Consider the following 448,503-nt stretch of genomic DNA (forward strand, 5'->3'; position numbering starts at 1 on the left):
GGGCGCCCCCGCGGGCGGCGGGCGCTTTTGGTTCGGCGCGGGTGAGCACAGCCCCCCCGCCCGCGGCCCCCCCCCCCCGGGGGCCCGGGGGGGGGGGGGGGGGGGGCGCCCCCGGCCCGGCCCCCCCCCCCTCCCTTTCGTGTCGGTCCCGGCCGGTTCTCGGAATGCGTGGAATGGCCGGAATGCTACGCCGCCGGGGGTGCGGGCCAGGTCAGCGGGATCCTCAGCACCGCCGGACCCCGTACGTCGGCCCGATCGCGTCGCTCGTCCGGGCGACGCGCGCCCCGGGACGGAATGCCGTGCCGTCCGGGGGAGTTCGTACCAGCGCACCACCCGATACCGCACGCACGGGAGAGCTCATGAAGATCGGCATCATCGGCGCAGGGAACATCGGCGGCAACCTCACCCGCCGGCTCACGGCCCTCGGGCACGACGTGTCCGTGGCGAACTCGCGCGGCCCCCAGACCCTGACCGCGCTCGCCGAGGAGACCGGGGCCACCCCCGTCACCGTCGCCGAAGCGGCGCGCGGCGCCGAGATCGTCGTGGTCACCGTCCCCTTCAAGAACGTGCCGGACCTGCCCGCGGGCCTCTTCGACGAGGCCGCCCCGGGGTTCAGCGTCATCGACACCAACAACTACTACCCGCAGCAGCGCGACGGCCGGATCGCCGCCGTCGAGGACGAGGGGCTGACCGAGAGCCGGTGGACGGAGCGGCAGCTCGGGCACCGCGTGGTCAAGGCGTTCAACGGCACCTACGCCCAGGACATCCTCGACCGGCACCGCCCGGCCGGCGCCCCGGACCGCATGGCACTGCCCGTCGCCGGCGACGACGAGGCCGCGAAGAAGGCCGTCCGCGCCCTCATCGACGAACTCGGCTTCGACACCGTCGACGCCGGCGGCATCGACGACTCCTGGCGCCAGCAGCCCGACACCCCCGTCTACGGGCTCCGCGAAGGCATCGACGGGGTGACCAAGGCCCTGGCCGAGGCCTCCCCGGAACGCCCGGCCGCCTTCCGCGGCTGAGGACGGGCAGCCACCACCCGGGCTAACCTGGGCCGAGGCAAGGGGAGTTCCGCACCGCCGGGACTGCCCGGCGCATCGAAACCAGGAGGACGGATGCTGGCCGAGTCACTGACGGCACTCGCCGGCGCGGGCGCCACCGCGCTGATCGGAGCCATGGCCACCGACGTCTGGCAGGGCGCCCGCGGCGGGGTCGTCCGGCTCTTCGGGCGGGGCGGCGAGGCCCGCGGGGAGGCGATCGGGGCGCAGCTCGACGAGGACGCCGTCCTCGTCGGGCGCGCCGAGCCGGCCGGCGCGGACGAGATCCGGGCGGAGCTGATGCCCGTATGGCGCAGGCGACTGCTCCTGCTGCTGGAGGAACACCCCGACACCGAAAGCGAATTGCGCGAGCTGGTCGCCCGCGTACAGAGCGGCCTGCCGACCGAGCGACAGGTGTGGACGCAGTCGAACACCGCACGCGACCACGGCACCCTCTTCGCCGTGCAGGGCGGCAACCTCCACTACCACCAGGCGGCCGAAGGGCAGGTGCCACCGCCCGCCGACGAGGACGGCGCGGACGGGACCGGCTGACCGTGGACCTCCCCGAGGAGGTCCACCAGCAAGTCCGCGCCGTCGCCGGCTTCGCCTACGGCGCGGTCGGCGCCGACATCCACGTCTTCGGCGACGGCACCCCCGTCTACCTGCTCTACGCGCGCGACCCGCGCGGACCGGCCGACACCCTGCGCCGGGACTCCGCCTGGCTGCGCGCCCAACCCAGCCGGATGCTCGACGCCCGCAGCGAGATCGTGGAGTTCACCGGCCGCGAAGCGGAGCTGGCCCGGCTGAGGGAGTGGCGCGAGCAGCCCGACCGCTCGGCCGTACGCTGGCTGCACGGACCCGGCGGCGCGGGCAAGTCCCGCCTCGCCGCCCGCTTCGCCGCCGAATGCGCCGACGCCGGCTGGCTCGTCGTGGACGCCGTCCACGGCACCGACACCCACCCGCCCGCCGAGGGCAGCCAGGACCTGCGCACCGACCACCGGGCCGGGGTGCTGCTGCTCGTCGACTACGCCGACCGCTGGCCGGACGCCCACCTCCGCTGGCTGTTCCACAACGGGCTGCTCCTCGGCGAACTCCCCGCCCGCGTCCTCCTCATCGCCCGCTCGGTACGGCCCTGGCCCGCCCTGCGCGCGCAGCTGAGCCGGCAGCGGCGCGTGACCGATCTCTCCGACCAGCCGCTCGACCCGCTCTCCGGGCAACAGGGCGAACGCAGCCGGATGTTCGAGGCCGCCCGGCGCAGCTTCGCCGCCCACTACCCCGACGCCGCGGCCCTCGCCGGCCTGCGCCCGCCGTACGAGGACCTCGCCCGCCCCGACTTCGGGCTGACCCTCGCCGTCCACATGGCCGCGCTCGTCACCGTCGACGCCCGGGCCGGCGGCCGGGAACCGCCCGCCGGCCTCGCCGGAATGACCGCCTACCTGCTCGACCGCGAGCACGACAACTGGCGCCGGACGGACGGGCACGACACGGGCGATCCCGGCGGCGCGCACACCGCGGGCGCCGAGGCCGGCGACCGCCGCGCCCTCGACCTCGCGCGCACCGTCTTCACCGCCGTCCTCACCGGCCCGATGCGCCGCGACACCGCCCGCCCCCTCCTGGACCGGCTCCTGCTGAACACCCCGGCCGACCGGGCCCTGAGCGCCCACGCCGTCCACTACCCGCCCACCGACCCGGCGGCCGCCCACGTACTCGAACCGCTGCTCCCCGACCGGCTCGCCGAGGACTACCTCGCCCTCACCCTCCCCGGCAGTCCCGTCACCGGCTACCCGGCCGACCTGTGGTCCGTCACCGCGACCACCCGCGTCCTCCGGCGCGACGGAGGGGCCGCCCCCGCCTGGACACCGCGGGCCCTCACCTTCCTCATCGCCGCGGCCGAACGCTGGCCGCACGTCGGCCCCGCCGTTCTCTTCCCGCTGCTGCGCCGCGACCCCGCCCTCGCCGTCCGGGGCGGCGGCTCCGTACTGACCGCGATCGCCGGCCTCGACTCCGTGGAGCTCGACGTCCTGGGGGCCATCGAGCCCCTGCTGCCGGCGGGCGACGTACGGGTGGAGGGCGGGGCCGGGGAACTGGCCGTACGGCTCACCACCCAGCGCCTGGAACGCGCCGGAGACGGCATCGAGCGCGCCCGGCTCTGCTCGGAGCTGGTCGGCGCCCACCTCAAGGCGGGCCGCCGCGGCGAGGCGCTCCGGTACATGGAGGAGGCCGTACTCCTCACCCGGGAGGCCGCCGAGCAGGATCCGGCGCACCGGTCCGCGTACGCCGAGGCCCTCCTCAACCTCGGCGGGCTCTTCCTGGAGGAGGTCCCCGCAGAGCACCGCGTCGACCTCCTCCTGGAGGCGATCGGGCTGATGCCGGAGGACGGAGCGGCCCCGGCCGTCCTGGGCGCCCTGGCCCAGGCGCACACCCGGCTGGCCTTCGCGCTCCGGGAGGCCGGGGCCGCAGAGGAGGCGCACGATGCCGTGGCCGAGGCGGAACGGCTCTTCGGGGAGGTGCTGGACCACGATCCCTTCCTGTGGTGGAGCATGTCCTCGGACGTGAACCGCCTGGAGATGGTGAAGAGCTTCCTGCTGTCGGTGTCCGGACGCCGCGACGAGGCGGCCGAGGGCGCCGGAGCGGTCGTGGAGTACGCCCGCCGGATGGCGGAACTCAATCCCGCGCGCTTCGGGGACGACCTGGCCGCCACCCTGGGCATCCAGAGCCTGCACCTGTGGAACGCGGGTCGGCACGCCGAAGCGGTCGACACGCAACTGGAGGCGCTCCACCTCTACCGCCAGCTCGCCGAGGTCCGTCCCCACTACCGGGACGTGCTCGCCGCCCAACTCGACGACGCGGCGGCCAGGCTCATCGCGCTCGGGCGGCACACGGAGGCCGTCGCCATCGCCGAGGAGAGCCTGGCCGTGCACCGGGAGCGCCTCGCCCGCGATCCGGACACGGCCGCCACCGCCGAAGCCGAAGGCGCCGCCATCGGCCGTGCGCTGCTGTACCTGCGGGAGCGGCGCGGCGCCGACCGCCTGCCCTGGGGCACGGCTGCGGAGATCGACGGGGCGGCCGAACGGCTGGTCCGGGGCGCCGACCGCACGGGGCTGTGGGACCTCATGCGCAGGATCCCCGTCACCGACGCGATCCGCATCGCCCACCGCCACCCGCCCGAGCACTGGGCCCCGCCCGAGGACGGCCCAGGCCGGAGCCTGGCCGTCCGGCTGACCTCGCGCCGCCACCGGCCGCAGGCCGCCGAACGCACCGCCCGGATCGCGGCCGCGCGGGCGGTGTGGCACCTGCCCCGCCGCGACGGCCCGGTGGCACCGGACCGGCTCTCCTTCGCTCCCGGGACGCCGGTCATGACCAGGGAGACGTACCGCCCCCCGAGCCGGGGGCGGCCCCGCGACGAGTACGCCACACGCATCGACGTGTACGACCTCTCCGCCCGGTCCCTCCTCTGGTCCGCCGACCACATCAGGGTGGGCACCGCCCCCGTGACCTGCCTCGGACCCGAAGCGGTCCTGGCACTGCGCACGATCCTGTGGATGGCCCCCGAACTCGTCCTGTACCGGCCGGGCCGGGCGGCGGAGGTACTCGGGTCCGGCCCGGACTTCATCGGGGCGCGGACCTTCGCCACCGCCGGGGGATTCGTCGTCCTGCTGTCGGGCGCGCCCGTGGCCCTGGTCGGCGCGGTGGGCCGGCCGTGGGAGCGGATCGACCTGCGGGACCTGGGCCTGGAGCGCTGCACCGTCCACGCCGCCGACCCCTCCGGACAGCGGCTCCTGCTGGCCGGTGACCGCCGGGTGATCCTCACCGACGCGGAGCTGCGGCCGCTGTCCGCCCGCGGCTGGTGGCAGGTGCCCGAGCAGCACGGCACGGTGGAGGCCGCCGCCTTCCTCTCGCCCCACGAGTTCGTGACCGCCGCGTCGACCGGGGGCGTCTATTTCTTCCAACCGGAGTCCGACCGGACCATGGTGACCGCCTGGAACGCGGCCGGACCCCGACTGGAGCACCTGTCCGCCGTCCCGGGGTGGCGGGTCGTCGGCGGGCGGGCCCGGGGCGAGGGGGCGGCGACGTACTTCCACGACGCGGTGGATCTCGCCGCCGTGCCGCGGCCGCGGCCCCTCGCCGGGCCCGCGCGGGGCGGTCAGCACACCGTGATCGCCGCACCCGGCGGCCGGCACGTGGTCCACGGCACCGCCGTGCACGACCTCGGAGACCCGCTCTCCTTCGCCGGACGTCCGCTCGCCTCGCTGACCGCGGCCGACCGGGCCGCCCTGGGCGCCTACCTCGACGGCGGGCGCGCCCCGTACACCGCGATCCGGGAACTGCTGGAGCTCGTACGGGATCTCGGGTCCCCCCTGTGACCGCCACCGAGCAAGGAGAGTGACCGCGATGTTCCGTAGGAACCGCGCCAAGGGCGCCCCGGAGAAGCCCCCGAACCCGCCGGAGCCCGGGAATCCGCCACCGGAGCCCGGGACTCCGTCGCCTCCGCTCGACCTGCGGCTGGACGACCCCGGCGACGCACCCGTACACCTCAGCCCGGACGCCACCATGCGGATGCGCGAGGAACTCGTCGAGGCCGAGCGGCGGCTGGGCCCGGGTCACGAGGACGTCCTGCGGCTGCGCCACAACTACGCCCTCTTCCTGTGCGTCTGGTCCGCAGCGGCCCCGCCCGGGGACACCTACATGCAGGACCGGGCGATCCCCCTGCTGCTGGAGAACCTGGGCCACCAGGCGGCCTCCCTCGGTCCGCACGCCCACGACACCCTGATCACCCTCCAGGCGATCGGGGCCGCCCACCTGTCGGCCGGGCGTCCCCTGGAGGCCGTGCCGTACCTCGAACAGGCCCTGGAGGGCGGCGAGCTCAGCCCCGACGTGGACGAGGAGCAGAGCCTCGACTGGCGCGAGAAGCTGTCGGATGCCTACGCGGAGGCGGGCCGCGAGGACCGGGCGATCGGCCTGCTGGAGGAGACCGTGGCCGGCAGCAGGCGGGTCCTGCGGCCGGGCGGGGAGCGCCTGGAGGCCCGCAAGACGAAGCTGTACCGGGCTTACCGCGAGGCCCGCAGGCTGCCCGAGGCCACCGCGCTGTGCCGGGAGATCGTCGCGGACATGGAGCGCTTCTACGGGCCCGACCACATCGCCACCTACACCTGGCTGGACAACCTGGCGCACCTGCACCACGACGCCGGGGACCTCGACGCGGCCGTTGCCTGCTACGAACGGGCCGTCCACGGCTTCGAGCGCATCCACGGAGCCGACAGCGACGAGGTCTCCTACCGCTACCACAACCTCGCGATCGCCCACCTGGAAGCCGGCCGCCACGAGCAGGCCCTGCCGTACCTGAAGGCGTCCCTCGCCGCGCGCGAGCACACCTTCGGCCCGGACCACGTGGAAACCCTGCGCGCGCTGACCACCCTCATCTCCGGCTACGCCCAGGCGGGGCGGCGCGAGGAGGCCATGGCGGCGACCGAACGCTTCATCGCCGCCCTGGAGCGCACCGGCGGCCCCACGCACCCCAAGCTCCCGGAGGCGCGTGCCTACCTCGACCAGCTCCGGCGTGCCGTTCCCTAGCCGGCGGCGCCCCGCTCCAGCAGGCCCCGTACGAAGGCGGCCTGGCCGGCGTGCTGGAGGTCGTCGGACAGCACGCTGACCAGGCGCACCCCCAGGGTGACGGGCGGATCCCAGCGTTCGTCGACCACCCGGTCCAGGTCGGCGGCGGCGAGTCCGCGCACGAAGCGCAGGCTCTGCTCGTGCACCGCGTCGTGGTACCCGAGCAGCAGCTCGCCGGAGTCGACCCGGACCGTGCCCACCTGCCGGGCGGTGTGGCCGTACCCGGTCGCCGCGGCGGGCAGCGGCAGGGCGAACCGGTCCGCCCAGCCCCCGGCCCGCCACACCTGCTTCAGGTCCCCGGCGTCCGCCACGTGGTCGTCCTGGATCCGGGTCAGGTGCCAGACCAGCCAGGTGATCGAGTTCGCCGCCGGGTCGACGCGCGCGTTGAGCCGCTCCGCCGGGAGGCCGTCCACGGCCTCGTGCACGATCTCCCGGATGCGTCCGAACCCGTCGGCGATGATGTCCGTAGCCTTCATGCACCCACCATGCGGTGCCCCGCGCGTCAGCGCACGGCGTCGGTCTTCTCGGCGGACGCCTCCTCCGCGGCCTTCGACGGCTGTCCCGAGCCGCCCGCCGCCACGGTCCCGTGCCCGCCCCGCAGGCCGAGCCAGCTGATCACCGCGACGAGCGCGAAGGCCGCGGCCCCGATCCCGAAGGTGAGGGTGAATCCGGACTCGGCGGGCAGCGGGGGAACGCCGGCCGGCAGGTGCTCGATCGTCTTGGACGCCAGGATGGTGGTCACGATGGCGGAGCCGATCGCGCTGCCCGTGGAGCGGGAGATCGAGTTGATGCCGTTGGCGATACCGCTCTGGTGGTGCGGGACGCTGGACATGATCACGGCGGGCATGGCGGCGTAGCCGAAGCTGACGGCCGCGCCGACGACCAGTCCGGCGCCGATCACCGACGCGCTGTGGGCGTGGTCCAGGGCGAGCCAGGCGAAGCCGGCGGCGCCGAGCGCGGCGGCCAGGCCCAGCGCCACGCGCGGACCCCGGTGGCGGACCAGCTGGCCGCCGATGGGGGAGGCGAGGAGCGAGACGATCGCGCCGGGCAGCAGGAACTGCACGGAGGCGCGCAGGATGGAGGCGTCGAAGCCGTAGCCGGTGAGCGCCTCGGGCATCTGGACGAGGTACGAGACGCCCAGGAAGTTCGCGAACATGCCGAAGCCGACGAGGATGCCGGCCAGGTTGGCCATGAGCACCGGGCGGTGGACGAACATCCGCATGTCGACGAGGGGCTCGCGGACCTTGCGCTCGACGAGCACCCAGACGGCGGTCATGACGGCGGCACCGGCGAAGCTGCCCAGCGTACGGCCGGAGGTCCAGCCCCACTCGTGGCCCTGGGAGATCGGCAGCAGGAGCAGCAGCAGGGCGATGCCGAGGGTCAGCGCGCCCAGGAAGTCGGTGCGACCGCCCGTCTTGTGGCGGGTCGCGGGCACCAGGAAGACCACGGCCAGCAGGGCGAGGGTCGCGAAGCCCGTCGCCATCCAGAAGGCGTTGCGGTAGTCCGCGCCGGACCCGGAGGTGAGCAGGCCGGTGGCGACGAGCGCGAGGCCGCTGCCGAACGCGAGCGTGCCGCTGACCAGCGCCATGGCACCCGGCAGCTTCTGCGGGCGGACCTCCTCGCGCAGCACGGAGAGGGCGAGCGGGAAGATCGCGGTGGCGGCTCCCTGGAGCACCCGGCCGAGGATCAGCAGGGGCAGCGAGCCGGCCAGCGCGGCGATGACGGATCCGGCGACCATGACGCCGAGGACGGCCACCAGGGTCGGCTTCTTGCCGTGCTGGTCGCCGAAGCGGCCGAGCAGCGGGGTGAAGACGGCCGCCGACAGCAGGGTGGCGGTGGTGACCCAGCTCACGTTGGCGGTGGAGGTGCCGAGGTCATTGCGGATCAGGCCCAGGATCGGGACCGGCAGGGTCTGCATCATCGACACGACCATGGCGGCCAGGCTCAGGGCGAAGACGATGACCGTCTCGTTCCGTTGCCCGGCGGCGGCCGGGGCGGCGGCGGGGGAGGGGGTGCTCATGGGAGGCAGGACCTTCTTCGTACTTCAGAGCTTCAGGACGCAGATGTTTGACGTCATCAAGTAACTCGACCGAAGGTAGACCTCAATAGTTAAGGTAGTCAAGTAAACAATTGATAATGTCAATCAATCTGGGTAGGCTCCTTGCATGAGCGACACCGCCACGCACGCCCCCTCCAAGCTCGAGCTGCTGGAACTGCTCGCGGCCATCGGCACCGCCCAGTGGCGCGACTTCGCGGCCGCGGCCGCGCACTACGGCCTCACCTCCACCCAGGCCAGGGTCCTGGCCCAGCTGAACGGCCCGCTCCCGATGCGCGGCCTGGCCACCCTGCTGGTGTGCGACGCGTCGAACGTGACCGGCATCGTCGACCGCCTGGAGGCCCGCGAGCTGGTCCGCCGCGAACCGGACCCCGCCGACCGCCGCGTCAAGAACGTCGTGGCGACGGACGCGGGCCGCGAGGTCATCCGCCGGGTACGGGAGGAGATGCAGGCGACGCACGGCGCGCTCGACACCCTCGACGAGACCGAGAGCGCGACGCTCTACGCCCTGCTGGAGCGGCTGCGCCCCACGATGGAGAAGGAAGCGTGAGGAGCGGCGCCCAGGTCCGGATCCTGCGGGCCGCCGATCGCGCCGCCACCGTCTGGAAGAACGGCGGGGGAGTCACCCGGGAGATCGCGGTTTTCCCCGAGGGCGCCGGCACGGACGACTTCGTCTGGCGGGCGAGCCTCGCCGAGGTCGCCGCCGACGGCCCGTTCTCGGCCTTCCCCGGAATCGACCGCACCCTCACCCTCGCCGAGGGCGCGGGCATGGACCTCACGGTCGGGGGTGTCCGCCGCCTGGTGGACGAGCGGTTCGCGCCGCAGGACTTCCCCGGGGACGAGCCGACCGACTGCCGGCTCCTGTCGGGCCCCGTGGTCAACTTCAACGTGATGCACCGCCGGGGCGCCGCGGAGGTGGCGACCGCCGTCGTACGGGGCCGGCTCTCGCGCGCCGTCGTGTCGGACGAGACCCTGCTGGTGCTCGCCCTGGAAGAGGCGGCCACAGTCCGGGTGGGGCGGGGCCCGGCCCTCGCGCTGGCCCCGTATGACGCGGTCCTGGTGATGGGCGACTTCCTCGATTACATGGACATCTCCGGGCACGCGGCTCTGGTCTGCTTCCGGTAGCCGCCCGCGGGGTCAGCGGACCCCGAGCTTCACCCACTTCGCCGTGCTGGGCACGCCCTTCGCGTCGAGCAGGAACAGCATGTAGTAGCCGGGCGGGGCGTCGGCCGCGCTCGGCGGCGTGCGGAGCCCGATCGTGTTGCCGTGGACGCCCGTGCGCCGGAGCTCCAGGTGGCGCTGGCTGGTGTTCACCGAGTGGGTCACGGTCGTCGGCGCCAGCAGGACGGCGCGCGCGACCCGGTCCGGCGTGGCGCTCGACACCTGGAAGGCGGCGTCGTAGGCGAGTTCGCCGGCCGGCGCCCGCTCGAGGGACGGCCGCGGACCCCGGTGCAGGTAGGCGGGTTCGTAGAGCTCGATGCTGCCGTCCATCCCGTCCTTGATGTCGGGGTCGTTGGCGATCTGCTGGAGCTCGTCCCCCGTCACCAGCATCCGGCCGTCGGGCAGGACCAGGGCGTTGGAGTGGTAGCCGCGCGGCAGCCGCTGGGCCGGACCGAGCCGCCAGTGCCCGCGGGCGTCGCGCAGCTCGATCTGCCGGTACTTCGGATCGGCCTTCGGGTTGAACGGCCCGTTCCCGTAATCCCGGGTGTCGAGGGCGCCGTTCACGGTCAGCAGGGTGCCGTCCGGCAGGATCAGCGTGTCGTCCTGCGTACGCCCGAAGGCGCGCGGCTCCTCGATGGTCCAGCGGCCGCCGGACAGCCGGTACGTGAGCGGGTCGCGCGGGTCGCCGCCGAGCACCAGCACCGAGTCCGGGCCCCGGAACCCGGCCGGCAGCGGGACGGCCGAACCGTACCCCCGGAAGTCGGCCGGCCGCCGCGGCAGGTCGGTGCGGACCTCCTTGACCGGGTCGAACAGCCACTGCTGGTCGGCGTCGCGGCCCAGCCCGTAGATCATCCCGTCCCGCAGCGAGAAGAGGTGCGGATAGTCGTTCCGGAAGGGGGCGTCGACGCGCAGCCGCTGCGAGGCGAGGTCCACCGGGATGTCGAACGGGCGCCACGGCACGCGATGCCCCAGCGAGGGGAAGCGCTCCACCACCGGAGTGGGGGTGCCCGTGCCGCGTTCGGACTGGCCGGACATGATGATCTGCCGGCCGTCCGCCCCGGTCACGGCCGACGGGTACCAGCGGCCCACGGCCATGTCCCGGTTGCGGAACCAGTGCTCGGTCCACGGGTCGAACACGAAGGACAGCTTGGCGCCGCTGCCGCCCTTTCCGCCGACGTTCCCGCCGAAGACGCCGACCATCCCGTTGGGGAGGTAGGCGTGCCCGGCGCAGAAGAAGGGCGCGGGGCGCGGGGCGTAGTGGCCGTCCGGCACCAGCACCACGGGCGGCGGCACCTTCTTGAAGGCCCGCGGCCCGGTCCCCCGGGAGGGGTCCCACAGGTAGGCGCGGCCCGCGTTCGTCCGGCCGACCGTGTTGGTGGGCCCGGTCTCCTTGGTGGGGTCGGTCTCCATGCGCTCGAAGGAGAAGAGCAGCACCTTGCCGGTCGGCAGCAGTGCCACGTGGACGCCGAAGTCGGGCGAGGGGAAGAACTCCGTGAAACGGCCGGACTCGGCAGCCGCGAAGCCCGCGTTGGTCTTGAGCTGGGACTCCTGCAGCGCGGCCAGGCTCGCGGTGCGCTTGGCCTGCGGATAGGACTGCGTGCCCTGGGCGGCCTCCCGGAGCCGTGCGTGCACCCGGGCGTGCCCCTCGCCGATCACGGCGGCCTCGTCGGCCTTCGGCTCCGGCCCTCCGACGGGGTCGGCGTGGCGGCCCACGGCGTGCGGGGCCCCGGCGAGGGCCGGGGCGGGGCTCACCGCCGCGAGGGTCACGGCGGCGGCGATCACCCATGCCGACACGACGGCGGACCGATGGGCGCGGGGCAGGTGACTCCTCATTGCGCCGATATTAGGAGAAACGGGATGAATCGCATGGACCTGACGCGAGGTGGAGCCATTCGGCCGTCCGTTATGTATGGGATAAACGTTTCTGCGGTGAACCGCTGCCGCCATAGAGGTGAGTCCGCGTACCTGTCGACCGCCCGGCGCCGCCGCCGAGCGCTATCCATGTCCACGTGATCAACTCGCTCCGTACCGGATTCACCGCAGCCGCCGTGACCGCAGCTTTCGTCACGCTCGTCCCCTCGGCCGGGGCCTCGGCCTCGGCTCCCGCCGTCAAGGCTCCCTCCGACGAGGTGACCGTGGACGTCGCCACCGTCAACGGAACGGGCTGCCGCCCAGGCAGTGCCGAAGTCGCCGTCTCGCCGGACAACACCGCCTTCACCGTCACCTACAGCGAGTACGTGGCCGAGGCGGGCGGCGGCGCCCCCGCCACCGCAGGCCGCAAGAACTGTCAGCTCTCCCTCGTCGTCCACGTCCCCCAGGGCTTCACCTACGCAGTGGCCAAGGCCGACTACCGGGGCTTCGGCAGCCTCCAGGAGGGTGCGATCGGAACCCAGAAGGCCAGCTACTACTTCCAGGGCATGAGCCAGACCGCCCAGCGCACCCACAAGTTCACGGGCGCGCTCGACGACAACTGGCAGGCGACCGACACCACCGGCGTCCAGGCCCTCGTCTTCGCCCCCTGCGGCGAACAGCGCAACTTCAACATCAACACCGAACTGCGCGCCGAGGTCGGAACCTCCGACCCGGCCAAGACCAGCTACATGGCGCTCGACTCGACGGACGGCAGCATCAACAGCGTGTACCACTTCTCCTGGAAGAAGTGCCCGGTGCGGCGCTGACCGGGGATCGGCAACCCGGCGCGCCGGGGCCCGTCACCACGGGCCCCGGCGCGTCCGGCTGCCCGCCTCCGGCGGGTCCCGGCTCCCGGTCTCAGGCCGACGCGCGCCGGACCAGTTCGGTGGCGGTGATCACCGGACCGGGCGAGGCCCCCTCGCCCCGGTCCCCGCCCAGGATGCCCAGGAGCAGCCGCGCCATCAGCCGGCCCATGCCCTCGACGTCCTGGCGTACGGTCGTCAGCGGCGGATCGGCGCTCTCGGCCACCGGCTCGGCGTCGTCGAAGCCGACCACGGCCACATCCGCCGGCACCGCGCGGCCGGCCTCCCGCAGCACCCGGAGCGCGCCCGTGGCCATCAGGTCGTTCGCGGCGAACACCGCGTCGACGCCGGTGCCGCGCTCCAGTAGTTCGGCCATCGCGCGGGCCCCGCCCGCCACGGTGAAGTCCCCCTCCGCTACCAGCGCGGGATCGGCCGCGGGCAGCACGTCCCGGTAGCCGCTGAGCCGGTCGGCCGCCGAGGTCTGGTCGAGCGGGCCGGCGATGTGCGCGATCCGCTCGCGCCCCCGCTCCAGCAGGTACCGTACGGCCGCCCGGGCACCGCCGCGGTTGTCCGCGTCGACGTACGGCACGCCGTCGGGCTCCCCGGTCGCGGCCGTCCAGCCCGGCCGCCCGCCGTAGACCGTGGGCATGCCGAGCCGGCGCGTGAGCGCGGGCAGCGGATCGTCGGTGTGCAGGGAGAAGGCGAGGGCCCCGTCCACGTGGCCGCCCGCCAGATAGCGCCCGATGCGGTCGTAGTCCCCGCGGTCCTCCACCAGCAGCAGCACCAACTGGGTGTCGTGCGCGGTTAGTTCCTTGCTGATGCCGCGGATCTGGCGGGAGAAGAAGGGGTCGGAGAAGATCCGGACCTCCGGCTCGGCGACGATCACCGCGACGGCGTCCGTGCGCCGGGTGACCAGGGTGCGGGCCGCGCGGTTGGGTACGTACCCGAGGTCCCGGACGGCTTCGCGCACCTTGTCCACCAGGTGCGCGCGGACCCCGTCACCGCCGTTGACGACGCGGGACGCGGTGGCCCGGGACACCCCGGCGCGCTCTGCCACCGCCTCCAGAGTGGGGCGGTTCCCGGGACGCTGTACGGGCACGGGCGGTCCTCCTGGGTGTCCGCGACCGGTCGCCCGGCCGGGGCAGCAGGGTAACCCGTACCGCCGGGCGCCGCGGGGCGGTACGGGGAGGCCCGGAATCCGTGACATGCATCACGGTGCGGGTGTCGGCCGGCGGGGGTCGGGGTGATCGTCGAGCGGTCGACATTTCCGCTTTTGTGCCCGTTTCACGGGGACATGCCGCACTCCGGCAGAAATGGAACCGGAGGCTCTGATTCCGCGTCCGCCAACGCTGCTGATGGAGGACGGTTCTGGTGTCGCGTCAGGGGCGTGCCGGGGTGGCCGGGGTGGGGAAATGCACGATCTTCCGGCCGATTCAAGCCGCACCCCGCCACTCCTATGCGGCTTAGTAGTAGCGGCTTGCCAGGTCGCGGCCGGGCTTTTCAGAATGGCGGCTCCTCCGGCGTCCCGCGGTCCGGCGCCGGGAGCTTCGCGATCACCGAGTGAGGTCACGCATGAGGAAGCACCGTAAGAAGACGCATCGTCGGAAGATAGTCGTCGCCGTCGGAGCGCTGGCGATCGTGGGCGTGCCCACCGCCGCCATGGCGTGCTTCGACACGCAGGAGGGCGGGTGGTCCGGCCGGCCCACCGCGGCCCGGCACGACGCCAACCCCTGGCGCGGCGCCCCGCTCGGCCTCCCGGGCACGCGGCAGCCCGTGGAATCCCCGGTCCCGACCGAGGTCCCGACGGCGCCCGCCGAGCCCACCACCCAGCCGGTCGTCGAGACGCCCCCGCCGGCGCCGCAGCCCAAGCCCAAGCCCAAGTCGACGCCGGCGAAGCCGCCGGTCGCGACGCCGGCGCCCACCGCACCGGCCGCGTCGTCCCCCGCCCCGACCGGCGCCGCCGCCGAGGTCCTCGCGCTCGTCAACCAGGAGCGCGCCGCTGCCGGGTGCCCGGCGCTGACCGTCAACGCGAAGCTGACGAAGGCCGCGCAGGACCACAGCGCGGACATGGCCGCGCACAACACCATGTCCCACACCGGCTCGGACGGCTCCGACCCGGGTGCGCGCATCACCCGCGCCGGGTACACGTGGTCGACGTACGGCGAGAACGTCGCCTACGGCTACGGCACCGCCGCGAAGGTCATGGAGGGCTGGATGAACAGCCCGGGTCACCGGGCGAACATCCTCAACTGCTCCTTCAAGGAGATCGGCATCGGCCACGCGCAGCCCGGCGACTACTGGACGCAGGACTTCGGCGCGGCGCGCTGACCCGGCGCCCGGCCCGGTACGGGGCACGCCGTCGCGGCGTGCCCCGTACGCGTCCCCGGCTCAGTGGCCGAAGTCGAACCAGTTGACGTTCACGTAGTCGGCGCTCTGGCCGCTGGTGAAGGTCAGGTACACGTCGTGCGTGCCCGTGACGCTGCCGATGTTCGCCGGTACCGTCCGCCAGCTCTGCCAGCCGCCGGTGTTCGCCACGGAGAAGCTGCCGATCGGGGCGCTGGCACGGCTGTCCAGCCGGACCTCGACGAGTCCGCTGACCCCGCCGGCAGCGCCGGAGGCGACGCGCCCGTAGAACTGCCGCGCGGCCGTGGAGCCGAAGTCGACGCCCCGGTAGAGGGCCCAGTCGCCGTTGCCGATCGCGGCGATGTCCTGGCCGCCGCCGGTGTCCGAGGTGGTCTCCTTCACCACCCCCGCCTGGCCGTCGTAGGACTCGGCCTGGATCGCGGAGTACGCGTCGCGCCGCCCGGCCGGCGCAGTGGTGGGCGGGGTCGTGGGCGGGGTCGTGCCTCCGGTCGACCGCAGGACGGACACGTAGTCGACGACCATCGGATGGCCGGGCTCGGTGCCCGCGTCCGGGCCGCCGCCGAAGGCGTCCGGGAACCCGCCGCCCATGGCGACGTTGAGGATGACGAAGTAGCCGTGGTTCGTGGCGTTCGTCCACGTGGCGGCGTCCACCTGATCCGCCCGCACGGTGTGGAAGGTGATCCCGTCGACGGAGAAGCGCATCTGCTCGACGGCGGTCGACCGGTCCCACTCGACGGCGTAGGTGTGGAAGCCGCCCTGGCAGCTGGTGCCGGGGCAGACGCGCTGGCCGCCAATGCCGGAGGTCTCGTTGCAGGGGCCGCCCGGGCTCGTCCCGCAGTGCATGGTGGCCCAGACGTTGTTGATGCCCTGGACGTTCTCCAGGATGTCGAGCTCGCCGATGCCGGGCCAGTTCCACCAGTTGCCGCGGTACGGAGCCCCCAGCATCCAGAACGCGGGCCAGTAGCCCTTGGCCGCCGGGCCCGTGACGTTCGGCATCTGGATGCGCGCCTCGGTACGGAGCGTGCCGCCGGCCGGAGGCTGGAAGTCGGCGCGCCTGGTCTCGACGCGGCCGGAGGTCCAGTTCCCGGCGGCGTCCCGCCGCGGGGTGATGAGCAGGTTGCCGGCGCCGTCGAGGGAGACGTTGGCGAGGTCGGCCGTCATCGTCTCCACCTCGCCGGTGCCGAAGTTCGCCGGGCCGCCCGGGTAGCTCGTGCCGGTGGTGTACTGCCAGTCGGCGGTGTTGACGCCAGAGCCCGCGGCCCCGTTGAAGTCGTCCAGGAACACCTGGGACCAGCCGGGCGGGGTGGGGGGAGCCGCGGCGCTGGCGGGCAGGGTGACGGCCGCGGCGGTGGCCGCGAGCGCGGCGATCGTGCCGAGCGCGGCGGTCACGGCCCGTCGGACGGTCGGTCGTTTCCTACCGGATGTCTCACGCATGGGGGCCCTCTCGGCCGGGGAGTCGGGGGGAGCGCACCGCGTGAGAGCGCTCTCAAGCGGCGCCGCTGGACACTGTGCTCCCCGCCCCCGCGGGCGTCAAGAGATTGAACCGGGAAGGGGCGTACGGGCCAAGGGAGTTCATACGTTGAACGCGCCGCTCTCCCACGCCCTCTCACCCGAGCGCCCTTCACCCGTGCGGCCCAGCCCGCCCGATCAGTTCGGCCGGCCGAGGACCTCCTCCGCGCCGGGCAGGTCGTAGACCGAGGAGGCCCTTCCGGTGAGCGGCAGCAGCCCGGCGAGCGGGCAGGAGGTCGGCATCTCGTGGTCGACCTCCCACTCGCCGACCGTCTTCCCGCGGCCGCCGCCGTCGGTGGTGCACACCGCGTACAAGCGCCCCGCGCAGCCCCGGCAGAGCAGGGCCTCGCGGCCGGTCACGGCCGACCCGGGGACCGCGCCGCGCCCCGGCGCGGGCGAGGACGCCCGCTCCCGGCCAACGTGCCGGGTCCGCCGCGCGCTTGTAGCGTCGGTCGCGTCAGGAGTCCTGGTGGTCCGACAGGAATCCGCCGGCCGGCGCGCATCCGCGGCACACCCCACCGGAACGCGCCGGGCCACCTGAGCGCAGCCCGCGCGGGCGCCGAGACGGTCGATCCCTCGCGCCGCGGCAGGGCGCACGCGCAGCCCCCGTACGAGAGGCCGTGCCGATGCAGAACGACGTACCGATATCGAGCCTGCTGCGTGTCGAGAAGGGTCTGGCCGCACCCGAGGAACTGGCCGCGATAGCGGTCGTGGTGGCCTGTTGCGCACGCCGCGCCGCCGGGGCCCGCGACGCGGTGAAGAGCGGTCCGACCCGCGGTCGCCCGCATCCCGACCGGCCGCCCGCCGGCTGCTGGGCGGGCTGCTGGGCCTGCCGCTGAGCCTGCCCCCGAGCCCGTCGCCGGGTCCGTCGCTGGACCCCTGCCGCCGGCCGCGCGCACGGCCGGCGGGAGGGGGAGTGAAGGGGTCACGTCCGGCGGAGCACCGTGGAGAGGACCTCGAGCAGCGTCGCCCGGGGATCGGCCACGGCCCCCTCCGCGCGCCACGCCACGAACCCGTCCGGGCGTACGAGCACCGCGCCCGCGGGGTCCAACGCGTGCAGCTCGGCCCAGTCGGCGCCCTCCTCCTGGAGGAGGTCGGCGCCCGGCCCGGAGCCGATGGTGTAGGCGTCCAGCCGCGCGGACAGCTGTGCGGCCACCTGTCGCGCCGCCCCCTGCCAGGGTGTTCCCGGGCTGCTGAGCAGCGCGAACGAGCGCTCGTAGAGGTCCAGGGTCGAGATCCGCTCGCCGGCTCCGGCCCGGGTCAGCCACATGTGCGGGGCCCGGGTGCCGGCGTCGCCCGTCAGACGCAGCGCCTCCGGGATGACGGGCCGGGCCGGGTCGCCGCCGACCACCGCGGCGTCCGGGTCCGGGTAGCAGTAGCCCATCGCCGTGGTGAGGACCCCGCTGCCCGGTCCGCCGCCCATCGTGGGCGGCGGCGCGTACCCCGGGTGGCTGTGTTCCGCCGAACGGGCCGAGGCGCGCTCGCTCGTGGCCCTGGCCACCGGCAGCCGCTCCGCGTCGTAGCTGTCGAGCAGCCCCAGGCCGGCCGAGCCGTCCAGCACCGCGGCGACCTTCCACGCCAGGTTGTGCGCGTCCTGGATGCCCGTGTTCGAGCCGAAGGCGCCGGTGGGTGACATCTCGTGGGCCGCGTCCCCGACCAGGAACACCCGTCCGGACGAAAACCGCTCCGCCACCCGTTCGGCGGCGTGCCACGGAGCCTTGCCGCCGATCTCCACGTCCAGGTCGGGCACTCCGATCGCGTTGCGGATCTGCTCCACGCAGCGCTCGTCGGTGAAGTCCTCCAGGGTCTCGCCCCGGTCGGGGTGCCAGGGGGCGTGGAAGACCCACTGGTTCGCGTTGTCCACCGGCAGCAGCGCACCGTCCGCGCCCGGGCGCATCAGGTAGCACACGATGAAGCGGAGATCGCCCAGCACCTCGGGGAGCCGGTGGGAGCGGAAGGTGACGCTCACGTTGTGGAACAGCTCGCCGTTACCCGTCTGGGGAATGCGCAGGTGCTCCCGCACGGGGCTGCGCGGCCCGTCCGCCGCGATGAGGAAATCCGCCCGAACGGTGGTGTGCTCGCCCGTCCTGCGGTCCTTGACCACGGCGCTCACCCCCGCCGCGTCCTGATCGAAGGTCATCAGCTCGGTCGAGAACCGGATGTCGGCGCCCTGCGCGCCGCTCTGCGCGGCCAGCACCGGCTCGATGTTGTTCTGGCTGCACAGGCACCAGCCGGTCGGGCTGAACCGGCGCAGCGCGCCCGACGGGTCGATCGACTTGATCAGCCAGTTGTGGCTGCTGTCGGTGGTCAGCGACTCGGCCTGCAGAATGCCCTGGTTGCCCTCCAGTACGGACGCCGCCCGGCGGATCGCGTGCTCGGCCCCCGCCGTGCGGAAGAGCTCCATCGTGCGGGCGTTGATCCCGCGCCCCCGCGGGTGCGGGGAGGTTCCGGAGTGCTTCTCGACCAGCAGGTGCCTCACTCCGTGGCGGCTCAGGAACAGCGAGGTGGACAGGCCCACGAGGGAGCCGCCCACGACGAGAACCGGTACGCGAACATCGGCGTTGTCTTCCATCAGCTGCGGGCTCCTGTTTTCTGTGTGAGGCAGTGGACTCTTTATGCCCCCGATCGTCCCGAAGGCCCGGTTGATTCGCCCGTTGTCACCCGCTTGATGCGGACATGTAGCGGTACCTGCCCACCCAGATGACGATGAGCGACAGCGGCTCCCCCCAGATGCGCCGGCCCCGCCGTTCCGACCGAAACGGCCGACGGCCAGGGCGGACGCCACCGGTGACGGACGAGGGGTCCGTACGCGATGGATCTCCACCCCCTCATGAAGGAGTGAGTAGATGACAACCACCCTGTCCGAACGGGTGTCGCAGTCAGCCTTCGACGGCTCCATGCTCCGGGTCGTCCTGCTGATGGACCTCCACGAGGGAACCCAGCAGCAGTTCTTCGAGGCGTACGAAAAGCTCCGCAACGAGATCGCGTCGATCCCCGGCCACATCAGCGACCAGTTGTGCCAGTCCTTCGAGAACCCCTCGCAGTGGCTCATCACCAGCGAGTGGGAGAGCGCCCCGCAGTACCTCGCCTGGGTCAACAGCGAGCACCACGCGGAACAGGTCAAGCCGCTGGGTGCCTGTGCCCGCGCCATGCGCCCGCTCAAGTTCACCGTCCTGCGCGAGACCGGACGCGGCTACGACCAGGCGGCGCGGCCGGCCGGCGCACGGCTCCAGCCCGTGCCCCGGCTTGGCGCGGGCATCGTCCGCCACGCCCTCACCTTCACCGTCAAACCGGGCAGCGAGAAGCAGGTCGCCTCCATCCTCTCCAGCTACGCCTCCCCGGCGGCCCGCGTCGACGACCACACCCGGCTGTGCCGCACCTCGCTCTTCATGCACGGCAACCGCGTCGTACGGACCGTGGAGGTCCAGGGCGACCTGATGGCGGCCCTGCGGCACGTCTCCGAACAACCCGAGGTGCGCGCCGTCGAAGAGGCCATCAACCCCCACCTTGAACAGGACCGGGACCTCAACGACCCCGAATCCGCACGGATGTTCTTCATGCGCGCCGCGGTCCCGGCGGTCCACCACATCGCCGCGCCGGAACCGGAATCCGCCGACGTCGAGCGGCACGCGCTGTTCTACCCGGCCAAGCCCGGCTGCGGCACCGCGCTCGCCAGGTTCCTGGCCCGCCAGGACGAGGCCGCGGCCGTCCGCCCCGCCAGCCCCGTTCGGAGCAGCACCATCTTCCAGCGCGACGACATCGTCGTCCGCCTGATCGACGTGCGCGGCCCGTTCGACGCCGAGCCCGAGACGACCTTCGGCGTCCACGGACCGCGCAAGGCGGCGGTGCTCGGACGCCTGATGGCCGAGCACGGCGAGCGCGTCCACGCCGCGCACCACACCATGAACCTGATCACCGACCGCCGGGCACCCGCGCAGTCCTGACCCCTCTGAGTCCCCCACCACCCCCAGCCCCGTCCAGGCTCCCCACACGCCAGGAGGAACCCGCCATGACCAGACAGCGCCCACGCATCGTCGACCTCAGCGAGACGCCGCCCAACCGTCGGCGCGGCGGCGACCTCAGGGCCGTGCTCACGCCGACCTCGGTGGGCTCCACCAGCGGCTTCATGGGCATGGCGATCATGGCGCCCGGGGAGTCCATCGCCGAGCACTACCACCCGTACTCCGAGGAGTTCGTGTACGTGGTCGCCGGCCGGCTGGAGGTCGACCTCGACGGCGAGTCCCACCCGCTCCGCGTCGACCAGGGACTGCTGGTCCCGCTCAACGTGCGCCACCGGTTCCGCAACATCGGCGACAGCGAGGCCCGCATGGTGTTCCACCTCGGCCCCCTCGCCCCGCGCCCCGAACTCGGCCACGTCGACACCGAGGAGGCACCGCACCCGGAGAGCACCGCGTGGGCGCAGCCCCCGGACCGCACAGGAGCGGTCTCGTGACCGGCCGCCGGGTGGCCGTCACCGGAGTCGGGGTCGTCGCACCCGGCGGGATCGGCGTCTCGGCCTTCTGGGACCTGCTGTCCAACGGCCGCACGGCGACGCGCGGCATCACCCTGTTCGACCCGGCCGGCTTCCGCTCGCGGATAGCCGCGGAGGTCGACTTCGACCCCGCCGCGCACGGCCTCGGCGCGGGTGACACCGCCCGGGCGGACCGGTACATCCAGTTCGCCCTGGTCGCCGCCCGCGAGGCGCTGCTCGACGCCGGACTCGACCTCACCACGGACGAGGCCTGGCGGACCGGGGTCTCCCTCGGCACCGCCGTCGGCGGTACCACCCGCCTCGAGCACGACTACGTCTCCGTGAGCCAGTCCGGCGCCTGGTGGGACGTGGACCACAAGTTCGCCGGGCCCTACCTGCACCGGGCGTTCACGCCCGCCACCCTCGCCTCCGCCGTCGCGGAGCAGACGGGAGCGCGCGGCCCGGTGCAGACCGTGTCCACCGGCTGCACCTCGGGACTCGACGCCATCGGGTACGCCGTGCACTCCATAGCCGAGGGCCGGATGGACGTGTGCATCGCGGGCGCCTCGGACTCACCCATATCGCCGATCACGGTGGCCTGTTTCGACGCCATCAAGGCGACTTCCCCGAACAACGACGACCCGGCCCACGCCTCCCGGCCGTTCGACGCCGACCGGGACGGGTTCGTCCTCGGCGAAGGCGGCGCCGTCCTCGTACTCGAAGAGCTGGAACACGCCCGCGCCCGCGGTGCGACCGTCTACTGCGAGATCGGCGGCTACGCCACCTTCGGCAACGCCCACCACATGACCGGGCTGACCGCCGAGGGACTGGAGATGGCCCGGGCCATCGAAACTGCCCTGGACCAGGCCCGGACCACCGCCGGCGAGATCGACTACGTCAACGCGCACGGCTCGGGAACCAAGCAGAACGACCGCCACGAGACGGCGGCGGTCAAGCGGGTCCTGGGCGACCACGCCTACAAGACGCCGATGACCTCCATCAAGTCCATGGTGGGTCACTCCCTCGGCGCCATCGGGGCGATCGAACTGGCGGCCTGCGTGCTCGCCATGACCCATCAGGTCGTACCGCCGACGGCGAACTACGAGACGCCCGACCCCGAATGCGATCTGGACTACGTGCCCCGCACCGCCCGCGGCCGCAAGCTGCGCAGCGTGCTCTCGGTCGGCAGTGGCTTCGGCGGGTTCCAGTCCGCCGTGGTCATGACCCGGCCGAAGGAGGAGGTCTCGTGACCAGCCGTACGGTCATCACGGGCATCGGGGTCGTCGCGCCCAACGGCGTCGGCGCCGAAGCCTTCTGGAAGGCCACCCGGTCCGGCCTGAGCGTGCTCGACCGGGTCACCCGGGCGGGCTGCGAGCACCTGCCGCTGCGGGTCGCCGGCGAGGTGCGGGGCTTCGAGCCCGGCGCCATGGTCGAGGACCGCTTCCTCGTGCAGACGGACCGCTTCACCCACCACGCGCTCGCCGCGGCCGACCTCGCCCTGGAGGACGCCCGCCTCGGGCAGGCCGACTACGCGGACGACCCCTTCTCCTTCGGCGTCGTCACCGCGGCCGGGTCCGGCGGCGGCGAGTTCGGGCAGCGCGAGCTGCAGCACCTCTGGGACCAGGGACCGCGCTACGTGGGCCCGTACCAGTCCATCGCCTGGTTCTACGCCGCGAGCACCGGCCAGATCTCCATCCGCCGCGGCCTCAAGGGCCCCTGCGGTGTCGTGTGCAGCGACGAGGCGGGCGGGCTGGACGCCTTCGCGCACGCGGTCCGGGCCATCCGCCAGGGCAGCCGGGCGATGCTGGTCGGGGCGACGGAGGCGCCCCTGGCCCCGTACTCCATCGTCTGCCAGCTGGAGTACGAGGGCCTGAGCACCCGGGACGACCCCGAGCGCGCCTACCGGCCGTTCACCGCCAAGGCCTGCGGTTTCGTGCCCGCCGAGGGCGGCGCGATGTTCGTCGTCGAGGACGAGGCGGCGGCCCGCCGGCGCGGCGCCCCGGCACGCGCCGTACTGGCCGGCCACGCCGCGACCTTCAGCGGTACGCAGCGGCCGGACCCGGCGGGCGAGGGACTGGCCCACGCGATCCGGGGCGCCCTGCGGGAAGCCGGCTGCGCACCCGAGGAGATAGACGTGGTCTTCGCGGACGCCCTGGGCACGCCCGAGGCCGACGCGGCGGAGGCGGCGGCCATCGCCGACGCCCTCGGCACACACGGGCACAAGGTGCCGGTCACGGCACCCAAGTCCGGTACCGGCAGGGCGTACTGCGCGGCGCCCGCCCTGGACACCGCGGCCGCGGTCCTGGCACTGGAGCACGGCACCGTCCCGCCGACTCCGAACGTCTTCGACGTGTGCCACGACCTCGACGTGGTGACCGGCGACGCCCGTCCCGCGGAGCTGCGCACCGCGCTCGTGCTGAGCCGCGGCCGGATGGGCTCCAACGCCGCGCTCGTCCTGCGCAAGGGCGCCTCGGCGCCCCGGTAGCGGGACACGTCAGGACAGTCAGGACCCGCACGGTCCCCTCGTAGGAAGAGAGAAGCACATGTCCGACCGACTGACCCTGGAGGAGCTGGCGGCCCTGATGAAGACCGCCGGCATCACCGTCGACCCGAGCGAGCTGGCGAGCCGCCCCGACTCGGCCTTCGACGACTACGGCCTCGACTCGCTGGGCCTGCTCGGCATCGTCGGGGAGCTGGAGAACCGGCGCGGCCGGGCGCTGCCCACCGACGCCGACCGCTGCAAGACCCCCGGCGAGTTCCTCGACCTCGTCAACAACAGCCTCATGACCGGAGCGTGACATGCCAGGACACACCGAGAACGAGATCACCGTCAACGCGCCCGTGGACGTCGTGTGGGAGATGACCAACGACCTCCCCAACTGGCCGCAGCTCTTCAGCGAATACTCGTCGCTGGAGATCCTCGACCAGCAGGGCGACACCACCCGCTTCCGCCTCACCATGCACCCCGACGAGAACGGCAAGGTGTGGAGCTGGGTCTCGGAGCGGACCGTGGACCGCAAGAGCCTCACGGTCCGGGCCCGGCGCGTGGAGACCGGCCCGTTCGCGCACATGGACATCCACTGGCAGTACTTCAAGGTGCCGGGTGGCACCCGGATGAAGTGGACCCAGGACTTCGCGATGAAGCCGGACGCGCCGGTCGACGACGCGTGGATGACCGACAACATCAACCGCAACTCCCCGATCCAGATGGCGCTCATCCGCGACAAGATCGAGCAGCGCGAACGCGAGAACCGCACCCCCGCCGCCAGCCGCGTCTGAAACGAAAGGCAAGCACCCGGATGCACACCCCGCACCGCGCTCTCATCGTCGCCCGGATGGCGCCGGAATCGGCCCCGGACATCGCAAAACTCTTCGCAAGCTCGGACGCGGGCGAACTCCCGCACCTGGTCGGCGTCACCCGCCGCAGCCTCTTCCAGTTCGGCGACGTGTACATGCACCTGATCGAGTCGGACCGGCCGCCCGGCCCCGCCATCGCGAAGGTCACCGACCACCCGGAGTTCCGGGACCTCAGCGAGCGGCTCACCGCCTACATCAGCCCGCACAACCCGGAGACCTGGCGCAGTCCGAAGGACGCCATGGCCCACGAGTTCTACCGCTGGGAGAAGCCCCCCGCGAAGTGACCCCGGCGGCCCGGACGGGACCCGCACACCGGCGTGTGCGGGTCCCGCGGCATGAACCGCCGGCACCCCAGTCCCGACACCAGGAGACGGTATGAACCCGACCGACCACGAGACCTTCCCCGCGGACCCGGCCCGTCCGCACGACGGCGGGCACGCCCGCTCCTCCCTGCGCGTGTTCGTCCTGTCCGGGTCCTCCCGCACCGGCTCCGTCAACGCCCGCCTGGCCGCGCTCGTCGCGCGCCTGGTGGTCAGGGCCGGGGCGATCGCGGACCCGGCGACGCTCGGCGACTTCCCCATGGCCCCGTACGACGGGGACACCGAAGCCGACGAGGGGCTGCCCAAGGGCGCGCTGGCCCTGTGCGAGCGGATCGAGGCGGCCCAGGCGCTTGTGATCGCCTCGCCCGAGTACAACGCCTCCGTCCCCGGCGTGGTGAAGAACGCCATCGACTGGGTCTCGCGCGTCCGCCCTCAGCCCTTCAAGGACAAGCAGACCCTGCTGGTCTCGGCCTCGCCGTCGATGGTCGGCGGCAACCGCGGCCTGTGGGCCCTGCGCGTCCCGCTCGAACACCTCGGGACCCGGGTCTACCCCGACATGTTCAGCCTCGCGGGCGCCCACCACGCCTTCGGCGAGGACGGCTCGCTCACCGACCACGGCCTGGGGGAACGGCTGACCGAGACCATCGGCTCCTTCCTCGACCTCGTCGAGGCGGACACCCGCTACCTGTGCCTCCAGCGCCGCTGGTACGAGTTCCTCGGGGACCAGACCGACGCCCCGGTCACCTCCCGCGCCCAGGACTGATCTTCGTCGGCCACGGGGCGTGAGCTATGTTTGATCCCGAGTGACATGAGAAGGAGGCCCTCCGGTGTCATCGGGTCAGCAGGCACGCGCACAGGCGGCTGCGATCACGCCGAGCGGCCAGTCGTCCGAGGAGGTCCGCCCCCCGGCCGACCGGCTCCTCGCGCTCTTCGACGGCCGCCGCCTTTCCCCGGGCCAGCGCCGCATCGCCCAGTACCTGATCGACCACCTCACCGAGGCCGCGTTCCTCTCGATCACCGAGCTCGCCGAACGGGTCGGCGTGAGCCAGCCCTCCGTGACCCGCTTCGCCGCCTCCCTCGGATTCAGCGGCTACCCGGCCCTGCGCGACGTGCTCCAGCCGATCGCGCTGAGCGCCGTCGCCGGATCCCCCGACTCGCGTGAGCAGATCCGCCGCAACGAGCTCCAGGCCGCCGTCGACGCCGAGATCGAGAACCTGGAGCACGTGCGCCGGCTGCTCGCCGACACCAACCAGGTCCTGGACATCGGTCGCGAGCTGGCCGCCTCGGTGCCCCTGACCGTCCTCGGGCTGCGCATCTCGGTCTCCCTGGCCGAGTACTTCGCGTACGCGGCCCGGCGCATCCACCCCGACGTGCGGCTGGTGACCCGCGGCGGCAGCGTCGCCTACGACGCCCTGCTCCAGTCCAGGGCGGCCGGCGGGACCTGGGTCCTGGCCTTCGCCATGCCCCGGCACGCCAAGGAGACCCTGGCCGCCCTCCGGGCCGCCCGCAGCACGGGGCTGCGCGTCGTCCTGATCACGGATCCCACGCTGGGACCGCTCGTGGACGAGGCGGACGTGACCCTGACGGCGGGGACCGGTTCGCGGCTGGTCTTCGACTCCTACGCGGCCCCCGGAATGCTCTCCGCGGCGCTGCTTCAAGCCATGGCCGACGCCGACCCCGAGCGGACGCAGGCGCGCCTTGAGGACTACGAGCAGGTCGCCGACCAGCACGGTTTCTTCCTGTAGGGCGGATTTCCCCCGGTATCCCAGGGGAGATATTCAGCCTGCGGCGTGCATGAAATTTTTCATGCGCTTGCTTACTCGACGGTATATATGTTTACTGACGGCGGCGCTCCGGATCCACCAGATGCCAAGGAGGACGACCCCATGTCCTCCCGAACGCACACGCGGCACGACGAACCTCCTCACGTCGCGGCCGCGCGTCGAGTCCAGGCTTTCGGATCCCGCTGAGCGCCCATGGCGGCCTCGGTCAACCCCTGGGCCGAGGCCGCCCACCAGCACGTCTCGATCAGAGTTCGACACCCTCGGAAGTGACGAGAATGCCCCAGACGGCCACCATCACGCGCAGCCCCGACTGGCCCTTGCAGGTCAAGGCGCCCGGGACACACGACTGGGAACGCACGGCCACGCGCTGGCTGCGGGACCTGCTCCCGGCCCGCTACGGCGGCTACCTGACCCTGACCCGTCACCACGCCCTCCTGGCGCGGCACGTGCAGCTCCAGTTGCAGCACGAGATGCGCGCCGTCCGGGTGGCCCTCCAGACCAGCCGGGCCGAACTGCCCATGATGGGCGTCGCCGAGTCCGTCATAGAGAACACGATCAGGATGTACGCGGTCGAGCTCGAACAACTGGGGCGCCTGGCCCGCGGCGCGCGGCTCGTCTCCGACGCGCTCCTGGTGGGCACCGCCCCCGCCCCGCGCAAGCGCTGAGGCGCCACGGCGCTACGAGGGCTGCCAGGAGCGCAGCCGGTCGGCCACGTCGAAGACCGTCACGCGGAGCATGCGGATGTCGGTGATGAGGTCGCGCCACTGCTCGTACGAGGCCTCCACCGCCCGGCCGGAGGCCTCGATGTACGCCACGGCGACCCCGTAGCCGAAGTACTCGTTGGCGTCGGGGAGCGGGCGCAGCAGGACGATCGCGTCGAGCAGGGCGGCCGCACGCCAGTAGGCGTCGGGGCTGTCCACGTCCAGGCTGGGCGTGTTCACCCGGTGCCGGGCCACGGCGGCGACCAGCGCGGAGTGGTCGGCCACCGCCACGTCCTTGAACAGCGCCTCCTGCCGCTCCAGCAGCCAGCGGTGATCGATGAGCAGTTCCACGCGTCCGAGTATCCCTGTCCGGGGCCCGGCCCGGGGCCGGTTCGGCCGGTGCGGTCGGGTCGGTACGGTCCGGCGGCCGCCGCCCGGCCTTGGGGGGCCGGGCGGCGGACACGCCTTACGGCTTCGGCAGGACGCAGCCGGGGCGACTCAGGTCGATCTTGTTACCGGGGGCTATGCAGGGGACGATGGTGTAGGTCTCCTGGGCGTAGTTGATGCCCTGGCGGACCGTCACGTTGCCGCTCTCGTCCACCTCGCACGGGTTGTTGTCCGTGCACCGGCCGCCGTCCTCGTTGCCCGTGTTGTTGACGGCGACGACCTTGCCGGTCGTCGTGTCGATCACCGGTGAGCCGGAGGTGCCGCCGATGGTGTTGCAGGAGGAGGTGTAGCGGACCGAGTCCTTCCAGGTCCACACGCCCTCCTTGAGGCGGTAGGCGAAGCCGTCGACGTTGCAGCTGTAGGTGCGCTTCCAGTAGCCCGAGACCACCTTGATGGACGAACCCTGCGTGGGGCGGGCGTCGTTGAGGGTGAGCGCGGTGATGCCGTACTGGCTCTGGATCTGCGCGTACGTCTTGGTCAGCTGGTAGATCGACACGTCCGTGTCGGTCATCGTCGCGTACGAGATCTTGCTGGCCCGCAGCGTCCCGACCTTCGATCCGGAGGCGTTGAGCAGGGAGAAGGAGCGGGTGGACGGCTGGTCCTTGACGACCTCGCCGGCCGCCGGGAAGCCGGTCTCCAGGCAGTGTCCGTTGGACAGGACGAGCGCGGGGTCGTTCGGCTGGGAGGCGGGGGCGCGGACGACGGAGCCGGAACAGTTGCTGAGTGCCACGGTACCCGCGTAGGTGACCGCGACGGCCGGTGCGGCCGGTGCGGCCACGGCCGGGGCGCCCGCCGCTCCCACGAGGAGCAGGGAGAATAAGGCGCCGGCGAGAGGCTTGTTCATGTGGGGGTTCCCCTCTGAGGACAAATGCGACCGAAGATCCTTCGGTTGTCATGCGCATTGTCGAGAACACTTGTCTCAACTCGCAAGGGGGCGTGGGGAGTCGGGAACCGTGAAGATCTCGCAACCGCACGGGTGTTCCGTAGCGGAGCCATTGCCTCCTACGGTCTGTCCACAACGGGTCCGAACCAGGAGGCAGCGTGGAGCGCGAGAACGGCATGGACATGGACATCGACCGGCTGGTGGCGGCGATGAGAGCGGTCGACGAGGCGGGCCGGCTCTTCGACGAGGCGCTCGCCGTCCATGAGGCGCGCGGCCCCAAGCGGACGAGCGAGGACTTCAACGTGGCGGGCGGCCCGGTGCAGACGCTCCAGGGCGCCGAGGAGATGGCCCGCGGGGCCCGCCGGTTCCTCGCCGAGCTCGCGGTGCTCGCGGGCTACGCCACCGCGGGCCTCGACGACCGCGTGGGCGGGAGGACGGAGGCGGTGCGGAGGGGCTTCGACGCGATCCGCGGCGGAGGCTCCCGCATGGCCCGCCCGCTGCTCGACCCGACCCTGCGCGGGCTGCGGCTGCTCCTCGACGTCGACCTCTTCGACCCCTCCTTCAAGGCGGAGCTGGAGGAGGTCCTGCACGCCGAGCAGGCGACCTATCCCGACCCCTCGACGTTCCGCGTCCCGGTCCCGGCGGTCGGCCGCACCCCGTGAGCGCCCGGGATGCCGGGTCCGGCCGCCGGGGCGAGGCTGGTGGTATGCATCACGCACCCGTTGTCGTGCACCGGATCTTCCCGTCGGGAGGCAGGCAGGTGACCCTGCGGACCGCCGGCGGGGAGGAGTCCCTCGGGGTGGCCCGCTCGGACGAGGACGTCATCGAGTTCCTGCGGCGGGCCGGCCTGCCCGACCCCGACGAGGCGGTCCTCGGCGGCGGGAAGCTGGTGGAATGGGATTCCGACACGCCCCACGTCTACGAGGCCGACCCGCCGACCGACGACCTCCCGTGATCAGCGGCGGAGGTAGGCGAGGACGGCGAGCACCCGCCGGTTGTCCTCCGCGCAGGGGGCGATCCGCAGCTTCGCGAAAATGCTCGCGGTGTGCTTGGCGACGGCGCTCTCGCTGAAGTGGAGCGTGAGGGCGATCGCGGCGTTGGACCGGCCCTCGGCCATCAGCTCCAGTACGTCCCGCTCCCGCGCGGTCAGGCTCGCGATGGTGCCCCGGGCCTCGCCGCGCGAGAGCAGCCGGGAGATCACCTTCTGGTCCAGGACGGTGCCGCCCGCCGCGACCCGGCGCACGGCGTCGACGAACTGGCCGGTGTCGGTGACCCGGTCCTTGAGCAGGTAGCCGACGCCTCCCTCGTCGCCGGCCAGCAGCTCGTTGGCGTAGAGCTGGTCGACGTACTGGGAGAGCACCAGGACGGGCAGCCCGGGGAGCCGGCGGCGGGCCTCCAGGGCGGCCTGCAGCCCCTCGTCGGTGAAGGTCGGCGGCAGGCGCACGTCGACGACGGCGACGTCGGGGCGCTCCTCCAGCAGGGCCCGCAGCAGGGAGGGGCCGTTGTCCACCGAGGCCGCTATGGAGAAGCCGTGCTCCCGGAGGGTGCGTTCCAGCCCGTCCCTCAGGAGGAAGAGGTCTTCGGCGAGGACAACGCGCACGGAATCTCCAGCGTCACTGTGGTCGGACCGCCCGGCGGGCTCTCCAGGGCGAGGGTCCCGTCGAAGGTAGCCAACCGCCTCCGCACGCCCAGCAGCCCGGTCCCCCTTGAGGGATCCGCGCCGCCGTGCCCGTCGTCGGTGACGGTGACCCGCAGCAGCGGGATGCGGGAGTCGTGGTGTTCGACGGTGATCCGGACGAGGTCGGCGCCGGAGTGCTTGGCCGCGTTGGCCAGCAGTTCGTTGACGGCGAAGTAGGCCGCGGATTCCACGGGCGCGGCGAGCCGGCCCGGCAGCCGGGCCTCGACCCGTACGTCGAGGAAGCTGTCCAGCGCGAGGGAGCGCAGCGCGTCGCCCAGTCCGCGGTCGGTGAGCACGGGCGGCTGGATCCCGCGGACCAGGTCGCGCAGGTCGTCCAGGGCCCGCGCCGACAGCGCGCGCACTTCGGCCAGTTCGGCGCGGGCGGCCGCCGGGTCCCGCTCCAGCAGCCGGGTCGCGGTGTCGAGGCGCATGCCCAGGGCGACGAGCCGGGCCTGGGCGCCGTCGTGCAGATCCCTTTCGATGCGCTGGAGTTCGGCGGCCCGCGCCTCCAGCGCATCGGCCCGGCCGTCGGTCAACTGCTCGATGCGGCGCTCTAGTTCGGCGCCGCGCGGGCCGGAGAGGAGCAGTCGGGTCCAGCGGGCGTGCAGCAGGAGGGCGCGGGGCGCGAGGGCGACGCCCAGGGCCATGAGGGCGAGACCGAGCGCGAGGGCCGCCAGCATGGTGGGGGTGCTGTCCACGGGGACGAAGGCGTACCAGTTGCCGTCGCCGAGGAGGCGCCAGACGAAGGGCTGCACGAGCGCGCCGAAGGCCCCGTACTCGACGAGGGCGAGGGGCAGTGCGACCAGCAGGCCGCCGACCAGGGGTTCCAGCCAGGCCCATGCCAGGTCCCGCCAGAAGCCGTCGGCGGCCAGGACGGCGCGGGGCCGGCGGGGGAGGGGCAGGGGTTCGGGCGGGCCGATCCGCACCCCCGACCACCCGTCGGCCCGTTCGCGCGAGCGGTCGGAGCGCCGCCGCAGCGCGGCCGCGGCGGCCGGTACGGCCCGCCGGCCGAGGCCGACGGGCAGGAGCAGCAGGGATCCGACGACCCCCGCCCCGACGAAGGACACCGCCACGGCCGCGAGACTCGCCAGCTGGCACCGCCAGACGGCGGTCAGGGAGCGGGAGATGATCGAACTCATGTCCCGTGCAGGGTAGCCGGTGCCCGGTCCGTCCCGGCCCGTGCGGCGCACAGCACCGCCGCGAGCACGGAGGAGGCCGCGAAGCAGGACATCGCGAGGACGCCGCCGGCCTCCTCGTCCAGGAAGAGGAGCATCCCGAGGTTGACCAGGGTGTGGAAGCCGCCGGCGAGCAGCAGGCGGTAGGCGCCGCCCGTGCCGTCGAGCACCAGGCCGAGCACCACCGACATCCCGATGGTCGCGGCGAGGAAGGCAGCCGCGTACCCGGGCCGCTGAGCGAAGACCTGCACGTGCCAGGTGCCCCACAGCACGCCCACCGTGACGGAGGAGGCGATCGCCCCGAACCGGGTGCGCAGCAGCGGCTGGAGGAGGCAGCGCCAGCCGATCTCCTCGCCGCAGGCGCCGATCGACTGCGCCACGACGATCAGCGCGAAGGGGTGATCGAGCGCGCCGGGGCGGGTGAACCACGTGCCGCCCGGGCCTCCCCGGTGGACGACGTACGCGAGGACACCCAGCGCGATGATCAGCGCGGCCGCGCCGAGCAGCGCCCCGGCCCGCCCCGCCCCGCGCGGCCCGTCTCCGCGCAACAGCCGGGCGACCCGCTCCCGTTGGAACACGGCGAGCGCGGCCACCCCGGCAGCCGGGCCGAACTGGGTCAGCTGCACCACCTCGGTGGGCACCCCGAGGGCCGGCTGCACCGAGCCGAGCACGCCGGACGCCGTGAAGGCGACCGCCAGGAACACCCCCGCCGTACCCCACACCGGCCGTCGCCGCGCCGCCGTACCGCTCACCTTGACCATCCCCATGTCCCCGCTCCGTTCGGCTCGTCGACCGCTGTCCGTCACGGACGACGATGCCGGTCGGGGCGGCCCGGGCCACTGCACCTGGCCACCGGACGGGGGTGTACCCAGGTGCACCCCTACTCGGTGGCGATGGCCCGCAGGATGTCCAGGCGTGCCGCGCGCCGGGCGGGGCGCCAGCCGGCCAGGACGCCCGCGGTCACGCCGACCAGCGCGACCAGTCCCAGTTGGAGGGGTGGGACGGCGAACGCGAACGCGCTGTCCTGCGCGCCGTCCGCGGCCTTCACCAGGACCCAGCCGAGGATGCCGCCCAGGACCAGGCCGCCGGCCGTGCCGAAGGCGGCGACCAGCACCGACTCCCAGCGGACCATGGCCCGCAGCTGCGCCCCGCTCTGCCCGACGGCCCGCAGCAGGCCCAGTTCGCGGGTGCGTTCGTGCACGGCGAGGGTGAGCGTGTTGGCGATGCCGAGCAGGGCGATCAGCACCGCGAGGGCCAGCAGCGCGTAGACGAGGGTGAGTTCATGTCGATGCCGCCCGCCGAGGACTGCGCGTACGCCTCGCGGGTCTGCACCTCCGGGCCGCCGTACCGCGCGGCCGTCCGCTCCACCGCCGCGACGCCGTCGGCGAGCGGCACCCCCGCCTTGAAGGTGACGGCCACCAGCGAGTCGGAGTCCTGCGCCCGGTGCGGGGCCCAGGCCGCGCGGGTGATGACGTAGTCGCCCGCGAGCTGCGACTCCTCGTAGACCGCACGGACCGTGAACCGCTGCTTCCGCCCGTCGGTGAAGGCGAGTTCGAGGCCGCTGCCAGGCCGCCAGCCGTGCCGGTCGGCCTCCTTCGCCGCGACGGCGATCCCGTCCGTGCCGAGCGAGTCGAGCCGTCCCTCGACGGCGCCGAGGTCCAGGCCGACCGCGAGCGCGGCCGGGTCGGTGATCGTCAGCGCCCGTCCGGAGCCGTCGACCTCCGCGACCCCCTTGCCGAGACCGACCGCGCCGGCCACCTCGGGGAGCGCCGCCACCGCCGGAGCCGGACGGTCCCATGATGGCGGTGAAGCGTCCGGCCGGGAAGTCCACGCTCACCCCGTCGAGGGCCCGTACCTCGGTGGCGCCCCGGCCGTAGACCTTCAGCGCGTCGACGACCCGGGCGGCGACGGCGCCGCCGCCCGGCAGGGAGGTGACGGTGCTCATGCCGCACCGCCCTTGGAGGCGGGGCCGAACTGCTCGTCCAGCACGGACAGCCGCCGCCAGTACTCGTCCTCGTCGATCTCCCCGGAGGCGAAGCGCCGCCCCAGGATCGCGATCGGCGACTGCTCGCCGTAGGCGGCGCCGCGCCCCTGCCACGGTCCGCGGCGGCCGCGCCACACCGTGCGGCGCAGTACGGTCACGGCGCCGATCACGACCGCCGCCCAGACCAGCGGGAAGAACAGGATCCACGGGCCGGGCCCGTCGTGCGCGAGGGTGGTGAGGGTGTTCATCGCGGTTCAGCTCCTCGGAGTGCGTGGACGTTGCGTCTCACTCCGAGACTGGCTCCGGGAGGGGGTCCGGGTCGTCGTACGGCCGGCTGCACCGGGCGTACTTCACCGGGAGTAGGACTCGGCGCGGCCCCTGGTCACGGGCCGACGGGCAGCAGGGTCCCTCCCGTGAGCCGGAGGAGTTCATCGGCCGTGGTGGGGAAGACGGTGTGGGGGGTTCCGGCGGCGGCCCAGAGCCGGGGGTAGTCGGTCAGGGCCTCGTCGACCACGGTGGGAAGCACCTGGGGGTGGCCGACGGGAGCCACGCCCCCGATGGCCTGCCCGGTGGCCTCGCGTACCTGCTCCGGGGTGGCGCGCCGGAGCTTGCCGCGTCCCCACCGGGCGGCAAGGGCCGTGACGTCCACCTTGTGCCGGCCGCTGGTCAGGACCAGCACCGCCTCGTCGTCCGAGATGAACACGAGGCTGTTGGCGATCGCGCCCACCTCGCATCCCAGGGCGGCGGCCGCCTCGGCGGCGGTGCGCGTCGACTCCGAGAGCGCGCGCACCTCGCTCTCGATGCCGGCCGCGGCGAGGGCGCGCGCCACCTCCATGGTGCGAACGGGCAGGGACGTGCCTTCTTGGGGCGCCATGGGACTCCTTCGTGCGGTTTCGTGCGGTGGCAGCATCGTGCGTTCGATAAACGGAACGTTCTGTTTGCAGAACGATAGGGCCCTCGGGGTGTTCGGAGCAACCAACCTGACATACTGCGGACTTACCGGATTTCCATGCTCCGGAGGGCCGTCTCGGATGTTGGGATACGGGTTGCCCGAGGCTGGAACCGGTGGCAAAAATCTGCCCGGTGACCGAGAACGATCAGAAATTACCCAGGGCCAGGTCGGCCACCGCCGTCTTGGCCGGACTGATCGCGGTGCTGGTGGGAGTCACCAGTTCCGCCGCGATCGTCTTCACCGCCGCCAAGGCGGCAGGGGCTGGGCCGCGAGAGCTCACCTCCTGGATGCTGGCCCTCGGAGTCGGCATGGGGGTCACCTGCATAGGCCTGTCCCTGCGGTACAAGGCCCCCGTCATCACCGCCTGGTCCACGCCCGGCGCGGCGCTGCTGGTGTCCGGACTCGACGGGGTGACGATGGCTCAGGCCATCGGCGCCTTCATCGTCTCCGCCGCCCTGATCGTGCTCAGCGGGCTGACGGGCTGGTTCGAGCGGGTGATGGGCAGGATCCCGGTACCGCTCGCGGCGGGTCTGCTCGCCGGGGTGCTCGTACAGTTCGGCACCGGACTCTTCGCCAGTATGGACGGCCACTTCGCCGTCGTGTTCTCCATCTTCGCGGTCTATCTCCTGGGCCGGCGACTGCTGCCCCGCTACGCGGTCCTCGCGGCGCTCGCCGTGGGCGTCGCGGTCGCGGCCGCACAGGGCTCCCTGCAGCCGGGCCGGATCCGATTCGCCTTCGCCGAACCGGTCTTCACGGCCCCCGCGTTCTCCTGGCAGGTGATCATCAGCGTCGCGCTGCCGCTGTTCGTCGTGACGATGGCCTCGCAGAACCTGCCGGGCGTCGCGGTCCTGCGGGGCGACGGCTACGGCCGGGTGCCGGTGTCACCGCTGCTCACCTGGACGGGCGTCACCAATCTGCTGCTCGCGCCGTTCGGCTGCTTCGGACTGAACCTCGCGGCCATCACCGCGGCCATCTGTACGGGCCGTGAGGCACACGAGGATCCGGACCGCCGCTACCTGGCCGGCGTCTGGGCGGGAGTGTTCTACCTGGGTGTGGGCGTCTTCGGCGGAACGGTGGGCTCGCTGCTGACCGCGCTGCCCACCGCCCTGATCCTCGGCATCGCCGGGCTCGGACTGCTGGGCACCATCGGGAACTCGCTGAACTCCGCGCTCTCGGAGGAGAGTTCGCGGGAGGCCGCGGTCGTCACGTTCCTGGCGACCGCTTCCGGGGTGACGCTGCTCGGCGTGGGCTCGGCGTTCTGGGGGTTGCTGGCCGGGGCGTTGACCGTCGCGGTGACGCGCGGCCGCCGCCGCCCGCGCGGGACGGGCCCCTCGCAGGAGCCGACCCGCTCCGCCGAGACGCCCGTGCCATCCGGCGCGGCGTCCGTCCGATAGGGCGCAAGAAGGCCTGTTCCCAGAGTGAATCGACCTGTGTGGCCCATCGGCTGGAACAGTCTATTCCGATAATCCGGCCGGCTCTTTTCGGTGTGCGCGGGGTGAACCTGATCACAGTGATTCAGCTGAACCCCCGGGCGTTCCCACGCGTGTTCGCGGGTTCGTGTCGGCGTCACCCACTTGTTTCGTGGCAACCTGACAAATTCACTGTTTCGGGCAGGGGTATTTCTTGATCTACACAGCCGGAGATGGGAGTGTGAACGAACCAACCACGGACGTGCCTGTCCTTGAGTGACCGAACTCGTTCAGGCCGCAATGCGGAGGCTCACCCTCAGCCTCCCCTCCACCGGTCGCGGAAACCCCGCGCCCGAGGCTGTCACGCCCAGCTCAACGACGCCTGGGCCGGCCCGTGCTCCACCGGCCATGGAACGCATTCACGGCGGGCCGCAATATTCGGGCCGCACTCATCAGGTTGACGTGCGGCTGTCACCAGTCTTCCGGTCCCCTTCCCCGTGCGATGCTCCGCGCGCACCCGTGGGCCTTTACTCCGCTGCCACCAGCCATGTGAATCACCACTACTCACGCACGTTCCCGCACCACTCGTCGCAAGAAAGTGGAGACATGAATCAGATCGCCGATACCCGTAAATTCTCCCTCAGTGCCGAAGAGCTGGAGAAGTTCCATCGCGACGGGTACATAGGCCCGTTCGACCTCTACGAGAAGGAGGAGATGGAGGCGAATCTCCAGGCCCTCCGCCCGAAGCTGCTCAGCACCAAGAAGGCCATTTACGGCGGCGGCAAGGGCATCTCAGGCAACACCAACCTGGCGAACTACGACCGGCACCTGGACGTCGACTTCCTCGCCGACCACATCACGCGGCCGGAGATCGTCGACCGGGTCTCCAGCATCCTGGGCCCTGACACCCTGTGCTGGCGCTCCGAGTTCTTCCCGAAGTACCCGGGCGACGAGGGCACCGACTGGCACCAGGCCGACAACTTCTCGAACGTCGCCGGCTCCAAGCACCCGCAGATCGTCTGGCCCGAGGACGCGGACTTCGGCGGGACGATCACCGTCTGGACCGCCTTCACCGAGGCCAGCATCGAGAACGGCTGCCTCCAGTTCATCCCGGGCTCGCACAAGACGATGAACTACGACGAGTCCAAGACCATGGACTACAACCCCGACGCCATCAACAACACGGAGAAGAACGGCATCCGCCGAGGCTTCTTCGGCCACGACTACCGCCAGCTCCAGAAGGACCCCGACTGGAGCCCGGACGAGTCGGCGGCCGTCTCCCAGGTCATGCGCCAGGGCCAGTTCATCGTCTTCTGGTCGACGCTGATGCACGCCTCGCACCCGCACAGCGGCCTGACCGACCAGATGCGGCTGGGCTTCGCCGGCCGCTACCTGCCGACCTCGGTCAAGGTCTACCCGTACTCCACCGAGCTGGAGGAGTTCGGCGGACAGGCCAGCCTCGCACAGTTCGGCAACGTCCTGACCTCGGGCCAGGACACCTACGGCCACAACCGCTTCGTGGACACCACGGTCAACGGCCACCCGTTCCGCGCCAACTGACAACAGAAAGGACGATCACGGTGTCGAACAACGCCCAGAGCACGCGGCCCCAGACCCAGGAAGAGCTGGAGCAGTGGGTCGTCACCACCATCCGGGACCTCGGTCTCCCGGTGGACAACACCGATGGCGACTTCTTCGAGGCCGGCGGCAACTCGCTGACCGCGATCCGCCTGATCTCCCAGGCGGAGGGGGCCTTCGGCGAGGACGCCCTGTCCCCGGACGACCTCTTCGCCCGCAGCGCCGTCCGGGACATCGCGGCGTCGATCCTCCAGAACACCCAGGGCTGAGGGAGCCGGCCGTGCGGCCCGACAGCGACACATGGGCGCCGGTACTCCGGCCCGCGGTGGGAGCCCGCCGCATCCGCCTGATCTGCTTTCCGTACGCGGGAGGCGGCCCGGACCTCTTCAGGAGCTGGGCGGGCGGCCTGGACGACGGAGTGGAACTGGTCGCTGTCAGGCTGCCCGGCCGGGGCCCCAGGCTGCGCGAGGCGATGTACGGGGACTGGGAGACCTTGCTCGCGGACACCTTCACCGCACTCCGCTCGCGCGGCATCCTGAGTGCCCCGCACGCCTTCTACGGACACAGCTTCGGAGGCCGGATCGCGTACGAGATGGCCCACTTGGCCGCCCGGACGGACCCGGGAGCCACCCGGAGGCTGTTCGTATCGGGCAGCCGCAGCCCCAACACCCCGCAGGCCCGCCCCTATCTGCACGAGCTGCCGCAGGAGGACTACCTCGACGCGGTCCGCGCGATGGGCGGCACGCCCGCCGAGATCCTGGACGACAAGGCCATGATGCGCCTGTTCATGCCCACGATGCGGGCCGACATGCGGCTGGCGGAGCTGTGGGGCGACCGCCACGGCGCACCCGGTGTGGACGTGCCCATCACGGCACTCTACGGACGCGACGACCCCGTCGACGGACACGCCGGCATGCGTGACTGGAAGCGCTACACCAGCCGCGAATGCGAACTGGTGGAAATGCCCGGCGGGCACTTCTTCCTGGACACGCACCGGGAACGACTGCTGGAAACGATCAACGAGAGGCTGGGGGGACCCTGATGACGACACCGCACCGCCCGACGGCCGCCGCCCTGGCCGCCCACCGGGCCCTCAACCAGGGCACCACCACTCCGTACCCCGAACTCACGGTCAAGGAGCTGTTCGAGGCCCAGGCCGACCGCCGCCCCACCGCCACCGCACTCGTCCACCCCGGGGGCCGCCTTTCCTACCGGGCGCTGGACGGACTCGCCAACGACCTCGCCGCGCGCATGGAGGACGCGGGCGTCCGCCCCGGCGACACCGTCACGGTCCTCATCGCCCGCTCGGCAGAGCTGATCATCGCCCTGCTGGCCGCGGCAAAGTGCGGGGCCGCCTACCTCCCCGCCGACGCGTCCTGGCCGGACGACCGGCTGAGCACCCTGCTGGAGCGCACCGCAGGCACCCATGTCCTCACCCGCGCCGCCGACACCGGCGCGATCGGCGCCCGGCTGCCGGGCCGGACCGTCCTCCCGGTGGAGCTCGACCTCCTGACGGAGCGCCAGGAGTCGCCCTCGTACCAAGGCTCCCCCGACGACATCGCCTACATCAACTTCACCTCCGGCTCCACGGGCACCCCCAAGGGTGTCCCCGTACGCAACCGGGGCATCGTCCGCCTGGTCCACGACGCCCGCTACGCGCGCCTGGACGAGGACACCGTCCTGCTCCAGCTCGCACCCGCCTCCTTCGACGCGGCGACCTTCGAGATCTGGGGCGCCCTGCTGGTCGGCGGCACCTGCGTGCTCCACCCGGACTCCTTCATCCGGCTCGGCCGGCTGCGCCGCGTGCTGACCGAGCACCGGGTGAGCGTGCTCTTCCTCACCACCGCCCTCTTCAACACCATCGTCGACGAGGCCCCGCACACCCTCGACACCGTCACCACGATCCTGACCGGCGGCGAGGCACACTCCCTGACCCACATGGCCACCGCCCTGCGCGCCTACGGCACCGACCGGATCGTCAGCGTCTACGGGCCCACTGAGTGCACCACCTTCGCCACCTACCACCCGGTCCGCACCCTCCACCCGGACGAGTCCAGCCTCCCCATCGGCCGGCCCATCCAGAACACCCGCGCCTACGTGGTCCACGACGGCAGGCTGTGCGAACCGGGGGAGACCGGTGAGGTCATGCTCGCCGGACCCGGCCTCTCCCCGGGTTATCTGGGGCTGCCGGAGACCAACGCGCGGCAGTTCGTCGAGGCCGACATCGACGGAGTCCGTGAACGGCTGTACCGCACGGGCGACCGCGCCCGCCTCTCGGAGCGGGGCCACCTCGTCTTCCAGGGCCGGCTCGACGACCAGGTCAAGGTCAACGGCTTCCGTATCGAACTGGGCGAGATCGCCTACCACTTGGACGCGCACCCCGCCGTACGCCAGAGCTACGTCACCACCCGGCCGAACGGTCAGGGCGGACAGGAGCTCATCGCCTTCGCGGTACCCGACACGGCGGACCGCGACCCCGAGGAGATCCGCGCGCATCTGCGCGGCATCCTGCCCGCCTACATGGTGCCGCCCGTCATCCGGTTCCGTGCCGAACTGCCCCTGACCGGCACGGGAAAGGTGGACCGGCGCGCCCTGCTCGCCACTCACGACCCCCTCTCCCTTCCCGCAGGAGCGTCGTCATGAGTACCACCCTCACCGGTCGGCAGCCCGACGATCGCGAACTGGCCCTGGAATTCCCCTTCTTCGACCATGAGCACGACGCGTTCCGCGCCCGGGTGCGGGAGCGGCTCGCCGAAAGCGTGCTGCCCCGGGCCGAGGCCTGGGAGGCGCGGGGCGCCATCGCGGCCGACGCCTGGAAGGAGCTCGGCGCAGCCGGTCTCCTGGAAGTCGGCCACACGGGCGAGGGCTTCCTGCGCAGCGCAGTGCTGCTGGAGGAGCTGGGCGCGACCGGCTACGCCGGCGTCCGGGCCTCCATCGGCGTCCACGCCTACATGGCACTCTCCTACGTCCTGTTGTTCGGCACACCCGAGCAGCGGGCGGCACACGTGCCCGCCGCCCACCGCGGCGAGCGCGTCACCGCCCTGGCCATCAGCGAGCCCGAGGCGGGCTCCGACCTGAGCGGCCTGCGGACCTACGCGGCGCCCCGCGGCGCGGATTCCACCGCGGGATTCGTGCTCGACGGGCACAAGAGCTACGTGGCCAACGGCACCGGCGCCGGTCTGCTCGTCGTACTGGCCCGCACGCGCAGGCCCGCCCCGGACTCCGGGGCGGAGCGGGGGCTGACGGGAGCGAGCATGCTGCTCGTCGACGCGGACAGCCCCGGGATCACCCGGCGCCCGCAGCCGATGGTGGGCTGGCGCGCCGCCGACATCGCCGAGATCACCTTCGAGGGGGTCGAGGTGCCGGCCGACGCCCTGCTCGGCCGGCGGGACCGGGCCCTCATACAGCTGATGCGCGCCCTGGACTTCGAACGGCTGGTGGCGGGACTCCTGGCTGTGGGCGGCGTACGGCACACCCTGCGCCTGCTCGACGAGCACGTCCGCGCCCGCCGGATCAAGGGCGTACCCCTGGCCTCCCACCAGTCCGTACGGCACCGACTCGGCGAGCTGTACGGGGAGTTCGACATGGTACGCCGATACGCCCACCACGCCGCCTGGCTGCATGCGAAGGGCCGTCTCGACACCCGCACGGCATCGGTGTTGAAGTTGCGCTCCACCGAACTGGCCCTGTCCGCGGCACAGGTGTGCGCCCAGTACCACGGGGCGCAGGGGTATCTGGAAGGGTCCGCCGTGGCGCGGCTGCAGCGCGACGCGACCGCCGGGACGATCGCGGCAGGAGCCAGCGAGCTCATGCGCGACATGATCTTCGAGGCGAGCTGACATGGCCAGGGAGAACACCGTGGACGACACCGTGCCCGCGTCCGCCGAGGCTCCCGTGCCGATGCCGGAGCCGACACCACGCAGGGGCGTGGCCGCGGCCGTCGCGGTCACCGCCGTCCTCCCCGTCGCCGTCATCGTCGCCACCGTCGCGGGCCTGCCCGGTTCCGACACGGGCGCGGGCGGCGGCAGCGGGTTGAAGCTCGGCGCCACCGGCCACTTCTTCCTCGCGTGCGTCGTGGTCCTGGCCGCGGCCTACGTCGGCGGAGCGCTCGCCCGCCGGCTCGGCCAGCCCCGCGTGATCGGCGAGATCGTCGCCGGCCTCGCCCTTGGGCCGTCGCTGCTCGGCAATCTGGCCCCCGGTGCCATGGCCTGGCTGTTCCCGGCCGGCAGCCGCGCCCCCATGGAGGGGCTGGCCCAACTGGGCCTGATCCTCTTCATGTTCGGCGTGGGACAGGAGCTCGCCGGCATGCGCCTGCGCGGCGCGGCGACGCGGGCTCTGCTGGTCAGCCAGGCCTCGGTACTGGTGCCGTTCGCGCTCGGCGCGGTCGTCGCCGTACCGCTCGCCGAGCGGTACGCGGGGCCGCACGGCGGCGGCATCGCCTTCGTCCTGTTCATCGGCAGCGCCCTGAGCATCACCGCCTTCCCCGTCCTCGCCCGGATCCTCGCCGACCTCGGCATCTCCCGAACCGAACCGGGACGCCTCAGCCTGTTCGCGGCGGCGGTCGGCGACGGCGCCGGCTGGCTGGTGCTCGCGGCGATCCTGGCCGTGGCCCACGGCTCCGACCCCACGATGCTGCTGGTCAACGGCCTGGTAGCCGTCGCGATGGCCGCGGTGTTCCTGGGCCCCGTCAAGCGGCTGCTGTCCCACTGGGCCGCACGGGACCGCGGCGGCGCCGCGACCGGGGTGCTCCTCGTCGGCGGCGTCACGGCAGCGGCCACGCTCACGGCCGCCATCGGCGTGCACCAGCTGATCGGTGCCCTGCTGGTCGGCCTGGCCTGGCCCGCCCGCGGGGCGGCCGTCGCCGAACGGCTGACGAGCACCGCCAAGACCGTCCTCCTGCCGTTCTTCTTCTTCGGCTTCGGGCTGACGGCCGACCTGAGCGCACTGCACTGGGACAGCGGGACGGTCCTCGTCTTCCTCGGGCTGCTCGCCCTGGCCACCGTCGGCAAGATCGGCGGACCCGGCCTGTGCGCCCGGCTCACCGGAATGCGACGGCGGCCGGCGCTCGTCCTCGGCGTGCTGCTCAACGCCCGCGGCCTGACCGAACTCATCGTCATCCAGATCGGCTACGACGCCGGGATCATCGACGCCCGGATGCTCGCCATCCTCACCCTCGTCGCGCTCGGCACCACCGTGATGACGAGCCCCCTGCTGCGCCTGCTCAAGGCGACCGGACCCGGCCGCCGCGACAGCCCCGAGCAGGACCGCGCCGAACCGGCGCCCGGGGAGCTCGCGCCCCGCGGCTGAGCCGCGACCGGCGGTCCGCCGCCCCTCGTTCTTTCCGCCCCGACGTGCCGGCATCCCGGCATCGCACATCACAGTTCCAGGAGTAGTAGTGAGATACGCCTTCGCCTCCGCCCTCGGCCAGGTATCGGACGGCCTATTGGCCAGTTACGCGACCCTGCCCGCCGACACCTACCTGCGGCACGACCGCGTCTTCCGCTTCCGCGCCTTCGGCGAGGCCAAGGTCAAGGGCGAGACCTTCCTGTGGCAGGACGACTCCGCCTCCTTCTTCCAGAGCGAAGGGATCAACGGCTACGCCGGCGGTGTGGAGCGGAAGTTCGCGCCCCTGCCCGAGGCCACCCGTGCCTTCGCCGAGGCTCTGGTGAACTCCCCGGCCGCCCGCGCCCTGGTCGCGGACGAGGAGTTCCGCATCGGATGCCACCAGATCCGCATCACCGCCGACGACGAGCAGATCGGCCTGCCCGCCCCGGAGGGCTTCCACCAGGACGGCTTCGACCTGATCGCGGTGGTCTGCGTCGCCACCGAGAACGTCAGCGGCGGCATCTCCCTCGTCCGGGACAAGGACGGGGACGAGGTCATCGTCGAACGCACCATGGCCCCGGGGGAGGTGCTGTTCCTCGCCGACCAGGAGGTCGTGCACTACGTCAGCCCGATCACCCCGAAGGTCCCCGAGCAGCCCGCCCACCGCGACGTCGTCGTCATCACCTTCAGCCTCACGGGAGAGCACTGATGCCCGGCACCACCCACGTTCCCGCCTCCGACCCGGCCGGCCGGATCGCCACCTACACCATCCAGGAGTGGCTCTTCGACCACGCGCAGGGCCGCTACGACCTGGACCTGGCCGAGAGCGGCGTACAGTTCCAGCAGGTCCGTGACCTCCCGCTGGACGGCGCGTGGGAGCTGGACTACAGCCTCGACCGCGGAACCCCCGAGCTGCGCGCGCAGGTCGCCGCCCTGTACGGCCTCGCCGGCGACGCCGACCGGGACGTGATGATCGCGCACGGCGCCCAGGAAGCCCTGTACCTCCTGTACCGCTCCCTGCTCTCGCCGGGCGACCACGTGGTGGCCACGGCCCCCGGCTGGCAGCAGGCCTGGGAGGTGCCCGCGCACATCGGCTGCGAGGTCAGCGTCCTCGACTGGCGCCCCGGCACGGCTTTCGACACGGACGCGCTGGCCCGCGCGATCCGCCCCGAGACACGGATCCTCATCCTCAACAGCCCCGGCAACCCCTCCGGCCGCTCCCTGCAGGAGCAGGAGTGGGAGGGCGTGCTCCGGGTGGCCCGGGAGCACGGCCTCTGGGTGGTCAACGACGAGGAGTACCTCCTCGACTTCTCCGCCTCCATCGTCCACCGCTACGAGCGGTCCATCTCCGTCTCCGGCCTGTCCAAGGTCTACGGGCTGCCCGCCCTGCGCATCGGCTGGGCCGTGGCCCCCGCCGATCTCATCGAGCGGATGGTCAACTACAAGCGCTACACCACGGTGTCCAACTCCCTCGCGTGGGAGAAGGCAGCCACCCTCGTGCTCGCCGACCGGGAGCGGCACGTGGCCCGCTACCACGGACTGGTGGAGCCCGGCCTGGCGCAGCTGCGGGAGTTCGCCGACGCGCACCGGAGCGTGGTGGAGCTGGTCGAACCGCACGGCACCCCCTTCGCCTGGTTCCACCTCAACTCACCGGTCACCTCTGGCGAGTTCGCCGAACGCCTGCTGGAGCGCCGGCGGATGCTGGTCATGCCCGCGGAGGTCTTCGGCGCCCGGCAGGGCCTGCGGATCAGCTTCGCCCGCCCCCACGATGTGCTCAAGGAGGGCCTGAGCCGGCTGTCGGCCGAGCTTGGAGACCTCGGGTGACCGAGCACTCCTCCCGCTCGCTTCCCGCGGGCGAGACGACGACGGCCCCCCGCGACGCGGCCCTTCCGGGCCCGTCGCGGGGCGGCCCGGCGCCGCGGGGCACCACACTGCGCGCCGACCTGGCGGCCGCCGCCCGCTACACCGTGCCGGTGGCGATGGGCTACCTCCCGCTCGGGGCCGCCTTCGGGCTGCTCCTGGTGAGCCACGGCCTGCCCTGGTACTGGGCGCCCACCACCGCGCTGGTGGTGTTCGCCGGATCGCTGGAGTTCCTCGCCGTCAGCATGATCACTTCAGGCCTCGGCCTCGCGGCCGTCGCCCTGACCACCCTCCTGGTCAACTTCCGGCACGTCTTCTACGGGCTGTCGTTCCCGCTGCACCTGCTCACCGGCAGGGCGCAACGGGCGTACGGCGTCTTCGCACTCACCGACGAGACGTACTCGCTGCTCACCAGCTCGCCCGAGGCGGGCTCCAACGGCCGCCGGATCACCCTGATCCAGGTCCTCAGCCACGGCTACTGGGTGCTCGGCAGCCTCTCCGGGGCGCTCGCCTCGACGGCGCTGCCCGACAAGGTCGAGGGCGTGGAGTTCGCGCTCACCGCTCTGTTCGTCGTCCTCGCCTGGGACCACGCGCGCAAGCGGGCGAACGGCCGACCGGTGGCCTACGGCCTGCTGGCCGCCGCCGTCGCCTGGGTGCTGGGAGGCGACCAGTTCCTCACCGTCGCCGTCGTCGTCTTCCTGGCGATGCTGGCTCTGGACTTCTCGCTGAGGGGGCGCTCCCGTGCCTGAAACGACGTACATCCTCGGCGCCGTCCTCGTGATGTCCGCGGTGACCTACGCCCTGCGCGCGGCCCCGTTCGTCCTGCTCAGGAACGCATCCCAGGCGCCGCTGCTCGGCTACCTCAGTACCGCGCTGCCGCCCGGGATCATGGTCATCCTCGTCGTCTACACCGTGCGCGGCGTCGACTTCGGCCACTTCCCGTACGGCGTGCCCGCCCTCGTGGCGACAGCCGTCTGCGCCGGGCTCTACCAATGGCGCGGCAGCCCGCTCCTCGCGATCGTGCTGGGCACCGGCACCTACATGGCGCTGACCCACCTGATGGCCTAGCGGCGCCCCCGACCAGCGAAAGGAAGGAACGGATCACATGCCCACCGACGTCGACTTCCCTTTCCCCTTCACCGCACCGCGACCGGTACCCGTCGCGGTCGAACAAGCTCGACGCCGGGGCGTGGACTGGGCCGTCCGGCACCGTCTGCTCCAGCCGACGGATGCCGCCATCGGCCGCTTCACGGCCAGGCGACTGGCCGATCTGGCGGCGGGATTCTGCCCCAAGGCGGGTGGGACCGACCTGGACGTGATGACCGACGTCGTCACCTGGGCAGCGCTCTGCGGCGACTTGTTCGACGGCCCGGCGGGGGACGACCCCGCCTTCGCCGGAGACGTCGTCCGGGCGCTCCTCTCGACGACGGCGCCCTACGGGGAGGCCGGAGCAGCCGCCCGGGTCCCCGTCCCGGCGGGCGCCGAGGGCCTGGTCACCGCCACGGCCGACCTGTGGGAGCGACTGCGGGCGCCCATGACCGAGCGGTGGCGCGAGCGGGCCGGCCACAACTGGGCCCGTTTCCTCTACTCCTTGACCCTCCGTCAGGAGGGCATGGCGATGTACCTGTACCTTGATGCCGCGGAGCGTACCGGCCGCTACGAGGTGCCGGAACGAGTGCTGGCCGACCCGACGGCGCGTCGGCTGGCGGAACTGGAAACCGACGTCCTCGTCCTCGCCCTGGAGGCCGGGAGCGGTGGCCACCGTGCGCAGGTGATCGACGAGATACGGCACAGGGTCGGTGGACTGGCGGAGGAGTTCCGGCGCCTCGCGGCGGGCTTGCCCGCCCTCTGCGACCGCCTGTCCTGCGACCCGTACGAGCGCTTGAGCACCGAGCGCCACCTCAGGGCCATGACCCGCCAGATGCGGGTGACCTTCGACTGGTCCCTCGCCACCAGGCGTGATGCCGGCCGGACCGTGGCCTCCGGGGTGCTCGTCGGGGCCGGTGTATCGTCCGTTGCCGTTAACGCATCGTGACTGGAGGGGTGATTGATGCAGAGGCTTCTACTGATAGGTGTGGGGCTGACGGGGCGGCCCTATGTCGCCGCGGCCCGGCGACTCGGGGTGCGGCTCCATGTGGTGGAGACGGAGGCGAACGCCGCGGCGCTGGCCGACCTCGTCGACGAGATCACGGTATGCCGGGGTATGTCGGACGAGGCGTGGTACGAGGCGGCGAGCGATGCGGCGCGCACGGCCCGGCCCGACGGTGTGGTCGCCTTCAGCGAACCGCACGTGCTGGCCGCCGCGCTCGTGGCGGATGAACTCGGTCTGCCGGGACCGTCGTTGAAGTCGGCCGTACTGTCACGCAACAAGGCGTTGCAGCGGGCCCGCTTCGCCGCGGCGGGGATAGGCCAGCCGGAGTTCCTGGTGGCCGAGCGGCTGGCGGATGCCCGGGACTGGGCCGCCGAGCGCATGCCCGTGGTGGTCAAGCCGCTGTCCTCCGCCGGCAGCGCGGGCGTGGAGCTCGTGGCCGACCCGGCCGCGTACGACGAAGCCGTCGAGCGCCGGGGCGGCGAGGGCAAACTCCTGGTGGAGCGCGCCGTGACCGGACCGGAGTACAGCTGGGAGGCGCTCGTCCGCGAGGGCAAGGTGTGGTGTGCCAACCTGACGGCGAAGGAGACCACGGGTCCGCCGTACTTCGTGGAGACGGCGCACCGCACGGTGGCCGAGGTGGACGGCGAGGCCCGGGACCGGGTGGCCGAGCTCGGTGCCGCCGTCCTCGACGCCATGGGCATGGACACCGGCATCGTCCACCTGGAGTTCCGGCTCACGCCCGGCGGGCCGGCGGTGATGGAGGTCGCGGTGCGCACTCCGGGCGACCGGCTCATGGACCTGCTGGGCATGGCCTACGGCATCGACTGGTACGAGACGGTCATCCGGATGGCACTGGGCCGCGAACTCCCGCCGCCTCCCACCGCGCTGTGCCGCACCGCGAGTTACCTGCCGTCGGCGCATCCGGGAACGGTCGCCGAGGTCCAGGGCCTGGCCGAGGTCCTGGCCCATCCCGCCGTCGTGGAGGCGGAGGTGAACGTCGCGCCGGGTGATGCCGTCGCACCGCTGCGGTCGTCGGCCGGACGCGTCGGGCAGGTGCTGCTGAAGGCGTCGGACGCCAAGACCCTGGAAGCCGCGCTCGACGAGGTGCGCGGCACCCTCCGGGTGACGACCCGTTAGATACGGGTCAAGGGTGTGACGGGCGCCCTAGGGGCGCGGGAGCTTGATCGCTAAGTTCCCCTCGCATGATCACTACACAGATTGACAGCCCGGCAATCCGGGACGGTGCGGCCATCTGGCGGATCGCCCGGGACTCGAAGACGCTCGACCTGAACTCGTCCTACAGCTACCTGCTGTGGTGCCGCGATTTCGCCGCCACGTCCGCGGTGGCCCGCGGCGCGGACGGTGAGCTGGTCGGCTTCGTCACCGGGTACGTCCGGCCCGATCGCCCGCGGGTGCTCGTCGTGTGGCAGATCGCCGTCGTCCAGGAGCAGCGCGGCCAGGGGATAGCTGCCGCGCTGCTCGACGCACTCACCGCGAGGGTCGCCGCCGCCGGCGGCCTGGATGCCGTCGAGACCACCATCACCCCGGACAACGACGCCTCGATGCGTCTGTTCGCCTCCTTCGCGCAGCGGCACGGGGCCGGCATCGACCGCACGGTGCTCTTCGACAGCGAGCACTTCCCCGAAGGCGGTCACCTCCCCGAGGTCCTCTTCCGGATCGGCCCGCTGGTCCCGCTGTCATAAGGGGTGATGAAAACAGACATGTCGGATTAGGGGTGGTGCAAGAAGTAATTCCATAACCGGAAGCGGAATGGTGCTACTCATTTTGTGCAGGCAAAGTAGGACACGCTTCGCAGGACCGGCCTGATTGTTAATTCTGATCCCACTATCTGGGAAACCAGCCCGACGCTGTTGCCGGGGTTCATGGTGCTCGGTATGTTCTAAACGATCACTGGCGCCGGGGGGTGGCCGGGTCGCGCGGCGTCACCGCCGCAGTTCATCGGAAATTCAACGGGGGAGACGTTGATGCACGACCATTTTCTGTTTCCGGTACGCATTGCCGCGAGCGGGCTCGAACGGGCGGCGAACGCCGCATGAACGTACGAGTCGTCACTGAAATCCCCGGTGAGGCGTCGAAGCGGCTGCTCGCCGAACAGGCGGCCGTCGAATCGTCGGCGCGCGCCTATCCGCTACTCACGCCCATCGCCATCAGCCACGGCGACGGCGCCTACCTCACCGACGCCGACGGCAACGTCTTCCTGGACTTCCTCACCGGCGCCGGCGTGCTGGTGCTCGGCCACAACAACCAGGAACTGCTGCGCGCGGCGCAGGCCCAGCTCCAGGTGAGCACCCACGGGCTGGACTTCCCCACCGAGGCCAAGGGGGACTTCAGCCGCGAGCTCCTGCGGATGCTGCCCGAGGCGATGCGGGGCAAGACGAAGATCCACTTCTGCGGTCCCACCGGGGCCGACGGGGTCGAGGCAGCGGTCAAGCTGTGCAAGACCTACACGGGACGCAGCGGCTTCGTCTCCTTCCACGGTGGTTTCCACGGCAGCACGCAGAGCACGCTGGCATTGACCGGACTGCGGGCCTCGAAGGAACTTCCGGGAAATCCCTCGGTCTCCTCCTTCTTTCCTTACTCCTATTGCCACAAGTGCCCCCTCGGGCTGAAGCCCGACAGCTGTTCGGTGAATTGCATCCAGTATCTGGAAAACATGCTGAACGATCCGAACGGTGGCACCCCGAAGCCTGCCGCGGTGATCCTGGAACTGGTCCAGGGAGAAGGCGGCGTCATTCCCGCGCGCCCCGACTACGTTCGCCGGCTCAGGGACCTGACATATGAACTTGACATTCCACTGATTGTCGACGAGGTGCAGACGGGCTGCGGCCGCACCGGAACGTGGTACGCATTCGAGCAGTACGGCATCGAACCCGATGTCATCGTCTCGTCGAAGGGGCTCGGCGGCGGGCATCCCGTATCGGTGATCCTCTACAACGAGCGCCTCGACGGCTGGAAGCCCGCCGCGCACACCGGAACCTTCCGGGGCAACCAGCTCGCCTTCGCCGCCGGCGCGACGCAGATCCGGGTGATGGAACGCGACGACGTCCTCGGCAACGTGCGGAAGGTCGGATCCCACCTGGAGGACGGCCTGCGCCGGCTGCAGGAGGAGCACGACTTCATCGGTGACGTCCGGGGGCTCGGCCTCATGCTCGGCGTCGAGTTCGGGCCGATCGGCACCTGGTCGGCAGGCGAGGTCGTCGACCGCGTCCGGACGGCCGCACTCCGCCGGGGCCTGATCTTCGAGCCCGCCGGACGCGGCGGATGCGTCGCCCGCCTCCTTCCTCCGCTCAACCTGACCCGGGAAGAGGCGGACGAGGCCCTGGAGATCCTGACCGCGGCCGTCTCCGAGGTGGCGGTGTCTGCGGAGTCCCTGCGAGGGCACGATGTCCGCTGACACGAGCCCCGTCAAGGTCCTCAAATTCGGCGGATCCTCGTTCATCGACCTGACGGACTACACGTCCGTCGCCGCGTACGTGACCGGGATGCTGACGTCCGCCGACACCAGGATCGCCGTCGTGGTGAGCGGCATGTCCGGAAGCACGGGACGACTGCTCGAAGCCGCGCTGAGCATCGATCCGAATCTGCAACCGCAGGTCCAGGACCAGGTCCTGTCCACGGCGGAGATGGTCAGCGCGAGCTTCCTGCGTGCCGCACTGAACGCGGCCGGCTGCCCGAGCACCGACCTGTGGGCACCGCAGGCGGGCATCCGCAGCGACAACGCGGCCACCCAGGCCCGGATCGTGTCCATCGACCCCGGGCCGCTGCGCGAAGCCTTCGCCGAGCACCGGGTGGTCGTGGTGGCCGGCGGCCAGGCGATGGACGACGACAACCGCATCACCATGCTCGGCCGCAACAGCTCCGACCTCACCGCGGTCGCGCTCGCGGCCGGCCTCTCGGCCGGCCAGTGCGACATCTTCGGGGACACGCCCGGGATCTTCACGACCGATCCGCATGTCGTTCCGTCCGCCCGGCTGATGCCGCAGCTGACGTACCGGCAGTGCCGCGAGATGTCCGAGTCGGGTGCGAAGGTGCTGCACTGGGGCGCGGTCCGGTACGCACAGGAGCACGGCGTCGTGATCCGCTGCCGGCGGGCGTCCGAGGCGCTCGCCGGGGAGGCCGCAACGGGCACCTCGGTCGGTGCCGGGCCGGGCGGGACCGCGGTCGTGGGCGACGCGAGGATCCGGCTGTACCGACTGCCGCCGGGCGACGACGTCTCCGAGGCGGTCCTGGCACTGCGCGACGTCAATCTCGTGGCGCGGCCCGTCGACCACGACGGCACCACCCTGCTGGCATTCCCCGCCGGACAGGAACCCGCACGCTCGCTCGCGGAACTGGGCCTGGACGCGGAACCCGTCGACGGCTTCGGCATGGTCTCGGTGGTCGCGCCGGACGGCACCGCCACGAGGCGGCTCGTCGCCCGAGAGGACGTCGACAGCACGGTCCGCTCCGTGCACGAGGACCTCTACGGAACGCCCGACGCCGTGGACCACACCGGAGCCTTGTCCAAGCCGCGCTCGCAGTACAGCGGCCTGCTGCTCGGGCCGTCGGCCCCGGCCGCGGGCGCCCGTGAGTTCACGACCGCCGGCCGGGAGTAACGGAGCAATTCATGCGGATCGTCCTCGGCCTCCTCGTGACAGCCGTATGGGGCCTCAGCTTCTCGATGATCAAAATCGCGCAGGAGACCTTCGACCCGCTGTTCCTGCTGGTCCTGCGGTTCGTTCTGTGTTTCCTGCCGGCGGTGTTCTTCGTGCGGCGCCCACAGGTCCCGCTGCGACAACTCGTCGCCTACGGCCTCGCGTTCGGGATAGGCCAGTTCGGTCTGCTCTTCTTCGGAATCAAGGCCGGACTCTCGCCCGGCCTGGCCTCCGTGGTGCTGCAGCTCCAGGTGTTCTTCACGATCGCGTTCAGCGCGCTGCTCCTGAAGGAGCGGATGACGCGGGGCCAGATCGCGGGGATCGTCCTGGGATTCGCCGGCGTCAGCGTCATCGGCGGGATCACCAAGGGCTCGGTCACGATCGTCGGCCTGGCACTCGTCGTCTGCGCCGCCATGTCCTGGGGCGCGGCCAACCTCATCGTCAAGAAGATGGCCCACGCGGATCCGCTCGGGCTGATCGTATGGTCGAGCCCGATACCAGCAGCGATCCTGCTGCCCTGCTCGCTCGCCATCGAAGGCTACGCATCGATCGAGTCATCGGTGCGCAGCATGGACTGGACGTCCTTCGGGGCGCTTCTCTTCATCGCGTATCCCACGACGGTCATCGGATATTCCGTCTGGAACGCACTTCTGCAGAGGTACGAAGCGGCGCGCGTCGCACCGCTCACCCTGCTCGTCCCGGTGTTCGGTCTGGCCTCGTCGATGTTGATCTTCGACGAACGGATCACGCTGCCCAAGGCCGTTGCCTGCGGCCTGCTCGTTCTCGGGCTCTGCGTGAACCAGGTCAGCGTCCACCGCAGGCAGGTGCCCTCTGCCCCTCACATCAAGGAGACATTGTCATGAGCAAAGTAGCCGTTCTCACGAACGACCTGCAGTACGAGCTGGTCAACAAGAACCCGGAGCGCCTGCACGCGGTGACGGAGTCGATTCCCGTCTTCACCGGGTTCCTTGCGGGGATCCGGGACCGGGGGCACCACGTCGTGCACCTGCAGATCGTCAACCTGCCGGACGACCCGAACGCGGAGCGCTGGGCCGACGGCTACCTGCCGGTCGAGAAGGGCACGGCGGGCGCCGAGATCATGTCCGAGTTCCTCGACGACTCGGACATCGTCCTCGAGAAGCACAAGGACAGCGGGTTCTACGAGACGGACCTGCACGAGCGTCTCCAGGCGCTGGGCGTCGACACCGTGATCATCACCGGCATGCAGACCCAGATCTGCGTGCAGACCACGGCCGCCGACGCGTTCTTCCGCGGCTACAACGTGTGGGTTCCCTCCGACTGCGTCGTCTCGGCGCACGAAGCCGACCGGACCCGCGCCCTCGAGTGGCTCGACGGCTACTGCGCCACCGTCTCGGACTCCGCGACCATCCTGCAGACCCTCGACGCCCAGGGCGAGCTCCCGCGCAAGGAAGTGGTGACCCCGTGACCACCGCACCCGCATTCACCGACGCCGACACCGTCATCCTCGACCACGGCACCGGCGCCCGCCGCAGCCGTGAGCTCGTGGAGCTGACCGCGGCCACCCTCGGCGACGTCTACACCGGCGAGATGGAGGACAGCGCGATCCTGACCGTGGACGGCGCGCAGATCGCCGTCACGACCGACTCCTTCGTGGTCGACCCGGTCCTCTTCGGCAACGGCGACATAGGCAAGATCGCCGTCTGCGGCACCGTCAACGACCTCGCCGTCGCCGGAGCGGAGCCGCGCTACCTCACCCTCGCCATGATCCTCGAGGACGGGCTGCCGCTCTCCACGCTGGTGCGCGTGCTGACCTCGGTCCGGGAGACCGCGAAGGAAGCCGGCGTCGTGATCGTGGCCGGCGACACCAAGGTCGTCCGCAAGGGCGAGGCCGACGGGATCTACCTCAACACCACCGGAGTCGGGGTCTTCAAGCGCCCGCCGCTGCGCATGCGGGACGTGAAGCCCGGCGACAAGGTGATCCTCAGCGGCCCCATCGGCAACCACACCGTGCACCTGCTCTCGATCCGCGAGGGCCTCGGCTTCGAGACCCGCGTGCTCAGCGACTGCGCGCCGCTGAACGGGATGCTGGACGGCGTGTTCGAGGCGACGGGCGGCGGCGAAGGAGTGCACTCCATCCGCGACGTCACCCGTGGCGGCCTCAACGCGGTCCTCAACGAGTACGCGAGCGCGGTCGGCACGACCGTGCTGGTCGACGAGCCCGCGCTGCCGATCCAGGCCGAGACCGCGATGGCCATGGACATGCTCGGCGTGAGCCCGCTCAACGCCGCCAACGAGGGTTGCGCCGCCCTGTTCGTCGCCCCCGAGGTGGCGGACACGGTCCTGGAGGCCCTGCGCAGCCACCCGTACGGCGCCAAGGCCGTGGTGATCGGCGAGATCACCGACGAGCCCGAGCCGCGGGTCCAGCTGCAGGACGCCGAAGGCCGGCGGGTGACGCTCGCCGAGCTCGCCGGAGCCGAGCTGCCCAGGCTCTGCTGACCGGGACGGGCTAGGGCAACAGGGGGAGACATGGAAACGATGGAGAGCACACAGCGGTGGCGTGTGCGGGTGACGGGCGTGGTCCAGGGCGTCGGCTTCCGGCCGTTCGTCTACCGGCTGGCGCACGAGCACTCGCTCACCGGCTGGGTCAACAACGACAGCGCCGGCGTGTTCCTGGAGGCCCAGGGACGCCTGCCGGACCTGTCGGCCTTCACCGCCGCTCTGTCGGCCGAGGCGCCCCCGCTTGCCCGGGTGAGCGAGGTCTCGGTACAGGAACGGCTGGCGGCCTCGCAGGACGGGGCCGACGCGTTCGTCATCCGGGAGAGCGAGAACTCCGGTACGGCCACCACGGTCGTACCGGCCGACTCGCACGTCTGCGACGACTGCCTGGCCGAGATGAACGACCCGGCGGACCGGCGCCACCGGTACCCGTTCATCAACTGCACGCACTGCGGACCGCGTTACTCGCTCATCCGGGGCCTCCCGTACGACCGGGCGGCCACCACCATGGTGGCGTTCCCCATGTGCGCGGCCTGCGAGAGCGAGTACCGCGACCCGCTCGACCGCCGCTACCACGCCCAGCCGACCGCCTGCCCCGACTGCGGACCGAAGCTCACCGCATCGGTCCGGGACGGGGACGGCACGCTGCGGGTGGTCGGCGAGAGCGACGACGCGCTGAACGCGGCCCTGGACATCGTGCGGAACGGCGGGATCGTCGCCGTCAAGAGCGTCGGCGGCTTCCACCTGGCGGCCGACGCCCGGAACGCCGAGGCGGTCGCCCTGCTGCGCAAGCGCAAGCGGCGCGACAGCAAGCCGTTCGCCGTCATGGTGAACGACCTGGCGTCGGTCGACGAGATCGCCTCGCACACCCCGGCCGAGGACGAGCTCATGCTCTCCCCCGCCCGCCCCATCGTCCTCCTGCGCAAGCGGGAGGGCGTGCTGCCGGACAGCGTGGCGCCCCGCAATCCCAGTCTGGGCGTCATGCTGCCGTCGGCCCCGCTGCACCACCTCCTGCTCGAACGGGAGGGCCTGGACGTGCTCGTCATGACGAGCGGCAACGTCTCCGGCTACCCGATCGAGTTCCGCAACGAGGACGCCCTCGCCCGCCTCTTCGAGGTGGCCGATCTCGTCCTCCACCACGACCGCGACATCGAGACCCGGGTGGACGACTCCGTCGTCCGCACCTCGGACCACCCGGACCTGGACCGGCCCCTGGTCTCCTTCCTGCGGCGCTCGCGCGGCTACGCCCCGTACGCCCTGGACGTGCCCGTCGAGGTCAGCCCGGTCATCGGACTGGGCGCGGAACTCAAGGTGACGGTCTCGCTGGCCCGCGGCCGCAGCGTGTACATGAGCCAGCACATCGGCGACGTCAAGAACGACGAGACCTTCGAGTCGCACCGCACCGCCGCCGACCACCTCGCACGGCTCTACGAGCTCGCCCCGAGCCTCGCGGCCTGCGACCTCCACCCGGACTTCCGGGCGTCCCAGTACGCCCGCGGCACCTACGGCGTCGACGTCGAGGAAGTCCAGCACCACCACGCTCACATGTCCGCCTGCATGGCGGAGAACCAGCTCACCGGCACCACCATCGGCGTGGTCTTCGACGGATCGGGCTACGGCCTGGACGGGACGATCTGGGGCGGTGAGTTCCTGCTCGGGGACTACAGCGCGGTGGAACGCGTCGCCCACCTGCGCCGCCTGCCGCTCCTCGGCGGGGACCAGGCGGTCCGCGAGCCGGTCCGCACCGGGTTCGCGCTCGCCGTCGACGCGCTCGGCGACAAGGACGCGGCCGCGGCCGCCTTCCCCGCCCTCGGCGTGCTCGACGAGCAGCAGCGCTCCGTCTACGCCGTCATGGCCGCGCGCGGCATCAACTCGCCGCTCGCGTCCAGCATGGGCCGGCTCTTCGACGGCGCCGCGGCACTGCTCGGCATCTGCACCCACTCCGAATACGAGGCGCAGGGACCGATCGAGCTCGAGGGCCTGCTCGGACGGGACCTCGACCTGGAGCGGTCGGACGCCTACCGGGTGCTGCGGCAGCCCGGCGAAGGAGCGGCGGAGCTGGACTGGCGGCCGCTGATCGGGGCCCTCGCCGGCGACGTCGCCGCCGGGACCCTCCCGGCCGTGATCTCCCGGCGCTTCCACTCCGGGATCGTCGACATGGTCGTCGCCGAGTGCGAGGAGATCCGCGACCGGCGCGGCATCAACCAGGTCGTGCTGTCAGGAGGCGTGTTCCTCAACGAGTTCCTGCTCGTCAACTGCCTCGTCGCCCTGCGGCGGGCCGGGTTCGACGCCTACTGCCACCGGCTCGTCCCCACCAACGACGGCGGCATCTCGCTGGGCCAGGTCATGGTGGCCAGCGCACGACAGGCGGACCGCCGGCGGGCCGAGCGCCATCCGGCAGAGAGCTGAGATTCGAGGAATGTCCATGTCTTATCGCGTACTGATGGTGCAGCCCGCGTTCTCCGCGATCGCCTACGCCGCCCACGCCCGAGCCCTCGGCTGGGACGTCCTCGTGGCCTCCCACGAGGCCGGGAGCCGCGTGGTGGCCGACACCGTGCGCTCCCTCGCCACCGAGATCATCACGGTGGACACCAACGACAGCGAGGCCCTCGCGGCCGCGGTCGGCGAGGCCCACCGGCGCAACAGGATCGACGCCGTCGTCGCCGGCGGCGAGTTCTACGTGCCGGCCGCCGCCCGGGTGGCGCAGCAGCTCGGGCTGGCCGGCCTGGACCCCGCCACCGTCGACAAGGTCCGCCACAAGCCGACCATGCGTCAGGCGGTGGCGGACGCCGGCCTGCTGGTGCCCCGGTTCGCCGTGGTCCGCGACCCGGCGGAGCTCGACGAAGCGTGCGCGTACGTGGGCTTCCCCGCCGTCATCAAGCCCGTCGAGTCCGGCGGCAGCATCCACGTGTCGCGCGTGGACACCGTGGAGGAGGCACGCGCGGCGCTGGCCGTGATGTACGCCGACGAGGAACTCGAGTTCGACAGGCCGCTCGACACCGACGCCGTCCTGGAGCAGTACGTGGCCGGCCAGGAGTACAGCGCCGACGGCTACGTGCGCGACGGCGAGGTCGTCGTCGTGGCGGTGACGAGGAAGCTGCTCGGCCCCGAGCCGCGCTTCCTCGAGATCGGGCACCTCACCCCGGCCCCGCTCGACGAGGTCACCCGGCAGGAGATCACCGAGTACGCGGCCGGCGTCGCCAAGGCCGTGGGCATCACGGTGGGTCCGTTCCACTGCGAGCTGCGCCTCGACGGGGACGGCCGCCCGGTCCTCATGGAGATCGCGGCCCGCCTCCCCGGCGACAAGATCACCGAGCTCATGGAGATGGCCACCGGGCTGGTGCTCCCGCGGATGGTCCTCGCGGCCGCCACCGGCTCCGACCCCGAGGCCCTGGGCGCGTACCGGGAGCCGGACGCCGCGTCAGCCGGCATCCGCTTCCTGACGGCGGGCGGGTCGGGGGCGTACACCCGGCTCGACGGCTGGGAGGAACTGACGGCCGAGCCGTGGGTGGTCGCGAGCCAGGTACTCATCGAACCGGGCGCGGCCATCAGGACGAACGAGGCGGACTACCGCTGCAGGGTCGCCGTCGTGGTGTTCACGGCGGGATCGCCCGCCGAGGCGCACGAGCGCTGGACCGAGATCGGCGAGCGCGTGCGCGTGCTCACCGACTGACGGCCGCGCGACCAAGCATCCCCACCCACACATCGAGGACAGGAAACATGGATCCCCTGCGCATTCACTGGTGCTCGCCGCCGGACACCGGTCAGGCGACGCCCACCGACAAGTACAAGATCGGCACGCTCGACATGGGCGAGGTCGTCGACTTCGTCCAGGAGGCCGAGGAGCTCGGCGTCGACAGCCTGCTGCTCGGGATCGGCCACTACCTGCCCGATCCGCTGCCGGTGGTGGGCGCCCTCACGCAGGTGACGGACCGGGTCAAGTTCATGCTCGCCTACCGTCCGGGCCTGCTGTCGCCGACCCTCTTCACGCAGGTCGTGAACACGCTGTCGTGGATGTCCGACGACCGCATCGCACTCAACATCGTCGCGGGGATCTCGCCGGCCGAGCAGGCGGGCTACGGCGACTTCCTCAGCCACGACCAGCGCTACGCGCGGACCCGGGAGTTCCTGGAGATCATCCGCGGGTTCTGGGGAGGCGAGTCGCCCCTCAGCTACGACGGCGAGCACTACACCATCAAGGACGCGGAGCTGGGCCTCGGCTACAAGCACGGAGGCAGGCCCGAGATCTACATCAGCGGCGCCTCCGCGGTGGCCCAGGAGACGGCGCTCGCCCTCGGCGACTGCTGGCTGCGGTACGGGGACACCCCCGAGGCACTCGCCGAGGCGGGCCGGCCGCTCATCGAGGGCGGCACGCGCGTCGGCACCCGGATGCACGTGCTGGCCCGCCCCACGCGCGAGGAGGCGGTCGCGGAGCTCGCCCACCTGATGCGCAACCCCGACCTGGCGCACGAGGCGTACATCCGCGACTTCGTGGCGACGGTGGACTCCGAGGCGGTGAAGTCCTCCTACCGTCTGGCCGAGCAGGTGGACGGCGAATGGCTGTCGCCCTTCATCTGGACCGGCGCCGTCTCCTACCGCGGCGGTTCCGCGCTCTGCGTCGTCGGCAGCTACGAAGAGGTGGCGCGGTACATCCACTCGTACAAGGCCGCGGGCGTCAGCGAGTTCATCTTCTCCGGCTGGCCCACGCGGGACGAGATGCGGAACTTCTTCACCAACGTCATGCCCCTGATCCGCGACCTGGAGCGCGCGGAGTCCGCGACGTCCGCGTCGTGAACGCCGTGAACCCCCGCAGGGAAGGCTGAGGAGCAGCTCATGCACATTGTTGTCATCAACCGCTGGCCGAGGTTCTCCGACGGGCGGCGCTGGGATCACGAGCTCAGCCGCTTCGACGAGTTCATCGACCACGACCGGCACCGTGTCAGCTACGTCGTCGACGCGGTCGGCCGGACCGGCGTGCTCGCGGACCCCGCGCAGATCGCCTGTCTCGTCGAAATCGAGGATGTCAACGATTTTGAGGCGCTCTGCGGGGCGGTGCGCGAGGCCGAGGACCGGGTGGGGCCGGTCGACCGGCTCGTCGCGCTCTCCGAGTTCACCCTCGGGATCGCGGCGGAGGTCCGCGAGGCGCTGGGCATCGACGGCCCGCGCCCCGAGGACGTGGCGGTCTACCGGAACAAGCTGACGATGAAGGAGGTCGTCGCGAAGGCGGGGGTGCGCGTGCCCCGCTTCGCGCCGTGCGGCGACACGGAAACCGACGTCGCGTTCGCGCGGTCGGTCGGGTACCCGCTGATCCTCAAGCCGGTCGCCGGGGCCGCCAGCATCGGCGTGCACCGCGTGGACGACGAGGCCGCGCTCCTGTCGCTGCTGGAGACGGTCGACACGGCCGACTACGAACTCGAGGAGTTCATCGAGGGGACCATCCACCACGTGGACGGATTCGCCGACGACGAATCGAGGATCCCGTTCCAGTTCGTGTCCCGCTACATCAACGACTGCCTGGCGTTCGAAGCGGGCAATGAGCCGCTCGGCTCGGTCGTGCTGCAGTCCTCCGAACTGCGCACCCGTATCGAGGAGTTCGCCCGCACATGCGTGGCGGCTCTGGGCATGAAGTCGGTCCCCTTCCACCTCGAGGTCTTCGTCACGGAGAGCGGAGAGCTGGTCTTCCTGGAGATCGCCGGCCGCATCGGCGGAGCGGAAGTCCCGTACCTCACCCACCGACTCTTCGGCATCAACCTCTGCGAGGTCTGGCTGAACGCCCTCTGCGAGGGGACGGTGACCCTCCCGCCGCGGGCGGGGGACCCGTCGGGCGGCTGGCTGATCATCCCGAAGCCCCGGCAGCTGCCGGCGCGGGTGGTCTCGGTGACGTCCCCGCGCGAGGCCGTCACGACCGTCTGGCGCGAACTGGTGCCGGACGCCGGGGAGGTCATGGACCCGGGCGGCAGTTACGACGCGGTGCACAGCGGGCGCTACATCCTGGTCGGCGACGAGGCGGCCGTGGAGCAGGACATCCGCACGATCATCTCCGGCTTCCGCATCGAGACCGCGCCGGTGCTCGAATGACGGCGCCGCACGCCGCGGAGCACACCGCGGACGAAAAGGAAGCACACGACACGATGACCACACGACGACGGCTGCAGCGCAACCTCTTCGGCTGCGGTGTCCTGCTCGGCATCGTCGCGGAGCAGATCGTGCTGTTCGCGGTGCCGCTCATCATCTTCGAGGACACCGAGAAGGTCTCCGCGCTCGGATTCGCCTACGCCATCGAGTGGCTCCCGGCCCTGCTGGCCTATCCGTTCGCGGGGCTCCTCGCCGACCGGGACGGCGGCGCGCGGCTGTTCTCCCTGGTCTCCGCGGGCCGGGCCCTCGTCCTCGTCGGCGCCGTCATCGGCTGCCTGACGGTCCCGTCCCTGCTGACCCCGATCCTCATGGTCTCCGGGGGCCTGCTATCCCTCCTGATGGCTCCGGTACGGATGTCCATCGAGAAGGTGGTGCCCCAGCTGGCCAAGGGCACCGAGCTGGCGAAGACCCAGGGCCTGGTCCAGAGCATGGAGGTGTCGGCGATGGCCGTCGGCCCCGCCCTCGCACTGCTGGGCGTTGCCTTCATCGGCAAGTTCTGGCTCCTGGTCTGCGCGGCCGCGGCGTTCCTGGGCGCCGCCGTCTGCTGGCTGCCGCTGCCCCGCGGAGTGCGGTCGACCGGTGGCCGCAGCGCGCGGGAGAACATCGCCGAGCTGCGGCTGGGCTGGTCCCTGCTGGTGGGCAACCGGCCGCTCGTGCTGCTGGCCGTCCTCAACTTCTCGATCAACCTCGTCTTCGCCACCGTACTCAGCGCCAACGCGGCACTCATCACGGGCGTGTTCCACGCGCCGGAGTCCGCGTACGCCCTGCTCAACATCGGCGTCGGCGTCCTGGGCGCGGTCAACCTCCTGGTGGTCCCCTTCCTGCTGAAGCACTTCGACGTGCGGGTGCTGGGGGTCTTCGGTCTCGCCCTCGTCTGCCTGAGCCTGGCCGTGCTGGGCTTCGCCACCTCGATCCTGCTGTACGGGCCGGCGTTCGTGGCCGCGATGGTCGGCGTGACCTACTTCAACATCTTCAACCGCACCCAGCGCATCAAGGTCATACCGGAGGAGCACCTGGGCAAGGTGATGGGGCCCTTCTACCTCCTCAACCTGCTGTCCCTGCCCATCGGCGGCCTCCTCGTGGCCGGCGTCGGATCCAGCTGGGGACCGCAGCGGCTGGTCGCCGTACTGGCGATAGCGCTCAGCATCTTCGGTGCGGTCATGCTGCCGCTGACGATCCGCGCCTTCGGCCGCGCGATCCCGGCGCCCGAGAAGTCTCCGGTGGGGGTGGAATGATGGAGGGCAGTTTCCGGTGCCTCCTGACGACGGTCGAATCGGATTCGCACTTCTGGAATCTCATCTACCTGGAGAAGCTCCTCGAAGAGCACGGAGCGGTGGTCCACAACCTGGGCAACTGCACCCCGGCGGAGCTCGTCGTGCGGAAACTCGCCGCGTACCAGCCCGATCTCCTCGTGGTGTCCAGCGTCAACGGGCACGGCTACTACGGGGCGCGCGAGCTGCTGACGCAGATCCACCTCGCGGGCCTCGACGTGCCGTGCGTCGTCGGCGGCAAGCTCACCACGGCCGCCTCGGACAACGACCGTGTCCGCCGCGACCTGCTGGCGCACGGGTTCACCGACGTCTTCGTCGAGGAGGACGCCGTCGAACGCTTCCGCGAGCTGCTGAACTTCGGTGTCCGCTTCGGATTCTCCGAGTGGCGGGCCGACGCCCCCGTGGTCGCGCCGTGGGACGGCCCCGCGCACACCCTGGACATCGGCTCGGGGCGTTGACGTGTCCGGTTACTTGGACCGGCTCGTCGCCGAGGCGCGCGGCCGGGGAGACCTCTTGGTGCAGCCGCGCATGGGCTTCGGGACGGTCGACACGATGCGGGCCGGCCTCCGGAAGGTGGCCGCTCTCGGCCTCCCGGTCGTCGGCACCATCACCGTCGACAGCTACACCCGCGTAGGCGACCACGTCAGCCCCCTCGAACGCCTCATGGCGGGCGAGGAGCTCAACGGGTTCCCCATCGTCACGCACCCGCCCGAGCGGACCCGCGAGATGCTGGACGGCCTGTACGGGCCGTCGTTCCCGATCCAGGTCCGACACGGTACGGCGCTCCCGCAGAAGGTCATCGAGAGCCTGGTGCGCGCGGGACTGGACACCACCGAGGGCGGCCCCGTCTCCTACTGCCTGCCCTACAGCAGGCTCCCGCTCACCCGGGCGGTGGAGGCCTGGGCCGAAGGGTGCCGCTTCCTGGCGAACGAGACCGAGCGCGGCCACATCGAGAGCTTCGGCGGTTGCCTGATGGGGCAGCTGTGCCCGCCGTCCCTGCTCGTGGCGATGACCGTCCTCGAGGGCCGGTTCTTCCTGCAGCACGGAGTGCGGCACATGTCGCTCAGCTACGCGCAGGGAACGCACGGCGCCCAGGACCGCGGAGCGCTCCGCGCCCTGCGGGAACTGGCCCGGCTGTACCTGGGGGACGCCACCTGGCACGTGGTGCTCTACACCTACATGGGCCTCTTCCCCCGGACCCCGGCCGGCGCGATCGACCTGATCGGCGACAGCGCGCGGCTGGCCCGGGACACGGGCTGCGAACGCATCATCGTGAAGACGGTCTCCGAGGCGTGGCAGATACCGAGCGTCGCGGAGAACGTGAGGGCGCTCAGGCTGACCGCCGCCACCCCGCCCGGCTCCACGGACGCCGACCCGGCACTGGAGGACGCGTACTTCGCCGAGGTCCTGGAGGAGGCGCGCCGCATCGTCGATGCCGTCCTCGACCTCGATCCCGATGTCGGGAAGGCACTGGTGCAGGCCTTCGAGCGGGGAATCCTCGACATTCCCTTCTGCCTGCACCGCGACAACCGGGGCGAGGCGACCTGCACGCTCGACGAGCGGGGGGCCCTCGTGTGGGGGAGCACGGGGAACCTCCCCTTCTCCGGCCGGACCAGGCAGGAAGAGGTGGCGCCCCTGAGCTCCGGTGAACTGTACAGAATGCTCAATCACGTCGCTGACCGTTACGACAACGGGCCAGCCGAGCGGCGAACCATGAGCCGCTCCGGGGGAGGAACACCATGACAGTGGCTTCTGAGCGCTTCAGCGAGCTCTTCGGCTCGTTCCCGACGCCGATCGCGATCGTGACGGCCATGGGCGCGGACGGCGAGCCGCTGGGGTTCACCAGCAACTCGGTCTGCGCGGTGTCGGCGGCCACGCCGACGCTCCTCATCTCCGTGGGCAAGGAGTCCCGGACCCTGCCGGCGATCGTGTCGTCGCAGGCCTTCGCGGTCAACTTCCTCTCCGCGGCGGGCGAGAGCACCTCGCGGTTGTTCGCGAGCAAGGCCGCGGACAAGTTCGCGGACGTGGAATGGGAGCCCTCGGCCCTCGCGAACGGCGCACCCCTGCTCACCGGCGTGGCCCTCGGCTATGCGGAATGCAGGGTCGAGGACGCGCTCCAGGTGAGCGACCACTGGCTGTTCATCGCCCGGGTGGAGGGCACCGCCGTCTTCCCGCGCGAACCACTTCTCTACCGCAAGGGCCGCTACAGCGTGTGGCAGCCGCAGTACGCCGATTTTGTCGCATGATGGAAAGGACCCTTACGTGAACGCCCCTCGTATAGCGATCGCCGGCGGCACCGGTGCCGTGGGCCGTACGCTGCTCAACCTCCTCGAGGAGCGGGCCTTTCCGATCTCGGGGCTGCGGCTGATGGCTTCCGAGCGCTCCGCCGGCACGACCGTCACGGCGCTGGGCCGCACCACGGTCGTCGAGGACCTCGCCACGGCCGACTTCGCCGGCACCGACATCGCCTTCTTCTCGGCCGGGACCTCGGTGAGCGCCCGGTGGGCGGCCAAGGCCGCCGCGTCCGGCGCCCTGGTCATCGACAACACCAACGCCTTCCGGATGGACGAGGATTCCCCGCTGGTGGTGCCGCAGGTCAACGGTGGCCTGCTGGCCGACCGGCCGGTCTCGGGCATCGTCGCCAACCCCAACTGCTCCACCATCCCGCTGGTTCGCCTGCTGCGGCCGATGCACGAGGAGTACGGGCTGCGGCGGGTCACCGTCGCGACCTACCAGGCGGCTTCCGGCGGCGGTCAGAGCGGCATCGAGGAGCTGCGCGACGGAACGCGCGACGTGCTCGCGGGTCGGCCCGCGGCCGCCGAGCGGTTCCCCGAGCCGCTTGCCTTCAACGTGGTCCCGGCCATCGACAAGTTCCAGGAGGACGGCTTCACCCTCGAGGAGCAGAAGATGCGCCAGGAGTCGCGGCGCATCCTCGGCCTGCCCGACCTCGACCTGGTCGCGACCTGCGTCCGTGTGCCGGTCGAGAACGGGCACAGCGAGGCCGTGGTCGTCGACTGCGAACGCCCGGTGGACGTCGACGGGTTGACCAAGCTGTTCGCCGCCCAGCCCGAGGTCGAGGTCTGGACGGACCGGGTACCGACGCCGCGGACGGTGACGGAACGCCCCGACCACGTGCACGTCGGCCGGATCCGGGTGGACCCCGAGCGGCCGACCCGCGCCCTGTTCTGGCTCGTCGCCGACAACCTGCGCATCGGTGCCGCGCTCAACGCCCTGCAGATCGCCGAACGGGTCGTCGAGGAGCGCGCCTAGGGCGCGTATCGAGTCGTGATCAATTTGCGGGACGTGCCTTCGTGGCACGGTCCGGTCCGATGGACGGTCTTACGTGACGCGAGTGCAACTGACCGATCCGGATGCCAAGGGCGGGCAGGAGTTGAGTCAACGGTCAACCAGCCGTGGACGCGGGGCCTCACCCGTGGGTTCCGCGTCGGTGTCGTCGGTGCCGGCCGGGCCGCGGGGAAGCATCCGGTCCAGCCACTTCGGCAGCCACCAGTTGGTCCGGCCGAGGAGTGTCATGGTCGCCGGTACCAGCACCATGCGTACGACCGTGGCGTCGATGAAGATCGCGGTGGCCAGGCCGAGCCCGAACATCTTGGTGGAGGGGTCATCGGCGACGGCGAAGGACAGGAAGACCGCCACCATGATGAGGGCGGCCGAAGTGATGATCCGGGCGGTGCGCGAGACGCCCTCGACGATCGCCGTGCCGTTGTCGCCGGTGCGCAGGTACTCCTCGCGTACGCGGGAGAGGAGGAACACCTCGTAGTCCATCGACAGGCCGAACAGGATGGCGAAGAGGAACATCGGGATGAACGACACGATCGGAACCGTCGCTTCCAGCCCGATGAGTGCGCCTCCCCAGCCCCACTGGAAGACCGCGACCATGATGCCGTAGGCCGCGCCGATGCTCAGCAGGTTCAGCAGTACCGCCTTGAGCGGTACGAGTATCGAGCGGAAGACCAGCATCAGCAGCAGGAACGACATCGCCAGCACGGCGGCGACGAACACCGGCAGGCGTTGGCTGGTGCGTTGGCCCACATCGGACAGGCTCGCGGTGGCGCCGCCGACGTGGGCCCTGGCCGGGCCGTGCCCGATCGCCGTGGGCAGCACGCCGGTGCGCAGCCGTGCGATGGTGTCGGCCGTGGCCTTGTCCTGAGGGCTGGTGGTCGGGAACACCACGAGGGTCGCGATGCCGGTGGCCCGATCGATGTGCGTCGGCGCGACGGATGCGATGCCCGGATCCGCCGCGACCGCCCCGACGAGTCGGTCCAGCACTCCCGGATCACCGGCGGGGTCCGCGGCGATGACGAGGGGACCGTTGGTGCCCGGGCCGAACCCCTCGGCGACGAGGTCGTAGGCCCGGCGCTCGGTACGGCTGTGGGGCAGTGAGCCGTCGTCGGGCAGGCCGACGCGCAGGCCGAGCACGGGCAGCGTCGCGGTCAGCAGCAGCCCCGCCACGCCGACCGCGTACGGCACCGGGTGCCGGCTGACGTGCCCGATCCAGCGACGCCACCCGGCGGCGTGGGCGGCGCCTGCCGCCGGGTCCCGCCGCCGTACGAGTCGGCCCAGCCTCCCGGTCTGCAGAGCCCGGCCGATCCGGCCGGCCCGGCCCAGCCGCGGGCCGGCCGCGCCGAGGAAGGCCGGCAGCAGCGTCACCGACGCGAGCACCATGGTCAGGACGACGATCGAGACGGCAAGCCCGCCCACCGTCATGAACGGCACGTTCGCGACCGCCATGCCGAGGATCGACACGACGACGGTGCCGCCGGCGAAGACCACGGGCCGCCCCGCCGTGGCCACCGCTCGTCCGGCCGCCTCGTGCGGATCGAGCCCGCGCGCGAGGTACTCCCGGTGCCTGGCGAGCACGAACAGCGCGTAGTCGATGCCCACTCCGAGCCCGACCATGCTGCCCAGGACCGGTGCGAAGGTGGGGACGTCCGTCACCCCCGCCAGTACCGTCATCGTGGCGACCCCGACGGTCAGTCCGAAGACCGCCATGCCGATCGGCAGCGCGGCGGCGACGAGCGAACCGAACGCCAGGAACAGGATCGCGGCCGCGGCGAGGAGGCCGATCAGCTCGCTCGCGCCGCCGTTGGGGTCGGAGAAGGCGTAGAAGAGGTTCCCGCCCATCTCGACGCGCAGGGGCAGCTCGGCGCGCAGCCGGTCGCCGAGATCGACGAGGGCGTCGAGGTCTTCGGCCGACAGCCGGCTCTGGTCGGGATACTGCACCCGGACGACCGCGATCCGCCCGTCGGCCGAGACGAGGCCGCCACGCACGGCGGTGTCCCCGCCGGCGTCGAGTGCCCCCGCCGGGTCGCTCGTGCCGAGCACGTGCGGCAGCCGCTTCACCTCGGTCTGCAGCCCCGTGAGAGCGGTGCGCGCGCCGTCGTCGTCGAAGAACGTCGCACCGTCGTCGACGGGGGTGACGACCACTTGGGCGGTCATCCCCTCCTGGCCGGTGCCGGCCCGCTCGATCAGTTCCGCGGCCCGCTGGGAGTCCAGCCCCGGAGCGGTCATCGAGTCCGCGGTCCGCGCGCCGAAGGCGATCGCGGCGAGGACGGCAAGCGTGGCGGCGATCAGCCATGCCGCGATCACCCGCCAGGGATGGCGGGCGGCGCCCCCGCCCAGGCGCAACAGGGCTTTCGAGAGCATCGGGTCCTCCAACCACCTTCTCGGCCGTCCTTGTACGGCCGCCGATGCCGAGGCTCGTCGCCACGGCGCTCCGCGGCATCGGCCCGCGGGCCGCGGATCCGTCGGCCCCGGGGCGGAGTGACGACCCGTCCTTTCGGCCGATGCGCGGCACGCCGCGGTCCCTAGGCTGAGAACCGTGCTCCGAGACGACCTGCGAACCCTGTGGACCGAACCCCGGCCGCCCGATGCGCCCGCCCGGGTGCGGCGGGACTGGGCTCTGCTCGCCGCGGGCCTTGCCGGTGTGGCGCTGGAGGCCACCCTGCGCGAGAACGTCGTGTGGCGGCCGGTGGCGGTGGTGTTCACCGTATGGCTGTGCCTGCTGCCCCTGTGGCGCCGGACCCGCCCGCTGGCGATGGTGACTCTGGCGTTCGGCTCGGTGATCCTGCTTCCGGTGGCCTCGCTCGTCGCCGCACCGCGCGAGCCCGTCGGCCTGTACACCGGCGCGGTCGTGCTCGTGCTGGTGTACGCGTTGCCCCGGTGGGGATCGGGGCGGGAGATCGTGCTCGGCGGCGCGGTGATCCTCGCGGTCGGCGCGCTGTGTGTCGTCACGGACGAGACCCCGGTCGTCGAAAAGGTCGTGGGCTACGTCTTCCTGCTGCTGCCCGGCGTGGTCGGGGCTGCCGTGCGGTTCCGGGTGACGGCTCGCGAGCGGCAGTTGGAGCAGGTGCGCTCCCGCGAGCGCGAGCAGCTCGCCCGGGAACTGCACGACACGGTGGCCCACCACGTGTCGGCCATGGTGATCATCGCCCAGGCGGGCCGGGTGCTCGCGGGCACCGACCCGTCCGCCGCCGTCGAGGCGCTGGAGGGGGTCGAGGAGGAAGGGGCGCGCACGCTGGAGGAAATGCGCGCCATGGTCGCCGCGCTGCGCGACCGCGGGGTCGGCGCCGAGCTGGCGCCGCCTGCCGGTGTCGCCGATCTGGAGCGCCTGGTACGCACCCCGGGTGGTCGCCTCAGGGTCGACCTGGGACTCGACGGCGAGCTGGACGCGCTGCCCCCGGCCGTGGACGCGGCCGTCTACCGGATCGTGCAGGAGTCGGTGACCAACGCGATGCGCCATGCGGTCGACGCGACCGAGGTCGTCGTCCGGGTCGCCGCGGAACGGCACATGGTGCGGGTGAGCGTGCGCGACAACGGCCGGCGCACCGGCCGAGGCCGTGCCGGATACGGACTTACCGGATTGCGCGAGCGCGCGACGCTGCTCGGCGGCACACTACGAGCCGGCCCGGGTACCGACCGGGGCTGGCATGTCGACGCCGAACTGCCGAGAGCGAGGAGCGAGAGCGGTGTCCATTCGCGTCCTCGTCGCTGACGACCAGACGATCATCCGCACCGGGTTGCGGATCATACTGAACGCCCAGCCCGGCATCGAGGTGATCGGCGAGGCCGCCGACGGGCGGGAATCGGTACGTCTGGCCCGCGAACTGCGCCCCGACGTCTGCCTGTTCGACATCCGCATGCCCGTACTCGACGGGCTCGAGGCCACCCGGCTGGTCGCCGGCCCGGGCGTCGCCGACCCGCTGGCCGTGGTCGTCATCACCACGTTCGACCTCGACGAGTACGTCTACGGCGCGCTGCGTGCAGGCGCCCGCGGATTCCTCCTCAAGGACACGGGACCAGACCTTCTGGCCCAGGCCGTACGGTCGGCGTCCGACGGTGAGGCGCTCATTGCCCCCAGCGTCACCGTCCGTCTGCTCCAGGCATTCGCGGACCTGCCCGCCGGCCGGCCCGTGGCCCAGCCGGTCTCCCCCGTCACCGCCCGCGAGGAGCAGGTGCTCCTCGCCGTCGCTCGCGGGCTGACCAACACCGAGATCGCCGACGCACTGCACATCAGCCTCAGCACGGTGAAGACGCATCTGGCCAGCCTGATGGCCAAACTCGGCGCCCGCAACCGGGTCGAGATCGCGATGTGGGCCTACGAAACGCGCCGTATCCTCCCCGGAACCTGAGCCGGGTGCCGGGCCATGTCCCATGAGTCCCCGACGCCCTCGAACGTCCGTCCGCCGTGTTGTTCCAGGCCGAGCTGGCCTTTGAGGGTGTCGTTGACGGACTCGATGAGCTGGCGGACCTTCTTGAGCATCGGCTCGCAGTACCGCTGCTTCTCCCGCTTGCGCGAGGGTCGCAGCAGCTCGATGCCCTGCTCGGCGAGGGCCTTCTCGAACGGCTTGGACGCGAAGCCCATGTCTGAGATGGGCAGGATGCTCTCGCGGTTGGCGATCAGGCGGGCATCAACCTCCAGCATCGCGGCGAGCACCTCACGTTCGCCGATCTTCGGGTTGGCCAGAGCCCACATGATCGGCATGCCGGTCGGGGTGCACACCAGATACAGGCGCAGGCCCCAGAAGAAGCGCGAGTGGGAGGCGCAGTAGCCGTACCCGGCCCAGCCCGCCAGGTTGGAACGCTGCACGGTCGGACGAGACATCCCGCACGGCACCGGGGTCGAGTCGGTGATCCAGTGGTTGTCGAACCAGAAGTCGCTGTCCATCGCCAACTTTCGGATCACGCACTTGACCAGCGGAAGCGCCGAGCGAAGCCGTTTGTTGTAGCCCGCACGCTGCGGCAGGTACGGAAACATGCCGAGCAGGTGCTCGCGCGCGTAGCGCAGCCATCGCGCCTCGGAATGGTGCGGTCAAGAGGGTCTCAAGGTCTGTCGTCACACACGGATCATTGAGGCCCTCGCCGCCTTGGTGGAGCCGAACGTGAGACTTACTCCAGTTCCTCCGCCAACAGGTCCATCAGCAGTCCGTCGTGCCAGCTGCCGTCCGGGCCGCGCTCGTACTGCCGCATGATGCCCACCGGGCGGAAGCCGACCTTGCGGTAGCACCGGATGGCGGCGGCATTGTCGGCGGCCGGGTCGATCACCAGTCGGCGGTATCCGTGATCATCGATCAGATGGCGTGCCAGGACGCGGACGGCGTCTGTGCCAAGGCCGCGCCCGTGCACCGCCGGGTCGAGATAGATGTCGATGTTGGCATGCCGGTAGTCCGGCTCGTCCTCGGCGCCCCACTGGATAGCGCCGACCACCCGGCCGCCGTGCTCGACCGCGAAGGTCCGGGCCCCGGGATCTTCGAGGTCCTCGGCCACGGCGGCCGTCAGGTCGTCGCCGCCCCGCCAGCGCGCGTACACCTCAGGCGTGGTTCGGATCGCGGCCAGCGCCGGGATATCACCCACCGTCGAGGGGCGAAGCGTCACCAGGGCTCCGCGCAGAACCGTCCGCATGTCACTGATCATCCCCGACTTCGGATCCACTCGTCCAGTACTCCGGCCGGACTGCGGTGTCCTGCCCGCGCACCCCCCGAGGGGTGCGCGGGCGCTGTGCGGGTCAGCCCAGCCAACCGGGGCGGACCAGTCCGGACTCGTAGGCGAGGACGACGAGTTGGGCCCGGTCGCGGGCGCCCAGCTTGACCATCGTCCGGCTGACGTGCGTTTTCGCCGTGAGCGGGCTGACGACCAGGCGGCGGGCGATCTCCTCATTGGACAGGCCCATGCCCACCAGCGCCATCACCTCCCGCTCGCGGTCCGTGAGCCGGCCAAGACCGGCCGCGGCGGCGGGCTGCTTCGAACGCGCCGCGAACTCCGCGATCAGCCGACGGGTCACCCCGGGGGAGAGCAGGGCGTCTCCCTCCACCACCGCCCGGACTGCGCGCAGCAGTTCCTCCGGCTCGGTGTCCTTGACGAGGAACCCCGACGCGCCGGAGCGGATCGCCTCGAAGACGTACTCGTCGAGCTCGAAGGTGGTGAGCATGACCACCCGGACGCCGGCCGATGACTCTTCCTCGGTGATCCGCCGGGTGGCGGCGAGCCCGTCCAGCGCCGGCATCCGGATGTCCATCAGCACCACGTCGGGGCGCAGCTCGCGCACCAGCCGCACGGCCTCCTCGCCGTCGGAGGCCTCGCCCGCGACCTCGATGTCGGGCTGGGCGTCGAGCAGTGCCCGGAAGCCCGCGCGGACGAGCAGCTGGTCGTCGGCGAGCAGTACGCGGATCACGGATCCTCCTCGGCGGTGACGTCCTTCAGCGGGAGCCTCGAGACCACCCGGAAGCCCCCGTCCGGCCGCGGGCCGGCCTCGATGGTGCCACCCAGGGCCGCGGCCCGCTCGCGCATTCCCACGAGACCGTTGCCACTGCCGCCGACGGCGCCCCCGGTGGCCGGTCCCTCGTCGTCCACGCGCAGCTCCAGGGCGCCCGGCCGCCAGACCAGGCCGATTCGGGCGGTACGCGAACCGGAGTGCCGCACCACATTGGTCAGTGCCTCCTGAAGGATCCGGAAGGCGGCGAGGTCCGCCCCGGGCGGCAGCACCCGGGAGTTCCCCTCGGCGACGACGTCCACGGTCAGCCCGGCCGCAGCGGCCTGCTCGACGAGCTCGGGGAGCCGGTCGAGTCCGGGGGCGGGCGCGCGCGGCGCGTCGCCGGGGGTGCGCAGGGTGTCGAGGACCTGCCGGACCTCGCCCAAGGCCTCCTTGCTGGCGGCCTTGATGGTGGTCAGCGCCGTCCGCGCCTGGTCGGGGTCGGTGTCGAGCAGGGCCAGCCCGACCCCCGCCTGGACGTTGATCACCGAGATGCTGTGCGCGAGGACGTCGTGCAGCTCACGGGCTATGCGCAGCCGCTCCTCGTCCACCCTGCGCCGCTCGGCGGCCGCCCGCTCGACCCGCTCCCGGGCCCACTGCTCGCGGCGTACGCGGACCAGCTCCGAGACGGCGAGCATCGCGAGCACCCACGCGGTGATGCCCAGCTCCTGCCCCCAGGGCGCAGGGCCGTCCCCCGCGGGCGGCAGCCACCGGTACAGCCAGTGCCCGATCAGCAGGTGCCCGGCCCAGAGCAGTCCGACGGCGCCCCAGGCGGCCCTGCGGTGACCGGCGACGACGGCGGCGAAACAGGCCAGGGCCAGGCTGATGAACACCGGGCCGTACGGGAACCCGGCCCCGACGTACACCAGGGTGACCGCGCTGACCCCGTACGCCACGGCCACCGGATACCGGTGCCGCAGCAGGAGCAGCGTGGGCCCCAGCAGCAGCAGGATCCGGGCGAAGGCGTCCAGTGCCACCCGCCCGGTCTGCTGCTGCGCGGCCCACCCGGAGCCGACCTGCGCGAAGACCGCGACGAGCAGAGCCGAGCGCCACCCCGGGCCCCGCCCGGTCCGCTCCGCCCATCGCCGCCACGGAGGACCCGGGCGTTCGCGCTGCTCATCCATACCCGCCACGCTAATGCGGACCCGCCGTCACCCGCGTCACCCCGGCGTAGCGATTGCCGCGTACTCCCCAGGTAGTAGATGGGGGGCGTGTAGGTCGGTGAGCGTGGTTGGGTGCGCCTTCGGCCAGGCGGGCGGTCTCCGCGCCGTCCCGACAGGGAACCCCGGAAGTGACGCCCCGTCATGTTCTGCTGGTCCTTCGTCGCGCCGGCACCCCCTGCCCGGTCGAGAAGGAGAATCCCGTGTCCCGTCTGGCCCGCTTCCCGCGCTTCGCCGGTACCGGCGTGGCGGCCGTCGCCCTCACCGTGCTCGCGTCCACCGCGCCGACCGCCTCCGCCACCAGCCGTACGAGCGTGGAGCCGCCCGCGTCGATCACACTGTCGGACCCGCGGATCATCGCGCACTTCGACTACGCGAAGGGCGAGACCCCCGAGAACATCGCCCTGGAGCCCGACGGCTCCGCCGACCTCTCCTTCGCCTTCGCCCGGCAGGTCGTCCGCGTCTCGAAGCACGGGGAGACCGAGCCCCTCGCCACCCTGCCGCCCGCCGCGGACCCGGCCACGCCCCTCATCGGCGTCGCGGTCACGACCGGACTCGTCCGGACCCACGACGGGTCGATCTACGTCACCTACCTCACCGGCCGCGACGACCAGACGGGCGTCTGGCGCATCGCCCCGGACGGCTCGCTGGAACGCTTCGCCGCCCTGCCGGGCACCAGCTTCGCCAACGGCCTCGCGCTCGACGAGGAGCACGGCCTCCTCTACGCCGCCGACTCCGTCCTCGGCAAGGTCTGGCGCATCTCCCTCGACGACGGCTCGGTCACCACTTGGGCCACCGGCACCGCCCTGACACCCGACGGCTTCATCGGCGCCAACGGCATCAAGGTCCGCCACGACGCCGTCTGGGTCTCCAACGCCGACCGCGGCACCCTCCTGCGCATCCCCGTTGAAGAGGACGGATCGGCCGGGGCGATCGAGACCCGCGCCACCGGCCTGACCCGCATCGACGACTTCGCCTTCTTCGGCCCGGGCGAGTCCGTCCTCGCCGCCCTCAACGCGACCAGCCAGGTCGCCCTCGTACGCCCCGACGGCACCCACACCATCCTGCTGAACCCCGAGGACGGACTGTCCAACCCCACTTCCGTGGCCGTGCGCCACCGCACGGTGTACGTGCCCAGCGCGTCCTTCAACACCACCGTCAAGGACCCCAACCTGCTGCTCGCCAGGCTGATCAAGGGAGACAAGGGAGACAAGGGAGACAAGGGAGACAAGAAGGGAGACAAGGGCTGACCCTCCGCGCTACCGTCCGGCACCCCGCACCCGGCGGCCCAGCGGCAGCAGGTACTGCAGCGGCTCGTCCTGCTCGTCCAGGCCGAACAGCTCCTGGGCCGGCTCGTCCCGGAAGCCGCCGAGCGGGGTGGTGGACAGGCCCAGCGCGGAGGCGGCCAGCAGCAGAGACTGGGCCAGGTGCCCCGCCTCCAGCAGTCCGAGCCGCAGCGCGCGCAGCCCGTAGCGCGCCCTGAGACGGCCGAGGTCCACGTACAGGCCCAGGACCGCCGGGGCGGCGTCCACGGAGATCCCCTGGGGGTCGTCGTCCGGGCGGTCCAGGTAGGAGCACATGCTCTTGATCTCGTCGAGGTCGGGCACCGGGCCCACGAACCGCAGGGACCGGCGCTCGGGCACGCACTGGTAGGTCCCCGGGGCCAGGCCCTCCACGTCGAGCGCGAACAGCCGCAGCCCGGCCGTGAACAGGGCGCCCGCGCTGGGATGCGGCCGGTGCCTGAAGGTCCCCACCGTGCCGTCCGCGAGCGGCACTTCGGAGGTGTGCGAGAAGGCGTGCGCCCCCCACAGCAGCGTGCCGAGCCCGGTCGCGGTCAGCGGGCCCCCGAGCGGTCCGCGCACCGAGACCCGCCCGGCGATCGCCGTACGCAGCGATACGTCGGGCAGCGGCTCGGCGGGCAGGACCAGCTCCGCCCGCAGCGCCGCCGGGCCGGGGTCCGCGGCGGGGGCGAGCGGCTGGGGCAGCGAGTCGTTGTCCCGCCCGATCCGGAACCTGCTGCTCTCCAGGTACTGCCGGTCGGACGCCAGATGCCCGGTGGGGAAGTACGAGGCGGGCTCGCCCGCGTCCATCAGGGCCCGAGCGGCGAGCCGGCACACGGCCCGCTCCTCGTCGGGGACGATGCCGATCCGGTTGAACAGCATGTGGAGCTGCGACCCCCACACCCGCAGCCGGCCCGCGGCCCCGTCCACCGCGCCCGGCTCTCCGTCGGCGGCGGCCACCTCGCGGGACCACTGCGCGGCCGGGCCGCCGGCGTCCGCGGCGCCCTCCGCGAGCTCTTGGCGCAGTGCGTCCGCCCGCCGCAGCAGGGCCTCGCGCTGGGCCGTGTACACGACGTTCACGTGGGCGTGCAGGAACCGCGTGGGCAGCAGCGGAACGTCCGTGGCCCACCGCCAGCCCGCCGCCTGCGCACGCAGCCACTGCGCGGCGGCGTGCCGGTCCAGCCCGAGGGCGAAGGCCGTGGCGTGCGCCAGGTCCACGCCCAGGGCCAGCCGCTCGCTCCCGCGCCGGGTCCGCGCCACCGCCTCCACGGCCACCCGGGTCGAGCGTACGAAGACCTCCTCCGCGAGGGGCAGCGCGGTGGGCCCGCCGTACCGCTCGGTCTCGGGGACGTACTCCACCTCCTCGACCCGGCCGTCCCGCTTCTTCACCAGGACGCCCAGCTCCGCGCGCAGTTCGAGCGCGGACCCCTCGTCGAGGCCCCGCACCCGTATCCGCAGGTGGGGGCCGCCCTCGCTGTAGCGAATGAAGAACCAGGCGGCGCCCGGCCGTCCGGCCACGAGCCCGTCCAGCAGGGGTGCCACCTCCTCGACGAGGAAGGCGTCGGTGTCCTCGGGGCTGGTGGACAGGAAGCAGTGCAGGCCGAGCCACCCGGGCGCGGCGGCGGCAGGTCCTCCGGACAAAACGATTCCTCCGTTACGGGAAGGGGTGCGGGTGGAGTGTGAGGTCCTCGTGGCGCAGCGGGGCGGCGACCCGCCCCAGCCGGTGCGGTACCTCCAGCAGGCGGGCCAGCCCCCTGGTCCGGCGGTTGACGTGCCCGAAGGTCATGGGAAGCGAGCCGGGGACCACGGCCTTCACGCAGTGCAGTCCGAGCCGGTCGCGCACCCCGGCCTCGTCCTGGCCGACGACGACCACCTCCAGGCCGATGCCCGCGAGCCGGCGCACCGTCCGCTCGAGCAGCGCGCCGATGTCCTCCACCGGCGCGGGCGCGCCCGGCCACAGCTCCCGCCAGTCGGTCCCGGCCCGCGCCCCGTGCTCGTCGGCGCACAGGAAGTCCAGCCGAGGGCGGGCCTCCGGGAGGCTGTACAGGGAGGTGTGGTCGTCCAGGCTCGTGACCAGTTCGGGATCGTCCAGCATGGGCCGCAGGCGCCGCGGATCGTACTGCTCCGGCTCGGCCAGGACCCGCTGCGGGGCGTTGAACACATTGGTCACCACCTCCACGACGGCGGAGCGGACGGCGACGCGCGGATCGTGGTGCGCACCCGCGGCCACGAACACCTGGGGTGCGCCGGAGCGTTCGTCCCGGTGGCGGGCGACGGCGATGACGGCGGGGACGCCGAGATCGTTGGTGGCGTCCAGCAGGGTGAGCCGGTAGCCGGCCAGGGCGGTCCGGTCGGCGAGGTGCGTCACCTGTGCGTCGTCGGCGGGCAGTGCGACGCGGCGCAGGGGAGTGGCCGCGTACCAGGCCATCAGGAAGGCGTCCCTCTCGGCGATCTCGAACAGCCCGTAGAGCGCGGCCTCTTCGGCGCTGTTGCCCAGCCCGCAGCCGCTCGAACACTCATAGACCACGCGCGGGCGCCCCGGGCTCGGATCCCAGTAGGCGACGTGCTCGGGGACGGCGGCCGGGCGGTCGTGGGTGAGCGACCAGCCGTGCACCCAGTCGAGTTCGAGCTGCGGGGTGTACGGCACGGTCGAGGAGGCCGGGTGGCCGTGGTGGGCCGGGTCGGGCAGGCCCAGGCGGACCGGGTCCACGGCCCGCTCGGGCCCCAACTCGGCGTACGGGGCCCGCAGTACGGTCCGCCGGCCGGTCGGACTCATCCCGGCGAGGCGCTCCAGCCCCTCGAAGAGGGCAACGCGCTGGCTGCCGTCGTAGTCGGCGGCCCGGCCGTAGCCCCCGTCGCGCAGCGCCCGTCCGTAGGACACGTACGCGCTCGTCAGACTGAACACCGAGTCCTCGGTGCGGACCAGCCGGTGGACGGGGCCGAAGCGGTCGTCGTACAGCTCCGCCCGCAATCCGGCCGTGTCCGTCCGGGGGTTGGGCGCGCGCAGGACGGCGGGGTCCTCGACCGGCTGCGCGGCGCTCTTCGGCGGCCGGGCCGCCTCCGCGCTGCCCGGGGGCAGCGGCAGGCACACCGGGCAGCCGCCGACGGGGCGGAAGGCGTGCGTGGACCAGGTGGCGCGGCCGCTGTGCACGAGGTGCACGGTCGCCGCGGCGCCGGCGGCCGGGGCGGGTTCGGCGAGCAGGCCGGCGGCCAGCGCGGCCACCGCGTCCACCAGGGCGGGGGAGGGCCGCCCCGCGAGCCGGAGCCCGGGGCTGTCCATCGGGACCCGGCCGCCGATCGCGGCCAGCCGGCGGTACTCCGTACAGGACAGGCAGCCGATCGCGCCGGGCCGCAGTACGGGGCCGACGACGGTCAGCGCGCCGTCCGAGCGGACCGGTACGAGCACGCCGGGGCGGCCCAGCGCGTGCCGGGACCAGGCGGCGGCGAGGTCGAGGCTCCAGTCGTCGAGGACGACGACGGCAGCGGCGCCGGCGGTGCTCTCGGCGTGGTCCGGCCCGACGGCGGCCCCGGCCGGACGTCCGGCGTGGGCGGGCCCGGTGGCGGCGGCTCCGGTGGGGTGTCCGGCGTGGTCCGGTCCGGTGGTGGCGGCTCCGGTCGGGCGTTCGGAGCCGTCCGGCCCGGTGGCGCCGTCCCGTACGGGAAGACCGTGTTCGGCCAGGGCCCGTGCCAGGGGGTTCATCGCGTACCTCCATCGTGTCCGGGTCCCGTCCGCAGGACGACGAACCCGCATGCCCGCAGGGCGGCCCATAACTCCCGGTCCGCGTCTGCCGCGGCCGGGCCCGGTTCCCAGGGCCGGGCGTGCAGCCCGCAGGTCGTCCCGAGTGCGGACTGGAGGGCCGGCTCACGTGCGGCGACCGCGGCGAGCCACCCGGCCGTCCACCCCTCGTCCTCCCAGGCCGCCCGTACCCTTCCGGCGGTGGCCAGCGGGGCCACCGCCCCGTCGGGCAGGAGGAGTTGCCGTCGGCCCGGCTCCTTCCCGGCCGGCTGTGCCTCGGCCTGTACGCGGACCACCGCGGCCATCGCGGCGAAGGCCGCCGCGTCCGCCGCGGTCGCCTCCACCGCACGGCCGAGCTCCCGAACAGGGGCCCCTGGTGCGGGACTTCCCTGCACCAGGGCGTGGAACGCGGGGGCGCCCGGGGCGATCGGGGCCACCGCCAGCCCGGCCCGGATGCCGAGCCGCCGGGTCAGTACGGACCACCAGTGGCGGGCCTGGGGGTGCTCCGCCCAGCCGGTGTCCGCCGCCGCGCCGACGGCGGTACGGCCCGCGGTGTGCGCCGCGGCGCGGCGCAGGGCGCGCCCGAGCGCGTGCCCGGGGTCGGCACCCACCACGATCGCGGCCCCGTCCGGCGCGAGCCGCAGCTCCGCCGCCCGGCAGAGCGCCTCCAGGCGGGCCAGGTCGGCCCGGGCGGCGCCGGCCAGCAGGGTGCCGCCCGGCACTGTGCAGCGGACCAGCGCCACCGGGAGCTGGGGCAGGGATCCGGGATCCGGGGCGTCCAGTACGCCGGTCCGCTCGTCGCCGAGGTCCGCGACCCCGGCCAGCGCCTCGGCCAGGGTGGCCGGCGGCGCGGGGGCCGCGGGAAGGCCGGGGCCGAGCCAGGTGTGGTAGCCGGCCCGCAGCGGCCGCGCGTCGGCCACCAACACCGCGGGCCGACCGCCCTCGCCCTCGGCGGCCGGGTCGGGCAGCCCACCGAGCGCACACAGCAGCCTGTGCACGGCGGCCCCGGCCAGCAGAGACCCCAGCGCCCCCGGCCCGGTACCCGAGGCGCCCACCGCGGATCCGCCCACGGCGGGCCCGCGCGTCGCTCGTCCGTCCATGGCGGGTCGGCCCGTTGCCACTGCGTGTACGGCAGGACCGTCCACGGCAGGTCCGCCCGGCGCCGGTCCGCCCGTTGCCGCTGCGCCCACGGTGGGGCCTCCCGCGGCCGGTGGGACCAGCGGTCGGATTCGGTCTCCGAGCGCCGCCGCGTCCGCGCGGGCCTGTTCGGGGGTTCCGACCGGGCTGACGAAGCCGCCGACGTCGTCGTGCAGCACGGCCGCGACCGCCCGTACGCGCCCCGACGGGTCGGTACCGCTCAGGAGGACCCCTTCGGCGGGCCCGCCGTCCGCGCCCGGGGAGGCCGTCACCCCGGCGTGCTCCAGGGCCCGTACGGCCGCCCGTGCCAGGGCTCCGCCGGGCTCCGCCGCCGACACCTCCACCCGTACGGACCACAGCGCGCGGGAGACCTCGGCGGGCCGGGCCGCGATCGTGCGCAGCCAGCGGGCGGCCCCCTCGTCCGGGAGCGCGGCGTGCTCCACGAGCAGGTCGTGCGCGTGGAGTTGGCCGATCAGCGTGCACAGCGCGGCCCGCAGCGGCGATCCGGCCGGCGCGAGACCTGCCAGGGCGTCGGCGCCGTCCGTCAGCAGGGCCTCCTCCACCATCCGCCACAGCTTCGGCAGCGCCGGACTTCCCTCCAGGCTGACGCTGGCGTTCCAGCCCCGCAGGTGCACGCCCGCCGTGAGCGGGGTGGCCGCGACGTCCGGCCGCAGCCGCCAATGCCGCAGCGCGTCCAGGGCGTCGGGAGCCGAGGCCGTCATGACGTGCCTCCCACGCGGCCGCGGTAGGTCTCCACGACGAGCTCCACCGCCCGCCCGGGCCGCCCCGGAAGACCGCCCGGCGCGGGCAGCGCCTCCTCCAGCACCAGCCCGTCCGGATGGCGGTCCAGCCACTTGTGCAGGCAGCGCAGGTGCAGGGCGTTGCCGAGATCCACGAACTGCGGTTTGGACAGGGCCAGTCGGCGCATGAACTCCTCGCCCGGGCTCTTCCCTCCCGCGACGCCCACCGGGTGCAGGAAGAGCCCATCGGGGACGCCGAGCAGGGCGCGCCAGCGTGCCGTCGTCGCCACCGGCACCTCGGCGTCGGCGGCCAGTTCGGCGCGCAGCGCCTCGACCGTGCCCGCGGCCAGCTGCCAGCGACGGCGCCGCAGGACGACATGACGGTGGCGGAGCCGGGGGGTGCGGACCAGGGCGCCGCCGGGGACCTCGGTGACGTACCGGGGGACCAGGGCGGTGAAATCCGCGACGCCGTGCGGCTGGTCGGCCAGGAGCGGGGCGATGCGTGGTGCGAGCATGTGCGGCGCCAGCAGCCCGGGGTAGAACACGTCCAGCAGCTCGCCGGTGGCCGCGAGCCGGACCCGGATCTGGTCGGTCTCCTCGTCGTGCACGAGCTCCACGGCGGACTCCGCGATCGAGGCGCCGTCGCCGTCCGCGCCGAACTCGTCCGGAACCAGCAGCGGATGCAGATTGGCGTTGAACCCGCCGACCGGACGGATCTGCACGGGCCGGGCGCCCGCGCCCCCCGCCCGGCGGATCTCCCGTGTGACCGCCCGCGCCGCCTCCGGGTCGAGGGAGGCGAGGAACCGGCTGAGGAACCGGCCCCAGCCGCCGTACACATGGTTGAGGCAGAGCAGCCCGTCACGGGCGTCGCGCTGGAGGAAGTACGCGTACGACAGCGGGCGTTCGGTCGCCCACGCAGGCAGTCGTTCGCCGAGCTCCCGGACCGCCTCCGGACGGAGGAGGACATCGGCGTCGGGCCCGTCTCCCGGTGTCACCAACTCGGCGCACAGGCCGGCCAGTTCCTCGCCCGACCAGGTGATCGCCTCCTGCCAGGCCCGCGAGGCCTCCGTGCCGAACTCCCAGACGCGGTGGCACGTACCGCCGGGGCCGTAGCGTGCCACGAAGCGGTCGCGGACGATCCGGCGGACCGCGTGGCCGAGGTCGAACACCTCGGCCACGGCGGACAGTTCGCGCAGCGCCTCCTGGTCGGCCGCGTCGAGGTGGCCGTCCAGCGGAAGCGGCCGGCGGGCCACCACGTCCTCGGCCAGGACGGTGAGCGCGGCCGTGTCCTGCACGGCGGGCGCGCCCGCCGCGGCCAGCAGGTCCTGCCAGCGCGTACGCAGTACGGCCGCCAGTGCGACCCGCTCGCGGGGGTCCGAGGCGCCGAACTTTCCGGTGAGTTCGGCGATCTCCTCGACCCGGTCGGCGAGCGCGGCGTCCTCGGGCAGGGCGCCGGATCCGCGCAGCCACCGGACCAGGCCGGCTTCCGGGTCGGGGTCCTGCGGGCCGATGGGCGGGACGGGTACGAGCAGTCCCGCGTCGGCGAGCTGTGCCAGATAGGCCAGGGCGGGGGAGCGGCCCTGCGGGGGAGCGAGCGCGGCGGCCAGTTCGTCGAGCGGGGTGGGGGTCGCGCAGAGCTCGGCGACCCGCAGCAACGGGGCGGTGGCGGCCACGGTCACCTCGTCCTCGTCCGCGAGCAGGAACCGCCCGCCGGCGAAGGCGGTGCGCGACCGCACGAAGGTGGCCCGGCCGTCGGCGAGCCGCGCGGTGCTCGTCATCCGGTGGGGCAGCCGGGAGCGGCGGCGCGGGTCGGCCAGCAGGGCCGCGCAGAGCCCGTCCACCAGGGTCCGGTTGGTCTTCACGGTCACGCCGGTGAAGGCCGCGGCGGTATCGCCCGCGTCCTCGCCCCAGGTCCTGTCCGCCGTCGGCGCGTGCGCGGCGGGCGGTGTCAGGGCTCCCCACCCGACGCCGGTGAACCAGGACAGCGGGCTCGTGCGCGTACTGGCCCGCAGTGCCTGGCGCAGGACTCCGGGCTCCTCCTTGCGCGCCTTGCGGTCGGCGGCCCCGGTCCCGGCCCGCTCGACCGCGCGCAGCAGATCGGGGCTGGTGTAGGAGGCCGCCAGCGCGAAGACGGGCTCGCGGCACAGCGCCGACAGGGCCGTGCGCTCGGCCGCCAGGGCGCCGGCCGTGCCCGCGGCGAGCTCGGCGAGCGCCGCCGACCTGCGCTCCCGCAGGTCCAGCCAGGAGTCGAGCGCCGGTACGCGGTGTGGAAGGTCGCCGATCCGGGCGAGGAGAGCGGGACGTGGTGCGCGCCCGTTGTGCAGGGCGCGGCGCAGCGGCAGCACCACCTCGCGGTGGAAGGCCGGGGTATGGCCGGACGCGCTCTCGTACAGGGCGTCGCCGAGGGCCGGCAGCAGGGCCGCCAGAGCGGCTTCCAGCTCCGTGATCCGGTCCAGTCCCCTGCGGAAGGCGGCGGCGGGTGCGGTCTCGGCGGGCAGGGTCAGCAGGGTCGAGCGCACGAGTGCGTAGGGGGCCGTTCGCACGGCGTGGAGGTACGAGGTCACAGCGATCCCGTCGAACTGGGCCGGGCCGGTGGGGGAAAAGGGGGTGCCGCTCCGGCGCGCCTGATGTGCACGCGCCGGAGCGGATCGAGCAATCCGGCGTCAGACCGCCTGCGGCAGGTGCTGCGGGATCACGCTGCAACCGCTACAGGCGTTGCAGGAGGAGGACGTCGGGTAGTGGGACTCGGTGCCGCCGAGTCCGGCGGTGTCGCGCATCGCGGTGACGGTGAGGTCTCCGAGATCCAGGTCCTGGATGTCGAAGCCGAGGCCGATGTCCGTAAATGCCATGTCATCTCCCTGGGTTGTGGGAAAGCGTGCGGCATATTGCCGTTGTTAAGGACTTACGCACGCACGGTATCTCCACATGTATGGAGCAGTGGTGGAGGATCTCTGGATCTGTCGAAAGACAACTCCCCTTTCATTCCGTCCAGTTGGCGATTCCCGGGTGGATGTGCCACGTCGCTCCGACCCCGCCCGCGGCCCGCCTTCAGCTGGTGGATAAGGTTCCCTGCCGTTGCGAACAACCGTTTGGGCAGGGGGACTGATGAGCGCGGAACTGCGCGAGGCGGCGGACGAGTTGGCCGATTTGCTGTGGAAAGAGCACACCGTCTACCGGGACCGGTCGGGAGGCGTCGTGATCCGGGGCGAGCACGTCCAGCGGTGGATCAGCCTGTCCACCGGCGCGGGCCGGGACGAGGTCCTGCTGCGCGCCGGCCGGATACTCGACGGCGGGACGACCGCGCCGGCCCGTTCGGAGGCGGTCGCCACCCTGTCCGCCGGCAGGACCGAGCTCGCCGCGGTCTGCCGCCGCCTGCTGGCCGAAACGGCCCCCGGCCCCGGCCCTGGTCCCCGACCCGCCGCCACGCGGCGGGTCCGCACCCGCCGCTCCGGGCACACGAGCCTGCGCTCCTGGCTGGTCGTCGCCTGCGTGGCCGCGGTCATCGGCCTCTACCTGGCGCGGATGTCGTAGGGGGCATGCGGTGCCCCGGATCCCCATAGGGTGGGGGTGTGGTGAGGAACGAGGCTGCGGCCGTGAGCGGTGACCGGGTGCTGTACGGGTGCATGGGGCTGGGCGGGAGCTGGGAGCCCGGCCCGTACGGGCCCGCCGACGTCGACGCCGCCGAGGCCGCGGTCGTCGCCGCGCTCGACAGCGGGATCACCGCCTTCGACCACGCCGACATCTACCGGCACGGGAAGGCCGAGGCCGTGTTCGGCGAGGTGCTGGCGCGGACCCCGGGGCTGCGCGAGCGCATCACGCTCCAGACCAAGTGCGGGATCCGGCTGCCGGGCGAGGACGGACCCGGGATGTACGACCTGCGCGGGCCGAGCATCACGCGGCGGGTGGAGGAGAGCCTGAAGCGGCTGCGGACCGACGTGATCGACGTCCTGCTGCTGCACCGGCCCGACCCGCTCGCGGACCCGGACGACACCGCGTCGGCCCTGATGTCCCTGCACCGGCAGGGGCTCGTGCGGCACTTCGGCGTGTCCAACATGGGCGCCGCGCAGATCGCCCTGCTCCAGTCCCGCCTCGACGTACCGCTGGTGGCGAACCAGTTGGAGATGAGCCTGCACAGCCGCGACTGGGTGGAGGCGGGGGTCCTGCTCAACACCCCGGCCTCCGCGGCCAACGGATTCCCCTTCGGGACGCTGGAGCACTGCCGCGAGCACGGCATCCGGCTCCAGGCATGGGGCGCGCTGGCGCGGGGCCGCTTCACGGGCGCCGAGCAGACGCCCGCCGAACGGGCCACCGCCGCACTCCTCACCGACCTCGCCCGCCGCAAGGGCACGACACCGGAGTCCGTCCTGCTGTGGTGGCTGCGCCGCCACCCGGCCGGAATCGCCCCGGTCATCGGCACGGCCCGCCCCGACCGCATCCGCGCCTGCCGCGACGCGGCGACGCGCGAACCGGACCTCACGCACGAGGAGTGGTACGAACTCTGGGTCACGGCCAGAGGAGTTCCCCTCCCCTGACCGGCCGCACATCAGGCCGACGCACCTCCCTCACCGGGCCGGACCCGCCGCAGCCCGAAGGCCCACATCCGAACTCGACCTCCTCCATTGATCTTGTGGCCGGCTCCAACGGCGGGCACCATGCGGTGTCATGGCAGACGACAGCTCCACCCCGTTCGAGGCGGGACAGACGGGCCTCATCGTCACGGTCCCGGAGGCCGAGGCCGCCGTACGCAAGTGGCGTGAGCGGTTCGATCCCTCGGCCGAGGCCGGGGTGCCGGCCCATGTCACCGTGCTCTTCCCGTTCCTGGCCGAGAGCCGCGTCGACGCGCTCGTGCACACGGCCCTGGCCGAGGTGATCGCGGGACACGAGGTCTTCGACGTGCGGTTCGAGAAGTGCGGGCGGCTTCCCGGCGTGCTGTACCTCGTGCCCGAGCCGGACACTCGGCTGCGGCGGCTCACCGAGGCGGTCGTGGAGCGGTGGCCCGAGGCGCCGCCCTACGGCGGGCGGTTCGCCGACATCGTTCCGCATCTGACCGTCGCCCAAGGGCAGGAGGCCGCGCTCATGGAGGAGATGGAGGACGACCTCCACCGCAGGCTCCCCGTCACCTCGCGCGTCACGTCCGTGGAGCTGATGGTGCACGACGGCGCCGCCTGGCGGCCCCGCGCCTCCTTCCCGCTCGGCCGGTAGCCCCTTCCCCGCGCGGGTGCAACCCGGGCGGGCCAAGATGGAGGGAGAGCCTGTCCCCCCGCAGGGCCGTCGCAGGGTCGTGGAGATCGTCATGAGCACACACAAGGTGGGGCCCGACACCACCGTTCTCGCCGATTGCCTGGAGGTGCCCGGCATCGGGTTCGTTCCGGTGAACGCCTTCGTGCTGCACGCGGACCAGCCCGTCGTCGTCGACACCGGCCTCGGGTTGCCCGACCGGGACTTCCTGAACACGCTCGGTTCCGTCCTCGACCCCGAAGACGTGCGGTGGATCTGGCTGACCCACCCCGACCGCGACCATACGGGCGGCCTGTTCGCGCTGCTCGAAGCCGCTCCCGACGCCCGCCTGGTCTCCACCTTCATGGGCGTCGGGATCATGTCCTGCGAGCGGCCGCTGCCCATGGACCGCGTGTACCTCCTCAACCCGGGTCAGAGCCTGGACGTCGGCGACCGTACGCTGCACGCCTTCCGGCCCCCGCTCTTCGACAACCCGGCCACCGTCGCCTTCTACGACGACCGCTCCCACACCTGCTTCAGCTCCGACTGCTTCGGCGGCCCCCTGCCCAGCGCCGAGGCCGCCACGGGCACCGACGTCGCCGCCGTACCGGCCGGGGACCTGCGGGCCTCCCAGCGGCTCTGGGCGAGCGTGGACAGCCCCTGGGTCCAGATGGTGGATCCGGACCGGTTCCTCGACACCATCGAGCCGCTGCGCTCCATGGACCCGGAGACCATCCTCTGCACCCACCTGCCTCCGGCGACCGGTCTGACCACGCAGTTCCTCGACACCATCGAAGCCCTCCCGGGTATCGCCCCGTTCGTCGGACCGGATCAGGCGGCGCTGGAGCAACTTCTCGCCGGGTTCGAGCCTGGAGGACCCGCGTAGCCTTGGAATTGAAGGAGACGGGTCGGTTACGCCCCACTGAACATCTGGTACGGTGCCCGCGCTTGGTGTTCATCCATCAATCCGTCTCCCCTCGGGCGCCCCACGCCCCAGGGCGCTGCGAGGTGTCTCGTACGTGTACAGCACTCCGTTCTCCCCCGCCGAGGCCAGATCCGCGCGAGCCCGCATGGGCTTGACCGCGGACCAGGTGGCCCACGCCATGGCGGCCTGCGGAACCCCCGTCCACCCCCAGTTGGTCACCGCCTGGGAGGCGGGCTCCCACGTCCCGTCCGACCAACAGCTCTTCTCGCTCGCCAACGTCCTGTGGTGCGATGCCGCGACCCTGATGGGGGTCGAGCCGCGGACGCTCGCCGAGCACCGCCTCGCCCGCCAGCTCACGGTGGAGCGGCTGGCGTACCGCATAGGCATGGACCCCGGCGAGTACCACGCGGCCGAGGTGGCACAGCGCTGGCACGGCGACTCCCGCCAGACCAGGGCGCTGGTGGAGGCCCTCGGGCTCTCCCTGCGCAAACTCATCGGGATCATGGGCCGGGTCGACGAACTGGCGGAGCTCCTGCGCGCCTCCGTCGACGGACGCTGGAAGGCGTACGTCGAACCCGTGGCGGAGATCGTCGTGGTCGACGCGACGAGCGTCGGCGACGCCCTCCAGACCATGCACGCGGAGTTCGCGGAGTTCGCCGAGCGGTACATGGGACACCTCGTCGCCCTCAACAACGACGCCCGGCTGAAGGAGGTCGCGGCCGAGCGCGCCGCCTACCTGCGCCGACTCGTCGACCACTTCTGGGAGTTGATCGGCGAGGCCGGCGAGGCGTCGCCGTTCCCCGTGGGCGGTCGCTGAGACGCCGGGTCGCCGACCACGGGCACGGCGAACGGGCCGGGAAGGGCATCGGCCCCCTTCCCGGCCCGCGGCCACCGGCCGGGGCGCCCGTCGCCGCGCCCGGCGTCAGTGGGCCGCGGCTCCCGCGCGCGGACCGGCCGCGCCGTCGTCCTCGATGTCCTCCCAGTCGATCTCCATCGTGGAGCGGCTGGTGAAGACGTTGAAGAGCAGGTTCAGCGAGATCGCCGTCAGGGCGCCCAGCGTGATCCCGCTGTTGAGGACGGCCCGCATGTCGTCCGGCATCCGGTCGAAGAACGGCGCGACCGTGCCCGGCAGCAGCGCGGCACCCAGACTGACCGCCAGGATCAGGGTGTTGCGCTCGTCGCGCAGATCGGCCTTGCCCAGGATCTGGATGCCGACCGCGGCGACGATGCCGAACATGGAGATCGCCGCCCCGCCCAGTACCGGGTGCGGGATCGAGGCGACCAGGCTGCCCGCCTTCGGCAGCAGCCCCAGCACGACCATGAACAGGCCCGCCGCGACGACCACGTAGCGGCTCATCACCTTGGACATGCGCACGAGCCCGATGTTCTCGGCGAACGCCACGTACGGGAAGGAGTTGAGGACTCCGCCGAGGACCGTCGCCACGCCGTCGGCGCGCAGTGCGCGGGCCACCGTGTCGGCGTCCACCCGCTTGTCGGTGATCTCACCGATCGCGTACACGTCCCCGGTGGTCTCCACCATGGTGATGAGGATGACGACGAGCATGGCGACGATCGGCAGCAGCTCGAAGCGCGGCATGCCGTAGTGGAAGGGGGTGGTGACGCCGAACCAGTCGGTCTCCGCCACCGTCCCGAAGTCGGTGTCGCCGAAGAGCCAGGCGACCGCCGTGCCGACGACGAGCCCGAGCAGGACGGCCAGGCTGCTGAGGAACGGCTTGCCCACGCGGGCGATGGCCAGGATGAAGAGCAGCGTGCCGCCCGCGTACGCGAGGTTCTTCGGGTCCCCGTAGGCGGGCGTGCCGATGAGGTGGGCGCCGCCGGCCGCGTCCTGGAGGGCCACGGGGATGAGGGTGATGCCGATGATCGTGAGGATGGTGCCGATGACCACCGGCGGGAAGTACTTCACGAGCTTGCTGAAGAGCGGCGCGAAGACGAACGTGGCTATGCCCGCCGTGATCACCGCACCGTAGACGACGAGCAGGCCGGCGGTGCCGCCGCCCGCGCCCAGGCCGATGGCGATCATGGGGGAGACCGCGGTGAAGGTGACGCCCTGGACCAGCGGGAGCCGGGCACCGATCTTCCAGACGCCGAGCGCCTGGATGATCGAGGCCACGCCGCAGGTCAGGAGGTCCGCGTTGATGAGGTGGACGAGCTCCTGGCGGGAGAGGCCCAGGGCGTTGCCGAGCAGGACGGGCACGATGACCGCCGCCGCGTAGAAGGCGAGCACGTGCTGGAAGCCGTAGAGGGCCAGCCTGGGGAGCGGGAGCACCTCGTCCACGGGGTGCGTCTGCTGTCGGGACGGCGTCCGCGAGGACTGCCGGGGGGACTGTCGGGAGATTCTTGCCATCTCTGCCTTGCCTTCGCGAGGTAGGTGAATGAGAGGACCGCCGCCCTCAAGCCCTGGGTGGCAGGGCGAGGGCAGGCCGGCTCGTACGGAACCGACGTCGGGCGGTGTTGCCGACAGCACGTCGCTCTGCACTGAACAATTGCGTCCCGGATTGGCAGGACATCCTTCGATCGGCGCAGCGGATCCGTGAGGGGGCATGGGATCCGAAGGGCGCTCGACCGGAGGGCGCTCACCATAGCCAAAGGCGGTGTTTCCTCGCGAGTAACCCCAGTCAGTCGCGGCTCAGGACTGCGGGTCCTCGAGTCCCTCCAGGCTGTCCATGAACGAGCTGACGGAGAACACCGCACGGCCCGGGCCCGCCGGACCGTAGCCGGGCGGGGACTTCAGGCCGAACTCCTCCAGCGTCGCCCGGTAGGTCTCCAGCAGGCGGATGTGGTATTCGAGCGGCGCGCCCAGCGGGTTGGCCTTGCCCAGCGGGGTCGTCGGCTCCGGGCACCAGGTGGTGAAGCGCGGCACGACCCCGTTCGACATGAAGAACCGCAGGCCCTCGGTGGTCGACTCGATCGCTTCGCTCACCTTCGTGAAGCCGAAGGGCTCGGCCATCTCGATGCCCGCCACGAAGTTGGGGATCACGTTGCGCGGGCCGAACACCTCGGCGGAGTCCAGGATCCTGCGGTGCCACTCGTCGCGGCCGACGTACCGCTCCTTGCCCGGGCAGTGCAACTGGAACAGCCGGCGGTCCCACACCTCGAAGTTGGGGTGGTAGATCCGGATCCCGTAGTCGTGGAAGCGCTGTACGGCGTCGCGGGGCAGCGCCTGCGCGACCACCTTGCCGGTCCAGCGGCCGGGGAAGCGCTCCTCGATGGCCTTCGCGTAGTGCCCGTAGAAATCGGCCTCGTCGCGGCCGCCGACCTGTGAGGTGATCGAGCCGCCCGTGAGGGTGTACGCCCGGGAGGTGCCCGCGGTGTCGTACCGGTCGATGATCTCCAGGGCCTCCAGCACCTCCTCGACCGGCTTCACCCCGGTGTACGGGCGGCCGGCCGCCTTGTGCTGGCGCCAGTTGTGGTTGATGTCGCAGAACTGGCACTCCTCCTTGGCGCCGAAGTACTGGCACACCCGGAAGACCGTCAGGTAGATGAGGTAGCCCCACTGGATGGTCGGGGCGACCTCCATCACCGACTTGCCGTTGGAGAGCGTGTGCCGGTAGTACTCCGGCATCGGCGGCAGGCCGACGTCCGCGATCCGCGCGCCGTCCAGGTACAGGCCGAGCGTGCCGTCCTCGCCGCCGCGCACGACGTACGGGGAGTCCGGGTTGACCCGTACGGACACGACCGTGCGGCGCAGTCCGTACGGGCCGCCGGTGAGCACGATCTCCTCCGGGGGCCGGTTGAGCGCGGCCGCGCCGAGCTCCGGCAGGGTGCGGTGGTCGAAGGAGAAGATGAAGTACGACTTCGGCTTCACGTCGCCGGAGGCCCCGTCGGCGGTGCCGCTGAGCGCGGACTCGTCGAAGGCCATGCCCCCGCGCAGGAGGTCCTCCTTGATCACGGCCTCCCGGGGCACCTGCGGGAAGCGCTCCATCAGGCCCTCGATCAGCGCGGTACGGCTCTGGTTGTCCACGTGTTGCTCCATTCCCGACTCCTCGAGCGGCTCACCGAACTCCGTGATCACACCGGCTACATGGAGATCATCTCACCCGCGCCGGAGCCTCCGCGGGGCAGGTGCTCCGGGAGGTCAGGCCGCGGCGGGCTCCGCCTCCCGGGCGGCCCGGCGGCGCAGCGCGTCCTCGTCGGTCTCCGCGTCGTAGGAGATCAGCTTCGGCAGCAGCGCGGCCAGGACGGCGACCGAGGCCACGCAGGCCAGACCGCCGCTCCAGAAGGCCGACCGGGTCCCCGTCCAGCCGGCCATGGTGCCCGCCCGGACCTGGCCCAGCTGCGGGCCGACGCTGTACGAGAGCACCTCGATGCCGGCGAGCCGCCCGCGCAGTTGCTCGGGGATGGTCTGGTTCCAGATCGTGCTGCGGCCCAGGCCGCTCAGCATGTCGCCGGCGCCCGCCACCGCGAGGCACAGCAGCACCAGCCATATGTTCGACAGCCAGCCCGCGGCCGCGATCGCCAGCCCCCAGACCGAGGCGCCGTAGATCACGAGCAGTCCGTGCCTGCGTACGCGCGAGGTCCAGCCGCTGGTCAGCCCCAGCACCATCGATCCGACCGCGCCCGCGGCGTACATCAGGCCCAGTGCCCACACGGCGTCGAGCTCGTCCGCGAGGAACGGGAAGATCGTGTTGGGGTAGGCGAAGAACATCGCCGCAAGGTCCACGGTGTAGGTGCCGAGCAGCACCGGACGGCTCCAGGCGAACCGCGCCCCCTCCGCTATGCCGCGCAGCGACGGGCGCTCGGCGTCCCGCGCGGGCGGGGCCGGCGCCAGGCGCAGGCACAGCAGCACCGATACGAGGAACCCAGCGACGGTGACCGAGTACGCGGCCGCGTAGCCGGCGAACGCCACGACGAGGCCCGCCAGGGCCGGACCGGCGATCGCGCCGAACTGGTAGCGCAGCCCGTTGAGCGCGGCGGCGGCCGTCAGCTGCTCGTGCGGGACGATCCGAGCCAGCAGCGAGTCCAGGGCCGGCCGCTGGAGGCCGGCCAGTGCCGCCACCCCGGCGGCCACCACGTACAGCGGCCACAGCAGCGGGCTCGGCAGCAGCGCGTTCACCAGGAGCACCAGCGCCAGCACCCCGAGCCCGGCCTCGGTGAGCAGGATCAGCCGCCGCCGGTCCACGGCGTCGGCGAGGGCGCCCCCGTACAGCCCGCAGACCACGAGCGGAACCAGCTCCACCGCACCCATCGCGCCGACCGCCAGCGGAGAGTCCGTCAGGTGCTTGATCTGCAGGGGCAGCGCGATCATCGCCATGAACGAGCCGAAGAAGGTGACCGTGCCCTGGAAGAACAGCAGCCTGAAGTCGCGGCTGGATCGCCAGGGGGCGAGGTCGGGCAGGACGGCGGACAGGCGGGAGGTACTCACGACGGGCCATCGTCGGTGGTCGCCCCCGCCCCGGGCAACGCAATTTCCAGCCCCGAACCCCTGCCGGGGCCGGGCCGGACCGGCGCGGACGGGCGAATACGCCCTCCGGCGCGTGCCATCACCGGCCCCGGGTGGCAGCCATGGGTCATGCCGCCGGTGTCAGCGTTCCTCCGTACGGCCGCCTCCTACGCCTGGCGGCTGCTGGTCGTCGGCGCCGCCGTGTACGCGGTCTTCGCGGTGCTCGGCCGCTTCCACGAGATCGCCGTCGCGCTCTTCCTCGGGCTGGTCGTCACCGCCGTGCTCGCGCGCCCCACCCGGAGCCTCGCGCGCGTCGTCCCCAGGTCGCTGGCGGTCGCCCTGTCCCTGATCGGCAGCGCGCTGCTCGTGCTGGGCGTCCTGGCGTTCGTCGGCGAGGCGGTGGCGGGGGAGAGCACCACCCTCGTCCGGGAGTTCCGCGCGGGGCTGGACAGCATCGAGGAGTGGCTGGAGAAACCGCCCTTCCGGCTGAATCCGCAGGCGCTGGGCGACATTCAGTCCCGCATCGGCGCCTTCCTGTCGAGCCACCGCTCGACCCTGCTCAGTACGGCGCTCAGCGGGGCCGGACACCTGGTGCAGGTGCTCACCGTGCTCGCGCTCGCGGTCTTCGCCTCCGTCTTCTTCCTGCACGGCGGCGACCGGCAGTGGTCGTGGTTCTGCGCGCAGCTGCCCGAGGGGGCGCGCGAGCGCGTGGGGATCGCCGGGCGCGCGGCGTGGCGCACCTTCACCGGCTACACCCACGGCATCGTGATCGTCGCGGCGACCAACGCCGTCCTGGTGGGCCTGGCGCTGTACTTCCTCGGGGTCCCGCTGGCCGTGCCGCTCGCGCTGCTGGAGTTCTTCGCGGCCTTCGTCCCCCTGGTCGGATCGCCCGTGGCGCTGGCGGTCGCCGCGGTGGTGGCCCTCGCCGCGAAAGGGCCGCTGATCGCCGGGGTGGTGGTCGCGCTGATCGTGGTCATCGGCCAGATCGAGGGCCATCTGCTGCACCCCCTGGTGATGAGCCGGGCCGTCCGGCTGCACCCGCTGGTCGTCGCGATCTCGGTGGTGGCCGGGGCCATCGCCGCCGGAGTGGTCGGCGCCGTGGTCGCCGTCCCGCTGGTCTCGGTGACCTGGTCGGTGCGCACGGCCCTGCGCGGGGCACAATCGGCGGATGAGCGATGAAGACCCCTCCGCGGCCCCGTCCCGGGACTCCGCCGCGGACCCCTACCTCTGGCTGGAAGACATCACCGGCGAGGCCGCCCTCGGCTGGGTCCGCGAGCGCAACGCCGAGACCGTGACCGCGCTGGCCGGGACCCCCGCGTTCAAGGTGCTCGAGAGCGGTGTCCGCGAGGTCCTGGACGACGACGGCCGGATCCCGTACGTCGCCCGCCGCGGCCGCCACCTCTACAACTTCTGGCAGGACGCCGACCACGTACGCGGGCTGTGGCGGCGCACCACCCTGGAGGAGTACCGCAAGGACCGGCCCGCCTGGGAGCCGGTCCTGGACCTGGACGCGCTGGCCGGGGCCGAAGGCGAGAAGTGGGCCTGGGCGGGCAGCCGGGTCCTGGGCCCCGAGCACCGGCGCGCCCTGGTGATGCTGTCGCGGGACGGGGCGGACGCCTGCGTGGTGCGCGAGTTCGACCTGGAGACCCTGGAGTTCGTCGAGGGCGGGTTCGAGGTCGCGGAGGCCAGGACCACCATCGGGTGGATCGACGACGACCGCGTATGGATCGGCACGGACTTCGGTCCCGGCTCGATGTCCGAGTCCGGCTACCCGCTCCAGGTACGCCGCTGGCGCCGCGGCACGCCCCTGAAGGACGCCGAACTCGTCTACGAGGGCAGGCCCTGCGACATCTCCGCGACCGGCTGGCACGACGACACCCCGGGCTTCGAACGGGACTTCGTCCACCGCCAGATCGACTTCTGGAACGGGGAGCTGTTCCTGCGCCCGCGGGACGGATCGGCCGCGGAGCCCGAGAAGATCGACGTACCGGACGACGCGGGCGCCTCCGTCCACCGGGAGTGGCTGCTCGTCGCCCCGAAATCGCCGTGGCTGGGCCACGAGGCGGGCAGCCTGCTCGCCTTCGACTTCGACGCCTTCCGGGCGGGGGAGCGGGAGGCGGCCGTGCTGTTCACGCCGGACGAGCACACCGCGCTCGCCGGCTGGAGCTGGACCCGCCACCACCTGATCCTCACCACCCACGCCGACGTCTCCTCCCGGATGGAGATCCTGACCCCGGGACCGGGCCCCGACGGCTGGCTCCGCGCACCGCTGGCCGATGTACCGCCGCTGTCCACGGCCTCCGTCACCTGCACCGATCCGGACGTGAGCGACGAGTACTTCCTGAACGTCTCCGGCTACCTCCAGCCGTCCACCCTCTACCGGGGTACGGCGGGCGGAGGCGCGGGCGAGAGCGTCAAGCAGGGCCGGGCGCTGTTCGACACCGCGGGTCTGGCCGTACGGCAGTACTTCGCGCTCTCCGCGGACGGCACGCGGGTCCCGTACTTCGTCGTCGGACCCGAGGACCGGCCGGGCCCCGGGCCCACCCTCATGTACGGGTACGGCGGCTTCGAGATCTCGATGGTCCCGGGGTACAGCGCGGTCACCGGCCGGGCCTGGCTCGCGCGCGGCGGCACGTACGTCGTCGCGGGGATCCGCGGCGGGCACGAGTACGGGCCGAGCTGGCACAAGGCGGCCCTCGGCGCGGACCGGGTCCGGGCGTTCGAGGACTTCGCCGCCGTCGCCCGGGACCTCACCGCCCGCGGTATCGCCACCCCCGCCCAGCTGGGCATCGAGGGCGGCAGCAACGGGGGCCTGCTCATGGGCGCGATGCTCACCCGGTACCCCGAGCTCTTCGGGGCCGTCGTCTCGCACGTGCCGCTGATGGACATGCTCCGCTTCCACCGGCTGCTCGCGGGCGCCAGCTGGATCGCCGAGTACGGAGACCCCGACGACCCCGCCGACCGTCCCCACCTGGAGGACATCTCCCCCTACCACCGGGTGCGGGCGGAGGGGGCCCCGTACCCGCCGCTGCTCCTGCTGACCTCGACCCGCGACGACCGGGTCCACCCCGGTCACGCCCGCAAGATGGCCGCCCGGCTGCGGGAGCACGGCCATCCCGTCCTCTTCCACGAGCACATCGGCGGCGGCCACTCGGGCGCCACCGACCACGGCCAGACCGCCTTCAACGAGGCCCTGGTCCACACCTTCCTGTGGGAGCGCCTGACCCCGCGGCGGTGAACTCCCGTCCCCGCCGAGGCAGCGCTCTCGGCGGGGACCCGCTACGCCCGGCGGAGCGTCTCGACCCGCGTCTCGATCGCGGTGATCAGGGCCTCGACCCTGGCCAGGAAGATCTCCTCCTCCGTCACCCCGGCCAACTCGGCACTCAGCCGGGTGATGTGGGGGAACCCCGCCGGGTCGACCATGCGGTACTCGCGGTTCCAGGAGGCCTCGTCCGCCTCCCGGATGTCCGGGGGGAACAGCAGGTAGGCGGCGCGCTGGCCGACGAAGGCGAGGAGCGAGTCGCCGACCATGCGGTAGTGGACGGCCGCCTCCGCCCCGTCGAGCCCCGCCTCCGTCACCGCGCCCAGGATCAGCTCGACGACGCGGAACTCGTTGGACCTGCGGGTGGTCCGGCTGGCCATGGTCGAGCCGACCACCGGGTACTTCAGCGCGACGTCGAGGGAGCCCGCCGCGAGGGCGCGCAGCCGGTCCTTCCAGCCGAGGCCCTCGGGGATGCTGTCGAGCACCTCCCCGAGCGTGCGGTCGGCGACCGACAGCAGCAGCTCGTCCTTGTCCCGGAAGTGCCGGTAGATCGCCGTGGGATCGGCGCCGAGCTCCTCGCCGAGCCGGCGGACGGTGAAGGCGTCCTCGCTGCCGCGAGCCGCGATGCGCAGGCTCGCTTCGATGATCGCGTCGGGGGTGAGCTGGCTCCCCGCGCGCTTGGACCGGGCGGGACCGGCGGATGGCTTCGGCATGGTGCGGCCAGTGTATCGATGGGGAACACACCGGGCGCAACACCGTTGACAACAACGTTGCGCTCCCGTTCACTCCTCCTCAACAACACGCCGAGCGGGTCCGCCCGCCGAGCCGGAGGACGCGTCGATGCGGAAGAACACCAGCCAGCGGGCCGACACCGTTTTCGTGGGAGGGAAGGTCTTCACCGGCACCGGGCCGGCCCCCGTCGAAGCGGCCGTCGCCATCGGCGGCGGCCGGATCCTCGCCGTCGACGACGAGGACGCGGTGCGCGCACTCGCCGACGCGGACACCGAGGTCGTCGACCTCGCCGGCGGCCTCCTCCTCCCCGGATTCCAGGACGCCCACGTCCACCCGGTGGTCGCCGGGGTCCAGATGCTGGGCTGCGACCTCAGCGGGGAGCACTCCCTCGACGACTACCTGGCGGTGGTGGCCGCGTACGCCCGGCAGCACCCCGGAACGTCCTGGATCCGCGGGGGCGGCTGGTCGATGGACGTCTTCCCCGGCGGCACGCCCACCCGGGCCATGCTCGACCGGGTGGCGCCGGACCAGCCCGTCCTGCTCGGCAACCGCGACGGCCACGGGGCCTGGGCCAACACCGCGGCCTTCCGCCTCGCCGGCGTCGACCGGGACACCCCCGACCCGGTGGACGGCCGCATCGAGCGGGAACCCGACGGAACTCCGGCCGGCACCCTCCAGGAGGGCGCCGTGGAGCTGGTGGCCCGTCACGTCCCCCTCGCGACACCGGACGAGTCGTACGCGGGCCTGCTCGCCGCGCAGGAGCACCTGCTGTCCCTCGGGGTGACCGCCTGGCAGGACGCCATGATCGGCGCCTTCCCCGGCCACCCCGACAACTTCGGCGTCTACGTGCGCGCCGCCCGCGAGGAGGCCCTGCGGGTACGCGTCGTCGGGGCCCTGTGGTGGGACCGCGAACGCGGCCTGGAACAGATACCCGAGCTGGAGGAGCGCCGCCGCACCGGCCGGGTGGGCCGCTTCAACGCCACCAGCGTGAAGATCATGCAGGACGGCATCGCCGAGAACTTCACCGCCGGCCTCCTGGAGCCCTACCTCGACGGCTGCGGCTGCGCCACCGCGAACTCCGGGCTCAGCTTCGTCGATCCCGAACTGCTCGCCGAGGCGGTGTCCCGGCTCGACCGCTCCGGCTTCCAGATCCACTTCCACGCGCTGGGGGACCGCGCCGTACGGGAGGCGCTCGACGCGCTCGCCGCGGCCCGCGCGGCCAACGGCGAGGGCGACAACCGCCACCACCTCGCCCACCTCCAGATCGTCCACCCCGACGACATCGGCCGCTTCGCGAGCCTGGGGGCGGCCGCCAACATCCAGGCGCTGTGGGCCGCCCACGAACCGCAGATGGACGAGCTGACGATCCCCTTCCTGGGTCCCGAACGAGCCGCCCTGCAATACCCGTTCGGAGACCTGCGGAGGGCCGGGGCGCGGCTCGTCGCCGGCAGCGACTGGTCGGTGAGCAGCCCCAACCCGCTGTGGGGCATCCACGTCGCCGTCAACCGCGTCGTGCCCGACGGGGTACCCGGTGAGGTGCCCGGCAAGCCCTTCTTCCCCGAGCAGGCCCTGACCCTGGCCGAGGCGCTCACCGCCTACACGGCGGGCAGCGCGTGGGCCAACCACCTCGACGACGTCACCGGCACCGTCGAGCCCGGCAAGTACGCGGACCTCGTCGTCCTCGACCGCGATCCCTTCGCGTACCCCGCCGAGGAGATCGCCCGGGCCCGGGTGACCCGTACGTACATCGACGGCGAAGCCGTCTTCACCGCCGCGCGCTGAACGGCGAGGCCACCGGCCGGGCCGCCACCGGCCGGTCGCCGCGCACCCGCATCCCCGCCCAGCTCACCTCAGGGAGCCAGACGATGTCATCAGCCCGACCGGGATCCCCCCGCCGCCGCAGAAGGATCAGGAACGCAGTGGCAGCCGGGCTCGCCGCGGCCGCGGCGCTCGTCACGAGCGCCTGCAGCGGCACCGCGCACCCGGCCAAGGACCGGGCCGCCAACTACCGGCTCACGGACAGGACTCCCGCCGCCACCGGAAACCTCGACTCCTTCACCTGGTCGATCTACGCCGAGCCGACCACCATCGACTACGCCTACTCGTTCGACTTCCCGCCGAACCAGATCCTCTCCAACGTCTGCGAGAGCCTGCTGCGGTGGAACCCCGACCTGACGACCTCGCCCAACCTCGCGGCCTCGTACGCCAACCCCACGCCCACCACCTGGGTGTACCAGATCCGCCCCGGCGTCCGCTTCCACGACGGGACGGAGCTCACCGCCGACGACGTCGTCGCCTCGCTGCGCCGCAACCTCGACCCCGGGACGGCCAGCGTCTGGGCCAACCAGTACAAGAACGTGAAGTCCGTCGACCGGACCGGACCGCTGGAAGTCACCGTCACCCTGGCCAAGCCGGACTCCACCTTCAACAAGTACCTGGCCGCCGGCCCCGGCACCGTCGAGTCCGCCGCCACCCTCGCCAAGTCCGGCAAGGACTACGGCAATCCCCAGACCGGGGTGAACTGCACCGGCCCGTTCTCCTTCGCCTCGTGGACCTCCGGCCAGTCACTCACGCTCAAGCGGTTCGACGACTACTGGAACCCCGAACTGAAGGCCAGGTCCGGCCAGGTGAAGTTCGTCTTCCTCACCGACGCCACGACCCGCGTCAACGCCTTCCAGAGCGGTGAGGTCGACGGCGGCTGGATGGTCCCGCCGAACGCGTACGCCCAACTGGGCGCGACCCAGGCCGGAACGCTCTACTTCGGCCGCAACACCACCGTCGCGGACGAGGTGGTGAGCAACCTCAAGGGCCCCCTCGGCGACGCCCGCGTACGCCGGGCCCTGCTCATGGCCATCGACCGCGAGGGCATCGTCAAGGCCGGCGCCGGCGGGGTCGGCGAGGTCGCCGACTCGCTCGTCACCGACAACCTGTGGGCCGACGCCCCCGCCGCGACCCGCGAAGCGCTCCTGAAGGAACTGCCCAAGTACCCCTACGACCCGGCGAAGGCCAAGGCGCTCGCCGCGGAGGCCGGGGTCGACGGCCAGAAGATCGTGATCGCGACCAGCCCGCTCGACTCCCAGACGACCATCATCACCCAGGCCGTCGCCCAGGCCGCCACGGCCATCGGCCTCAAACCGCAGATCGACTCCGTCTCCGCGGAGAAGTACACGACCCTCTTCACCGACCCGGCCGCGCGCGAGGGCATCGACCTCTTCCTCACCTTCTGGTACACCTCCATCACCGACCCGCTGGACATGTACGGCTCCCTGCAGACCGGCGCGTTCAGCAACTACGGCGGCTGGTCCGACCCCGCCTTCGACCAGGCCGTCGACCGGGCCGTCGCGGCCTACGACCCCGCCGGGCACGCCGCGGCCAACGCCGAGGCCCAGCGGATCGCCCTGAGGGAACTGCCCTGGCTGCCCCTGTACACCCAGCCCGTCAGCGTCTTCCTCGGCAAGCGGATCACCGGCGTCCAGCCGTCCATCGCCTACCTCTACCACCCCTGGGCCGCCGAGATCGGAGCCAAGGGATGACGCCCGCGGTGGCCCGCGCCGGACGGGTGCTGCGCCGCCTGGCCGGCATGGCGGCGACCCTGCTCGTCACCTCCTTCCTCGTCTTCTCCTCCCTGTTCCTGGCGCCGGGGGACCCCGTCGCCTTCCTCGTGAAGGGGCGCAGCCCCGGCCCGCAGGAACTCGCCGAGATGCACCGCCAGTACGGCTTCGACGAACCCTTCCTCGTCCGGTACTGGCACTGGCTCGAAGGGGTGCTGCACGGCGACTTCGGCCGCTCGTACCTCTTCCACCAGGACGTCTCCGCGGTCATCTGGTCGCGCCTGCCCTCGTCCCTGCTGCTGATCGGCGTGTCCGCGCTGATGATCACGGTGTTCGGCATCGGGGCCGGGATGCTCGGCGCGCTGCGCCGCGGCACCCGCACCGACCGCTCCCTGATGCTCCTGGTGACGGTGGGCGCCGCCGCGCCCGCCTTCGTCGCCGCGCTCCTGTTCCGCTCCGTGCTGGGCGTGCGGCTCGGCTGGTTCCCGACGATCGGGAACGGCACCGGCCTCCTGGACCGGCTGCACCACGTCGTGCTTCCCGCCGCCGCCCTCTCCGTCACCTTCGTGGCGCTGGTCACCCGCGTGACCCGCTCCGCGATGCTCGACGAACTGCGGCGCGAGCACGTCGAGGTCGCCCTCAGCCGGGGAACACCCCGGCGCACCGTCATCCGCCGCCACGTCCTGCGCAACGCGCTCGGACCGATCGTGACCGTCTCCGCGCTCCTCGTCTCGGGAATGCTGGTCAGCACGGCGATCGTGGAGACCGCCTTCGGGATGTCCGGAGTGGGATCCCTGCTCGTCCAGTCGGTGGACCAGCTCGACTTCCAGGTCGTCCAGGCGATCGTCCTGCTCGTCGTGGCCGCCTTCGTGGTGGTCAACGCCCTCGTCGACCTCGTCCATCCACTGATCGATCCGCGCATGGCGGCGGCGGGGAGCGCACGATGACCGCACCCACCACCACGCGGGCCGCCCTGGCCCGCCGCCCCCTCACCCGGCTCCGGCGCCTCGGCGGCGGCCGGCTCCAGCGGGCCTGCCTGCTGCTCCTCGTCCTGTTCGCCCTCGTCGCGCTCCTCGCGCCCTGGCTCGCTCCGCAGGACCCCACCTTCGGACACCTCGGCGACACCCTCCTCGGCCCCGGCGCCGCGCACTGGCTGGGCACCGATCAGGGCGGCCACGACACCTTCTCCGCCCTGATCGCGGGCACCCGCACGAGCCTCGCCGGACCCCTCGCCGTCGTCCTGTCCTCCACCCTCGTCGGCATCGCGGTCGGCCTGTTCGCCGCCTGGCGGGGCGGCCGGCTCGACACCCTGACCGGCCGGATCCTCGACATCCTGTTCGCCTTCCCCGCCCTGCTGCTCGCGATCCTCGCGGTGGCCCTGTTCGGCAAGGGCATGACGGCCCCCGTCCTCGCCATGGCGATCGCGTACATGCCGTACACCGCACGGCTGGTGCGCACCCTGGCCGTACAGGAGAAGGTCAGGCCCTACGTGGCCGCCTACCGGGTGCAGGGCCACTCCGCCCTGTTCGTCACCGTCCGCCGGGTCCTGCCCAACATCGCCCCGACCCTGCTCGCCCAGTCGACGGTGAACTTCGGGTACGCGCTGCTCGACCTCGCCGCCCTCTCGTTCCTGGGGCTGGGCGTCCAGCCGCCGACCCCCGACTGGGGCGCCATGATCAACCAGGGGCAGGCCGCCGTGCTGCAGGGGCAGCCGCTGTCCGCGATCGTGCCGGCCGTCGCCGTCGTGCTGGTCGTCGTCGCCTTCAACGTCGTCGGGGAAGACCTCGGCGACCGGCTCGCGGGAAGGGACTCCCGATGACACTCCTGGCCTACGAGGACCTCTCCGTCACCCTGCCCCACACGGCCCGGCCCATCCTGGACGGCATCGGCCTGAGCGTCTCGGCCGGGGAGACCGTCGCCCTGGTCGGGGAATCCGGCTCCGGGAAGTCCGTCACCGCACGCGCCGCCCTCGGCCTGTTCCCCGCGGACGCCGAGGTCTGCGGACGGGTCCGCGTCGACGGGACCGACCTGGTCGGCGCCGACGCCGCGAGCCTGCGCGAGGTCCGGACGAACAAGGCGGCGATGATCTACCAGGATCCCCGCGCAGCCATCAACCCGGTACGCCGCGTGGGGGACTTCCTCACCGAACCGCTGCGCCTGGTCCACGGCTGGTCCAAGGACCGGGCGAACGCCAGGGCCGTCGAACTGCTCGGCGCGGCCGGCCTGCCCGACCCCGCCCGGCACATGCGCCAGTACCCGCACGAGCTCTCCGGCGGAATGCTCCAGCGCGTGGTGATCGCCGCGGCCCTCACCGCCGAACCCCGTCTGCTGCTGTGCGACGAGCCGACCACAGCCCTCGACGTCAGTACCCAGGCGGAGATCCTGGCCGTCCTGGGCCGGCTGCGGCGCGAACGCGGCCTCGGACTGCTCCTGATCACCCACGACATCGAGCTGGCGGCCGCCGTCGCCGACCGGGTCTACGTGATGTACGCGGGCCGGATCGTCGAGACGGCGCCCGTCGCCGAGCTCTTCGCCACCCCCCGGCACCCCTACACGGCGGGGCTGCTCGACTCCTCCCCGCCCCTGGAGGGCCCGCTCGACCGGCTGACCCCGATCCCCGGCGCCCCGATGGGACTGCGGGAATCGGCGCCGGGCTGCGCCTTCGCGCCCCGCTGCCGCTTCGCCGAGCCCGGCCGCTGCGACCGCTCCGCGCCGCCGCTGCTCCCACACGGTCCGGCGGAGGTCGCCTGCCACCGCGCCGCGGAACTCGACGGCCGCATCCGGACGGCTTCGCCCCGGACCGCTTCGCCCCGGCCCGCTTCCGTCCAGCCCATGAAGGAGGGCAATTGACCACCGATCTTCTGCGCGTGACCGGCCTGCGCAAGACCTACCGTACGGGCGGGACGCAGGTCGTCGCGGTCGACGACCTGTCCTTCACGCTGCCCGCGGGCGGCGCCCTCGGCATCGTCGGGGAATCCGGCTCCGGGAAGACCACCACGGCCCGGATGCTGATCGGCCTCGAACGCCCCGACGCCGGGGAGATCCTCGTACGGGGCCAGGCGCCGGCCGCCGGGGCCGTACGCGGCAGGGCCGCCCGGCTGGCCCGGGCCAAGGCCGTCCAGATCGTCTTCCAGGACCCCTACCTCTCCCTGGACGCCCGGATGACCATCGGCGCGACCATCGACGGCGTGCTGCGTCTGCACGGGTGCCACGACCGCGCGGAGCGGGCCGACCGGGCCGGGGAACTGCTGGCGCAGGTCGGCCTCGGCGACCGCGAGGCCGCCGCCCTGCCCCGCCACCTCTCCGGCGGGCAGCGCCAACGCGCCGCGATCGCCAGGGCGCTGGCCGTCCGGCCCGATGTCCTGGTGCTCGACGAGGCGGTGTCCGCCCTGGACGTGTCCGTCCAGGCACAGGTGCTGAACCTGCTGTCCGACATCCGGCGCGAGACCGGTATCGGGCTGGTCTTCGTCAGCCACGATCTGGCGGTCGTACGCTACGTCTGCGACGAGGCGCTCGTCATGTACCGGGGGCGGACCATGGAGCACCGCCCCGTCGCCGAACTCCTCGCCGATCCCCGCCATCCCTACACCCGGCTGCTGCTCGCGTCCGTGCCCCGCCCGGGGTGGGACCCCGACTCGATCGGCCGCCGGCGGCGTGCGCTCGCTCCGCTCACCCCGAAGGACATTTCCGCGATCCGCGTGAGTGGCTCATAATCAACCCCTTGCATGGCGCGAACTGACCAGCGCGCCACGTGCAGCACCACACGGGGGATCCATGAAGACCACGTCCTTGTCCACGTCCTCGTCCACATCGCTGTCCGCGCTCATGTCCGCCGTCCGCAGGAGCCGGATCGTCACCCTCACCGGGCAGGGCGCCGAGGACAGGAGCCGGCTCGCCACCGCCGTGGCGTGCCGGCTGCGGTCCAACTTCGTCGCCGGCACCGCCCTGGTGACGCTGGAACGCAAGACCGGCGAAGCGGACCTGACGGCGGCACTCTGCGCCCTCCCGGCGGGCGGAACGGCCGCGCCCGCCCCGGAGGAGCGGCCGGAGCTGCCCTGGATCACCGGCCAGGACCTGCTGCTCGTCATCGACGGCGGCCAGCACCTCACCGACCGGGCGGTGCGCCGGCTGCGCCACCTCCTCGCCCTCGAACCGGGCCTCCAGCTCCTCACCAGCAGCAGCCGGGCCCTCGGGCTCGACGGCGAGCGGCTGTTCCCGCTCCCGAGGGGAGGCTGAGACACCCGGCACGCTCACAGCCGCAACGAGGCCGCCACGGGCAGGTGGTCGCTGGCGGTCGCCGGCAGGGTCCATGCCGAGACCGGGGTGAGACCTCGGACCAGGATCTGGTCGATGCGGGCGAAGGGGAGGTGCGCGGGCCAGCTGAAGCCGAAGCCCGCGCCCGCCGCCTCGTGGGCGGAGCGGAAGCCCTCCACCACCGGGGCGAGGGCCCGGTCGTCCGTCGTGCCGTTGAAGTCGCCGACCAGCAGGGTGCGGCCGGCCGGGGCCGCGGCGAGCTCGGCGGCCAGCCGGCCCACCGCTTCGTTCCGGTTGGCGGTGGTGAATCCCGACGGCCTCACCCGTACCGAGGGGAGGTGGGCGACGTAGACGGTCAGGGGGCCCTTGGGGGTCTCGGCGGTGGCGCGCAGCGCGACCCTCCACGACGTCACCGGCACCCGGGCCGGGTCGCGGAGCGGGTAGGTGCTCCACAGGCCGACCGTGCCTTCGACCACGTGGTACGGGTGGGTCGCGGCCAGCGTCCGCTCGTACTGGCGCACCGCGGGCTGGACGAGCTCCTCCAGGGCGATCAGCCGGGCGCCCGAGGCGACGAGGGCGCGGGCGGTCCCGACCGGGTCGGGGTTCGCGTCGTCCACGTTGTGCGTGACGACCGTGACATCGGCCGTGCCGCCGGTCCCCCTGTCGAGGAGCGCGGGGGCGTACAGCGCCGCCCAGGCCAGCGCCGGGAGCAGGACGGCGATCAGGGCGACGCGCGAGCGGCGTACGAGTCCGGCGGCGGCGAGCGGCAGGACCGCCGCGCCGGTCCACGGCAGGAAGGTCTCGACGAGGCTGCCGAGGTTGGCGCCACCGTTGGGGATCCAGCCGTGCAACGGCATCACGAGGGCGGTGAGCACGCAGAGCGCGGCGATGACGCGGCCCCGGCGGCGGCCGGGGGCACGACGGCCACGAGGGGCGGCGCCGGCGCGAGCGGTCTTCGTCACGGGCGGCTGCCCCGCCACCGGGTGACGGCGCGGGGCGGTCGACCCCGGTGGGCCGCGGGCTCCCGGTGGGCCGCGGGCTCGGCACCCGCAGGCGGGCACTCCTTGACGATCACGTACACGGTCATAACCTGCATGACGCGCACGGGGCCCCCGCAGTTCTCGACTCCGGTCCCGGTCGAATTCCAGCCTCGCCGGCGTGTGAGGCGCGGGGCTCGGTGCGGAGCACCGGTCCTTTGAGCCGCACCGGCACGTCCGGCCGCGCCGGGCGCCCCGGCTCCGCGCCCGTCCCCGCCCCGACCGGGTGAAATCGGCCCCCTGCCGACACCACGGCCCCTGGCCGTACGCGCGCCGCGCCTAGGATGGCGCGGGCCGCCGTTGGCCGGTACGTCCACCATCACGAGCCCCTGGAAAGGGAGTTGAGACATGAGGAAGCAGCACCTACGGGTCCTGGTCGCGGTCGGGGTCCTGGCGCTGGGAACGACCGGCACGGGAACCGCCCAGGCGAGCTCCGCGAGCTCCGCGTCCTCCGCGTCCTCTCCGGGCTGCCCGGCGCAGATCTTCGCCACGAACAACACGGCGGTCATCACCGACCCCGCGGACCCGCGGCTGAAGACCCGCCTGACGCGCTTCGAGCACGAGGTGCGCGGGATCATCCGCACCCACGGCGCGCGGCCCGGCTCCTCGACCCTGCTGGACGGAGTCTTCTGGTCCGGCGAGCTGAAGCAGACCACCTACGAACGCTCGCGCGAGTTCGACGTCAACCGGGTCGGCGCCGAGGGCCTGCACCACATCGCCGACGTCATCCGCAAGCAGTACGACCAGGAGTCGGTGCTGACCTTCCGCTGCCTGCCGCGGAGCTCGCCGGACACCGACGCCGTGGAGATCCAGGCCCCGGGCGTCAGCCCGACCCGCCTCCACGACGCCCTCGTCGCCGACCCCGAGGCCCGTGAACGCCTGGGCGGCGGTTCGGTCACCGTCGACGGCCGGCTCGTCCTCATCGCCCCGCTCGCCGACCTCCCGCTCGCCCAGAAGCTCACGGCGTCCCTCGGCGTCGACTGGAACACCGCGGAAGTGCGCTACGGGGACGAGGAGTTCGTGGGCTAGCGATGCGCTCGGCGGCGCCGCAGCAGGACACCGACGGCCGCGCCGGCCAGGGCCGTTGCCGCCACGCCCGCCGTCGTCCACCAGACGGTGGGGTCCGTGGAGGCCTCGGTGGCAGGCGCCGGTGCCTGAGTGGGCGTGGCTGCCCGGGTCGGTGCCTGAGTGGGTGCGGACGACGGTGTGGCGGGGCGGGGATCGGGGGTGCCGGTGGCCGGTGCCGGGTCCACCACCGGTACGCCGACTTCGCGTTCGCCGTGCCCGAGGGCGGGGAAGCCCACGTCCACGGTGACCTTCCAGGTGCCGGGCGGCAGGGTCTCGGCCGTGGTCCAGCCGGCCGGCGCGGCGGCGGGGTCGCGCACCAGCCGCCAGGGCCCCAGGGTGCGGGCGCCGTCGGCGCTGACCGCGTTCACGGTGGCGGCGACCGCCTCGTCGATGGCGTCCTCGTCGTTCTCCCAGGTGAGGTCGGCGGTGACGTGGCCCTGCCGCTGCCCGGTCACCACCACCTTCACGGTGTCGCCGTGGGCGTGTGCCGCGGCGGGGGACAGCAGGATCAGGCCGACTGCGGCCAGCAGGGCCTGGACAGCGATTCGTATGCGCATCGTGGCGGTGCTCCGGGTGGGGTGAGGGGCCGGCGGACGGCCGCGCGACGCGGCCGTCCGCCGGGGTGGACTTCAGTGGGCCGGAAAGGTCAGCCGACCTTCTGCACGGTCCAGGTCTGCGCCGGGCTGCCGTCCGCGCGCTGGAGGTCGAGCAGCCAGTTCCCGTAGTAGGGGCGGCTGCTGACGGTCAGGGCGAAGCCGCCGCTCTGGTCGGTGACCGTCACCGCGCTGCCGCGGGAGGTCAGCTTCCAGGCCTGTGCACCGGCGCCGCCGCAGGGCTGCTGCGCGACCCACATGCCGGCGGCGGGGGCGCCGCCCGGTTGCAGGCACTTGCCGGACACGGCTGAGCGGATGCGGACCAGGCCGTTGCCCGCGTCGTCGAAGTACCACTGCTGCTGGGCGTACCCGTTGGACCGGGCTCCGACGAGCACGGTGCCGTCGGCGCTGCGCCCGCCCCAGACCTCGGCGGCCATGCCGGTGCTGCCGTTGCCGAGGAGGTACCGGCTGCCGGGGGTGGTGGCGCCGCCGCCCGTGCCCTTCGTGCGGAAGGAGGCGGCCTTGCCGGGACCGCTGTCCCGGCCGGCGCCGTCGCGGACGGAGACGGCGACCGTGTACGAGGTGTCGGGCCGGAGGTTGTAGACGCGCAGCACCGGGGACTGGACCCACGCCAGGTGCTTGCCGTTCAGCAGCACCTGGTACCAGGCGGCGCCCTCGGCCTTGGGCCAGCTCACGACGACGGAGTCCGACTGGATCTGACCAATCGTCACGTCCGGTCCGCCAGTGGGCTTCTTGGTCGGGGTGGGCGTCGGCTTCTTGGTCGGCGTCGGAGTCGGGTTCGGGTTCGGATCGGTGCCGCCCCCGCCCTTGTTCCGCATCAGGAACTGGTTGTCGGCGATGTTCCAGTGCGTGGCCAGGTAGCTGCCGGCCTTGGGGCTGGTGTGGAAGTAGTCGTCGTGGTTGCAGTCCAGGATGTTCTCGGACGCCTGGTTGGTGCAGACGTTGCGCATCTGCGGGTAGTACGGGGTGTCCGAGTAGCACATGACGTCCCACTCGTCGGTGCAGTGGGCGCCGCGGCTGGTGTTCGGGGCGCTGTTGTTGACCGCGCCCAGGTTGTGGCCCAGCTCGTGCGCCGCGGTGTGGCCGCCCCAGCAGCCGGAGTCCGTACGCCCGTAGGAGGGCCCGAAGTTGCTGAGGTTGGTCTGGCCGGGCCGCTCGTCGCCGTTGAAGGTGCCGATGCCGCAGTAGACCTGGGTGTCCGCGAAGATCATGTACTTGCGGTCGCGGCGGTCGAGCCCCTTGCCGGCGAGCGCGGAGTTGGTGGCGCTGAACTCGGCCAGCGCGGAGTCCGGGAGCTCGATGTTGAGGACGGTCGGGGTGCAGTCGGCGGCCGTCACGTAGCGGATGTGGCGGACCCCGCCGGTCTCCTGGGCGCTCGTCGCGTAGATGAGGTCGGCATCGGCCGCCCACTTGCGGAACGAGGCCACGTACTCGGAGTAGCGGTCGCGGCCGGGGCCGTGGACGTAGACGACCTGCACGCGGTTGCCGGTGCTGCCGTCGCCGTCGCACTGGACGGTCTGGCCCGCGGGGCCCGCGGCGACGGCCTGGCCGGTGGCCGAGGGTGCGGGCGCGGCGCCCTTGTCGGCGGCGCGGGCGGCGTCGGCGGCGGGCGCGTCCTGCGGGCGCCCACCGCCCTCGCCGGTCGCCGGGTCGTCGGCGGCGGGGCGGGCCGGATCGGCGGCGGGCGCCGATGCCTTGACGGCCGGCGCGATGTCCTTCGTGATGTCGACGCCCTTGGGCGGGGCGTCGGGGCCGTGGGTGCACTGTCCCGCGCCGGTGCGGTAGACGCCGGCGCATCGGTCGCCCTTCGGCGCGGGGGCGAGGCCGTCGTAGACCATGCCGCGCGCGCTCTCGTTGGCGGGTGCGCTCGCGAGGGGTTCGGGCTCCTGGTCCCGGGCGGGCGCGGCGGCCGGTGCGGCGGCCTCCGCACCCGCTTGTACGGAGACGGCCTGGGCGCCGTCGCCCAGGCCGGAGTAGGCGATGCCGGCGGCGATCACCGCCGCCGTGGCCATGGCGGCGGTGACGAGTATCAACCGCCGGGGTTTGCGGCGGTGTTCACGCCGTCTGCGTCGTCCTGTCATGGGCACCTCAAGTCCGTGTCGGATGAGTGGGTGCGCGGAAGCCTGCCAGACGAATGCGGCGAAGAATTCGGACAAAGGGGAGCGCGCTTCGAGAAATCGTTCCGTTACCTGTCCGCAAAATCTGACGAACTCTCAACTATCAATAAAAACAGCCGAGTTACGCGCGTCACGTGTCATTGGTCCAGGCCTTGTGAAGGCAGTCGTTATCAAATCGAGATAAGGGCGGTATCCCTATTGACGGGAATTCAGTCAGGGATTCATCTAATTACTACCTGTCGAATTCCCTCCGTCACGACCCGTGAGGGAGGTGATGCCCGATAGGGTGCCGGATCTGCCCGAACAGGAAGGGACCGCACGCCGTGACCACTCCGTGGGACACCATCAGCGCCCTGGCCGACCGCTTCGACGCCGCCGACGCCGCGCAGGGACTCCAGCCCGAGGAGAGCCACCTGCTCCAAGTCCTCAAGATCGGCGAGGAGTTCGGCGAGGCCGCCCAGGCCGTCATCGGCGCCAAGGGCACCAACCCCCGCAAGGGCCGCTCCCACTCCTGGGAGGACGTCCACGACGAGGTGTGCGACGTCATCATCACGGGCATGGTCGCCCTCGCCAGGATGCGGCCCGACGCGGCGGCGTACTTCACGGACCAACTCCGACTGAAGGCGGGAAAGTTCCTGCCCGCCCCGGAGCAGGCGGGCGGCTGACCGGCCCCGCGCGCCCGTCGCGCCCGTCGAGGCGGATCATGGCCGCCCCGTGTTCACCCCCACGGCCTACATGGTGCGACGTCCCCTCCCGCCTTCGGGCGGGAGGGGGGCCGGAGCCGCACCCGGTGCTCAGGCCTCGGCGGTGCGTACGGGGCGCCGGAGCAGGTAGAGGGCGGCCGACGTGACGAGTACGGCCATGCAGCCGATGAACACCAGCCCCGCGCCCTCCAGCCCCAGCGGATCCACCAGTACCCCCACCCCGATCACCGGCACCGAGATGCCGGCGTACGCCACCACGAACAGCGTCGAGATCACCGCCGCCCGCCGGTCCGGAGGAGACGCCGCGGCCACCGCGGCCAGCGCCCCGCGGAACGCGAGCCCCTGCCCGCCCCCGCCGACCAGCGCACTCAGCACCACCAGCGGCAGCAGATCCCACGCCAGCGCCCCCGCGAGCAGTGCCAGCCCGGCGAAGAGCCCGGCGCACCCCAGCGGCAGCGAGCGCCCCACCCCGACCCGCCCGACCGCCAACTGCCCGGCGGTCGAGGCGAAGAAGGCCAGCGCGACGACCAGCCCGCTCACGGCGTGGTTGTGCACGTCCAGCGACTGCGCGAGGAAGGCCGGGCTGACCGAGGTGAACACCCCGAACAGCGCGAACCCCACGAACGAGGCGATCGCCGCCGGCCCGAACACCGTCCGCACCTGTGCGGGCAGCCCGGGCCGTTGCGGCCGTACGGTGCTCAGCGGCCGCCGCTCCCGTACCGTCTCCGGCAGCCGCAGCAGGACGGCGGCCGAGCCGGCCACCAGCGCGAGGTGCACGGCGAACGGCAGGTAGAGCGGCTGGACCGCGTACTGCGCGAGCACTCCCGCGAGCAGCGGACCGCAGCCCAGCCCGCCCATGTTCGCGGCCGTGGCGACGAACGTGGCCCGCGAGGTGCCGCCGTGCGGTGCCAGCTCCATCACGTAGGCCGTGGCGGCCCCGGTGAACAGGCCGGCGGACAGCCCCGACAGCAGCCGCCCCGCGTACAGCCAGTTCAGCCCGGTGGCGCACAGGAAGCACACGGCGCTCGCCGCCGCGAACCCCAGGCCCGCCAGCAGCACCGGCCGCCTGCCGACGGCGTCCGAGGCGTTGCCGGCCAGCAGCAGCACGCCGATGACCCCGAAGGCGTACACGGCGTACACCACGGTCACCATCAGCTCGGAGAAGTGGAACTTCTCCTGGTAGAGGCCGTAGAGGGGGGTCGGCAGCGTGGTGCCGGCCATGCACACGGCGAACACCGCCCCGCTGAGCAAGCACTGGCGCCACCCGGGGCGATCACCGTCCATGCCGCCGACGGTATCCCCGCACACCGCCCCACTCCCGGCCCGACGTGCACGGCGCGCCGTGGCCCCCCGCCCGCGACGTGGTGATGTGCGGCCTGCCCCGCGTCGGGAGAGCCGGCGGCATCGCGCGCGTCGACACGCCCCGGCTGCTGATGCCGGCGCAGGTGCGCGCCGTACACGGCTTCCTGTGCGCGGTGGACGTCCCCGCGCTGATCCGTGAGCGCGCCGCGCTGGTCGAGGAGGCGGGCGTGTACTCCTTCCGCATGCGCGTCGGACAGCCCGACGGCAGCGTCAGGACCATGAGCATGGTCGAAGACGGCTCCCTGGCCGAGAGCCTGGAAGGCGTACGGGGCTTCTACGCGCGCGCCGCGGCGGCCGGGAACGCCGTCGTCAAGGAGATCTCCTGACGCGTGGCCCGGCCGCCGCACACCTCGGGGTCGTTCGGGAGCGTCGGCTCAGCCGTCCAGCACGCCGAGGTCGATGCGCGCGAGGCGCTCCGGGTCGGTGAGGATGTCGAGCGCCGTGATCCTGCCGTCCCGGATGGTGAACGCCATGACCGAGAGCAGCCGGCCCTCCGCAGACCGGGAGACCACACCGGGGGTGCCGTTGACCAGGACCCGTTGACCGGACTCCGCGAACCGGGCGAAGGTGATCGCCTGGGAGGCGACCTCGGCCGCGCCGCGCCGCAGGACGCTCGGGAGCAGTGTGCCGCCGTCGGAGCGCGCCACGATCTCGGGGTCGAGGAGGGCGACCAGGGCGTCGAACTCCCCGCCGCGCGCGGCGGCCAGGAAGGCCTCGACGACCGTACGCATCCGGGCCGGATCGGCGTCGGGAGCGGGAGCCGCGCCCTGGACCCGGCGCCGGGCGCGACTGGCGAGCTGCCGGGTCGTGGCCGCCGTACGGCCGAGGACGGGGGCGATCTCCTCGAAGGGCACGGCGAACATGTCGTGCAGGACGAACGCGAGGCGCTCCGCGGGGGAGAGGGTCTCCAGGACCACCATCAGGGCGATGCCGACGGAGTCGGCCAGGAGTATCTCCTGCTCGGGGTCGAGGCCGTCCGCCCTGCTGACGACCGGGTCGGGGAGGTGGATCCGCCCGTCCTGGTCGTGCAGCGGATCCTCGCGCCGCGTGGTGCGCGAGCGCAGCATGTCCAGGCAGATCCGGCCCACCACCGTGGTCAGCCAGCCGCCCAGGTTCTGCACCTCGTCCGCGTCCGAGCGGCTCAGCTTGAACCACGCCTCCTGAACGGCGTCCTCCGCCTCGCTGAGCGATCCCAGCATCCGGTAGGCCACGGCCCGCAGATGCGGGCGGTGTTCTTCGAAGCGCTGTGCCAGAAAGTCCTTCTCGCTCACCTGTCACGTCCCCGTGTGATGTTCCGTCAGTGCTGTTTGGGACCCTAACCGACCGGTTCAACAGACGTTCGTCTCCCACGAGACGGGAAGACGATCTTGTCACGCGGAGCCAGGACTTCAGCCGTGCTCGGGGTGACGGCGGCGAGGGCCGCGGCCAGGACGTCGGCGCCGACGGGGGTGAGCAGGCGGCCCCGGTGCGCGTGCGGTTCGCCCAGGCGGCGCAGCAGCACCATGTCGACGCTCTCCCGGCCCCGGGTCAACGCCCCCAGGACGTCCTGGGCGAGGACGCCCTCGGGCAGGGTCCGAGCCGCGCCCGCACGGTCCAGCAGGTCTGCGTGGGCCGCTTCGTCCGCGGGGCTCAGCAGGCCCTCCAGGCGGGCGGCGCGCGCCGTGACGCGCAGGCCGAGGGCCAGGGCGTCGCCGTACCGCATCCGCTCGACGCCCGGGCCGCGCACGGCGCGCGCCACGGTGTCCCCGTAGCGCAGGGCCGAGCCCGGCCCCCGTTCGAGCGGATCGTGGCAGACGAGGGCTGAACGGGCCTGTACGCACAGGGCGATGAGCGAGGCCAGGACGACGGGGTCGTACCGGCCGTCGGGCCGCATCCGGAAGGCCACCTGCCCGGCCGAGGCCGGCACCACGGCCAGCACCTGGCGGACCGGCACGCTCAGCCCGGCGCGGACCGCCCGCGCGGGCAGCGTGCGCAGGAACTCCAACTGGACCCGGACCAGGACCGGGGCGGCGGGCCGGCCGGAGGTGCCGGCCACCGAGAGGGCGGTGTCCGCCATGGCCCGCAGCGTGGTCGGGAGCCGGACGACGGCCGGGCGGGCCCCGTCACGGCACAGGATCCGGTCGGCGGCCGCCATGACGCGGCTCCCGCCGAGCGCGACGACCACGGTCCCGGGGCGGACCCGCGGACGGCCACCCCCATCGCCGCCGGGGCCGGGCCACAGTATGCCGGTCGGCGCGGCGTCGCCGAGCAGGCGCAGCACGCGCGCGGCGTGGGCCCCGGGCAGGGCGGGGTCGGTGACCAGGGCGATCCGGCTCGGGGCCGACGCCCACAGGATCCCGGTCAGTTCGTCCATCGAGCCGCCCCCGTACCGCACCTGCACGGGGAAGTGCACCGGCCCGGCGAGGAGGAATCGGTCGATGGCCACGGACGGGGCCCCCGAGGCCGATGTGGGGAGGGAGTACGCACACATGCCCCTCACGTTCCATGTGCCCGGAACCCAAGGACATGAGGCGCAGACCCCCTCCCGGCCCCGTTACCCATGGTGACGTTGAGTTACTGGTAGTGTCCATCCGTGCGCGAAGAAGACCGAACCGTTCCGCGTGTCTTGATCGTCGATGACCATCCCCTGTTCCGGGAGGGCTTGAAGGCCGCGCTGGAGAGCACCGAGGGCGCCGTCGTGGTGGCCGAGGCCGAGACCGGTGGCGAGGTCCCGGACGCCGTGGACCGGCACAGCCCGGACGTGGTCGTGATGGACCTCTCCCTGCCCGACGTCTCCGGCATCGAGGCCACCCGCCGCCTCGCCGCCTCCCACCCCGGCCTCCCGGTGCTCATGCTCACCATGTCCGACGACGACGGCAGCCTCCTCGCCGCGCTCCAGGCCGGCGCCCGCGGCTACGTCGTCAAGGGCGCGGGCTCCGAAGAGGTCCTGCACGCGCTGCGCACCGTCGCCGCCGGTGGCGCCGTCATCGGCTCGGACATCGCCGCCCGGCTCTCCGCCCTCCTCTCGGGCGGCCACCGGCGCGACGCCGAGCAGCTCTTCCCCTCCCTGACCTCCCGCGAGGTCGAGGTACTGGAACTGATCGCCCGCGGCCACGACAACCGGCGCATCGCCCGCGAACTCGTGCTGTCCGAGAAGACGGTCCGCAACCACATCACCCACGTCTTCGAGAAACTCCAGGTCACCTCCCGCGCCGAGGCCGTGGCCAGAGCCCGGGACGTGGGCCTGGGCGACGAGGACTGACCCGCCCGTCCGGCCCGGGGCCCACCGGGGCCGGACCGGGACACCCGCATCGTGCGCCCGGGACCCGCGGCGCACGAGGCTGGAAGCGGACTGCGCCGAGCGGACGGGGGCACGAGGAGGCCGAGGAGGCCGACATGCAGACAGCCCACCGGACGCCGGCGAGCGTCGCCCCCCGCTCGGGGCCCGAGATGCTGCCCGCCTACGCGGTCTGCGTCCTCACCATGCTCTCCGGCATCACCTGGGCCGTGCTCACCCTCACCCACCTCGGCCACCCGGCCCTCGCGGCCGTCAGCGTCCACCTCGCCGCCAACACCGTCCTCCTCGGCCTCGGCATCGCCCTGACCGGCATGGTCTTCGCAGCCCGCCGCACCGCACGCGTCCTGGGCGGGCTCCTGCTCTGCTCAGGCTGCGCGCTGACCCTGGCCCAGTCGGTGCCGTTGATCGCCGTCCTGTCCGGCGCGGGCCCGCGCGTCTTCACCGCGGTGATCTTCCTGGCGATGGCCGCCTACGCCCTCATCGGCGTCATCGTCTACCCCATGCCGCTGTGGCTGCCCAGCGGCCGCTTCCCCCGTGCGTGGGGTCTGCCCTACGTGGCCTTCACCGCCGTCTTCAGCGCGGCCCAGCAGTACTACACCTTCACCGACCCGGGCTTCACGTACTACGGGGTCCCCACCCCCCTCACGGGCGGCGGCTGGGCCCGCGTGGACGCCCTCCTCACCCCGTGGATGGAGAGTGCCAACTACCAAGTGCCGCCGATCCTCTTCGGTACCGGCGTGCTCATCATGGCGGTCCGCTGGCCCCGCACCCCGAAGTCCGACCGCCCCTACGCGATCCTGACGGTGCCGTACCTCCTGTGGTTCGCGGTGCTCTGCATCTACTCGTTCACCGACGCCCCCGAGGGCGTGAACGTGATCGCCCTCTACCTGGCCGCCGCGGCCTGGCCCGCGACCGTGGGGTACGTCCACATCCGCGAACGCACCTGGGCCCTGGACCGCGCGGGACGGCGCATCCTGACCGCCTTCGTCCTCACCTTCGCCCTCTTCATGGCCTACGCGGGCGGCGCCTTCGTCCTCTCCTACTTCGCGCCCGGCTCCCTCACCCCCGAGGCCGCCCTGATGGCCTGCTTCACCCTGCTCATCGGCGCCCTGCTGCGGCCCACCGCGCGCCGGGCCGCCCGTATGGTCGACCGCTACTACTACGGCGAACGCGCCCAGCCCTACCAGGCCGTACGAGAACTCGCCGACCGGCTCAGCCACGCACTCGACCCCGGCGACATGCCCCGACTGCTCTGCGACACGGTCGTGCACACCCTCAGGCTGCCGGGCGCCCGCCTCGTCCTGCGCACCCGGCACGGCGACCGCGAACTGGCCCGACTGGGCACGCCCGGTGCCTCCGACGAGGCCTTCCCCCTGGTGTACCGGGACAACGACATCGGTCACCTCCACGTCCCGCCGCGCGAGGGCGAACTCGCCCTCGACCAGCAGGACCGCGAGGCCGTACGGATCCTCGCCGACCACAGCGCCCCGGCCATCGCCTCGCTCCAGCTCCACGAGGACCTCCAGACGAGCCGCGAACAGATCGTGCTGGCCCGCGAGGAGGAGCGGCGCCGGCTGCGCCACGACCTGCACGACGGCCTCGGCCCGGCCCTGTCCGGCCTGCGCCTCCAGGTCGACGCGGCCCGTGCGGCCATACCGCCCGGGACCAGGGCCACCGCCTCGCTCGCCACCGTCTCCGAGGGGATCGGGCAGGCCATCGACGAACTGCGCCACATCACCGGCGGCCTCGCGCCCGCCGCCCTCGACGGCGCCGACCTGCCCCGCGCACTGCGCCAGCTCGCCGAACACCTGGGCCGCACCGTGCACATCGGGGTCAGCCTCGCCCCCGAACCCTTCCCCGGCCTCCCCGCGGCGGTGGAGGTCGCCCTCTACCGGATCACCGCGGAGGCCCTGAACAACGTGGTCCGCCACGCGCACGCCGACCACGCCCACGCCCTGGTGGTCCTGACGCCGGAGGCGGTGACCCTGGAGATCCGCGACAACGGCGGCGGGTTCCCCGAGGACGCCCACGGCGACGGCGACGGCGGCGTGGGCCTGCGCTCGATGGCCGAGCGCGCCGAGGAGCTCGGCGGCACCTTCAACCTGGTCACCACCGATGCGGGAACCCTCGTACGGGCGGTACTGCCCCGCACGACCGGCACCGACTAGGACCGCCAAGACGGGACCACGGTCGGGTCACCTGCCCCATGTGCCCGGGACACGGGCCTTCGTACGTTGATGGTCCGAAGCCCGAACGGGGCTCGGAGAACCAGAAGGAAACGAAGGAAGAGGAACCCCATCATGTACGCAAAGATCGCGCGTATCGCACCGGTGGCCGCTCTGGTCACCGCCGGACTGCTCCTGGCGGGCCCGGCCGCGACCGCGGCCCCGCAGCAGGACTCCGCCGCCGTTTCGGTGCAGCAGCACCGGCCCGCCGGCAAGCACGGCCCGTACTCCAGCGAGAGCTCCTGCAAGAGCGCCGGAAAGAAGGGCCAGTCCCAGGGGCACTGGCGCCACTACTACTGCAAGTACGAACCTCACAAGTGGTGGCTCTACACCTCCTGACCGGAGGCCGCCCCCCTCACCGCCGGGTCCGGGACGCCAGTCCCGAACCCGGCTCTCTCATGCCCGGTTCCGGCCCCCGGCACATCGTGATCAGGCCGCCACTGACAGCGGCGCGGAGCGCTGCGGAGGGTGTTGATCCGGCCGACCGGAGTGGGAACGTGGACCTGTGCCTGCGCTCCGACAGCTTCACGTACCCGGGGCCGCGCTGGGGCGGGCACGCCAGGGGGCCGTCGCAGAACACAGCGTGCTGGTGACCGGGGCGCTGCGGCGGACAGCCCGGGGCGAGGCCGTCGGCGGGTCCGGAGAGGATCTTCAGGCGGCCGAACTGGCCGCGGCCGTCGGGTTCCTGCAAGGGCCCCGCAACGCGTTGCTGCGGCTGCTGCTCGCGCATCGGGTGGCCGCGTACGTGGTCACCTTCGTCCTCTCGTTCGGCCTCAACAAGGCGCTGGTGTGGAGCGGAGTGCTGGAATTCAGCCTGTGGGGCTGGCTGCTCTGGGTGCCGGTGTTCGCCGCGGAAGCCAAGCTCCGCCACGCCGGGCGACTGGGCCGGGCGCGGGTCATCGCCCGGATACAGGAGCGCCACGACAGCGTCGAAGGCTAGAACCGGCCGTTGCCGAAGCGCAGCGCTGATCGTTTGGGTGACCGACGGGGCAGTCGGGGTGGTCATCGATGCGCGAGGCGAGTGGTGGGATGCGGATTGCACGCAGGACGGTTCTCCAGGCGGCATCGGCCGGCGCGATGACGGCATGGCTCGGGCACCCCGCGGCTGTGGCCGCCTCGCCCCCGGAAGGCGTCGCGGAGCCCGCGCACCCGGTCAGGCTGCGCTTCACCCGCGCCACCAACGGCGCGGCCACCGCCACCGCCGACGGGAGCCGGGTCGTCGCCGAGGTGCAGAACATCCTCTGGTCGCTGCCCCCGGACGGCTCGCCCGCCACCCCGCTCACCCCGCCCGACCTCGAGCCCGGCCGCCCGGTGTTCTCCCCGGACGGCCGCCGGATCGCGATGAGTGCCTACCGGGGCGGCGCCTTCCACATCTGGCTGATGCGGGCCGACGGCACCGGGCTGCGCCGGCTCACCGGCGGCCCCTTCGACCACCGCGCGCCCGCCTGGTCGCCCGACGGCCGCACGCTCGCCTTCTGCTCCGAACGCGGCGGCGATCCCGTGGCGGGCAGCCCGTACCGGATCTGGACCGTCGGCGTCACCGACGGCCGCATCCGCCGCCTGACCGGTCTGCCGGGGCAGTCCGGCCCGGACCAGGAGGCCGCCTGGGAGGACTTCGACCCGGTCTGGTCGGTGGACGGCACCCGCGTGCTGTTCGTCCGCGGCACACCCACGGGGGAGACCCTGACCGCCCGGACCCTCGCCTCCGTGGCCGCCGAAGCGGCAGGGCCCGTACGGATCGAACACACCGTCAGCGACGGCAGCCTGCGGACCCCGGCGCTCTCCCCGGCCGGTCGCACGGCCTGGATCTCCGCCGCCCCCGGCGCCCGCAAGGCAGAGATCCTCACCCTGTACGCCGACGGCCGCCCGGTCGCCCTCCCCGGTGACCTCGCGCCCGCGCCCCCGCGCTGGATCGACGACGAGCGTCTGCTGATCACCGTCGACGGCGCCTTCCGGGTGATCCGCCCCCACCGGGACCCCGTCGGATACGGGATTCCCCTCGACGCCACCCTCGAACTGCCCCGCCCCGTCCGCCGCGTCAAGCAGTACGCACTGGAGGCCGAGCGGAGCCGCCCCGTGCTCGGCCTCCACCTGCCCAGCCTGTCGCCCGACGGCCGCACCGTGGCCTTCGCCGCGCTGGGCGCCCTGTGGACCGTGCCCGTCACCGGGGGAGCGCCCCGCAAGGTCCTCCAAGCCCCGGCCACGGTCTACGTCCAGGGGCCGGTGTGGACCCCGGACGGCCGGGCCCTGGTGTACACCGACGACCGCGACGGGCTGAACACCGTACGCCGCCGCGAACTCACCGGCGGCGCCGAGAGCGTGCTCTCCCCGAGCGGCCGCGTCTACGGGTCCCTCTCCCCGGACGGCACCCGGCTCGCCGCCCTCGACCTCGCCGGAAGGCTCATCGTCCGCGACCTCGCCACCGGTACGGACACCCCGCTGGTGGAGGCCCTCGGCGGAGGCGGCCTGCCCAGCCCGCCCAGCTGGTCGCCCGACGGCCGCCACCTCGCCCTCTGCGACCGCAACCGGCTCAGCCGGCGCTTCCGCGAGGGCCACAACCTCATCCGGATCGTCGACACCACCACCGGCGCCGCCCGCCTCCACGCCCTCGCCCCGCACGCCTCCCTCTCCGACCGCTACGCCTCCGGCCCCGTCTGGTCACCCGACGGCCGCTTCCTGGCCTGCGTCGGCGAATCGGCCCTCTGGCTGCTCCCCGTCACCCCCGACGGCACCCCCGCCGGCCCGGCCCGCCTCCTCACCGACGAGCCCGCCGACCACCCCTCCTGGTCCGCCGACTCGCGCACCCTGCTCTACCAGTCCTGCGCCCGGCTGCGCCTGCTCTCCCTCGACGCCGACGGAACGCCCGCGGGACCGCCCCGTACCGTCCCGCTCACGCTGACCTACCGCCGCCCCGCCCCCGTCGACACCGTCGTGCACGCCGGACTCCTCTGGGACGCCACCGGAAGCCCGCCCCGCGCCGACGTCGACGTCCTGGTCCGGGGCGGCCGGATCACCGCGGTCGAGCCCCACCGGCCGGGCCGCCGCGCCGTGCGCACCGTCGACGCCTCCACCGGGACGGTCCTGCCGGGCCTGTGGGACGCGCACGTCCACCCGTACCCGTACACCTACGGGGCCCGGCAGGGCGCGCTGCACCTCGCCTACGGCGTCACCACCGCCGTCTCCCTCGGCGGCTCCGCCTACGAACAGGCCCGGCTGCGCGAGGACATCCGGGCGGGCCTGCTCGCCGCACCCCGGCTGCTGGCGGGCGGCGAACTCCTCGACGGCTCCCGGGTCGCCTACAGCATGGGGCGCGCCCACCGCACCCGCGCCGGATTCGCCCGCTCGCTGGCCCGGGCCGCAGCCCTGGACTGGGACTTCGTCAAGACGTACGTCCGCGCCCCGTACGCGTACATGGAGGACGCCGCCCGCTTCGCGCACGAGCGGCTCGGCGTCCTCGCCGGATCCCACCTGTGCGCCCCCGGCATCCAGGCGGGGCAGGACCTGACCACCCATCTGGTGGCCACCGAGCGCGCCGAGTACGGCCACGGAGCGACCCCGGGCGGGCACACGTACCAGGACACGGTCGAGGTCTACACGCACGGCCGGTTCGACCTCATCGCCACCCCCTTCGGCGCCCTGCCCCTGATCGGCGCCGATCCGGCGCTCGCCGAGGACGCCCGGGTCACCGCGCTGATGCCGCCCTGGGACGTGGCGGCCGTCCGGGCCGCGGCCGCGCAGCCGCCGAGCCCCGAGCAGAGCGCCGCCCTGGAACGGGAGGTCGCCACCTACCGGTCCGTCCTCGCGGGCGGCGGCCGGGTGGCGCTGGGCACCGACGCCCCGCTCACCCCCGTCGGCCTGCACCTCCACCTGTCCCTGCGCGCGCTGCACCGGTACGGGTTCACCCCCGCCGAAGCGCTGACCACCGCCACCCGCACCCCCGCCCGCGTCTTCGGCGCCGCGGACCACCTGGGCACGGTCGAGCCGGGCCGGATCGCCGACCTCACCCTCGTCGACGGCGACCCCTTCACCGACTTCGCCGACCTGGTCCGCGTACGGGGCGTCCTGCGCGGCGGCACCCTCCACGAACGCACCACCCTGCAAGGCGCCTTCGCCCGTGCCGCCACACCGCCCGACGACTGGCGCGCGGTCCTCCGCCAGATGCTCCGCGACGGCTGCTGCACCGCCCACGGTGGTCCGGCCTGAACCGTCCTACGGGGTCACGGGCAGGAGCTGCGGGCGCTTGGCGGTGCGGCCGTCGCCGGAGGAGCGGCCGCGCAGCCGGCGGGCCGAGCCAGGGGCCGAGGAACGAGGCCGCCCAGCGCAGTTCGGCCCCGGCGGCGCGCAGGCCCGAGGGAGCCGGCAGCGGGGGCAGTGGCTCGGTCCAGGCGTCGCTGCTCCCGGGCAGCCGCAGGGCGTGGGCGAGGGCCGCGGCGATCCGCTCGTGCCCGAGGGGGCTGGCGTGCAGCCGGTCGGCGCTCCACATCCGCGGGTCGGTGGAGACGGCCTGCAGGCCGGTCTCCGCGACGGTGACCCCGTGCCGGGCGGCCGCGGCGCGGATGTGGTCGTTGAGAGCGAGGACGCGGGACCCGAGGGGCCGCGCCAGCGGCGCGACCTTGCCCACGTCGGGGAAGGTCACGGTCACCACGTGCGTCCCGGCCGCCGTCAGCGCGGCGAACATCTCCTCCAGCTGCCCGGCCACCGCCGCGGCGTCGAACCGGGGCCGGAGCAGGTCGTTGACCCCTGCGACCACGGTGGCCAGGTCGGGGCGCAGGGCCAGCGCGGGCCCCAGCTGCTCGTCGAGGACCTGACCTGCGACGCGTCCCCGTACCGCCAGATTGGCGTACAGCAGGCCGGGGTTGGCGGCCGCGAGGTGCTCGGCGAGCCGGTCGGCGAAGCCGCGCAGGCCCACGAGGTCGTCGCCGTCGCCCATCCCCTCCGTCTGGCTGTCGCCCAGGGCCACGTATCGCAGGTGGTCTCCGTCACCGATCGTCATGGGTCCTCTGCCTCTCTCTCAGGATCGCCGCGCTCCGCAGGCACCAGTCCCGGTGGCCCTGTTCGAAGGCCAGACCGCGCAGGCCCGTCAGGTAGCCCCCGATCCGCTCCCCCCGGAGCAGGAACTCCTCCTCGTCGGCTTCGCCGCGCATGTTCCGCAGCACCTTGCCGAGGAGTTCGATCTTCGCCCCGGCCGCGGCCGCCCGCTCTTCGAGCTGTTCGATCACCGGGGCGATGCCGACGCGGTCGGCGGTCTGGACCTTGACGAGCAGGTCGTCGCGGATGAAGGTCGGCTTCGACGGCGCCGTGGCGAACCGTTCCAGCTCCTCCCGGCCGGCCGGGGTGACCTGGAAGAGCCGCTTGTTGGGCCGGGTCTCCTGGACCACCTGCCGCCCCGCTACGAGGCCTTCCTTCTCCAGTTTGGCCAGCTCGGCGTACAGCTGCTGGGGCTGTGCGTGCCAGAAGTTGGCGACGCCGAGGCCGAAGTCCTTCGCCAACTCGTAGCCGCTGTACTCGCCGTCGAGCAGCGCAGCCAGCACGGCGTGTTTCAAGGCCATCGCAGCCGCCCCCTTCCCGTTCCGTGTCCGCGCCTGCATCATACTCATGAAACTGACTAGTCATAATGATGAGTATCAGGAGGGGTCATGGAGACTGCCGAACGCTTCCGCGCGGCCGTGGAGAAGCGCGATCTCAGCGCGATGGAAGACCTGTTCACGGAGGACGTCCGCCTCTACAGCCCGGTGAAGTTCACCCCCTTCGAGGGCAAGGCGGCGGTGCTGGGACTCTTCGGCGTCCTGCTGCGCACCTTCGAGGACCTCCGCTACCTCGGCCGGCTCGACGGGGCGGCCGAGACCAGCGCCGACGGGGCGCAGGCGCCGTCGGTGATCCTGCCCTTCCGGGGCACGGTGAACGGCAAGCAGATCCACGGGATCGACCTGCTCCAACTCGACGGGGCCGGCCGCGTCAAGGAGTTCACCGTCATGGTCCGCCCGCAGTCCGCGGTGCACGCCCTGGGCGAGGCGGTCCTCGCCGGCCTGGTCGAAGACGGGCTCGCCTGACGGCGATGTCAGTGGTCCGTGCCAGGATCGGCGCCAGGAACCTTCCTGCCCCCCTCCCGACGGACCCCAGCAGGTCGGAGGCGTATGCCGACTGGGCGCGGACGCACGAGCCGGGCGCGGAGAGCGCCGCGCTCGGCCTGCTCGCCGAGGCGCGCGACCGCGTCTCGCCGGTGGCCGAGGTGGGCGAGGCGCTCGGGGTCGGCCCGGACGCAGGCGGCCTGTACCTGCAACTCCTGGCGCCGGCCCGCCCGACCGACCGCAACGTCCGCCGTTGGAACCGCTGGACGCCCGCCCGGCACAAGGCGGCCCAGGCCGGGCTGTCGGCGGCGGGCGCGGTGGAGACCGGGCGGCGGGCCCGGGCCGGGCGCACGGCCTTCGTCCCCGGCCCGTGGACGGAGCTCTAGGCCCCCCACCTGCCGCTCGAATCCGCCAAGCTCGCCACCCACCTGGCCGACGCCGGAGGCTCGGAGCTCCAGGGCCCGTTCACCAGCCTCCTGCCCCCGGTCCCCGCGCACGGACTGTTCGCGCGGGCCTGGACCGCCACCCGGCCGTAGGGAGCCGCTCACGCGCGCGGCCGGACCTCGACGTTCTCCAGGATGCCGATCGCGTCCGGGACGAGGACGGCCGCCGAGTAGTAGGCCGTGACCAGGTAGGAGATGATCGCCCGCTCGTCGATGCCCATGAAGCGGACGTTGAGCCCCGGCTCCAACTCGTCCGGCAGACCGGTCTGGTACAGGCCGATCACACCCTCGTTGTCCTCGCCCGTGCGCACCGCGAAGATCGAGGAGGCGTGCTGCTCGGTGATGGGGATCTTGCCGCACGGCAGGATCGGGATCCCCCGCCAGGCCGGGATGGGGTGGCCGTCGACGTCCACGCTGTCGAGGGCGAGCCCGAGCTTGTTGCACTGCTTGCCGAAGGCGGCGATGGCCTTGGGGTGGGCGAAGATGTACTGGGTGCCGCGCCGCATGCTGATCAGGTCGTCGAAGTCGTCCGGGGTCGGCGGCCCGCAGTGGGTCTGGATGCGCTGGTCGTAGTCGGTGTTGTGGAGCAGCCCGAATTCCGGGTTGTTGACGAGCTCGTACTCCTGGCGCTCCCTCAGTTCCTGGATGGTGAGCCGCAGTTGCTGCTCGGTCTGGTTCATCGGCTGGTTGTAGAGGTCGGCGACCCGGCTGTGCACCCTGAGCACGGTCTGGGCGACGCTCAGCTCGTACTCGCGCGGCTTGAGCTCGTAGTCGGCGAAGGCGCCGGGGAGGAGGGCCTCGCCGATGTGTCCGGCGCTGAGTTCGATGGCTTTCTCGCCGTGCCTGTTGGTCTTGAAGCCGTTGGAGGCGCTGTGGACGCCGGTCACGTGGGCACGCAGGTGCTCGTACCGGGCCGCGACCGTCTTGTACGCCGCATGGGGGAGGGTCAGTACCGTGACGGCGGTCGCCGCGCGGGCGGTGTAGTCCCAGGTGGCGCCGTTCGACCCGGCGAGGGTGTGGCCGCCGAAGGTGTCCCCGTCGCCGAGCCGCCCGAGGACGTTCTCCTCGCCGTACTTGCCGGTCCCGACCTTCTCGACCTTGCCGTGCGCGATGAGGAAGACGTGGTCGGCCTTCTTGCCCGCGTGCACGATCACCTGGCCGGGCTCGTACTCCTTCTGCACGAACTTCTCGGCGAGCGCCCCCAGCGCGAGCGGGTCGTCGAACCCGCGCAGCAGCGGCAGTTCGGCGAGCTCGGCGGGGATGACCTGGACCTTGGAGCCGCTCTTGACGAAGGTCACGCGGCCGTCGCCGACGACGTACGCGAGGCGGCGGTTGACGCGGTAGACGCCGCCGGGGGTGTGCGTCCACGGCAGCTTGCGCAGCAGCCAGCGGGAGCTGATGCCCTGCATCTGGGGTTCGGACTTGGTGGTGGTCGCGAGATTCCGCGCGGCCGCCGTGCTGAGGCTGTGCTGCGCCTGATCGCGTTCCGCCGCTTCGGTCGCGGCACCCGCTTCGGTCCCGATCGACATGGACTACCTCACTTTCGGCGAGCGGGCCCTTCCTCACTCTCCGTGTCTAGACCTAACGCAGCGTGGTCACGTTCGGCCGAAGGCGCTCCTGCGTTTGGACCGGATGGCCTAATCCGCCCCTCTCGTGTCGGCGTGTCTATGCGCCGATGCGTACCAGCGCGAGCGTGATGTTGTCGGGGCCTCCGGCCGCGATGGCGGCCCTCCACAGCTCGAAGGCGGCCCTGCCGTCGTCGTGCAGGCGCAGCAGCTCGTCGATCGCGTCGTCGGGCAGCGGGTCGGTCAGCCCGTCGCTGCACACCAGGTAGCGGTCGCCCGTGGCCAGCGGGAAGGTCGCCACGTGGGGGTGGACGTCGCTCAACCCGCGGGTGCCGCCGAGCGTCTGCGTGACGAGCGAGGTGGTGCGCCGCGGCGGCACCGGTGGCGGGCTGTCGTCCACGCTCACCTGGCGAAGCCCGTCCCGGCCCGCGTCGAACACCTTGCTGTCGCCGACGTTGAAGGCCATCAGGGACTCCGCCAGCACGACCGCGCCCGCGACCGTGGTCCCCATGCCCACCAGCTCCGGACGGCCGTCGGCCGCCGAATGCACCACGCGGTTGCACAGGTCCAGAGCGTCGCCGAGGGCCTGCGCGTCATCGAGCGAAGGACCGGCCGTGGCGAGCTGGCGGACGACCAGCGCACTGGCCACCTCGCCCGCCGGCTGCCCGCCCAGCCCGTCGGCCACCGCCACGACCAGCGGTTTCCCGAGCCGGAACACCAGGGTCTGGGGGTTCTCGGTCACGGTCCCGCACAGGGTCCACGGCCCGACGACGAGGCTGTCCTCGTTCTGGTCGCGGACCAGTCCGACGTGGCTCAAGGCGGTCACGGCTACGTACGCCACCCCACCATTGTCGCGCCGCGGGCTCGGCATGCGACCCGCCGCCCGCCGGAGCACGCTGGGGATGGGAGCCGCCCGTCCCGACGAGGGCGGCGGCCCGACCGGCAGCCGGGCAGGAAGGGATGGGCAGCGATGTTCGCGAGGCTGAGCACCTACCAGGGGTCACCCGTTCCACCGGAGGGGGACCTGAGCCGGAATTCGGCGGAGATCGTCAAGAAGGTCAAGGGGGTTCCCGGCTTCCGCGGCGTCTACTACTTCGTCGACCGCGCCTCCGGCCGGGCCAAGTCGCTGACCCTGTGGGACGACGAGCAGAGCATGCTGGCCAGCGAGGAGGAGACCACCAGGCTCCGGGAGGAAATCGCCCAGCGCGAGGGGCAGCGCATCGTCTCGGTCGAACGCTTCGAGGTCGGGTTCAGCCACCTGGAGCCGTGACCCGCCATCCCCGCCGGCCGTCTTCCCCCGGGTCCCTGCCCGGTGCGCAACCTTAGGGGTTCTCCCCGATGTCCGCGCCGGGGCCGCTCGCCTACCGGGGCCCGCTCCTCTCGCCCTTCGTCAGCCAGCGGCTGCTCGTCCTCACGGCGACACCGAAGAGGGAGAACCTGGCGGCCCTGCGGGAGTTCGCCGAGTCGGGACGGGTCACCCCGGTCGTCGACCGGACCTACCCGCTGAGCGAGGCGCCCGAGGCCATCCGGTACCTCGAAGTGGAACACGCGCGCGCGAAGGTCGTCATCACCGTGTGACACCCGGCACCGGCCGGGCCCGATGGCAACTACCCGCGAGGTAATCGCCCCCTCGCGGGCCCCCGGCTACGTTCTGGTCGTCGTCCCGCCCGGGGCGAACCGGAACGAAGGAGCCCGACCATGGCCGCCTATGGCTTCGCCCATCTCCACAGCCGCCGGCACCACGCCGACGTCATCGAGTACCTGGAGCGCATCCAGGCCACCCTGGACCCCTTCGCGGGCCGCTTCGTCATCCACGGCCCGCCGGCCGAGATCGTGGAGGGCGCCTGGCCGGGCACCATGGTGCTGATCGAGTTCCCCACCCTGGCCGCGGCCCGCGCCTGGTACGACTCGCCGCCCTACCAGGACATCCTGCGCCTGCGCACGGACCACATCGAGGGCGACCTGGTGCTGGTCGAGGGCGTCGGACCGGACTACGACCCGGCACGGCGGGCGGCCGCCCTGCGCGCCGAGGCCGCAGGCCACTGACCCCCCGGCTTGCCGATCAGGCCGCCCGGCGGAGCGCCCGGCGCAGGACGTGGCGGGCTGCCCGGCGGGCGTGTCTTCACCGTGCCCCCGGCGACACCCACCAACTCCGCGATCTCCCGGTGCCCAGCCCGTCGGCCGGCGCCGGCACGCTCCGCAGCTCCTGTACGGACAGCTCCCCGATCACGGCCGTCCATCACCGAGGCCAGCAGCTCGGGGGAGAGGACCGCGTGGTGCCGGGCGGCGTCCCGTACGGCCTCGGCCAACTCCGCGCCCGACGCCGTCTTCAGCAGGTACCCGTCCGCCCCGGCCCGCTAGATCCGGGCCACGGCCTCCTCGTCCGTACGGGTCGTCAGCACGACGATCCCCAGCGCGGGGTGCCGGGCCCGCAACCGCCGCGCCGTCCAGGGCGCCCGGCATGACGAAGTCCAGCAGCACCACATCGGCGTCCTGCCGCCGCACGGCCTCCACGGCCTCGGCGCCCGACCCCGCCTCACCGACCACCTCGATGTCCTCGGCGGTGCCCAGCACCCCGCGCAGCCCCGCCCGGACGATGTCCTCGTCATCGGTGACCAGCACCCGGATCATCCTGCCACCTTCCTCTCCCCGTCCGGCTCTTCGGCGACCCCGTCCAGCGGCGCCACCGCCCGCCGGGCCGCGCGGCCCCGTGCACGGCCCCCGGAAAGGGGCCGTGCACGGGGCATGGCCCAGCCGTCGGCGGGTAGGCGCAGGGCGCTGCCGGAGGCGGTTCCATCATGAATGCACACACACCATTGCTCTCCGCTACGGGTGGCGCGCTGTTGGCCCCGTCCGACCAGGTCACCGGCCTGCAGCGGCGCCTCGGGGCGGAGTGGCTGCGCTCCACCGACGAGACGGACCTCGACCCCGAGACCGTGCTCGCCCTGGCCGGCATGATCAACGTGCTGGCCGACCAGTTCGACGTCGACTGCGTCGCCTTCATGCCGCAGAACGAGGAGATCTGACCCCTCACCTCTACTCGACGACGGTGTCGCCGTGCCGATGGGCCACCCGCCACTCGCCGTCCTCGCGGCGGTAGACCTGGGTGGCCCGCAGCGTGTACGTGCGCGGATGTCCGTCGACGGACGTGGAAGTGTGCTCCAGGCCGGCCGTATAGGCCATGTCACCCATGACGTCGTAGGCCTGTAGTTCGAACGTGAACGACCTGCAGTCGGAGAAGCTCTTCCCGAGATCGGCAAAGAGCTCGTCGAGCTCCTTCTGGCCGTAGGCGTTGCGCCAGGCCCCCAGGACACTCACCGGCTCGTTGCGTGACCAGAGCGCCCGGCGGGGAGCCGCGTCACCGTTGTGCAGCGCACGCTCCGCTTCGAAGAGGGCGGTCCGGACCCACGCCAGGAAATCCTCGCGGTCGCTCATGCCTTCATCATGCGCCGGTCTGAGCCCCACCCGTTGTCAAGTCCCGACTTTCCGGGCCGTGACCCGTGCTCGCGCCGTGGGGCGCAATGGGGTCGTCAGCCCGTTCCCCCGATCCGCGTAAGGACCTCTCCCATGGCGATCACCCGGACCCGACGCGTCCTCCTCCTCATCATCGCGAGCGCGTTCGCGGCCATAGGCGGCTCCCTGTCCTCCTCCATGTCCGCCCCCCTGAACATGGCCCCCGTGGGCGTCGCCGCCCATGTCGACTCCAAGGACCCCCGGGCCCCCGGGAACGATCCCCCACCCGGGTGCCCGGAGGGCGAGCCGGCCACCCCGCGGTCGGGCACTAGCTCCGCGGGACGTCCTTGACGAACACCAGGCCGTCGCTGTTCGGGAGGTGGGTCGGGTCGAGCGGGGCGTAGCCGAACCAGGGGGATACGCGGGGCACGGGCCGCGCGTCGCCGAGGGCGGTGGCCAGCCGGGGCGCGTCGATGACGTAGCGGTCCTCCGGGAGCGCGTACAGGAGGCCTTCGACGGTGTCCGGCGGCGGGGTGCCCACGCCCTGGTGGCGGATCGTGCCGAGCGCGGTGGCCAGGAAGGCGTACTCCTCGCCCAGGCGGGTGCTCACGAGCGCACCGGCGCTCCACCAGTCCAGCCGCATCCCGCCCATCCGCATCGTGCTCTTCTCCCGCTGGAGATGGGAGTTGTGGGCGTGGATCAGTGCTGGACCCCGTTCGGCGAGGGCGAGGAGGTTGGCGGCGATCATTGCGTCCCGCAGACCCACCAGCCGGGTCATGCGGGCCGGTGAGGTGTCGGCCATCCAGAAGTGGTAGCGCAGCAGGCCCGTGGCGGTGCGCCCGTACAGGCGCGCCCGTTCCCAGTCCTCCCGGGAGGTGGCCGTGATCAGGTGGGGCGTCTGCTCGTCGAGCAGGGCCACCAGATCGTCGGCGAGCAGCCGCAGCTCCCCGGCCTCGGCCGACCGCCCCACGGACCGGGACGGGTCCATCATCGCGGCGGGTTCGGTCCACCGGTCGTCGGGGCCGAGCAGGCGGTCGAGCGTGTCTGCGGAGCACGGGAGCAGGTCCGCGTCCACCCGGGTGGCGAGGTACCCGTGGAGCGCGTGCAGGGCCTGCCGGGGGCTCGCGGCGCCGCTGATCTCCAGCGGGCCGTCGCAACCGGCGAAGCGGAGCCGGTCGGACGCGGGCCGGCCGTCGTTGTACGCCCGCATCCAGCGCACGAGTTCACGGTTGGCCGGGGAGGTGCCCCAGCCGTGGCTGAAGCCGCGCTCCATGACCTCGCCGAGGGTGCCCGTGCCCGAGGTGACGTACTCGTCCACGACCAGGCCCATCATGCAGTCGCTCTCGATCGCGATCGTCCGGTAGCCCTCCTGCTCGACGAGCTGCCGGAAGAGCTCGTTGCGCAGGTCGAGCAGGGTGTCCTCGCCGTGGGTGGGCTCGCCCAGGGCGAGCAGCCGGGGCCGGCGGGGCAGCAGCTTCATGACGGCGGCGGCCTCGACGGCCCGGCCGGTGTCCTTGATGTCGGTAGCCATGCCTTCAACGCTATCGTTGAACCTTCGGTTGAAACTTTCGCGCGATGTGGGCGGGGCTGTGGGGCGAAACCTTCAAAACGGTGGTCAGCTCAGGCCGATCGACCTGGCGCGCCGGCACGGTCTGTCCACGCAGGCCGTCAGGAACTACGAGGAGGCCGGCATCCTTCCGGCCGCCGGCCGCACGCCCCACGGCTACCGGACCTACACCCCGCTGCACGCGCGGGCCCTGGACGCCTTCCTCGCCCTGGTGCCCGGCCACGGCCACCCGACGGCGACCTCGATCATGCGGGCCGTGAACGGGGGCGGGGTCGACGAGGCGTTCCGCCTCATCGACGAGAGCCACGCCCAGCTGCTCGACGACCGGCGCACCCTCCAGGCCGTGGAGAGCGCCCTGCGCGACCTGACGTCCTCGGCGGCGCCCGAACGCGACGCCGCGGTGTCCGAGTCCGGCGGTACCTTCATCGGACCGCTGGCGGGGCAGCTCGGGATCCGGCCCGCGACGCTGCGCAAGTGGGAGCGCGCGGGGCTGGTGCGCCCGCGCCGCGACCCGCTGACCGGGTACCGCGTCTACGACGGGGCCGACGTACGGGACGCCCGGCTGGTTCACCAGCTCAGGCGGGGCGGCTACCTGCTGGAGCAGATCGCCCCGCTGATCGACCGGGTGCGGGCGGCCGGCGGGCCGGCGCCTCTGGAGGCCGCACTGCGGGACTGGCAAGGCCGGCTGTCCGCCCGCGGGCGGGCGATGCTGACCGGCGCCGCCGAGCTGGAGGCGTACCTGCGCGAGCGCGGCTGACATGCCGCTTTCGGTGTAATGGCGGCATCGGGCCTCCGGCCCGCTGCACGCTGGGCCGAGGAAGCAACGGCGTTCGACCGCGCGGATCCCGGAGCGTCCGACGGGAGGGCGAGGACGCCCGACCGAAAGGCGCGGATGACCGACCTCGCCGAAGCCCGGGCATCGCGAGCCGGCCGGGTTCGGGAACTCGTACGCACCGAAGGCCCGGCGGCGGCCCGCATCGTGGTCACCGTCGCCGTCGCCTGGCAGGTCGCGCTGTGGCTGGGAGCCGACCAGCCGCCGGTCTACGCGGCGGTCGTCCCGCTGGTGGCCCTGCGAGGCGATCCCATGACCGCCCTGGGCACGTCGCTGCAGCGGACCCTGGGTGTGGTGGCGGGCGTGGTGATCGGCATGGTCGTCCTGAACGTGCTGCGTCCCTCGACCGCCGCGCTGGCGCTGGTGGTCGCCCTGGGCCTGGCGGTCGGAATGGTCCTGAGGGCCGGCGGTGGGCTGAACATCCAGGTCGCGGCCTCGTCGCTGCTGGTCTTCGCCAGCACCTCACCCGACTCCTACGCCCTGCACCGGGTCTGGGAGACGGGGGCGGGAGCGGTGGTGACGATCCTGCTCGCCCCGCTGCTGTGGCCACCCGACCCGCACCGCCTCCTGACGGCCATCGCCGACGACTGCCGGGCGCGCCTGACGCGGACCCTGACCGGCAGCGCGGCGGCCCTGGGCGCCGGCCCGGCCGCCGCCCGCGACAACCTCACCCTGGTGAACGCCCACGTGGAAGCGATCCACGCGAGCGCCACACGCGCCCGCGAGGCCGAACGAGCCATGCGGTTCAACCCCCTGCGCCGCCGCCACCGGGAGGCCGTACGGCTCCAGTCCCGGCACATCGCCACCGCCGACCGGCTCACCGCACACGGGGCGTCCCTGGCCAGGGAGGTCGCCGCGCTCGCGGGCCGGGAAGACCTGGCCCCGGACCTCGCCAGGGTCCGCCACCGACTCCCCGAACTGGCCGCCGTCACCGCCAGGGCCGTCGAAGCCACCCTGTCCGGGGAGGACCCCCGGCCCGCGGTGACCACCGCCCGGAACCACCTGGACGCCTACGCCCGCTCGGACTCCCGCCCCCTCGCGGTGGCCCTGCGCCGCCCCTTCTACCAGTGCCTCAACGACCTCGACCAGCCGTAGCGTTCCGCCCCAGGAGGGCCAGCAGCTGCTGCTGGGGCGTGTCCCGGGCGGAGGCGGCCAGTGCGGGTGCGTACATTCCGGTGGCCGCGAACTGCTCCGCCACGGGAGCGACGGCCACCAGGCACGCCCCGACGGCCTCGCCGTCGAGGGACGCCTCGAAGCCTCCGGCCCACGCGAGGTCCCAGGCGTGTACGAGCGGCTCGATGACGGCGGTGCCCAGCACCCACTCCGCCGTCACTTCGCCGTGGTGCGAGGCGATGCGGCGATCCGGATCGGTGGCGCCCAGCACCTCCCGCATGGCCCGGAGGGCGTCGGCCCATGCGGCGACCGGCTGCCCGACGACCGCCTCGGCCGGATCACGCAGCGGCTCGCGCGGTCCCTGGCCCGACAGCAGGGCGGCGATCTGCCGCTGGCCGTCGATGATGTGCCCCAGGACGTGCAATCCCGTCCATCCCGGGCAGGGCGAGGGGCTGCTCCAGCCGTGTGCGGGCATCCGGTCGACGACGTGGTCGACGCCGGCGAGTGCGCGCCGGTAGCGCGTGACGGTCTGGTTCATCGTGCGTCCTCCAAGGTGGCCGGCGGCAGCAGCGGCCGCAGGGCGTTCCACGCGGCTCGGGCCAGCGGTGTCGCCGCGTCGTGCGGAAGTCCGGCTCCGCCCGCCGGCCGGCTGCGGGTGTACTCCTGGGCCGGCCCGATCCACACGGCGACCACGACGCCCAGGTCCGGTGTGCCGTCCCAGCCGCGGTCCCTCAGCCATTGCGCGACGGCCCGGAAGAACTCCCTGCTGCAGGCCGCGATCCTCGGAGACTCACGAGGAGTGATCCCGTCAGGGGGCGCCATGAGGAAGGCGGCCAACTCCGGGTGCGCGTCCACCCAGGCGAGGTGCCGGCGCACGGCTCCCTCGACGCCGTCCCGAAGGGCGGCCTCAGGCGTCAACACGGCCAACAGCTCGGCTTGGTGCTCCTCCAGGCCGTGGAGATAGACCGCCTCGGCAAGGTCTTGTTTGGTGCGGAAGTGGTGGAAGAAGCTGCCGTTGCTGACCCCGGCCCGTGTGCGGACGTGCTCCACCGTCGTGCGTCGCACTCCGTTTTCGAGGAAGCAGCCGAGGGCAGCGGTCAGGATGCGCTGGTAGGTATCGGAACCCAACATGGCGCCAGAGTAACGCTCTGGAGCGCCACTCCACCACCGGGATTTCGACATGCCCTGTGCGAACTCCTCGGAGCCTCACCGGCGTTCGTCGTGGGGCGGGATCTCTCTCCGGAGAACCTCGGCGAGGTGTCGGCTCGTGTCCCGCAGCCCGCGCGGGACGCCACGAGCGCGTTCGATGGTGCGCGTGGTGCGCGCCAGCGAGTTCAGGGCGCGCGTCGACCCGATGGCCGGCGCGGACTCGACGAGGGGCGACAGCCAGGCGTGCGCCTCGGTCCAATCACGGGCCCTGGCAAGGACGGACGCCAACTCGGCGGAGAAGAGGGAGCGGTAGGCGGGCGCGTCGCCCGCCCGCGTCGCCTCCCGCAGGCAGGACGCCGCCCCCTCCAGATCCCCCAAGTCGGCCAGCGCCAGCCCCTGATGACCGACCAGTTCCGACCGGTCGAACCACCAGGTCCAGGCGGGATCGCGCGCCGCGGCGGGTCCGTCCCCGAGCAACTCCCGCGCCGTGCTCATCGACCGCTCGGCCTCCCGCTTCCGCCGCAGCAGCGCATGCGCGCGCGCCTCCCGTACGTGGAAGATCGCGGCCACCCGCTCCGGCAGACCCCTGCCGGCGAGGACGGACGACGAGATGCGCAGCGAGTCGCCCGGCCGCCCGAGGTGCGCCTCCTGCATGCACAGCACGGACAGGACGAGCCACTCGACGGACCGCCGTTCCGCGGGAAGCCCGCGGGCCAGGGCCAGGGCCTGCCGGTTGAGCGCGTACGAGGAACCGTGCTGCTCGGCGTCGAAGAGGATCCAGGCGGCGACCTCGAAGAGCTCCGCGAGCTCCTCGCCCCGCTCCGCCCGCGCCGGCGTCCGGAGCAGCCGCCGGGCGGCGCCCACCGCCCGCAGCGCCTCGGGGGCCGCCCGGCGCGCGCCGGCCGTCCCGTCGATCCGGATGAGCTCCGCCGTCGTCGAGGCGAGGTCCGGTTCGTGTTCGGCCACGGATCTCAGCCCAGCTCCCGGGGTCCGTAGCAGGCGGTCCCCGTTCCCGTGGCGAAGGCCCAGTAGCGGTCCCCGAACGACCAGTGCCACCACTCCGTGGGGTAGTTCACGAGGCCCGCGGCCGTCAGCGCGGTTCCCAGGATCTCCCGGTGCTCGCGGGCCCGGGCGCCGATGTCCTCCGCCGCGGTGTAGCAGGCGCCCGCGCTCTCCTCCGGATCGGCGTTGACCCGGGTGCCCAGGTCGAGTTCGCGCCCGTCGGCGTCGGCGAGGGTCAGGTCGACGGCGGCCCCGGCGCTGTGCGGGGCGATCTCGGGCGGGGACACGTAGCGGCGCGCCGCCGACCGCACCCGCTCGGCGGACCAGTCCGGATGGCCGGCCCGCAGCCGCCCCGCGTACTCCTCGAAGTACCGCCGCTGCAATGACGGCGGCCGGTACCCCTCCACGAAGAGCAGCCGCAGACCCCCCGGAAGCAGCGCCTGAGCCTCCAGGAGCCGTTCGAGCACGCCTTCCCGGAGGTACGCGTACGCGCCGTCCGGGTCCTGCCTGCGGCCGTCGATCAGCAGGGCGCCGCCCTGGTGCCGGACGCTGACGAGAGGCTCCATGCACTCCCGTACGGGCACGGCCGCGACCCTGTCATCGGACATTAAGACGATCTCACTCATGGTGTGATCATGCCGCGAAGGGCGCCACCGTCCAAGGGCGCCCGGCGCTCCGCCGGCCGCGGCCGCGTGTCTCCGGCGCGCCGTGCCGGGTTTCCGGCGGCCGGTGGTTCTAACCTCGGCGCATGGCTGAGATGTTCGATCACGAACCGCAGGTATGGACCGCGGCGCGCCTGCGCGAAGCCCTCGCGGACGTTCCCGACGAGACCCCGATCCACATCGGTGTCGCCGACGGGCCCGGGGACTTCGAGGGATACGGCGAGTACGTCCTCGTGGACGCGGAGCCGGTGGAGCTGGACGGCAACGGCGACGGCGACGCGGGCCCGCCGGAGGTGCAGTTCACGCTGTTCGCCGACGCGCGGGCCGGCGCCTACCACCTCGACGTCGACTGACGACGTCCCCCGGGGCTACCGCCCGGTCCTCGGCAGGTGGGCCTTGGCGTCCTCGTAGGTGCCGCTGCCCGGCGAAGCCGCAGGGGCGTACACGAGGTTCAGCACCCCCGTCCCGAAGGTCTCCGAGGAGACCAGTTCGAGCGGGATCGAGGGCTCACCCTCGTCGAACAGCCGCATGCCCTTGCGGACGGCGATCGGGTGGACCATCAGGTGCAGACCGTCCAGCAGCCCCGCGCCCAGCAGCTGACGCACGACGGAGACCGAGCCGCTCATCGCGATGTCGGTGCCGCCCGGCTCGTTCTTCAGGGCGGTGACCGCCCGGACGAGATCGCCCCCGATCGGCTCGGAGTTCCGCCAGGTGAGTTCGAGCTGCCGGTTCCTCGTGACGACGATCTTCCGGGCGTCGCCGAGCACCTTGGCGAACGGGGCGTCCTCCCCGCCGGCCGCCTCCCGCCCGGGCCACGCCCCGGCGAAGCTGTCGTACGTCCTGCGCCCGAGCAGCAACGTGTCGACGGAGCCCAGACTCGCGTCGACGGCCGCCCCCATCTCGTCGTTGAAGTACGGGAAGTGCCACTGGTCGGGCGCCTCCACGACGCCGTCGAGCGAGATGAACAGCTGCGCGATGATCTTCCTCATGCCGGTCCTCCAGAGAAATCGCCGTTGATTTCCTACCGCCCCCAGTAGACGACGCGAGGGGCCCCGACACGCGTGAGCCACGAGTGACGGGCCGCACGTGGCAGTCTGGCCGTATGTGTGGTCGCTACGTATCCACCCGCAGCCCCGAGGACCTCTCCGGCCTGTTCCGGACGGCACCCCCGGAGCCCGCGGACGCACTGCCCCCGAGCTGGAACGTCGCCCCGACCGACGCCGTGTGGGCGGTCCTGGAGCGCGCGGACCGCGAGAGCGGGCTCCTGGAGCGGAGGCTGAGGCCGCTGCGCTGGGGGCTGGTGCCGTCCTGGTCGAAGAGCCCGTCCGGCGGTGCGAAGATGATCAACGCGCGGGTGGAGACGGTGCACGAGAAGCCCGCCTTCCGGCGCGCCTTCGCCAAACGCCGGTGCCTGCTCCCCGCCGACGGCTTCTACGAGTGGCAGGCCGTCCCCGCCACCGCCGATGCCAAGGCCTACAAGCAGCCCTACTTCATCCGCCCCGAGGACGGCACGGTGATGGCGATGGCCGGGCTGTACGAGTTCTGGCGCGACCCCGCGGTCGCCGACGACGATCCGGCGGCATGGTGGGCGACCTGCACGATCATCACCACCGAGGCCACCGACACCGCCGGCCGCATCCACCCCCGCATGCCCCTGGCCCTCGCTCCGGGCGACTACGAGGCCTGGCTCGACCCCGCCCACCAGGACCCGGACGAACTGCGCGCCCTCCTCGCGGCCCCCGCCGGAGGCCGCCTGGACGTCCGGGCCGTGTCCACCGCGGTCAACAGCGTCCGCAACAACGGGCCCGAGCTCCTGGCCGACGCCTGACACCCCGTGCACCCGTCGCAACCGGTGAGCCGGAGCAAGTAACGGGCAGGCGATGGCGTGCGGCATGATCGGGGGATGTCTGATCGCATCATCGCCGCCTGTGACGGAGCGGCCAAGGGGAATCCGGGGCCGGCCGCGTGGGCCTGGGTCATCGCCGACGCCGAGGGGCGCCCCGAGCGCTGGGAGGCCGGCCCGCTGGGACGGGCCACGAACAACGTCGGGGAGCTGACCGCCCTCCAGCGGCTGCTGGAGGCCGTCGCCCCGGGTACCTCGGTCGAGGTGCGCATGGACTCCCAGTACGCGATGAAGGCCGTGACGCAGTGGCTGCCGGGCTGGAAGCGCAACGGGTGGAAGACGGCCTCCGGCCAGCCCGTCGCCAACCGCGAGCTCGTCGAGCGGATCGACCTGCTCCTGACCGAGCGCGACGTGACCTTCCGGTACGTTCCGGCACACCGCGAGGACGGCGACCACCTGAACGCGATCGCCGACCAGGCCGCCAGCGACGCCGCCCTGACCCAGCAGGCCGCCGGCACGGCCCACGGCGACGAGGAGATGCCGCGCCCGGCCCCCGCCCGCAGCACGCCCTCGCGGCAGAAGGCCGGCGCCGCCCGCCGCAGGACGTCCGACGGGACCCCGGCCGCAGGCGGCTCCAGGGCCATCAAGGCGAAGTTCCCCGGAACCTGCGCGTGCGGGAAGCCGTACGCGGCCGGCGACCCGATCACCAAGAACGGCAGCCGCTGGGGCCATGCGGAATGCGGCGCAGCCGTGCCGGTCGCCGGGCAGGCGTAGCCGACACGGCCCTGCTGAGGAGACAACAACCCTGCACGGTAGGGGGGCGTCAGCCGGCCGGGACCGTGGTCGTCGGGGTGTTCCACCCGGAGATCCGCAGACGCGGCGCGGCGCCGTGCAGGTCTCCGGTCCGGTAGGTCGCCGTCAGCGTCGCCGATTCGCCCGGCCACAGGCTGATCTGGTTGTCGCTCCACCGGACGGGCAGGACGGGCGCGTCCTGCGCCCCCACCAGGTGGACGTCGGTGAGCAGGGCCGGGGTGCTGCCGGTGCCCGTGTTGCGTACGATCACCGTCGTCGTGGACGTCCCCGAGGCATCCGGACCGTCCGCCGGCTCCGTCGTCGTCGAGGCTGTCGCGGTGACCGTCGCACGCCCCATCGAGTTCAGGCCCTTGAGGTCGGCGTAGGCGGTGGTGGGCGTGTAGTACCAGTCGGTGCGGGCGTAATCGAGCACGTCGGCCTTGGTGGAGAGCCAGTAGACGTTGCGGCTCACCTCCCGGCCGGCGGCGTCGGTGAGCAGCAGCCGGGCCAGGTAGGCGGTGGACAGGCCGGGGACCGACGCGGGGGCGGGGACGGTGAGCGCGGTGCCGCTCGCGCCGCCGCCCGCCACGCTCAGGCCGGTCGCCGTGCGGTCGTACTTCTGCGTGCCGTCGGTGTTGAAGAGCGTGACCCGCGCCGTCAGCCCCGCGGCCTCGGACGTCCGGTTGTTGACGACGGTCACCGCCCGGTTGTCGTATCCGTACTGGATGTGCAGCGGCTCGTTCGCCTTCTTCGCGCCGAAGTAGGCACCGCCCTGGTCGAGGTACCGGTCCAGCAGCTGCCAGTGGAGCGAGGTCCAGCCGCTGTTGAACATCCAGTAGATGACGCCCGTCGACGGATCGGCGGCGTCCTTGGCGTGGCGCGCGTACGCCTCGAACTGCGCGCGCACGTTCTCGTACTGGGCGAGCTGCGCCTTGCGTACGTAGTCCTCGAGGCCGGTCGGGGGCCCGTACCGGCCCGCCAGCGCCGCGTCGTACAGCCTGAGGGTGGCGAAGGTGGCCGAGGGGGAGCGGTGGTACTGCGCGGCGGACGGGTTCTTCCACAGGGTCTCCAGCTCGGCCGGGGACATCATGCGGCGCAGCGTGTCGAGGGTGGGGACGTCCGGGCCCGCGCTGGTCTCGGAGTTGAAGCCGGTGGCACCGCCCTCGCGCTTGTTGTACCAGTAGCCGGGCGGGACCCAGTCGTACGGACCGGTCATCTTCATGCCCGAACTCCCCGTGACCGGGGCGGAGTCGTCGGAGGCCGCGGGGACCACCGGGACCGACCAGTCCGCTGCCTCCAGCGCGTCGACGTAGCCCTGCTCGATCTCCTCGTTCGGCGCGAAGTCGCTGCCGATGAGGAAGGAGATCACGCTGGGGTGGTGGCGCAGCCGGGCCGCCTCGGCGGCCATCGACGCCTGCGCGACCAGGAAGTCGGGCGTGTCCCAACCCTCGCCGGCCTCACTGCCGTTGACCTCCCCTTCCCATTTGTCACAGCACTCCCAGCCGGGGAGCGTGAGGATCCCGTACCGGTCGGCGAGGTCGAAGAACTCGTCGGGTTCGAGGTGTCCTTCCAGGCGCAGGGTGTTCAGGCCCAGGTCGAGGGCGTACTTCAGCCGGTCCTCCACGTAGGTGCGGTCCCAGCGCAGGAACGCGTCGGGGGACCAGCCGCCGCCCTTGACGAGCAGCGGGCGGCCGTTGATCCGGTACTGGCGGGCGCCGTCGGCGTTGAGCGGCGCCCGCACGTCGCGGATGCCGAAGGCCGCGCGTGCGGTGTCGGAGGGCGTGCCGTCCACCGTCGCGGTCAGGTCGAGACCGTACAGCGGCTGTTCGCCCATGGCGGCGGGCCACCACACGCGGGGTGAGGCCAGCCGGAGGGCGGGGTGGTCGGCGGGGGAGAAGACCACGGTCCTGGTCTCGTGCGGGGCCAGCGTGACGCTCCGGCTGACGGCGGCCGGGCCCGCGGTGCCGGCCACCGTGGTGGTGACGGTGGCTGCGGAGTCGTTGCGTACCCGGGCCTTCACGGTCAGGTCGGCCGAGTCCATCGACGGCATGGCCAGGCCGGTCACCACGTGCGCGTCGCGAAGGGCGACCGGTCCGCCGCGGCGCAGCGTGACGTCCCGGACGATGCCCATGTTCTCGTCCGGTGGCGGCTGGATCCAGTCGAGCCAGCCCATGGTGAGGTGCTTGCGCGGATCGTTCGGCCGGATCCGGAAGGCGACCGTATTGGTGCCCGCCTTGACGATCTCGGTGAGATCGAACTCGTGCCGGGTGTACGCGCCGGCGACGGTGCTCGCGTCGGCGATCGCGCGGCCGTTGACGAAGACGTCGGCCGCGGAGACGACCCCGCTGAAGTCCAGGTACGTACGGGCGGTCGGGTCGCCTACGACGAAGTCCGAGCGGTACCACCACGGGACGGTGAAGTCCGCGGCCGGGATCAGCTTCTGCCGGGTGGAGTAGAAGGGGTCCGGGTGGACACCGGCGGCGAGCAGGGCCGCGAGGACGGTGGATCGGGAGCCCGCCGGATACCAGCCGGCCGCCGCGTAGCCGGGACTGGCCACGGTGGCCGCCGGGTCCGTGACCTTCGCCGTCGATTGGATCGCGTACCCGGTCAGGGCCGTTACGCTGCCCGGGCTGTCGGCGACGGTGGTCACCGTCCGCGGCGCGTGTGCCGTCCGCGGAGTGGGAGCCGCGGGGGAGGGGACGGCGGCGAGGGTGAGGACCAGGCCGAGGAGGGCCAGGGCGGCGGTTCTTCCGTGGACGAGGGCGAGTCGGTGGAACACGCGGGCCTCCGCGGGTACGGGTCCGGGATTCCGTACGGGTGCGAAATCGCCCGTAGGGGGACGAAGTCCATCGGAACGCCGCCGAGTCTCCCACGGCAGGGCCCACATGCGACGGAGACTCCCTGGCGACACGGCCGGTCGATCACGCCGGGGCGACCGCCGCGCCCGGGGTACCGGGCAGGACGCCGCTACCAGGTCTGCTCGTACTCGACCTGTTCAAGGGGATGGCCGTCGCCGAAGTCGTGGGCGCGCGCGGTGCCGCACTCGGCGAAGCCGGCCTTGGCGTAGAAGCTCCGGGACCGGGGGGTGTCGCGCAGCGTCCACAGGTGCGCCCCGGCGAACCCGTCGGCGCGCAGGCGGTGCAGCGTCCCGCTCATCAGCGCGGCCGCGACCCCGCTGCCCCAGGAGTCCGGGTGCGCGTAGAAGCTGTGGATCTCGGCGAGACCCGGCCGGGCCGGGGACGGGCCGAAGAAGGTCAGCGCCGAGGGGCGGCCGTCGCGTACGGCGAGCAGGATCGTCTCCGGCCCGGCCGTGATCCGGGCATGCCATCGGGTGCGCCGGTCCCGGACGCCGTCCGCCGCGAACTCCGGTGCGAAGAAGGGGGCGTAGGCCGCCTCCCAGGCCGCGGCGTGGATCTCACCGAGCGCGTCCCCGTCCCCCGGTTCGGCACGACGAATCTCGATCATCCGACCACCCTACCGGGCAGGAGATCGAGTCGGTGGGCCGAAGCCACTGGCAGCCACCGGCTTCGGATGGCAGGCTCGTGTCCTCGTTTACGGCATCCTGTGGGGGGAAACGTGATGGAGCCGGGTACAGGCATGGGCCTGCGCGGACGCAGCGGCATCCTGTCCCTGGTCGACGCGTCCCTGAAGGAATCCCCCGCGGCCGAGCGTCCCCTCACCATGCTGCTCGGACCGCCCGGCAGCGGTGCCAGCGAGGCGCACAGCGCGCTCATGGAGCACTTCGGGCCCGACTACCCCTTCGCCTTCGTCAACTTCGCCGGAGCGCAGTCACTCCTGCCCCGCTACGCCCTCGGCCTGCTCGCGCGCCAGCTCGAACGCAAACTGCCCCGCTACGGCCGCTCCCACTTCCCGCTCCTCAGCCTCGGCCTCCTCGCCTCCGACCAGGAACTCAGGATGCGCAGCCTCGCCGAAGGCCGCCGTGCGGTGCAGCGGCAGCTCGACCGGTTCCAGGAGGAGAACGAGGCCCGGCACGGCGACTACCTGGCCGCCTTCTTCGAAGTCGGCATGGGCGCGGTCGGCATGCCGGAAGGCGCCTCCACCGCCGCCCTCGCCCTCTTCCAGGACGCCCTGCGCCGCGGCCGCCGCAGCATGCCCAACCTGCTCGGCGGCAGGCTGGGCAGCCGGCTCACCACCGGCGCCCAGTGGTACGGACGGCATCCCATGATCCGCAGCGGCGATCCCATGGAGGCTCTCGTCGAGCTCAACCTGTGGCGCCACGAGGGCGACGAGAACGAGCAGGAGCGGCTCGACCTCGTCCTCTTCTCGGCGTTCCTGGAGGACCTCAGACGCAACACCGCCCGCAGCTTCATGCCCCGCTCCTACCTGCTGCTCCTCGACAACTCCCACACCGAGTACGGCCGCCGCTTCCTGGACCTGCTGCTGCGCGTGCGGCACGACAACACCGTCGTGGCCGGCCTCGACAGCGACCCGCTCACCATCGTCGCCAGCTCGAACCGCTGGCTGCCCCGCTGGGGGCCCGCCACCGGGGACTCCTGGCCCTGGCAGCTGCGCGGCCCCGACCGGGCCTCCCTCTCCGACTGGAACACCCACCGGCCGACCCGCGACAGCGAGGACACCTGGTGGTACCCGTTACGCCTGCGCGACCTCAACCTGGACGAGGTGCGCATCCGCATAGAGCTCCAGCTCGGCGGGCACAGCGACCTGGCCCCGCTGACCCGCCTCACCCCCTTCGTGCACCGGCTGACCGGCGGACTGCCGCGCGCCGTCCACCAAGTGCTCGACGTACTGCGCCAGTCCGGGCCGCCCCCTGACTCGGGCCCGCAGCAGGACCGCTGGCTGCGCACCCTCCCGGACCGGCCCCTGCGCACCGGCGAGAGCACCGCCACCCTCGCCGACACCGCACTCGGCCACCTCCTGCGCGACTTCGACGAGACCGAGCGCACCGCCCTCGCCGAATGCGCCGCCGCCAGGGACTTCTCCGTCGGCACCCGCCTCCTGAGCCCCGGCGACGCGCTGTTCGGCGAGATCCGCTCCCGTTGGCTGCTGTCGGGCCCGCTCACCGTCGTCCCCGTACTCCACCCGTGGCTGCGCCGGTTGCTGCTGTGGCGGCTGGCCGGGCGGCCCGACGCCTGGGACGCCGCGCACGAACTCCTCGCCGAGTACTACCGCGGCGAGGGCAAGCAGGTGCAGGAGATGTACCACCTGCTGGCCCTCGGGCGGACCGACGAGGTCACCGCGCATCTGACATGGCGCTTCGGCGCCGTGCCGGCGATGCAGTGGATCGCCGAGTTCGACGCGATCACGGCGGCCCCCAACCGCCTCCCGGCGGACGGCGGCCCGCTGGAACTCCTCGCCGGGCTCGGCCCGCTCAGACCCGGCGGTGTGAGGGGCGTCGAGTCCGTGATCCACACACTGGTGACCACCCGCTGGGTGTGGAGCGATCCGCTCGCCGACCCCGCGATGCGACTCAACGACATGATCGCCGACGGCTTCACCCAGCTGTCACAACTGCGGAGGAACGACATCGTGGCCCTCTTCAACGAAGCCGAACGGTACCGCCACTGGCGCGATCCGCTGACCGCCGGAGGGGAGGGCTGAGCCCGTGGTCAGAGTCGAATGGCCGCTGCACGTCGTGCGCCGCGTCGCCCTCGCGACCGCCGCCGCCGTCGTGCTGGCGGCGGCCGCCTGGCTGGGTGTCGGCTGGATCCAGGAGCGGCAGTCCAGATGCGCCGACGGAGTGGTCGAACAGGGCGCCTCCGACGAGTGCGTCGGGGTCACCGACGGCTCATATTCCTTCGCCCCGCACCTCGACGCGGTCGTGAAGAAGATCCAGGAGGAGAACAAGCGCGTCCTGGACAACGCGGACAAGGAGCCCTACGTCAGCGTCGCGTACCTGACCTCCTTCACGTTGACCGCCGAGGACAGCAATTCGGCCGAAGGCATCCGGCACGAACTCCAGGGCGCCTACCTGGCCCAGTACCGGCACAACCGCGGAGACCTGGCCGCCACGCCCAAGATCCGGCTGCTGATCGCCAACGCGGGAAGCAGGTCGGCGCACTGGCGGCACACCGTCGACGAGCTGATCGCCCGCAAGGACTCCCCGGACCGGCTGGTCGCGGTGGCCGGCCTGGGCCCCAGTACGGACGAGAACCTCGCGGCCATACAGCGCCTCTCCGAGAACGGCATCGCCATGGTCGGCGCCACCATGACCGCCACGAACATCCAGGGCATCAACGGCTTCGTACGGGTGGCGCCCACCAACGTGGACGAGGCGTACGCGGCCGCCGGCTACCTCAAACGGCGGGGCGTCGGCACCGCCGTCGTCATCCAGGACGTGGCCAAGGGGAACCTCTACGCCTCCACCCTCGGCACGGCGTTCACCGAGGCCTTCCAGGAAGGCGAGAAGCACAGACTGGTCGCGGAACGCATGACCTACGACTCCTCCGTGAGCAGCGCCTGGCAGAACGAACTGCGCTACATGCCGGGCCAGTTGTGTCTTCAGCGCCCCCAGATCGTCTACTTCGCGGGACGCGGCCGCCACCTCACCCACTTCCTCGACGCCCTGTCCAACCGCAGTTGTCCGGAGCAGAAGTTCACCGTCTTCGCCGGGGACGACACGACCAACCTGACCGCCGAACAGCTGGCCCACGCCGCCGAGACGGGCGTCGAGGTCCTCTACACCGGCCTCTCGCACCCGGACATGTACCGCGCGTCGCCGCAGGCGGTGTCCGCCCCGTCGGCACGCAACTTCCAGCAGGGCGGGCTGCTCGAGCAGTGGTTCCCGCACGACCCGCGCGACGACGGCGGGGCCCTGATGGGTCACGACGCCGTGCTGACCGCGGCCCACGGCATCCAGATGGCCGCCCGCTGGCAGGGGCAGGTCGTCGGCGACGCCGTGGCCCGGATGTTCCACCAGATGGACGGCAGTCAGCAGGTCGCGGGAGCCAGCGGCTTCATCTCCTTCCAGAACAACGGCAATCCGCGCAACAAGGCGGTCCCGATCCTTCGGCTCAACGTGAAGGGCATGGCCGAGTTCGTCGAGGTGTCCGCGGCGGAGGGCAAGCCGCCGGAAGCGCAGTAGACGCAGCCCGCCACCGCCCGCCGGTGGCCGCTACGGCGCGGTGCCGAGGAGGACGGCCACCAGTCGTTGGGTGGCGTCCTTGGCGTCCTCGCCCCCGCCGGGCACGCGTGTCATCAGCAGGTGGTGGACGGTGCCGACGAGGGCGAGCGCGATCGTCGCCGCGTCGGCCTCCGGCGCGACCCGGCCGCCGCGCTGCTCCGCCCGGAGGTAGGCGGCGAAGGAGTCCTGGATCGCGTCGAACGCGGGCGCACCGGACCGAAGCCCCTCCCGGGCGTGCAGGGCGGCGGCGGGGCGGCTCATCGCCAGCCCCACGACCGCCGGGGGCAGGGAGTCCAGCAGGGCGAGCCGCCGGGCACTGGGGGAGGGACGCCGAGGACGCGGCGGCCTTCCTGCTCGACTCCGGCCCCGGCCGCCACATGCTCGGCCAGGTCGGACCCGAGACGCGGCAGCGGGCCCGCCGCAAGCTGATCGAGACGCTGCGCCCGTACGAGAGCGACGGCGCGGTGTGGCTGCGCAGCACCTCCTGGCTGGTCACCGCGGCCCGCCGAGAATAAATGGCCGGGCCATGCATCGGACCGGCAGAATGCGGGCATGAACGTCAACCCGCTCATCAGTACGCCCATCACGGCCGTCCTCCTGCGCGGCGCCCTGGAGCTGGAGCGCACCGCACACGGGGTGCTGCCGCACCGGCTGCCCGCCCGGGCGCGCGCCCAGTGCGCCGACGGGCAGCTGGCCATGGCGGAGGCCCAGCCTTCCGGCGTACGGCTCGTGTTCCGCACGCGCGCCACCACCGTCGAACTGGACACCCTGCGCACGAAGGTGGCCTACCAGGGCGCCCCGGACCGCCCCGACGGCGTGTACGACCTGCTCGTCGACGGCCGACCGGCCGCGCAGGCCAGTGTGACCGGCGGCAACGTCCTGATGGTGGACATGGCTACCGGCGCCGCCGAAACCCGCCCCGGCCCGGTCGGCACCGTCCGGTTCTCCGGCCTCCCCGACCGCCTCAAGGACGTCGAGATCTGGCTCCCGTACAACGAGATCACCCAGCTGGTCGCCCTGCGCACCGACGCCCCCACCGAACCCCTGCCGGACGGGGGACGCAAGAGGTGGCTGCACCACGGCAGTTCGATCAGCCACGGCTCCAATGCCGCGAGCCCCAGCACCACGTGGCCCGCGCTGGCCGCCTCGGCCGGCGGAGTGGAACTGACCAATCTGGGCCTGGGCGGCAGCGCCCTGCTCGACCCCTTCACCGCCCGCGCCCTGCGCGACAGGCCCGCGGACCTGATCAGCGTCAAGCTCGGCATCAACCTCGTCAACACCGACCTGATGCGCCTGCGCGCCTTCGGCCCCGCCGTGCACGGCTTCCTCGACACCATCCGCGAGGGCCACCCCGGCACCCCCCTCCTGGTCGTCTCGCCGATCCTGTGCCCCATCCACGAGGACACCCCCGGCCCCAGCGCACCCGACCTCGGCAGCCTCGGCGAGGGAAGGATCCGGTTCCGTGCCGCGGGCGACCCCGCGGAACGGGCGGCAGGGAAGCTGACCCTGGGCGTCATCCGCGAAGAACTGGCCCGCATCGTCGGGCAACGGGCGGCCGAGGACCCGAACCTGCACTACCTCGACGGCCGAGAGCTCTACGGCGAGGCGGACTTCGCGGAACTGCCGCTGCCCGACGAGCTCCACCCGGACGCCGCCACGCACCGCCGCATCGGCGAACGCTTCGCCGCGTTGGCCTTCGGCCCCGGCGGCGCGCTCGCCTGACCTCGGCTCCGGGGGCTCAGGAGACCCCGTACCACTGGCTGGCCCAGCCGGTGTTGATGGTGCTGGTGGACTGCTCGGCGAGGTTCACGGAGGCCGGCAGCGAGGTCTGACCGGTCAGGAGGGTGCTGTAGCGCAGCTGCGGCGGCGCCAGACCGGCGTTGACCGAGATGCCGGCTCCCGTGGCCTTCAGGGTGAGGGCGTTGGTGGCCCAATTGCCGTTGAGCAGGAGGGCGATGAAGTAGGTCCCGGGGGCGGCCGTGAACGGCTTGCCGAGCGGCAGTGGCTTCGCGATGGCGTCGGTCATCAGCTGGGGCGAGATGTCCGCCGTGGCCCCGAGCAGCTTGCCGTTCGTGTCGTACACGCCGAGGTAGCAGTCGGCCAGCTGGGCGTTCGGGTCGATGCCGGCGAGTCCCAGCCAGATGTTCGACCAGGTGGTCTGCTCGCGCAGGACGATCCGGACGAGGGTGACCCGCCCGCCGACCCCGGCCGCGGACTGGGCGGTGACATGGCCCGCGTCGTTGGGGTCGCCGGTCCACGCCAGCAGGTTCTGGTCCTGCGGCCGGGGCCCCTCGAACCCGGAACCACCGCCCTGTGCCGGCGCGGACGACGGTGCGGAACTCACCGCCGCGCGCGGGCTCCCGCCCGGTGCGGTGCAACCGGCCAGTACGAAGAGCACCGCGAGCGCGGCGACGAGGCCGGTCGTGGCGGTGGTGGTGCGGGTGCGCATGGTCCCCCCATGAGGTGCGGATGTGCCGAGGGGCCATGGTCACATGGTCAGGAGCCGACGTAGGCCGCCAGGTGCTCGCCGGTGAGGGTGGAGCGGGCGGCGACGAGGTCGGCCGGGGTGCCCTCGAAGACGAGCCGGCCGCCGTCGTGGCCGGCGCCGGGGCCGAGGTCGATGATCCAGTCGGCGTGCGCCATCACCGCCGGATGGTGCTCGATGACGATGACCGACTTGCCGGAGTCGACCAGCCGGTCGAGCAGGCCGAGCAGCTGCTCGACGTCGGCGAGGTGGAGGCCCGTGGTCGGCTCGTCGAGGACGTAGACCCCGCCCTTGTCGGCCATGTGGGTGGCCAGCTTGAGGCGTTGCCGCTCGCCGCCGGACAGCGTGGTGAGCGGCTGGCCGAGGGTGAGGTAGCCGAGCCCGACGTCGGCGAGCCGGTCCAGGATGCGGTGCGCGGCCGGAGTGCGCGCCTCACCGGCGCCGAAGAACTCCTCGGCCTCGGTCACCGACATCGCGAGCACCTCGCTGATGTCGCGGCCGCCGAGGTGGTAGTCCAGCACCGACGCGTCGAACCGCTTGCCCTCGCAGTCCTCGCAGGTGGTGGCGACCCCGGCCATCATCGCCAGGTCGGTGTAGATGACGCCGGCGCCGTTGCAGGTGGGGCAGGCGCCCTCGGAGTTGGCGCTGAACAGCGCGGGCTTCACCCCGTTGGCCTTGGCGAAGGCCTTGCGGATCGGGTCGAGCAGTCCGGTGTACGTCGCCGGGTTGCTCCGCCTGGAACCGCGGATCGGGCCCTGGTCGACCGACACCACACCCTCGTCGGCAGGGATCGACCCGTGGACGAGCGAGCTCTTGCCGGAGCCGGCGACGCCCGTGACGACGGTCAGCACCCCGAGCGGGATGTCGACGTCGATGTCGCGCAGGTTGTGCGTGCTCGCGCCGCGGATCTCCAGCGTGCCGGTGGGGATCCGCACCTTCTCCCGGAGGGCGGCCCGGTCCCCGAGGTGGCGGCCGGTGATGGTGTCGCCGGACCGCAGACCCTCGACGGTGCCCTCGAAGCAGACGGTGCCGCCCGCCGAGCCGGCGCCGGGGCCCAGGTCGACCACGTGGTCGGCGATCGCGATCGTCTGGGGCTTGTGCTCGACGACGAGCACCGTGTTGCCCTTGTCCCGGAGCCGCAGCAGCAGTTCGTTCATCCGCTGGATGTCGTGGGGGTGCAGGCCGGTGGTGGGCTCGTCGAAGACGTACGTGGTGTCGGTGAGCGCGGAGCCGAGGTGGCGGATCATCTTGACGCGCTGGGCCTCGCCGCCCGACAGCGTGCCCGCCGGCCGTTCCAGCGACAGGTAGCCCAGCCCGATCTCGACGAAGGAGTCGAGGGTGTGCCGCAGAGTGGCGAGCAGCGGCGCCACCGACGGCTCGTCCAGGCCGCGGACCCACTCGGCCAGGTCGCTGATCTGCATCGCGCAGGCGTCGGCGATGCCGATCTTCTTGATCTTCGAGGACCGGGCGCCCTCGTTGAGCCGGGTGCCGTCGCAGTCGGGGCAGGTGGTGAAGGTGACCGCCCGGTCCACGAACTCCCGGATGTGCGGCTGCATGCCCTCGCGGTCCTTGGCGAGCATCGACTTCCGGATCCGCGGCACCAGTCCCTCGTAGGTCATGTTGATGCCGGCGATCTTCATCCGCGTCGGCTCGCGGTGGAGGAAGTCCTGCAGCTCCTTCTTGGTGAACCTGCGGATCGGCTTGTCCGGGTCGAACAGGCCCGACTCGCTGTACAGCCGGTGGTTCCAGCCGCCCGCCTTGTAGCCGGGGATGTTCATCGCGCCCTCGTTGAGGGACTTGGTGTCGTCGTAGAGCTGGGCGGGGTCCAGATCGGTGACGGCGCCCCGGCCCTCGCAGCGCGGACACATGCCGCCCGTGATGCTGAAGCTGCGGCGTTCCTTCACCTTCTGTCCGGCGCGCTCCACGGTGACCGCACCCGCGCCGCTGATCGAGGCGACGTTGAAGGAGAAGGCCTTGGGCGAGCCGATGTGCGGCTTCCCCAGCCGGCTGAAGAGGATGCGCAGCATAGCGTTGGCGTCGGTGGCGGTGCCGACCGTGGAGCGGGGGTCGGCGCCCATCCGCTGCTGGTCCACGATGATCGCCGTCGTCAGCCCTTCGAGCACGTCGACCTCGGGGCGCGCCAGCGTTGGCATGAAGCCCTGTACGAAGGCGCTGTACGTCTCGTTGATCAGCCGCTGGGACTCCGCGGCGATCGTGTCGAACACCAGCGAGCTCTTGCCGGAGCCGGAGACGCCGGTGAACACCGTCAGCCGGCGCTTGGGGATCTCGATGCTGACGTCCTTGAGGTTGTTCACGCGCGCGCCGTGGACGCGGATCAGATCGTGGCTGTCGGCGTCGTGCCGCGGTGCGGGCGACTGTGTGTCCGTCCTCGGGGCCCTGGCCATCGTCTCTCCCTGTGGTGTCACGCGGGGCCGCGCTCACGGTCCCCGGTCTCCGTCGCCTGGCTCGATCTAAGCAGCTTTGGGCCGTTCGGGCGCGCGTGCGGCGAGGACGGTGCGGTCGCCGCGCATCACGACGGCGTGGAGGACGGCGGAGACGGTCATGCCGACGGGCAGGGAGAAGTCCGTGCCGCCCCGAGGGCGCCCGGCGATCGGAGCCGTGTAGAGCGTGTCGGACGCAGAGGGCGGCCGCGGCCACGCCGGCCGGCAGGGCGACGGCGCCGGCCGGATTCACTCCGCCCGGCGCGACCCGCACGGCCCCGGCCAGGCGCTCACCGCCCTGGAGGCCCTCCAGGGCATGACCGTCAACGCCGCGTGGGCGGCGGGGGAGGAGGATCGGGCCGGTCGCCTCGCCGTCGGCCACCGCGCGGACCTCACGGCCTTCGCCGAGAACCCGCTCACGACCGCCCCCACCGACCTGCCGGCCCTGCCCGTCCGGCTCACGGTCCTCGACGGCGACACCACGCACCGGGACCCGTCGCTGTGAGCCGTTCCGCCGTGCGGCCCGAGGGCATCATGGCCGTGTGAACGTGTCTCCGACCGCCGGCGGCGGAGCCGGCGCCCCCGGGTTCCTCGACGTCGCACCGACGCCGCGGACCGCCGTCGTGTGGCTGCCGCCGGCCGGGCTGTGGCCTCCCATCCAGAGCATCCGCGCCGAGCACGACCCCCAGATCCGCCGCTGGCCACCGCATGTGAACCTGCTCTTCGGCTTCGTACCGGAGGCCGACTTCGCGCGGGCGGTCCCGCTGCTGGCGGCCGCGGCCGCCGGGATCGAGCCGTTCGCCATCCGGCTCAGCGGCGTGCACAGCTTCCGGCACCGCGCGTACTCCACCGTGTGGCTGGACCCGGCCGCGGCCGGCCTCGGCCCCTGGACGGCCCTCCAGGCGGCGCTGGCGGAGCCGTTCCCCGGCTGCCGCGGCCGCTTCCCGCGCTTCACGCCGCACCTGTCACTGGGGCGCACCCGCGATCCGCGGGGGCTGGCGGCGGAGTGCGCCGCCCGCCTGGGCAGCCTGTCGGCACGGGTCCACGAGATCGTGCTGCTCTCCCGCCGAGGTGAGGAGCCGATGGAACCCCGCGCCACGATCACCCTGGGCACGGACCTCGTCCCTTAAGGTGGCCCAAGGGGCTGGGGGGCGGGGGCAGTTGGTGGAGTCATTGCGGAACGGTGACCCGTCGGAGATCGGCGGGTACCGCCTGCTGGGGCGGCTCGGCGAGGGAGGCATGGGCGAGGTGTTCCTGGCCCGGACGGCGTCCGGCCGGCCCCTGGCCCTGAAGACCGTGCACCGGGACCTGAGCCTGGAGCCCGACTTCGCCGAACGGTTCACCCGGGAGATACGCACCAACGACCGGGTGCGCAGTGCGTGGACGGTCTCGGTGGTGGACTTCAGCCCGCCGGGGACGGTGCCGCAGTGGCTGGCGACGGAGTACATCGCCGCACCGTCACTGGGCGACTGGGTGCGCCGGCACGGGCCGCTGCCGGCGCCGGCCGTGCGGTGCCTGGCCCGGGAGCTGTCGGCCGCGCTGGTCGCCGTACGGGCGGCGGGGGTGGTCCACCGCGACATCAAGCCGGCGAACGTACTGCTCGGGCCGGAGCGGCCCTTCCTCATCGACTTCGGCATCGCCCGCGCCGCGCGCGACCCGCGCCACACCCGGACGGGCGCGGTCATCGGCACGCCCGGCTACCTCGCACCGGAGCAGGCGACCGGCAGCGTGGCCGGGGCGCCGGCCGACGTGTTCTCCCTCGCGGCGGTCCTCGTGTACGCGGCCACCGGCCGCGGCCCCTTCCTGGCGCACGGCGAGGAGCTGGAACTGCCGGCGCTCCTGTACCGGATCGTCCACGACGAGCCCCTTCTCGACGGCGTGCCGCAGCCGCTGCTTCCGCTGGTACGGGAGTGCCTCGCCAAGGATCCGGACCGGCGCCCGACGGCCGGGGAGGTGCTGGCGCGGCTCGGCGCCGCGGAGGAGCGGGAGGGGCAGGAGACCGACTGGAGCGGGGTGGTGCCGCCGGAGCTGCCGGCGGACGTCGCCCGCCGGGAGGTCGAACTCCGAGGACTCCTGTCCGTACCGCAGCCACCGGTCCAAGCCCCTGCGGGGAGTGGTACGCCGCCCGTTCCCGGGCAGCGGTCGCCGGTCGCGCCCACTCCCACGGCGCCGGTGCCCCCGCCCATGCAGGCCGGCACTCCACTGCCCACTCCGCTTCCCTCCTCCGCCCCCGCCGCCCGCCGGCCGCTGCTGCTGGGCACGGCCGCCGGTGCCGCCGTCCTCGCGGCGGTCGTCACGCTCGCGATCCGGCTGCCCTGGGGCGACGACGGTGACGGGGCCGCGCCCCCCGGCGCCTCCTCCACGCCGACGCCCACCCCGTCCGCCCGGTCGTCCTCGGCGGCGTCCCTCCCGGACTCGTGGGTCGGTACGTGGTCCGGCGTCGGGCCCGGGACGCCGGACGCGGACGGCATCACGCGGGCGAGGACCGGCGAGTTCGCCGTCACCGTCACCCTGCACGCCGGGGTGGTCGGAGACCTCGTGGGCCGGCAGGCCAGCGACCTCAAGGAGGTCTCCAGCGGACGCAACCTGGGGTGCACGGAAGCCCTTGAACTGCAGCAGGTCGGGCCGAACCGCGTGGTCTTCAAGGCGGTGACCGGCCACCCGACCGACCGCGCGGCCACCTTCGACTGCCCCCAGGGCAACCTCTACGTGCTGACCATGCAAGAACCGGACCGTCTGATTCTCGAGTCGGAAGGGGCCCAGTCGGCCGGCGCTCCCGCCGCCCTGACCCGCGGCCACTGAACTCCGGCGCAGTGCCCCGGTCGGAAAATAGAGGTGCCGTGCGCCGCCCGTCGGCGGACGATGGACGAGGACACCCCCGGAACGCTGCCGGGTGCGCCTGTTCGCCCGCCGACGGTCCGACCTCTCCCCCGTGGAAGCCGGAACCGTGGCGGCGCACGCGGCCGAGTCCGCACCCACCCCGCAGTGGCGAGGGTCGTGGCGGCTCGGCGGCACAGCAGGATCTTGCTCCAGTTACGCCGTTGATGTCAACAATAGTTAGCACGGTCTACTTTGAGGTAGCGTCAGGAGCGTCGACCGCGCGCGGGCCGGCCGACTCCGTACCGACGGTACGGATCTTGATCCTGTTTGCCCTTGCCCGACCAAAGTCGGGCTGGGAGAGTCTTCCCTGAGAGAATGACCAAGAGGGGGAGCTGGCGCCACCCGGCCCGTAACCAGCGGCAGCGGCGCACCATGGCGGGGAAGGTATCGATGAGCGGGGCAGCCGGGGATGAGTACGGGCAGCGGATCGCGGCACGGCTGAACTTCCTGTTCGACCGGATCTATCGCAGAGGCGGCAGCCCGCAGACCGGCGAAGAGGTCAGCGCGGCCACGGGGGTGCCTCTCGATCACCTGGCCCGGCTCAGATCCGGCGAGCCGGCCGAGGACGTTCCGGCCGATGCCGAGCTCTTCCGAGCCCGCCTGGAGCACCTCTTCGAGACGCGTACCACTGCCACCGGCGACTCCTTCAAGAGGGACGACGTGGCCAAGGCGTGCGGCAAGAGCCGCGTGTGGCTGTACAACGTGACCTCGGGGAAGAGCAAGCCGAGCTGGGAGTCGACCGTGCAGCTCGCCGCCGTGTTCGGCGTCGAGACCTCCTACTTCGCGGACACCCCGCTCCAGGCGCTCGCCCGGCACTTCGGGGTCGAGGCCGGGGCCGAGTTCTTCCTCGCTCCCGACGACTCCGAGGTCGTACGGGACACCATGAGCCACGTCGAGCTGCTGGCGATGCTGCGCGAGGCCGGCGGCATCCCGGCACTGCTGGGCCGGATGGCGGGCCCGCTGCCGGGGACGCGGGACGGGGGCGCGACGGGCAGCTGAGGCGGGCGGCTGAGGCCGGCGGATCCCGCTGCCGACCGGACCGGTCAGTCCATGTGGCGGTCGGCCGAGCCCGCCCACCACTCGCCCAGTGCGAGCAGGTTGTCCGTCCCCGTCGCCTCGTAGAGCCTGTTCAGCAGGGTGGTGACCGTCCGCTCGCTGATCTTGAGCCGGCGTGCGATCTCCGGCCGGCCCTTGCCGGCCCGCAACATCCGGTACAGCGCCCGCGTCTGCGGGGTGGTCACCGCGGCACCGGCCGGCTCCGGGACCCGGCCGCCCTTCCAGGGCTCGGAGCGGGCCCACAGCTGCTCGTACACCGCGACCATGATCGAGACGACCACCGGGTGGGTGATGCAGTAGGCCGAAGTCGTCGTCCCCTCCGGGTCCGCGGGGTCGGCCACGACGGCCGTCCTGCCGTCGATGATGACCATGCGGACGAAGTCGGGGACGCGGGTGCGCACTTCCGCTCCTTCGGCCGACATGGCGCTCGCCCACTTGCTCTCCGCGTCGCGCCGGCGTGCGGAACTGGGGTATATCGTACGGAACTGCCTGCCCTGCCGGAGGAGCTCCAACTCCCGGGAGAGGGACGTCTCCAGGCTCCACACCGGACGGCCCCTCGGGTGCGCCGACCAGACGCTGCACTGCGTGCCCGAGACGAGCGTGGTCAGCAGCCGGTTGGCGTCATCGAGCGAGGCCAGCCGTTCGATGCCGTCGAGAGGGGTCAGGTCGGGCCTTCTGGGCAGGTTGGCGAACAGGTCCGGGACCCCCGACAGGCGTGCCAGGTGCCTGCGTATGGCATCGAGCTCCCGGACGGTGGCGCTGCGTTCGGCCTGCTCGACGTCGGTGGGCTCGAACCGGCCGGGAACGAAGAGGCTGGGCGTCACCAGCTCGAGCGCCAGCAGTTCCTCAAGGGCCGGAGCGTCGTCCGGGGCGACCGGAGCGGCGTTTATGATCTTCAGATAGGCGTCCCGGGCGGCGATGGAGAGGGTCACCGGGGGCAGACCGATTTCGCCTGCTTCGTACATGACCGAACCCCCCTGAGAGCTTCCACTTGAGGAATTGCGCCAATGGGAAGCCTCGATTTCCTTGATCTTCCCAAGGGGGACCGTACAGGCTGCAGTGTGTGACGCTCCAGGTGCGGACCGGCCTCATCGCGGCGCAAAACAGGCGCTGAGCTGCGACTCTGTCCCCAGAGGAGCGAGCAGGCCGTGGGCGGCACGCACAGGCTGCCGCGATCCGGCAGTCACCGTCACAGGCTGGGGCTAGCCTGAGCTTTCGGGCTGCGGGCATCGGGCCACCAGTACCAGTAGCAGCACAAGTAGCAGCACAAGCAGCACAGAGAACGTACGCAGGATGTCGGAGGGACGAGTCGTGGGGGGCAGCATTCGGGCGTCGCTCGGCCTCGCAGCACAGACGCTTCGTGAACAGCGGAGGCTGCGCAAAGAGCGCCGGGACTTCCGCATCAAGCTCGGACTCCCCGCCCACCCGACCCAGCAGGAAGTGGTCGACGCGGTCGGCCGCAGCCGGGGACTGCCCATCCGCATCCTCTGCATGCCGCTGCGCCGGCCCCTCACCGGAGGACTCCTCCACACGCCCGACGAGCTGATCCTCCTCGTCGACCGGGACTCACCCAAGACGCTTCAGGCCATCGTCATCGGCCACGAACTCGCACACATCTACCTCGGCCACGACCCGGAGGAGCACGGGCACGACCTCATGAACGACGAGATCCTCGCGCTCCTGGCGCCCGCACTGAACCCGGCGGTGAGCCGGATGATGCTGGGCCGGACCTACTTCGACGTGGCCGGCCCCAGCCCCTCCCACAAGCACCCGCACGCCACCACCGCATCCGAAACCGAAACCGACGCCGGTACGCACGGCCACGGCGGCCCGTCCGCGGAGCGCCAGGCCGAGACCCTGGGGCGGCTGATGGTCTCCATGATCGTCAACGCCGAGGAGCCCGCCCACCGCACCGACGTCAACTCCGCACTACGCCACAGGGGGACCGGTGTCTGAGGACGCAGCCGACATCGTCTACCTCGTCGTCGTCGCCATCGCCGGCTGTACCACGACGGCCAAGATCGTCGCCTGGCGCCGGGAACGCTCGGGAGCCCTGCGGCTGATCGCGACCTGCTCGGCCGTGGGCGTGGGCGCCTTCCTCTTCGCCACCCCCGTCGTGTACCGAGCCGTCGGCGCCGCCACGGGCTCCCCGAACCTCGCCGAACTGCTCGTCTTCTTCTGCATCCTGGGCTTCTTCGCCCACACCCACGTCATGGCGATGCTGTGGCAGCCGGAGCGGATGCCCCCGCTCGCGGGGATCAGCGCCCTCGCCGTGCGCCTGTCGGTCTACGGCCTGCTCGGCCTCCTGATGCTGGCCGGCTTCCTGCTGTCCGACACCGGGGACACCCCCCACCCCATGGACTTCAACGTCGCCTACGGCCGGGACCCCGGCTCGCTCCTCATGCTCGCCGCCTTCCAGTCCGGCCTCGCCTACGCCTCGCTGGCCACCGCGATCCGCTTCCGCCGCAGCGCCCTGCTCTCCGCACAGCGGGACCCGCGCCTGAGCCGCGCCCTGCACCACATCAGCATCGCCACCTGGTTCATCGCCGGGTACGTCGTCTGCGTCGGACCGGCCACGCTCGCCGGCGCCCTCGGCTCCCACGCCCTCGACCCCCTGCACAGCCTCGGTCCCGTCTCGGGCACCATCGGTGCGTTCGTCATCAATTACGGGTTCTCGGGCGCCGCCGTCGCCGCCTGGCGGGCCGACCGGCGCGACTACATCGCCCTCGCACCCCTGTGGGAGCTGACGCGCCAGGCCGACCCGCGGATGGCGCTCGACGAGCCCAACCGGCTGACCGCACTGGGCTTCTTCGACGTACGGGACTGGCATCTGCTGACCCGGATCGCCGACATCCTCACCGTGGTGCAGAGCCTGGGCCCCTACTTCGACGCGGCGCCGGCCGACCGGATCCGGCGGGTGGCGGGCGCCGAGCGCTGGACGGAGCCGGAGGAGCGGGCCGCGGCCGCGGCGGCGACCCTCCTCGACGCCGTCGCCCGTAAGAACGCCGGCGTCGACCCGCCCGCCGCCCCCGCCGCGCTGCCCGGCCGCGATCTGAGCCCCGCCGAGGAACGCGCCCACCTGGTCAAGGTCGCCAGCCGGCTCCGGCACCCGGCCGTACGGGCGGCCGCGGGGGTGCCCGTACGCAGCTAGGGCACCGGGCGGGAAAAGGTCGGAAGCGGCCGGCGCGCGCCGCTTGATCATCACGCACGTGGGCCGCTTCCTCACACCGCGGCGGGGCCGTGACCCGAGCGGCGGCCCGGTTCCACGGCCCCGTCGACTACGCCACGCCGGGTGCCGGCTTCTCGGTCCAGGGGGCGACGGGGAGCCGGCGCTTGTGCTCGGTGAGGCGGTAGCGGCGGACGATCGTGTCGAAGGCGCGCCCGTCCACCGGCTTGCCCTCCAGGAAGTCGTCGATGTCGTCGTACGTGACCCCGAGCGCGTCCTCGTCGGCCTTGCCCGGGTCGAGGGTCTCCAGATCGGCCGTCGGGGTCTTCCACACCAGCTCGGCGGGCGCGCCCAGCGCGTCCGCGACGGCGCGCACCCGGCGCTTGGTCAGGCCGGTCAGCGGGACCAGGTCGGCGGCGCCGTCGCCGAACTTGGTGAAGAAGCCGGAGACCGCCTCCGCGGCGTGGTCGGTGCCGACGACCAGGCCGTCGTACGCGCCGGCCACCGCGTACTGGGCGATCATGCGCTGCCGGGCCTTGATGTTGCCGTGCACGAAGTCCTCGTGGTGGGCGTCGCGGAAGCCGACGCCGGCGGTCCGCGAGGCCTTGAGGACGGCGTCGCTCGCGGGCTTGATGTCCACGGTCAGGACGTGGTCGGCCCGGATGAAGGAGAGCGCGAGCTGGGCGTCGTGTTCGTCGGCCTGGACCCCGTAGGGCAGTCGCATCGCGTAGAACCGCGCCTCGTGCCCGGCGGCCCGCGCCCGCTCGACGGCGAGCTGACACAGCCGACCGGTGGTGGTGGAGTCGACACCGCCGCTGATGCCGAGCACGAGGGAGCGCAGACCGGTGGAGGTCAGCCGCTCGGCGAGGAAGGCCACCCGGCGCTCGATCTCCCGCTCGGCCTCGAAGGTCTCGGCGACCTCGAGTTCCCGGGCGATCTCCTGCTGCAGGGCGATGGACGCCGACTCGCTCACGTCTGCTCCTTGTTTCCGTTCACGATGCACTGTCGCGCCCACCCTACCCAGCCCCTGCCACGCCGCGACCCGCCCCGCAGGCCTCCTTTTGCTGCGCCGCGCAGTGAAATCGACAGGCGAGGTGTCGGTGGTGGGGGCCGCCGGGTGCTGTTAGGTTGCGGCCGTGGAACCCTTCTCGCGTTCATGGGCGGCGTTGCGCAAGGCCGTTGCCGGACTGCGTGACGAGGAGTTCGGGCGGCCGTCCGGGTGCGCCGGGTGGCTGGTGCGGGACTTGGTGTGCCATCTGGTCATCGACGCTCAGGACGTCCTGATCACCCTCGTCACCCCCGCTGCCGAGGAACCGACCCGCGACGCCGTGACCTACTGGGAGATCGTCGAAGCCCCGACCGGCGACGACCCGCTCGACGCGTTGATCCCCCGTCTCGCCGCGGCCTACCAAGACCCGGCGCTGCTCAAGTTCCACCTCGACGACGTCGGTTCCGCCGCCGGTCGCGCCGCCGAGCTCGCGGATCCCGCGGTCCGGGTCGGTACCCGGGGCGAGGTGCTCACCGCGGGCGACTACCTCTCCGCGTACGTGCTGGAGTGGACGCTGCACCACCTCGATCTGATCGCGCACCTCCCGGACGCCGCGGAACCGCCCCCGGAGGGGCTCGCCCGGTCGCGCGAGCTGCTGGAGGAGATCGCCGGTGCGGCGTTTCCCCCGTCGTTCTCCGACAAGGACGCGCTGCTGATCGGCACCGGGCGCCGCGCCCCCGGTGCGGCGGAGAGGGCCGCGCTGGGGGCGCTGGACGCGAGACTCCCGCTCGTCCTCGGCTGAGCGGTTCTAGCGGGCTGGACGCAGCGGCAGTACGGGGAAGCCGTGGTCCTGCCAGATCAGGCGGGAGGACTCCTCCGGGTACGCGGTGACGGCCGGGCGGTCGGCAAAGAGCTGTACGAGGCGTCGCTCGGTGTCGTACGCGGGCCAGCCCGGGTCACCGTAGGCGGCGAAGGCCGTCCAGGCGGTGCGCATGCGCGCGGACAGGGCCTCCGCCTCCGGGGAGGGTTCCTCGCCGATCAGCAGGGCGGGTTGGCCGCGGTCCAGATTGCCGAAGACGAGCGGCACGTCGAGGCCGTGGCAGGCGCCGAGTACACCGCCCATGCCCGGGGCGGGCCAGGTCAGCTCGTAGACGTGGGCACGGCCGCCGGCGGCGGTCTGGGCCTGTGCGAGATGGAGGCTCGGCATGCGGAACAGCCAGTCGGAGTGCACCAGTTCGTACAGCTCGTCGGGGCCCGCGCCCGGAAACGCGTCGAGGTAGCGGCGTACGCCGTCCAGGCCCGGGGCGAAGACGTCCAGGGCGGCGGCCGCCTGCTCCCCGGTCACCTGGCCGAGCAGGCCGTCGAGCGCGGTGAGCAGCCGCTGTTCGTCGCGGGTGTGGCCGACGAGGAGGTCGATGTCGCGGCCGGCTCCGTCGGCCAAGGCCTGCCACGGAGTGACCGGCAGGACGTCACCGTCCACGACCGGCGAGAACGGGATCGACCTGTGCGCGACCCGACCCCAGCGTTCCGCCCACCGCCCCATCGCGGCGCCGACCGCGTCACCGGCGGCGGAAAGCCGGACCGGGTCCACTGCCGACAGGTCGGCCACCGTGGGCTTCAGCCCCAGCTCGGCCGCGCAGGCGGCGGCGATGTCGGCGGCGAGTTCCGGCGAGAAGAACGTGCCCTGCGCACTCTGTGCGACGGCCCGCCCGAAGAGCCCGGCCGCACGCGGCACCGCCAGCAGCGCGGCGACCGATCCGGCGCCCGCGGACTGGCCGAAGACCGTGACGCGGTCCGGATCGCCGCCGAAGGCACGGATGTTGTCACGCACCCACTCCAGAGCGGCGATCTGGTCGAGCAGCCCCCGGTTGGCGGGCGCCCCCTCGAACTGACCGAAACCCTCCAGCCCCACACGGTAGTTGAAGGTCACCACGACGACACCCTCACGCGCCAGGCGGCCGCCGTCGTACTCGGGAAGCCCGGACATGCCGATCGTGTAGGCGCCGCCCTGGATCCACACCATCACGGGCAGCCCCGCGCCCGGGCCCGGCTCGGGGGACCAGACGTTGACCGTCAGCCAGTCGTCGCCCACCGCGTCCTTGGCCAGCTCGTCCATGCCGAAATGGCCGCCCTGCGGGGGCGGAGGCCCGTATGACACCGCCTCCCGCACCCCGTCCCATCCCCGTGCCGGCCGCGGCGCGGCGAAACGCAGCGCGCCGACCGGCGGCTCGGCGAACGGGATGCCGCGGAAGACCGCCACACCCGCCTCCCGGCAGCCGCGCAACACCCCTGCCGCGACGCGGACTTCAGGCTGGGGTCCAGACGGATCGGACGGGACGACGGTCATCACAACTTCCCCTCGGGTAGGTGAAGGGGGCTCGTGGAAGCCCCGGCCCCTGCGGATGATCCGCCGTATCCGGTGGCCGCGCCAGCCAATTAAGGCGCGGACGGCTCAGGTGGCCGGGCTCAGGCGGCGGCCGTGGTGCGCAGCAGCGCGAGGAAGGCGCTGACGGCGGGGGAGTGGCCGAGCCCCCGGGGGGTGCCCGCGTAGACCTTCCGGCAGGGGAGGTCCGCCGGGTCGATGCGGACGAGGGCGACGTCGGCCCGGACCGCCCCGGCCGCGAGCGCGGGAAGCACGGTGATGCCGAGGCCCGCGGCGACGAACCCCTGCTTGGCCGTCCAGTCGTTGACCCGGAAGGCCACCCGCGGCCGGAACCCGTCGGTCAGCGCCGGCGCCAGCAGGGTCCGATCGGGAGGGACGGCGCCCTCGATCCACTCCTCGTCGGCCAGTTCCGCCAGCCTCAGCCGGGCCCGTCCGGCGAACCGGTGCGCACGCGGCAGGGCCACGTACATGGGCTCGTCCAGCAGATGGTGCAGGTCCGGCCCGTGCAGCGGCACCCCGTCCGGAGTGCTGAGCACGGCCAGGTCGAGGCCACCCTCCGCGAGCAGGGCGACGTGCTTGGCCGTGGGCCCCTCCGTGTGGACGACGGTGACGCCCGGGTGGCGCTCCCCGAACGCGGCCATGGCGCGGGGGACCAGCGACACGTCGGCGGCGGCGAAGGCCCCGATCCGCAGCATGCCCCCGCCCAGCGAGCGCAACGCGTCCAGTTCGGCCCGGGCCGCGCGCAACCGCCCCCGCATGCCCTCGGCGTGCGGCAGCAGCACCCGCCCGGCCTCGGTCAGCCGCACCCCGCGCGGCAGTCGGTCGAACAGGGAGGCCCCCCATTCCTCCTCCAAGGTCTGGATCTGCCGGGAGACGGCGGACTGGGTGTACCCCAGCGCCCGGGCGGCGGCGGTGAAGGACCCCTCCCGCGCGACGCGCAGGAAGACCTCGTACAAGCCATGCGGTTCACTCATGCCACCCATGCTAGACATTCGCTTGTCGCATCAATGGGCCCGGCCCTACGGTCGACCCATGGACAAGATCGCATTCCTCGGCCTCGGCAGCATGGGCGCGCCGATGGCCCACCGCCTGCTCGCCGCCGGACACCCGCTGACCGTCTGGAACCGTACGAGGCACAAGGCCGCCCCGCTCGTCGCGGCCGGGGCCCACCTCGCCGACGGGCCCGCTGACGCCGTACGCGACGCCGATGTCGTCATCACGATGCTCGCCGACCCGGCCGCCGCCCACGCCGTCGCCGAATCCGTCCTCCCGGCCCTGCGCCCGGGCGCCCACTGGATCGACACCTCGACCGTCGGCCCCGACACGATCCGCGAGCTGGCGGCCCGCCTTCCCGAAGGGGTGGCCCTGACCGACGCCCCGGTGATGGGCAGCGTGGACCGCGCCGCCGCCGGAGAACTGTGGATCCTGGCCGGCGGTCCGCTGCCCGTGCCGGTCCGTACCGTCCTCGGTCACCTCGGCGACATCACCGAATGCGGGGCCCCCGGCTCCGGCGCCGCGCTCAAGCTGGTACTCATCAACGCGGTGATCGGCGGCGTGGCCCTGGTCTCCGAGACCCTCAAGCTCGGCCGGGCCCTCGGCCTCCCCGCGGACCTCGTCCGTACCGAACTGTCCAAGGGACCCCTGTCGGGCGCGGTCGCCCGTACGTTCGCCGAGGCCTCCCACTTCCCGCTCGCCCTGGCGGCCAAGGACGTCTCCCTGGCCACCGCCCACACCCCCCTCCCGCTCCTCGAAACCGTCCACGAACTCCTCACCGCAGATCCCGAGTCGGCCGCCCAGGACCTCTCCCGCCTCAGGCCGTAGCCTCCCGGCACGTACTCGCCCCCGCCCGGCGCTTAAGGTGATGTCGATCAACTCATCGGTTGATCGGGGGATCGGGGGAGGCCGATGAACAGCGCGACCGAGGTGTTCCAGCCCTTGCAGGCGGACGATCCGTCTTCCGTGGCGGGCTACCGCCTCGTGGCCCGGCTCGGCGCGGGTGGCATGGGCCGGGTCTACCTGTCGCACACGCCGGGCGGCCGCCCGGTGGCCATCAAGGTGGTACGGCCGGAGCTGGCCGAAGACCCGGCGTTCCGGCGGCGGTTCCGCCGCGAAGTGGAGGCGGCCCGGCGGGTCCGGGGGGCTTACACCGCCGAGTTGATCGACGCGGAGGCGGACGGTGTGCCGCCCTGGCTGGCCACCCTCTACGTGCCCGGGCCCTCGCTGACGGAGGCCGTCAACCGGCGGGGACCCCTGCCGGTGCCCGCAGTACTGTGGCTGATGGCGGGCGTGGCCGAGGCCCTCCAGGCCATCCACGGCGCGGGCATCGTGCACCGGGACCTGAAGCCGTCGAACGTACTCCTGGCCGCCGACGGGCCCCGTGTCATCGACTTCGGCATCTCGCTGGCGTCCGGCACCACCGCGCCCACCGCCACGGGCAGCGCCATCGGCACGCCGCAGTTCATGGCCCCCGAGCAGGCGCTGGCGGGCGACACCACGGCGGCCACCGACGTCTTCGCCCTGGGCCAGACCGCGGCGTTCGCGGCGCTGGGCGAGCCGCTCTACGGGGACGGCCCCTCCATGAGCGTGCTGTTCCGGATCGTGCACTCCGACCCGGACCTGTCCCGGCTGCCGGAGCCGCTGCGCCCGGTGATCGCCCGGTGCCTGGCCGCCGATCCGCAGGAGCGGGCCACCCCGGCGGAGATCGTGGCCTGGTGCCGGCAGCGGCTGGGCAAGGACGCCGACGCGGGCGGTGGTCCGGCCGTCTGGCGGGAGGTGACGGGGCCGGAGGTGGTGATCCCGCCTCCGGTCCCGCATCCCACCGCGGTGCAGACGAGGCCGACGCCGATGCCGATGGACTGGCGCCCGCGGCCGACGGCGCCGCTCGGGCCGGAGGAACAGCGGGCGCGCCAGCGGCGTATCGCACTGATCACGGCCGTCGCGGTGACGGCGGGCTCACTCGTGCTGACGGGCCTGGTCTGGGTCGGCAAGGGAGCGGCGGACAGGATGCGGGAAAAGGACGTGTCCGCGACCCATCCGACCGGCTCGGCCACGGGAACCCAGGGGACACCGTCGGGGTCGCGGTCGGCCGGCGCGGCGACCGGCGGCAAGGCGGCGGGATCCGCCGGCTCCGCACCGAGCACACCCAAGCCGTCCAAGGCGCCCGTGGCCTTCCCCTACCCCCTGGTGCGACTGGACGAGAAGAACTCGGTCGGCATCAAGGAACCGGTCAACCGCGAGGACCGCGCGGGGGACATCCGCATGAACTGCGAGGTGACCGGCTGCCAGTTGGAGAGCGACGAGAGCGTCTTCACCCTGCTGTACGCCGAGCCGGGCACCGGCTCCCTCGACTCGTGCCGTCTCCTCACGGGCGCCGCCACGAGCCACAGGCTCCCGCTGGCCGCGACGGCCGCCGGCAGCGAGATCTGCGTCAGGCACCCGTCGGGGGACATCGCCCTGATCGTCATCAAGATCAAGTCGATCGTGGAGCTGAAGGACCTGCCCGGCTGGATCACCGCGGACATGACGGTCTGGCGCGCGTCCTGACGGGAGGGGCCCTCTACCGGGGCCGATCGGCGGAGACCGCGATGGCCTCGGCGCGGACCACTGCCGGCCGGGAGACCACGGTGACCACGAGGGAGACCGCGGCGATGGCGGCGATCGCCGTGCCCGGGCCGAGGCCCTGGGCGGCCGCGCCCGCGAGCGCGGCGCCCAGCCCTTGCCAGGTCATCCGGCCGGCGGACTCGACGCCCTGGACCTGGCCCCGTACCGGGTCGGGCGTCAGACCGAGGAGCTGCTCCTGCAGGGGCAGGGTGGCGGCGAACCCCGCACTCGCGACGAACACCGCGGCAGCCGAGACCAGTACGGGCGGGTCCGTCGCGAACAGCAGGAAGGGGGCGGCGAGCAGCAGCCGAAGGGCGAAGGCGTGGCGGCGGCGTTCACCGGCGGTCAGCAACCGGCCGACGGTCAGGTCCCCGAGCAGCATGCCGGCCGATCCGGCGGCCAGGAGGGTGCCGGCGTGGCCCGGGTCGTAGGAGATGAACAGCGCCTCGCAGCCGACGACCAGACCGTTGGGGACCCACAGGTTCAGCAGCAGCGCCCGCCGCCCGGGGTGGGCGAAGAGCGCGGCGTTCGTCGTCCAGGTCTGGCGCAGTCCGGGGCGGCGGGTGAGACGGATCGAGTGTTCCCGGACGGTGGTCGCCACCGCGGCCAACCCGAGTCCGGTGAGGACGGCCGAGATGACGAAGACCCCTTGCGGGCTGAGGTATCGCTGGAGCACGGCGCCGGTGGCGTAACCGAGGATCGCCATGCCGCCCGAGGTGATGTTCATCAGCGAACGTGCAAGCGCATAGCCGGAGGCCGGTACCACCTCGGCGAGCAACCCCATCCGCGTGCCGGTACCCAGCGACTGGAAGAACCCCAGCACCAGCAGCAGCCCGAACCGGGCAGCCAACGGTAGCCCCGGGACGGCCTGCGCGGCGACCCCCACCAGCGCGACGCACTGGAGCGCGACGAGCGTCCGGCGCGGGCGCTTCCCGTCCGCGACCGACATCAGCGTCAAGGCGCCGAGCACCGTCGCGAAGGTGGCGCCGTACATGCTCACGGCCGTCAGGAAGGGCGAGTGGGTCCGGTCGTTGACCAGTGTGCCGAGGGCGAAGCCGGACAAGGTCGTCGCGGCGACCGTCAAGGTGAAGCCGACGTACAAACCGGCGAATTCGCTGTTGCGGAGCAGAGCGCGGTAGCCGGCGGGGGCGGGTGTGGAATCGTCAGAAGGCATGAAAAAAGCCTCCGGGCACGGGAATTGTGCGCGCCGAAGGCCAACGCGGTGATCCTAGCAGGTCTGGTGTGTCAGCGAGTGCTGTCTCCTCGGTGCAGGGGAAAGGCATCGTGGAGGCGCCGGCCGGCCAATGCTCCGTGACCGCGCCGGACGATCAACGGCGAGAAGACGAGCCGCGAGAAGAGCCTGAGGCCGAGCAGCCCGAGTCGCGCCAGACCGGAGTGAGGGCGGACGGGAAGAGCAGCCCGCTGACCTGGCCCCACCGGCGCACGGCGCGGATGCGGCGGAAGGCGCGCCGCATCCGCCCGAACGGAGATCGCCCGCGCGCTCAGCGGTTGTCGTGGAGTTCCTGGTGCATCTGCGGCTGGTCGTCCTCGCTGTGGGTCAGCGCGAACCTCTGCACCTCGTTGTAGCCCTTGGAGGCGATCCCCAGGATGTCCTTGTACGGGTTGACGCCCACGGCCTTCTTGGCGCTGCCGCCCAGGAGGCCGCCGGCCACTCCGCTGACCAGGCCGTGACCGGCCGACAGGGGCCCGGCCGCCGCGTCGAGGACGCTCTTGGGCAGGCCCGCCATGTCGGCGTACTTGTCGGTGAGCGCGTGGCGGACCATCGCGATGAAGGCGTCATGGGCGCCCGGCGGGTAGAACTTCTTGTAGAAGTCGACGGCCTGCTTGGTCATGAAGACGCCGTCGTCGGTCTTCTTCCACTCCTTGTCCCGCTCCTGGTTCCACATGGCCCCGACCTGGTCGGGGTCCTTGGGCATGAGCCACTTCTCGGGGGTTCCGAGGTAGTGGTTCACGTAGTGCCAGGCGCACATGAAGCCGTGCGCGTCGTCCTTGGACACGTCGATGCCCAGGCGCTCCATGCCCTGGAGGATCTGGGTGGAGAAGACGAAGGTGGCCCCGGTGGTGTATTTCTGCGAGACCGGCTCACCCCACTTGGCGTAGTCCCACTCTCCGCTCTTCTTGTGCAGTTGACGCACGGAGGCATGGACCAGGCGCACCTTGGTGACGTTCGCGGCGAGCGAGCCGTCGCGCAGGGCGTTCTTGTTGCCCATGTCGAGGAAGAGGCGGGAGGACTGCGACAGGCGTCGCCCGGTCCTTCGACGCCGCCGAGGCGGCCGGTCGAGCGGAGGGTGAAGGCTCCGGTCGGCGAGAGGTACGTGCCGATGAGGCCGACGGTGCCCTGGAGCATGGACACTTCGCCGTGGTGGTGGGCGAAGAAGCCCTCGGCGGCCTTGACGTCCGCCTCCGACCAGTCCGGCGGCGCGGCCGCCGCCTCCTTGAGGAACTGGGCCAGTCGCGGCGGGAGTTCTGACAGGTCCTGGCCGGGCTTGAGCGTACCGATCGTACGGAACAGGGCGTTGACCCCGTCGATCTCCTTGTTGTCGATCAAGTCGGACACGAGCTCGTCGGCCTTCGGGTCACCGACCTTGCCCGCCGCTTCCAGTTCCGCGGCGATCGTCGCCGTCGTCAGTCCCATGGGGGCTCCCATCAGGTTCGCAGGGGGTTGCGCCACGGCGGGTGCGTACGCATGCCGGGCAGGGCAAGCCTGTGGGAAGCTCCGGGGCGTCGGGAACCGGCCGCGCAAAGGGGATCGTTTCCGCCTCACCTGAACGGCCGCAAGCGGCTGGCCTGCCGAAACGTTCGGCTCAGCCCGAAAGGTCCCCGGCGCCGAACTTCCACGCTTCGATGTCGCGGTAGCGGATCGGTCCCGGGCCGCGGCCGAAGTTGCTGCCGACCAGGTGCAGGCGTTCGGCCTGCCAGCGGCGACCGGTGAAGGCGGAGAGCCCGGTGGCGGCCTCCACCACGCACGACGGATCGTTCCGTCCGGAGCGTGCCAGCGTCAGGTGGGGGCGCAGCGGCCGCCCCTCGAAGGGGACACCGCACTCCTTGACCACGGCCCGCACCTCGGTGGCGAGCCGGTGCAGCCCATCGAGGTCCCCGTCGATCCCGCTCCACAGCACCCGCTCGTCGAAGTGGCCGCCGCCGCGCAGTGCCAGTTCCACGGGGCCGCGCTCGGCGGCGAGGTCCGCGAGCGGCGGCCGCAGCAGCGGAACGGTTGCCACCGGGAGCTCTCCGAGGAACGCCAGGGTGATGTGCCAGTCCTCGATGCGGTTCCACCGCATGCGCGGGTACGCGTCGTAGGCGGGTCGCAGCTCCCGCGCCAGCTCCTCCTTCGCGTCGTCGGGCGGGGCGAGAGCGATGAACACCCGAACGGTCGCGGCCTGTATCTCTTCCTTCACAAGGACTTCCTACCGTGCCCGCGCGTTTCAGTCACTTTCCGTTCCGAACGACTGTCGGGGATACCGGATGACCAGGAGCGCGTCGACGTCGTTCTCGGGTGCCTGGTACAGGTGCGGTACGTCGGCGGCCCAGGTGGCGTGCTCGCCGGGGCCTACTCTCAGGGCGGGGGCGTCGAGCGGGCCGACGCGCACCGTGCCGGCCAGGACGACGATGTGCTCCGTCGTCCCGGGCGTGTGTCCGGCGGACTCCTGCGTCGACCCCGCGCGGATGCGCACGCGGTAGGTTTCCGTGACCGCCGAGGCGTCCTCGAAGCGCTCGGTGAGGACCGCGTCGACCGCCGCGCCCGATATCTCGGCGGACGGCCCGGTGGTGTGCAGGGCCGCGCTGAGCGGCACGTCGAGCGCGGTCGTCAGTGCGTAGAGCGTCTCCAGTGTCGGGTTGCGGCGTCCGCTCTCCAGCTCCGAGAGCGTTCCCTTCCCGACCTGGGACCTGCGTGCCAGCTCCGACAGTGAAATCCCGCGTTCTGTGCGCAACATCCGTACGCGAGCGCCCACTTGAGTGGCCAGATCTACGGCACTGTGCATCGGTTCCCGACTTTCGCTTGGCCCATCGTTCCACAGACAGAACGTTCTGTATCTAGAACTCTGAATGCCTTCCTGTCAAGACGGCCAGGTCAGCGCCTGACCTCATGGTTGAACACGGCGCGCGCCCACAGGTACCCGACCAGGGCGAGCCCCGCGCACCAGGCGAGGGCGATCCAGCCGTCGTCGCCGATCGGCGTGCCGAGCAGGAGACCGCGCAGGGTCTCGTTGATCGGGGTGAACGGCTGGTACTCCGCGAACCAGCGCAGAGCGGTCGGCATGGACTCCGGGGTGACGACCGCGCTGCCGAGGAAGGGCAGGAAGGTCAGAGGCATCGGGGCGTTGGACGCGGCCTCGATGGTCTTGGCGCCCAGGCCCATCGCGGCGGTCACCCAGCTCAGCCCGAAGGCCAGGAAGAGCAGCAGACCGAGGGCGGCGATCCACTCGATGGGCGTGGCATCAGGGCGGAAGCCCACCGCGAAGGAGGCTCCGGTGATCAGGACGAGGATCGCCGCGGCCTGGACGACGCTGCCGAACACATGGCCCGTGAGCATGGATCCGCGCGAGATGGACATCGTACGGAAGCGCTTGACGATGCCTTCCGTCTTGTCGGTGCAGACGGAGATGGCGGTCGTGAGGGCGCCCGAGGTCACGGCCATCAGGATGATGCCCGGCACCACGTAGTTGGTGTAGTCGCCGCGGTCGGCGCCCGCCCCGATGCCGGTGCCGAGCGCGCCGCCGAAGACGTACACGAAGAGCACCAGCATCACGATGGGCATCATGACGATCGTGACCGTCATCGACGGATAGCGCAGCATGTGCTTGAGGTTGCGGCGCAGCATCGTCATCGAGTCGCGCAGCGCGTACGAGCGGGTCGGCTCGGCGGGCCTGGTCGGGGTGAGGGTGACGCCGGTGCTCATCGGGTCGACTCCTTCTGCGTGGTCGTGGCGGTGAGGGTGGGGAAGACGTCGTCGAGGTCGGGCGTGTGCACGGTGAGCGACTCGGCCTGCACGCCCGTGGTGTCGAGGACGTCGAGGACGGCGCGGAGATTCGCGAGGGAGCCGTCGCTGGGGATCCGCAGGGCGAGGGACTCGTCGTCGCGGGTGGCGACGCCGAAGATGGAAGCCGCCGTGTCCAGGTGTGCCTCGTCGGCGAACTGCAGGCGGACATGACCGCCGGGGATCTTGCGCTTCAGCTCCTCGGCGGTGCCCTCCGCGACGAGCTTGCCGTGGTCCAGCACCGCGATGCGGTCGGCGAGTTGGTCGGCCTCCTCCAGATACTGCGTGGTGAGGAAGATGGTCACGCCCTGGTCGACCAGGTCCCGGATGAGATCCCACATGACGCGGCGGCTGCGCGGGTCGAGGCCGGTGGTCGGCTCGTCGAGGAAGATGATCCGCGGCGAGCCGACCAGCGTCATCGCCAGGTCGAGCTTGCGGCGCATGCCGCCGGAGAAGGTGGCGACGTTCTTGCGGGCCGCCCCGGTCAGCTCGAACCGCTCCAGGAGCTCGGCCGCGCGGCGGCGGCCCTCGCGCTTGCGCAGGTGGTGCAGGTCGGCCATGAGGAGCAGGTTCTCCTCGGCGGTGAGCAGTCCGTCGACGGCGGCGAACTGCCCGGTGACGCCGATCCGGTGGCGCACCGCGTCGGGGTCGGCGGCCAGGTCGTGGCCCGCGACCCGCGCCTCGCCGCCGTCGGCGGTGATCAGGGTGGAGAGGATCTCCACGGTGGTGGTCTTGCCGGCGCCGTTGGGGCCGAGCAGGGCGAAGATCGTGCCTTCGGGGATCCGGAGGTCGATTCCGTCGAGCACCACCTTGTCGCCGTACGACTTGCGCAGGCCGGTCGCGGAGATCGCGGATGCTCGTGTGGTGGTCGACGCCTGGGTCGCGGTGTTCATCGTGGGCGGGCCCTTCTCTTCGGGGACTCCGGGGAGGTGTGGGTGGCCGGTGGGCCGGTCGGCGCCCCCATGGCCGGGGGGGCCATCGTGGTGCCATCTCGCGGGGCTCGCTCAGCCGACGGGGGTGTGCTCCCGCCGGGAGTGCGGTGTGGAGTGTTCGTGGCGGTCGAGGTTCTCGCCCTCGACATCCACCCGGGGCAGGATCCGGTCCAGCCACTTCGGCAGCCACCAGGCGGACTTGCCGAGCAGCGCGAACAGCGCGGGCACGATCGCCATGCGGACGATGAAGGCGTCGAAGAAGACGGCGATCGCGAGGGCGAAGCCGATCATCTTGATGAAGTCGTTGTCCTCCACGATGAAGCCGGAGAAGACGCTCATCATGATGACCGCGGCCGCCGATACGACCCGGCCGCCGTGGCGGAAGCCGTCGACGACCGCCTCGGCGGGGCGTGCTCCGTGGACGTACGACTCGCGCATCCGGCTGACCAGGAAGACCTCGTAGTCCATCGCGAGGCCGAAGACCACGCCGATCATGAAGATCGGCATCGTGCTCATGATCGGGCCGGTCTGCTCGATGCCGAGGAGGTCCGCGAGCCGGCCCCACTGGAAGACCGCCACGACGGCGCCGAGGGCCGCGGCCACCGAGAGCAGGAAACCGAGGGCCGCCTTGAGCGGGACCAGGACGGAGCGGAAGACCACCATGAGGAGCAGGAAGGCGAGGCCGACGACCAGGCCCAGGTAGGGCAGGAGCGCCCCGTCCAGGGTCTGCGAGAAGTCGATGAACATCGCCGTCTGACCGGTCACCAGGACCCGGGACGCGTTGCTCCCCTCCAAGCCGTCCGCGGTGACGCGGAGTTCTCGGACCAGTTCCTCGGTCTTCTTCTCCGTCGGGCCGGTCTTCGGGATGACGGTGATGATCGCGGTGTCGTTCGCCTTGTTGCCGACGGCGGGGGAGACCGAGGCCACGCCGGGGTTCCGGCCGAGGGCCTGGCCCGTGGAGTCGGCCGCCCTCTTGGCGTCCTCGGCCTGCACGGTGACCATCAGGGGGCCGTTGAACCCGGGCCCGAAGGACTCCGAGAGCATGTCGTACGCCCTGCGCTGGGTGGTCTGCGTCGACATGGAGCCCTCGCCGGGCAGCCCGAGTTCGAGGCTCGCGGCAGGCAGGGCGACCGTGCCGAGGCCGACCACGCCTGTGAGCAGGACGGCCACGGGGTGGCGCAGGACGTAACTCGCCCAGCGGGAGCCGAGGTTGGGCTTGCTCTTCTTGGTGAGCTTGGCCTGCCGCTCGGCGGCCTTGCGCTGCTTGCGCTCGGACAGCGGCTTGACGGCGTACTGCAGGCGCCCCTTGCGGGCCATCACCTTGACCGGCGCGAAGCCGAGCAGGGCGGGGACCAGCGTGATCGCGACGAGCGCGGAGACAGCGACGGTGCCGGCCGCGGCGAGGCCCATCTTGGTGAGCATCGGGATGTTGACGACGGCCAGTCCGGCCAGGGCGACGATGACCGTCAGTCCCGCGAAGACGACCGCCGAGCCCGCGGTGCCGACGGCGCGGCCCGCGGCCTCCTCGGGGTTGCGCCCCTCGGCGCGCTCGGCGCGGAACCGGGACACGATGAACAGGGCGTAGTCGATGCCGACCGCGAGGCCGATCATCATCGCGAGCGTCGAGGTGGTGCCGGACAGTCCGAGGGTGGAGCCGAGCGCGGTGATGCCCGAGATTCCGATGCCGACCCCGATCAGAGCGGTGATCAGCGGCATTCCGGCGGCGATCATCGAGCCGAAGGTCAGGACGAGGACGATCGCGGAGACCAGGATGCCGATCCGCTCGCCGGTGCCGCCCATCGTCTGGTCGATCTCCACGGCGTCACCGCCGGCCTCGACGGTCAGACCCGCCTGGGCGGCCTTCGCGAGGGCGGCGTCGAGCGCGTCGTGCGCCTCGCGGTCGACCTCCATCGCCGGGACCTTGTAGGTCACCACCGTGTAGGCGGTCGTACCGTCCTTGCTGATGCTGGTCTCGGGGGTCTTGTAGGGGTCGGCGGCGCCCACCGCCTGTGGCGAGGACGTGCCCAACTCGGCTACCAAGCGGCCGACTTCGGCCCGCTGCTCGGGGTCGGTGATCTTCCGGCCCTCGGGCGCCCGGACGACGACCCGGGCGCTGGCGCCGTCGGCGCTCGCGTCCGGGAACTTCTCCGTCAGCAGGTCGAAGGCCTCCTGCGATTCGGTGCCCGGCATCGAGAACGTGTCGGCGGGGGGTGTCGGCGCGGAGGAGGCGGCGAAGCCCATGCCGCCGAATATGAGCAGCCAGAGCAGGAGCGTCACCCCCCGGCGCCGGAAGGCGAGGCGGCCCAGTTTGGAAAGGAACGTAGCCACGGTGGGACTCCCGTTGGGTCGGTCGTGTGGTCGCTTGGGTGGTCGGCGATCGGCATCCGGACTGCGCGGCATGGCGCCATGGCGGCGCATGGGTGGCGTCTGCTGGATGCGGAGGTGGTGCCGGAAGTTGGGGCGCGGTCTTTCCCTGCATTGCCGTCATGGCACAAGCGTGGCGCCATGGCGAGCCAATCTGGCGCCATGATGGCGCCGGGTTGGCCGGGGTCGGCGACAGCAGGACGAACTCGGCAGGCCATGCGGCCCCGCGGAGGCGGTCGGATCCCGACGCGGCGGTCAGTCGCGGCCCGCGCACGCCCGCCGTCGGCTCGACGTGGCGGCGTCGGTCGCCGTCGGCCCCCTCTGCGAGCGTGACGTCAGGCGCCGTGGGCGAGATCGAGGGTCGTACCTTCAAGCCCTCCGGCGAGCGGAGAAGTCCCCTGTGGGGCGGGCGTCGGCCTCGGCCCTGCCGCCGCCCGAGGCGTCACGAAGTCGATGGGCGGGACGCTGGGCGCGGAGGGCGCGCCTGGGGGCCTGGCCATGCTGCTCGCACTGCGGGTGGGCCAGGCCCGTGGCGCTTGGTGAGCGGCTCCGGCCCTGCTGGGCCGGTGGGGCTCAGGCTCGGCGGTTTCGGTGGGGCTCGGGCCCGGCGGATTGCGAGGTCGTCGGCGGGGTGGGGGTGCGGGTCGGGTTCGTCGGGCCGGTGGGGTCCCGGGTTTGGCGGTTTCGGTGGGGCTCGGGCCCGGCGGATTGCGAGGTCGTCGGCAGGGTGGGGCAGCGGGGCGGGGCCGTCGGGTCGGTGGGGTTCAGGCTCGGCGGACGCGGTGGGGCTCAGGCTCGGCGGATTACGATGTCGCCGGCGCTGGTGCGGCCCCGCACCTCGACCGTTTCCTCGGACGCCTGGGGTCCCTCCGCCGCGCCCAGCTCATTGCGCACCCGACCCACGGTGGACCGTACGTCCAGCCAGGCCGCGGTCCCCTCGGCGATGCCGATCTCGAGCGCGCCCGCCGCGGTGTCCAGGGCGATCCGACCGCGGACCACCTCCGCGAGCCGGATGGCGCCACTCGCGGACCTGGCCGTGACGGAGGAGCTCGCGTGCAGGACGCTGATGGGCCCGTTGGAGGACCTCACGTTCAGCTCCCCCCGGATCTCCCCGAGCGTGGTCTCGCCGTTGATGTTCTTGATGGTGGCGGTGCCGTCGACCCGGCCGACCCGCACCCGCCCCGCCCCGTGGATCTCGGCCTCGCCCGTCGCGCGGTCCACGAGGACGTCCCCGTGCGAGGTCTTCAGCCGTACGGCGGCGGCCTCTTCCAGCTGGATGTCGCCGGTGGCCGTCGTCAGCCGGCAGTTCCCGAACCGACCCTCGCCGATGAAGTCGCCGAGGCCCAGGCGGCCGGTCAGGTCCGAGCCCGTGGGCAGCTCGACCGTCACGTCGACCGCTCCGATCTTGCCGAACGGCGAGCGCTTCTTGGGGCCCTTGACCGCGAGCTCCCCGCCCGTGCAGCTGACCTTGGTGTCCGCGGCAGCCTGTACGTCCTGCTTGTTGCCGGGGTCGCTCGGCGTCACCTCGACCACGGTGTCGGCGCGCTTGCCCGCGATGATCCGGATCCGCCCGAAATCGAGTTCAAGGGTGGCGGAGACGTGCTCGGGGGTGTCGAAAGTAGGCATGGCTGAGCCGTCCTTTGGCTGTTGGAGGGGGAGTGCGTGAGGGTGCGGGGTTTGGTCTAGCGCACCCAGCCGGTGAACGCCTGCCCGACTGCGGGCGTCCGGCCCGAGCCGCCCGTGCCGAGGCCCGCCGTCGGTTCCAGGGCGGCGGCGACGGCCCGGACCAGCCACGCGTTGACGGAGAGCCCCTCGCGGCTCGCGGCCTCCTCGACGCGGACCTTGAGCTGGGCGGGCGGGCGGAAGTTGATGCGCGAGGTGGCGCCGTCCTCGAAGTCCACCGCGGCCGGCGGCGTGGGCGCGGGGGGCGGCGTCGGGGTGTCGGCGGCGCCGAAGCTGTCCGCGGTGGGCGGGGCCGTGACCACGAACTCGGGGTTGAGCCCCCGCAGTCGTACATCGACCGAGCCCGGGGCCAGGTCGCGGGTGACCTCGTCCATCGCGTCGGACAGGGCGTTGAGCAGGGTGAGCCGGGTGGCCGACTCGAGCGGGGCGGTGAGCCGCTCGGCCAGGGCGCGGGCTTCGTCCCCACCGGCCTGGGCGGCGACGCCGAGTTCGTGCCGGAGGTTGTCGACGTAGGGAGTGAGGTCCATAGCGCAATGGTGGCACCACCATGGCGCCACAGCAAGTCGCATGGCGCCATGGTGGTGCGGGGGTCACTGCAAGCCGGAGACCTTGAAGACCGTACGGGCCGTCTCGCGGTCGATGCGCTCCGCCAACTGCCGCAGTGCGGTCGAGCCGCACAGCAGGGTGCCTCGCCGGATCGAGGTGCGGGTGTCCGCGTCGAGGTGGCGCCACATCGCCGGATTGCGGACCAGGACGGTCGGGTCGATCTCGACCCGGCCTCCGTCCGTGTCACGGAGGACCATCCGCTGGGCCACCCCGTCGGACCACCGGACCGAGACGAGGGAGTCGGTACGGACGCTGTCCGTACCGAGCAGCCCGCGGGCGCTCAGCAGCCCCGGGCGTACGGAGACCCGGGGCGGGTGCAGGATCACGAAGACCAGGCCGGCCAGGCCGGTCCAGAGGGCGCCCCGGGTCACGTCGAGGCCTCCGAAGCCCGCGTCCATCGCGAACAGGGCCGTGAACAGGAGGAACGCGACCCCGATCGCCGAGCGCCGCTCGCCGGCCCAGTGGATGTCGTGCGACCCGGCCGCGGCATGCGTGAAACGTCGTCCCATGACGGCGACGTTAGGGCCGGCAGAGGCGTTGGAGCCGGACCCTGACGCACCGCTGACGTGATGGCTACGGCACTTTGACGGGCTTCCCGGCCCGGCCGTCAGGAGCGCGTGAAGACTGGCGTGGCAGGCGTATGGATACCGCCAAGAGCATCGGCATTCCCGCCGTGAACATCCGACGCTGTCCTCACTTGTCCAACGGAGGAACCAGCACAGATGGCCGTACACATGGGAACGCCGAGCACGGCCGGACAGGCCCCGGGCACGGAGGAGCCGCCTGATACCGGCCCGAAGGCGTCCGCGGCAGGGGACCGGCACCGGCTGACCGCCCTCCAGGGACTCGCCGCGCTGTCGCTCGACGCGATGGCGTCCGTGGCGTACGGGCCGGAGTCGATCGGCCCACGCCGTCCGCCGGGACACCGACGCGGTCATCTGCCGACTGCGCTTCCGCATCACCGCCGACGCGCGTTGACGCGGGCCCGCGAATGCGCGCCCCGGTGCCGGGTAGGCGCACCATATGTCCGGTCACCTGGTTGACAGTACCCTGTCACTGCTGGCCCACGGCTATGCCTGGGCGCCGGATCTGCGACGGGCCCATGACGGCGCGCCCGTGGTGCGCACCCGCCTGATGGGGCGGCCCGCGGCACTGCTGCACGGCCCCGAGGCCGTCGCCCTCTTCTACGACGAGGGTCAGGTGCAGCGGCACGGCGCCCTGCCGGCACCGGTACTCGACACCATCTTCGGCAGGGGAGCGGTGCACACCCTGGACGGGACGCACCACCGAGGGCGCAAGCAGCTGCTGGTGTCGCTGCTCATGTCACCCGAGGGCGTCGGCGGCCTGACCGGGCGAGTCGAGAGCGGCTGGCGTGAGGCATTGACCACCTGGAAGGGCCGCAGGGTGGTGCTCTTCGACGAAGTGGCCGTGCTGCTCGCGAGGGAGATCTGCGACTGGGCGGGTATGCCGGTCCAGGGCGACGCTGCCCGTGAGATCGCCGAGGACTGCGTGGCCATGGTGGACGGCTTCGCCACCGCCGGACCCCGGCACCTGCGGGCCCGCCGCGCCCGGCACCGCCAGGAGCAGGCCCTCATGGCCGCCGTCACCCGCCTCCGCGAGGAACAGCCGCACCTGCTCCCCGGGACGGTGCTGGAGACGGTCGCTCTCCACCGCGAGCCGGACGGCACCCTGCTCGATCCGCACACGGCGGCCGTCGAACTCCTGAACATCATCCGCCCGACCGTCGCGGTCACCTGGTTCGTCACCTTCGCCGCACACGCGCTCCACCGCCATCCGGGCCGACGTGACCAGCTCCGTACGGGTAGCCCCGCCCACGCCCGTGCGTTCGCCCACGAAGTCCGCCGCTTCTACCCCTTCGTACCGTTCATCGCAGGCCTCGCCGCCCGCGACCTCGCCTACAGAGGTGACCGGCTCCCGGCCGGGACCCTGCTCCTCCTCGATGTGTACGGGTTCCACCACGACCCCGCGCTGTGGGACCGGCCGTACGACTTCGCCCCCGAGCGCTTCCTGGGCCGCGAACCCGGCCTCGGCGAACTGATCCCCCAGGGCGGCGGAGACGCGCGGACCGGCCATCGGTGCCCGGGCGAGGACATCACCCTCTCCCTGCTCGCCACCCTTTCGTCGGCCCTCGCCCACCTGGACCTCCCGGTACCCCAACAGGACCTCTCCATCCCGCTGAGCCGGATCCCCACCCGGCCCCGCAGCGGGTTCCTCATCGACGCGGCCGAGTCGGCCGCCGCCGCGTGAACCGGAACCGACCGAAGGAAGTGAGCGTCGTGCGCATCGCGTTCCTGACCGCGCCCAAGGGCGTGGAGGAGATCGAACTCACCGCCCCCTGGAAGGCGGTCGAGGCGAACGGCTGGAACCCGCAGCTGGTCTCGACGAAGCCGGGCCGGGTCCAGGCCTTCCGCCATTTCGACCAGGCGGGCACCTATCCCGTCGACCACGTACTCGCCGGGGACACCTCGGACGCCTTCGACGCGCTGGTCCTGCCCGGCGGAGTCGCCAACCCCGACGCCCTGCGCATGAACGAACGGGCGGTCGGGTTCGTCCGGAGCTTCTTCGAGGCCGGCAAACCCGTTGCCGCGATCTGCCACGCGCCCTGGATGCTGGTGGAGGCGGATGTCGTACGCGGCCGCACGCTGACCTCGTGGCCGAGTCTGGCGACGGACATCCGCAACGCGGGGGGCACCTGGGTGGACGAGGAGGTACAGGTCTGCCACGCGGCGCCCGCGACGCTCGTCACCAGCCGCAAGCCGGCCGATCTGGACGCGTTCTGTACCGCCTTCGTGAGGGAGTTCGCCGACCTCCGTTCCTCGCTCGCGCACCCCTGATGCGGGCGGATCCCCCATCAGGCCCGGGGTGCGCCCGGCCGCCTGTTCCGGCGGCCGCGCAGGACGGCCGCCCCGGCCAGGGTCGCCGCGGCCAGGAGCGCGGCCGACACGCCGTAGGCCGTGTGAGTGCCCGCCTGGCGGGGCTCCGGTGTGACGGCGTGAGCGGGGGGTGCGGCGAGGGCGCTCGGCGGTGCGGGTGACGCCGGGGGGTCGAGCGATCCGACCGGCTCCACGTGTCCGGCCGCGGCGAATCCCCAGTCCAGCAGGGTCCCGGCCTCGTAGTACACCGCGTTCGGGTTGCTCCGCTGCGGGTTCATCACCGTCACCAGCAGGGTGCGGCCGCCTCGGCGGGCGGCCGCGATCAGCGTGTAGCCCGCCCGGGACGTGTAGCCGTTCTTGACACCGATGATCCCCGGGTACCGGCCCACGCCGTCCTCCCCGGTCACCAGCCGGTTGGTGTTCTCGATGCCGAACGTCCAGGTGGGACTGCCGTCGCTGTGGGTCCCGCCGGGGAAACGGGCGTCGGCGGTCGCCGCGTACTCGGCGAAGGCCGGGTCCGCCAGCCCCGTACGGCCGAAGACGGCAAGGTCGTAGGCCGAAGAGGCCTGGCCCTCGGCGTCGAAGCCGTCCGGGGAGACGACGGTGGTGTCCCGCGCGCCCAGGGTCCGTGCCTTGGCCTGCATCTGCGCCGCCGTGGCCTCCCAGCCACCGTTCATCTCGGCCAGGACGTGCACGGCGTCGTTGCCCGAGCTGAGGAAGACACCCCGCCACAGATCGGCCACCCGGTAGGTCTGATCCGCCGAAACACCGACCGTACTGCTCCCGTCCGGTACGTCGTCCAGATCGGCCTCGGTGACCGTGTGGTGAGCCCCGCGGGGAAGGTTGGGCAGCGCGGTCAGGGCGAAGAGGGTCTTGAGGGTGCTGGCCGGTGGCAGCCGGCGGTGTGCGTCATGGGCCGCGAGGACCTCACCCGTGCGGGCATCGGCCACCAGCCAGGAAAGGGCGGACACGTCGTCCGGCAGCTCGGGCGCTCCGGGCCGGGCCCGTACGTGGGTCCCGTCCCGGTGCAACAGGGCTTCGCTGGCGGAGGGGGCGGGGCGTGGCGGCAGCGGCTCGGCTCGTGGGGTGCCCGCGGCCGTCGGTGCGAGGAGGACCGACGCACCGATGGCGAGGGCCACCGCACCCGAGCCGGTTCTGCGACCGGAGGATCTGATGCTCATTCAACCAGCGTAGGAAGGAATCGGGTCCGCCCGCAGAGGTGTGTACGCCGACCGGCGGTAGGCAGGCCGTCACCGCGCCTTGGTGACCGCCGGGAGGAACTCGCCCGCGAGCGTGCGGTGCCACCACGTCCGGCTGCGCAACAGCTCGTGCCGGTCGGTGAAGGCGTAGCGGTAGACGCGTGCGCGGATGCAGGCGGGCGGGGAGGTGGGGAAGGGGTTGCCGCGCAGGAGCTTGAGGGTGGCCGGATCGTTGTCCAGGAGCTTGCCGATGAACGCCCCGAACCAGGGCGCGGCGTACGAGGGTGAGATGGCGGCGAACCACATCAGCCAGTCCAGACGCAGGTGGTACGGCGCGACCTGGGGCGGGAGACGGCCCACGTCGCCGGGTTTGCCCTTGAAGCGGTACTCCTTCCACACCGTGTCGCCGGTGATCTCCGATTCGGCGGTGCCCTCGATCACCACCTCGTAGCGGACCCGGCCGACCGAGCCGAAGGCTCCGTAGGTGTTGACCAGGTGAAGCGGGTTGAACGAGGCGTTCATGACCTGGTGCCGGGAGAGCAGGTTGCGGACCGGCCAGTAGCTGAGCACGACCACGAGGACGGTGACCGCCAGCACGATGCCCTGGTACCAGACGGGCGGGGCGGCCAGGTCCGGAGCCCGGGGCAGCGGCAGGACCTCGGCGGCCCGCCCTCCGTCGATCGCGGTGAGTGCGAGCAGCATGGCCAGCCAGTTGAGCCAGGCGAAGTTGCCGGACGCCACGAGCCACAGTTGTGTGACGACCATGACCCCGGCGGCCACGCTCGCGACGGGTTGCGGCGCGAACAGGGCCAGGGGTGCGCCCAGCTGGGCGACGTGGTTGGCGGCGGTCTCGACCCGGTGCAGAGGCCTGGGCAGGTGGTGGAAGAGCCAGCTGAGGGGGCTCGGCATCGGCTGGGTCTCGTGGTGGTAGTACAGGCAGGTCAGGTCGCGCCAGCACGGGTCGCCGCGCAGTTTGATCAGCCCGGCGCCGAATTCCAGACGGAACAGCAGCCAGCGCATCATCCACAGCACCAGGACCGGGGGCGCCGTCCGGGCGTTGCCCAGGAAGACCGCCAGGAAGCCGGCTTCGACGAGCAGCGATTCCCACATGAAGGCGTACCAGGTCTGGCCGACATTGACGATCGACAGGTACATCACCCACAGGAGTGCCCACAGCAGCATCGACGCCCCGAGCGGCACTCGGTCGGCCGCGCCCGCCACGAGGGCCGCGGACAGCGCGGCCCCCGTCCACGCGACGCTCGCGAAGAACCGGTCGGAGTAGTGGAAGTGGAAGATGCTGGGCGAGTGCCGGAAGGGCACGGCCGCCAGGAAACGCGGCACCGGGAGCAGCCCCCGCTCGCCGATGAGCGCCCGGAACTGGTTGGCGGAGCTCAGGAAGGCGACGAGGTACAGGGCTGCCAGACCGCGCTGGAACACCAGCCTGCCCAGCCAGTACGTGTCATCGGTGAACCACTCCACAGCAGTCCTCCTGCGGTGGACCTGACCGGGGATCGCGCCGAATCAAGGCCCTCGTAACCCAGTGTGACACCCTGTGCGCGACCCTGCCGTCTACCGGGCGGTCTGGCCGCTCGCCAGCGGCCACTCCCGGTTGAGGGTGCCCAGCGGGATGCGGCGCTCGAAGACCGGCGTACCGAACAGGGACAGCTGCAGCTGAAGCTGTCCGCTCAGGTCGAAGCCGCCGTACAGCGCCCAGGAACCGGATGCCGAGGTCTTGCCGTCGGTGGACGCGGCCGCCTTGGCGTCGGCCTCGCCGCGCAGGTACGGGGCGAAGTCGGCGCTGACGCCGACGGCGCCGTACAGGCCGACGGAGGCTTCCGCGCCGAGTGCGCCCTTGACCCGCCCGGCGGCGGTGACGCTCGCCTTGGCGGGCGAGCTCCGCACGGTCGACGTGCTGACCGGGGTCCAGCCCTTGCCCGACGCGTAGCTGCCGCCGACACGGAAGTCGCCCTTGACGTCCTGCTGCACGTCGAGGGTGACGCGGCCGTCGGCCTCCACCTGGACGTAGCAGGTCAGGCCCATGTTCACGACGACGGGCACCGGGCCCACCTGGATGACGGGAGCGCTGTACAGCTTGGCGAACGGGATCCGCTTGGGTGCGCCGGTGCTCGCCGCGGCGCGGCCCTTCAGCTCCCACTGCGAGGACCAGTCACCGCTCATGCCGAGGAAGGCCGAGCTCGGACCCGGGACGCCGCCCGAGCTGCCGTCGTACGCGAACTCCACCGTGGGGGCGAGCTGCACGAAGCCGGACACCGAGGCGCCGGCCGAGGCGGGCGCACCCTCGGCGGTGTCCACCGAGGCGTTGAGGTCGAGCCGCAGGTTGCCGAGGGGGAGCTCGGCCCCCTTGGGCCCGAACCGCGCGCCCTGGCCCTTCGCCCAGGAGAAGGTGACGCCCTTCATCAGGGGCTCGACGATGACCGACGCCGGGTCGACCGGGACCTTTCCGTCGGCCTTGTCCTCCTTGAGGACGGAGGCCAGCGTCGTGGGGGCGGTCTTCACCTCGATGCCGCGGTCGGTCTTCCCGACGACCTCGGTGACCTTCGCGAGGAGGCCGTCGGGGGCGCCCGGCGCCGGTGCGCTGGCGATGACGTCGTCCACGGCGACGTCGGGCTGCTCGGGGAGGGCCTTGCCGGGCGACGGCGAGTGGCTCGACGGGCCGCTGGGCTCCTGCGGGGGCGTGGATATGACGGCGCGTCCGCTCGCCTTGTCGTAGGAGGCGACCTTCAGCGAGGACTTCTCGGGCCGGCCCTTGCCGGTACGGGCCCGGGCCACGGCCGTCGGTGTGGCGGGCCCCTGCGGCGCGGCGGCCACGTCGAGCTGCTGCGTGCCGGCGGTCGCCGACGCGGAGGCGGCCGGGCGTTCGGGTCCGCCGGTGGCGCCGGTGGGCGCGGTGGAGGAGCAGCCGGTGGCGGCGAGCGCCAGTGTGGTCAGGCCGGGGAGCAGGAGGCGTCTGGCGAGCGTGCGCACGGAGGTGTGACCTTCGGATTGGGGGGAGGAAGTATTACCCGCGGGTAATGTAAGGGTTGATCATGCCATGCGCACACAACGGCAGTCACCTTCGGATCCGGCCAACTCAAGCCCGGAACAAGACCGTTGAAGCTTCACTCACATGGATCAGGCGTGGGGTCCTACGGTGACCTCGCCGAGGGTGAGTTGAACGGTTCCCCCGAGCACCGCGCCCGTACGCTCCGCCTGTTCCTCCAGTGCGCGGAGCCGGGCCGCGCTCAGCCGCGCCAGCGGCTCCACGGTGAGCGCGATGCGCCGCCCCGTACGGCGCTGGTGCGCGTCGAAGCAGGGCAGCCGTCGCAGGCCGTGCGGGGGTTCGTCCGGGAAGGCGGTGTCCCCGGCGGCGAGCCAGGCCCGGCCGGAGGCGAAGGCCACCTCCTCGACGAGCCCCTCACGGGCGAGGGAGGCGAAGAGCTCGGCGGCCCAGCCCTTGGGTGCGGCGAGCCGGGCCGCGAAGTCCTGGGCGGTGGCGGGCCCGTAGGCGCGCAGGTAGCGGGTGGCCGGCTCGTGCAGCGACCGGGTGGGGGAGGCGGGGTGCAGCCGGGGTTGGTGTACGTGACCTTGCGCCCCCTGTCGCCGCCGAAGGCCGGCACTCCGCGGTGGGCGGCGGTGTGTGTCACCTGGCGCCAGCGCGGCCACATGGTCTGGAAGGCGGGCATGACCGAGTCCGCGGCCCAGGATCCGGTCCGCGCCACGATCGCCTCGGTGAGCTCGTCCACGGTCGGTTCGGCGCCGGTCAGCGCGTCGGCGATGGCGGCGATCACCTCGTCCGTCCGGGCGGCCGTCATCCGGGCCTCCGGGCGGAGGGGACCGGCGCCCGAGGGCAGGGCGGAGAGGGCCCCGGTCCACCGGGGCAGGTCCTGGGCGGGCAGCAGACGGATGGTGCCGCGCGGCCCGAAGGCCTTGACCAGCGTGGCCGGTCGCGCGGATGCGTCAGGGGACGGCGGGCCTCCGCTCGTGCCGATGCTTCCGGCGGTGGGATGCGCGCGCGATGATGTCGCCGCTCACGGTGCGAGGGTCCGCTCGCGTCACTCGTCCCGGGGGCTCACCCAGCGGGTGCCCTTCGCGGGCACCTTCTCGGGTTGCTGCGGGCGGTCGAGACGGCTCGCCTCGTCCGTGTCGGCGGCCGCCGTCTTCTCGTCGTCGTGGCGGTCCGCGCGCGGCTTGCGCCGGGCCTGTGCCTGCTCGCCGTGGTGCGGCATTCCTCCTGCGCCGCCCTGCTCGTCCATGGCCGTACTCCTCGCTCCCGTCTCGGGCCCCCTCGTGGCGGCTGCCCGGCCACGGGCCGGCGAAACGCCGACCGGGCCGGTCCTCCATCGCCCGTACGGACGATCCGCGAGATGATTTCGGTACGCGCTTCGACGGCACAGGACGGCACTGAACACCAACCGTTCGGCGGAGGTGGTCCACGATGAACGCATCGGCGCCCCTGGCTCTGGGCGATCAGCTGCTGATCCCGGCCGACCACCTCACCGGCCTGCTCCGGCGCCTCGCCGCGGAGTGGCTGCAGGCCACGGACGCCGGCGAGACCGACCTCGATCCCCGGACCGTGGAGGCTTTGGCCCGGGCGCTGAGCGAGGTGGCCGATCAGATCGACGTCGAGTGCATCGCCTTCATGCCGCTGCGGAAGGAAGGCCGGACGGGGAGCCGGGGCGGCGGCCCGACGCCGCGCTGAGCGGAGGCGGCCGCCGTCAGGGGCGGAAGGGGGCGGGTCCGGCCGGGCCCACGATGCCGAACAGGGCGCCGTCCGGGTCCCGCAGGGTGATCTCGCGGGGCGGGGGATCGGAGTCCGGCACGGAGAGGGTGCTGCCGCCCAGCCCGGTGGCGGCCTTCACCGCGGTGTCGAGGTCGGACACCCGGAATTGGACGTGCCAGCGCGGCCGCAGATGCGGGTCGGGGGCCTCCGCGAGCTTCCCGCCGTGCAGGTGCGCCACCGTCCGGCCCGCGTGGCGGAGCAGGATGCGGTCGTCCTCCTCCACGTAGGCGACCTCGCAGCATCCGGCGTGGGAACAGGCCCACTCCAGGACTTCCCCGTAGAAGATGGCGGCGTCGAAGGCGTTCCGGGTGCGCAGTTCGAGCCAGGCCGGAGCCGCTTCGCCGCCCATACCCCAGTCGGGGATGGCATCGCCCTGCCAGATGCCGAAGACCGCCCCGTCGCGGTCGGCGGCGAGCGCGGCCCGCCCGGTGCCGAAGGACAGGGGCCCGACGGCGACGGTTCCGCTGCGTTCGAGGATGCGTGCCGCCGTGACGTCGGCGTCGTCCACGGCGAAGTACGGGGTCCAGGCGACGGGGATCCGGAGCGTCGGCGGCAGGGCGCCGAGGCCGGCCACCGGGACCCCGTCGCTGAAGCCGACGGAGAACCCGTCTCCGAGACGCGCGGGCCCGAATTCCCAGCCGAGGACCGCACCGTAGAACTGCTGAGCCGCGCCGAGGTCGTGGGCCATCAGACTGACCCAGCAGGGCGCGCCGAATGTTTCGTGACTCGATGTCGACACGACTCTCAACCCCATCCGCTGGTGCGCCCCCGGGAGCCCCTCCCACGCTACTCGCGGAGGGCTCCCGGGGACGGCGCGTAGGCGCCCGGGTGCGTTCCGTCAGGTACGCAGGAGACTGTTGGAGCCGTCGAGAGCGTCGGCGCCCTCGTCGTTGAACCAGTGGCCGCCCGCCGCCAGGTAGCGGAAGGCGTGCGTGCCCTTCCCGGGCAGGGCGACGGTGACCGCCCGCGTACCGTCCTTGCGCGGCTTCAGCTCGTGCGTGCCCGGCCGCCAGCCGTTGAAGTCGCCGACGACGCTGACCGGTCCGGGCGGTGAGTCCACCGGCAGCACGAAGGTGACCTCCATGTGGTCCTTGCTGCCTTTGCGGCGCTTGCGTTCGAGCACGGGAAGGCTCCTGCCGAGTCGGGGAACATCGGCCACATCCTCGTACCGCGCCCGGCCCGGCCCCACGACGACACGGTGGACGGGCACCCGGGCGGCGCAGCGCATACACCTGCTTGAGGCGTGTTCCACGGGGCAGGCGCCGGGGGTGCGCGCACCGCCCGAATTGCGGTGCCGCCCCCAGGGAAGCAGGGTGGACAGCACCCCTCCTGGAAGGAACGACCCCGTCATGAGCAAGGCAAAGGCAAGGGCCAAGCAGGTCAAGGGCAAGATCAAGGAGAGCGCCGGCAGCGCCATGGACGACACCCGCATGGAGGCGGAGGGCAGCGCCGAGCGGATGACCGGGAAGGCCGAGGAGATGGCGGCGAAGGCCGCGGACAAGATGAAGAAGGCCACGGGCAAGTCCTGACCCGCGTCCGAACGCACGCGGTGCCCCGCCGGGCAGTGGCCCGGCGGGGCACTCGCGGGCCCGGGGCCGGGTTTGAACCCACCGCCGTCGAACAGGCGCCGTGCGAGGGCGAAACCGACAGCAGGAGGGACGAGGCATGGCCGGGGACAAGCAGGAGAACCAGGACGTCGTCGCCGCGATCCTCAAGGACCACCGCACGATGGAAGACCTCTTCCGCCGGATGCGTAGCGTGGAAGCCGACCGGGCGCGCGCCCTCACGACGTTCTCCGCCCTGCTCATCGCGCACGGCGAGGCGGAGGAAGCCGAGGTGTACGGCGCGCTGAAGAGGTTCAAGGACGTCGACAACGAGGAGGTCGAGCACGGCAGCGAGGAGCACGCCGAGGGCAACGAGGCGCTCCTGGCGCTGCTCGAGGTGTCCGAGGTGGGTTCCGACGAGTGGGACGCGCGCTTGGAAGCCCTGGTGAAGGCGGTCTCCCACCACCTCGACGAGGAGGAGCGGACGATCCTCAACGGAGCCAGGGAGAACGTGCCCGACGAGCGGCGGGCCGAGCTCGGCGCGGCCTTCCTGCGGGAGCGGGAGCGGCAGCTCGCGGCCGACTGCGGCAGCATCGAGAACGTGCGCGAGGTCGTACGGGGATGACGCGGACGGCGGTGGCGAGCCCCGGTGGGCGCGGCCCGTGCCGCCCCCGGTGCCGGAGGCCGACGGACGCGCGCCCGGTCTCCAGGGTCAGGTGTGGAGGCGGCTGTTGGGGCCCTCGTGGTCCCCGGCGCTGTCGTCGTTGAACCAGTAGTCGCCCGCCGCCAGGTAGCGGAAGGAACGGGTGCTGTCGCTCGCCAGCGCGATCGTGACGGCGCGCTTGCCGTCCTTGCGGGGCCGCAGGGTATGGGTGCCGGGCTGCCAGCCGTTGAAGTCGCCCACGACGCCGACGGGTCCGGGCGGGGTGCCGGCCGGCAGGACGAAGGCGACCTCGGTACGGTCCTTGCGCAGCTTGCGTTCGAGCATGGCGACGGGCTCCTGGCGATGGGTGGGGTGTCGGGGCCATCCTCGGATCAGCGGGCGAGCGGCGCGGCCCGGCACTCCGCCCCGGTTCCCAAGACCACTCGCATGCCCGGATCGGCTCACCGGGCGGGCGCGACCACGGTGAACAGCGCCCCGTCGGGATCGGCGAGCACCACCCACCGGCTCGTGCCGGACGTCTGCACGGGGGAGGCGGTCCGGCCCCCCAGCCGGGCGGCGGCCTCGATCGCGGACTCCAGGTCGGGCACGCGGAAGTGGACGTGCCAGCGGGGGCGGACCTCGGGGTCCGGAGCCGCTTCGAGTGCCCCGCCACTGATGCGGGCGACCGTGTCGTGGCCCTGGCGCAGGACGACGTGGTCGTGCTCGTAGGAGACGGTGCAGGACCCCGGACGCTCGCTGCCCCAGTCGAGGACCTCACCGTAGAAGATGGCCGCGGCGAACGCGTCGCGGGTGCGCAGCTCCAGCCAGGCCGGGCCGCTCCCGCGGCCCACCGACCAGTCCGGTACGACCTCGCTCTGCCAGAAACCGAAGACGGCCCCGGCGGGGTCCGCCGCCAGGGCGGCCCGCCCGGTGCCGAAGGCCAGCGGGCCGACGGCCATGGTGGCGCCGCGTTCACGGATGCGCGAGGCGGTCGCGTCGGCGTCCTCGACGGCGAAGTACGGCGTCCACAGCACCGGCACGCCGGGACCCCCGCCGAGTGCGCCGACGCCCGCGACGGGGGCCCCGTCGAGGAGGGCGACCATGATGCCGTCGCCCAGCGTGGTGGGACGGAAGTCCCAGCCGAGTACGGCACCGTAGAACCGCTGTGCGGAATCAAGATCCTGGGCCAGCAGACTGACCCAGCACGGGGCACCGAAGATCTCGTGACTCGACGTCGACACAGCTGCCAGCCTCATCTGCCGCTCACCGGGGACGGAACACTTCCACCGTAGACCGGGCGGCGGCGCCGGGCCGTGAGGCTCGGCCCGCACCGGGTCCTCCCCGCGCCCTGTGACTCGTGGGTACTGCACACCCCGGAGGTGACAGGGGCGACTGTCGCCGCGTCCGCCGGGCGTGACACGGTCGGGTCTGCCGCCGACCGAGGGAGCAGGTGTGAACAAGGGGTACGCCGCCTTCTGCGACGCCGACCGCTGGTTCTACGACGCGCCGTACCGGCGGGCCGGTGAGAGCTACCCGGCCGCCCTCGCCCCCGTCCCGCCCGGGTGGCGCTCGCACCGCAGCGGCGACTGGCTCGCGCTGCGCCCCGCCGGCGCCCAACTGCCCGCGCAGGGCTGGAAGATCCACGTCTCGGCCACGCTCGACAACGCCGAGTCGCTGCTGACGACGGTGTACGACTACTGCACCGCCCGGGGCATCGCCTTCAAGTTCATACCGAGCCGGTACCTGCTGCACCTGCGCAACGCCAAGTACGCCGACCGCGCGGCCAGCGGGAAGTTCATCACCGTGTACCCGGCCGACGAGAGGCAGTGCCGCCGGATCGCGGAAGACCTCGACGCCCTGCTGGCGGGGGCGGCCGGCCCGTACATCCTCAGCGACCTGCGCTGGGGAGCCGGACCGGTCCACCTGCGCTACGGCAGCTTCACCCTGCGGCACTGCTACGACGAGCACGGCGAACTGGTCCCGGCCATCGAGACCCCCGACGGGCGGCTCGTACCCGACCGGCGCGGACCGGTGTTCCAGCCGCCCGAGTGGCTCGAACCGCCCGACTTCCTGGGGCCGCACCTCGCGGCGCGCTCCGCGGTCACCCTGACCGACGTCCCCTTCACGGTGGAGCGGGCGCTGCACTTCTCCAACGGCGGCGGCGTCTACCTCGGCAAGGACAGCCGCACGGGTGAGCCCGTGGTCCTCAAGGAGGCCCGTCCGTACGCGGGTCTCGCCGCCGACGGCGCCGACGCCGTGACCCGGCTGCACCGCGAACGGGCCGCTCTGGAACGGCTGGCGGGTCTGGACTGCGTCCCCGCCGTCCGCGGCACCTTCACCGTCGGCGACCACTACTTCCTGGTGCTGCAACACCTCGCCGGCAAACCGCTCAACACCTACTTCGCCCGCCGCCACCCGCTGATCGAGGCGGATCCGGACCCGGCGGAGCTCGCCTCCTACACCGAGTGGGCACTGAAGATCCACCAGCGGGTCACGGAGGCCGTCGACGCCGTGCACGCACGCGGAGTGGTCTTCAACGACCTCCACCTCTTCAACATCATGGTCGCGGAGGACGAGACGGGCGAACCCTCCGTCGCACTGCTGGACTTCGAAGCCGCCGCACACATCGACGAGGGGCTGCGGCAGACGGTGGCCAACCCCGCCTTCGTCGCCCCGGCCGAGCGGCGCGGGTTCTCCGTCGACCGCTACGCCCTCGCCTGCCTGCGGCTCGCCCTGTTCCTCCCGTTGACCAGCCTGCTCGTCCTGGACCGGGCCAAGGCCGCACACCTGGCCGCCGTCGCCGCGGCGCAGTTCCCCGTACCGCGGCGGTTCCTCGACGAGGCCGTCGAGGAGATCCTGTCCGGCGCCCCGCAAGGCGCACCGGCCGGGCCCTACCTGCCCGTCGAACCGGGGCAATGGCCGGCCGCCCGTACGTCGATGACCGCGGCGCTGCGCGCGAGCGCCACCCCGGACCGCGAGGACCGCCTCGTCCCCGGCGACATCGCCCAGTTCGCGACCACCGGCGGAGGCATCGGCTTCGGCTACGGGATCGCCGGAGTGCTCCACGCCCTCGCCGAGACCGGCGCCGAACCCTGGCCCGAGGCCGAGGAATGGCTGCTCGACCGTACCGAGGAACCGGGCTCCGGCACCGCGCTCGGCTTCTACGACGGCCTGGCCGGCACCGCCTGGACGCTGCACCGGCTCGGACACCACGACCGGGCCCTCGCCCTCGCCGACCTGCTGCTGCGCCAGCCCTGGGAGAGCGCGGGCCCCGACCTGCACAGCGGACTCGCCGGCATCGGCCTCGCCCTGGACGCGCTCGGTACCGCGAGCGGCGAGAGCGAGCTGCACGCCGCGGCCCTGCGCTGCGCCGAACTCCTCGCCCGGCCGGAGCACCGGCCCACCCGCGCGGGACTGCTCCACGGCAACTCCGGCCCCGCCCTGCTCCACATACGCCTGTACGAACGCACCGGCGACAAGGAACTGCTGCTCCAGGCCTCCCGGGCGCTCCACCACGACCTCGACCGCTGCGTCACCAGCGCGTACGGCACCCTGCAGGTGAACGAGGGCTGGCGCACGATGCCGTACCTCGGCGAGGGCAGCGTCGGCATCGGCATGGTGCTCGACGACTGGCTGGAACACGGCCCCGACGAACGCTTCGAACAGGCCCGGCGCGAGATCGTACGGGCGGCGCAGGCGACCTTCTACGCCCAGCCCGGGCTGATGCGCGGCGCCGCCGGGATGGTCCTCCACCTGGCCCGGACCACCACACCGGGCCCCGGCACCGGTCCCGATGCCATCGCCCGCCAGATCGACGCACTGGCCCGGCACGCCGTGCCGTACCAGGGGCATCTGGCCTTCCCCGGCGAGCAGATGATGCGCCTGTCCATGGACCTCGCCACGGGCACCGCCGGCGCTCTCCTCGCCCTCGGCAGCGCGGCGCCCGGTGGGCGCGCCCACCTGCCGTTCCTCCCGCCGCTGCGCGACCGCGCGGCGGCCCCGAGCCGGTCCCGTCCGGGGCCGTGACCCATCGCACCACCCGAGAGAAGAAGAGGAATCCGACATGACCCTTCTCGACCTGCAGTCGATGGAGACCCCGAAGGAAGAGATCACCGAGGCCGCGCTGACGGGCGGCGGCGGTGGCGGCGGCAGCCGGGCCAGCCTGCTGCTCTGCGGTGACAGCAGCCTGAGCCTCACGACCTGCCACTGATCCGGGTCACCTCGGGCCCGGGCGGTTCGCCGCCCGGGCCCGCACCACACCACTGGAGGCATCCGCCGATGAATCCACCCGACGCGGAGGCCGAGGCGCGCGGAGCCGACCGGGCACTCGTGGCAGCCGCCCGGCACAGCGGTGGGCGTACCGCCGCCGTCCTCGGATGCACGGTGACGGCGGCCGCGGCGGCACTCGCCGAACCCGCGGTCCTGGGCCACACCCTCGACCTGCTGCTCCGCCGAGCCCCGTCGGGCCCCGCGTGGACGCTGCTGTGCGCCGCGGTCATCGCGGCCGAAGTGGCGATGGACGCCGCCGCCGCACGGCTCAGCGGCGAGGTGGACGGCCGCACCACCGCCCGCCTGCGCAGGCTCGGGCTCGCCCGGCTGCTGCGGACGGCCCCGCACCACGCGGCCCGCCACGCACCCGGCGAAACCGCCGCGCGGCTGACCGCACACGCCACCGAGGCCGGCAAGGTGCCGGCCGCCTTCGCGCACGCCGTCGCCGCGCTGCTGCCGCCGCTTGGCGGGGTGGTCGCGCTCTTCCTCATCGACCTGTGGACGGGCCTCGCCTTCCTCCTGGGCGTTCCGCTGCTGCTGCTCCTGCTGCGCGCCTTCGCCCGTTCCACCCTCACCAGCGTCGCCCGCTACCAGCAGGTGCAGCTCGCGACCGCCGGCCGCCTCGTCGAGGCCCTGGCCGGGGCGCGTACCATCGCCGCCGCCGGAACCGCGGACCGCGAACGCGCCCGGATCCTGGCGCGGCTGCCCGAACTCGGCACCGAGGGCAGGCGCATGTGGCAGGTCTACGGCGGCACGACGGCCCGGTCGGCGGCCCTCATGCCGATGCTCCTGTACGCGGTCCTCGCCGTCGGCGGCATCCGCCTGTCGGCCGGCGCCATAGGAGTCGGCGAACTCCTCGCGGCCCTGCGGTACGCGGGCCTCGCGGCCGGGGTCGGCGCCGTGACCGGCGCTCTGGCCGCAGTGGTCCGCGGCCGGGCCGCCGCCCGGCGGACCGCCGTCCTCCTCGCCCTGCCCGTACTCGACCACGGCCGGGCGCGGCTGCCCGAAGGGGGCCCCGGCACCCTGGAACTGCGCGGCGTCCGGGTCGTGCGCGGCGGATCGACGGTCCTCGACGGCATCAGCCTGGTGATCCCCGGCGGCACCACGGTGGCCGTGGTGGGCCGGTCGGGCGCCGGCAAGACGCTCTTCGCCGCCGTGGCCGGACGGCTCACCGACCCCGACGCGGGCCAGGTGCTGCTGGACGGCGTACCCCTGCGGGAGCTGACCGCCGAGGCGCTGCGCCGCGAGGTCGGGCACGCCTTCGACCGGCCCGTGCTGCTCGGGGACACGGTCCGCGACGCGATCGGGTTCGGCGCGGGTCCGGACCCGGGACCGGAAGCGGTCCGCGCCGCGGCCCGTGCCGCGGGCGCCGACCGGTTCGTACGGCACCTGCCCCACGGCTACGGCACGCGCCTCGCCGACGCCCCGATGTCCGGCGGGGAGGTCCAACGCCTCGGGCTGGCCCGGGCGTTCTGCCACGCGGGACGGCTCCTTGTGCTCGACGACGCCACCTCCAGCCTCGACACCGTCACGGCCCGGGAGGTCGAGCGGGCCCTCGCCCACGGGATCCGCCCCGGCACCCGGATCGTGGTCGCGCACCGCCTCTCGTCCGCCGTCCGCGCCGACCTCGTCGTATGGCTCGAGGACGGGCGGCTGCGGGCGGCCGGCAGCCACGGCGAGCTGTGGGAGCGCGACCCCTGCTACCGGGCGGTGTTCGCCGCCGACGGGACGCGACAGGAGGCGGCGAGGTGACCGAGGGCGGGGCCTGGCGGCGGGTGGCCCCCGAGGGCCGGCGGTTCCTGCGCGGCCGCAAGGCGGCACTGGGACGGCTCGCGGCGTGGTCGGTCCTGGAGTCCGCGCACACCTTCCTCGGCGGATACGGCGTGGCCCGGGCCCTCGACGACGGCTTCCTCGCCGGCCGCACCGCCACCGGTCTCGTCTGGCTGGCCGCGGCCGGAGCCGGGGCACTGCTCGGCGGATTCGCACTGCGCGGGGTCTTCGCCGGACTCGCGGACCTCGTGGAGCCGCTGCGCGACGGGCTGGTCCGACGGGCGGTACGGCAGTCACTGGACCGGGCGGTCGCCGACCCGGCGCGCGCCCCCGACTCGGGCGCGGTGTCCCGGCTGACCCAGCAGACGGAGATGGCCCGGGACTCCTTCGCGGGGCTCGTCCTGACGACACGCGCGTTCGTGTTCACCGCCGCGGGCGCCTTCGCGGGCATGGCGGCCCTGGCTCCGGTGCTGCTGCTGATCGTGCTGCCCCCCGTGCTGCTGGGCGTGGCCGCCTTCCTGGCCACGCTGCGCCCCATGGCGTCCGTACAGCGCCGGTCCCTGGACATCGACGAGGCCCTGTCGGACCGGGTGGGGGCGCTGGGGGAGGGCCTGCGGGACATCGTCGCCTGCGGTGGACAGGCGGCGGCGGAGGCCCGGGTGGAGCCCCTGATCGCCGCGCAGGAGCGGCTGGCGCGCGTACTCGCGCGCTGGGCGGCCCTGCGCACCCTGGCCCTGGGGGCGGCGGGCCGGCTGCCGGTGATCGCCCTGCTCGCCGCGACGCCCTGGCTGCTCGGGCACGGGATCACCGCCGGCACGCTGGCCGGCGGCCTCACGTACGTGGTCCAGGCGTTGCTGCCCGCCCTCAACTCCCTGATGACGGCGCTCGGTTCCGCCGGCACCCGGCTGGTGGTGGTGCTGGAGCCCTTCTGCGATGCGCCCCCGGACCCGGTTCCGCCCGCGCAGACCCCCGTGTACACCGCTCGGCGGACCGCCGCCGCGGCCGAGCTCCGGGGGGTCACCTTCGCCTACGGCCCCGGCGCGGCTCCCGTACTCAACGCCCTCGACCTGGTGGTGCGGCCGGGGGAGCACCTCGCCGTGGTCGGGCCGAGCGGCATCGGCAAGTCCACGCTCACCGCGCTGCTCGCCGGGATGCTGGCACCCGACGCGGGGACGGTCCTCGTCGCCGGCGCGGCCGCCCGCAGGGAACCGGGTGCCGCGGGCCCGGACCCGCGGCGGACCCTGCTGCCACAGCAGGCCTACGTGTTCACCGGCACCGTGCGGGAGAACCTGACCCACCTGTCCCCGGGCCCGGACGCCGCCGTGCCCGGGGACGACCGGGTGTGGCGCGCCATCGGCGCCCTGGGGCTGGAGGGGCTGGTGGAGCGGCTGGGCGGCCTGGACGCCGAGGTCTCCCCCCGGCTGCTGTCCCGAGGGGAGAGCCAGCACCTCGCGCTCGCCGCGGCCTATCTCTCGCCGGCTCCGCTGCTGCTGCTCGACGAGGCCACCTGCCACCTGGACCCCCGTACGGAGGAGCGTGCCGAGCGGGCCCTCGCGGACCGTCCCGGCACCCTCGTCGTCGTGGCCCACCGGGTCTCGTCCGCGGCCCGCGCCGGCCGGGTCCTCGTCCTCGACGGGACCCGCGCCGTGTGCGGCACGCATGCGGATCTCCCGGCCAGGTCGCCCCTGTACCGCGACCTGGTCGGGAGGTGGAACGGCTCCGACCCGATCAGACCCAGCCGGCCCGCCGGGAGATCCGGATCGCGTCGATGAGATTGCGCGCGCCGGTCTTGCGGGTCGCCGCGGCCATGTAGTTGCGTACCGTCCCGCTCGCCAGGTGCAGCGTACGGGCGATCTCGGCGATCGAGTCCCCCTCGGCGGCCCGGGCCAGCACGCTGAGCTCCCGCGGGCTCAGCGGTACGGGGTCGGCCTCCATGAAGGCGGAGGCCAGTGAGGCGTCGATGAACCGTTCCCCCGCCGCGACCTTCCGGACCGCCCGTACGAGCCGCCCCGGCGAGCCGTCCTTGTCGACGTAGCCGCGGGCCTCGGCCCGGAAGGCCCGGTGCAGCGAACCGGGCGCGCCGGTCGACGCGAGCACCAGCACCGGGGACGGGGAGGCGAGGACCTGGCGCTCCCGGGCCGCGCGCCCGTCGTCGGCGAGAACGGCCGTCGCCCCCGGACAATCGAGGTCGACGACCGTCACGTCTGGTCGTAAGGACTCGGCCTGGCGTGCGGCGGTACGCCACCCCGCGGACGTGACCTCGAAGGGCCCTTCCGATCTCAGCAGGGCGGCCAGTGCCGACCTGACCAGGCTGACGCTGTGCAGGACGAGGACCTTCGTCATCGTGCGCTCTCCTCCGTGGACGAACCAACGGCACCACGCGGGTGCCCCCGTACAGGGGTGATGGAACGTCACTTCGGGGGGCGCTCAGGGGCGTACGGCCAACTTGGCCGAGATGCGCAGGAGGTCAGACCTGGCCGCGCCGGCCGCCCGTCTCGACCCCGCGTGCCTCGATGAACAGCTTGAACCGCTTCAGATCACCCACCACCTGACGCTTGACGAAGCCGAGTTTGCCGGCCGCCGTCTCGGCCGGCCCGTCGGGCACCCAGTTCATGTGCACTTCGATCCTGGTGGTGGTCGCGTCGATCGGCTGGAACGTGACGAGCCCGTAGGCGTGCTCACGGGGACGTTGACCTCGACGTGCGACATGCGACACCCCTTCCGTGTCGTCGGCAACCCCGCACCCGCGGGTGCGGGCCGTCCGTCAGGACGTCTCCAGGCGCGGGTGCCCGCCCCTGAGGGGCCCATGCGCGGGCCGCGCCGGACGTGCGCGTCCTTCCGCTCCGTCAGACGATGGTGCAGAGCCGGCGAGCGCCGGGCGGCAGGCAGGGAGGTGTGCGGTGGGGCTGGACGCGCCGACTCCGCAGCCCTTGCTCTCCGTGGACATCGAGGCGCTGCTCGCCGCGGCGGGCGAGGCCGCGGCGTCCCGGCTGCGCCGTGAGTACCGGCTGCTGCGGCAGATCGTGGAGGGCGCGGCCGCCGGCGTGGCCGTCATGGACACCGAGCTGCGCTACCAGTACGTCAACCCGCACATGGTCCGCATGACCGGCCTGCCGGCCGAGGCGCACCTGGGCCGGACCCTGGGGGACATCCTGCCGGGCGTGAAACGGTCCGAGGGCGTGCTGCGCCAGGTGCTGCGGGACGGCCGGCCGCGCCAGCTGGTCGGATCCGGCCACACCCGGGCCCGGTCGCCGTACGAGCGCCGCGAGTCGCGCGTGACGTACCACCGGCTGGAGGACGAGGACGGCACCGTGGTGGGCCTGGTCGGCATCGGCCTGGAGATCACCGAACCGCGCCAGTACCTGCACAAGCTGGAGCGCTCCCACCAGCGCATCGCGATGCTGGACACGGCCGCGACGGCCATCGGCACCACCCTCGACGTCGACGCCACCTGCACGGAACTCGTCGACTTCGTGGTGCCGGGCCTCGCGGACGCCGCCTCGGTGGCGCTGTTCGAGGAGGACCGGCCGGGACGTCCGGGCCATGGGCAGCCCGGTGTCACCCGACTGCGCAGGGCCGCCTTCCGGGCCCCGCGGCATCTGGCGGAGCGGCTGGGCGACCTGGGCGATGTGGACGGGTCCGTGGACTTCGAGGCGGACTCCCCGGTCCGGCGGTGCCTGGACGAGGGCCGGCCCCTGCTGCACGACCTCACCTCCGACGACGCCGCGACCACCGGCGGCCACTACGCGCAACGGATGGCCCGCTACCGCGCCGCGGGATTCCACTCCACGCTCGTGGTGCCCCTGACCACCGAGTCGCGTCCCCTCGGTGCGCTCTCCATGGGCCGCCACGGCTCGTCCCCGGCCTTCACCCGCGACGACGTCGTGGTGGCCCAGGAGCTCGCGACCCGCGCGGCCCGGGCCCTGGAGCGGGCGTTCCAGTTCGCCCGCGAGCGCACCATCGCATTGGAGCTGCAGCGGGCGCTGCTGAACGAGCCGACGGTCCCGCACCCCGGCCTGGAGACGGCCTCCCGCTACCTGCCCGCCCGCGACAGTGCCCTCGTGGGCGGTGACTGGTTCGACTCGCTGCCCCTGCCCGGAGGCCGCAACCTGCTGGTCATCGGCGACGTGATGGGGCACGGGGTGGACGCCGCCGTCGCGATGAGCCACTACCGCTCCATGCTGCGCGCCCTGGCCGCGAGCGGCCTCCCGCTGGACGCGGTCCTCACCTACGCCGACCGCATGGTCGCCGAATCGGGCTTCGACCGGGTCGCCACCTGCCTGCTCGCCCTGGGCGACCCCGACACCCACACGATCAGCTACGCCAGCGCCGGTCACCTGCCGCCCCTGCGCCTGACCCCGCAGGGCCGTACCGAGATCCTGTCCGTCCCCGTCGGCCCACCGCTGGGCACCGGGCTGGGCGACTACACCGCCCTGACCCGCCCGGGCATGCCCGGCGCCGCCGTCGTGCTCTACACCGACGGCCTGGTCGAACGCCGCGGCGAGGACATCGACACCTCCCTCGCCCGCCTCACCCGCCTGCACCTGAACCCGCGGCAAGGGCTCGACGCGATCCTCGACGACATGCTGGCCCAGCTGACCGCGGGCCCCGCCGAGGACGACATCGCCGTCCTCGCGGCCCGCCTGCGCGGCTCCGTCAGCCCTCCTTCACGGTGAGGCCGATGTGCCGCGCCAGGGCGGGCGCCAGGTCGAGCAGCTGGACCGCGCTGATCTGCGCCCCCTTCAGGGCCTCGATCCCGGAGGCGATGCCCAGGCCCAGGGCCTCGCTCAGGTCGACCCGGGTGAGGGCGGCCCTGTCGAAACGGGCGACGTCCAGGGTCGAGCCGGGGAAGGAGACGCCGGTCAGCGTCGCCCCGCCGAAGTCCACGTCACGCAGGAGGCAGTCGACGAACGCCACGTCCCTGAGGGTGGCCCCGCGCAGGTTGACCGAGTCGAATTTGCACTGGTGGAAGACGGTGCGGTGCATCTCGGAGACGTGGATCTCGGTGCCCGCGAAGACGCCGGCGGTGCACTCGGAGTCCAGCCAGGTGGTCTCCGCCAGGTCGGTGCCGACCATGCGGACGGCGTGCATCCAGACGTCGTCGAAGCGGGCGCGCCGGTAGCGGCCGCGGTCGAAGGTCACCGAGGAGAACGCCGACTCGCCGAATTGGGCGCTGCCGCCCTGCACGTCCTCGAAGACGGAGCCGTCGAAGTGGACCCATTCGTAGGTGCCCTCCCGCTCGATCTCCCCGGTGAACGCCTCCAGACGGTGCGCGTACGGCAGTGCGGCCAGGTCTCGCGGGGCGCGGGCTCGCATCGGCGTTCCTCTCGGGATGGTGTACGAGATCCTGCGCGATCGGCGCGGACCCGACCGGCCTCGCCAGGCCGGTCGGGCCCGCACGGACCATCCTGGCCCAAGCCGGCGGCCGGTCCGCCTGCCACAGGACCCTGACCCGCGGGTATGTGGACCTGTCGGTCCGGCCGCCGCCCGGGGCGGCGCTACGGGCGGGCCAGTATGTCCTCGACCCGGTGTGCGTAGATGACCCGGCCGCACGGGGAACCGGCGTCGGTGCACGTGGACGTCGTGTCCATGCGGTGTTCCGTCAGCGACCAGAGGTACTGCGTCCCGCCGCCCGGAGTGCCCTGTCCGTGCTCGAAGTACATGTCCTCGGGGCCGACGGCGTTGGTGATGTTGGCCCCGTAGTCCACCAGGCGCCCGCCGGTGACCGTGGCCCGCCGCAGGCTGCCGCTGTGGTCCGTCCAGCTGCGGTTGAAGTAGTAGACCCCGTTGTAGCGGGCCGCGCCCTGGGTGAGGTCGCGCGGCAGGTAGTACGCGTCCGTGGCGCGGACCACGCCGCTCGTCGCCTTCAGCAGCCCCGTGGCGTCGTCCATGGGCAGCGCGCCGACCCGCCCCTTCTCCAGGTGGGTGTCGTCCGAGTCGCAGTACTCGCCCATGACCAGGGAGGGGGCGGCGGTGTTGCTGCGGTCGACGGAGATGTAGGACGCCTTGGGCGCCCCGGTGGCCACGCAGGTCGCCGCGGACGAGGAGTTGCCTTGGGCGGCGACGAACTTGTACGAGGCGACCTGGGGCATCACGTACCGGTAGGTGTGGCTGTAGTAGACGTTGCTCTGCCGGCCGGTCTTGCTCGCGTCCCGGACGTTGCTCTTCAGCCCGTCGAGGGTGGTGTCGTCCACCGAGGCGTCCTGGTCGTGGTTGAGGTCCAGGATCGAGCGCATGTCGAAGACGCGCAGGCCGTTCATCGTGTCCGCGACGTAGAGGTAGTACTTGTACCAGGCCAGGCCTCCGGCGTGGATGTCGATCGCCCTGTAGGAGACGTTGCCGTACGAGTTGTAGTACGGCTCGACCAGCAGTACGTGCCGGTACCGGCGCCCGTCGGCGTTGCCCGGGACCTCCGTCTCCGGGTCCAGGAACGACAGCCGTACGCCCTTGTCTTGGCAGGTGTCGGGATCGGTGGAGCAGAGCTGGGTGTTCGCCTTGTCGTACCAGGAGGCGACCAGGGGCTTGCGGCTGCCCCAGAGTTCGTCGACCTGGGCGTCGGAGACTCCGGTGAGCCCCTGGGGTATCCATTCCTCGGTGTCGGAGTCACCGCCGTCCCAGCAGAGCTTCCTGGCCGGCGGGAGCACGCCGCCGTCGTCGCCGGTGCCGAACGGGTCCGCGGTGCACGACGCGCCGGTCTTCGCGATCCGGTTGCCCTGGTCGAGCAGGTCCTGGACGCCCTGCGTGGGCAGGGCCGCCTTCAGGTCCGCAACGGGGCCGCTCAGGTCCGGGCCGGACTTGAGGTCGAAGGCGGAGGCGGTGGCCGGATCGCCGGGGGTCGCCGCCCGAGCGGGGGCGGCGAGCAGGGGCAGCGCGAGGACGGCCGCGGCGAGCGCGGCGACCCAACCGGCGTGCCGGGAGAGGGTCGGTGGGCACGACAACGTCATTCTCTGACCTTTGCTCAGGTGGAAGGAGGAATTCCGAGATCATTTCAACCCACCCGACGTGCCGTCCAGGGAGCCGTCTGAAATCCCATCTACCGCCCGAGAAGGTCGATTTGAGCCTCACGCGAGGCGGGGAAGCCTCCCGTCACCGGGAGCGGTACACCCCGAGGTCGTGCAGGACCTGGGCCAGTTGGGGCTCGTACGCGGCGGGACGGTCGGCGGACACGAGGCGCAGGAGGGCCTCCGCCTCCTCGGCCGCCTCGACCGCGTCGCGCCATCTCCCCACGGACGCATGGTGGCGGGCGATGCCGGTGAGGAGGGAGGCGAGGAGCGGTTCGTGGCCGAGCGGCGGCGCCCCGCGCATGCGCCGGCGGTACGCGACCGGCTGCGCCGCCGCCTCCAGGGCCTGTGGCCACCGCCCCAGTCGGCCCAGGCAGAGGGCGAGGTTCGTGGACGCCTTCGCGAGGGCCGGCTCGTGCGCCGTGGGTTGCGCCTCCGCCAGTGGACGGAGTACCGCGACGGCCTGCTGCGCGTAACGCTCGGCCTCCACCCATCGCCCCGCAGCGGCGAGGAGGAGAGCCAGATCGTGCAGCCCGCGACCGTGCCTCGGCCCGTACGCGGCCGGTTCCTTCGCCGCCAGGCGGCGGGTGAGCGCCACGGCTTCCTCCATGACCGGCACCGCCTCTTCCCCCCGACCCAGCACCGTCAGGGTGATGGCGAGGTTGTTCAGCGAGTCCACCAGCCGCGACTCGAAGGCGGCGGGCCGCGCCCCGCACAGCCGGCGGTGGATGCGCACGCCCTCCGCCGCGATCTCCAGGGCCTCGTCCGCGCGTCCGGTGCGGGCCCGCCAGAGGGCGAGGTTGGACAGCGAGACGGCGAGGTGGGGTTCGTGCGCGTCGGGGTCCGCCGCGGCGAGTCGCCGGCGCAGGGCCACCGCCTCCTCTCCCACGGCGGCCGCCTCCGCCAGACGCCCCAGAACGGCCAGGTCCACCGCCAGGCCGGTCAGGCCGTTGGCCAGGCCCGGCCGGTACGCGGTGGGATTCGCCTCGACGAGGCGGCGGAACAGGGCCACCGCCTCCTCCGAAGCGGCCAGGGCCTCCTCCCTGCGTCCCATGGCCGCGAGGGAGTTGCCGAGGTTGGTCAGCGAGTCCGCCAGATCGTGTACGTGGGCCGCGGGGTTCGCGGCGGCGAGCCTGCGCCGGGCCGCCACCGCCTCTTCCGCCGCGGCCAGGGCGTCGACGGTCCGTCCGGTGTCCAGGAGCACGTTGCCGTGGTTGTGGAGGAACTGCGCGCGCCCCGCCTCGCTGTGGGGGCCGGCGTCCCCCAGCCGCTGCCGGACGGCCGCGGCCTCCTCGGAGGCCTTGAGGCCCTCGGTCCGTCGGCCCATCGCGTTCAGCCAGATGCCGAGGTTGGTCAGAGCGGCGGCGAGCAGGTGCCCGGGCGAGGAAGCCGAGACGTCGGATCCGCCGGATGCGTCCGTCGCCACCAGCCCGCGCAGGAGGGCCACCGCCTCCTCGGTCGCGGCCAGGGCCTCCCGGGCGCGACCCGTCATACCCAGGTCGGCGCCGAGGAAGTACAGGGCGATGGCGAGCTCGCGTGTGTGGGGCGTGGGGTGCGACACGGACAGCCGCCGGTGGATCGCCACGGAGTATCCGACCTCGTCCGCGGCCTCCGCGTACAGCCCCGCGTTGGCCAGGCGCATGCCGAGTCGTAAGGAGACGGACGCGTGCACCGACGGGTCGTCGCTGAGGGAGAGCCAGTACTCGGCGAGCCGGGCGGTGAAGGCTGCGATGCCCGGGTCGAGGTCCACGTGGCGCTCGGGAAAGGGGAAGCGGGCCTCGACGGCCTCCATCAGCGCCCCGTCGATGTCCTCGAGAGAGGCGAGGGCCGTCAGGGCGGCGTTGCCGGCCGCGACCGCGAGTCCGGGGTCGTCGCGCAGGAGCGGAAAGAGGTGGCGGGGGCCCAGGTGCGGCCAGCGATGGGCCGCACTGGCCAGGAAGGTGACGGCCCGTGCCGTCCAGCCGGGAGCCCGCTCGCTGTCGTCCGCCCTGGCCAGCAGCGCCGTCGTGGTGGCGGCCGCCCAGCTCTGGGCGGGGTAGTCGGCCTCGTGGCCCGGGAGCGTCAGGGCGAGGAAGTCCTCGGCGAGGCGGTCCGGATAGAGCGGCTCCAGCACCGTGGCCCGGCCCGGATCGGCCGGCGGGTAGCAGACGCCGTGGTCGGCCAGGATGCGCTCGGGGGAGGGGTGCGGCCCCAGGGATTCGACCACCGAGACACCCCTGGCGGGCTCCAGCGCGCCGGTGAGTACGGCACTGAACACCGTACGGTTCATCACGTGCGGCGGCGTGCGGTAGGTCCGTTCGGCCGGGTTGAGCTCGTGGGTGGAGTCGCCGTACAGGCGCGCCCAGTGCAGGTGTTCCCGGTCCAGGAGGTACGTGGTCAGCCCGGCCATGTCGCGCGGCGGCCGACGGCCCGCGGCGTGGGCGTCGACGGCGACCAGGGCGGCGATGTGGACCGCCAGGACGAGGCCGAAATCCGGGTGGTCCAGCGGGCCCGGCGGCACCACGGCGGCCGTCGTGGCCGAGCGGTAGCGGGCGGCGAAGCCGGCACGGGCGGCCCGGAACATCCGCTCGCGCGGCCCGCTCGCGTCGGGCGGCAGGGACTCCAGGAGGTGGGCGGAGGTGCCCGCCTGGTGGTTGGCCAGCGCGGCGCGGACGGCGGGCCAGACGTCCGCGGTCCGCCCCAGCAGCAGGACGCGCGTGCGCACGTCGGGCCGGTGGAACAGGGCGTTGCTGAGCAGCCAGGTCAGGTGGGTCAGCGGCCAGCGGTCGGCGTAGTCGACGATCAGGAGCAGACCGCGGGCGCCGTTCAGGCGCAGGTCCTGGCTGCCGGGGGGTGGCAGCACGGTGCCGGGGCCGTGGGTGGCGGTCACGGTCTTCCAGCCGGCCGCCTCCGACCGGGCGGCGAATTCATCGACCAGCCGGGTCTTGCCCTGCCCGCCCGGCCCGTGCAGCCAGCGGGCGGCGAGCCTCGGCCCCTGGTCGCGCCACCCGTCGAGTTCGCCGAGCTCGCTCTCGCGGCCGGTGAACTCCACCACCGCGAAACGCGCGTTGAGCATCCGGCTGGGCATCTCCCGCAGCCACTCCGCGTCGGTCGGGGGCGGTGGCCGCCAGTTCTCGAGTACGTAGAGCGGGGTGCCGTCCCCGAAGACGTGGATGTCGGCGCCGACCACCCCGTAGGCGAAGCCGCCCTCCGCCCGCACGACCTGGCGGGAGCCGTCCGTCATCGTCTCCTCCAACACACCAGTCCTCCTGGGCCGGGCACTTGGGCCGCGTTCACGTCAATGATCCATCCGGGCGGGGCACTTGGGTACGGTGTCGCGGACTTGCGGTGGTTGTCGTGCCGCACACCTTGGCTACTCGCAGTGTTCGAATTCGTACAGTGTGTAGCGGTGGCGGACCGGGAGGCGGCTTCATGCCGACCGGCAGACGATGGATCCGTGGAGACAGGCCTCCGGACGGGCCGCCCGGGCGGCCCGGGGCCTGACGGCCAGATGAACGAGAACATCCCGGTCGACGAGCTGATCAGCGGCGCCGCCCAGGCTGCCGGGGGATGGCTGGGTGCGCTGCCGGTCGCGCTGGTGGCGACCAGCGCCGACGGGACGATCGTGCGCTGGAACCAGGTCGCGCAGGAATTGCTTGGCTATACCCCGCCGCAGATCGTGGGCCGCCACATCGCGGACCTGCTCCATCCGGGTGCCGACCGCAGTCTGGGCCGCTCCCTCTGGGAAGCCGCCGCCACGGGGCGCGGTGTGATGGGCACGGTCACCGCCTGGCACCGCGACGGGCACCCGCTGGAGCTGGAGATCTGGGCCTCTCCGGTGTCCGACCGCCGGCACGGCGCCGCCACGGTGCTGGTCTTCGCCGCGGATGCCCATGCGGCACGGCGCATCCGGGGGTCCTCGGCGGTCTGGGACGGCCTCTTCGCCCGCTCCCCGGTCGGTATCGCCATCCTCGACACCCAGCTGCGGTTCCTGCAGGTCAACGCCGCCCTCGAAGCCATGAACGGCCTTCCGGAGTCGGCACACGTGGGCCGCAGCCTGGCCCAGATCCTCCCGGAGGTGAACGCCCTCGAGATGGAGGAGGCCATGCTGCAGGTCCTGGAGACCGGGCAGCCGCTCCTGGACCGCCGGCGCGTCGGGCGGACGCCGGCCGAACCGGACCACGACCGGGTGTGGTCGTGCTCCTACGTCCGGGTGGAGGATCCCGCCGGCATGCCGATCGGCGTCATCGCCTCGCTCGTCGACATCACCGAGCAGCAGCGCGACCACGTGGAGGCCGAAGCGGGGCGGCGCCGGCTCGCCATGCTCAGCGAGGCCAGCATCCGCGTCGGCTCCAGTCTCGACCTGGAGCGCACCGCGCAGGAACTCGCCCAGCTCTCCGTACCGCGCCTGGCCGACGCCGTCACCGTGGACGTCCTGGAGGTGCTGGCGCGCGGGGACGAGCCCGGTATGGGGCTGACCGGCGGGGCCGCCCTGCGGCGCCTCGGGAAGGCTCCCCTCTCGGGATCCAAGGTGACCGACATCCTCGCCCCCCTCGGCAGGACCCTCCTCTTTCCCGCTGCCGCCCCCTACACCCAGGCCCTCGCCGCCCGGCAGCCCTTCCTGATCGCCCGACTCGACGAGCAGGCCGTCGCCCCCGCCGCCCGGCACACGGCCAAACCCGCGCAACTGCTCACGGTGGGCGTGCACTCCTTCATCATGGCGCCGCTGGTGGCCCGCGAGACGGTGCTCGGCGTCGCCACCTTCTACCGCACCCGCCCGGTGGGGCCGTTCGGATCCGAAGACGTCACCCTCGCCAGTGAGCTCACGGCACGCGCCGCGCTCAGCATCGACAACGCACGGCTCTACCACCGTGAGCACGAGACCGCCGTCATCCTCCAGCGCAGCATGCTCCCCCAGCACATCACGCCGCCCTCGGGCGTCGAGGTCAGCCACCGCTACCTCCCCGCCAGCGACGTCAACGAGGTCGGCGGCGACTGGTACGACGTCCTGCCCCTGGCCGGAGGGAAGGCGGCCCTGCTCATCGGCGACGTCATGGGGCACGGCATCGCCGCGGGCGCGGTCATGGGCCGGCTGTCCGCCTCCGTACGGGCCCTCGCGCGCCTGGACCTGTCGCCCGTACGGCTGTTGCACCAGCTGGAGGCCGCCCTCGGCGATCTCGCCGAGCCGATGCTGGCCACCTTCCTGTACGTCGTCTGTGACCCGGCCACCGGACACTGCACCGTCACCCGGGCCGGACACCCGCCGCCCGCGCTCGTCCTCCCCGACGGCACGGTCCGGCTCGTGGACACCCCGCCCGGGGTCCCGCTGGGTGTCGGGGGAGTCGCCTTCACCCCCACGGAGATCAGGGTGCCCCCCGGCAGCCTCCTCGTGCTGTACACCGACGGGCTGATCGAAGCCCGCGGACGCGATCTCGACGAACGGCTGGGCGAACTGACGCAACTGCTCGCGGATCCCCAGCGGCAGCTGGACCACCTGTGCGATTCGCTGATCACCCACCTCGTTCCGGCGGCTGCCGACGACGACGTCGCGCTCCTGGTGGCCCGTGTCGGCGGCTAGTGGCGGATTGTGCGAACCCACGTACTCACCGCGGCGAGGGGTAGAAATCTCATGGTTTCACCCAGTAGGTCCGTAGAAGTCGGCCCGCTACGTTCGACACGGTCAGGACAGGAAGTGTGGAGCGGGGGGTCGTCGTGGGCGCTGTGGCATCCGTACTGGTGGCATCGGTCCTGTGGGGGACGGTGGGACCGGCGCAGATCTGGGCCGACACCGGGATGCACCCGGTCTCGCTGGGCGCGGCCCGGATGCTGCTGGGAGGGCTCGTGCTCACCGTGCTGACGGTGCGTCCGACGGGGCTGCGCACGCTGTGGCGGCCCGGTGCGCGAGGGTGGGTCGCGCTGAGCGTGCTGGTCACGGCCGCGTTCCAGGTCTGCTTCCTGCAGGCGGTCGAGCGCTGCGGGGCGGCTCTGGCGACCGCGGTCGCCTTCGGGACGGTGCCCGTGGTCAGCGGGCTGTGTGCGCGCGTGCTCTCCGGTGAGCGTCCTACCGCGCGCTGGCTGTGGGGGACCGCCTGCGCCGTCGTCGGGATCGGGCTCTTGTTGCTGCCCGGCAGCGGGGCGCAGGCGGACGTGCTGGGTGTGGTCTGCGGTGTGGTGGCCGGGGCGAGCTTCGGCGTCTACATCGCCGCGACCAAGGAACTGGGTGCGCGGGGCGCGGATCTCGGTGCCGCCGCTCCGGTCAGCGTGCTGTGCGGGGGGCTGCTGGTCTCGCCGTTCCTGCTGGTGGCTCCGGACGGACTGGCGGCCCCGCGCGCGGTCGCGCTGATCGGCTGGCTGGCGCTGGGCACGACCGCGCTGGGCTATCTGCTGTTCACCCGTGGCGTCGGGAGGCTCAGCGCCGCCACGACGGGCACGCTGAGCCTGACGGAGCCGCTGGTCGCGACGGTGCTCGGGGTGGCCCTGCTGGGGGAGCGGCCGGGACCGCTCGCCGCGGCCGGCGCCGCGCTGTTGCTGGGCGGCCTGGCCCTGGTCTCCGTTCCGCGACGCCGTCGGGCCGAGCCGGAGCCGGACCCCGTGCCGGCCGGCGGCTGACCGGACCGGCTACCTGTCCTCGTACGAGGTCATGTGCTCGCGCACCCTGGACGAGAAGAACATCGGGCCTACGGCATCGGCCCAGGCCATCCCCTCAAGGGTGAGCCCCAGTGTGCCGTCCTTCTCCCGGAGCCAGTTCTTCTCCAGCAGTGCGCCGAGCTGGGGCGCGAAGTCGTCCTCGAAGCGCGTGGCGAACCGCTGTTCGTAGTCGGCGACGCGCATGCCGGTCGACTCCAGCAGGTGCTGCAGTACGTACATGCGGCGCCGTTCGCCCTCGTCCATCCGGAACGCCCACTGGGCGCGCTCGAACTGCTCGGTCGGGGTGGCGATGTAGTCGTCGATGATGCGCCGCACCTCGGGGACCGCGACCGCGTAGTCGGTGGTGTAGTGCAGGTCGGTGGTGAACGAGCGGGCGCCGACACCGAGTCCGACCATGCCGGCCTGCTGGTTGTACTCGCTGATGCTGCTGCCGTCGGTGTCCTCCACCGCGGCGGTGCCGAGGCGCCTGAAGACGCGCATCGACGTCTGCTCGTAGCCCGCCGAGAGCAGGTGGTCGCGACCGTAGCGGTACAGGCGCAGCCGCTGCTCGTTCCAGTCCTGGAGGGTCTTGGCGTGGCGGGTGCTGAGGCCGGTCAGCGGGCGCACGTACAGCGGATAGAGGTAGATCTCCTCCGGCTGCCAGGCCAGCGCGGCGTCCAGGGAGACCTTGAAGGTGCGCTCGGTCTGGCCGTCGATGCCGTAGATGAGGTCGATGTTGAGGACGGGGAAGTTCGCGTCCTTGAGGCGGGCGAGGGAGGCCTCGACCTCCGCGCGCTTCTGCGGGCGGACGGCGGCGCGCGCCTCCCCGTCGATGAAGCTCTGCACCCCGATGCTCAGGCGGGTCGCGCCACGCTCCGCGAGTACGGCGATCCGGTCGGCGGTCGCCGTGGCCGGCGAGGTTTCCACCGACCAGGACGCGGCCTTCAGGTCGGCGCCCATGACGCCCTCGCAGATGTCGCAGAGCCGCGACAGCTCGGCCGCCGTCAGATAGGTGGGCGTGCCTCCGCCGAACGCCGCGAGGGGGAACCGTATCGGCTCGCCCTTCCCCTCCAACGCCTGTCTGGTCACGCGTGCCTGACGCTCCAGCGTGTGGAGGAACTCACGGGTGACGTCCTCGGGAGCGCCGGTGCGGGTGAAGAGGTTGCAGAAGCCGCACCGCATCTCGCAGAAGGGGATGTGTACGTAGAGCGACAGGGCGTCGAGGCGCTCCTTGGACCACAGGTCGCGCAGGAGCGGGCCGTTCTCCAGCAGGCGGTAGGCCTTCTGGTGGGGATAGGCGTACACGTACTGCTCGTACGGGGTCTCCGGCTCGCCTGCGGGAAGGGGGCCCGGGATCGACGGCATGGGGAGAGTAACGGTGGGTGCCATAGCGGAATGTGACTCACTCTCAGAAACAGAGATCGCTGTTCGTGACGAGTCGTCACTGTAGGGTGGCACCCGAGCCTATTTCTGTAGTGCGATTCGCACAAAATAGGTTTGGGTATATAGATGTTCATATGTACTTGTTTGGAAGGGGGTCCGGTCTGTCCGGGACTGCGGTTCCGTATCCGTCATGAAGAGACTTCTCATAGCGGCGGGTGGTGGCGGCGACGCCATCACGGCGGCCATGGTGCACGCCGCACTGCACGGAGCGGAGGCTCCCGCCCTCGTCCTGACCTACGCGTGGGAACGGCTGGTCGTCGACCCCGTGCCCGGACCGCGGCGTGCCGCCGACTTCACGGGCACCGAACGGGTCGGCCCGGACCTCGCACTGGTCACCCCGGCGACCGCGCCGATTCCTCCTGCCGGCTCCCTGATCCCGCGCCTGGCCGCCGACCTGGGTCCGAGACTCGGGCTGCTCGACCCGTACGAGGGCGCGCTCGGCCTCGCGCGGCAGATCGGTGCGGCCGCCCGCTGGTGCCGGGCCGACCGGATCGACATCGTGGACGTGGGCGGCGACATCGTGGCCCGCGGCGACGAACCCACCCTGCGCAGCCCACTGGGAGACGCCCTCGCCCTCGCCGGCTGCGCGGCGACGGGGCTCGACACCACCGTGTACGTCGCCGGGCCCGGTCTCGACAACGAGGTGCCCCTGCCGACGCTCCTGCCCAGACTCGGCGAACCGGCATTCGCGCTCACGGCGGCCCACACCGGGGGCGTGCTGGGCGTCTTCGACTGGCACCCTTCCGAGGCGAGCGCCCTGCTCGTCGCGGCCGCCCGCGGCGTACGCGGCGTCTGCGGCACCCGGGACGCCCCCCGTCCCCTGCTCCTGGACGAGTCGGCGCGCCACGTCCACCGCCTCACTCTGGACCGGGCGCTGGCCCTCAACCCCCTCGCCCGTGAACTCGCCGGTTCCACCGGCCTGGACGAGGCGGAGGCGGCCTCCCGCGCGGTGTGCGGCTTCTCCGAGATCGAGCGGGAACGCCACCGCGCGGCGCAGCCCGAGGCGGTGCGCACGCCACGGACCGGCCGGGATGCCGAGAGCGTCCGGTCCCGGTTCGCCGCCTGGGAGCGCGAGACGCTGGCCGGCGGCATCGCGTACGTCACCAGCCGCAGGATCACCGAGGAGCTCGACCTGACGAGCACGGAAGCCCGCGGCCTGTTCGAGGCGCTCCGTGCGGCGGCCCCCGTGCGACAGGCGCCGCCGTTGTGGCAACTGAGGGCCGCCGGCCTCTGATTCGCTCAGGGGGTGGACAGGACCGGGGTCTCGAACGGGTCGTAGTGGATGTGTTCGGGCAAGGTGCCGTTGAGGGTGAGGGTTTCCCTGGCGGAAATGACCATCGGCGCGGGGCCGCTGAGATAGACGTCGTGCTGGTACCACGGCCCGTACTCGGCCAGCACCTCCGGCAGGGAGCCGCGGATCCCGGGGACGTACTCGTGAGACACGGCGCCCCTGATGGTCAGCCAGTGGTGCCGTTGGGCCATGCGGAGCATGTCGTCGACTCCGTACAGCTCGGCGCCGGTCCGGGCGCCGAGGAACAGGTCGACCTGGTGGCGGCCGCCGCGCCGGGCGACCTCCTCGACGAGGGCGCGGATCGGGGCGAGGCCGGTGCCGCCGGCCACGCAGAGCAGTTCGCTGTGGTCGGCGGCGTCCAGGACCATGTCCCCCATCGGGGGGCCGAGTCGCAGTACGTCGCCCACGGCCGCCCGGTGCACCAGGGCGTCGCTGACCGAGCCGCCGGGTACCGCGCGCACGTGAAAGGTGAGGGAGCCGTCTTCGCGGGGCGCGTTGGCGGGGGAGTAGTAGCGCCACCGTTTGGGCCACCAGGGGGTCTCGATGCTCACGTACTGCCCGGCGGCGTACTCGTAGGGCGAGTGGGGGCGGACGGTGATCTCGGCGATGCCGTGTCCGCGCGAGACGCGGTGCACGACCGTGGCGGGCCACACGGCGGGCCGTACGGCTTCGTCCTCCTCGGCGGCACTGATCATGACCTGGGCGACCGCGCCGTACGCCTTGGTCCAGGCCGCGGCGATGTCCTCGTTCCACGCGGGACCGGCGTACCGGGCGAGGGAGGCGAGGAGGCACTCGCCCACGGCGGGGAAGTGCGCCGCGAGGGTGCCGAACTTGCGGTGATCGCGTCCGAGGTGGCCGCAGAAGCGGACCAGGCTCTCGGCATCGTCGACGAGGTCCACGATCCGCAGCAGCGCGCGCAGCAGGCGGCCGCGCTGGGCGTCCATTCCCGGCGGGAACATCGGACGGACCTCGGGGTAGCGGGTGAAGAGGATCGCGTAGAAGTAGACCGTCATCTCCGCGGCCATCGGCTCGACCACCGAGACGGAGGCGCGTATGAGGTCGATTTCGCGGGCCGACAGAGGTGCCTCGGCGACCTCCGGCTCCGCGATCGGCGGGGCTGGGCTCGGCGGGGGTGCCGGGGCCTGGGGAGGCGGGGAGGCGAATGCGTGGTTCTGGTGCGAACGGCCGAGCCGGAATCTCAAGGCAGCACTCCTCTGTCCGCTGCACGAGGTGACTCGCCGACTGACGGTGGAAACGGATCAAGTGGTTCCGGACGCTACATGACCGTCCGGGTGACTCAGAAGTAGCTAAGGGATATGACCGGAAGAGTCCATTCCGGACGTGTCGATATGTCTGTTTGGCGATGTCGAGGTGTCAGAGGGGGAGGTGCCCGGCGAGTCGCTCCCACTGTCGTAGGGGCGGGGAGCCGGGCGTCGCGGTCATGAGGTGGAGGCTGACGTGGTCGGCTCCCGCGTCGAGGTGTTCTCGTACGCGGTGGGCGACGTCCTCGGCGCCGCCGTGGGCGACGAGCGCGTCGACCAGCCGGTCGTCGAGCGCGTACGGGTTCTCGTACCCGAGTCCGCGCAGCAGTGCGTGGCGGTTCGGCAGGGCGGCCTCGGCGGTGGTGCGGGCCAGGTCGGCGGTGTCCGCGGGGTCGTCGGTGAGCACGCACAGCTGGGTGGCGGCCAGGAAGGCGTCGTCGCCGAGGACGGCCCTCGCCGTGCGGGTGTACGCGACGGGCATGCCCAGCACCGTCGCACCCCTGGCGCGTTCGGCCGCGAGGGCCAGCATGCCGGGCTCCAGGGCGGTGAGCACGCGGAGCGGTGGCGAGGCCGCCGTGGCGGGTGGGCCGAACGGGGCGGTGTCCAGCGCGTCGAGGTAGGAGCGCATGGTGGCCACGGGCGGGCCGAAGCGGTGGCCGCGGACGTCCGAGGCCAGGCTGGGGTGGCTGTCCCACAGGCCGAGCAGGAACCGCAGGGGGAACGCCTCGTCCAGGGTGCGCTGCGCGGCGGCGGCCGTGACCGGGTCGCGGGCGTAGACGTCGGTCATGCCGGAGGCCACGGTGATGTGCCGGGTGGCCGCCAGCAGGATCGCGGCCTGGGCCATGGCCTCCCGTCCCGTGGTCTCGGGGAACCACAGGGCGCCGTAGCCCAGGTCCTCGATCGCGGCGGCGGCCTGACGGAGCTCGGGCGCGCGCAGGTGGTCGAACTCCCCGGCCCAGATCCCGACGCGCCCGAGGCCGTGGTCGCGGGCGCTCACGCCTCCTGCCCCGCGGTGCGGGCGGAGTCGAGGAACGCGGCGATCCGCGACGCGCCGGTGCGCTCCAGCCAGGTGTGGAAGTCCATGGTGTCCGGGTGGATCTCGCGGGTGGCGGGGATGTCCGCGCGGTAGCCGCGTGTGTTGAGCCACTCGTTGGCGTAGGCGAAGTCCGCGCTCAGGGCCCGGATCGTGTCGATGGGGATCCGGACGTAGGGCAGCGGCATGCCCAGCGCCTTCCCGATGGCCGCGGCGATCCGCACCGGCGGGAGTTCGTCCCCGGCCAGGGAGACCGCCCGGCCGAGCCACTCCCGCGGCCGGGAGAACACCAGCGCGGCGACGGCGCTGACATCGTCGACGGCCATGATCTGCAGGGGGACCTCCGGCGCGAGGCCGGTGGACAGGGTCCCGTTCCGCAGCGCGTACCCGCCGGTGAAGTTCTCCATGAAGGACACCGGCCTCAGGATCGTCGCGGGCAGCCCGAGCCCGGCGATGTGCTGTTCGATCCGCCACTTGCTGACCAGGTTCACCGGAAGCTTCTCCTCCAGGTGCCGGTCCGCTCCTGCGACCGAGGTGAAGACGAAGTGCCCGATCCCCGCCGCGTGCGCGGCCTCGGCGACGTTCACGCCCCAGCGCACCTCGTCCTCGGCGGTGAAGTCCGGCGCGGTGCCCGGCGAGCCGACGGTGGGCTGGACGCTGAACAGGCCCCAGGCGCCCTCGGCCGCGGCGGTCAGGGAGCCGACGTCCTCCATCCGCGCCCGCACCACCTCCGCGCCGGCCCGCGCCAGCTCCCGGGCCCGTGCCCCGCTCGGGTCGCGCGTCAGTGCGCGCACCCGCCAGCCGTCGCGGAGCAGGTGATGCGTGACGGCCCTGCCCTGCAGGCCGGTCGCTCCCGCCACCACGACGGTCTTCCGAGTCGGTTCCACGTTCTCTCCCTCTCGTGTCCGTGCGGAAACGGAGCCACCCCGTAAGTGGGGTGGCCCTCCGTTTCTCGTTCGCTACGATATGGAGGACCGCCCCACTTATCAAGCCGTCAGGAGCGCCCGTGCCCAAGGACGCCGCACCCCCGTCCGGTCGGCCCATGCGCGCCGACGCCCGCCGCAACCTCGAGAAGATCGTGGCCGCGGCGGGCGCTCTGATCGCCGAACACGGCGCCGACGCCTCGCTGGAGGAGGTCGCCCGCCGTGCGGGAGTGGGCTCGGCCACCCTGCACCGCCACTTCCCCTCCCGGCAGGCGCTCCTGGAGGCGGTGTTCAAGGACCGCGTGGAGGCGCTGTGCGCCACGGCGGACGATCTGCTCGCCGAACCCGATCCGGGTCAGGCCCTGTCCACCTGGCTCCGCGCCGTCGCCGCGCACGCCGTGGCCAACCGGGGACTCGGGGCATCGCTGATGCGCGACGCGGACCCGGCCCTGGGGGAGACCTGCCACGACATGATCACCGCGGCCGGCGACGCCCTCCTGTCACGCGCCCGAGGGGCGGGAGCCGTGCGCCCCGACGTCACCACCCCCCGGCTGCTGAAGCTCGTCGGCGCCATCGCCCTCGCCACCGAGCAGGACGCCGACGGCCCGGCCGAGGCGGACCACCTGCTGGCGATCGCCATCGACGGCGTACGCGCGCGCTGACCTGGCCGCCGCTCGGTGCGCTCGGACTCATTTCCCGCCGGTCGGCGCCATGCCGGTCCGAGCCGTGCCCGTCCGCGTCGGCGGGGTGGGTTGCGGGGATCCCTGCAGGGCCAGCGCGCTGAGCACGACCAGCGAGTCCGTCCAGCCCAGGGGCGCGACCGAGGAGGGCCGCGCGGCCCCGTTCACGGTTTCGGGCAGCTCGCCCAGCCCGTTCCGCTTCGACAGGACCCAGTCCAGCACCCGGCCCGCCTTCGCCTGCTCGCCCGTACCCGACCAGGCGAGGGCGAAGAAGGAGGTGCTGGCCGTCCAGGCGTACGATCCCCAGCTGAAATCGGGGTCGTTGCCGGGCGAGACGCCGCCGTTGGGCAACAGCAGCGCCCGGTAGGTGGAGTCCAGCGCCGCGCCGAGCCCGGGCGGGGCCGCGTTGAACGGGGGCGCCATGAAGGCCACCGCGCTGTCGCGGCCGTGCTTGCCGTCGATCGTCCGCTGGTAGCCCAGCGGGGCGAAGGCGGTGGCGATACCGGCGGACAGCCGCGCGGCCGCATCGCCCCAGCGCTGGGCGTCCGCGCCCATGCCCAGCCGGTCGGCCAGGTCGGCCGAGGCGTTGAGCCCGGACAACAGCGGGGCGGCGGTACCGATGTTGGTGGTCGCGGTGTCCAGTTCCCAGTAGTCCGGGGAGGCCGGCGGAAGCCCGTTCGGCCCCAGGGACCGGGCGGCGTAGTCGGCCGCCTTCCGCACCATCGGGTAGAGCGCGCGCAGCCGTTCGTCCCGCCCCTCCGGCGGCGCCGCCCGGTACCACTGCCAAGTGGCCCAGGGCACCCAGCCGTTGGCGTCCAGCTGCCACTTCCGGGCGTCGGGCGGTCCGCTGCCGTCCAGCTTGGTACGCGCCTCCCAGGTCCCGTCGGCCCGCTGGGTGCGCGCGTCGTAGCCCAGGATCCGGTACGCCTCGTCGTGGTGCCCGGTGGCGGCGAAGGCTACGGCGGCGAAAGCGCCGTCCCTGGGCCAGGAGTACTCCCAGGGCGGCGACCAGGCCGCGGCGAAGGCGCCGCCCGGCTTCAGCAGCGCCCGCATCGACAGCAGGGCGCGCTGCGCCGCGGCCCGCTGGGCGGCCGTGCTCCCCGGCACCCGACCCGAGGCCAGCCAGGCACGGCTCTCGTCGACCTGCGCCAGGGCTCCCGCGTCGTTCGCCTCGACCACGGTGGACGCGGAGGCGCCGTCGGGCAGGTACCGCCACCGGCCGGACGGCAGGCGCAGCACGTTGCTGCCGTCCACGTACGAGGCGCCGACCGCGAAGGAGGGCAGTGCGGCCTCGGTGGCCACCCGGTTGGTCAGCAGCCCCGAGGTACGGGCCGCGAGGGCCGAGGTGGGTACGTAGCAGGGCTCGGTCTCCCCGCAGCGCTCGCTCCCGGTGGGATTGACGTGGAAGGCCAGCCGGGAGGTGTCGGCGTGCCAGCCGCCCCAGTACGCCCTGTCGTAGTTCCAGCTGGTCAGTGAGCCGGGCACGGACTGCCGGGTGCCGTACCAGGCGATGGGCTTGCTCTCCGCGGTGGTCGCCTGGACGAACAGGTAGTACGTGGTGCCCGCGGTGACGGCGGCGCTGACCGGGAATTCGACCCAGCCCGCGCCGGCCCCGCCCAGGGCGGCGAGGTTCAGCGTCGCCGAGGCGACCGCCGACCCGGCGTCCGTGCGGACCCGGCGGATCTGGGCGGTCACGGTCCCGGTCGCGGCGCCACTGCCCAGGTAGACACTGATCCGGGAGAGCCGGGTGTCGGCGACGGTGAAGGCCTGAGCCGCCGCGTTGTTGGTGGACTTCACGCTGAACAGGGCGGTCTCGCGGCGGGTCTGCCCGTCGTAGGGCACGGCCGCCGCGGTGTTCGGGAGCACGGCGGGAGCGCCCGTCAGTGCCAAGGAGAGCAGGGTGGGCAGCAGGGTCCTCGCCATCGCCATCGGATACCGGCCCTTCCGTTGCTCGACGGGCGCGCCGGGCGGAAGTGCCAGGGCGCCGAAAGCTGGACCCACCTTGCATGCATCCGCCCCTGGGGGAAGGGGAGTCGGTACGTGTCCCACCGGATGGGGTCGTAACGACATCCGATCGTGTGACGGAAGCAGCGGTGGAGGCACCGGCGCGACCGATGAGGGCTCGTCCCGAGCGAGCCGAAGGGCCGGTGTCGGTCGGGTGTCCTAGCCTCGGTCGCGACGGGCTCGCGCGCACCACCACCGGGAGAGGGCAGGCACGATGGCCTCGATGCCGCAGAAGATCACCACCTTCCTGATGTTCGAGGGCAGGGCGGAGGAGGCGATGACCTTCTACATGTCGCTGTTCGACGACTCCGAGGTCGTCGAGATCACCCGCTACGGCGCCGAAGGACCCGGCGATGAGGGCACGGTTCAGGTGGCGACGTTCTCGCTCGCCGGACAGCGGTTCATGTGCATCGACAGCCACGTCAAGCACGGCTTCGGCTTCACCCCGGCGGTGTCGCTCTTCGTGCACTGCGACACGGCGGCCGAGCTCGACCGCCTGTACGGGGCCCTCGCCGAAGGGGGCGCGGAGCTGATGCCGCTGGGGTCGTACGGATTCAGTGCCAGGTTCGGTTGGGTGAACGACCGCTTCGGCGTCTCCTGGCAGCTGAACCTGCCCGAATGACGGCCGCCCTTCAACGGGTCAGCGCAGGGTGATGAAGCGGGCGACGCCGGGCACGCCGTGCTCGTCCAGCAGGAACAGCATGTAGTGGCCGGGAGGGGCGTCCGCGGCGGTGGGCGGTGCCTGCAGGTGCAGCCGGTCGCCCTTGCGGTGGGTGATCTTCAGTTCCAGCTGGCGCTGGCTGGTGTTCACGGCGTGCGTCGCGGTCGTCGGCGCCACCAGGACCGCCTTCTTCACCAGCTCAGGCGTGGAAGTGGTGACCGTGAAACGGGAGTCGTGGCCCACCGGGCCGGTGGGCACCCTGTCCAGGCGCGGCCGCGGGGTGCCCTGGTGGAGGTAGGCCGGCTCGAAGATCTCGATGCTGCCGTTCATGTCGTCGTCGATCCGCGGGTCGTTGGCGAGCTGCTGGAGTTCGTCGCCCGTGACCGCGACCCGGCCGTCGGGGAGCAGCACGGCGTTGGCGTGGTAGCCGCGCGGCAGTCGCTGCACCGGTCCGAGCCGCCACGCGCCCGAGGCGTCGCGGGTTTCGGTCTGCCGGTACTTGAGGTCCGCGCTCGGGTTGTACGGGCCGTTGCCGTAGTCCCGGATCGAGAACCCGCCGTTGACGGTGAGCAGGCCCCCGTCGGGCAGCAGCAGGGTGGTGTCCTGGGTCCGGCCGAAGGCGCGGGGCTGCTGCTTCTCCCACGTGCCGTTCGCGAGGCGGTAGGTGTTCGGGTCGTCGCGGTCGCCGCCGAGGACCAGTACGGAGTCGGGGCCGCGGAAGCCCGGTGCGGGCAGGGCCACGGCGGAGCCGTAGCCCCGATCGGTGCCGTCGGGCCGGGCGGGCAGGTCCGTCCGGGTCTCCGCGACGGGGTCGAAGGCCCACTGCCTGGTGGGGTTCCGGCCGAGCCCGTAGACCTTCCCGTCGCGGAGCGTGAACAGGTGGGGGTAGTCGCTGTCCGCGCCGAACGGGGCGTCCACGCGCAGGCTGTCCGTGGGCAGACCGCGGGGCACGGTGGCGCGGTCGACGGGTACGGCGTGGCTCAGCGCGGGGAAACGCTCGATGAGGGAGGTGGCGGTGCCCCAGCCCTGAGCGGAGTGCCCCGACATGATCAGCAGCCGTCCGCTGGGGGCGGTGACGACCGAGGGGTACCAGCGGCCGACCGCCATGTCCTTGTTGAGTGCCCAGGTCTCCGTCCACGGGTCGAACACCAGGGACAGCCGGGCGCCCGCGCCGCCGCCGTACCCGAGGTTGCCGCCGAACACGCCGAGCATGCCGTTGGGCAGGAAGGCGTGTCCGGAACAGAAGAACGGCGCCGGCCGGTCCTCTCCCGTGCCGTCCGGGACCGCTACGACGGGCGGCGTGACCTTCCTGAACGCGGCGGACCCGGTCCCCTTGGCCGGGTCCCACAGGAAGGCCCGTCCGGCGTTGGCCTTGCCGGTGGTCCCGGTGGGTGCGGGCTCCTCCGTCGGATCGGTCTCCATCCGCTCGAAGGAGAACAGCAGCACCTTCCCGGTCGGCAGCATCGCGATGTGGGCCGCGAAGTCGGGGGACGGGAAGTACTCGGCGAACTGCCCGTACGCCTTCGGGTGGAATTGCGCGTTCGCCTCCGCCTGCGAAGCCGTCAGCTCCCTCAGGCTCTCGATCCGGGCCAGCTGCGAATAGCCGCCCAGCCGCTCCAGGCCCTCGCGGACCCGGGCGTGCTCATGGGCGTGCCCGGCCCCGAGGAGGGCCTCCTCCTCCGGGCGGGCCGAACCGTCGTGGGCCGCCGCCGGCAGGACACCGGCCGTGAGGACCGCAGCCGCCAGTGCCGAGAGCACCGCACACCTGATGGACCGTTGCGTTCGTGACATCGGACGGAGCTCCTCGGCAGGGCACGGCGAACCGCAGGCGGACGTCCCGCCCGTCGGCCCACATCTACGGCCCCGCGCACCGCACCGCACCCGGGCCGCTCCGCACCGTTCCGGTGACCACCCGCGGGAATCACGCCGTGCGGGCCGCCGCGGCTCCTTCGTCCGGCCGCACCCGTACGTGAGGAGGCGCCGGTCTCAGCGGCGCGACCATCCGCTCGTGACGCGGTCCCACAGGGAACGGGTGGCGCCGAAGCCGCTCTCGTGCGCCCACACGTGCGTGCACGAGGGGCACTGGAGGTGCAGCAGGCTGCCGCTGTTGGACAGCATGTAGCGCCAGTGGTCGGAGCACGTACGGCGCTGTGCGCACGGCTCGCAGCCACGGCTGTCGTCGCACTTCGGGCAGGCCACCCAGGCGCGGCGCCCGATGTCGGCCCGCGGATCAAGCGGCAGCACAGCCACCCCCGCGCCGCGGCAGCACCCCGGCCTCGACGAGCTCGTCGTACAGGTGCTGCTGCTCGGCGTCGAGCCCGGAGTACAGCAGGTCGTACGCCGCCTCCTCGCCGCGCAACACCCTTCCCCGGGCAAGGGAAGGTGGGAGAGGTCAGACCGGCGCGGCCGGTCTGTCAAGCCCCGAGATCCAGTCGCATGACGCGCCTCCTCCTGCCGGGGCCCAATGGAGTCACGAGCCACCCGTTTCCCGCAGTGTCAGGAGAGGCCCATGACTTCCTCGTTCCTCGCAGCCGCCATTTCCGTCGGAGCCGTACGCATAGCCCCGAGAGCGTGCGTCCTCTCCACGACGACCACCTCCGTCTTCCTCACGACCGGGGCCACGGCCCTCAGGTCGGACCCGACCGGCGCCCCCACCGGCACGGCAGCGATTCCACGACGCGCCGACGGCACCCTTCCCCGAGCGAGCGAGTGGTTCCGGATGGCCCGGAAACGGATGCGCGAGGTGGGGCACCCCGATGCGTGAGCACGCTACGGTCCGGGCTCCGGGGCGCCGGGGAGCGGCTGCTCCGCCCAGATGACCTTGCCCGCGGGGGTGTAGCGGGTGCCCCAGTGCTCGCTGAGATGCGCGACCAGGAACAGCCCGCGCCCGCCCTCGTCCGTCGTGGCGGCGTACCGCAGGTGCGGGGCGGTGCTGCTGCCGTCCCACACCTCGCAGGTCAGCGCGTGGTCGCGGAGCAGCCGCACCCGGACCGGCGCGCTGCCGTGCCGCAGGGCGTTCGTGATCAGCTCGCTGAGGACGAGCTCCGTGGTGAAGGCGAGCTCCTCCAGCCCCCACTCGTCGAGCTTCGCCGCCGCGAGGTTGCGTACGACACCGACCCCGCTCGGCCGGAACGGTACGTCCCACTGCGCGACCCGGTCGGGGCCGAGGACCCGGGTCCGGGCGATGAGCAGCGCCACGTCGTCGGTCGGCCGCGCCGGCAGCATGGCGTCGAGGACGGCCCGGCAGCTCTCGTGCGGGTCCCGGCCGGGGTGGCTCAGCGCCGTGCGCAGCAGCTCCAGCCCCTCGCCGATGTCCCGGGTGCGCTGTTCCACAAGCCCGTCCGTGTACAGGACGAGCTGGCTGCTCTCTTCCAGGTGCAGTTCGACGGTCTCGAAGGGCATGCCGCCCAGCCCGAGCGGGGGGCCGGCCGGCAGGTCGACGAAGTCCGTGGTGCCGTCCGGGGCGACCACGAGCGGCGGGAGGTGCCCGGCCCGGGACAGGGCGCAGGTGCGCGACACCGGGTCGTAGACGGCGTACAGGCAGGTCGCGCCGACCACGCCGGTGCCCGTGTCGGTGCCGTCGTCGATGTCGATGCGCTGCACCAGGTCGTCGAGGCGGGCGAGGATCTCGTCGGGCGGCAGGTCGAGGGAGGTGAAGTTGTGCACCGCGGTACGCAGCCGCCCCATGGTGGCCGCGGCGTGCAGGCCGTGCCCGACGACGTCCCCGACGACCAGGGCGACCCGGCTGCCTGGCAGCGGGATCACGTCGAACCAGTCCCCGCCCACCCCGGACTGCGCGGGCAGGTAGGAGTGCGCCGCGTCCACGGCGCTCTGCTCGGGCAGGGCGCGCGGCAGCAGGCTGCGCTGGAGGGTGACGGCCAGCGCGTGCTCGCGGGTGTAGCGGCGGGCGTTGTCCATGGCGACGGCGGCGCGGGCGACGAGCTCCTCGGCCAGTGACAGGTCGTCCTCGTCGAAGGGCTCCGGCTTGCCGGCCCGCCAGAAGTTGACCACGCCCAGGACCACGCCCCTGGCCTTGAGCGGGGCCGCGATGAGCGAGTGGATCCCGTAGTCGATGATGTCCCGCGCCCGCCGGGCGTCCTGGGCCCGCCAGCCGGGGGCGTCGGCCAGATCGGGCACGAGCTCCGCCTCGCCGGTGCCGTAGCCGCGGGCCTGCGGGGTGGAGGGCTTGAAGTCGATCAGCCGGCCGAGGGGGTACAGGGGGTGGTCGGGGCGGATGCCGCTGACCGCGGTGCGCAGCATGTCGGCGCCGGGGCCGGGCTCGTCCCCGTCGAGCACCGGATTGGCCAGGTCGACGGTGACGAAGTCGGCGAACCCCGGTACGGCGACGTCGGCCAGCTCCTGGGCGGTCCGCGTCACGTCGAGGGTGGTGCCGATGTCACCGCTGGCGTCGTACAGCAGTTTGAGGCGCTTGCGGGCCGCCTCGGCGCGCACGGTGAGGATCTGCATGTCGGTGGAGTCGCGGATGGTGACGGCGGCGCCCTCCGCCCGGCCCCGGGGGTGCGTGGGCCGCTGGTTGAGCACGAGCAGCCGGTCCCCGGTCTCCAGCACCTCGTCGGTGGCCACCCGCCCGGACAGCAGCAGGTCGGCCATCCGGCTGTCCAGGCCCGGTACGTCCCCGATGTGGCGGCCCTCGGCTCCTTCGGGCAGCCCGAGCAGCCGTTTGGCCTCGTCGTTCGCCAGGACCAGCCGCCCCTCGCCGTCGGTGATCAGCACCCCTTCGCGTACGGAGTGGAGCACCGCGTCGTGGTGCTCGTACATCCGGGTCATCTCCTGGGTGCCGAGCCCGTGGGTCTGCCGTCTCAGGCGGCGGCTGATCAGGGCCGTGCCGGCGGTGGACAGGGCCAGGCCGGTCGCGATGGCCAGGAGGATGACCGGGAACTGGCGGTCGAGGACGCCGGTGACGTGCTCCACGGTCAGGCCCGCGGACACCAGCGCGACGACCCGGCCGTCCGGCGCCTTGACCGGCACCACCGCCTGGATCTCCTGGCCGAGCGGGCCCTGGACGCTCTCGGTGTGGACCCGGCCGGCGAGCGAGGGCTCGATGGTGCCGACGAAGCGCTTGCCGATGCGGTCCGGCTGGGGGTGGCTGTAGCGGATCCCGTGGGTGTCCATCGCCACGATGAAGTCCACTCCGGCGGCCTTGCGGGTGGCCTCGGCGAGGGGTTGCAGGATGGCGGACGGGTCGGGCGTCCGTAGCGCTTCCTGCAGGTCGGGGGAGTGGGCGAAGGTCTCGGCGACGGCGATCGACCGGTTGCGCGCCTCGCGCTCGATGTCGTGCCGGGACTGCAGGAGCAGGGCGAGGAGGGCACCGGTGGCGAGCAACACCACGATCGCCACCTGAAGGACGAACACCTGTCCGGCGACGCTCTTGAGTCCCTTGGTCAGGGGTGACCGCACCGAACTGCCCGGTACGGGTGGCGAGGAAGGGTCACGTAGCCAGTTGTAGCACTTCCGGCGGTCCCGGGCGCCCGACGGGCGCACCGGGCGCCGCGTCGGTCACCTCACGTGACGGCTCTTTCGCCCTACCGGCCCTGTGTCTGGACCTCGGCGGCGGCCGTCGTGGGCGCTTCCGCCGTCGGTGCGCCGCTCGGCTCCGTGGCGGGCGGGGTCTCGGGCTCGCAGGTGACCTCGTCGCGCGGGGTGTAGTGGGTGGCGTACTCCTCGCGCTTGACCTCCCGGCCGTCCTTGACGAAGACCCGGCCGACGGTGACGTCGAAGCCCTCCAGGGGCGTCTGGACCTCGCACGTCGGGCCGGTGCCCGTGTGCTTGGCGGGCGGGGTGACGTGGGTGCGCGGGCCCTTGGTCGCGCGGATCTCGTCGTACTTCTTCGTGCCGAGCAGGGTGATCGTCAGCGAGGTGTCGGTGGACTCGGCCCTGACGTAGACGGGGTGGCCGGAGTCGTTGAGCCAGCGCAGGTCGAGGCTGCCCCAGGCGACGGTGGCCTCCCGGCCCTCCGGGTAGCGCTCGATGTAGAAGGAGTGCGCCCCGTGCTCGACGGGCTTGAGACCGGCGAAGAACACGGCGTTGTACATGGTGGTGGCGACCGCGGAGACGCCGCCGCCGGGGGACTTCACGTACCGGCCGTCGTTGATCATGATGCCGTCGACGAAGCCGTTCTCCTTGGTGCGCTCGCCGACCGTGCGGTTGAAGCTCCACTCCTGGCCCGGCATGACCACGGAGCCGTTGATCAGCTCCACGGCCCGGCCGATGTTGGTGGACCGGTACGGGGCGGCCGGGAACTCGACGGTGAAGGAGGAGACCTTCTCCTTGATGCCGAGGCGCCGCGCCTCGGCGTCGGTGAGCTCCGGCTGGACGACCGTGGTGGGCACCTCGGCGCTCCGGTCGGCGCCCGAGCGGGTCAGCAGGGGCATCACGGCTCGGCCGAGGGCCTCCTTGGTGACCCGCAGCCCGGCGCGGCCGGCCTCCTTGACCACCACGCGGCCGGCCGCGTCCGGGTGGAGCAGGGCGTCGCGCGGCGCTTCGACGGCCGTACGCAGGGGGCCCGCCAGGGCGGGGTCGGTGAGCAGGCCGCCGGAGTCCAGGGACGGCACGAGGCGGCCGTCGGCGTCGGCCTTCACCTTCAGGTGCTCGCCGAGGACGACGGGGCTGACGGGGATGCGCGTGCCCGCCACGGTGAGGGTGACGGGCCCGGACACCGCCGGCTGCGCGAAGGTGCGCAGGACCCGTCCGGTCTCCTCCGCCCCGACGCGGGGCTCGGTGCGCAGGACCGGCAGTACGACCGGGTCGCCGTCCGGGCGCGGGGCCAGGTAGGCGTCACGGAGGGTGTCGAGGGCCCTGTCCTGGACGAGGGTGACGCCGGTCCGCGCGGCGGTCACCTTCGGCTGGCCGGAGTCGAAGGCTATGGATCCGTCGCGGACCTGCTGCCGGGTGCTCGCGCCGAGCCGGTCGACGGCGGCGCGGGCGGTCTTCTCGTCCACCCGGATGACGGGCTCGGCGTCCGGGTCGCCGGAGGCGAAGAGCCTGCCGATGACGCTGACCGGCCCGTAGCCCCTACGGGCGGCGCGGTCGGCGGTCGCGGCGGCGTCGAGGGACAGCCCCAGGGAGGCGGGGGAGACCTGCTCGACGCGGTCGCCGATGCCCGCGGCCATCGGGGCGGCGGCACGCGGCCCGAGCTCCCGGGCCAGTACGCGCTCCGCTTCCGTGCGGCTCATGCCGCCGATGTCCACGCCGCGGACCCGGGTGCCGGAGGCGATGTCGTCGCCGACCGCGAGTCCGGCGGCGTAGAAGCCGCCGAGTCCGAGGGCGACGGCGCCACCCGCCACCGGCAACGCGATCCGCCAGTTACCCGTCCAGCTGCCTGCAGGTCGCACGACTCTCCTTGGGGCGCCGACCGGTCGCCGGGCGGCTCGTGGGCCGCGGCAGGGGCGCGTAGATGACAGTTCCGGTCACCCATGATGACCCGCGAAACGCGCCATTCGGGGGAGAAGGTAATCGTTCTCACAAACCGGGCAAACCGTCATCCGGGCGGTGGGCTCGGTCCGCGGGCGGCAGCGCCCGCTCCAGTGCGTCGAAGGCGGCGTTCACCCGCATGCGGTGGTCTTCGGCCACGTCCGCCGCACGCTCGCCGGTGAGCAGCCGGCCGGCCGTGGTGACGAAGACGGCCCGGTACGCGGCCACGGTCAGGGCCGCCGTCAGGCGGGCGTCGGGGCCGCCGACCGCCTCGGCCAGCGCGTCCTCCACCTCCTCCACGCCCTCGCGCGCCCGCGCCCGCAGCGCGGGGGAGTCGAGCACGATCCGCCAGAAGTGCGGAAAGGTGTCGCCGACGCCCGCCAGGGGGTGGCGCTCGTCGAGGAGCCGCAGCAGCGCCAGGCGCAGCCCGGAGAGGGGGGACGTGCCCTCCGGGCGCTCGCGCACCGCCGCCGAGAACAGCTCGACGGCTTCGGGGATCCGGTCGAGGAAGAGGTCCTCCTTGCGCGAGAAGTGGTTGAAGACCGTCATCGTCGAGACGTGGGCGGCCTTGGCGACCTCGGCCACGGTCACGTGGTCGAAGCCGCGCGCCGCGAACAGCATCGTCGCCACGTCGGAGATCCGCTGCCGGGTCTCGCGCTTCTTGCGTTCGCGCAGGGAGCCCGGTGCTTCCTTCGCGGCGCCCTCCGCGGTGTCCTTCGCGCTGTCCTTGGCGTCGTTCTCTTGATTCATGGATTCACTATAGCGACTACAAAATTTTAGTGACTATAGTGAATCCATGAACTCGGACTTCGACGTAGAGGACGTGGACATGGACGTGGGCGTGGACGTGGTGGTGGCCGGCGGCGGCCCCGTCGGACTGATGCTGGCCTGCGAACTCCGGCTCGGCGGGGCCCGCGTGGTGGTCCTGGAGCGCCGCACCGACGTGGACCGGACCATCAAGGCGGGGTCGATCAACACGCCGACCGCCGAGGCCTTCCACCGGCGCGGACTGCTGCCGGCGCTGGCCGAAGTGCAGCAGCGCGCGGTCGAGCGCTTCCAGGCCTTCATGCGCGACCGGCCGGGCGGCACCCCGGACGGACAACCCCCGCGCACGCCGCCCAGGTTCGCCGGACACTTCGCCGGGATCATGCTGACCGGCGCCCTGTTGGACGAGGCCGACCCCGACTTCGCGCAGGCCGGACCGGCCGGCGAGGTGGGCCTCGTACCCCAGCAGGAGGTCGAGCGGCTGCTCGGCGAACGCGCCGCGCGGCTCGGCGTCGAACTACGCCGCGGAGTGGAGCTGACGGGCTTCGACGCCGAGGACGACGGGGTCGAGATCCGCACGGCCCCGGTGGGCGGCGGGCCCGACCGGACCATACGCGCCGGCTGGCTCGTCGGCTGCGACGGCGGCCGCAGCACGGTGCGCAAGCTCGCCGGCTTCGCCTTCCCCGGAACGGATCCGCAGATCAACTCGCCGACGGGCTCCGCCTCGCGGACCTGATGCACGACGGGCGGGGCCTGCTCCTGGACCTCGCGGACGACGCGGAGCTCAGGGCGCGGGCCGAGGGGTACGGTGACCGGGTGCGCGTGGTCACCACCACCTGCCCCAGCGGGCCGGCGCCGGCCGCACTGCTCGTACGTCCCGACGGCTGCACCGCCTGGGCGCAGGACGCGGCGGACGACCGGGTGGACGCGGCACAGGGCCTCGCCGCCTCCCTGGCGCAGTGGTTCGGAGCCCCCGCACCCGCCAGCGGCTGACCGGCGACGTGCCCGGCCCTACGAGGGCTGCGTACGGGCCCCGAGAACCCGGACCGCCGCGACCATGCGGTCCCAGAACCGCTGGGTGTCCAGGGCCACCGCCACCCGGGCGTTGACCGGTCGGCCCGTCGAGCCGTGCACGTCCACGACGGTCGCGCCGCGCGTGTACCGGCCGTGCGTCTCCACGACGACGTTCGCGTCGACACAGCGGACGAGCCCGGGGTCGATGACCCGGGTCACCGCGACCGGGTCGTGCAGCGGCGGGCTCGGGAACCCCCACAGGGTGCGGTACGTGGACGCGAAGAAGGTCAACAGCTCGGCGCAGGTGCGCCCGAGGGGGGTGCCCAGCCCGACGAAGCGGGCGACGACCTCGGGCGTGGCCAGCGCCTGGTGGGTGACGTTGAGGCCGCACATGGTGACGGGTACCCCGCTGCGGAAGACGATGTCCGCGGCCTCCGGGTCCGTGAGGATGTTGAACTCGGCGGCCGGGGTGCGGTTGCCGCCCTCCGTCGAGCCTCCCATCAGGACGATCTCGCGGATGCGGGCGGCGTCCCGCGGGTAGCGGGTCAGCAGCAGGGCGATGTTGGTGAGCGGCGCGGTCGGAACGAGGGTGACCGGCTCGGGATGCTCGGCCAGCACGCGGTGGATGAGGTCCACCGCGTGCTCCTGGACCACGCCCACGGTCGGTTCGGGGAACATCGGACCGTCGAGCCCGGAGGCGCCGTGCACGTCGTCGGCCACGCTGAGCGGCTGGACCAGCGGTCGGTCGCAGCCGGCCGCGACGGGCACGTCGGTGATCCCGGCGACCGTGCAGACGCGCCGCGCGTTCAGCGTGGTCTTCTCCAGCGTCTGATTGCCCGCGACCGTGGTGATCGCCAGCAGATCGACCGCCGGGTCGCCGGCCGCCAGCATGATCGCGAGGGCGTCGTCGTGCCCGGGATCGCAGTCGAGGATGATCGGGACGGGCACGTCGTCACTCCTGGCGGGCGGCGGGGCGGGGCGCGGAGCTCCAGTGTGCCGTCGCACCGGCCCCGACACCACGGGGCGCCCGGGCGGTTCCTACGGACCCTCGTCGTAGGTTCCCGCCTCGACCTCCAGGGCGAGTTCCTGGAGCACTTCGATCGCGGAGATGTCCGTCCGCCCGCTGTCGTGCACCATCGCGAGGCTGGTGAACGCCAGGCTGAATCCGGAGACCATCGTGTGCAGGGCCGGCCCGAGGGCCTCGGCCACCAGCGCCGCCACCTGCTGCGGAGTCGCGTCGGCCGGGACGCTGATCGACGGGAGCATCTCGTTCAGGAGCGTCGTGGCGACTCCGGCCGTATCCGCCGAGTCGTTGCCGCCGTTGCGGTCCTGTCCGGTCTCGACGGCCCGGCGGATCTCCTGGGCCTCGGTGAGGATGCCGATCACTCGCTTGAGTACCTCTGCGCGTTCCATCCTGCGGAGCGTAGCCCCGCACCCGGGCGTTCGGCCGTCACGGCGTTCGCGCGGGGTCGGCTGCCACGGGTGCGGCGGGGCCGGCCGGTGCGCGCAGGGCGTCCAACCGGACCAGGGCGGCCCGCCGTTGTGCGAGCGACAGTCCGGCGACCGCCGTCCCGAGTACGAGCCAGCCCGCGGGCCCGGCGGCCATCACCGCGCCGGTCAGCAGCAGCGGTCCGGCGGCCTTCTGCGCGGACTGGGACATGCCCGCCACGCCCAGGTACGACGCCTTCGCCGCCTGGGGCGCGAGGGAGACGGCCAGTTCCCAGGAGCTCACCGAGCGGATCAGCTCCGCCGCGGTGACCAGGGCCGCCGCCGCGAGCAGGGCGAGGGACGCGGACCGGGCCCCGGCGCCCGTACCAGCCGCCAGGACGGCGCAGCACACGAGCATCGTCAGCCCGTACGCGAGGACCGCCGTCGCGGCCTGGCGCGGCTCCCGCACCCTCGCCGACACGTGCAACTGGAGTACGACGACGAGCACGGTGTTGATCACGAGGACGGCCGGTACCAGCGCGTGCGGCGCTTCGGTGTGTTCCACCAGCCACAGCGGCAGGCCGACATTGAGGATCGAGTCGTCCAGGTTCATCGGGATGTCCAGAAGGACGAACCGCAGGTACCCGCGATCCCGCCACGGGCTCGGCGCGTTCCCCCGGCCCGCAGGCGGAGTTGCTGCCCCGGAGCCACCGGCCCGCGCCGCCACGTGCCCGTGCCCCCGCGGCTCCCGGGTGCGCCGGACCAGCGCCGCGGCGACGAGGAAGGAGGCCGCGTTGACCAGGATCAGGGCGTGATAGGCGCCGCGGCTGTCCAGGGCGAGACCGGCCGCCGCGATTCCGGCGCCGAGCGCGTAACCGGCGTTCGCCGTGCTGCGCGACAGGGCCTGGTAGGTGGCGCGCCGATCGCCCGCCGCGCGGGTGGCGAAGAGCATCTCCAGGGTCTTGGCCGCCCGGTCGCCCAGGTACGTGACCGCGACCACCGGCAGCAGGACGCGGAAGTCGGTGGCCACGAGCAGGACGCAGAGGGCGGCGAGCCGCAGGAGGTGACAGCCGATCAGCAGCGAGCGTACGGCGAAACGGCACGCCAACTGGCCCGCCAGCGGCGAGCCGGCGATGCCCGCCGCCGCGGCCGCGCCCAGCAGGAGGCCCAGTTGCCGGGCGTCGAGTCCGACCACGAAGGTGAAGTAGAGGACCGATGAGGCGGCCCACACCCCCGTACCGGTCCGGTCCAGCAGCTGGGCGAGCAGCATGATCCGCCCGTCCCGGCCGCCCGGCGGCCGCCGCAACTGCGCCACCAGCCCGGATCCGGCCGGCCGGCCCTTCCCGCTCCCCGTACCCCGCCGCCGCATCCTGGGCCTCCGCGATCCCCCGTGGAAGGTATCTCGATGTCGAGATACCTCGGGCAGCCTGCCCCAGATAAATCTTGACGTCAAGATAATCTGGCGCCGGACGCGCGATGTGCGCTGCCCGCCGTGCCCGTCCACACTGGGACGGTGAGGCGTACGCGTACGGTCTTGCTCTGCGTCGCCGGCCTGTTGGGCGCCGCCCTTCCGGCCGGGACCACCGCGGTCCCGGCATCGGCCGCAACGGCGCCGGAAGCCTGCGTCGGCACGCCCCGCCCCGCCCAGGGCGACGCGGGCCGGGTCCTGGCCATCGCCCGGCAGGCCCAACGGGAGTTCGGCCTGAACTCGGTGATCCTGCGGGTCTCCTCCGACAAGGGGGAGGTGCTCACCACGGCTCTCGGGGAGTCGATGACGGGAGTCCCGGCCGAGCCGTCGATGCACTTCCGTACGGGCTCCGTGGCCATCGTCTACATGGGCACCGTCCTCCTCCAGCTCGTCGAGGAGGGCAAGGCCTCCCTCGACGACCCGGTGTCCCGCTGGCTGCCGGACGTGCCGCACGGCTCGGAGATCACCCTGCGGATGCTCGGCAGTTCCACGTCCGGCCTGCACGACTACGTCACGGACCCGGCCTTCCTCGCCGAACTCAAGGCCGCACCGTTCCGCAAGTGGACATCGGCCGAGGTCATCGGCATCGCCGCGGGCCACCCGCTCCTGTACAAGCCGGGGACCAACTGGAGCTACTCGCACGCCAACTTCGAGCTCCTCGGCGCCGCGCTGGAGAAGATCGGCGGCCTCCCGCTGGACCGGCTGCTCAAGGAGCGTGTGATGGACCCGCTCGGGCTGAGCCAGACCAGCAACCAGTACACGCCGCAGATCCCGGACCCCGTCCTGCACGCCTTCACCTCAGAGCGCGGCACCTACGAGGAGTCCACCTTCTGGAACCCCTCGTGGACCACCACTCCCGGAGCCGTCCTCGTACAGAACATCTGCGATCTGGACCAGTCTGCGCGTGCCACCGGAACCGGGGAGCTGCTGTCCGAGAAGTCCTTCCGGACCCAGATCGATCCGGGCACCGTCGGCCTGGGCCGCGCGACGCCGTCCTGCCCGGCCACCGTCTGCCTGACCAATACGGCGGCCGCGCACTTCGGCCTCGGTGTCCTCGTCGTCAACGGCTGGATCCTGACGAACCCTTCGTTCTCGGGCTACGCGGCCGTGGCCGCCTACCTGCCGGCACGGAAGCTGTCGATCTCGGTCACCGTGACGAAGGGCCCCAAGAGCCCCGAGGGCAACTCGGCCCAGACCATCGCCGAACGCATCTCCGCCGCCCTCGCCCCGGGACAGGCGCTCAAGATGAGATGACGGCCACGACCGAGGCTCGGTCGGACTCACTGCGCAGAACGCAGAATTCGTTGCCTTCGGGATCGGCGAGGACTGCCCAGCCCGAACCATCCGGATTCCGGTGATCGGCGACGAACGTGGCACCGAGGCCCAGCAGCCGGTCCACCTCCTGATCGCGCGAGGTCTCAGGGCGCAAACACAGATGGATCCGATTCTTGACCGTCTTGGCCTCGGGCACCTGGTTGAAGTAGAGCACCGGGCCCTCCGCCAGCAGTACCTCGGTCTCCCGGTCACCCAGTCTGACATCCGGATGCATCGGACGGCCCGTCACACTGCTCCAGAACCGAGCCAGCTCGTACGCGTCCGCACAGTCAATCGCCACATTCTGCAATACCGAAACCATGCGCCCCAGCCTTCCCGACTTCCGCTCCGGACGCCACCGAGCTTTGCACGCCCTAGACGACCGGCAGGCCGAGGATCTCCAGGATCGCCTTGGCGTACTCGGCGGTCCCCGAGCCGGGGGCGGTGGCCAGTTCGTGGCGGAAGCCGTCGGTGCCGGTGCGGATGAAGGCGGCGCACTGTCCGTACAGCCCGGCCTCGTGGGTGCCGCCGTCGTCGCGCATGCACAGCAGTTCCAGCAGGGTCCTCAGCAACTCCTCGCGGGTCGCCCGCCGGGGCGGCCGCGCGAACCACGCGGCCATCAGCACGGCGCACGCCGCCGGAGCGGGCGGCTTCAGGTTCTCCACGAAGAAGACGTGGCCCTCCAGCGCGCGGAACGCGGCGGGATGCCCCTCGGCGGCATCCCGGACCATGGCCTCAAGATGCCCTGCGGAGCGGCCGCATCCGCACTCGATCGCCTCCCAGTCGTGCCGCGCGATCTCCGCCTCGACGGAGTCCGGAACCAGCGGACTGCGCGGCACCGCGGACTGGCGCCGCAGAGCACGCTGCGGCTTCTCGCTCCCCCTCATGGGGCACAGTATGAGCCCAGGTCGGCCGGCTCAGACAGAGGGGTCGTCGTCGACGTTCACGAGGCGGCCGGTCACCACCACGTTGCCTTCCGGGGTGCGTAGCGCGAGGTCGCCCGTACGGAAGTAGCCGTTGGCGGTGAAGGAGCGTGCGTTGTGTTCGGGCGCCCGGTAGTAGCCCCGCACGGTGTACGGGCCGCGGGCGAGGAGTTCGCCGGGCTCCCCGTCGGGCACGTCCTTGCCGTCGGCGTCGACGATGCGGATCTCGTCGTCGGGCGAGAGCGGGCGGCCCTGCGTGGAGAGCAGGGTCTCGTCCGGATCGGCGGGCCGGGTGAGAGTGATCAGCCCCTCGGCCACACCGAAGACCTGCTGCGGTCGGCAGCCCCATTCGGAGCCGATCCGTTCGGCGGTCGCCCGGTCCAAGGGCGCGCCGCCGATCTGCACGAGACGCAGACCGCTCACGTCGCCCTCGACGGTGGGAAGCGCGTCGAGCCAGCGCTCGGCGACGGCCGGGAGCACCGACGTGATGGTGACCCGCTCCCGTCCGATGACCGGGAGGCACGCGGCGGGCCCCGGGTCCTCGACCAGGACGACGGTGCCGCCGACGGAGAGGGTGCCGATGATGCCGGGGCCGCCGAGGGTCAGGTTGAGCTCGGCGGGCAGCGCGGCGAGGTACACGTCGTTCTCTGTGAGCGACACCAGCTCGGCGGCGGCCCGCGCCTGGTAGGCGTAGTCGTTGTGGGTACGCGGAACGAGCCGGGGTTCCCCGGCGGCACCGCCGGAGAGCAGGAAGAACGCCACCTGGCCGGCGCTCTGCGCGAGCGCCGGCGCCGGCGGGGAGTCGATGGAGCCCAGCGGGAAGTAGTGGCAGCCCGACGGGTCGGTCGTATAGCCGCCGTACGGGGAGGAGGTGCCGGGCGCCTCCAGGGTGAACACCCGCCGCAGGAACGGGCCTTGGGCCGCGATCTCCGCGACCATCGCCGTGTGGTCGAAGCCCTCGTAGGTGGAGGGGCCGACGTAGCCGACGGCCTGCGTGACCTGTACGAGGTGGGACACCTCGGGTGCGCGGTTCGTGACCGGGCACAACACGGGGACCACACCGGCGCGCATCAGCGCGAACACGGTGATGACGAACTCGGGGACGTTCGGCAGCTGCACGATCACCCGTTGGCCGGGCCGCATGTTCAGCTGCCGGAATCCGGCGGCCATGCGGTCCACGCGCCGGTTCAGCGCCGCGTACGTGATGCGGGTGTCGTCGTGCACGAGCGCGGTCCGCGGTCCGTACTGCAGGGCCCAGTCGCGCAGCAGGTTGTCCAGCGTGTATCCACGCCAGTGCCCGGCCGACCAGTAGCGGTCCACGAACGCCTCGGGCCAGGGGGTACAACCGTCGAGCATGGACGTCATGCGCTTCCTTCCGCGGTCTTGATCTTGGCAATCCAAACCGGCGACATCCCGCCACGCAATGCGCTTTCCCGACCATGGACGCTGAACTCCCTCAGCAGAAAGCCCAATGGGCGTCGCTGACCAGGAGGAATGGCGGGGCTGTGCGGTCTTACGTCCCGTTGCGCAGACGGGTCGAGGCGAGGGCGCTGCGGCGCTCCTCCTCGGTCAGCCCGCCCCACACCCCGTACGGCTCCCGCACGCGCAACGCGTGCCGCAGGCACTGGTCGCGGCACCGGGCACCAGGCGCAGATGCGTTTCGCCACCTCATCGCGGGTGGTGCGCTCCTCGCCGCGTTCTCCCTCGGGGTGGAAGAACCACTCCGACCCCTTCCCCCGGCAGGCGGCCCCCGCCTGCCACTCCCATTCGTGTTCCGCTCGGCCGGCCACGGGGAGGCGTGGGTGCTCGACTTCGGCTCAGGCGATTCCGATGGTGTACGCGGCCCGGTAGCCGTCGCCGTCGCGCGACGGGGCCAGCGTCATGGTGGCGCCGGCGGCCCGGTAGCGGCTGTCCCGGCGGTTGGGGTGTTCGGGTGCAGTGCGGCGCGCGTAGGGCTGGCGCGCGTACACCTGGAGCAGGAGGTCCTCGGGGAAGAAGAACTGAGAGGTCGTCTCGCTACGGGAGTCGGGGTGCACCTTGAAGTGGATGTGCGGCGCCAGCCCCGCGTACCAGCCGGGCACGATCGTCCGGAACACGCACCGGCCGGCTCCGTCGGTGACCTGCGTGCCCCGCAGGAAGGTGTCCTTGCCGGTGGAGTACGTGCCCGAGGCATCGGCATGCCACACGTCGACGGAGGCGGCCGCGACGGGCCGGCAGCCCGCCGACACCCGGACCACCGTCAGATCCAGCCGGAACGGCACCCCGCCCCTGCCCTCGGTGATGTCCGAACGGACCCGGTCCAGGTCGAGGTAGTACGGGCCCGCGCCCGCCTCGGGGGTGAGGACACAGGCCGGCGTACTGCTGCCGCCTGACGGGCGGGGCGCTGCCGCCGACGGCCGGCCCGCCGGGCCCGGGGTCCCGCCAGGGCCGCCGCAGGCCGCGGTCAGCAGGGCGGCCCCGGCCGATCCGGCGGCCAGGAGCACCGCACGACGACTGGTCCGGAAGGTGTCGTTCTCGGCCATGCGTCCCACTGTGCCGGAAGGCGGAGTTCCGGGCCGGTACTGACATGCGAAGGCGGAGCGAGTGGAGCAAGATGGACGTATCCGGCCCCCCGAGCCAGGGAAAGTCGTGGTCCTGATGCCCGACAAAGACACAGCGGTCAGCGGCAAGCGGCGGCGGGTCCGGGCGGTGGCCGCGGTCACCCTGGCCGCCTGTGCGCTGTTGCCGGTCAACGGTCCCGCGTCGGCCGCGACACAGGCCGACGCCGCCTCGACGGTGGCGGCGGCCCCGGTCCAGACCCGGTACGACCGGATCGCCACCCAGGCGCTCGACGACATCGTGAAGGGCGACTTCACCGCGGCCACGGCCCACTTCGACGCCACCGTGCGGAAGCTGCTGCCCCCGGACGTCCTCGCGAAGTCCTGGCAGGCCTACCAGGACCAACTCGGGCGCTATCAGTCACACGGCGATCCCAAGGACACCGCATTCGGCGAGCTCACCGTGGTCAACATTCCGCTGACCATGGAACACCGGCCCGGAGAGTTCCGCGTGACCTTCCACGAGGACGGCAGCATCGCCGGCCTGTGGTTCCTCGAGCCGGGAGTGTCGATCTCATAGATCGGGCCTACGCCTTTGGTCCCGGCCGGGGCTGGCGTCGCGGTATGCGAATCGGATTGCTTGGAACCGGCAACGTCGCCCGAGCACTGGCCCACGGCTGGAGCGCCGCAGGACACGAGGTGCTCCTCGGCTCACGCCGCCCGCGGGACCGCACGGGCCTCGGTCTCCCGGTGGCGGGCCTGAGCTAAACGGCCGCCCACGCGGAGGTACTGGTCAACGCCACCCCGGGGGCCGCCTCCGTGGAACTCCTGCACTCCATCGGCGCGCCGGCACTGGCCGGCACCCTGCTGATCGACATCGGGGTCGGCCTCTCCGCGACCCGGCAGGTCTCGACGGGCCGAGCACCGTCTTCCTCTCGGGCGACGACCCGGAAGCCAAGCGCACCACGGCCCGGCTGCTCACGGACCTGGGCCGGCCCCCGTCGTCCCAACTGGACATCGGCGGCATCACCACCGCCCGCGGACAGGAACACTTCGCCCTGCTCTTCATGGGCATCGCGGTCGGCCTCGGAACCCACACGTTCAACATCAACGTGATCAGCCGTTGACTCCGGGCGCCCGTTCGGTCCGCTCGGCGCGCGGCGTTTGAGTACCCTCCGTTCGGGCGCCGGTTCCGCACCGCGCGTCCGCGGGAGGAACTCGAGTCAGGGAGGCACTCACCACATGGCATCCGAGCACGGCACGACCTCCGATCCGGTACGCGTCCACCGCCGGGGCGCGGTGACGACCATCAGCCTGAACCGGCCGCACGTCCGCAACGCCGTGGACCGGGACACCGCCACGGCGTTGGCCGACGCGTTCCGTGCCTTCGATGCCGACCCCGGAGCGGCCGTTGCCGTTCTCCACGGTGAGGGAGGGACCTTCTGCGCCGGGGCCGACCTGAAGGCCCTCAGCGCGGGCAAGGGCAATCGGGTCGCGGCGGACGGCGACGGCCCCATGGGCGTCTCCCGGATGCGGCTCTCCAAGCCGGTCATCGCCGCCATCAGCGGACACGCCGTCGCCGGCGGACTGGAGCTGGCGCTCTGGGCGGACCTTCGCGTGGCCGACGAGAGCGCGGTGTTCGGCGTGTTCTGTCGCCGCTGGGGCGTACCGCTGATCGACGGCGGCACGGTACGGCTGCCCCGCCTGATCGGCACGAGCAGAGCGATGGACATGATCCTCACCGGCCGGGCCGTGGACGCCGCCGAGGCCCTCCACATCGGCCTCGCCAACCGGGTGGTCCCGGTCGGCGAGGCCTTGGCGAAGGCCCAGGAACTCGCGGCGCAGCTGGCGCGGTTCCCACAGACCTGCATGCGCGAGGACCGCATGTCCGTACTCGAACAGGAAGGCCTCGACGAACGCACGGCCCTCGCCGTCGAGTTCGGGCACGGCACGGTCTCCCTCGCCGCCGAAGCCGTGACCGGGGCCGCCCGGTTCGCCTCCGGTGCCGGACGCCACGGGCTCGACGGCGGTCAACTCGGCTGATTGCGGGGAGCTTTGGCCCACTCGCCTATCATCAGTTCGATTCTTGATGATGAGAGGGTATTGAGCACTTGCGATTGACAGGCAAGCACCGGATATCCATCGTCGCCGCCGCGGCCGTGGCGGCCATCGTGGGAAGTCTGCAACTCCCCTCCACCGCGTTCGGCACCGAGGACGCCGGGAACACCCCGGCGCAGTCCACGAGTTCCCCGACCGAACCGCCGGCGGGGGAGGCACCGGACTCCCACGCCGAGGACTCCGCCACGTACGGCAGTGACAGCACGCCCTTCAAGGGCGGGGTCATGTCACTCGGCGCGGAGGGGCCCCGGCCCACGACGAGGTCGGCCGCGGCCGCCGCACCCGCACCGCCCCAGGGCGAAGGGTGGAAGCTGAGCGGCGCGACCAAGTGGCTGCAGACCGGCTACACGATCAAGTTCTACGACCAGAAGTCCGCGGACTGGCTGGCCCCTTACGTGCAGGCCTCCGCCGCGGACCTGCGGCGCATCACGAACCTCCCGGTCACCGTCGACACCAAGCCGGTCGGCTGGGACTACGTGAGGCCCAAGGGCGAAGTGATCATCGGGGTCCTGCACCGCCCCTGCCTGCCGCCCGCCGGAGAAGGCAGCATGGGCAGCACCGGCTGGAAGGTGGTCCGCGACGGATCCGGCAGCGCGAACCTCAGCTGCGGCTTCACCAACTCCTCGATCGCGGAAACCGTGACCAGCGGACACGCCTACATCGACGACGAGTTCTTCACCGCGGCCGGCAAGCCGACGGCCGCCATGGGCGAGACGTACATGCGCAACCACATCAGCCACGAGCTCGGACACACGCTCGGCCTGGCGCACGCCAACCGCAGCATGAACAAGAGCGACTGCGTCAAGGGGACCGACTCCGGCCAGTTCCCCGTCATGTGCACGCCCACGTACGCCTACCAGGACAAGCGCGCGGGCACGTACGTCCAGCAGTTCGACGTACAGGGCCTGCGCCTCCTCGCGGCCGGCGCCGGCGCGGCGCTGTCCCCGCAGGGCAAGGTCAGCGGACTCGGTGCCAAGTGCCTGGACGTCAAGGGCGGAAAGGCGGCCAACGTCACGCAGATCCAGCTCTACACCTGCAACGGATCCGTCGCACAGTCGTGGATCCTGGGCAAGGACGGTACTTTCCGCGCGCTCGGCAAGTGCCTGGACAACGCGCGCAACGCGAGCACCAACGGCAACAAGATCAGCCTCTACGAGTGCAACGGCTCGGCGGCGCAGCGCTGGTCCGTCAACGCCAAGGGCCAGATCGTCCACGTGGCGTCGGGCAAGGTCCTCGACGTGACCGGCGGCGCGACCGCCAACGGCACCGTGGTCCAGCTCTACACCGCGAACACGAACAAGCGCCAGGTCTGGGTCATGCCGAAGTAGCCCCCGGCCACCCGCGTGCGCCGTACCCGCCCACGGGGTACGGCGCACGCTGACGTGCGGGGTCAGCTCTGTCCGTTCTCGGTCCACAGACGGAGCTTCTCCGGGTTGCGGACCGCCCAGATGCGAGTGATGCGGCTGTCGGTGAGGCCGAAGGCGGCCACGGTCACGGTGGTGCCGGAGTGTTGGGCGACCAGGCCGGGCCGTCCGTTGACCGTCCGTTCCAGGAGCGTCAGTCCCGGGGCCTTGCCGGCGATGAAGATCAGGTACTCGGCGATGCGCCTGCTGCCCTCGACCGGGCGGAGGACGGCGCCGACCAGGCCGCCGCCGTCGGCGATCATCACGGCGTCGGGGTCGAGGAGGTCGACCAGGGCCTCGATGTCCTTGGCCTCCCACGCCTCTTTGAAATGCCGCACCAGCCCGGCCTGTCCGGCCGTCGGAACCTCCGGGGCCTGCGCGGCGCGGATACGCCGACGGGCCGAGGTCGCCAGCTGCCGGCAGGCCGCGGGGGTCCGGCCGACGATCCCGGCGATCTCGGGGAACGGGTACCGGAAGACGTCGTGGAGGACGAACGCCACGCGCTCGGCCGGGGTCATCGACTCCAGGACGACGAGGAAGGCCATGCTCACCGACTCGTCCAGGGTGACCCGATCGGCGGGGTCGGCCCCGCCGTCCCCGACCCGCCCGCCGAACCACTCCGTGCGTTCGGGCAGCGGCTCGGGTATCCACTGGCCGACGTAGCGCTCGCGCCGGGCCCGGGCCGAGCCCAGCATGTCCAGGCAGATGCGGCCGGCCACCGTCGTCAGCCAGGCGCCGGGCGACTCGACGGCCTCCTGCCGCGGCCGGGACATCGCGTACCAGCGGGCGTAGGTCTCCTGCACGGCGTCCTCGGCCTCGGCCAGTGAACCGAGCAGCCGGTAGGCGAGGTTGATCAACTGGCGCCGTTCGCCGACGACCGCGCCGAGGTCCGGCTCGGATGGGGTTCTCATGGCTGCGGCCGCTCCCTGGTTCTTATCGTCTGTTCCGCTCTCGGCAATTCGACGAAATACGGCACCGGATGGTGAGGTCCGGCCCCTCGCCTCACACTTCGGGGGCCCACGTCGTCGGACCGTCGAGACAGTACCGATTCGAAGAGGGGACCGTGTCATGGCCACCACACGGACGACGGCAGCACAGGGCAACGGCAGTTACACGTTTCTGCGGGTCTCGATCGCCCTGCAGAGCACGGCGATCTTCTTCCAGGCGGTCACCGCCGGACTGCTGCTGTCCACTTCGTACGGGGAGACACTCCACGGCGTCGGAGCACGCGTGATGTACGGCGCCTCGATGGTGTACGTGCTCGCCGCGATCCTGGCCTGGCGGCCGGGCGGCGGCTCACCGCGCCCCATCCTGTACGCCTCCGGCTTCCTGGCACTCGCGTCGGTGCAGGTGGTCCTGGGCATCGCGCACATGCCGTCCCTCCATGTCCCCCTGGGCATCCTGATGTTCGGCCTGAGCGTCCTGGCCCTGGGCCAGGCGCTGTCCACCGCCCGCTGAGCACCGCCCCTTCGGCCCTACGGGGTGTCGGATCCGCTCCGGACCGGGTCCGGCTCCCGGTGCGGAGCGTGGTCCCGCCGGGGCAGCAGGACAGGGGTGAGCAGGATGAGGAGACCGGCGACGGCGATCGCGGTGCGGGGGCCGGTGATGCCGGCCAGTACGCCCCACAGCCCGGTCAGGGCGGCGACCGTGGCCTTGCTGGTGACCGACCACGCCGACAGGGTGCGGGCGATCCGGTCCGTCGCCGTCCGGTCGAGCCGGTAGGTGGCGAACACCGGGTTGAACACGCCCATACAGGCGATCAGCCCGAACTCGACCGCGATGACGAGTACGAGCCCGGCCAGTCCGGGCCGGATGAAGGCCGGCCCGAGCGACCAGCACGCGCGCAGCGCCCCGGCGGTGAGCATGACCCTGTGCCGTCCGAAGCGTGCGACGAGCGGGCGGGCCAGCCGTGCGCCGACGATGCCGCCGACGCAGGGCAGGCCGAAGGCGAGGCCGTACTGCCACGGGGCGAAACCGAGCTCGCCGAGCATGAGGACGGCGAGCAGCGGCGAGGTGGCCAGGATCAGACCGTTGACCAGGACCGTGTTGAAGAACAGGGGGCGCAGGGTCGGGTGGGTCAGGATGTACCGCCATCCTTCCAGCAGGTCGCCGGGCCGCAGCCGCGCCCCCTGGGCACCTGTGCGCACGGGGCGCGGCTCGCTGCCGCCGATCGCACGGATCCCCGCGGCGGAGAGCAGGTGGCTGACCGCGTCGGCGACCACCGTCATCACCGGGCCGAACAGCCCGATCGCGGCGGTGCCGACCGGCGGTCCGAGCACGGTGGCGGTCCAGGTCGTGGACTCGAACCGGCCGTTCGCGACGAGCAGGTCCTCCGGCGGCACGAGCGCCTTCAGATACGCGCCGCTGGCCGCGGTGAACGCGATGCCGGCCGCACCGACGACGACGGACACGACCAGGAGCTGGACGAAGCCGAGCAGGCCGAGTGCGTACGCGGCGGGGACGCTCAGCAGGGCGACGAACCGGGTCAGGTCCATCGCGACCATCACCGGCCGCTTGCGGCGGAACTCCACCCACGGGCCGAGCGGCACCGCGACCACGGCCCCCACCGCCAGCCCCGTCGCGGCCAGCAACGACACCTGGGTCGGCCCGGCGTGCAGCACGAGGATCGCGATCAGGGCGAAGGCGTCGAAGGCGAGCCACGTGCCGAAGGTGCTGACCGCGTACGCCGCCCACAGCCACCCGAACCGCCGGCCCAGCGACCTCCCGCTCACCCTGTTCAGTGCGTCCCCCGATCCCTCCCCCGTACAGTACGGGTCACTCGGCCCGTGCCGTGGCGGCCCTGCGCCACTCGGAGCGGGCCAGCAGGGAGAACACCGCGGTGGCACACAGCAGCAGCCCGACGATCACCCACTCCAGCGCGCCGCTGTGCTGGTCCGGGTCCACCTCGAAGATGCCTTCGATCCAGTCGGGCCACGCGAGGGTGAGGACGAAGAGGATCCCGCTCACGGCTGCCAGGAACGCCTCGATCCATCCGCGAAGTCTTACGTTCTTCATGACCGGCACCTTCCACGGGGCGGCGCCCTTCGAAGAACCGTCCGTGTTGTTCACGATAGGTACCGGTCGGGTGCCCCGCCTGTCCACGGTTCAACATTTGAACGGCCGGGTGAGGGCGGTGGGCGGGGCGTCGGGGCGGCTGGGTAGAGTCGCGGTCATGCTCGCCCGCACTGCCCGGCGCCGTTGGCCGCCCGTCGCCGCCTTCCTGGTCGGTGTGCTGCTGGCCTGCGCCCATCTGATGTGGGGCCCCGGGCACAGCGGCGCGATGGCGATGCCCGGTCCCATGCCGGGAATGGCGGCCATGGCAGGGACGGCCACGACGGCCGCCGAAGGGGCGGCGGATTCCGGACCGCGCCAGGCCGTTTCCGGTACGGGCCACGCAGGCTGTCCGGTGATGAGCACGGACTGCCCGCTCGCGACCGCGCACCCGCCCCTTCCCGTCGCGCTCGCCGCGCCGGGCCCTTCGACACCCCTGCGGCCGCCGGTGGCGTCCCACGCGTCGGCGTCGACCGCCGAGGACGGGTGCGCCTGGCCGCGGGCACCTGACCCCGTCGCTCTCCTCTGCGTCAGCCGGACCTGACACCACCCCGCACCCCCGTCGGCCACGTGCCCGGCGGGCGGGTGCTCCGTCGTGTCCTGATCCGGTACCTGCCTCTCGGGAGAGTTCCTCCGTCATGTCCACCACGTTGTTCGTCACCGGTCTGACCACCGGCCTGTTCGCGGGCGGCGCATCCTGCGCTGCCGTCCAGGGCGGCCTGCTCGCCGGCGCGGTCGGCCGCCGTGCCACCGCCTGGACGCCCGAAGCTTGGGAACGCAGCGGCCTTTTCACCCCCGTGGCCGCGTTCCTCGGCGCCAAGCTGGCCTCCCACACCCTGCTCGGCGCCGCCCTCGGCCTGGCCGGGGCCGCCGTCCAGCCCGGCCCGCGCACCCGCGCCGTCCTCCTGGTGGCGAGCGCGCTGCTGATGGTGCTGTTCGCCCTCGACATGCTCGGCGTCCGCGCCGTACGCCGCTTCGTGCCCCACCCGCCCGCCTCGTGGGGCCAGCGGGTGCGCCGTTCGGCGAAATCGACGGCCGTCACCACACCCGCCGTGCTCGGCTTCCTCACCGTCCTCATCCCCTGCGGCGTCACCCTGAGCGTCGAGCTGATCGCCGTCACCACCGGCTCACCACTGGCCGGGGCGGCGGTCATGGCCGGCTTCGTCCTGGGCACCGGACCGCTCTTCGCGCTCCTCGGCTTCTTCCTGCGCTCCGCCGCGAAGCTCTGGCAGGGCCGGCTCACCGCCGTGACCGCCGTGATCGTGTTGGGCGTGGCCGTCTGGACGCTCACCTCCGGGCTGCGACTGGGCGGCTGGTGGCCCTCACCCGCCCCGCCGGCGGCCGCGTCGGCGCCGGGGGAGAGGGCGCAGACGGTGACCACCGCGAACGGCACCCAGACCATCACCGTCCAGGCCCGTACCAACTCCTACGCGCCCGCCAGCATCACCGCGGCCGCCGGCGTCCCCACCAGGCTGGTCGTCGCCACCCGCGGCACCAACGGCTGCGTGCGCTCCTTCGTCGTCCCGGACCGCGGCGTGCAGGAAGTCCTGCCCGTCACCGGCGACACCGTCATCGACCTCGGCACCCCCAAGGCCGGAGTCCTCGCCTTCACCTGCGGCATGGGCATGTACGGGGGAGAGATCCGCTTCCAGCAGCCCGCCGCGCCCGCACTCCAGGAGACCACCCGATGACCCTCCGCCTCCAATTCGCCGTCACCGGCATGCACTGCAACAGCTGCGGCCTCCTCATCGACGACGAGATCGAAGAACTCGCGGGCGTCACCGCCAGCACCACCGACCTGCGCACCGAACGCACCGTCGTCGAACTCGCCCGTCCCGTCCCGGCCGAGCAGATCATCGAAGCCATCGCCACGGCCGGCTACACCGCCACCCTGACCGACTGACCCGACCCGGGCGGCCCCCGACCCCGGGGCCGCCCGCAACACCGGCCGACACCCTGCGCACGGGCCCGCTGCCGAACGCGATTTCCGGTCGTGCGCGCCGCGATGCTGTTCGACCTCGAATGCCCGGTGGCCGACGACGGACCGGCGGTCGGCCGCTTCGACGTGTTCAACCACCCGTTCCCGGTCCGGAGTACCGCACCGACCACCCGGTAAACGTTCCCGGTCAGAGCACTAGAGGTCGATCGAGCGGAACTCGTCCAGCACGGCGAAGCCCGTGCTGTCGTACAGGCGCATCGCGACCTCGTTGCCGCCGAAGACGTTGAACATCATCGCCTCGTCGCCGCCCTGCCGGGTGGCCCACTCGCCCACGGCCATCGCCGCCCGGCCGTAGCCCTTGCCGCGGTGCTCCTCGTACACCTCCAGCGAGAAGCCGAAGGTCACGCCCGGCAGGAAGCCGTGGTTCACCCAGCCGGTGCCGACGACCTGGCCGTTGGCCTCCATGGCGTAGAAGGCGTGGCCCGGCGTCAGGTAACCCTGCGGGAGGTGACGGGCGAAGTCCTGGTCGGACTTCGCCTTGGCCTGCTCCGGAGTCAGCGCGCCGGCCCGGACGATGTCCGCGATGTACGCGGCCTCCTCACCGGCGTACCAGGCCGGGTACTCCTCCTCCGTGAGCCGGCGGACCGTCAGACCCGGTGGCAGCTCGGGCTGCTCGGTCACGGCGCGCATCCGGTTCTGCCCCCGCACGGGGTAGTCGGCGAAGGCTCCCGCCCCACCCGTGAGGCGGACCTCCACCCGCCGCGCCCCGTGCTCGGCGCACCACCGTTCGGCCCACTCGCGCCCCTGCGGCACCGTGAGTTCGTGGATCCTGCCCACGGTCGCCCCGTTGTCCTCCGTCACCCCGACGGCGATCCACCCGACGCCGTCCGTGGCCACCGTCCACCCGTCGACCCCCTGCACGGCCCGCTCCAGCAGAGCCCGCGCCAACGGCTCCGAACACCCCGCGGCCCGATACCCGGTCAGAACCCGCTCCTCGAACCCACCCCGCCACTCGCCGTGGTCGGCGACGATCTCTATTCCGCTCATCGGACAACCCTAGCCAGGGGCACCGACAGAGCGAGTCCACGCTCGCTGTCGGATCTCATGTACGGCAAGGCGCGGGCGGCACTCGCTCAGCCGCCGAAACAGCACTGGAGAGTCTTCGCCGGTCCCTCGACTTGAGCGACCCGGCAGCCGACGGTCCCCACCGCTGGGCCTCTGCCGCGGCACGCGGCGACTGCGGATGGCGTCGCGCACGACTTCCCCCCGGGAAGGGCCAATCCGTCGCTTCGGGGAGGGGAGCATGCCAAAACCTCGTAGGCTGCGGGAGTGGCAAAGGCCGCGGGAGGGGGATCCACATGTCCTTGAAAAAGGGTGCCAACGTACCGGTGGCGAGTACCAGCGTCCGGGTGGAGCTGGGTTGGCAGGGGGGCCCGGGAGCCCCTGATGTGGACGTGTCGGCGCTCTTGCTGACGGCGGCCGGCAAGGTGCGGTCGGACGACGACTTCGTGTTCTACAACCAGCCCGTGCACAGCAGCGGTGCGGTGCGTCACGAGGGCAGGCGCCAGGAGGGCACGGGCGCGCTCGAGACGATCGGGGTGGCGCTGTCCGCGCTGGAGCAGGAGATCGGGACCGTGGTGGTCGTGGCGTCCACCGACGGTACCTTCGGTCAGGTGGCCGGTCTGTTCGTGCGTGTGCTGGACGCGCAGAGCGGCGCCGAGGTGGCGCGGTTCGACGCCACGGATGCCACCTCGGAGACGGCGTACCTGCTCGGGGAGCTGTATCGGCGCAACGGCGCATGGAAGTTCCGGGCGGTGGGCCAGGGATACGCCTCCGGCCTGGCGGGGCTCGCCACCGATTTCGGTATCACCGTCGACGAGCCCGCTTCGCCTTCGTCGGTGCAGGCGCCGGCGCCCGTCGTCCCCGCACCCGCCCCCGTGCCGCCTGCGCCTGTCCAGCCGGTCCGACTGTCGAAGATCACGTTGACGAAGGCGGCGCCCGCGGTCTCGCTGACCAAGCAGGGGGCCACCTCGGGAGGCATGCGGGTCAACCTCTCCTGGAGCGCCCCGAAGCCTCCGCGTGGCTGGATGAAGAAGGGGAAGGACGCCGTCCGGCTGGAGGACGTCGACCTGGACCTGTCCTGTCTGTGGGAGCTGCAGAACGGCGCGATGGGGATCGTCCACCCCATCAACAACCAGTTCGGCTCGTTCGACCAGCCGCCGTACATCCGGCTGGACCAGGACGACCGGACCGGCGGGAGCGAGGACGGCGAGAACCTCCTGATCAATCTTGATCACGCGGCCGAGATCAAGCGCATCCTGGTGTTCGTGGCCATCTACTCCGGGGCGTCCAGCTTCGCCGGCCTGCACGGGGTCGCCACGCTGTACCCGCCCGTCGGACCCCCGATCGAGATGCGCCTGGACGAGTGCACCGTGCCGTCGCCGGTCGCCGCGATCGCCATGATCGAGAACGTGGGCGGGGAACTGATCGTCCGGCGAGAGGCGAAGTACATCGTGCTGCCGCCCGGCATCCTCAAGCAGCAGGCCGTGGACCTCGAGTACGGCTGGGGAATGACCTGGCACGTGGCCAGCAAGGACTGACCGACCGCGCGGGCCGGCGTCGGCATCCGCTCAGAGCCAGCCTGCTGCGCCGCCTTGAGGCCGGCTCCGGACCGCCCGACGGGTGGTCCGGCCCTCCGGCGTACGCGAGGGGCCCCGTGCTCAGAAGATGCGCTGGCCCGGAGTGAGGATGCCGTCGGGGTCGTAACGGTGCCGTGCGGCCTTGAACTCGTTCCAGAAGGCGCCGAAGTGGTGCTCCCAGTCGGCCGGGGTCAGCGGCACCGACCCGATCGGGTACCAGCGGCCACCGGCGTCGACCGTGGTGTCGTACTGCACGCGATTCGCGGCGACCATCTCCTCGGCCGAATCGGCTCCGGGTGAAGCGGTTTTGAGGAGGGAGAAGAGATACGCGAGTTCCGCGTCGGGCAGGGCCGGGAGCGGGGTCGTGCACTTGGCGGTGAGGATGGGGTAGAGCAGGATGACCGCGCTCGCGCCGAGTGCGGCGGCCTTGAGGTTCGCGAGCGTCTCCGTGACGACGCCGTTCACCGAGGAGGCGGGGAGCAGGCTGTCGTACCAGGGGTGCGGCCGCTGCCACTCGCCGATGGATCTGAGGGTCTCCACCAGCGGGGCGATCCTGTTGAGGAAGTCGAAGTAGTCCAGATCCTGGGCCTCGACCGCGGTGTGGTGGCCCAGGTCCGCCAGGAGCCGGGCGTCGTCCATGGACGTGGCGTCGTAGGCGGCGGCCTCGATCACGTAGGTCCAGCCCTCCGGGGAAGGCGACTGGACCTGGCCGGCGAGGTAGTCGAAGCGCCCGTCCTCGATCAGCTCGGCCTGCTGCGCGGTGAGCGCCTCCACGCTCGGACAGGTCAGTGTGTAGAACCGTACGGACTGGGGCGCGGGGACCAGCGGGATCGTGGCGCGGGTGATGATCGCGCACTGACCGAGGCCGCCGAGGGCGGCCCTGAACAGGTCGGGGCGCAGGGTGGGGGAGCAGGTCGTGATCTCGCCTTCGCCGGTGACGACCTGCAGTTCGAGCACGTTGGCGACCTGGGTCCCGTAGTGGCCGATCTGCCCGCCGAGGCCGCCGGCCGACAGCGTGCCGCCTATGGACAGCTCCAGGTAGTCGGTGAACGCGGGCGGGGTGAGGCCCAGGGGGAGAGTGGCCCGGACCAGGGTGCTCCACAGCGCCCCGCTCTGGACCGTGGCCGTATCGTCGCGGATCTCGATGGAGTTCAGCGTGCCGAGGTCGATGACGAGGCCGGCGGGCACCTGGGCCTGACCTTGGGTGGAGTGTCCCTGGCCCCGCCCGGCCACGCGCAGTCCGCGTTCGCGGCAGTAGCGGACCATCGTGGCGACGTCCTCGGCCGAGCCGGGCTTCAGGACCGCCGCGGGCCGCCGGTGGATCAGGCCGCCGAAGTCGGTGGACGCCGCTTCGAGAGCGGCCTCGTCGAAGCACAGTTCCCCGTCCAGCGGCGGGACCGCGTCGAAGGCGTGGGCGGCGCGGCGGGTGGCGCCGGGTTCCGGCTGCCGGGAAGGGCGGTGGGGACGAGTCACGCTGGCTCCAGTCGGCTCGGGTACGAACACACTTCCTCCACAGGATGGGCGTCATCCCGTCAGAAGGTTCACCGAATCGACAAGTTGGGGTCGGTCGTCAGTCGGCCAGCGCGGCGTCGAGCATCCGGCGGGCGAGTGCCGTGAGTTCCGCCGGGTCGGGCGCCGGCCGGGTGCGGGCCATCGCGCCGGCGAGGCGGTCGAAGAGCACGCCTTCGGTCCAGGCGACCAGGAGCTCGGAGGCCTCCTGGGGCCGAGCGGCGCCGAGGGCCGCGAGGATGGCGGCCGCGCGGGCTCGGGCGGCCTGGCCCGCCCGATGGAGGGCCGCCGCCAACTCCGGCGTGCGCGCGGCCTCCAGACTGAGCTCGTAGCGGGCCAGCTGGCGCTCGCGGCCCGTGGTCAGCCAGTGGTGCAGCACCGCCCCGATCATGGCCGCTGCCTCCTCCCGCGAGGCCGGCCGGCTCGACCCGGTGTCGTCCAGGTCCAGTTCCGCGATGCGCGCACAGCACGCGCCGATCAGCGCCGTACGCGTACGGAAGTAGTACGACGTACTGCCTGCGGGCAGCCCCGCGGCGGTGTCGATCGCGCGGTGCGTGAGCCCCCGCAGCCCTGCCGTGGCCAGGGTGGCGATCGCGGTGTCCGCGATGAGGGTGCGGCGGTCGGGGGTGGACATGCCCCCACTCTACAGTTGTAGAGTGAGGCTCTACAGATGTAGAGGATGCCTGAATCGAACGGAAGAGGTGCTCCATGCCGAAACGTCACGCGGTGGTCGTCGGGGCCGGAATCGGCGGCCTCACGGCCGCCATCGCACTGCACCGGCGCGGCTGGCAGGTCACCGTCTGCGAACGCGCCCCCGAACCCCCGAGCACCGGCGCCGGCATCGGCCTCGCCCCCAACGCCCTGCGCGCGCTCGACAGCATCGGCGTCGACGCCGCCCGGGCCGCCGGCAGCGCCGTACCCGAAACGATGGGCGTGCGCCGCTCCAACGGCCGGTGGCTCACTCGGGCCGACACCGCCGACATGGCGGCCCGCTACGGCATACCCCCGATCGCCGTCCCGCGCCCCGCCCTCACCGCCGCCCTGGCCGCGGCCCTGCCGTCGGAGGCCCTTCGCTACGGCACCACCGTGACCGCCATCGACGACGCTTCGGGCCGCCCGACCATCCGTACGGAAGCCGGCCCGGACCTGCCGGCCGATCTGGTCGTCGCCGCCGACGGCATCCACAGTCCGCTCCGCCGCGCCTACTTCCCCGCCCACCCCGGACTGCACTACATCGGCGAGATCGCCTGGCGGACCATCGTGGACGCCCCTGACCTGCGCATATCGGCCATGAGCGAGACCTGGGGGAGGGGCGAGCGGTTCGGCGTGACCCCGCTCTCCGACGGCCGGTTCTACCTCTACGCCACCGCCGTCGTCCCGGCCGGAACCCGGTCAGCCGACCCGCGCGCCGAACTCCGCCGCCGCTTCGCCTCGTGGCACGACCCCATTCCGGCCCTGCTGGACCGTATCGACCGCCTCGACCCCGCCGCCGTCCTCAGCAACGACCTCTACGACCTGGCCGCCCCGCTCCCACGCCTGCACCACGGCCGGATCGCCTGGCTCGGCGACGCCGCCCACGCCATGGCCCCCAATCTCGGCCAGGGCGGCTGCCAGGCCATCGAGGACGCGGTGGTCCTGGCCCACCTGCTTCCCGCCGGAGACGGCGCGGAGAGCGAGGACGGCGCGAACTCCGTCCCGGCCGCCCTCGCCGCGTACACCGCCGCCCGCCGCGACCGCACCGACGCCGTGCGCGTCCGCCGGGTCGGCCGCGTGGGCGCCCTGCGCAACCCGCTCGCGGCGGCGGCCCGCGACCTCGTGGTCCGTGCCACCCCGGACCGTCTGGCCCTGCGCGGCATGGACGACCTGTTCAACGGCTTCCGGCTCCCCGGTAGGCGGCAGGGAATCGGTCAGTAGACGAGCTTGTACGTCACGTCCTTGGGGACCGGGGCCGGCGCGGTGTCGGTGTAGAGCAGCCGGATCGTCGTGAAGCGCCGGAGGTCGGGGTGCTCGGGCCAGGCCTGCGGGTTGCTCAGGGTCACCGTGACCGGGTAGGCGCGGAAACGGCCGGCCGCGCAGTAGGGGCGGCAGTCGTTCACCATGTCTGTGCCGGTGGCCGTCGCGGTCTTCGGCCCCCAGGTGTCCCAGCGGAGTTTCACGAGGCGGTTGTTCCCGTCCCCGCAGGCCAGGAGGTATTCCTGGGGGCGCGTCTGGGCCTGGGAGAAGCAGTCGACGACCACGACCGGATCCACCGGAGGATCCAGAGTCCGGGCCGGTGCCGTTCCACTTGCGCGCGCGGATGCCGGGATCACGGCGGCCGTCACGGCCGCGGCGGCGCACAGCAGGGTCGTCGTCCGCACCCTGCACCAGGACGCGCCTGTGCGCCGACCGGCTGCTGAAACGTTCACGAAAGACCTTCCTCGCGACTCCGCCCGCCGCCGGCGCTGCGGACACCCCCAGCTTCCCCCATCCGTGTGCACCCCGCACCCGGAGCTCCTACGGGAGTTCCCGCAGCCCCTCGGCGAACGCGTGCGCCGCGGCCAGGTCCCCGGCGTTCGGCCGCTGCTTGTTGATGCCGCCGACGAGCTTGAAGGGCGCCCAGGTGTCGAACGCCCGGCACAAGAAGCTCCCGTCCACCGCGAAGCCCTTGCCTTCGAGGAGCCGGACCAGGGGGCGGGTGAAAGACACCGGCGCGATCTCGGGGAGCCCGCTGGTGGCGAACACGAACGCCCGGCCCCGGGTGAGGGGGAGCGCCTTGACGAAGTCGGTCAGGCGGGGGTGGAGCCTGCTGTAGAAGACGCCCGAGCCGAATCCCACGAGGTCGGCGCCGGCCAGCTCCGCCGGGTCGGCCTCCTCGGGGGAGACGACCTTCGCGCCCAGTGCCCGGGCCATGGTGTCGGCTACACGACGCGTATTGCCGTGCGACACGGAGGCGCACACGATGATGGTCTTCATCCTGACGATCCCTTCTCTCGCTTCCGTAGTGAGGACCGCGCAGCGGCGCCGGATGTGACAGAGGAACCGACGGAAGTTTTTCCGACCTTCGAAGGGGAGCTGTGACCATGGCGGTGGCGATACCCGGGGCGCGGGAGCGCCTCACCCGGGCCGCGGAGGAGCTGCGTGCGTGCCTGCGCCGGTCGGCCGGGCAGCTCACCCCGGGTCAGGTACCGGAATTCCCCCTGCCCGAAAGCCCGTTCGGCGATCATGGCCGGGTGCCGGCGATGTGGCACTACTCCTTCGTCGAACGCGTACGGGCCCGCGACGCACGGCCCCCGCGCGACGCGTACCCCGCCGATCTCGCCGCCCGCGCCGCCGCCCTGCTGACCGCCGAGGGCTGGGGGACCCCCGAACCGCGGGCAGGGCAGCACGGGGGTGCCCTGGTGACCGGCGCCCGCGACGGCATGGAGATCACCGTGTCCGTCGTCAAGGGCCACGACGAGGTGGTGTACTCGGGCCGGACCCCGGAGGTCGCACTGTACGAGCCGGTGCCGCACGTCCGCCCCGAGCCGGTGGTGACCGAGCAGACGCTGACCTCGGGCTACGACCTCTGCTACGAGTGCGACGGACTGGGCTGGTGCCCGGCCTGCGAGGGCCGCGGCTGGGTCCTGGGCGGCCGAGGCGGCTGGGGCGCCGGCAACCGCCCCCGCGACCCCAACCGCCTGGGTCTGTGCTCGTTGTGCTTCGCCAAGCGGTTCTGCCCGATCTGCCGCGGGGCGGGGCAGCTGCACCCGCGCCGTTAGACAACGGGCCCCGGGAACCAGGGAGGTTCCCGGGGCCTGTTGGCGCCGTTACGGGCAGCCGTTCACGAGCCGCCGCTCGCCGGCGGGCTGCGCCGGTCGGTCCGGAGGGGTCAGCGGTCGATCCAGTAGTGCGTGATGGTGCCGCTGCCGCAGGTGGCGTACTGGTTGCGCGCGTCGGTCTCCCAACCGCTGTAGTAGTGCTTGCCGTCAGTACACTTCACGCCCACCCGCCAGGCCGAGCCCGCGGAACACCAGCCCCGCGCCGTCTTGCTGCTTATCTTCGTGGTGGAGCAGGCGAGGGCGCCGCTCTCGGCGGCCTGGGCGGTGCCGGCCAGGCCGAGTCCGGCGAGTGCGCCGGACAGGACCATGGCGCCGACTGCTGTGGCGATGCGCATGCGCATGTGTGACTGCCCCTTCCAGGGATCATCGTTCGAGGACGACGCCATCCTGGTCATCGGCTGAGGGCCGCGTCTTGAACAAATTCGCGGCGCGGACGGCGTCGGCTCACTTTCGGCCACCGCCGGACGGTGGCGTCGGCTCCGGGAGGAGGATGCTCGTCCTGCGACCCTCGACACGGTCGTCGGCGGGCGGTCCGGCGGACGTCCCCGCGGGTGCGGCGAGCAGCTGGGTGGCCGTATGGCCCGTCATCCTGCGCACCTCCCGGGCCAGGTGCGACTGGTCGGAGTACCCACAGGCCAGGGCCGCCTGCGACACCGCCTGGCCGCTGCCGAGCAGCCGCAGCGCGCGATGCAGACGCATGATGCGGGCGATGGTCTTGGGGGGCGTTCCGATCTGTTGCCGGAACCGGCTCTCGAACTGCCGCCAGCTCCACCCCGACTGCTCCGCCAGGTGCCGTATGGGTACGGTGCCACCCGTACGGGACAGCTCCCGCCACGCCCACACCACCCGCGCCGAACACGGGGGGCCCGCCGCCGACCACTGGGCCAGGACGGCGTCGAGCAGCTCGAAGCGCCGGCACCAGCTCGGCAGGGCGGCCAGCGCACCGGCCAGGTCGTCGACGCGACGGCCCACGAGCTCGGCCGGATCGAGGATCCTGTCGGCCCACTCGTGCATCTCGACCCCGAGCAGGGTGTACGCGGCCCACGGCGCGAGCAGGACCTCCATGCCGTGGAGGATGCCGCTGTGCTCACCGATGACGGCCCGCGTACGTACGGAGGAGACCAGCGAGGTGAAGGGCACCGCGGTCCCGCCCGCCGCCTCACCGACGTCGGTGAGGCGCAGCCGGCCCTGGAACCCGAGGACCAACGTCACCACTCCGTCGGGGAGTTCCAGGCGCCGCCTCGGCCGGTCCAGTGCCATCCGATACCCGCGGTAGCCCAGCACCCCCGGACGTAATCGCCGATCGGGCAGGCCGCTGACCAGGCACCATTGCGCCTCCTGCGTCGACATACCGAACCACCACGCCCCTCCCGCGACGGCACTGACCCCGCCATCGTCGGCGCTGGACAAGGCCCCTGTCTGCTCGGAATCCGGACGTCCGTCATCGGGCATCGGACCGGACGGGACCCGCGGCGGGGCTCACCCGGCATGACACGCCCCCGGGCGCGGGAATCCGCTGGTAGGGGAAGGGGCTCGGCCTACGCTCGCGGCATGGGTACCGAGAGGGTGACCGTGGCCGACCTGATCTTCGATCGGCTGGACACGAATGGTGACGGAGTGCTCGCCGCCGACGACTACCGGGCGAGTGCGGAGCATGTGCTCCAGTCGTACGGCATGGGTCCGAGCTCGCCGAAGGGACGCGCCCTGATCGAGGCGAATCTCGCGCTGTGGGAGCACCAGGCCGAGCTCGTCGACCGGGATCACGACGGGAGGATCACGCGGGAGGAGTACCGGGAGTGGATGAGCTCCCTTCCCGCCTCGGAATCCGGTCAGCCCTCGGGTACGCCGGAGGTGATGGCCGTGCTGCACGCGCAGTTCAACGTGGCCGACCGGGACGGGGACGGGCTGATGGACCGCCACGAGTTCGCGGTGTGGCGGGGGCTCAAAGGCGTGCCGGTTCCGGCCGCGGAGGCCTCGTTCGAACTGATCGACTCGGACGGGGACGGCGCCATCAACTGGAACGACTTCACCGGCGCGGCGCACCGGCACGGCCTGACGGCGCTGTTGTTCCCGCCGAGCTAGATTCACCGCCCCGCCAGGCACGTCATTGACCTGCCGGTTTGTCCGATACGATCTTGAACTCCGGCAGATCGAAGGGGACATGCCAATGCACGGGTCGGGCCAGGAAGCGGCGAGTGGACAAGGGGCGGGCGCGCTGCGGCCGTTGACTCCGGGCGATCCGCAGGAGATATCCGGATACCGGTTGCTCGCGCGGATCGGCGAGGGCGGCATGGGCTCCGTCTACCTCTCCCGCACCCGGGGCAACCAGCCCGTCGCGCTGAAGATGATCCGCCGTGAGTACGCAGGCGACCCCGGTTTCCGGGGCCGCTTCGAGCAGGAGGTGCGGTCGGCGCAGCAGGTGCGCGGGTACCACCTCGTACCGGTGCTGGACCACGACACGCAGGGCGGGCAGCCGTGGCTGGCCACCGCCTACGTGCCCGGCCTGCCGCTGGACGAGGCGCTGGACACCTTCGGGCCGCTGCCGCGGGCCGCGGCCCTGCAGCTGGTGGCGTGCGTGGCGCGGGCCCTGGAGTCCGTACACGCGGCGGGGGTCGTCCACCGCGACCTCAAGCCCGGCAACATCATGCTGGCGGCGGACGGGCCGTGGGTGATCGACTTCGGGATCGCGCGCGCCGCCGAGTCCACCCGCCTCACCAGCACCGGCGGCTTCGTCGGGACCCCGCAGTTCATGTCACCGGAGCAGGGGGTGGGCGCCGACGTCACGCCGGCGGCCGACGTGTTCTCGCTGGGCCTGATCGCCGCCGTGGCCGCGACCGGGCGCCACCCGTACGGGGACGGCAGCGCGCTGACGATGGCGACGCAGATCGCCAACACGGCCGTACGCCCGCCCGACCTGTCGGGGTACCCGGACTGGCTGCGGCCGCTGCTCGAGACCGCGCTCGCCGCGGAGCCGTCCGCGCGGCCCACGCCCGCCCGACTGGCGGAGCTGTGCGAGCGGGCGGCGGGACGTTCCACGACCGAGCTCGCGGGCTGGCTGCCCGAGCCCTGGGCCGGAGCCGTCGCCGTACGCCGGGCCGAGCTCGACCGGCTCCCGGCGGCGGGGCCCGTGCCCGGGTACGCGCCCACCTACGTCCCCACCCAGGCGGGCGGCCCGTCGGTGCACGCCGCGCCGACCCAAGCCCCGCCCGCCCCTCCGACCGCGCCGCCGGCACCGGCCCCCGCAGCCCTGGTCCGCAGCCGGACCCGGCTGTTCCTTGCGGTGGCCGCCGCGCTGCTGGTGGTCGGCGGGGGTGTCGCCTGGGCCGTTTCCGGCCGTGACGCGGGCAAGGGCGCGGTCACCGCGGGCCCGGGAGCGAGCAACCGGCCGCAGCAGTCGCCCGACTCGGGCCAGAAGTCCGACCAGAAGCAGCCCTCCGGCGCGCCGTCGGAGCAGAAGATCGCCCAACCCGCCGCCTACGAGCCGGTCTTCACGGACAAGCCCTTGGTCATCGGGCCCCCGACCGGCTCGATCATCACCGTGGACCTGGACACCCCCAAGGTGTCGCCGAACGGCGATGTCAGCGACAAGAAGGCCGAGTTCACGTACATCCTCCAGTACATGACCTTCCGCCACGCCATGGCGAAGTCGCCGGCCACCACCCCCGAAGCCTGCCGTCAGTCGGTGGACACCGCGCCGCTCCCGCACGAGCTCTCCAACACGGCGCTCATCAAGGGCGAGGCCATCGTCAAGGGCGACGTCCTGTGCTCGGTGACCTCGGAGGGCAACCTCGCGATGCTCCAGATCACCGACGTCAAGGAGACGGGCCTGCCCTACGACCCGCCGGGCTACGCCGGAAACCTCACCCTCTGGAAGCAGCCCGGCCGGCGCCAGTGACGGGTCCGAAAAGGGGTGTTCCGGCAGGCCCGTGATGGCGCATAGTCGGGAGCCGTTGCGGGCGGTGCGAGCGGGGGGAAGTCGCATGGGGATCGGCGGAGTCGGCGCGACGACGGACGCACTGTTCGCGGGGGCGCTGGCCGAGGTCGGCGCAGACGAGGACGAGGGCCCCGTGCCCTGCCTCGTCGCCCTGCACAACCGCCCGACCCGGGAGGTCTTCGACCGTGCGGCGCGCCTGCTGGCCTGCGAGGACCCGGTCGAACGGGAGCTGGGAGCACGGGTCCTGCGCGAGCTGGGTCCCCACGACACCGAAGGCCGTCGCCCCTTCACGGCGGAAACCATCGGTGTCGTCGTGGCCGAGATGGGCGACGAGCCCGACCCGTGGGTCCTCGGGTGGATGATCTCCGTGCTCGGCTACCACCGGGCCCGCCAGACCCTCGACCTGGTCCTCGATCACCAGGCCCACCCGGCGCAGCCCGTACGTTTCGCGGTCGCCGCCGCTCTGCCCGAGCTGGCCGACCCCGACCGGACGGAGCCGCGCGTCGTGGAGGCCCTCCTGCGGCTGGCCGGAGACGACAACGACGCGGTGCGCTGGTACGCCATGTACGCGCTGTTCCACGAGACGGCCGGGGTCACGGACGGGCAGCGCAGGCTCTGGGCCGCGGACCTGACCGGGCAGGCCGACGCGCAACGCCGCGAGGAACTCGCCCATCTCGCCACGACCCTCGCCGTCGACGCCGATCCCGCCCTGTGCACCCGCCTCGGACAGACCACAGAGCGCTAGCAGCCGCCGGGGTGCTCTCCCCCCTTCGGCCGTCATCCGACCGGATGCGCAGCGGATGCCGCCCGGCGCGCGCTGGGCCAGGCTGCGGTCACGGGCAAGCCATCACCGCACAGACGAGGACCGAGCCATGTCCCACCTCCGGCGTATCGGCGTCATCACCGGGGCGGCGCTGCTGCTCACGGCCACGGCCACGGCCTGCTCGGCCGGCAAGACCACGGTGGGCACCCTCAGCTTCCGCGCCCAGGACTCGCCGGTCGAGGTCACGTACTCGAACACCCCCGTCCAGGGCTGCCACAGGATCGGCCTCCCGCGCGGCGCGGCGCACGTGGAGAACCACACCCTGGTCGACGTCATCCTGTACCGGACACCGAAGTGCCAGAAGACCGACAAGGCCGACGGAATCTACATCCCGACCGCCACCTCGAACGTGACCGCACCCGGCAGCCTTCCGTGGCGTAGTTTCTCCGTCGTCCACTGACCCGTGGAGCGCACGACGTGCTGCGTGGTGGGAGGCGGCCCGGCCGGAATGGTGCTGGCGCTGCTGCTGGCCCGGGCCGGTGTGGACGTGACGGTGCTGGAGAAGCACGGCGACTTCCTGCGCGACTTCCGCGGTGACACCGTGCACCCCTCCACCCTGTCGCTGCTGGACGACATCGGCCTCGCCGAACGGTTCGCCCGGCTGCCGCAGCGTCGGGTGACCACGGTGCAGCTGCCCATCGGGCCGGACCGGGCCCTGATCACGGTCGGGAACATCGGCGCGCTGCACGGGACGTACAACTACATCGCGATGGTGCCCCAGTGGGACCTGCTGGACCTCCTCGCCGACGAAGCGGGCCGCGAGCCCTCCTTCCGCCTGCGCATGGACACCGAGGCGACCTCCTTCCTCATCGAGCGCGGACGGGTCACGGGCGTGCGCTACCGCACCGCGGACGGCCGCACCGGCGAGCTCAGGGCCACCCTGACCGTGGCCTGCGACGGCCGCGGCTCACTGGCCAGAGCACTGCCCGAACTCGGCCTGGAACACTTCCCGTGCCCCATGGACGCCTGGTGGTTCCGCCTGCCGCGCCGCGAGGACGATCCCAGCGGACTCGTGGGCGGCCTGGGCGACCGGTTCTTCACCGCGCTCATCGACCGCGGTGACTACTGGCAGTGCGCCGCGCTCATCCCCAAAGGAACCGACGCCGAGCGCCGCGCCGAGGGCCTGGAGCGCTTCATGACCCGCTTCACGACCGCCGTCCCCTGGCTGGCCGACCGGAGCGGCGCCGTCACCTCCTGGAACGAGGTGAAACTGCTCGACGTACGGCTCGACCGGCTGCGCCGCTGGCACCGCCCCGGTCTGCTGTGCATCGGCGACGCCGCCCACGCGATGTCGCCCGTCTTCGGCATCGGCATCAACCTCGCCGTGCAGGACGCGGTGGCCGCGTCCCGCTACCTCGTACGTCCGCTGCGCGAGGGCACCGTGGGACTGCGCGACGTACGCCGCGTCCAGCACCGTCGCTGGCCCACCACCGCGGCGACCCAAGGCCTCCAGCGCCTCGCCCACACCCAGGTCATCGCACCGCTGCTGGCCGGCCGCACCGCGTTCGGAGATCCCCGGCGGGCCCAGCGGATGGCGGAGCTCGTCACCGACTCGCGGTGGCTGAACCGGATCCCGGCCTACTTCATCGCGTACGGAGCCCTGCGCGAGCGCCCCCCGAAGGAGGCGCTCCGCTGACGGCCGCCGAGGAGGTGTCGGTCACATCCCCGTGAGGTGTTCGGGACGGACCGGCGTCCTGTTGAGCTCCAGCCCGGTCGCGTTCCGGATCGCCGCGAGGACGGCCGGGGTCGACGACAGGGTCGGGGCCTCACCGATGCCGCGCACTCCGTACGGCGCGGCGGGGTCCGCCAGTTCGAGGTAGTCGACCGGGATGGTCGGGGTGTCGAGGATGGTCGGGATCAGGTAGTCCGTGAAGGAGGGGTTGCGCACCTTCGCGGTCTTCGGGTCCACGATGATCTCCTCCATCACCGCGACGCCCAGGCCCTGGGTGGTGCCGCCCTGGATCTGGCCGACGACGGAGAGCGGGTTGAGCGCCTTGCCGACGTCCTGGGCACAGGCCAGTTCGATGACCTTGACCAGGCCGAGCTCGGTGTCGACCTCCACCACCGCGCGGTGCGCGGCGATGGCGTACTGGACGTGGCCGTTGCCCTGGCCGGTGACGCGGTCGAAGGCCTCGGTGGGCCGGTGCCGCCACTCCTCCTCGACCTCCACGACCTCGTCCTCCAGGACGTCCACGATGGTGGCGAGGACCTCGCCGCCGTCGGTGACGACCTTGCCGCCCTCCAGGAGCAGTCCGGCCGTGGCCCACGCCGGGTGGTGCGCGCCGAACTTGCGCCGGCCGATCTCCAGGACCTTCTCGCGGACGATCTCGCAGGAGTTCTTGATGGAACCGCCCGTCATGTACGTCTGGCGGCCCGCGGAGGTCGAACCGGCCGAGCCCACCTGGGTGTCGGCCGGGTGGATGGTCACCTGCGTGACGCCCAGTTCCGTACGGGCGATCTGCGCGTGGATGGTGACACCGCCCTGGCCGACCTCCGCCATGGCGGTGTGGACCAGCACGACGGGCTCGCCGTTGATGACCTCGATGCGCACCTTGGCGGTCGAGTAGTCGTCGAAGCCCTCGGAGAAGCCGACGTTCTTGATCCCGACCGCGTAGCCGACGCCGCGGACGATGCCCTCGCCGTGGGTGGTGTTGGACAGACCGCCCGGCAGCGCGCGGACATCGACGCTGTCGGTGGTCTCCCACTGGCGCTCCGGCGGCAGCGGGCGCTCCTTGACGATGCGCAGCAGCTCGGCGACCGGGGCGGGCGATTCGACCGGCTGCCCGGTCGGCATGATGGTGCCCTCCTCCATCGCGTTCAGCTGCCGGAACTCCACCGGGTCCATGCCCAGCTTCGCCGCGAGCTTGTCCATCTGGGCCTCGTACGCGAAGCAGGCCTGGACCGCGCCGAAGCCGCGCATCGCGCCACAGGGCGGGTTGTTGCTGTAGAGGCCGATCGCCACGATGTCGACGTCGTCGATGACGTACGGACCGACCGACAGCGACGCGGCGTTGCCGACGACCGAGGCCGTGGACGACGCGTAGGCGCCACCGTCGAGGACGATCTTGCACTTCATGTGCGTGAGCTTGCCGTCCTTGGTGGCGCCGTGCTCGTAGTACAGCTTCGCCGGGTGCCGGTGGACGTGTCCGAAGAAGGACTCGAAGCGGTTGTAGACGATCTTGACCGGCTTGCCCGTGCGCAGCGCGAGCACGCAGGCGAGGATCTGCATCGAGATGTCCTCGCGGCCGCCGAACGCGCCTCCGACACCGGCCATCGTCATGCGCACCTTCTCCTCGGGCAGGCCGAGGACCGGGGCGATCTGCTTGAGGTCCGAGTGGAGCCACTGCGTGGCGCAGTAGAGGTCGACGCCGCCGTCCTCACCGGGGATGGCGAGGCCGGACTCCGGGCCGAGGAAGGCCTGGTCCTGCATGCCGAAGGTGTACTCGCCCTTGACGATGACGTCGGCCTTCTTGGCGGCCTCGGCGGCGTCGCCCCGGATGATCGGCTGGTGGTGCACGATGTTGGGGTGCGGGACGTGGGCGGCGTGGTGGTCGTCGCGGTTCTCGTGCACGAGTACGGCGTCGGGAGCGGTCGCCGAGGCCTCATCGGTGATGAGGGGCAGCTCCCGGTACTCGATCCTGATCTTCGCGGCGGCGCGGCGCGCGGTCTCCGGATGGTCGGCGCCCACGAGGGCGACCGGCTCACCGTGGTGACGGACCTTGCGGTGGGCCAGGACCGGCGTGTCCTGGAACTCCATGCCGTAGTACTTCATCGGGGCCGGCAGGTCGTCGTAGGTCATGACCGCGTAGACGCCGTCCATCGCAAGGGCCTCGGAGGTGTCGATGGACACGATCTCGGCGTGCGCGACCGTGGACCGCAGGATCTGACCCCACAGCATGTCCTCGTGCCACATGTCCGAGGAGTAGGCGAACTCGCCGGTCACCTTGAGGGTGCCGTCCGGGCGCAGCGTCGACTCGCCGATGCCGCCCTTGGTGTGCTTCTGGGTGACGTTGAAAGGGATACCCGTGGTGGTGCCAGCCATGATCAGACCGCGCCTTTCTGAAGTCCTTGTGGTTCCCGGCGAGCCGCGGCCAGGCGGACCGCGTCCAGGATCTTCTCGTAACCGGTGCAGCGGCAGAGGTTGCCGGACAGGGCCTCCCGGATGTCCTGGTCGGACGGGTCGGCGTGCTGCTCCAGCAGCGCGTCCGTCTGGACCAGCAGACCCGGGGTGCAGAAACCGCACTGGACGGCCCCGGCGTCGATGAACGCCTGCTGGACGTTGGAGAGCTCGACGCCCTCACCGGTCCGGGAGTCGGCGCCCTTGGCCGACCAACGCCGTGCGTCCTCCAGAGACGTGCCCTCGCCATCGTGGGTGCCGCGACCCCCGTACGCGGCACCCACGGCGAAGTCGGCCAGGCCCTCGACGGTCACGACGTCGCGACCCTCGACCTGACCGGCGGCCACCAGGCAGGAACAGACCGGCACGCCGTCGAGGCGGACGGTGCAGGAACCGCACTCGCCCTGCTCACAGGCGTTCTTCGAGCCGGGCAGGCCCAGGCGCTCACGCAGGACGTAGAGGAGGGACTCGCCCTCCCAGACGTCGTCGGCTTCCTGCGGACGACCGTTGACAGTGAAATTGACGCGCATGGTTACGCAGCCCCTTCAAGCGAGCGGCCGTTCGCGGTGCGGTACTGCTCCCAGGTCCAGACGAGCTGGCGGCGGGCCATGATGCCGACCGCGTGACGGCGGTAGTTCGCCGTACCGCGGACGTCGTCGATCGGGTTGCACGCGCCGGAGGCGAGCTCACCGAACTGCTTGGCGATCGACGGGGTGATCACCTTGCCGTTGTCCCAGAAACCGCCCTCTTCGAGCGCGGCGTTCAGGAACTCCTCGGCGGCCTTCGCCCGGATCGGGGTCGGCGCCGCCGAGCCGATGCCGGTGCGCACCGTGCGGGTCGCCGGGTGCAGCGCGATGCCGAAGGCGCACACGGCGATCACCATGGCGTTCCGCGTGCCCACCTTGGAGTACTGCTGGGGGCCGTCCGCCTTCTTGATGTGGACGGCCCTGATGAGTTCATCGGCTGCGAGGGCGTTGCGCTTGACGCCGGTGTAGAACGCGTCGATCGGGATGCGGCGGCTGCCGCGTGCCCGCGACTCGACCTCGACCTCGCAGTCGGCGGCGAGCAGCGCGGGGTGCGCGTCACCGGCCGGCGAGGCCGTACCGAGGTTGCCGCCGACGCCACCGCGGTTGCGGATCTGCGGCGAGGCCACGGTGTGGGAGGCGAGCGCGAGTCCGGGGAGCTCGGCGCGCAGGTTCTCCGTGATCCTGCTGTACGGCACGGACGCGCCCAGCCGGACGGCGTCCTCGCCGACGTCCCATTCCCGGAGCTCGGTGATCCGGTTGAGGTCCAGAAGGTATTCGGGGCGGCGGTGGTCGAAGTTGATCTCGACCATCACATCGGTGCCACCCGCGATCGGCACAGCGGCGGGGTGCTCGGCCTTGGCCGCGAGCGCCTCCTCCCAGCTGGCGGGTCGAAGGAAGTCCATCAGCGGCTCTTCTCTGCGTATCGGGTCGTTCATTTCGAGCCAGGTTCCACCGGCCGGTGATGCACGCGGTGTTGGCCGGATGCGTAGAAGTAGACACAGCGTCACGGCAGGCGAGGCAGTCACAGATCCGCCAGACCCGGCTTCCCGGTCGCTTGTGGACCACGGTGCGTTCACACCGCAACACGCCTTTGAACTGCGATGATTTCCCCTCCGTAAACCGAGCGGGCAGGTGCGGACCGTGAGAGGGTGGCGATCGTGCTGCTACGGGAACTTTTGGACATCGACGAGCTGGGGCTGCTGTTGCTCGTGGGGCGGGACGCCGACGACAGGGTGCTCGATCGCGCCATCCGCGCCGTCCCGACCATCGACCTGGCCGACCCCGGCCGCTTCCTGACCGGCGGTGAACTCGTCCTCACCGAACTCGCCTGGTGGCGGGAGGACGGAGACGCCGAGGGGTTCGTACGGATCCTCGCCCGGGCGGGCGTCACGGCCCTCGCCGCCGGGGAAGCCGCCCACGGATTCGTTCCGGACGACCTGGTGCGCACCTGCCGGCGCCACGGTCTGCCGCTCGTCGCCGTGAAACCGGAGACGTCGTTCACCACGGTGACCGAACACGTCCTGCGCCGGCTGCCCGGCCGCCACGACGGCGCTCTCGCCGCCGTGGTCGAACGCCACCGTCAGCTCCTCACGGACTGCAGCGCCCCGGACTCCGTACTGGAGCTCCTGCAGCGCAGCCTCGGCCTCGACGTGCGCGTCCTGTCCGCGACGGGGCGTCAGATCGCCGGGGCCCGCCCGCCGCTGCACGCCAAGACGGCCATGGCGCTGGCCGGGAGGTACCTCGCCGCGCGCCGCGCGTCCGAGGCGGCTCCGCACCGGGTCACGGTCGGGGACCGGCTCTACTCCCTCGTGCCGGTGAGCGCCGCCGCCGGGCCGTCGGCCGCCGCGGAGTTGGGTGACTGGCTGCTCGTCGTGGAAGCCGACACGCCCACCTGGCCCGCGACGGATCTGGAGCTCCTCGACCGGATCGTCGAACTGGTCACCGACGCCCGATCCGCACACGAGCGGGCGAAAGTGGCGCTCAACGACCTGGCCCGTCAGTTCCTGGACCTGCTGCACGGCACCGTCCCACCCGAGGAGATCCCTGTCCGGCTGAGCAGCACCGCGCAGGCCATCATCAGCCAGAAGTACACCTGGCAGCGCTGCCAGTTCGTGGTGGCCGAGGGCGAGTGGAACGAAACCCGCCCGATCCCGGCCGCGGCCCTGCGCGTACTCCTGGAAGAGGCCCTGATCCAGACGGACTGCCCGATGCCGGTGTCACGGGAGGACGTCGCCGCCACCGTCGACGGCGAGCAGGCCGTGCTCTTCGTGCTGGTGCCCGAGCCCCCGGGGGACGGGCTCCCCGAACCGGCCCTCGACTCCGCCGCCCTCCAGCGCAGACTCGCCGCGGTGCTCGCGCGCTGGCTCGGCCCGACGGGCAGCGTCTCCATCGGCGTCAGCCCGCCGGTGGGAGCACCGGGGAACGCGCGGCGAGCGCTCGAACAGGCCCGCACCGCGCTGAGGGTCGCCGCCGACGGCCCGGAGCGAGTGACCGTGCGGGGTCCGGACGAGCTCACCTCCCACATCCTGACGCTGCTGCCCCTCATCCCGGCCGAGACCCGGCAAGCCTTCGCGGCCCGCCTCCTGGGCCCCCTGCGCGATTACGACAGCCGCCACCAGACCGACCTGCTGGCCACGCTGGAGACGTTCCTCGAGTGCGACGCGTCCTGGACCGCATGCGCCGCCGAACTCCACCTGCACGTCAACTCGCTGCGCCACCGCATCGCCCGCATCGAGCAGCTCACCGGCCGTGACCTGGCCCGGCTGGAGACCAAACTGGACTTCCTCGCGGCCCTGAGGGCGGGTGTTCGGTAACACATCGCAGTCAATCGCTAGCCGGGTGTCACAGGCCCAGGGAGACGGCCAGGCGGGTCAGCTCGGCCGTGGTGTGGACGTTCAGCTTGGCTCGGATGCGGCGGAGGTAGGCGTCGACCGTGTGCTTGGAGAGCCCCATGGTGCGGGCCGTCTGCAGGTAGGTGCGGCCTGCGGCGATGTGGCGCAGCGCCTCCTGCTCACGCGGGGCCAGCGCAGTGGCGGGGGCCTGGGTGTGCGGCATGGTGAGGGTGAGGCTCATGAGATTTCCTCCGCCGGATCGGCTCGGTCATCACTGCTCACGTCCTCGGAAGCAGAGAGGCTGAATGCCCCTTTTGTCTCTTGTTAAGAGACTGTCTGAGTGACTTCGCGAGAGTGTCCGCCGACTGTCACAGGCGTGTGACAGGGCCCGCCGCTCCACCGAAATGCCGCCTTCGGGCGCTTCCCGCATGATGAGTGCTGTGTATGACACCGGCAGGGGATCGATCGCTCTGTCGATCGTGGTTCCCATCTTCAACGAGGAGGAGGTCCTGCCCGTCCTGGTGGCGCGGCTCCGGCCCGTCCTGGACGGGTGCCGCGAGCCGTACGAGGTCCTCGCCGTCGATGACGGCTCGACCGACAGGACCCCCCGGCTGCTGGAAGAGATACGGAGCGTCTGGCCCCAGCTGCGCATCGTGACCCTCCGGCGGAACAGCGGCCACCAGGCCGCCCTGACCGCCGGATTGCGCCGCGCCCTCGGCGCCTACGTCATCAGCATGGACGCGGATCTCCAGGACCCGCCGGAAGTCATCCCCGACATGCTCGCCCTGGCCCGGGCGGACGGTCTGGACATCGTCTACGCCGTCCGTGGCGACCGCTCCACCGACACCGGATTCAAGCGCCGAACGGCCGCCGCCTACTACTGGCTCATGCGCCGCCTGGCCGGCTCCTTCGTGCCCGCCCAGGCCGGCGACTTCCGCCTGCTGTCCCGTCCGGTCGTGGAAACCCTCAAAACGCTCCCCGACCAGCAGCAGATCTACCGCCTGCTCATCCCTTGGCTCGGCTTCCCCGGTGGCCAGGTGACCTACCAGCGCGAAGAGCGGGCGGCAGGCACCACCAAATACCCCCTGCACAAGATGGTCCTCTTGGCCTGGGACAGCGTCACCAGCTTCTCGTCGGCGCCACTGCGCCTCGCCACGGCCATCGGTGCCTTCAGTCTGGTCGTCTGCCTCGGGTTTCTGACCTTGACCCTCACCGTCTACGCCATCGGCAGCCCCCTGCCGGGTTGGACGTCCTTGATCACCACGGTCCTGTTCTTCGGCGCTGTTCAGCTCTTCTGCCTGGGAATGCTCGGCGAGTACGTGGCCCGCATTTACGCTGCGGTACAAGGCCGGCCCACCTATTGCGTGGCCAGCGACACGGCCGAGGAACAGCAGTAGGGGCCGTCACACCAGCACCCCGTCGAAAAACATGGCTCCCAAAAGCGCGTATTGGATCGAGCAAGCAGCCAACAATGGCACTTGAATCCATCGGGGCATGCTCCTGACCAGTACGAGTCCGACGAACATCTGCGCATGATTGCGGTACCAGGACTTTTCCGCGCCGGCGAAGAACGGCAGCAGGAAGATCGATACCGTCAAGATCAAGGCGGCCCACTCCTCGACTTCGAGCCGACGGTTCCGGGTGAGTCGGACGGCGGCCGTCGCCAGGATGAGCAGGACGAAGGCGATGTTCAGCCAGAGCTGGGTCCTGTGCGCGGCGAGACTGTGCTCCACGAGCCAGGGCAGGTGCCCCTTGGGCTTGTACCAGTCGCTGAACGGAAAATAGTAGGCGTTCCTCATCTCCTCGAAGGGCTGACGTACGTCGCCTTGCTGGAAACTGGATTTCTGGAACATCTCGTACGCGTCCCAGTGCCCCGTCGCCTGCCATATCAGCCACTTGGACCAGAGCACGCCGCACGCGGCGAGGGCTGCCGACAATCCGGCCTTCGCGCATCGAATCGGCCATGTGTCGCGTTGCCACGCGAAGAAGGCGCTCAAGGGCAGCATGCCGATGGCGACAGCGCCGACGGGATGGCAGGAGGCCGCCACGAAACCCCCGGCGGCGGCGATGGGCCAGGAGTCGCGCTTCACTCCGGCGATGCAGACGAGGAGTGCCAGCGTACCGGTGGCGATCGGGAAGATCGCGTGGAAATAGATGCCGCCCGGGAATACGGTGCCGATGGCGAGGGTGAGGCCAGTGGCCCATGTGAGTCGGGCGCCGAGCAGCCACCACAACACCGCGAACATGCCGAACAGGGACACTTCGGTGATGACGACAGCGGATATCTCGTAGGAGATTCCGGTGGCGGAAAGCGCCCGGACCGACATGGGGTACCAGGGAAACCAGGCGGCATTTCCGCACAGCACATCGGGGAAGTTCGCGTAGCGCTCCCGGCACCAGAACATCTCGTAGCCGGTCTTGGCTATGGACAGGTAGTTTCCCGAGTCCCAGCGATGACGGTCGGCTGTGGACCAATAGGCGATCCTGATTCCGTCGCGGTTGACGGATGCGCGAGCGACCAGCCAGGTGATGAGGTTCGCGATCAGCCATGCGACGACCGGCGGCAGCAGGCCTTGGCGCCAATCGCGCCGCACCGGCCGGGTGGGTTCGGCCGGTGCGATCATCTACGGCTCCGCGATCGTCTCGTCGGTGACGTGCCCGTGTTTCACGATCAGTCTGGCGAAGGCCCCGCGGAGCTGCATCCGGAACTGCTCCTGGTCAGGCGGTCAGCGCCGCGAGTTCCGCGTTGGCGCGCTCGGCGACCAGGGTGAGCACGCGGCCGGCGGCGGCCAGGTCCTCGGCGGGTATCCCGCCCCAGACCCGGGCGGAGATGGGGGCGATCTCCGCGCCCGCGGCGGCGAGCAGCTCGCGCCCCGCGTCGGTGGGCCGCAGGTGCGCGCCGTCCGCGACGAGCAGCCGCTTGGCCAGCAGCTCGTCGAGCGTGGCGCGGATGCCGGCGGGATCGGCCTTGAGGGAGTCCTGGACCCGGTCGACGAGGCCCTCCGCCGTCTGCGGGGCGTCCGCGGTGGCGGCGGCCCGCAGGGCGACCTGCTGCTGGAACGTGATGCCGTGCCCGGCCAGGACCTGCTCCAGGACGCCGCGGGCGGCGTAGTGGGCCAGGCCCAGGAGGCGGGAGTCGGCGGCGGGTGCGGTGGTGGTGGCTGCGCTGGTGGTCATGGTGTTGTCCCCTTGGTGCTCTCGTCGTGCGGTACGGGTGGAGCGAGACGTGCGTCGAGCAGGGTCGTCAGGTCGTCGGTGAACGCGCGGGTCCGCTCGGCGTCGAGGCCGCCGAGCGGCTCCAGCAGCTGGTCGAGCAGTTCCTGCACCACCGTGATGGCCCGCCCCGTGACGGCCTCGCCCTGCTCGGTGAGGGCGAGCTGTACGGCGCGCGGGTCGCGGGCATCGCGGGTGCGCTCGATCAGGCCGGCCGACTCCAGGGCGCGCGCCAGCTTCGATACGTACAGCGCCTCGAGGCCGGTGTGGTCGGCGAGTCGGCGCTGACTGGGCCGCTCGCCGGCGCGCTGCATGCCGTACAGCGAGGCGACCAGTGAGTACTGCGCGTGGGTGAGGCCCAGCGGGGCCAGCGCGCGGTCGACCGCGACGCGCCACTTGTTGGCGAGCCGCCATACGAGGAATCCGGGCGTGGGGCCCGTTGAACCCTTGCTCATACGAAATAGAGTACATGGCTACTATGTCCATGGCTACTATTTTCCGACTGCGTCGACGGGGTGAAGAGCGACGCCACGCGCGCCACCTCCAGTCGACTGCCGTGAAAGCGTGATGATCTGACGGTCCGTGGAATTCCCCCCGGTCCTACGGAGTGCACCCGTGCGACGACTTGTCAGCCGCTTCCGGAAGAGCACCGCCTTCGCGGCCGTGGCGCTCAGCAGCGCACTCGCCGTACCCGGATCCGCGCACGCGGACACCGTTACCCCCGCCGCCGCCCCGCCGCTGCGCTTCATCAGCTACAACATCTGCGGCAACGTGTGCGGCGCGCCCCCGTACGACAACCAGAGGCGCGTGGACTCCATCGTCGCGCAGGCCGGTGTCACCTCGTGGAACGCCGACCAGATCTTCCTCCAGGAAGTGTGCCGTCCCCAGTACGACTCCCTCGCCGCCGAGCTGCGGACGCGCGGCTTCCGGGGCCTGTTCAGCAGGACGGTCCTCGGCCGGCCCGGGATCTGCGGCAATGCCGACTACGGCAACGCCGTCATCGTCCGGGGGCAGATCACCCAGACCCTGGACCTCGACCTGACGGTCGGCGGCGAGAAGGAGCCGATCAGGGTCCCGTGCGTCCAGAGCACCCTGCAGTACCGCCCCACATGGTCCTGTTCCGTCCACCTGTACTGGGACAACGGCACCCTGGCCGTCCCCGAGGCCGAACGCCTCGCCGCACGTGCCCGTACGTGGGAGGAGGCGGGCACCCCCGTCGTCCTGGGCGGAGACTTCAACCACTCTCCGCGCAGTTCCACCCTCTCCCGCTTCTACGACACCAGCATCAACGACGGCGCGTTCGGCCGCTTCATTGAGTCGGACGAGACCGACGCGCAGTTCTTCGATCCGGCCGCATGCACCCCCGGCATCACCCTCAGATGCCGCTCGGGGGAGGCCACGGTGGACGGCAAGAAGCTCGACTACGTCTTCCTCGGCACCCGGGACTTCAGCACTCCCAAAGCCGATCTGCTCCCCTTGGACATGCGGGTCTCCGACCACCGGATGCTGCGGGCCGCGGCGGCCTGGTCCGACTGCGGTCCTCTCGACCCGGCCCGCGGTGCGGCCTTCCGCCGCGAAGCCTCGGGCGCGCTCTTCCGGCAGGCCGGACAGGACAACGGGACCCTCGCGGCGCCCTGCAAGGCCGGCGAGGGATGGAGCCGGATGCGCCAGGTGGTCCGCCTGCCGGGCACGGCGGACCTCGCCGCCGTCGATACGGACGGCACCCTGTGGCGCTACGGCCAGGACGGCCAGGGCCGGTACTCCGACGCGCTACGGGTCCGCGCCGCCACCGGATGGCAGCGCTACGACAAGCTGGTCGCGCCGGGCGACGTCACCGGGGACGGCCGGCACGACCTCATCACCCGGGACACCTTCGGCGTGCTCTGGCTGCACCGCGGAACCGGCGACGGCGCCTATGCCGCGCCGGTGCGCATCGGCAGCGGCTGGGGCGTCTACGATGCCCTGCTCTCTCCCGGTGACTTCTCCGGCGACGGCCTTCCGGACCTCCTCGCCCGCGACGGCGCGGGCAACCTCTACCTCCACCGCGGCACCGGCGCCGGCGGCTTCGCCCCCAGGACCCGGATCGGCACGGGCTGGGGGATCTACACCGCGCTCGTACCGCCGGGCGACCTGAACCGGGACGCCCGCGCGGACCTGCTCGGCCGGGACGGCGCGGGGAACCTGTACCTGTATCGGGGCACCGGCACCGGGAGCTACCTGCCCCGGGTCCGCGTCGGCACCGGCTATCCGGCCGGCGAGCTGATGTTCTGAGCGGCCGCGGGTGCGTCCTTCAGCCGAGGCCCACCGTCACCGGGCCGCCCGCCCGGTCGACCCGGGCCGTCCACCCCGGAGGCAGCCGCAGCGACCGCGACGGCGACACCGGCCCCGGGAACCGCCGGCGCCACAGCAGCAGCCCGTCCTGACCCACCGTCACCACCGGGCCGTTCAGCGGCTCCCCGGAGCGCAGCAGCAGCGGCCGTCGCGCCACGGCCGTGATCCGGTTCGGCGTCACCCACACCAGCGGGGCCCGTACGACCAGCGGGGGGCCGGGATCCGGCCACGGGGCACCCGCCAGGTGGGCCAGCAGCGGGTCCGAGGCGGCGGCGCCCTCCGCGGCCGCGGTGGCGGCGCGTTCGGCACCGTGCAGGGCGTTGCCGATCGCGAAGACACCCGGCGCCGACGTACGGAAGGACCCGTCGACGGAAGGGCCGCGGGTGCCCGGGTCCAGGATGATGCCGCCGCGGCGGGCCAGTTCGTGGTCGGGGATCCAGTCACCGGTGAAGACCACCGTGTCGCAGGCGAGAACACCCGACCGGCCGTCCTCGTGGCGCACGGCGACGCCCGACAGGCGGCCCCGGCCCCGCAGTTCGGCCACCGTGGTGGCGGTGAGCAGCGGGACTCCCGGCAGGGCGGTGCCGCGCGGGTGCTCGGTGACCATCGCCACCACCTCCGCGCCCGCCCGGCGCAGCGTGCGTACGGCGTGACGGGCCACCGGCTCGGCGCCCACCACCACGGCCCGCCGTCCGACGGGTTGGCCGTGGAGATGGACCGACTGCTGCAGCTCCCCGGTGGTCAGTACGCCCGCCGGACGGGAGCCGGGCACGAGCCGGGCGCTGCGGGGGCGTTCGCGGGCACCCGTGGCGAGGACGACGGCCCGGGCCGTGATCCGTTCCAGGCCCGCCGGGCTCGTGGTCTCCAGGGACAGCGGGCCCGACCAGCCGGTCGCGGTCACTCCGGTACGGATCGAGGCCCCCGCGTCGACCGCAGCCTGCACCGCCCGCCGTGCGGAGACCGGTCCCCGCAGCCAGGGGCGCGGCGGCCGGCCGAAGCCGCCGTGGTGGCAGTGGCGCGGCACGCCTCCCGCGTCCTGCTCCCGTTCCAGGACTTCGATCCGCCCCGCGCCCGCGGCCGCGACGCGGGCGGCCAGGGCCAGACCGGCGGGTCCGGCGCCGACGACCAGGACGTCGACCGTGCGGTTCACCGGCGGGCCTCCTCGAACAGAGCGCGGACGGCGGCACCGCAGTGGAAGCCCTGGCAGCGGCCGGCCCCCGCGCGCGTGCGCCGCCGCAGGCCGGCCGGCGAACCGGGCGGGACGGTCCCGGCGAGCGCGTCGCGGATCTCCCCGCGGGTCACCCGCTCGCAGTGGCAGACGATCCTGCCGTACTCCGGGTCCGCCGCGATCAGCTCCGCGTCGCGGTACGGCCGGGGGAACGCCTCGCCCAGGTTCGGCATCCGCACCGGCTCCAACTCCCGTGCGCCCGTGAGCGGCAGACCTCCGTCGGCGAGCAGTTCCACCACATGGGCGGCGATCGCCATCGAGGCGGTGAGGCCCGTCGAACGGATCCCGCCCACCGTGACGTACCGCTGCGCGGGGTGCGCCCTGATCGCGTAGTCCTCGGAGCCGGTGGCGGCCCGCAGCCCCGCGTACACGGCGGTCACCTCCTCCTCCAGGAGCGCCGGCAGGATCCGCCGGCCCTTCTCCCGCAGCAGCGCGAGCCCTTCGGCGGTCGATCCGGTGGCCGTCTTGTCGTCCAGGTCCTCGGCGGTCGGCCCGAGCATCACGTTTCCGTACACCGTCGGCGACACCAGCACCCCCTTCCCGAGCGCGCCCGGCACCGGCAGCAGGATGTGCCGCACCAGGCCGCGGGCGAGTTCGTCGAAGACGATCAGCTGGCCGCGCCGGGGCGTCACGGTGAAGTCCGCGTGGCCGAGGAGCCGGTCGATCTCGTCGGCGTACAGGCCCGCCGCGTTGACCAGGTGGCGGGTGCGCAGCGGTCCCCGGCTGGTCGCCAGGACGTGCGGATCGCCCGAAGCGACCGACTCCACACGGCAGTTGAGGTGGAGGTCGGTGCCGGCGCGCACGGCCTGCGTCGCGTACGCCAGCGTGGTCGTCCAGGGGCAGATGATCGACTCGCCCGGCACGTCGAGCGCCCCCAGCACCCCGGGTCCGAGAGCCGGTTCACGGGCCCGCACCTCCTCGGCCGAAATGATCCGGGCCGAGCGGTGGTCGTTGCGCACGGCCTTGTCGGCGAGGCCCGGCAGCGCGGCACGCTGCTGCTCGTCCCAGGCGACCAGGAGCGCCCCGAGCGGTTCCACCGGGATGCCGCTGTCGGCGGCGTACGCGGCGAGGCGGCGCTGCCCCTCCCGGACGAGCCGGGACTCCAGGGAACCGGGCACGGCGTCGAAACCGGTGTGCAGGATGGCGGTGTTGGCCTTGGAGGTGCCGTCGCCGACGTCGTCGGAGGCGTCGACCAGGGCGATCCGCAGGGGGAGCCGGGCCAGTTCGCGGGCGATCGCCGAGCCCACCACCCCCGCGCCGACGACCGTCACGTCGTACGTTCCGCCGGGCAGGGCGCCGCCGGTGGTGACGGTCATGCCTTGCCGTCGAGCAGGGCCGACACGGCCGTCCGGAACCGGGCGCGACGCTCCGCGGCCTGCCCGGCGTCGGCCCTGGGCTCGTAGACGGCGGACGGCTTCCACCGCGGGACGGCCTCCCGGACGGTGAGCGCGGGATCGAGCCCGAGCCGGGCGACCGCGCCGACGCCGAGCGCGGTGGCGTCCGGCAGGGCCGACACCTCGACGGGGATGCGGAGCAGGTCGGCCTGGGCCTGCATGAGCAGTGCGGACCGGGTCAGGCCGCCGTCGACGCGCAGGGTGGTGAGCGGGGTGCCCAGATCGGCGGCGACGGCGTCCGCGAGCTCCGCCACCTGGGCGGCGATGCCGTCGCACAGTGCGCGCACCAGGTGCCCGGCCGTGGTGGCGAGGCCGAGACCGGTGACCGAGCCCCGCAGATCGCCCCGCCACCACGGCGCGGCGAGCCCGGCGAGCGCGGGGACGAAGGTGACGCCGCCGGCGTCCTGGACGCTCCCGCCCACGGAGTCGATGTCCTCGGCGCCGGAGATCACGCCGAGATCGGTCAGCCAGCGCACGGCGGAGGCCGCCGTGTACACCTGCCCGTCCAGGCAGTAGCTGGTCTCCCCGGCGAGCCGCCAGGCCACGCAGCCGGCCAGCCCGGAGGCGCTGCGGCGGGGGAGCGGACCGGTCTGCGCGAGCAGGAACGCGCCCGTGCCGTAAGTGCACTTGGCGGTGCCGGGCTCGGTGACGCGCTGGGCGAGCAGTGCCGCCTGCTGGTCGACGAGCAGTCCGGTCAGCGGCAGTTCGGGCCCGAAGGCGGAGGTGGTGCCGACCCGGGTGTCCGCGCTGACGATCTCCGGGAGCCGCTCGCCGGTGAGGCCGAAGGCGTCGAGTGCCGCCTGCGACCAGCCGACGGTGTCGAGATCCAGCAGCTGGGTGCGGCCCGCCGTCGCCGCGTCGGTCACGAACGCGCCGGTGAGGCGGTGCACCAGCCACACGTCGCTGGTCGTGACGACGCCGTCCCGCGTCAGGTGGCGGCGTATCCAGGCCATCTTGGGTGCGGCGAAATAGGGGTCGAGCGGCAGACCGGTCGCCTCCAGCAACGACGCTGCGTGCGGGGCCAGTTCGGCACAGAGCGGTTCCGCGCGCCGGTCCTGCCAGACGATCGCGTCGGTCAGCGGCTCGCCGCTCGCCGGGTCCCAGGCGAGGACGGTCTCGCCCTGGTTGGCCAGACCCACGGCGGCGACCGGCTCACCGGCCGCCGCGAGCGCCGCCCGTCCGGCGTCGACGACCGAGTTCAGCAGCTCGTACGGGTCGACCTCCACCCGGCCGTCCGGCAGGTGGCGGGGCCGTACGCGCGCGGAACCGGTGCCGATGACCCCGCGTACCGGACAGACGACGAGGGCCTTGGTTCCCGAGGTGCCTTGGTCGACAGCGAGCACCGGGCCCGTCATCACCACTCCGTCCCTGGTGTCTGCGTGCTTGATCGTCGTCGGAAGCCTCCACCAGCGGGCGACGCGCGTCAAGATCCTCTGTGGTCCGCCCCTGTGACACTGACGCAAAGTCATATCTCGTGTGTGGCTGGTTACTTGCGTTCGAACGGGAATCCGGATGTGAAAGCCCTCACTCGCCCTATAGTGATCGCCGATCAACGGGAAGGACGCCGACCGTGGGTCAACGGCGGGGATCCGGAGCCTGATTCACACGCGGCTCGCGCATCCCCGGTACGGCACGGCTGCAGTGCGGCAGTCGGAGCCCGGATGGACCCACCCTCCACGCGATCCGAGGACTCATGACCACGACCACCACCACAAGACGCGCCCGTCCCGGGCACTTGTCGACCGGGACGAGGTGATGGCGGGCAACGACTTCCGGCCCGTCTACCATCCCGCCGGCCACGACGACGGGCTCCGCGTCGCCGTCCAGGACCTGCGCACCGGCCGCTGGCTGTCGATGGCCCGGCTGCTCGAACGAACGGACACCTGGGGGCTGTGGACCCAGCGCACCCAGGTCCTCGCCGCCGTCGCCGCCGGATCCGACGTGGTCCAGGCATGGCGGGCCGAGGAACCGCACAGCGTCGCCGCGACCGTGATGCACACCCGCGTCACCGTCGAACGGGCCGTCCGCGCCCACCGAGCCGGACACCCCCGCACCGGCGAGCTGTGGCAAGAGGCCTGGGAGGCCTGCCGGGACACCGCCGGCGCCAGCCCCGCCGACCCCGTCCCCTGGGTCTGCCTGCTCGCCCTCGCCCGCCTCGACGAACACCGGCAGATGGACGAGCACCGGCTTCCGCCGCCGGGCCTGATGCTGCCACCCGGACCCTGGGGCATCCTCGCCGAAGCGGACAAACGGGACCCGCACAACCGCGAGGCGTACCACCGGATGCTCCAGTTCGTGTACGCGGGCACGCCCGGACCGCTCTCCGAGGCCGCCAACTTCGCGCACTGGGCCGCCGGTTCCGCCCCGCTGGGCTCCGCCACCCACCTCCTGCCGCTCTACGTACGGGTCGAACGCTACCGCCGTGAACGCGGCCAGGAGCGGGCCCTCGACCTGCACTGGGTCGCCGAGGACGCCATCCGCGACGCCGGCCGCGCCCTGGACTCCTGGTTCCGCCGCGCCGATCCGCGGCACGCCTCCCCGCTCGACCTGAACCATCTCGCCCATGCCCTGTGGGGAGCCCTCCGGTTCGACGACGCCGCCCGGGTCTTCGACGCGATCGGCCCGTACTGGACCCCGTTGCCGTGGGCCCACCGGACCCGCGCCCCGGACGACCAGGCACTGGCCGAGGAGGTGTTCCGGCAGGCCAGGTCCCGCAGCCTGGCGGCCCGGGACTGACCCTCCCGCCTCACGCGGCCGCCCCCCGTTCCACCGTCCCCCCGCTCCACCGTCCCCGTGATCCACCATCCACCCGGAGGTACCGCCATGTCCCGAACCGCATGGGCAGCCGACCAAGGCCGCAACGCCAAACGCCCACAGGACGAGGAGGAACGGCTCAGAGAACTCGGCTACCAGCCCGTCCTCGCCCGCCGGATGGGCGGCTTCGGCAACTTCGCCATCAGCTTCTCGGTCATATCCGTGCTCTCCGGGTGCATGACCCTGTACGGCTTCGGCCTGATCACCGGTGGCCCGGCCGTGATGCTGTGGGGCTGGGTCGGCGTCGGCCTCTTCGTGCTCTGCGTCGGTCTCGCCCTGGCCGAGGTGACCAGCGCCTATCCCACCTCCGGTGCGCTCTACTACATGGCCGACCGGCTCGGCGGACGCCGCTGGGGCTGGTACACGGGCTGGCTGAACCTGCTCGGCCTGCTCGGCGCCATCGCCGGGATCGACTACGGCGCCGCGATGTTCACCGGCGCCTTCCTCAACCTCCGGTTCGGCTACGAACCCACCTCCGGATCGACGTTCCTGATCTTCCTGGGCATCCTGCTGCTGCACGCCGGGCTCAACCTCTTCGGCGTCCGCCTCGTCAGCGTGCTCAACTCCGTCAGCGTCTGGTGGCACCTGGGCGGTGTCGCCGTGATCGTCGGCGCCCTGGCGTTCGTCCCCGACCGGCACCAGTCGCCCTCGTTCGTCTTCACCGAGTTCGTCAACGACACCGGCTGGGCCAACCCGTACTACGTGGCGGCGATCGGCCTGCTGCTCGCCCAGTACACCTTCTCCGGGTACGACGCCTCCGCGCACCTCTCGGAGGAGACCTCCAACGCCTCCGTCTCCGCCGCCAAGGGCATCGTCCGGGCCATCTGGGTCTCCTGGATCGCCGGATTCGCCCTCCTCGCGGGCCTCACCTTCGCCATCCAGGACTACGCGGCCGTCCAGGGCAGCGCCACCAACGTCCCGCCCGCCCAGATCTTCCTCGACGCCCTGGGCTCCGGCGGCGCCACCGCCCTGCTCCTCGTCGTCATCGTCGCGCAGCTCTTCTGCGGCAACGCCGAGGTGGCCGCCGCGAGCCGGATGGTCTTCGCCTTCAGCCGGGACAACGCGCTCCCCGGATCCGCCCTGTGGCGCAGGGTCAGCGGCCGTACCCAGACTCCGGTCCCGGCGGTCTGGTTCGCGGTCGTGGTCGCCGCCGTGCTCGCGCTGCCGTCGCTCTACTCCGCCACCGCGTACGGGGCCGTGACCGCCATCAACGTCATCGGCATCACCCCGGCCTACGCCATCCCGATCTACCTGCGGCTGCGCGCCGGCGACCGGTTCGAGCCCGGCCCGTGGAGCCTGGGCCGCTGGAGCAAGCCGATCGGCTGGACCGCCGTCGTGTGGGTGGCGGTCGTCACGGTCCTGTTCTGCCTGCCGCAGAAGTCCCCGGTCACCATCGACTCGATGAACTACGCGGTGATCGCCCTCGCGGTGGTGCTGGTCCTCGCCAGCGTGTGGTGGGCCGTCGCCCGGCGCTCCTACGGGACCCCGTCGGCCTACGGGAACGCCCGGGAGCAGGCGGAGATCGCCGAGGGCATCGTCTGAGCACCACGAGCCGTGCGCCCGCCCGGCGTGCCGGGCGGGCGCACCCGTCCCCGAAATCTCCGGTCCGCTGACATCTCCCCTCACCGGGCGGACAATCGGGGTAACCGACGGCGGGAGGGGGCGCTGATGGGTCGGGCACTGCGGTGGGGGGACAGCGGTATTTCTGGCACCAGACCGGCTTCCTTGTGGTGACCGAACGCCCGGCCGGGGTCGCGCTCTACAACGGGCAGACCGGACAGCTCACGATCACCACCGACACGGCCTCGGTGCCGGGCCCGTCCTACCCGCTGAGCCTCGCGTCCCGGCAGCGGGAGGGCACGGCCGCGGTCGGCAGCTTCTCCGACTGGTGGTTCGAGCGCAGTGGCTGGGACGCCTCCGAGGACGGCGCAAACGAGGGCAACGAATCGGAGTTCACCCTGCGGTACCGCAACGAGACCGGCGCCGGCGCCTACGGCACCCCCCTCACCCCGCAGGGGGAGGCCAGCTCGGTCGTGGCCGTGTCGACCGTACCCACCCGCCACCAGGGCGGCGGCCTCGCCCCGATGACCGTCCACCGGCTCAGCCCGACGTGGTCCTCCCCGAAGGCACTCGTCGAACTGGTCAAGGCCGAGTACCGGGATGTCTGCTGCTACAACGACGACAGGGTCTTCGAGGTCGTCCCCACGGGCGGCAGCACCTGGACCGCCACGGTCGGCAGCCCGCAGAACATCCGCTACCGGGTGGAGGGCCGCGGCCAGATCGGCGGCCGCGAGGCGACCTGCCTGAAGGCCGCCGACGGAGCACTCATCCGCTGCGCGTACGCGGCCCCCGGATCGCCGGAGGAAGAGGAACTCAAACGCAGGGAGCAGCAGAAACAGCCACCCAAGCCCGAGGGCACCGCACCCCCGGGCGAACTCGACCTGGGCGCGTACACCCCCGAGCAACTCGCGGACCTGCAACACCGCCTGTCCGAGGAGTTCGTCCGCCGCCTGAAGAGCGGCAACGGCTGACGAAGCGGCGGCAGTCCTTGAGCGGGACTCAAGACTGCCGGTGCTCAGTGGAGGGTGGGGATCATGTCGTGCGTCTCGTCGGCCTCGATGCCCGTGAGGCGGCGGCCGGGCGGGGCCGGGGGTGTTTCGTCCGTGCAGACCGTGCCGCGTGCGGGTAGTGCCAGGGTGGCGAGGTAGGCCGTGACCAGGGTGCTGACGCATGCGCTCCGGTTGTACGCGGTGTGTCCCTCGGCGGCGAAGGTCAGGAGCCGGCCGTTGTCCAGTGTCCGAGTGAGGGCAACGGCGTCCTGGTAGGGGGTGTCCGGGTCCCCCGTCGTGCCGAGGACCAGGATCGGGGCGGAGCCGGCCGCCCGGTAGGAGCCCTCGAAGCGGCTCGGGCGCTCCGCGGGCCACTGGGCGCACGTGGGCGCGTGGTTGTGGTCGTAGGTGGGCGGCCCGAGGCCGATGGGGGGTCCCAGCAGCGGAGCGGCGGCGACGTGGGCGCTGACGCGCGCGCCCAGGAGCAGGGGGCCGGTCGGGTAGACGCGGTCGGCGCACTCGACGGCCGTGTTGACGTTGAGGAAGTCGAAGGACGCGGGTGAGGGCGGGTTGAGGAGGAACGAGCCCTGGTGGGCCTGGGCCGCGCGCAGGGCCTGTCCCAGTTCGGGCCAGATCTCCTTGCCCGCGTTGATGTTGAACATCAGGCGGTAGGCGAGGGTGTAGCCGGTGGCCGGGCGCCCGCTCGCGGTGATGACCGGGTCGGCGTCCAGCGCCCGCTTGAGCTGTTCGAAGGCCTCCCGCGGCCGCCCTTCACCGAACCCGCACGTGGTGGCGTTCTGCGCGCACCAGTCCAGGAACCGGCCGACCGCCCCGTCCAGGGCGACGAACTGCGCGGCGTCGTACGCGTACGGCACGTCGGCGTAGCGCCGCGGATCATAGGCACCGTCCAGGACCATGGCGCGGACGCGCCGGGGGAACTGCGCGGCGTAGACCGTACCGACGTAACTGCCGAAGGAACGCCCGTAGAAGGAGAGCGTCTCCTCGCCGAGGGCCTGCCGCAGCAGGTCGATGTCCTTGGCGTTCGAGGCGGTGCCGATGAACGGCACGAGGTCGCCGGACCGTTGCAGACAGGCGGTGGCGAAGTCCAGGCCCTGCCGGATGGCGCCGCGCAGGGCCCCCGGGCCCGGCACGCCACGCGCGGCATCGACGGCGGCGGAGTACTCCTTGTCGTTCCAGCACTCCACCTGTCCGCTGCGCGCCACACCGCGCATGTCGTACCCGACGACGTCGAAGGCGTCGCGCAGGGAGGCGGGGAGCGCGTCGTAGCTGTTACGGGCGAAGTTCACCCCGGAGTTCCCGGGTCCGCCGGGGTGCAGCACCAGAACACCGGTGCGGTGGGCCCGGTCGGCGGCGAGCCGCCGGGTGACCGCGAGCGGGATCGTACCCCCGGTGGGCCGGCGGTAGTCCAGCGGCACCTGGGCGGTCGCGCACTCGAACCCGTCGCCGGGCTCGTCGCAGGGGCCCCAGGTCAGGACCGGAACGGGCGGGGCGGCGAGGGTCGTCGCCGTGGCGGCCCCGGGCGTCGCCCCGAGGAGCGAGGTGACCGCGATCAGGATGAGGGATATCCCCCACACCACTCGCTTGCGTGGGCGATCGGCCAATCGGCTCTGCATGCGGCGATCCTCCGTCATGGGTGGGGGTGTAGCGGGCGACAACGTAGCCCCCGGCCACCGCCCGTGACGGCCCACCAGGAGTTGATTCCTCCCTACCACCAGGGGAAGCATCCGGCTACAACCAGGGTTGTACGCTCCCGGAAACGCTCGGCCCGACGCCCTGAAGAAAGCGACCGCCATGAGCCACCTGCCCCCGGACCCGACGGTGCTCCACCCGTTCCCCGACCAGCCGCGCGTGGTCCTGCTGAAGCCGCTGGTGACGTCACCGCTGATCGAGGCCGGGGAGTACTCCTACTACGACGACCCGGAGGATCCGACCGCGTTCGAAACCCGGAACGTGCTCTACCACTACGGCCCGGAAAAGCTGGTCATCGGGAAGTTCTGCGCGCTGGGAACGGGGGTGCGGTTCATCATGAACGGCGCCAACCACCGCATGGACGGCCCCTCCACCTTCCCCTTCCCCATCATGGGCGGCTCCTGGGCCGAGCACTTCGACCTGATCACCGGCCTGCCGGGCAGGGGCGACACCGTCGTCGGCAACGACGTCTGGTTCGGCTACCACACCATGGTCATGCCCGGAGTACGGATCGGGCACGGCGCGATCATCGCCTCCGGGAGCGTCGTCGTCGACGACGTCCCCGACTACGCGATCGTCGGCGGCAACCCCGCCAAGGTCATCCGCACCCGTCACAACGACGAAGACATCGCCCGCCTGCTCGATCTCGCCTGGTGGGACTGGCCCGTGGAACACCTCACCGAACACATCCGGGTCATCATGTCCGGCACCATCGACGACCTCGAAAAGATCGCGGGGATCGGCCGTTGACGGGTATGCCGGGACTGCGCGTCGCGATCGTCGGCGCCTGTCTGCGGGACGGTACCGGTGGGAGCCCGACCGCGGTGCTGGACGAGGCGCCGATCGGTGACGAACAGCGTCGCCGTGTGCCGGGTCTGGCGGGGACGTCGCATGCCGTCTTCGTCTCTGCGCCCGGCGGGCCCGAGGGCGGCCCCGTCTCCTTGCGCTTCTTCACCTCGGAGGGAGAACTGCCGGCCTGCGGCCACGGGACGGTGGCTGCCCTCGCGTTCCTCGCCGCGAGGAACGGGGGCGAGCGGTACCGGACCACGCTGCACGCTTCGGGGCGGGTCTTCGGGGGCTGGTCCCTGTGGGACGGAACGGAAGCGGACGCCGCCTTCGAACCGGGCCCCGTCACCTTGCGGGAGCCCCCGCGGGCCGAGTACGAGGACGTCCTCGCGGCCCTCGGCGTCCCCGCCCACGCGCCGGCACCCGGCGCCGCCATCGCCTCGGTGGGGCGGCCCCGGCTGCTGCTGCCCCTCGCCACCAAGCACGACCTCGCCGCGCTCGCCCCGGACTTCGACCGGCTGCGCACAGCCTGTGATCGGCTCGGGCTCCTCGGCTGCTACGTCCACTCCGTGCCGGAGCCCACGGGCCGGGTCGCCGCCCGCATGTTCGCCCCGTCGATCGGAGTCCCGGAGGACATCGCCAACGCCAACAGCACCGCCTGCCTCGCCGCCCACCTGGCGGGGCGGGGCACCACCCGTATCGCCGTGGACATGGGGGACTCCCTCGGCAGCCCCGCCACGATCACCGCGACCACTCGGCCCGGACCCGCCGGCCCGCTGATCCGCCTGGGCGGCACCGCCAGACTCCTGCGCGTACTCCGGCTGCCCTGACGAAGACCGGGCGTGGGTGCGGTCGGGGCGGCGGGGATCTCGTGGATCACCGTACGCGCGGACCGCACCCCCGGGCGAACCGCGCTACCGCGGGCGGCCGGTGGCTTCGGTGTCGAAGGTGTAGAACCTGCGGTGGTCGAGCAGGTCGGACGGGGTCACGTTGTTCCACGGCGGCAGGGTGGCGTGCAGGTCGACCACGTTCGCGGTCCGGCCGGCGGGCAGGTAGGTGGACTTCGGGTGTCGGGCCTGCCATTCGGCCCAGAGCATGTCGATGAAGGCGTGGTGCATCCAGAAGACCGGGTCGTTGGGAGACGCCGCGGTGGCCATGTGGCCGCCGATCCACACGTGGACGCGGTTGTGGAGGCCGGTACCGCGCCAGCCTTCCAGGTTGTTGCGGAAGCCGTTGGAGGCGCTGTTCCAGGGGGCCATGTCGTAGTCGGCCATGTCGAGGACGGCGTTCACCTCGGCCTTGGTCGGCAGCTCGGGCGCGCCCGCGCCCAGGGTGCGCCGCAGGTACTGGCGCTGGTCCACCCCCACGGTGATGGCCCACTTGCCCGCCGAGTGCGCGAAGGGCCCGTCGAGCACCTGCCCGTCCCGGGCCCGGCTGGTGCCGCCCATGAAGTCCGCGGCCCAGAGGGAGGAGGCGGGGGTCCGGTCGACGGTCCAGTCCCAGTAGGGGATCGAGACCTTCGGATCGACCTTCTGCAACTGCGCTTCGAAGTCGAGCAGGAAGCGGCGGTGCCAGGGGAGGAAGGAGGGTGAGCGGTGGCCGACCCGGTCGCCGGAGTCGGAGTCGCTCATGAGGAAGTAGTTGTGGGCGTTGACGTACCGGTCGTAGACGCCGGTGCGCTTGAGTTCGAGCAGCGCGTTGGTGAAGGCGCGCTTCTCGTCGGCGGTGAGCGTGGCCTGGTTCTTGCGGACGGTCACAGCTTGACCTCCTTCGCTACGAACGGGACGAGGGCGGCGCCCTGGAGGTCACGGACGGCGGCGCGGGCGGCCGAAATGGGATCCTTGAACGTCTCGTAGTGGTTGACGACGGTGACCCAGGTGCCGTCGGCATTGCGCATGAGGTGCAGCTCGTTGCCGTCGATCTTGATGGTGGGCATTCCGACACCGTGGTGGCCACCGGCGCCGAGGGTGATCTGGATGCGGCGGCCCTCGTAGACCTCGTCGATGCCGCCGGTGGGTATGGAAACGGGCGATGCGGGTGCGCCGGCCGCCTGGTCGGGGGCCTTCGAGGACTTGCAGGCGGTGAGTCCAAGTGCGATGGCTGCACCGGAGGTTATGCCCAAGGCCTGCCGGCGGTTGATCTTCTTCATGGCTTGAATAGGTATCAGAAGGGGCTGACCAGCAGATCAGTGCCCCAGCCACGCACATCGGCACCGGCCGCGTCACCGAGCGCGCGGATCGGGCCCCGGCGACTTTCCGCGGGACCGGCCGAATAGCATGCGCCCACGTCTCCCCTCTGAGCAAGGAGCTCCACCCGCATGTCCATACCACCGCAGCCGCCGTCGTCCCCCGGGCCGTACGGACAGCCGGGGCAGCCCGGGCCGTACGGCGGCCCGCAGGGCTGGTATCCGCCCCCGATGCAGTCGGAGAAGACCAACGCGCTGGCCATCGTGGCCTTCGTCATGTCGCTCGTCTGCGCGCTGCCGTTCGTCCCGCTGATCCTCGGCATCGTCGCCCTCTCCCAGATCCGCAGCCGAGGCGAGAAGGGCAAGGGCCTGGCCATCGCGGCCATCGCCATCCACGGCGCGACCATCGCGTTCTACGCGATCTTTCTGGTCCTCGGTCTCTCCGGAGCGCTGGACGACGGCCCCGCGCCGAAGCGGGACACCGGCGGCAAGGTCACCGACTCCGGGTCCAGCAAGGTGAACGACATCCGCACGGGGGACTGCTTCAACACGGGCGGCGATCTGGCGGAGTACCAGGACGAGGACGGCGGCCAGGCCTCCATGTCCGTGCGCATCGTGCCCTGCGAACAGCCCCACGAGGGGGAGGCGTACGCCGTCTTCAACCTGGAGGACGGGCCGTTCCCGGGCACCGAGAAGGTCACCTCCGCCGCCGAGGAGAAGTGCGGCGGCACCAAGCTCACCGACTACGTGGGCCCCAAGGCCAAGCTCTCCGAGAAGCTGGAGGTCTACTACTACTTCCCGCAGGCTGCCACCTGGGCCCTCGGCGACCGCGAGGTCACCTGCTTCCTGGGGGACAGCAGCGGCGCGAGCACCGGCTCGGTCCGCGCCACCGGTTCCTGAGCCGCCACCGGTCGGACGCCGCCGCCCGCCGACGCAGTCGCCCGCTCGGCGGGGGTGGCACGCCCGACCATGTGGCCATGCTCAAATATCAGCTGATATGCATAAGTTGGCGATTTGTCCATTTTAGGGATGTTTGCTGCGGTATCCATCCTTGATGGTGTGTCAGTCAGATGGACGTGAGGCATAATCGGCGGCCGTGCACCGGCTGACCTCCCAGGCGGGCTTCCGCACCGGACCGATCCTCAAGGCGTTTCAGATGTCCCTGGCCAGGCGCACCCGCCTCGCGGCCTCCCTCGCCGTGCTCTCCGTCGGCGTCGCCGGCGTGGCGGCCTGGGCCTACGGGGACGGGGCCGCACGGCGGCCCGCCGCTGTCGCCGAGGCCGTCCCCGCGAGCGTGACCGAGGGCTCCGTCCTCCAGGTCGTCGCTCACCCCGACGACGACCTGTTCTTCATGAACCCCGATGTGAGCCGCGCCATATCCACGGGCGTCAACGTCACCACCGTCTACCTGACCTCCGGCGAGTCCGACGGCCGCAACGAGGCCCACAGCCCGCACCTGGAGGACGCCGCGCGTCCCGCCGACCGCGCCGCGTACGCGGAGGCCCGGCAGAACGGCATCCGGGCCGCCTACGCGGAGATGGCCACCGGTGTCCGCACCAGCGCCTGGAAGCGGACGGCCGTACCCACCGCCGGCGGCGGGAGCGCGGAGGTGGACGTCCTCGTCGCCAGGCCCGAGGTCAACCTCGTGTGGATGGAGCTGCGCGAGGCCCGCAGCATCTCCGACGACAATCCGGACAGCCTGCGCGGCCTGTGGGACGGCCGGATACCCGCCCTCGGCGCCCAGCTGGCCTCGGGTACGCCGGTCAAGCAGGCGTTCTCGTACACCAAGGACCAGGCGATAGACGCCATAGCCGGGGTGTTCCACAAGTACGCGCCGACGACGATACGCACGCAGGACCCGACCCCCGGCCGGTCGGAGGGGAGCGGCGCCTTCCTGGACCACCAGGACCACATGTACGGCGCCCGCTTCGTCCAGGCGGCCGCCGAACGCTACGCGAAGTCCGCGAACCGGCCGCACTTCTCGGTCCAGAACTACGTGAGCTACCCCAACAGCTCGCTGCCCCCCACGCTCGACCCGCGGACGGCCGAGGAGAAGCTCGGCTACCTCAAGACCTACGCCTGGACGGACCACCAGGACTGGTGCGGCAGCCCCGCCGGATGCGGCGACCGCAAGACCGCGACCCGGCCCGCCGGAGCCGGCTGGAGCCAGACCATCCGCTACAGCCGGGGCGACGCCACCTCCTGGATGACCGAGGGCGTCTCCGGCCGGCTGTGGGCCTTCGCCGTTCTGGACGGCCGCATGGCGTACTGGTCGCGCGGCGGCCCGCAGGCCCCCTGGGAGGGCCCCGCCTTCCTCCCGGGGACGGGCATCGACGCGGGCGCGACGGCGGTCCGCCTCCCCGACGGCAGGCTCGCGGTGTTCGCCACCCGCACCACCCTCGGCACGACACCGCAGGACTACGGGCGGGACCTCGTGTACGCGGTCCAGGCCGCGCCCGACGGTGCGTTCGGCCCCTGGCAGTCGCTGGGCAGCCCGGACGCCGCCGACCGTTCCCGGACCTCGGCGATCAGCGGACCGTCCGTGGGCGTGGACCGGACCGGCCGGATGACGGTGTACGTACGGGACTCCCGGCGGACCCTGCGCGCCCGTGCGCAGGAGGCCCCGGAAGGCGCGTTCGGCCCGTGGCAGGCCCTCGGCGGCGCCGGCCTCCAGGGCGACCCGGTCACCGCGACCGACGCTTCGGGGCGGCGGCACGTGTACGCGGCGACGACCGGGTCCGTGCTGGCCTGGGTCGAGCGGACCCCGGGCGGTCCGCTCGGCGCCCCGGTGCAGACCGGGCTGCCGCAGACCACGGGCGTGCTCTCGGCGGGCCCGGAGGGCGACGGCGTCCGCCTGCTCTTCCGCCGGCCCGGCACGGGCACCGTGGTGACGACCCTGACGGCCCCGGCCACCGGGGACGGAGCCGCCCCCGGTTTCTCCCCGGTCGCCGAAGCGGGCGGCCAGGCCGGCTACGGAGCCGTGGGCGTCGCGGGCCGCCTGCTCGCGGGCCGCGCGGGCACGGGCACGATCGGCGTGACCGGCACGGACGGTCCGCCGTCCTGGCAGGAGTCCCAGATGCTGTACACCGGCGCCCCCTCGGGCGTGGTCGGGTCGGCCGGCGGCCCGTCCCTCGCGGCGGTCCTCGGGCTGGACGCCGAGCTGCACGTCGTCGCGGTGGCTCCTCCGGCCGGATCCGGGTCCTCCGGGAGCCGGCCCCCCGCTCCGTGGCACCGGGCGGTCCCGCCCTCGACGGTCGCGCCGCTGCCGTAGCGACCCGCCCCGGGGCGTACACCCGCCGGAGCCCCAGCGGTGGCCGCGCGGGTCGGGTCGGGTGAGGATGGCGGCCCGACCACGTCGCAGGCCGACGGCGGCCGGGGCCCTGACCAACGGACGATCGGGCTCCCGTGACCCCCTTCCGCATCTCCCACCGGCGCGTGCGCGCGGGCACCGTCCGCGCGGCGGCGTCCATAGCCTCAGCCGCCACCCTCGCGGCCCTCGCCACCGCCTGCCGAAACGACACGGCACCGGCCTGGGGCTACCCGGACCTCAGGGCGACCCTGGGGTCCTTCTCCCGGGCCCTCGACGCGCCCTGCGACGAGTCGGCGCCCGCGACCTGCGTCGACGAGCTCGACCGGCTCGGCACGCTGGCCGACGTCGCGCACGGCGAGGTCCTCGACCACCGGCTGCTCGGCCCCGGATACGTCGAGGCGCTCCACGCCCTGGACCGGGCGCGAGCACTCCGGGCCGCCGCCGCGGCACAGGCCCGCGCGCGGCGCGATCCGCACCACCCGCCGTTCCGGCGCGCGGTGGCGGCGGAGCGGCGCGCGTACGAGCGGCTGCTCGCCGTACTGGAGGGCGTCCGCACCGCTCCGCCGCCGGGCGAGGGGACGGAGCCCGTCTGACCCAGGGCTCGCCCGGACGACCTAGCGCCGCGAGGGCGGCGTGGGAAGGGCCGTCCCGTCGAGCGCCACGAGCGAGAGGACGGTGATCGCGCCCGTCCAGGCCAGCGGAGCGATCGACGCCGGCCTGCCCGCTCCGTTCACCTTCTCCGGCAGCTCACCGAGCGGGTTCCGCTTGGAGAGGACCCAGTCCAGGACCCGGCCGGCCTTCGCCGGCTTCCCCGTACCGGCCCAGGCGAGCGCGAAGAAGGCGGTACTGGGCGTCCAGGCGTCCCGGCCCCAGGGAGCCGTGGGGTCGTTCCCGGGGGTCAGGCCCCCGTTGGGCAGTCGCAGCGCCGCGTACGTGGCGTCGAGTGCTCGCGGCAGGTCGGCCGGGGCCGCGTTGAAGGGCGGGGCCATGAACGCCACCGCGCTGTCGTGCCCGTGCCGCCCGTCGGCGGTGCGCCGGTAGCCCAGGGGCGCGAACTTCGCGGCGATCCCGGACGAGAGCCGCGCGGCGGCGCCGGCCCAGCGCGCCGCGTCGTCCGGCCGGCCCGCCTCGGAGGCGAGGTCCGCGGCGGAGTTGAGCCCGGCCAGCAGGGGAGCCGCCGTACCGATGTTCGCCGTGGCCGTCGCCAGCTCCCAGTAGTCGGGGGAGCCCGGTGGCAACCCGTCCGCCCGTAGCGACGCCGCCGTGCGGTCGGCCGCCTTGCGGATCATGGGGTACAGCGCGGCCAATCGGGCCGGGCGGCCGGCCCGGGGCGCCGCCCGGTACCACTGCCAGGTGGCCCACGGAACCCAGCCGTTGGCGTCCAGCTGCCACCGCCTGCCGTCCGGCGGGCCGGATCCGTCGAGCTTCGTACGCGCCTCCCAGGTGCCGTCCTCGCGCTGGGTCGCGGCGCTGTGGCGCAGGATCCGGTAGGCCTCGGCGTCGTGGCCGGTGTGCGCGAACGCGGCCGAGGCGAAGCTGGAGTCGCGCGGCCAGTTGTACTTCCAGCCCGGGGTCCAGCCTGCCGCCAGGGCGCCGTTCGGCTGGAGCAGGGCGCGCATCGACAGCAGGGCCCGCTCGGCGGCCGCCCGCTGCTCGGGCGATCTGCCCGGAACCCTGCCGGACGCCAGCCAGGCACGGCTCTGCGCGATCTGCAGCCGGGCCGCGGGATCGCCGGAGTCCACCACGACCGACGTCGTCCGGCCGGCGGGGAGGTACTTCCACCGGCCGGACGGCAACCGCAGCACGTTGCTCCCCGCGAGGTACCGGGCGCCCTTGGCGGTGGACGGCGAGACGCCCTCGGCGGCGCTCGCGTTGGAGAGCAGACCGACGGTGGGGGCGGCGAGCAGCGACACCGGCGCGTAGCTGCCCTCGGCATCGCCGTGGCTCTGGTGCCCGAGGGGCCTGACGAAGAGCAGCGGCCGCTCGTCACCGGCGGAGCGGCCGGCCGGGCGGTCCGCGGCGCACACGGGAAACGCGGAGGCCGCGGCCAGGGACGCCGCGACGACCGCCCAGCGGACGAGCACGACAGCGGGCAACGCCACTCCTTCCGTCGAGTCCCCATCCTCGAAGAGCCGCGCGGACCCCGCCACGGCACGGCCACCGCCCGGGTGATTCGGCGGCGCACCGGGGTCCGGCGCACTCGTGTCCCGGCGGCCCGCGCCGACCGAGCATGCACAATCGGCGGACATATCGTCCGATCATCCGGCCGCGCCTCGCTGCAAAGGGTTGGTGCATGGGAACTGCTGCGACGGAGGGCGAGCGCGCGGGCGAGCGCGAGGGTGGGGACGGGGGCCGGCTGCCCCGTCCCGCCGGGGCGCTCCGCAGGCTTCTGCCGGCCGTGGGCGGAACCCTCGTGGCGGCCGCCGGTGGCCTGATCGCCGTCGGATGCTTCCTCGGACTCTACGTACGCCCCACCTCCGACGACTGGTGCGTCGCCTGGAAGGCCCGGGACCTGGGAGTCGCCGGCATCACGTCCGACTTCTACAACACCCAGAACGGCCGGATCGCCAACGCCTTCCTGAGCGGAATCGTCTACGGCGACGGACTGGCCGGACCCAAGATCCTGCCCACGGTCATCGCCGTCACCTTCACCCTCGGCCTGGTCCTGCTGGGCCGTGAGTTCATCCGGCTCCGCGGCGGCGCACCCCGGCTACCGGCCCTCTCGGCCCTGGCCGCCTGCGCCGTGGTCGTCCAGGCGCTGCTCTACTACGGTGGCCCGCGCAGCTATCAAGTGCTGTTGTGGGCTCCCGCGACCATCTCCCACACCATTCCCAGCGTCATCGGACTGTGGACGCTCCTGCTCGGCATCCGGACCGCCCGCAGCCCCCGGGCCGCCGTCCGCAGGGCCGGCCTCGCATCCGCCTTCCTCGCCGGTTTCGTGCTCGGCACGCTCAGCGAGCCGTTCGCGCTCGTCAGCGGCCTGCTCGCGGCCGCGGCCGGGCTGCCGGCCCTGCCCCGCCTCGGGTTGGCGCGGAACCGGCATCCCGTCACCTGGTGTCTGTGCTACTGCTCCGGCCTCGTATGCGGCCTGATCGTGCTCTACACGTCACCCGGGGCCCGGTGGCGCCGGGCACAGCAGCCGGCCAAGGAGTCCCTGCTCTCGGCGGGTGAGCTCAGGGGCACGGCCGGGGACTGGCTGCGCATGTGGGACTCGGTCGCAGGCCAGTGGGCCTACCTCGGCGCCGCCGCCGCCGGTGTCCTGCTGGGCCTCTGCCTCGCCGCACCCGCCGGACGGGAACCGCGACCGGCCCTCTCCCGGAGGATGGCGGCCACCCTGCTGCTGCTCCCCGTACCCGTGGTGGCACTGGGGTCGTTCGCGGTGGTCGTCGGCCTGCGCAGCGGCTACGGACCGAGCGGCTGGACGTACGCCCGTACGTGGACCAGCTACCTGGTACTGATGGAACTGGCGTTGTGCGTCTACGGCTCACTGCTCGGCCAGTGGGCGGCCGACCGCTTCCCGGCGCTCCGCCGGAGGACCGGCACCGCCGTGGTGGCGGCGGGCGCGCTGACGCTGCTCGCGCTGGCCGCCCTCGTGCCGAGCCTCCAACGCCTCACCACCGCCACGGTCACCCACGCCGTGGCCTGGGACGCCCAGAACTCCCGCATCCGCACCGAGGTCGCCCGCGGCACCGAGGACGTCGGCTACCGGCCCCTGTACATCGGGGACCTGGCCGAGCCCTTCTTCACCTCCGTCTACGCGCGCGACTGGGTCGCCGCCTGCGTATCGAAGTGGTACCGCGTCGACCGCATCCACCGCCTGTGAGCCGGTGGTCGTGTCAGGGCTCGCGGCCCATGACGCGACGGGCCGCCTCGGCCTCCGCCGCGGGGGGAGACAGTTCGTCGAGCGTGTCGAGCTCGTCGTCCGACTCCAGCTCCTGCTCCCACTCGGACGCGAGCCGCTCCTGCTCCTCGCGCGGTTTCCCGGTGAAGGCATCCCGGAGGTGCGGGTCCAAAGCCGCGAGGAAACGTCCGACCGCGTCCGTCGGCATGCCGTACTCCTTCTCGCCGTGGGGGAGGGGCGGCGGCAACCGCGCTGCCGCGCCCGGCCCAGGATGGCGAACCCGCCCGGCGTCGGCGGCTCGACACGGCGCGTCGCCACCCGAATGCCTGCGGCAGCCGCCCCCCACGGCTGCCGGTCGGGGGATCAGCGGGTGCGGCCGAAGAGGCGGTGGAGGAGGGAGCGGGGCTTCGGGTCCTGCGCGGTGTCGGTCGGCTCGGCTGCCGACCGGCGGGCCTCCAGCGCGGCCGTGATGTCCGCCCGGCGTTCCGCGTCGTCCGGCGGGGACTCGGCGTGGAACTCCGTCGCCGCCTTCAGCATCGTCCCGGCCAGGTCGAGGAACTTCTCGTGCAGCCACGGGCAGGCCAGGACGAGGTGGCACAGGGAGGCGAGGATCGTCGCGTCGCGCTCCTGCCACGCCTTGCCCACGGCCATCATGCGGTCGACGAGGCGGGCCCCGATGTCCTCGCGGGACGCGGGGTCGGCCCAGGCGGTGGTCAGGAGTGCGAAGCCCGCGGCCTCGTTGGTCCAGTCCTCGGGGCCGAAGAGCAGGTCCAGGAGGAGGGCCCTGCGCCGGGACTCCTGCCAGGGCTCGTCCGCGCGGTGGTGGGCCAGGCCCAGGCACGCGAAGGTCTGAACCGCCCGGACCCACAACTCGGGTTGGCGACCCAGCAGGTACGCCCCCTGCTCGTCCTCCCGGGGCAGCGGCGGGTGCACGCACACGGCCAGCAGGTCCTCGGCGGACAGGCCGGAGAGCCGTACGGCGTGGTCGTACGCGGAGCCCGGATCCGGCCAGCCCAACGCGGCGACCTGCCGTACGAGTTCGGCGGCCTCGGGCGACGGCGGGTCGACCGCGGGATGGGCGTCGAGACCGTCGAAGCGCCACAGGACGGTGTCGACCGGGTACTGAGGAACCCGGGGATCGGGCGAGGGCACCCCCTGGTAGTCGATCTCCGAACGCGGGAAGCCCATGCGCAGGGCCAGGCGCGTACTGGGCGCCTCCAACGCGGAGCCGAGCAGTTCCATCCCGTGGTCGCGGGCGCTCTCGGGGTTGGCCAGCATCTGGTGCAGTACGTTGACGCTCGCCTCGAGCGCGTGGTGCACGTGCCCGAGCCACGGCTCGTCGTCGCAGAGCCCGCTCAGGAGGTGGGCCGCGTAACCGTGGTCGGGGTGGGCGCGCAGGTGGTCGGAGAGCGCGAGCAGGTGCTTCGTACCGCCGTCGACGGCGTGACGCAGGGCGAGCGAGGCAGGCGCGGCCTTGGGGTGGTCGGGTTCCGTGGCCAGGGCCCGGTCGAGCCAGGCCAGGCCCTCGGAGGGGCGGCCGGTCTGCCCGTACAGCTCGGCGACGTCGACGTACAGGTCCAGATCGGAGGGGTCACGGGCGATCTCCGCCTCCCACACGGCCAGGGCCTCGTCGGGACGCCCGGAGGCGCGCAGCGCGGAGCCGAGGACGACGGCCGGAGCGTGGCCCGGCTCGAGCCGTTGGGCGTGCTCGGCCCAGGCGATGGCGTCGGAGGTGTCACCGAAGCGGCGCGCGAGCGTGGAGGCCAACGCGTGCAGCAGCGAGTGCCCGGGGTTGGCGGCGACGGTGGCTCTGACCAGTGCGTAGAAGGGCCGGACGCCGTCGAGGAGCTGCGGTGGCAGCGGATCGGGCAGGTTGCGGGTGAGCCCGGCGACGGCCCGGGTGACGGCGTCGGGCGAGACCCGCTCGGGCAGGCCGGGGTCGGCAAGCCAGGCGACCTGTGCCCAGGGGCGTACGGGGTCGGCGCCGATCACCGCGGCGAGCGCGGAGAGGGCGGGCTCCCACTGCCCGGCGGCCGCGTGGAGCTGGGCGACGCAGGCGACCGAGCCGATGTAGGCCTCGTCCGCGGGGAACAGCTCCAGGGCCGCGGCGTGACCGCCGGCGGCCGCGACGAGCTCGGCCAGGGCCTCGTAGGCGTCGGGGCAACGGGGGTCGGCGGTCAGCGCGTTGCCGAGGTGCTTCGCCGCGTGCGCCAGTTCCCCGCTGTCGATGGCGAGGCGGGCAACCGCCACCTCACCCTCGGCTTCGAGCCGCTCGTCCATCTGTACGTCTCCCCCTGCCGTGGTGATCGCTACGAAGGTAGCCCCCGGGCACGACCGCTCCCACCACGGGGTGCCCAGCGGCAGGATCAGCCTGTGCGAGCTTGGCCCAATCGCCGTGGTCGTCCGACAGCAGGCCCATCCACCAAGAACCCGGCACGAAGTTCGGGTACGCAGCCACCCCGCGGAGCCCGAACTCCGCCATGACGGCGGGCCATTCCGCAGCCCCGCAGGGTGACAGCCCCGACTTCGTGGAGCGGCCCGCGTTCTCTCCGAGCCGGGCGCGAGCGATCAGCGCCCCCACCCTCGACCATCTCGGCGCGACTGCGCATCCATGGCGCGAACCGCTCTCCCCACGCGGTCGAGTCCTGTGACATGGCCGCACGTGTCGCCCCGGGGTCATAGACCCATCCCACCCGGGCCGAACCGATACGCCCCTCGGCTCCTTGCCGCCTGGTCATCCCCGGACCTGACGCCCTGTCATACCGACCGGTAATTTCAGCCAATTCCTCACCCGGGACTGACATGCTCCTGACAGTTCACGGTGGCTGTGGGACCCTCCCGGCACGCACTCCGCACCATCTGAGAGGCCCAGCGCCTCGCCTACCCCCACCGGATACGTGGCATGGAGGAGCGAATCATGAGGCACGTCTCACGCATCGCCGGGATCGCGACGCTGGCCGTCGCGGCGGCCTTCGCCGGAACCGGCACAGCCCTCGCGCACGGCGCAGGCGGCTCGGCCGCCGACCTCAAGGCCGACGGCGTGATCGTGGTCGCCGGCAGCAGTTGCAGCTGGACCAACGCGAGCACCAGCGCGGCTGCCCCGGCTGCCCTCACCGTCGACCGCAACACGATCAACGCGCCCGGAGGCAACCTGGCCTGTGGGGGTGGCATCGCTGCCACCCTCAACAACAACCCCGCTTTCACCTTCGACGACGCGGCCGGCACGGCGCGGACCGATCTGATCGACATCACCGGCAAGCAGAGCTTCATCTCCTGCCGCTACAAGGCGACGAACATCGTGTGGAACCGCGACGCGACGACCCGGAAGTACGTCAACCAGGCCTTCACCGCCACCAAGACCTCGGGCAGCTTCCTGTGCCCGGGCTCGGTCACCACGGCGGCCGGGGACGCGTCCGTGCTGTTCCACTGAGCCGGCGGTTCGCCTACTGCGGCCGCCTCCTGAGCCGGAGTTCCAGGGCCCGGTCCGGACCCTGCCGGTCCCCGTCCCAGGAGGCGGCCGATCCGCCCGCGTCCGTCAGGATGCCGCGGCCGCGTAGTGGTCGAGGTACTTCTGGAGATGGGGGGCCAACGTGGCGTCCGGGTTCGTGGTGTTCAGGTGCATCCACAGCTCGTTCTCCACGACGAAACGGAAGGCGAACTCCTCGAACGTCGAGGCGCACCGCACCAGAGAGTCGGCGGCTGCGGCACGGAACTCGGCCGCCTCCGTCCCGTTCAGCTCCTGCCCGTCGAACTCCAGCTCCAGGTGCGAGCAGACCACGAACGTCTCACCCGAGGGGCGCAGGTACAGGTACCAGATGACGCAGTCCTGCTGATCCCGCAGGAACCGTATGAGGCGGGCACCGTCCTCGGCCGGGCTCTGCAACGGTCCCGACAGGTCGCTCCAGCAGGCCGTCACCGACACCTCGTCGAACGCGCGGCAGAGGCTGCCGCTGCCGTAGAAGGTGCGGAAGTCAGCCGGTAGGCGCAGGCCGAGGGGCGCCAGGCTCGCTTCCACGGACGCGAGGTCATCCCGATGGTCCGCGTCCCCGTCCGGCGCACCCGCCCCACTCAGCCACCGGAAGGTGCCGTCGAGGGTGCCGGGGTCCAAGGAGGGCAGGCTCTCCAAGGGGTAGACCTCGTAAGTGAATTCGCACGGCCGGTGGGCCCCCAGGTCGGTTGCGCACCAGCCGGTGGGGAAGCGGAGGGGCGCGGGAGCGGATGCGGATGCGGCTGTGGATGCGGACATGGAGGTTCCCTTGGGTGGTGCCGGTCGAGCGGTACGGTCACATCCTCCTACCCGCCACTGACAACGGACTTTTAATCGTTGGTGTGCGGCCGACGGCCCTTGTAAGTTGCCACTGCGACCGCGCCTCCGATGCGCTCGGCTGCGGCTACTTCCTTCTGACAACCAAGTGACGCCGCCGCCCCTTTGATCTCGGCGGGCGCGGGCGCGTCTTCGCCCCGTCGGACCTTTCGTCCGGGGCCGTCCCATCCTTTGAATCCCGGGGGATTCGCTGCCTCGTTACACCCCACGCGTCTCCAAGGTCTGGTCCGAGATGCTCGTGGCCCCGCACGTCTCGGCGGCCGCCCGCTCCCTGCCCCCACCCTGGCTCCACCACGCGCCCGCCGGGTCGCACTTCCGCACCTACGAGGGTGGCCCGGCCTTCGTCCGGGAGCCCCGCGAGGAGCTCTACCTCCTCGCGGTCGGCAACTTCGTCTCCCAGCGGACCTTCTACGAGAGCGGCCATGAGCGGGACGACCGGTACGCCCGTCTCGTCGGTGAACTCGCCGTCCAGGACCCCGAGTGGACGGCCGGCCTGCTGCGCTGGCTGCGCGCTGAGGGCAACATGCGCACGGCGTCCCTGGTGGGCGCCGCCGCGTACGTGCGCGCCCGGCTCGAGGCCGGGGCGTCCGGAGGCCCGTCCAACCGGTCCGTGATCGACTCGGTGCTCCAGCGCGCCGACGAGCCCGGTGAGCTGCTCGCCCACTGGATCTCGGCGTACGGGCGGAACGTGCCGATGCCCGTGAAGCGGGGCATCGCCGACGGCGTACGCCGGCTGTACACCTCCCGGTCCCTCCTCAAGTACGACACCGCCTCCAAGGGCTTCCGCTTCGGCGACGTGCTCAACCTGGTGCACGCTTCCCCCGACCCGGACAAGCCCTGGCAGGGCGCGCTCTTCCGGTACGCCCTGGACCGCCGCCACCACCCGGAGCAGGCGGTTCCACCTGCCTCCGACCGCCTGCTGACCGCCCACCGGGCGCTGATGGAGTCGGCCGCGGACGAGCGCCGGGCGGTGGTGACCGGGCCGGGCGGCTCCGAGCGGCTGGCCGCGGCGGGCATGACGTGGGAGGCCCTGGCGGGCTGGCTCCACGGACCGATGGACGCCGCCGTCTGGGAGGCCGTGATCCCCACGATGGCTCCGATGGCGCTCCTGCGGAACCTGCGGAACTTCGACGAGGCAGGGGTCTCGGACGACGTCGCGGCCCGGGTCGCCGCCCGGCTCTCGGACGCCTCCGAGGTCGCCCGGTCCCGGCAATTCCCGTTCCGCTACCTGGCCGCCCACCAGCACGCGCCGTCGCAGCGCTGGGCGGCCGCGCTGGAAGGGGCACTGGGGCACTCGCTGGCCAACGTACCGTCCCTGCCCGGCCGGACCCTGATCCTGGTGGACCGGTCGGACTCCATGTTCTGGGACACCGTTTCCGAGCGGTCCAAGCTGAACCGGGCTGACGCGGCTGCCGTGTTCGGCGCCGCGCTGGCCCTGCGCGCCGAGCACGCGGATCTGGTGGAGTTCGGCTGGAACAGTGCCGAGGTGCCGTTCGAGCCGGGTGAGCCGGTGCTCGAGGTGCTGAAACGGTTCCACAGTCTCGGAGGCACCGAGACCACGAAGGCGGTGCGGACCCACTACCGGGAGCACGACCGGGTCCTGATCGTCACCGACGAGCAGGCTGCCCCCTACCGCCCCGGCAGGCCGGTCGAACCGGTTCCGGCCGACATCCCGGTCTACACGTGGAACCTGGCGGGGTACCGTCCCGCCCACGGCCCCGCCGGCCCCCACCGGCACACCTTCGGCGGCCTCACGGACGCCGCGTTCCGCATGGTCGGCCTCATCGAGGCCGGCCGCGGGTCCGCTTGGCCGTGGGCCGCCGATCCGGCCTGATCCCAGAGGGCGGATCCGAATGGCGTGGCTCAGCTGTTGCCCGACCGGAACAGGAAGTCCTCGACCGCGCGGAGATCGGTGTTCCAGTACGTGACCCGGGGCGTGGGTCCGACCGTGAGGGAGCCGACCTCCGCCGACAGGCTGATGTCGAGCGGCGCGGCATCCCTGTTGCCGTTGAGCACGCGGTCCTGGTAGCCGAGGGAGAACGACGTGACGGTCCTCGTCTCCTGGCCGGCTCGGAAGACGAAGACTCCCGCGTACGCCTTCTCCTTCGGCCCGATCGTGGCGATGGCCCGCGGCTTGGACTCCATCGGACTGACCGGACCCCCGCTGTCGGTGCCGAAGCGGACGTACGGGTAGTGGTAGAGGGTGCAGGCCTTGCCGGTGATGTTGGCGGCCGTGATGAGGAGGTGCTGGCCCGAGTCCTGTCGCCACCCCGACGTGGAGATCGAGAGGTCGTTGTCGTTGCAGGCCGCGATGGTGGTGTTCCCGCCACCGCTGGGGGCGGCCGAGCCGCCGCTCGGGCTCTGCGAGGCGCCGGGCGTGCCCGCCCCGCCGGGCTGGGTGGTGCCGGGCGTGCTCGGGGTACGGGAGGGTGCGGGGGTGCCGGAGGCGGTGGGGCTCTTGTCGTTGTCGGTGCCGCCGGACTCACAGGCCGTGGACGAGAGGAGCGCGGCGATGGCCGCGACCCCGAGGGCGTAGGTCTTCCAGTTCTTGTGGGCAGTGCGCATGGTGGCCCCCGTGTGCCTTCACATGGCTCGAATGGTGTGGTCGCCCTTCGGTTCTGCCCTGCGCAATCGCTGAGATTCTCCCCCCGCGCGACCGTTACGCACTCAGGACGCGAAGGTCACCATTCCGCCCAAGTGGCCATGGGATGTCCGGTTGTTCGACGGGGCGCCCGGTGGTTGCGGGATACGTCACGGTGTGAGGGGTGGGAGTACCTGCTTGTGGGTGTGCTGGTAGATCACGGAGGTACGGAATCCGACGACCTCGCGGCGCTCGGTGAACTTGTCCATGAGGAAGCCGTGGAGATAGTCGACGCTGGGAACGGAGACGTGCACGATCATGTCGTCGCCGCCGGTGACGACGTAGACCGTGCTCACCTCGGGCAGTCCGGCGGCATAGCTCTTGAACGCCTCGATGACCGCCCGGCTGAGGGGGCGGATCTGGAAGTGGATGAGCGCCTGGACGTGGCGGTTCAGGGCGGCCGGGTCGACCGCGGCGTGGTAGCCGGTGATGACCCCGCGGGCGCGCAGTGCGCGGATGCGTTCCAGGCAGGTCGACGGGGCGATGCCGAGGGCGCGGGCGAGGTCGCGGTTGGTCTGCCGCGCATCGCGCTGCAGATGCCGGACGATCGCCGAATCAAGTTCGTCCATGAGGCGATTATGGCCGCCGTGTCGAATGATGTTCGGTTCATGGCCATGAGCCTTGTCGGAACGGCTAATTTGACGGCATGACAGCCGCACTTGAGGAAGCTCTGTCCCTCAACATCCCGAATCCATCACATGAGTTGGTGCAAGTCGTACGGGGTCGTCGCAGCGGACTCGCGATCTGTGTCGCGATCCACTCGACCGCTCTCGGCCCGGCAGCCGGGGGGTGCCGGATCGCTCACTACGCCGACCCCTCCGCCCCGGTCGCGGACGCGTTGCGGCTGGCGGCGGCGATGACCGAGAAGAACGCGCTGGCCGGGCTGGACCACGGCGGCGCGAAGGCGGTCCTCGCGCTGCCGACCGTGCCCCGGCCGGCCGGAGCGGAGCGCACGGCGCTGCTCCACGACCTCGGCGACGCGATCGAAGCGCTCGGCGGCCGCTACATCGCGGGCCCGGACGTGGGAAGCGGCCCGGCTGACATGTCCGTGATCGGCGAACGCACCACGCACGTCTGCTGCCGGCCCGTCGAGGACGGCGGCAGCGGCGACTCCTCCCTCCACACCGCGCGCGGCACCCTGGCGGCACTGGGCGCGGTGGCCGACGAGGTCTTCGGCTCACCGGAGCTCGCCGGCCGGACCTTCGGGGTGATCGGCCTCGGTGCGGTCGGCGCCCACGTGGCCCGGCTCCTGGACCGGCTGGGCGCGCGGCTCGTCGTGACCGACGTCAACCCGGCCGCACGGGGCCTGGCCAAGGAGCTGGGTGCGACCTGGGTGGATCCGAAGGACGCCCTCGCCATGGAGGTCGACGTCCTCGTGCCGGCGGCGCTCGGCGGCCTGCTGACCGCCCGCACGGTGCCGCTGCTGCGGTGCGCCGCCATCGCCGGCCCGGCCAACAACCAACTCGACGAACCGGCCACCGCCGACCTCCTCGCGGCACGGCACATCCTCTGGGCGCCGGACGTGGTCGTCAGCTCCGGAGGCGTCATCCACGCCACCGGTGTCGAACTGCGCCGGGAATCCGAGGAACGGCTGACCGAGCGCATCCAGGGCATCGCGGCCACGCTCCGCGAGGTCTTCCACACGGCCCGGACCCACCGGACCACACCCGCGATCGCCGCCGGGCGACTCGCCGGGCAACGCGTATCCCAGACGACAACACAGGAGGGCTGACCCATGGCGAACCGCTGGGGCGGAGTGACCATCGACTGCGTCGACGTGGAACGGGTGGCGAGCTTCTGGAGCGTCCTCCTCGACCGCAAGAGGGGGCCGTCGCGACCCGGCTGGGTCTACCTCGGCCACCGCGACGACCCGCAGCCCCGCCTCGTCTTCCAACCTGTCACCGAGCCGCGGCAGGGCAAGGTACGCGTGCACCTCGACGTCATAGTCGACGACATCGACGAGGGCATCGCCCAGGTCATCGCCCTCGGCGGACGGTTCACCGGCGAACGGCACGACTACGACGAGGGCGTGGTCGTCGTGATGGCCGATCCCGAAGACCACGAATTCTGCCTGGCCCAGCACTACTGACCGGCGCTGAGGCGACGGGCTGGGCCACTTCCCGTACGGGAGCTCAGCCCATCCGGTTCGCGGCCGAGAGGTGCTCGTCGCAGTTGTGAGACTGCAGGGGCGCCCCGGATCCCACCGGATAGACGCTGATCCCGCTGGTGATGCGGTTCTCCCCGCCCGCCGCCGACGTGGTGATCAGCGGCGTCGTGACGACCGAGCCGCCCCGGTCCAGCAGGGGCACCGATGCGGCCTTGGCCGGATCACGGCGATCGACTGCCCTGCGGTGCGCACCCCTACCTCGCACGCCCGGGGGGACGGGCCTGCCCGATCCCGGCTGCAGGGCCGCCGCGCTGAATGGCGTCGATCTCGACCTGAATCCCGGCGAGATCCACGCGCTGCTGGGCATGAAGGGGGCCAGCAAGTCCACAAGGCCACGAAGTTGAGCGGGATCGGCCAATGCCAAGTGGGTCGGTTGGATCGTGTGGAGGATTCCGTCATCGTTGCGGCACGGGTACACCCGCAGCGCGGAGCTTGGCCTCGGTGAGCGCGGTCAGCCGGGCCGCGGCCGGCGCCTGGTCCTCGCGGTGGTTGTTGATCAGCTTGTACTGGGCCGAAGCCTTGGCCCATGCCCGCAGGCTGGCGCGATCCCCCTGCAGCGCGGGGTTGGCGAGGTAGCGGTCGGCCATGGCGATCGCGAGTTCTTCGATCCTCGGGTCGTCCGGTTCCCAGCTCTCCGCCTCCCGGCCGCGCTTGATCAGATCAACATACTCGGGGTCGTCGAGCCCGTGCTCGAGCTGCGTCAGGAAGCCGTCGAAGCCCTCCGGCACCAGCGCCCGGGCCAGCACCAGGGCCTCGCGCTGCGCAGCCACGTAGTCGGGGCTGAAGCCGAGTCCGGGCATCCGGTCCAGTACCGCGCAGGCGCGGTCGGGCAGCAGGGCCCGGTCGCCGTCAGCGAGCCGGTGCAGCGTGTCGCGGCGGGCGACCAGTTCATCGATGCGTTCGGTGAGCTGCCGCTCGACGTCGGTGAGCGCGGCGCCGAACTGCGCGGCGTCGGCGTCGAGCATGGGCCCGATCTCGGCCAGCGGCACGCCCGCGGCGGCCAGCGTCCGTACCTGCACGAGCTGCAGCAGCTCGCCGGATCCGTACCGCCGGTAGCCGGAGCTGTCACGTTCCGGCTCCGTGACCAGTCCGAGCTTGTGGTAGTGCCGCACCGTCTTCACCGTGACGCCTACGAACGCCGCCGCCTGCCCGATCGTGACCCCGTTCCTGAGTTCAGAGGGGTTCGAAACGGCGACCTCCTATCGGCGACCCGTCGCCTCATCGAGGCGCTCGACCGCCAGATCCATCCGGAAACAGCGGAATGGATGTCCGGCTTCGCCCGCATCACAACCTGCAACATCGTGACAGGCGACCCTCTGACGGGCCCCCGGGGGTACGTCGTGGCCACGCCCCTCTACGTGGAACGCATCCCGGCTCCCGATTCAGGAGGCTCGCGGCGCCGCTGGTGGCGCAGACCCCGCCACCGGAGCCGGGCCTAGGAAGCGACGCTGTCAGCTGTCCACCGGGAGCAGCTTGCCGTGTGTGGCAACGGCGGAGGCGGACACGAGCGTCGCGACGGAGAGGCTGCCCCAGAGGGCGGCCGGGCCGTGGGGTGCGAGGGCGGTGATGGCCGCCGGGGAGACGGCGAGGCCGAAGCCCGTGGAGAGCTCGAAGCGGGCGAGGGCGCGTCCCAGGACGTGGGTCGGGGCGAGGGCGGTGACGAGCGCGGTGGCGCTGCCGGCATAGATGATCTCGCCGAGGGTGCAGACCACGGACACCGCTGCGACGGCCGGGGCACCCCAGCCGTGTCCCAGTGAGGTGGCCGCGAGGAAGCCGAGGTAGGACGCGGCGAGCACCACGCCGGCGAGAGCCAGTACGGTCCGCCGGGAGAAGCGGGTCATCAGGACGGTGATCGGAACCTGCAGGGTGACCACCAGCGCCGTGTTGGCCACGAAGATGGCCGCCGACCACACCGGGGATGCGTGCAACTGCGTTACAAGGACCAGCGGGAGCGCGATTTCGGGGACGTTGAGGCAGAAGACGTAGATCACGTTGGCGGCCAGCAGCGCGCGCATCCGGGGTGCGGGCCCGGCTGCCCTGCCTCCGTCTCCGGCCGGGGCGGCGGCGGCCGGTCGGGCGTGCAGGCGGATCGACCACGCCAAGGCCGCCGCGGCGAGGTAGGCGACCCCGGTGACGGCCGCCAGCGCCTGCAATGCGCCGGAGCCGCCCGCCAGGCACGCGGTGGCGAGGAGTGCGCCCACGCCCAGGCCGGCGTTGCGTAGGGCGCGGCCCGCCGCGAGAGCGGTGTCGCGTTCCCGGCCGTGGGCGACCGTGGCCACGAGAGCCGCGTGGGCGGCCGGCCATGCCTGGTTGCCGATGCCGAGGAACAGCGCCGCCGTCGCGAACGGCCAGACCTGCCCCACCGGGGTGGCCAGCAGCAGCGCCACACCCAGCACCCGCACCAGCATCGACGCCGCCACCACCGTGCTGCGCGCTCCCCGGTCCAGCCATCGGCCCACCGCGGGCATGCACACCAGACCCACGACGACACCGACCGCCATCGCGATGCCGGTGGCCGGCGCGGACAGCCGCAGCACCGTCACCCCGTAGAGCAGCAGGAAGGGCCGCAGCAGGCCGGTGCCGAGCGCGTCCACGGCCAGGGCGACGGCGTAGCGGGGGCCTCCGGAGGCCCGGACGAGGGCGCGGGGCCGGATCGACAAGGCGACCGCCGCCCACGGCACCGGGGTCACCTTCATCCCCAGTGTCTTCGGTCACCCGCACCTGGCGATGGTCCACGCGCCCGGGTGGCGGCCGGTGGTGCAGTACCCCGTGGCCGAGCCGAGTCCCTCGGAGCCGGTATCGCTGGAAACGGTCACCCTACGGCTGGAGGCACTCTCACACCCGGTACGGCTGCGGCTGCTGCGGACCCTGGCCCGCGGTCCGCACACCACCGGCGAGCTGGCCCACGCCTGGGAACTCTCACCGCCGGAGGTTTCCCGCCACCTCGCGGTCCTGCGCCGCGCGGGCCTGCTCACGGCCCGACGGCACGGCCGCTACGTCCGGCACACCCTCAACCTGCCGGACCTGACGGCACTGGGCGCCGACCTGCTGGCAGCCGTACTGCGCTGACTTCGAGCCGCGGGATCCCACGTACGTCATGGTCGCGTCACGGAACCGGAACAGCGTGCCGCACCGGGGAACCCGAGTGGGGCGCGATGCCGTGTCCAGCGGCGAGTGCCGGTTTGGGACCGGTCGTGAACCCCGTGGAGCGATCATGCAGTACACAACACGCGTCCGCCGGAGCGCGGCAGCGCTGGTGACGGCGGTGGCGGCCACCGCCCTGATGGCCGGCTGCACGCCGACCGGAGACGACGGCGCGACCGCCAAGCCGTCGACGCCGCCGGTGAGCTCGGAGCCGGCGAAGCCGACGCCGCCCGCGGCCTCGCAGCCGGCGAAGCCGACGCCCACGGGCGGTTCCTCCTCCGGCGGGGGCAGCGCGGGCGGCGGGACGAAGGACTGCACGATCGACCAGATCAAGGTCTCCGACGCCCACCAGGCCGATGTCCGTCCCCCGGGTACGGGAACCGGAGCCGCGATCGTGTCGGTCACCAACACCTCGACGCACGCCTGCACGCTCCGCGGATTCCCGACGGTCGCCGGCGCCGGCCACGGCTCGCCCGACAAGAACCTCCCGCTCGCCGTCACCCACAGCGGCTCGGCCTCCCCGGTGACCCTCGCCCCGGGCGCCCGAGCCTGGACGAAGCTCACCTTCGTCAACGTCCAGGGCGAAGCCGACGGCTACTGCGTATCCGGCGCCACGCCCTCCAGCTTCCCGACCCTCGTCATCGGCGTGCCCGGCGCGGGCTCGCACCAGATCGCGATGGACGACGGCGTGTTCGCCGAATGCGACGACAAGGCGACCGTCACCGCCTTCTCGCCGACCAAGCCCTCCTGACGACCGGCAGCGGCCTCGGCCTTCCGGGTGGCCTGCCGGCGTCCCGCGCGGCGCGGGGGAGCGGCCGCGGGCCCCCGGCGTGGTAGCTGATGGCCTGTCCGGGAGCGGAAATGGGAGGTCAGCGGTGAGCGACGGGGTGCTGAACGGAGCGGCCGAGCTGTTCGACGGCATGGGGGTGGAGTACGAGCACGCCTTCGCACGGCTGCCGGAGCAGCACGCGGCGCTGGAGTGGCTGACGGCCCGGCTGCCCGAGGGCGCGCGGGTGCTGGACATCGGCAGCGGGACGGGCCGGCCGGTCGCCGAGACGCTGGTGGCGGCCGGGTACGAGGTCACCGGCATCGACGTCTCGCCGGTCATGGTCGAGCTGGCGCGCTCCCAGGTGCCGGGCGCGCGGTTCGACGAGGTGGACGTACGGGAGTTCCAGGCGCCGAGCGGAAGCTTCGACGCCGTCTGCGCCTTCTTCCCGCTCCTGCTGATGGGACAGGAGGAGGTGGGCGCGATGCTGGAGCGCATCGCGGACTGGCTCGCGCCCGGAGGGTACTTCGTGATGGCCACCGTGCCGGGCGACCTCCGGGACGAGGAGGTGGAGTGGATGGGCCGCATGGTCGTCGTTTCCAGCTACTCCACCGAGGAGTACCTGCGCAGGATCCGGCAACTGGGGCTGGAGGTGGTGCACTGGTCCACCTCGACCTTCCACCCGGACAGCGAGTCCGCCGGGCCGGAGGACCACCTCTTCTGCTACGCCCGCCGCCCCGGCGGGCCGCCGGTCGTCTAGGCTCGTCCGGACTCAGCCGCGCACCGGGGTGAGGACCACGAAGTCGGCGTTCGACGGATCGAGGCAGACGGCCAGCCGGCCGACGCCTTCCGCGTCCTCCGGTCCCATCTGCACGCTGCCGCCGTTCGAGGTGACCTCGGCGACGGTGGCGTCGCAGTCCGCGACGGCGAAGACGGGGTGCCAGTACGGCCGTCCGTTCGCGAGGGCGAGGTCCGCCGCGGGCAGCTGCATCAGGCCGCCGTGCATGCGCTCCTCGGGAAGCCCCGCCGGAGTGATGAGGGTGTACGTGCCCCCGCCGCCGGGCAGCGGCATGTCGCTGAACTGCCAGCCGAAGACGCCGCCGTAGAACTCCTTGGCGGCCGTGGCGTCGCTCGTGTACAGCTCGGTCCAGGACAGCGAGCCGGGCTCGTCCACCAGGTCGACGCCCTTGTTCGTGCCCGGCTGCCAGATGGCGAACTGTCCCCCCAGGGGGTCGCTGTACTGCGCCATCCGGCCCCACCCCTCCAGGTCCATCGGAGCCACCCGCACCGTGCCGCCCGCGCGCTCCACCGCCTGCGTGGTGGCGTCCGCGTCCGAGACGCTGTAGTAGATCATCCAGGCCGAGCGCGCCCCCTTCTCGGTGAGTTTGCCGAGCCCGGCGACGATCTTGCCGTCCTTTCGGAACATCCCGCCTTCCATGTCCTCCCCCTCGCCCATGGACTCGTACTCCCATCCGAGCACGGCGCCGTAGAAGGCCGCGGCGGCAGGGACGTCGGGGGCGCCGAGGTCCAGCCAACAGGGGGAGCCGGGTACGAAGTCAGTGGTGATCATGGTGATTGCCTCTCGCAGGTCCTGTACGACCTCAGCCTGGCACCCGACTCCCACCCGCGCCCGTCGACGCGGCCGCGCTGCTGGTCGACGCGACCGGCAAGGTGAGGGGCCGGGGTGACCTGGTGTTCTACAACCATCCCGAGCACGCGGGGAGCGGCGCGGTGGGGCAGGGCTACGCCGCCGCCGGCGACAGGGGCACGACGGGTCCGGACCGCGGCTTCCGGCCGGCGGATGCCCCGGAGGGCCGGTTCGCTACCGGTACTCCACGGTCAGGGTCGGCTGTGTGTCCCTGTTGACGAAGAGGTAGGCCGTCGCCGGCTGGTTCTGTTCGAACCGGAGGCGGATCTGGGTCCGGCCGGAGCGGTTGATCGCGGACAGGCCCGCCGCGGACAGGTTGCCGGAGGCCTTGCTGCCCGAGGTGAAGGAGCCGATCTCGGCCGCACCGGCGGCCGTCGTGGCCGCGGCCCAGTCGGCGGCCTCCACCGCGCAACCGCCGAGGCAGCCGCTGTGGACGTCGACCAGGAGCCGGTTGCCGGCGGGGCCGGCCCAGGGGTCGCCGGATCCGCTGCTCCGCGTCAGGGTCACCCAGGCTCGGGTGATCTCCTTCCCGGCGGGAACGGCGCCGGTGTCGAAGGACAGCACGCTCCGGTTGAACCTGCCGTCGGCGCCCCGTCCGAGGGCCAGGCCGTAGGTGTCCTCCAGCGTGCCGACGACCGGGCCCGAGCCGTCACCCGCGGCCTTGATGTAGCCGTCCTCGGCGTCCACGCCGGTCAGCGTCACGGATCGAGCGGTCGGCGGCGTCGAGCCTGCGCCGCCGAGCGCCTTGACCATGCCCATGATGGTCTCGATCTGCTTGCCGCCGTGCCGCGCGTAGGCGGAGTCGCCGAGGTAGCCCCACCAGTTCCAGCAGCCGTTGGGATTGTCGAGCGTCGCGGTCGGGGCGGCCTGCGGGTACAGGACGATCAGCTTGTTGGTGTCGGCGTACTCGTTGAGGTACGCCTTGTCGATGAACCGGGTGCCGAAGCCCTGGTACGAATATCCCTGCTTGCAGCCGTGGAGAGCGACGACCAGCTTGCAGGTGGCACCGTTCGCGCAGCTCGTGGGTACGTAGACGAAGCCGTTCTCGTCCATCGAGATCGGCTTCGCCGCGCCGCCGGGCGCGTACTTGTTCTGGTCGAACCGGATCAGGCTGCCACCGGGCTCGGCCGCCGGTGCGCTGACCGACCCGAGGAGATGTCCCAGGAACTCGCGCTCGGCGTCGAAGCCGCAGTCGTTGAGCCACGGGTTGGCGGTGACGGTGCACGCGTTCGGGCCGAGGGGGCTGATCCAGGCGTGACCGGCGGCGGTGCTCTTGTTGTAGAGCACGTCGGCGCCGAAGTGCCGGAAGTAGTCGTTCAGCGCGGTGGCCACCGGGCGTTCGACGGTCGAGTCGCCGGAGCCGCTGAAGACGTAGACCGGGTCGCCGCTCAGTCCGGCCGCGTCGTCGATGGCGCCCTGCGCCGACCAGTTCGCGGTGGTCTGCTCCAGGGTGGCGAGCCGGAGGTCCTGGGAGACCTCCATACAGGCGTTCAGGGCCCTTTGCAGGTCGTTCTGCGCGCAGTACTGAGGCCCGGAGGCAAAGGCGGCCGAACCCTTGAAGGTACCGGAGTACGCCACGTGCAACTGGGTCGCCATGTAGCCGCCGGACGACACGCCGGCGCTGTAGACACCGTCGACGTGGTACGCCCTGAGCTCGCCGGCGACGGGTGGGACGGCGGCGGCGGAGCCGGGCTGGCCGACGAGCACGCCGACACCGAGGAGCAGGGCCGCGACAGCCCCGCCGAGCCTTCCGGGGACCGGATGCATTCATCCTCCACTGCTGTGAATCGGCTCACTGGTGCGGATGGCCGCGACGATAGCTTCCGGCCATCTCGCGTACGCACGGTGACGCGCGCCACAACAGGCCCGCCAGGTATGGCGGTTGACACCCTGGCCGACGCTACCGGGCCACCCGTACGGTCACCGTCTTCGGCCGCTGGTACTCGTGCAGCGCCAGGACGCTCAGGTCGGTGCCGTGGCCGGACGTCCCCCGGCCCCCGTGCGGGAGTTCGGCCGTCTGTACCAGATGGCAGTTGAGCCACGCCTCGCCCGCGTTCAGCCGGGCCACCAGGTCGAGGCCGGTCTCCAGACCGGTCGTCCACACGCTGGCCCCGAGCGCCTGGGGGACGCCGTTCGCCATGGCCAGGGCCGCCTCCGTGCTCCGCGCCTGCTGGACGGTGAGCAGGGGCCCGAACACCTCCTCCGTGACCACCGGGTCGTCGTCCGGGAGATCCGCCAGCAGGCGGGCCGGGCGCCAGTACCCGTGCTCCGAGCCGACACCGGGGGCGATGCCGGCCGCGAGGTTCCGTTTGGCCGCGGAGGAGGTGACCAGACGGTCGTAACGGGCCGCCTGGTCCGGGTTGTTCAGCGGCCCGAAGTCGCGACCGGCCAGCCGCGATCCCAGCGCCTCCGCGAGCCCGGCGACGGTGGCCTCGTAGTTCTCCGCGAGGGTGATCACCCGGGCCGGGGCCGCGCAGCTCTGGCCCGCGTTGTACGTGGCGGCCTCCGCGAGCGAGGCGTAGGTGTCGGCGGGGGCGTCCGGGAGGACGATGGCCGGTGCGTTGCCGCCCAGTTCCAGGCTGACGCGGCGGGTCCCCGCCCGCGCCGCGACGTCGGCACCGGCCCGACCGCTGCCGGTGAACGCGACCATGTCCACCGCGGACTCCACGAGCAGGCGGCCGGTCTCACGGTCGCCCGGGACGGACCGGAGCACGTCCGCCCCCAGGGCCCGCGCCGCGTGCTCCGCGAGCAGCTCCAGGCTGTCGGGGGTGGTCTCGGCGGGCTTCGCCACCACCGTGTTGCCCGCCGCGAGGGCGGGGGCGCAGCGCCAGGCGGCCATCAGCAGCGGGTAGTTCCACGGCACGATCACCCCGACCACGCCGATCGGTTCCCAGCGGACCCAGCTCTCGTGGCCGGCCACCAGATGGCCCGAGGCCGGGGCGGTCCGGGTGCGGGCGGCCGTCGCGTAGAACCGGAACAGGTCCGCCACCTGCTCGATCTCGCCCGCCGTCTCCGCCGCCGGCTTGCCCGTGCCGGCCTGCTCGCGGGCCGCGTACAGGTCCGCGTGTTCCTCGATCAGCGTGGCGAGTCGGTCCAGGCGGCGGCCCCGGTCCTTCGGGGTCAGGGAGCTCCAGCCGGGGAGGGCGGCGCGGGCCGCCGCCACGGCGTCCGCCACCTCCCGCTCCCGGGAGAGGGCGGCCGTACCACGCGCCCGCCCGGTACGAGGATCGGTCAGCTCGGTCATCTCAGTCGGTACGGCGGTCATGGGCGCCTTTCGTGCATCCGGGGTGTGATCGGAACTCATACGTCGTACGCCCTCAGCCACAGCTCCAGCGTCAGCACCAGCCACAACTTGCCGCCCTGGCGGGGCAGCAGCGTGCCCTCGCCCTTGAGCCAGGTACGGATGGTCTCCGGTCGGAGCAGGCCCCGCTCCCGGGAGCGGCGTCCGAGGAGGAGTTCGTGGCCGAGGTCGCGCAGCGGACCGGTCAGCCACTGCTGGACCGGCACCCGCATTCCGCTCTTCGGGCGGTCGACCACCGTACCCGGCAGCAGGTCCCGTACGGCTTCCTTCAGGATCCACTTCTCCGCCGTGCCGCGGAGCTTGTACCCCGGCGGGGTGGCGAAGGCGTGGTCGATGACCGACCGGTCGAAAAGCGGGGAGCGGCCCTCCACGCCCTGGGAGGAGGTGAGGCGTTCCACCTTCGTCAGGATGTGGTGCGCCCCCTTGGTCCGGAGGTTGCAGTGGAGCAGGCGGTTCAGCAGGTGTTCCATGGCGTACGGGCCGCCGCCGTCGGCCTCCGGGAGCAGGTACGGCTCCACGTGCCGCTCCAGGCGCGGGGCGTCCCGCAGCGCGTCGAGTACCGGGGCCGTCAGCAGGACCGGGAGGTCCGTCCAGCATTTGCGGTACGAGCGCAGGTACGCGGTCGCCCGGTCCTCGTCCCAGGGCGCGCCCGGAGTCCGGTGCATCTCCTGGACCAGCATGGGGAGGTTCTTGGGGCCGCCGAAGACGGGGTCGCCGCCCTCGCCGTTGAGGACCACGGAGGCGCCGTCCGCGGCCACGGCCTCGGCCAGCATCAGGTTCGGCACCGTCAGCGGGTCCCCGACCGGGCTGTCCAGCAGCGCCGCGGCCTCCGCCAGCCGCGCCGCCACGGCCGCCCCCGAGACGTTCAGGATCCGGTGCCGGGTGTGGCAGTGGGAGGCCACGAGGCCCGAGTAGCCGAGTTCGTTCGGCAGGTCGTCGCCGAAGCTGATCGAGTACGTGTGGACCGGGTGGCCGTGCAGCTTCGCGGCCAGCGCCGTGACGAGGGAGCTGTCGATGCCCCCGGAGAGCAGCACCGCCGCGGGCTCCGCCACCGGCAGCCGGGCCGCCGTGGCCTGCTCCAACAGGGCGCGCAGGGCCAGGACATGGCCGGTCGGGTCGGCGGGGCCGGGCTCCTCGACGCGCTCCCGGGGCTCCCAGTGGACGGTCTCGGTGACCCGGCCGTCGCGGGCGAGCCGCAGTACGCGGCCGGGCAGTACCTCGCGGACCCCGGTGAGCAGGGTCTCCTCGCCGGGCAGGTACGCGAAGGTGAGGAAGGAGCGGACCGCGGACAGGTTCACGGACGTGCCGAGCGCCGGCCAGCGGCGCAGCGCCCGCAGGGAGGTGGAGGCGGCCCAGGCGCCGTCGGCCCGCGCGTAGAAGAGGGTGCGGGCGCCGACGTGGTCGCGGATCAGGACCAGGTCGGGGCCGTCGAGCACGGCCAGGACGAACATCCCTTCGGCGAGCGCCACGCCCGCCTCGCCGAGCAACGCCCAGCAGTGGAGGAGCAGTTCCCCGTCGGAGCAGTCGGACGGCGGGGGAGCGGCGGTGGCCCCGGCCGCGAGGGCGGCCAGGAGCACCGGGCGGTTGTGCAGGGTGACCTCGCCGACCGCGGTGCGTCCGTGCGCCGTGAACGGGCCGGCGGCGCTGCCGGGTTCGCCGCCGATGAGGCCCAGCCCGGCGCCCGGTACGTCCACGGGGGCGTGGCCCGGTCCGGCGGCGCCCAGCGCCTCCAGATGGGCGCGGGCCTGCCCGGTGGTGTCGGCCAGGCAGGCGCAGAATCGTGCCACGGATGGCTCCTGTCCCTCGTGCTCGCGTACTGCTCAGTGCTGCGCGCTTCGCGCTTCGTGCTTTGTGCTTCGCGGTCCGGCTCAGCCGAAGTCGTCGTCGCTCCAGGCGTCCGCGTCCTCGTCCCAGCCCGTTTCCCAGCTGTCGTCACCGGAGTCCCCGTCGCCCCCGGAGTCGCCCCCTCCGCCGTCCCCGCCGGAGCCCGACGAGGCCTGGCTCTGCTGCTGTTGGCGGCGCAGGGCCTCTTCCTCGACCGGGGTCATGTCGATCGGCGGCAGGTGCGCGGCCGTGATGGCGAGGGTGGCCACCCCCAGGCCGGCGAGCAGCACCGCCATCCGGCCGCCGACGGAGGTCCGGTTGACGGTGACCCGCTCGCCGCGCGGCCAGACCGTACGCCCGTAGCCGATGTCCCGGGCGTAGAGGGCGGTGCCGTCGGCGAGGGTGCGTTTGACGATGTGGTTGCCGAGCAGCTCGTCGGTCCCCGAGGTGCCGCGATTGTCGTGCCAGCGCACCAGGTGGGGGCGGCCGGGGGTGCGGCTGCGCCACTCCTCCAGGCCGTCTTCGTACCTGCGGTGGACGGTGCCGTCGGCGAGGAGTTCGTCCGCGTAGCCGATCTCTTGGGGCCGGATCATCGTGTGCGTACCTCGGGTGTGTGGAAGGGGTCACGGGGGCCGTTCACGCGGCGGGCCAGGTCATGAAGCCGGCGGCCCGCAGACCGCGCAGCTCGCCCCATGTGGAGTCGCGGGGCGGCCGCGGACCCCGGGTCAGGCGCAGTACCGTCCGTACGAGCCTGGCCGGTGGTACGGCGGCCACCTCGGCGAACCGGCCCCGCGCCAGCCAGGCCGCCTCGCGCGGCCGCAGCGCGCCCGGCCAGTCGGCGCCCGCCGCCGGGTCGGGAGCCGGGCCGCGCCCCGAGGGCAGCCGCAGGGAGGCGGCGTGCCTCGGTACGAGCCCCAGGGAGCCGACCCGTACCCCGGGCACGGGGCCGAGCGCCGCCCTCACCCGCGCCGGGAGCGTCACGCCCTCGGGGCTCGCGTCGTGCAGGACGTGCACCGTGGCCCCGCCCGCCCGCTCCAGGGCCGCGAGGAGACGCGGGTCCAGGGGCAGCGCGTCGGGTGCCGCGAGGAGGGGGCAGGCCGCCTCGAGGTGGACGTGGTTGGCGAGCAGCATCGCGGCGATCGATCGGTCCTGGCAGACCAGCAGGCGGGGGAGGCCGTAGGCGTACAGGTCCGGTTCGGAGGGCCGGTCCCGCGAGAGGTCCGCCGGGGGCACGGCGGTCGGCAGCAGACCCGGTACGGTCTCCCGGCCCCGCGCGTCCAGCACGCGGGTGAACGAAGGCAGGCGCAGCGCCGGTGGCGGGGTGCCGGGGACGCGGCGCAGCAGCGGCGCGGCCGGGCTGAGGACGCGGCAGGTCTCGTAGTAGAGCTGACGCTCCGTGAACCGAAGCCCGCCGGGCTCGGCCGCGCGGGCGGCCGCCGCGCCGATCGCCAGGTCGATCAGCCGGTCGCCGCAGGCGGGAGTGCCCGGGCCCGTGTTCGTACGCGTGCTCATGTGGCGGGCGTGCCCTTTTCCCCGGTGGTGTCCGCGTCTGCCGCCGCGCCGTCCGTGTCCGGCCAGGTCATGAACCCGTACGCCGGGGCGGATTCGGGCCGCGCCGTCACCGCTCGTTCCACGGCCTCCTCGACGACGGTGGCGAGCAGGGGTGGCGGCACGGCCGCGATCGGGCTCCAGAAGCCCTGGGCCAGCCAGGCGGTGTCCGCCTCGGACAGCCCGGCCACGGCCCGGAGATCCGCGGTGTCGATGTCCGGGGCGGGCGACACCCGGTGGACCGCCCCGGCGCGGCGCCGGACCGCGGCCACCGGCAGCCCGGCGTCCACCACGGCCCGGTCCGGGTGCTCGATGCGCAGGAGCGGTGCCAGCAGCGCGCCCAGGTGGCTCGCGTCGTGCAGGACCACTACCGGGAGCCTGCCCGGTATGTCGACGAGGGTCTCGTGAGCGACCTCCGGTTCCGCCTCCACGAGTACGGCTCGCAGGCGCGGCGGGATGTCGTTGGCCCGGAGGAACGCCGCGGTGGCGCGGTCGGTGCACAGGATCACGACCCTGGGGCGGGTCGGCCCGGGCCCGGTGGGCCGGGGGGTGTGCCGCTCGTCGTTCACCACGCCCGCGGGCAGCGCCCCGTACGCGTGCTGCCAGGCACCCGTCATCAGCTTCCGGAAGGTCTCCTCGCTGGGGCTGATCCACGAGCCCGCGCCACGGGCCTCTTCGTACGGCACGAACCGGGAGGCCAGGAGGACGACCACGGCTCCGACCGCGGCCAGGAACGCGGGGATACCGGTCGTGAGGGCCCAGCACACGAGGAGCCCGGCGCAGACCGTCAGCACGACGGGCCAGCGGATGCCGGGCCGGATCCCGCGCGCCTCGCGCGCCGGCCAGGCGCTGCTGCGGGTACGGGAGCGGTACCAGAGCTGGGTGACGGTCACCTTGAGACGGCCGTGGTCGGTGAGGGATTCCACACAGCGGCGGATCCGCAGGTCGTGCATGCCGCGGCCGTGCACCTGGGGGTCCAGGGCGTACCGGCGGCGGCAGTGGGAGCACACCTGGCCCGTGCGCTCCGTGCGCTTCAGCTCGGTCGAGCAGTTCGGGCAGATCACCGGCCGCCACCCGCCGGATCCCGGTCGTTCCCGGCGGGCCCGGGCCAGGTCATGAAGCCGACCTCCGCGGCGCGGCGCCGTTCGGCGTCGACACCGCGGCCGACCTGTGCGGCGAGCCGGTCGACCACGGAAAGCAGCCGGGCCGGGGGGAGACCGACGAGCGGGAACCGCCACCCCTGCGCCAGCCACTTCAATTCCTCCGGAGTGAACTCGCCGAGGGCGGTGAGCCGGCGAACCTCCTCCGCCGTGGGTTTGCGGTGGGGGTCGCGGTAGGCAACGGCCTTCGGCAGACCGCGCACCGTACGCAGCGGCACCCCGGCGTCGACCACCGGGCGGTCGGGGAGGCTCTCGCGGAGCTGCCGCAGGAGCAGTGCACCGCGCGCGTCGGCGTCGTGGAGCACCAGGACCGGGCCGCGCGCGGGCAGGTCGGGGAGCAGGGCCGTGACGTGCTCGACGCCCTGGGCGAGGGCGATGCCGTGGTGCTCGGGCACACCGTTGGCCGTGAGGAAGGCGGCGATGGAGGGGTCGGGGCAGACGAGCACGGCGTTCGGCGCCGACGCGCCGGCCGGCCGCCGGGGCCAGGGGTGGCCGGCGTCGTCGACCACGCCGGGCGGCAGGTTCCCGTACACCCGCTGCCACTCGGCGAGCGCCACCGAACGGAAGTCTCCGCGGCTCATGGGCGGGATGCCACGGCCCGCACCCGTCTTCCGGGCGATCAGGATGCCGAGCCCGACGGCCAGCAGGGCCCCGGAGACGTACAGCATGAACGGCAGCCCGCCGAAGAGGGCCCAGAGGCTGACGAGCGCGCCGCCCGCGAACGCCCCGCCCGCGCATCCGGGTGCGAACTCGCTCTCCCTGATCCGCTTGCGGGACAGCGCGTACCACAACTGGCCCGGGGTGACCCGGGTCCGGCCGCCCTCCGTCAGCCGGATGGCGATCCGACGCACCCGGAGGTCGTTCAGGCGCAGGGAGTTGGTCTTGGGGTCCAGCGCGTAGCGTCGCTTGCAGTGGCCGCAGATGTTGCCGGTGCGCTCCTTGCGCAGCAGGTTGCGTTCGCAGTTCGGGCAGATCACCGGCGGACCTCCAGAGCCGTGGCCACCCGGCGCAGCCGTGCGGCCAGACGCTCGCGGACGGTGGTTCCGGCGATGCCGTGGTCCTGCTGGGCGCGCTCGATGTCGCGCAGCGCGGCGGCGAGGACCCGGTAGTCGGTGGCGGTCGCGAGGGTGGTGGCGGCCGTCGGTCCGGGCCGCGCGGTGATCGCGGCGGCCCGCCGCTCGGCGGCCGCCGCGGTGATCGCGTAGTCCTCGTGGTCGATCCCGTACCCCGTGTTGGCGGCGAGGATGGTCAACGGGGCGTCACCGCGGTTCGCGAACGAGTGCGGCATCATCTCCGGGATGCGGATCAACATGCCCGGAGCGAGCAGGACTTCAGCGACGCGGCCGCGGTCCGCGTCGTGGAGTCCGCAGGCGGCGTGGCCGAGGCTGAGGACGAAGTGCTCGCCCCCGTGCGCGTGCGGGGTGAAGGCGCTGCGCGGGCCCACCACCCCGAGTTTCACGGTGGCGTTGGAAGGCCGCTCCGGCGAGGTGCCGGCATCGCCCACGAGGTAGTGCGCGAACTGCCCGTCATCGATGAACCGCAGGAACTCCCGCTCGGGCCCGAGCTCCCGGGAACCCTCCCGGTCGGCCAGCACGATGCCGCCGTCCGGCCTCAGGTGGTACAGCTCCACCCCGCCCGGCAGACCGCGCGCGGCGTGGTCGAGCGCGTCCTCGGACATCGCGCGCGATCCGGGTATGCGGTCGTACGGTCTTTCGGCCATCGCGCCTCCCCCTGACGCTCCGCGGCGGCGCTCCCCGCGCCTCGCATGCGCATGGTAAGGCCTTGATCGCAACGAGCGGGAGGTGTCCGGGCATACCCCGGGCAACCGGCGGATGGCCGCCCGGTGACGTGCGCCCGCGGAGCGGCCCGTCAGGTCCGCGCGAGGCGGGGGATGAGCAGTTCGGCGTTGCCGCGGTTGATGGCGTGCAGGTCTCCGTCCTGCCAGTGCGGGTACTCGTCCAGGCCGGTGTCGAAGTCCGTACCCCAGTCCTCGGGGAGCATGGGGAAGTCGCTGCCGTACAGCACGTGTCCGGGCGCGGCGAAGGCGAGCAGGGACGGCAGGGCGGCGGGGCCGGCGGAGATGGCGGTGTCGAAGTAGAAGCGCCGGAGCTCGCCCATCAGGCCCTGCGGGGTGGATCCGGGATGCAGGTGGGCGGCGACGGCGAACCGCTGGGCGGCGTACGGCAGGAAGCCGCCGGCGTGGGGCAGGATGAGCTTCATCCGGGGGTACCGGCCCGGAACCCCGCTGACGGCCATGTGCAGGGCGGTTCGGGCGGTGTCGTACGGGAAGTCGACGAGCGGGCTGGGCAGGCCCGGAACCATCGTGCCCGGCGGCGCCGTGGGGTGGACGAGGACGACGGCGGCGCGGGCGTCCAGTTCGGCCCACAGCGGCTCGAAGGCCGGGTCGCCGAGGTAGCGGCCGTTGGCGTTGGACAGCACCATCACACCGTCGGCGTGCAGGACGTCCAGTGCGTACGCGGCCTCGGTGAGCGCCCCGTCCACGTCGGGCAGGGGCAGGGCGGCGAAGTGGCCGAAGCGGTCGGGCCGGTCCTTGACCAGTTCGGCGGTGAACTCGTTCACGCTCCGGGCCGACTTCCGGGCGCCGGCGGGGTCGTCGGGGGCCGCGAGCGGAGCCGCGTACGACAGGACACCGGTGGCGATCGACCGCCGGTCCATCATGGCGAGCGCGCTCTGCTCGTCCCATGCGGGCGCGGGCCAGCCGAGGGCCGCGGCGCGGTCGGCGAGGGCGCGGCTGCGGTCCGGCGGGATCACGTGCTGGTGGACGTCGATGCGTGCGGGGGGCGTCATGCCTGACTGAGCCTCCTCGGATGTGGCGAACGGGCTGCGGCGGGTCGGCCCGTTCCATGAGAAGGGACGGCGCGGGCGGCGTGGCGTGCCGGGCAGGGGACACGGGCGCGTCCGCGCCGGAGATCACCCGAACGGCCGCCGCACGGTACCCGGCACGACGCGTCCCGGGCCGGTCAACCGACTCGGTAGCGTGCCTCGATGCCTGCGATCACCAGGGCCAGGCCCTCCTCGAAGCCGTCGTCGTAGTTCTGGAAGAGGTCGGCGCCGGCTGCCGCCGCGAGCGGGAAGTCGGCCATGCGGGTGGCTCGTTCGTCGACGTCGTAGCCCTCCCTGCGGTCGCCCGGGAGCGGTTCGACCCCCTGCTCCTCGGTGACGAAGCCGAGGGTGAAGAGGTACGCGGTGGACGTGGCCCGCACCGCCTGCGGCAGCGTGAGTCCGGCCTCGACGAACGACCGGAGGCTCGCCTCCATCTGCACGGCGTGCTCGGTGCCCGTGAAGCGGGAGCCGCTGAAGACCTTCGCACCGTCGCGGTAGCCGAGCAGCGCCCGGCGCAGACCGCGGTTGCCGACCGTGAGCCGCTCCTGCCAGGTGGCGCCCGCCGCGAGGTCCGTGTCCGCGACCATCCGCCGGTACATCTCGGTGGCCATCTCGTCGAGCAGCTCCTGCTTGCCCTGGAAATGCCAGTACAGGGCCGGTGCCTGGACCTCCAGCTCCTTCGCGATCGCCCGGAGGGTCAGGCCTTCGAGGCCGACCTCGTTGAGCAGCCGCAGCGCGGTGTCCACGACCTGCTTCTTGTCGAGTCCGGGAGATCTACGAGCCATCACACTTGACAGTTTAACACCGTTAAGGAGACCCTCTGGGAGGCGGCAACTTAACAACGTTAAGGAGAAGCGGATGTACACGGACGACCTTGATGAACGGGACGTACTGATCGTCGGCGCAGGCCCCACCGGCCTCACGCTCGCCGTGGACCTGGCCCGGCGCGGGGTGCGCGCCCTCGCCGTGGAGCGGGCCGACGGGCTCTTCCCCGGCTCGCGCGGCAAGGGCATCCAGCCCCGCACCCAGGAAGTCTTCGACGACCTCGGCGTCGGCGAGGCGATCCGGGCGGCCGGAAGCCCGTACCCGGTCGGGATGATCTGGCAGGGCGGCGAGCGTCTGGGCGAGCACCGGATGTTCGACGAGAGCGAGGCGGGCAGCGAGGACTCCCCGTACCGCGAGCCCTGGATGGTGCCGCAGTGGCGCACGCAGGAGATCCTCGCCGCCCGCCTCGCGGAACTGGGTGGTGAGATCGCCTTCGGCCGCGAGCTGGTGGGGCTGGAGCAGGACGCGGACGGGGTCACGGCCGCCTTCGCGGCGGGCCCGCCGGTCCGCGCGCGGTACGCCGTCGCGGCCGATGGCGGCCGCTCGGCCGTACGGCGCGCGCTCGGCATCGCCATGACGGGCGAGACCGTGGACCCGCACCCCATGCTCGTCGCCGACGTCCGCATCAGCGGGCTCGACCGCGAGAACTGGCACATCTTCCCGCCCTCCGAGAACGCGGGCTTCCTCGCGGTCTGCCCGCTGGCCGGGACGGAGGACTTCCAGGTCGTGGCCCGGTTCCCGGAGGGTACGGACGTGGACCTGTCCCTCGAGGGGATCCGCGCGGTCGTCGCGGCCCGCTCGCACCTGGCTCCCGACGACGTGACCGCGGTGAGCTGGTCCTCGGACTTCCGCCCGCGGGCCGCCTTGGCCGACCGCTTCCGCGCGGGACGCGTCTTCCTCGCCGGGGACGCCGCGCACCTCCACTCGCCCGCCGGTGGCCAGGGGCTCAACACCAGCGTGCAGGACGCGTACAACCTGGGCTGGAAGCTCGGCGCGGTACTGGGCGGCCTGGCACCCGAATCCCTCCTCGACACCTACGAGGAGGAGCGCCGGCCCATCGCCGCCGAGATGCTCGGCCTCTCCACCCGGGTCCACCGGGGCGAGGTCCGGCGCGGCGAGGCCACCCAGCAGCTGGGCCTCGGCTACCGGGGCTCCTCGCTCGCGGTGGAAACCCGCACGGGCCTGCCCGACGCCGCCCTGCGGGCCGGCGACCGGGCCCCCGACGGGCTGCGCGGCGTACGACTCTTCGACGAGTTCCGGGGCCCGCACTGGACCCTGCTGGCCGTCGGCCCGGCCGCGTCGGCACAGCTCCCGCCGCTCCCGGCGGTCCACACGGTACGCGTCCCGTCGTACGAGGCGTACGGAGACGGCCTCTTCCTCGTCCGCCCCGACGGCTACATAGGCTGGGCGGGCGACACCCCGACGGACATGGCCCCGTACCTGTCCCGCACCGGCGCCTGAACCCGGCGCCCTGGACCACTGGAGGCAGGATGACGGCGGAGCAGATCGTGCCCTGGGCCCACGTCATTCCGGAGCGGGGCGCCCTGCCGGCACGCCCTCTTCGACTGCCTGCGTGATCTGCACTGGCTGCCCGCGGACCAGTACGTACTGATCGTCGAGGCCGCGGATGAGGCGCTGTCGGGGGATGCCGCCGGACGGCGGCTGCTCTTCGGGACCCTCCTGCGGGCAGGACGGCGGTGGTCCTCCATGAAGCGGCCCCAGGGCGTTGACCTCAGCAGGCTCGTGGTCGTCCTGTCCTGCGACGCGGCATCGGTCTCCGGCCTGCAGGCGCAGCTGCGAGCGTGCTGGGAAGAGGTGCTCTCGTCATAGGGTCCGTTTCCCGCTCGCGGACCCTCTGTGGTCAGTCCGCGGTGGGAGCGGCCGGGGTCGTACTCGCCGGCCGGGGGCGGGAGCCGTCCAGGGTGAGGTCGACCAGGCGTGGGGCGACGGTTTCGTCGAGTGGTTCGCCGGTCAGGAGGACCCTGGCGAGGAGCGGGCCCGTGATGGCTTCCACGAGCAGGTGCGGGTCGGTGTCCGCGGCCAGTTCGCCGCGGTTGATGCCGCGCCGGACGAGCGTTTCGGCACGCTCGAGGCGGGCCCGCCAGTACGCGCGCCGTCCCTCCTCCAGGGCGCCTTCCTCGCGGACCGTCCCCAGCAGGAGCAGCGCGGTGCCGACGGGAGTGTCGAAGAACCGGGTCAGCGCCGTGAACAGCTCGTACAGGTCCTCCCGGACGCTGCCGCTGTCGGGGGTGGGCAGGGCCTGCTCGGTGTGCGTGGCGAGCGCCTCGAAGATCAGGTTCTCGCGGGTCTTCCAGCGCCGGTACACGGAGGTCTCGTGGACGCCTGCCGCGCGCGCGACGGAGGCGACGGTGGTGGCGGCCAGCCCCTGAGAGGTGAGCAGGTCCACCGTGGCGGCCATGACGGCCTGCCGCATCCGTTCCCCGCGCCGTCTCAGCGGCGGCGCTTGGCGCGCGCCCGTCTCCTTGCCCTCGATCTCGCCCTCGCTGCTCGTCACCCGGTCACCCTATCGCAAGGGGCCTTGCGATAGGAGGCGGCCCGGCGTACGTTGGAAAGCAAGACGACTTGCGTTAGCTCGCGGATCGCTCACCCGCACGGGCCGGCCGGACCCCGCCCCGTCGGCCCGCCCCAGGCCCGCCGTGCCACAGACCGGAATGGATCACCCCGCAATGGAACTCATGCGTGCCGCGCGCCTGCACATCCCCTCGCGCACCCTGACCCTCGAGGAGGTGCCCGTTCCCACCCCCGGCCCCGGACAGGTGCTGGTCAAGGTGGAGGCGGCAGGCGTGTGCCTGTCCGACGTACACCTCATCGACGGCACCCTCACCCCCGCCCACCTGCAGGGCGACACCGTCACCCTCGGACACGAGGTCGTCGGCACCATCGCCGAGTGCGGACCGGAAGTGACCGGCTGGACGGCGGGACGGCGGGTCGTCCTCCAGGCGGGTGAGGCGCGCGACGGCCGGGTCCTGACGCGTGGCGTCGACTACGACGGCGGCTGGGCCGGGTACGCACTCGCCTCCGCCCCGACCCTCGTAGCCCTGCCCGACTCGATTCCCTTCGAGCAGGCCGCGATCATCCCGGACGCCGTCTCCACCCCCTGGGGAGCCATCACCACGACCGCCGGCGTACGCCCGGGCCAGGCGGTCGGGGTGTGGGGCATCGGCGGACTCGGCGCCCACGCCGTCCAGCTGCTGCGTGCCATCGGCGCCCACCCGATCGTCGCCGTGGACCCGGCCCCGGCCGCCCGGGACCGCGCACTCGACTTCGGCGCCGACCTGGCCCTGGACCCGGCCGACCCGAGCCTGAGCGAGCGGGTCCTGGCCGCCACCGCAGGCCGTGCGCTGGAGGCCGCGTTCGACTTCGCCGGCGTCGCGACCGTACGGGAACAGGCCCTGACCGTCCTCGGCCCGAAGGGGCGTCTGGTCCTCGTCGGCATGACCGACCACCCGCTGACCGTCACCGACGGCACCCTCTTCAGCTACCTCCAGCACCAGATCCTCGGCCACTACGGATCCGCGGAGGACGCCGTACCGCAGCTGATAGGCCTGGCCCAAGGCGGCCGACTGGACTTCTCCCGCTCCATCACCGCGTACTCCTGCTAGCCGACGCGGCCAAGGCCGTCGAGCGCCTGCGGACCAAGGAAGGCGACCCCATCCGCCTCGTCCTACGCCCCTGATCCCGCGACCGGAGCACCTCGACCCGCCCCCTCGCCCCACCCCACCCGACGACACGCAAGCGGGCGTGGACGTCTTCGCCCGCACGTACGACGGGCTGATCCACGCCTTCCTCAACCTCACCCGCATCTCTCCGCAGGCGGAAGCGGCCGTCACCGAACTGCACACCCAGTTCCGCAACCGGCTCACCTGAAGGAATACGCGGTCAGACCGGCTGCCACAGCTCGATCCGATTGCCCTCGGGGTCGGTGACCCGGCCGAATCGGCCGACACCCTCCATGTCCTGCGTTTCCTCCGCCACGTCCGCTCCCTTGGCACGCAGCTGGGCGAGCATCGCATCCAGGTCGCGAACCCGGAAGTTGAGCATCGTCTGCCGGTCGCGGGACCCGAAGTAGTCGGTCTCGGACTCGAACGCCGCGAACACCGTCACCCCGGCTCCCTGATGCCACAGGCCGTTCTCATCGGCGTCCAGGCCCAGGCAATCGCGGTACCACGCGTCCAGGGCCGCCGGGTCGGCGGCGCGCATGAAGTAGCCGCCGATTCCAAGCACACGTTCCATGCCGCCATATTGCCAGGACGGCGTCAGCCGCTCAGCGCGGCATCGTGGCCGCGGCATACGGACAGCAGCGGATGATCGGGCGACACGGCCCCCTCCAGAACACCCAGAGCCCGGTGTACGAGCCAGCGGGCCTCCGCCCGCATGCCGAGGTCCTCCCGGACCAAGGCCAGGCCGTTCAGCGTCACGGCCAGCTCCGGATGGTCCCGCCCGAGTACCGTCTCCTTGATGGCCAGCGCCCGACGGAACAGCGCCTCGGCCTCCTCCAGCCCACCACGCCGGTAGGCGAGGCACGCCAGGTTGTGGCAGGTGACGGCCGTCTCGTGGTGCATGGGACCGTACACGCGGCTGAACACCCCCAGCGCCGCCCGCAACAGGCTCTCCGCCTCCCGGCGCTCACCCAGGCCGTCCAGGATCGCCGCGAGGGCGGCGCGGTCGGCGGCCACGGTGGGGTGGTCGCACCCCAGGACGTGCTCGCGCAGGGCCACCGAGCGGCGGGCCAACGGTTCGGCGGTGGCGAAGTCACCGCGGGCGTGCGCCAGACCCGCGAGGTTGTGCCAGACGGTGGCCAGCTCCGGATGGTCGGGACCCCCGGTCCGCACCAGCACCGCCCACACCCGGCGGTAGAGCCGCTCGGCCTCGTCGAAGTCGCCGGTGTACTTGCAGGTGACGGCCAATTCGTTCAGCAGGTTCGCCCACTCGGGCAGGTCACACGGAGGTGCGGCGTCATCGGTCCCGCGGAGGGCCGCACGCAGCAACTCCTGTGCCCGCCGATAGTCACCGCGCATCCGGTACACGGCGGCGAGGAGCCGGTCGGGGCTGTCACTCTGTTCGGCGTCCATGTGACCCGGTACCTCAGTCGCGGGTCAGGACGGTCTCGTTGTGGTTTCTGCTCAGCGCTCCAGGGACGGGCCTGACGAGACCGAGCGTGGTCGGATGATCGCTGTGGGCCATGGCGGGCGCCTTTGTATTTGCAGGCGAGGCCAGTGCCGACGCCGCGCCGGAGGCCAGCGCCAGAGCCGTGAGCGCTGCGGCGAGCACACGCCTCGCGTCGGCCGTGGAGTGCTTGTCGTGCGGGGAACCGTTCTCCCTTCGCTCTTCCTCCCGGTACATCCGGGGGTGGCTTTCAGGGAACGGCGGGGTGCTCGACGGACCCAGTCACGTGTTCTCGTGGCTTGACGGAGCGGACCGCATGCGGTGGGAGGCTCCGCAGTGCCTGCGGCGCCTCTAGCGTGCATGTCCACCCTCGTCAAGACACGTGTTTTCACGACATGACCGAAGTCGTCCACTCGGGCCTACTGAACAGGTGCCCGCTGCCAGTCGAGGGCACATCGCGAGGCGGATTCCACTCGCCTTGCCCCCACATCCGCAGGGTCGAACGTGGCCCTGCCCGCACTGCGAAGGAACGCTCCCATGGCTCGCAACTTCGGCAACCCGGCAGATGCCCAGCACCGGCGCGGCTGGAAGAACGGGATCAGGGCGGGTCTGCTCCTGACCGTCCTGGCGTCCGCGCCCGTACTCGTGACCTCTGCTTCCGCTGCCGTAGCCGCCCCCTCGTCGGCGGCCACTGTGGTCGCAGACGGGGATTCCGACAGCACTCCGCGCAAGTCCTTGCAGAATTCGAAGGGGAACCTCACCTACTACATACCGCACACGATCGCGACGCCGAAGTATCCGGCCCCTCCGGTGTGCGAGAAGAAGCCCTTCCTCCCCAACTGCGGACCCCAGTGGTAGCTCCGAGTCGCGGGCGGGCCGATATTCGGTCCGCCCGCTAGGCGTGCGCCGCCGGACGCCTCGCCGGTAGGGACGGGGGTACCGGCGGGCCACGTCGAAGACAGCCCCAATCGCATGATTCCATTCGATTCAGTCATAAATCGGACATCGGACTGGGCCCCTCGAAGGCATACAACCGATCACGTTCAGTGAGATTCGGGCGCCCCGGGGGTGACCCGCCCCATAGGACCCACGTCACATACGAACCGGGCTAGTAGCTCCCCGCGGCCCGATATCGCTGTCTGGCACGGGCTCCCACCTGCGCAGATCCTCCCACCCACGCCGAAGGGCCACCGGTCCCCACCTGCGAGGGCTCCTAGTAAGAGGGTTCGTTGCCAGGCCGTCGGGGCGTCTGTAGAACTGGATGAGTCGCCGAGCGGCCCGGGTGCTTCACCCGCCGCGGACGAACCCCTCTCCTCCGCGTGAGTGGCTCACGCATGCTCCGGCATGCGGTGCGACCGCCCCTGTTCCCTTCGGAAGGTCAATCCGTGTCCAACGCCGTCATCCGCCGCATCGCCGCTTCCAAGAAGACCCTCGCGGGTACCGTCCTCGCCCTGGGCGTCGCCGGTTCCATGCTTGCCGCGGTTCCCGCGCAGGCCGCCCCGATGGGTGCGAAGGCGATCGCCCAGCAGATGATCAAGGACCCGGCGCAGTTCGCGGCCTTCAACAACATCGTTTCCCGCGAGAGCGGCTGGGACCACACCGCCACGAACTCTTCCTCGGGCGCCTACGGTCTGGTCCAGGCCCTGCCGGCCTCGAAGATGGCCTCGGCGGGTTCGGACTGGAAGACCAACCCGGCCACCCAGATCAAGTGGGGCCTGAACTACATGAACGAGCGCTACGGCAGCCCCGTGGGTGCCTGGAACTTCTGGCAGACCCACCACTGGTACTAAGCCACCAGCGGGCAGCAGACACACGAAGACGCTCGGCCGGGATCTCTCCCCGGCCGAGCGTCTTCGCGTATGCGGAGCGGCGCTACACGAGGGCCTCGAAGGAGGCGACGAGGTCGGTGGGGGAGGGGAGCGCGTCGATCTCGGCCTGGGTGGTGGCGGCGGCCTTGCGGAGGTCGTCGTCGGTGAGGAGACGGCTCAGCAGGGCGGCGTCCACGCCGTCGCCACTCGCGCGGAGGGCGAAGCCCAGCTCCGTCGCGGCATCGACGTTGATGAAGTGGTCGGCGCCCTGCGGGAGGATCAGCTGGGGGACGCCCCGGGCGGCGGCGGTGAGCATGGTGCCGGCGCCGCCGTGGTGCACGATCGCGTCGGCGGTGTCCAGCAGCTGGGCCAGCGGCACCCACGGCAGGGCGCGGACATTGGCGGGAAGGGTGCCGAGCGGGCCCAGGTCGGTGTCGCCGACGGCGAGCAGGAAATCGGCGTCGACCGAGGCGGCCTCGGTGATCACCCGGGAGACCGGGTCGACACCCGCGTACGCGGTCACCACCGTCCCGAGGGTGACGGCGATCCGGGGCCTGGAGCCACGGGCCATGAGATCGCGGGGCACCGTGCCGCCGCCGTTGTACGGCACGTAGCGGACCCGCCAGCCGGTGCCGTCCCCGCCGAGGGATGCGGGTACGACGTCGAGGACGGTGTGGGTGGCCGGGCCTTCGACCTCCCGGGCCCGGTACTCGTCCGCCAGGAATTCGGCGAGAACGCCGACCATCTTGAAGCCGGACATCACGCCGAAGTTGTGCACCACGGCGGGTATGCCGAGAGCCGCCGAGACCAGCGGTGCGGCGGCCTGGAAGGCTGCGTGGACGATGACGTCCGGCCGCCAGGCGGTGGCGACCGCGAGCAGGTCGTCGATGGTGACCCGGCTGTGTTCGGCGAAACCGGCTGCGGCCAGCCGCTCCATGTCCTGCGGGCTCTTGCCGTCTGTGATGAACTGCGGCTGGGCGCCGTCCGAGGCGCGCCGGAAGGCCTCCATCAGCGTTGAGCCGTCGCCTATTTCGACGGTGGGCAGGCCGGCCTGCCGCATCTGATCGAGCGGGGCCGAGCCGGCGAACAGCACTTGGTGCCCGGCGGCTTGGAGCGCCTGGGCGGTCGACACCATGGGGAACAGGTGGCCCGCCGCGGCGGGGCCGGTGAACAGTACGCGCACTGCGCTACTCCTCGGGTGGAACTCCATGATTCTTCTGACAGACAGTCGAACGAATCTGCGACTCTGTCAGTTTCCACCGAGAAGAAAGAATTTCGGCCGACCCCCACGGCCGCCTCAGACCCGTGCCTCTGCCAACAGGGTGTCGGCCTGCTCTACGAACGCCGCGACTTCCGGAAGGCCCCGGTACGGCTCGAACTGCTTGCGCAGTCGGGCGATCCGGCGGAACGCCCGTGGAGAGTGGAGCTGCCGGGTGAGCCGGACCGCCTCCAGCCCGTGCCGGGCGGCCGCTTCGGGCTCGTTCTTCGCCAGGTCGGCGTGGGCGAGGATGCCGGTGTTGATCGAGCGGCGGCGCATGTGCGTCGCGGGCAGGTCCAGCAGGGCGGCCTGCGCGTACTGGCAGGCCTTGGCGGGCTCGTTCAGGTCCCTGAAGCAGTGGGCGAACGCGTCCGCCAAGTAGGCCTCCTTGAAGTAGCGCAGGTAGGCCGCCGAATCGTCCGATGGGCTCGACCGGTCGAAATGCTGCTCGGCTTCCGACAGGGCGCGGGCGCAGGCCCGTCCGTCCCCCATTCGGGCATGTCCCCGCGCCTCGACGACCCAGGCCACCGCAAGGGCGAGGTGCCCGCCCCGTTGCCGCCCTCCCAACCTGGCCGCTTCGGCGAGTTGCACAGCCTCGGCCGGATGCTGAGCGTAGAGCGCGAGGTGCCCCATGTGGGTGGCCATGACCTGGGCGCCGTAGTCCCGCGAATCGGCGGCATGGGCGAGCCCCAGGGCCAGGATGTAGTAGCGCTCCGCCAGATTGAGATCGTTGCAGTCGATGGCCATATAGCCGGCGGCAGCGGTGAACTCCGCCGCGGTTTGCAGGAGGGCGCGGCCCACCTCGTCGGTCCGGGACTTCTTCAGCAATGGCGCGACATCGAAATGCAGATAGTTGATCATGTGTCGACGGATGCGCTGCGCTCCGAACTCGTGGCTGAGCCGCTCGAATTCATTGCCCAGCGCGCGTACGTGGCGCACGTCGGCCATGGTGACGCGACCATCGGTGCCCGTATAACTCACGTCCTCGCGAGGACCGCCGATCAGCCAGTCGCGACTGGCGGCCGAGACGGCCCCTGCCACAAAGACGGAGTCCATGAGAAACCCACGACTCTCCACGTCGTACCTCCACAAAAGCCTCGCCGTATCGACAGCGCGTTCTGTATTCCTGGGATAGCGGAGGCCGATCGTGTGGTCTTCCGAGACGATGTCCATGCCGAGGTCCTGAGGTGTCAGCATCCGGCCGAGACGCTGGGAGAACACCTGCGCCAGGAGCCGCGGGGTGGGATCCCTCGGAACCGAACCGGCCAGCCAGCGGGCAACCGCCGTGTGGTCGCAGCCCATGCTGAGGCCCTGCGTGGAGGCGAGTTCGCTGACACGGCGCGCCAGCCCCTTGCGAGAAAACCGTGCTTCAGTGATCAGGTCCTGCAGGTTTCGGTTCGGTTCTCGACGAATACTCATCAGACCCCCGATGCGATTGGTCCGCTTGACCACCCACGCTAGTGATCCAGCCTCGGCTTGACTAAGTCTTTGCCGTCAACGCGCCCTTTTCGAGCCCCCTACTGCACCCCCTGCCCGATGGCGCGCACCTGTGCCCACCCCACTCCTGCCGCCAACAGTAGGGCCAGGACATCTGGCTGATGGGCCGAAAGTCCCATCTCTGGAGTGGAGGAGGCCGAAATGAACGGCGAGAAGCGAAACGGCTGGGGCGTGACGGAGTGGATTCGCCTGATGGTGCTCGTCGGCTTATTCGCGCTCATCGCGGCCGGTCCCCCGCCCGGTGACGGCTGGTCGGTCGCGGCGGCGGCAGCGGGGGAGGCGCTCGTACAGCTGCTGGCGCAGTCGTACACCGACCGACGGCACGACGACACCCGATGACGTGGGGTCCGCGGGCCCGGAGCCCTGGGTAGCCCTCGGGATCAGTGCCCGGCCCATCGCGCCGCCATTTCGGTCCGGTTGGCGTAGCCGAGCTTGGCGAGGATGTTGCGGACGTGGCTCTCCACCGTGCGTTCGGAGATGACGAGATCTTCGGCGATCTGACGGTTCGTACGGGTCCGGGCCACGAACTCGGCGATCTGGCGTTCGCGCGGAGTGAGCGGGTCGGCGCCTTCCCGCCGGGCGGCGATCTCGTCGACGAGTCGCTTCGCGGCGGCGGCCGGGCCCGGCAGGTCGAGCCGGCCCGCGATCGCCCGTGCCTCCTCGGCGAGGGCGGCCGCCTCCGCGAGCGCTCCCTTGTCGCGTTGGACGGAGGCGAGGTCCAGGCAGGTCAGGGCCACGTACGGCCGCGCGCCGAGCGCCCGGTTGCGGACCAGCGCCTCGCGCAGCAGCTCCTCCGCGAGTTCCCGGCGGCCGGCGGTCAGGGCGAGGCGGCCGAGGGCGCGGCTGACCGAACCGGAAAAGTACGCGGAACAGCGCACGTGCCCGAACGGACTGGAGCAGCGGGAGCCTCGGCGCCCGGGCGACCTCGGCGAGCAGGGCGGGCCGGCCGCTCGCCCGCGCCGCGTCGGACGCTTCGTCGCAGTGGCGCAGGCTGGCGGCGTAGCGCCCGGCGAGGTACTCGGCGCGGGCCAGTTCGATGAGCGCCGGGGCGCGCTGCGGGTCCGCCGGATCCAGGACGGCGGCGGCGTCCGCCAGGTGCCGTACGGCATCCGCGTAGGCGTGCCGTTCGCGGGCCAGGTCCGCAGCGATCCGCGACCAGCGCGCGGCGGCGGCACGGTACGCGGGCTCCGGGCCGGACCGGCGCCAGTGCGCCGCGATACGGGCCGCATCGGCCGGGTTCCCGGTCTGCTCCAGCGCCCGCGCGGCGGCCCGGTGCAGGGCACGGGCGGTGGCGGACGCGGTCCCGCCGAGGACCTCGTCGCGTACCAGGTCGTGGGCGAAGCGGTAGGTCCGTCCGGCATCCGGCGTCCTCTCCGCGGCGAGGATCCCGGCCTGCCAGGCCGCTTCCAGCGCCCGTGCGACGCCGGTCTCGCCCGGCTCCGGCGGGACCGCGGCGAGCCGATCGGTGTCCAGCCGCTCGCCGAGCACCGCCGCGGCCCGCACGACGTCGCGCTGCTCGGCCGTCAGCCCGGCCAGCAGGCCGGACACGATGGTGCCGAGGCTGCTCGCGTGCGTGCGCAGTGCGATGACGTGCAGCGGCAGGCCGCCTGTCCGCCGGTACGACTCCGCCGCGTCCGCCTCGCCGACGCACCGTGCGACTTCGTCCCGGGTGAAGGGCGCCAGGCGCAGCGTGATCGCCCCGTAGCGCCCCAGGTCCGCGAGCGCTCCGGCGGCCGCCGCGGGCGCCGGGTCGCGGACGGTGCCGAGGACGAGTAGCCCGGACTCGGCTACCTCACCGGTCAGTTGCCGCAGCAGGTCGAGGCTGGCGGTATCGGCCCACTCAGATCCTCCAGCAGGACGACCAGGGCTCGCTCGACGGCCGCCGCGGCCAGGGCATCGCCCATCCGGGCCAGCTCCAGGAACCGCACCGCCGCCGCGTCGGCCGGATTCATGGCACTCCACGGCTGCTGCGGCCCCGCCGCGGCCGCCGGGCCCTCGGGGCCGGCTCCCGCAAGGCGCAGCGCGCGCTGCCAGGGCCACAGCGGAGGCGCCACCCCGTCCCGCGGGCAATGGCCCCGTACGACGGTGCACCGTGCGGAACCGGCATGCCGGCGCAGCGCCTCGGCCGCGAGCGTGCTCTTGCCGATGCCCGCCGGTCCCGCGAGCAGCACCACGGATCCGGAGCCCCGCGCCGCGGCCTCGATCCGCTGGGCAAGAGCCGCCAACTCGGCTTCCCGACCCACGAATTCGTCTCCCACGTGGGCAGTATGCCGCAGGCGCACGCGTCGGTGGCCGGCTGCGGATGCGTACCAGGGATCAGTGGCAGTACTGATGCCGCGCGGGGCCTGCGAGGGCCACCTTTGTCGCACGCGATACCCACTGCGGCTCCCGAGGAGAGAACGCGATGCGAACAACGACGAGGATGCGGCGGGCGTGGGCGGCCATGACGGTGGCGGTCGTCGTCGCGCTGACCGCGGCGGCGTGCACGCCGCCGGACTCCCGGCCGGAGCAGGGCGGCGGAGTCCCGAAGCCTGCGTCTACGCGGCCGAGGACATGGACGTGAAGCATCTGCCGTCCATGCGGGGGCTGTACAAGGTCAACAACGGCGCCACGGCCCTCATCGAAGCCTCGCTGAAGTCCCTGGACGACCTGGGCCACATCTGGGAGGAGTACGGCGAGCACAGTTTCCTCCAGATCGTGGTGACGGACGGCGAGGAGAACGCCTCGGGCGGCGACAGGCGGCACGACGGCGACATGACCATCCTCGGCCCCTGGCTCGACAAGATCGCGGCGAAGATGGGCGCGCTGCCGGGCCACTGGACTTCCGCGATCCTGGTGCCGAATTCCCTGGCGAAGCGAACCGCCCAGAACTACGGCTTCCCGGCCGGAAACATCGCCATCTGGGACGCGGATTCCCAGAAGGGCGTCGAGGAGGCGATCGGCACCGTACGCGCTGCCGCCACCAGCTTCCTCCGCGGCCGCGAGCAGGGCGTGCGCGGTACGAAGAACCTGTTCGCGGTCGGCCAGGACATCTCGGTCGACGACGTGCGGGCGAACCTCGAACCGATCCCGGCCGACAAGTACCGGCTCCTGAAGGTCGACACGGAGGTCGAGATCCGATCCTTCGTCGATTCGCACCCGGGCGTGACGTATGAACGCGGGTCCTGCTACTACCAGTTGGGCACCCGGGTTCAGGTTCAGCCGGACAAGGAAGTCATCGTGGTCGAGAAGGACACCGACCGCGCGTACACGGGCGACGCGGCACGCAGTCTGCTGTTCGGCACGGGTATCCAGGGGACCGTCTCGGTGAAGGCCGGGCGCAACCCCAAGCTGGAGGTATACGTGCAGAGCCGTTCGGTGAACAGGAAGCTCAAGCCGAAGACGCGGCTGCTCATCATGCTCTGACCCGTCCGCGCGGACTTCGCCGGTTGCCCCTCGCCGCCGGCCCATGGGCCGGTCGGTTGCTCCCAGGGGGAAAGGACTCACTCCCTGTGGTCGAAGTCGGCAGGCCCCCCACGCCCCTGTTCGTTGGACAGGAACTCGCGGAAGACTTCTGCGGAGCGCGGGTTCTGGCTGCACTGCCACACGCCGTGCGGGCAGTAGTCGGTAATGCTGTGGTAGAGCGGCCTGTGGTCGGCGATCCATCCCAGCATGTCCCGCATGTACTCCGGGTTGTCGCCGTTGCGGAACAGCCCCCATTCGGGGTACGAGATCAGCTTGCCGTGCGCCCTCGCGAAATCGACCTGCTGCTGGAGTCCGTAGGGCTGGGTGACCTGCTCGTCGAAGGAATCGCCGGGCGGCTGGTCGTAGGAGTCCATGCCGACGATGTCGACCACGTCGTCACCGGGGTAGCACTTGGTCCAGGGGATCGCGTCAATGCCGCGGTTGGGGGCGAAGTCGAAAAGGAACCGCTGTCCCTCCACGGAGCGCATGGCAGCCACGATGCTCCGCCAGTACTTCTTCCAGTTCTCGGCATCGGGCCGGCATCGGTGGGTGTAGTTGAAGCCGTTCATCTCCCAGCCGAGCACGATCACCGTGTCCGGCACCCCGAGGGAGACCAGACGCCTGGCGAGCCGCTCGAAGTGGTGGTCGTTCTCACCCCGCGCGCCGGCTCGGATCAGCTTGGCGACCTGGCCGTCGGGGACGTCGGCCTCGTTGCGCGCCTGCATGGGCACGTTCAGCACGAACAGCCGATCGGCTCTCGCGTTGCGCCACCGTGCCCAGCTCCCCAAGGAATCGGGCGCCCCCTCGATGTTCGACCAGGTGTCGCCGGGCAGGTAGGTGTGCCCGGCGCGCAGCTCGGCACCCCCGAGCCAGTGCGAGAGTTCCTGCATCCTGTCGACGCCGGGCGAGCCGTAGTGGAGATAGGCGCCCACGGCGACCTCGGGCCTGGCACTACTGCCGGAACCTTCTCGCGGCGGCGGGCCGAGCGCGGCTCCGGTGACGAGCAGGCCGACAGCGAGCGTGCTTATGCAGGCACCCGCCAGCCAACGACCCCGATGGGACATGACGCCCTCCACAATCTTCGCGAACCGATGTGTCCGGAAGTGACGTTAGGCATCCCATCCGACTCTTGGCCTGTCTGGTGTCCCGATTCTGGGCCATTCGCGGCAGCCGATCGCTGTTGCTTGGCCCGACAGGGTGAATCAGTCGGCTGCGCGGCAGCCGGTCATCTATGGGGTGCCGGCGCCGGGCCAGGCGGGGGAAACGTCTGCGGGTGCCCCGGGTCACGGGTGGTCGATGTTCCACTGTGTGGGGAGGTCCGCGTCGCAGAAGACACGGACGAAGTGGCTTTCTCGCACGATGTTGTGTTCTTGGCAGGCGGGACACCGGCGGAACACCACCTCGTGCGTGAAACGGCCTGGGTGGGCGAGCTGAGCATGCTCCAGTGCCTGTGCCACGGCCGGCCACGACACGACGTCCGGACCACGGGCTTCCCTCCGGCGCAGGCGATGTGCCTGCTGCGGCGCGGGGCCAGCCGGAGGACACCATTCGTATCGACGACGAAAGTGAGGGGCTCGGGGAGTTCGTCCAATCCGATCGGTGTGCGAGAGACCGAGGTCAGGCTCTTGACCTCGGTGGTTTCAGCCGCTACTTTGCGGTACACGTTGACCCGTGACGACCGAAAGGAGGCGACAGCAGATGTACACCAGCTCTGATCTGGGTCGCCTCGCCCAGTGCACCGTCTGGGTTCCGGGGCGGATCGCGCACGGCTGCTGATCACGCCGTTTGACATGCCCATCCGTGCACATTCCGGAACGGCTGCCGAGCACGACGTTTTGATCTGCCCGTCCGTGGCATGTTTCCGGAACGGCTGCTGAGCACATCCTCCTGATATGCCCGTCCGTGGCACATTCCGGGTTTTCCCGTCACCTTTTCCCGGCACGTCGCTGTTGCGTGCCATTTTGCGCCCGCTCCTCTCACGTGGCGCGTCTGAACACAGAAAGTGCCTGAAATTGGCGAACACAATGAATCACCCGATCGCGCACCGGAACGAGGGCCTGTCATGGTAGCGGCGCGGATCACGGTCAACGGGAAAGAAACTCCGATTTCACCGGCTGCGCCCCACACAACGACGCTGGATTTTCTGCGCGAGCGTGGCCTGACCGGCACCAAGGAGGGCTGCGCCGAGGGTGAATGCGGCGCCTGTTCGGTCCTGGTGGCCCGCCCCGGGGTGAGCAAGCCCACCGACTGGGTGGCGGTCAACGCCTGCCTGGTGCCGGCCGCGGCGCTCGACGGTCAGGAGATCATCACCTCCGAGGGTCTCGCCACCGCCGGCGAAGCCGGCACGGCGCCCACCCTGCACCCGGTGCAGGAGGAGATGGCGGTCCGCGGCGGCTCCCAATGCGGTTACTGCACCCCGGGATTCATCTGCAGCATGGCCGCCGAGTACTACCGGCCCGACCGCTGCGCGCACGCGGACTCCGCCTCCGACTCCGACTCGGACTCGGCCGACAGCGCCGACGCCGAGCACGGTCCGAACGGCTTCGACCTGCACGCACTGAGCGGAAACCTCTGCCGCTGTACCGGCTATCGCCCGATCCGCGATGCCGCGTTCGCCGTCGGTGAGCCCACCGATGAGGACCCGCTGGCCCAGCGTCGCGAGCAGTCTCCGCCGGAACCGGCCGTCACCGAATACACCCAGGGCGACAGCACGTTCCTGCGGAAGAGCACCCTGGCCGAGACGCTGCGGCTGCTGCGCGAGCGGCCCGACGCGGTGGTGGTCGCCGGCTCCACAGACTGGGGCGTGGAGGTCAACATCCGCTCCCGCCGGGCGGATTGCGTCGTCGCCGTCGACCGGCTGCACGAACTGCGCGAGCTGCGCGTCGAGTCCGACCACATCGAGATCGGTGCGGCACTGACGCTCACCGAGATCGAACGTCGCCTCGACGGCGACGTCCCGCTGCTGGCCGAGCTATTCCCGCAGTTCGCGTCCCGGCTCATCCGCAACGGCGCGACCCTCGGCGGCAACCTCGGTACCGGATCCCCCATCAGTGACAGCCCGCCGGTGCTGCTCGCACTGGAGGCGTCGGTGGTGCTCACCGACGCCGCCGGTGAGCGCGAGGTCCCCCTGTCCGACTACTTCACCGGCTACCGGCAGAGCGTGCGCCGTCCCGGCGAGCTGATCCGCGCCGTGCGCATCCCGCTGCCGCTGTCACCGGTCACCGCGTTCCACAAGATCGCCAAGCGGCGCTTCGACGACATCTCCAGCGTGGCGGTCGCCTTCGCGCTCGACATCGAGGACGGGATCGTCCGCAAGGCCCGCATCGGCCTGGGCGGCGTGGCCGCCACCCCGATCCGCGCCCTCGCCACCGAGGCGGCCCTGGAGGGCGAGGCGTGGTCGGCGCAGACCGTCGAGGCAGCGGCCCTGCTGCTGCAGGCCGAGGGCACGCCGATGAGCGACCACCGTGCCAGTGCCGACTACCGATCCGCGATGCTCGGCCAGAGCCTGCTGAAGCTGCACGCGCAAACCACCGAGGCGGTGTCGTCATGAGCCATCTGTCCGAACGTCCCGAAAAGCCGGTCGTCGGCGTTTCCCTGCCGCACGAGAGTGCCACCCTGCACGTCACCGGCACCGCGCTCTACACCGACGACCTGGTCCATCGCACCAAGGACGTGCTGCACGCCTACCCGGTCCAGGTCATGAAGGCCCGCGGCAGGATCACCGCCCTGCGCACCGAGCCCGCGCTCGCCGTGCCCGGTGTGGTCCGCGTACTGACCGGTGCCGACGTGCCCGGCGTCAACGACGCCGGGATGAAGCACGACGAGCCGCTGTTCCCCGAAGAGGTCATGTTCTACGGCCACGCCGTCGCCTGGGTGATCGGCGAGACCCTGGAGGCGGCCCGGCTCGGTGCGGCGGCCGTCGAGGTGGAACTCGAGGAACAGCCCTCCCTGATCACGCTGCGCGAGGCGATCGAGGCCGAGAGCTTCCACGGCGCCCGGCCCGTGATGGTGACCGGCGACATCGACGCCGGCTTCGCCGACTCCGCGCACGTGTTCACCGGCGAGTTCCAGTTCGCCGATCAGGAGCACTTCTACCTCGAGACGCACGCAGCGCTGGCCTACATCGACGAGGCCGAGCAGGTGTTCATCCAGAGCAGCACCCAGCACCCCTCGGAGACCCAGGAGATCGTCGCGCACGTCCTCGGTCTGCACAGCCACGAGGTGACCGTGCAGTGCCTGCGCATGGGCGGCGGCTTCGGCGGCAAGGAGATGCAGCCGCACGGCTTCGCGGCCATCGCCGCGCTCGGCGCCAAGCTGACCGGCCGGCCGGTGCGCGTACGCCTCAACCGGACCCAGGACCTGACCATGTCCGGCAAGCGGCACGGGTTCCACGCCGAGTGGAAGATCGGCTTCGACGCCGACGGCCGCATCCAGGCCCTGGACGCCACCCTGACCTCGGACGGCGGCTGGAGTCTGGACCTGTCCGAGCCGGTGACGGCCCGCGCGCTGTGCCACATCGACAACACCTACTGGATCCCCAACGCGCGCGTCGCCGGCCGCATCGCCCAGACCAACAAGGTCTCCAACACGGCCTTCCGCGGCTTCGGCGGACCCCAGGGCATGCTGGTGATCGAGGACATCCTGGGCCGGTGCGCGCCGCAGCTCGGCCTGGATCCGATGGAGTTGCGGGAGCGCAACTTCTACCAGCCGGGGCTTGGCCAGTCGACGCCGTACGGCCAGCCGGTCACCCAGCCCGAACGGATCTCCGCCATCTGGCAGCAGGTCAAGGAGAACGGCGGCATCGCCGACCGCAAGCGCGAGATCGCCGCCTTCAACGCCGCGCACCCGAACACCAAGCGGGCGCTCGCGATCACCGGCATCAAGTTCGGCATCTCGTTCAACCTCACGGCCTTCAACCAGGCCGGCGCGCTGGTGCTGATCTACAAGGACGGCTCCGTCCTGATCAACCACGGCGGCACCGAGATGGGCCAGGGCCTGCACACCAAGATGCTGCAGGTGGCGGCGACCACGCTGGGCATCCCCCTGCACAAGGTGCGGCTGGCGCCGACGCGAACCGACAAGGTGCCCAACACCTCGGCCACCGCCGCCAGTTCTGGGGCGGACCTCAACGGTGCGGCGGTGAAGAACGCCTGCGAGCAGCTGCGCGCGCGGCTGCTGCAGGTGGCCGCCGGCCAGCTGGGTTCGAATGCCGCGGACGTGCGCATCGTCGAGGGCGTCGCACGCACCCTGGGCAGCGACAAGGAGCTGGCCTGGGACGACCTGGTGCGCACCGCGTACTTCCAGCGGGTTCAGCTGTCCGCGGCCGGCTTCTACCGGACCGAGGGGCTGCACTGGGACGCGAAGGCGTTCCGGGGCTCGCCGTTCAAGTACTTCTCCTACGGCGCCGCCGCGGCCGAGGTGGAGGTGGACGGCTTCACCGGCGCCTACCGCATCCGCCGGGTGGACATCGTGCACGATGTCGGCGACAGCCTCTCCCCGATGATCGACATCGGTCAGGTCGAGGGCGGTTTCGTACAGGGCGCGGGCTGGCTGACGCTCGAGGACCTGCGCTGGGACACCAGCGACGGGCCGAAACGCGGCCGGCTGCTGACCCAGGCCGCGAGCACGTACAAGCTGCCGAGCTTCTCGGAGATGCCCGAGGAGTTCAACGTCACGCTCATGGAGAACGCCACCGAGGAAGGCGCGGTGTACGGGTCCAAGGCGGTGGGTGAGCCTCCGCTGATGCTGGCGTTCTGCGTACGCGAAGCGCTGCGGCAGGCCGCGGCCGCGTTCGGGCCGAGCGGGGTCAGCGTCGAGCTGGCCTCGCCCGCGACGCCGGAGGCGGTGTACTGGGCGATCCAAGCGGCTCGCCAGGGCGATGTCCAGGGCAACGGCCACGCCGGAAACGGGCACGCCGCCGAGGACAGCCCCCGAACCGACGCAGAAGCGCTGACCGGTGCCTGACATGACGTGGGTCGCCGCGGTCGCGCGGTTGCGAGCACGCCGGGAGTCCGGCGTGCTGGTGACCGTCGCGACCGTGCGCGGCCACGCCCCGCGCGGCGCCGGTGCGAAACTCGTCGTGGCGCAGAACGAGACGTGGGGTTCGATCGGCGGCGGCAACGTCGAGGCCGTCGCGATCGACCGGGCCCGACAGATGATCTCCGTATCAACGCCGGAGCCGGAGCCGGAGCTGATCGATTTCGCCCTGAACGACAAGGTGACCAACCGGCACGGCGTGCAGTGCTGCGGCGGCACGGTCTCGGTGCTGCTCGAACCACTGCCGGTGGTACGGGCGGTGGCGATCTTCGGCGTCGGGCACGTCGGGCTGGAACTGGCGCGCATCCTGGCACGTCAGGACCTCGACCTCCACCTGATCGACACGCGCTCCGACATCCTCACCGAGGAACGGCTCGACGTGCTGGCAGACGCGGTCGCGCAGGTACACGTGCACCACACCCCCCTGTTGCCCGAGGAGGTGCTGGAGGAGTTGCCGCGCGGCACCCACGTCCTGATCATGACCCATGATCACGCCGAGGACGCCGCTCTGTGCGACGCCGCACTGCGCACCACCCACCTCGGCTCTATCGGGCTGATCGGGTCGGCGGCCAAGTGGGTGCGGTTCCGCAAGCGCCTCGCCACCGAGGGCGGCCACGACGAGGCCACCATCGACCGGATCAAGACCCCGATCGGGCTGGCCGACATCACCGGCAAAGAACCCGCGACCATTGCGGTGAGCGTCGCTGCCGACTTGCTGCGCACCTTCGAAACCGAGGGCTGCTGACGCTCCGCCGGCTCGACAGGGTGTCCCGCACGTGCGAACGCACATATGCGGGGCACCCTTTCGGCGTGCTCGTTCGAGGTCAGTCCATGTGGATGTCGACGGCCATCTCGTCGTCGTCGGGGTTGCCCTCGACCTCGATGGTGACGCCGGACCATCTCCCGTCAGGCAGGTTGAGTGCCGGACTCGTCGATTCGCCGATGGTCCTGTTCCCGAGGGAGGGGTACAGGTCGGTCGAGTCGCCCCGGTTGCCCCGGCCGAAGATCGCGCCCAGGTCGCGTCTGCCGTCGGCCTGCAGGAGCTCGATCGCGAGACGGTCCTCCTCGTCCACGTTCGGAATCGCTTCGTCGACCGTGTAGACCGAGATGCCGGCGTCCGGCAGGAACGCGTCCTGTCCTCGGCGGCGCCGGTACTCGACGAGGAGGTACTGCGTCTCCTCCATCGTGTCCGCGTTCTGGATGAAGAGCATGTCACCGCCCTCCGCGGCCGGCTGCAGCACCACGTCCTTGGTGGTCCTCGTAATGCGCTTGGGGTTGGCCCAGCCGTGGAACATGCGCAGCATGCCGTTGGGGAATACCGGTGTGAGACCGGAGTTGCCCCAATTGCCCGCCGCCATGAGGCAGTAGTTGCCCAGACCGTTGGACTTGGTCGCCTGCAGCCGACCCGTGTCGTAGTAGTCGGCCCAACGCGCCGCCAGGTGGCCCCACTCGTGGGCGCACAGGCCCATCGCGCAGTCCTCCGGCACCGTGAGGAACGTTTCCACGGTCAGGCCCGAGCCGACGGAGATACCGCCTGGGATGCCCCACTTGAGGCTCCAGATGTCGTCGCGGCTCCGGGTCCTCTCGGTTCCGAACCCCGCGTGTACGACGAACACCGCGGTGACCGTGTTCTCGCCCAGCACGTCGAAAGGTCTGAAGTCGATGCCTTCGGCCTTGGCCAGCTTCACCGCGTCCAGGGCCATGCCTTGGGAGTTGCGGGGGAAACGGCCCTGCCCCGAGTTGCCGTCCGCGTAGAAGGAAAGCGGTTGTGGCAGTCGGAACCAGCCGTGGACCTCGCCCTGGATGTCGATGCCGTTGTTGCCGAACGGGTCGAAGCTGCTGATGGTGCGGTAGAACTCCCGCATGCTGCCGGTCGGCAGGGAGTTCGTGCTGAACAGGAGCTGCTCGTAGTGGCCCGGGCGGTGGTTCGCCTCGTGTGGCCTGTCGGGGAAGTCGACCAGGAGCACGAGGGTGTTGACGACGCCCTTGAGCTGTTGGTCGGGCCGTGTGATCAATTGCCGCTCCGCACTCGGCTCGACTCGCACGGCGCCGTCGTCGAGGCCGACGAGCTTCTCGGCTCGACGGGTGGAGCGCCAGGTGTAGTAGTAGTCCTCGAAGGTGGTGTAGTCCGGCAGCCGACCCGATGCCATCAGATCCAGATAGTCGGAATAGAGCTGGGCCAGCGCGTCGGGGGACAGCGGGGCCAAGCAGGGGCGGGTGCGGGAACAGGAATGTGTCGTGGGGGACGTACTCGTGTGTCGCATGGCGACCACTCACTTGCTTGGACGATCACATAGCGCGGTGTGCAGAGACCGCGCTTAGGGCGTATACGGACGCCATCCGTTTATGCTGTACGTATACAGGCTCCACCCGTGCGATGCCGTCGTCAAGGCGGGGACGGAGCCGGAATCTCGGAGGTACGGCCATGACTCCCCGTAGTCGGCTGAGCCGCCAGCGCGTCCTTGAGGCGGCCCTCCGCGTGGTGGACGACGAGGGGCTGGAAGGCCTGAGCATGCGCCGCGTGGCCGGCGAACTCGGAGTGGAGACGATGGCCCTCTACCGGTACACGCCCAGCAAGGACGATCTGCTGGACGGCCTCGTCGAGCACCTCTTCATCGAGCTGGAGGAGACGCTGGACGGCGCCGCGCCCGCGGTCTCCGTCGTACGGGAGGAGGTTGCGCTCCCTTGGCGCGAGGCGCTCCTGGGCATCGCGCGGGCGATGTACAGGGTGGCCCTCGCCCACCCCCATGTCATTCCGCTGGTGGCGGTGCGACCCTTCACGGTCCCCCTGGCCCGCAGGCCCCCCGCAGTGCTGCGCGCCCACGAACGGGTGCTCGCCCTCCTGCATGCGGCGGGGCTGGACGAGGAGACCACGCTCAAGATGTACCGGGCGTTCATCTCCTGGGTGCTGGGCTACGTCGTCATCGAATTGCGCGAGGTCGTGGACAATCCCGATGAACCGGATCCGGCCTTCCGGCTCGGCCTGCACCGTCTCCCGGTCAAGGACTTCCCCCTCCTCCGGTCGCTGGGCCCGGCCCTGGCCGTCCGCGGCGGGGAGGAACAATTGGCGGCCGGCCTGGACGCGCTCCTCGGCCGCTACTTGCCCGCGCCTTGACGCCGCTGGGGTCAGCCGCTGCAGCTCCGGCGGCGTCCGTACCAATTGTGATTTCGCAAATTGGCTTCCGTGATAAATCGCCCGTCACCAAAGATACACGCTATTTGGGCAACGTTCGGCACGTAACAGCGAGAACCAGATCACAGTCTTTGTGTGGCGGTTGTGCGCCGTTCTGAGCCATGCCAAGAGCAGGCAAAGTCGGACAGAAAGTCGGCGAAATCGGAATTTCAAATTCCGGATATTCCCTCCTTCGGTACTTCTCGTGAGAAGCTCACCCGGACCGATCATTACAACCGTTCGCGCGAACCACGCCTGGGGAGCGCGGATCGACTACGAGGGAACATCCGTGAGAGCACCCCTGGCGCGGTTCCGCGCCACCGGCCGCCCCCGCATAAGGGCATCCGCACTGGTCACAACCCTGGCACTGACCGCGGGCCTGGTGGGGGCCGGCTCCGCCGCCGGTGCGGCCGGGCGAAGTGACACCACCGCCGGGAAGGAAACGGCAGCCGCCCGGAACGAGGCGGAGAAGGCCACCTCGGAGGCGAAGCGGACCGGTAAGCCGGTCGAGATCGTCGGGCAGCGCACCGAGACGAATGACGTGTGGGTCAATCCTGACGGAACCATGACGGCTAACCGCGCCCTCGTGCCGGTGCGGGTGCGTCAAGGCGGAAAGCTCATACCGGTCGATGCCACGCTCCAGCGGACCGGGGACGGCCGACTGACCCCCAAGGCGACGCGGATAGGCCTGACCTTTTCGGGGGGTGGCGACGCCCCCCTCGTCGTGATGTCGGAGAACGGCCGGGACGTTTCCCTCTCCTGGCCGAAGCCGCTTCCCAAGCCCAAGCTGGAAGGCGACAGCGCGGTCTACCCCGAGGTCCTCCCCGGCGTGGACCTGCGCGTCAGCGCGAGCGTCGACAGCTTCTCGCACGCGCTGATCGTCAAGACCCGCGAGGCCGCCGCCAACCCGGACCTGGCCTCCCTGAACTTCGGGCTGAAGGGCAAGGGGCTCACCGTGCGTGCCGAGGCCGACGGCCAGCTGCGTGCCCTCGACCCGTCCGGTCAAACCGTCTTCGGCTCCGCGAAGCCGCAGATGTGGGACGCCGGCGGGCAGAAGGCGCAGCAGCCCGCGTCCGCCCCGGCGGCGAAGACCCTGCGGTCCGCAGACGCCTCCGCAGCCGGCGCGCCCGCCGCCGACGCCGCCGTACCGGCCCCCGCGGCGCCGGTCGAAGGCATCACCAGCGGAGCCAAGCAGGCCGACCTGGGCGTCAGGCTCTCCGGCTCCACGCTCACGCTGACCCCGGACCAGAACCTGCTCAAGGCCCCCGGGACCACGTACCCCGTCGTCATCGACCCCACCTGGGACGCCTGGAAGCAGGCGTGGACCATCGCGTACAAGCACAACGCGTTCCCGTCCTCGCCGAACACCAACTACTGGAACGGCGGCACGCTCAGCAAGGACGCCCGCGTCGGCTGCGCCAAGGACGCCGCCAACGGCAACCAGGTGATCTGCGCGAAGACCTTCTTCCAGGTCGGCATGACCGACTACTGGGACAAGCAGATCATCGCGTCCACGCTGCGCATCAAGCAGAAGTCGGCGGGATCCTGGAGCTGCAAGTCCGGTGACATCCAGGTCTGGGACACCGGCACCATCTCCAAGTCCACCACCTGGAACAACCAGCCGGAGTGGCAGCGGCTGGTCGACGCCACCGGCCAGTCCTTCGGCGGCCGCAACTGCCCCGGTGACGGGGACCTGATCGAGCTGAACGTGAAGTCGGCCGTCGCCGCCGCCGCGCAGAAGCACTGGGGCAACTGGACCTTCGGCCTCAAGGCCGCCAAGGACACCGTCGACGTGTCCTGGCGCAAGCTCGACCCCAACAGCGCCGTCATCTCGACCACCTTCAACACCACGCCCGACAAGCCCTCGGACCGGTCCAGCGACCCGTCCGTGGCCTGCACCGGCGGTGTGATCGGGACCACCGACCAGGTGGTGCTCCGTGCCCGGGTCAAGGACAAGGACAAGACGGACGTCCACCTCAGCGCCGAGTTCCACTACTGGAAGGAGGGCGCCGCGGCGCCCACCAAGGCCATCGTCAAGGCCAGCAACGGGAGCGTCGCCCAGCTGCCCATTCCCGCCGGCGGCCTGGACGGCACATACCGGTGGGACGTCCGCACCCTCGACAACGTCGGTCCCCCGGGGCCGTGGGCCGGCCAGTGCGTGTTCACCATGGACCGCACCCGGCCCGACAAGACGCCGGTCGTGAAGTCCGTCCAGTTCCCCGAGAACGAGGACGACCCGGCCAAGACGAGCTTCGCGCGCACCGACGGCACGTTCAACCTGAGCGCCAACGGGGTGAAGGACGTCACCGCCTTCGAGTGGTGGACCGACTCCAACCCCAAGGTCAACAAGGTCGCGCCCACCACCACGGGCGGATCCGTCGACATCGTCTACAAGCCGACCACGGCCGGGCCGCAGCGCCTGTTCGTGCACAGCCTCGACGCCTCCGGCAACCGGTCGAACCTCAAGGAATACCTCTTCTACGCCAAGCGCCTCGCGACCCGTGACAAGCACGGCGACCTCAACGGCGACGGCAGCGTGGACATCTGGAGCGTCGACCCGGGCGCCGGAACGCTGTGGATGCACCCGGGCAAGGGCGACGGAACCTTCGACCTGTCCAAGCAGCTCGACCAGGGCTCCTTCGCCGACGCCGCGGCGCTCACGCACCGGGGCAGCTGGAACGAGGACTACTACGAGGACCTCGTCGTCCTGCGGCCCAGCCCCGACAACTCCCGCAAGAACCTGTACGTCTACCCGAACAAGGGCGACGGCGACCTGGAGAGCGCGGACGCCAACCGGATCGAACTCCAGGTGACCAACATCGGCACCGGCGAGGGCGAGGACCACGGCGACGACCACTGGTTCAATGCCGACCAGGTCGTGGCCATCTCCAGCGTCAACGACGACAACGCCGACGGCAGGACCGACGACAACGACCAGCCGGATCTGCTGGTCAAGGCCGGCGACCAGCTGTGGCTCTACCTCGGCTCGCCCGTCGGCTTCCTCGACGTGGTCAACGAACCCGTCCTGCTCGGCAACGCCGACTGGAAGAACATGACGGTCATGGCGCCGGGCGACCTCAACGGTGACCAGCTGCCCGAAATCTGGGCCCGTGACACGGTGAGCGGCAAGATCCACCAGTACACGAGCCGCAAGACGACGGACACCGGCGCGGCGACCACCGCCGACCTGTCCGTCTTCGGCGACCCCGCCGTCCGCCTCACTTCCATCGGGAGCGGCTTCACCGGCGCGGCGTACCCGCACCTGACCAGCAACGGCGACTTCGAGGCCAACGGCTACGCGGACCTGTGGTCCCGCAACGGCGACGGCCGCATCACCGAGTTCCCCGGCCAGGCCCTGGCGGGCGGCTCGGCGTTCGGCGCCGGCCGCCAGCTCGTGCTCGGCGGCACCTCGTGGTCCGAGTGCCAGACCTTCACCTCGACCGCCACCGGGAAGCACACGCTCTGCGGCCCGATCCTGGCCAAGTACCTGGCCAAGGGCGGCACCGCGATCGGCTACCCGAGCACCGACGTCCTCGTGGCGAGCGACGGCGTGGGCCGGTACGTCCACCTGCGCGGCCCCGGGCAGACCAGCGACAACGGTTCCATCTACTGGCACCCGAGCAGCGGCGCCTGGTTCGTGTGGGGCGCCATCCGCGCCAAGTGGAACGCCCTCGGCGCCGAGAAGGGCATCATCGGATACCCGACCTCGGACGAGACGGCCACCTTCGACGGCACGGGCCGCTTCTCCACCTTCTACTCGCCCAGCGGAGGCAAGGGCGGAATCTACTGGTCGTCGGACACCGGCGCCTGGTCGGTCCACGGCTCCGTCTACAACAAGTACGCCTCCCTCGGCGGTCCGGCCAGCCCCCTCGGCTACCCGATCACGGACGAGACGAACGTCGGCGACGGCAGCGTCGCCCGCTTCAACCACTTCCGCAAGCGCTCCGACACCGCCGACACCGCCTCCATCTACTGGACGAAGGCCAACGGCTCCTGGTCCGTGTTCGGTGCGATCCGCAAGAAGTGGATCGCCCTCGGCGCCGACAAGAGCGCCCTGGGCTACCCGACCTCCGACGAGTACGACGTCGCCGGCGGCCCGCGCGAGGACTTCCAGAAGGGATACATCCGCTACAACAGCACGACGGGAGCCACCGTCGAGCACCAGCCGGCCGACCGCACCGCGCACCTGCGCACCGATCTGTCCGGCGACTTCAACGGCGACGGCCGCACCGACATGGCCACCGTCTACGACTACGGCGACAACACCACGGCCCTGTACGTCCTCAACGCCCTGCCGGGCGGAGGATACGAGGAGCCGACGGTGCGCTGGACCAGCTCGAAGGGCGGCTTCTCCTACGCCCGCGCCAAGTGGGTCGCGGGTGACTTCAACGGAGACGGCCGCACCGACATCGGCGCGATGTACGGCTACGCCGACGGCAGCAACGCCCTCTGGAGCTTCCTCTCCAACGCCACCGGTACCTTCACCCCGGTGAAGGGCCTCACCGCCGCGGCCGGCAACTTCGACTGGGCGAAGGCGAAGCCGCTCGCCGGCGACTTCAACGGCGACAAGCGCGACGACATCGCCATGGTCTACGACTACGGCAACGGCGACGCGGGCGCCCACACCTGGACCGCCAAGGGCGACGGCCTCTTCAACTCGGCCATCGCCAGCTGGCGTACGGGCCCGGGCAACTGGTGGATCGACCACGCCACCTTCCGGGTGGGCGACATGAACGGCGACAAGCGGGACGACTTCCTCGCCCTCTACGGCTACACCGCGGGCGGCGTGGCCGTGTTCACCGGCCTGTCGCAGCCGAACGGCGGCTTCGCCGCACCGGTGAAGTCCTGGACCCAGCCCGCCGGCGGCGCCTGGGAGTACGCCCGCATCAAGTTCACCGTGGGCGACTACAACGGCGACGGCCGCGACGACGCCGCGCTGATGTACGACCACGGCGACGGGCACGCCTCGCTGTCCACCCTCCTCGCCAAGCCGGACGGCACGGTCGGCGACGCGGTGCGCAGCTGGGACACTCCCGAGGGCTACTGGTACGCCTCCAACGCCGGTATGCCGGTTTCGGGCGACTCGGACGGCGACGGCCGGGACGACATCTCGAGCATGTACAACTACGCCAACGGCGCGTCGGGCGCCTTCACCTTCAAGGGACGCCCCGACGGCGGCTTCGAGAACGGCTTCCTGAGCTGGCAGACCCTGCCCGGCACCTGGTGACGGGCCCGGCGACCCACCGCCGCTGACCCGAGGCCCCGCACCTTCCCGAAGGTGCGGGGCCTCTGCGGTTACGGGCGGACGGCGGTGGGCGAGGGAGTCCGGTAGAGCTGGTCGCACTGCGGCCAGTGCCGGAAGTCGCGGTTCTGGGCCCACAGGCGTCGCGCCGCCTGGATGTTCCATTCGGGGTCGAAGGCGAGCAGGGGAGTGCCGCCCAGTTCGGCGAGCCGGCCGTCGGAGATCTGGAAGAGGCCCCAATTCCGGGAGCCGTTGGTGTTGGGGAGGATGTGCAGAGGGTCCAGCAGGGACTGGCAGCGGGCGATGCCGGCCGCCCGGTCCGGTTCCTCGGGGAACACCTCGCGGATGCGGCGTTCGATCTGCTCGGAGGGCACCTGCGGCATCGACACGGGGCGTTCGTAAAGGGCGTGTTTGGTCTCGTCGTCCACCACGCCCTTGGGCGGCAAGCCCGCCAGTACCTGGAAGGCCGTGACCCTGCGCAGCGTCTGCGGGCCGAAGTCGCCGTCGACGCCGATCTTCGCGCCCTTCCGTTCCAGCAGGGACTGCACCTCGCGCACGCACTCGTCGTGCTGGCCCATGCTCACCGGCTCCCGGCAGGCACGGGAGAACAGCAGCCGGCGGTCCTCCGCGCCGGAGGGCTTCGCGGCATCGCCGGAGACGGTCCACGCGAGCGCGGCGGCGGCCACGGCGAGGGTCGCGACCGCCGCGAGCGCCGGTCCTTTCCTACGCGCCCACGGTCGCGGCGGCGCCGGTTCCTGGTCGTCGGCGCCGGGCGGGGCGGAAGCAGGGGCTGGTTCAGCGGCCGGTGCGCGGGTGAGGTCCGCCAGTACCCACAGCCGGTGCAGCGCGGAGAGCTCCTCCGCGGTGGCCCCGCACACCCGGGCCAGGCTCTCCACGGTGTCGAACCTGGCCGGGATCTTCGTGCCGTTGCAGTAGCGGTGCAGGCTGGAGCCGCTGATCCCGCTGCGCCGGGCGAGGGCCTCGTAACTGAGACCGGATCTCGCCTTCAACGCCCGCAGGGAGGCGGCGAATCGCGCCGCTCCCACCTCGTCGTCCACCATCGGGCATCCCCCTCGCGCCGGGGACCGGCATCCCAATCCCGTCCCAGCGGGCCCGGAGATTACCAGGCCGCAGACGTTGCCGACATCCCCTCGTCCCACTGGCTCCGCGGTGCTTGCGGGGCGCCCGGCGGCACGCCCAATCTCTGTGCAGGGGAAGGCGGTTCGCCTCCCCGCGCATCCAGCAGGAGGACTGATCATGATCTCTGCGAGGAAGGGCACCCTGCTCCTGGCGAGCATGGTGCTCGGGGGCGGCCTCGCCCTCGGACCCGCCGCGACCAGCCAGGCCGCGGCGGCCGGGTACAGCTGCAACGAGCGCGTCTCCAACGGCTATCTCTACATGGGCAACAGCAACACGATGACCACCAACACCGAGCGCGGCCAGACCGGCCCGCGCGTGGCCGAGGTCCAATGCCTGCTCGAGTTCTGGGCGTGGTACTTCCAGGCGCCGGAATTCGATCCGCACGGCCACGACGGCAGCTTCGGCCCCAACACAGAGCGGGCGGTGATCAACGCCCAGAAGGCCCTGTTCCCGGACCAGCCCGCGGAGTGGGACGGCGAGGTCGGCCCGAAGACCTGGCCGGCGATCCGCTCGATCTCCTGACATCGGCTCCGGAGGGCCGCATTCCACGGAGGTGGGTGCGGCCCTGCGCCGCGTGCGCGGCACAATGATCCGGTGAGCGCCCCGATCAACATCTTCAGACTCTTCAACTACCGGCCTTGCGGACACGAGTTGCTGGTGCGCGTCGTCCGGCCCGCTGCCTCGAACGCCGATCAAGGGGCGTTGAATGCGGCCGACGACTCCGCCGACGCGGCGACGGAGGTCCTCCGCACAACGTGGGAGCGATCGCGCATGCGGCACGAGTGTCCTCACGAGCACACGTCAAGCCTGGTCGCCGAGATGCAGGCGGATCCGGTCGGGGAGGAGCTGTTCGGCTCGGGCCGCCGACAGCTCGGCGTATGGGCAGCGAGGACGAAGTACGGCGCACCGTGGATGGTCCTCGGCACCGCATCGACGGAAGCGGACTTCTGGGAACAGGTACACGACGACCCCGACCTCCTGACCCTCGGCCCCCAGGCCCCCGCCGAACTCCACCACGTCTGCTTCCTCACCGACGAGGACGGCCCATCGGGCCTCTCGCAGCCAGTCCCGACGGGCACCCGGCAGACCTAGACCATGGTCAGGAGGTGGTCGGTGGGGGCGTGGTCGATCTTCCAGTCGGGATAGACCCCGCAGGCCCCGTCCTTGATGCACCGCAGTCCCACGGTCACCCAGCTCGTCCTCCCAGGAATCCTCGGAGCACTCCCGCTCCGCTCCGCGGTCAGGGCGCCGGAGTCGGTGGTGTTCGGCTCGGCTACGCTCGGCGCAACTGACGTTCATTCTGCGATCCGGGCCACCTGCAGCCGAATCGTCACTCGGGAGACGCAACGCATGAGTACGCCACCATCGCAGCCTGGAGCGGAGCCGACCGACGGTTCAGCCGTTCGGATCGGCGCCCTGGTTCCGCTGTCCCCGCCCGGCTGGGTCGAGGCAGGGCGACACGTGCTCGCCGGACTCGAGCTGGCGGTTGACGAGGTCAACGCGGCCGGCGGGATCGGCGGACGGCCGCTGGAGCTGGTGGTCCGAGACAGCGCGGCTGATCCGCACAGGGCCGCGGCGGCCGTGGACGAACTGGCTCGCCTGGGCGTGGCCGCCCTGGCGGGGGAGTACCACAGCGTCGTCGCCCGCGCCGCTGCCGCCAGGGCCGATGCCCTCGGACTGCCGTTCCTCTGCTCGTCGGCGGTGCTCGACGCGCTCACCGACCAGCCGACGCGATGGGTCGCGCGCCTCGCCCCGGCGCAGTCCCACGGCTGGCAGATCTACGCGGACTTCCTCCTCAAGGCGGGCCACAGCCGGATCGCCGTAGCGGCCCAGCCGAGTGTCTACTGGGCCTCAGGGACCCGTATTCTGCGGGACCACCTCGCTCCACGCGGCGGCACCGTCATCGAGCTCGACATGAGCACGCTCGCCCCCGCGGCCGTGTGCGACGAGCTCGTCGACCATCGCGCGACCGCTCTCCTCCTTCTGGTCGGCCACCCGCAGCCGGCCGTGCCGATCGTCAAGTCCGTCCGCCGTGACCCGCGCCTCGCCGAGCTCATGATGGGCGCTCCGGCCGGGCAACCGGAGTTCGCCGAATGGGCGACGCTGCTGGGCGACGACGGCGCCGGCATCCCGTTCCTGCGCTACCTGCCCGAGCGGCTGAGCCCACTCGGTACACGAGTCGAGACGGTCCTCCGCGAGCGGCTGGCCGAAGCGCCCTCCTTCGTCGCCTTCGAGGGCTACGACACGGTCGCCGTCCTCGCCGACGTACTGCGTTCCCACGGCGCGGACCGGGCGCGCACCGCCGAATCCTGGCCGCGCGTCGCGGTCGAAGGCACCCGCGGGCGGATCCGGTTCTCCCGCACGCCGGGCATCAACGTCTGGCAGTGGGCCTGGCCGCCGGTCCAAGTCGTCGATCGGGATCCGGCGCAGCCCGATCGCCTTCGGGTCCTCCACTCCGGCTGAGAGCACGGACGGCGCCCTTCGTCTGCAGCACCAGACAGCTCCACCGGACGCTGTCACGGCCGTGAAGGTCGGGACGCTCGCTGCGGTGGACCGTCCGGAGGCCGTATGCGCCACCCAGCTCGACCGTCTCAGCGGCGGACACGTCGAACATGTGGCGGCCATCGGGCACAGGGCCGTGGCGCAGATTGACGAAGAACCTGCCGCCGGGCACCAGCAATGTGGCGATCCTGGCCATGGCCTGGAGGCGTTCGACGGCGTCCAGGTGCATCCACACCCCGGTGGCGAAGACCGCGTCGAACCGGCCTGGGTGCCGGCTCAGCGCCAGGTCAGGAAGAACGGCGTCGGCCCAATCGATCCCGCTGTCCGCATGGATGCGCTGTCCGTGCGCCCGCAGCTCCGCGGTCGGCTCGACAGCCACGACGCGGTGCCCACGCGCCGCCAACGCTGCGGCATCGCGCCCGGTCCCGGCGCCCACGTCCAGGATGCGGCAGGGCTCGGCGGGAACCAGCCGCAGCACATCGCGGTGGACTTCGTCGAAGGTGACCTCCTCGTACTGGACGGCCAGCGCGTCCGCCGTCTCGGCATACCCGGCGGTTCCCCTGGCCGGGCTGACGTCATCCCCCGCGGGGTCCGAATGATCACTCATGGCCGGAGGCTACCGGCCCGGTTGGACTCCCGCTCTACAGTTGGTCATGTGCCTGACAGCGAGTGGGCATTGCGCGCCGCTCGCGTGAACGGCACCACACCCCGAAGGGAGCGATCAGCACATGACCAAGCCTGAGAGCGCGGGAGACGACTACGACGTCGTCATCAGCGGAGCCGGCCTCGCCGGCAGCGCCGCGGCCGTCCTCCTCGCTCGACGCGGCGTCCGCGTCGCACTGCTGGAACGCCGCTCGGACCCCGAAGCGTACAAGGTGCTGTGCACCCACTCCCTCCAGGCCTGCGCCTACCCGGTGTTGGAGGAACTCGGCCTCATCCCCGCTCTGGAGGAAGCGGGAGCCGTCCGCAACGTGTCCCGCTGGTACACCCGTTGGGGATGGATCGAGCCGAAGGCCGCGTCGGCGGGCCCCGAGCTGCCGTACGGGTACAACATTCGGCGCAGCACCCTCGACCCGTTGATCAGGTCCCACGCGGCCAAGACCCCTGGCGTCGATCTGCTCCTCGGCCATCATGTGACCGGGCTGGTACGGGAAGCCGGGCGGACCGTGGGGGTGCGCGCGTCGACACCGGAGGGCGAGCGTGAGATCCGGGCCCGCCTGGTGGTCGGCGCCGACGGCAAGGACTCGGCCGTGGCGAAGTTCGCCGGAGTGCCTGCCCGGCTGTACGAGAACGGGCGGTTCGGCTATCTCGCGCACTTCCGCAACCTTCCGCTGCCCGGCGGGATCAGTCACACCTGGTTCCTCGAACCCGACATGGCGTACGCGTTCGTCAACGACGACGGGGTGACGGTCGTCGCGGTCCTCCCGGACAAGAAGCGGCTGTCGGCCTTCCGGGAGGACCTGGAGGGCAGCTTCCTCGCATTCGTCCGCGCCCTGCCCGAGGCACCGCCCATCGACTCCGCCGAGCGCATCACGAAGACCATCGGTACGGTCAACTACCCGCTCCACAGCCGCAAACCGACCGCGCCGGGCGTCGCGCTCATCGGCGACGCGGCCCTGACCGGCGATCCCCTGTGGGGGGTGGGCTGCGGGTGGGCCCTGCAGTCCGCGCAGTGGTTGGCGGAGGAGGCCGGCTCGGCCGCCACCGGGAGGGGCGACCTCGACAGGGCGCTCGTGGCGTACGCGCGCACACACCGGCGCCGGCTGCACGGTCACCAGTACCTGGCCGCCGACTTCGCCAAGTCCCGCCCGTTCAATCCCGGGGAGCGGCTGATGTTCTCGGCGGCGGCGCGCGATGAATCGGTGGCGCGGCACCTGCATCTGTTCGGTTCCCGCCTGATCGGTCCGCGGCGGTTCTTGAGCCCCGTGGCCCTGGCCAAGGCCGCGGCCGTCAACATCAAGCACCGCGGGGCGGCCGGCGCAGCCGATCCCATGGAGTCGATCACCTAGGGTAGGAGCGGTCGAGCGCGGGGCGCGGGGTCGGGGATTGCGGGGGCGGGCGTGGGCGGGCGTGGGACGAATCGCAGCAAGCAGTCGGCCGAGCGCCGCGAGGCCATCTTGAACGTCGCCCTGGAGGTGTTCGCCGAGCGCGGCTACCACCGCGCCTCACTGGCCGTCATCGCCGACCGCGTGGGGCTGACACAGCAGGGCGTGCTGCACTACTTCGGCTCCAAGGAGGGGCTCCTGCAGGCGGTGCTCGACCGGCGCGACGAGCTCGACCACGCGACCCTCGGCCCCCGCTCGGGCGGGACGGCCGCCGCCCGGGACGCGATCGTCCGGCTCCTGGAGCGGGACGGAGAACGCCGCGGCATCGTCCAGTGCTTCGCCGTGCTGGCCGCCGACAGCGTCACCGAGGACCATCCGGCCCAGGGCTACTTCCGGGACCGGTACGCCCGCATCCGCGCGCTCTACACCGAGATCGTGCGCGCCGACTACGGTGACCTGTTGCCCAGCGGGGTCACCCCGGAGCAGGCCGCCACGCTCCTGATCGCCGTCGTGGACGGGATGCGTTCGCAGTGGCTGCTCGACCCCGACGAGGTCGACATGCCGGCTCTGTTCCGCACGCTCGCGGAGCTCCTCGGGTCGAAGACGCTGGGGGCCGCCGCCTGCCCGCCGCCCTCGGACGCCTGAGGTCGCCTCGGTCCAACGCCTGCCTCAACCCGCCTACCCAGCACGCCAGTTGCGGCTCCCTTCTTGGGGAAACCGTTATCTACCCATCGGTTGTACCCGCTGGTAACTCCCTCCATGCTGTCGCTCACCTACCGAGCACTCGGTAACCGTACGAGCCGCCCCACACAGCCAGGAGGAGCAGTGACCTCAGCACGATCCCTCACGCTCGCCGCCGCCTGCGCCGCCTGCGCCGCCGCGCTCGCTGCCACATCCGTCCCGGCCTCCGCCGCCGGTACGGCCGGGACCACCGGTTCCGCCACACCGCCCAGCCGCTACGTCGCGCTCGGGGACTCGTACGCCGCCGGATCCGGCGTCCCCGACCAGTCGGCGGGACTGTGCCTGCGCTCGAACCACAACTACCCGAGCCTGCTCGCCGCGAGGCTCCGGGCCGCCACCACCGTCGACGTCACCTGTGGAGGCGCCAAGACCAAGCACATGGCCGAGCCGCACGTGTACCCCGTGATCGGCAAGGTCAACGATCCCCAGCTGGGCGCCGTCACCGCCGACACCAAGCTGGTCACCCTCACCATCGGCGGCAACGACCTCGGTTCCACCGACGCCGGCGTCGCCGGGCCCATCCTCACGTGCGTGGCGCTCGCCCAGGTCGCGCCGTGGGGGTCACCCTGCGCGTGGCACTACAAGGACACCCTCGGCAACCGGGTCAACGACGCCTCGGGCAGGGTCGCCTCGACCCTGAGGGAGATCCGCAAGCGCGCTCCGCAGGCGCAGATCATGGTGGTCGGCTACCCGGCCGTCCTCCCCGAGAACGAATGGGACTGCCTGGGCAAGCAGCCGATCACCGTCTTCGACGCGGCCTTCCTGCGCGACACGGTCAAGGAGCTCAACCGCATGCTCGCGCGTGAGGCGAAGGCCGGGGGCGCCGTCTACGTGGACACCTACAAGCCCACCCTCGGCCACGACATCTGCTCCTCCGACCGCTGGATCGCGGGCATCATCCCGACGGAGCCCTCGCTCCCCGTCCACCCCACCGCCCGTGGCCAGCAGGCCCTGGCGGACGCGGTGGCGGCGGCCATCGGCTGACCCCGCAGCCCCGCGCCACGGCGCTAACCGTTCCCCCTCCCCGCACGCCAGCGGTTGTACGCCGGGCTGAGCGTGCTCGTGGTCAGGTAGCCGTCGGTGACGCGGCGGGCGAGTTCCGGGCCATGGGCGGCGAGGGGAGTGTCGTGGCGCCAGGCCAGCACGTGGCGGTACCACAAGGGGCTCCCGGTCAGGGGGGCGGACCGTGGTGCCCGGGGCTTCGATGAAGTTGGCCTGGCAGAGGCTGACGGCCAGACCGGCGCGGACGAGTTCGATCAGCTGGCGGCCGTCGGCCTCGTACGGGGTGTACGGGCGACGGCCCGTCAGGGCGCATACGGAGGACCAGTACTCGGGGGTCCGGTCGCTGTCGGGCTGGGGGACCGCCCAGTCCTCGTCAAGGAGGTCGGACAGGGAGACCTCGTCCCGCAGGGCAAGGGGGTGGGCGGCCGGGAGGAGGGCGAAGACCGGCTCGGTGGCCACGGGGTGGAGTACGACGCCATCGGGCGCCGGCAGCTCCTGGTCCGGATGGTCGCCGAGCACCGCCGCTTCCAGCCGGCCCGCCACGAGGTCGTCGAGCAGGGGCACGGGGGCGTACGCGCAGCGCGTCGTCACCTCTGCCCCGGGGAGCAGGGACTTGACCGCCAGGACCAGATGGCCGAGGAGCGGGGCGCCGACCGAGCCGATGCGGATCTGGTCGGCGGCACGCAGCCGGCGGGTGGCCCGGGCGGTGTCGGCCAGGAGCCCGTCGATGCCCGGGAGGATCGCACGGGCCCGGCCCAGGACCAGTTCGCCGAAGGGAGTGGGGACCGTGCCGTCCTGTCGGCGGTCGAAAAGGGTCCCGCCCAGCAGGGTCTCGATGCGGCGCAGTTGGGCGCTGAGCCCCGGTTGGGTCAGGCCCAGTGCCGAGGCGGCGCGGGTGAGACTGCCCGCCTCGGCGATCGCGCACACCACCCTCAGGTGCCGTACCTCCAGATCCATCGTCAGCTGCCACTGCCACTGCTGCTGTTCGCCGGGTCCTTCAGGCCGATCGTCGCGTAGTCGATCTGCCCGCCGAACGACGTGTGGCCGAAGGCGCCCGCGATGTTCGTGCCGACGAGAAGGGGCATGCGCTCGATGACGGCTGGGGCCGTCGGGGCCTTGGCGAGGATCTGTCCGTCCAGCTCCTGCCAGGCCGCGTTTGCCTGCCGGACATCGGTCATGGCGGCGATCTGGTCCATGAGTTCCATGGTCGTCGCGTCGCGGAAGAGCGAGTGGTTCCCGGAGTTCCCCTTCTCCTTGATGTAGCGGCCGTCGAAGAGGAAGGGCAGGAAGGTCGAGCCCGAAGGGTAGTCCGGGCACCAGCCGGTGTAGACGAGGTCGGTGCGGTTCTTGGTGTCTCCGATGGTGTCGTAGAAGGCGGACGGGTCGACGGTCTCGATGGTGACCTTGATCCCCGCGCGGCCGAGGGACTGCTGGACGGCCTCAGCGATCCCCTTGTCGCCGGTCGGGACCGTGATGGTCGTCGCGAAGCCGTCGGGCTTTCCGGCCTCCCGCAGGAGCTGCTTCGCCTTCTCCACGTCGCCCGTGGCGGCAATGCCGAGGGTGTCGGGCTGCTTGCCGCCGAAGAGCGGGGCGGGCATGAGGGCTGTGGCCACGTCGCCGAGGGCGGGGCCCCCGGCGGCGGTCAGGAGGGCCTCGCGGTCGAGTGCGTACTGGACGGCCCGGCGGAGCCTGATGTCGTCGAAGGGCGGTCGACCGGTGTGCATCTGCACCATGCCCGTGCAGTTGGAGGATTCGGCCAGCAGCCGTGCCTTGACCTCGGCCTTGGTGAGGACCTTGGGGGTGCTCTCGGGGCGCAGCTTGCCCCAGGAGACGGCGGAGGCGTCGGCGCCCGCACTGGCGATCAGCCGGTCGTCGATCTGGTTGGCCCGCAGGCCCATCGTCACGACCACCCTGTCCGGGTAGGCCTTGCGCACCGGGTCCGTGCCCGGGTCCCAGTGCGGGTTGCGGACCAGGACGAGCTGCTTGTCGCGGTCGTACGTCTCGATCTTGTACGGGCCCGAGGAGAAGGGGCGGTTGTCGTACTGGGGGCCCTTCTCCTGGGACTTGGGGACGGGAGTGAAGGTGGGCAGTACGGTCGCATACGGGAACTCCGCGAAGGGCTTGCGCAGTTCGAAGACGATCGTGCGCTCGTCGGGCGTCTTGACGGAGTCGAGCTGCCTGCCCTCGGCCGGGCCTCGGTAGTCCTCGGCGCCCGCGAGGTAGCGGGCCGCGTAGTCGGGGCCGCCGGGCAGGTCGGGGGAGAAGGAGCGTTCCACGTTGTACTTGACGTCCTGGGCGGTGATGGGCGATCCGTCCTCGTACTTCAGGCCCGCCTTGAGTCTGAACGTCCAGGTCCGGGCCCCGTTGGACGGAGTGCCGAGGTCCTCGGCGAGGTCGGGGGCCAGCTCGCCGCCCGCTGTGCCGGGCTCGGACTTGTACGTCACGAGGGTGCGGTAGAGCAGGCGCGTGGCGAAGTCCATGTCGCCGATGACCCAGTTGCGGGCCGGGTCGAGGTGGGTGAAGTCCTGGTTGGACAGCACGGTCAGGGTGCCGCCCTTGTGTGGCGTGCCGCCTATCGCCCTGCCTGTGTTCGCGGTTGCGGGGTTGCCGCGGTCGTCGGCCTTCCTGTCGTCGGAACAGCCGGCGGCACCGAGGGCGAGGGTCGCCGCCAGTGCGGCGGCGAGGGCGGTGCGGGTGCGTGGGTCCATGAGGGGTCCTTCCAGGAGCGGTGCCCGCACCATAGTTATGTGACATTGCACTGACAAGATCCCGGGCAGCGGTCGGCTCGCCCTAACACGGCGTTATGGCCATGCGGGAGCTCCCGGGCGCAGGAGTGGTCGGACCATGCTGATCGGGCACCGCCCACCCCTCGCCCTACGGCCGCCCGCGCCGGCCGTGAAAGGGATCAATGAACCCCGCCTACGCCACCGTCGACCACGTCTTCCGCGTCCCCCTCGACCACCATGCCCCCGAGGGCCCGGCCATCGAGGTCTTCGCCCGCGAGGTCGCCGATCCGACCCGCAGCGGCGAACAACTGCCCTGGCTGCTCTACCTCCAGGGCGGCCCCGGCGGGAAATCCCCCCGCCCGTCGTCCGGTTCACCGGGCTGGCTGCCCCACGCGCTGAGGACACACCGCGTGCTGCTCCTCGACCAGCGCGGCACCGGCCGCTCCACCCCGGTCACCGCGCGCTCCGCAGCCCGCTTCGCCTCGCCGGACCAACTCGCCGCGCACCTCTCCCACTTCCGGGCCGACGCGATCGTGGCCGACGCCGAACTGATCCGCCGCAGACTATGCGGCGACGACACCCCCTGGGAGACGCTGGGGCAGAGCTACGGCGGCTTCATCACCCTCACCTACCTCTCCCGAGCCCCCGAAGGACTGCGAGCGTGCTACGTGACCGGTGGCCTGCCGGGCCTCACCGCCACCGCCGACGACGTGTACGCCCGTACGTACCCGCGCGTCCGCGAGCGGGTCCTCGACTTCTACGACCGCTACCCGGACGACGCCTCCCGCCTCCGCAAGATCGCCGACCTCCTCGCGGCCGGGGACGTCACCCTGCCCGACGGGGACCGCCTCACCCCCCACCGTCTGCGCACCCTCGGCCTCCTCCTCGGCATGGGCGACGGCTTCGAGCGGCTCCACTGGCTGCTGGACGAAGCCATCGGCCCCGACGGCGAGTTGACCGACACCTTCCGCCACCAGACGCTGGCCATGACCGGTTTCACCGACAACCCGCTGTTCGCCGTCATGCAGGAGACCCTGTACGGCGGCCAGGGCGCTGGGCCGACGGGCTGGGCCGCCTCCCGCGCCCTGGCCGGCTTCCCCGAGTTCGCGGAGGACGCCCATCTCCTGCTGCTCACCGGAGAGATGATCTACCCCTGGATGTTCCGGGAGATCGCGTCCCTGCGCCCCTTCGCGGAGGCCGCCGACCTCCTGGCCCACCGCACCGACTGGCCCCCGCTCTACGACCCCCACCGCCTCGCCGCCAACGAAGTCCCCCTTGCGGCGGCCGTCTACCACGGCGACATGTACGTGGACGCCGACCTCTCCCTGCGCACGGCACGCGAGATCGGCGCGACGCGCGTGTGGGTCACCAACGAGTGGGAGCACGACGGCGTCACCGCCTCGGGCGGCCGCGTCCTGTCCCGCCTGATGGACCTGGCCGCGGGCCGCGCGTAGCCGCTCATCACCCCCACTGACGACGGGAGTCCCCATGCCCACAACGCCGCACCGCCCGCGCCTCGCCGTCGCCGCGGCAGCCGCCGCCGTCCTCTCCTGCCTGGCGACACCGACCACGGCCACCGCGGCCTCGGGTGTTGCCCCGGCCTCCGACTGCGCGCTCCCCGGCAGGACCGGCTGGACCGACGAGGGCCACGACACCGACCGCACCCTCTTCCAGCCGTCCACCGGCACCCGCCGCGTGCTCACGCTCTTCGTGGACTTCCCCGACGCGCCGGACACCGACTCCACGCAGCCCTATGCCGCCCATCTCGCCCCCGCCGCAGACTGGTTGGGCACGGCGAGCCACGGCCGGGTCCGCCTCGACGTGAGCGTGCTGCCCCGCTGGATCCGTATGCCGGCGGCCTCCGACTCGTACGGATTCGCGCGCGGCCTGACCTTCGAGGCCCACGAGAAGTACGTACGGGACGCGATCGCGGCCGCCGACCCGTACGCCGACTTCTCCCGCTACGACATGGTCTACGTCGTCCCCACCAAGGCCGCGACGGCCATCTCCTTCTCCCCGACCTACATCCACGACCCCGCCACCCCGGGCGTGACCGCCGACGGCACCCGGCTGAAGTGGGCCGTGACCTTCGGCCAGGACATGTGGCACTGGGGCTTCAAGGTCGCCGCCCACGAGACCGGCCACACCTTCGGCCTGCCGGACCTGTACGCCTTCACCGGCGCGCCCCACCGTTACGTCGGAGGCTGGGACGTCATGGGCGACATCGCCGGACACGCCCCGCAGTTCCTCGGCTGGCACTCCTGGAAGCTCGGCTGGACCCGCGACCGCCAGGTCGCCTGCCTCGCGGGACCGGGACGCCGCACGGTGACGCTGACCCCGGTGGAACGCCCCGGAGGCACGAAGATCGCCGTAGTGCGGACCGGCGAGACCGCGGCGTACGTGGCCGAGTCCCGCCAGGGCCAGGGCGTCCTCGTCTACAAGGTCGACTCCGCGGTGCGGACCGGCGAAGGGCCGGTCCGCGTCATGAACGACCACGCGGCGTACGCGCCCGGCGAGACCTTCGCCGATCCGGAGGCGGGCGTGCGGATCGACGTCCTGTCGGGGAACGCGGTGCGGATCGTGCGGGCCCGCTGAACGCGGACCACGCCTCGCGACCTCGCCGTACCAGGAGGGCGGACCGCCCACCCCCGCACGACCGGGGCGGGTGGTCCGCTCATCGACGCCGGCTCGCCGGGATCAAGGGGACGGGCTCACCTGGACCGTGGTGAGTGCACCGCCCGCGGCCTCCTTCACCACCGCGATACGGGTCCCCGTGTCCGGCACCTTGACCCCCACCTGCGGCAGCTCCGCGTTCCAGTACGAGCCCCGGTGGTCGTCGAAGACGGAGACCCCCGGACGTGACGGGACCACCGTCGGCGTGCCCGCCTTGTGCAGCACGATCCGGTCGCTCGCCCGCAGCGAGAACGGCGCGTCGAACGTCTGCGCACGGGCGTTGAGCAGCGAGCCGTCGGCGTTCCGCAGCGGATCGGGCCGGGCGTCGACCGGCAGGAGCATGCCGCCGCCCGGATGGGCCTTGGTGGTGTTGTCGCTGTACGCCGTGTCCCACAGCCAGATCAGCACGCCCTGCTGGTACGGGTAGAACTCCACCTGGTCACCGGTGAATCCGAAGTTGTAGGGCCCCGTCTTGAGCCGGCTGCCGTAGCCGGTGTAGCGCCGGTTCTCGAGCAGGTACGCGCGCGGGTGCGATGCGATGCCCGTGCGCCCCTGCGTGCCCGACCACTTGACCGCGACCCAGCCGTTCGCGCCCTGCTCGGCACCGTCGCGCAGCAACTCCCGCCCGTCCGCGGTGATCCGGATGTCGTCGAACGTGACGCCCTTGCCGTGGGTGTTGCCGTCGGAGGTGACGCGCAGCCGCAGTTGGAAGCTCCGGCCCGCGAACCCGTCCAGAGGGACCGCGAGTTCCTTCCATCCGCCCGACATCCCGGACACGCCCTTGGCCGGAATTTCGCTCCCGCCGACCGTACCGGGGAGCGCCGTCCAGGTCGTGCCGCCGTCCGCGGAGGCCTCCACCGTCAGGAAGTCGAAGTCCTGCTCGATGTCGTACCAGACCCTCGCGTCCAGCCGGGCGGGCCCGGCCGACCCCGTGAGGTCGACCGTCCGCCCCAGGGTGTTGTCCATGAAGTCCCCGGTGCCGCTCCACCACTGGCTGGTGCCCTCGTACGGGTCGGTCAGCTCGGTCCGGGTCTGCGAGGGCGGCAGGTGGACCAGCAGCGCCTGCGGATCCTCGGTGTTGTACCCCGAAACCCCCAGCACCGCACGCGTCTTGCGGCCCGCGTCGGCCTCCGTGTACTCCAGCCAGCCGAGCTGGAGCTTGCTCCACGGGTCGAGGTCGCCCGGCCATGCGCCGGTGGTGTTGCGGCCCTTGGCGAGGTACGAGCCCGAGGACATCAGGGACCAGAAGTTGACGCTGTTGTCGCCGTCCGAGCTGTACAGGTCCGGGAGCCCGAGGTCATGGCCGAACTCGTGGGCGAAGAGCCCCGCGCCACTGTTCTCGCCACCGGTCAGGTAGTCACCGGCCCAGATGCCGGAGTCGCCGATCGGCGTGCCGCCCGCCTTGTTGCCCTCGGGGCCCGCGCTGCCGGCCTGGTTCCAGTACGCGAACCAGCGGTGCGCCCAGACGGCGTCCTTGCCCTGGGCTCCGCCGCCCCACGTCTGGTCCTTGCCGGCGTGCACGACGACGAGGTGGTCGAGGTAGCCGTCCGGCTCGTCGAAGTTCCCGTCGTGGTCCGCGTCGTAGCGGTCCCATACGTCGTACTCGGCGAGCTGTGCCTTGATCTGCTCGGCCGTCCGGCCCTTCGCGCGCTCGGCGTCGTACCACGCGGTGGTGGCGTCCCGGATCAGATCCCAGTTGGTGCGGCACTGGCCGGGCTCGGAGCAGTTGTCGGTGCCGTAACGGGCCTCGTTCCAGGGCAGCTTGACCCAGTCGGAGACGGAGCCGTCCATGTCGTAGCGGCCGGATGACTGGAGCCGGTAGTAGGCCCGCATGGACGCCGACTCGGGGTCGGTGGAGAAGAACTGCTTCTCGTAGAAGGCCCGGTCGAAGTCCTTGCGCCACAGGGTGTGGTTGTCGCTCGCGGCCGGCTTGCCGATGGTGTTGTGGCGGGGGCCGGGGGTGCCGCCGAAGCGGGGCTTGCCCTCGAACTCGGTGGTGTTGTCGACCTGGTCGCCGAACTCGGCGAGGATCACGAAGACCTTGTCCTTGCGCTCCTGGGCGAGTTCGACGTACCGCTTGCCGACCTTGGCCTGGCGCGGGAGCGTGCCGTCGGCCCCGGCCTTGAGAGCGGCGGGGCCACCTGCGGCGACGCTTTCGAGCGCCTGGCGACGCAGGGCCTGGCGCTGGAGCTCCAGGGGCGCGGGCGGCGGCTCGACGGTCTGCTCGGTCTGCTGCTGTGCGCCGGGTGGAGGGGGCGGTGGCGCGGTGGCGGCGAGCGCGGGGGTGGTGAGGAGGGCGAGGGATATCGCCGCTCCCACCACAGCGAGTCTGCGCAACGTGGCGTGCCTTTCGCTGAGTTGGGACGGGAGATGGAGCGCAGGTAATATTTCACATGTCACAGGTGATTGATAGAGTGCGCTCCCACGGCGAGTCCCCGCCTCCGATGCCCGCCGCCGGCTCCGGCGAACAGTCCCGGGGCCAGGGCTAAGGCTTGGGGGAGTCCTCCGCGCGCAGGGCCCGCGCCTCCGACTTCAGAATGCGCATCGACTTTCCCAGCGAGCGGGCCATGTCGGGCAGCTTCCTGGAACCGAACACCAGCAGGCAGACGACCAGAAGGATGAGCAGGTGCCAGGGCTGGACGGCGTTCCGGAACACGGGCGTTCCACCTTTCGGAAGATTCCGCTTCTTTCGAGCGACCGGCTCATGGAACAGGCAAGGCCACGCCGGGGACAAATCTGAAGAAGTCCTGAAAGCGGCAGGACGGGCGTTCTCGCTGCCCCGCAACAGGGCGCGAAGGATGTCGGATCTGCTGGCACGCGGAGCCCGGGAGTGCCACGACTTCGACTGGTTCGGTGAGCACCCGCCGCATCGTGCTGGAGGCCGCCCTGACCGCGGCCGTGCGCCGGGAACGACGGTTGATGTGCGGCGAGGCTGCCGGGTACGCGCCCTCGGCATCCGGGAGGGCCACCCTGGCCGCGTCAGCGGTGTCCAGGTGGGCGCGGAAACGCACCGGGCGGGCCTCGTCGTCGATGCGTCCGGTCGCCGCTCGCCGGTTCCCGCCCGCCTGCCGCCCTCCCGTGGTCGACAGCCACCGCACCGGGATCGCCCATTTCTGCCGCTGGTACCGGCTTCGTACCGACGGCCCGAGTGACCCCGGGTGGGTGCAGACCGGCTCGGCCGCACCGTTCGCGCTGGTCGGCGTCTTCCCGTCCGGCAACGACACCTTCGCGGTGCACCTGGTGCTGTCCACGGGTGAACCCACCCGCGGCGCGATCACCGAGACCGCCGCCCCGCCACTTCCCAGCCAGCGCCGCCTGGCTCGACCTGGCCCCCGAACCAACGTCCGCCGTCCTGGCGATGGCCGGCCTGGACAACCGCCGGACCACCCTCGCCGGCGAGATCGCCGCGGAGCCGATCGGCTTCCACGCCTGGACGGCACAGGCCCTCCGTCCGCGGTTCGACGCACAGGTGACCGCCCACCGCCGCAACGAGCAGCGCTTGGCCGAGAGTTCACCACCGTCGGATCTGCGGGCCGCCGCCCTGGCAGCGAGCGCCTTTGACGATCATCCCGTCGCCATGTCCAGCCAACGAGGCCTACGGCACCGACGAAGTGGACCGACGCGTCACCGCCTGGCTGGCTGCCCGCCCGGAGTCCTCACCACAGCACGACGGCCCGACCCGAGAGCCCACACGCCGCGGACGCCACCCGCCCCCTGTGGCTGCAAGAGAAGAGCCAGGTAACCCTGTGCCCCACCTTCTCGGCGACGGAGCCCCGGAGCTCCGGCATACACCGACGGACGCGACCGCCGCGTTGGGCTGCCCCTGCGGCATGTGCCTGGGGCGACCTCCCCATGGGACCGTTCGGCTTCCCCCGCCCCGCCTACGAGAACGCGCTCACTCACGTCGTCCACCTCGCCGAAGACCCAGGAGCGGTCCCGCGGCGCCAAGACGGGCGGGCCGGAAGCTAACACGCGGGGGAGGAGCCCTTCTGGCCGGTGAGGTCGCGGTTGTACAGCCACCCCGTGGTGTTCGTGCCGTCCACGCGGACGTACGTCCACTGGTTGCCGTACGAGTTGACGATGTAGCAGTGGTACCAGAGCTTCGTGCCGTCCTTGACCAGGGCGCCGGCGGTGCACTGCTGGTACGGCGCGGCCAGCAGGTGGTGGTCGCCGGAGATGTAGCCGTAGGTGCCCGGCTTCGGGTCCTTGTGGGTCCAGCCGGCGCAGCCCGTCGGTACAGCGCTCGGCTGGGTCGGAGTGGGCGAGGACGCTGCCGAGGAGGGCGGTGCCGTCTCCGGCTTCTTCGAGGTGGAGGCGGAAGGCTTGGGCTGGGGCCCGGAGCCGGTGGGAGAAGGCTCCGGGGTGCCCGTGCTCGGCTGGCCGCCTGCCGCCGGGGATCCGCTGGTGGGCACCGACGTCGGCGTCGGCGCCACCGCCCGCTCCCGGTCGCCGCCGCCTCCCGAGGTCACGGCGTAGGTGATACCGCCGGCGGCGAGTACCGCGACGACCGCCACGGCTATCGCGACACGGCTGCGGCGGCGCGCCCGGTCCAAGGACTCGGGGCTCCGTGCGGCGGTCGGCGGCTGGCCCTGCTGCTGGGGGAACCCGCCGTAGGGAGCCGGGACATGGGGTTGCGGAAACGATCCGGCGCCTCCGACACCACCACCGACCCCACCACCGAAGACCGGCGGCGATCCGAAGCCGACAGGCGGCGCCACGACGGACGGCGCCGTCGGGGTCGGCACCACGGCGGCGGGACCCGGCTGCGCGGGCCGCGCTCCGGCCCCGCCCGCCGCCACCTGCTCCAGCATCGCGCGGGCCTGGTCGGCGGTGGGCCGGCTCTCCGGCTCCTTCGCCATCAGCGCCAGCAGCACCGGCGCGAGCGGCCCCGCCCGCCGCGGTTCGGGCAGCGGTTCGGCGACGATCGCGGCCAGCGTGGACCACACCGACGTGCGGCGGAACGGCGAGACGCCCTCCACCGCCGAGTACAGGGTCATCCCGAGCGACCAGATGTCCGAGGCCGGGCCGGGCTCCCTGCCCTGCGCGCGCTCCGGCGGCAGGTAGTCGAGCGAGCCGACCAGCTCACCGCTGCGGGTCAGTTTCGCCATGGCCTCGTCGCCGGAGGCCTCCATGGTGGCGATGCCGAAGTCGGTGAGCACGACCCGGCCGCCGCGCTCCAGCAGTACGTTGCCGGGCTTCACGTCCCGGTGCAGGACGCCCGCCCGGTGTGCGGCGTCGAGCGCGTCCATCAGCTTGGCGCCGATCGCGGCCGCCTCGTACGGGTCGAGCGCGCCGTACCGGGTCACCGAGTCGTCGAGCGAGGGGCCGTCGACGAGTTCCATGACGATGACGGGCAGGCCCTGCTCGTGGGTCACGTCGTGGACGGTGACCACGCCGGGGTGCCGGATGCGGGCGGCGGCCTGCGCCTCGCGCTCCATCCGGGTGCGCAGGTCGGCCAGTTCGGACTGGCTCGCGTCGGTGTAGGCCCGTAGGACCTTGACGGCGACCTCGCGGGCGAGCAGTTCGTCGACGGCCCGCGCGACCACTCCCATGCCGCCGCGGCCCACCACGGAGGTCACCCGATAGCGCCCTCCGAGTACCTTTCCGATCAGGTCTCCGTCGTTCTCTTGCCCTGCTTGGCCCGCTGGCACCACATGCTCCGTTCCGCGACCGGTCATTCGTCTCGACGACCTGACGGGGCACAAGCGTAGATGCATGATCGGCGGGCAGGCCGAGCGGGCTGTCGCCCGCGCGACCCGGCTCCCGCGCACCTCTAGGCATGGGGCGACGGTGCGGGTTCCCGACGAGGCAGCGGTTGCGGGGCCCCCACGGTGATCTGGGCGTCCCAGGTGTGCGTTGCGATCTCTTGGAGCTGGTGCCGGGCGACGGCACCGCAAGTCTGCGGCGACTGGGAACTACCCCACCACGTCCAGCGACCGCGATCCGGGTCGGCCTCCCGCAGCGCGTCCAGCAGCTCCTGCGTCGACGCGGCCAACCAGGAGGACAAGGCCTCCCGCTCCCAAGGCGCAGCCGGGGCGCCCTGCGCGGCGGACTTGGCCGTCGCGGCAGGCCCTGCGGCGATGGTGGCGGCCCGGGAGCGGCGCCCATCACCCAGGTGCAGGTCGGCACCTGGACGTCGAGGCCGGGCGCGGAGGCCACCGCGACGGGCACGCCGAACGTGCTGGCGAACCTGGCCACCCCGATCGGACCCGGCCCCGCCGATTGCGGCGGGGCGCGAACGTCGGATGCCTGGCAGCCGCTGGAACGGCACACGCCCGATATTCATTCGCGTCCGCGGGCGGCGGCGTCTTACGGTGGAGGTCGCCGGGTGGAGCAGGTCGGCAGCTCGCTGGGCTCATAACCCAGAGGTCGCGGGTTCAAATCCCGCCCCGGCCACTGCAAGAGACGGGCCCGTCGCACATCACGTGCGACGGGCCCGCCCGCTGACAGCCGCAGCCCGCCTCGATACGGGAAACGATCACCGCCCGACCGGCGACTGCCTGGACGGCACGGCACGGCACCGCGGCAACGCACGACTGGGCGCCTACGGGCGCCAAGATCGCCAGCTCTGAGATCAAAGGAGTCCTGCATGAGTCTTCTGGTGCACACGTTCATAAGGAACGCCGACGGAAGCTGGGACCTGCTGGAGGACCCGCCCAACGGACGAGACCTCGCTGGAGGGGAACGCTGGCGCACGGTCGTGTGGGGGTCGGAATCCGCGCGTGCTTTGGGGGCTCGTTTCCTGCCCCGGCTGGCGAGTGGGGACCTCTACGTCGAGGCGGATGAAGTCGCCGACTTCCTTGAGGAATGCATGACGCTTCGGAACAAGAGCGAAACCTTCGTCGCCGGCCTCCAAGAACCCGCTGGCCCCGCGCTCCTCGACAATGTGGAGAGCAAACTGGACAACTTCATCGCGGCCGGCCGCCGGGCCATGGGAGCTGTGGGCGGGGGCGTCCTCATCTGGTGAGCCCAGGTTCCCGGCGAGCGGCAGGTCATGACGGTCGTGCGCACGCGCGGCTCTTTGGCTGTCCATCTCACAACACGAGACGTTGCGGGCGGCCGGTCAAGCCGGGGGCCAGGGCGCGCTGTCCGTTCCGTTCGTCGAAGGCTTGGACGCCGCCGGTTGGCCAGACCAGTACACACCCTGGTGCAACGGGACCGCGAGGACGTCGAGAAGGGCGACGAGGAGCCGGGCTCGGACTGGTCCGGCCCCAGTCGGCGGGGGAATGGGCGGGTGGTGTGGCGGCAGGAGGCGGGTTGCCGGTACGACGTGATGTGCTGGTCGGACAGCCGCAGCCGGTGGAGGAGGCATCGCTCGGCCGGGTCCTGCTGTCGGAGCTGTGGGCTGATCTCCGGCCGTGGATCTGCCCTACAACACAGGCCCTCAACGGAGGAGATCGTCGCGGCTGTGCCCGGACTCGCACCGTACGCACGCCCAGCCGTGGTACTGGCCCCCGAACCGGGGGAGCCGACGGTCCACCAGAGTTCCGTGGGCGGACCGTTGCTGTGGCCGGCCGAGGAGCCCTGGCCGCACTGCGACGTCCCGGACGAGAAGTCCGGTTCCGGGGCGCCGGCGACCGCCATGGTGGCAGTGGCGCAGGTGTACCGGCGGGACGCACCGGGTGACTGGTGGCCCGAGGGCAAGGATGTGTTTCAGCTCCTGTGGTGCCCCAACGTGCACTGGGATCCGCCGGCTCCGCAGGCCGACGTCAGCCCGGTCGCCGCGATCCGCTGGCGGAACAGCGCCGACGTCACGCGCACAGTCGGGTCGCCCCCGCTGCCCGTACGACAGGAGGACCCGGGTTACGGCTACACCCCGGTGCGGTGCACGCTCACCCCGGTACCCCTCGTAGATTTCCCCTACCCGCAGGCCCTACCGGACGGGGAACTCATCGAGTCCGTACACAGGGGTATGCCGAGGCGACGGGGGAGGGAAGCGATGTCATCACCGGGCGACTTCCGGGTCTTCGCCTGTCCAGCCGACGACGGGCACCGCTACGTCTTCGACCAACACTGATCCGCCCCACTGGTCCCGTGCCACTGAGCGGCGGCCAGCCGCCTTGTCGGCACACCGCGTCGCCGCCGACGTGCCTTGCGGTAACGGCTCGTCGGCGGCCTGCCGAACGGTCTTTGCGAGGTCAGGAACGCTCGTGCTGGGTGAGCCGGGCGTACAGCAGCACGCTGCCGTCCCCGCGGCCGGCGGCCAGGAGTGACCCGTCAGGCGAGAACGCCAGGGCAAAGGCCGTCCCGTCGTGGCCGGGCAGCTCGCCGACCGGGCGCCGGGTGATCGGGTCCCACAGCCGCACGACACCGTCGGCCCCGACGGCGGCCAGCAAGGATCCGTCCGGGGAGAAGGCCACAACCTCGATGGCCGAGGCGTTGTCGGCCATCGGCTCGCCGACCGGGTTCCGAGTGATCGGGTCCCACAGCCGCACGACACCGTCGGCTCCGCCGGTGGCGAGTAGGGACCCGTCCGGCGAGAACGCCATCGTCATCGTTCGGGTCCTGGGGGGTGAGATCCATGAGCGGAGCACCCGGCCCAGCGATGGCGACCGTGGCGCCGCCGACTCGTTGACGATGGGCTCGCCGACCGGGTGCCGCGTGATCGGGTCCCACAGCCACACCCCGTCGTCCTCGCGGCCGCAGGTGGCCAGGAGAGACCCGTCAGGCGAGAACGCCACCGTGTTGATCACGGTCGTGTATGTGGACAACGGGTCGCGGACCGGCCGCCGGGTCGTCGGATCCCACAGCCACACGTCCCCGTCGTTGAGACCGGCGGCCAGGAGGGAGCCGTCCGGCGAGAATGCCAGCGAGACGACCATGTCGGAGTGGCCGACGAGCTTGCCGACCGCTTGTACGGTGTTCGGGTCCCACAGCCTCACCGCATCGGCGTCGCTGCCACCGGTGGCCAGCAGGGAGTTGTCCGGAGAGAACGCCATCGCGAAGACCATGTCCGAGCGCGTGTCGAGGGGCTCGCCGACCGGGCGGCGCGTGTGCGGATTCCACAGCCACACCGTCCCGTCCTCGGAGCCACCGGTGGCCAGCAGGGAGCCGTCCGGAGAGAACGCGACTGCGAGGACCTCCTCGGTGTGACCTGTCAGCGGGGCGCCGACCCGGGCGTAGCGGGCCGGGAGTCGGGAGCCGGGTGCCGCGGGCGACGGGGCGAGGGCGGACCGGACCCCCGGTATGGGAGAACCGGAGGCGACACCCACGGGGTCGGGCAGGTTCTTCGCAGGTCCGGCCAGCCGGCTCGGGTCATACGGCTCCGCGACGGGTTGCCTGGACAGAGCGCGGTGGACGACGCGGAGCCGGTCGTGAACCTCCGCGGCGGCGGCAGGCCGGTCGTCGGGCCGCTTGGCGAGGAGTGCCGCGACGAGGTCGTCGAGCTCGGCGGGTACACCGGGGCGGGTCTGGCTGGGTGGCATCGGAGCGCGGCCCACATGGGCGTTCATGAAGCCAACCGGTCCGGTGGCGTCGAACGGCGGGTGGCCGGTGAGGAGTTCGCTCAGGACACAGCCGAAGGAGTACAGGTCGGACCGGGCGTCGCCGCTCTGCCCGTCGAAGCGCTCCGGCGCCATGTACGCCAGGGTGCCCATGACCGCGCTCGACCTGGTCGTGGACTCCATGAACCTGGCGATGCCAAAGTCGAGGATCTTCACCTGGCCGCCGGTGGTGAGCATGAGGTTCGACGGTTTCAGGTCACGGTGCACCACGCCCGCCTCGTGCGCGCGGGCCAGCGCGGCTGCGGCCTGCACCCCCCAGCCGACTGCGGCCTCGATCTGTGGCAGGCCCTGCTCGCGCAGCACCGTGGCCAGGTCCCGGCCCTCCAGTAACTCCATGACCAGGAAGAGGGAGCCGTCCGCCTCGTCCTGTCCCAGGTCGAAGACCGTGACCACCCCTGGATCGTTCAACGCCCCCGCGGTGCGTGCCTCGCGCAGGAACAGGTCCGCGCCTGAGGCGTCGCCTGTCGCGTGCGGGAGCAGCTTGACCGCCACCCGACGCTCGATGACCCGGTCACGGCCCTCCCAGACCTCCCCCATTCCGCCCCGGCCCACGAACCGGACCAGCTCGTACCGCCCCGCCAGCACCCGCACTGCCATCACACCCCCGCTGCGACCGTGGTTCACCCGACCCTGTTCCAGACCAGAAGGTGTCACAGGGACACCCGCCGTTCCCTGCGAAGTCCAAAACCGATAATGGCCGGGAGAGTTCCTCGCTGCCACGTTGATGTGATGTGGCTCACGCTCTGGCTGCTTCGGGTCGGGCGTGCGCGAACATGATCGGTATGGACGCTCGTTTCGTTGGCATCGCCGAGCTGGTCGAGGCCCCGTCCGTGGCGGTCGTAGTCGACGTCATGCGCGCTTTCACCGTGGCTGCCTGGGCCTTTGCCCAGGGGGCGGAAAAGATCGTTCTTGCTGAGTCGCTGGACGGCGCTCTGGCCCTCAAGGCTCGCCACCCGGATTGGGTGGCGCTCAAGGACGGGGCGCCCGCGCCCGGGTTCGACCTGGTCAACTCGCCGGGCCTGCTGCGGTCTGTTGACCTTGGCGGACGGACCGTCGTGCAGAAGACCAGGGCCGGGACGGTCGGCGCCCTGGCGGTCAAGGAGGCGTCGCTGGTGTTGTGCGCCGGCTTCGTGGTGGCGGAGGCAACGGCTCGGCTCTTGGGGACGCGCAAGAGCGACAGTGTCACGTTCGTGGTCACTGGCGAGGACGGTCAGGCCGATGAGGATCTGGCGTGCGCTCAATACATCGCTCGGAGAGTCACCGGGGCAGGGACGGATCCTGCTTGGTTCCTTCGCCGCGCTGCCGAGTCGCGCGCCGCCGCCGAGCTGGCGGAGGGTGTGCGTCAAGGAGCGCATCCTGATGATGTCGCGCTCTGTCTTGAGCTCGACCGCTTTTCCTTTGCCATGGTGGCGACCTTGGAGGACTCGCTCATGGTCTTGCGTCCCTGCCCTGTGCCTGTGCCCGTGCACACCCGCCGCACCGCTGCCTGAGCCCGCGTCCCGCCCGAGCCGAGCCGTAGTCGGCGGCGCGGGCGGGGTCGGTCGGGGTCCGGCAGCCTTACGTCGCCCCCACTTGCTGCTTTCAGCGCCAGATCGTCTGGACCGAATCGAACTGGACCCAGGTGATCGGGTTTCCGCTGTTGGCGCCGTAGATCGTCACGGACCCGGCGGTGTTGGCCTCGAAACGGCAGGCGTTGATGCCCTGGCTGTTGTTGCGCGGGGCGGTGGCGCGGACCAGGGCGGTGGGGCGAAGTCCGGCCGGGAGGGTCGCGATCTTCGTGTCGGCGGCGAGGTTGCAGGTCACTGAGCCGCGCGCCTGGAGGAAGACCGTACCGGCGATGGTGATCAGGCGGACCTGCGGAGTCGCTCCCGTTTGGGCGGTGACACCCGGTTCGAGGAGGAGGTCGGTCCACGGCTGGGCATCGACACCGCCCGCGGCGACGGCGGGGCCGGCGGCCACCAGGCTCGTCGTGGCCAGCGTGGCGGGCAGGGCGAGCGCGGCACCGAGGATACGGCGGCGGTTGTGGGACATGGGGGGTCGGTCTCCTTGGCGGGAAATAGGGAGCGGATGAGAGGGGTCGTCAGCGCCAGACGGCGCTGAAGTTGTCCAACTGGGCCCATGTGATGGGGTTCGTGGAGCGTCCGCCGTAGAGCCAGAGCTCCCGTACGGAGTCCGCCTCCGCCCGCGCGGTGCACACGCCGGCGCTGTTGTTGCGCGGCACACTGCCCTGGACGGCCATGCTCGGGGCCAGCGCGTCGGGCAGCGTCCCGATCCGGGTGTCCGCCTCGAAGGTGCCCTTGACCCCGCCACTGAGCTGCAGCATCGTCGTCCCCGCGATGCTGATGAGCCGCCCCTGCGGAGCCCGGACATCCGCCGTCACGCCGCTCGCCAGTGGGATCGGCTGCCAGTCGGCCAGCACCTTCACCCCGTCGACCTCCGGCGCCCCGGACAGCGACAGAAGGGTGCAGGTCCGCGGGCCGGGCTCCTCGCCGGCGAAGCCGAAGTGCACGTACTGCACGCCGTTTTGCACCGATACGGCCATCCCCTCGGGTTCGCGCAGCTCCAGGCCGGGCGCGGCGGTGACGAACTGCTGGTCCAGGATGGCGCCGGTGGCCCAGTCCACCGCGGTCAGGTACGTGTTGCCGGGCGGCTTGACCGTGTCCGAGTAGCCCTGGCCGGCCAGCATGTACAGCACGCCGCCGAGGGAGGCGTACCCCTGGAAGACCCCCTTCGCGTCCGGCTGGGTGATCCGGGTCAGCGGCGTCCAGTCACCGGCCCTGGCCTTGTCCAGGTCGTAGGCCTCGAACATCGTGCTGCCGCTCTTGAAGCGGACGATCACCCGGTTCGTCGTCGGGTCGATGGTGCAGGTCACGTTGGTGGCGCCGACCACCGGCTGGTACGGCTCGGCGAGTTGAGAGGAGCCGGAGTCGACGACCGTGCCGCTGCGGAACTCGAAGTGGGTGACGGCGGTGCCGTAGCCCTCCTTTTCCTCTTCGGGGACGTTGGTGCCCATGGGGATCGACGCCGTCTCCGTCCACAGCCGCGAGACACCGTTGTGGTGCTCGACGCCCATGGACACGCCGTGACCGAAGCCCCGCAGGTACATGTACCCCGTGATGGTGCCCGCCTGGCTGAGCCGGGTCACGGCCAGGTCGCCGGCGTACGCCCGCTGCTTGCCGGTCCTGGGGCCGGACTCGCCGGCGAGGGTGAGACCGCCCTCGACGACCTGGAGGACGAAGATCTCGCCGGTGACGGGATCGATGCCGAAGGACTGCATCACCGTGGCGTTCTGCAGCCGCCGCCGGTGGAGCAGTTTGCCCACCGGACCCGATATGTCGATCTGCCCCTCGACGCTGATACTCAACTGCGCCTCCCGCCCTGTCCACTTGCGCGCCTTGCTCAGCCGGCTCGTCGCCGTCCTGGCGGGGGCCAGTCTTGCATCCGGGAGCTGGGACCGGTCGGCCCGGGTGGTCAGGCAGCGGGAAGGCTGTTGATCGGCGGTGGAGGGCGGTGCAGGCGTGTACTCCACGTCCGGCAGGGTGAACATCTTGGTGACCACGGCCGCCGCGGCTCGCGTGGCGATGCCCTGGCCGGTGGCGGCAGGGTGCAGCTGCCCGGCCAGCCCCTCATTCGTGAATTCGGCCCTGCGGCCCGGGCCTTCTGCGGCATCGTCCTATACGGGCGCCCGCCGAAGGAGCGCCGTGTACGGATTCCGTTGCCGGGAGGGGTGTACGCGTGATGGATGACAGGGAGAAGTGGACGACGGAGGAGTTCGGCACCTCGCACGAGGGCTGGGTCGGGGTGCTCCTGGAGGACGGCACCACCCCCGCACCGGCGTTCTTCGACACCGGCTCGGGTCCGTCGGTCCACGAGACGTCCCACTGGTACGTCTACGACGGCCGCTGGAGCCACGTCCCCCGCGCGGCCGCGCTGCGCGCGGTGTGTTCCTGCGGCTGGTCCGGGCCCGAGCACCGTCTGGACTGGACGGCGTTCGGCGACCGGAACCTGGCGGACGCGGGCGAAGCCGAGGCGGACACGTGCCTGCGGGACTGGGACGGCCACACGGTCCAGGTCGAGGCGACCACCGTCCCCCTCCCCGAGACGGTCACCACCCTGCTGGAGCGCCTGGAAGAGGAGATCGAGCAGCTCAGCAGGACCTCCCCGGTCGCGGCCGTTCGCGCCGCCCGCCGACTGGAGGTCACGGCCGAGCGGATCGGCTACTGGGCGGCCCACGGCACCCGCAACGACCTGACGACCACCCAGGCCGCGGCCGCACTCGGGCTGGACGAGGGCGCCACGCGCAGGCTGATGGCAGGCTTCGGCCGTTGGAGCCCCTACATGTGACCCCCGCGCCGCCGGGCCGGTCAGATGCGTCGCAGATGCCGGCTGAAGAGGGCGCGGGCGTGGTCGAGGTCCTCGGAGCCCGCCGCACCGCGCTTGGGCAGTACGAAGAAGAACTCCATGCTGCCGGTGAGGACGAACAGGTCGGGTGTCTCGAACCACCACGGGTATGAGCTCCACTCGGCGGTGACCGTCTGCCCGGATGCGCCGGTGGTGGTCAGCCCGTCCTCGCCGAGCGTGGTGAGGCAGGCGCCGTGCTCCGCGTGGATGGCGTACTGATCCCGTGTCCGGTGCCTGCGGAACCACTGGCGTACGACGAGCACGGCGATGGCGCAGATCGTGCCCGTGACGATGATCTCCGTCTGGTCGAAGTGCCACTTCCAGGCCCGGATGGCGAAGGCGGCGGCCCCGGCCGCGAAGAGCAGCGGCAGGTGTCTGGTGCGCCCGGGCCAGGAGCGGAGCGTGTAGTGCCACAGGGCCCTGTCGTAGTCCGCGGCGGCGGGGGTGTACTCGAACCGCGCAGTGCGGACCGGGGCCGTGTTTTCGGCCTCTCTGGCTTGATCCATATTCATGACAGCGGAGAGTACGACACCGTCGCTGCGGGTCGGCAGTCAGGTGAGGGAGGCGAAGGACGGGGGCTAAGGGCCCGGCGGCGCAGCTCGACCCGGGCGGCCGGAGAGCGGCCCGGGGCCGTCCAGAAGGGGTGGGCGGCGATGCGGCAGGAGAGGGCGATGAGCCTGCGGCGGAGCGCGGTGGTGCCGGCCTGGGAGGGCCGGCCGGCGAGATCGGTCTAGGTGCGGATCCATGCGGCCTGGAGGGCGATCAGGTCGTCGGGGAAGTGGATGGACGTCATCCGCTAATTCAATCAAGTGTTCGAATATTGGCGCCAGTGGGCGCCTAGTGCTCTGGCCGGAAGGGTTTGCCGGCTCGCGGCGTCCGGTGCGGTGCATCGCAAGGCGGAGGGCCGCAGCTCGTACTCGGCGTACTCGCGCGGTCCGACAACGCAGCGAGGTGCCGTGCCGGACGCCGTGAGGCGGTGAACCTTTCCGGTCAGAGCACTACGCGACCGGAGCGAGCCGTCGAGGGCGTCAGGAGGCCGTGGCGGCTTCCGCGAGGCAGGCTGTTCCCATGAGGTCACATCCCCGCTCGTCTGTTCGGCCGGGAGCGTCCTCTCGACCAGGAGCGGGCGGTCACGGCGAGGCCCTGTTCGTGCTCGCGCAGTGTGCGCCCTTCGCGATCGCGCTGGGCGTGCTGGGCATCGAGCTCTCGCCCGCGCACCACCTGGTCACCGGTCCCGTTCTCACCACGACGCCGGCCCTGGCCGCACTGACGATGGGGCCGACGGGCACGCTGTCCGCGGCAGTCCTCGCCGCCGGTGTGAACGTGACCACGGCGACCTACAACCACTCGTGGGGAACCCAGGCCCAGCTGATCATCGGCAACTTCCTGGGGCTGATCGTGGTGACCGTGGCCAGTGTCATCCTGAGTAACGCGGTACGCACGCGCAGGCAGATCGAGCTCGACCAGGTACGCCGGATCGCAGTGGCGGCTCAGGAGGTCGTCCTGCGGCCCGTCCCCGAGCTCCTGGGCCCGGTACGGGCGGCCAGCCTGTGCCTCGCGGCCGGGACAGGGGCACAGATAGGCGGAGATCTTTACGAGGCCGTGCAGACGCGCTACGGCGTCCGCCTGATCGTGGGGGACGTCCGGGGGAAAGGACTGTCCGCCATACGCGCGGTCGCGGTGGCACTGGGCGCGTTCCGGGAGGCCGTCCACTACGAGGACGACGTACAGGAGGTCATGAACCATTGCGGGGCCGCGCTGCGGCGGGAGGCCGCGGTACCGGGTACCTACTCCCAGGGGGAGCTTCCCGAATTCCTCCTGGAGGGGTTCACCACCGCGCTCATCGCCCAGGTGCCGGACGAACAGGTGGTGCACCTGGTCAACCGCGGCCATCCGCCTCCGCTGGTGCTGCACCAGGGCAAGGTTCAGGCCCTGATGCCCGCCACGCCGCTGCCGCCGCTCGGATTCGAAGACCTCGTCGACGGCCCTCCCGCCAAGCCCGAGAGCTACCCGTTCCTGACCGGCGACCGGCTGCTGCTGTACACCGACGGCGTGATCGAAGCCCGCAACCGCGACAACGAGTTCCTCCCCCTGCCGGAGACCATGGAGCGGATACCCGCCGACAGCTCCCCCCAGGAGTTCCTGGACGAACTGCACCAGGCCTTGATCCGCCACACCGAGGGCCACCTGGCGGACGACGTGGCGATGATCCTCATCGACCGGCTCCCGTGAAGAGGTCCTGACCTCCTACTCCGTGCGCAGGGCCGTGGCGGTTCGGGCCCTGGCGGCCCAGCCGGCGGGCAGGAGCGCACCCAGGGTGGCGATGAGCAGGCCGCCGAGTGCGAGCGGGAGCAGTTCGGCCCCGTCGTAGACGGCGATGACGGAGCCGGGGAGGCGGAGGCCGGCGCTGTCGCCCATCGCGGGGATGACCCAGCCGTGCAGGGCCACGCCGAGCGGTACGCCCAGAGCGCCGGCGACCAGTCCGGTCACGACGACCGAGGTGAGGACCATGGCGGTGGTCTGTCGGGGGGTCATGCCGAGCGCCTTGTGGACGCCGAGCTCCCGGACGCGGTCGCGGGTGTCGAGCAGTACACCGCCCAGCACGCCGAGCGCGGCGACGGCCACGAGCATCAGCGTGAGGATCGCGGACAGCGCGCCCAGCGTGACGACCATGTCGCCGCCGGAGTCGAGCCCGCCGGCCCGAGCGCCGACCCCCAGCGCTGCCAGGTTCTTGTTCAGCGCGTCGACGTAGCCGGTGACGTCGGTGCCTGACGTGACCGCGATGTGGTGGCTCGTCTCCGTCCGGTCGGGATGTGCGGCCGTGAGGGTCCTGGCGTCGGTGAAGACCTGCAAGCCGTCGTTGCGGGGGTCGAGGACCTCGCCGACGATCCGCACCGTGACCGGCTCGGCCAGGCCGTTCAGGGTGACGGTGCCGCCGATGCGGGTGCCGGTGGCGGCCAGGAAGGGGGTCGGGACCACGGCCTCGCCGGGCTGGTCGATCCAGCGGCCCGAGACCATCGTGTAGCCGCCCCAGGAGGCGTCGCCCGTGAAGGCGATCACGTCGGTGGTGCCGGTCACGCCGGAGACGGTCGCCCGTGTCGTCGCGGCCCGGTAGTACTTCCCGGTCCCGGCGGCGGCCTCGACGACCGCGGCGACCGCGGCGGGATCGGCCCTGGGCTGCTTCTCGGAGCCAGGGCCTTGGGGCCCGAACTCCGGCAAGGGCGCGGGTACGACGACATCGGCGGCGTCGTGCACCTTGGCCTTCACCACCTCGCCGAGCGAGGCGCTCATCCCCACGGTGAACGTGACGGCGGTGGCGCCGAACAGGACTGCCGTGCCCATGGCCAGCGCGCGGGCGGGCCCGCGCGAACGGCCGCGCCAGGCCCAGGGCGACCGGCTGCGGCCGCCCAGGGCGAGTTCACCCTCCCGATGCTGACCGGCGTACTGCGCGTCCGGCGGCGGACCCCCGGGCATCGACCAGACGACCCGCACCGGATCTAGCCGCCGGTCGTGCCGTCGGGCATCTCGCGCAGGATGTCCAGGCGCATTCGTCGAGTCGGGCCCGCCGGCGGGGAAGGTCAGCGCAGGCACCCCACGATCTGGACCGAGATCCTCGCGCTCCCGGTCAGCCCGGCGGCCGTGTCGGTGGCGGAGAAGACGAGCGGGTAGGTCCCGTCCGCCAGGAGCGGCACCAGGAACCGGCCGGACGCCCCGGCACCGATCGTGACCGGCCCGTTGGGGCCGATGATCTGCCAGGTGGTGGCCTGCGGATCGGTGATGGGCCGGTCGCCCGGGCGGGTCCTGGCCGTACCGGAGAACGTCTCCTCGCAACCGCGCCGGAGCCTGCCACCGCCGCCGGGCTGGTCGATGGTCACCGCCGGGGCCTGCGGCTGCGCGGACGGCGAGCGGCCGGGCTGCGTGGCGGGCGGGCGGCTCGGGCCGCCGGTCGTCTGGCCGGGAGTGGTCGGCGTACGGGGCGTCGGGGAGACGCCCGGGGACCCGCCGGCGCTCGGCGAGGGCGACGGTGAGGGCGAGGCGCCGGGGCTCGGGCTGGACGAGGGTACGGCGCCGCCCTTCGACGGTGCCAGGTCCAGGGAGGGCGGCAGCTCCGGCCGGGTCACGGTGGGCGGCGCGGCGCCCTTGTCCGCTGAGGTGGGCTCGGCGTCGATGGTGCCGCACACGGCGCTCGCGACCATCCGCTGGCTGTCCGGGAGGGTGGCGCCGCGCAGTTCCTGGTCGGCGGCGCCGTGCGCGTGGTTGTCGAAGTAGCCGTTGCCCGTCAGCGTCTCGGCATCGGAGTGCTCGATCCAGACGGAGTTGTGGTACTCGGTGCCGGCCCGCTGCTGGTTGTGACCGGTGACGTGCCAGTCCTTCACCGGCCGGCCCGACGACCCCGGCGTGGGCCCGTCGGCCGACGCGTACAGCCAACCGTCGCCGAGGAAGCGCTGCGGACCGCTGCTCCCCTCGTTGTCCGCCGGGAACAAGAAGCCGCCGCCGAGCACCAGCCGGCCCTTGGGGCACTTCACGGTCGCTTCCGCGGTGCCCCCCGCCCCGACCGCGACCGTGGCGGTGGCGATCGAGACGTTCTTCAGCCTGACGCAGATCGGCCGCAGGTCGACCGCGTAGTTCGCCTGCGGGGGCTGCGGGTCCAGGATGCGGGTCTTGCGCTCCACCGCCTCGGAGTCCCGCATCGGGAACGGGCCCGTGCTCAGTTCCGTACCAGGATTGACCGAGATGGTCCAGTGCCCGGGCGAGGACTTCCCGTCGACCGCCTCGTCCGTGGTCAGCTTGTCCAGCGGTACGGGTGCCACGGCCCGCCCGGGGACGGCGCGTGCCGCCCGGAATTCGGCCCCGACCATCGTGTAGCCGCCGAAGCACGCGGGCTGCGCCTGCGCCGTGCGGAAGGCCCCCGCGTAAGGGCCGTCGGTCGACAGGTCGTGGATGGGGCCATCGTCGCCACTGGTCACCTTCGCCCCCCGGTCCTTGAAGGCGTGCGCCGCCCGGACGGTGAACTCCTGGTGCGGTTCGAACTCCGGCCTGGCGTTCACGCACAGCGCGTACGAGGTGAGGGTGACGGGCGCGTCCCCCGGGTTGTACGCCGCCGCCAGCCACGCCGCGCCGATGAACTCGCTGGTCGTCGCGAAGCCGTTGCCGTCGATCGCGTACCCGCCGCTGAGTGCGGTCTCGTGCTTCTCGCACCCCGCCACGACCGCCTGTTCCCCGCCCGCGGGCACCTGTACGGACGCACTGCGCTGCACGACCACGAGGTGCGGCCCCTGTGCGGCCCACCACACGCCTGCCCCCGCGGCGCCGCCGACCACCAGAGCCCCGGCAGCCACCACGGCCGCCGTTTTCCCGCTGATCGCCACGCCGACCTTCGCGAAGACCCCAGAGCTCATGTCCCCTGCCCCCTACCGCTCCGCCCGCCTGCGCACACGCGGGGCCGTGGGCACTGTAGCGGCCGGAACTCGCCCATCACAGAGGTGCGGAGCCACCTGTTTCGGCGGGGGTAGCTGCCATAAATTACCGCCGAGTTATGCCCAAAATGTGACTGTTTGCAGTCGGGCTTGATCAGATAGCAATGACGCGGCGCCTGGCATGGCCCGCCGACGGTCGGCGGCGATCCCAGTGTGCCGAGAGGAACGTTTCGTGATCCGCACCCGATACGCCGCCGCTCTGGCCACCATGGCCGTCACCGCCCTCGCGATCACCGCGAGCCCGGCTTCAGCTGCACCCGGCGACACCCTCACCACGTGCTCCAGCACGCTCACCCCCGACGGCTGGGTGGACGTCCAGTGGTGGAACAGCGGCGGGTGCGGCTCCGGCTTCACACCCAACACCAAGCAGATCAAGGACCTCAGGGGCTACCCGGTCGGCACCCAGGTCAACGCCTGCGCCTCCACCTGGCCGCCCGCCGGCTGGACCATCACCAGCACCTACTACTCGAGCGGCTGCCGCTACTCGGCCGTCCCCAGCTTCAACCCCAACACCTGGACCCTGAAGCGCACCTCCTGACCCGGCGCCCGCCGCTGTGGCGGTGGTGCGAGACGGTGATGTTCACGGCCGGCAGGAGCAGCAGTACGGGCCATGCCGTGGGGAAGGCCTTGAGGCCCGGGGGAGAGGTGCAGGTGGCAGGGCCGCGGATCACGTGTGCCGTATGACAGGTGTCATGCGCCGAGGAACGACAGCCGTACGGTGCGCCGCGGGTTGTCCCCGTTGGTGTCCACCAGGACGACCGACTGCCAGGTACCCAGCGCGAGTTCGCCGCCGATGACCGGCAGCGTGGCGTGCGGCGGCACGAGGGCCGGGAGGACGTGATCGCGGCCGTGGCCGGGGGAGCCGTGCCGGTGGCGCCAGCGGTCGTCGGCGGGCAGCAGTGCACGCAGGGCGTCCAGCAGGTCGTCGTCGCTGCCCGCGCCCGTCTCCATGACGGCGAGCCCGGTCGTCGCGTGCGGGGTGAACACGTTGAGGAGCCCGTCGCGCCCCCGGGCGACGTCGCGGAGGAAGCGGGTGCAGGCGGCGGTCAGATCGTGGACGGTCTCGGCGGAGCCGGTGGTGACGTCGATGGTCCGGGTGGTGAAGGTGTCTGTCATCCCTCCATCCTCGCGCGGTCGGCCCGGGGACGGGCCCGGCAACCACCCCAACGGCGGCTCAGCGGTGCAGCAGCCGCGTCCAGTCCTGCGGAACCCGGTCGGCCGGTCCCGGCGCCGACTGGTCCGCCGGGTGGGCGCCCGGCGGTGTCAGCTCCGGCCCGGACTCGTACAACGCGTTGGTGTCGAAGTTCCAGAACCACTCCTCGCCCGGCTCGAAGCTCTGTACGAGGTGATGGCCGGTGGACCTCCAGTGGGCGGTGGCGTGTTGGGCCGGCGAGGAGTCGCAGCAGCCGATGTGGCCGCACTGGGCGCAGCGCCGCAGGTGGAACCACCAGCCGCCCACCGCGTCGCACTCGCCGCAGCCCGTGCCGCTGGGCGGGACGCTCGGGTCGATTCCTTCGATGTCGCTCATGCCGGCTCCTCGGCGCTCTCCGGTGCGGTGGGGGTCTCCGGTTGCGGGACGGTCAGCGGCAGCAGCACCCGGAAGCGGGTGTCGCCCGGCGCGGATTCGACCTCGAGGCTGCCGTGGTGCTTGTTGACGACGATCCGCCAGGAGATGTCGAGGCCGAGCCCGGTGCCTTCGCCGACCGGCTTGGTGGTGAAGAAGGGATCGAAGATACGGCTGCGGATGTCCGCCGGGACACCGGGCCCGGTGTCCCGGAATTCCACCAGCAGCCGGTCACCCTCCCGCGCCGTGCGGACCGTCAGCGTGCCGTCGCGGCCGGTGCCCGCGATGGCGGAGACGGCGTTGTCGATGAGGTTCGTCCACACCTGGTTGAGTTCCGCCGGGTAGGCGGGCACCTCGGGCACCGAGCGGTCGTAGTCCTTGACCACCCGCACCCGGGGCCCGATCTTGCCCGACAGCATCAGGAGGGTGCTGTCGAGGAGTTCGTGGACGTCGACGACCCGGTGCGGGGCGCGGTCGAGCTGCGAGTACTGCTTGGCGGCGTCGACGAGGTGGGAGATGCGGTTGGTGGAATCCTCGATCTCGTACATCAGCAGCTCGGTCTCGACCGTGTAGTTGAGCCAGCCGATGGCCGCCGGGAGGATGTCCTCGGCCACGGTCGCCGCCACGTGCTCCAGCCAGTCCGTGTCCAGACCCGCCTGTACGAAGGTCGGCGCGATCCGCCAGCCCTCCGGGATGCCGTGGTCGTCGAGCCAGTCGGCGAGCTCGTCCTCCCGGTCGGACGCCTCCAGAGGGCTGAGCGCCGTAGCCTTGGCGACGCGTTCGACGGTGCGCTCCTGGATCTCGATGAGGTCGGCGATCGCCTCGCGCGAGTACTGGCCCTGGGAGATGTGGGCCAGTTTGTGCCGCATCTTGCCCACCCGTTCGCGCAGGGTCGCGGTGGCCCGGACGGCGGCCGCGGCCGGGTTGTTGAGCTCGTGGGTGAGACCGGCCGACAACGATCCCAGGGCCAGCAGCCGTTCACGCTGGCCGATGGCCCGCTGGGTGTACTTCGAACCGAAGAAGAGCCCCTCCAGCAGGTGCGCGGCCATCGGGAACCATTCCCGCATGATGTCCGCGAACGATTCGGCGGGCAGCACGAAGAACCGCGTCGGCTCGGTCACCCGCATCGAGTTGTTGTACGTCTGCGGCACCCGGTCGCCCAGGTAGGCCTGCATGGCTCCCGCGTACACGCCGCGCTGAGAGGTACGGCTCACCTCCACGTCGTCGCCGCCGACCCGGCGGGACAGTACGACCGTGCCCTCGATCATCACGTAGAAACAGGTCGCCGGGTCACCCTCCGTGTACACCGGCCCGGGTTCGAACCGCTCCACCCGCCCCTCGGTGCACAGCCGCCCCAACTGCTCCGGCGAGAGCTTCTCGAACAGGAACAGCGAGGCGATCTCCTGCGGCCCGCAGGGCATGACCTGCCCGCTCATGACTGCTCCAGGTAGCGGTGGACGAGCATCACGGCCATGGCGCCCTCTCCGACGGCGGACGCGACGCGCTTCGCGGACTGGGCGCGCGCGTCGCCCGCCACGAACACGCCGGGAATGTTGGTCTCCAGGTGGTAGGGGGGCCGGTCCAGTTCCCACTCGGCCGGCGGCCGCCCGTCCGGCGTGAGGTCCGGTCCGGCAAGGATGAAACCGTGCTCGTCGCGCAGCACCGTACCCTCCAGCCAGTCGGTCAGCGGGGCCGCGCCGATGAACACGAACATCCACTGCGCGTCGACCAGTTCGGTCGCACCGCTGTCCACGTCCCGCAGCGTCAGCTGCTCCAGGTGACCGTCGCCGTGCGCCGCCTCGACAACCGTACGGGTCCGCACCGTGATGTTCGGCGCCTCCTCGATCTGCTGGATCAGGTAGTACGACATCGACGCCGTCAGGGACTCCCCGCGCACCAGCAGCGTCACCGACTTCGCGCCCCGCGCCAGGTACATCGCCGCCTGCCCCGCCGAGTTGGCGCCGCCCACGATGTACACGTCATGGCCGGTACAGGAGGACGCCTCGGTGAGCGAGGAGCCGTAGTACACCCCGCGGCCGGTCAAGTCGTCGCAGCCCGGAGCCCGGAGCTGCCGGTACGACACACCGGTCGCCAGGATCACGCTGTGCGCGGCGACCGCCGAGCCGTCGGAGAAGCGGACGACGCGCGCCGCGCCGTTGACCTCCAGCCCCGTCACCTCGCGCGCCGTGAGTATCTCGGCACCGAACCTGCCGGCCTGGCGGCGGGCGCGTTCGGTCAGTTGCGCGCCCGACACCCCGTCCGGGAAGCCGAGGTAGTTCTCGATGCGGGAACTCTGCCCGGCCTGCCCGCCGGTCGCCGACCGCTCGACCAGTACGGTCCGCAGCCCCTCGGAGGCTCCGTACACCGCCGCGCCGAGCCCGGCCGGGCCCCCGCCGATGACGACGAGGTCGTAGAAATCGGCGGTCGGCGTCGTCGCGAGCCCCACGTGGGCGGCCAGTTCCGCCGCCTCCGGCTCGATCAGCGCGGTGCCCTCCGGTGTGATGACCAGCGGCAGCCGCTGCCCGTCGGCCCCGGCGGCCTCCAGCAGCCGCCGTCCCTCGGGCTCGTCGGAGGAGTACCAGCGGTACGGCACCTGGTTGCGGGCCAGGAACTCCCGCACGTGCGACGAGTGCGCCGACCACCGGTGCCCCACCACCTTCGTCGCCGGTACGGGCCGGTAGTCGCTGGAGCGCCAGGCCGTGAGCAGATCGTCCACGACCGGGTAGAGCTTCTCCTCCGGCGGGTCCCACGGCTTGAGCAGGTAGTGGTCGAGGTCGACGACGTTGATCGCGTCGATGGCCGCGTTGGTGTCCGCGTAGGCGGTCAGCAGGACGCGCCGTGCGCCCGGGTACACGTTCAGTGCCTGTTCGAGGAACTCGATGCCGTTCATCTGCGGCATGCGGTAGTCGGCCAGGATCACGGCCACCAGGTCGCCCCGCAGCTTCAGCTCGCGCAACGCCTCCAGCGCGGACTCGCCGGACTCGGCGCGCACGATCCGGTACCCGGCGCCGTAGCGGCGTCGCAGGTCACGGGCGATGGCACGGGAGACTCCCGGGTCGTCGTCCACCGTCAGGATGACGGTGCGCGCTGAATCGGCGGCCTGTGTCATACGTCTCCACCCCGAGTGCTCTGGGCGGACGGCAGGGACGAGCCGCCCGCGCCGGTTCCCGCCCATCGTATGTTCGATCGTCCGACGACGCTCCGGGACCGTGCGTCCCGGGCGCATGCGCGTCCGGCTCCGGGGCATGCGCGTGATCAGTCGGGCGCCGTAGGGGTCGCCCGTTCCGCCTGCAGAACCGGGAGACCGTCCATCATGACCACCGCACGGGAGATCGTGACCCCCGACGCCACTCGCCTCGGTGCCCTGGACACCGCCGGCCGACGTGGGGGGACCGGTGGGAAGGCGCCGGGACCGGAGCGGGTGGACGATGTGCACATGCTGCTCACCCACCGCCTGACGGACGACGACACCCTGCTCGTACGTCTGCTCCCGGGGCTCTCGATCCGCAGCCGGGCCGCGGCCACGCTCGCGCTCGATGAGCTCCTGGCCGCGTACTCTCCCCGGCACGTGGTCCTGGAGGTTCCGGGCGTGCCGACCGCGGCGGTCCTGAGCGCCGTTCTGCGCGGTTCGCGGTCCTGTCAGGTACGGGGCACCGTGCTCTCCGTCGTCGCGCCGGCGGCGCCGACCCTCGCCCTCCTGCGGGACTCCCTCCGGGCGACCGGCCGCGTGTACGGCTCCACCGGTGAGGCGCTCGCGGCCGCCCGGAGGACCGACCGGGCTTCCTGATCCGGGGGGCCGGGGGGCCGGGGCAAGGCTGCTGCCCGCGCTGCGGGACCTGTGAAAGCCGCGATTCCGGAGACCCCTTGTGTCACCTCCCCGGCTCGGGGCAGAGGCGTGGAAGTCCCTGCCACCTACATCCGCTGAGGAGTCATGAACAGCGCTCTTCGCCTGCTGACCGTCCTGGGGGGGCTCGGCCCTGCTCACCGTCGCGGCCTGGTGGGCCGTCGACCGGCTGCTGCGCCGAGCCGCCGTGCGACACCCCGAGACGCCGTTGTGGCACCTGCTGCGCCGCTGCCGCCCGGCCCTGCAGATCGTGCTCCTCGCCGCGCTGCTCAGGGGGGCCTACCGGCAGACCGCGTGGCGGCCGCTGCAGGACAACGCGGCCGTCGTCGGCCGGATCCTCTCGCTCGCCCTGATCGGCGCCGGGGCCTGGCTCATCGTCGGGGCGGCCTCCGCCGTCGTCGAGTCCGGCTACGCCCGCTACGCGACCGGCACCCGCGACCCGGCCCGGGTCCGCCGGGTCCGCACCCAGGTCACCCTGATCACGCGGGTCGTGACCGTCGTCGTCGCCCCCCTCGACCATCGTGGTGCGGGTCATCGTCACGGCCAAGGACGCCGACGACCTCTGGACGGTGCGCTGCGCGGTACGGGAGGAACTGATCACCTGGCTCGCCCGGAAGCCCCCGGACGCCCTGCCGCGCGTCAGCTCCTGGTGTGGTGGTCGAGCAAGCGGGTGAGCAGGTCCATGAGCCGGTCGCGATCGGCCGGACTCAGCGGAGCGAGCAGTTCGTCGTGGAGCTCGTCCAGGAGCTTGTCGAGGCGGGGCAGGCGACGGCGACCCCGGGCGGAGAGGGTGATGACGTTGCGGCGCCGGTCGTCGGGATCCGGCACCCGCTCGACGAGGCCACGCTCGACCAGTTCGTTGAGCACGCCGACCATGTCGCTGCGGTAGATGCCGGTGCGCCGGCTCAGCGTGGCCTGGCTGCCCGGCCCGTACTCCTGCAGGGAGGCGAGCACGGCGTAGTGCCACTTGTGGGCGTCGACCCGGGCCAGCCCCTCGTTGATCAGCCGGTCCGACCGGGCCGTCAGCTGCGACAACTGTCGGCTCGTCAGTCGACGCAGCCTGTCCGGCATCCGGCGTTCGCCGTCGTCGGCCGTGTGCGCGGCTTCGGCTCTGGTCATGGCGTCCATCCTACTCGTTGCGTTAGATCGACTAACGATGTACGGTCACTCGCAGCAAATCGTTAGTGTAATAAACGTTAGTTGGGTGAACACCAAGGAAGGAAGATCCGCCATTCCCGCCGAGATGCTGCAGATTCCCACCGCGGACGGCCAGGCCGACGCCTTCGCCGCCTTTCCCGACCGCGGCGAACGGCACCCGGGGGTGCTGATGTACCCGGACGCCTTCGGGATCCGGCCCGTGCTGCGGGAGATGGCCCGCGAACTGGCCGGGCACGGGTACTACGTGCTCGTCCCCAACCTCTTCTACCGGCACGGCCCGGCGCCGGTGATCGAACTTCCCGAGCACGTCGGAGAAGAAGTCCGCCCCGGGCTCGTCGCCCGGCTGATGCCCCTGATCGAGGCGCACACCCCCGAACGCGTCCTGAGCGACGCCGACGGCTACCTCGGATTCCTCGCCACCCGGCCCGAGGTCGGTGCCGGACCGGTCGCGGTGACCGGCTACTGCATAGGCGGCCTCCTGGCGATGCGCACCGCCGTTGCCCACCCCGGCCGGGTGGCCGCAGTCGCCGCATTCCACGGTCCCGTGGGCGCCGACGGGCCCGACGGCCTCGCCAAGCTCACCGCCCAGGTGCACCTCGGCCACGCCGAAACCGACATCACTCCTGAGGCCCTCGGTGAAGTCAACCAGGCCCTGGATTCCGCAGGTGTCGACTACACCTCCGAGATCTACCCCGGCACCGTCCACGGCTTCACCATGGCCGACACCGACGCCTTCAACCCCGCCGCGCTGCGGCGCCACTGGGACCGCCTGCTGCCCCTCCTCGACCGCACCCTGGCGAACGGCTGAGGGTCCGGCGTCAAGGAATTCTTGACACCGCGATCATGTCAAGGTTTCCTTGACGCATGCCGATCTTGAAGTCGAAGGCGTCCCACGAGAGCGCCTCCTCCCTGCTGCCGGTGATCGCGGGCCTGCCCGCGATCACCGCGATGTTCGCCGACCGGTTGAGCACGACCGGCTGGGCTGTCCTGGTCGTGACGGAACTCGTGCTCATCGCCGCCACGGGCGCACTGGCCGCCCGCACCGCCGCCGACCGGGCGCGCCGCGACGCGGAGGTGCTCGACATGCCGGAGCCCCTCTCCGGCGCACGGCGATGAGCGGCGAGCCGCTGCTCGGCCCCCGGGAAACCGTCCGCGTCCGGGAGGGGATCGCGGCCGCGGTCCTCGGTGCCCGCGAGGGGCTGGCCGCATCGCTGGAGCACGACGCCGACGGGTATCTGCGTCTGGTGGACGCCTCGCGGGTCGGTGCCGAGGAGGCGAGCCGGCTGCTGCGCGAGGCCGTTCAGGGCGCCAGGGCGGCCGGGCACAGCTGGGACACCGTCGGCCGCGTCCTGGGAGTGAGCCGCCAGGCCGCCCAGCAGCGCTTCGGGGGCAAGGCCGAGGACGCCGTGGCCTCCGACCCGCCCGCAGGGGGGCCGGGCGCCGCGGAGCGCCGCATCCTCAGCCCGTTGTCCGCGTTCAACGAGATGGCCGCCCTGGCGGAGGCCGGGCGCGAAGGCTGGCACCTGGTCGGGTACGGTGCGCTGTTCCACGAGGTGGAGGCGTCCGACCGCCCGTGGGAGCACTGCCGGGTGACGCTGGCCTCGAGCGGCCGGCACCGGCGGATGGAGGCGGAGGGCTGGATCCCCGTTGGCGCGGGCTGGTTCCCCTGGCGGTACTACAAGCGGCCCCTCGGCGCGACCGAGAAGCCCTGAGGCCCACGGGTTCAGGGGCTCTGGTCGTCGACGGGGACGTCCAGTCGGTGGGCCAGGGAGGTGAGGGTCGTGCCCAGGGGGAGCGCGACCCGGGTGACCGCGTGCCGATCGCCGCGGGTCACGTCCCGGTTGATGATCAGTACAGGCTTTCCGGCCTGGGCTGCCTGGCGGATGAACCGGAGCCCGGACATCACGGTCAGTGATGAGCCCAGGACCAGCAGCGAAGCCGCCTCACCGACCAGTTCTCGGCAGTGGGTGACCCGCCGCGGCGGAACGGCTTCGCCGAAGAACACCACGTCCGGCTTGAGGATGCCGCCGCACTCCGCACAGGGCACCACGCGGAAATCGGCGACCTGTTCGTCGGTGAGGTCGGCGTCACCGTCCGGGTTCAGCGTGGCGGCCACCGGCTCGAAGCCCGCATTGGCCTCCTCCAGCCGCCGGGCGAGTTCACGGCGGGAGCCGAAGGCGCCGCAGGACAGGCAGACGACCCGGCCCAGGCTCCCGTGGAGTTCCACCACGTCCTCACTGCCGGCGGCCTGATGCAGCCCGTCGACGTTCTGGGTGATCACACCCGAGAGCAGGCCGTGCCGCCCGAACGCCGCCACGGCCCGGTGCCCGGCGTTGGGCCGGGCACGGCCGAACGTACGCCAGCCGAGGTGACTGCGCGCCCAGTACCGGCGCCGGGCCTGGGTACTGGCGGTGAATTCCTGGTAGGTCATCGGGGTATGCCGTCTCAGGCTCCCGCCCTCGCCCCGGTAGTCGGGGATGCCCGACTCCGTGGACATGCCCGCCCCACTGAGCACCAGCACACCACCGGCGCTCAGGGCATCGGCGACCGGCTCCGGATCCGTGCTGCCGGGCCGCAGGTCCTCGGTGGGCGTCCAGCTCAGGGTGGGGCGCATGCGCATGCCACCAAGCCTACGCGCGGGGGACGAGTCGGCGGCGAGGGCTTCGAGACGGGCCAGGGGCGGTGCGATACCGGTCATCCTGAACGGTGGTGGGACTGGGCGTTGTTCCGGACGGGCAGGCACTGGGGGTGCTGAACCCACCGGACGCCCTGCCCCGAACGATCTCCGACGGCTACGTCGACGCCTTGGTCGAGCTCGATCCGATCGTCGGCACCTTCCTGGGGGTGCCCGGCGCTTCGGGCGCACTCCCCGACTTCTCGCCGGACGGTCGGCAGGCCCTGGCCGAGCTCGCGCACTCGACTCTCGCACAGCTCACGGCCGCCGAGCAGGCGCCGGGCGCGGACAGCGAGGTGGAGCGGCGGTGCGCGGCCCTGCTGAAGGAGAGGCTCGGGGCGGAGCTGGCGCAGTTCGAGGCCGGTGAGCACCTGTGTGCGGTCGACAACCTCTCCTCGCCGCTCCACCAGGTACGGAAGGTCTTCTCGCTGATGCCGGTGGCGACCGAAGAGGACTGGCGGGCCGTCGCACGGCGCCTGAACGCGGTGCCCGCCGCCCTGACCGGCTACCGGGCGTCGCTCGGCGCGGGCGCACGGCAAGGCCTGCTGGCGGCTCCCCGTCAAGTGGCCGAGAACATCGCGCAGATGGACGAGTGGCTGGGGACGGGCGGCTTCGGTCGGCTGGCCGCCGGCGCCCCCGAGGAGGCCCCGCGCACCGAGGTCGAGACGGCGGCGCGGCTGGCCACGGGGGCGGTCGCCGAGCTGCGCGACTGGTTCGCCCAGGTGTACGCCGGACTGGCCGACGGCCGGCCGGATGCGGTGGGCGGCGAACGGTACGCCCGCTTCGCCCGTATGTACACCGGCGCCGAGGTGGATCCGCACGAGGCGTACGGGTACGGCTGGTCGGAGTTCCACCGGCTGCTCGCCGAGATGCGCGCCGAGGCCGGGCGGATCCGGCCCGGGGCGGACGACCCGTGGGAGGTGCTGGCCTGGCTGGACCGCCACGGTCACGCCGTCGAGGGCGTGGAGGAGACGCGGCTGTGGTTGCAGACGTTCATGGAGGAGGCCGTCGAGGCCCTTGACGGCACGTACTTCGACCTGGCCGATCCGGTCCGGCGGGTGGAGTCCCGGATCGCGCCGCCCGGCGGCGCGGCCGCCCCGTACTACACCCAGCCCTCGTTGGACTTCTCCCGCCCGGGCCGCACCTGGCTGCCGGCGCTCGGGCGGACCCGCTTCCCGACCCACCATCTGGTCTCCACCTGGTACCACGAGGGGGTGCCGGGCCACCACCTCCAGCTGGCGCACTGGACGGTCGTGGCCGGGTCCCTCTCCCGCTACCAGACGAAGGTCGGCAAGATCAGCGCCACGACCGAGGGCTGGGCGCTGTACGCAGAACGCCTCATGGACGAACTCGGCTTCTACACCGAGCCGCAGGACCGCCTCGGCCATCTCGACGCCCAGATGATGCGGGCGCTGCGGGTCATGGTCGACCTCGGCATGCACCTGCGGCTCGAAATCCCGGCGCACTCGCCCTTCGCCGCCGGTCAGCGCTGGACACCGGCGCTGGCCCGGGAGTTCCTCGGCCGCCACTCCGGCCGCCCGCCCGCGTACCTGGACAGCGAGATCGTCCGCTATCTGGGCCGGCCGGCGCAGGCGATCACGTACAAGCTGGGCGAACGGGCCTGGTTGCAGGGCCGGGAGACGGCCCGGGCGAAGCAGGGCTCGCACTTCCGACTCAAGCGGTGGCACATGGCCGCACTCTCGCTCGGCTCCCTGGGACTGGACGACCTGAGGGAGGAACTGGGCCGACTCTGATCCTGGCGCTGGAGGCCCTGTGGCCCTACGGCCCGACGATCCAGGACGTTCTGCCCTGCTTTTTAGCTGATACCCATCGATTATATTTGACATATGACCGAAATGACCGGTGGTGACCGAGTCCACCGAGCCCTCGCCGCCCCTTCGCGTCGGCGTCTGATTGCCCTGCTGCGGGAATCGGGCGGCGCACGGGGCGCGGCGGAACTGGCAGCTGCCACCGGTCTTTCGGTCGCCACCGTGCGCCACCACCTCGCTGCGCTCGCCGAGGCGGGCCTGGTACGGGCCACCACTCGCGCGGGGCCCGGGCGCGGCCGCCCCCGGCTGACATGGACGGCGGTCGGTGCCGCCTCAGGCGTCGGCACCCCGGACGCTCCGTACCGGGAGCTGGCCGACGCGCTCGCCGGGGCACTGGCCGGGAACGCGGATGCCTCTCGCGCGGCAGGCCGTGACTGGGGGCGGCGGCTCGCCGCCGCCGGCGGCGGGCACCCCGCCGAACGGGTCGTGGAGCTCGCCTCCCGCATGGGGTTCCGTCCCGAGGAGACGCCCGCCCCGGGACGCGATCGGCGCGTGCTGCTGCACGGCTGCCCCTACCGCGAAACGGCGCGGGCACGTCCCGAGGTCATCTGCTCGGTCCACCAAGGCGTGCTCGACGGCCTTCTGGAGGGCACCGGGATGGGCGCGCGCCTTCGCCCGTTCGTCGCGCCCGAACTCTGCGCCGTCGAACTCGGCTCCGATCGACCGAACCGAACCAAACCCCCGGTTTCACAGGCTCCTTGAGGAGGCTTCCTTGATTCCCATCTCCATAGGCAGGAAGTACGTCCGCCGCGACATGCCCGTAGTCCGGATCGACCCGGACGGGGCGCCGTTCCGGGAGCTCGTCCCCGCCCGGATCCAACTGATCGCCGATTCCGGCATGGAGGCGCACTCGTACGAGGACTCCGAGGTGCTGCTCACCGGAGTCGAGGGCGAGATCGAAGTGGGCAACCCCGGCAAGGGCTCCGTGACCGTCGGGCCCGGCATCTGCGTGATGGTCCCGCGCGGTGAGCTGTTCACGCTGGCCAACCGCACCGACAGCCCCGCCATGGTGCTCGCCGTCTTCTCGCACAGCGACCTCGTCGACAACCTGCCGCGGCCCTCCGGCCGCCGTCCGCGCCGCCGCACCGAACTCGGCGCCGCGGCCTGAGTCTCCTCCTGCACCATCCCGGCGCACAGCCACGGCGCCTCCGAACTCCTCCGTGCTCGCGGTGTTCGGCCAGAGCGAGTTCACGGAGGGCCTGCCCCGGGCCGCCGCGGAGGGCTGCGGCTGTCAGGGGCAGCCATTGAGCTCGGGCCCACCGCGCCTTCGGCGGCGCGGCCACGGACCGGCCCAGGCGCGGCCGCGTCCTCGCTGGACGGGCCCGACGTCCCCGTCACGGTGAGCGTCGGCAAGCAGTGCGCGTAGCGCATCACCGGCCGTCTCGGTGGTATTGGGCGCGTATCCTGCGGCCGCGGCGCCAGGAAAGTATGATCAAGCAATGTCTGACTTGACCGAGACCACGCCCGGCTGGCTGAGCACGGACGAGCTGGAGATGGCCAGGGCCCGAATGCCGGTCCTGTACGTGGAGGCCGTGCCCGTACGCGTGGACGACAGGGGTGAAGTCACCGACATCGGACTGCTGCTGCGCATCGGTCCGGACGGGACGGTCAGCCGAACCCTGGTATCCGGCCGCGTGCTGCACCACGAGCGGGTCCGTGACGCGCTCCTGCGCCACTTGGAGAAGGACCTCGGCCCGGTGGCCCTACCCCGTGTGCCCGCCTCCCTCCAGCCCTTCACCATCGCCGAGTACTTCCCCACGGCGGGCATCACCTCCTTCCACGACCCGCGCCAGCACGCCGTGTCCCTCGCCTACATCGTGCCGGTGGCCGGCGACTGCCGCCCCCGGCAGGACGCGCTGGACCTGGTCTGGCTCAGTCCGCAGGAGGCCGCCTCCCCAGCCGTGCAGAGCGAGATGCCGGGCGGCCACGGGGTGCTGCTGAAGCAGGCGCTCGCGCATGCGGGACACGCCTACTGACCGCTCCTGGTGGTCGACGGGGGGATGGGCTGTGGGGATGATCCAGGAGCTCTGGCAGGTGGGGGAGATGCCGCTCCGCGACGGGCTGTACCGTCCGGACGACACCGGCCTGGAATTGCATGTCGAAGGTCCCGGGGCCTACCGCCCGGATGCCGGACAGCCGATTCCCTTCCGTATCGGAGAGCCGTTCGACGTGGCCCAGGCCATTGACGAGCACGGCATCGACCAGGTGGACACCTGTTTCGAGAGCCCGCTACCGGACGGATCCGGGTGGATGTCCGGCGGGGGCGGCGGCATGGGCAACATCGGCTACCTCGCCCGTCTCGACGCCAACCGCTCCTTGCGGTGGATCGCCGTGATGTTCCATTCCAACCCGTTCGTCAGCGTCCGCTACGAAGGCATGAGTGCCGTCGTGACCAACGACTGGGGGAACCGGCTGACTCTGGAGCCAATCCTCTAGCGGAAGATGGCCATCGCCTGGACCTCCAGCACCCCTTCATCCGGGTTCCATTCCTGGACTTTGCCCAGCCAGCGGGCCGAGAAGGTGCCCTGCGGGACTTGGGCGCGGAGGCCTTCCGTGGCGCAGGTGACCCGGACGCGGGGACCCCGGGAGGGATCCGCCGGGTCCCCGTACGGGGCGAGGAAGACCGTGGAGTCGGCTCCCGCCGGGCCTTCCCCGGTGGTACGGAACCGGCCCCGGATCAGCACGAAGCCCTCGATGTCGCGCAGTCGGACGGCGCCCTGCGCGCCGGAGGCCGTCCGCAGCAGCGCGGGGCTGCGCGTGACGGACTGGCTCGGGAGGTCGACGTGCACGATGACGCGCTTCTCCTCGAGGACCTTCATGATCAGGCCGATCACCGAGATCGGTTCCGCCACCTCCAGATAGCGGCTGACGACCTGGGTGTTCTCCCTGCGGCCCCCGTCCGCGCCCACGCCGAAGACCTTCGCGCGGACGGTGCCGTCCTTGCTGTCGCTGGTGCGCTGTTCGACTTCCTTGCGCAGGGCGGCCGTGTACCCGCGCATCTGGTAGTGGTCCATGACCGTCTTGTCGTGCAGGTAGAAGCAGATGCCGTCCGTGATGTCCTGCGCGGCGGCCCGCCGGACCCCGACCAGCCGCAGTACCGCTACCGCCAGGAGCACCACGAGGCCCGCCCCGGTGGCCGCCCACAGCAGCATCCAGGGCCACCACACGGCCCGCCACGCTTCACTCGTGACACCCACGGATCTCCTTGAAGGCTTCGAGAAGGGACTGCCCGGTGGCATCGACCATGTGCCCGCCGGTGGCTCTGGCGGCCCGGTCGAGCTCCCGCTGGTCGGCCTCGCCGTACCGGACGGTGTACGTGTGGACCGCGCGGGCGGCCGGCGGCAGGGCGGCGTACCGGCCGAGGAACTCGTCGAGGCTCATCCCGGCGTTGTTCTCCCCGTCCGTCATGAGCACGATGGAGACAGGCTGCCGGGAGTCCTTCGCCACCGCGTCGGCCGCCGTCCGGTAGCCGTGGTCGAGGGCCGACCATATGGCCGTGCTCGCGTCGAAGCCGTCGTCGGCGAGCATGCCGCGCAGCCGCTCCAGGTCGGATGCCCCCGTGTACGTCACGCTCTGCTCGTCCAGGACGCGGCCGCCGAAGCGCACCACCGTGAGGGTCTCGCCCCGGTGGAACCGGGTGAACTTGCCGGAGCTGGAGTCGTCCGCGCCGCTGAGCCCGTCCATCGTTGCGCGGAGGTCCGCGATCCGCTTGCCGCGCATGGATCCGGAGAAGTCGAGCAGGAAGATCACCCGGGCCGGGCGGCCGTCGCGCGCGCTGTCGTAGTCGGCCAGCAGCCGGTCGACGACCGCCTGGCTGTCCGGGAAGTACAGGGCGTTGCCGAGCGGAGCGCGCAGGCTGGGTATGCGGGTGATGCCGGGGTCGACCGGGCGGCGCAGCGTTCGTTCCATGATCCTCTGCTGTACCGGTTCGCTCCGGAGCCAGGCCGTCAGCCGGTCGTACGCGGCCCGCTTGGCCGGGTCGAGCAGCATCAGCGGATAGTCGGACAGCACGATGCCGTCCTTCGGGTAGACGATCTCCAGGGGAGTGCGCAGGGTGCCCGCGCGGTTGAGGGCGAGCAGCTCGGACTCGTAGGTGATCAGACCGTCGACACCGTCCTCGCCGTGTACGTACGACTCGGTGAGGTTGCCGGAGGAGTCCTCGGTCAGCGCCTGCCCGGCGAAGAAGCCGCGCAGCCGGTCGCAGGAGACGTCCTCTGGGCGGAGCGCGCCGCCGGTACCCGCGGCGGCGGTCGCGACGCCCACCAGTGCGGCGAGTCCGCTGTTCGAAATGCGGGGGTCGGCCATCGCGTACTTCAGCGTGCCGGCCGCCGCGGCATCGGCCAGGTCCGCCCAGGACAGTTGCCCGTCGGGGGTCGCCTGCCGCAGTCGCTGCGCCGTCCCGGGCTTCAGGCCGACGACGACGGGGGAGAGCATGGTGCTCGTCGAAAGCGGGCTGTCCGCCTGACGTCCGTTCTGCTTCAGCAGGAGCTGGAAGGGGCGGGAGGAGGAGAGCCAGGCGAGGTCGTGTCGGTAGCGGCCGGTGGCCAGGGAGGCGGCGGCCTCGACCGTGCCCTGGTACTCCATCGTCAGCGTGATGCCGGTATCGCGGCGCAGCTCGTCGAACAGGGGCCGCATGTCGGCGAGTTCGGAACTGGCGAGCACACGCAGGTTCACCGGCTCGGCCCTGTCCCCGGAGCAGGCGGTGAGCGTGGCCAGGACGCACAGGAAGGCCAGGGCGAGCGCGGCCGGGGACCTGCGGCGGCGTCGGCCGGGCGTGCCGCGGGCCGTCACTGCGCCCCGTCCGGGAGCTGGGCGGGCGGGCAGTCGCCGACGAGGGAGATCATCTGCTCCAGATAGCGGATGCGCGGCATGGGCGAGCGGGTGTCGTCACCACGCAGGTCCGGCACCGGCACCCTCCGCCCGGTCAGGAACCGCGCCAGCTGGTCGCCGGCGACCTCACCGGTGCCGTCGAGGATCCGGAAGCCCAGCTCCATCGCACGCTGGCGCAACTGCGGGTCTGTGACCATGAGTTCCCCCAGCCGCTCGCCCTTGTCGTTCAGGGAGATGAACTGGGGCTGCGTGACGAACTGGCTGGAGGGGTAGAGCAGCACCCGCTCCGAGTCGAGCCGCTCGGACTCGGCCCGATGCCGGACCTGATAGGTGAGGTACTGGTGCTCGTACGCCACGACAACCGGGGCGATCCCCTTGCCCTCCGGCGAGATGTACGTCCGGAACACGTCGGCGGCGGGCAGGCCCTGCTCCATGAGGTGCCTGATGGACTGTGCGCGGCTGCTCGCCTCCTGCGCGGTACCGGGCACATCGGGACCGTTGCCGCGCCAGGTGAAGGAGACCAACGCCAGGTAGGTCCCGGCGGAGTTGGAGCTGCACACGTCGGGGCTCTGGGCGACGATCCGGTTGGCGTTGGAGATCCCGTGCCGGCTGATGCCGAGGTCGTTCCAGCGCTGTTCCCTGTTGATGCTGTCGAGGAACTTCTGCATGTCCAGCGAGTAGTAGAGCGTCGGGTCCGTGCCCCCGGAGGACAGCGGGGTGGCGATGCCGGCGTCGCGCAGTGTCTCGGCGTACTCCCGGTAGGTCGCCAGCACGATGGGGCTCACGAACGGGCGGTGCACCTTGGCGTACTGGCCGGCCGCCGCGCGCACGCCGGTGATGAGATCACCGGCCGGCTGGCCGGACGGGAAGACGAAGTCGAAGGACGCGATGTCCCTCAGGGCGACCTCGCGGGAGCCCGAGCTGGTGATGTGGACCTTGATGCGGTGCTTCAGCAGGATCCGCTGCACCTCCTCGTCCTCGAAGAAGTCCCGCTTGGATGCCATCTTGCCTTCGAGGACGACGACGCTCTCGAACGGCAGGAGCAGATTGCCCGATACGGCCAGCGTGGTGAAACCCGTCATCACGGTGGCCAGTACGGGCAGCAGGAACAGCAGGAGGCTCCGCCGCGACCAGGAGCCGGACGACCGGCGTCGGACGGCCAGGCGGGGCTCCTCGACGACCGGTCTCTCCCCGACAACCACCCATGCCCCCCGTCGTCCACGTCACCTCTCACGTGGCAGTGTGCACCGCCCGGTAGTCCATTCGGGCGCGGTCCTGCCAACTTGGCGTTAACAACGGCCATAAAAGCGTGGGTAGTTGTCACGGAGTGGGGCGAGCGTGATCGGCAGGTGGCGCTCGCCGTTCAGGTCCTCGCGGAGTGCATGGCACTGGTGGTGATCCTCGGCTACGCGTGAGAACGGTGACGGCCGGCGTGGAAGCCACCGTCCGCCGGGAGCGCCGGCCGGGGGCGTTCCCGGCGGGTGGGAACCGCCTGGAACACCCCCTCCGCCGGATCCTGCTGCTACCTGGCGAGTTCTGCCATGTCATCCAGCCGGGTCAGTTTCCGCGGGTTCCTGACCACGTAGATCCGGGTGATCCGCCCGTCCTCCACTTCGAGGCTGACCGCGGCCGGCCGGCCGTCGATCTCGATCCGGCCGGCGGGCGCGCCGTTCAGCCAGACCGCCTTCGCGTCGAACGCGGTCACCACCCGGCTTGCGCGTGCGAGCAGCGGCACCACCACATCGGCGCCGCGGACCGGAACGAGTGCGGCGGCCACGTGCCCCCCGCCGTCGGCGATCATGACCACGTCGGGTGCCATGACCTCCATCAGTTCCTGTAGCCGGCCCGTGCGCAAGGCTGCCAGGAAGCGTTCCACCACGCTCTGCTGCTGTGCCCGGTCCACTGCCACCCGGGGCCGCCGGGCGGACACGTGCTCGCGCGCCCGCCGTGCGATCTGGCGCACAGCGGCAGGGGACTTGCCGACGGCCCGGGCAATCTCCCCGTACGGCATCTCGAACACCTCGCGGAGGACGAACACCGCCCGCTCGGGGGGCCCGAGGGTTTCGAGGACGGTCAGCACGGCCATGGAGACGCTCTCCGCGAGTTCGACGTCCTCTGCCACGTCCGGGCTGGTCAGCAGCGGTTCCGGCAGCCACTCGCCGACATACTCCTCCCGGCTGCGCGACAGCGTGCGCAGCCGGTTGAGCGCCTGCCGCGTCACCACACGCACGAGATAGGCCCGCGCATCGCCCACACGGGAGCGGTCGACACCGGCCCACCGCAGCCAGGACTCCTGCAGCACGTCCTCCGCGTCGGCCGCCGCTCCGAGCATCTCGTAGGCGACCGTGAACAGCAGCCTGCGATGGGCGACGAAAGGGTCCTCGTTCATGCCGTCGACGCTGTCCGGGACGTACCGGGACGGGCGGCAAGCGGTGTCTCGCACGCGTCGGAGAAACCCTGCGAAGTGACCCCGTTGGCCGTGTTGTTCCTGGTCGCCATGTTCACGAAGGCGACGTACGCGGTCAGTTCCACCATCGCCGCCGCGCCCATCCGGTCGAGCAGCCCCGCGTACAACTCGTCGGTGACGGTCGGCGGCGTGTTCGTCATGGCTTCCGCGTACTCAAGGACGTCCCGCTCCAGCGGTGTGAACACCTCCGACTCCCGCCAGCGGGGCACCTGGCTCGCCTTGACCAGGTCGAGGTCCTGGTTCTGCGCCTGGAAGTAGCCGATATCCAGGCACCAGCTGCATCCGACCTGCGCCGCGACGGCCATGTGCGCGAACGACTCCAGGCCGGCATCGGCGGCGTCCCATGCGGCGAGCTTGGCCGAGAACTCCAGGTTGGCGGTGGCGACGTTCGGGTTGTGCCACACCACCTCCACGGGCTCGGCCACCGAGCCGAGCTGCTTGATCACGCTCTGGGCGAGCTCGGTGGGGAGCTCGGCCTTCGAAACGCGTGGTGTCACGGTGTTCTCCTCGTCGGTGTTGGCTTGGTCGCCATGAAGACACCGCCGAGGCCCCGGATGTGACATCCACCCGAACGGTCTCAGGAGGCGGATCGCAGAGGGTCCTCGCCCTCGGTCCACCAGACGCCCAGCCTCTGGCGCACCACGACCCAGCCCCTGCCCTCCCGGTGGAACTCCCAGTCGTACGGCCCGCCCATGGCGTAGGGGGAGACGGCCGTCCCGGGCGCGGGATCGGTCACGAACCACATGTAGCCGATTCCGGTGGCCTGGTCGCCCGCCACGTCGAAGTGCGTGTTGAGGATGTGGTGCTGCATGCTCGGGCAGCGCGCCTCCGCGTCCTCCACCTTTGCCCTGATCGCCTGCCGCCCGCGGATCGTTCCCCACGGTCCGAACTCCAGCACCGCGTCCTCGGCCCAGCAGCCGGACCAGGTCTGCCGGTCCTTGTGGTCCAGCGCCCGCCAGCCGCGGATGACGAGTGCGCGCAACGCTTCCTTGTCCTCCAAGGCCCGCAGCCTGCGGGACAGATCGTCGTCGGCGTCGGCCAAACGCCCTCGCCGAAGCCCTGTACTCGCCCTTCGAGCCTGCGGACGACCTCGCCCGCTTGGTTTTCCTCGACCCGGCGGGAGGCCGGTTCCACGCCCGGTGGGCCGACACGGCGCAAGCCGTCGTGGGCCACCTCCGCCAGGCGACCGGCGTCGAGCCCGACAACCCGCGGCTACAGAGCCTGGTCCGCGACCTCACCGAGCACAGCGCGGACTTCACCCGCCTGTGGAGCACGCACGCCGTGCAGGGCAAGACCTCGGACGTCAAACACTTCATCCACCCGGACGTCGGCTCCCTGACCCTCACCTACCAGGCCTTCGACGTACGCGGGACACCTGGCCGGCAACTCGTCGTCTACCAGGCCGAACCCGCAACGCCCAGTGCCCGTGCCCTGGCCCTCCTCGGCACCCGCCCGCGGTGCGCGAAGAATGAATTGAACGCGTTCAGCCCGGCTGGCAGAATGGATTCGCGCGGCCCAGCCCGGGCGGACGCGTTCATTTAGCCGTGCCGCGAGGGGGGGTGGCCGTGTATCAGAAACGGTCGTACGGCCGGATGCTGCTGGTTTCGGTGCTGGTGGGCTGCCTGGAGGTCGCGCTCGCCATCGTGGTGGTCCTCCTGTACGTCCGGACGCAGCCGCCGCCGGACACACCGGTCGACCACGCCGCCCTGGTGGCGGGCATGCTCTCCTTCGGTGTGATCGTGGGCGTGATCGCGTTCCTGCTGTCCCTGGTCTTCGTGCTGCCGGCGGTGGCGTTGGCCGACCTGCTCGCCCGCCGGATCGGCGGCCGCGAGGCGTGGTGGTTGGTGCCGCTGATGGTGGCGGCCCTGGTGGCACCACCGATCCTGGCCTTCGCGGCGTACAACCGCGTGGAGGTGCGGCCCGTGCTCGCCTTCTGGGCGGTGGCCACGGCCGCGCTCTCGGTGGGCGGCCTGGCCGCCCGACCCCGGCACCCGGGACTGGTTCGGCAAGTGGCGTTGTGGGGCACGGCGGTGGTGGCGGGGACGGGCTTGCTCGGCGCACTCGGGCTCACCCTCGGCCTGCTGCCCGCGTACGAGCCGCCGGCGATCGGTCCGGCGACCATGGCCGGCACCTGGGCCGACCACACCAGCGGAACTCTGGTCTTCACCTCGGACGGCCGGGTTACGGCCTCCGGCGTCGGCGAGCACGCCCCCGACGACCACCCCAGCGGCCCGTCGCGGCGGTGCTCGGGTTCCGGCACCTGGTCGTACGAGCCCGGGCGGGACGTCTGGACCCAGGAAGTCCGCGTACGCGTCCCGGGGTGTTCCTGGTCGGCATGGAGCGTCGGCGGCACCGACCAGGAGCCCCGGATCTACCGGCACGTCGGCGGCCCGGATTCCGGGAAGCTGTACCAGCTGCGGAAGGCCGCCGACGGCTCCTGACTCCGGAACGCCTCCGCGGCGTGGCTGTGGCCCTGTCAGGCGGCCTTGAGGGTGCCGCCGTCGATGATGTGGTCGGCGCCGTGGATGCTGGCGGCGCGGTCGGACAGCAGGAAGGCGACCAGGTCGGCCACCTCCTCGGGCTCGGTGATGCGCCCCGAGGCGATGCCGACCTGCTCGGGCAGACCGGAGAGCAGGTCGCTGTGGCCCACCCCGTACGCGGCGGCCACCTTGCCGCCGTAGCCGTCCGGGTCGGTCCACAGCGGACTGGAGACGACGCCGGGGGAGACGGTGTTCACGCGGACGCCGCGCGGCGCCAGCTCCTCGCTGAGCCGCTTCCCGAACTGGGTCAGCGCCGCCTTGGCCTCCGCGTAGCCGACCGGCGAGCCGCCGGGCACGTGGGCGCTGATCGAGGAGATGTTCACGATGGCGCCCTTGCGTTCCAGAATGCTCGGCAACGCCGCCTTGGTGGTCCACACGGCGCTGAAGAGGTTGAGATCGAATATGTTCTGCCACTGGTCGTCGTCGACGTCCAGGAACCCGGCGAGGGACAGCCCTTCCGGGTCGCCCGCGCCGACGTTGTTGACGAGGAAGTCGATCCCGCCGACCGCGGCCAGCGCCTGATCGACGACCGACCGCGCCCCGTCGCGTGTGCTCAGGTCCACGGACACGACCGCGGCGGCGACCTTTTCCAGCTCGGGGGTGACGGTCCGGGCCGCACCCACCACCCGGACGCCCTCCGCGGCCAGGGCCTGAGCGATCGCGAGGCCGATGCCGCGACTCGCGCCGGTGACCAGGGCGGTCTTCCCGCTGATACCGAGTTCCATGATGTCCCCTTCTTGAACGACAGGTTCTTGAACTGCAGGTCTAAAATCAGGGCGCAAAAAACTCCGCCGCCCGAGGCGTCGTGTCTCAGAGGCCTGCCAGGGCCGTGTCGATGATCTGAATCAGGGCCGGCCGGTCGAACGTCTTGACCATGACTCGCAGCCCCGCGAGGGTGGTCTGGAGGAACAGTCCATACGCCTTGGCGTCAACGCCCCGGTCGACGTCGCCATCCCGCTGCCCCTGCTCGATGCGGGCGGCGAACTGCTCGATACTGCGCTCCTCCATGCGGTGCGCCGCGCGGGTGGCCTCCTCGTCCCGCCCGCCGAGCTCCTCGACCGTTTTCTGAGCCAGACACCCGCGACGGGTCGGCCCGTCCAGGCTCATGTCCACGAGCAGCACGAAGTACGCGCGGATGCACTCCTTGGCGGTCCCCGGCCGCGAGAGACACTCCTCGGCGAACTCCGAACACATCCGGCCGTAGAGGTCCAACGCCTTGCCGAACAACTCACGCTTGGAACCGAAGGAGTGGTACAGGCTGCCCTTGGCCACTCCGGTCGCCGCGGCGAGGTCGGCGGGGGAAGTGCCGACGTAGCCCTTGGTCCAGAACGTCTCCATCGCCTGCGCGATGACCACGTCCGGTTCGAAGCCCTTCGGTCTGCCCATGCCGCCACTGTAGTGATCATTTGACCTACAGGTCAAATACTTGGGTCATCCGGAGAAGGCCTCCGCGAACGCGCCGGCGCTCTGCGGCACTCCGCTGCAGTTCGTCGCGGCGTCGTCCGACGAGGTGTCACCGTCCTCGCACTGCCGGTCGCGGAAGGTCGACCACATCGACACCCAGGCGATGCCAGTGCCTTCGGCGAAGGAACGGACCTCGGCCGCGTCGGACAGCGTGAACGTCTCGCCCGCGATGTCGTTGTCACCGATCATCGAAGTGACGGCGAGACCGTGCCAGGCGCCGTCGGAGGAGAGGTCGAAGACGTCCCGCAGTTGATCGTGGGCGGCCTGGGCGGAGGTGATCGCGTAGTCGCCCATGTCGCCGGTGTACGTGCCGCCGTAGTTCATCGTCATGATGTTGACGGTGGCCACCTTCACGCCGTTGTCGTTGGCGGACCGCAGCAGTGCGAGGCCGTCGTCGTCGAGCCCCGAGGGCATGACGGGCAGGGTGAAGGAGACCGCCAAGTCGGGGCGCTCCTTCTGGAGCACAGCGATGGCCTTGGAGCGCACCGCTATCGCGGCCGAGTCGCCGAGGTCGTCACCCTCGATGTCGAAGTCGGCCTGCGTCGCCCCGGCGGCGTCGAGCGCGCCCGCGTAGGCGGCGGCAAGCGCGGACGCGTCGGCGCAGACCGCGGCGAGCTCCGTTCCGGAAGCGCCGCCGAACGAGACGCGCACGCTGCTGCCGGACGATGTCAGCGCCGAGATACGGGACTTGACGGCCGGATCGTCGATGGCGTGGCTCCCGTCCCACATGGGCGTGCAGCCACTGCCGTCCGAGATGACGAAGGCCAGGTTGTACGCCGAAGGGGAGCCGGCGGAGTCGTTGGTGGAGGCTGTGGTGGCGCTGACGTAGGGCGCGTAGGACGTGCTCGGCGCCGCTGTCGCCGAGGGCGAGGCGCCGGACCCGGTCGGGCTCGACGAGCCTGCGCCGCCCGGCGGTTCGGTGCCGTCCGAGGAGCATCCGGTACAGGCGAAGGCCACCAGACAGGCGAGCAGTCCGGCGGCCGGCCTCAGGAAATTCCGCATTGCACACGCTCCCGCTCTCGTGATCACTGACTCAGGCTTGTGAATGTCTCATGTGTGGCTGAGTTTCCGCGGCGGCGAGAAATGTGCAGGCGGCTCATGAAATCACTCCAGAATGGGCATCACTGAGTGCCAATACTCGGACAATAGGGCCCATTTCGTCGTCCTGGCTTCTCTGGATGATCTCGGATCCGCTCAGGGAACGGACAGGTTGAGGCGTTATTCATAGGCACCTCATAGGGGAGCCAAGGTTTTGACTCAGGAAGCGTTCTTAACCTCCTGGAATGAATTCCGAGCCTCTTTCCGAAAACCACTCCGGCCCGCGCCGCCGCCGCAAGCCCCGCAATGGGCCCGCGGAAGGTCCCGTGTTCGTCGACAACTCCGGGCGCAGGGCCAGATTGCTCCGCCGGATCGGTCTCACCGGCGGTGTCGTCTGCGTCGGGTACGCGGTCGTGCTCGGCATGGCCTTCATGGGTTGGGGCACCTCGCTCGCCCCGTCCTCGCTCCTGCCCTTCGGGGGTGCCGGGCCGGCTCCCGGCGCCCCGGACCCGGGGCTCGGTTACGGCGGGCCGCAGGGTGGCGTCGGCACGCCGCCCGCGAAGCCCACCGGGGCTCCGCCTACGGCCACCTCCACCCCCACCCCGTCTCTGCCTGCCTCTACTCGCGCCAGCTCACCGGAGCCCGAAGAAACCCATGACGACGACCACATCCCCGCGCGGGCGCAGGCGCGCCCCCTCCCGGATGACCCGGGCCGCGGGCAAGGCCGCGGCCCTGCAGAAACCGCGTGTGATCCTCGCGCTGATTCTCCTCGCCGCCCTCACCGGCGTGATGCTGCTCGACGGCTATCTACGCGCCGAGGTGGGCGGTGACGAGCGCATCCGCACCGGGGCCGGTTCCGACGAGGTCCCCGACGAGGTCCTCGCCGGCGGGCCGATCCTGAGCTTCCGGGGCGGCCGGGTGCAGTCCGTGTCGGTGCCGGACAAGACCATCGCCCTGACCTTCGACGACGGCCCCGACCCCACTTGGACGCCCAAGGTCCTCAAGATCCTTGAGGAGAACGACGTCCCGGGCACCTTCTTCCTGGTCGGCTCGATGGTCGCGCGTCACCCGGGCATCGTGCAGGACATGGTGGACCAGGGCAGCGAGGTCGGCATCCACACCTTCACGCACGTCGACCTCTCGTACCAGAGCGGCGCCCGGGTCACCCGCGAGATGGAGCAGACCCAGCTGGCGCTCGCGGGTGCGGCGGGCATCACGACGACACTGTTCCGTGCGCCGTACTCCTCTCAGCCGGACGCCATCGACGACTACAGCTGGCCCGTCTACAAGCAGCTCGGCGAGCAGGGCTACACCAGCGTCTTCGTGGACACCGACAGCGACGACTGGAAGACCCCGGGCGTTTCCAAGATCGTCGAATGGGCCACGCCGTCCTCGGGCAAGGGCGCCTCGGTCCTCTTCCACGACGCCGGTGGTGACCGCAGTCAGACCATCAAGGCCCTTCCCTCGTACATCAAGAAGATGAAGGCGCTGGGCTACACGTTCACCACCGTCAGCGGCGCGAGTCAGCAGGCGGGGAGCGGCGCCCAGGAGGCGGGAGGCCGGCCACTGGATGACGCGCGGCGACCCGGTGGAGCAGGCGGTCTCCAGGCCGCCCACCGCACCGCCACGGGGGCGACGCTGTACGAGGGCAAGGCCCTGATCGCGGCCGTCGCCGTCGCGGAATGGACCGTGCCGGGGCTCGCGATCGGGCTCGCGGTGGTCGGTGTCGCCGTCATGGGTCGGTTCGGGCTGATGGTGATCCTCGCCCGACGCCACCACAGACAGCGCAACAGACGCCGGTTCAGCTGGGGGCCGACGGTCACCGGGCCGGTGAGCGTGATCGTGCCCGCCTACAACGAGAAGGAGTGCATGGCCAACACCCTCAAGTCGCTGGCCCAGAGCACCCATCCGATCGAGATCATCGTCGTCGACGACGGTTCGACGGACAACACGTCCGAGATCGCCGAGTCCCTCGGCATGCCGAACGTGCGCGTCATCCGGCAGGAGAACGCGGGCAAGCCCGCCGCGCTCAACAACGGTGTACGCAACGCACGTTACGACATCATCGTGATGATGGACGGCGACACCGTCTTCGAGCCGGACACCGTACGGCAGTTGGTGCAGCCCTTCGCGGATCCGCGGGTCGGCGCGGTCGCGGGCAATGCCAAGGTGGGCAATCGCGACACGATCACCGGCGCGTGGCAGCACATCGAGTACGTCATGGGCTTCAACCTCGACCGCCGAATGTACGACCTGCTGCGCTGCATGCCCACGATTCCGGGCGCGGTCGGCGCGTTCCGCCGCGACGCCGTGCTGGAGGCCGGCGGCATGAGCGAGGACACCCTCGCCGAGGACACCGACATCACCATCGCCATGCACCGCGCCGGATGGCGGGTCGTGTACCAGGAACACGCCAAGGCCTGGACCGAAGCGCCCGGTTCGCTGAAGCAGCTGTGGAGCCAGCGCTACCGCTGGAGCTACGGCACCATGCAGGCACTCTGGAAGCACCGCAAGTCCCTCACGGACAAGGGACCTTCGGGCCGCTTCGGCCGGGTCGGCATGCCGCTGGTCGTGATCTTCCAGATCATCACACCCGTGTTCGCCCCGCTCATCGACGTGTTCACCGCCTACTCGATGATCTTCATCGACTTCAAGGCGGCGCTGGTCGCCTGGCTGGCCGTCCTCGCCGTTCAACTCCTCTGTGCCGCCTACGCGTTCCGCCTCGACCGCGAGCGCTACCGGTACCTCCTGATGATGCCGCTGCAGCAGCTCGCGTACCGCCAGATGATGTACCTCGTCCTCATCCACTCCTGCGTCACCGCGCTCACCGGCGGCCGCCTGCGCTGGCAGAAGCTCAAGCGCACGGGCGAAGTCGGCACCCCCGCCGGGACCGGCCGATGAGCCGGGACGCCCGTGCGGAGCCCGGAAGCGACGTGCACACGCTCCGGCTGGGCTTGGTTCCGGCGGCGCCGACCGCCCCGGCCGGTGGTCGTGACCGCTACTTCGACGTGCTGCGCGCGGTCGCTCTCGTCCGCGTGGTGACGTACCACGCCTTCGGCTGGGCCTGGGCCGGGATGGCCTTCCCGTCCATGGGCGTCATGTTCGCACTCGCCGGCACACTGATGGCCAAGTCCCTGGAGCGTCCGGCACTCGATGTGATCAAGGGCCGGATGCGCAGGCTGCTGCTGCCGTTCTGGTTCTGGGGCTTCTTCGTCGTGGCCGCGATGGTGATCCACGGCTGGGTGCCGGGCGTGGACGTCCTCTACTGGGTGTTGCCCCTCGGCGACCCCCAGGGCGACGAGTGGGGCACCCAGGCGTGGGAGGTCCTCTGGTACTTGCGCGCGTACCTCTGGTTCGTTCTGCTCTCCCCGGTCCTGCTCCGGGTGTTCCGCAAGGCGCCGATCCCGGTGCTGCTGCTCTCCCTGGCTCCCGTCCTGCTCTTCCAGTTCCTCTGGGAGCCACCCGACAGCCGCTTCGGTGGCGGCCTCGTCGACCTCGCCACCTTCCTGTTCTGCTGGCTCGTCGGCTTCGCACACCACGACGACGTGCTGCGGAGGCTGAAGCCGGGCCTCGTGGTCACCGGTTCACTGGCGGCGCTGGCCTTCGGCGCCTGGTACGCGCTCACGCACCAGGCGGAGGTGGGAAGTTACGACCTTGACGACATCCCCCTCGCGCAGGCCTTCTACTCCGCCGGCTTCGTGCTGCTGCTGATGTACGTCAAGGCGCGCCGCAGGGTCGACCTCGCGGGTCTCGCACGCTTCAGACGCCTCGACCGGATCGTGACGATCTTCAACCGCCGCGCCGTGACGATCTACCTCTGGCACGAGATCGCGCTGATCCTCGGGGTCCTCCTGATCGACCGCTTCTGGGACGCCCCCGCCCTCGTGGCCTACCTGCCGCTGGAGAGCCAGTGGTTCCTGTTCGCCATCGGATGGCTCCTGCTCGCGGTGGCCGTCCTGCTCTGCGGCTGGGTCGAGGACCTGGCGGCGAGGAAGAGGCCGCGGCTCTTGCCGTAAGGACGGTCGGGGTTCAGAGCAGCGGCGGGTGCGTGGCGAGCCAGTGACGCGCGATCTGTTCGCGCGTGGCGACCCACGCCCCGCCACGCTGCGCGGCGTGCCTCAGGAAACCGTCGAGTGCGCGGATGCGGCCGGGCCGGCCGATGATCCGGCAGTGCATGCCGACGCTCATCATGCGCGGGCGTTCGGCTCCCTCGGCATGGAGCGCGTCGAACGTGTCGATGAGGTACGCGAGCATGTCGTCGGCGGTCGTGAAGCCGTGGACGATCAGGAACTTGAAGTCGTTCGCATCGAGGCTGTACGGCATCACGAGATGCGAGCGCCCGCCCTCCTGGACGTAGAACGGCAGGTCGTCCGAGTAGTCGTCGGAGTCGTAGAGGAAACCTCCCTCCTCGACGACGAGCCGCCGGGTGTTCGGGCTCGTCCGGCCGGTGTACCAGCCGACGGGCCGACGTCCGACAAGGCGCTCGATCGTCGCGATCGAGCGGGCGATGTCGCCGCGCTCGGCGTCCTCGGGCACGTGACGGTAGTCGACCCAGCGCCAACCGTGGCCGGCCACTTCCCACCCGGCGGCGCCCATCGCCCGCGCCGCCTCCGGGTTGCGCTCCAGTGCCTGCCCGACGGCGTAGACGGTGAGCGGTGCGCCGTGGGTTGCGAGCGTGCGATGGATGCGCCAGAACCCGGCGCGCGCTCCGTAGGCGAACATCGACTCGACGTTCAGCTCGCGCCCGCCCACCACGGGCGGCGCGCCGACGATCTCGTGGAGGAAGCCCTCGGAGGCGGGGTCGCCTTCGAGGACGTTCTGCTCGCCGCCCTCTTCGTAGTTGAGGACGAGGCTGACGGCGACGCGGGCGCCGCCGGGCCAGGCGGCATGCGGCGGCTCGGCGCCGTAGCCGACGAGGTCGCGCTGATGATCGGACACGGACGGCACCCTACCGACCGATGGGCCGCCGGCCGTTCAGACTCGCGTTCCGGGACGCGCGCCGCCGACGGGGTCGCCAACATGGAGACCCTCGGGTAGATGTGGCAGCAACGACAGCGGCGCCAGCAAGGACACCGACCGGGGGAGCGGATGACATCGAGTCGTGACAGCCGGGACAGCCGGGACAGCCGTGACGGACGCATCGTCACCTTCTACGCGTACAAGGGCGGTACGGGCCGCACCATGGCCCTGGCCAACATCGCCTGGATCCTCGCGGCCAACGGCAAGCGGGTGCTCGCCGTGGACTGGGACCTGGAGGCCCCGGGCCTGCACCGCTACTTCCACCCCTTCCTGCACCCCGCCACGCTCGGGGCCACCACCGGCGTCATCGACCTGATCACTGAGTACGCCCGGGCCGCGACCAGCCCGGTGCAGCGCAGCGACGACTGGCACAAGGACCACGCGCGGATCCACCCGCACGCCGTCTCCCTCACCCCGGAGACCCTCGGCTGGGAGTTCCCGGACGGCGGCACCCTCGACTTCGTCTCGGCCGGCCGGCAGAACCGCGAGTATCCCGCGACGGTCTCCGCCTTCGACTGGGACAACCTCTACGACCGGCTCGGCGGCGGCCAGTTCTTCGAGGCCTTGCGCGCGGACATGAAGCAGAACTACGACTACGTCCTCATCGACAGCCGCACCGGTCTCGCCGACACCGCGGACATCTGCACCGTGCACCTCCCCGACGTGCTCGTCGACTGCTTCACCCTCTCCGACCAGTCCATCGACGGCGCGGCCTCCGTGGCCCTGCAGATCGACGAGCGGTTCGAGGACCGCGGCATCAAGATCTACCCGGTCCCGATGCGCATCGACGAGGGGGAGAAGGAGAAGGCGGACGCGGGCCGGGTCCTGGCCCGGATGAAGTTCGACCGGTTCCCGCGCGGCCTCGCCGGGGACGAGCTCGCCTCCTACTGGGGCGCGGTGGAGATCCCGTACCGCCCCTCCTACGCCTACGAGGAGACCCTGGCCGCCTTCGGCGACGAGCCCGGGCTCGCCAACTCCCTGCTGTCCGCCTTCGAGCGCCTCACGACCGTGATCACCGAGGGCGACGTCACCTCCATGCCCGTCATCGCCGAGGACGTCCGGCTGCGCATCCGGGACGCCTTCCCCCGCCCCCGCCCCGCCCTGCCCACCGACCTGTTCCTCTGCTACGCCGCCGAGAACCGGATGTGGGCCGACTGGGTCGAGTGGGTGCTCACCCGGGCCGGCTTCCGGGTCATCCCCGAGGACGTCTCCGCGAAGCAGGCCCCGGGCCCGGCCGCCGCGGCGAGCACGGGCGTCGACACGGCCACCCGGACCGTGGTGCTGCTCTCCAGGGCCTTCCTGCTTTCGCCCGGGGCCATGGACAGGTGGAACCGGGCCGTCGCCGAGGCTGCGACCGGCGGCCGGAGCCCGCTGGTGCCGCTGACGGTGGAGGCCGTACGGGGGGCACCACCCCACAGCGACCGGAATCCGGTGGACCTCTTCCGGCTCGACGAGGCGAACGCCACCACGGCCCTGCTCCGCGCGGTGGAGCGGCCGATGCCCCCGCCCGAAAGCACCGGGACCGGCCCCCGGTTCCCCGGGACCGTCCCGAAGATCTGGAACGCGCCGCCCCGCAACCTCGGTTTCACCGGGCGCGGCATCCTGCTGGAGCGGATGCGCGACCAGCTCGGCGGCGGCATGGCCGTGGTGCTGCCGCAGCCCCAGACCCTGTACGGTCTCGGCGGTGTCGGCAAGACCCAGGTGGCGCTGGAGTACGTGCACCGGTTCATGGCCGACTACGACCTGGTGTGGTGGATCTCCTCGGAGCAGACCGACGACGTGGTCGCGGCCCTCGCGGAGCTGGCCGTACGCCTCGGCGCGCGGACCGGCGAGGACATGTCGGCCGCCTCGCAGGAGGCGATCGACCTGCTGCGGCGGGGCGTTCCCTCCTCGCGCTGGCTGCTGGTCTTCGACAACGCCGACGACCCGGAGGCCCTCATACGGTTCTTCCCGCCGGGCGGGCCGGGCCACGTGCTGGTGACCTCGCGCAACCAGTGCTGGTCGCAGTACGGTGACGCGCTGCCGGTGGACGTGTTCCTGCGGGAGGAGTCCATCGAGCACCTCCAGCGCCGGGCCGCCGGCCTCGGCAGGGAGGACGCCGAGCAGGTGGCCGAGGCGGTGGGCGACCTGCCGCTCGCGCTCGACCAGGCGGGCGCGTGGATCGCCGAGACCGCGACGCCGGTGTCCGCGTACATCGAACAGCTGGCCCGGCAGGCCGCGCGGGTGCCGGCACTGAACCAGCCGACCGACTACCCCGAGCCGGTGGCCGCCACCTGGAACGTGTCCCTGGAGCGGCTCCAGGCCCGTTCCCCGGCCGCCGTACGGCTGTTGCAGCTGTGCGCGTTCTTCGCACCCGAGCCGATCTCGGCGAACCTGTTCTACAGCGACGAGATGATCGACGAGCTGAAGCGGTGCGACGCCTCCTTGCAGGAGAAGCTGGTGCTGGGCAGGGTGATCCGGGAGATCGGCCGTTTCGCGCTGGCCAAGGTCGATCAGGTCGGCAACAGCATCCAGGTCCACCGGCTGGTCCAGGCGGTGATCCGGGCGCAGTTGTCCGAGGAGGAGCAGAGCCAGGCCAGGCACGCGGTGCACCGGATCCTGGCAGGTGCCCGGCCGGACGGCGACGAGCCGGTGGACAACCCGGAGACCTGGCCGTGGTTCAACGCCATCTGGCCGCACCTGACAGCGTCCGGGGCCCGGTACTGCGAGGAGCCGGAGACGCGCCGGCTGCTGATCGACCGGGTCCGCTACCTGTGGAAGCGCGGTGACTTCAAAGCCGCCCACGCACTCGGCGAGGAGCTGCGCGAGCTCTGGAGGGAGAACCTGGGCGACCACGACCCGCAGTACCTCTACCTGCGGTTCCACCTCTCCAACACCCTTCGCTCGCAAGGCCGTTTCGTGGAGGCGATGGAGCTGGACGAGGGCACACTGGAGCGCCAGCGGACCGCGCTCGGCCCCTCGCACCCGCACACGTACATGACCACCAGCGGCCTGGCGATGGACCTCGGCGCCCTCGGCCGGTACGGCGAGGCGATGGAGCTGGCCACGGCCGCGCACGAGGGCTTCGGGCAGATCTTCCACGAGGCACACCCGTGCACCCTCGCGGCCGCGAACAACCTGGCGCTGAACCTGCGCCTGATCGGGCAGTACGCGAGGGCCCGGGAGATCGACCAAGAGGTCTTCGACCGGCGCACGGAGATGCTGGGTCGGGACCACCCATCCACCCTGTCCTCCGCGCAGAACCTCGCCCGGGACCTGCGCGAGGTGGGCCGGTACGAAGACTCGGTGCGGCTGCTGAGCCGGACGTACGAGACCTACAAGCGGCAGCTGGGCCGCTCCTTCCCCGGCACGCTGTCGGCGGCGAAGAGCCTGGCGGTGTCGCTTCGGCGGGCCGGTGAGCCGGAGGACGCGCTGCGGCTGACGACGGCGACCCGCAACCGCTACCGGGCCGCGTACACCTCGGTCACCCCGGACCTGCTGGCCTGCGAACTGAACCTGGCCGCCGACCTGTTCGCGACCGGCGACCCGGGCGCGGCGCGGGACCTGGCGCGGGAGGTGGTGGGCGAGTGCGCGAAGGTACCGGGTGAGCGGCACCCGTACACTCTGGCGGCGCTGAACAACCTGGCGGTCTTCCACTGGGGTACGGGCGCGGCCGACACGGCGGATTCGATGCTTGGGCAGGTGATCCAGCTGATGCAGGACATGCTGGGCATCGACCACCCGCACACCGCCTTCGCGCACCTGAACCTGGCCAACGCCCGGGCCGACCTGGGCGACCCGGAGGGGGCGCTGGAGCTGGAGCGGGCGGCCGTGCGACGGCTGCGCGAGGCTCTGGGGGCGCACCACCCCGAGACCCTGGCCGGCTCGTCCAACATGGCGATCAGCCTGGACGTGCTGGGCCGCCGGGAGGAGGCGGCCCGGCTGCGGACGGAGGCGGTGTCGGAGCTGACGCGGCTGCTCGGCGCGGAGCACGGCCTGACCCGCTCCGCCCGCGACGAGCGGAGGTTCCACCGCGACTTGGAGCCCCTCGCCGTGTGACCGGACCGCGGGCGAAGTGACGGCGCGCGAGGGGGCTGCTGGTCATTCGGGTGTCGGTTCCCCGGCCCAGTACGCGGCCCGCACCTCCCCCTCCGCGAAGTCCCGGCGCGGCAGACGCAGGCCGAGGGACTCCTCCAAGGCGTGGAAGTACAGCTCGAACGTGCTGGTCATTTCGGGGTGGTCCAGCTCGGCACGGCGCACGGCACGGTTGAGGAAGTCCAGCTCGCCGCCCCGCAGATAGGGGGCACGGCCGCGCTCGTACCAGATCAGCTCCAACACGCCCCAGTCGTCGTCGACGCGGCGACCGTCCCTCATGTAGTCGAACGTGTAGATGGCCTTCGCGGAGGTTGCGGTCAGCCATACGCTCTCCTCGATCCCGAGCGCCGCGTACGCCTCCTTGTCGGCGGAGGACCCCGGCGGCGTGTCGTGGTACAGCAGGAACGTCCACCCGCCCGCCTGCCCGAAACAGCAGCTCTCCCACTGGCGGTCCCAGTGGGCCCGGCCGTTGTCCACGGCCTGCAGGTCCTTCAGGCGCGTACCGGCCGCGACCTGCGCGGGATCGGCCCCGTACAGCCGGGCCAGCCGCTCGGCGTCGACGGTTCGCCCGGGCGCCGCGCGGAAGAAGGCAAGGGTCGTGTACGGGTTCTGCTGACGCCAGGACCCGGCTATCCAGGCAAGCCCCTCCAGCGGGTCGCGCCCGCACGGCTCGACCGTCCCCGTGTCGTCCAGGCCGCCACTGCGGAACCGTCTGCCCCACACCGGATCGATCCGGTCCAGCGCCTCGGCCACCTCCTCCAGGCTGCCGCCGCGCTGCCGCATCGCGGCCTCGGCGATCAGGTACAGCACCTGTTCGATGTCGCGGGTGGCAAAGACCTCCCGGTAGGGGCCGTGATGGCCGTGCACCGTGCCGTCCTCGTCCAGCGACAGGCACAGGCCGCCCTCCTCCGCCTCCTCGGCGCGCTCGGCCCATTCCTCCAGCTCCTCGTCCGAGAGCGCCACGGGCGGCAGCCCGACCTCGTCGAGCAAGGCGTGTCCGGCGGCCGTCCGCTGCCAGGCCTCCGCGAGTTTCCGCTTGGTGATCTCCACGGCGTCAGCATAAGAAGGGGGCCCTGCGCGTGGGCCGGTCGGGGGGTCTGGGGCGGCACACGAGGTAGCTGCGTGATGAAGAGGTGAGCTGCTTTCTCGCTCCGGGTAGCGAGCGTGGCGACGCGTACTCGCCGATCGCAAGGAACCGCACCGATGAGCTCACCCGCTTCACATCTCCGCACCGCTGTCCGCATGGCCGCCCCCGCCGTGGCCGCACTCACACTGACGATGGCCTTCGCGAGCCCCGCAGCCGCGAACCCCGCCCTCGTGATGATCAGCAACGGCCGGCTCACTTTCACCGCCCTGCCCGGCGAGACCAACAACGTGTCCTTCAATGACGCCAGCGGAGGAGTCATCCAGGTCACCGACACGACGAGCAATCTCACCGCGGGCCAGGGCTGCTCCGGGAGCGGCCATACGGTGTACTGCGATGCGGACGGCGTGACCCGGATCGTCGCCAACCTCGGCGACCGGAACGACACGGCACAAAACGACACCGACCTTCCGAGCGACCTCGTGGGCGGTCAAGGCAACGACATCCTCATCGGCGGCGACGGCCCCGACCGGCTCTCCGACTTCGACGGCTGGAACGGCCCGACCCTGATCACCGTGACCATGATCGGCCGCGGCGGCAACGACACCATCTACAGCCGCAACGGCGGCTTCGACCAGATCGACTGCGGCCCCGGCTTGGACGTGCTGGTCGCCGATCGGGCCCCTCGCGACAGCCTCGTCGTGCCCAACACCTGCGAGTTCGTCCAGCGCTTCTAGCCACTCCGCCGTCCTTGGGGGCTCTACGAAGCGCCCTCCGCGGAGCGCTGGAAGGAGACCTCCACCCGGCGGTTCTTCTTCCGGCCCTCCTCGGTGCGTTGTCGGCGACGGGGTGCTGCTCGGCCCGGAACCTGGGCGAGCTGCGCGCACACATGACGGCCCAGCACCGGGGTTTCGCGGCCGCGGCGAGAGCTGACGGCGGCAACCTGACCTACTGGAAGGCCGAGGCTTTCCCGGCGATCCGGGCCATCGGATTCCACTTCCTCGACTACGTGGTCCACGCCTGGGACGTTGCCCGCGCCCACCGACTCCGACGCCCTGACCCAACTCCTCACGCACCTGGGCCGCCCCTCCTCCTGGGGCCCGTGGGGCTGACGGGAGGCCCCGGCGAAGGGCTCGGTTGAGGTGGCGGGACAATGACGGCATGGAGCCGACCGATCAGATCATCGTCGCTTTGGATTGCGACAACCGCGCGGCCGCTGACGCCATCGTCGAGCGACTGGGTGACGAGTGCCGTTTCTACAAGGTTGGTCTGGAACTGCTCACCGCGGTCGGCCCCGATGTCATCGAGCACCTCGTCGCGCAGGGCAAGGAGGTCTTCCTGGACCTCAAGCTCTTCGAGATTCCCAACTCTGTCGCCGGCGCGGTCCGTGCCGCAGGAGCCCTGGGTGTCTCCATGGTGACCGTGCACAGCATGGGTGGTGTGGGCATCATGGCTGCCGCCGTCGATGCCGCCCGTGACTTCCCCCACCTGCGCGTGCTGGCCCTGACCGTGGTCACGAGCATGAGCGACGGAGATCTTGCCGACATCGGCGTCGGTGGTTCGACGCAGGAGCAGGTCCGTCGGTTGGCGCAGTTGGCGGCGAAGGCCGGCTGCCACGGTGTGATCGCCTCGCCGCAGGACGCGGCGGCTGTGCGGAGCGCCCTGGGTGCCGATGCCCTGATCGTTACGCCCGGAGTCGCGCTGCCCGGTGAATCACCGGGCGAGCATGCCCGCTCCGGGACGCCGCGGGCCGCCATCACTGCGGGGGCCACCCACATCGTCGTGGGCCGATCGGTCACCCGCGCCCCGGACCCGGCGGCCGCACTGCGCCTCGTCCGTGCCGACCTCGGTTCGTAGGCCGACGCGACCGAACCGGCTCCGACGCCTTCGCGGGCCGGATACGAGGCCACGCTGAGCGCGGTACGGAGGACACCCGGTCTCAGTCGGGCAGGCCCCAGAAAGAGCCGTGCAGGCCGACCTCGGCGAAGTAGACCCCGGCGGAGGCGGGGTCGCGGCGGGTGTAGCCCGGGTCCAGGCGTCCGGTGTACCAATCGCTGGCGAAGCGCCACAGGGTGGCCAGGTCCATGACGTAGCCACGCTCGTGACCCGTCCGTCGCAGCCAGGTGTCGACGCAGTCCGTGGAGCAGAACAGGCGCTGGTTGCCGCAGGTGCGCACGACATCGTCCCAGGCCCGGCGCATGGGGATAAGGAAATGGGCCACCTGATCGCCCCTCGGGGGTGCCTCTCGGCCGACCACCCACGCGTGCGGGGTGTCACAGGCCGGACAGCGGGTGGCGACGAGGACGTCGGGCTCGTCCTTGAGCAGGTGAATCCGCGGTAGACGGCCAGGCGGACCCTCTCCGTCCCGTGCAGGCTCGTCGGTGCCGCTGGGATGTTCCCGGTCATTCTTGTCGTTCCTTCGCTGGTTGAGGCGATGGTGTCCAACTTGCGCCCTGCGGCGGTCCCGGAGCTTGAACGCTCGTGCGGGACAACGGCGACATGAGACGCCCGCTTCGAGCAGTACGCCTATCCCGACGCACGCGCACGACACGTACTCCTTCGGAGTTACTGACGACGGTGCGCAGTCGTTCGTATGCAGCGGCGAGCGGCACGTCAGCGCGGCCGGGCTGGTCATGGCGTTCAACCCGGACGAGCCCCACGACGCCGTCACGCTTCGACGAGGCACGGCCGGCCGACTGCAGCCGCTGCACGCTGTACCGGGGCTTCCGCGCGGCGTACGGTTTCGCCCCCAGCGAGTACCAACGGGATCTACGGCTGCGCCGGCACCCATGCCTCCAGGTCCACACCGGGGAACGGGAGCAGCCGCGCGGAGGTCACCCACGTTCCGTACCACTGGGTGAAGACGGGTTCCGGCGCGGCGATGAGTCTGCGGGCACCCACGGGTCTATCTCTTGACGGAGACAACCGACTCATCGGGAGTAAGCCATGGGCCTCATCCACATCGAGCTGTTCGCGACCCTCGACCTCGTCGGGCAGGCGCCCGGCGGCCCCGACGAGGATCCGGTGGGCTTCCCGTTCGGCGGCTGGCAGGCGCCCCTGCTGGACGAGGTCGCCGGGGCGCAGGTCGGTGCCGCGTACGAGGGCACGGACGCCCTCCTGCTCGGGCGCCGGACGTACGACATCTTCGCCGCCTACTGGCCTCACCAGGAGGGCGGCCAGGACAACGAGATCGCCACGCTCTTCAACCGCGTCCCGAAGTACGTGGCCTCGCGCGGCAGGCCCGACCTCTCGTGGGCCGGGTCCACCCAGCTCGGCCCGAACCTCGCCGACGCGGTGCGTGAGATCCGTGACCGGCACGAGCACGTGAAGGTCGTCGGGAGCCTGAACCTCGTGCAGACCCTCCTGCGCGAGAAGCTCTTCGACCGCCTCGACCTCTGGCTGCACCCGATCGTGCTCGGCGTCGGGAAGAAGGTGTTCGACGATGGCGCGGTACCCACCAACGTCAGGCTCCTCGCACCCCCGGCAGCCAGCCCGAAGGGCACCGTGTACCTGCGCTACGGGCTCGCCGACGGCATTCCCGCGACGGGCGACATGAGCGCCCCCGATCGCGGTGCCGGAAGCGACGCCTGACACCACCCCGCGACGCTACAAGATCACGTGACTCCGCAACGGGCCCTGCTCCGGAACCTGTCAAGCTGAGCAGGTTCGATTCCGTCCTCACACCGTGGAGGTTGTGATGCGTGCAGGCATCGTGGTGAGCGCGCAGCCCGGTGTGGAGGACCTCGCCGTGCGGGCCGAGGAGTTGGGCTTGCACAGCTTCTGGGTCAACGACACCCCGATGGTCCACGGCGACCCCTTCGTCGCCTTGAGCCTGTGCGCGAAGGCCACCAGCCGCATCAGGCTCGGCATCGGCGTGACCTCACCGGCGCTGCGCTCGGCCCCGGCGGCCGCGAGCGGGCTCGCCAGCCTCAACGCCCTGGCACCGGGCCGGATCATCTGCGGAGTCGGCACCGGAAACACCGCCCGGCGCACCCTGGGCATGGGGCCGACCACGGCGGCCAGGCTGGAGGACTTCACCGCCGCACTGCAGGACCTGTGCGCCGGACGCTCGACCCGGTACCGCGAAGGTGACCGGGTCCGCGACATCCGGTTCCTGCACGCCGGTGCGCACGTGAACACCGCCGACCCGATCGAGTTCGTCGTGGCCGCGCTGCTCGGACCGAAAGCGGCCGCCGTCGCCGGCCGCCGCGGCACCGGCCTCATCTCCTTCGGCCTGCTGGACCCCACCGCCTGGCACGCACTGCACGACACCCGCCGCCACGCCGCCCAGAGCACACCCCGCAACCCCGACTCCTACGTGGTCACCTCACTCCACATCCTCGACGAGGACGAGGACCCCCACGGCGACGCGGCCCGGGACGCGACGGGCCACCTCGTCCTGTCGCTGCTGGCCTTCGCCGCCGACACAGCCGCCGATACACCCGCCTTCGCCGAGCAACTCCGCCCCGATGAACGCGAGGCGGTGCGGCGGCTCCTCGACCGGCGCGGCACCACCGCCACCGCGCCGGACCGGCACACCAAGCTCTACCCCAACTACCTCGGTCGCATCGCACCGCAGGACCGGGACCTGGTTCTGCCCTCGCTGATGAACACCCTGGCCCTGGTCGGCACCCGCGACGACCTCCTCACCCGCATCACCACCCTGGAACAGGCCGGCGTCGACGAACTCCTCATCCAGCCGGTGATCGACCCGCCCACCGAAATGGCCCAGCTCGCGAAACTCCTCACCTGAGCGGACCCGCCCGCGGACAGGACCAGCGCGCGCAAAATTCCGGCATTGTCACGGTGCTTGTGACCCGTACTGCCCTCACGCCACAGGAGTGGCTCACCAGGCGAGCAGCACGCCTCAACCGCCCTTGCGCACCGAGCCGTTGCGCAGTTCCATGAGGCCTGGCAGGGCCATGCGTAAGGGAGGCACGCGATGAGTGGGCGCGCATTCGGGGATTTCCCGGCCGACGTTCGGCGGCAGGCGCTGCTGTTCCTCGGCGGGCAGGGCACGGAGGGGTTCAGCGAGGCGTCGAACACCGGGTCCGAGGGCAGTGAGGGAACCGAGGGCAGCGAGGGCAGTGAGAACAGCGAATCCACCGAGAGCAGCGAGAACAGTGAGAACACCGAACGAAGTGAGTACAAGGAAGTCGAGCGCGGCTGGGGCGTGGACTGGCTGCCGGGCGGTGGGCCGGGGACCGAGCTGACGTGGAAACCCCGCTAGGCGAGCCGACAGGCGGCGAGGAAGCACTGTTCATCCCGCTCGAGGCGCGGCCGGACGTGGTGAGCGAGGTCGGAGTGCGCGCTTGGCAGGTCGCCGAGGCCCTTAGTGCCTTCGAGGAGGGCGATGACGCTACTGGTGCTGGCGGAGAGCGCTGACGAGACCGCCGTACGATTCGCCCGCTTCGCTTCGGACAGGGGTGTCGAAGCCGTCGTGGCGGCCGGCTTCGACCGCCTCGCGGTCACCGTCACGGTGTCCCACGACCTGCGCCCTCGCAGCACGATCCTTGTGGACGGCCGTCCCCCGGTCGGCGTCTTCTGCCGGGGCCGGCTCGACTCCTCGCCGCCGTTGACGCCGGCCGCGCGGTTCGCCGCCGGCGAAGAGCAAGCCTCCGTCTGGGCCGCCATGGCGCTGTGGCCCGGTCCGGTGATCAACCGGCCCACCGTGCATGGATATCCGCCGAGGCTGGACCCCCTGGAACTCGCCGCGTCGACGCCGGACATCCGGCCGGCCGGCACCATCGCCAACGGCCGGGACGTACCCGGAAACCACGCCTACCGCATCAGCGACTACACGCAACTGGACCCCGCCACCCGTGGTTTGTACGACGTCGTCCACATCACGCAGATCGACGAGAGGCGAACCCACCAGCTCCTCATCGCCGGAACGAGCACCTTCGACGTCAGCGACCCCGACCACAGGCTGGACCTCGCCCGCCACGCCCCGCACGTCGCGCTGATCCGCCACTGGCTGCACGCCAAGCAGACGGACTTCGCGCTCGTCACCGTGGGCACGTCCGACACGCCCGACGGCGCACTCAGGCTCCTCGAAGCCTCACCATGGGCGAACCACCACCAGTTCGCCTCCGTCGAAGACGCCGCCTACACGGCACTGCTGACGTGGCTGGGTCTCCGGTGATCCTGTGCGTCGGCGTGGCCGCCGACCCGACGTTCCTGGCCGGACTTCGCGCCGTACGCGCCGCGGGCTCGGGTCATCTGGCGGTCGACCTCCCCTCCTTGGCCATGCGGGGATCGGTCCGCATTCCCCTCGACGACCTGGCGAACGCGACCATCCACACCGGCCGCCGGGTCATCCGACTGGACGAGGTCACCGCGGTCTGGTGCCGACTGCTGGATGTGTCCGCCCACGCCCCCGACCCCCGATACCAGCACGCCGCCGCCGGCCACTACCAGGCGTTCCTGCGCCTGTTCGAACACCTGCCCATCAGGGTCATGAACCACCCCCTGCGCGAGGCCACCGGCTTCACCAAGGTCCTGCACGCGGTGACGTTGGCCGCCGTCGGCGGCTGGCTGGTACCGAGGACCTGCCTGACCTCAAACCCCGACGAGGCGCGCGCTTTCATCGCCGACTGCCCGCGGGGCGCGGTCTTCAAAGGCGCGTCCGCCGCCAAGACCTTCGCCCAGGCCTACGAGGCGAGCCATGAGGGGCTGCTGGAACGGGTCAGCCGGGTACCGGTGCTGTTCCAGGAACGGATCGTCGGCCCGGACGTACGCGTCCACACGGTCGGCGACCAGGCGTTCGGGGAGGCGATCCATTCACCCGAGATCGACTACCGCACCGTCGCGGGCGTCAACGACTACCGCCCCATCACTCTCCCGGAGTCCGTAGTCCGTGGCTGTGCCCGCCTGACCGCGCATACGGGGATCCCCCTGCTGGGGGTGGACTTCAAAGTCGACCGGGCCACCGGCGAGTGGTACTTCCTCGAAGCCAACGCGATGCCCTGCTTCGAAGGCTACGACCGCCGCGCGGGAGGCGCGATCACTGCCGCGATGGCCCGCTGGCTGGCCGCCCCGGCCGGCTAGAGCCGCGCCCGGACCCGGCGCCGGGAGCTGTGGCCGGCCCCTCGGCGCCAGACGACCCACTCGCGCGTCGACAGCCCCCGCCGCGATCCTGCGTGGATCAGGATGTTGCCGCAGCCGCGCGCCGCGCCAGCGCGTCGGAGGTCCTGACCGTGATGTAGAGCGACGCCGCGAGGGCGAGCACGAGGACGGCGCCCATGGCGAAGACGCTCCCGCTCGATACGGCCGGGGGGCTGCCCGCCTCGGAGCGGGCGGAGCCGCTGAGGAAGGGGACGATGGCCAGGACGGCGATCCCGAGAACCACCTCGCCCCAGACCACCTTGGGGAAGTGCCGCAGGGTCAGGTGCAGGAGGGAGGACGTGGCATCGTCGCGGCGTGCCCGGGCGATCCGGGGCATCAGCCAGAACTGGTTGATACCGCCGGCGGTGACCATGCCGAGGACCAGCAGGATCTTGATGAGCAGGAAAAGTCCGTAGGTCGTCGTCCAGAGCTGGCTGATGGAGCCTACGTGCTTCCAGCTCATCCACAGCCCGGAGGTGAACACCGCGCCGACACAGACCAGGGCGATGAAGGCGAAGCGGCGCCAGACATCGGCCCACAGCGCGCCCGCGTCCTCGCTGAGGCGGCCGCGGGCTGCGGCAAGGGCGGCCAGGAAGACCAGACCGCCGACCCAGACCACGCCGCTGACGATGTGGGTCTGGCTGAACGCGAGGTCCAGCCACTTCTCCGCGTCCTTCGGCTTGGTGGCCGGAACTGCGGCGACGAGGGTCACTGCGAGTGCCAGGGGCAGGGCGGTCAGCGCGACCGCATTCAGGCGCCGGCGCGCCCGGGCAGAGAACAGCGAGATCAGGACGGCGGACGCAAGGACCAGTACGACGTTCTGGACCAGGTAGATCGTGCCCTGCGCGATCCAAGCCCCCTTCGCCGCCGGAGCCTGCAGGAAGTCCCAGATCCGTACTGGTGCGAGGGCGTCACCGAACGGCATGCCCTTGCCGGCCCGGGCCAGGCGGGCGGCGAGCTGGAAGTAGCCTGCGACCAGCAGCACCACCCCCGCCCAGGCGAGGTACTTGGTCGTTCTTCGCGCCATGACGTCGACGTCGTCGCTGTTGTTCTCCGGTGCGCGCAGCACAGGGCGAATGGAGGCCGCGTAGGTCACGGTCGTGCCGATGGCTCCGGACAGCCCCAGGAAGTAGCCGGACTTGGTGAGGACGCGCCACAGCGGAGGCATGGCGTAGCCGGCCTCGGCGGCCAGAGGTATGGAATGCATAAGGGCAGGCTAACCTAAGTACTCCGGTGTGCCTTCCTGAACGTCATGTACATGACCTAACTGTTATCCCAGGTCGCCGACAGCTCGATCATTCCGCCGGGCGCGCCGGGGATCACCTCTCCCGTCCTTGTGCGCGCCTTCGGACCACCCGGTAGCGTTGATTGCGCGCGTTCAGCCCACACCGCCACGGCATCACCCGGTGGGGCAGCCGTCGATCGGCAGAGGAACGGGATCACATGGCCGCCACGCCCACACGTACGACGGTCGAGTGCCAGGTCGGTAGCGAAAGAAGGTGGTGTCCGTGAATCGGATGGCGTCGTTGTGCACCGCCGGGGGCGCCGTGGTCGTGGTCGTACTGGGTGCTGTCGCAAGCCCGCAGGCATACGCCGCAGGCGATGACCGCGAGAAGCGCAGTGCAGAGGTTCTCCAGGAACTGGTGCCTTCCGCTGACAACCCCGGCTGTGCGGCAGCTGTCGGCGTACGGGGAAGCGTTGTCTGGGAGGCGGGGCGAGGGAAAGCGGATCTGGCGACCGGGCGCGCCATCACCTCGAAGACCGTCTTCGACATGGCATCCAACTCCAAGCAATTCACCGCTGACGCAGTCCTTCTGCTGGCCGGGCGGCACCAACTCGCGCTCAACGACCCCCTGTCCGATTTCCTGGACAACCCGCCCGCCTGGACGCGAAACGTCACACTGGGCGACCTGATGCGTCACACCAGTGGAATTGCCGACTACCAGGATCTGCTGGAGGCCAAGGGCGTCGAGCTGTCGGATCCGGCCGGCCAGAAGGAAGCGATCGCGGCCATCCTCTCGTCACGGCCGGAAGATCCACCCGGCAAGCGCTTCTCCTACTCCAACTCCAACTACGTCCTCCTGGCGCACGTCGTCGAGAGGGTCACCGGCAAGCCGTTCCCGGCCTTCCTCCAACAGGAGTTCTTCACCCCACTGCACCTGCGCATGATCCTGTCCCCGGCGGTGGACGTTCCCGGCAAGGCGAAGTCGTACGACGAGAAGGACGGCTCCTTCACTCCCAATTCCTCCCCCTGGAAACAGTACGGAGACGGGTCCGTCCAAACCACCCCTGGGGAGTTCGTCCGCTGGGCCGACAATTACCGCACTGGCCGCATCGGTGGACCGGAACTGCTCGCCGGGGTCACGGAGGGAGCCGTGAGTGTGGGCGATGTCCTGCGCCGACGTGGCATCGAAGAAGGGCGGTACGGGGCCGGAATCCTCCTTCTGCCCGACAAGAGCCTGGTGCATCGCGGCGACTGGGAGGGGTTCCACAGCACCTTCAAGGTGAGCCCGGACCGCGACACCGCCGTCACCGTCGTGTGCAACACGGATTCACCCGACAATTTCCGTGCGGCTAACCAACTGCTGGACATCTGGACCAAATGACGCGTCGCCCGGGGTGTGTCGGCGCCCGCCCTCACCGCCCATCGGCGGCTCCATGCGTCGAGCGGGGCGAGCACCTCGACGAGGTCGGCGCCCAGGGGGGTGAGGCGATGCGTGTCTTCGTGCTGCGCGAGCAGGTGGGCCTCGGTCAGTTCCCACAGGCGGGTGGCGAGCACGCTGGAGGACATGCGTTCGCAGCGGCGCTGCAGTTCGCGGAAGCCGGCGGGGGAGCGGCTCAGTTTCCGCACGAGCCGCTCGTGCTCTTCCGCCCGAACAGGACCGCTACGACGTCCACTTCATCTCGGACGAGTCGTCGCCCCAGGGGCTGTCCCAGAGGTTGTCGCATCGGGCTGCCGGGCTGCCCTCATGAGGAGCAGGGCGACGTCGTCCGTACGGGGCGCCGTGTGCCCGCCGTGCTGCAGCAGGGTGTCGGCCACATCATCCAGGTTCTCCTTTCCGGACCGGTCGAGGTGCCGGGCAAGGCTCAAGGTGGCCGCTTCGATGTCGACGCCGGGTGTTTCGACGAGCCCGTCGGTGTAGAGCACCATCAGTGCGCCCGGCGGGAAGGGGATCTCACGCGTGGGGTACTCGGCGGACGGCTCGATGCCGAGCAGCAGTCCGGGCGGTATGTCCAGTAGGCCGGTGGCTCCACCCGGGTACTGCAGCAGGGGTGGTGGATGGCCGGCGCTGGCGAGCCGGGCCTGCCCGTGCGCGAGGTCGATCTGGGCGATCAGGCAACTGGTGAACAGGCCCGGGTCGAGGTCGGTCAGCAGCCGGTTGGTCCGGGCGAGGAGTTCCGAGGGCGGTGTGCCGGCGGTGCCGTGGGCGTGGACAGCGGTGCGGACCTGTCCCATCAGCGCCGCGGCATTGACGTTGTGGCCCTGGACGTCGCCGATGGCGGCGAGGACCGTCGACGGGGTGGGTCGGATCAGGTCGTAGAAGTCGCCGCCGATGTCCATGCCGTGCCCGGCGGGCCGGTAGCGAGCGGTGACCTCCAGATTCGGGACGCGCGGCAGGGTGTGCGGGAGCAGACCGGTCTGCAGGGTGTGGGCCAGGGCGTGCGTGGCGTCGTAGAGGCGGGCCCGGTCCAGTGCCTGGGCGATCAGCCCGGCCAGCGAGGTCAACAGGGCCCTCTCGGCCGGCGGGAAGGGACGGGGCCGGTCGTACGAGAGGATCAGGGAGCCCACCGGGCGGCCGGAGGCGGTCAGCGGCAGGAACGCCCAGGCGTTGCGTTCCTTGTGGCGGGGCGCGGTGGGGTGGGCGCGGCGGAACTCCTCGTAGCTGGGGAAGAAGACCGGGGCCCCGGTGGTGAGCACCTGCGCGTTGGTGACGTCCGATGTCAGCGGCGCGCCGTCGAACCGTTCGATGAATTCGCTCGCGTAGCCGCGGTGGCCGACGATCCGCAGCCGTCCTTCCTCGACCGCCATGAGGACCAGGCCTTGCGGGCCGAGTGCCGGAACGATCTGATCGGTCAGCCGTTCCGTCACGTCGCGGACGCCGACGGCCTCGGCAAGGGCGGCGGCCAGGTGCGTCAGGTGGTACAGCCCGAGGGCTCCCACCGGTTCCCGTGCCCCGTGCGAAACCGGTGCCGTGGTCGGGGCGGGGGAGAAAGCGGCGTCGGCGGCGCCGGAGGCGGGCGTTTCGGCGGGGGAGATGTGCAGGCTGATGCCGCGATCGTCCGGATAGAGCCGGAAGAGCAGACGTACATCGGGTGGGCGCACCGCGGTGAAGGCGGTCGGCTGGCGGGCCACCACGGCGGCCCGGTAGCGATCCTCGACCAGGGGATCGCGCAGCCACGGAAGCACCTCCCAGGGGCGCCTGCCCAGGAGCTGCGACGCCTCGCAGGCGACGAGGTCGGCGCCTGCCGTGTTGATGAAGGTGATGTTGCCGTCGAGGTCCAGCGCGCAGCACCCCAGGGGCATCCGTTCGGCGAAGTCCAGGGCGGCCGCCGCCCGGGCGGGGTCCTCCTGCCGCCGCACCGGTGCGGGGACGAAGCGCGGCTCGCCTTCGGGCGGCCAGTCCTCGCCGCCCTCCGCCGCGGCCTGCCGCAGACGCTGCCCCGCCCGGCGGGCGAAGGCATCGATCGCCTCCCGCTCCCGGTCGCCGAGCCGCGGCGGATGCCGGACCGGCCACAGGAGGACGATGCCGCCCCGCACCTCTCCCTCACCGCAGGCGAGCGGAGCCGCGGCGAGGAGGAACTCGTACGGGAGCACCAGCCCCAGCCGCGGGTACCGGCGGGCGACCTCCTCCTGGCCGCCGCCCAGCCAGACGAGCCGCCGCTCGCGGACCGCGTCGGATACGGGGATGGCCTCGTCCAGGGAGACGCGTGCCCAGGGCGCGGTGATGGGCGGGGGCACCCCCGCCACGAGCTCGAGCCGCAGAACCCGCTCACCCCACCCCAGCAGGTACACCAGGCCCACGGAGGCGCCGGTCTCCTCCATGAGGTCGGCCAGAGGCCCGTCCAGCCGCTCCCGACCCCGGTCGGCCGTCCGGTCCGTCCCGCCCGGTTGTCGCACGGTCGCTCATCCGGCCTTGGGGTGCATGTCGCTCATAACAGGACGATAGGCCCGGGGATCGGCAGCGGCATTCACCTGGGCGGCCCGTGTCGGGTCCCCGGTGCGAACGCTCAGGCGGCTGGTTCCAGCCGGACGCAGCACCGGCCGGGTTCCGCTGCCAAACGCGCCTCGAAGTGCTCGTCGCCGAGTCCGGCGAGGACGCCGCGCAACAGATGGAGGTTCATGCCGCAGACGGTCCGGGTGTGCTGCCGGGCCAGGGCGTGGAAGGGGCAGTTGGCCAGCACGATGGCATCGCCCTCGCGCCGGGGCTCGAAGCCGTGATGCTCCAGCGCCTCGATGATCCCCTGCGAGGCGTCTCGGCCCAGCTGTTCGCCCAGTTCCTCGGCCTTGCGGTGCAGGGCGGCTCGTACCGGCTCCCCGCTCGCCTCCGATTCCTCCACCGCCTGCGCGAGCAGCCGTCCGGCCAGCTCGTAGCGCCGCTCGGGCAGGCTGACGGCGATCTCCCGTTCCGAACGCCGGTAGAGCTTGCTCGGCCTGCCCGCACCGGGCCCCGTACGCCCGGTGCGCCGCTCGTAGACGACGTCGAGCAGCGCTTCGTCGGCCAGGCGGTCCAGGTGGAAGGCGGCGGTCTGCCGTGCCAGCCCGAGTGCCGCTGCGGCTTCGTCCCGGCTGACGGGCTCCGCCTGACGCGCCACGTGCTCGTAGAGGCGTCTGCGGGTCGGCTCGCCCAGTGCGGCGACGGCGGCAGCGTTCGAGTCGGAGGTGCTCTTCGTCTGGTCCACGATTCCAGTCTAAAACCAATATTTCTTGACTAAAGAAGGAACCGGAGCTTCTATTGTTAATGAAGCTTGATTTTAGAAGGAGGGTGTCATGACGACCTCAACCCCCACACCCGTCACCCACCGACACGCCGATCCGGCACGCCAGGCGTTCTGGATCCTGCGCACCGGCTTCACGGTGGCCCCGATCCTCTTCGGACTCGACAAGTTCACCAACCTCCTCGTCGACTGGCCCACCTACCTCGCGCCCTGGATCGACGACATCGTCCCCGGCAGCGCACAGGCCGCCATGTACGCGGTCGGCGTGATCGAGATCGTCGCCGGCATCGTCGTGGCCATCGCTCCCCGCTTCGGCGGCTGGCTGGTGGCCGGCTGGCTCGCGGGCATCATCGTCAACCTGCTGACCATCCCCGGCTACTACGACATCGCGCTGCGCGACTTCGGCCTGCTCCTCGGCGCCGTCGCCCTGGCCCGCCTCGCCCAGCACTACCACCGCGAAGACCACTGAACCATCAGAGCTCGCCCGCGCGTGCCCGCACCAGTGCGGCGAGCACCGCAGCCGCGAGCACGGCGACGGCGGCGGCGAACACGGTCCCGGCCGTGACCAGACCGTACGCCTCCACCAGGACACCGCCGCCGACGGCGGGCGCGGCGAGCATCGCGTACAGAATCACGAAGAAGGCCGAGCACGCCTCGCCGCGCCGTTCGGGGGCCACTGACGTGGCGATACGCGTGACTCCGTCCCTGACGGCGACGCCGGTGGCCAGCCCGGTGAGCACGGAGGCGGCGACCAGCGGCACGAGGAGCCTTCCGAGCAGTGCGGCGGCGATGAGCGCCGCCGCCACGATGAGCCCGCAGCACGCCACCGGGGGCGCGGCACGCGCACCGAGGCCGCCCACCAGGAGCTGGCCGGCCCCGGTACTCAGGAAGGCGAGCCCCACGACCACCCCCGCAACGGCGAGGTCGCGCACCCGGACCTCGGCGAGGAAGAGACCGCTGACCGAGGCGAACACCCCGAGGACGGCGAAGCCGGAGCCCGAGGCCAGAGCGGAACGCAGGAAGGTGCCCCGGACGGCGGCGGGGACGCGCAGCCGCTGGATACCCAGGGACACCCGTCCAGTGCGCGCGACGGTCTCCGGGACGGCGACGAGACCGATCAGCCCGACCACGGCGAGGGCACCCTGCGCCCCCCACAGAATGCGCAGCGGCGCCGGCGCGTACTGGGCCGTCACACCGCCGAGCAGGGTGCCGCAGGCGAGGCCGCCCATGTTCGCGGCGAGCGCGAGGACCCCCGCCCGGGCCCGGCGCGCAGCCGGGGCGAGCTCGGTGAGTCCGGCCGTGGCCGCCCCCGTGATCAAAGCCGCGGACAGCCCCGACAGGACCCGGCCCACCAGGAGCGCCGTCAGGCCCCGGGCGAGGAGGAACACCACAGCGGCGGCAACGGACAGCAGCAGCGCCGCAGCCTGCACCGGACGCCGGCCGACCTGATCGGCGAGCCCGCCCAGGATGAGGAGCCCGCCGACGACGCCGCACGCGTAGACCGCGAACACGACCGTGGCCGCGAACGAGGAGAACCCGAAAGCGCGCTCGTACAGCGGATAGAGCGGGGTCGGCACGGTGGTGCCGACCATCGTGATCCAGAAGGCGAACGCGACGGCCGCGGTGGCCAGGCGCCTTCGGCGCCCCGGAAGCCGGACGGCCCGGGCACCGGCGTTGACGGAGGTCATCGCCGCCCATTGTGGTCGCACGGCCTCGTGCGATCCGGGAGTGTTCCCGGCACGACTCCCAAAAGATTCGCCGCACACCACCGCCCTCCGGCTCGTCGAGGTCTACGACGTCTCCTTCACCGGCTGGGGCGGCCAGCGCGTCGCCGCCTGGCTGCTGCTTCCCGCGAACACACAGGGCCCCCTGCCGTGCGTCGTCGAGTACGTGGGCTACAACGCGGGCCGTGGACTGCCCCACGAATGGCTGCTGTGGGCCACCGCCGGATACGCCCACTTCGTGATGGACAACCGGGGCCAGGGGTCCGGGTGGCGCACGGGGGACACCCCCGACAACGGCGCGGGCGGCGAACCCTCCCACCCCGGATTCATGACACAGGGCGTCCTCGACCCCGAGGACTACTACTACCGCCGCCTGTACGCCGACGCGGTCCGCGCCGTCACCGCGGCCCGACACGCTCCACAGGTCGACCCCCTCCAGGGTGATCGTCGCCGGGAGCAGCCAGGGCGGGGGACTGGCCCTCGTCGCGGGCGCCCTCGTCCCCGACGTCGCGGGGGTGATGGCGGACGTACCGTTCCTGTGCCATTTCAGCCGCGGCGCCGAGGTCACCGACGAAGCTCCGTTCCGCGAAATCGCCGCCTACTGCCGTGCGCACCGCGACAAGGTGGACCGGGTGTTCCGGACCCTGTCCTACTTCGACTGCGTCAACTTCGCGGCACGTTCCAGGGCACCGGGCCTGTTCTCGGTCGCCCTCATGGACCAGATCACCCCGCCCTCCACCGTGTACGCCGCCCACAACCACTACGCCGGGCACAAGGAGATCCACGTCTATCCCTACAACGCGCACGAGGGAGGAGGCCCCCACCACCAGGTGACCCAGCTCGCCTTCCTCGGGAGCGTGCTGGAGCCCCGAGCCCAGGGTCCCGCGACATCACCCTGATGACGGAACGTGCTCGATTGCTTCCACTTCGTGGAATACCTGTCGGTCGACCGGGGCAGGGAAAGGGGCCCGGGCACAACAGGGCCCGGCCGAGACGAAGGGAGCAGCATGCCCATGGAGACGGACGCCCGGCACGCGGTGGTGGTGGGGGCGGGAATGGCGGGCCTTGCCGCCGCCCGCGTACTGGCCGACAGCTTCGAGGCCGTCACCGTCATCGAACGCGACACCCTTTCACGCGCGTCCGCGCCCAGGGGCGGGGCGCCGCAGGGGCATCACGTCCATGGGCTTCTGGCCCTCGGTGCCGAGGTGTTCGAGGGATACTTCCCCGGGCTGCGGGCCGAGCTGGAACAGGCCGGCGCGCCGGTGTGGGACTGGGGCGAAAAGCTGTGCGCCGTCCTGCCCAAGGGCACCCCACCGCCCACCCCCATGGGCATGCCGATCCAGACCTTCTCCCGTCCCCTCCTGGAGCACGTCTTGCGCCAACGGGTGACGGCGCTGGGGTCCGTCACCCTACGGGACGGACTGACCGTCACCGGCCTGCGTACGGCCTCGCCCGGGAAGGTCACGGGGGTGCGGGTCAAGGACGGCGACGGCGAGGACGAGATCGCGGCGGACCTCGTGGTGGACGCCTCGGGCCGCTCCTCCCACCTGCCGCAATGGCTGACCGCCCTCGGCCTGCCCAGCCCCCGTACGACGACCGTCGACGCCCAGGTCGGCTACGCCTCACGCACCTTCTCCTACCCGGAAGGACAGGCCCCGCCCGCGTGGATGGGCCTGCTGCAACCCCTGCGGGCCCCCGACTTCCACAAGGGCTGCTACGCGATCCAGATCGAGAACAACGCACTCCACGTCACCCTGCACGGGGCCAAGGGAGCCCAACTTCCCCACGGCGACGACGATTTCCTCGCCTACGCCAAAACTCTGCGCGGTCCCATCGCCGAGACCATCGCCTCCCTCACCCCCACATCCTCCGTGCGGCGCTACGCCCGTACGGTCAACCGAAAGATCGCCTACCACCGACTCGCCCGCTGGCCCGACGGGCTGATCGCCCTGGGGGACGCGGTGTGCACCTTCAACCCCGCCTACGGCCAGGGCATGACCGTCGCCGCCCTCGAAGCCCGCCTCCTGGAGCAGATGCTCGGCAACAGGCGCGCCCGCACCCCCCTCGACGGGCAGGAGTTCCAGAAGCGGCTGGCCCGCGTCACCGCCTCCTCCTGGCTCATGGCGACCACCCCCGACCGGGCCTGGGAGGATGCGCGGCCCGCCTGGCCCGTCAAGGCCGGCAACTGGTTCATGAACCGTCTGATCGACACCGTCCCTCACGACCCGCGGCTCTACACCGCCTTCTCCGGCCTCTTCCACATGACCGCGGGTCCCCTGACGCTGGCCAACCCGCGCCTGCTGTCCAGCGTCCTCATCGGCCCCCGCCCGGCCTCAACTCGCTGATGCGTTCGGCGGTCTTCGGGGGTCATCTGCCGTACAGGAAGGAGCGGGCCGGGACGAAGATCTCGTGACCGGTCGGGAAGCGGACACGTACTCCGGTCTCCGTCCACGTGGTGGACTCGATCCCCTTCGCGCCCAGGGTGGGGTCGATGTCCAACCAGTGTCCGTAGGACACGCCGGCGTCCCTGCCGATCACCATCCTGTACGAGTGCCGCCCGGACATGGTGTGTTCGTGCACCAGTCCCAGGGAGTGCGGCGACTTGTCGTCATAGGCCACCGATGAGGGTGCGCTGCTGCGGTACGTGACCTCACGCTGCGGCCACCACAGAACGGTCAGGAGTACGACGGTCAGCAGGACACCCGCCACGCCGCCCAACAGCACCCTGCCGATTCCCGTCGCCCGACGGGGCCGTGCGGTCTGAGCGGACGGGTCGGGGGTGAACGTGGCGATGGTGGCCCTCCAGGGTTGGCGTTGCTCCGCACCGGGTGACCGGAGACGGCTCTGCGAGTAGGACGCTGAACCGGTCCGATTGGTTGTGGTGCGATGACAGGGGCGGTCTGTGGGGACGCGGTCGCCCCGCGGGGCATCGTTGCCGGGGACCGCTACTCGCCCGAACTGATGCAGACCCTGAACGGCTGAGGCCTTGCGCAGGTCGGCCACCGGAACCAGGAGGTGTTCACATCCGCCACTGCTGGCCGGTGTAGTTCCCGCAGGGGTTGAGTATCAGGTCGAGGTCGATCGCCGGGGGTCCGCTCGTGTCCAGGCACAGGCCGCTCGCCGGGTTGATGAACTGGCTACTGCCGGCGTCGTAGCGCCATTGCTGGCCGCTGTAGTAGCCGCATGGGTTGACCACGGCTCTGACGCCGGCGGCGGGCTTTCCGTTCGTGTCAAGACACAGGCCGCTGGGAGTGTTCGTCAGGTGCAGGCTCGTTTCGTCGTAGAGCCAGATCTGACCGCTGTAGTTCCCACACGCGCGGAGCACCACGTCGAGTCCGGGGCGTTGCGGGCCGTTGGTGTCGATGCACAGTGCGCTGTGGGTGTTGGTGATCGGGCCCGTCGACGCAGGTGGTTGGGTCGCCGCTGGTGTGGACGGCGTCGTCGTCTCAGGGGTGGGCCACCGGGGTGTCGTTGTACGAGGGGTGGGCGGCGCGGACGTCGTCGGAGACGAGGACGCGGCCGTGATCGCCGGTCGGCTCGGCGGGGCAGTCGTACTCGAGGCCGTCGGGTAGCCGTGACCGGGCAGTACCGTCCACAGGATCCCGGCGGTGGAGAGGAGGACCACCAGCGCTGCCGCGGCGGCGACCCGCGTGGTGCGCTGCTTCAGCACGGGAGCCGGCGGCGCGGCCGCTTCGGGCATCTGCCACGCGGTGGCGAGCAGCGCGGTGACGGCCTCGGCGTCGAGGACCGTCCCGGGATCCGTGCCGCCGGTCAGTTCGGAGAACAGCTGCCCGGGGGTGGGACGTCGCTCGGGTGATCTGGCCAGGGCCGACGTCAGCAGTGTTCTGAGGTGAGCGGGAACGCCGTCGAGATCGGGTTCCTCGTTCAGGACCCGGTAGAGCACCGCCTCGGCCGGTCCGGTGCCGAACGGGGGCCGTCCGGTGGTGGCGTAAGCGACGGTCAGCGCCCACGCGAACACGTCGGCCGGAGGTCCGGCCTGTCCGCGAATCTGTTCCGGTGCCATGTAGCCCACGGTCCCGACCGCGACGCCGCTTCGGGTCAGCGCCGTCGCGTCGGCGGCCTGCGCGATCCCGAAATCGATGACCTTCGGGCCCTGGTCCGACAGCAGAACGTTGCCCGGCTTGAGATCGCGATGCACGACGCCGGCCCGGTGGATCGCCACGAGCGCCTCGGCGAGCCCGACGGCGAAGCCGTGCGCCATGTCACCACGCAGCGGCCCGTGTTCGCCCACGTGCTCCGCCAGCGTCGGGCCTTGTACGTACTCCATGACGACGAACGGGCTGCTCGCCTCGACCTCGACCGCCAACACCCGTGCCGTGCACGTGCCCTGAACGCGCAGCAACGTCGCAGCCTCGCGCCGGAACCGTGACCGGAACTCGGAGTCCGAGGCGAGTTCTTCGCGTAACCGCTTGAGGGCGACCAGCCGGCCGTCGGAACCTTGTGCCAGGTAAACGACGCCCATGCCCCCCGCGCCCAGCCGACCGACAAGCGTCAACTCGCCGATCCGCTTCGGATCCCCCGCGCGCAGCCCGCTCAAACTCACCTAACGCCCCCCTCGATCCGGCTCAGGCTCAGAATGCAGCACACCAACACAGCTGGGTACACAGTTCGTTGAGGAGGGTCACTCACCTCGACAGGTGACGGGCGAAGAATGATCGGACCAGAGAGCGAACAGCGGGCACGGTGACGCGCGGATCAGCCCGGCCGACCATGGCGGAGCGCCCGGCGGTGGTCGTCAGGCCGGCGTTGTGGAGCTGGGGGACGAGGGTCGCGTAGTCGGTGAAGACCCAGTGCTGGGTGCCGTCGAGCTGCCGCCGGGCGACGGGACCCGCGTGAGCGAGGAGTACTGCCCAGGACCTGTCCAGCCGGACGTTGCGGAAGCCGTCGGTGCCGGCCAGGAGCAGCGGACGGTCGGTCCCCTGGCGCGCCACGGGCAGAGGTTCGCCGTCCATCTGGTCGAGGTAGCCCTCCAGGTTCACGGCGGCGGCGATCCGCCGGTCCTCGCACAGCGCCTGTGCGGCCGCCGTGCCGCCGGCGGAGTGCCCGTAGACCCCGACGCGCTCCAGGTCGAGCGCGTCGAGGACGAAGCGGAGGTCGGCGACCCGGGTGTCGACCATGGTGCGGAAGGCAGCAGCGTCGGGCGGGCCCGGCAGCGCGGTGGTCCGGACACGTTCGCGGCCCGGACGCTCGTGGGGGAACTCGACCTCGCTCGCGTCCCCGGGGTGGTCGACGGTGACGACCGCCCAGCCGTGTGAGGCGAGGTCCACCGCGAGGGAGCTCCCCATCGTGCGGGCGTCGCCGCCACCGGGGCTGTAGAGCAGCACGGGACGTCGGCCGGGCAGGGGTAGGGCGCCGACCCTGGAATGGGTGAGGGTTGCCGCCCAGTCGACTCCGGACGCGGGCAGTTCCGGGTGGATCAGCGGACCGTATTCGGTGAATTTCGCGGCGGCGCCCGGCGTCAGCTGGGGGGCGCGCGGGAAGCCGCGTCCGGGGAGGGCCGGTTGCAGGACGGTGAGCATGAGTTCGCGCACGCCGATTCGGGGTTCCCACGGGTCGTTGCGTGAGGAGTCGACGAGGTGGAGCGTCTCGGCGCCGACGGCGTAGGGCCCGCTGGGCGCCGGCAGGCGCAGACGCAGGGGCGGCTCGGCGTAGCGGGTGGCGGAGGAGGCCGGGGAGGCGCCGAGCAGCAGGGCCGCTGCCCCGCCGAGGGCGCCCTTGGCCAGGGAACGGCGACCGGGTGAGAACGAAGAGATCATGGAGGGCATCCTGGGGGCGGGGGCTGAGCCGAGGCGAAGCTTGCGGCCAGGTCCGAAAGGCTGGCGCGGAGCGGGGGGATGCGCGTGATCCGGATCCATTTCACGGCGGACGATCTCGCCCGGGTGCGGTTCGCTCCGCGGCCCTCGCCCGTACCCGAGCTGCATGCGGCGCTGATGATGCTGGCCGCCCCGCACGAGGAGCTGCTGTTCGCGCGCTGGCGCCACCGGCTGCTGCGGATGCTGCCAGGCGCGGTCGAGCCGCTCGCGGACCTGGTACCGGACAGGGCGGCCCCCGCCTTCCTCGACGTTCTCGGAGACACACCGGACGAGGGGTTCGCCCTGATCAGGGCGGCCCGCCCGGAGCTCGTACGGGCCGGGATCGAGCAGGTGTACGCGCGACGGCCGGTCCCGCCATGGATCCGCGCACTGCACGGCGGGGACGCCGACGCCTGGCGGATCCTGGGCCGGGCCCACCGAGCGGCCTACGAGACGGCACTGGCACCGGTGTGGTCCCAGGTCCAGGACCTGCATCGGGAGGAATTCACCCGCCACGCACTGGGGGTCGCGGAACGGGGCCTGGGGGCCGCTCTGACCCACTTGGCCCCGGGGTCACGGCTGCGCGACGGAGTCTGGGAGTGGCCCCAGCCGAGTGGGCCCGCGGTACGGGAGGTCCGGCTCGGCGGGCGCGGGCTGATCCTGCGGCCGACCTTCCACTGGCGGACCGGCCCGCTGATCCAGGACGTGCCCGAGCGTCCGGTGGCACTCGCCTACCCCGTTGCCCGTGGACTGCCCCTCGTCCCGGACCGGGCCGGCGTACGGGACGAGGCCCTGACGGGAGTCCTTGGGCGTACCCGACTCGCACTCCTGCGCTCCCTGGACGAAGCGCGGACGACCTCGGAGCTGGCACGACGTACCGGCATCAGCGACGCGACGGCCTCCGCCCACACCTCGGCCCTGCGCGCCGCCGGTCTCCTCACCACCACCCGCACGGGCCGCTCCGTGCACCACGCACGGACGGCCCTGGCGGAGCTGCTGCTGAACGGCGGCGCGGCTGAACCGCGAAACGGCGTGGTGGAGTCCACGACCTCCGCGACCAGCGCGGCGGATGACTGAGTGGCGAGATCGACGCCCGGGCTCAAGGGACGATGATGACCTTGCCTCGGATCCGTCCGGATTCGCTGATGTCGATCCGTATCGCGTCCGCGTCGACGAGTTCCACGAGCGCCGCAAGATGCGCGACATCGTTGCGGGCAACCATGTGCATCGCGCTCACCCCGGCGTCGGCGGGCTCAGCGGAACCAGATTGCGCAGGGTGTCCACCCGACCGCCGAGCGCGGCACCCACCGGCCCGGCGGTGTAGTCGATCACCTGGTCCGCGCCCTGCCGCCGGACCGCCTCGGTGCTCCGAGGACCGGACGTGGCGATCACCTCCGCCCCCGCGTGCTTGGCAAGCTGCGTCACGAACCCTCCGACACCGCCACCCGTGGTGGCGGATGACCACCGCAGCGCGCCTGCTCCGGACATCGGACGCGCCGTTGAGAACCATCGCCGCCCAGGTGGGCTATACGTCCGAGTTCGCCTTCGCCAACGCCTTCAAGTGCACACATGGCACCCCACCCGGCATGTACCGGCGGAAGCGGCACACCTGAGGACGTTCAGGTGTACGCCGACACGAGGGCATGTCATCCGGCTTCGGCGTCGTCGGCTTCCCAGCGCAGGAGGTCGCCCGGCTGGCATTGGAGTACCTCGCAGAGTGCGGCGAGCGTGGCGAAGCGTACGGCCTTGGCGCGGCCGTTCTTGAGTACCGCCAGGTTGGCGGGCGTGATCCCCACGCGGTCCGCGAGCTCGCCCACGGACATCTTCCGCCTGGCCAGCATCACGTCGATGTCGACGGCGATCGGCATCAGATGACCTCGTCCAACTCGGCCCGCATGTGCGCCGCTTCGACGTCGCGCGCGACGGCCTGGGCGAGCAGCGTCCGCAGTACGAGCACGATGAGCGCGACCCCGAGGATGGCCAGGCCGATCCCGCCCATGATGACGGTGACGCCCGGGTCCTCCCGCTGGCCCGGCGCGTTGATGACCGTGACCGCGAACCACAACAGGGCGGCCGCCACGATCGCGCCGATCACGCCGTCCACGTATCGGAACGCGGCATGGGAGAACACGGTCCCGCGTCGCACCATCGCCACCAGCCGCCACACGCACACCAGGGCCACCTGCGCCGACACCATGCCGAGGATCGTGATCACGCGCAGCGGTGTCAGCGGAAGCGACCCGTCCTCCGGGTCGGTGGCCAACGCCCACACCATCAACGCCTGCACGAACACCGTGCCGGCAAGCACCACCGCGAGCACAACGCGCAGCGCACGTACTGTCAGCTTCCCCACGACCCGTCCTTCCATCGACTTACGATGTGAATCTATCGAGTTTCGATAGGTTGGGCAAGGGTTGGGCGGCATCAGCTGCAGGCGTCCGAACAGCTGGCCCGTTCGGCGGCAATCACGCGTCGCGGGGACTGGGCCGTCTACGCCGCCGAAGTCAGCCGCCGCAACTCACTCAAGGAGGACGGCAGATGACCAGCCAGGAGTCGCGCGCGGAGGGTGAGGTCCGGGACCCCTTCGGCACCTTGCACCGCGCGTTGTGGATCGGAGGCGGTCAATGGGCCGGCAAGTCGACCGTCGCCCGGCTGCTGGCCGTTCAATACGGCGTCACGGTCTACCACTACGACTACCACGACGCCCGCGGTCACAACGATCGCAGGATCGCCCGCCGCGTCGCTCTTGGCGAGCCCGCCACCGAGCCTGACCTGGACAGGACTTGGGTCGACACCACCCCGGAGGAGATGGCCACCGAGACCCTGGCCGGCTTCCCGGACCGGTTCCAATGGGCTCTCGACGACCTGCGCGCGCTCGTGTCCGGCCACCCGATCATCGCCGAAGGCTGGGGACTTCGACCCGAACTCGTCGCACCCGTCATCGACTCACCACGCCGGATGATCGTGATGGTGCCCACGCCCGAGTTCCGCGACCGGCAGGTCCGTGAACTACCCCGAGCCACTACGCTCGGGCACCGCGTCAGCGACCCCACCCGGGCACAGGCCAACCGCCTCGCCCGCGACCGGCTCGTCGCCGAGGACGCCGTCAGCCAGGCCCGCCGGCTCGGCATCCGCGTGATCGCCATCGATGGCTCCCGCGACGCCACGGCGATCGCGGAGATTGTCGCTGATCACTTCGGACCCTATCTCCCAGAGCAAGATCGCAACTCTTGATCCCACTTGTGAGATGGATCTGGAAGACTCCTGCGCGGCACTATCTGACGTCAGCCTAGGGAAACCAGTGGGGCAGGGGGAGCCACCGTGCAGCCGATCATCCTCGTCCTGATCATTCTGGTGGTGTTGTTCTTCATAGTCTTGGTCAAGACGATCCATGTCATTCCCGAGGCCGGCACCGCAATCGTGGAGCGCTTCGGGCGCTACACCCGCACCCTCACCGCCGGCCTGAACATCGTCGTCCCGCTCATCGACACCATCCGCATCCGGCTCGACCTGCGTGAACAGGCCCTTACGATTCCGCCGCAACAGGTGATCACACAGGACCACCTGGTCGTCGACATCGACACCGTCATCTCCTACCAGGTGACCGACGCGAGAGCCGCCGCCTACGAAGTCACCAACCTCATCCAGGCGATCGAGGAACTCACCGTCACCACGGTGCGCGGCATCGTCGGCGCCATGGACCTGGAACGGACCCTGACCTCCCGCGGGGAGATCACCGCGAGCCTGCGCATGGTTCTCGAAGAGACCACCGCACGCTGGGGTGTCCACATCCGCCGCGTCGGGCTCAACGCGGTCGCACCGCCCACCTCGATTCAGAATTCGATGGAGAAGCAGAAGCGGGCCGACAGGGACAAGCGCGCCGGAACCCTCGTCGGCGGGAGGGGAGCGACCCGGAGCGCACCGCAGTCGCCCGTCCGGCCCGGCTCCGCCCCCAGGCACCAGCCGCTGCGGCCGGGCGATCCTCGCCGTATCGGCCGCTACCACCTGACGGCTCTGCTGGGCCAAGGGGGAATGGGCACGGTCTATCTCGGCCGGTCTCCAGGACACCGCCTGGTCGCGGTCAAAGTCATCCGGCCCGAATTCGCCGCGGACCCGACGTTCCGGGAACGATTCACCCGCGAGATCCAAGCCGCACGCCTTGTCGGCGGATTCCACACCGCGCCGGTGGTCGACGCCGACTCCCACGGCAACCCGCTCTGGCTGGCCACCGAGTACATCCCCGGCCCGTCACTGCACGACGTCCTCGGGCAGCAGGGTGCCCTGCCCACAAGAACCCTGCATACCCTCGCCGTCGGCGTCGCCGAGGCGCTCGAGCGCATCCATGCCTGCGGCATCATCCACCGTGACCTCAAACCCGGCAACATCATCATTTCCGGCTCAGGTCCCCGCATCATCGACTTCGGCATCGCCCGAGCCCTCGACAGCACCGCGCTCACCCGTACCAACCACGTCGTCGGCACACCTGGGTTTGTCGCTCCGGAACAACTCACCGGCGCACCGATCACGCACGCCACGGACATCTACGCCTTTGGCACGGTGCTGTGCCACGCTGCGGGAGCCATGCCGCTCAAGGACGGTGAATCCCTGGAGGCGGCCCTCGGCCTGTTGCCCTCTCGAATCGCCGGCACCATCACCCGGTGCCTCGACCATGACCCCAAGGGGCGCCCGACGTCCACCGAGGTACTCGAGCAGCTCTCCCGGAACGACTCATCGTCCGAGGATTGGCTGCCGCCTCCCGTACGCACGATGGTCGAGCTGTACAACACCCCCGATGCATCGGCACCTTGAGCCACGATGCGGCCCGAAAGGGCGCCCGACCCCTCCGAAGCACTGCTGATGTGCGCGTGACCGGGCCGGCCACCGGTCGTTTGATCATGATGTGAGCCAGACCTATGCGTTCCGCCACGACGTGGCGTTGGAGCCCGATCCGTTCATGACCTCCTTACGCCGGGAGGAACCCGTCGCGAGGGTCGAGATGCCCTACGGCAGCGGGCCCTGCTGGCTGGTGACCCGCTACGCGGACGTCCAGCTGGTCACTTCGGACCGGCGCTTCAGCCGGGCCGCCCTCATCGGCGCGGACTTCCCCCGCATCACCCCGGCGCCCATCGCCCAGCCCGAGGCGATCAACCTGATGGACCCGCCCGTCCTGGCCCGCGTCCGCCGCCTGGTCACCCACGCCTTCGGTCCCCGCCAGCTGGACCGGATGGGCCCCTGGGTGCGGTCCAGGGTGGACGCCCTGCTCTCGGCGATGGAGGCCGAGGGACCCGGTGCAGACCTGGCCGAGCACCTGGCGGGCAGGCTGCCGCTCGAGACCATCTGTGAACTCCTCGGGATCCCCGCCGAGGACCGCCCCCGGCTGCGCGGCCGGGCCATCGCGATGATGACGATGACCCCGGAGGCGCGCGACGCGGCCGTCGCGGCGAAGCAGGAGCTGCGCGGCTACTTCGACGCGCTCACCGCCGTGCGCCGTACCGCGCCCGGCGAGGACCTGCTCTCCGCCCTGGCCACCGCCCGGATCGGTGACGAGACCCTGACCGACGGCGAACTCGCCGTACTGGCCCAGCTACTGATGGTCAGCGGACACGACACCACCACGTACGACATCTCCAACATGGTGTTCACCCTCCTCACCCACCCCGCGCACCTTGCCCGGCTCCGGGCCCGCCCCGAGCTGCTGGAGCAGGCGGTCGAGGAGCTGCTGCGCCACATCCCCTTCCGCCAGGGCGTCGGCATCCCGCGCGTCGCGCTGGAGGACGTGGAGGTCGGCGGGGTGACCATCCGCGCCGGTGACGCCGTCCACGTCTCCTACCTCACCGCCAACCGCGACGAGGCCGCGTACGAGCGTCCCGACGAGCTGGACTTCGAACGGGCCTGCCCGGCCCCGCACATGGCGTTCGGCTGGGGCATGCACCACTGCCTGGGCTCGCACCTGGCCCGCCTGATGCTGCGTACGGCGGTCGGCACGCTCCTGTCGCGCTTCCCCGGGCTGCGCTTGGCGGTTCCCGCCGAGGAGATCCGCTGGAACACGCGGTCGATCTGGCGCTACCCGCTCGCCCTGCCGGTGGCGTGGTGAGCGTGGTGGCGACCCTGTGCCGTCCGCAGGTGGCGGTCCCCGAGTACGTGGTCACCGCCGAGGAGACCCTGGAAACCGCCCGTGACGTGCTCGCCGGACATCCGCAACTGGACCTCGTACTACGGCTGATCACCAACACCGGGGTACGGACCCGCCATCTGGTGCAGCCGCTGGAGGAGGCCCTGCGCCACCCGGGCTTCGAGGCGCGCAACCTGGTCTACGAGAAGGAGGCCAGGCGGCGGCTCCCGCAGGTGGTGGAGGGGGCGTTGGCACACGCCGGGCTCGGAGCGCCCGACATCGACATGCTCGTCTACGTGTCGTGCACGGGCTTCATGATGCCCTCGATGACGGCCCACCTGATCAACAGCATGGGTTTCCGTTCGGACACCCGGCAGCTGCCCGTCGCGCAGCTGGGGTGCGCCGCCGGCGGGGCGGCCGTCAACCGGGCCCACGACTTCGTGACGGCCTATCCCGGCCGCAATGTGCTGATCGTCGCGTGTGAGTTCTGCTCGCTGCTGTACCAGCCCACCGACCTGGACGTGGGCAGCCTGCTGTCCAACGGCCTCTTCGGCGACGCTATGGCTGCCGTCGTCGTGCGCGGGGACGGCGGGCACGGGATCCGGCTGGAGCACAACGGATCGCACCTGGTGCCCGGGACGGAGGAGTGGATCTCGTACGCGGTCCGGGACACCGGCTTCCACTTCCGGCTCGACAAGCGGGTGCCCGCCACGATGGGGGTACTGGCTCCCGCGCTGCGGGCGATGGCGGAGCCGTACGCATGGGACGTCGGGGAGCTGGACTTCTACCTGGTGCACGCCGGGGGGCCGCGGATCCTGGACGACCTGGGGGAGCACCTGGGGCTGCCCGCGCACGTCTTCCGACACAGCCGGGCCACGCTCACCGAGCGCGGCAACATCGCCAGCGCCGTCGTGTTCGACGCCCTGTCCCGGCTCTTCGCCGAGGGCGGCCCGCGGCCCGGAGGGCGCGGACTGCTGGCCGGGTTCGGTCCGGGGATCACGGCGGAGATCTCCCTGGGCCACTGGTCGCCACCCGAAGCGCTCATCGCCGGTGCCGGGCAGGTGCGGCTCCCCGCCCCCCGGCAGGAGGGCGGCCTGCTCTACCACGTGGTTCCGCTCGCGCAGTGGCTGGCACGTCCCGACCGACCGTACGAGCCGGCCTCCCTGTCACGCGACGGGACGGTGCACTGCGTGCCCAAGGAGGAGGCGGTGCTGGCCGCGGCCAGCCGATTCCACCGGGACACGGCAGGGACCCTGCTGGCCCTGGTCATCGACCAGAGCCGGCTCGACGCCCCGGTGGAGTGGACGGCCCCCGCGCCCGGCTCCCCCCTGGACGGGACCGGCGCCCTGTTCCCTCGGATCCGGGGGCCGGTCGCCCGCGCCGCGGTGGTCGGAGTGCGGGAGATCGTACGGGACGGGCAGGGCCGCGCCCTGGAACTGCTTCCCCGGTACTGAACCCCTGCGCGGACGCGGGCCTTCGCCCTCCCCGAGGGCCCGCTGCCGCGGCTCTCCGACCGGTCCTGACATCGGCGCGTTCCGGCCGATAATCGATGTCGAGAAACGGGGCAGGGGAGTGTGTGGGTTGTTGGAAGCGTCAACTGCGGCGGCTGCCAGAGAAGACAGGTTCGATTGGTTCTGCCAGACGGTGTCCAGTGAGGTGATGCCCGTCATGCTCAGCAGCCGTCACGCGGCAGACTTCCGGGCGAGCTTCACGTACCTCGATCTCGGAGACGTGCAGCTCTCCGCGTTGACCTGCTCACCGCTGCTCTCGCGCCGCACGCCGAGTCATGTACGGCGTGGCGATCCCGAGCACTTGCAGCTGGCGCTCGTCACGCAAGGCAGTGTCAGGATTTCCCAGCGGGGCAACGAATCGATGGTCGCCGGGGGTCTCGTGCTCACGGACACCTCACGGCCGAGCGAGGGGGCATGCACAGGCGGGCAGACCGAGACGCTGGTCATGCAGATCCCCCGTCAGGCCCTGGCGCTGAACTCGGACCGAGTCGACCGCCTCCTCGCACAGAGCATGGCCGCAGACGCGGCGTCAGGGGCGATCCTCGCCGATTTCCTGCAGACGCTGCTCACACGCGGCCCGCACTGTCGCCCGGAGGAGCTGCGCGCGATGGGATCCGTCACCCTCGACTTGACCACGGCATTCCTCGCGCAGCAGCTCGGCGACCCTGGCCAGGCGCCCGCCGAGGCCCGCGCACAGCAGGCATTGCAGCGGGTTTACCGCTTCATCGACAACAACCTCGGCGACCCGGACCTTACGCCACAGACGGTGGCCGACCGGCACGGCTTTTCCCTGCGCACCCTCTACAACCTCTTCGCCGACCAGCCGCTGAGCGTGGCGGCGCACATCCGTCAACGCAGGCTGGAACGCGCCGCCGCCGATCTCGCGCGCCCGGAGCTGGACAGGCAGCCCGTGCAGACGATCGCGCTCCGGTGGGGCTTCTCCAGCAACGCCGCGTTCGGCCGTGCGTTCCGCGAGGTGTACGGGATCACCCCGTCGGAGCACCGAAGGGCCGCCCTGGGTCATCCCGGAGGCGTCGGGCAGGAGCGACCCGGCCTGGGAGATCCGGGCATGCCGCGTTGAGACGGTTGCTCGGCCACCGGAGGTCGTCCCGGCCGGAGAAGTCGATGGCGGCAGAAACGAAGCAGGCTCGAATCCATCCGTGCTCCTACATTGCCGAATGTCGGGTCTCCACTCCTCGGCGCCCGGGAAAGAGCCATCGAGCGTCCCGGTGGGAAGCGACCACGGAGGCCGCGGTGAGCACGAGCTTCCGCACGTTGCGGAAGCGGCCGGATGAATGGCTGAACTGCGTGCTGGCCCGACCCGGCAGCGGCTCCTACGATTCCGCTGTCCGGCCCCGCGGACTGCCATGCTTGTCATGGCCATGTCGTCCATCGTCCGTCGCGGTCATGGAGAGCACCATGACTGCCCGACACAGCTTCCGCCGGCTGTTGCGCCCCCACCCCGCGTGACCCAGACCGCGGCCCAGTGCCGCCGGTTTCCGAAGCAGCGGATTGGAGAATCATGGCCGGAGGTTTTCTGGTGAGCGGCGCGATCGGCCTGCTGCTCGCAACGGCCCTGCCCACCCAGCACAGCCCCTCGGCGATCACGGACCCGCCGCCGGACCGGATCGTCATCGACGTCGCGACGGTCAACGGGTCCGGATGTCCGAAGGACACGGCAGCCGTCGCCGTGTCCCAGGACAACACCGCCTTCACGGTGACCTACAGCCAGTACGTCGCCCAGGTCGGCGGCGCACCGCCCACCGCCGCGCGCAGGAACTGCCAGCTCAACCTCATCGTGCACGTGCCCCACGGTTTCACCTACGCGATCGCCAGCGCGGACTACCGCGGTTACGCGTCTCTCGCGCCCGGCGCGAGCAGCACCACGAAGGCCTCGTACTACTTCCAGGGCTCACCGCAGACCGCTGCCCGGGAGCACACGTTCAACGGTCCGTACGACGACAACTGGCAGGCCACCGACGAGACCGACTGGGCGCAGTGGGTGTGGGCACCGTGCGGGGTGCAGCGAAACTTCAACATCAACACCGAACTCCGCGTACGCAAGGGCACGTCGGCTCCTGCGTCCAGCAGCTACATGACCATGGACTCCACCGACGGTGACATCAGCACCGTTTACCACCTGGCCTGGCGGGAGTGCCCCACGACCTGACGTCCATCGGGCGGGGGCGTGCCGAGCCCCCGCCCGTTCCGCGTGCGGGCGGGTCTGTCCCTGGTGACCCGAGTCGTTGTCGGTCAAGACGCAGCACCGTAGACAACGCTGGTGATCAATACGCCTAGTTGTCGAACCAGACGACGATCCGCACGTACTCGGGGCCGTGCACGTCGGCGAGAGCCTTCATGGTCGCCCAGACCGGAGCCCACTCGCCGTCCTCGCGCACCGCCTCCCGACGCGTCATGCGGCCCACCCGCATGATCTTGCCCTCCTGCGTCCACTCATCGCCTTCGGAGCGGCCGACGAGGTTCTGGAACGACTTCCCCGACTCGTACCAGCCGTGCTCGGCGCTGTACCGGTACTCGCGCACGCGCGCGTCGACGGTTCGTGCGGGCTCGTCCCAGTCGACGGCGGCCAGCTCCTCCCACCCAATCCAGGACGCGCTGTGAAAGAGGTCGGGCTGGTCCTCGTACTGGCGCCGGACCTCGGCGGTCACGTCGGGCGGCAGCCCCCGCCCTTCGGCGAGAGGCCGGAAGCCGGCGTAGTTGCGTACACCGAACAGACAACCGAAGGCGTCGTAGCTCCGTCCGCCGTACAGCAGATCCAGGTCGATGGCGGCGTGCCAGCTCGAATCCTCCTCGTCGATGCTGCCGTACGTGCACCGACACTCGATGAACCCGTGTATGTCCGCTCCCATAACGAGGGATTCTCGTGTGCGGAGGCGTGGCACTCCAAAGGAATTTCCCACCGCCCGGCCCACTCGGGAATCCAGCGGCTCACATCCACCGACGATCAGATGATCAGTAGGAATCGGACTGGCGGCGGCACGTACTACGGCAGGTCCGGCAGCCAGTTGCCGTGGAAGCCGTGCGGGACCCGGGCCGGCAAATGGATCGTGGCGACCGGTTCGGCCGCGACGTGCCGGTGCCGACGAGGCCGAAGTCGAAGACCACCGGCAGGTCCATGAAGACGACGTGCCCGGCGGTGAGGCCGAAGTCGTACGGGCCGAGGGTGTCCAGTGCGGGGGTGAGCTCGTACGGCAGGGCCGTCTCGGCGAGGGCGAGGGTGCGGCCGGCGTGCCGGACGACGTGGGTGTTGGCCGGTCCGGCGGTGAGGTCGCGCCGGCCCCGCTCGTCGTACATCCGGGCCCCGTCGGTCAGCTTGCTCGTGCGCACCCATCGGTTGCGGTAAGAGACGGCCCGGCCGCCCTCCAGTCGTACGCCGTGGACCATGCCGTCGCCGAAGAACCAGTGGCCGGAGGAGGCGTCGGCCGGGTTCGGCCCGTTGCGCAGGTACCAGCCGGTGAGCTCGTCGGGGATCCGCCCGGTGACGGGCAGGTCGTGCGCGGTCACCTCGTCCGTCACAGGGGCGTAGTTGCCGGAGAGGTGGCGGGGGGCGGTGGGGGAGCTCATCGGGCACCGGCCTTGGTCTGGAGGGAGGCGACGTAGCGGGAGGTGAACAGCATCGGGAGGGCGAAGCCGGCGACCTGAACGAGCGTCGCGGCCGTCGAGTGGCCCTGGCCGGCGTGGGCGAGGAGTGCGAGCGCACCGGCGGTCAGGGCGAAGGCCGCGGTCCAGCCGGAGGTGATGACGGTGTTGGCCTGCACGAAGGGGCGCAGCCCCCAGACCTCGCGGGGCGTGGTGCGCTTGGCGATGCCGAGGGTGAAGGGCTTGCGGATGAGCAGCGAGACCGCGGCGATCAGGGCCAGGGTGGCCGAGGACAGGGCCGCCGAGTAGCCGTGCACGGCCGACTGCGGGTCGGCGAAGGCGATGGCCGCCAGGGCCGCGAAGAACACCGCCGAGCCGATCTCGATGATCAGCGCGTCGAAGCCGGCCCCTTCGCGGCGCTGCTGGACGGCCACCACGACCGCGGCCACCAGCGCGGCGAGCGCGCCCCACTGCCACTGGGCGGACGGGATCACCGCGAAGACGATCCACGGAAGGAAGGTGCGCACGTACGACATCGAAGGCTCCCGGCTGCTCGCTGCTCTGACATTCCTATTCTGACATGTCGAAACTAGACCTTCCAAAACTGACATGTCAAGAAAGGAATGTAGAGTGAGGGTCATGAGCCTTCGACACGCCCTCCTCGGACTTCTCTCCGAGCGCCCGGCCAGCGGCTACGACCTGCTGAAGCGCTTCGAGACCTCGCTGGCCAACGTCTGGCCCGCCACGCAGAGCCAGATGTACGGCGAGCTGTCCAAGCTCGCCGCCGCCGGGCTGATCAGCGTCTCGGCGGAGGGTCCGCGCGGCCGCAAGGAGTACACCCTCACCGACGAGGGGCTGGCGGAGCTGCGTCACTGGCTGACGGAGCCCAAGCCGCAGCGCAATCCCCGCAGCGACACCCTGCTGAGGGTCTTCTTCCTCGGCGTGCTCACCCCGGAGCAGGCGCGCGGCTACCTGATCGAGCTGATGGAGCTGTCCGACCGGGAGTACGAGGAGCTGGGCCGGCTGGAGCAGTCCATCGACTGGGGCGACGACCGGCTGTCGGTCTACGGCCGGATCGTCCTGGAGTACGGGCTCCGCTTCAACGCCATGCGCCGTGAGTGGGCCGACTGGGCGGCGACCCAGCTCCGCTAGGTGTGCCCGCCGGACGAGCCCGCCCAGGCGTCGGCGGTCGCGGCGCGTACGTACAGGACCGCGGTGGCCACTGGGCATCTGCCTGGTTGGCTTCGGGACCGGTGAGCAGCCGGACGCGTCCGGTGTCAGGGGCCGCGCCGCCCGGCGTCATGGGGAAGTGCTGCGGCGGGCGTAGGCGCGGGCGGCGCGGGCGCGGTCGCCGCAGCGGGTGGAGCACCACTGACGGCGGCCGTAGCGGAGCAGGTAGCGGTTGCAGGGGGCAGAGCCGCAGGCGCTGAGGCGGTCCGCGTCGGGGCCCGTGAGCAGGTCGGAGGCGTCAGTGGCGAGGGTGGCCAGGGCGTGGTCCAGGATCGCGGTGGTGGGGTGGAGGGTGGCCCGGTAGGGGCCGGTCTTGTCGTCCCACTGGAGTAGTGGGGCGGTGGGGACGCGGGTCATCGCCTCGTTGATGGCTCTGACCGCAGTGGGGAGGGCGGGCAGACCTTCGGCGCGGGACGCGAAGAGCGACCTGATCTGTTCGCGCAGCGAGCGCAGCTGTGTCGCGCACATCTCCCGCATGCCGGCGTCGGCCGGAGCGAGACCGCGTTCCGTCAGCCAGTGGTTCGCCTGCGCGGGAGTGCCCAGAAGATCGACCGTGTGCCCGCCGACCAGCGCGATCGCGCTGTTGGCGAGCGCGAGGGACAGGTGTTCTTGCTCGCCCTGCGCGGGCGGCGGACAGGGTTGTTCGATGACGGGCTCCTCCATGTTCCTCATGGTACGGCTTGCGCCCATCCATGAGAGGCGGCTAGGTTCACATCACGGTTCGTTGACATTCATCCGTGAGGTGCACTGTGTCTTCTCTCCCCACAACGACCACTTCGTTCCCTGTACGCGTCTTCGGCGGCCCGACCGCGCTCTTCGAATACGGCGGCCTGCGCTTCCTGACCGACCCGACCTTCGACGCCCCGGGCGACTACGTCCGTCCCGACGGACGGTTTCTCACCAAGACCGCCCCCTCCAGCGGCACCCCGGCCGACCTCGGTCCCATCGACGTGGTCCTGCTCTCGCATGACGAGCACCCCGACAACCTCGACACCTCCGGCCGGGCCCTGCTCGCCGACGTCCCGCTCACCCTCACCACCCCCGGCGGCGGACAGCGCCTCAAGGGGAAGGCCAAGGGTCTGGCGGACTGGGAGTCCGTCCAACTGAACCGTCCGGACGGCGGCACGATCACCGTGACCGGCGTCCCCGCCGTCCACGGCCCCGGCCCGCGTGAGGAGGTCGAGCCGATCACCGGCCAGGTCGTCGGCTTCATCCTGACCGGAGAGGGTTTGCCGACCGTCTACGTCAGCGGCGACAACGCATCCCTCGACGCGATCAAGGACATCGCCGCGCACTTCGCCCCCATCGACACGGCCCTCCTCTTTGCCGGCGCCCCCCGCTTCCCCGTGCTTTTCGACAACCAGCTGATCGTCCTGAACAGCGCCCAAGCCGCCGAGGCCGCTCAGATACTCGGCGCCCCCCGCGTGGTCCCCGTCCACTACGACAGCTGGGCCCACTTCACCGAAGGCCGTGACGAGCTGGTAGCCGCCTTCACCGCCGCGGGTCTGGCCGACCGCCTGGACTGGGGCCGGCGGGATTGACCTCCGGCGCCTGAAGTCTCGGGAACCAAGCCACGGGACCAACTCTGGTCGTGCCAGTAACAGTTCTACGGACCGCCGCCGTGAGTACGGTGTGACGGTTGCCGGCTGCTCGCGGTGGCCTCACAGGCTGCAGCTGGGGGTTGTCGTCGTTACGGCTGCTCGGCATTCGTCCGCTGCTGGTACTGCCCGGCCGCGCGGCACGGGCAAGCCATAGGCCGGAACGCCCGGTGCACACACAGGGTGACGTCGTAGCCAGCCGTACCTGGGGAATTTCGACTTGGCCGCTGCAAGGCGTGGCGAAGGACGAGAACGCACTTCACGATGTCGGTGATTCAGCGGTGCTCTCCCAAGAGGCGCCAGCCTTGAGGGCGACCATGGCCTGCTGGCCGATGCACCAGGTCTCGGCGTGGCTGCCGTGGCGGACGAATCATGGCCAGCGGCCACGCCCGTCCGGAGACGACGAGCCGTTCCAGGGACACGCACCGGGGACGGGCCCTCGCCCGTTCGTTCAGGAAGCCCGGATCGCCCGGTCGATCTCCGCGCCGGTAACGGGCCACGACGAGGGGCCAGTCGTCCCTGAGGGAGGCGGGGAGAAGCTCGCGCAGCGCGTCGGGTAGCGGCTCGGCACCAGAGGTCTGTGTCACGCACTCCTGGCCCGTGTGCCCTCCCGACCCGTCGACTGGTCGGCGACGGGAGGCTGCGCCTTGGCGTCAGTCGAGCGCCACGGCAGTTTGCCCTGCGTCACCGCGAGAACGGCGCCCACCACCAGCACCAGGGCCCCGGTGCCCTGGAGCCCGCCGAGAGACTCGCCCAGGAGGACGGTGGCGCACAGCGTGTTGATGACGGGCACGTTGAACATCATGAGGGAGGCCTTGGCCGGTCCCACGCTTCCGACTCCCCGGTAGTAGAGGAGGTTCGCCACAGCCGTGGCGCCGATCGCCAGGTACGCGGTGTTCAGCCAGACACTGGCCGGCAGGTCGCTCCACGCCACGTCGGCCGCTTCAGGGGCCGCGAGGAAGCCGAGGAGAACAGCACCCGCGCAGGTCGCGTACGTGGTGGCTCTCAGCGGCTCGATGCCCGACAGGACACGCGGCCCCGCCAGCGTGTAGGACGCCCAACACACCGCGCTCAGGAGGAAGAGGGCGTCACCCAGGAGCCTGGACGAGCCGCCGGTCCCGCTGCCGCCGGCTCCGATGAAGAAGATTCCCGCGCCGGTGAGCCCGAGGGCCAGGCCGGTGACGCGTGCCCAGGACGCCTTCTCCTTGCCGGTCACCAGAAGGAAGGTACTCGTGAGGATCGGACTCAAGACCGGGATGAGGATGCCGGCATCCAAGGACGGGGCGAGCGACAGGCCCCAGAAGAAGAAGCCGTTGTAGGCGAAGACACCCAGCACACCGGCCCCCGCCGCAAGCCATCCGTTCCGGGCCGGTACGCGCGCCGTGCGGCTGCCGAACATGGCTACGGCGATCAGCAGGGCAAGCGCACCGCCGCCGAACCGCAGGAAGGCTCCCACCGAGTGCGGCAGGTGCTCCACGACCGACTTGGAGCCGGCGAATGAGCCCCCCCAGAGCACCATCGTCACCATCAAGAGCGCATACGGATTACTGACTCTGCTCATCGTTCCCATACGCCGATCCTGCCTGACGGGTCCCCCTCTGACTTGAACGCTCGTGCGCGGCCACAATGGGTCCATGCGGAACGGAGACGGCTGGGTGCGGTACTGGCGGGATGAAGCCCGTCCCCTGGAAGCCATGCACGCGCACTTCCTCCATCACGTGTACGCGCCGCACAGCCATGACACCTACTCCTTCGGCATCACCGACCTGGGCGCGCAGGCCTTCCGGTGCCGTGGGGCGCACCACACCAGCGGTGCCGGCATGGTGATGGTGTTCAATCCCGACGAGGTCCACGACGGCCAGGCTGCCGCAGAGCTGGGCTATCAGTACCGCATCGTGCACATCGGCCCGTCTGTGGTGCGAGAAACCCTCGGGGACGCGGCCGGCGACGGAACCGCGGGAGCGATGCCGCTGTTCGTACGCCCCGTACTGACGGATCCCCTGCTCACCGGGGCGCTGGCCCGTCTCCACGCGGCGCTGGTTGATGATGCCGGCGGCCTGGCGCGGGAAGAGCTCCTGACAGCCACCGTCCTCGCGCTCGCGGAGCGGGGCGCGACACGGGCGCCGCGCAGGAGGACGCTGGGGGGCGAGGCGCAGCGCCGGGCGGCCCGGCGGGCCCAGGCCCTGCTCAAGGAGGCGTTCCTCGAACCGATATCGGCGGACGACCTGGCAGCGGCGGCAGGCTGTAGCCGCTTCGCCCTGTATCGGGCCTTCCGCTCGGAGTTCGGCATGGCTCCGAGTGACTACCAGCGGCTTCTGCGGCTCCGTCGGGCACGGCATCTTCTCACCCGCGGGCTGTCATCGGCGGATGCCGCGGCCTCCGCCGGTTTCTCCGACCAGGCCCACTTCAACCGATGGTTCAAGCGGGCGTACGGCATCACTCCGGCGACCTACCAGCGCGCCGCTCACTGACCCCTTCGACGCCTGACAACGCGAGCGGCGGGGCCCCGGGGGCCTGCTCTGGGACAAGGGGTGACCGGAGTAGCGGCTCGCAGTGTTCGCCGGGCAGGCCGTGCAGCTCCGTGGTGGCCGGAGCCTCCGCGAGGACCGCACCCGCGGAGATCGAGTTCGCGCGGAACTGGCGGGACACGCCGAAGGTGGTGTTCTCCTCGACGATCGACAAGGTCGACTGGAACACCCGCCTGGTCACCGGCGACGCGATCGCCGAGATCAGCTGGCTCAAGGCCGAGGACGGCGGCCCAATGAACATCGGCGGCGCGACGCTCGCCGGTTCGGCCATGCGCGCCGGGCTGATCGACGAGTACGCGATCGCCACCCATCCGGTCCTGGTGGGCAGCGGCACGCCGTTCTTCACCGCGCTGGACAGCTGGGTGAACCTGAAGCTGGTGGAGACGCGGACGTTTCCCGGCGGCGTGGTACTGACCAGGTACGAGACGAGGCGCTGAGCAGCAACACCCGCGCACTGGTCTCACGGTGATCTCGCACACGTCCTGGCGGCGGTAACGAACGTCCTATGTGTGGCTGATCGCCCACTGTTTGGGCGGTCGGAACTGACGTACAAGTGAAGGCTGTGCAGCACATCCGGTGGGCCCGTGCCCGGGGAGGGCACTGCGGTTTGCCGAACCGTGCTCGTCTCGATCGATCATTTCAGGGGGGACATCATGCGCATACGTTTACGTGCCTGGAGTCTGGTCGCCGCGGGCCTGCTCGTCGTGGGCGCCGGTCCGGCGTATGGGGCCGATACGTCGTCAGCCGGGTCGGAGGCGGGGTCCGTGCAGTACACCGTGCAGGACCTCGGCACCCTGGGCGGTACCCGCAGCAAGGCCACCGCCATCGACGGCAACACGGTCGTAGGGAGCTCACTGACGAAAGGCGACGCCGCCGAACACGCCTTCGCGTACGACCTGCGCAGGCGCACCATGACCGATCTAGGCACGCTGGGGGCCTCCAGCCAGGCGACCGGCGTGGAGGGGGATTACATCGTCGGGGAGTCAAACCTCTCCGCTGACGGCCCGACTCATGGATTCGTCTACAACATCCGGGCCCGCCGGCTCGTCGACATCGGCACTCTCGGCGGCAGCACCACCAACATCACCGGCCTCGACGGTGACACCGTGGTGGGAACGTCGTCGCTGTCCGGCGACGTAGTCACCCACGCGTTCGCATACAGCCTGCGCACCCGTTCCATGACCGATCTCGGCAGCCTCGCCGGTCCGTCGGGCGACAGCACAGCGGCGGCGGTCAGCGGTGCGATCGTCGTGGGTAGCTCCTCCCTGCCGAACACGCCTGCCACCACAACGCACGGGTTCGCGTACAACCTGCGCACCCGGACGATGACCGATCTCGGCACCCTCGGCGGAAGCTCCAGCACAGCCAACGACATCAGCGGCTCAACCGTGGTCGGCCAGTCTCGAACGGCCGGCAACCGCCTCACCGGATACGCCTACGATCTCCGCACCGGCATCCCCACGGACCTGGGGTCCCACTTCCTGAAAGCCCAACTGATCAGCGGGAGCACTGTGGTCGGCGGCGACGGCCTACTCGCCAGCTCGTACGACCTCACCACGCACACGAGCGGCGTGATCGGCTCCGGGCGTGGTGTCACCGAGGTCAGGCAGATCTCCGGGAACCTCATGGTCGGTGACAACTTCGCCCCCAACTCGTTCGCCTTCGTCGCCCGCGTCGACAACGGCGACTTCACCTACCTGACTTCCCTCGGCGGCCTCAACTCCTTCGCGACGCAGGTCAATCGCCAGGGCGTCGTCGCAGGCAGCGCAGCACTTCGATCCCCTGACCCGTCCACCGCCAACGGCCCCTTCCACGCCGCCGTCTGGGTGCCGCACACGGCGGACTAAAGATCGTTTTCCGAGGGTTCCATCCCGAGCTTCGAATGTGTTGGGACCCTTCCGTGTTCTTTCAGAGCTGGTCGCGCCGGACGTGTGCGTACGTCCGCTACCTCGGCCGTCTGGTACACGGAGTTCGCCAGCAGGTCCGCTGTCACCCGTACGCCGGTGAGGCGTTCGGTCAGTGCGAGGACCGCAGCCTTCGTGTCGGTGCCGGGTACCGGGTCACCGTCCGGGTTGAGACCGAGCTCGCGCATCACGGCGTTCAGATCGTCGGGAGTGCTGCCCGTCCGGTGGGCCGCCCACTCGAAGGTGGTCCGCAGCACCCCGTCCTCGTACCAGTGGAAGAAGTCCATGGGCTTGCCGCCGTTGCTGGAGTGCGAGACGGCCCGCGTCCCGGAGGAGAGGGCCTCCATCAGGCTTTCCCGCATCCCCAGCTCACCGCCGAACTCGAGCGCGAGGGTCCACTGGCCGTCGCTGCCGGGGACGGTGAACGCTCCGGTGAGGAACGACTCGGGCCAGTCCCCGCTGTCGTCGAGGAGCTCCGAGTGCTGCTCGATCAGTTCCTCCAGTCCGTGGCATGGATCGCCGGGCTCGGCTCCCGCGATCCTGAACAGCTCGGCGGGGGAGACTCCCCGTACGAGGGTCAGGGTGTAGCCGGCCTCCAGCGCGTACCGGAACGGAGAGGTCGAGGAGCGTATCCAGCCGTAGTCGGCCGCGGTGGCTGAGGTCATGCCGTGGATCCTGTCACTGGCCGCTGACAGTGCGGCGTCCGGTTCGGGGTGGACGGAGTGGATGCCGACGCGGCCGTCGGAGGACTGGCACTGCCACAGGAAGGCGGCGTGGGAGCAGGGTTCGCACGCAAAGGCGTACCCGCTGCCGCAGCCGGCGAAGTTCATGGATGTGCTGTGATCGGGACCTTCCTCAAGCTGCACGATCAGAGGCATCGGGCAATCGCAGGAAGGGCATGACGGAGTCTCGTCCCACTGGACCCACGCGGGTACTCCGCCGAGTTGCCCGAGCACGTCGGACGCCGGCCGGCCCGACCTCGCAGCCCACACTTCGCGGGCTCGTTCGTAATCCGCCTCCTTCTCGGGCTCCCGGGTGACCGAGCGGACCGCACCGAGGACCACGACGTCCTCATCGAGCTCCTGGCCGAGTCGAGGCAGCGGCAGCGGTCGAAGCCCCTCGGGCGGGAGAGTGATGCCGATGCGCGGCCGACTTTTGTCCGCGGACAAGAGTCGGCCGCCAGGAGCCGTTCAGCTGGGGCGGGAAGCCGGTCAGGTGCCGAAGATCCGGGCTTCTCTTCCGGGCCAGGCGAGGACGACGCCTGCCCGGTGACAGATCCGTCGCCACGCCTTCCGCTCCAGTGGGTGCCGCTCGACCCACAGCACCAGCCGAACACCGCCCTCGCGCTCGCGGAAGGAGTCCGCGTAGTGGAGGAGCTGGGCCAAGCCGGCGCGCAGCTGCGCGGTCTCGGCGCCCTCGGGCAGGGACTTCACCTCGGCGAGGATGAGGTCGCCGCCGGCGGAGTCGGTGATCGCAAGGTCGTACTGGGGATCGCCGGTCGGCGAGTGCGCGATCAGACCGCGGGCCTCGGCCTCGCGGGCCAGCAGGTTCTGCAGCCGTGCGTGGGCGCGTACGGCGGCTGTGGTCAGAGCCGGGTCGGGTGCGGAGGGTCGGGCTGAGGTCAGCACCGCTTCCTCGTCCGCCTGACGGTAGGGGGCGCCGACCGGTATCGATGCCTGCGCAGGAGGGAAGGGCATGGTGTCGGCGCCGGGCAGGTGCGCGCGGATCGCCTTCTCGACCTCCGGCCGCCACTTCTTGATCGGCTGGATGGTGCCGACGGTGTGCCGCGCGTCCTTGGGTAGGGCGTCGAGGTCCAGATTCAGGAGCCAGTGCACCGGGCGTCGACGGGGGAAGGCGTCGCCGTGGAAGGTGTACGTGGGCAGGCCCTCAGCCACGACACCCAGGTGCAGGCGGCGCACCCCCGCGTCGGGGGTAACGACCCAGTCGCCGGGCTCCATCACCGTCAGGAACTGGCGCAGCTGGGTGACGTGCCGCTGCCTCGTGCCGTACGGGTCGCCCGCGTACGCGACATTGATCTCTCGCCAGATCTCGTCGGTTTCGGCTCCGGGCCGGATCTCCCCGGCCTCGCGGAAGGACAGCGCGCAGTAGTTGCCCTTCACCCAGTCGTCGGCGACGGTCTCGCCGGTTCTCCCGGGCATCAGCAGCCACATCGTGCGGGTCGCGTCCAGCAAGTGTTTCCCCTTCGTCTTCGTGTCGCGCCTCAAAAAGGATCACACGACCAAACGGGGTGCCGAGTCTTGTCCGCGGACAAAACTCGGGACCCACGGCACGGGTCTCTCGATCCGGCCCCCGGCGGGTTGCCTACCGCGCCCCGCGCCCTGCGCCGCCGCAGCAGGATCGTCAGCGTGGCCCGGGCGTCGCGTCGACGTTCCGGGCTGCGGGACAGCACCGACCACGCGGCGACCGTGACCACCGCTCCGGCGTAGGCCAGGCCGGTGACGGCGGTCAGGACGGCCGCGTCGTGGAGTACGGACGGCAGGATGGGCATGGGATCCCCCTCGGGCGGTTCGCCCCGGCGGCCTTGTCCGTGGGGCTTCGGTGCCACAGGTATCCCTTGACGGGCGGTTGTCCGGCGAAGTCTTCGCCGGACAGGGGACGGGGGCCGGTCGGTTGGCGGAGGGGGTCGAGGCGCCGAGCTTCGCGGCTGCGCTGCGGGAGCTGTACGAGGCCGCGGGCGGGCGCGAGGTCGGGTACAAGAAGCTCATCAGCCTCGGTGCGAAGCACGGGTTCGTGGTGCGCGACGACACCATCAGCGACTGGATGAGGGGACAGTCCGTCCCGTCCGTGGAGCACGAGGGCTATGTGCTGCGGGTGTTGGTACCGGAGCTGGAGAGACTCGCCGCGCAGCGCTCCCCGGGCCATCGGCCGGTCAGCGTCGACGGGTGGTGCTCGCGGCTGCGCGCCGCCCAGAAGCGGGGGAGGAGCCGACGGGGAGGCAGGGGACCTCGCGTCCGTGCCGACTCGCCCGGCCGCCGCTACGGTCATCCGGCCGAGGTCTGCCAGACCATCCTTCCCCGGGACTTCGTGGGCCGGGAGAAGGAACTGGACGAGCTGGCCGCCTTCGCGAGTCAAGCCCCGGGCCGCGGCCCCGACTACCTCTGACCCGCTGACCCACACGATCCGAGCCCTGGCGCTCGCCGCCTCCGCGCAGACCCCGGGCGACGAGCGGGCTGCGGCTGCGTTCGTACGGCAGACCCTGGAGGGCGACGGCTGGCACCACGCCCTGCCGGTCCTGGCCCGGATCGCGCCGGAGGCGGTCGTACGGGTCCGCGACATCGCCCTCGCGCACCTGCGCAGCGGCACACCTCCCGGGACCCTGACGACACAGACCGGCGCCGGGCCGGGCGCCCCCTGGGCTAGCGTGGAGGCCGGTACGGCACAGCTCCCGCGTGTGCGGGGCCCTACCCGGGCGATCGGGACCGGCACCGGTGGCCATCGGTGTGGGGGTGTCTTGTGGATCAGGCCGCGTATCCTCGGCTGCGTGCCTCGCCATTCGAAGAAGCCCCGCCGACTGGTCGTCGACGGGCGCGTGTACATGTGGAGGATGCGCCACAGCCACCGAAAGGACCACGATGGCCGGTCCGTGGACTGCCGCCAAGTGCTCACCCTGACCCCGCATCCGACCGGCACGGGCGGCCCACTACGCATTACCTTTGCCGACGGGCCCGGCCGGTACGTCCCAGGCGGGGCTCCCTTCGGCTCCGGGGACGTGGGCTTCACCCAGGGCGCAGGCCTGAACCTGCACGAGCCGGGAGCCGTCCGGGCCTTGCTCTACGTGGTGCTGGCCCGTGGGTGGGATCCCGGGGAACGGCGGCCGCTGGAGATCGACGGCTGGCCCCTGCTGGAGGCAGCGGCCGCCGCGCGCGCCGTTGCAGTCGGCCCCGAGGGCCAGTAAGGGGGGCCTCCCACCGCCCCGCGATCCAACTCCGTTGAGACGGCACGCTGCAAGAACGCACGGAATGGCGGACATACGCCCATGAGCACTTGACGCTGCTGCGCAGCGAGGGCCGGCAGGCGACCGGGAACGTGTCAGCGTGCGCGCGAATGCCATTCAGTCGGCCGACGGGGTCCCGCGTAGGCGGCGGCCGCCGTAGGGCGGCCCGCCGGTCGCTGGAACGAACAAGTCCCGAGTCTCCCCGCCCGCATGTGATACCGCGGTCCTCGAGGTCAGCATCCCCTGCTTCACCGCGCACTCGACCCGGACCGTCATCAGGCGGCAAACTCGGCACGGAGGAAGGGAACCCGCCGCATGAGTGCACAACCGGTACATCACCCGCAGGCCCAGCCGGCTCCGGCGGCCGGCGCCAAACTGCGCTCCCGTATCGCCGCGCACGAAGCCGCCGACCGCTGGCTTCCCGCGTTCGAGCGTGACTGGGGCGCTGCCCTGGAGGAGTCCAGGCAGACCTTCGACCTCACGGCGCTGCACAACGTCGTCCGTGAATGGCAGGGCCGGCTCGACACTGCGCCCGCCGTCGCCGCACTCATCGCCTCGGGGTTCGAGGACAAGGACAGCGTCGCCCTCGAGGACGTCATCGGGGCCCGTCAGTGAGCGATGTCTGGCCCGCCCGGCTGGCACCGCAGGCCTCCGCCTACCTCGCCGAGCTCGAGCCGACCGTCCAGGAAATGGTCCGCGACGTCCTCGACATCGCCTCCCGGTCCCCGTGGTCCTGGCCCCAGTGGGATCGCACCGACCCGGAGGGCGAGGACGTACGGCGGGCGTCGATCGGCCCGCTCACCGTCGTCTACTGGATCAACCGCAACCTCGGCCACCTCCGCGTCCTCTCCATCGTCTGGGCCGGCTGACGTAGTGTGCTGCCGCCCCACCACTAGGCAGTGTCTGACGGCTCTTGCCCGGGTGGTGGATCTACCGCCGTTCCGGGCAGGAGTCCGGCATGGTGCGTCGGCATGAACTGACGAATGCTCAGTGGAAGCGCATAGCCCCGCTGCTCCCGGAGACCGGTAGGCCGGGTGGGCGGTGGGCCGACCACCGCACCGTGGTCAACGCCGTGCTCTACCGGACACGAACCGGCATTCCCTGGCGTGACCTGCCGGAACGCTACGGATCCTGGCAGACCGTCTACGGACGCCACCGCCGCTGGTCGGCCGACGGCACCTGGTCGAAGAACCTGTCCGCCCTGCAGGCCGGCGCCGATGCCACCGCCCGTGACCCGGGCGGCGCGTGGGCGGTCAACGCCGACTCCACCACCTGCCGGGCCCACCAGCACGCGGCCGGCGCCCGCCACCGTCCTGCGGCCGACCACCCCGAAAAGGGGGCGGCGCACGTGTGGACCCAGAGGGCCGTGAGGCCCTGGGACGCTCCAGAGGGCGGGACGGAGGGCATCCGATCGGGGCCCGAGCCTCTCATCGGCCCTTGGCGGTGATCATGTCGATCAGGCCCTGGGCCGTGTTGTGCTCGGAGTCCATCCCCGGAACCTCGCCGCCTTCGAAAGTGGCGACCTCGGCGCTGCGAGGGAACATGGCCTGCTCGTACTCGGTGAGTGCGGCCTCGACATCGTCGGGGTGCGCGGCGAGGGCCTTGCCGAGTTCGGCGCCGTCGTACATGGCCAGGTTGGCGCCTTCGCCGTTCGGGGGCGCGAGATGGGCGGCGTCGCCGAGGAGGGTGACCCCCGGCAGCCGGTCCCACCGGTGCCCGGTCGGCAGACCGTAGTGGGGGCGCAGGACCGGCGCTGTGTCGCCGTCGGTGATGAGCGCGGTGAGTTCCGGTGCCCAGCCGTCGAACTCGCGCGCGATCCGCGCGGCGGTCGCGGCGGCATCGGTGAAGTCGATGGCGGCGAACCAGTCCTGCGGCCTGGTCAGTGCCACGTAGGCGTGCAGGGTGTCGCCGCTTTCCCGGTGGGCGAAGATCTCCCTGCCCGGCGAGGGCGCGATCAGCATCCCGCCGCCGACCGCCTTCGCGGCGGCCGGGTGGCGGGTGTCGGCGTCGAACAGGTACGTCTCGACGAACGACGTGCCGGCGTACTCTGGCGTGGCGGTGGACAGCAGTGGCCGTACCCGTGACCAGGCACCGTCCGCGCCCACCAGCAGGCTGGTGACGACGGTGCCGCCGTCGGCGAACGTCACCTCGTAGCGGCCCGAGCCGAGGGCGCGGGCGCCGCTGACCTTGTGCCCCCACCGGACGGTGCCGGCCGGGAGCGAGTCGAGCAGGATCTGTCGTAACTCGCCGCGCTGCACCTCGGGGCGTCCGCCCGTGCCGTCGTCGGCCTTGTCGAGCAGGACGGTCCCGTCCGGGTCGAGGACCCGCATCGCTTGGCGGCCCTCCAGGACGATGGCGTGGAACTCGTCCATCAGGCCGGCCGCCTTGAGGGCGAGCTGTCCGTTGTAGTCGTGGATGTCGAGCAGCCCGCCCTGCGTGCGCGCCGACGGGGAGGACTCCGCCTCGTAGACCGTGACGGGGATTCCGTGGACGTGCAGGACGCGGGCCAGAGTGAGTCCGCCGAGTCCGGCGCCGACGATCGTGACGGGCATGTGCATGGGGGCTCCTCGGATCGGGGCCGCCCGGTGAGCTCCGGCCGGCCGCCTCTGGAACGTTGCCGGACCTCGCCGACAAGCCACCGACATCGAACCGGCAGCCCGCCGATAGATGACAGACACCGCACGTCAGTCCCGACACCTCCCCGCGAAGACCATGCCGCGGCCGACATGGTCACCAGCGGCGAGATCGTCGGCATCGGTCACCCGCGCCGTCAAGCGGATCAGTGCCCGCGCCGGCATCCCGATCGGCTGGACCGGCCACAGCCTGCGCATCGGACTCTCCTCGGTCAGCCGTCGCAAGAAGAACTCCGACACCATTGCCATCGCCGCCCAGACTGCCCCCGCCTCGTTCGACGACTCAGCCGGTGGACCGTTCTACGACCGCGGGGCCATCCGGGGGATTTTCGCTGGAGAGTGGCAGTTGGCCCGGCTCGCCGGGGCACGAATCGGGCCGCATGCCCATGGTCCGGCAGAGGAGGCACTGGTGCTGCGCACGAGAAGGACATGGCGGGACCGTTTCGGACTGGCTGCGGTCCTGGCAGCTCTCGGGATACTGGCGGTAGTGCTGCCGGCGGCGGCGGTCAATGGGACGGTGTGGACGACGCTGACCGCGATGCCCACGCCGCGGTTTACCCTCGCGGCGACGGCAATTCACTGCCCGCCCGGAATGACTGG

413 protein-coding genes, 1 tRNA gene and 26 pseudogenes (1 of these 440 only partly in view) are annotated in these 448,503 nt (G+C 71.9%); 233 read left to right on the top strand and 207 right to left on the bottom strand.

The window, feature by feature from the left end:
* Positions 1–359: 359 nt before the first annotated feature.
* The 4 genes from ACGFYU_RS00005 (at position 360) to ACGFYU_RS00020 (ending at position 6,608) form a co-directional block, all read left to right on the top strand.
* Positions 360–1,022, top strand: a complete 663-nt coding sequence (locus tag ACGFYU_RS00005) for an NADPH-dependent F420 reductase (protein WP_393824914.1) — start codon at positions 360–362, stop codon at positions 1,020–1,022.
* Positions 1,023–1,115: 93 nt separating this feature from the next.
* Positions 1,116–1,589, top strand: a complete 474-nt coding sequence (locus ACGFYU_RS00010; protein WP_393824915.1) for a hypothetical protein — start codon at positions 1,116–1,118, stop codon at positions 1,587–1,589.
* A 2-nt stretch (positions 1,590–1,591) separates the two neighbouring features.
* Complete coding sequence (locus ACGFYU_RS00015) at positions 1,592–5,401, top strand: hypothetical protein (RefSeq protein WP_393824916.1); 3,810 nt, start codon at positions 1,592–1,594, stop codon at positions 5,399–5,401.
* A 28-nt stretch (positions 5,402–5,429) separates the two neighbouring features.
* The gene (locus ACGFYU_RS00020) at positions 5,430–6,608 is read left to right on the top strand and encodes a tetratricopeptide repeat protein (RefSeq protein ID WP_393824917.1); all 1,179 of its coding nucleotides are present in this window, start codon (positions 5,430–5,432) and stop codon (positions 6,606–6,608) included.
* Here ACGFYU_RS00020 and ACGFYU_RS00025 read toward each other — a convergent pair.
* Both ACGFYU_RS00025 and ACGFYU_RS00030 read right to left on the bottom strand, forming a co-directional pair.
* The gene (locus ACGFYU_RS00025; RefSeq protein ID WP_393824918.1) at positions 6,605–7,123 is read right to left on the bottom strand and encodes a DinB family protein; all 519 of its coding nucleotides are present in this window, start codon (positions 7,121–7,123) and stop codon (positions 6,605–6,607) included. The two genes, ACGFYU_RS00020 and ACGFYU_RS00025, sit on opposite strands and share 4 nt — an antisense overlap.
* Positions 7,124–7,149: 26 nt before the next feature.
* Entirely contained in the window at positions 7,150–8,667 is a 1,518-nt protein-coding gene (locus ACGFYU_RS00030) for an MFS transporter (protein WP_393824919.1), read from the bottom strand.
* A gap of 145 nt (positions 8,668–8,812) precedes the next feature.
* Between ACGFYU_RS00030 and ACGFYU_RS00035 the strand changes: the two genes are divergently transcribed.
* Both ACGFYU_RS00035 and ACGFYU_RS00040 read left to right on the top strand, forming a co-directional pair.
* Positions 8,813–9,253, top strand: a complete 441-nt coding sequence (locus ACGFYU_RS00035) for a MarR family winged helix-turn-helix transcriptional regulator (protein ID WP_393824920.1) — start codon at positions 8,813–8,815, stop codon at positions 9,251–9,253.
* Positions 9,250–9,828, top strand: coding sequence for a HutD family protein (locus tag ACGFYU_RS00040; RefSeq protein WP_393824921.1), 579 nt, complete (start codon positions 9,250–9,252; stop codon positions 9,826–9,828). The genes ACGFYU_RS00035 and ACGFYU_RS00040 overlap by 4 nt, the downstream gene beginning before the upstream one ends.
* 12 nt (positions 9,829–9,840) lie before the next feature.
* On the opposite strand, the gene ACGFYU_RS00045 is transcribed toward ACGFYU_RS00040, so the two are convergent.
* Complete coding sequence (locus ACGFYU_RS00045; RefSeq protein ID WP_393824922.1) at positions 9,841–11,697, bottom strand: galactose oxidase-like domain-containing protein; 1,857 nt, start codon at positions 11,695–11,697, stop codon at positions 9,841–9,843.
* A 176-nt stretch (positions 11,698–11,873) separates the two neighbouring features.
* On the opposite strand from ACGFYU_RS00045, the gene ACGFYU_RS00050 reads away from it, so the two are divergent.
* Positions 11,874–12,542, top strand: a complete 669-nt coding sequence (locus tag ACGFYU_RS00050; protein WP_393824923.1) for a DUF4360 domain-containing protein — start codon at positions 11,874–11,876, stop codon at positions 12,540–12,542.
* A gap of 91 nt (positions 12,543–12,633) precedes the next feature.
* Here ACGFYU_RS00050 and ACGFYU_RS00055 read toward each other — a convergent pair whose 3' ends face one another.
* Positions 12,634–13,677, bottom strand: a complete 1,044-nt coding sequence (locus tag ACGFYU_RS00055; protein ID WP_393824924.1) for a LacI family DNA-binding transcriptional regulator — start codon at positions 13,675–13,677, stop codon at positions 12,634–12,636.
* A gap of 473 nt (positions 13,678–14,150) precedes the next feature.
* Between ACGFYU_RS00055 and ACGFYU_RS00060 the strand changes: the two genes are divergently transcribed.
* Complete coding sequence (locus ACGFYU_RS00060; protein ID WP_393824925.1) at positions 14,151–14,906, top strand: CAP domain-containing protein; 756 nt, start codon at positions 14,151–14,153, stop codon at positions 14,904–14,906.
* A 60-nt stretch (positions 14,907–14,966) separates the two neighbouring features.
* On the opposite strand, the gene ACGFYU_RS00065 is transcribed toward ACGFYU_RS00060, so the two are convergent.
* Both ACGFYU_RS00065 and ACGFYU_RS00070 read right to left on the bottom strand, forming a co-directional pair.
* Positions 14,967–16,376, bottom strand: a complete 1,410-nt coding sequence (locus ACGFYU_RS00065; protein ID WP_393824926.1) for a glycoside hydrolase family 16 protein — start codon at positions 16,374–16,376, stop codon at positions 14,967–14,969.
* A 213-nt stretch (positions 16,377–16,589) separates the two neighbouring features.
* Positions 16,590–16,811 (bottom strand): hypothetical protein, encoded by a 222-nt coding sequence (locus ACGFYU_RS00070; RefSeq protein ID WP_393824927.1) that lies wholly within the window; start codon positions 16,809–16,811, stop codon positions 16,590–16,592.
* A 266-nt stretch (positions 16,812–17,077) separates the two neighbouring features.
* Here ACGFYU_RS00070 and ACGFYU_RS00075 point away from each other — a divergent pair, with 266 nt between their 5' ends.
* On the top strand, positions 17,078–17,290 hold the full coding sequence (locus ACGFYU_RS00075) for an acyl-CoA carboxylase epsilon subunit (protein ID WP_393824928.1): 213 nt from the start codon (positions 17,078–17,080) through the stop codon (positions 17,288–17,290).
* Between the two features lie 86 nt (positions 17,291–17,376).
* On the opposite strand, the gene ACGFYU_RS00080 is transcribed toward ACGFYU_RS00075, so the two are convergent.
* Positions 17,377–19,023, bottom strand: coding sequence for an FAD-dependent oxidoreductase (locus tag ACGFYU_RS00080; RefSeq protein WP_393824929.1), 1,647 nt, complete (start codon positions 19,021–19,023; stop codon positions 17,377–17,379).
* Between the two features lie 274 nt (positions 19,024–19,297).
* Here ACGFYU_RS00080 and ACGFYU_RS00085 point away from each other — a divergent pair, with 274 nt between their 5' ends.
* The 10 genes from ACGFYU_RS00085 to ACGFYU_RS00130 all read left to right on the top strand — a co-directional run bounded on the left by ACGFYU_RS00085 (position 19,298) and on the right by ACGFYU_RS00130 (position 27,048).
* On the top strand, positions 19,298–20,395 hold the full coding sequence (locus ACGFYU_RS00085) for a SchA/CurD-like domain-containing protein (RefSeq protein WP_393824930.1): 1,098 nt from the start codon (positions 19,298–19,300) through the stop codon (positions 20,393–20,395).
* Positions 20,396–20,460: 65 nt separating this feature from the next.
* On the top strand, positions 20,461–20,904 hold the full coding sequence (locus tag ACGFYU_RS00090) for a cupin domain-containing protein (RefSeq protein WP_393824931.1): 444 nt from the start codon (positions 20,461–20,463) through the stop codon (positions 20,902–20,904).
* Positions 20,901–22,172 (top strand): beta-ketoacyl-[acyl-carrier-protein] synthase family protein, encoded by a 1,272-nt coding sequence (locus ACGFYU_RS00095; protein ID WP_393824932.1) that lies wholly within the window; start codon positions 20,901–20,903, stop codon positions 22,170–22,172. The genes ACGFYU_RS00090 and ACGFYU_RS00095 overlap by 4 nt, the downstream gene beginning before the upstream one ends.
* Positions 22,169–23,407 (top strand): beta-ketoacyl synthase N-terminal-like domain-containing protein, encoded by a 1,239-nt coding sequence (locus tag ACGFYU_RS00100; protein WP_393824933.1) that lies wholly within the window; start codon positions 22,169–22,171, stop codon positions 23,405–23,407. Before ACGFYU_RS00095 ends, ACGFYU_RS00100 begins: the two co-directional genes overlap by 4 nt.
* A gap of 58 nt (positions 23,408–23,465) precedes the next feature.
* Positions 23,466–23,720 carry an acyl carrier protein gene (locus tag ACGFYU_RS00105; RefSeq protein ID WP_393824934.1) on the top strand — a complete coding sequence of 85 codons (255 nt, stop codon included), beginning with the start codon at positions 23,466–23,468 and terminating at the stop codon, positions 23,718–23,720.
* Between the two features lies 1 nt (position 23,721).
* Positions 23,722–24,201 carry an SRPBCC family protein gene (locus ACGFYU_RS00110; RefSeq protein ID WP_393824935.1) on the top strand — a complete coding sequence of 160 codons (480 nt, stop codon included), beginning with the start codon at positions 23,722–23,724 and terminating at the stop codon, positions 24,199–24,201.
* A 20-nt stretch (positions 24,202–24,221) separates the two neighbouring features.
* Positions 24,222–24,563, top strand: coding sequence for a TcmI family type II polyketide cyclase (locus ACGFYU_RS00115; RefSeq protein WP_382637286.1), 342 nt, complete (start codon positions 24,222–24,224; stop codon positions 24,561–24,563).
* 91 nt (positions 24,564–24,654) lie between these two features.
* Entirely contained in the window at positions 24,655–25,362 is a 708-nt protein-coding gene (locus tag ACGFYU_RS00120) for an NADPH-dependent FMN reductase (protein WP_393824936.1), read from the top strand.
* 64 nt (positions 25,363–25,426) lie between these two features.
* The gene (locus tag ACGFYU_RS00125) at positions 25,427–26,344 is read left to right on the top strand and encodes a MurR/RpiR family transcriptional regulator (RefSeq protein WP_393824937.1); all 918 of its coding nucleotides are present in this window, start codon (positions 25,427–25,429) and stop codon (positions 26,342–26,344) included.
* Positions 26,345–26,658: 314 nt separating this feature from the next.
* Positions 26,659–27,048: a hypothetical protein gene (locus ACGFYU_RS00130; protein ID WP_393824938.1), complete on the top strand. Its 390-nt coding sequence runs from the start codon at positions 26,659–26,661 to the stop codon at positions 27,046–27,048.
* 12 nt (positions 27,049–27,060) lie between these two features.
* Here the strand turns inward: ACGFYU_RS00130 and ACGFYU_RS00135 are convergent, their stop codons facing one another.
* Entirely contained in the window at positions 27,061–27,435 is a 375-nt protein-coding gene (locus ACGFYU_RS00135) for a toxin Doc (protein WP_393824939.1), read from the bottom strand.
* A gap of 115 nt (positions 27,436–27,550) precedes the next feature.
* A complete protein-coding gene (locus ACGFYU_RS00140) occupies positions 27,551–28,375 on the bottom strand; it encodes a serine protease (RefSeq protein ID WP_393824940.1) in 825 nt (274 codons plus the stop codon).
* Positions 28,376–28,572: 197 nt separating this feature from the next.
* Between ACGFYU_RS00140 and ACGFYU_RS00145 the strand changes: the two genes are divergently transcribed.
* Together ACGFYU_RS00145 and ACGFYU_RS00150 are read left to right on the top strand one after the other, a co-directional pair.
* A complete protein-coding gene (locus ACGFYU_RS00145; RefSeq protein ID WP_393824941.1) occupies positions 28,573–29,076 on the top strand; it encodes a hypothetical protein in 504 nt (167 codons plus the stop codon).
* A 44-nt stretch (positions 29,077–29,120) separates the two neighbouring features.
* A complete protein-coding gene (locus ACGFYU_RS00150) occupies positions 29,121–29,369 on the top strand; it encodes a hypothetical protein (protein ID WP_393824942.1) in 249 nt (82 codons plus the stop codon).
* On the opposite strand, the gene ACGFYU_RS00155 is transcribed toward ACGFYU_RS00150, so the two are convergent.
* The 6 genes and pseudogenes from ACGFYU_RS00155 to ACGFYU_RS00180 all read right to left on the bottom strand — a co-directional run bounded on the left by ACGFYU_RS00155 (position 29,370) and on the right by ACGFYU_RS00180 (position 34,125).
* Entirely contained in the window at positions 29,370–30,014 is a 645-nt protein-coding gene (locus ACGFYU_RS00155) for a response regulator (protein ID WP_393824943.1), read from the bottom strand.
* Positions 29,978–31,231 carry a sensor histidine kinase gene (locus ACGFYU_RS00160; RefSeq protein ID WP_393824944.1) on the bottom strand — a complete coding sequence of 418 codons (1,254 nt, stop codon included), beginning with the start codon at positions 31,229–31,231 and terminating at the stop codon, positions 29,978–29,980. Before ACGFYU_RS00160 ends, ACGFYU_RS00155 begins: the two co-directional genes overlap by 37 nt.
* Positions 31,228–32,034, bottom strand: a complete 807-nt coding sequence (locus ACGFYU_RS00165; protein ID WP_393824945.1) for a CPBP family intramembrane glutamic endopeptidase — start codon at positions 32,032–32,034, stop codon at positions 31,228–31,230. The genes ACGFYU_RS00160 and ACGFYU_RS00165 overlap by 4 nt, the downstream gene beginning before the upstream one ends.
* Before the next feature lie 113 nt (positions 32,035–32,147).
* Positions 32,148–33,052, bottom strand: a pseudogene (locus tag ACGFYU_RS00170) (ABC transporter permease); the annotation flags it as partial.
* A gap of 156 nt (positions 33,053–33,208) precedes the next feature.
* Complete coding sequence (locus ACGFYU_RS00175) at positions 33,209–33,499, bottom strand: SHOCT domain-containing protein (protein WP_393824946.1); 291 nt, start codon at positions 33,497–33,499, stop codon at positions 33,209–33,211.
* 134 nt (positions 33,500–33,633) lie between these two features.
* Positions 33,634–34,125, bottom strand: a complete 492-nt coding sequence (locus ACGFYU_RS00180) for a YbaK/EbsC family protein (RefSeq protein WP_393824947.1) — start codon at positions 34,123–34,125, stop codon at positions 33,634–33,636.
* A gap of 209 nt (positions 34,126–34,334) precedes the next feature.
* On the opposite strand from ACGFYU_RS00180, the gene ACGFYU_RS00185 reads away from it, so the two are divergent.
* The 28 genes from ACGFYU_RS00185 to ACGFYU_RS00320 all read left to right on the top strand — a co-directional run bounded on the left by ACGFYU_RS00185 (position 34,335) and on the right by ACGFYU_RS00320 (position 64,276).
* On the top strand, positions 34,335–35,597 hold the full coding sequence (locus ACGFYU_RS00185) for a benzoate/H(+) symporter BenE family transporter (protein WP_393824948.1): 1,263 nt from the start codon (positions 34,335–34,337) through the stop codon (positions 35,595–35,597).
* A gap of 621 nt (positions 35,598–36,218) precedes the next feature.
* Positions 36,219–37,172: a chlorinating enzyme gene (locus tag ACGFYU_RS00190; RefSeq protein WP_393824949.1), complete on the top strand. Its 954-nt coding sequence runs from the start codon at positions 36,219–36,221 to the stop codon at positions 37,170–37,172.
* 20 nt (positions 37,173–37,192) lie between these two features.
* On the top strand, positions 37,193–37,459 hold the full coding sequence (locus ACGFYU_RS00195) for a phosphopantetheine-binding protein (protein WP_393824950.1): 267 nt from the start codon (positions 37,193–37,195) through the stop codon (positions 37,457–37,459).
* Positions 37,460–37,470: 11 nt separating this feature from the next.
* The gene (locus ACGFYU_RS00200; protein ID WP_393824951.1) at positions 37,471–38,232 is read left to right on the top strand and encodes a thioesterase II family protein; all 762 of its coding nucleotides are present in this window, start codon (positions 37,471–37,473) and stop codon (positions 38,230–38,232) included.
* Entirely contained in the window at positions 38,232–39,833 is a 1,602-nt protein-coding gene (locus ACGFYU_RS00205; protein WP_393824952.1) for an amino acid adenylation domain-containing protein, read from the top strand. The genes ACGFYU_RS00200 and ACGFYU_RS00205 overlap by 1 nt, the downstream gene beginning before the upstream one ends.
* Positions 39,830–41,029: an acyl-CoA dehydrogenase family protein gene (locus ACGFYU_RS00210; protein WP_393824953.1), complete on the top strand. Its 1,200-nt coding sequence runs from the start codon at positions 39,830–39,832 to the stop codon at positions 41,027–41,029. The genes ACGFYU_RS00205 and ACGFYU_RS00210 overlap by 4 nt, the downstream gene beginning before the upstream one ends.
* Before the next feature lies 1 nt (position 41,030).
* The gene (locus ACGFYU_RS00215) at positions 41,031–42,497 is read left to right on the top strand and encodes a cation:proton antiporter (protein WP_393824954.1); all 1,467 of its coding nucleotides are present in this window, start codon (positions 41,031–41,033) and stop codon (positions 42,495–42,497) included.
* Between the two features lie 88 nt (positions 42,498–42,585).
* Positions 42,586–43,224: a 2OG-Fe dioxygenase family protein gene (locus ACGFYU_RS00220; RefSeq protein WP_393824955.1), complete on the top strand. Its 639-nt coding sequence runs from the start codon at positions 42,586–42,588 to the stop codon at positions 43,222–43,224.
* Positions 43,224–44,339 carry an aminotransferase class I/II-fold pyridoxal phosphate-dependent enzyme gene (locus tag ACGFYU_RS00225; RefSeq protein WP_393824956.1) on the top strand — a complete coding sequence of 372 codons (1,116 nt, stop codon included), beginning with the start codon at positions 43,224–43,226 and terminating at the stop codon, positions 44,337–44,339. The genes ACGFYU_RS00220 and ACGFYU_RS00225 overlap by 1 nt, the downstream gene beginning before the upstream one ends.
* Positions 44,336–45,124 (top strand): AzlC family ABC transporter permease, encoded by a 789-nt coding sequence (locus ACGFYU_RS00230; RefSeq protein ID WP_393824957.1) that lies wholly within the window; start codon positions 44,336–44,338, stop codon positions 45,122–45,124. Before ACGFYU_RS00225 ends, ACGFYU_RS00230 begins: the two co-directional genes overlap by 4 nt.
* Positions 45,117–45,443, top strand: a complete 327-nt coding sequence (locus ACGFYU_RS00235; protein ID WP_393824958.1) for a branched-chain amino acid transporter permease — start codon at positions 45,117–45,119, stop codon at positions 45,441–45,443. The genes ACGFYU_RS00230 and ACGFYU_RS00235 overlap by 8 nt, the downstream gene beginning before the upstream one ends.
* Positions 45,444–45,480: 37 nt before the next feature.
* Positions 45,481–46,410 carry a hypothetical protein gene (locus ACGFYU_RS00240; protein WP_393824959.1) on the top strand — a complete coding sequence of 310 codons (930 nt, stop codon included), beginning with the start codon at positions 45,481–45,483 and terminating at the stop codon, positions 46,408–46,410.
* 15 nt (positions 46,411–46,425) lie between these two features.
* Entirely contained in the window at positions 46,426–47,604 is a 1,179-nt protein-coding gene (locus tag ACGFYU_RS00245) for an ATP-grasp domain-containing protein (protein ID WP_393824960.1), read from the top strand.
* Between the two features lie 65 nt (positions 47,605–47,669).
* Positions 47,670–48,170, top strand: coding sequence for a diaminobutyrate acetyltransferase (gene ectA, locus ACGFYU_RS00250; RefSeq protein WP_393824961.1), 501 nt, complete (start codon positions 47,670–47,672; stop codon positions 48,168–48,170).
* 221 nt (positions 48,171–48,391) lie between these two features.
* Positions 48,392–49,882, top strand: a complete 1,491-nt coding sequence (locus ACGFYU_RS00255) for an aspartate aminotransferase family protein (protein WP_393824962.1) — start codon at positions 48,392–48,394, stop codon at positions 49,880–49,882.
* Complete coding sequence (locus tag ACGFYU_RS00260) at positions 49,872–51,083, top strand: hypothetical protein (RefSeq protein WP_393824963.1); 1,212 nt, start codon at positions 49,872–49,874, stop codon at positions 51,081–51,083. The genes ACGFYU_RS00255 and ACGFYU_RS00260 overlap by 11 nt, the downstream gene beginning before the upstream one ends.
* Positions 51,084–51,094: 11 nt before the next feature.
* Positions 51,095–51,985 carry an EamA family transporter gene (locus ACGFYU_RS00265; protein WP_393824964.1) on the top strand — a complete coding sequence of 297 codons (891 nt, stop codon included), beginning with the start codon at positions 51,095–51,097 and terminating at the stop codon, positions 51,983–51,985.
* The gene (locus ACGFYU_RS00270) at positions 51,982–52,569 is read left to right on the top strand and encodes an isochorismatase family cysteine hydrolase (RefSeq protein WP_393824965.1); all 588 of its coding nucleotides are present in this window, start codon (positions 51,982–51,984) and stop codon (positions 52,567–52,569) included. Before ACGFYU_RS00265 ends, ACGFYU_RS00270 begins: the two co-directional genes overlap by 4 nt.
* Complete coding sequence (hypE, locus tag ACGFYU_RS00275) at positions 52,566–53,600, top strand: hydrogenase expression/formation protein HypE (RefSeq protein ID WP_393824966.1); 1,035 nt, start codon at positions 52,566–52,568, stop codon at positions 53,598–53,600. The genes ACGFYU_RS00270 and hypE overlap by 4 nt, the downstream gene beginning before the upstream one ends.
* A gap of 39 nt (positions 53,601–53,639) precedes the next feature.
* Entirely contained in the window at positions 53,640–56,009 is a 2,370-nt protein-coding gene (hypF, locus tag ACGFYU_RS00280) for a carbamoyltransferase HypF (protein ID WP_393824967.1), read from the top strand.
* Between the two features lie 16 nt (positions 56,010–56,025).
* On the top strand, positions 56,026–57,273 hold the full coding sequence (locus ACGFYU_RS00285; protein WP_393824968.1) for an ATP-grasp domain-containing protein: 1,248 nt from the start codon (positions 56,026–56,028) through the stop codon (positions 57,271–57,273).
* Positions 57,274–57,320: 47 nt separating this feature from the next.
* Positions 57,321–58,394 carry an LLM class flavin-dependent oxidoreductase gene (locus ACGFYU_RS00290; RefSeq protein WP_393824969.1) on the top strand — a complete coding sequence of 358 codons (1,074 nt, stop codon included), beginning with the start codon at positions 57,321–57,323 and terminating at the stop codon, positions 58,392–58,394.
* 39 nt (positions 58,395–58,433) lie between these two features.
* Positions 58,434–59,678, top strand: a complete 1,245-nt coding sequence (locus tag ACGFYU_RS00295; protein WP_393824970.1) for an acetyl-CoA carboxylase biotin carboxylase subunit family protein — start codon at positions 58,434–58,436, stop codon at positions 59,676–59,678.
* 53 nt (positions 59,679–59,731) lie between these two features.
* Positions 59,732–60,970: an MFS transporter gene (locus tag ACGFYU_RS00300; RefSeq protein WP_393824971.1), complete on the top strand. Its 1,239-nt coding sequence runs from the start codon at positions 59,732–59,734 to the stop codon at positions 60,968–60,970.
* Positions 60,967–61,464 (top strand): cobalamin B12-binding domain-containing protein, encoded by a 498-nt coding sequence (locus tag ACGFYU_RS00305; RefSeq protein WP_393824972.1) that lies wholly within the window; start codon positions 60,967–60,969, stop codon positions 61,462–61,464. Before ACGFYU_RS00300 ends, ACGFYU_RS00305 begins: the two co-directional genes overlap by 4 nt.
* A 1-nt stretch (position 61,465) precedes the next feature.
* Complete coding sequence (locus ACGFYU_RS00310) at positions 61,466–62,749, top strand: methylaspartate mutase (RefSeq protein WP_393824973.1); 1,284 nt, start codon at positions 61,466–61,468, stop codon at positions 62,747–62,749.
* The gene (locus tag ACGFYU_RS00315; protein ID WP_393824974.1) at positions 62,746–63,252 is read left to right on the top strand and encodes a flavin reductase family protein; all 507 of its coding nucleotides are present in this window, start codon (positions 62,746–62,748) and stop codon (positions 63,250–63,252) included. The genes ACGFYU_RS00310 and ACGFYU_RS00315 overlap by 4 nt, the downstream gene beginning before the upstream one ends.
* Before the next feature lie 16 nt (positions 63,253–63,268).
* Positions 63,269–64,276: an aspartate-semialdehyde dehydrogenase gene (locus tag ACGFYU_RS00320; RefSeq protein WP_393824975.1), complete on the top strand. Its 1,008-nt coding sequence runs from the start codon at positions 63,269–63,271 to the stop codon at positions 64,274–64,276.
* Between the two features lie 126 nt (positions 64,277–64,402).
* On the opposite strand, the gene ACGFYU_RS00325 is transcribed toward ACGFYU_RS00320, so the two are convergent.
* Positions 64,403–66,673: an MMPL family transporter gene (locus ACGFYU_RS00325; protein WP_393824976.1), complete on the bottom strand. Its 2,271-nt coding sequence runs from the start codon at positions 66,671–66,673 to the stop codon at positions 64,403–64,405.
* A 175-nt stretch (positions 66,674–66,848) separates the two neighbouring features.
* Between ACGFYU_RS00325 and ACGFYU_RS00330 the strand changes: the two genes are divergently transcribed.
* Positions 66,849–68,021 carry a sensor histidine kinase gene (locus ACGFYU_RS00330; RefSeq protein ID WP_393824977.1) on the top strand — a complete coding sequence of 391 codons (1,173 nt, stop codon included), beginning with the start codon at positions 66,849–66,851 and terminating at the stop codon, positions 68,019–68,021.
* Positions 67,996–68,658 carry a response regulator gene (locus ACGFYU_RS00335; protein ID WP_393824978.1) on the top strand — a complete coding sequence of 221 codons (663 nt, stop codon included), beginning with the start codon at positions 67,996–67,998 and terminating at the stop codon, positions 68,656–68,658. Before ACGFYU_RS00330 ends, ACGFYU_RS00335 begins: the two co-directional genes overlap by 26 nt.
* A gap of 32 nt (positions 68,659–68,690) precedes the next feature.
* Here the strand turns inward: ACGFYU_RS00335 and ACGFYU_RS00340 are convergent.
* The 4 genes and pseudogenes from ACGFYU_RS00340 to ACGFYU_RS00355 all read right to left on the bottom strand — a co-directional run.
* Positions 68,691–69,329: pseudogene (locus ACGFYU_RS00340) on the bottom strand (IS982 family transposase); the annotation flags it as partial.
* 86 nt (positions 69,330–69,415) lie between these two features.
* Positions 69,416–69,928, bottom strand: coding sequence for a GNAT family N-acetyltransferase (locus ACGFYU_RS00345; RefSeq protein WP_393824979.1), 513 nt, complete (start codon positions 69,926–69,928; stop codon positions 69,416–69,418).
* A gap of 103 nt (positions 69,929–70,031) precedes the next feature.
* Positions 70,032–70,697, bottom strand: coding sequence for a response regulator (locus ACGFYU_RS00350; protein ID WP_393824980.1), 666 nt, complete (start codon positions 70,695–70,697; stop codon positions 70,032–70,034).
* Positions 70,694–71,899, bottom strand: coding sequence for a sensor histidine kinase (locus ACGFYU_RS00355; RefSeq protein ID WP_393824981.1), 1,206 nt, complete (start codon positions 71,897–71,899; stop codon positions 70,694–70,696). Before ACGFYU_RS00355 ends, ACGFYU_RS00350 begins: the two co-directional genes overlap by 4 nt.
* A gap of 239 nt (positions 71,900–72,138) precedes the next feature.
* Here ACGFYU_RS00355 and ACGFYU_RS00360 point away from each other — a divergent pair, with 239 nt between their 5' ends.
* Positions 72,139–73,185, top strand: a complete 1,047-nt coding sequence (locus ACGFYU_RS00360) for an SMP-30/gluconolactonase/LRE family protein (RefSeq protein ID WP_393824982.1) — start codon at positions 72,139–72,141, stop codon at positions 73,183–73,185.
* A gap of 9 nt (positions 73,186–73,194) precedes the next feature.
* Here ACGFYU_RS00360 and ACGFYU_RS00365 read toward each other — a convergent pair whose 3' ends face one another.
* The 5 genes from ACGFYU_RS00365 to ACGFYU_RS00385 form a co-directional block, all read right to left on the bottom strand.
* Positions 73,195–74,856, bottom strand: a complete 1,662-nt coding sequence (locus ACGFYU_RS00365; protein WP_393824983.1) for a thiopeptide-type bacteriocin biosynthesis protein — start codon at positions 74,854–74,856, stop codon at positions 73,195–73,197.
* Between the two features lie 13 nt (positions 74,857–74,869).
* Positions 74,870–76,915, bottom strand: coding sequence for a TOMM precursor leader peptide-binding protein (locus ACGFYU_RS00370; protein ID WP_393824984.1), 2,046 nt, complete (start codon positions 76,913–76,915; stop codon positions 74,870–74,872).
* Complete coding sequence (locus tag ACGFYU_RS00375) at positions 76,912–78,810, bottom strand: hypothetical protein (protein ID WP_393824985.1); 1,899 nt, start codon at positions 78,808–78,810, stop codon at positions 76,912–76,914. Before ACGFYU_RS00375 ends, ACGFYU_RS00370 begins: the two co-directional genes overlap by 4 nt.
* The gene (locus ACGFYU_RS00380) at positions 78,807–81,371 is read right to left on the bottom strand and encodes a lantibiotic dehydratase (RefSeq protein WP_393824986.1); all 2,565 of its coding nucleotides are present in this window, start codon (positions 81,369–81,371) and stop codon (positions 78,807–78,809) included. The genes ACGFYU_RS00375 and ACGFYU_RS00380 overlap by 4 nt, the downstream gene beginning before the upstream one ends.
* Before the next feature lie 120 nt (positions 81,372–81,491).
* Positions 81,492–81,677, bottom strand: coding sequence for a thiazolylpeptide-type bacteriocin (locus ACGFYU_RS00385; protein WP_393824987.1), 186 nt, complete (start codon positions 81,675–81,677; stop codon positions 81,492–81,494).
* A 256-nt stretch (positions 81,678–81,933) separates the two neighbouring features.
* On the opposite strand from ACGFYU_RS00385, the gene ACGFYU_RS00390 reads away from it, so the two are divergent.
* The 5 genes from ACGFYU_RS00390 (at position 81,934) to ACGFYU_RS00410 (ending at position 85,787) form a co-directional block, all read left to right on the top strand.
* Positions 81,934–82,359 carry a hypothetical protein gene (locus ACGFYU_RS00390; RefSeq protein WP_393824988.1) on the top strand — a complete coding sequence of 142 codons (426 nt, stop codon included), beginning with the start codon at positions 81,934–81,936 and terminating at the stop codon, positions 82,357–82,359.
* A gap of 38 nt (positions 82,360–82,397) precedes the next feature.
* A complete protein-coding gene (locus ACGFYU_RS00395; RefSeq protein ID WP_393824989.1) occupies positions 82,398–83,360 on the top strand; it encodes an aldo/keto reductase family oxidoreductase in 963 nt (320 codons plus the stop codon).
* A 130-nt stretch (positions 83,361–83,490) separates the two neighbouring features.
* Entirely contained in the window at positions 83,491–84,030 is a 540-nt protein-coding gene (locus ACGFYU_RS00400; RefSeq protein WP_393824990.1) for a 2'-5' RNA ligase family protein, read from the top strand.
* A 91-nt stretch (positions 84,031–84,121) separates the two neighbouring features.
* Positions 84,122–84,931: an MBL fold metallo-hydrolase gene (locus ACGFYU_RS00405; protein WP_393824991.1), complete on the top strand. Its 810-nt coding sequence runs from the start codon at positions 84,122–84,124 to the stop codon at positions 84,929–84,931.
* A 133-nt stretch (positions 84,932–85,064) separates the two neighbouring features.
* Positions 85,065–85,787 (top strand): transcriptional regulator, encoded by a 723-nt coding sequence (locus ACGFYU_RS00410; RefSeq protein WP_393824992.1) that lies wholly within the window; start codon positions 85,065–85,067, stop codon positions 85,785–85,787.
* Positions 85,788–85,892: 105 nt separating this feature from the next.
* Here ACGFYU_RS00410 and ACGFYU_RS00415 read toward each other — a convergent pair whose 3' ends face one another.
* The 3 genes from ACGFYU_RS00415 to ACGFYU_RS00425 all read right to left on the bottom strand — a co-directional run bounded on the left by ACGFYU_RS00415 (position 85,893) and on the right by ACGFYU_RS00425 (position 90,353).
* Entirely contained in the window at positions 85,893–87,335 is a 1,443-nt protein-coding gene (locus ACGFYU_RS00415; RefSeq protein ID WP_393824993.1) for a nucleobase:cation symporter-2 family protein, read from the bottom strand.
* 282 nt (positions 87,336–87,617) lie between these two features.
* Positions 87,618–88,964: a radical SAM protein gene (locus ACGFYU_RS00420; protein ID WP_393824994.1), complete on the bottom strand. Its 1,347-nt coding sequence runs from the start codon at positions 88,962–88,964 to the stop codon at positions 87,618–87,620.
* Between the two features lie 102 nt (positions 88,965–89,066).
* On the bottom strand, positions 89,067–90,353 hold the full coding sequence (locus ACGFYU_RS00425; protein ID WP_393824995.1) for an MFS transporter: 1,287 nt from the start codon (positions 90,351–90,353) through the stop codon (positions 89,067–89,069).
* Positions 90,354–90,500: 147 nt separating this feature from the next.
* On the opposite strand from ACGFYU_RS00425, the gene ACGFYU_RS00430 reads away from it, so the two are divergent.
* Together ACGFYU_RS00430 and ACGFYU_RS00435 are read left to right on the top strand one after the other, a co-directional pair.
* Positions 90,501–91,550, top strand: coding sequence for an AI-2E family transporter (locus ACGFYU_RS00430; protein ID WP_393824996.1), 1,050 nt, complete (start codon positions 90,501–90,503; stop codon positions 91,548–91,550).
* On the top strand, positions 91,540–93,609 hold the full coding sequence (locus ACGFYU_RS00435) for a prolyl oligopeptidase family protein (protein WP_393824997.1): 2,070 nt from the start codon (positions 91,540–91,542) through the stop codon (positions 93,607–93,609). Before ACGFYU_RS00430 ends, ACGFYU_RS00435 begins: the two co-directional genes overlap by 11 nt.
* Positions 93,610–93,650: 41 nt before the next feature.
* Here the strand turns inward: ACGFYU_RS00435 and ACGFYU_RS00440 are convergent, their stop codons facing one another.
* Positions 93,651–94,346 (bottom strand): TetR/AcrR family transcriptional regulator, encoded by a 696-nt coding sequence (locus ACGFYU_RS00440; RefSeq protein WP_393824998.1) that lies wholly within the window; start codon positions 94,344–94,346, stop codon positions 93,651–93,653.
* A 127-nt stretch (positions 94,347–94,473) separates the two neighbouring features.
* On the opposite strand from ACGFYU_RS00440, the gene ACGFYU_RS00445 reads away from it, so the two are divergent.
* The 7 genes from ACGFYU_RS00445 (at position 94,474) to ACGFYU_RS00475 (ending at position 102,152) form a co-directional block, all read left to right on the top strand.
* Positions 94,474–96,147, top strand: coding sequence for an amidohydrolase (locus ACGFYU_RS00445; RefSeq protein ID WP_393824999.1), 1,674 nt, complete (start codon positions 94,474–94,476; stop codon positions 96,145–96,147).
* 137 nt (positions 96,148–96,284) lie between these two features.
* On the top strand, positions 96,285–97,898 hold the full coding sequence (locus ACGFYU_RS00450; protein ID WP_393825000.1) for an ABC transporter substrate-binding protein: 1,614 nt from the start codon (positions 96,285–96,287) through the stop codon (positions 97,896–97,898).
* A complete protein-coding gene (locus ACGFYU_RS00455) occupies positions 97,895–98,863 on the top strand; it encodes an ABC transporter permease (RefSeq protein WP_393825001.1) in 969 nt (322 codons plus the stop codon). The genes ACGFYU_RS00450 and ACGFYU_RS00455 overlap by 4 nt, the downstream gene beginning before the upstream one ends.
* Positions 98,860–99,735 carry an ABC transporter permease gene (locus ACGFYU_RS00460; protein WP_393825002.1) on the top strand — a complete coding sequence of 292 codons (876 nt, stop codon included), beginning with the start codon at positions 98,860–98,862 and terminating at the stop codon, positions 99,733–99,735. The genes ACGFYU_RS00455 and ACGFYU_RS00460 overlap by 4 nt, the downstream gene beginning before the upstream one ends.
* The gene (locus ACGFYU_RS00465; protein ID WP_393825003.1) at positions 99,732–100,766 is read left to right on the top strand and encodes an ABC transporter ATP-binding protein; all 1,035 of its coding nucleotides are present in this window, start codon (positions 99,732–99,734) and stop codon (positions 100,764–100,766) included. Before ACGFYU_RS00460 ends, ACGFYU_RS00465 begins: the two co-directional genes overlap by 4 nt.
* Positions 100,763–101,629: an ATP-binding cassette domain-containing protein gene (locus ACGFYU_RS00470; protein ID WP_393825004.1), complete on the top strand. Its 867-nt coding sequence runs from the start codon at positions 100,763–100,765 to the stop codon at positions 101,627–101,629. The genes ACGFYU_RS00465 and ACGFYU_RS00470 overlap by 4 nt, the downstream gene beginning before the upstream one ends.
* Positions 101,630–101,690: 61 nt before the next feature.
* Entirely contained in the window at positions 101,691–102,152 is a 462-nt protein-coding gene (locus tag ACGFYU_RS00475) for a hypothetical protein (RefSeq protein WP_393825005.1), read from the top strand.
* Between the two features lie 14 nt (positions 102,153–102,166).
* Here the strand turns inward: ACGFYU_RS00475 and ACGFYU_RS00480 are convergent, their stop codons facing one another.
* Positions 102,167–103,132: an endonuclease/exonuclease/phosphatase family protein gene (locus tag ACGFYU_RS00480; RefSeq protein WP_393825006.1), complete on the bottom strand. Its 966-nt coding sequence runs from the start codon at positions 103,130–103,132 to the stop codon at positions 102,167–102,169.
* Positions 103,133–103,555: 423 nt separating this feature from the next.
* Here ACGFYU_RS00480 and ACGFYU_RS00485 point away from each other — a divergent pair, with 423 nt between their 5' ends.
* Positions 103,556–104,236, top strand: coding sequence for a hypothetical protein (locus ACGFYU_RS00485; protein WP_393825007.1), 681 nt, complete (start codon positions 103,556–103,558; stop codon positions 104,234–104,236).
* On the opposite strand, the gene ACGFYU_RS00490 is transcribed toward ACGFYU_RS00485, so the two are convergent.
* Both ACGFYU_RS00490 and ACGFYU_RS00495 read right to left on the bottom strand, forming a co-directional pair.
* The gene (locus ACGFYU_RS00490; RefSeq protein WP_393825008.1) at positions 104,233–104,832 is read right to left on the bottom strand and encodes a hypothetical protein; all 600 of its coding nucleotides are present in this window, start codon (positions 104,830–104,832) and stop codon (positions 104,233–104,235) included. The two genes, ACGFYU_RS00485 and ACGFYU_RS00490, sit on opposite strands and share 4 nt — an antisense overlap.
* An 89-nt stretch (positions 104,833–104,921) precedes the next feature.
* Positions 104,922–106,922: an RICIN domain-containing protein gene (locus ACGFYU_RS00495; protein WP_393825009.1), complete on the bottom strand. Its 2,001-nt coding sequence runs from the start codon at positions 106,920–106,922 to the stop codon at positions 104,922–104,924.
* A gap of 407 nt (positions 106,923–107,329) precedes the next feature.
* Here ACGFYU_RS00495 and ACGFYU_RS00500 point away from each other — a divergent pair, with 407 nt between their 5' ends.
* Positions 107,330–107,671 (top strand): MazG-like family protein, encoded by a 342-nt coding sequence (locus ACGFYU_RS00500; RefSeq protein ID WP_393825010.1) that lies wholly within the window; start codon positions 107,330–107,332, stop codon positions 107,669–107,671.
* Positions 107,672–107,800: 129 nt separating this feature from the next.
* Here the strand turns inward: ACGFYU_RS00500 and ACGFYU_RS00505 are convergent, their stop codons facing one another.
* Positions 107,801–108,994 (bottom strand): MFS transporter, encoded by a 1,194-nt coding sequence (locus ACGFYU_RS00505; RefSeq protein WP_393825011.1) that lies wholly within the window; start codon positions 108,992–108,994, stop codon positions 107,801–107,803.
* A gap of 44 nt (positions 108,995–109,038) precedes the next feature.
* Here ACGFYU_RS00505 and ACGFYU_RS00510 point away from each other — a divergent pair, with 44 nt between their 5' ends.
* Complete coding sequence (locus ACGFYU_RS00510; protein ID WP_393825012.1) at positions 109,039–109,398, top strand: hypothetical protein; 360 nt, start codon at positions 109,039–109,041, stop codon at positions 109,396–109,398.
* A 48-nt stretch (positions 109,399–109,446) separates the two neighbouring features.
* Here the strand turns inward: ACGFYU_RS00510 and ACGFYU_RS00515 are convergent, their stop codons facing one another.
* Positions 109,447–110,343, bottom strand: a complete 897-nt coding sequence (locus ACGFYU_RS00515) for a sigma-70 family RNA polymerase sigma factor (RefSeq protein ID WP_393825013.1) — start codon at positions 110,341–110,343, stop codon at positions 109,447–109,449.
* 44 nt (positions 110,344–110,387) lie between these two features.
* The gene (locus ACGFYU_RS00520) at positions 110,388–111,497 is read right to left on the bottom strand and encodes a hypothetical protein (protein ID WP_393825014.1); all 1,110 of its coding nucleotides are present in this window, start codon (positions 111,495–111,497) and stop codon (positions 110,388–110,390) included.
* 147 nt (positions 111,498–111,644) lie between these two features.
* On the opposite strand from ACGFYU_RS00520, the gene ACGFYU_RS00525 reads away from it, so the two are divergent.
* From ACGFYU_RS00525 to ACGFYU_RS00545, 5 genes are all read left to right on the top strand, one after another.
* On the top strand, positions 111,645–112,313 hold the full coding sequence (locus tag ACGFYU_RS00525; protein ID WP_393825015.1) for a response regulator: 669 nt from the start codon (positions 111,645–111,647) through the stop codon (positions 112,311–112,313).
* A gap of 134 nt (positions 112,314–112,447) precedes the next feature.
* Positions 112,448–114,517 (top strand): histidine kinase, encoded by a 2,070-nt coding sequence (locus ACGFYU_RS00530; RefSeq protein ID WP_393825016.1) that lies wholly within the window; start codon positions 112,448–112,450, stop codon positions 114,515–114,517.
* Positions 114,518–114,649: 132 nt separating this feature from the next.
* Complete coding sequence (locus ACGFYU_RS00535) at positions 114,650–114,913, top strand: hypothetical protein (RefSeq protein ID WP_393825017.1); 264 nt, start codon at positions 114,650–114,652, stop codon at positions 114,911–114,913.
* Positions 114,914–115,079: 166 nt separating this feature from the next.
* Positions 115,080–115,514 carry a hypothetical protein gene (locus tag ACGFYU_RS00540; RefSeq protein WP_393825018.1) on the top strand — a complete coding sequence of 145 codons (435 nt, stop codon included), beginning with the start codon at positions 115,080–115,082 and terminating at the stop codon, positions 115,512–115,514.
* Positions 115,515–115,582: 68 nt separating this feature from the next.
* The gene (locus tag ACGFYU_RS00545) at positions 115,583–118,777 is read left to right on the top strand and encodes an amidohydrolase family protein (RefSeq protein WP_393825019.1); all 3,195 of its coding nucleotides are present in this window, start codon (positions 115,583–115,585) and stop codon (positions 118,775–118,777) included.
* 6 nt (positions 118,778–118,783) lie between these two features.
* On the opposite strand, the pseudogene ACGFYU_RS00550 reads toward ACGFYU_RS00545, so the two are convergent.
* Positions 118,784–119,567: pseudogene (locus tag ACGFYU_RS00550) on the bottom strand (SGNH/GDSL hydrolase family protein).
* Positions 119,554–120,123, bottom strand: coding sequence for a PadR family transcriptional regulator (locus ACGFYU_RS00555; protein WP_393825020.1), 570 nt, complete (start codon positions 120,121–120,123; stop codon positions 119,554–119,556). The pseudogene ACGFYU_RS00550 and the gene ACGFYU_RS00555 overlap by 14 nt, the downstream one beginning before the upstream one ends.
* Before the next feature lie 87 nt (positions 120,124–120,210).
* Here ACGFYU_RS00555 and ACGFYU_RS00560 point away from each other — a divergent pair, with 87 nt between their 5' ends.
* Positions 120,211–120,624 (top strand): nuclear transport factor 2 family protein, encoded by a 414-nt coding sequence (locus tag ACGFYU_RS00560; protein ID WP_393825021.1) that lies wholly within the window; start codon positions 120,211–120,213, stop codon positions 120,622–120,624.
* Between the two features lie 5 nt (positions 120,625–120,629).
* On the top strand, positions 120,630–121,028 hold the full coding sequence (locus ACGFYU_RS00565; RefSeq protein ID WP_393825022.1) for a hypothetical protein: 399 nt from the start codon (positions 120,630–120,632) through the stop codon (positions 121,026–121,028).
* A 158-nt stretch (positions 121,029–121,186) separates the two neighbouring features.
* On the opposite strand, the gene ACGFYU_RS00570 is transcribed toward ACGFYU_RS00565, so the two are convergent.
* The gene (locus tag ACGFYU_RS00570; protein ID WP_393825023.1) at positions 121,187–122,614 is read right to left on the bottom strand and encodes a family 2B encapsulin nanocompartment shell protein; all 1,428 of its coding nucleotides are present in this window, start codon (positions 122,612–122,614) and stop codon (positions 121,187–121,189) included.
* A 136-nt stretch (positions 122,615–122,750) separates the two neighbouring features.
* Entirely contained in the window at positions 122,751–123,491 is a 741-nt protein-coding gene (locus ACGFYU_RS00575; protein ID WP_393825024.1) for a PP2C family protein-serine/threonine phosphatase, read from the bottom strand.
* Between the two features lie 129 nt (positions 123,492–123,620).
* On the opposite strand from ACGFYU_RS00575, the gene ACGFYU_RS00580 reads away from it, so the two are divergent.
* The 3 genes from ACGFYU_RS00580 to ACGFYU_RS00590 all read left to right on the top strand — a co-directional run bounded on the left by ACGFYU_RS00580 (position 123,621) and on the right by ACGFYU_RS00590 (position 124,696).
* Positions 123,621–123,920 (top strand): hypothetical protein, encoded by a 300-nt coding sequence (locus ACGFYU_RS00580; protein ID WP_393825025.1) that lies wholly within the window; start codon positions 123,621–123,623, stop codon positions 123,918–123,920.
* Positions 123,921–123,988: 68 nt separating this feature from the next.
* Positions 123,989–124,228, top strand: a complete 240-nt coding sequence (locus tag ACGFYU_RS00585) for a zinc-binding dehydrogenase (RefSeq protein WP_393825026.1) — start codon at positions 123,989–123,991, stop codon at positions 124,226–124,228.
* A 120-nt stretch (positions 124,229–124,348) separates the two neighbouring features.
* The gene (locus ACGFYU_RS00590; protein ID WP_393825027.1) at positions 124,349–124,696 is read left to right on the top strand and encodes a DUF1330 domain-containing protein; all 348 of its coding nucleotides are present in this window, start codon (positions 124,349–124,351) and stop codon (positions 124,694–124,696) included.
* Between the two features lie 180 nt (positions 124,697–124,876).
* Here the strand turns inward: ACGFYU_RS00590 and ACGFYU_RS00595 are convergent, their stop codons facing one another.
* Complete coding sequence (locus ACGFYU_RS00595) at positions 124,877–125,281, bottom strand: response regulator transcription factor (RefSeq protein ID WP_393825028.1); 405 nt, start codon at positions 125,279–125,281, stop codon at positions 124,877–124,879.
* Between the two features lie 167 nt (positions 125,282–125,448).
* On the opposite strand from ACGFYU_RS00595, the gene ACGFYU_RS00600 reads away from it, so the two are divergent.
* The gene (locus ACGFYU_RS00600; protein WP_393825029.1) at positions 125,449–125,676 is read left to right on the top strand and encodes a hypothetical protein; all 228 of its coding nucleotides are present in this window, start codon (positions 125,449–125,451) and stop codon (positions 125,674–125,676) included.
* A gap of 10 nt (positions 125,677–125,686) precedes the next feature.
* Here ACGFYU_RS00600 and ACGFYU_RS00605 read toward each other — a convergent pair whose 3' ends face one another.
* Together ACGFYU_RS00605 and ACGFYU_RS00610 are read right to left on the bottom strand one after the other, a co-directional pair.
* Entirely contained in the window at positions 125,687–126,085 is a 399-nt protein-coding gene (locus tag ACGFYU_RS00605; protein ID WP_393825030.1) for a nuclear transport factor 2 family protein, read from the bottom strand.
* A gap of 346 nt (positions 126,086–126,431) precedes the next feature.
* Positions 126,432–127,634: an erythromycin esterase family protein gene (locus ACGFYU_RS00610; RefSeq protein ID WP_393825031.1), complete on the bottom strand. Its 1,203-nt coding sequence runs from the start codon at positions 127,632–127,634 to the stop codon at positions 126,432–126,434.
* A 58-nt stretch (positions 127,635–127,692) separates the two neighbouring features.
* Here ACGFYU_RS00610 and ACGFYU_RS00615 point away from each other — a divergent pair, with 58 nt between their 5' ends.
* Positions 127,693–128,427 carry a TioE family transcriptional regulator gene (locus tag ACGFYU_RS00615; protein ID WP_393825032.1) on the top strand — a complete coding sequence of 245 codons (735 nt, stop codon included), beginning with the start codon at positions 127,693–127,695 and terminating at the stop codon, positions 128,425–128,427.
* A gap of 135 nt (positions 128,428–128,562) precedes the next feature.
* Complete coding sequence (locus ACGFYU_RS00620; protein ID WP_393825033.1) at positions 128,563–129,597, top strand: aromatic acid exporter family protein; 1,035 nt, start codon at positions 128,563–128,565, stop codon at positions 129,595–129,597.
* Here the strand turns inward: ACGFYU_RS00620 and ACGFYU_RS00625 are convergent.
* From ACGFYU_RS00625 to ACGFYU_RS00640, 4 genes are all read right to left on the bottom strand, one after another.
* Complete coding sequence (locus tag ACGFYU_RS00625) at positions 129,575–130,153, bottom strand: TIGR03086 family metal-binding protein (RefSeq protein ID WP_393825034.1); 579 nt, start codon at positions 130,151–130,153, stop codon at positions 129,575–129,577. The two genes, ACGFYU_RS00620 and ACGFYU_RS00625, sit on opposite strands and share 23 nt — an antisense overlap.
* Positions 130,150–130,746, bottom strand: a complete 597-nt coding sequence (locus ACGFYU_RS00630) for a TetR/AcrR family transcriptional regulator (protein WP_393825035.1) — start codon at positions 130,744–130,746, stop codon at positions 130,150–130,152. Before ACGFYU_RS00630 ends, ACGFYU_RS00625 begins: the two co-directional genes overlap by 4 nt.
* A 75-nt stretch (positions 130,747–130,821) precedes the next feature.
* On the bottom strand, positions 130,822–131,730 hold the full coding sequence (locus ACGFYU_RS00635; protein WP_393825036.1) for a hypothetical protein: 909 nt from the start codon (positions 131,728–131,730) through the stop codon (positions 130,822–130,824).
* 5 nt (positions 131,731–131,735) lie between these two features.
* Positions 131,736–132,392 carry a M15 family metallopeptidase gene (locus tag ACGFYU_RS00640; protein WP_393825037.1) on the bottom strand — a complete coding sequence of 219 codons (657 nt, stop codon included), beginning with the start codon at positions 132,390–132,392 and terminating at the stop codon, positions 131,736–131,738.
* A gap of 122 nt (positions 132,393–132,514) precedes the next feature.
* Between ACGFYU_RS00640 and ACGFYU_RS00645 the strand changes: the two genes are divergently transcribed.
* Complete coding sequence (locus ACGFYU_RS00645; RefSeq protein WP_393825038.1) at positions 132,515–132,781, top strand: DUF6225 family protein; 267 nt, start codon at positions 132,515–132,517, stop codon at positions 132,779–132,781.
* A gap of 15 nt (positions 132,782–132,796) precedes the next feature.
* Here the strand turns inward: ACGFYU_RS00645 and ACGFYU_RS00650 are convergent, their stop codons facing one another.
* Complete coding sequence (locus ACGFYU_RS00650; RefSeq protein WP_393825039.1) at positions 132,797–133,417, bottom strand: dihydrofolate reductase family protein; 621 nt, start codon at positions 133,415–133,417, stop codon at positions 132,797–132,799.
* A gap of 113 nt (positions 133,418–133,530) precedes the next feature.
* Between ACGFYU_RS00650 and ACGFYU_RS00655 the strand changes: the two genes are divergently transcribed.
* Both ACGFYU_RS00655 and ACGFYU_RS00660 read left to right on the top strand, forming a co-directional pair.
* The gene (locus ACGFYU_RS00655) at positions 133,531–134,256 is read left to right on the top strand and encodes an SOS response-associated peptidase (protein WP_393825040.1); all 726 of its coding nucleotides are present in this window, start codon (positions 133,531–133,533) and stop codon (positions 134,254–134,256) included.
* 75 nt (positions 134,257–134,331) lie between these two features.
* Positions 134,332–135,045 carry a ribonuclease H gene (locus tag ACGFYU_RS00660; RefSeq protein WP_393825041.1) on the top strand — a complete coding sequence of 238 codons (714 nt, stop codon included), beginning with the start codon at positions 134,332–134,334 and terminating at the stop codon, positions 135,043–135,045.
* A gap of 49 nt (positions 135,046–135,094) precedes the next feature.
* Here the strand turns inward: ACGFYU_RS00660 and ACGFYU_RS00665 are convergent, their stop codons facing one another.
* A complete protein-coding gene (locus ACGFYU_RS00665) occupies positions 135,095–137,842 on the bottom strand; it encodes an exo-beta-D-glucosaminidase (RefSeq protein ID WP_393825042.1) in 2,748 nt (915 codons plus the stop codon).
* Positions 137,843–138,030: 188 nt separating this feature from the next.
* Entirely contained in the window at positions 138,031–138,528 is a 498-nt protein-coding gene (locus ACGFYU_RS00670) for a GNAT family N-acetyltransferase (RefSeq protein WP_393825043.1), read from the bottom strand.
* A gap of 114 nt (positions 138,529–138,642) precedes the next feature.
* Here ACGFYU_RS00670 and ACGFYU_RS00675 point away from each other — a divergent pair, with 114 nt between their 5' ends.
* Both ACGFYU_RS00675 and ACGFYU_RS00680 read left to right on the top strand, forming a co-directional pair.
* Positions 138,643–140,643: a hypothetical protein gene (locus tag ACGFYU_RS00675; RefSeq protein WP_393825044.1), complete on the top strand. Its 2,001-nt coding sequence runs from the start codon at positions 138,643–138,645 to the stop codon at positions 140,641–140,643.
* 4 nt (positions 140,644–140,647) lie between these two features.
* Positions 140,648–142,126, top strand: coding sequence for a branched-chain amino acid ABC transporter substrate-binding protein (locus ACGFYU_RS00680; RefSeq protein ID WP_393825045.1), 1,479 nt, complete (start codon positions 140,648–140,650; stop codon positions 142,124–142,126).
* Positions 142,127–142,156: 30 nt separating this feature from the next.
* Here the strand turns inward: ACGFYU_RS00680 and ACGFYU_RS00685 are convergent, their stop codons facing one another.
* Positions 142,157–142,426 carry a hypothetical protein gene (locus ACGFYU_RS00685; protein WP_393825046.1) on the bottom strand — a complete coding sequence of 90 codons (270 nt, stop codon included), beginning with the start codon at positions 142,424–142,426 and terminating at the stop codon, positions 142,157–142,159.
* Positions 142,427–142,542: 116 nt separating this feature from the next.
* On the opposite strand from ACGFYU_RS00685, the gene ACGFYU_RS00690 reads away from it, so the two are divergent.
* Together ACGFYU_RS00690 and ACGFYU_RS00695 are read left to right on the top strand one after the other, a co-directional pair.
* Positions 142,543–142,680 (top strand): hypothetical protein, encoded by a 138-nt coding sequence (locus ACGFYU_RS00690; RefSeq protein ID WP_393825047.1) that lies wholly within the window; start codon positions 142,543–142,545, stop codon positions 142,678–142,680.
* Positions 142,681–142,717: 37 nt separating this feature from the next.
* Complete coding sequence (locus ACGFYU_RS00695) at positions 142,718–143,887, top strand: GDSL-type esterase/lipase family protein (RefSeq protein ID WP_393825048.1); 1,170 nt, start codon at positions 142,718–142,720, stop codon at positions 143,885–143,887.
* A gap of 16 nt (positions 143,888–143,903) precedes the next feature.
* On the opposite strand, the gene ACGFYU_RS00700 is transcribed toward ACGFYU_RS00695, so the two are convergent.
* Positions 143,904–144,614, bottom strand: coding sequence for a hypothetical protein (locus tag ACGFYU_RS00700; protein WP_393825049.1), 711 nt, complete (start codon positions 144,612–144,614; stop codon positions 143,904–143,906).
* A 47-nt stretch (positions 144,615–144,661) separates the two neighbouring features.
* Positions 144,662–147,055 (bottom strand): ATP-binding cassette domain-containing protein, encoded by a 2,394-nt coding sequence (locus tag ACGFYU_RS00705; protein ID WP_393825050.1) that lies wholly within the window; start codon positions 147,053–147,055, stop codon positions 144,662–144,664.
* A 223-nt stretch (positions 147,056–147,278) separates the two neighbouring features.
* Between ACGFYU_RS00705 and ACGFYU_RS00710 the strand changes: the two genes are divergently transcribed.
* The 4 genes from ACGFYU_RS00710 to ACGFYU_RS00725 all read left to right on the top strand — a co-directional run bounded on the left by ACGFYU_RS00710 (position 147,279) and on the right by ACGFYU_RS00725 (position 150,970).
* Positions 147,279–147,596, top strand: a complete 318-nt coding sequence (locus ACGFYU_RS00710) for an amidohydrolase family protein (protein WP_393825051.1) — start codon at positions 147,279–147,281, stop codon at positions 147,594–147,596.
* A gap of 37 nt (positions 147,597–147,633) precedes the next feature.
* Positions 147,634–148,221, top strand: coding sequence for a 2'-5' RNA ligase family protein (locus ACGFYU_RS00715; RefSeq protein ID WP_393825052.1), 588 nt, complete (start codon positions 147,634–147,636; stop codon positions 148,219–148,221).
* A 34-nt stretch (positions 148,222–148,255) separates the two neighbouring features.
* Complete coding sequence (locus tag ACGFYU_RS00720; protein WP_393825053.1) at positions 148,256–149,893, top strand: serine/threonine-protein kinase; 1,638 nt, start codon at positions 148,256–148,258, stop codon at positions 149,891–149,893.
* A gap of 393 nt (positions 149,894–150,286) precedes the next feature.
* The gene (locus tag ACGFYU_RS00725) at positions 150,287–150,970 is read left to right on the top strand and encodes a helix-turn-helix domain-containing protein (RefSeq protein WP_393825054.1); all 684 of its coding nucleotides are present in this window, start codon (positions 150,287–150,289) and stop codon (positions 150,968–150,970) included.
* A 44-nt stretch (positions 150,971–151,014) separates the two neighbouring features.
* On the opposite strand, the gene ACGFYU_RS00730 is transcribed toward ACGFYU_RS00725, so the two are convergent.
* Positions 151,015–151,992, bottom strand: coding sequence for a hypothetical protein (locus tag ACGFYU_RS00730; RefSeq protein ID WP_393825055.1), 978 nt, complete (start codon positions 151,990–151,992; stop codon positions 151,015–151,017).
* A 346-nt stretch (positions 151,993–152,338) separates the two neighbouring features.
* Between ACGFYU_RS00730 and ACGFYU_RS00735 the strand changes: the two genes are divergently transcribed.
* On the top strand, positions 152,339–152,983 hold the full coding sequence (locus tag ACGFYU_RS00735; protein WP_393825056.1) for a hypothetical protein: 645 nt from the start codon (positions 152,339–152,341) through the stop codon (positions 152,981–152,983).
* Positions 152,976–154,178: a DUF6545 domain-containing protein gene (locus tag ACGFYU_RS00740; protein WP_393825057.1), complete on the top strand. Its 1,203-nt coding sequence runs from the start codon at positions 152,976–152,978 to the stop codon at positions 154,176–154,178. The genes ACGFYU_RS00735 and ACGFYU_RS00740 overlap by 8 nt, the downstream gene beginning before the upstream one ends.
* 127 nt (positions 154,179–154,305) lie before the next feature.
* Here ACGFYU_RS00740 and nadE read toward each other — a convergent pair whose 3' ends face one another.
* Complete coding sequence (nadE, locus tag ACGFYU_RS00745) at positions 154,306–155,166, bottom strand: ammonia-dependent NAD(+) synthetase (RefSeq protein WP_393825058.1); 861 nt, start codon at positions 155,164–155,166, stop codon at positions 154,306–154,308.
* Positions 155,167–155,329: 163 nt separating this feature from the next.
* Between nadE and ACGFYU_RS00750 the strand changes: the two genes are divergently transcribed.
* Positions 155,330–155,983, top strand: a complete 654-nt coding sequence (locus ACGFYU_RS00750; RefSeq protein WP_393825059.1) for a maleylpyruvate isomerase N-terminal domain-containing protein — start codon at positions 155,330–155,332, stop codon at positions 155,981–155,983.
* Between the two features lie 6 nt (positions 155,984–155,989).
* Here the strand turns inward: ACGFYU_RS00750 and ACGFYU_RS00755 are convergent, their stop codons facing one another.
* Positions 155,990–157,528: a carboxylesterase/lipase family protein gene (locus tag ACGFYU_RS00755; protein WP_393825060.1), complete on the bottom strand. Its 1,539-nt coding sequence runs from the start codon at positions 157,526–157,528 to the stop codon at positions 155,990–155,992.
* Between the two features lie 119 nt (positions 157,529–157,647).
* On the bottom strand, positions 157,648–158,538 hold the full coding sequence (locus ACGFYU_RS00760; RefSeq protein ID WP_393825061.1) for a LysR family transcriptional regulator: 891 nt from the start codon (positions 158,536–158,538) through the stop codon (positions 157,648–157,650).
* A 58-nt stretch (positions 158,539–158,596) separates the two neighbouring features.
* On the opposite strand from ACGFYU_RS00760, the gene ACGFYU_RS00765 reads away from it, so the two are divergent.
* The gene (locus ACGFYU_RS00765; protein WP_393825062.1) at positions 158,597–159,385 is read left to right on the top strand and encodes an NAD(P)-dependent oxidoreductase; all 789 of its coding nucleotides are present in this window, start codon (positions 158,597–158,599) and stop codon (positions 159,383–159,385) included.
* Between the two features lie 84 nt (positions 159,386–159,469).
* A complete protein-coding gene (locus ACGFYU_RS00770; protein WP_393825063.1) occupies positions 159,470–161,107 on the top strand; it encodes a serine/threonine-protein kinase in 1,638 nt (545 codons plus the stop codon).
* Positions 161,108–161,120: 13 nt separating this feature from the next.
* On the opposite strand, the gene ACGFYU_RS00775 is transcribed toward ACGFYU_RS00770, so the two are convergent.
* From ACGFYU_RS00775 to ACGFYU_RS00820, 10 genes are all read right to left on the bottom strand, one after another.
* Positions 161,121–162,338, bottom strand: coding sequence for a hypothetical protein (locus tag ACGFYU_RS00775; RefSeq protein ID WP_393825064.1), 1,218 nt, complete (start codon positions 162,336–162,338; stop codon positions 161,121–161,123).
* A gap of 328 nt (positions 162,339–162,666) precedes the next feature.
* Positions 162,667–163,395, bottom strand: coding sequence for an oxygenase MpaB family protein (locus tag ACGFYU_RS00780; protein ID WP_393825065.1), 729 nt, complete (start codon positions 163,393–163,395; stop codon positions 162,667–162,669).
* 594 nt (positions 163,396–163,989) lie between these two features.
* Complete coding sequence (gene thpR, locus ACGFYU_RS00785) at positions 163,990–164,583, bottom strand: RNA 2',3'-cyclic phosphodiesterase (RefSeq protein WP_393825066.1); 594 nt, start codon at positions 164,581–164,583, stop codon at positions 163,990–163,992.
* Positions 164,584–164,610: 27 nt separating this feature from the next.
* Positions 164,611–165,168: a helix-turn-helix domain-containing protein gene (locus ACGFYU_RS00790; RefSeq protein ID WP_393825067.1), complete on the bottom strand. Its 558-nt coding sequence runs from the start codon at positions 165,166–165,168 to the stop codon at positions 164,611–164,613.
* Positions 165,169–165,257: 89 nt separating this feature from the next.
* Entirely contained in the window at positions 165,258–166,085 is an 828-nt protein-coding gene (locus tag ACGFYU_RS00795) for an ABC transporter permease (protein WP_393825068.1), read from the bottom strand.
* On the bottom strand, positions 166,082–167,056 hold the full coding sequence (locus tag ACGFYU_RS00800) for an ATP-binding cassette domain-containing protein (RefSeq protein WP_393825069.1): 975 nt from the start codon (positions 167,054–167,056) through the stop codon (positions 166,082–166,084). Before ACGFYU_RS00800 ends, ACGFYU_RS00795 begins: the two co-directional genes overlap by 4 nt.
* A 111-nt stretch (positions 167,057–167,167) precedes the next feature.
* Positions 167,168–169,423 carry an MMPL family transporter gene (locus tag ACGFYU_RS00805; RefSeq protein ID WP_393825070.1) on the bottom strand — a complete coding sequence of 752 codons (2,256 nt, stop codon included), beginning with the start codon at positions 169,421–169,423 and terminating at the stop codon, positions 167,168–167,170.
* 825 nt (positions 169,424–170,248) lie between these two features.
* Complete coding sequence (locus tag ACGFYU_RS00810; protein ID WP_393825071.1) at positions 170,249–171,085, bottom strand: DUF4097 domain-containing protein; 837 nt, start codon at positions 171,083–171,085, stop codon at positions 170,249–170,251.
* A gap of 56 nt (positions 171,086–171,141) precedes the next feature.
* Positions 171,142–171,669, bottom strand: coding sequence for a hypothetical protein (locus ACGFYU_RS00815; RefSeq protein ID WP_393825072.1), 528 nt, complete (start codon positions 171,667–171,669; stop codon positions 171,142–171,144).
* 63 nt (positions 171,670–171,732) lie between these two features.
* Positions 171,733–172,257, bottom strand: a complete 525-nt coding sequence (locus ACGFYU_RS00820) for a hypothetical protein (protein ID WP_393825073.1) — start codon at positions 172,255–172,257, stop codon at positions 171,733–171,735.
* Positions 172,258–172,771: 514 nt separating this feature from the next.
* Between ACGFYU_RS00820 and ACGFYU_RS00825 the strand changes: the two genes are divergently transcribed.
* Together ACGFYU_RS00825 and ACGFYU_RS00830 are read left to right on the top strand one after the other, a co-directional pair.
* On the top strand, positions 172,772–174,016 hold the full coding sequence (locus ACGFYU_RS00825) for a cytochrome P450 (protein WP_393825074.1): 1,245 nt from the start codon (positions 172,772–172,774) through the stop codon (positions 174,014–174,016).
* A gap of 29 nt (positions 174,017–174,045) precedes the next feature.
* Positions 174,046–174,603, top strand: coding sequence for a type 1 glutamine amidotransferase domain-containing protein (locus ACGFYU_RS00830; RefSeq protein ID WP_393825075.1), 558 nt, complete (start codon positions 174,046–174,048; stop codon positions 174,601–174,603).
* A 17-nt stretch (positions 174,604–174,620) separates the two neighbouring features.
* Here the strand turns inward: ACGFYU_RS00830 and ACGFYU_RS00835 are convergent, their stop codons facing one another.
* The 6 genes and pseudogenes from ACGFYU_RS00835 to ACGFYU_RS00860 form a co-directional block, all read right to left on the bottom strand.
* The gene (locus ACGFYU_RS00835) at positions 174,621–175,823 is read right to left on the bottom strand and encodes a D-alanyl-D-alanine carboxypeptidase family protein (protein WP_393825076.1); all 1,203 of its coding nucleotides are present in this window, start codon (positions 175,821–175,823) and stop codon (positions 174,621–174,623) included.
* A gap of 69 nt (positions 175,824–175,892) precedes the next feature.
* Positions 175,893–177,320, bottom strand: coding sequence for a lipase maturation factor family protein (locus ACGFYU_RS00840; RefSeq protein WP_393825077.1), 1,428 nt, complete (start codon positions 177,318–177,320; stop codon positions 175,893–175,895).
* Between the two features lie 90 nt (positions 177,321–177,410).
* Positions 177,411–178,826: a hypothetical protein gene (locus tag ACGFYU_RS00845; RefSeq protein ID WP_393825078.1), complete on the bottom strand. Its 1,416-nt coding sequence runs from the start codon at positions 178,824–178,826 to the stop codon at positions 177,411–177,413.
* Positions 178,827–178,973: 147 nt separating this feature from the next.
* Positions 178,974–179,504 (bottom strand): DNA glycosylase AlkZ-like family protein, encoded by a 531-nt coding sequence (locus tag ACGFYU_RS00850; RefSeq protein ID WP_393825079.1) that lies wholly within the window; start codon positions 179,502–179,504, stop codon positions 178,974–178,976.
* Positions 179,505–179,521: 17 nt separating this feature from the next.
* Positions 179,522–179,830 (bottom strand): annotated as a pseudogene (locus ACGFYU_RS00855) (DNA glycosylase AlkZ-like family protein); the annotation flags it as partial.
* A 63-nt stretch (positions 179,831–179,893) separates the two neighbouring features.
* Positions 179,894–180,094 carry a hypothetical protein gene (locus ACGFYU_RS00860; RefSeq protein WP_393825080.1) on the bottom strand — a complete coding sequence of 67 codons (201 nt, stop codon included), beginning with the start codon at positions 180,092–180,094 and terminating at the stop codon, positions 179,894–179,896.
* A 182-nt stretch (positions 180,095–180,276) separates the two neighbouring features.
* Between ACGFYU_RS00860 and ACGFYU_RS00865 the strand changes: the two genes are divergently transcribed.
* Positions 180,277–180,540, top strand: a complete 264-nt coding sequence (locus ACGFYU_RS00865; RefSeq protein ID WP_393825081.1) for a DUF6213 family protein — start codon at positions 180,277–180,279, stop codon at positions 180,538–180,540.
* A 16-nt stretch (positions 180,541–180,556) separates the two neighbouring features.
* On the opposite strand, the gene ACGFYU_RS00870 is transcribed toward ACGFYU_RS00865, so the two are convergent.
* Together ACGFYU_RS00870 and ACGFYU_RS00875 are read right to left on the bottom strand one after the other, a co-directional pair.
* On the bottom strand, positions 180,557–181,309 hold the full coding sequence (locus ACGFYU_RS00870; protein ID WP_393825082.1) for a VOC family protein: 753 nt from the start codon (positions 181,307–181,309) through the stop codon (positions 180,557–180,559).
* Between the two features lie 150 nt (positions 181,310–181,459).
* Positions 181,460–181,744 carry an isoamylase early set domain-containing protein gene (locus tag ACGFYU_RS00875; RefSeq protein WP_393825083.1) on the bottom strand — a complete coding sequence of 95 codons (285 nt, stop codon included), beginning with the start codon at positions 181,742–181,744 and terminating at the stop codon, positions 181,460–181,462.
* A 226-nt stretch (positions 181,745–181,970) separates the two neighbouring features.
* Here ACGFYU_RS00875 and ACGFYU_RS00880 point away from each other — a divergent pair, with 226 nt between their 5' ends.
* Together ACGFYU_RS00880 and ACGFYU_RS00885 are read left to right on the top strand one after the other, a co-directional pair.
* Positions 181,971–182,150 (top strand): CsbD family protein, encoded by a 180-nt coding sequence (locus ACGFYU_RS00880; RefSeq protein ID WP_393825084.1) that lies wholly within the window; start codon positions 181,971–181,973, stop codon positions 182,148–182,150.
* Between the two features lie 136 nt (positions 182,151–182,286).
* Positions 182,287–182,790 (top strand): hemerythrin domain-containing protein, encoded by a 504-nt coding sequence (locus ACGFYU_RS00885; protein WP_393825085.1) that lies wholly within the window; start codon positions 182,287–182,289, stop codon positions 182,788–182,790.
* A gap of 87 nt (positions 182,791–182,877) precedes the next feature.
* Here the strand turns inward: ACGFYU_RS00885 and ACGFYU_RS00890 are convergent, their stop codons facing one another.
* Both ACGFYU_RS00890 and ACGFYU_RS00895 read right to left on the bottom strand, forming a co-directional pair.
* Positions 182,878–183,153, bottom strand: a complete 276-nt coding sequence (locus ACGFYU_RS00890) for a hypothetical protein (RefSeq protein WP_393825086.1) — start codon at positions 183,151–183,153, stop codon at positions 182,878–182,880.
* A gap of 116 nt (positions 183,154–183,269) precedes the next feature.
* Positions 183,270–183,998 (bottom strand): VOC family protein, encoded by a 729-nt coding sequence (locus ACGFYU_RS00895; RefSeq protein ID WP_393825450.1) that lies wholly within the window; start codon positions 183,996–183,998, stop codon positions 183,270–183,272.
* Positions 183,999–184,260: 262 nt separating this feature from the next.
* On the opposite strand from ACGFYU_RS00895, the gene lanKC reads away from it, so the two are divergent.
* The 4 genes from lanKC to ACGFYU_RS00915 all read left to right on the top strand — a co-directional run bounded on the left by lanKC (position 184,261) and on the right by ACGFYU_RS00915 (position 190,619).
* A complete protein-coding gene (gene lanKC, locus ACGFYU_RS00900) occupies positions 184,261–186,834 on the top strand; it encodes a class III lanthionine synthetase LanKC (protein ID WP_393825087.1) in 2,574 nt (857 codons plus the stop codon).
* A gap of 37 nt (positions 186,835–186,871) precedes the next feature.
* The gene (locus tag ACGFYU_RS00905) at positions 186,872–187,018 is read left to right on the top strand and encodes a SapB/AmfS family lanthipeptide (protein WP_393825088.1); all 147 of its coding nucleotides are present in this window, start codon (positions 186,872–186,874) and stop codon (positions 187,016–187,018) included.
* Between the two features lie 68 nt (positions 187,019–187,086).
* Positions 187,087–188,829 (top strand): ATP-binding cassette domain-containing protein, encoded by a 1,743-nt coding sequence (locus ACGFYU_RS00910; protein ID WP_393825089.1) that lies wholly within the window; start codon positions 187,087–187,089, stop codon positions 188,827–188,829.
* A complete protein-coding gene (locus tag ACGFYU_RS00915) occupies positions 188,712–190,619 on the top strand; it encodes an ATP-binding cassette domain-containing protein (RefSeq protein WP_393825090.1) in 1,908 nt (635 codons plus the stop codon). The genes ACGFYU_RS00910 and ACGFYU_RS00915 overlap by 118 nt, the downstream gene beginning before the upstream one ends.
* On the opposite strand, the gene ACGFYU_RS00920 is transcribed toward ACGFYU_RS00915, so the two are convergent.
* Together ACGFYU_RS00920 and ACGFYU_RS00925 are read right to left on the bottom strand one after the other, a co-directional pair.
* Entirely contained in the window at positions 190,576–191,190 is a 615-nt protein-coding gene (locus ACGFYU_RS00920) for a LuxR C-terminal-related transcriptional regulator (protein WP_393825091.1), read from the bottom strand. The genes ACGFYU_RS00915 and ACGFYU_RS00920 overlap by 44 nt on opposite strands.
* A gap of 124 nt (positions 191,191–191,314) precedes the next feature.
* Positions 191,315–191,461 (bottom strand): hypothetical protein, encoded by a 147-nt coding sequence (locus ACGFYU_RS00925; protein WP_393825092.1) that lies wholly within the window; start codon positions 191,459–191,461, stop codon positions 191,315–191,317.
* 286 nt (positions 191,462–191,747) lie between these two features.
* On the opposite strand from ACGFYU_RS00925, the gene ACGFYU_RS00930 reads away from it, so the two are divergent.
* Positions 191,748–193,523, top strand: a complete 1,776-nt coding sequence (locus tag ACGFYU_RS00930; protein WP_393825093.1) for a SpoIIE family protein phosphatase — start codon at positions 191,748–191,750, stop codon at positions 193,521–193,523.
* Here the strand turns inward: ACGFYU_RS00930 and ACGFYU_RS00935 are convergent.
* From ACGFYU_RS00935 to ACGFYU_RS00945, 3 genes are all read right to left on the bottom strand, one after another.
* Complete coding sequence (locus ACGFYU_RS00935; protein WP_393825094.1) at positions 193,504–194,163, bottom strand: pentapeptide repeat-containing protein; 660 nt, start codon at positions 194,161–194,163, stop codon at positions 193,504–193,506. The two genes, ACGFYU_RS00930 and ACGFYU_RS00935, sit on opposite strands and share 20 nt — an antisense overlap.
* A gap of 182 nt (positions 194,164–194,345) precedes the next feature.
* On the bottom strand, positions 194,346–195,791 hold the full coding sequence (locus tag ACGFYU_RS00940; RefSeq protein ID WP_393825095.1) for a hypothetical protein: 1,446 nt from the start codon (positions 195,789–195,791) through the stop codon (positions 194,346–194,348).
* Positions 195,792–195,933: 142 nt separating this feature from the next.
* Positions 195,934–199,086 carry a tetratricopeptide repeat protein gene (locus ACGFYU_RS00945; protein ID WP_393825096.1) on the bottom strand — a complete coding sequence of 1,051 codons (3,153 nt, stop codon included), beginning with the start codon at positions 199,084–199,086 and terminating at the stop codon, positions 195,934–195,936.
* 198 nt (positions 199,087–199,284) lie between these two features.
* On the opposite strand from ACGFYU_RS00945, the gene ACGFYU_RS00950 reads away from it, so the two are divergent.
* Together ACGFYU_RS00950 and ACGFYU_RS00955 are read left to right on the top strand one after the other, a co-directional pair.
* Positions 199,285–201,405, top strand: a complete 2,121-nt coding sequence (locus ACGFYU_RS00950) for a SpoIIE family protein phosphatase (RefSeq protein WP_393825097.1) — start codon at positions 199,285–199,287, stop codon at positions 201,403–201,405.
* Between the two features lie 134 nt (positions 201,406–201,539).
* Complete coding sequence (locus ACGFYU_RS00955) at positions 201,540–202,436, top strand: DMT family transporter (protein ID WP_393825098.1); 897 nt, start codon at positions 201,540–201,542, stop codon at positions 202,434–202,436.
* Positions 202,437–202,445: 9 nt separating this feature from the next.
* Here the strand turns inward: ACGFYU_RS00955 and ACGFYU_RS00960 are convergent, their stop codons facing one another.
* Complete coding sequence (locus ACGFYU_RS00960) at positions 202,446–203,819, bottom strand: STM4012 family radical SAM protein (protein ID WP_393825099.1); 1,374 nt, start codon at positions 203,817–203,819, stop codon at positions 202,446–202,448.
* Positions 203,820–204,027: 208 nt separating this feature from the next.
* On the opposite strand from ACGFYU_RS00960, the gene ACGFYU_RS00965 reads away from it, so the two are divergent.
* Positions 204,028–205,131: a DUF1152 domain-containing protein gene (locus tag ACGFYU_RS00965; protein WP_393825100.1), complete on the top strand. Its 1,104-nt coding sequence runs from the start codon at positions 204,028–204,030 to the stop codon at positions 205,129–205,131.
* Positions 205,132–205,136: 5 nt separating this feature from the next.
* Here ACGFYU_RS00965 and ACGFYU_RS00970 read toward each other — a convergent pair whose 3' ends face one another.
* From ACGFYU_RS00970 to ACGFYU_RS00980, 3 genes are all read right to left on the bottom strand, one after another.
* Complete coding sequence (locus ACGFYU_RS00970; RefSeq protein WP_393825101.1) at positions 205,137–206,390, bottom strand: globin domain-containing protein; 1,254 nt, start codon at positions 206,388–206,390, stop codon at positions 205,137–205,139.
* A gap of 172 nt (positions 206,391–206,562) precedes the next feature.
* Positions 206,563–207,447 carry a TIGR03620 family F420-dependent LLM class oxidoreductase gene (locus ACGFYU_RS00975; RefSeq protein WP_393825102.1) on the bottom strand — a complete coding sequence of 295 codons (885 nt, stop codon included), beginning with the start codon at positions 207,445–207,447 and terminating at the stop codon, positions 206,563–206,565.
* The gene (locus ACGFYU_RS00980) at positions 207,444–208,370 is read right to left on the bottom strand and encodes an NmrA/HSCARG family protein (RefSeq protein ID WP_393825103.1); all 927 of its coding nucleotides are present in this window, start codon (positions 208,368–208,370) and stop codon (positions 207,444–207,446) included. The genes ACGFYU_RS00975 and ACGFYU_RS00980 overlap by 4 nt, the downstream gene beginning before the upstream one ends.
* 119 nt (positions 208,371–208,489) lie before the next feature.
* Here ACGFYU_RS00980 and ACGFYU_RS00985 point away from each other — a divergent pair, with 119 nt between their 5' ends.
* Positions 208,490–209,068 carry a TetR/AcrR family transcriptional regulator gene (locus tag ACGFYU_RS00985; protein ID WP_393825104.1) on the top strand — a complete coding sequence of 193 codons (579 nt, stop codon included), beginning with the start codon at positions 208,490–208,492 and terminating at the stop codon, positions 209,066–209,068.
* A gap of 27 nt (positions 209,069–209,095) precedes the next feature.
* Here ACGFYU_RS00985 and ACGFYU_RS00990 read toward each other — a convergent pair whose 3' ends face one another.
* Positions 209,096–211,015: a hypothetical protein gene (locus ACGFYU_RS00990; protein ID WP_393825105.1), complete on the bottom strand. Its 1,920-nt coding sequence runs from the start codon at positions 211,013–211,015 to the stop codon at positions 209,096–209,098.
* Between the two features lie 298 nt (positions 211,016–211,313).
* On the opposite strand from ACGFYU_RS00990, the gene ACGFYU_RS00995 reads away from it, so the two are divergent.
* Positions 211,314–211,712 (top strand): VOC family protein, encoded by a 399-nt coding sequence (locus ACGFYU_RS00995; RefSeq protein WP_393825106.1) that lies wholly within the window; start codon positions 211,314–211,316, stop codon positions 211,710–211,712.
* Between the two features lie 18 nt (positions 211,713–211,730).
* Here ACGFYU_RS00995 and ACGFYU_RS01000 read toward each other — a convergent pair whose 3' ends face one another.
* The 3 genes and pseudogenes from ACGFYU_RS01000 to ACGFYU_RS01010 form a co-directional block, all read right to left on the bottom strand.
* Positions 211,731–213,542 carry a galactose oxidase-like domain-containing protein gene (locus ACGFYU_RS01000; protein WP_393825107.1) on the bottom strand — a complete coding sequence of 604 codons (1,812 nt, stop codon included), beginning with the start codon at positions 213,540–213,542 and terminating at the stop codon, positions 211,731–211,733.
* A gap of 195 nt (positions 213,543–213,737) precedes the next feature.
* On the bottom strand, positions 213,738–213,995 hold the full coding sequence (locus ACGFYU_RS01005) for a hypothetical protein (protein ID WP_393825108.1): 258 nt from the start codon (positions 213,993–213,995) through the stop codon (positions 213,738–213,740).
* A pseudogene (locus ACGFYU_RS01010) lies at positions 213,982–214,113 on the bottom strand (DUF6400 family protein); the annotation flags it as partial. The pseudogene ACGFYU_RS01010 and the gene ACGFYU_RS01005, both read right to left, overlap by 14 nt.
* Positions 214,114–214,260: 147 nt before the next feature.
* On the opposite strand from ACGFYU_RS01010, the gene ACGFYU_RS01015 reads away from it, so the two are divergent.
* Positions 214,261–214,515, top strand: a complete 255-nt coding sequence (locus ACGFYU_RS01015; RefSeq protein ID WP_393825109.1) for a hypothetical protein — start codon at positions 214,261–214,263, stop codon at positions 214,513–214,515.
* A 5-nt stretch (positions 214,516–214,520) separates the two neighbouring features.
* On the opposite strand, the gene ACGFYU_RS01020 is transcribed toward ACGFYU_RS01015, so the two are convergent.
* The 3 genes from ACGFYU_RS01020 to ACGFYU_RS01030 all read right to left on the bottom strand — a co-directional run bounded on the left by ACGFYU_RS01020 (position 214,521) and on the right by ACGFYU_RS01030 (position 219,932).
* Positions 214,521–217,169 (bottom strand): SpoIIE family protein phosphatase, encoded by a 2,649-nt coding sequence (locus tag ACGFYU_RS01020; protein ID WP_393825110.1) that lies wholly within the window; start codon positions 217,167–217,169, stop codon positions 214,521–214,523.
* 125 nt (positions 217,170–217,294) lie between these two features.
* Entirely contained in the window at positions 217,295–219,103 is a 1,809-nt protein-coding gene (locus ACGFYU_RS01025; RefSeq protein WP_393825111.1) for a VanW family protein, read from the bottom strand.
* Between the two features lie 127 nt (positions 219,104–219,230).
* Positions 219,231–219,932, bottom strand: a complete 702-nt coding sequence (locus ACGFYU_RS01030) for a TetR/AcrR family transcriptional regulator (RefSeq protein ID WP_393825112.1) — start codon at positions 219,930–219,932, stop codon at positions 219,231–219,233.
* 46 nt (positions 219,933–219,978) lie between these two features.
* Here ACGFYU_RS01030 and ACGFYU_RS01035 point away from each other — a divergent pair, with 46 nt between their 5' ends.
* Together ACGFYU_RS01035 and ACGFYU_RS01040 are read left to right on the top strand one after the other, a co-directional pair.
* Positions 219,979–220,683 carry an FAD-dependent monooxygenase gene (locus ACGFYU_RS01035; protein WP_393825113.1) on the top strand — a complete coding sequence of 235 codons (705 nt, stop codon included), beginning with the start codon at positions 219,979–219,981 and terminating at the stop codon, positions 220,681–220,683.
* On the top strand, positions 220,683–220,940 hold the full coding sequence (locus tag ACGFYU_RS01040; RefSeq protein ID WP_393825114.1) for a hypothetical protein: 258 nt from the start codon (positions 220,683–220,685) through the stop codon (positions 220,938–220,940). The genes ACGFYU_RS01035 and ACGFYU_RS01040 overlap by 1 nt, the downstream gene beginning before the upstream one ends.
* 18 nt (positions 220,941–220,958) lie before the next feature.
* On the opposite strand, the gene ACGFYU_RS01045 is transcribed toward ACGFYU_RS01040, so the two are convergent.
* From ACGFYU_RS01045 to ACGFYU_RS01055, 3 genes are all read right to left on the bottom strand, one after another.
* Complete coding sequence (locus ACGFYU_RS01045; protein ID WP_393825115.1) at positions 220,959–221,909, bottom strand: nucleoside hydrolase; 951 nt, start codon at positions 221,907–221,909, stop codon at positions 220,959–220,961.
* A 90-nt stretch (positions 221,910–221,999) separates the two neighbouring features.
* Positions 222,000–222,374, bottom strand: a complete 375-nt coding sequence (locus ACGFYU_RS01050; RefSeq protein WP_393825116.1) for a hypothetical protein — start codon at positions 222,372–222,374, stop codon at positions 222,000–222,002.
* A gap of 37 nt (positions 222,375–222,411) precedes the next feature.
* A complete protein-coding gene (locus ACGFYU_RS01055; RefSeq protein ID WP_393825117.1) occupies positions 222,412–223,704 on the bottom strand; it encodes an MFS transporter in 1,293 nt (430 codons plus the stop codon).
* A 198-nt stretch (positions 223,705–223,902) separates the two neighbouring features.
* Between ACGFYU_RS01055 and ACGFYU_RS01060 the strand changes: the two genes are divergently transcribed.
* The gene (locus ACGFYU_RS01060) at positions 223,903–225,111 is read left to right on the top strand and encodes a serine hydrolase domain-containing protein (RefSeq protein ID WP_393825118.1); all 1,209 of its coding nucleotides are present in this window, start codon (positions 223,903–223,905) and stop codon (positions 225,109–225,111) included.
* Here the strand turns inward: ACGFYU_RS01060 and ACGFYU_RS01065 are convergent.
* The 5 genes and pseudogenes from ACGFYU_RS01065 to ACGFYU_RS01085 form a co-directional block, all read right to left on the bottom strand.
* On the bottom strand, positions 225,098–225,493 hold the full coding sequence (locus ACGFYU_RS01065) for a VOC family protein (protein ID WP_393825119.1): 396 nt from the start codon (positions 225,491–225,493) through the stop codon (positions 225,098–225,100). The genes ACGFYU_RS01060 and ACGFYU_RS01065 overlap by 14 nt on opposite strands.
* Before the next feature lie 52 nt (positions 225,494–225,545).
* Positions 225,546–226,058 (bottom strand): hypothetical protein, encoded by a 513-nt coding sequence (locus tag ACGFYU_RS01070; RefSeq protein WP_393825120.1) that lies wholly within the window; start codon positions 226,056–226,058, stop codon positions 225,546–225,548.
* Positions 226,059–226,088: 30 nt separating this feature from the next.
* Entirely contained in the window at positions 226,089–227,459 is a 1,371-nt protein-coding gene (locus ACGFYU_RS01075; RefSeq protein ID WP_393825121.1) for a (2,3-dihydroxybenzoyl)adenylate synthase, read from the bottom strand.
* A gap of 148 nt (positions 227,460–227,607) precedes the next feature.
* Positions 227,608–227,884, bottom strand: a pseudogene (locus tag ACGFYU_RS01080) (WhiB family transcriptional regulator).
* Positions 227,885–227,911: 27 nt separating this feature from the next.
* Positions 227,912–228,616 (bottom strand): intradiol ring-cleavage dioxygenase, encoded by a 705-nt coding sequence (locus ACGFYU_RS01085; RefSeq protein WP_393825122.1) that lies wholly within the window; start codon positions 228,614–228,616, stop codon positions 227,912–227,914.
* A 115-nt stretch (positions 228,617–228,731) separates the two neighbouring features.
* On the opposite strand from ACGFYU_RS01085, the gene ACGFYU_RS01090 reads away from it, so the two are divergent.
* From ACGFYU_RS01090 to ACGFYU_RS01105, 4 genes and pseudogenes are all read left to right on the top strand, one after another.
* Entirely contained in the window at positions 228,732–229,211 is a 480-nt protein-coding gene (locus ACGFYU_RS01090) for a DUF3887 domain-containing protein (protein ID WP_393825123.1), read from the top strand.
* Between the two features lie 44 nt (positions 229,212–229,255).
* Positions 229,256–229,758 (top strand): annotated as a pseudogene (locus ACGFYU_RS01095) (NADPH-dependent F420 reductase).
* Between the two features lie 115 nt (positions 229,759–229,873).
* Positions 229,874–230,674 (top strand): crotonase/enoyl-CoA hydratase family protein, encoded by an 801-nt coding sequence (locus ACGFYU_RS01100; protein ID WP_393825124.1) that lies wholly within the window; start codon positions 229,874–229,876, stop codon positions 230,672–230,674.
* 74 nt (positions 230,675–230,748) lie between these two features.
* Positions 230,749–232,077 carry a ricin-type beta-trefoil lectin domain protein gene (locus ACGFYU_RS01105; protein ID WP_393825125.1) on the top strand — a complete coding sequence of 443 codons (1,329 nt, stop codon included), beginning with the start codon at positions 230,749–230,751 and terminating at the stop codon, positions 232,075–232,077.
* Between the two features lie 62 nt (positions 232,078–232,139).
* Here the strand turns inward: ACGFYU_RS01105 and sigJ are convergent, their stop codons facing one another.
* Positions 232,140–233,063 (bottom strand): RNA polymerase sigma factor SigJ, encoded by a 924-nt coding sequence (gene sigJ / locus ACGFYU_RS01110; RefSeq protein WP_393825126.1) that lies wholly within the window; start codon positions 233,061–233,063, stop codon positions 232,140–232,142.
* 157 nt (positions 233,064–233,220) lie between these two features.
* On the opposite strand from sigJ, the gene ACGFYU_RS01115 reads away from it, so the two are divergent.
* Positions 233,221–233,610, top strand: a complete 390-nt coding sequence (locus ACGFYU_RS01115; protein ID WP_393825127.1) for a hypothetical protein — start codon at positions 233,221–233,223, stop codon at positions 233,608–233,610.
* A 17-nt stretch (positions 233,611–233,627) separates the two neighbouring features.
* Here the strand turns inward: ACGFYU_RS01115 and ACGFYU_RS01120 are convergent, their stop codons facing one another.
* Complete coding sequence (locus ACGFYU_RS01120; protein ID WP_393825128.1) at positions 233,628–234,884, bottom strand: MFS transporter; 1,257 nt, start codon at positions 234,882–234,884, stop codon at positions 233,628–233,630.
* 43 nt (positions 234,885–234,927) lie between these two features.
* Positions 234,928–235,167, bottom strand: coding sequence for an ABC transporter permease (locus tag ACGFYU_RS01125; protein ID WP_393825129.1), 240 nt, complete (start codon positions 235,165–235,167; stop codon positions 234,928–234,930).
* Positions 235,168–235,324: 157 nt separating this feature from the next.
* Between ACGFYU_RS01125 and ACGFYU_RS01130 the strand changes: the two genes are divergently transcribed.
* The 4 genes from ACGFYU_RS01130 (at position 235,325) to ACGFYU_RS01145 (ending at position 237,319) form a co-directional block, all read left to right on the top strand.
* Entirely contained in the window at positions 235,325–235,747 is a 423-nt protein-coding gene (locus ACGFYU_RS01130) for a hypothetical protein (RefSeq protein ID WP_393825130.1), read from the top strand.
* A gap of 94 nt (positions 235,748–235,841) precedes the next feature.
* Positions 235,842–236,894 (top strand): sulfite exporter TauE/SafE family protein, encoded by a 1,053-nt coding sequence (locus ACGFYU_RS01135; RefSeq protein WP_393825131.1) that lies wholly within the window; start codon positions 235,842–235,844, stop codon positions 236,892–236,894.
* Positions 236,891–237,106, top strand: a complete 216-nt coding sequence (locus ACGFYU_RS01140; RefSeq protein WP_393825132.1) for a heavy-metal-associated domain-containing protein — start codon at positions 236,891–236,893, stop codon at positions 237,104–237,106. The genes ACGFYU_RS01135 and ACGFYU_RS01140 overlap by 4 nt, the downstream gene beginning before the upstream one ends.
* A gap of 90 nt (positions 237,107–237,196) precedes the next feature.
* Positions 237,197–237,319 (top strand): hypothetical protein, encoded by a 123-nt coding sequence (locus ACGFYU_RS01145; RefSeq protein WP_393825133.1) that lies wholly within the window; start codon positions 237,197–237,199, stop codon positions 237,317–237,319.
* An 18-nt stretch (positions 237,320–237,337) separates the two neighbouring features.
* On the opposite strand, the gene ACGFYU_RS01150 is transcribed toward ACGFYU_RS01145, so the two are convergent.
* Positions 237,338–238,189, bottom strand: a complete 852-nt coding sequence (locus tag ACGFYU_RS01150; RefSeq protein ID WP_393825134.1) for a GNAT family N-acetyltransferase — start codon at positions 238,187–238,189, stop codon at positions 237,338–237,340.
* 311 nt (positions 238,190–238,500) lie between these two features.
* Here ACGFYU_RS01150 and ACGFYU_RS01155 point away from each other — a divergent pair, with 311 nt between their 5' ends.
* Positions 238,501–239,742, top strand: a complete 1,242-nt coding sequence (locus ACGFYU_RS01155; RefSeq protein ID WP_393825135.1) for a TerD family protein — start codon at positions 238,501–238,503, stop codon at positions 239,740–239,742.
* A 120-nt stretch (positions 239,743–239,862) separates the two neighbouring features.
* On the opposite strand, the gene ACGFYU_RS01160 is transcribed toward ACGFYU_RS01155, so the two are convergent.
* Both ACGFYU_RS01160 and ACGFYU_RS01165 read right to left on the bottom strand, forming a co-directional pair.
* Entirely contained in the window at positions 239,863–241,254 is a 1,392-nt protein-coding gene (locus tag ACGFYU_RS01160; RefSeq protein ID WP_393825136.1) for an FAD-binding protein, read from the bottom strand.
* A gap of 97 nt (positions 241,255–241,351) precedes the next feature.
* Positions 241,352–241,924, bottom strand: coding sequence for a TetR/AcrR family transcriptional regulator (locus ACGFYU_RS01165; RefSeq protein WP_393825137.1), 573 nt, complete (start codon positions 241,922–241,924; stop codon positions 241,352–241,354).
* Between the two features lie 74 nt (positions 241,925–241,998).
* On the opposite strand from ACGFYU_RS01165, the gene ACGFYU_RS01170 reads away from it, so the two are divergent.
* The gene (locus ACGFYU_RS01170; protein ID WP_393825138.1) at positions 241,999–243,204 is read left to right on the top strand and encodes an FAD-dependent oxidoreductase; all 1,206 of its coding nucleotides are present in this window, start codon (positions 241,999–242,001) and stop codon (positions 243,202–243,204) included.
* Here ACGFYU_RS01170 and ACGFYU_RS01175 read toward each other — a convergent pair.
* Together ACGFYU_RS01175 and ACGFYU_RS01180 are read right to left on the bottom strand one after the other, a co-directional pair.
* Positions 243,198–243,539, bottom strand: coding sequence for a hypothetical protein (locus ACGFYU_RS01175; RefSeq protein ID WP_393825139.1), 342 nt, complete (start codon positions 243,537–243,539; stop codon positions 243,198–243,200). The genes ACGFYU_RS01170 and ACGFYU_RS01175 overlap by 7 nt on opposite strands.
* A 244-nt stretch (positions 243,540–243,783) precedes the next feature.
* The gene (locus ACGFYU_RS01180) at positions 243,784–244,242 is read right to left on the bottom strand and encodes a flavodoxin family protein (RefSeq protein WP_393825140.1); all 459 of its coding nucleotides are present in this window, start codon (positions 244,240–244,242) and stop codon (positions 243,784–243,786) included.
* Between the two features lie 107 nt (positions 244,243–244,349).
* On the opposite strand from ACGFYU_RS01180, the gene ACGFYU_RS01185 reads away from it, so the two are divergent.
* A complete protein-coding gene (locus ACGFYU_RS01185; RefSeq protein WP_393825141.1) occupies positions 244,350–245,027 on the top strand; it encodes a hypothetical protein in 678 nt (225 codons plus the stop codon).
* Between the two features lie 110 nt (positions 245,028–245,137).
* On the opposite strand, the gene ACGFYU_RS01190 is transcribed toward ACGFYU_RS01185, so the two are convergent.
* Positions 245,138–245,428 (bottom strand): hypothetical protein, encoded by a 291-nt coding sequence (locus ACGFYU_RS01190; RefSeq protein ID WP_393825142.1) that lies wholly within the window; start codon positions 245,426–245,428, stop codon positions 245,138–245,140.
* A 103-nt stretch (positions 245,429–245,531) separates the two neighbouring features.
* On the bottom strand, positions 245,532–246,437 hold the full coding sequence (locus ACGFYU_RS01195; RefSeq protein WP_393825143.1) for a helix-turn-helix domain-containing protein: 906 nt from the start codon (positions 246,435–246,437) through the stop codon (positions 245,532–245,534).
* A 201-nt stretch (positions 246,438–246,638) separates the two neighbouring features.
* On the opposite strand from ACGFYU_RS01195, the gene ACGFYU_RS01200 reads away from it, so the two are divergent.
* The 5 genes from ACGFYU_RS01200 to ACGFYU_RS01220 all read left to right on the top strand — a co-directional run bounded on the left by ACGFYU_RS01200 (position 246,639) and on the right by ACGFYU_RS01220 (position 251,480).
* On the top strand, positions 246,639–247,169 hold the full coding sequence (locus tag ACGFYU_RS01200) for an EF-hand domain-containing protein (RefSeq protein ID WP_393825144.1): 531 nt from the start codon (positions 246,639–246,641) through the stop codon (positions 247,167–247,169).
* A gap of 79 nt (positions 247,170–247,248) precedes the next feature.
* Positions 247,249–248,982 (top strand): serine/threonine-protein kinase, encoded by a 1,734-nt coding sequence (locus tag ACGFYU_RS01205; RefSeq protein ID WP_393825145.1) that lies wholly within the window; start codon positions 247,249–247,251, stop codon positions 248,980–248,982.
* Positions 248,983–249,067: 85 nt separating this feature from the next.
* Complete coding sequence (locus ACGFYU_RS01210; RefSeq protein WP_393825146.1) at positions 249,068–249,766, top strand: HEAT repeat domain-containing protein; 699 nt, start codon at positions 249,068–249,070, stop codon at positions 249,764–249,766.
* Positions 249,767–249,893: 127 nt separating this feature from the next.
* Complete coding sequence (locus ACGFYU_RS01215) at positions 249,894–250,244, top strand: hypothetical protein (RefSeq protein WP_393825147.1); 351 nt, start codon at positions 249,894–249,896, stop codon at positions 250,242–250,244.
* A gap of 3 nt (positions 250,245–250,247) precedes the next feature.
* Complete coding sequence (locus ACGFYU_RS01220) at positions 250,248–251,480, top strand: FAD-dependent oxidoreductase (protein ID WP_393825148.1); 1,233 nt, start codon at positions 250,248–250,250, stop codon at positions 251,478–251,480.
* A 21-nt stretch (positions 251,481–251,501) separates the two neighbouring features.
* Here the strand turns inward: ACGFYU_RS01220 and ACGFYU_RS01225 are convergent, their stop codons facing one another.
* The 3 genes from ACGFYU_RS01225 to ACGFYU_RS01235 are packed head-to-tail and all read right to left on the bottom strand — an operon-like array spanning position 251,502 to position 255,390.
* Entirely contained in the window at positions 251,502–253,886 is a 2,385-nt protein-coding gene (locus tag ACGFYU_RS01225; RefSeq protein WP_393825149.1) for a xanthine dehydrogenase family protein molybdopterin-binding subunit, read from the bottom strand.
* A 2-nt stretch (positions 253,887–253,888) separates the two neighbouring features.
* Positions 253,889–254,491 (bottom strand): (2Fe-2S)-binding protein, encoded by a 603-nt coding sequence (locus ACGFYU_RS01230; protein ID WP_393825150.1) that lies wholly within the window; start codon positions 254,489–254,491, stop codon positions 253,889–253,891.
* Positions 254,492–254,493: 2 nt separating this feature from the next.
* Positions 254,494–255,390: an FAD binding domain-containing protein gene (locus ACGFYU_RS01235; protein ID WP_393825151.1), complete on the bottom strand. Its 897-nt coding sequence runs from the start codon at positions 255,388–255,390 to the stop codon at positions 254,494–254,496.
* A gap of 246 nt (positions 255,391–255,636) precedes the next feature.
* On the opposite strand from ACGFYU_RS01235, the gene ACGFYU_RS01240 reads away from it, so the two are divergent.
* On the top strand, positions 255,637–257,301 hold the full coding sequence (locus tag ACGFYU_RS01240) for a PucR family transcriptional regulator (RefSeq protein ID WP_393825152.1): 1,665 nt from the start codon (positions 255,637–255,639) through the stop codon (positions 257,299–257,301).
* 28 nt (positions 257,302–257,329) lie between these two features.
* Here the strand turns inward: ACGFYU_RS01240 and ACGFYU_RS01245 are convergent, their stop codons facing one another.
* A complete protein-coding gene (locus tag ACGFYU_RS01245; RefSeq protein ID WP_393825153.1) occupies positions 257,330–257,560 on the bottom strand; it encodes a response regulator transcription factor in 231 nt (76 codons plus the stop codon).
* Between the two features lie 190 nt (positions 257,561–257,750).
* Between ACGFYU_RS01245 and ACGFYU_RS01250 the strand changes: the two genes are divergently transcribed.
* Positions 257,751–258,716, top strand: a complete 966-nt coding sequence (locus ACGFYU_RS01250) for a glycosyltransferase family 2 protein (RefSeq protein WP_393825451.1) — start codon at positions 257,751–257,753, stop codon at positions 258,714–258,716.
* 6 nt (positions 258,717–258,722) lie between these two features.
* Here the strand turns inward: ACGFYU_RS01250 and ACGFYU_RS01255 are convergent, their stop codons facing one another.
* The 3 genes from ACGFYU_RS01255 to ACGFYU_RS01265 all read right to left on the bottom strand — a co-directional run bounded on the left by ACGFYU_RS01255 (position 258,723) and on the right by ACGFYU_RS01265 (position 260,987).
* Complete coding sequence (locus ACGFYU_RS01255; protein ID WP_393825154.1) at positions 258,723–259,943, bottom strand: hypothetical protein; 1,221 nt, start codon at positions 259,941–259,943, stop codon at positions 258,723–258,725.
* 94 nt (positions 259,944–260,037) lie between these two features.
* Positions 260,038–260,496, bottom strand: a complete 459-nt coding sequence (locus ACGFYU_RS01260; RefSeq protein WP_393825155.1) for a MarR family transcriptional regulator — start codon at positions 260,494–260,496, stop codon at positions 260,038–260,040.
* Entirely contained in the window at positions 260,493–260,987 is a 495-nt protein-coding gene (locus ACGFYU_RS01265; protein ID WP_393825156.1) for a MarR family winged helix-turn-helix transcriptional regulator, read from the bottom strand. Before ACGFYU_RS01265 ends, ACGFYU_RS01260 begins: the two co-directional genes overlap by 4 nt.
* Before the next feature lie 160 nt (positions 260,988–261,147).
* Here ACGFYU_RS01265 and ACGFYU_RS01270 point away from each other — a divergent pair, with 160 nt between their 5' ends.
* Entirely contained in the window at positions 261,148–262,803 is a 1,656-nt protein-coding gene (locus ACGFYU_RS01270; RefSeq protein ID WP_393825157.1) for an FG-GAP-like repeat-containing protein, read from the top strand.
* 19 nt (positions 262,804–262,822) lie between these two features.
* Here ACGFYU_RS01270 and ACGFYU_RS01275 read toward each other — a convergent pair whose 3' ends face one another.
* From ACGFYU_RS01275 to ACGFYU_RS01285, 3 genes are read right to left on the bottom strand one after another with little or no spacing between them, the layout of a single operon-like run.
* Complete coding sequence (locus ACGFYU_RS01275; RefSeq protein WP_393825158.1) at positions 262,823–264,013, bottom strand: NAD(P)/FAD-dependent oxidoreductase; 1,191 nt, start codon at positions 264,011–264,013, stop codon at positions 262,823–262,825.
* A complete protein-coding gene (locus ACGFYU_RS01280) occupies positions 264,010–265,407 on the bottom strand; it encodes an FAD-dependent oxidoreductase (RefSeq protein ID WP_393825159.1) in 1,398 nt (465 codons plus the stop codon). Before ACGFYU_RS01280 ends, ACGFYU_RS01275 begins: the two co-directional genes overlap by 4 nt.
* Positions 265,404–266,840: an FGGY family carbohydrate kinase gene (locus ACGFYU_RS01285; protein WP_393825160.1), complete on the bottom strand. Its 1,437-nt coding sequence runs from the start codon at positions 266,838–266,840 to the stop codon at positions 265,404–265,406. Before ACGFYU_RS01285 ends, ACGFYU_RS01280 begins: the two co-directional genes overlap by 4 nt.
* A 400-nt stretch (positions 266,841–267,240) precedes the next feature.
* Between ACGFYU_RS01285 and ACGFYU_RS01290 the strand changes: the two genes are divergently transcribed.
* The 3 genes from ACGFYU_RS01290 (at position 267,241) to ACGFYU_RS01300 (ending at position 270,830) form a co-directional block, all read left to right on the top strand.
* On the top strand, positions 267,241–268,221 hold the full coding sequence (locus ACGFYU_RS01290; RefSeq protein WP_393825161.1) for a hypothetical protein: 981 nt from the start codon (positions 267,241–267,243) through the stop codon (positions 268,219–268,221).
* 87 nt (positions 268,222–268,308) lie between these two features.
* A complete protein-coding gene (locus ACGFYU_RS01295) occupies positions 268,309–269,841 on the top strand; it encodes an amino acid permease (RefSeq protein WP_393825162.1) in 1,533 nt (510 codons plus the stop codon).
* A gap of 188 nt (positions 269,842–270,029) precedes the next feature.
* Positions 270,030–270,830, top strand: a complete 801-nt coding sequence (locus ACGFYU_RS01300; protein ID WP_393825163.1) for a hypothetical protein — start codon at positions 270,030–270,032, stop codon at positions 270,828–270,830.
* 44 nt (positions 270,831–270,874) lie between these two features.
* Here the strand turns inward: ACGFYU_RS01300 and ACGFYU_RS01305 are convergent, their stop codons facing one another.
* Positions 270,875–272,482, bottom strand: coding sequence for an alpha/beta hydrolase (locus ACGFYU_RS01305; protein WP_393825164.1), 1,608 nt, complete (start codon positions 272,480–272,482; stop codon positions 270,875–270,877).
* A 178-nt stretch (positions 272,483–272,660) separates the two neighbouring features.
* On the opposite strand from ACGFYU_RS01305, the gene ACGFYU_RS01310 reads away from it, so the two are divergent.
* Entirely contained in the window at positions 272,661–273,308 is a 648-nt protein-coding gene (locus ACGFYU_RS01310) for a CatB-related O-acetyltransferase (RefSeq protein WP_393825165.1), read from the top strand.
* A gap of 5 nt (positions 273,309–273,313) precedes the next feature.
* Positions 273,314–274,174, top strand: coding sequence for a PhzF family phenazine biosynthesis protein (locus ACGFYU_RS01315; RefSeq protein WP_393825452.1), 861 nt, complete (start codon positions 273,314–273,316; stop codon positions 274,172–274,174).
* A gap of 84 nt (positions 274,175–274,258) precedes the next feature.
* On the opposite strand, the gene ACGFYU_RS01320 is transcribed toward ACGFYU_RS01315, so the two are convergent.
* Both ACGFYU_RS01320 and ACGFYU_RS01325 read right to left on the bottom strand, forming a co-directional pair.
* Positions 274,259–275,101, bottom strand: a complete 843-nt coding sequence (locus ACGFYU_RS01320) for a tyrosinase family protein (protein WP_393825166.1) — start codon at positions 275,099–275,101, stop codon at positions 274,259–274,261.
* Positions 275,098–275,493: a tyrosinase cofactor gene (locus ACGFYU_RS01325; protein ID WP_393825167.1), complete on the bottom strand. Its 396-nt coding sequence runs from the start codon at positions 275,491–275,493 to the stop codon at positions 275,098–275,100. Before ACGFYU_RS01325 ends, ACGFYU_RS01320 begins: the two co-directional genes overlap by 4 nt.
* A gap of 168 nt (positions 275,494–275,661) precedes the next feature.
* Here ACGFYU_RS01325 and ACGFYU_RS01330 point away from each other — a divergent pair, with 168 nt between their 5' ends.
* From ACGFYU_RS01330 to ACGFYU_RS01340, 3 genes are all read left to right on the top strand, one after another.
* Entirely contained in the window at positions 275,662–276,429 is a 768-nt protein-coding gene (locus tag ACGFYU_RS01330; protein ID WP_393825168.1) for a DUF4190 domain-containing protein, read from the top strand.
* Between the two features lie 196 nt (positions 276,430–276,625).
* Positions 276,626–278,800, top strand: a complete 2,175-nt coding sequence (locus ACGFYU_RS01335) for a PIG-L family deacetylase (RefSeq protein WP_393825169.1) — start codon at positions 276,626–276,628, stop codon at positions 278,798–278,800.
* A gap of 134 nt (positions 278,801–278,934) precedes the next feature.
* A complete protein-coding gene (locus tag ACGFYU_RS01340; protein WP_393825170.1) occupies positions 278,935–279,432 on the top strand; it encodes a hypothetical protein in 498 nt (165 codons plus the stop codon).
* Positions 279,433–279,453: 21 nt separating this feature from the next.
* On the opposite strand, the gene ACGFYU_RS01345 is transcribed toward ACGFYU_RS01340, so the two are convergent.
* The gene (locus ACGFYU_RS01345) at positions 279,454–280,935 is read right to left on the bottom strand and encodes a hypothetical protein (protein WP_393825171.1); all 1,482 of its coding nucleotides are present in this window, start codon (positions 280,933–280,935) and stop codon (positions 279,454–279,456) included.
* Positions 280,936–281,132: 197 nt separating this feature from the next.
* On the opposite strand from ACGFYU_RS01345, the gene ACGFYU_RS01350 reads away from it, so the two are divergent.
* The gene (locus tag ACGFYU_RS01350) at positions 281,133–282,662 is read left to right on the top strand and encodes a DUF6056 family protein (RefSeq protein ID WP_393825172.1); all 1,530 of its coding nucleotides are present in this window, start codon (positions 281,133–281,135) and stop codon (positions 282,660–282,662) included.
* Between the two features lie 13 nt (positions 282,663–282,675).
* On the opposite strand, the gene ACGFYU_RS01355 is transcribed toward ACGFYU_RS01350, so the two are convergent.
* Both ACGFYU_RS01355 and ACGFYU_RS01360 read right to left on the bottom strand, forming a co-directional pair.
* A complete protein-coding gene (locus ACGFYU_RS01355; protein WP_393825173.1) occupies positions 282,676–282,888 on the bottom strand; it encodes a hypothetical protein in 213 nt (70 codons plus the stop codon).
* 155 nt (positions 282,889–283,043) lie between these two features.
* Positions 283,044–284,960: a tetratricopeptide repeat protein gene (locus ACGFYU_RS01360; RefSeq protein WP_393825174.1), complete on the bottom strand. Its 1,917-nt coding sequence runs from the start codon at positions 284,958–284,960 to the stop codon at positions 283,044–283,046.
* 637 nt (positions 284,961–285,597) lie between these two features.
* Between ACGFYU_RS01360 and ACGFYU_RS01365 the strand changes: the two genes are divergently transcribed.
* Positions 285,598–286,110 (top strand): hypothetical protein, encoded by a 513-nt coding sequence (locus tag ACGFYU_RS01365; protein ID WP_393825175.1) that lies wholly within the window; start codon positions 285,598–285,600, stop codon positions 286,108–286,110.
* 105 nt (positions 286,111–286,215) lie between these two features.
* Here ACGFYU_RS01365 and ACGFYU_RS01370 read toward each other — a convergent pair whose 3' ends face one another.
* A complete protein-coding gene (locus tag ACGFYU_RS01370) occupies positions 286,216–286,926 on the bottom strand; it encodes a hypothetical protein (RefSeq protein WP_393825176.1) in 711 nt (236 codons plus the stop codon).
* A 310-nt stretch (positions 286,927–287,236) separates the two neighbouring features.
* On the opposite strand from ACGFYU_RS01370, the gene ACGFYU_RS01375 reads away from it, so the two are divergent.
* Entirely contained in the window at positions 287,237–288,838 is a 1,602-nt protein-coding gene (locus ACGFYU_RS01375) for a TROVE domain-containing protein (protein ID WP_393825177.1), read from the top strand.
* Positions 288,839–288,867: 29 nt separating this feature from the next.
* On the opposite strand, the gene ACGFYU_RS01380 is transcribed toward ACGFYU_RS01375, so the two are convergent.
* Positions 288,868–289,569, bottom strand: coding sequence for a DUF4232 domain-containing protein (locus ACGFYU_RS01380; protein ID WP_393825178.1), 702 nt, complete (start codon positions 289,567–289,569; stop codon positions 288,868–288,870).
* Between the two features lie 186 nt (positions 289,570–289,755).
* The gene (locus ACGFYU_RS01385) at positions 289,756–290,214 is read right to left on the bottom strand and encodes an Lrp/AsnC family transcriptional regulator (RefSeq protein WP_393825179.1); all 459 of its coding nucleotides are present in this window, start codon (positions 290,212–290,214) and stop codon (positions 289,756–289,758) included.
* Positions 290,215–290,291: 77 nt separating this feature from the next.
* Here ACGFYU_RS01385 and ACGFYU_RS01390 point away from each other — a divergent pair, with 77 nt between their 5' ends.
* Together ACGFYU_RS01390 and ACGFYU_RS01395 are read left to right on the top strand one after the other, a co-directional pair.
* Entirely contained in the window at positions 290,292–291,377 is a 1,086-nt protein-coding gene (locus tag ACGFYU_RS01390) for a Glu/Leu/Phe/Val dehydrogenase dimerization domain-containing protein (protein WP_393825180.1), read from the top strand.
* 3 nt (positions 291,378–291,380) lie between these two features.
* Complete coding sequence (locus ACGFYU_RS01395) at positions 291,381–291,734, top strand: VOC family protein (protein ID WP_393825181.1); 354 nt, start codon at positions 291,381–291,383, stop codon at positions 291,732–291,734.
* A gap of 43 nt (positions 291,735–291,777) precedes the next feature.
* Here ACGFYU_RS01395 and ACGFYU_RS01400 read toward each other — a convergent pair whose 3' ends face one another.
* The 3 genes from ACGFYU_RS01400 to ACGFYU_RS01410 form a co-directional block, all read right to left on the bottom strand.
* Entirely contained in the window at positions 291,778–291,954 is a 177-nt protein-coding gene (locus ACGFYU_RS01400) for a hypothetical protein (RefSeq protein ID WP_393825182.1), read from the bottom strand.
* A 253-nt stretch (positions 291,955–292,207) separates the two neighbouring features.
* Positions 292,208–292,966, bottom strand: a complete 759-nt coding sequence (locus ACGFYU_RS01405; protein WP_393825453.1) for a MerR family transcriptional regulator — start codon at positions 292,964–292,966, stop codon at positions 292,208–292,210.
* A gap of 297 nt (positions 292,967–293,263) precedes the next feature.
* Positions 293,264–294,508: an MFS transporter gene (locus ACGFYU_RS01410; RefSeq protein ID WP_393825183.1), complete on the bottom strand. Its 1,245-nt coding sequence runs from the start codon at positions 294,506–294,508 to the stop codon at positions 293,264–293,266.
* Between ACGFYU_RS01410 and ACGFYU_RS01415 the strand changes: the two are divergent.
* The 3 genes and pseudogenes from ACGFYU_RS01415 to ACGFYU_RS01425 form a co-directional block, all read left to right on the top strand.
* A pseudogene (locus tag ACGFYU_RS01415) lies at positions 294,468–294,881 on the top strand (metalloregulator ArsR/SmtB family transcription factor); the annotation flags it as partial. The gene ACGFYU_RS01410 and the pseudogene ACGFYU_RS01415 sit on opposite strands and share 41 nt — an antisense overlap.
* A 145-nt stretch (positions 294,882–295,026) precedes the next feature.
* Complete coding sequence (locus ACGFYU_RS01420; protein WP_393825184.1) at positions 295,027–295,707, top strand: DUF4232 domain-containing protein; 681 nt, start codon at positions 295,027–295,029, stop codon at positions 295,705–295,707.
* A 124-nt stretch (positions 295,708–295,831) separates the two neighbouring features.
* Positions 295,832–296,482 (top strand): class I SAM-dependent methyltransferase, encoded by a 651-nt coding sequence (locus ACGFYU_RS01425; protein ID WP_393825185.1) that lies wholly within the window; start codon positions 295,832–295,834, stop codon positions 296,480–296,482.
* 12 nt (positions 296,483–296,494) lie between these two features.
* On the opposite strand, the gene ACGFYU_RS01430 is transcribed toward ACGFYU_RS01425, so the two are convergent.
* On the bottom strand, positions 296,495–297,292 hold the full coding sequence (locus ACGFYU_RS01430) for a VOC family protein (protein ID WP_393825186.1): 798 nt from the start codon (positions 297,290–297,292) through the stop codon (positions 296,495–296,497).
* Between the two features lie 5 nt (positions 297,293–297,297).
* On the opposite strand from ACGFYU_RS01430, the gene ACGFYU_RS01435 reads away from it, so the two are divergent.
* Positions 297,298–297,588 carry a TerD family protein gene (locus tag ACGFYU_RS01435; protein ID WP_393825187.1) on the top strand — a complete coding sequence of 97 codons (291 nt, stop codon included), beginning with the start codon at positions 297,298–297,300 and terminating at the stop codon, positions 297,586–297,588.
* Here ACGFYU_RS01435 and ACGFYU_RS01440 read toward each other — a convergent pair.
* The 10 genes from ACGFYU_RS01440 to ACGFYU_RS01485 form a co-directional block, all read right to left on the bottom strand.
* Positions 297,545–299,137, bottom strand: coding sequence for a poly(3-hydroxybutyrate) depolymerase (locus ACGFYU_RS01440; RefSeq protein ID WP_393825188.1), 1,593 nt, complete (start codon positions 299,135–299,137; stop codon positions 297,545–297,547). The genes ACGFYU_RS01435 and ACGFYU_RS01440 overlap by 44 nt on opposite strands.
* Positions 299,138–299,270: 133 nt before the next feature.
* Entirely contained in the window at positions 299,271–300,635 is a 1,365-nt protein-coding gene (locus ACGFYU_RS01445; protein ID WP_393825189.1) for an aldehyde dehydrogenase family protein, read from the bottom strand.
* A 35-nt stretch (positions 300,636–300,670) separates the two neighbouring features.
* The gene (locus ACGFYU_RS01450; RefSeq protein WP_393825190.1) at positions 300,671–302,458 is read right to left on the bottom strand and encodes an asparagine synthetase B family protein; all 1,788 of its coding nucleotides are present in this window, start codon (positions 302,456–302,458) and stop codon (positions 300,671–300,673) included.
* Between the two features lie 81 nt (positions 302,459–302,539).
* Positions 302,540–303,088 carry a hypothetical protein gene (locus tag ACGFYU_RS01455; RefSeq protein WP_393825191.1) on the bottom strand — a complete coding sequence of 183 codons (549 nt, stop codon included), beginning with the start codon at positions 303,086–303,088 and terminating at the stop codon, positions 302,540–302,542.
* Between the two features lie 43 nt (positions 303,089–303,131).
* Positions 303,132–304,007 carry a hypothetical protein gene (locus tag ACGFYU_RS01460; protein WP_393825192.1) on the bottom strand — a complete coding sequence of 292 codons (876 nt, stop codon included), beginning with the start codon at positions 304,005–304,007 and terminating at the stop codon, positions 303,132–303,134.
* On the bottom strand, positions 304,004–305,107 hold the full coding sequence (locus ACGFYU_RS01465; RefSeq protein WP_393825193.1) for a hypothetical protein: 1,104 nt from the start codon (positions 305,105–305,107) through the stop codon (positions 304,004–304,006). Before ACGFYU_RS01465 ends, ACGFYU_RS01460 begins: the two co-directional genes overlap by 4 nt.
* Positions 305,104–306,180, bottom strand: coding sequence for a hypothetical protein (locus ACGFYU_RS01470; protein ID WP_393825194.1), 1,077 nt, complete (start codon positions 306,178–306,180; stop codon positions 305,104–305,106). Before ACGFYU_RS01470 ends, ACGFYU_RS01465 begins: the two co-directional genes overlap by 4 nt.
* Entirely contained in the window at positions 306,177–306,923 is a 747-nt protein-coding gene (locus ACGFYU_RS01475; protein ID WP_393825195.1) for a cupin domain-containing protein, read from the bottom strand. Before ACGFYU_RS01475 ends, ACGFYU_RS01470 begins: the two co-directional genes overlap by 4 nt.
* A gap of 149 nt (positions 306,924–307,072) precedes the next feature.
* The gene (locus ACGFYU_RS01480; RefSeq protein ID WP_393825196.1) at positions 307,073–308,011 is read right to left on the bottom strand and encodes an amidohydrolase family protein; all 939 of its coding nucleotides are present in this window, start codon (positions 308,009–308,011) and stop codon (positions 307,073–307,075) included.
* Positions 308,012–308,184: 173 nt separating this feature from the next.
* The gene (locus ACGFYU_RS01485; protein WP_393825197.1) at positions 308,185–308,832 is read right to left on the bottom strand and encodes a TetR/AcrR family transcriptional regulator C-terminal domain-containing protein; all 648 of its coding nucleotides are present in this window, start codon (positions 308,830–308,832) and stop codon (positions 308,185–308,187) included.
* Between the two features lie 73 nt (positions 308,833–308,905).
* Here ACGFYU_RS01485 and ACGFYU_RS01490 point away from each other — a divergent pair, with 73 nt between their 5' ends.
* Both ACGFYU_RS01490 and ACGFYU_RS01495 read left to right on the top strand, forming a co-directional pair.
* Positions 308,906–310,333, top strand: a complete 1,428-nt coding sequence (locus tag ACGFYU_RS01490) for an FAD-dependent oxidoreductase (RefSeq protein ID WP_393825198.1) — start codon at positions 308,906–308,908, stop codon at positions 310,331–310,333.
* A gap of 105 nt (positions 310,334–310,438) precedes the next feature.
* Positions 310,439–310,702, top strand: a pseudogene (locus tag ACGFYU_RS01495) (hypothetical protein); the annotation flags it as partial.
* 31 nt (positions 310,703–310,733) lie between these two features.
* Here ACGFYU_RS01495 and ACGFYU_RS01500 read toward each other — a convergent pair.
* Positions 310,734–311,306 (bottom strand): TetR/AcrR family transcriptional regulator, encoded by a 573-nt coding sequence (locus ACGFYU_RS01500; protein WP_393825454.1) that lies wholly within the window; start codon positions 311,304–311,306, stop codon positions 310,734–310,736.
* 253 nt (positions 311,307–311,559) lie between these two features.
* Between ACGFYU_RS01500 and ACGFYU_RS01505 the strand changes: the two are divergent.
* Both ACGFYU_RS01505 and ACGFYU_RS01510 read left to right on the top strand, forming a co-directional pair.
* Positions 311,560–312,569, top strand: a pseudogene (locus ACGFYU_RS01505) (zinc-binding dehydrogenase).
* Between the two features lie 65 nt (positions 312,570–312,634).
* Entirely contained in the window at positions 312,635–312,760 is a 126-nt protein-coding gene (locus ACGFYU_RS01510) for a hypothetical protein (protein ID WP_393825199.1), read from the top strand.
* Positions 312,761–312,772: 12 nt separating this feature from the next.
* Here ACGFYU_RS01510 and ACGFYU_RS01515 read toward each other — a convergent pair whose 3' ends face one another.
* Positions 312,773–313,126 carry a VOC family protein gene (locus tag ACGFYU_RS01515; protein WP_393825200.1) on the bottom strand — a complete coding sequence of 118 codons (354 nt, stop codon included), beginning with the start codon at positions 313,124–313,126 and terminating at the stop codon, positions 312,773–312,775.
* Between the two features lie 23 nt (positions 313,127–313,149).
* A complete protein-coding gene (locus ACGFYU_RS01520; protein ID WP_393825201.1) occupies positions 313,150–313,965 on the bottom strand; it encodes a tetratricopeptide repeat protein in 816 nt (271 codons plus the stop codon).
* A 571-nt stretch (positions 313,966–314,536) separates the two neighbouring features.
* Here ACGFYU_RS01520 and ACGFYU_RS01525 point away from each other — a divergent pair.
* Both ACGFYU_RS01525 and ACGFYU_RS01530 read left to right on the top strand, forming a co-directional pair.
* Positions 314,537–314,857, top strand: coding sequence for a hypothetical protein (locus tag ACGFYU_RS01525; protein ID WP_393825202.1), 321 nt, complete (start codon positions 314,537–314,539; stop codon positions 314,855–314,857).
* A 476-nt stretch (positions 314,858–315,333) separates the two neighbouring features.
* Positions 315,334–315,789, top strand: a complete 456-nt coding sequence (locus tag ACGFYU_RS01530; RefSeq protein WP_393825203.1) for a transglycosylase SLT domain-containing protein — start codon at positions 315,334–315,336, stop codon at positions 315,787–315,789.
* Positions 315,790–315,871: 82 nt separating this feature from the next.
* Here the strand turns inward: ACGFYU_RS01530 and ACGFYU_RS01535 are convergent, their stop codons facing one another.
* Both ACGFYU_RS01535 and ACGFYU_RS01540 read right to left on the bottom strand, forming a co-directional pair.
* On the bottom strand, positions 315,872–316,990 hold the full coding sequence (locus ACGFYU_RS01535) for a nucleotide disphospho-sugar-binding domain-containing protein (protein ID WP_393825204.1): 1,119 nt from the start codon (positions 316,988–316,990) through the stop codon (positions 315,872–315,874).
* A 114-nt stretch (positions 316,991–317,104) separates the two neighbouring features.
* Entirely contained in the window at positions 317,105–318,517 is a 1,413-nt protein-coding gene (locus tag ACGFYU_RS01540; RefSeq protein WP_393825205.1) for a transcriptional regulator, read from the bottom strand.
* Between the two features lie 186 nt (positions 318,518–318,703).
* Here ACGFYU_RS01540 and ACGFYU_RS01545 point away from each other — a divergent pair, with 186 nt between their 5' ends.
* A complete protein-coding gene (locus ACGFYU_RS01545) occupies positions 318,704–318,901 on the top strand; it encodes a hypothetical protein (RefSeq protein ID WP_393825206.1) in 198 nt (65 codons plus the stop codon).
* 41 nt (positions 318,902–318,942) lie between these two features.
* Here the strand turns inward: ACGFYU_RS01545 and ACGFYU_RS01550 are convergent, their stop codons facing one another.
* Complete coding sequence (locus ACGFYU_RS01550) at positions 318,943–319,440, bottom strand: response regulator transcription factor (protein WP_393825207.1); 498 nt, start codon at positions 319,438–319,440, stop codon at positions 318,943–318,945.
* Positions 319,441–319,543: 103 nt separating this feature from the next.
* On the opposite strand from ACGFYU_RS01550, the gene ACGFYU_RS01555 reads away from it, so the two are divergent.
* The gene (locus ACGFYU_RS01555; protein WP_393825208.1) at positions 319,544–320,338 is read left to right on the top strand and encodes a hypothetical protein; all 795 of its coding nucleotides are present in this window, start codon (positions 319,544–319,546) and stop codon (positions 320,336–320,338) included.
* 23 nt (positions 320,339–320,361) lie between these two features.
* On the opposite strand, the gene ACGFYU_RS01560 is transcribed toward ACGFYU_RS01555, so the two are convergent.
* Positions 320,362–320,820, bottom strand: coding sequence for an ATP-binding protein (locus tag ACGFYU_RS01560; protein ID WP_393825209.1), 459 nt, complete (start codon positions 320,818–320,820; stop codon positions 320,362–320,364).
* Between the two features lie 292 nt (positions 320,821–321,112).
* On the opposite strand from ACGFYU_RS01560, the pseudogene ACGFYU_RS01565 reads away from it, so the two are divergent.
* Positions 321,113–321,967, top strand: a pseudogene (locus tag ACGFYU_RS01565) (VWA domain-containing protein); the annotation flags it as partial.
* Between the two features lie 77 nt (positions 321,968–322,044).
* Here ACGFYU_RS01565 and ACGFYU_RS01570 read toward each other — a convergent pair.
* Together ACGFYU_RS01570 and ACGFYU_RS01575 are read right to left on the bottom strand one after the other, a co-directional pair.
* On the bottom strand, positions 322,045–323,070 hold the full coding sequence (locus ACGFYU_RS01570; RefSeq protein ID WP_393825210.1) for a glycoside hydrolase family 26 protein: 1,026 nt from the start codon (positions 323,068–323,070) through the stop codon (positions 322,045–322,047).
* A gap of 219 nt (positions 323,071–323,289) precedes the next feature.
* Positions 323,290–323,591 (bottom strand): annotated as a pseudogene (locus ACGFYU_RS01575) (hypothetical protein); the annotation flags it as partial.
* 477 nt (positions 323,592–324,068) lie between these two features.
* Between ACGFYU_RS01575 and ACGFYU_RS01580 the strand changes: the two are divergent.
* The 3 genes from ACGFYU_RS01580 to xdhC are packed head-to-tail and all read left to right on the top strand — an operon-like array spanning position 324,069 to position 328,787.
* The gene (locus ACGFYU_RS01580; RefSeq protein WP_393825211.1) at positions 324,069–325,556 is read left to right on the top strand and encodes a xanthine dehydrogenase small subunit; all 1,488 of its coding nucleotides are present in this window, start codon (positions 324,069–324,071) and stop codon (positions 325,554–325,556) included.
* Positions 325,553–327,970, top strand: coding sequence for a xanthine dehydrogenase molybdopterin binding subunit (gene xdhB, locus ACGFYU_RS01585; protein WP_393825212.1), 2,418 nt, complete (start codon positions 325,553–325,555; stop codon positions 327,968–327,970). Before ACGFYU_RS01580 ends, xdhB begins: the two co-directional genes overlap by 4 nt.
* Position 327,971: 1 nt before the next feature.
* A complete protein-coding gene (gene xdhC / locus ACGFYU_RS01590; RefSeq protein WP_393825455.1) occupies positions 327,972–328,787 on the top strand; it encodes a xanthine dehydrogenase accessory protein XdhC in 816 nt (271 codons plus the stop codon).
* 79 nt (positions 328,788–328,866) lie between these two features.
* Here the strand turns inward: xdhC and ACGFYU_RS01595 are convergent, their stop codons facing one another.
* On the bottom strand, positions 328,867–330,249 hold the full coding sequence (locus tag ACGFYU_RS01595; protein WP_393825213.1) for a M6 family metalloprotease domain-containing protein: 1,383 nt from the start codon (positions 330,247–330,249) through the stop codon (positions 328,867–328,869).
* A 218-nt stretch (positions 330,250–330,467) separates the two neighbouring features.
* Between ACGFYU_RS01595 and ACGFYU_RS01600 the strand changes: the two genes are divergently transcribed.
* Together ACGFYU_RS01600 and ACGFYU_RS01605 are read left to right on the top strand one after the other, a co-directional pair.
* Entirely contained in the window at positions 330,468–331,157 is a 690-nt protein-coding gene (locus ACGFYU_RS01600; RefSeq protein ID WP_393825214.1) for a TetR/AcrR family transcriptional regulator, read from the top strand.
* A gap of 346 nt (positions 331,158–331,503) precedes the next feature.
* Entirely contained in the window at positions 331,504–336,441 is a 4,938-nt protein-coding gene (locus tag ACGFYU_RS01605) for an FG-GAP-like repeat-containing protein (RefSeq protein WP_393825215.1), read from the top strand.
* 68 nt (positions 336,442–336,509) lie between these two features.
* Here the strand turns inward: ACGFYU_RS01605 and ACGFYU_RS01610 are convergent, their stop codons facing one another.
* Positions 336,510–337,517: a helix-turn-helix domain-containing protein gene (locus ACGFYU_RS01610; protein ID WP_393825216.1), complete on the bottom strand. Its 1,008-nt coding sequence runs from the start codon at positions 337,515–337,517 to the stop codon at positions 336,510–336,512.
* Positions 337,518–337,713: 196 nt separating this feature from the next.
* Between ACGFYU_RS01610 and ACGFYU_RS01615 the strand changes: the two genes are divergently transcribed.
* The 3 genes from ACGFYU_RS01615 (at position 337,714) to ACGFYU_RS01625 (ending at position 340,059) form a co-directional block, all read left to right on the top strand.
* Positions 337,714–338,118, top strand: coding sequence for a peptidoglycan-binding protein (locus ACGFYU_RS01615; RefSeq protein WP_393825217.1), 405 nt, complete (start codon positions 337,714–337,716; stop codon positions 338,116–338,118).
* 72 nt (positions 338,119–338,190) lie between these two features.
* Entirely contained in the window at positions 338,191–338,688 is a 498-nt protein-coding gene (locus ACGFYU_RS01620) for a hypothetical protein (protein ID WP_393825218.1), read from the top strand.
* A gap of 258 nt (positions 338,689–338,946) precedes the next feature.
* Positions 338,947–340,059 carry an ABC transporter substrate-binding protein gene (locus tag ACGFYU_RS01625; RefSeq protein ID WP_393825219.1) on the top strand — a complete coding sequence of 371 codons (1,113 nt, stop codon included), beginning with the start codon at positions 338,947–338,949 and terminating at the stop codon, positions 340,057–340,059.
* Here ACGFYU_RS01625 and ACGFYU_RS01630 read toward each other — a convergent pair.
* Positions 339,968–340,705 carry a class I SAM-dependent methyltransferase gene (locus tag ACGFYU_RS01630; RefSeq protein WP_393825220.1) on the bottom strand — a complete coding sequence of 246 codons (738 nt, stop codon included), beginning with the start codon at positions 340,703–340,705 and terminating at the stop codon, positions 339,968–339,970. The genes ACGFYU_RS01625 and ACGFYU_RS01630 overlap by 92 nt on opposite strands.
* Positions 340,706–340,826: 121 nt before the next feature.
* Here ACGFYU_RS01630 and ACGFYU_RS01635 point away from each other — a divergent pair, with 121 nt between their 5' ends.
* The 3 genes from ACGFYU_RS01635 (at position 340,827) to ACGFYU_RS01645 (ending at position 343,868) form a co-directional block, all read left to right on the top strand.
* Positions 340,827–342,107 carry an NAD(P)/FAD-dependent oxidoreductase gene (locus ACGFYU_RS01635; protein WP_393825221.1) on the top strand — a complete coding sequence of 427 codons (1,281 nt, stop codon included), beginning with the start codon at positions 340,827–340,829 and terminating at the stop codon, positions 342,105–342,107.
* Between the two features lie 51 nt (positions 342,108–342,158).
* On the top strand, positions 342,159–342,788 hold the full coding sequence (locus tag ACGFYU_RS01640) for a TetR family transcriptional regulator (protein WP_393825222.1): 630 nt from the start codon (positions 342,159–342,161) through the stop codon (positions 342,786–342,788).
* A gap of 180 nt (positions 342,789–342,968) precedes the next feature.
* Positions 342,969–343,868: an SGNH/GDSL hydrolase family protein gene (locus tag ACGFYU_RS01645; protein ID WP_393825223.1), complete on the top strand. Its 900-nt coding sequence runs from the start codon at positions 342,969–342,971 to the stop codon at positions 343,866–343,868.
* Between the two features lie 23 nt (positions 343,869–343,891).
* Here ACGFYU_RS01645 and ACGFYU_RS01650 read toward each other — a convergent pair whose 3' ends face one another.
* The 3 genes and pseudogenes from ACGFYU_RS01650 to ACGFYU_RS01660 form a co-directional block, all read right to left on the bottom strand.
* Positions 343,892–344,044 carry a hypothetical protein gene (locus ACGFYU_RS01650; RefSeq protein WP_393825224.1) on the bottom strand — a complete coding sequence of 51 codons (153 nt, stop codon included), beginning with the start codon at positions 344,042–344,044 and terminating at the stop codon, positions 343,892–343,894.
* A 61-nt stretch (positions 344,045–344,105) separates the two neighbouring features.
* A pseudogene (locus ACGFYU_RS01655) lies at positions 344,106–344,843 on the bottom strand (LysR family transcriptional regulator); the annotation flags it as partial.
* 2 nt (positions 344,844–344,845) lie between these two features.
* Complete coding sequence (locus ACGFYU_RS01660) at positions 344,846–346,594, bottom strand: ABC transporter substrate-binding protein (protein ID WP_393825225.1); 1,749 nt, start codon at positions 346,592–346,594, stop codon at positions 344,846–344,848.
* A gap of 200 nt (positions 346,595–346,794) precedes the next feature.
* Between ACGFYU_RS01660 and ACGFYU_RS01665 the strand changes: the two genes are divergently transcribed.
* Both ACGFYU_RS01665 and ACGFYU_RS01670 read left to right on the top strand, forming a co-directional pair.
* On the top strand, positions 346,795–348,066 hold the full coding sequence (locus tag ACGFYU_RS01665) for an alpha/beta fold hydrolase (protein ID WP_393825226.1): 1,272 nt from the start codon (positions 346,795–346,797) through the stop codon (positions 348,064–348,066).
* Positions 348,067–348,100: 34 nt separating this feature from the next.
* The gene (locus ACGFYU_RS01670) at positions 348,101–349,207 is read left to right on the top strand and encodes a M6 family metalloprotease domain-containing protein (RefSeq protein WP_393825227.1); all 1,107 of its coding nucleotides are present in this window, start codon (positions 348,101–348,103) and stop codon (positions 349,205–349,207) included.
* 102 nt (positions 349,208–349,309) lie between these two features.
* Here ACGFYU_RS01670 and ACGFYU_RS01675 read toward each other — a convergent pair whose 3' ends face one another.
* The gene (locus ACGFYU_RS01675) at positions 349,310–351,604 is read right to left on the bottom strand and encodes an immune inhibitor A domain-containing protein (protein WP_393825228.1); all 2,295 of its coding nucleotides are present in this window, start codon (positions 351,602–351,604) and stop codon (positions 349,310–349,312) included.
* 166 nt (positions 351,605–351,770) lie between these two features.
* Positions 351,771–351,941 carry a Sec-independent protein translocase subunit TatA gene (tatA, locus tag ACGFYU_RS01680; RefSeq protein ID WP_393825229.1) on the bottom strand — a complete coding sequence of 57 codons (171 nt, stop codon included), beginning with the start codon at positions 351,939–351,941 and terminating at the stop codon, positions 351,771–351,773.
* A gap of 142 nt (positions 351,942–352,083) precedes the next feature.
* Here tatA and ACGFYU_RS01685 point away from each other — a divergent pair.
* A pseudogene (locus ACGFYU_RS01685) lies at positions 352,084–352,971 on the top strand (FAD-dependent oxidoreductase); the annotation flags it as partial.
* A gap of 279 nt (positions 352,972–353,250) precedes the next feature.
* Here the strand turns inward: ACGFYU_RS01685 and ACGFYU_RS01690 are convergent.
* Both ACGFYU_RS01690 and ACGFYU_RS01695 read right to left on the bottom strand, forming a co-directional pair.
* Entirely contained in the window at positions 353,251–354,864 is a 1,614-nt protein-coding gene (locus tag ACGFYU_RS01690) for a protein kinase (protein WP_393825230.1), read from the bottom strand.
* Between the two features lie 227 nt (positions 354,865–355,091).
* Positions 355,092–355,489 (bottom strand): annotated as a pseudogene (locus tag ACGFYU_RS01695) (maleylpyruvate isomerase N-terminal domain-containing protein); the annotation flags it as partial.
* A gap of 118 nt (positions 355,490–355,607) precedes the next feature.
* On the opposite strand from ACGFYU_RS01695, the gene ACGFYU_RS01700 reads away from it, so the two are divergent.
* The 3 genes from ACGFYU_RS01700 (at position 355,608) to ACGFYU_RS01710 (ending at position 357,302) form a co-directional block, all read left to right on the top strand.
* A tRNA-Met gene (locus tag ACGFYU_RS01700) sits at positions 355,608–355,681 on the top strand.
* Positions 355,682–355,874: 193 nt separating this feature from the next.
* Positions 355,875–356,252 carry a hypothetical protein gene (locus ACGFYU_RS01705; protein ID WP_393825231.1) on the top strand — a complete coding sequence of 126 codons (378 nt, stop codon included), beginning with the start codon at positions 355,875–355,877 and terminating at the stop codon, positions 356,250–356,252.
* A 441-nt stretch (positions 356,253–356,693) separates the two neighbouring features.
* Positions 356,694–357,302 carry a hypothetical protein gene (locus ACGFYU_RS01710; RefSeq protein ID WP_393825232.1) on the top strand — a complete coding sequence of 203 codons (609 nt, stop codon included), beginning with the start codon at positions 356,694–356,696 and terminating at the stop codon, positions 357,300–357,302.
* 121 nt (positions 357,303–357,423) lie between these two features.
* On the opposite strand, the gene ACGFYU_RS01715 is transcribed toward ACGFYU_RS01710, so the two are convergent.
* On the bottom strand, positions 357,424–359,385 hold the full coding sequence (locus ACGFYU_RS01715) for a WD40 repeat domain-containing serine/threonine protein kinase (protein ID WP_393825233.1): 1,962 nt from the start codon (positions 359,383–359,385) through the stop codon (positions 357,424–357,426).
* A 185-nt stretch (positions 359,386–359,570) separates the two neighbouring features.
* Here ACGFYU_RS01715 and ACGFYU_RS01720 point away from each other — a divergent pair, with 185 nt between their 5' ends.
* Complete coding sequence (locus tag ACGFYU_RS01720) at positions 359,571–360,278, top strand: 2-phosphosulfolactate phosphatase (protein WP_393825234.1); 708 nt, start codon at positions 359,571–359,573, stop codon at positions 360,276–360,278.
* Positions 360,279–360,369: 91 nt separating this feature from the next.
* On the opposite strand, the gene ACGFYU_RS01725 is transcribed toward ACGFYU_RS01720, so the two are convergent.
* Both ACGFYU_RS01725 and ACGFYU_RS01730 read right to left on the bottom strand, forming a co-directional pair.
* Positions 360,370–360,819 carry a hypothetical protein gene (locus tag ACGFYU_RS01725; protein ID WP_393825235.1) on the bottom strand — a complete coding sequence of 150 codons (450 nt, stop codon included), beginning with the start codon at positions 360,817–360,819 and terminating at the stop codon, positions 360,370–360,372.
* A 49-nt stretch (positions 360,820–360,868) separates the two neighbouring features.
* Positions 360,869–362,317 carry a hypothetical protein gene (locus ACGFYU_RS01730; protein WP_393825236.1) on the bottom strand — a complete coding sequence of 483 codons (1,449 nt, stop codon included), beginning with the start codon at positions 362,315–362,317 and terminating at the stop codon, positions 360,869–360,871.
* Between the two features lie 209 nt (positions 362,318–362,526).
* On the opposite strand from ACGFYU_RS01730, the gene ACGFYU_RS01735 reads away from it, so the two are divergent.
* Entirely contained in the window at positions 362,527–363,132 is a 606-nt protein-coding gene (locus tag ACGFYU_RS01735) for a hypothetical protein (protein WP_393825237.1), read from the top strand.
* 20 nt (positions 363,133–363,152) lie between these two features.
* Here the strand turns inward: ACGFYU_RS01735 and ACGFYU_RS01740 are convergent, their stop codons facing one another.
* Entirely contained in the window at positions 363,153–363,695 is a 543-nt protein-coding gene (locus tag ACGFYU_RS01740) for a YcxB family protein (RefSeq protein ID WP_393825238.1), read from the bottom strand.
* A gap of 643 nt (positions 363,696–364,338) precedes the next feature.
* Between ACGFYU_RS01740 and ACGFYU_RS01745 the strand changes: the two genes are divergently transcribed.
* Positions 364,339–365,421: a PP2C family protein-serine/threonine phosphatase gene (locus ACGFYU_RS01745; RefSeq protein ID WP_393825239.1), complete on the top strand. Its 1,083-nt coding sequence runs from the start codon at positions 364,339–364,341 to the stop codon at positions 365,419–365,421.
* 15 nt (positions 365,422–365,436) lie between these two features.
* Here ACGFYU_RS01745 and ACGFYU_RS01750 read toward each other — a convergent pair whose 3' ends face one another.
* Together ACGFYU_RS01750 and ACGFYU_RS01755 are read right to left on the bottom strand one after the other, a co-directional pair.
* Positions 365,437–366,663: an ABC transporter permease gene (locus ACGFYU_RS01750; RefSeq protein ID WP_393825240.1), complete on the bottom strand. Its 1,227-nt coding sequence runs from the start codon at positions 366,661–366,663 to the stop codon at positions 365,437–365,439.
* A gap of 104 nt (positions 366,664–366,767) precedes the next feature.
* Positions 366,768–368,588: a hypothetical protein gene (locus tag ACGFYU_RS01755; protein WP_393825241.1), complete on the bottom strand. Its 1,821-nt coding sequence runs from the start codon at positions 368,586–368,588 to the stop codon at positions 366,768–366,770.
* Positions 368,589–368,838: 250 nt separating this feature from the next.
* Here ACGFYU_RS01755 and ACGFYU_RS01760 point away from each other — a divergent pair, with 250 nt between their 5' ends.
* Positions 368,839–369,204, top strand: a complete 366-nt coding sequence (locus tag ACGFYU_RS01760) for a hypothetical protein (protein ID WP_393825242.1) — start codon at positions 368,839–368,841, stop codon at positions 369,202–369,204.
* 152 nt (positions 369,205–369,356) lie between these two features.
* Here ACGFYU_RS01760 and ACGFYU_RS01765 read toward each other — a convergent pair whose 3' ends face one another.
* Genes ACGFYU_RS01765 through ACGFYU_RS01780 form a run of 4 tightly spaced genes read right to left on the bottom strand, consistent with a single transcriptional unit; the run spans position 369,357 to position 373,339 of the window.
* Positions 369,357–369,782 (bottom strand): YjbQ family protein, encoded by a 426-nt coding sequence (locus ACGFYU_RS01765; protein ID WP_393825243.1) that lies wholly within the window; start codon positions 369,780–369,782, stop codon positions 369,357–369,359.
* A gap of 58 nt (positions 369,783–369,840) precedes the next feature.
* A complete protein-coding gene (locus ACGFYU_RS01770) occupies positions 369,841–370,194 on the bottom strand; it encodes a UBP-type zinc finger domain-containing protein (RefSeq protein WP_393825244.1) in 354 nt (117 codons plus the stop codon).
* A complete protein-coding gene (locus ACGFYU_RS01775) occupies positions 370,191–371,666 on the bottom strand; it encodes an ATP-binding protein (protein ID WP_393825245.1) in 1,476 nt (491 codons plus the stop codon). Before ACGFYU_RS01775 ends, ACGFYU_RS01770 begins: the two co-directional genes overlap by 4 nt.
* Positions 371,663–373,339, bottom strand: a complete 1,677-nt coding sequence (locus ACGFYU_RS01780) for an FAD-dependent oxidoreductase (RefSeq protein ID WP_393825246.1) — start codon at positions 373,337–373,339, stop codon at positions 371,663–371,665. The genes ACGFYU_RS01775 and ACGFYU_RS01780 overlap by 4 nt, the downstream gene beginning before the upstream one ends.
* 204 nt (positions 373,340–373,543) lie before the next feature.
* Between ACGFYU_RS01780 and ACGFYU_RS01785 the strand changes: the two genes are divergently transcribed.
* Positions 373,544–374,017 carry a hypothetical protein gene (locus tag ACGFYU_RS01785; RefSeq protein ID WP_393825247.1) on the top strand — a complete coding sequence of 158 codons (474 nt, stop codon included), beginning with the start codon at positions 373,544–373,546 and terminating at the stop codon, positions 374,015–374,017.
* Between the two features lie 144 nt (positions 374,018–374,161).
* Positions 374,162–374,579: pseudogene (locus ACGFYU_RS01790) on the top strand (mechanosensitive ion channel family protein); the annotation flags it as partial.
* Between the two features lie 134 nt (positions 374,580–374,713).
* Here the strand turns inward: ACGFYU_RS01790 and ACGFYU_RS01795 are convergent.
* Positions 374,714–375,193 (bottom strand): MarR family winged helix-turn-helix transcriptional regulator, encoded by a 480-nt coding sequence (locus tag ACGFYU_RS01795; RefSeq protein ID WP_393825248.1) that lies wholly within the window; start codon positions 375,191–375,193, stop codon positions 374,714–374,716.
* A 124-nt stretch (positions 375,194–375,317) separates the two neighbouring features.
* On the opposite strand from ACGFYU_RS01795, the gene ACGFYU_RS01800 reads away from it, so the two are divergent.
* From ACGFYU_RS01800 to ACGFYU_RS01810, 3 genes are read left to right on the top strand one after another with little or no spacing between them, the layout of a single operon-like run.
* Positions 375,318–376,040, top strand: coding sequence for a dienelactone hydrolase family protein (locus tag ACGFYU_RS01800; protein WP_393825456.1), 723 nt, complete (start codon positions 375,318–375,320; stop codon positions 376,038–376,040).
* Between the two features lie 56 nt (positions 376,041–376,096).
* Positions 376,097–376,348: a hypothetical protein gene (locus ACGFYU_RS01805; RefSeq protein WP_393825249.1), complete on the top strand. Its 252-nt coding sequence runs from the start codon at positions 376,097–376,099 to the stop codon at positions 376,346–376,348.
* Positions 376,345–376,944, top strand: a complete 600-nt coding sequence (locus ACGFYU_RS01810; RefSeq protein ID WP_393825250.1) for a hypothetical protein — start codon at positions 376,345–376,347, stop codon at positions 376,942–376,944. Before ACGFYU_RS01805 ends, ACGFYU_RS01810 begins: the two co-directional genes overlap by 4 nt.
* Before the next feature lie 11 nt (positions 376,945–376,955).
* Here the strand turns inward: ACGFYU_RS01810 and ACGFYU_RS01815 are convergent, their stop codons facing one another.
* Entirely contained in the window at positions 376,956–377,852 is an 897-nt protein-coding gene (locus tag ACGFYU_RS01815; protein ID WP_393825251.1) for an NAD-dependent protein deacetylase, read from the bottom strand.
* An 89-nt stretch (positions 377,853–377,941) separates the two neighbouring features.
* On the opposite strand from ACGFYU_RS01815, the gene ACGFYU_RS01820 reads away from it, so the two are divergent.
* From ACGFYU_RS01820 to ACGFYU_RS01840, 5 genes are all read left to right on the top strand, one after another.
* A complete protein-coding gene (locus tag ACGFYU_RS01820; protein ID WP_393825252.1) occupies positions 377,942–379,660 on the top strand; it encodes a DUF885 domain-containing protein in 1,719 nt (572 codons plus the stop codon).
* A gap of 93 nt (positions 379,661–379,753) precedes the next feature.
* Positions 379,754–380,437, top strand: coding sequence for a helix-turn-helix transcriptional regulator (locus ACGFYU_RS01825; protein ID WP_393825253.1), 684 nt, complete (start codon positions 379,754–379,756; stop codon positions 380,435–380,437).
* 10 nt (positions 380,438–380,447) lie between these two features.
* A complete protein-coding gene (locus tag ACGFYU_RS01830) occupies positions 380,448–380,843 on the top strand; it encodes a cupin domain-containing protein (protein WP_393825254.1) in 396 nt (131 codons plus the stop codon).
* Positions 380,844–381,174: 331 nt separating this feature from the next.
* The gene (locus ACGFYU_RS01835; protein ID WP_393825255.1) at positions 381,175–381,711 is read left to right on the top strand and encodes an NUDIX hydrolase family protein; all 537 of its coding nucleotides are present in this window, start codon (positions 381,175–381,177) and stop codon (positions 381,709–381,711) included.
* 37 nt (positions 381,712–381,748) lie between these two features.
* Entirely contained in the window at positions 381,749–382,171 is a 423-nt protein-coding gene (locus ACGFYU_RS01840) for a hypothetical protein (RefSeq protein WP_393825256.1), read from the top strand.
* Here ACGFYU_RS01840 and ACGFYU_RS01845 read toward each other — a convergent pair.
* From ACGFYU_RS01845 to ACGFYU_RS01870, 6 genes are all read right to left on the bottom strand, one after another.
* Positions 382,168–382,932: a hypothetical protein gene (locus tag ACGFYU_RS01845; RefSeq protein ID WP_393825257.1), complete on the bottom strand. Its 765-nt coding sequence runs from the start codon at positions 382,930–382,932 to the stop codon at positions 382,168–382,170. The genes ACGFYU_RS01840 and ACGFYU_RS01845 overlap by 4 nt on opposite strands.
* On the bottom strand, positions 382,916–384,526 hold the full coding sequence (locus ACGFYU_RS01850; protein ID WP_393825258.1) for a substrate-binding domain-containing protein: 1,611 nt from the start codon (positions 384,524–384,526) through the stop codon (positions 382,916–382,918). Before ACGFYU_RS01850 ends, ACGFYU_RS01845 begins: the two co-directional genes overlap by 17 nt.
* Complete coding sequence (locus tag ACGFYU_RS01855; protein ID WP_393825259.1) at positions 384,523–385,767, bottom strand: hypothetical protein; 1,245 nt, start codon at positions 385,765–385,767, stop codon at positions 384,523–384,525. The genes ACGFYU_RS01850 and ACGFYU_RS01855 overlap by 4 nt, the downstream gene beginning before the upstream one ends.
* Before the next feature lie 320 nt (positions 385,768–386,087).
* Positions 386,088–386,954 carry an RNA polymerase sigma-70 factor gene (locus ACGFYU_RS01860; RefSeq protein ID WP_393825260.1) on the bottom strand — a complete coding sequence of 289 codons (867 nt, stop codon included), beginning with the start codon at positions 386,952–386,954 and terminating at the stop codon, positions 386,088–386,090.
* The gene (locus ACGFYU_RS01865) at positions 386,951–387,529 is read right to left on the bottom strand and encodes a carboxymuconolactone decarboxylase family protein (protein WP_393825261.1); all 579 of its coding nucleotides are present in this window, start codon (positions 387,527–387,529) and stop codon (positions 386,951–386,953) included. The genes ACGFYU_RS01860 and ACGFYU_RS01865 overlap by 4 nt, the downstream gene beginning before the upstream one ends.
* Positions 387,530–387,609: 80 nt before the next feature.
* Positions 387,610–388,074 carry a nuclear transport factor 2 family protein gene (locus ACGFYU_RS01870; protein ID WP_393825262.1) on the bottom strand — a complete coding sequence of 155 codons (465 nt, stop codon included), beginning with the start codon at positions 388,072–388,074 and terminating at the stop codon, positions 387,610–387,612.
* On the opposite strand from ACGFYU_RS01870, the pseudogene ACGFYU_RS01875 reads away from it, so the two are divergent.
* A pseudogene (locus tag ACGFYU_RS01875) lies at positions 388,074–388,574 on the top strand (hypothetical protein); the annotation flags it as partial. The gene ACGFYU_RS01870 and the pseudogene ACGFYU_RS01875 sit on opposite strands and share 1 nt — an antisense overlap.
* A 23-nt stretch (positions 388,575–388,597) precedes the next feature.
* A complete protein-coding gene (locus ACGFYU_RS01880) occupies positions 388,598–389,473 on the top strand; it encodes a hypothetical protein (protein WP_393825263.1) in 876 nt (291 codons plus the stop codon).
* 35 nt (positions 389,474–389,508) lie between these two features.
* Here the strand turns inward: ACGFYU_RS01880 and ACGFYU_RS01885 are convergent, their stop codons facing one another.
* The 3 genes from ACGFYU_RS01885 to ACGFYU_RS01895 form a co-directional block, all read right to left on the bottom strand.
* Positions 389,509–390,297 (bottom strand): SDR family NAD(P)-dependent oxidoreductase, encoded by a 789-nt coding sequence (locus tag ACGFYU_RS01885; protein ID WP_393825264.1) that lies wholly within the window; start codon positions 390,295–390,297, stop codon positions 389,509–389,511.
* A gap of 85 nt (positions 390,298–390,382) precedes the next feature.
* Positions 390,383–390,958 (bottom strand): TetR/AcrR family transcriptional regulator, encoded by a 576-nt coding sequence (locus tag ACGFYU_RS01890; RefSeq protein WP_393825265.1) that lies wholly within the window; start codon positions 390,956–390,958, stop codon positions 390,383–390,385.
* A gap of 45 nt (positions 390,959–391,003) precedes the next feature.
* Entirely contained in the window at positions 391,004–392,038 is a 1,035-nt protein-coding gene (locus tag ACGFYU_RS01895; protein WP_393825266.1) for a chitinase, read from the bottom strand.
* A gap of 690 nt (positions 392,039–392,728) precedes the next feature.
* Here ACGFYU_RS01895 and ACGFYU_RS01900 point away from each other — a divergent pair.
* Positions 392,729–394,975 (top strand): bifunctional polysaccharide deacetylase/glycosyltransferase family 2 protein, encoded by a 2,247-nt coding sequence (locus ACGFYU_RS01900; protein WP_393825267.1) that lies wholly within the window; start codon positions 392,729–392,731, stop codon positions 394,973–394,975.
* The gene (locus ACGFYU_RS01905; protein WP_393825268.1) at positions 394,972–396,090 is read left to right on the top strand and encodes an acyltransferase; all 1,119 of its coding nucleotides are present in this window, start codon (positions 394,972–394,974) and stop codon (positions 396,088–396,090) included. Before ACGFYU_RS01900 ends, ACGFYU_RS01905 begins: the two co-directional genes overlap by 4 nt.
* Positions 396,091–396,103: 13 nt before the next feature.
* Here the strand turns inward: ACGFYU_RS01905 and puuE are convergent, their stop codons facing one another.
* Positions 396,104–397,012, bottom strand: a complete 909-nt coding sequence (puuE, locus tag ACGFYU_RS01910) for an allantoinase PuuE (protein WP_393825269.1) — start codon at positions 397,010–397,012, stop codon at positions 396,104–396,106.
* A gap of 150 nt (positions 397,013–397,162) precedes the next feature.
* On the opposite strand from puuE, the gene fxsT reads away from it, so the two are divergent.
* The gene (gene fxsT, locus ACGFYU_RS01915; RefSeq protein WP_393825270.1) at positions 397,163–401,131 is read left to right on the top strand and encodes an FxSxx-COOH system tetratricopeptide repeat protein; all 3,969 of its coding nucleotides are present in this window, start codon (positions 397,163–397,165) and stop codon (positions 401,129–401,131) included.
* Between the two features lie 42 nt (positions 401,132–401,173).
* On the opposite strand, the gene ACGFYU_RS01920 is transcribed toward fxsT, so the two are convergent.
* Positions 401,174–402,217 carry a hypothetical protein gene (locus ACGFYU_RS01920; protein WP_393825271.1) on the bottom strand — a complete coding sequence of 348 codons (1,044 nt, stop codon included), beginning with the start codon at positions 402,215–402,217 and terminating at the stop codon, positions 401,174–401,176.
* Between the two features lie 153 nt (positions 402,218–402,370).
* Between ACGFYU_RS01920 and ACGFYU_RS01925 the strand changes: the two genes are divergently transcribed.
* Both ACGFYU_RS01925 and pyrF read left to right on the top strand, forming a co-directional pair.
* Positions 402,371–402,988 (top strand): hypothetical protein, encoded by a 618-nt coding sequence (locus ACGFYU_RS01925; protein ID WP_393825272.1) that lies wholly within the window; start codon positions 402,371–402,373, stop codon positions 402,986–402,988.
* Positions 402,989–403,412: 424 nt separating this feature from the next.
* Positions 403,413–404,108, top strand: a complete 696-nt coding sequence (gene pyrF / locus ACGFYU_RS01930) for an orotidine-5'-phosphate decarboxylase (protein WP_393825273.1) — start codon at positions 403,413–403,415, stop codon at positions 404,106–404,108.
* 82 nt (positions 404,109–404,190) lie between these two features.
* Here pyrF and merB read toward each other — a convergent pair whose 3' ends face one another.
* Complete coding sequence (gene merB / locus ACGFYU_RS01935; RefSeq protein WP_393825274.1) at positions 404,191–404,802, bottom strand: organomercurial lyase; 612 nt, start codon at positions 404,800–404,802, stop codon at positions 404,191–404,193.
* Between merB and ACGFYU_RS01940 the strand changes: the two are divergent.
* A pseudogene (locus tag ACGFYU_RS01940) lies at positions 404,780–404,857 on the top strand (hypothetical protein); the annotation flags it as partial. The gene merB and the pseudogene ACGFYU_RS01940 sit on opposite strands and share 23 nt — an antisense overlap.
* Positions 404,858–405,020: 163 nt before the next feature.
* Here ACGFYU_RS01940 and ACGFYU_RS01945 read toward each other — a convergent pair.
* Positions 405,021–405,152: a hypothetical protein gene (locus ACGFYU_RS01945; RefSeq protein ID WP_393825474.1), complete on the bottom strand. Its 132-nt coding sequence runs from the start codon at positions 405,150–405,152 to the stop codon at positions 405,021–405,023.
* A gap of 45 nt (positions 405,153–405,197) precedes the next feature.
* On the opposite strand from ACGFYU_RS01945, the gene ACGFYU_RS01950 reads away from it, so the two are divergent.
* The 5 genes from ACGFYU_RS01950 (at position 405,198) to ACGFYU_RS01970 (ending at position 409,301) form a co-directional block, all read left to right on the top strand.
* Complete coding sequence (locus tag ACGFYU_RS01950) at positions 405,198–405,842, top strand: dihydrofolate reductase family protein (RefSeq protein WP_393825275.1); 645 nt, start codon at positions 405,198–405,200, stop codon at positions 405,840–405,842.
* A gap of 106 nt (positions 405,843–405,948) precedes the next feature.
* Positions 405,949–407,004 carry an LLM class flavin-dependent oxidoreductase gene (locus ACGFYU_RS01955; protein WP_393825276.1) on the top strand — a complete coding sequence of 352 codons (1,056 nt, stop codon included), beginning with the start codon at positions 405,949–405,951 and terminating at the stop codon, positions 407,002–407,004.
* A 189-nt stretch (positions 407,005–407,193) separates the two neighbouring features.
* Complete coding sequence (locus tag ACGFYU_RS01960; RefSeq protein ID WP_393825277.1) at positions 407,194–407,481, top strand: hypothetical protein; 288 nt, start codon at positions 407,194–407,196, stop codon at positions 407,479–407,481.
* 123 nt (positions 407,482–407,604) lie between these two features.
* A complete protein-coding gene (locus ACGFYU_RS01965; RefSeq protein WP_393825278.1) occupies positions 407,605–408,396 on the top strand; it encodes a hypothetical protein in 792 nt (263 codons plus the stop codon).
* Entirely contained in the window at positions 408,378–409,301 is a 924-nt protein-coding gene (locus tag ACGFYU_RS01970) for a hypothetical protein (RefSeq protein ID WP_393825279.1), read from the top strand. Before ACGFYU_RS01965 ends, ACGFYU_RS01970 begins: the two co-directional genes overlap by 19 nt.
* A 97-nt stretch (positions 409,302–409,398) precedes the next feature.
* On the opposite strand, the gene ACGFYU_RS01975 is transcribed toward ACGFYU_RS01970, so the two are convergent.
* A complete protein-coding gene (locus ACGFYU_RS01975) occupies positions 409,399–410,565 on the bottom strand; it encodes a copper resistance D family protein (protein WP_393825280.1) in 1,167 nt (388 codons plus the stop codon).
* Between the two features lie 310 nt (positions 410,566–410,875).
* Here ACGFYU_RS01975 and ACGFYU_RS01980 point away from each other — a divergent pair, with 310 nt between their 5' ends.
* On the top strand, positions 410,876–411,964 hold the full coding sequence (locus ACGFYU_RS01980; RefSeq protein WP_393825457.1) for a serine hydrolase domain-containing protein: 1,089 nt from the start codon (positions 410,876–410,878) through the stop codon (positions 411,962–411,964).
* A 95-nt stretch (positions 411,965–412,059) separates the two neighbouring features.
* Here ACGFYU_RS01980 and ACGFYU_RS01985 read toward each other — a convergent pair.
* From ACGFYU_RS01985 to ACGFYU_RS01995, 3 genes and pseudogenes are all read right to left on the bottom strand, one after another.
* Positions 412,060–412,209: pseudogene (locus tag ACGFYU_RS01985) on the bottom strand (transcriptional regulator); the annotation flags it as partial.
* 48 nt (positions 412,210–412,257) lie between these two features.
* Positions 412,258–414,477 carry a SpoIIE family protein phosphatase gene (locus tag ACGFYU_RS01990; protein WP_393825281.1) on the bottom strand — a complete coding sequence of 740 codons (2,220 nt, stop codon included), beginning with the start codon at positions 414,475–414,477 and terminating at the stop codon, positions 412,258–412,260.
* A gap of 110 nt (positions 414,478–414,587) precedes the next feature.
* On the bottom strand, positions 414,588–415,262 hold the full coding sequence (locus tag ACGFYU_RS01995) for a helix-turn-helix transcriptional regulator (protein WP_393825458.1): 675 nt from the start codon (positions 415,260–415,262) through the stop codon (positions 414,588–414,590).
* Between the two features lie 85 nt (positions 415,263–415,347).
* Here ACGFYU_RS01995 and ACGFYU_RS02000 point away from each other — a divergent pair, with 85 nt between their 5' ends.
* The gene (locus tag ACGFYU_RS02000; RefSeq protein ID WP_393825282.1) at positions 415,348–415,764 is read left to right on the top strand and encodes a hypothetical protein; all 417 of its coding nucleotides are present in this window, start codon (positions 415,348–415,350) and stop codon (positions 415,762–415,764) included.
* A 4-nt stretch (positions 415,765–415,768) separates the two neighbouring features.
* On the opposite strand, the gene ACGFYU_RS02005 is transcribed toward ACGFYU_RS02000, so the two are convergent.
* A complete protein-coding gene (locus tag ACGFYU_RS02005) occupies positions 415,769–416,983 on the bottom strand; it encodes an MFS transporter (protein WP_393825283.1) in 1,215 nt (404 codons plus the stop codon).
* 40 nt (positions 416,984–417,023) lie between these two features.
* On the opposite strand from ACGFYU_RS02005, the pseudogene ACGFYU_RS02010 reads away from it, so the two are divergent.
* From ACGFYU_RS02010 to ACGFYU_RS02020, 3 genes and pseudogenes are all read left to right on the top strand, one after another.
* A pseudogene (locus ACGFYU_RS02010) lies at positions 417,024–417,386 on the top strand (acetylxylan esterase); the annotation flags it as partial.
* A 73-nt stretch (positions 417,387–417,459) separates the two neighbouring features.
* A complete protein-coding gene (locus ACGFYU_RS02015; protein ID WP_393825284.1) occupies positions 417,460–417,918 on the top strand; it encodes an acetylxylan esterase in 459 nt (152 codons plus the stop codon).
* Positions 417,919–418,026: 108 nt separating this feature from the next.
* A complete protein-coding gene (locus tag ACGFYU_RS02020) occupies positions 418,027–419,364 on the top strand; it encodes an NAD(P)/FAD-dependent oxidoreductase (protein ID WP_393825285.1) in 1,338 nt (445 codons plus the stop codon).
* Between the two features lie 22 nt (positions 419,365–419,386).
* Here ACGFYU_RS02020 and ACGFYU_RS02025 read toward each other — a convergent pair whose 3' ends face one another.
* The 3 genes from ACGFYU_RS02025 to ACGFYU_RS02035 all read right to left on the bottom strand — a co-directional run bounded on the left by ACGFYU_RS02025 (position 419,387) and on the right by ACGFYU_RS02035 (position 422,796).
* Positions 419,387–419,728 (bottom strand): hypothetical protein, encoded by a 342-nt coding sequence (locus tag ACGFYU_RS02025; protein WP_393825286.1) that lies wholly within the window; start codon positions 419,726–419,728, stop codon positions 419,387–419,389.
* Positions 419,729–420,038: 310 nt separating this feature from the next.
* Complete coding sequence (locus ACGFYU_RS02030; protein ID WP_393825287.1) at positions 420,039–421,577, bottom strand: serine/threonine protein kinase; 1,539 nt, start codon at positions 421,575–421,577, stop codon at positions 420,039–420,041.
* 88 nt (positions 421,578–421,665) lie between these two features.
* Positions 421,666–422,796 carry an alpha/beta hydrolase family protein gene (locus tag ACGFYU_RS02035; RefSeq protein WP_393825288.1) on the bottom strand — a complete coding sequence of 377 codons (1,131 nt, stop codon included), beginning with the start codon at positions 422,794–422,796 and terminating at the stop codon, positions 421,666–421,668.
* A 78-nt stretch (positions 422,797–422,874) separates the two neighbouring features.
* On the opposite strand from ACGFYU_RS02035, the gene ACGFYU_RS02040 reads away from it, so the two are divergent.
* Positions 422,875–423,909, top strand: a complete 1,035-nt coding sequence (locus ACGFYU_RS02040; protein ID WP_393825289.1) for an ArsR/SmtB family transcription factor — start codon at positions 422,875–422,877, stop codon at positions 423,907–423,909.
* A 22-nt stretch (positions 423,910–423,931) separates the two neighbouring features.
* On the opposite strand, the gene ACGFYU_RS02045 is transcribed toward ACGFYU_RS02040, so the two are convergent.
* Both ACGFYU_RS02045 and ACGFYU_RS02050 read right to left on the bottom strand, forming a co-directional pair.
* Entirely contained in the window at positions 423,932–424,069 is a 138-nt protein-coding gene (locus tag ACGFYU_RS02045; RefSeq protein ID WP_393825475.1) for a hypothetical protein, read from the bottom strand.
* A complete protein-coding gene (locus tag ACGFYU_RS02050) occupies positions 424,066–424,257 on the bottom strand; it encodes a hypothetical protein (protein WP_393825476.1) in 192 nt (63 codons plus the stop codon). Before ACGFYU_RS02050 ends, ACGFYU_RS02045 begins: the two co-directional genes overlap by 4 nt.
* 23 nt (positions 424,258–424,280) lie before the next feature.
* Between ACGFYU_RS02050 and ACGFYU_RS02055 the strand changes: the two are divergent.
* Positions 424,281–424,445 (top strand): annotated as a pseudogene (locus ACGFYU_RS02055) (helix-turn-helix domain-containing protein); the annotation flags it as partial.
* A 33-nt stretch (positions 424,446–424,478) separates the two neighbouring features.
* On the opposite strand, the gene ACGFYU_RS02060 reads toward ACGFYU_RS02055, so the two are convergent.
* Together ACGFYU_RS02060 and ACGFYU_RS02065 are read right to left on the bottom strand one after the other, a co-directional pair.
* Complete coding sequence (locus tag ACGFYU_RS02060; protein ID WP_393825290.1) at positions 424,479–424,700, bottom strand: helix-turn-helix domain-containing protein; 222 nt, start codon at positions 424,698–424,700, stop codon at positions 424,479–424,481.
* On the bottom strand, positions 424,700–425,185 hold the full coding sequence (locus tag ACGFYU_RS02065; RefSeq protein WP_393825291.1) for a DUF2975 domain-containing protein: 486 nt from the start codon (positions 425,183–425,185) through the stop codon (positions 424,700–424,702). The genes ACGFYU_RS02060 and ACGFYU_RS02065 overlap by 1 nt, the downstream gene beginning before the upstream one ends.
* Positions 425,186–425,370: 185 nt before the next feature.
* Here ACGFYU_RS02065 and ACGFYU_RS02070 point away from each other — a divergent pair, with 185 nt between their 5' ends.
* The 8 genes and pseudogenes from ACGFYU_RS02070 (at position 425,371) to ACGFYU_RS02105 (ending at position 432,625) form a co-directional block, all read left to right on the top strand.
* Positions 425,371–426,066, top strand: a complete 696-nt coding sequence (locus tag ACGFYU_RS02070) for a hypothetical protein (protein ID WP_393825292.1) — start codon at positions 425,371–425,373, stop codon at positions 426,064–426,066.
* Positions 426,067–426,153: 87 nt separating this feature from the next.
* A pseudogene (locus ACGFYU_RS02075) lies at positions 426,154–426,723 on the top strand (SPFH domain-containing protein); the annotation flags it as partial.
* 120 nt (positions 426,724–426,843) lie between these two features.
* A pseudogene (locus ACGFYU_RS02080) lies at positions 426,844–427,641 on the top strand (serine/threonine-protein kinase); the annotation flags it as partial.
* A gap of 145 nt (positions 427,642–427,786) precedes the next feature.
* A complete protein-coding gene (locus ACGFYU_RS02085) occupies positions 427,787–428,926 on the top strand; it encodes a cytochrome P450 (RefSeq protein ID WP_393825459.1) in 1,140 nt (379 codons plus the stop codon).
* 5 nt (positions 428,927–428,931) lie between these two features.
* Positions 428,932–430,020 (top strand): annotated as a pseudogene (locus tag ACGFYU_RS02090) (type III polyketide synthase); the annotation flags it as partial.
* Positions 430,021–430,050: 30 nt separating this feature from the next.
* On the top strand, positions 430,051–430,398 hold the full coding sequence (locus ACGFYU_RS02095; RefSeq protein WP_393825460.1) for a DUF952 domain-containing protein: 348 nt from the start codon (positions 430,051–430,053) through the stop codon (positions 430,396–430,398).
* A 118-nt stretch (positions 430,399–430,516) separates the two neighbouring features.
* The gene (locus ACGFYU_RS02100; RefSeq protein ID WP_393825293.1) at positions 430,517–431,536 is read left to right on the top strand and encodes a helix-turn-helix domain-containing protein; all 1,020 of its coding nucleotides are present in this window, start codon (positions 430,517–430,519) and stop codon (positions 431,534–431,536) included.
* 441 nt (positions 431,537–431,977) lie between these two features.
* Positions 431,978–432,625, top strand: a complete 648-nt coding sequence (locus ACGFYU_RS02105; protein ID WP_393825294.1) for a DUF4360 domain-containing protein — start codon at positions 431,978–431,980, stop codon at positions 432,623–432,625.
* A 124-nt stretch (positions 432,626–432,749) separates the two neighbouring features.
* Here ACGFYU_RS02105 and ACGFYU_RS02110 read toward each other — a convergent pair whose 3' ends face one another.
* The 3 genes and pseudogenes from ACGFYU_RS02110 to ACGFYU_RS02120 form a co-directional block, all read right to left on the bottom strand.
* Positions 432,750–433,325 (bottom strand): hypothetical protein, encoded by a 576-nt coding sequence (locus tag ACGFYU_RS02110; RefSeq protein WP_393825295.1) that lies wholly within the window; start codon positions 433,323–433,325, stop codon positions 432,750–432,752.
* A gap of 292 nt (positions 433,326–433,617) precedes the next feature.
* A pseudogene (locus ACGFYU_RS02115) lies at positions 433,618–434,040 on the bottom strand (carotenoid oxygenase family protein); the annotation flags it as partial.
* Positions 434,037–434,591, bottom strand: coding sequence for a hypothetical protein (locus ACGFYU_RS02120; RefSeq protein ID WP_393825296.1), 555 nt, complete (start codon positions 434,589–434,591; stop codon positions 434,037–434,039). The pseudogene ACGFYU_RS02115 and the gene ACGFYU_RS02120, both read right to left, overlap by 4 nt.
* 103 nt (positions 434,592–434,694) lie before the next feature.
* On the opposite strand from ACGFYU_RS02120, the gene ACGFYU_RS02125 reads away from it, so the two are divergent.
* On the top strand, positions 434,695–435,207 hold the full coding sequence (locus ACGFYU_RS02125; protein WP_393825297.1) for a PadR family transcriptional regulator: 513 nt from the start codon (positions 434,695–434,697) through the stop codon (positions 435,205–435,207).
* Between the two features lie 147 nt (positions 435,208–435,354).
* On the opposite strand, the gene ACGFYU_RS02130 is transcribed toward ACGFYU_RS02125, so the two are convergent.
* Positions 435,355–435,948: a CGNR zinc finger domain-containing protein gene (locus ACGFYU_RS02130; protein ID WP_393825298.1), complete on the bottom strand. Its 594-nt coding sequence runs from the start codon at positions 435,946–435,948 to the stop codon at positions 435,355–435,357.
* A gap of 86 nt (positions 435,949–436,034) precedes the next feature.
* On the opposite strand from ACGFYU_RS02130, the gene ACGFYU_RS02135 reads away from it, so the two are divergent.
* A complete protein-coding gene (locus ACGFYU_RS02135; RefSeq protein ID WP_393825299.1) occupies positions 436,035–436,826 on the top strand; it encodes an MBL fold metallo-hydrolase in 792 nt (263 codons plus the stop codon).
* Between the two features lie 640 nt (positions 436,827–437,466).
* On the opposite strand, the gene ACGFYU_RS02140 is transcribed toward ACGFYU_RS02135, so the two are convergent.
* The gene (locus ACGFYU_RS02140; RefSeq protein WP_393825300.1) at positions 437,467–438,453 is read right to left on the bottom strand and encodes a DMT family transporter; all 987 of its coding nucleotides are present in this window, start codon (positions 438,451–438,453) and stop codon (positions 437,467–437,469) included.
* Positions 438,454–438,517: 64 nt separating this feature from the next.
* Between ACGFYU_RS02140 and ACGFYU_RS02145 the strand changes: the two genes are divergently transcribed.
* The 3 genes and pseudogenes from ACGFYU_RS02145 (at position 438,518) to ACGFYU_RS02155 (ending at position 441,258) form a co-directional block, all read left to right on the top strand.
* The gene (locus ACGFYU_RS02145; RefSeq protein WP_393825301.1) at positions 438,518–439,354 is read left to right on the top strand and encodes a helix-turn-helix domain-containing protein; all 837 of its coding nucleotides are present in this window, start codon (positions 438,518–438,520) and stop codon (positions 439,352–439,354) included.
* 140 nt (positions 439,355–439,494) lie between these two features.
* Positions 439,495–439,848: pseudogene (locus tag ACGFYU_RS02150) on the top strand (dihydrofolate reductase family protein); the annotation flags it as partial.
* Positions 439,849–440,028: 180 nt separating this feature from the next.
* Positions 440,029–441,258 (top strand): hypothetical protein, encoded by a 1,230-nt coding sequence (locus ACGFYU_RS02155; RefSeq protein WP_393825302.1) that lies wholly within the window; start codon positions 440,029–440,031, stop codon positions 441,256–441,258.
* On the opposite strand, the gene ACGFYU_RS02160 is transcribed toward ACGFYU_RS02155, so the two are convergent.
* The gene (locus ACGFYU_RS02160; protein WP_393825303.1) at positions 441,255–442,145 is read right to left on the bottom strand and encodes a DUF6461 domain-containing protein; all 891 of its coding nucleotides are present in this window, start codon (positions 442,143–442,145) and stop codon (positions 441,255–441,257) included. The genes ACGFYU_RS02155 and ACGFYU_RS02160 overlap by 4 nt on opposite strands.
* A gap of 381 nt (positions 442,146–442,526) precedes the next feature.
* Positions 442,527–443,507, bottom strand: coding sequence for a hypothetical protein (locus ACGFYU_RS02165; RefSeq protein ID WP_393825304.1), 981 nt, complete (start codon positions 443,505–443,507; stop codon positions 442,527–442,529).
* Positions 443,508–443,946: 439 nt separating this feature from the next.
* Between ACGFYU_RS02165 and ACGFYU_RS02170 the strand changes: the two genes are divergently transcribed.
* The 5 genes from ACGFYU_RS02170 (at position 443,947) to ACGFYU_RS02190 (ending at position 446,717) form a co-directional block, all read left to right on the top strand.
* The gene (locus tag ACGFYU_RS02170) at positions 443,947–444,438 is read left to right on the top strand and encodes a hypothetical protein (RefSeq protein ID WP_393825305.1); all 492 of its coding nucleotides are present in this window, start codon (positions 443,947–443,949) and stop codon (positions 444,436–444,438) included.
* 379 nt (positions 444,439–444,817) lie between these two features.
* Positions 444,818–445,231: a hypothetical protein gene (locus ACGFYU_RS02175; protein WP_393825306.1), complete on the top strand. Its 414-nt coding sequence runs from the start codon at positions 444,818–444,820 to the stop codon at positions 445,229–445,231.
* A 354-nt stretch (positions 445,232–445,585) separates the two neighbouring features.
* Positions 445,586–445,885 (top strand): DUF6247 family protein, encoded by a 300-nt coding sequence (locus ACGFYU_RS02180; protein ID WP_393825307.1) that lies wholly within the window; start codon positions 445,586–445,588, stop codon positions 445,883–445,885.
* A complete protein-coding gene (locus ACGFYU_RS02185) occupies positions 445,882–446,139 on the top strand; it encodes a hypothetical protein (RefSeq protein WP_393825308.1) in 258 nt (85 codons plus the stop codon). Before ACGFYU_RS02180 ends, ACGFYU_RS02185 begins: the two co-directional genes overlap by 4 nt.
* 89 nt (positions 446,140–446,228) lie before the next feature.
* Positions 446,229–446,717, top strand: coding sequence for an IS5 family transposase (locus ACGFYU_RS02190; RefSeq protein WP_393825309.1), 489 nt, complete (start codon positions 446,229–446,231; stop codon positions 446,715–446,717).
* On the opposite strand, the gene ACGFYU_RS02195 is transcribed toward ACGFYU_RS02190, so the two are convergent.
* A complete protein-coding gene (locus tag ACGFYU_RS02195; RefSeq protein ID WP_393825310.1) occupies positions 446,698–447,828 on the bottom strand; it encodes an FAD-dependent oxidoreductase in 1,131 nt (376 codons plus the stop codon). The genes ACGFYU_RS02190 and ACGFYU_RS02195 overlap by 20 nt on opposite strands.
* 109 nt (positions 447,829–447,937) lie before the next feature.
* Between ACGFYU_RS02195 and ACGFYU_RS02200 the strand changes: the two genes are divergently transcribed.
* Positions 447,938–448,503, top strand: the 5' portion of a protein-coding gene (locus ACGFYU_RS02200) for a hypothetical protein (RefSeq protein WP_393825311.1). 28 nt of this gene lie beyond the right edge of the window; the window shows 566 of its 594 coding nt (coding positions 1–566); it begins with the start codon at positions 447,938–447,940; its stop codon lies beyond the right edge, outside the window.

Origin of the sequence: Streptomyces sp. NPDC048337 (assembly GCF_043201175.1) — a bacterium.
Classification (GTDB): Bacteria; Actinomycetota; Actinomycetes; order Streptomycetales; family Streptomycetaceae; genus Streptomyces.

What these genes read in the sequence shown, in the direction of transcription:
- ACGFYU_RS00005 (WP_393824914.1), top strand. Translation starts at nt 360, where the DNA reads ATGAAGATCGGCATCATCGGCGCAGGGAACATCGGCGGCAACCTCACC.
- ACGFYU_RS00010 (WP_393824915.1), top strand. Translation starts at nt 1,116, where the DNA reads ATGCTGGCCGAGTCACTGACGGCACTCGCCGGCGCGGGCGCCACCGCG.
- ACGFYU_RS00020 (WP_393824917.1), top strand. Translation starts at nt 5,430, where the DNA reads ATGTTCCGTAGGAACCGCGCCAAGGGCGCCCCGGAGAAGCCCCCGAAC.
- ACGFYU_RS00025 (WP_393824918.1), bottom strand. Translation starts at nt 7,123, where the DNA reads ATGAAGGCTACGGACATCATCGCCGACGGGTTCGGACGCATCCGGGAG.
- ACGFYU_RS00030 (WP_393824919.1), bottom strand. Translation starts at nt 8,667, where the DNA reads ATGAGCACCCCCTCCCCCGCCGCCGCCCCGGCCGCCGCCGGGCAACGG.
- ACGFYU_RS00035 (WP_393824920.1), top strand. Translation starts at nt 8,813, where the DNA reads ATGAGCGACACCGCCACGCACGCCCCCTCCAAGCTCGAGCTGCTGGAA.
- ACGFYU_RS00045 (WP_393824922.1), bottom strand. Translation starts at nt 11,697, where the DNA reads ATGAGGAGTCACCTGCCCCGCGCCCATCGGTCCGCCGTCGTGTCGGCA.
- ACGFYU_RS00060 (WP_393824925.1), top strand. Translation starts at nt 14,151, where the DNA reads ATGAGGAAGCACCGTAAGAAGACGCATCGTCGGAAGATAGTCGTCGCC.
- ACGFYU_RS00065 (WP_393824926.1), bottom strand. Translation starts at nt 16,376, where the DNA reads ATGCGTGAGACATCCGGTAGGAAACGACCGACCGTCCGACGGGCCGTG.
- ACGFYU_RS00075 (WP_393824928.1), top strand. Translation starts at nt 17,078, where the DNA reads ATGCAGAACGACGTACCGATATCGAGCCTGCTGCGTGTCGAGAAGGGT.
- ACGFYU_RS00080 (WP_393824929.1), bottom strand. Translation starts at nt 19,023, where the DNA reads ATGGAAGACAACGCCGATGTTCGCGTACCGGTTCTCGTCGTGGGCGGC.
- ACGFYU_RS00085 (WP_393824930.1), top strand. Translation starts at nt 19,298, where the DNA reads ATGACAACCACCCTGTCCGAACGGGTGTCGCAGTCAGCCTTCGACGGC.
- ACGFYU_RS00090 (WP_393824931.1), top strand. Translation starts at nt 20,461, where the DNA reads ATGACCAGACAGCGCCCACGCATCGTCGACCTCAGCGAGACGCCGCCC.
- ACGFYU_RS00105 (WP_393824934.1), top strand. Translation starts at nt 23,466, where the DNA reads ATGTCCGACCGACTGACCCTGGAGGAGCTGGCGGCCCTGATGAAGACC.
- ACGFYU_RS00110 (WP_393824935.1), top strand. Translation starts at nt 23,722, where the DNA reads ATGCCAGGACACACCGAGAACGAGATCACCGTCAACGCGCCCGTGGAC.
- ACGFYU_RS00115 (WP_382637286.1), top strand. Translation starts at nt 24,222, where the DNA reads ATGCACACCCCGCACCGCGCTCTCATCGTCGCCCGGATGGCGCCGGAA.
- ACGFYU_RS00120 (WP_393824936.1), top strand. Translation starts at nt 24,655, where the DNA reads ATGAACCCGACCGACCACGAGACCTTCCCCGCGGACCCGGCCCGTCCG.
- ACGFYU_RS00130 (WP_393824938.1), top strand. Translation starts at nt 26,659, where the DNA reads ATGCCCCAGACGGCCACCATCACGCGCAGCCCCGACTGGCCCTTGCAG.
- ACGFYU_RS00140 (WP_393824940.1), bottom strand. Translation starts at nt 28,375, where the DNA reads ATGAACAAGCCTCTCGCCGGCGCCTTATTCTCCCTGCTCCTCGTGGGA.
- ACGFYU_RS00150 (WP_393824942.1), top strand. Translation starts at nt 29,121, where the DNA reads ATGCATCACGCACCCGTTGTCGTGCACCGGATCTTCCCGTCGGGAGGC.
- ACGFYU_RS00160 (WP_393824944.1), bottom strand. Translation starts at nt 31,231, where the DNA reads ATGAGTTCGATCATCTCCCGCTCCCTGACCGCCGTCTGGCGGTGCCAG.
- ACGFYU_RS00165 (WP_393824945.1), bottom strand. Translation starts at nt 32,034, where the DNA reads ATGGGGATGGTCAAGGTGAGCGGTACGGCGGCGCGGCGACGGCCGGTG.
- ACGFYU_RS00175 (WP_393824946.1), bottom strand. Translation starts at nt 33,499, where the DNA reads ATGAACACCCTCACCACCCTCGCGCACGACGGGCCCGGCCCGTGGATC.
- ACGFYU_RS00180 (WP_393824947.1), bottom strand. Translation starts at nt 34,125, where the DNA reads ATGGCGCCCCAAGAAGGCACGTCCCTGCCCGTTCGCACCATGGAGGTG.
- ACGFYU_RS00190 (WP_393824949.1), top strand. Translation starts at nt 36,219, where the DNA reads ATGAATCAGATCGCCGATACCCGTAAATTCTCCCTCAGTGCCGAAGAG.
- ACGFYU_RS00205 (WP_393824952.1), top strand. Translation starts at nt 38,232, where the DNA reads ATGACGACACCGCACCGCCCGACGGCCGCCGCCCTGGCCGCCCACCGG.
- ACGFYU_RS00210 (WP_393824953.1), top strand. Translation starts at nt 39,830, where the DNA reads ATGAGTACCACCCTCACCGGTCGGCAGCCCGACGATCGCGAACTGGCC.
- ACGFYU_RS00215 (WP_393824954.1), top strand. Translation starts at nt 41,031, where the DNA reads ATGGCCAGGGAGAACACCGTGGACGACACCGTGCCCGCGTCCGCCGAG.
- ACGFYU_RS00225 (WP_393824956.1), top strand. Translation starts at nt 43,224, where the DNA reads ATGCCCGGCACCACCCACGTTCCCGCCTCCGACCCGGCCGGCCGGATC.
- ACGFYU_RS00240 (WP_393824959.1), top strand. Translation starts at nt 45,481, where the DNA reads ATGCCCACCGACGTCGACTTCCCTTTCCCCTTCACCGCACCGCGACCG.
- ACGFYU_RS00245 (WP_393824960.1), top strand. Translation starts at nt 46,426, where the DNA reads ATGCAGAGGCTTCTACTGATAGGTGTGGGGCTGACGGGGCGGCCCTAT.
- ectA (WP_393824961.1), top strand. Translation starts at nt 47,670, where the DNA reads ATGATCACTACACAGATTGACAGCCCGGCAATCCGGGACGGTGCGGCC.
- ACGFYU_RS00260 (WP_393824963.1), top strand. Translation starts at nt 49,872, where the DNA reads ATGTCCGCTGACACGAGCCCCGTCAAGGTCCTCAAATTCGGCGGATCC.
- ACGFYU_RS00265 (WP_393824964.1), top strand. Translation starts at nt 51,095, where the DNA reads ATGCGGATCGTCCTCGGCCTCCTCGTGACAGCCGTATGGGGCCTCAGC.
- ACGFYU_RS00270 (WP_393824965.1), top strand. Translation starts at nt 51,982, where the DNA reads ATGAGCAAAGTAGCCGTTCTCACGAACGACCTGCAGTACGAGCTGGTC.
- hypF (WP_393824967.1), top strand. Translation starts at nt 53,640, where the DNA reads ATGGAGAGCACACAGCGGTGGCGTGTGCGGGTGACGGGCGTGGTCCAG.
- ACGFYU_RS00285 (WP_393824968.1), top strand. Translation starts at nt 56,026, where the DNA reads ATGTCTTATCGCGTACTGATGGTGCAGCCCGCGTTCTCCGCGATCGCC.
- ACGFYU_RS00290 (WP_393824969.1), top strand. Translation starts at nt 57,321, where the DNA reads ATGGATCCCCTGCGCATTCACTGGTGCTCGCCGCCGGACACCGGTCAG.
- ACGFYU_RS00295 (WP_393824970.1), top strand. Translation starts at nt 58,434, where the DNA reads ATGCACATTGTTGTCATCAACCGCTGGCCGAGGTTCTCCGACGGGCGG.
- ACGFYU_RS00300 (WP_393824971.1), top strand. Translation starts at nt 59,732, where the DNA reads ATGACCACACGACGACGGCTGCAGCGCAACCTCTTCGGCTGCGGTGTC.
- ACGFYU_RS00305 (WP_393824972.1), top strand. Translation starts at nt 60,967, where the DNA reads ATGATGGAGGGCAGTTTCCGGTGCCTCCTGACGACGGTCGAATCGGAT.
- ACGFYU_RS00315 (WP_393824974.1), top strand. Translation starts at nt 62,746, where the DNA reads ATGACAGTGGCTTCTGAGCGCTTCAGCGAGCTCTTCGGCTCGTTCCCG.
- ACGFYU_RS00325 (WP_393824976.1), bottom strand. Translation starts at nt 66,673, where the DNA reads ATGCTCTCGAAAGCCCTGTTGCGCCTGGGCGGGGGCGCCGCCCGCCAT.
- ACGFYU_RS00345 (WP_393824979.1), bottom strand. Translation starts at nt 69,928, where the DNA reads ATGCGGACGGTTCTGCGCGGAGCCCTGGTGACGCTTCGCCCCTCGACG.
- ACGFYU_RS00355 (WP_393824981.1), bottom strand. Translation starts at nt 71,899, where the DNA reads ATGGATGAGCAGCGCGAACGCCCGGGTCCTCCGTGGCGGCGATGGGCG.
- ACGFYU_RS00370 (WP_393824984.1), bottom strand. Translation starts at nt 76,915, where the DNA reads ATGAACCCCCTGGCACGGGCCCTGGCCGAACACGGTCTTCCCGTACGG.
- ACGFYU_RS00375 (WP_393824985.1), bottom strand. Translation starts at nt 78,810, where the DNA reads ATGACGGCCTCGGCTCCCGACGCCCTGGACGCGCTGCGGCATTGGCGG.
- ACGFYU_RS00385 (WP_393824987.1), bottom strand. Translation starts at nt 81,677, where the DNA reads ATGGCATTTACGGACATCGGCCTCGGCTTCGACATCCAGGACCTGGAT.
- ACGFYU_RS00390 (WP_393824988.1), top strand. Translation starts at nt 81,934, where the DNA reads ATGAGCGCGGAACTGCGCGAGGCGGCGGACGAGTTGGCCGATTTGCTG.
- ACGFYU_RS00400 (WP_393824990.1), top strand. Translation starts at nt 83,491, where the DNA reads ATGGCAGACGACAGCTCCACCCCGTTCGAGGCGGGACAGACGGGCCTC.
- ACGFYU_RS00405 (WP_393824991.1), top strand. Translation starts at nt 84,122, where the DNA reads ATGAGCACACACAAGGTGGGGCCCGACACCACCGTTCTCGCCGATTGC.
- ACGFYU_RS00415 (WP_393824993.1), bottom strand. Translation starts at nt 87,335, where the DNA reads ATGGCAAGAATCTCCCGACAGTCCCCCCGGCAGTCCTCGCGGACGCCG.
- ACGFYU_RS00420 (WP_393824994.1), bottom strand. Translation starts at nt 88,964, where the DNA reads ATGGAGCAACACGTGGACAACCAGAGCCGTACCGCGCTGATCGAGGGC.
- ACGFYU_RS00430 (WP_393824996.1), top strand. Translation starts at nt 90,501, where the DNA reads ATGCCGCCGGTGTCAGCGTTCCTCCGTACGGCCGCCTCCTACGCCTGG.
- ACGFYU_RS00435 (WP_393824997.1), top strand. Translation starts at nt 91,540, where the DNA reads ATGAGCGATGAAGACCCCTCCGCGGCCCCGTCCCGGGACTCCGCCGCG.
- ACGFYU_RS00440 (WP_393824998.1), bottom strand. Translation starts at nt 94,346, where the DNA reads ATGCCGAAGCCATCCGCCGGTCCCGCCCGGTCCAAGCGCGCGGGGAGC.
- ACGFYU_RS00445 (WP_393824999.1), top strand. Translation starts at nt 94,474, where the DNA reads ATGCGGAAGAACACCAGCCAGCGGGCCGACACCGTTTTCGTGGGAGGG.
- ACGFYU_RS00455 (WP_393825001.1), top strand. Translation starts at nt 97,895, where the DNA reads ATGACGCCCGCGGTGGCCCGCGCCGGACGGGTGCTGCGCCGCCTGGCC.
- ACGFYU_RS00460 (WP_393825002.1), top strand. Translation starts at nt 98,860, where the DNA reads ATGACCGCACCCACCACCACGCGGGCCGCCCTGGCCCGCCGCCCCCTC.
- ACGFYU_RS00465 (WP_393825003.1), top strand. Translation starts at nt 99,732, where the DNA reads ATGACACTCCTGGCCTACGAGGACCTCTCCGTCACCCTGCCCCACACG.
- ACGFYU_RS00475 (WP_393825005.1), top strand. Translation starts at nt 101,691, where the DNA reads ATGAAGACCACGTCCTTGTCCACGTCCTCGTCCACATCGCTGTCCGCG.
- ACGFYU_RS00485 (WP_393825007.1), top strand. Translation starts at nt 103,556, where the DNA reads ATGAGGAAGCAGCACCTACGGGTCCTGGTCGCGGTCGGGGTCCTGGCG.
- ACGFYU_RS00490 (WP_393825008.1), bottom strand. Translation starts at nt 104,832, where the DNA reads ATGCGCATACGAATCGCTGTCCAGGCCCTGCTGGCCGCAGTCGGCCTG.
- ACGFYU_RS00505 (WP_393825011.1), bottom strand. Translation starts at nt 108,994, where the DNA reads ATGGACGGTGATCGCCCCGGGTGGCGCCAGTGCTTGCTCAGCGGGGCG.
- ACGFYU_RS00530 (WP_393825016.1), top strand. Translation starts at nt 112,448, where the DNA reads ATGCAGACAGCCCACCGGACGCCGGCGAGCGTCGCCCCCCGCTCGGGG.
- ACGFYU_RS00535 (WP_393825017.1), top strand. Translation starts at nt 114,650, where the DNA reads ATGTACGCAAAGATCGCGCGTATCGCACCGGTGGCCGCTCTGGTCACC.
- ACGFYU_RS00545 (WP_393825019.1), top strand. Translation starts at nt 115,583, where the DNA reads ATGCGCGAGGCGAGTGGTGGGATGCGGATTGCACGCAGGACGGTTCTC.
- ACGFYU_RS00555 (WP_393825020.1), bottom strand. Translation starts at nt 120,123, where the DNA reads ATGGCCTTGAAACACGCCGTGCTGGCTGCGCTGCTCGACGGCGAGTAC.
- ACGFYU_RS00560 (WP_393825021.1), top strand. Translation starts at nt 120,211, where the DNA reads ATGGAGACTGCCGAACGCTTCCGCGCGGCCGTGGAGAAGCGCGATCTC.
- ACGFYU_RS00565 (WP_393825022.1), top strand. Translation starts at nt 120,630, where the DNA reads ATGTCAGTGGTCCGTGCCAGGATCGGCGCCAGGAACCTTCCTGCCCCC.
- ACGFYU_RS00570 (WP_393825023.1), bottom strand. Translation starts at nt 122,614, where the DNA reads ATGTCGATCGGGACCGAAGCGGGTGCCGCGACCGAAGCGGCGGAACGC.
- ACGFYU_RS00580 (WP_393825025.1), top strand. Translation starts at nt 123,621, where the DNA reads ATGTTCGCGAGGCTGAGCACCTACCAGGGGTCACCCGTTCCACCGGAG.
- ACGFYU_RS00585 (WP_393825026.1), top strand. Translation starts at nt 123,989, where the DNA reads ATGTCCGCGCCGGGGCCGCTCGCCTACCGGGGCCCGCTCCTCTCGCCC.
- ACGFYU_RS00590 (WP_393825027.1), top strand. Translation starts at nt 124,349, where the DNA reads ATGGCCGCCTATGGCTTCGCCCATCTCCACAGCCGCCGGCACCACGCC.
- ACGFYU_RS00595 (WP_393825028.1), bottom strand. Translation starts at nt 125,281, where the DNA reads ATGATCCGGGTGCTGGTCACCGATGACGAGGACATCGTCCGGGCGGGG.
- ACGFYU_RS00600 (WP_393825029.1), top strand. Translation starts at nt 125,449, where the DNA reads ATGAATGCACACACACCATTGCTCTCCGCTACGGGTGGCGCGCTGTTG.
- ACGFYU_RS00605 (WP_393825030.1), bottom strand. Translation starts at nt 126,085, where the DNA reads ATGAGCGACCGCGAGGATTTCCTGGCGTGGGTCCGGACCGCCCTCTTC.
- ACGFYU_RS00610 (WP_393825031.1), bottom strand. Translation starts at nt 127,634, where the DNA reads ATGGCTACCGACATCAAGGACACCGGCCGGGCCGTCGAGGCCGCCGCC.
- ACGFYU_RS00620 (WP_393825033.1), top strand. Translation starts at nt 128,563, where the DNA reads ATGACCGACCTCGCCGAAGCCCGGGCATCGCGAGCCGGCCGGGTTCGG.
- ACGFYU_RS00625 (WP_393825034.1), bottom strand. Translation starts at nt 130,153, where the DNA reads ATGAACCAGACCGTCACGCGCTACCGGCGCGCACTCGCCGGCGTCGAC.
- ACGFYU_RS00630 (WP_393825035.1), bottom strand. Translation starts at nt 130,746, where the DNA reads ATGTTGGGTTCCGATACCTACCAGCGCATCCTGACCGCTGCCCTCGGC.
- ACGFYU_RS00640 (WP_393825037.1), bottom strand. Translation starts at nt 132,392, where the DNA reads ATGAGTGAGATCGTCTTAATGTCCGATGACAGGGTCGCGGCCGTGCCC.
- ACGFYU_RS00645 (WP_393825038.1), top strand. Translation starts at nt 132,515, where the DNA reads ATGGCTGAGATGTTCGATCACGAACCGCAGGTATGGACCGCGGCGCGC.
- ACGFYU_RS00650 (WP_393825039.1), bottom strand. Translation starts at nt 133,417, where the DNA reads ATGAGGAAGATCATCGCGCAGCTGTTCATCTCGCTCGACGGCGTCGTG.
- ACGFYU_RS00655 (WP_393825040.1), top strand. Translation starts at nt 133,531, where the DNA reads ATGTGTGGTCGCTACGTATCCACCCGCAGCCCCGAGGACCTCTCCGGC.
- ACGFYU_RS00660 (WP_393825041.1), top strand. Translation starts at nt 134,332, where the DNA reads ATGTCTGATCGCATCATCGCCGCCTGTGACGGAGCGGCCAAGGGGAAT.
- ACGFYU_RS00670 (WP_393825043.1), bottom strand. Translation starts at nt 138,528, where the DNA reads ATGATCGAGATTCGTCGTGCCGAACCGGGGGACGGGGACGCGCTCGGT.
- ACGFYU_RS00675 (WP_393825044.1), top strand. Translation starts at nt 138,643, where the DNA reads ATGGAGCCGGGTACAGGCATGGGCCTGCGCGGACGCAGCGGCATCCTG.
- ACGFYU_RS00685 (WP_393825046.1), bottom strand. Translation starts at nt 142,426, where the DNA reads ATGAGCCGCCCCGCCGCCGCCCTGCACGCCCGGGAGGGGCTTCGGTCC.
- ACGFYU_RS00690 (WP_393825047.1), top strand. Translation starts at nt 142,543, where the DNA reads ATGCTCGGCCAGGTCGGACCCGAGACGCGGCAGCGGGCCCGCCGCAAG.
- ACGFYU_RS00695 (WP_393825048.1), top strand. Translation starts at nt 142,718, where the DNA reads ATGAACGTCAACCCGCTCATCAGTACGCCCATCACGGCCGTCCTCCTG.
- ACGFYU_RS00700 (WP_393825049.1), bottom strand. Translation starts at nt 144,614, where the DNA reads ATGCGCACCCGCACCACCACCGCCACGACCGGCCTCGTCGCCGCGCTC.
- ACGFYU_RS00705 (WP_393825050.1), bottom strand. Translation starts at nt 147,055, where the DNA reads ATGGCCAGGGCCCCGAGGACGGACACACAGTCGCCCGCACCGCGGCAC.
- ACGFYU_RS00725 (WP_393825054.1), top strand. Translation starts at nt 150,287, where the DNA reads ATGACCAAGAGGGGGAGCTGGCGCCACCCGGCCCGTAACCAGCGGCAG.
- ACGFYU_RS00730 (WP_393825055.1), bottom strand. Translation starts at nt 151,992, where the DNA reads ATGTACGAAGCAGGCGAAATCGGTCTGCCCCCGGTGACCCTCTCCATC.
- ACGFYU_RS00755 (WP_393825060.1), bottom strand. Translation starts at nt 157,528, where the DNA reads ATGACCGTCGTCCCGTCCGATCCGTCTGGACCCCAGCCTGAAGTCCGC.
- ACGFYU_RS00760 (WP_393825061.1), bottom strand. Translation starts at nt 158,538, where the DNA reads ATGAGTGAACCGCATGGCTTGTACGAGGTCTTCCTGCGCGTCGCGCGG.
- ACGFYU_RS00765 (WP_393825062.1), top strand. Translation starts at nt 158,597, where the DNA reads ATGGACAAGATCGCATTCCTCGGCCTCGGCAGCATGGGCGCGCCGATG.
- ACGFYU_RS00770 (WP_393825063.1), top strand. Translation starts at nt 159,470, where the DNA reads ATGAACAGCGCGACCGAGGTGTTCCAGCCCTTGCAGGCGGACGATCCG.
- ACGFYU_RS00775 (WP_393825064.1), bottom strand. Translation starts at nt 162,338, where the DNA reads ATGCCTTCTGACGATTCCACACCCGCCCCCGCCGGCTACCGCGCTCTG.
- ACGFYU_RS00780 (WP_393825065.1), bottom strand. Translation starts at nt 163,395, where the DNA reads ATGGGCAACAAGAACGCCCTGCGCGACGGCTCGCTCGCCGCGAACGTC.
- ACGFYU_RS00790 (WP_393825067.1), bottom strand. Translation starts at nt 165,168, where the DNA reads ATGCACAGTGCCGTAGATCTGGCCACTCAAGTGGGCGCTCGCGTACGG.
- ACGFYU_RS00795 (WP_393825068.1), bottom strand. Translation starts at nt 166,085, where the DNA reads ATGAGCACCGGCGTCACCCTCACCCCGACCAGGCCCGCCGAGCCGACC.
- ACGFYU_RS00800 (WP_393825069.1), bottom strand. Translation starts at nt 167,056, where the DNA reads ATGAACACCGCGACCCAGGCGTCGACCACCACACGAGCATCCGCGATC.
- ACGFYU_RS00810 (WP_393825071.1), bottom strand. Translation starts at nt 171,085, where the DNA reads ATGCCTACTTTCGACACCCCCGAGCACGTCTCCGCCACCCTTGAACTC.
- ACGFYU_RS00815 (WP_393825072.1), bottom strand. Translation starts at nt 171,669, where the DNA reads ATGGACCTCACTCCCTACGTCGACAACCTCCGGCACGAACTCGGCGTC.
- ACGFYU_RS00820 (WP_393825073.1), bottom strand. Translation starts at nt 172,257, where the DNA reads ATGGGACGACGTTTCACGCATGCCGCGGCCGGGTCGCACGACATCCAC.
- ACGFYU_RS00825 (WP_393825074.1), top strand. Translation starts at nt 172,772, where the DNA reads ATGTCCGGTCACCTGGTTGACAGTACCCTGTCACTGCTGGCCCACGGC.
- ACGFYU_RS00835 (WP_393825076.1), bottom strand. Translation starts at nt 175,823, where the DNA reads ATGAGCATCAGATCCTCCGGTCGCAGAACCGGCTCGGGTGCGGTGGCC.
- ACGFYU_RS00860 (WP_393825080.1), bottom strand. Translation starts at nt 180,094, where the DNA reads ATGGACGAGCAGGGCGGCGCAGGAGGAATGCCGCACCACGGCGAGCAG.
- ACGFYU_RS00865 (WP_393825081.1), top strand. Translation starts at nt 180,277, where the DNA reads ATGAACGCATCGGCGCCCCTGGCTCTGGGCGATCAGCTGCTGATCCCG.
- ACGFYU_RS00870 (WP_393825082.1), bottom strand. Translation starts at nt 181,309, where the DNA reads ATGGCCCACGACCTCGGCGCGGCTCAGCAGTTCTACGGTGCGGTCCTC.
- ACGFYU_RS00880 (WP_393825084.1), top strand. Translation starts at nt 181,971, where the DNA reads ATGAGCAAGGCAAAGGCAAGGGCCAAGCAGGTCAAGGGCAAGATCAAG.
- ACGFYU_RS00885 (WP_393825085.1), top strand. Translation starts at nt 182,287, where the DNA reads ATGGCCGGGGACAAGCAGGAGAACCAGGACGTCGTCGCCGCGATCCTC.
- ACGFYU_RS00890 (WP_393825086.1), bottom strand. Translation starts at nt 183,153, where the DNA reads ATGCTCGAACGCAAGCTGCGCAAGGACCGTACCGAGGTCGCCTTCGTC.
- ACGFYU_RS00905 (WP_393825088.1), top strand. Translation starts at nt 186,872, where the DNA reads ATGACCCTTCTCGACCTGCAGTCGATGGAGACCCCGAAGGAAGAGATC.
- ACGFYU_RS00910 (WP_393825089.1), top strand. Translation starts at nt 187,087, where the DNA reads ATGAATCCACCCGACGCGGAGGCCGAGGCGCGCGGAGCCGACCGGGCA.
- ACGFYU_RS00915 (WP_393825090.1), top strand. Translation starts at nt 188,712, where the DNA reads ATGGCTCGAGGACGGGCGGCTGCGGGCGGCCGGCAGCCACGGCGAGCT.
- ACGFYU_RS00920 (WP_393825091.1), bottom strand. Translation starts at nt 191,190, where the DNA reads ATGACGAAGGTCCTCGTCCTGCACAGCGTCAGCCTGGTCAGGTCGGCA.
- ACGFYU_RS00925 (WP_393825092.1), bottom strand. Translation starts at nt 191,461, where the DNA reads ATGAACTGGGTGCCCGACGGGCCGGCCGAGACGGCGGCCGGCAAACTC.
- ACGFYU_RS00935 (WP_393825094.1), bottom strand. Translation starts at nt 194,163, where the DNA reads ATGCGAGCCCGCGCCCCGCGAGACCTGGCCGCACTGCCGTACGCGCAC.
- ACGFYU_RS00940 (WP_393825095.1), bottom strand. Translation starts at nt 195,791, where the DNA reads ATGACGTTGTCGTGCCCACCGACCCTCTCCCGGCACGCCGGTTGGGTC.
- ACGFYU_RS00960 (WP_393825099.1), bottom strand. Translation starts at nt 203,819, where the DNA reads ATGCCGTCGATCCCGGGCCCCCTTCCCGCAGGCGAGCCGGAGACCCCG.
- ACGFYU_RS00965 (WP_393825100.1), top strand. Translation starts at nt 204,028, where the DNA reads ATGAAGAGACTTCTCATAGCGGCGGGTGGTGGCGGCGACGCCATCACG.
- ACGFYU_RS00990 (WP_393825105.1), bottom strand. Translation starts at nt 211,015, where the DNA reads ATGGCGATGGCGAGGACCCTGCTGCCCACCCTGCTCTCCTTGGCACTG.
- ACGFYU_RS00995 (WP_393825106.1), top strand. Translation starts at nt 211,314, where the DNA reads ATGCCGCAGAAGATCACCACCTTCCTGATGTTCGAGGGCAGGGCGGAG.
- ACGFYU_RS01000 (WP_393825107.1), bottom strand. Translation starts at nt 213,542, where the DNA reads ATGTCACGAACGCAACGGTCCATCAGGTGTGCGGTGCTCTCGGCACTG.
- ACGFYU_RS01015 (WP_393825109.1), top strand. Translation starts at nt 214,261, where the DNA reads ATGACTTCCTCGTTCCTCGCAGCCGCCATTTCCGTCGGAGCCGTACGC.
- ACGFYU_RS01030 (WP_393825112.1), bottom strand. Translation starts at nt 219,932, where the DNA reads ATGAATCAAGAGAACGACGCCAAGGACAGCGCGAAGGACACCGCGGAG.
- ACGFYU_RS01035 (WP_393825113.1), top strand. Translation starts at nt 219,979, where the DNA reads ATGAACTCGGACTTCGACGTAGAGGACGTGGACATGGACGTGGGCGTG.
- ACGFYU_RS01040 (WP_393825114.1), top strand. Translation starts at nt 220,683, where the DNA reads ATGCACGACGGGCGGGGCCTGCTCCTGGACCTCGCGGACGACGCGGAG.
- ACGFYU_RS01050 (WP_393825116.1), bottom strand. Translation starts at nt 222,374, where the DNA reads ATGGAACGCGCAGAGGTACTCAAGCGAGTGATCGGCATCCTCACCGAG.
- ACGFYU_RS01065 (WP_393825119.1), bottom strand. Translation starts at nt 225,493, where the DNA reads ATGGTTTCGGTATTGCAGAATGTGGCGATTGACTGTGCGGACGCGTAC.
- ACGFYU_RS01070 (WP_393825120.1), bottom strand. Translation starts at nt 226,058, where the DNA reads ATGAGGGGGAGCGAGAAGCCGCAGCGTGCTCTGCGGCGCCAGTCCGCG.
- ACGFYU_RS01075 (WP_393825121.1), bottom strand. Translation starts at nt 227,459, where the DNA reads ATGACGTCCATGCTCGACGGTTGTACCCCCTGGCCCGAGGCGTTCGTG.
- ACGFYU_RS01085 (WP_393825122.1), bottom strand. Translation starts at nt 228,616, where the DNA reads ATGGCCGAGAACGACACCTTCCGGACCAGTCGTCGTGCGGTGCTCCTG.
- ACGFYU_RS01090 (WP_393825123.1), top strand. Translation starts at nt 228,732, where the DNA reads ATGCCCGACAAAGACACAGCGGTCAGCGGCAAGCGGCGGCGGGTCCGG.
- ACGFYU_RS01100 (WP_393825124.1), top strand. Translation starts at nt 229,874, where the DNA reads ATGGCATCCGAGCACGGCACGACCTCCGATCCGGTACGCGTCCACCGC.
- sigJ (WP_393825126.1), bottom strand. Translation starts at nt 233,063, where the DNA reads ATGAGAACCCCATCCGAGCCGGACCTCGGCGCGGTCGTCGGCGAACGG.
- ACGFYU_RS01115 (WP_393825127.1), top strand. Translation starts at nt 233,221, where the DNA reads ATGGCCACCACACGGACGACGGCAGCACAGGGCAACGGCAGTTACACG.
- ACGFYU_RS01125 (WP_393825129.1), bottom strand. Translation starts at nt 235,167, where the DNA reads ATGAAGAACGTAAGACTTCGCGGATGGATCGAGGCGTTCCTGGCAGCC.
- ACGFYU_RS01130 (WP_393825130.1), top strand. Translation starts at nt 235,325, where the DNA reads ATGCTCGCCCGCACTGCCCGGCGCCGTTGGCCGCCCGTCGCCGCCTTC.
- ACGFYU_RS01135 (WP_393825131.1), top strand. Translation starts at nt 235,842, where the DNA reads ATGTCCACCACGTTGTTCGTCACCGGTCTGACCACCGGCCTGTTCGCG.
- ACGFYU_RS01140 (WP_393825132.1), top strand. Translation starts at nt 236,891, where the DNA reads ATGACCCTCCGCCTCCAATTCGCCGTCACCGGCATGCACTGCAACAGC.
- ACGFYU_RS01150 (WP_393825134.1), bottom strand. Translation starts at nt 238,189, where the DNA reads ATGAGCGGAATAGAGATCGTCGCCGACCACGGCGAGTGGCGGGGTGGG.
- ACGFYU_RS01155 (WP_393825135.1), top strand. Translation starts at nt 238,501, where the DNA reads ATGTCCTTGAAAAAGGGTGCCAACGTACCGGTGGCGAGTACCAGCGTC.
- ACGFYU_RS01165 (WP_393825137.1), bottom strand. Translation starts at nt 241,924, where the DNA reads ATGTCCACCCCCGACCGCCGCACCCTCATCGCGGACACCGCGATCGCC.
- ACGFYU_RS01170 (WP_393825138.1), top strand. Translation starts at nt 241,999, where the DNA reads ATGCCGAAACGTCACGCGGTGGTCGTCGGGGCCGGAATCGGCGGCCTC.
- ACGFYU_RS01180 (WP_393825140.1), bottom strand. Translation starts at nt 244,242, where the DNA reads ATGAAGACCATCATCGTGTGCGCCTCCGTGTCGCACGGCAATACGCGT.
- ACGFYU_RS01185 (WP_393825141.1), top strand. Translation starts at nt 244,350, where the DNA reads ATGGCGGTGGCGATACCCGGGGCGCGGGAGCGCCTCACCCGGGCCGCG.
- ACGFYU_RS01190 (WP_393825142.1), bottom strand. Translation starts at nt 245,428, where the DNA reads ATGCGCATGCGCATCGCCACAGCAGTCGGCGCCATGGTCCTGTCCGGC.
- ACGFYU_RS01195 (WP_393825143.1), bottom strand. Translation starts at nt 246,437, where the DNA reads ATGTCGACGCAGGAGGCGCAATGGTGCCTGGTCAGCGGCCTGCCCGAT.
- ACGFYU_RS01200 (WP_393825144.1), top strand. Translation starts at nt 246,639, where the DNA reads ATGGGTACCGAGAGGGTGACCGTGGCCGACCTGATCTTCGATCGGCTG.
- ACGFYU_RS01205 (WP_393825145.1), top strand. Translation starts at nt 247,249, where the DNA reads ATGCCAATGCACGGGTCGGGCCAGGAAGCGGCGAGTGGACAAGGGGCG.
- ACGFYU_RS01210 (WP_393825146.1), top strand. Translation starts at nt 249,068, where the DNA reads ATGGGGATCGGCGGAGTCGGCGCGACGACGGACGCACTGTTCGCGGGG.
- ACGFYU_RS01215 (WP_393825147.1), top strand. Translation starts at nt 249,894, where the DNA reads ATGTCCCACCTCCGGCGTATCGGCGTCATCACCGGGGCGGCGCTGCTG.
- ACGFYU_RS01225 (WP_393825149.1), bottom strand. Translation starts at nt 253,886, where the DNA reads ATGGCTGGCACCACCACGGGTATCCCTTTCAACGTCACCCAGAAGCAC.
- ACGFYU_RS01230 (WP_393825150.1), bottom strand. Translation starts at nt 254,491, where the DNA reads ATGCGCGTCAATTTCACTGTCAACGGTCGTCCGCAGGAAGCCGACGAC.
- ACGFYU_RS01235 (WP_393825151.1), bottom strand. Translation starts at nt 255,390, where the DNA reads ATGGACTTCCTTCGACCCGCCAGCTGGGAGGAGGCGCTCGCGGCCAAG.
- ACGFYU_RS01245 (WP_393825153.1), bottom strand. Translation starts at nt 257,560, where the DNA reads ATGAGCCTCACCCTCACCATGCCGCACACCCAGGCCCCCGCCACTGCG.
- ACGFYU_RS01250 (WP_393825451.1), top strand. Translation starts at nt 257,751, where the DNA reads ATGAGTGCTGTGTATGACACCGGCAGGGGATCGATCGCTCTGTCGATC.
- ACGFYU_RS01255 (WP_393825154.1), bottom strand. Translation starts at nt 259,943, where the DNA reads ATGATCGCACCGGCCGAACCCACCCGGCCGGTGCGGCGCGATTGGCGC.
- ACGFYU_RS01260 (WP_393825155.1), bottom strand. Translation starts at nt 260,496, where the DNA reads ATGACCACCAGCGCAGCCACCACCACCGCACCCGCCGCCGACTCCCGC.
- ACGFYU_RS01265 (WP_393825156.1), bottom strand. Translation starts at nt 260,987, where the DNA reads ATGAGCAAGGGTTCAACGGGCCCCACGCCCGGATTCCTCGTATGGCGG.
- ACGFYU_RS01280 (WP_393825159.1), bottom strand. Translation starts at nt 265,407, where the DNA reads ATGACCGTCACCACCGGCGGCGCCCTGCCCGGCGGAACGTACGACGTG.
- ACGFYU_RS01285 (WP_393825160.1), bottom strand. Translation starts at nt 266,840, where the DNA reads ATGACGGGCCCGGTGCTCGCTGTCGACCAAGGCACCTCGGGAACCAAG.
- ACGFYU_RS01290 (WP_393825161.1), top strand. Translation starts at nt 267,241, where the DNA reads ATGGCGGGCAACGACTTCCGGCCCGTCTACCATCCCGCCGGCCACGAC.
- ACGFYU_RS01295 (WP_393825162.1), top strand. Translation starts at nt 268,309, where the DNA reads ATGTCCCGAACCGCATGGGCAGCCGACCAAGGCCGCAACGCCAAACGC.
- ACGFYU_RS01305 (WP_393825164.1), bottom strand. Translation starts at nt 272,482, where the DNA reads ATGCAGAGCCGATTGGCCGATCGCCCACGCAAGCGAGTGGTGTGGGGG.
- ACGFYU_RS01310 (WP_393825165.1), top strand. Translation starts at nt 272,661, where the DNA reads ATGAGCCACCTGCCCCCGGACCCGACGGTGCTCCACCCGTTCCCCGAC.
- ACGFYU_RS01315 (WP_393825452.1), top strand. Translation starts at nt 273,314, where the DNA reads ATGCCGGGACTGCGCGTCGCGATCGTCGGCGCCTGTCTGCGGGACGGT.
- ACGFYU_RS01325 (WP_393825167.1), bottom strand. Translation starts at nt 275,493, where the DNA reads ATGAAGAAGATCAACCGCCGGCAGGCCTTGGGCATAACCTCCGGTGCA.
- ACGFYU_RS01330 (WP_393825168.1), top strand. Translation starts at nt 275,662, where the DNA reads ATGTCCATACCACCGCAGCCGCCGTCGTCCCCCGGGCCGTACGGACAG.
- ACGFYU_RS01350 (WP_393825172.1), top strand. Translation starts at nt 281,133, where the DNA reads ATGGGAACTGCTGCGACGGAGGGCGAGCGCGCGGGCGAGCGCGAGGGT.
- ACGFYU_RS01355 (WP_393825173.1), bottom strand. Translation starts at nt 282,888, where the DNA reads ATGCCGACGGACGCGGTCGGACGTTTCCTCGCGGCTTTGGACCCGCAC.
- ACGFYU_RS01360 (WP_393825174.1), bottom strand. Translation starts at nt 284,960, where the DNA reads ATGGACGAGCGGCTCGAAGCCGAGGGTGAGGTGGCGGTTGCCCGCCTC.
- ACGFYU_RS01365 (WP_393825175.1), top strand. Translation starts at nt 285,598, where the DNA reads ATGAGGCACGTCTCACGCATCGCCGGGATCGCGACGCTGGCCGTCGCG.
- ACGFYU_RS01370 (WP_393825176.1), bottom strand. Translation starts at nt 286,926, where the DNA reads ATGTCCGCATCCACAGCCGCATCCGCATCCGCTCCCGCGCCCCTCCGC.
- ACGFYU_RS01375 (WP_393825177.1), top strand. Translation starts at nt 287,237, where the DNA reads ATGCTCGTGGCCCCGCACGTCTCGGCGGCCGCCCGCTCCCTGCCCCCA.
- ACGFYU_RS01380 (WP_393825178.1), bottom strand. Translation starts at nt 289,569, where the DNA reads ATGCGCACTGCCCACAAGAACTGGAAGACCTACGCCCTCGGGGTCGCG.
- ACGFYU_RS01385 (WP_393825179.1), bottom strand. Translation starts at nt 290,214, where the DNA reads ATGGACGAACTTGATTCGGCGATCGTCCGGCATCTGCAGCGCGATGCG.
- ACGFYU_RS01390 (WP_393825180.1), top strand. Translation starts at nt 290,292, where the DNA reads ATGACAGCCGCACTTGAGGAAGCTCTGTCCCTCAACATCCCGAATCCA.
- ACGFYU_RS01395 (WP_393825181.1), top strand. Translation starts at nt 291,381, where the DNA reads ATGGCGAACCGCTGGGGCGGAGTGACCATCGACTGCGTCGACGTGGAA.
- ACGFYU_RS01410 (WP_393825183.1), bottom strand. Translation starts at nt 294,508, where the DNA reads ATGAAGGTGACCCCGGTGCCGTGGGCGGCGGTCGCCTTGTCGATCCGG.
- ACGFYU_RS01420 (WP_393825184.1), top strand. Translation starts at nt 295,027, where the DNA reads ATGCAGTACACAACACGCGTCCGCCGGAGCGCGGCAGCGCTGGTGACG.
- ACGFYU_RS01430 (WP_393825186.1), bottom strand. Translation starts at nt 297,292, where the DNA reads ATGATCACCACTGACTTCGTACCCGGCTCCCCCTGTTGGCTGGACCTC.
- ACGFYU_RS01440 (WP_393825188.1), bottom strand. Translation starts at nt 299,137, where the DNA reads ATGCATCCGGTCCCCGGAAGGCTCGGCGGGGCTGTCGCGGCCCTGCTC.
- ACGFYU_RS01445 (WP_393825189.1), bottom strand. Translation starts at nt 300,635, where the DNA reads ATGACCGCCGTACCGACTGAGATGACCGAGCTGACCGATCCTCGTACC.
- ACGFYU_RS01455 (WP_393825191.1), bottom strand. Translation starts at nt 303,088, where the DNA reads ATGATCCGGCCCCAAGAGATCGGCTACGCGGACGAACTCCTCGCCGAC.
- ACGFYU_RS01460 (WP_393825192.1), bottom strand. Translation starts at nt 304,007, where the DNA reads ATGAGCACGCGTACGAACACGGGCCCGGGCACTCCCGCCTGCGGCGAC.
- ACGFYU_RS01475 (WP_393825195.1), bottom strand. Translation starts at nt 306,923, where the DNA reads ATGGCCGAAAGACCGTACGACCGCATACCCGGATCGCGCGCGATGTCC.
- ACGFYU_RS01480 (WP_393825196.1), bottom strand. Translation starts at nt 308,011, where the DNA reads ATGACGCCCCCCGCACGCATCGACGTCCACCAGCACGTGATCCCGCCG.
- ACGFYU_RS01485 (WP_393825197.1), bottom strand. Translation starts at nt 308,832, where the DNA reads ATGGCTCGTAGATCTCCCGGACTCGACAAGAAGCAGGTCGTGGACACC.
- ACGFYU_RS01490 (WP_393825198.1), top strand. Translation starts at nt 308,906, where the DNA reads ATGTACACGGACGACCTTGATGAACGGGACGTACTGATCGTCGGCGCA.
- ACGFYU_RS01500 (WP_393825454.1), bottom strand. Translation starts at nt 311,306, where the DNA reads ATGCGGCAGGCCGTCATGGCCGCCACGGTGGACCTGCTCACCTCTCAG.
- ACGFYU_RS01515 (WP_393825200.1), bottom strand. Translation starts at nt 313,126, where the DNA reads ATGGAACGTGTGCTTGGAATCGGCGGCTACTTCATGCGCGCCGCCGAC.
- ACGFYU_RS01520 (WP_393825201.1), bottom strand. Translation starts at nt 313,965, where the DNA reads ATGGACGCCGAACAGAGTGACAGCCCCGACCGGCTCCTCGCCGCCGTG.
- ACGFYU_RS01525 (WP_393825202.1), top strand. Translation starts at nt 314,537, where the DNA reads ATGGCTCGCAACTTCGGCAACCCGGCAGATGCCCAGCACCGGCGCGGC.
- ACGFYU_RS01530 (WP_393825203.1), top strand. Translation starts at nt 315,334, where the DNA reads ATGCTCCGGCATGCGGTGCGACCGCCCCTGTTCCCTTCGGAAGGTCAA.
- ACGFYU_RS01545 (WP_393825206.1), top strand. Translation starts at nt 318,704, where the DNA reads ATGAACGGCGAGAAGCGAAACGGCTGGGGCGTGACGGAGTGGATTCGC.
- ACGFYU_RS01570 (WP_393825210.1), bottom strand. Translation starts at nt 323,070, where the DNA reads ATGTCCCATCGGGGTCGTTGGCTGGCGGGTGCCTGCATAAGCACGCTC.
- ACGFYU_RS01580 (WP_393825211.1), top strand. Translation starts at nt 324,069, where the DNA reads ATGGTAGCGGCGCGGATCACGGTCAACGGGAAAGAAACTCCGATTTCA.
- xdhB (WP_393825212.1), top strand. Translation starts at nt 325,553, where the DNA reads ATGAGCCATCTGTCCGAACGTCCCGAAAAGCCGGTCGTCGGCGTTTCC.
- xdhC (WP_393825455.1), top strand. Translation starts at nt 327,972, where the DNA reads ATGACGTGGGTCGCCGCGGTCGCGCGGTTGCGAGCACGCCGGGAGTCC.
- ACGFYU_RS01600 (WP_393825214.1), top strand. Translation starts at nt 330,468, where the DNA reads ATGACTCCCCGTAGTCGGCTGAGCCGCCAGCGCGTCCTTGAGGCGGCC.
- ACGFYU_RS01610 (WP_393825216.1), bottom strand. Translation starts at nt 337,517, where the DNA reads ATGGTGGACGACGAGGTGGGAGCGGCGCGATTCGCCGCCTCCCTGCGG.
- ACGFYU_RS01615 (WP_393825217.1), top strand. Translation starts at nt 337,714, where the DNA reads ATGATCTCTGCGAGGAAGGGCACCCTGCTCCTGGCGAGCATGGTGCTC.
- ACGFYU_RS01625 (WP_393825219.1), top strand. Translation starts at nt 338,947, where the DNA reads ATGAGTACGCCACCATCGCAGCCTGGAGCGGAGCCGACCGACGGTTCA.
- ACGFYU_RS01630 (WP_393825220.1), bottom strand. Translation starts at nt 340,705, where the DNA reads ATGAGTGATCATTCGGACCCCGCGGGGGATGACGTCAGCCCGGCCAGG.
- ACGFYU_RS01635 (WP_393825221.1), top strand. Translation starts at nt 340,827, where the DNA reads ATGACCAAGCCTGAGAGCGCGGGAGACGACTACGACGTCGTCATCAGC.
- ACGFYU_RS01660 (WP_393825225.1), bottom strand. Translation starts at nt 346,594, where the DNA reads ATGGACCCACGCACCCGCACCGCCCTCGCCGCCGCACTGGCGGCGACC.
- ACGFYU_RS01665 (WP_393825226.1), top strand. Translation starts at nt 346,795, where the DNA reads ATGAACCCCGCCTACGCCACCGTCGACCACGTCTTCCGCGTCCCCCTC.
- ACGFYU_RS01670 (WP_393825227.1), top strand. Translation starts at nt 348,101, where the DNA reads ATGCCCACAACGCCGCACCGCCCGCGCCTCGCCGTCGCCGCGGCAGCC.
- ACGFYU_RS01705 (WP_393825231.1), top strand. Translation starts at nt 355,875, where the DNA reads ATGAGTCTTCTGGTGCACACGTTCATAAGGAACGCCGACGGAAGCTGG.
- ACGFYU_RS01715 (WP_393825233.1), bottom strand. Translation starts at nt 359,385, where the DNA reads ATGGCAGTGCGGGTGCTGGCGGGGCGGTACGAGCTGGTCCGGTTCGTG.
- ACGFYU_RS01720 (WP_393825234.1), top strand. Translation starts at nt 359,571, where the DNA reads ATGGACGCTCGTTTCGTTGGCATCGCCGAGCTGGTCGAGGCCCCGTCC.
- ACGFYU_RS01725 (WP_393825235.1), bottom strand. Translation starts at nt 360,819, where the DNA reads ATGTCCCACAACCGCCGCCGTATCCTCGGTGCCGCGCTCGCCCTGCCC.
- ACGFYU_RS01735 (WP_393825237.1), top strand. Translation starts at nt 362,527, where the DNA reads ATGGATGACAGGGAGAAGTGGACGACGGAGGAGTTCGGCACCTCGCAC.
- ACGFYU_RS01740 (WP_393825238.1), bottom strand. Translation starts at nt 363,695, where the DNA reads ATGGATCAAGCCAGAGAGGCCGAAAACACGGCCCCGGTCCGCACTGCG.
- ACGFYU_RS01750 (WP_393825240.1), bottom strand. Translation starts at nt 366,663, where the DNA reads ATGCCCGGGGGTCCGCCGCCGGACGCGCAGTACGCCGGTCAGCATCGG.
- ACGFYU_RS01755 (WP_393825241.1), bottom strand. Translation starts at nt 368,588, where the DNA reads ATGAGCTCTGGGGTCTTCGCGAAGGTCGGCGTGGCGATCAGCGGGAAA.
- ACGFYU_RS01765 (WP_393825243.1), bottom strand. Translation starts at nt 369,782, where the DNA reads ATGACAGACACCTTCACCACCCGGACCATCGACGTCACCACCGGCTCC.
- ACGFYU_RS01770 (WP_393825244.1), bottom strand. Translation starts at nt 370,194, where the DNA reads ATGAGCGACATCGAAGGAATCGACCCGAGCGTCCCGCCCAGCGGCACG.
- ACGFYU_RS01775 (WP_393825245.1), bottom strand. Translation starts at nt 371,666, where the DNA reads ATGAGCGGGCAGGTCATGCCCTGCGGGCCGCAGGAGATCGCCTCGCTG.
- ACGFYU_RS01780 (WP_393825246.1), bottom strand. Translation starts at nt 373,339, where the DNA reads ATGACACAGGCCGCCGATTCAGCGCGCACCGTCATCCTGACGGTGGAC.
- ACGFYU_RS01785 (WP_393825247.1), top strand. Translation starts at nt 373,544, where the DNA reads ATGACCACCGCACGGGAGATCGTGACCCCCGACGCCACTCGCCTCGGT.
- ACGFYU_RS01795 (WP_393825248.1), bottom strand. Translation starts at nt 375,193, where the DNA reads ATGACCAGAGCCGAAGCCGCGCACACGGCCGACGACGGCGAACGCCGG.
- ACGFYU_RS01800 (WP_393825456.1), top strand. Translation starts at nt 375,318, where the DNA reads ATGCTGCAGATTCCCACCGCGGACGGCCAGGCCGACGCCTTCGCCGCC.
- ACGFYU_RS01805 (WP_393825249.1), top strand. Translation starts at nt 376,097, where the DNA reads ATGCCGATCTTGAAGTCGAAGGCGTCCCACGAGAGCGCCTCCTCCCTG.
- ACGFYU_RS01810 (WP_393825250.1), top strand. Translation starts at nt 376,345, where the DNA reads ATGAGCGGCGAGCCGCTGCTCGGCCCCCGGGAAACCGTCCGCGTCCGG.
- ACGFYU_RS01815 (WP_393825251.1), bottom strand. Translation starts at nt 377,852, where the DNA reads ATGCGCATGCGCCCCACCCTGAGCTGGACGCCCACCGAGGACCTGCGG.
- ACGFYU_RS01825 (WP_393825253.1), top strand. Translation starts at nt 379,754, where the DNA reads ATGACCGAAATGACCGGTGGTGACCGAGTCCACCGAGCCCTCGCCGCC.
- ACGFYU_RS01835 (WP_393825255.1), top strand. Translation starts at nt 381,175, where the DNA reads ATGTCTGACTTGACCGAGACCACGCCCGGCTGGCTGAGCACGGACGAG.
- ACGFYU_RS01840 (WP_393825256.1), top strand. Translation starts at nt 381,749, where the DNA reads ATGATCCAGGAGCTCTGGCAGGTGGGGGAGATGCCGCTCCGCGACGGG.
- ACGFYU_RS01860 (WP_393825260.1), bottom strand. Translation starts at nt 386,954, where the DNA reads ATGAACGAGGACCCTTTCGTCGCCCATCGCAGGCTGCTGTTCACGGTC.
- ACGFYU_RS01885 (WP_393825264.1), bottom strand. Translation starts at nt 390,297, where the DNA reads ATGGAACTCGGTATCAGCGGGAAGACCGCCCTGGTCACCGGCGCGAGT.
- ACGFYU_RS01890 (WP_393825265.1), bottom strand. Translation starts at nt 390,958, where the DNA reads ATGGGCAGACCGAAGGGCTTCGAACCGGACGTGGTCATCGCGCAGGCG.
- ACGFYU_RS01895 (WP_393825266.1), bottom strand. Translation starts at nt 392,038, where the DNA reads ATGCGGAATTTCCTGAGGCCGGCCGCCGGACTGCTCGCCTGTCTGGTG.
- ACGFYU_RS01900 (WP_393825267.1), top strand. Translation starts at nt 392,729, where the DNA reads ATGACGACGACCACATCCCCGCGCGGGCGCAGGCGCGCCCCCTCCCGG.
- ACGFYU_RS01905 (WP_393825268.1), top strand. Translation starts at nt 394,972, where the DNA reads ATGAGCCGGGACGCCCGTGCGGAGCCCGGAAGCGACGTGCACACGCTC.
- fxsT (WP_393825270.1), top strand. Translation starts at nt 397,163, where the DNA reads ATGACATCGAGTCGTGACAGCCGGGACAGCCGGGACAGCCGTGACGGA.
- ACGFYU_RS01925 (WP_393825272.1), top strand. Translation starts at nt 402,371, where the DNA reads ATGAGCTCACCCGCTTCACATCTCCGCACCGCTGTCCGCATGGCCGCC.
- pyrF (WP_393825273.1), top strand. Translation starts at nt 403,413, where the DNA reads ATGGAGCCGACCGATCAGATCATCGTCGCTTTGGATTGCGACAACCGC.
- ACGFYU_RS01950 (WP_393825275.1), top strand. Translation starts at nt 405,198, where the DNA reads ATGGGCCTCATCCACATCGAGCTGTTCGCGACCCTCGACCTCGTCGGG.
- ACGFYU_RS01955 (WP_393825276.1), top strand. Translation starts at nt 405,949, where the DNA reads ATGCGTGCAGGCATCGTGGTGAGCGCGCAGCCCGGTGTGGAGGACCTC.
- ACGFYU_RS01960 (WP_393825277.1), top strand. Translation starts at nt 407,194, where the DNA reads ATGAGTGGGCGCGCATTCGGGGATTTCCCGGCCGACGTTCGGCGGCAG.
- ACGFYU_RS01965 (WP_393825278.1), top strand. Translation starts at nt 407,605, where the DNA reads ATGACGCTACTGGTGCTGGCGGAGAGCGCTGACGAGACCGCCGTACGA.
- ACGFYU_RS01975 (WP_393825280.1), bottom strand. Translation starts at nt 410,565, where the DNA reads ATGCATTCCATACCTCTGGCCGCCGAGGCCGGCTACGCCATGCCTCCG.
- ACGFYU_RS01980 (WP_393825457.1), top strand. Translation starts at nt 410,876, where the DNA reads ATGGCGTCGTTGTGCACCGCCGGGGGCGCCGTGGTCGTGGTCGTACTG.
- ACGFYU_RS02000 (WP_393825282.1), top strand. Translation starts at nt 415,348, where the DNA reads ATGACGACCTCAACCCCCACACCCGTCACCCACCGACACGCCGATCCG.
- ACGFYU_RS02005 (WP_393825283.1), bottom strand. Translation starts at nt 416,983, where the DNA reads ATGACCTCCGTCAACGCCGGTGCCCGGGCCGTCCGGCTTCCGGGGCGC.
- ACGFYU_RS02020 (WP_393825285.1), top strand. Translation starts at nt 418,027, where the DNA reads ATGCCCATGGAGACGGACGCCCGGCACGCGGTGGTGGTGGGGGCGGGA.
- ACGFYU_RS02035 (WP_393825288.1), bottom strand. Translation starts at nt 422,796, where the DNA reads ATGATCTCTTCGTTCTCACCCGGTCGCCGTTCCCTGGCCAAGGGCGCC.
- ACGFYU_RS02040 (WP_393825289.1), top strand. Translation starts at nt 422,875, where the DNA reads ATGCGCGTGATCCGGATCCATTTCACGGCGGACGATCTCGCCCGGGTG.
- ACGFYU_RS02060 (WP_393825290.1), bottom strand. Translation starts at nt 424,700, where the DNA reads ATGCCGATCGCCGTCGACATCGACGTGATGCTGGCCAGGCGGAAGATG.
- ACGFYU_RS02070 (WP_393825292.1), top strand. Translation starts at nt 425,371, where the DNA reads ATGACCAGCCAGGAGTCGCGCGCGGAGGGTGAGGTCCGGGACCCCTTC.
- ACGFYU_RS02085 (WP_393825459.1), top strand. Translation starts at nt 427,787, where the DNA reads ATGACCTCCTTACGCCGGGAGGAACCCGTCGCGAGGGTCGAGATGCCC.
- ACGFYU_RS02105 (WP_393825294.1), top strand. Translation starts at nt 431,978, where the DNA reads ATGGCCGGAGGTTTTCTGGTGAGCGGCGCGATCGGCCTGCTGCTCGCA.
- ACGFYU_RS02110 (WP_393825295.1), bottom strand. Translation starts at nt 433,325, where the DNA reads ATGGGAGCGGACATACACGGGTTCATCGAGTGTCGGTGCACGTACGGC.
- ACGFYU_RS02120 (WP_393825296.1), bottom strand. Translation starts at nt 434,591, where the DNA reads ATGTCGTACGTGCGCACCTTCCTTCCGTGGATCGTCTTCGCGGTGATC.
- ACGFYU_RS02125 (WP_393825297.1), top strand. Translation starts at nt 434,695, where the DNA reads ATGAGCCTTCGACACGCCCTCCTCGGACTTCTCTCCGAGCGCCCGGCC.
- ACGFYU_RS02130 (WP_393825298.1), bottom strand. Translation starts at nt 435,948, where the DNA reads ATGGAGGAGCCCGTCATCGAACAACCCTGTCCGCCGCCCGCGCAGGGC.
- ACGFYU_RS02140 (WP_393825300.1), bottom strand. Translation starts at nt 438,453, where the DNA reads ATGGGAACGATGAGCAGAGTCAGTAATCCGTATGCGCTCTTGATGGTG.
- ACGFYU_RS02145 (WP_393825301.1), top strand. Translation starts at nt 438,518, where the DNA reads ATGCGGAACGGAGACGGCTGGGTGCGGTACTGGCGGGATGAAGCCCGT.
- ACGFYU_RS02160 (WP_393825303.1), bottom strand. Translation starts at nt 442,145, where the DNA reads ATGAACTTCGCCGGCTGCGGCAGCGGGTACGCCTTTGCGTGCGAACCC.
- ACGFYU_RS02180 (WP_393825307.1), top strand. Translation starts at nt 445,586, where the DNA reads ATGAGTGCACAACCGGTACATCACCCGCAGGCCCAGCCGGCTCCGGCG.
- ACGFYU_RS02190 (WP_393825309.1), top strand. Translation starts at nt 446,229, where the DNA reads ATGGTGCGTCGGCATGAACTGACGAATGCTCAGTGGAAGCGCATAGCC.
- ACGFYU_RS02195 (WP_393825310.1), bottom strand. Translation starts at nt 447,828, where the DNA reads ATGCACATGCCCGTCACGATCGTCGGCGCCGGACTCGGCGGACTCACT.